The sequence below is a fragment of the Pseudomonas sp. MEJ086 genome, from assembly GCF_030209025.1.
Lineage (GTDB): Bacteria > Pseudomonadota > Gammaproteobacteria > Pseudomonadales > Pseudomonadaceae > Aquipseudomonas > Aquipseudomonas fulva_A.
The window spans coordinates 56,700-518,072 of record NZ_JARVSV010000008.1 but is presented as its reverse complement, the minus strand read 5'-3'; the positions used below and the strand labels follow the sequence as shown (position 1 = coordinate 518,072).

Genomic DNA, 461,373 nt, shown 5'->3' with positions numbered 1-461,373 from the left:
TTGTACAGACGCAGGTCGTGGAGGAAATGATTGAGGGCGACGAACTCTTTCGGTGGCGTGGCGCCCTGGCGGGCCTTGGAGCGGATCACGTTGACCCACTCCATCAGATGACGATCGAATTCCGGGTTGGTACCCACGGCGTAATAGACACGCTCACGACCTTCGATCAGCCCCGGCAGGATGTCGTCGATATCGCCGATGGGAAAGGCATCGTCCGCACCGTAACGGCTGATGGCGCCTTCCTGACCAGCGCGCAAGCCATCCCACAGTTCACGCTCGGGATCACGCTCTCGGCAGAACAGCACGTATTCGCCGTGCTCGCGGCCGGGGATCAACGCGATCACCGCCTCGGGCTCGGGGAACCCGGACAGGTACTGGAAATCACTGTCCTGACGATAGATATGTTCGACATCGCGGTTGCGGATGAACACGGGTGCCGCCGGCAGAATGGCGATGCTGTTGGGTTCCATCTGCGCCATGAGCGCCTTGCGTCGACGGGCGTATTCCGCTTTGGAGATGCTGGTCATGGGCACGCTAGGTTCCGATCGGTCGAATGAGGGGCAGGATCAGTGCAGCGACGGTTTCGGCGCTGGGGCAGCCGGCTTGTTGCACTCGGCGAACAGCAGCAGCGGCGCCACACGCAGGTATTCGGTGACCTCCATGTAATCGTTCTCGCCGTCCTCGGACTCATCCAGGGCATTCTGCACCTGGGCGATAGCGGACAAATCCTGCAGCACTTCCATGGCTTCGGCGCTCAGCGCCGCGTCGCCGGAAGTGAGGCCGAAACCACCGAGGAAGCCCTGGCACCACTGGCCCAGAGCGGCGGCGCGTTCGGCCAGTGGGGCGTCGTCAGAAGGCAGCAACAGAACGACGGTGACATCGTCACCGGTCAATTCGCCGCGTACCATCTCCTGCAGACCGATCAACGCCTGGCGAACGTTCTCCGGCGGCTCGCTGCCGAGCAGCTCATTGGCGTCAACCAGCCAGGGACCGGCTTCGAAGCCGGCACCAGCGCAACTGCGGCCCAGCAGCAGGCCGTGCAGTTCAGCGGGAGAAACGGAGGTGCCGCCACTGGCGAGCAGGGTGGCGAATGCAGCGTAGGGAGAACTGGAAGTCGGCATCGATCACTAGGCGCCAAGAGGCGCAATCACTAGAATGTAGGCTTTGTATCGTAGCACCGGCAGACGCGCCAAGACCATCAGCGGGTTTGCACCCACCTGCCAGCGCGCCTATACACTGCGAACAACCCTGCCAAAGCGAGAGCCAATGGAAGACGCCGATCTACAAGCCCTGACGGCCAAGCTGGAGTTGCTGATCCAGCGTGTCGAGCGACTCAAGGCACACAACCGCCTCTTGCTGGAAAGCGAGCAGGCGTGGCGTGAAGAACGCGCTCATCTGATCGAAAAGAACGAAATGGCTCGGCACAAGGTCGAATCGATGATTTCGCGCCTCAAAGCCCTGGAGCAGGACTCATGACCCAATCGAATACCGTTACCGTCCAGATCCTGGACAAAGAATATTGCATCGCCTGCCCAGCAGATGAGCGTAGCAACCTGCAGAGTGCCGCCCGCTACCTGGACGGCAAGATGCGTGAGATTCGCAGCGCCGGCAAAGTGATCGGTGCAGACCGTGTCGCCGTGATGGCCGCACTGAACATCACTCACGACCTGCTGCACAAACAACAGAATCTGGATCAGCAGGTTTCTACCAGCCGTGATCATGTGCGTGATCTGCTGGGCCGCGTGGACGATGCACTGCGCGATGATGCAGATGGCCGTGGCGTCTGACCAACGGTCGCCACTTTGCGTTATACTGGCCACCGCTCCCTGGAGTGTGCGCCAGTCGGTGGTGTCCCTGAGCCGATACGCACAACCCCGGGGGTTGTCAGTTGAGGCCGGTGTGCATGTCCGCTCGACGGAAAGCCTTAAGGTTTCCTGCAACCTCCACCTTGAACTTTCGGGTTCAAGGGCTAAACCGACAGCGGCATGCTGGGGAGTCTCAATTTGTAGCCCGCTGCTGGCTCACGCCGGCAGTGGGCTTTTTATTGCCTGCGATTGCGCGCCAGCGACTCTACAGGCCTGCCCATGATCGACGCCAAAGACCTCACCCGCGCCCAACTGCGGCGCAAGCTGCGCCAGCGACGTCGCGAGCTGAAGCCTGCGGCCCAGCGACGTGCCGCCCGGGCGCTGTATCGACAGCTGGCGCATCACCCGCTGTTTCGCCGAGCCCGCCATGTTGCGTTGTACCTGAGCAACGACGGTGAAATCGACCCCTGCCTGCTGATCGCGGCAGCCCACGCCCGCGGCAAGCAGGTGTACCTGCCCGTCCTGAAATCCTGGCCGCGCACCAGCATGGTGTTTCAGCGTATCGATGCGCGCGAAAAGCTGGCAGCCAACCGCTTCGGCATCCCCGAGCCGCAACGCGACAGCATGCGCCAACGCAAGGTCTGGGCACTGGATCTGGTTCTGCTGCCGCTGGTCGGCTTCGATCGCCATGGCGGGCGATTGGGCATGGGCGGCGGCTTCTACGACCGCAGCCTGGCCTATCGTGCAAGGCGCAAAAATTGGCACAAACCGACCTTGCTTGGGCTGGCCCACGGCTGTCAGCAAGTCGATCGCCTGCCCATGGCCAGCTGGGACATACCGCTGGACGCCACGGTCACCGATACAGGTTGGTACTAGCTTGCTGCCACTGGCTTTGCGCATAGCCGGTCATCACCATGCCCAGCCCGAACACCACCACCAATACCAGCAACAGATCAGGCTTGCGCCGCATACAACAACTCCTGTCCGGATCGAGCACCGGAACGTAACGACCTATAGTTCGACAATCATTTCCATCGCAGCAGAGCGCAGCCGAAAGGCATGCGCTCGCTGCCCGACTCAAGAGCAAAGTTCATGCCCTATTGGCTGATGAAATCCGAACCTGACGAACTCTCGATCCACGACCTGCAGCGCCTGGGCAAAACGCGCTGGGACGGCGTGCGCAACTACCAGGCGCGCAACTTCATTCGCAGCATGCAGGAGGGCGATCAGTTCCTGTTCTATCACTCGAGCTGCCCGCAGCCAGGGGTAGCCGGAATCGCCCGCATCGAAAGCGAGCCCTATGAGGATCCCGCCGCGCTGGACGCCAAAAGCCATTACTTCGATGCCAAGGCGAGCGCGGAGAAGAACCCCTGGACAGCCATCGACGTGGCATTCGTCGAGGCCTTCGCGCACGTTATCCCACTGGCGGAGCTGAAGGCTCAGAGCGCGCTGCAGGAACTGGCGCTGGTACAGAAAGGAAGCCGCCTGTCGGTGATGCCGGTTACCGAGGCGCAGTGGACGGCGATCCTGCTGCTGCGTTGATCAGCCCTGCAGAATCAGATTGTTGAACAGCAGATCCTCGACCAGTGGCTGGCCTTCTTCGTCGCTGAGCACCTGCTGCACCTGCTTGAGGGCTTCCTGGCGGAGCTTCTCCTTGGCGTCCGGCGTGGCCAGGCTTTCCTCGGTCTGCTGAGAGAACAGCATCACCAGTTGATTGCGAATCAACGGTTCATGATGGGTAACCTTGGCTTCGGCATCAGCGCCAGTAACACGTAGCGCCACATCGGCCTTGTAGTACTTGAGCTTCGGCCCGGCACCGAAGTTACCCACCAACGCGGGCGTCAGGCTGTGGTAAATCACCTGCGGTGCAGCGCCCTCGCCTTCTCCTTCCTTCTTTTCCTCATTGGCGAAAGCCGGGATCGACAGCGCGCAGGCAAGCAGAAACGTGATGAAGGTTTTCACAGGACGATCTCCATTGGGTTGCCCGCAAGCATAGCAACGCCTGCGATGGATCCCAACGCTTATACCCAGCCATCAGGTCGAGCCATGCTCGTTGACCCGCGCAGCGGCCTACCTAAACTGCAGAGCCAATCGATGAAAGAGTGGACTGCGATGAAAGCGCTGCTATGCAAAGCCTTCGGCACCGCCGAAACCCTGGTTTTGGAAGACCTCGAGAGTCCACGCCCCAAGGCCAACGAAGTGCTGATCGATATTCAGGCCGCCGGTGCGAATTTTCCCGACACGCTGATCATCGAAGGCAAATACCAGTTCAAGCCGCCCTTCCCCTTCGCGCCGGGCGGCGAAGTGGCCGGCGTGATCAGCGCGGTTGGCGACAAGGTTACCCATCTACAGGTCGGTGCTCGGGTCATGGCGCTGACCGGCTGGGGCGGTTTCGCCGAGCAGGTCGCGGTGCCGGCCTACAACGTCCTGCCGATGCCCGACAGCATGGACTTCATCAGCGCCGCCGCCTTCGGTATGACCTACGGCACCTCCATGCACGCACTCAAGCAGCGCGCAGGCTTGCAGGCAGGTGAAACCCTGCTGGTGCTCGGTGCCTCCGGCGGCGTTGGCCTGGCAGCGGTGGAGATCGGCAAGGCCATGGGCGCCCGAGTGATCGCCGCAGCGAGCAGCGCTGCCAAGCTGGAAGTGGCCCGACAGGCGGGCGCCGACGAGCTGATCGACTACAGCACGCAGAGCCTCAAGGACGAAGTGAAGCGCCTGACCAACGGCCAGGGTGCCGACGTGATCTACGATCCGGTGGGCGGCGACCTGTTCGATCAGGCAGCGCGCAGCATCGCCTGGAACGGCCGGCTGCTGGTCGTTGGTTTCGCCAGCGGGCGCATCCCGGAACTGCCGGTGAACCTGATGCTGCTCAAGGGCGCTGCAGTGGTCGGTGTATTCTGGGGCTCCTTCGCTCAACGTCAGCCAGCTGACAACGCCGCCAACTTCGGGCAACTTTTCACCTGGCATGCCGAGGGCAAGCTGAAACCACTGGTCTCGCAGACCTACCCGCTGGCCGACGGCGGCGCGGCCATCGATGCTCTCGCGCAACGCAAGGCAGTCGGCAAACTGGTGGTCACGGTGCGCTGAGGATATCGACGCAAAGCGATCATGCTATGCAAATAAGAACCATTGCTATATAAAGCGCGCTTTATTTCTGCGGATATTGCGCGCATGTCGACCTTGTCCAGCCTGCACGACGGCCCTGCTGCTGCGCATCACCTCTACAGCGAGCACCACAGCTGGTTGCGCCTGCGCCTGCAGCAGCGCCTGGGCTGCGCGTTCGATGCGGCCGACCTGGCCCATGATACTTTCCTGCGCATTCTCGCCCGCCGGGATCTGGCCGATATCCGCGAACCGCGCCCTTACCTGGCCACCGTCGCCAAAGGCCTGATGGTCAACCACCTGCGTCGCAAGGCGCTGGAGCGGGCGTACCTGGAAAGCCTGGCGAATCTCCCCGAAGACCTGCTGCCAGGCCCCGAGGCGCGTTACCTGCTGCTGGAAACCCTGCTGGAAATCGATGCCCTGCTCGACGGCCTGCCTGCCAGGGTTCGCCAGGCCTTCCTGTTGTCGCAGCTCGACGGTCTCACTTACCCGCAGATCGCCGAGCACCTGGGCGTGTCCCTCAGCTCGGTGAAGCAGTACATGTTCAAGGCCATCCGCCACTGCATGCAGCCAGGCCTCTGAGCATGAAGTCCCGAGCGCCCTATCAACCGTTGTCCGACACCGCGCTCGACCAGGCTGCACACTGGTTCGTCACCCTGCATGCCGGCGATGCCAGCGAACAGGATCACCAGCACTGGCGGCTGTGGCTCGAAGCGTCGCCCGAGAATGCCCGCGCCTGGGCCTGCGCCAATGGCGTCGGCGGCCACTTCAAGGGGCTGCCGGCCGATCTGGCCAGAGCCACGCTGAATGCACCGGCGGGTATCGGCCGTCGCCGCGCGATAAAGCACCTGGCACTGCTGATGGGCGTTGCCGGCAGCGGCTGGTTCGCCCTGCGTGAGCAACCCTGGCAGCGTTGGACTGCCGACTATCAGACCGGCCTGGCCGAGCAGGGTGAATGGCGCCTGGCCGACGGCAGTCTGCTGAACCTCAACAGCAGCAGTGCCGTTCGCGTCGAGTTCAGCCAGGCAGAACGCATCCTGCATCTGCTCGATGGCGAACTGCTGCTGGAAACCGGTCGCGATCCCCGTCCGCTGCGGGTGATCACCGCCGAAGGCAGCGTCCGCCCCATCGGCACGCGCTTCTCCGTCAGCCAACAAGCCGGGCATTCACGGGTCGCGGTATTCAGTGGCCGCGTAGAGCTCACCCCCAGCGCCGCCCCGAGCAGCCGGCGCCAGCTCGACAGCGGACAGGTGTCGCGCCTGTACCGTGCCGGCAGCGACACGCCGATGCCTGCCAGCGATGACCTGCTCGCCTGGCTGCACGGCATGCTGATTGCCGATGACATGCCGCTAAGCGAATTCGCCAGTGCCTTCGAGCGCCAGCGCCGCGGCAGAGTGACTTGCGCGGCGGCGGTGGCCGACCTGCGCATATCCGGCGCATTCCCCCTGAACGACAGTGACCGCGCTCTCGATTCCCTGACCGCCAACCTGCCGGTGCGCATCCGCCGCTTCACCCGCTACTGGGTGCATATCGAGCCGCGCTGAAAAAAATCCTCTGCACGGCCTGTACCTTTTCGATTCTCGACTGGCCCTTCAATACACAACCCATTGGAGGGCAACATGGTCTCGCTCACGTCCTTTCCCAGCCGTCACCCGCTCACCCTCGCCATCGGCCTGACCCTTGGCGCCCTGGGCACACTTCCGATCAACCTGGCCGTGGCCGCTGAAAACCCCGCGACCAGCACGGCAACCCGCAGCTATGACGTGCCCGCCGGCCCGCTGGGTGCAGCCCTGTCGCGCTTCGCCGCGCAGAGTGGCGTGCTGCTGTCCTTCGACCCCGCCCTGACCGCCGACAAGAGCAGCGCGGGCCTGAAGGGCAGCTACGGAGTCGATGAAGGCTTCGCCCGGCTGCTGCAGGGTAGCGATCTGAGCACCGAGCGGGACGCTGACGGCGGTTACCGCCTGCATACCTTGCGCAGCGCTGCACATGGCGAACCGCTGCAGTTGCAGGCCTCCAGCGTGGTGGGTGACTGGCTCGGCAGCGCCGATGCGCTCGATGTGTACAACCACCCGGGCGCTCGCGACGTGATCCGCCGCGAAACCTTCGAGCAGGTGGGGGCCAGCAGCGCCCGGGAAGTGCTCAACCGCATTCCCGGCGTCAATGCGCCGGAAAACAATGGCACCGGCAGCCACGACCTGGCGCTCAATTTCGGTATCCGCGGTCTCAATCCGCGTCTGGCCTCGCGCTCCACGGTACTGATGGATGGCATCCCGGTGCCCTTCGCCCCTTATGGCCAGCCACAGCTATCCCTGGCCCCGATCTCCCTGGGCAACATGGATGCCATCGATGTGGTGCGTGGCGGCGGCGCGGTGCGTTATGGCCCGCAGAACGTCGGCGGTATCGTCAACTTCGTGACCCGCGCCATCCCTGACCAGCCGACCATCAAAGGCGGCCTGCAGACCGAAGTCAGCCCTTCCAGCAGCCAGGATGGCTTCAAGAAGACCGGCAATCTGCTGATCGGCGGCACCAACGACAATGGCCTGGGTGGCGCGCTGCTCTACTCGGGTACCCGCGGCAGCGACTGGCGCCAGCACAGCGATACGCAGATCGACGACCTGATCCTCAAGGGCAAGTACAGCGCCGACGATGTACACACCTTCTCGGCAATGGGTCAGTACTACGAAGGGCAGGCCGACATGCCGGGGGGCCTCAGCACCGCGGCTTTCGATGCCGATCCGTACCAGTCCACCCGCACCTACGACAGTTTCTGGGGCCGCCGCACCCTGGCCAGCGCCAGCTACGCCTACACACCGGACGCCGATCGCGAACTCAGCGTGACCAGTTTCTTTACCAAGACCCTGCGCAGCGGTTTCCTCGAGCAAGGCAACTTCCTCTCCCTGTCGCCACGCGAGTACTGGGTGCGCGGCATCGAGACCCGCTACTCCCAAGCCTTCGACACGGGCACCCTGCACCATGAAGTGGGCGTGGGTTACCGCTATGTCAGCGAAGAAAGCCACGAGCAGCGCTTCCGCAATCCGACCAGCACCGGCGTACTGCCCAGCACCGCCAGCTTGCGAGACCGCAACAGCCGCGGCGAAACCGAAGCCAGTGCGGTGTATATCGATGACCGTATCGATATCGGCAACTGGACCATCACCCCTGGCGTGCGCTACGAGAAGATCGCCTCTCGCCAGGACAACAAGCTCAACGGCACCCGTGCCGCCGGCCGCTACAACACCGCCTTGCCGGCGCTGAACGTGCTGTACCGGGTCAATGATCGAGTCAACCTGTACGCCAATACCGAAGGCTCGTTCGGCGCCGTGCAGTACAGCCAGATGGGCAAGGCGCTGGCCAGCGGCGACGTCGAGCCGGAGAAAGCCCGTACCTGGGAACTCGGCACCCGCTATGACGATGGCCTGCTGCAGGCGGAGATCGGCGCCTTCCTGATCAACTTCGACAACCAGTACGAGAGCAATCAGCAGACCAACGACGTCACCGCACGCGGCGAGACCCGTCACCGTGGCGTGGAAAGCAGCCTCAATTACGCGCTCGAGGCGCTGAACCCTGCACTCAGCGGCCTGTCGGTGTACGCCACCTACACCTTCGTCGACGCCGAGATTCGCGAGAACGGCGACAACAAGGGCAATCAGGTGCCCTTCTCGTCGCGGCACAAGGGCGTGGTGGGGGCTCGCTATGAAACCGGCCCGTGGCAGTGGGGCGTGGATGGCAGCTACCAGAGCAGCCAGTTCGCCGACAACGCCAATACCAAAGCGGAAAACGCGGCAGGCAACAACGGCGAGATTCCCGGCTACATGGTCTGGGGGCTGCGCGGCGCTTACGATTTCGGCCCGCAGCTGTCCGACCTGACGGTCGCGGCGGGGGTCAGGAACGTCTTCGCTCGTGAGTACTACACCCGCTCGTTCGACGACAACAACAGCGGCAAGTACCTCGGCCAGCCACGTACCCTGTACGTGCAGACGTCGCTGGCGTTCTGATCGGTAGCGTGGCGGCGAACCGCCTTGCGGGTCGCTGCGCCCTACCCGGCCTACGACGCCTGACCGCAGCCCGTCACCGAGCGCAGCGATGTGCGGGGAGCGTTCTTCGAGCCTGTTTCCATGCCGCGAAGAAAGTCGCTACCTGGGTTTCGCTGCGCTCTACGCCCGGCTACCCGGCAAGCGCAAGATTAGCGTGGGGCGTAGGCGAATACGTCCGCGCGCATCTGGTGGGCGTCCATGCCCGCTTCGACCAGCGCATCCAGCGTGGCATAGACCATGTTCGGCGAGCCGCTGGCATAGACATGCAATGCGCCAAGGTCGTCGAAATCCTCGCGTATCGCTTCGTGCAGCAGGCCGCAACGCCCAGCCCAGCCACACTGATCGCTGACCACCTGGTGCAGGAACAGATTGGGCAGTGCCTGCCATTCCTCCCAGTGCGGCAAGCTGTAGAAATCCTCCGGCCGCCGCGCGCCCCAGTAAAGGTGCACCGGGTGCTCGAAGCCGCGCGAGCGGCACTCCTCGATGAGGCTGTGCATCTGTGCCATGCCGGTGCCTGCGGCGATCAGCACCAGCGGCCCGTCCGGCAATTCAGCCAGGTGGGCGTCGCCGAACGGCAATTGCACCCGTGCCACACCCTGCTCGCGCAGTTGCTGCAAGAGGTTCAGGGCACTCGCTTCGCGGCCCAGGATATGCAGCTCCAGATCACGACCTTCCTGAGGCGCCGACGCCAGGGAAAAGGCCGATTTCTCGCCGTCCTGACGCTCGATCAGCAGGTACTGGCCGGCGTGGTAGCGCGGCGGCTTGCCGGCCGGTGCTCGCAGGCGCACGCGCCAGACGTCGCCGCCCGCGTCGATGCATGCCAGCACCTGGCAGCCCAGGCTGCGCACCGCGAGCTCACCAGGCGCGAGCACGCCATCCCAGTGCAGCACGCAGTCTTCCAGGGGTTCGGCGATACAGGTGTACAACTCGCCGTGATCGAGCTCGGCGCCGTCCTGACGCACGCGCCCTTCCACCAGCAGCGCCACGCAGACATGGCAATTACCATTGCGACAGCTTTGCGGACAGGTGTAGCCGAGGCGTCGAGCGGCATCGAGGATGCGTTCGCCGACGTCGACATCGAGCACCGCGCCGGAGGGTTGCAGGGTGACCTTCATCAATCGATTCCCAACTGGCTCCAGATTTCATCGACCCGGCGCGTGACCGCCTCGTCCTTGACGATCGCCCGCCCCCACTCGCGATTGGTCTCGCCCGGCCACTTGTGGGTCGCATCGAGGCCCATCTTCGAACCCAGACCGGAGATCGGCGAAGCGAAATCCAGGTAGTCGATCGGCGTGTTCTCGATCATCACCGTGTCGCGCTTGGGGTCCATGCGCGTGGTAATGGCCCAGATCACGTCGTTCCAGTCCCGGGCGTTGATGTCGTCGTCGGTGACGATAACGAACTTGGTGTACATGAACTGTCGCAGGAACGACCACACACCGAGCATTACGCGCTTGGCATGGCCGGGGTACTGCTTCTTCATGGTCACCACCGCCATGCGGTAGGAACAACCCTCCGGCGGCAGATAGAAATCGGTGATTTCGGGAAACTGCTTCTGCAGAATCGGCACGAACACTTCGTTCAGCGCCACGCCGAGAATCGCCGGCTCATCCGGCGGCCGGCCGGTGTAGGTCGAGTGGTAGATCGGATCGCGACGCCGGGTGATGCGCTCGATGGTGAACACCGGGAAGGTGTCGACCTCGTTGTAGTAGCCGGTGTGATCGCCGTACGGTCCCTCTGGCGCGGTCTCGCCCGGATGGATAACGCCTTCGAGGACGATTTCGGCACTGGCCGGCACCTGCAGATCACTGCCGATGGCCTTGACCAGCTCGGTACGGTGGCCACGCAGCAGGCCTGCGAAGGCGTATTCGGACAGGGTGTCCGGCACCGGCGTCACGGCGCCGAGAATGGTCGCTGGGTCAGCACCCAGGGCCACACAGACTGGATAAGGCTTGCCTGGATGCTTCTCGCACCACTCGCGATAATCCAGCGCACCGCCACGGTGGCTGAGCCAGCGCATGATCACCTTGTTGCGGCCGATGACCTGCTGGCGGTAGATGCCGAGGTTCTGGCGCTCCTTGTTCGGCCCTTTGGTGATCGTCAGCCCCCAGGTGATCAGCGGCGCCACGTCACCCGGCCAGCAATGCTGGATCGGCAGCTTGGAAAGGTCGACGTCGTCGCCTTCTTCGATCACCTCGTGGCAGGGCGCATCCTTGAGCACCTTGGGCGCCATGCTGATGACCTTCTTGAAGATCGGCAGCTTGCTCCAGGCATCCTTGAGCCCCTTCGGCGGCTCGGGTTCCTTGAGGAACGCCAGCAGCTTGCCGATCTCGCGCAGCTCCGACACCTCTTCCGCGCCCATCCCCAGCGCCACGCGCTTCGGCGTGCCAAACAGGTTGCCGAGTACCGGCACGTTATGGCCAGTGGGGTTCTCGAACAGCAATGCCGGGCCGCCCTTGCGCAGGGTACGGTCGCAAATCTCGGTCATTTCCAGGATTGGCGACACCGGCGCCTGAATGCGCTTGAGCTCGCCGCGCTGTTCCAGGCCGCGGATAAAGTCGCGCAGGTCGCGATACTGCATGCTGGAGCCTCTCGATTCGGGGCGCAAAGTTTAGCGCCGAAGTCGGTATTGCAGAAGAATAGCGATACTACAGACAGACAAAAGCCGGGTTTCCCCGGCTTTGTCATGCCACCAGACGTTACTTGCGCTTCATGGACATGAAGAACTCGTCGTTGGTCTTGGTCGCTTTTAGCTTGTCGATCAGGAACTCGATGGCGGCGATCTCGTCCATCGGGTGCAGCAGCTTGCGCAGAATCCACATGCGCTGCAGCTCGTCTTCGGCGGTCAGCAACTCTTCGCGACGGGTGCCGGCGCGGTTGATGTTGATGGCCGGGAACACGCGCTTCTCGGCGATACGACGGTCCAGGGGCAGTTCCATGTTGCCGGTACCCTTGAATTCTTCGTAGATCACTTCGTCCATCTTCGAGCCGGTTTCGACCAGCGCGGTAGCGATGATGGTCAGCGAGCCGCCTTCTTCGATGTTACGCGCGGCACCGAAGAAGCGCTTCGGCTTCTCGAGAGCGTGGGCATCGACACCACCGGTCAGCACCTTGCCGGAGCTCGGGATCACGGTGTTGTAGGCACGTGCCAGACGGGTGATGGAGTCGAGCAGGATGACCACATCCTTCTTGTGCTCGACCAGGCGCTTGGCCTTCTCGATCACCATCTCGGCGACCTGGACGTGGCGGGTCGGCGGCTCGTCGAAGGTCGACGCGACCACTTCACCACGCACGGTGCGCTGCATTTCGGTCACTTCTTCCGGGCGCTCGTCGATCAGCAGAACGATCAGGTGGCACTCGGGATTGTTACGCGCAATGTTCGCGGCGATGTTCTGCAGCATGATGGTCTTACCGGCTTTCGGCGGTGCGACGATCAAGCCACGCTGGCCCTTGCCAATCGGCGCGCAGAGGTCGATCACACGGCCGGTGATGTCCTCGGTGGAGCCGTTGCCGGCTTCCATGGTCAGGCGCTTGTTGGGGAACAGCGGGGTCAGGTTTTCGAACAGAATCTTGTTTTTCGCGTTCTCGGGACGATCGAAGTTGATCGTGTCGACCTTGAGCAGAGCGAAATAACGCTCGCCTTCCTTCGGAGGGCGGATCTTGCCAACGATGGTGTCACCGGTGCGCAAGTTGAAGCGACGGATCTGGCTCGGCGAGACGTAGATATCGTCTGGGCCGGCGAGATAGGAAGCGTCTGCAGAGCGGAGGAAACCGAAGCCGTCCTGGAGAATCTCCAGCACGCCATCACCGGAGATTTCCTCGCCGCTTTTCGCGTGCTTTTTCAGCAGGGAGAAAATCACGTCCTGCTTGCGCGAACGGGCCATATTTTCTATGCCCATCTGTTCGGCCAATTCGAGCAGTTCGGTAATCGGCTTTTGCTTGAGTTCAGTCAGATTCATATAGGAATGACGTAATCGTATAAGGAGGGGATGGTAAGCATTGAGCTTGAGAGGCCGCAGCGCAGATAGGCGACAGGCGCCCGCTTTATTGTCGAATGTTCGATTAGGAATGCGTCGGCAGCGGCGTGCAGGGGGTCACTTAGGAAAAGCAACGGACCCGAATGTAACATCGGCTTTACGAATGCGTCTAGCCTTTAGCCAGAAAAAAGCCCCGTTGTCTACGGGGCTTTTCGGACGAGCTTACAGGTTGGCGTCGATGAAAGCCGCCAGCTGCGACTTCGACAGGGCGCCGACCTTGGTAGCTTCGACACTGCCGTTCTTGAACAGCATCAGAGTCGGGATGCCACGCACGCCGTACTTCGGCGGGGTGTCCTGGTTTTCGTCGATGTTCAGTTTGCAGATCTTCAGCTTGCCCTGGTATTCCTTGGAAATCTCGTCCAGAACCGGTGCAATCATCTTGCACGGGCCGCACCACTCAGCCCAGTAATCGACCAGTACCGGGCCTTCTGCCTGGATGACGTCCTGGTCAAAGCTGGCATCGCTGACGTTGGTGATGAATTCACTCATGGGAAGTCTCCGTGTTCGCAGGCTATAACGATAAAAGTGGCGCCCATCATAGCCCGGCTGGTCTGACACAGGAAGGCGCCTGCCATTGAGCGTAACTATATCGGCTATCGATGCCGGCGATAGGCCGCGCGCCCTGCAGACGGCGCCGTGCCCTTCAGCAAGGCGGTCAACAGGCCTGAATCGGCATACCTGCAACGGCAGTATGCGTTGGCGCGAGCGTTCTATCGTGTCACGATGACGGGGTTCTGCCTCGAGATTGACTGATCATGCCGCACTCCCATGCCGAGTCCTTTCCCCTGGTCGCCGCCATCGACCTGGGCTCCAACAGCTTCCACATGGTATTGGCCAAGGCCGATCATGGCGAAATACGCATTCTCGAACGGCTCGGCGACAAGGTGCAGTTGGCAGCGGGTATCGACGAACATCGCCAGCTCAGCGAGGAAGCCATGCAACGCGGCCTCGACTGCCTGAGTCGTTTCGCCCAGCTGACCAACAGCCTGCCCCAGGGCGCGGTGCGCATCGTCGGCACCAACGCCCTGCGTGAAGCCCGCAACCGCGCCGAGTTCATTCGCCGCGCGGAAGCCCTGCTGGGCCACCAGGTGGAAGTCATTTCCGGGCGTGAAGAGGCCCGGTTGATCTACCTCGGCGTGTCGCACAGCATTGCCGACACGCCCGGCAAGCGTCTGGTCGCCGACATCGGCGGTGGCAGTACCGAATTCATCATCGGCCAACGCTTCGAACCGCTGCTGCGCGAAAGCCTGCAGATGGGCTGCGTGAGCTATACGCAGCGCTATTTCAAGGACGGCAAGATCACCCCTGCCCGTTATGCCCAGGCATACACCGCGGCACGCCTTGAGATAATGGGTATCGAACACGGCCTGACCCGCCTTGGCTGGCAGGATGCGGTTGGCGCTTCGGGCACCATCAAGGCCATCGGCCTGGCTATCCAGTCCGCGGGGCTGAGCAGCAACGGTGAGGTGACCGCCGAGGGCCTGGCCTGGCTCAAGCGCAAGGTCTTCAAGTGCGGCGATGTCGAACGTCTCGATCTGGACGGCCTCAAGCCGGATCGTCGGCCCATTTTCCCCGCCGGGCTGGCGATTCTCGAAGCAATCTTCGATGCCTGCGAGCTGAACCGCATGAGCCACTCCGAAGGCGCCCTGCGCGAAGGCGTGCTGTATGACCTGCTCGGCCGCCACCAGCATGAGGACGTCCGCGAGCGCACGCTTTCGGCGTTCATGGAGCGCTATCACGTCGATCAGGAGCAGGCCGCCCGTGTCGAAGCCAAGGCGCTGTCTGCCCTGGACAAGGTGGCGAAGGATTGGGAGCTGACCGACGACTGGCATCGCGAGTTGCTCAGCTGGGCAGCCAAGGTCCATGAGGTCGGCCTGGATATCGCCCATTACCAGTACCACAAGCATGGCGCCTACCTGATCGAGCACTCGGACCTGTCCGGTTTCTCCCGCCAGGATCAGCAGATGCTCGCCCTGCTGGTGCGCGGCCACCGCCGCAACATTCCCAAGGACAAACTCACCGAGTTCGGTGAGGAAGGCGTGAAGCTGGTACGCCTCTGCGTGCTGCTGCGCTTCGCCATCCTGTTCCACCACATCCGTGGTAGCCAGAACATGCCGACCGTGCGCCTGAAAGCCGGGCCCACCAGCCTGGCGATTCAGTTCCCCGATGGCTGGCTGGCCGCCAATCCGCTGACCCAAGCTGACTTCGAAAGCGAAGCCGACTGGCTCAAGCGCATCGACATCACCCTCACCGTTCGCTGAACCGGCAAGCACGGCACTGCACCAGTGCCGCTGCAACGCCCCTGTCTGCACGCCGTCGCGCTCGACGGCCGATACGCCGCGCCGCACTTAACGCTGCGGTTTCACGCAGATAAATGCCATACCCCATTGAGTTGTAACTATTTTTGACAGCGACGCCAACGCGCAGGCTAGAATCGGGCTCGCCTCATGACCCGGGAGTCACGCCGCCTTGGATGCCAGTACGATCAACAGCCTGCTTCTGGTCGGTGCCCTGATGGTGGGTGCGAGCATCATGGTCAGCTCGCTGTCCTCGCGTCTCGGCATCCCGATCCTGGTCATCATCCTCGCTGTCGGCATGGTGGCGGGTGTGGATGGTGGCGGCATCATCTTCAACAATTACCCGACCGCTTATCTGGTGGGCAACCTGGCCCTGGCCGTCATCCTGCTCGATGGCGGCGTGCGCACCCGTGTCGGCAGCTTCCGGGTGGCTTTGTGGCCAGCGTTGTCGCTGGCCACGGTCGGCGTGCTGATCACAACCGGGCTGACCGGCATGGCCGCCGCCTGGCTGTTCGACCTGAGCCTGATGCAGGGCCTGCTGATCGGCGCCATCGTCGGCTCCACGGACGCCGCGGCGGTGTTCTCGCTGCTCGGTGGCAAGGGCCTCAACGAGCGGGTCAGCGCGACCTTGGAAATCGAATCCGGCAGCAACGATCCGATGGCGGTGTTCCTCACCGTGACGTTGATCGACATGCTCGCCAAGGGCCAGGGCGAATTCCACCTGAGTTTCCTCGGCCATCTGCTGCAGGAGTTCGGCATCGGTGCGGTGCTCGGCCTGGGCGGCGGCTGGCTGCTGCTGAAAATAATCAATCGCCTGGAGTTGGCCCACGGCCTGTATCCGCTGCTGGTGGTCAGCGGCGGCCTGCTGGTCTTCGCACTGACCAACACCCTGCATGGCAGCGGTTTTCTGGCCGTGTACCTGTGCGGCCTGGTACTGGGCAACCGACCGATTCGTTCTCGCCACGGCATCCTGCACATGCTCGATGGCATGGCCTGGCTGGCACAGATCGGCATGTTCCTGGTGCTCGGGCTGCTGGTCACCCCGCACGATCTGCTGCCCATCGCCCTGCCCGCTCTGGGCCTGGCGCTGTGGATGATTCTGTTCGCGCGGCCACTGTCGGTAATGGTCGGCCTGATTCCGTTCCGTGCCTTCCATAGCAAGGAGAAGGTGTTCATCGCCTGGGTCGGCCTGCGCGGTGCGGTGCCGATCATTCTCGCCGTATTCCCGATGATGGCCGGCTTGCCCAACGCGCAGCTGTATTTCAACCTGGCGTTCTTCATCGTGCTGGTCTCGCTGCTGCTGCAGGGCGCCAGCCTGCCGTGGGTGGCCAAGCTGTTGAAGGTCACGGTGCCGCCGGATCCGGCACCGATTTCCCGCGCGGGCCTGGAAGTGCACCCGACCAGCCAGTGGGAGCTGTTCGTCTACCGCCTGGGCGCCGAGAAGTGGTGCATCGGTGCGCACCTGCGCGACCTGAAGATGCCAGAAGAAACCCGCGTCGCCGCTCTGTTCCGCAACCACCAGTTGCTGCATCCCTCCGGCAGTACCGTGCTGGAAGCCGGCGACATGCTCTGCGTGATAGGCCATGAACACGACCTGCCGGCCCTCGGCAAACTGTTCAGCCAGGCGCCGCAGCGCGGCCTGGACCTGCGCTTCTTCGGTGATTTCGTCCTCGAAGGCGATGCCCAGCTAGGCGCGATTGCGGCACTCTACGGCTTGTCTACCGAGGGCCTGGACAACTCGCTGCAGCTGGGCCGCTTCATCGCCCAGCAAGTCGGTGGCGGCTCGGTGGTAGGCGATCAGGTCGAATGGCAGGGCCTGACCTGGACGGTCGCGGAGATGGACGGGAACAAGATCCGCAAGGTCGGCGTCAGATTCCCCGAAGGCGCCCGCCCGGGACCCGGTCTGTCGTTCTGAAACCGCCAGGATCTCGCCCGCCACAGCCCCGCCCGAACACCACAGGGCCGGCGCGCAGCAGATCGTGAACCGGTTCTGACAGATCGCCGCGCGGGACTCTCCACCAGTCTGTAGACTCAGCAGGACTCCACCCCCGCGATCATGGCCATGCTCTCATTCCGTCGTTTCCTTGCCGTTTCCCTGCTGGGCCTGTGCCTGGCCCAATCGCCCGTCTGGGCCGATGCCAACCCCACCAGCGCCGACGTGCAGCGCAGTCTGGATACCCTCGCCGACCGCAAATTGGTGGAGCCGGAACAGTCGCTGGTGCGCCAGACGCTGGAAAAGACCCTGGCGTCGCTCAATGCCCAGACGGAAAGCCAGCAAAAGCTGGTCGCCCTGGACAAGCAACTGGCGCAAGCGCCCCGCCAGACCCAGGACGCTCACCGTGAGCTGGAAAAGCTCAAGGCAACCAAAGTGGTGCCCGTGGCCCAGCGCTACGCTGCCAGCAGCGTTGCCCAGCTGGAGCAGATCCTCAGCCAGCGCAGCGCACAGTTGAGTGACTGGCAGAAGCAGATCAACGATGCCAATACCCTGATCATCACCGCCCAGACACGCCCGGAGCGGGCTCAGGCGGAGATCAGCAGCAACCAGACGCGTACCCAGCAGATCAACACCCTGCTGAAGAATGGTCGCGAAGACGGCAAGCCGCTGACCAGCGAGCGCAGCAATCAGCTCAAGGCCGAACTGGCTCAGCTTGCCGCACAGACCCAATTGCGTCGTCAGGAAATGGCCGGCAACAGCGTGCTACAGGATCTGGGTAGCGCTCAACGCGACCTCCTCGACGAGCAGATCAAGCGCCTCGACGTCGAACTGCAGGATCTGCAGACGCTGATCAACGAAAAGCGTCGCGACCAGTCCGAACGCACCGTTGCCGAGCAGTCCATGGAGGCCCAGAAGGTGGGCGGCTCCGACACCCTGCTGTCGCGGGAAAGCGCGCTCAACGTGAAACTCTCCGACTACCTGCTGCGTGGCACCGACCGGCTCAACGAACTGACCCAGCTCAACCTGCGCACCCAGCAACAGCTCGACACCCTGAACCAGACCGATCAGGCCCTCGACGAGCAGATCAGCGTGCTGCAGGGCAGCCTGCTGCTGTCGAAGATTCTCTACAAACAGAAACAGGCGCTGCCCAAACTCAAGCTCGACTCCGGATTGGCCGACGAAATCGCCGATATCCGTCTCTATCAGTTCGAACTCAACCAGCAACGCGAGCAGATTTCCAATCCCGGTGCTTATGTAGATAAACAGCTGGCGACCCAGCCGCCGGAAAGCGTGACACCGGAGCTGCGCGCCTCCCTGCTGGATCTGATCGACACCCGCCGCGTACTGCATGACCGCCTGAACCGCGAACTCAATGCACTGCTCAACGAGTCGATCACCCTGCAGCTCAACCAGAAACAACTGCAGGATACCGCTACGTCGCTGCGCGCCACCCTCGACGAGCAGATGTTCTGGATCCCCAGCAACAACCCGCTCAATCTCGACTGGTTCAAGAACGTCCCCACCCAATTGCAACGGCAGATCGCCGACCTGCCCTGGCTCGACAACCTGAGCCAGCTCGGTGCCGGCCTGATCGAACGGCCGCTGCTGTTCCTGCCGCTGCTGCTGGTGATGGGCCTGCTGCTGTACAAGCGCCGCTACCTGAGCCAGAAACTCACCGATCTGCACAAGGACATCGGTCACTTCAGGCGTGACAGCCAGTTGCATACGCCAGTGGCGATTTTCCTCAACGTGCTACTGGCGTTGCCCGGCACACTGTTCCTGGCGCTGTGCGGCTTCGCCCTGCAGATGGATGCCCGCGGGCTCAACGTCAACCTCGGTTCGGCGTTCCTGGGCATGGCCCAGGCGTGGCTGGTGTTCTACACCGTGTACCGCATTTTCACCCCGGGTGGCGTAGCCGAGCTGCACTTCCACTGGGCGCGCTCCCACGTCGCCTACCTGCACCGGCAGATCCGCTGGCTGGGCGTGGTGGTCATGGCGCTGGTGGCGGTGGTCACCGTGGCCGAACACCAGCCCTCGAGCCTGTCCGATGACGTCATCGGCATCGCCGTGGTGCTGACCTGCTATGGCCTGATGATCTGGCTGCTGCAAAAACTGCTGTTGCGCGGCCCGGCCCGGGAGAACGCCTCGTCCTTCCGCATGTTCATCGGCGTGCTGTTCAGCATGCTGCCGCTGGGCCTGTTCCTGGCGGTGTGCTTCGGCTACTACTACACCGCCCTGAAGCTCAGCGACCGGCTGATCGATACGCTGTACCTGCTGCTCATCTGGCTGATCGTGGAGGCGGTATTCGTTCGCGGCCTGTCCGTCGCCGCCAGACGCCTGGCTTACCAGCGCGCCACGGCCAAGCGTGAAGCACAGACCACCGAGGACAGCGAAGGCACGGAAATCCAGCTGGAGGCACCGACTCTGGACATCGAGCAGGTCAACCAGCAGTCCATGCGACTGATCCGCCTGACCCTGCTCGGCACCTTCATCGCCGCGATGTACTGGGTCTGGGCCGATCTGATCTCGGTGTTCGCCTACCTCGACAACATCACCCTCTACGAATACAACAGCAGCACCGTGGTTGGCAGCGCCGCCTCGTTGATCCCGATCAGCCTGCTCGACGTCCTGTATGCACTGATCATCGCCGCCATCACCATGGCCTTGGGGCGCAACCTGCCTGGCTTGCTGGAAGTGCTGGTGCTGTCGCGCCTGCGCCTCGCCCAGGGCAGCGCCTATGCCACCACCACGCTGCTGTCCTACGTGATTTTCGGTACCGGCATCGTGGTCACCCTGTCGACGCTGGGGGTGAGCTGGAACAAGCTGCAATGGCTGGTCGCCGCCTTGTCGGTGGGGATCGGTTTCGGCATGCAGGAGATCTTCGCCAACTTCATTTCCGGCCTGATCATCCTGTTCGAGCGCCCGGTGCGTATCGGCGACCTGGTGACCATCGGCGGCGTGACCGGCACGGTGAAGCGCATCCATATCCGCGCCACGCACATCATCGACAGCGATCGCAAGGAAGTGATCGTGCCGAACAAGACCTTCGTTACCAGCCAGTTGATCAACTGGACCTTGACCGATACGGTGACGCGCATCGTGCTGACCTTCGTGGTCAACCGCGGCGACGATCTGGAAAAGGTGCGTACCCTGCTGCTGCAGGCTGCCCAGGAAAACTCGCGGGTGATGCGCGATCCGGCGCCGACCGCTCAATTGAGCGTCTATGCACCGGGCGGCCTGACCCACGAGCTGAAGTTCTACGTCAAGGAGCTGGGCGACCGTGGCGCCGCCACCGACGAGCTCAACCGGCGCATCGACCAACTCTTCGCCAGCAACAACATCAACCTCTCCGGCACACCGAAGATGGATATCGTGCTCAGCCGCGCCGCTGCGCCCCATGACACCCTCAAGCTCGACGACGAACAGTTGGCGAGCGTCGAGAAGAATGGCGAGGCCAAACCGTGAAAACCCTCGACACCCTGACCTTCGAAAACCGTTTCGCCGGGCTGGGTGACGCCTTTTCCACCCATGTGCTGCCAGAGCCCATCGCCGAGCCACGCCTGGTGGTGGTCAGCGAAAGCGCCATGGCGCTGCTCGACCTCGACCCGCAGGAAGCGCAGCGCGAGGTGTTCGCCGAACTGTTCTCCGGCAACCAGCTGTGGAGCGACGCCGAGCCGCGGGCCATGGTCTACTCCGGCCACCAGTTCGGCGGCTACAGCCCGCGCTTGGGCGACGGCCGCGGCCTGCTGCTGGGCGAAGTGCTCAATCACGCGGGCGAGCACTGGGATCTGCACCTCAAGGGCGCCGGCCTGACGCCCTACTCGCGCATGGGCGACGGCCGCGCCGTGCTGCGCAGCTCGATCCGCGAATTCCTCGCCAGCGAAGCCCTGCATGCACTCGGCATCCCCAGCTCGCGTGCGCTGTGCGTCACCGGTTCGAGCACGCCGGTGTGGCGCGAGAAGCAGGAAACCGCGGCCATGCTGGTGCGCCTGGCGCAGAGCCATATTCGCTTTGGCAGCTTCGAGTATTTCTATTACACCCGCCAGCACGACCAGCTCAGGCAACTCGCCGACCACGTGCTGGCCTGCCATTACCCGCAGTGCCTGGAGCAACCGCAGCCCTACGAAGCGCTGCTGCGTACCGTGCTGGAGCGCAACGCCGAGCTGATCGCCCGCTGGCAGGCTTATGGTTTCTGCCATGGCGTGATGAACACCGACAACATGTCGATTCTCGGCATCACCTTCGACTTCGGCCCCTACGCCTTCCTCGACGATTTCGATGCCCAGCACATCTGCAACCACTCCGACGACACTGGCCGCTACAGCTTCAGCAATCAGGTGCCCATCGCCCACTGGAACCTCTCGGCGCTGGCCCAGGCGCTGACGCCGTTGGTGGAAGTCGATGCGTTGCGATCGATCCTCGATCTGTTCCTGCCGCTGTACCAGGCCCACTACAACGACCTGATGCGCAAGCGCCTGGGCTTCACCACGGCCGAGGACGGCGACGAAGAACTGATCCAGCGTCTGCTGACACTCATGCAAGCGGGCAAATCCACGGACTACCACCTGTTCTTCCGCCACCTCGGCGAGCAGGCACCAGCCGATGCACTGCAGGTGGTGCGCAACGACTTCGTCGACCTCCAGGGCTTCGACGCCTGGGGCGCCGACTACCTCGCCCGCAGCGACCGCGAAGGCAGCGATCAGGCCGCCCGCCAGGCGCGCATGCACGCCGTCAACCCGCTCTACGTGCTACGCAACTACCTCGCCCAGGAAGCCATCGTCGCCGCCGAACGGGGCGACTACAGCCCCATACGGGAACTGCACGAAGTGCTGAGCCGCCCCTTCGAGGAGCAAGCTGGCAAAGAACGCTACGCACAGCGCCCGCCGGATTGGGGCAAGCATCTGGAAATCAGCTGTTCGTCGTGAGGCCGCGCCAATGCTCTTTCCCTACTTTAGAGACCCCGACAACTTCGCCTATCGCCTCGCCGAGGCTGCGCCCTGCTCGCTGTGCAGTGCGCCTGGGCTGTGGTTCTCGGCCGGAGGCTTCTACGGCCGCGAGACGATCGACTGCATCTGCGACACCTGCCTGGCTTCCGGCAAACTCAAGGCACTGGGGATCGAAACCAATGACGCCATGGAAGGTTCGCAGGAAGAGATAGACATCATCGTCTACGCCACACCGGCACTACCGACCTGGCAAGACCGTGTCTGGCCACGGATCGACGGCCGTTTCTGCGTCTTCGAGCGCTTCGCTTCCCGGGAAGACTTCATCGACAAAGCTGAATTCATAGCATCCTTCGGCGACCGCTACCCAGGCTCCGACCTGGACTGGCTCTGGGAAATTCTCCCGGCGAAGCGCCTGACCCATCACCGCCAGGGCGGCGACGTGACTGTCTACCTGTTCACCAGCAACGGCACCAAGCACTGCACTTGGGACGCCAACTGACAGCTACGTAGGGCGTATTAGGCGAAGGCATAATCCGCCAGCATGCTGCACGTACCGCAACGTGCAGCATATCGCTCGGCAAGCACTTGCCGTTTGCCGGGCAACCTCTTATCGTCAAAACCCTCTGCGGGTGGATGCCTGCACGCGTAAACCATTGCCAAAAGGAACTTGCAGTGCATCTCGCCTATTTTCGTACCTCCGTCCCGACATCGCCGCCTGCACCGCCGGTGCAAAATACTGCACAGAACACAAGTAGTGCGAATACGCGGGGCACTGCGTATCCACATGTCAACTTATTGGTTTTTATGGAAATTCAGCCTGCATCGTTAATGAGGCAGGGGCATTATGCGGAATTCCGCCATAACGTATCAATGAAGAATTCCATCTAATCACTGCTTGAACTTCAGAATATGGAAAGACCACCAATATATTTAAAATCAAAATTCGTCTCACATCCTAGCGAGTTGTTCACGTTTCTTCGTGATTCAATTACTTGGGACGAACGTATGAGAGCGAGAAAAACTGCTAGCTTTGGCGTTTCCTATAATTATTCGCAAATATCTTATGAGCAAGTAAAAATGCTGCCTGAATTAGAAAGCGCCTGTGGACTTATTGAACTAGAGCTTGGTTTTCGCCCAAACAATTGCCTTCTAAATTATTATCTTGATGGCAACTCTTCAATGGGTTTTCATTCTGACTCTAGTGAGGGGTTAGCAAAAGGCACTGGTGTAGCAATTGTTTCTCTTGGAGCTGTACGTGAAATAGCATATCGTTCAAAGCTGGAACCGGCTGTAGAGTTTTTCTACCCGTTAGAGAGTGGCTCATTGCTTTATATGTCACAAGAAATGCAAGAGTTTTGGCTTCATGCAATACCTAAAGTTGGCGCTAGTGGTGAGCGTATCAGTTTAACTTTCCGTCAAATTATCAAATAGTTCTAACAAAGCATTGCACCTGACGCATTGCAAGTAGCGCTTTTGCAATATCGCTGCGCGAAGTTTATCGCAACGCGCCACTTACAATCCGCGGGTGAGCGCAACGTTAGCCGCCGAAGTCTTAAAGCTACAGCCAGGGGGAGATCATGTTTGCAGAGTTGAAAGACAAGGAGCTGCATCTTCACGGCAGTACTTCGGAGTTGAATGCAGTAGCCCGCTCGACCCATAGAGGCAGGCACGGCGCATCATCATCTTTTGAGCTGTGCAGTGAAAACTCTTTATTTTCCTCATTGCAAACAAAGTGCTACGGCAGACTCTCCAATATCCAAATTGAAGGTTACAAAATTAATATCAGCTATTCCGAGTTTGTAAAAAATCGCCTCTACACTTACTTTTCTATGCCATCAGGCACCCCCCAGGGCGCTTTGTTTTTTCTAACCCACTCAAATCAAGGCCACTCGCCGTTGCTAGTGGAAAGCTCGCTTGAGCTTTTCATCCATGTTGCTGCTAGTGATACATGAGCGCTAGGCTAACCAGTGGTTCAAATCGCTCGCTTCGCTCACTGGGACGGGCTAAAGCCCGCCCCTTAACCAAGCGTTATGTAAAAAATATGCGCTCATACGAAGATACAAAAAATGCTATAAATTCACTTTTTGATGACTGCCAATCGGAGAGAGGATTTTCACCTGGACAATCTCTTTGCTTCATAGAGGAAGAATATTTTCCTTGGAACACAAGTGACACGACTTGGCAGCTGTGCTTTTATGTTCTTCTTAAGACAGCCCTCGAAAGAGGTATTGATAAGTTGAGTTGGGATTTGAACTATATTGGCCATAAGGCACGCGAGCTCCTAAATAATGAGCTTTTCCTTGATAAGGCTAGGACGAAACTAACAAAGTACGAATCTGAGTGCTTAGCTTCTGATATTTATTTGATCAAAATAAATTTTCTTTAAATGCCAGGTAAGTTTTTTACATAACAAGTCGTTCAAATCGTTCGCTCCGCTCACTGGACGGGCTAAAGCTCGCCCCTTAACCAAACGTTAGGCAACCAAATGCAGCGAGAGTACGGCAGAAGGATATGCAATAGATGTGGGGAACTAATTACTGCATATTGTCCTGCGGTTGAAACATTCTCACATCTGAGTAAATTCAATATTTCAAGCAAAGAAACCACGCTGGAGAAAATCATTGAAATTGAGGGGGTTGATCGAAGCATCCTCACGGAGTACGCGGATCATCGCATGTACTCTAAGTGCCAAATAAAAGTCGCTTATTGCCCATTCTGCAATGGTCAACTCCGAACGTGGCGTGCCAAACAGTGCATGCACTGCCTCAAGAACTGGAGCACATCAGATGAGTGGCGGAACGCCTAACAAGTGGTTTAAATCGTTCGCTACGCTCACTGGGACGGCGTGCCGCCGCCCCTTAACCAAACGTTAGGTGCCATCCATGAGTCCCGACGACGCAGAGGTACAATTTTGGCATCATGCAATGTCTGTCACAGTACTTGATAATAATGACGTCAATACTCCCGATCTTGAGCCAGAACTCTTCAGCCTCTTACAACTCATAAAGCATCAACCACAGCACACCAATTTATTCAAAAGACTATTCATTGAGGCTGGCACAGATATAAAACCACAAAGCCAGTGGGTCATTCTTTACTGCATGCGTGATCTAAAGTACCCAGAGGTTCAAACGGCAGTAAATGAATGGTTTGCGGCTCAAGGTGGCAAGCATCTAGCGCCGCGACTCATGGGCTACATCAGTAGTCTTAACTGGGTTTATGAAGAGTCGCCTTGGGAGGATGCAGATTTTTTCAAATACCATTGGGAGCGTGAGCATCCTGGGGAGCGCTGGCCGTGTGCCTGACACCTAACTAGCGATTGAAATCGCTCGCTTCGCTCACTGGGACGGGCTAAAGCCCGCCCGTTAACCAAACGTCAGGGCAAAGGCAATGTCATTTAACTCGCATAGACGCAAGGTGTTAAATGAGAGCGAGCCGCTTCAGCATCGCGCATCACATGCACGTTCGTGCGCGTTGCACGTGGCTAATGCTCTTGATCTAAAGCGAGATGCCGTAATCGAGTTAGTGGCTAGAGAAACAGGTGTGAACCTGCATAGCCCTGAGTCGGCAGCCCATTTGATAGTCGCGTTCGAGGCTTTGGAAAGAATTCGCCTCCAGGCATTGCAAACCAATGCCTAACAAGTGGTTCAAACCGTTCGCTCCGCTCACTGGGACGGGCTAAAGCCCGCCCCTTAACCAAACGTTAGGGCTAGTCATGGAAGCTACTGTTGCACAGGAAGATGGCCTGGCTCTGAGCATTGCTTCTTGCCAGGAACCAGGAAATGAAATCATCAGCGTCAGGCTTGAAGGTACTAAATTTCATGCCGAAATCACCACTGGAAATGAGCCGTCAGCAGAAGAGTCAGGCCAGTTAGCGCACTTTCTTGCTAATGCAGCCTCTGTAAAAGCAGGTCAGTCACTTTCATGGCTCTCATCTTGCCAAGACCTGCTTTTTACAGTCAGCTCAGAGCCTGAATTCGAAAATTATATTTTCCTCCGAATTTATATCGGTTCAAATTCTAATGACGAGTGCGACTGGCGAGTAAATGCAGATCTTTTGCTTAGGCCTGAACAGCTATACCATTTCGCCCTTGCTGTTCCTATACTCCAGCGGTAAAAGCCACTAACAAGTGGTTCAAATCGTTCGTTTCGCTCACTGGGACGGGCTAAAGCCAATCGATAGGCTCAGAGTCGTTGATTGCGCATCCCAGAATCAATCACTCTGACCCCACCGATTGCTCTGACCCCACCGATTGTTGACCACAGCCCCATCAGGAGCCGTTATGCCCTCACACGCCCTAAAACTCTTCGCCGACTACCACCAGTTCTATCTGCAGGATGAAGTAACCGAGGGTGATCTCTCCCAGTCTTGGGGCACTGAAGCCGTCGAACGGATGCTCGCGGTAGCCGATGGTGTGGTGGGCGTCGGCACGCTGCGCAATATGGAGGTTTCGGTGACGCTCGAATTCCTCGACGCGGAACCAACCGTCGAACCGGCGAGTTTCGATCATATTGCCGAGGCCTCGCTCGTGGTTCGCAGTGGCACGCTGGTGATCGCCGGTTGCACGGACTATTTCCCGGATGCAGCGCGCTTCGCTCTGGCGGCAGGGAACTATAGGGTGCGGCTGTCAATTTCCGGTTTCGACACGCTCTCCGAAGATGGCCTCGATGGAGAGGATCACTACCTTGTGCAGCTGTGGCAGGCGCCGTTGATCGAGCCGGTGGTACTCAAGCAGGGTGAGTTCTAGCTCCATCGTCCAGCAGGTACGAGTGTCCGAACGTGGTAAGACGGAAAATAACTCGTAGATGGATCGGGGCGCGTAGCCTAGCCAAAGGCGTAATCCGTCGTTTACCGCGAACCGTTTTGTCGAATTACGCCTGCGGCTAATACGCCCTACACCTCGGACAAGGTTGCTCAAATACCGGTAATGAGCAGATCAAGCGCCGCGATGATTTCATCACGCTGCGCCGCTAAATCCGCAATCTTGGCACCCAGCTGTTTTTTGGCAATACCGGCCATTTGCGGCGTCATCATCACGTAGTGCTCACCCTCGATTTCAAACCGCGGGGTGAGGGTTCTCAGCATTTTTCCCTGCATGGCGCGGGCTGTATACAGCGGCACGACAACCCGCGTACCGAGCTCCGCGAGCAGGTCGCTCTGTACATTGAGCAGCAAGGGCACGGCGGCCTTGGTGGCAGGATTAGTGTTTTCGTAAACGGCAAATTGCGTCATCAGAAGCTCCGCAATTCGTCACTGAACACGCCATTGGACTCGACATGCTCATTGTATGCAGTGATGGCCTGTCGGTTGTCTGCCAACCATTGCTCACGCTGCTTTTCCTTTAGCGCCTGGGCCAATGCCTTCTCCAGGGTGGCAGAGAGGTTGATGTCGAGAGCCTTGGCCTTGTTGAGCAGATCCTCGTTGACACGAAGGTTGGCGGCTCGTTTCGGAGCGTTCAGATCGTACGAAGACAGCATGAGAATTTCCTCGCCAAGTAATGCGCACAATTTATGCGCATAAAAGATCTTGGTAAAGCGGCTTTCCGACGCATTCAGCCAACAAGCCACCACTCAGCCGCCAACCCGGCCACGCACAAGACTTCCTGGCGAAAACCCGGATAATGCCGGCCATTCGTTTTGCTTGCCGGTGCCGCTCCATGGAAATCAAGGTCAATTTTCTCGACAACCTTCGCCTCGAAGCCAAATTCGATGACTTCACGGTGATCGCCGATCAGCCCATCCGCTACAAGGGCGATGGCTCGGCACCGGGGCCGTTCGACTATTTCCTGGCTTCGTCGGCCTTGTGCGCGGCCTACTTCGTCAAGCTGTACTGCCAGACGCGGGACATTCCCACCGAGAACATTCGCCTGTCGCAGAACAACATCGTCGACCCGGAAAACCGCTACGCGCAGATTTTCAAGATTCAGGTCGAGTTGCCCGCCGATATCTCGGAGAAGGATCGCTTGGGCATCCTGCGTTCCATCGATCGCTGTACGGTGAAGAAGGTGGTGCAGCAGGGCCCCGAATTCATCATCGAGGAAGTCGACAACCTCGACGCCGATGCCCAGGCGCTGTTGATGCCGGTGTCAGATACCACCACCTACATTGCGGGCAAGGATCTGCCGCTCGAGCAGACCATTGCCAACATGTCGGGCATCCTCGCCGACCTGGGGATGAAGATCGAGATCGCCTCCTGGCGCAACATCGTGCCCAACGTCTGGTCGCTGCATATTCGCGACGCGCAGTCGCCGATGTGCTTCACCAACGGCAAGGGCTCGACCAAGGAAAGCGCCCTGGCCTCGGCGCTGGGCGAGTTCATCGAGCGGCTGAACTGCAACTTCTTCTATAACGACCAGTTCTGGGGCGAGGACATCGCCAATGCAGAGTTCGTCCATTACCCCAACGAGCGCTGGTTCAAGCCGGGCCCGAAAGATGCGTTGCCCGAAGATATCCTCGACGCGCATTGCCTGGCCATCTACAACCCGGATGGCGAGCTGCGCGGCTCGCACCTGTACGACACCAACTCGGGCAACACGCTGCGCGGCATCTGCTCGCTGCCCTTCGTGCGCCAGAGCGATGGCGAGACGGTGTATTTCCCGTCCAACCTGATCGAGAACCTGTACCTCTCCAACGGCATGAGCGCCGGCAACACCCTGGCCGAAGCGCAGGTGCAGTGCTTGTCGGAGATTTTCGAGCGGGCGGTGAAACGCGAGATTCTCGAAGGCGAGCTGTGCCTGCCGGACGTGCCGCAGGACGTACTGGCCAAATACCCGGGCATCGTCGCCGGCATCCAGGGCCTGGAAGAACAAGGCTTCCCAGTGCTGGTCAAGGATGCGTCCCTGGGCGGTGAATTTCCGGTGATGTGCGTCACCCTGATGAACCCGCGCACCGGCGGCGTATTCGCCTCCTTCGGCGCGCACCCGAGCCTTGAGGTGGCGGTGGAGCGCAGCCTCACCGAACTGCTGCAAGGCCGTAGTTTCGAGGGCCTCAACGACCTGCCGCAGCCAACGTTCGACAGCCTGGCGCTGACCGAGCCGAACAACTTCGTCGAACACTTCATCGACTCCAGCGGCGTGGTGTCCTGGCGCTTCTTCGGCGCCAAGGCCGACTTCGAATTCGTCGAATGGGATTTCTCCGGGCAAGGCGCCGACTCCAACGAGCAGGAGGCCGCCACCCTGTTCGGCATCCTCGAAGACCTCGGCAAGGAGGTGTACGTAGCGACCTACGATGACCTCGGCGCCAACGCCTGCCGCATCCTGGTGCCGGGTTACTCGGAGATCTATCCGGTCGAAGACCTGATCTGGGACAACACCAACAAGGCGCTGCTGTTCCGCAAGGACATCCTCAACCTGCATGCCCTGAGCGACCGCGAACTGAAGTCGCTGCTGCGCAACCTGAACAACACCGAGGTCGACGACTACACCGATATCAGCACATTGATCGGCATCGAATTCGACGACAACACGGTGTGGGGCCAACTGACCATTCTCGAACTGAAGCTGATGATCCACCTGGCGCTGAAGAAATACGACGATGCCAAGGAGCTGGTCGAGGCCTTCCTGCAGTACAACGACAACACCGTCGAGCGCGGGCTGTTCTATCAGGCGGTAAACGCGGTGCTGGAGATCCAGTTGGAGGACGACCTCGAGCTGAGCAACTTCGAACACAACCTGCGGCGCATGTTCGGCGGCGAGCGCATGGACGCGGCAATCGGCTCGGTGGCCGGCAGCGTGCGCTTCCATGGCCTGACGCCGACCAGCATGAAGCTCGAAGGCCTCGACCGGCATCTGCGCCTGATCGACAGCTACAAGAAGCTGCATGCGGCACGCGCCAACGCAGTGGCTTGAGCCAGCTGACAGCGGCCAAAAAACGGTAAAACGCCATCGCTGCAGGAGCGTGGACTTAGGCGCGATGCGATGATGGTCATTTCGCAAGCACGCGCCGTGGCCGCCATTCGCCGGCAAGCCGGCTCCTACATGGTCGGGTGCGTCACCAACTCCGTAGGAGCCCGCTTGCGGGCGATGCGATGATGGTAATTGCGTAACCTTCGCCGAAGGGTCGTCGCCTACGGAGCGCGCCTAGCTCGCGCCCACCCGCATGGGCGATCCGGACTACTGCCTGGCCGCCTCGAACCCGGCATGCTCAGCCAGTCGCTGAACCATATAGGGATAGAACGGATTGGACGTCACCCGCTGCAGGGCTTCCATGCTGACCAGCAGCACCCCTCGCTCACCACGCACGGACAACGCGCCGAGGTGCACGCCGTAATCCTCCGGCTCGTCAGGCTGCAAGCCATACAACGAGTCGCTCGGCGGAAATGGCAGGGCGACGTGGGACAGCGAGAACACTTCACGGGGGAATGCCAGGCCGAGCGGTATCACCTGTTCCTCAGTGGCATCGGCTTCGGTGATACGGGCGGCAGCATCCAGCGTCTGCGACGAAGTATTGCCGATCAGCGTGGTGCGGTAATGACGCGGCGTGGCTGGCAGCAAGTCGGTAGGTGATTTGGCATGAGCACCGAGCAACGGCCCGAAGTCGACGAAACGGTTGAGGTCGAACAGCACCAGTTCGCTGCCATTGGCGGGCAGATGAGCGTACAGGGCGTCGACCACCGCGGGCGTGCTGACCGTGTAATCGACCAGCGACTGGAACGTCAGCAGCGGCGGCAGATCCTGCAAAGCACCGCGCTGGCTCAACGTGGCGATCTGCTCTTGCAGGGCCGAGGTGAACAGGTAGGACTGCCGCGCCGCGTTGAGGGCGAAGGAGTTGTACTTGAACGGGTTGTACTCGGGCAGTACATCCAGCCAGGCGGCCTTGGCGAAAGCCGGGAATATGGCAGGCAGCCCCGCCAGCCCGGCGAAGCGGGCATAACCGGCCACGCCGATCATCGGCGAGATCAGGGTCAATCGATCCGGCCGCGCCAGTTCATCGTTACCGAGGGCATCGAGAGCGTACTTGAGCGCCAGACCACCGCCTGCCGAATAGCCGACCAGATGCAGCGGGTCACCAGCGTTGGTCAGCCGCCTGGCCTCGCGAACGGCCAGGCGGGTGGCGGCCAGCCAGTCCTGCCAGGTCACGTCGGTGAGCGCGCCGGGCGTGGTGCCGTGCCCCGGCAGACGCAGGCCGACGACGATGAAACCGGCGTCGCGATACAGCTTGGCAATGTGCCGCAGGCTGTAGGGTGAGTCGGTCAGCCCGTGAAGCATCACGGCGGCGCCTTTCGGCTCGCCATCGGGCTCCAGCACGTAGGATCGGTTCCAGTCCCATTCGAAGCGCGAGGCATTCAGCGGGCTGTCCGCGAAGTAGCGGTTGTCCGGCACGCGCTCGGCATCGTCGAGGCGCTGGTAGACCTTGTCCGGCAGCGAGGCGAACAGTGCCTGTTCGGCCAGCAGGTAATCCTGCCAACTGGCGGAGTCCAGTTCATCGGCATTCAGCTCGTGGGGCACGAAGGTATGCCAGGGGCTCAGATCAGGCTTGCTCTGGGCGTCGTAAATCCGCAGGGCGAAGAAGGTCATGGCAGTCACGGCAACTACCAGCCCGGTCAGGCGCACCCACTTTTTCACCGCTGCCTTCATGCCTCAACCTCTCCCCCGCAAACGATCCATGATAACCCTCGCCGCACGCGAACGCTGGCACGCAGTCTTGGTATAGCCGACTGGCGAGCATTTGCTTATCTATTAAACCGAATAGGCATATAGACCTTTCCAAAGGTTCTTAGACCTGCAGGCAAAAGCCGTTTATCGTCGCGCCGCTTCAACTCGCCTGTTCTACCACCCGCTGTCAGGCCTTTGCACTGCATGAAAATTCGCAATCTCGATCTCAGCAACAGCCCGGTCAACGACGAACACCAGGCACTGGGATTACCCCCCCTGGAAGACCACGTCTCCCACCCGGACAACCACCCGATCCTGCGCGCCGCCATGTGGTTCGCCATCCTCACCCTGGCTGGCCTGCTGCTGTTCCTCGCCTGGCGCCTGTTCTTCGGCAACCACGAAAGCACCGGCCTGGAGATCATCGAAGATGCGCTGACCAGTCGCGCCTTCTGGAGCGCCGTGGCAGTCGGCTTCTTCGCACAGGTCATCGACGGTGCGCTGGGCATGGCCTACGGCATCACTGCCACGACCTTCCTGCTCAGTACCGGCGCCACACCCGCTGCCGCCAGCGCCAGCGTGCACATCGCCGAAGTGTTCACCACCGGGCTGTCGGGGATTTCCCACGCCAAACTGGGCAACGTCAACAAGGCGCTTTTTCTACGCCTGCTGCTGCCGGGCATCATCGGTGCGATTCTCGGCGCGGTGCTGATCACCACCTTCGATGGCGACGTGATGAAGCCCTTCATCTCCGCCTACCTGCTGCTGATGGGCCTGTACATCCTGCACAAGGCCTATCGTCACGTGAGGCTGGTCAGGAAGGAGCCAAAACACGTCGGCAAGCTGGCGCTGTTCGGCGGTTTCGTCGACGCCGCTGGCGGTGGTGGCTGGGGCCCGGTGGTCACCAGCAGCCTGCTCGGCTCGGGCAGCGACCCGCGCACCACCATTGGCTCGGTCAACTTCGCCGAATTCTTCCTGACCATCACCAGTGCAACATCCTTCATCCTCCTGGCGGGTCAGCCGGATACCTGGTTGATGGTCGCCGGCCTGGTGTTCGGCGGCATGTTCGCCGCGCCGCTGGCGGCCCTGCTGTGCAAGACGCTGTCGGCACGTACCCTGCTGACCATCGTCGGCTGTCTGATCACCTGCATCAGTGCCTACAACATCTACGCCAGCCTGACCTGAGCATGAGGTGCGCCTTGCGATGGCAGGGCGCAGTCCATAGTCTGCGGAGACTTGAATGACTTTCCGGAGCCTGTCATGAGCGATTCGCCGATCATCCCCTGCCCCCGTTGCAGTAGCCTCAACCGCATTCCTGCGGCCCGCCTGAGCGAGGCGCCGCGTTGTGGCCACTGCAAGGCCGAGGCGCTTCCGGGTGCGCCGTTCGACCTCAGCCAGGGCAACTTCGCCGCACAACTCAAGGGCGACCTGCCGTTGCTGGTCGACGTATGGGCCTCGTGGTGCGGCCCCTGCCGCAGTTTCGCACCGACTTTCACGCAGGCGGCCAGCGAACTGCGTACCCGCTGCCGACTGGGAAAGCTGGACAGCGAGGCCAACCCACAGCTCTCCACCCAGTTGGGTATTCGCTCGATTCCCAGTCTGATTCTGTTTCGTGACGGCAAGGAAGTGGCCAGGCAGAGCGGCGCCCTGCCCCTGCCGCAACTGCTCGCCTGGTTGAACACTCAGGGCGTTTGAACATGAGCAATGCGTACCCTGCCTCAGCCGGGTCTCCCTGCGTGACCTAGAGCAGCATCACCGTAGCCTGTGGTTGAGCGCAGTGATAGCAAAGCCTTGGCCTGACGCGATCAGCGCTGCTGCAACAGGTCGTGCAGCTCGACGTACTGCTGAGTGAGCTTGTGCCGGGGGTCGAGATAGATCAACGGCGTGCATGCCTGGTGTGATTCACGCATCTTCACCGAGCTCATCAGGTTCACCGGCAGCACCGGCAGCCCTTCGGCGATCAGCTCGTCGAGCAGTTGCTGCGGCAGCGAAGCACGCGGCTGAAACTGGTTGACCACGATGCCCTCCACTTCCAACGTTTCGTTGTGATCCTCCTTCAGCTCTTCGATCTCGCGCAGCAAGCCAAACAGGGCGTTGCGCGAGAAGGTGTCGCAATCGAAGGGAATCAACACGCGATCGGCGGCAATCAATGCGGAAACCGTATAGAAATTCAGCGCTGGCGGCGTATCCAGATAGATCTGCTCGTAGTCCTCGGAAAGCTCTTCGAGCAATTTGCGCAGCTTGTTGATCTTGTGCTTCTGCTCCAGCTTGGGCTGCAGTTCCGCCAGCTCGGCCGTGGCGGTGATCACATGCAGGTTCTCGAACGGCGTTTCGTAGATATCGACCTTGCTCTTCTTGGAAATCGGCCCGCTGGACAGGGTCTGCTTGAAGAAGTCGGCGATGCCCATGGGGATATCGTCACCGGTCAGCCCGGTCAGGTAGTGGGACGAATTGGCCTGAGCATCCAGATCGACCAGCAACGTCCGATAACCCTGGGAGGCACTCACCGCCGCCAGGTTGCAGGCAATGCTGGATTTGCCCACTCCACCCTTCTGATTGAAAACCACGCGCCGCATCTGCACCTCCATATTGAGCCGGGTCCGCCGGACTTTCAGCGCAAACCGCGTGGTAGCACCGAAACCTCCAAAGCCCCTAGTACATTGATACTAGGCATATGTTCTTGACAGTAGCGAGAAACGCGGTGAAACGCGTCATACATCAGAAAATCGCTACTTAATGTTTGCGGGGCCAAGTTATCACCCGGATAATGGCAGTGCAGCATCGCTCCCATCGACAAGGCTCTTGTCGCACAGGGCAGTCGTACAGACAAGGAATGCCCGGCGGGCCAAGCAGAGTTCCATCTAGAAATGCATTTCAGGATCGATCAATGGCGTGCCTGGGCCCCCGGCCTGGACAGTACGGATGACTGGCTCGCCTGGAGCAAGGCGCCCGAGCACCTGCACGATTCTGGCGAGAGCCCGGATGTCAGCTTTCTGCCGGCCCTGCAACGCCGTCGCTTGAGCCGTTTGGCTCGCATGGTTTTTCAGGTCGCCTGGCCGCTTGCCGAAGGTCACTCGGCCTTGCCGCTGGTGTTCGCGTCACGTCATGGCGAAACCCCGCGCAACCTGGCCATTCTCCAGGACCTTGCAGTAGCAGAACCGCTGTCGCCGACACAGTTCAGTCTTTCTGTGCACAACGCGATCATCGGTCAATGGTCGATCCTGCGCGGCGATACCAGCGAGATGACCGCGCTGGCCGGAGAAGGCGATGGCCTGGAAATGGCCATGCTCGAAGCCGCAACGCTGCTCGCCGATGGCGCACCGGCAGTGCTGCTGGTGATCGGAGAAGAGGCCCAGCCGGAACTTTACGCCTCGTTTATTGACGATGTTCCATTCCCCTACGCACTGGCTCTGCTGCTGGTACCAGGCGAAGACTGGAGTTTGCAACTGCGTACGGGCACCGGCCCACGCGCGCCGTGGCCGCACCCACTGAGCCTGATACAAGGCCTGTGCAACGGCTGCACAACCCTCGAACACACCTGGAAAGAGCGCCAATGGACCTGGTCACACAAAAGCCCGTGAGGCGCTACAGCGCGCCCTACTGGTGGCGACTGATCGCGACGGCGGCGAGCTTTACCCTGTTCGGCATCGGCGGCGTGGTACTTCGTGTGCTGGTGTTTCCCGTGCTGTCATTGCTGCCGGGCGGTGCCGCGGCTCAGCAGCGTCGCGCCCGCCAGGTGGTGAGCTGGAATTTCCGCACCTTCGTCAAGTTCATGCACCGCAGTGGCGTGCTCACCTATGAAGTCGAGCATGCCGACCGCCTGGGCCGCCCCGGACAGATGATCATCGCCAATCACCCCTCGCTGATCGATGTGGTGGTGACCATCGCCTTCACTCGCAACGCCAACTGCGTGGTGAAGCAAAGCCTGTGGAACAACCCCTGCATGCGTGGGCCGATCCGCTCCGCGGGTTACATCAGCAACAGCGGCAGCATGGACATGCTCGATGAAGCGGCCGGTGCACTGCAGCAAGGCCAGACGCTGGTCATCTTTCCGGAAGGCACGCGCACCACGCCAGGCTGTGCACCGGAGTTCCACCGGGGTGCCGCGGCCATCGCCTTGCGTGGCGCCCGTGTGATTACCCCGGTGGTCATCAGCGTCACACCTACCACCCTGACCAAGGCAGAGCCCTGGTACCGAATTCCAGCGCGGCGCTTCCACATTCACCTGCGCGTGGGTGAGGACATCGATCCGGCCCAGTTCAGCGCGATGGGTGCTGCACCGGTAGCGTCTCGCAAACTCAACGACCATTTGCATCAGCATTTCATAAAGGAGCTCGCAAGAGATGAGCGCTCTACAGCTTGAAATCAAACACCTGATCATCGACTCCCTGGGACTCGAAGACATCACCCCCCAGGACATCGACGACGACCTCACCCTGTTCGGTGAAGGCCTTGGCCTGGACTCGGTCGACGCCCTGGAGCTGGGTCTGGCGATCCAGAAGCGTTTCGGCATCAAGATCGATGCCGAAGCCAAGGACACCCGCACCCACTTCGCCAACGTGGCCAGCCTGGCAGCCTTCGTTGCCAGCCGCCAGGCAGCCTGAGGAAGGACACCATGCAAACCCGTGACGAAATCTTCGCCACCTTGCGCGACGCCCTGGTAGAGCTGTTCGAGCTGAGCCCCGAGCGGATCAGCCTGGATGCCAACCTGTACGAAGACCTGGAAATCGACAGCATCGATGCCGTCGATCTGATCGACCATATCAAGCGCCAGACCGGCAAGAAGATTGCCGCCGAAGCGTTCAAGTCGGTACGTACCGTCGGTGACGTGGTCGAAGCGGTCTACCAGTTGGTCAATGCGGAACCGGCATGAGCCGTCTGCTCGGCCTGCTGGTAGCGTTGGCCAGCGTGGCCTATCCGTTCGCCGTGTATTTCGGCGCGGGCCATCTTTCGCCCGCGGTGTTCGCCGGGCTGCTCGGCGGCCTCTGGCTGGCCCGCCTGCTCGCCAACCCGAATGATCGCAACAGCCGCAGGATGACCGGTGCGGTGCTGGTGTTCTGCCTGTTGCTGGCCCTGGCCGATGAGCCGGCGCTGCTGCGCTGGTACCCGGTACTGGTCAGCGCCCTGTTGCTGGCGCTGTTCGCCGGCAGCCTGAAGATCGGCATGCCGATAGCTGAACGCCTGGCACGCCTGCGCGAGCCCAATTTGCCCGAGGTCGCGGTGCGGTACACCCGCCGGGTAACCGAAGTCTGGGCAGTGTTCCTGCTCGCCAACGGCCTGGTGGTGGTGGCCCTGAACCTGTGGGCACCGCTGTCCTGGTGGACACTCTACACCGGGCTGATTTCTTACCTGCTGATGGGCCTGCTATTCGCCGGCGAATGGCTGGTGCGTCAACGTGTAAGGAGATTCGCATGAACTGGCTGAGCCTTGAAAACCTGCTGCTGGAGGCGGACGCCAGCCGCCAGGTAACCCCGGCGCTCGATCACGCACAGCTGTGCGGGCGAGCTCTGAGCCTGGCGGCACACTGGCAGGCAGCGGGTGTGAAGCGCATCGCCCTGCACCTGGAAGACGCCTCCGAGCTGGCCATTGCCCTGCTCGCCGCCTGGCAGGCCGACATTCACGTCCTGCTGCCTGCCGATGCGCAGCAGCAGACGCGCCAGCGCCTTGGTGCCCAGGTCGACCTGTGGCTGGAGCACCTCGATGACTCGATGGCTGCTGCCCCCCTGGCCGCCCGCCCGCTGGATCGTGAGCGCTGCCACCTGACCCTGTGCACCTCGGGCTCCAGCGGCGAACCCAAGCTGATCGACAAGAGCCTTGGCCAGCTGGCCAACGAAGTGCAGGCACTGGAAACGCTGTGGGGCGAACGCCTCGGCGATGCCCTGATCATCGGCAGCGTGGCCGCTCAGCACATCTACGGGCTGCTGTTCCGTGTGCTCTGGCCGCTGTGCGCTGGACGGGTATTTCTGCCCAGGGCGCTGCCCTTTCCTGAAGACCTGCAACTGGCCAGCCTGCCTCATCCGGCTTTCGCCTGGATCACCAGCCCAGCGCTGCTCAAGCGCATGGGCGACAACCTGGACTGGCCGGCACTGAGCCGCGTGCGTCAGGTATTTTCTTCCGGCGGCGCATTGCCAGCCGAAGCGGCCGCCTCCGTGCAGCAGCGCCTGGGCCAGTGGCCGACGGAAATCTACGGCAGTTCGGAAACCGGTGGCATCGCCTGGCGTCAGGGCGGAGAACACTGGCTGCCGTTCGCTGACGTGAAGCTCGAGCTGAACGACGAAGGCGCACTGCGCCTGAGCTCGCCTTATCTGCCTGCCGGGCATTGGGAACAGATGGCCGATGCCGCACAAATCGAGGCTGATGGCCGCTTCATGCTCGGCGCCCGCCTGGACCGCATCGTCAAACTGGAAGAAAAACGCATTTCCCTGCCCCTGCTGGAGCAGGCCCTGGCGCTGCATGAATGGGTCAGTGAAGCGCGCCTTGGCGTCTTGCAGCAGGGCCGTGCCTTTCTCGGCGCACTGGTGGCGCTGTCTCCGGAAGGCCTGCACGTGTTGCGTAATCAGGGCCGTCGCCATCTGACCGAGAGCCTGCGCCAGCACCTGGCCGGCCATTGCGAACCCATCGCCCTGCCACGCCGCTGGCGCCTGCTGCCCCATCTGCCGTACAGCAGCCAGGGCAAGCTGGGTCAGGCGCAGGTCAACGACCTGCTGGCCGCCGACCGCCCCACGCGGGTCGCGCCGATCAGCGCACGGGAAGAGCAAGACGAGTGGCATCTGGAACTGGACGTGCCCCTGGATCTGGCGCACTTCAGCGGCCACTTTCCGGGCACGCCGGTGCTGCCAGGTGTGGTGCAGATCGACTGGGCGCAACAGTTGGCGCGTACCCTGATCAGCGATCTGCCGCCATTGTTCGGCGGCATGGAAGTGCTCAAGTTCCAGCAACTGGTGCGCCCTGGCGACCGCCTGCAGCTGACCCTGCGTTTCGACGCCGAGCGTAACAAGCTGTACTTCACCTTCCGCAACGGCGAGGCCAACTGCTCCTCCGGCCGCATCCTGCTCAAGGCCGCGCCATGACACCGATTGCTGCCGCTCACCGCCCTTGCGCGCTGATCCCGGTGTACAACCATGAGCATGCGTTGCCCGCAGTGGTCGCCGCCCTGCTCGAAGCCGGGCTGCCTTGCGTGCTGGTCGACGATGCATCCGGCGCCGCTTGCGCGGCAGTAATCGACAAGCTCGCGACTGAAGCCGATACCTACCTGCTGCGTTTGCCCGAGAATCAGGGCAAGGGCGGCGCGGTAATGGCCGGCCTGCGCGAAGCGCAGCGCCTGGGGTTCAGCCATGCCCTGCAAGTGGACGCCGATGGCCAGCACGACCTGCTGGCGGTAGAGGCCTTTCTCGACGAATCCCGTGCCCATCCCGAGGCGATCGTCTGTGGCTACCCGCAGTACGACGCCAGCGTGCCCAAGGGCCGCCTCTACGCCCGCTACCTGACCCACGTCTGGGTGTGGATCAACAGCCTGTCGCTGCAGATCCGCGATTCCATGTGCGGCTTTCGCGTCTACCCGCTGGCCGCCAGCGTGGCGCTGATCGACTCGGCGAAACTCGGCAAGCGCATGGATTTCGACTCGGAAATTCTCGTGCGCCTGTCCTGGCGTGGGCAGCCGATGCGCTGGCTGCCGACCCGCGTGCACTATCCCGCGGATGGCGTCTCGCATTTCCGCCTGTGGCAGGACAACGTACTGATCTCGAAAATGCATGCGCGGCTGTTCTTCGGCATGCTCTGCCGGGCGCCCATGCTGCTCTACCGGCGGTGGCGCTGATGGACCGCAGCAGACATTGGGCCGGCCAGCGCGAGCGCGGCAGTTTCGCCCTGATGAAATTCACCGCCCTGGCCTCCCGCTACCTGGGCCGCCGTGCACTGAGCCCGCTGCTGTATCTGATCGTCGCGTACTTCTTCCTGTTCGGTGCCAAGGCGCGGCGCAGCGTTCGCCACTATCAGAACAACCTGGCGAGCTGGAGCGCGCGCCCTGAGCTGCGCCCGACCCGTCGCTCGGTATTCGCCCAGTTCATGGCCTTCGCCGACAGCCTGCTGGACAAACTGGACGTATGGAGCGGCCGCCTGAATTTCAGCGACATCGAACTGATCGACCCGCACGGGCTGCACGGCCAGATGAGCGGAACACGCGGCCAGCTGCTGGTCGGCGCCCACCTGGGCAACCTCGAAGTGTGCCGTGCCCTGGCCGAGCTGAGCGCCCAGGTGCGCATGAACGTGCTCGTTCACACCCGGCACGCCGAGCAGTTCAATCGCCTGCTCAAGGAAACCGGTGCCAACAACCTGCGGCTGATTCAGGTCAGCGAACTGGACCCGGCGGTGATGATGCGCTTGGCCGATCACCTGGAGCGCGGCGAATGGCTGGCAATCGCCGGCGATCGCGTGCCACTGCACGGCGAGCGTACGGTGAACGTGGACTTTCTCGGCCAGTCGGCGCCCCTGCCCCAGGGCCCCTGGCTGCTCGCCGGGCTGTTGCAGTGCCCGGTCAACCTGATCGACTGCCTGAAGATCGATGGCCGCTACAAGGTCATGCTGCAGCCGTTCACCGAGGCCGTGCAGTGGAAGCGCAGCGAGCGCGAAGCGGTCATCCAGGCCTGGGCACAACGCTACGCCGACCACCTGGCCCAACGCTGCCTGCAAGCCCCGCGGCAGTGGTTCAATTTCTATCCGTTCTGGAACGACCATGACAACCAATCAGCCTGAAACGGTGACCTTCGGCGCTCAGCCGCTGCGTCTTGAACAGATCGTCGGCCTGGCCCAGCGCACTGCGCGCGGCGAGCTGGACAGCAGTGCCGAATGGCGCGATCGCATTGGCCGCGGTGCGCGATTCGTCGACAGCCTGCTGGACCGCGAAGGCATGATCTACGGCATCACCACCGGCTACGGCGACTCCTGCGTGGTGGCGGTACCGCTGCACCAGGTCGAGGCGCTGCCCCGTCATCTGTACACCTTCCACGGTTGCGGCCTGGGCAAGCTGCTCGACGAGCAGGCCACCCGAGCGGTGCTGGCGGCCCGCTTGCAGTCGCTCTGCCAGGGCATGTCCGGGGTTCGCCTGGAGCTGCTGGAGCGTCTGCAGGCGTTCATCGAACACGACGTGCTGCCGCTGATTCCGGAAGAGGGCTCGGTGGGCGCCAGTGGCGATCTGACGCCGCTGTCCTACATCGCTGCGACCCTGTGTGGCGAGCGCGAGGTGATGTATCGCGGCGAACGCCGCAGCGCCGCTGACGTTCACGCCGAACTGGGCTGGACGCCGCTGGTGCTGCGCCCCAAGGAAGCCCTGGCGCTGATGAACGGCACCGCGGTGATGACCGCCCTGGCCTGCCAGGCCTATTCCCGCGCCGATTACCTGCTCAAGCTGGCGACACGCATCACCGCGCTCAACGTGATCGCCCTGCAGGGCAACCCGGAACACTTCGACGAGCGCCTGTTCGCCGCCAAGCCGCACCCGGGCCAGAACCAGGTGGCCGCCTGGATTCGCCAGGACCTGGCCATCGACGCGCCGACCGCCCCGCTGCACCGCCTGCAGGATCGCTACTCGATCCGCTGCGCGCCACACGTGCTTGGCGTATTGGCCGACAGCCTGGGGCTGCTGCGCCAGTTCATCGAAACCGAGCTGAACAGCGCCAACGACAACCCGCTGATCGACCCCGACGAGGAACGCGTACTGCACGGCGGGCATTTCTACGGCGGGCATATCGCCTTCGCCATGGACAGCCTGAAGAACCTGATCGGCAACCTCGCCGACCTGCTCGACCGTCAGCTCGCCCTGCTGGTCGACACCCGTTACAACCACGGCCTGCCAAGCAACCTGTCCGGTGCCCCGGCAGAGACCGCGATGATCAACCATGGCTTCAAGGCCGTGCAGATCGGTGCCAGCGCCTGGACGGCCGAGGCGTTGAAGAACACCCTGCCGGCAAGCGTGTTCTCGCGCTCCACCGAATGCCACAACCAGGACAAGGTGAGCATGGGCACCATCGCCGCCCGTGACGCCCTGCGCAGCCTGGAGCTGGCCGAGCAGGTCGCCGCGGCCACGCTGCTGGCTGCCAATCAGGGTGTCTGGCTGCGCCAGCGCGCCGAAGCCAGCGTTCTGCCGGCCGCCCTCGCGGACATGCGCGGGCAGTTGGGCGAAGACTTCCCGCCGCTGATCGAAGATCGCGCCCTGGAAGGCGAACTGCGCCTGTGCCTGCAACGCATCCGTGCCCAGCACTGGAGCCTTTATGCGTAATTCGCCTCATGCCGATGAACCTGTGGGAGCGCGCCATGCCCGCGAATCGCGCGCATGGCGCGCTCCCACATTCTATGTCATGACAGGGGAGCTCATCGCCCATGCGCGCTAAAGGCGTTCTGCAGGCCGAGGTGGAAATCCTCGTGCCGTTCTTCGACGTGGACATGATGGAAATCGTCTGGCACGGCCACTACGTCAAATACTTCGAGCAGGCCCGCTGTGCACTGCTCGACCGGCTCGCCCACGGCTACCCGCAGATGCGCGACAGTGGCTACGCCTGGCCGGTGATCGATCTGCAACTGCGCTATATCCGCGGTGCCCAGTTCGGCCAGCGCATTACCGTGTGCGCCGATCTGGTGGAGTGGGAAAACCGTCTGAAGATCCACTACCTGATCAGCGACACCGCTACCGGCGAGCGCATGACCCGCGGCAGCAGCGTGCAGGTGGCCGTGGAAATAGCCAGCCGCGAGATGCAGCTGGCCTCCCCTCAGGTATTCATCGATGCCGTACAGCGGGTGATCGCATGAAGTTACCTACGCGCTTCGTTGTGCTGCTCGGCCTGATGCTGACCACGCTGTGCAGCCAGGCAGAGCCTCTGACCCTCGACGAACTCGGCAAGCAGCTCTCCCAGCATGCCGTGGTTCGCGGGCCGTTCATTCAGGAAAAGCATCTGCGTGCCCTGCCCCAGCCCCTGACCAGCACCGGCGAGTTCGTGCTCACCGCCGATGCCAGCCTGCTCTGGAAGCTGCGCAAGCCGCTGCAGCAGGACTACCGTATCGACTCCAAGGGGATCGCCCGACGCACTCCTGACGGCTGGCAGATGCAACCGGGGCGCGACGTTGCCGCGCAACAGAGCCGCCTTTTCCTCGACGTGCTCAAGGGCGACCACACCGGCCTGGCACGGGATTTCGACCTGCAACTGAGCGGCGACGCCAAGGCCTGGACGCTGACCCTGCTGCCGACGTCGATGCTGCTCAAGCAGGTATTCAGCCGCATCGATATCAGCGGTGGCGATCTGGTCGAGCGCATCGAACTGCACGAAACCCAGGGCGACCGCACACTGATGCGCATGCCCGCCAGCGTGGTGGACGACAGCCTGAGCGAACAGGAGCGCAGTGATCTTGCCCGCTGAACCTGGAAAAGCACTTATCGAGCGCCGCCTGCCGCGGCTGTTCGCCGTGCTGCTGCTGGCGCTGCTCGCGCTGACGGCCTGGCAGTGGCGCAGCGGCCCGCCGGTGGCAGCCAGCATGCTCGCCCTGCTGCCCAGTGGCGCAGGCGATGCCCGCCTGCAACAGGCCGAAGCGCGCATGCAGGAGCCCATTCAGCGCGATGTGCTGGTATTGGTCGGCCACCCCGAGCGCGACCGTGCCGTGGACCTCGCGGCGACCCTCGGTCAGCAATGGCGCGATAGCGGTCACTTCGAAAAGGTGCGCTGGACACTCGACAACGATCTGGATGCGCTCCGCCAGGATCTGCGTGAAAGCCGCCTCAACCTGCTGCCTGCTGCCGACCGTCAGTTACTGACCGAACACCCGCAAGCCTTCATCGAGCAGCGCACTGCCGAGCTGTTCGACCCCTTCGCGTCCTTCAGCCTGCTTGCCCCGGAACAGGACTGGCTTGGCCTCGGCGGGCGTGCTCAACAGGCATTGAATTTCGGCGGCCGCATACAGCCGGATCTGGCCAGCGGCACCTTGTTGGTCAAGGAATCAGGCATGACCTGGGCGGTGCTGAACCTGCACAGCCGCGGCGACGCCTTCGACATGCAGGCGCCACTGGCCATCGCCCAGAGCATCCAGGCAGCGCGTGCCACCACCGAGGCCGCGGGCGGCCAGTTGCTCGCCACCGGTGGTGCCCTGTATGCCGCGGCAGGCCAGAGCAAGGCCATGGGCGAGATGACCCTGATCGGCGGTGCCGCCAGCCTTGGTACCCTGCTACTTCTGCTGCTGGCATTCAGGCGCCCGCGCGTACTGCTCAGCCTGCTGCCCATCGGCGTCGCCCTGCTGGCTGGCAGCGCCGCCTGCGTGCTCATCTTCGGGCAGATCAATGCCCTGACTCTGGTACTGGGCGCCAGCCTGATCGGTGTCGCGGCCGACTACCCGCTGCATTACCTGAGCAAGAGCTGGGGCCATGTGGAGTGGCGCAGCTGGAGCGCGCTGCGCAGTACCCTGCCAGGCCTGAGTCTGAGCCTGGGCACCAACCTGATCGGCTACCTGGCACTGGCCTTCACGCCGTTCCCGGCCCTCACCCAGATCGCGGCGTTCTCCGCTGCGGGCCTGATCGGGGCCTACCTCTGTTCGGTCTGCCTGCTTCCCGCCTGGCTGGATGGCATGCGACTGCGCCCGGCACCTCGCTTGCTGGCGATTGCCACACGCCTGCTGAGCTGGCATTCCCGCATACAGAGCGGCAACGGCAATTTCTGGCTGCTCGGCGCGTTCCTGCTGTTCTGCGCTGGCGGTATCTGGCAGCTGCACAGCCAGAACGACCTGCGCCAATGGCTGGGCAAGGACCCGGCGCTGTTCGCCCAGTCGCAACGCATCGTCGAACTCACCGGACAGCAGCCCACCAGCCAGTTCTTCCTGGTGCGCGCCAGCGACGAGGCGCAACTGCTGCAGCGCCAGCAGGCGCTGGGCGCACGCCTGGATACGCTGGTGCAAAACCAACAGTTGCGCAGCTACCTGTCGCTCAACCAACTGGTAGCACCTGAGGCACAACTACAGGCGCTGCGCACTGCCCTGACGGAGCTGCCGAAATACTGGCAGGCACTGCTCGATCTGGGCGTGCCGGCAAGCGCCTTGCAAGCGGAGCTGCAGCAGTTGCTGGAACAGCCGCAGAGCAGTCTGGATCAGGCCCTCGCCGGCCCGCTGGGCGAACCGTGGCGAACCCTGTGGCTCGGCCGCGACGACAGCGGCGTGGCGGCCATCGTCAGCCTGCAGGGGCAGACCGACAGCACACTGCTGCAAACCGCCGCAGACGGCCTCGACGGCGTACAACTGGTCGACCGCCTGGGCGAGTTGAACAAGCTGTTCGCCGCCACCCAGATCAGCGCCGCCGAACTCAAGCTGATCTCCTGCCTGGCGATCGTGCTGCTGCTGTGCATCCCGTTCGGCATCGGCGGCGCACTGCGGGTGGTCTGCCTGCCGCTGCTGGCCGCCCTCGCGGCGCTGGCCTGCCTGGGTTGGCTGGGCCAGCCACTGACCCTGTTCAGCCTGTTCGGCCTGCTGCTGATCACTGCCATCGGTGTCGATTACGCCATCCTGATGCGCGAAAATATCGGCGGCCCCGCCGTCAGCCTGCTCGGCACCCTGCTTTCGGCGGTGTCCAGCTGGCTGTCGTTCGGCCTGCTGCTGATCAGCCAGACACCCGCCATCGCCAACTTCGGCCTGGCCATCAGCCTGGGGCTGATGTTCTGCTTCATGCTCTCACCCTGGGCCGCAACACGGTCTGACAAGGAGGTCATCGCGTGACCGTGCTTGGTTTCTGGCTGCTGGCCCTGGCGATCTACGCCTTGGTCAGCATCGTTGGCGGTCGTCGCCTGATCCCCATCGTTGGCCAGTTGCTGGTCGCCAGCCTGGCGGTACCCGCGCTGTTGCTCGGCTGGGTCGAGCCGCACCTGCAACTCAGTGCGGCCGACCTGCTCGCGCCCATCTGGATAAACCTGCTCTACGGCCTGTGCTTCGCTCTGCTGCTGGGCTATATCCTCAGCGATGTGATCGACCTGGAGCTGAGCCCGGCATGCCTGAAGATCGCTCTGCCAAGCTTTCTGATTCCCTTGCTGGCCGGCCTGGCCTGTGCGCTATGGGTACTGCCCGGTGACTATGGCTGGCTGAGCGCGGTGGGTATCGGCCTGTTGTTCTCGATCACCGCGATCCCGGTGCTCTACCTGTTCCTGCAGAGCATCGACTATCCGCCCGCAGCGACCAGACGCCTGCTGCACGCGGCGATCCTGATGGACTTCATGTGCTGGAGCCTGTTCGGCCTGGCCCAGGGCAGCAGCCATCCGATCAGCCTGCTGTGGCCTCTGCTGGCTGCCGCCCTGCCACTGCTGCTGCACCTGTTCAAGCTGCGCCACCCGCTGTTCTATAGCCTGCCGTTCTTCGCCCTAATGGTGCTGCTGCACAACCTCAAGCTCAATGCACTGGTATTCGGCATCGCCTACATGCTGTGCCTCGCCGCGATCCGCGTACCGTTCCGCCTGCCGCTGCCGGAGCGGCAATGGAAGCTGCTGATCAATGGCCTGGCCGTTCCGCTGATCCTCACTTGCGGCGTCCTGCGCGTGGACTTCCATGGCATTGGCGCCTCGGACTCCTGGCTCGCCGTCGGCGTACTGCTGGTGGCGCCAGTGGCCAGCAAGCTGCTGGGCAGTTGGCTTGGCCTGCATTGGGCCGAGCCCGCTGCCTCGGCGCGGATCAAGTGGCAGGAAAGCCTGCTGCTGAATATCCGCGGGCTGACCGAAATCGTCTTCCTCAACCTGCTCCTGCAATTGCAGCTGATCGATGCCATGGTCTATTTCGGCCTGCTGCTGATGAGCCTGTTCTCCACCCTGCTGCCGGCCCTGCTGGGTCGGCGTGCATACACACGCGAGGCGAAAAGCCGCTATGAAGTCTCCTGAAGTCCAACAGCATCAGATCGTCGTAGTCGGCGCCGGCCCATCCGGGGCCATCGCTGCCGCCATCCTCAAACGCAAGGGCCACGAGGTGCTGATTCTCGAGCGCCAGCGTTTCCCGCGGTTCTCGATCGGTGAAAGCCTGCTGTCGCATTGCCTGGACTTCGTCGAAGAAGCCGGAATGATCGACGCGGTGCGCGCGGCTGGCTTCCAGACCAAGCACGGCGCGGCTTTCGCCTGGGACGATCGCTACACCGACTTCGACTTCCGCGAGACCTTCACGAAAAGCTTCGGCTCGACCTTCCAGGTGCAGCGCGCCACGTTCGACAAGGTGCTCGCCGACGACGCCGAGCGCCAGGGCGTGACCATCCGCTACGAAGAGGAAATCGTCGCCGTGGACTTCAGCGGCGAGCAGCCGCTGCTGTCGGTGCGTCGCCTGACCGATGGCCACGAGTACCAGGTGCGCTGCACCTTCGTGCTCGACGCCAGTGGCTATGGCCGCCTGCTGCCGCGCCTGCTCGACCTCGAGCTACCGTCCAACCTGCCGATGCGCAAGGCGCTGTTCACCCATATCGAAGACCGTATCGATCACCCGGCCTTCGACCGCGAGAAGATCCTCATCACCACCCACCCGACCCTGCGCGACGTGTGGTTCTGGACCATTCCGTTCAGCAACGGTCGCTGCTCCCTCGGCGTGGTCGGCCTGGCCGAGCGCTTCGACGGCTACCCGGAGGACAAGGACGCGGCGCTCAAGCAGTTCGTCGCCGAAACGCCGAGCCTGACCAAGGTGCTGGGCAACGCCGTCTGGGATACCCCGGTTGGCGAGATCAAGGGCTACTCGGCCAATGTCAAAACCCTGCACGGCCCTGGCTTCGCCCTGCTCGGCAATGCCGCCGAGTTCCTCGACCCGGTGTTCTCCTCCGGCGTGACCATCGCCATGCGCTCGGCGAGCATGGCCGCGAATCTGCTGCATCGCCAGTTGAACGGGGAAAGCGTGGATTGGGAACTGGACTTCGCCGTGCCGCTCAAACGCGGCGTCGACACCTTCCGCGTCTACGTGGAAGGCTGGTACGACGGCAGCTTCCAGGACGTGATCTATTACCCCAATGCCTCGCCCGAAATCCGCGCCATGATCAGTTCCATTCTCGCCGGCTATGCCTGGGACGAGCGCAACCCATACGTTGCCGAACCACGCCGTCGCCTGCGGGTTCTCGCCGAACTGTGCGCCAGTGCCTGAGGAGATTGCGATGGATCGCGCCGCATCCAACTATGTAGAGGAAACCGGTTTCGGTTTCTGGTTTCTGCAAAGCCACGTGTGGCAGCACCATGTGCTGCGCGTGGCCATCGACGATCTGCACAGGCTGATCAGCGCCCCGTTGCCGAACGCTCCAGTGCTGCTCGACGCCGGCTGTGGCCAGGGCAAATCGTTCGCCCTGCTGCAGCGGGCCTTTCAGCCAGCCCGCATCCTCGGCCTGGATGCCGACCCGCACAGCCTCGACTGCTCGCGCGCCGAAGCGCAGCGCCTGGGCCTGGACGTACAGCTCATCGTCAGTGACTGCGCGGCGATCCAACTGCCCGATGCCAGTGTCGACATCCTCTTCTGTCACCAGACGTTCCACCATCTGGTCGAGCAGGAACAGGCCCTCGCCGAGTTCTGGCGCGTGCTCAAGCCCGGTGGCCTGCTGCTGTTCGCCGAGTCGACCAAGTACTACATCGATACCTGGGTGATTCGCTGGCTGTTCCGCCACCCGATGGAGGTGCAGAAGAGCGCCGACGAATACCTGGGCATGCTGCGTGACCAAGGCTTCGAGTTCAGCGAGCGGAATGTGTCCTACCCCTACCTGTGGTGGAGCCGTTCGCAGGACTTCGGCCTGCTGGAACGCTGGGGCATTCGCCGACCCAAGCCCTTTGGCCAGCGCAACGAAACCCTGGTCAATGCGGCGGTGCGCAAACCATTCGAGCAGACGCCGACATGAACAAGCTGTTGCTGCTCGCCTGCGCGCTGTTGCTGACGGCCTGTGCCGCCCGCACGCCGCTGCCCGACTCATCACCAGCGCTGGTCGCCCCGCTGCCGATTTCGCTGCAGGTGAGCAGCGCCGAGGGCCAGGACTGGCTGCTGGTGATTCAGGCGGAGGGCAGCAGCCTGCGCTGGTCGCTGTTCGACCCGCTCGGCGTGCCGCTGGCCCGACAGTCACTGATCGCCGGCGCCTGGCACAATGACGGCCTGCTGCCGCCCAACGGCGATGCCCGCGAACTGTTCGCCGCCCTGCTGTTCGCCCTCACCCCGGCCGATCAGCTGGCGCACGCCTACGATCTGGCCGACTGGCAGCAGCAAGGCACCGATAGCCGTCGGCTCGCGCCCAACTGGCGCATCCACTACACGGCGCCGCTGGCCATCCGCCTGGATAACGGCAAGCAGCGCTACCAGGTGAGCCCTTTGGAGACACAACCATGATCGCTCGACTCGACGCCCTTGGCGTGGTCTGCGCCCTTGGCCAGGGCAAGCAGGCAGTGGCCGATGCGCTGTTCGCCGGTGACACCAGCGGCATGCGCCGCCAGGCTGGCTGGATACCGGAGCGCAGCGTGACCGTCGGCGCGGTCGACACGCCGTTGCCGGACATGCCCGCTGGCCAGGAACACGCCGCGAGCCGCAACAACAGACTGCTGCTGGCCGCGGCGCTGGAAATCCACGACGAGATCCAGGCCGCCATCGCTCGGCACGGTGCCGGGCGCATCGCCGTGATGCTCGGCACCAGCACCTCGGGCATCGCCGAAGCGGGCGAGCATATCGCTGCCTACGTGAACGACGGCGTGCTGCCTGCCGAGTACCGCTACAGCCACCAGGAAATCGCCGCACCGGCCACCTTCCTCGCCGACTGGCTGGGGCTGAGTGGGCCGGTTTACTGCCAGTCCACCGCCTGCACCTCCAGCGCTCGCGCCCTGCTCAGTGCCCAGCGCCTGCTGCAACTGGGCGTGTGCGATGCCGTGCTGTGCGGCGGTGTCGACAGCCTCTGCAAGCTGACCCTGAACGGTTTCGCCAGCCTGGAGGCGGTATCCGACGAGCGCTGCAACCCGTTCTCGGCCAACCGCCACGGGATCAATATCGGTGAAGCCGCAGCGCTGTTCCTGATGACCCGCGCGCACGACGGCGATCATACCCTGGGCATTGCCCTGCTCGGCGGCGGCGCCAGCTCCGACGCCCACCATATCTCTGCGCCGCACCCTCAAGGCATCGGTGCCCAGCAAGCCATGAGCAAGGCGCTGAGCGCTGCGGGCCTGGCGGCCGAGCAGATCAGCTATCTGAACTTGCATGGCACCGCCACCACCCATAACGACGCCATGGAGAGCCTGGCGGTGCAGGCGCTGTTTCCCGCCGGCGTGGCCTGTTCGTCGAGCAAATCACTGACCGGTCATACCCTCGGCGCCGCCGGGGCACTGGAGGCTGCCTTCTGCTGGCTGACCCTGAGTGATTACAACACCGCCAATCGCTTGCCGCCTCATGTCTGGGATGGTCAGGCCGATACGCAACTGCCGCGCCTGAACCTGGTCGAAGCGACCACCCCCGTTCCACTGCCAACGGATGGACGCCGTTACCTGATGAGCAATTCGTTCGCCTTTGGCGGCAACAACATTTCCTTGATTTTAGGCTCCGTTGACCCTTCCGCACGGCGTGCGCTGAAGCGCCAACAGCCCCTAGGAGACCTGCCGTGAGTGTATGGCCCGTCGCCGAGCTGGTGCCCCACGCTGGCGACATGATTCTGATCGACGAGGTGCTGACATTCGGCGCCGAGCATATAGAGACTCGCCTGGTAGTAAGCCCGGGCGGGCTGTTCAGCCATTCTGATGGCAGCTTGCCCGCGTCGGTCGGCATCGAGCTGATGGCCCAGAGCGTGGCGGCCTTCGCGGGTTGCCATGCACGCCAGGAAGGCCGCCCGGTGGAGCTCGGTTTCCTGCTCGGCACGCGTAATTTCACCTGCAACGTGGATCGTTTCCCGGCCGGCAGTACACTGCACATCACCGCTACCCGCTCGCTGCAGGACGACAACGGCATGTGCGTATTCGAATGCCGCCTGCAAGGCCCGGACATACTCGTCGAGGCCAGGCTGAACGTGTTTCAGCCCCGCGATGTGGCCACCTACATTCAGGAACCCCCCCTTTCTCAGGAGCCGTCCGCATGAGCGAGACCATTCTGGTCACCGGATCGAGCCGCGGTATCGGCCGCGCCATTGCATTGCGCCTCGCCCGCGCCGGTTATGACCTGGTGCTGCACTGCCGCTCGCGCCGCGACGAGGCCGAAGCGGTGCAGGCGCAGATCGAAGCCCTCGGCCAGAGCGCCCGCATCCTGCAGTTCGACGTGGCCGACCGCCTGGCCTGCCGCAACGCCCTGGAGGCAGACGTGGAAGCCCACGGCGCCTATTACGGCGTCGTGTGCAATGCCGGCCTGACCCGCGACGGCGCCTTCCCGGCGCTCAGCGAAGAGGACTGGGATGTGGTGCTGCGCACAAATCTGGACGGTTTCTACAATGTCCTGCATCCGTTGACGATGCCCATGGTGCGCCGCCGCAAAGCTGGGCGTATCGTCTGCATCACCTCGGTTTCCGGGCTGATCGGCAATCGCGGCCAGGTCAATTACAGTGCGTCCAAAGCCGGTATCATCGGGGCAGCCAAGGCCCTGGCTATCGAGTTGGGCAAACGCAAGATCACCGTCAACTGCGTGGCGCCAGGGCTGATCGACACCGAGATTCTCGACGAGCACGTACCGCTCGAGGAAATTCTCAAGATGATCCCGGCGGCACGCATGGGCACTCCGGAAGAAGTGGCCGGCACGGTGAATTTTCTGATGTCCGAAGAGGCGGCTTACATCACCCGCCAGGTAATCGCCGTGAATGGCGGTCTGTGTTGATCAAGAGCGAAGTGGCACGATGAAGCGCGTAGTCGTTACCGGCATGGCCGGCATTACCTCCCTGGGCGATAGCTGGGACAGCATCTCGGCGAACTTCCGCGCCAATCGCAATGGCATTCGTGTCATGCACGAGTGGGACCGTTTCATCGAGATGAACACCCGCCTGGGCGGCCCGGTGGACGATTTCGTCGTACCCGGCCACTGGACCCGCAAACAACTGCGCAGCATGGGCCGCGTGTCGAAGCTGTCCGTCTATGCCGCCGAGCGCGCGCTGGAACACGCCGGGCTGCTTGGCGATGCGCGTATCAAGGACGGCCGTATGGGCGTGGCCTGCGGCTCGTCCACCGGCAGCACCGATGAGGTCAGGGCCTTCGGTAACATGCTGATCAACTCGGTGGCCGACGGCCTCAACGCCAACTCCTACATCCGCATGATGCCGCACACCACGGCGGCCAATATCAGCATCTTCTTCGGCCTCACTGGCCGGCTGATTCCGACCTCCAGCGCCTGCACCAGCGGCAGCCAGGGCATCGGCTATGCCTACGAGGCAATCAAGTTCGGCCGCCTGCCACTGATGCTCGCTGGCGGTGCCGAGGAGCTGTGCCCGACCGAAGCCATGGTTTTCGATGCGCTGTACGCCACCAGCCTGAAGAACGATGCCCCACACACCAGCCCGCGCCCCTATGACAGCGGCCGCGACGGCCTGGTGATCGGAGAAGGCGCCGGCATGCTGGTGCTCGAAGAGCTCGAGCATGCGCTGGCACGCGGTGCCACCATCCACGCCGAGATCGTCGGCTTCGGCTGCAACGCCGATGGCCAGCACGCCACCAAACCCGTGCAGGCCACCATGCGCCGCGCCATGGAACTGGCCCTGGAAGACGCCGCGCTGGCGGCGGATGCCATTGGCTACATCAACGGCCATGGCACCGCCACCGAGCAAGGCGACGTGGCGGAAACCCAGGCCACCAGCGAATTGTTCGGCGCACGCATGCCGATCAGCTCGCAGAAGAGTTACCTCGGCCACACCCTGGGCGCCTGCGGCGCTCTGGAATCCTGGTTCAGCATCGAAATGCTCAACAGCGACAGCTATGTGCATACGCTCAACCTGGACCAGATCGATCCGGCGTGTGGCGAGCTGGATTATCTGCGCGGCGAATTCCGCGAGATGCACAATGAGTACGTGATGAACAACAATTTCGCCTTTGGCGGTGTCAATACGTCGCTGATCTTCCGCCGCTGGCACTGAAAGACCGTAACTTCTTCACTGACAAGGAACATGGATGATGTCTCGTTTCAACCGCATTGCTCTGCTCGCCCTTCTGCTCCTGGGCATCACCGCCTGCACCTCGAAGCCGGTGGTGAACATCGAAAACAGCGCCCCGCCGGCCGCGGTCAAGGGCCAGGACGACATGCGCAGGGCGGTGCTGACCGCGCTGCAGCGCCGTCAATGGACGGTGGAACGCGCAGACCAGGGGCAGATCCTGGCGTCGATCACCCGCCGCAGCCACCAGGCGCAAATCACCATTCCCTATACCGCGTCGACCTACTCGATCCGCTACCGCGACAGTCACAATCTCGGCTACCGCGACGGCAAGATCCACCGTAACTACAACAAGTGGATCCAGAACCTGGATCGCAGCATTCAGCAGGAATTGAGCAGTCCTTCCCTTTACATGCCCCAGTAAACACTCAAGGAGTTACCCATGAACGCAAAAACCTGGACCGCTGCCGCACTTCTCACCGCCGCCCTGCTGCCTGCCGTCAGCCAGGCCCGTGACACCGCCCACTTCCTGGACTTCCAGTCGGTGGTCAACGAAGCCACCCAGGCTGGCCGCCTCGATGGTTCGGTGAAGTTCTACCTGAACAAGACGCCAGCTGGCGCCAAGATCATCAACGCCAACGTCACCACCAGCCAGAAGACCAACGCCTTCAACAAGACCGACGAAGCCGCCTGCAGCTGGGCGCTGCAATCGGCGCTGATCAAGCTGCAGAACTCGGCCAAGGCGGCAGGCGCCAACGCCGTTGTCGACCTGGCCAGCAACTACAAGAACAAGGAATACCGCGACAACAGCAAATACGAATGCCACGCCGGCGCCATCATGGCTGGCGTCGCACTGAAGGCCAAGTACGCTCGCGTCAAGTAAGGGTACGAGCGCCGGGAAAATCATTCTCGGCGCTCAGGCTGCTGGCCGGCGAATCAGAAAATGAACGGCACGAACATCCGACTGCGCGCCATGTAGTCGCGATAGGCATCGCCGAAGTAGGCCTGGCACTCACGCTCCTCGCACCTGGCGGCGAGCCACAGCGCCACACTCGACAGCAATGCCAGTATAAGCGTCACCGCAGTCGGCTGCTTCCAGGCGATGCCCCAGGCAAGCAGCAGCAGCGAGCAGTACATCGGATGACGGATGTAGCGGAAGATGCCGCTGGTGACCAGTTTCGAGGTGCGTTCGAAGGCGAACAGCTCGTCATCCTGACGCTGCTCATCGGCACGCCCGAAACGGCGCATCTGGTACACGCCGGCGAACAGCACCAGCAGTGAAGCCGTCAGCAGTACCCAGGAAACCCGCTGATGCGTCGCATCGCGGTCCTCGAACCAGAACGGCGCATTGAGCACCAGTGCCACTGCCATCAGTTCCCAGGCGATGAAACGGTAGAACCCATGGCTACGCGGGTTACCCAGCGACCGCCAGGAAATACCCGTCAGAACGATACTCAGCCCCACGAAAACCAGTAATTGCCAGACCTCCACCACACTCCTCCCTAATCACCCTCTGTTACACTGCCACGCTCGCACGCCCAGACGCTCGCCATGGATCGCACCCAACTGCACACACTGCTGCCGCACCAGGGCAAGGCGCTCTGGCTGGACGCGCTAGTCGAACATGACGCCCGCACCATCCGCGGTCTGAGCGGCTGGCACCACCTCGACAGCCTGGGCGAGAACGCCTCACCCTGCCTGCTGTTCGAAGCCGCTGCCCAACTGTGTGCAGCGCATGGTGCCTTATACGGCAACGACAGCGCCATAAAAATGGCTCTGGTCGGCAAGCTCTCGCAACTGCAGTTGCACCACCACCCCGTACAGCGCAGCGGCGACCTGCTGGTCGACGCGACCCAGGAGACCATCAGCCCGGTGGGCGCGCTGTATGGCTTCAGCGTGCACAGCGAGGGCCGCCTGCTGCTCGATGGCAAACTTCTCCTGGTGCTCGTCCGTGCTTGAGCTGAAGAACCTCGGTTATCGCTACCCCGAAGCTCAACAGCCGGCGCTGCAAGGTATCGACCTGCACCTGCAGGCGGGGCAATGCCTGGGGCTGCTCGGCAGCAACGGCGCAGGCAAGACGACCCTGTTGTCACTGCTCAGCGGCGTGCTGCAGCCGCTCGGCGGAGAGATCGTCTGGCAAGGCGAACGGCGCCTTGGCCTGGTGCCCCAGCAACTGGCGTTCTATGCCGGGCTGAAGGTCAGGGAAAACCTCGCGCTGTTCGCCGATCTCTACGAGCTGCGCGGTCCGGAGCGTCATCAGCGCCTCGCTCACTGCATCGCCAGTACGGCTCTGGAAGACAAGCTCGATCGCCGTGCAGAACGGCTTTCCGGCGGTGAGCAGCGACGCCTGAATTTCGCCATCGGCCTGTTGCAACCGGCGGAGCTGTATCTGTTCGACGAAGCCACCGTCGGCGTCGACGCTGCCAGCCGGCAGATGCTCCTCGAAGCCGTCCAGACACTGACCGCCGAGGGCAAGGCGGTGATTTACACCAGTCATTATCTGGACGAAGTGGAGCGAGTAGCGGATCGCATCCTGCTGCTTCACGAAGGTCGCGTGCAGCTGGACATCGACAAGCAGCAGTTGCTCGGCGATCAGCCAGGCCTGTTTCTGGAGTGGCCCGAGCGCCAACCTGATGCCCTGCTACCACTGCTCGACAGCCTGGGCCTGAGTGTCGAACAACGAACCAATGGCGTGCGCATCGCCTCGCTGGACGTGGAGCAATTGCTGACGATCACCCGCTTCATCAGCGAACAGCAACACGCACCGAGCCTGCTGCGCTTTGGCCGCCCGTCACTGGAGCAGCTCTACCTGCGCCTCAATGGAGGCAGGCTATGAGGCTGCGTGCTCTGGTTCGCAAGGAAATCCTTCTGCTGCTGCGTGACCCTCACGCCCTGGCCGTGCTGTTCATCATGCCGACGCTGTTTCTGGTGATCATGGCCGGAGCCATGTCCAGCTACCTGCAGGATCGCCTGCCGCCCCTGCAACTGGTGATCGAAACACCGCAGCAGAGCGATTCCAGCCGTTTTTTCCACAGTGCGCTGCAGGCGCAACTGCCTGACAGCCAGTTGCTGGCCAGTGGGCCGCCCGAAATGACGCGCATCAGCCTGGCCGCCGACTTCGACGACAGGCTACTGGATACCCCCCACCAGGGCCCTACCCTGAGCTTTCCCGCGCAATTCGACCGACTTTCGCGCCAGCGCCTACATGGCGCGGTCACCATCGCCCTGGCCCAGACCCGACTGCTCGCCTATCTGCAGGACAGCGGTGCGCTGGATCAGGGCCTCAGCCCCGGCGAACAACTCGAGCTGATTCAGCAACGTACCGAGAGCCAGATCGACGAGCAGGAGCGCCTGGCCAGCGGCGACCTGAGCAACCAGGCCAACGCCACGCAGATGAGCGTCCCGGCATGGCTGATTTTCGGCATGTTCTTCGTGGTGCTGCCAATGGCCGGCAGCTTTCAGCGCGAACAGCAGAGTGGCGCTCTGCTGCGCTTCCGCTGCCTGGGCCTGGGGCTCGGCACCCTGGCACTGAGCAAGATGCTGCCTTACCTGGCCATCAACCTGTTGCAGTTCGTGCTGCTGCTGAGCATCGGCATGCATGGCCTGCCGCTGGTCGGCCTGCCGGCGCTGGAACTCAATGGCAGCCTGGCCGCTTACGCCCTGCTGGCAGCGAGCATCGCACTGGCCACCAGCAGCCTGGGCCTGCTGCTGGCCGCACTGGCACGAAGTAGTGAACAAGCCCTATTGCTTGGCGGCGGGATCAATATCATCCTCGCAGCCATCGGCGGCATCATGGTACCCAAGAGCGTGATGCCGGAGGCCATGCGCCAACTGGCGGAAGTTTCTCCAATGAGCTGGGCGCTCGACGCCTTCCTCACCCTGCTGGTGGGCCACGGCTCACTGAACGACGTAGCCCCCTGGTGCGTGCGCCTGCTGCTGTTCGCAGCGCTGGCCGGTGCCAGTGGCTTGTTCCTGTTCCACAAACGAGTACAGCAAACGCAATGGACCACACACTACTAGAAGAAAAGCTCAAGCAATTGCTGATTCGCGAGTGCGACAAGGAAGACGACATCGATTGGCAGAGCATCGAGGATGACGAGCCGCTGTTCGGTCAGCAAAGCCGCATTCAGATGGACAGCCTGGACGCGCTGCAGGTCTCGCTGGCCCTTCAGCAGCACTACGGGGTGCGTATCGAAGGCGCCAAGGACGGGCGGCGCATCCTCAATAGCATCTCCAGCATCGCGGCCTTCATCAGGCAGAAGCAGTGACGCCCGTCTACCTCCAACGAGGTGCCCTGCACAGTGCGCTTGGCGCAGATCTGCACGCCGCCGGTGAGGCCTTGCAACGCGGCGTACTGCCCGCAGCGGGCAACTTCGTGCTGCATGAACTGCTGCAGCCGCGCGCCCACCTCGGCCTGCCCGCGGGCGAAAGTCGGCATCAGCACGTCGACCGCCTGATCCGCGAGACACTTGGCACAGATGCCGGCCAGCTGGACGATTGCCTGCTGATCGTCGCCAGCACCAGCCTGGATATCGACGAACTGGAAGAACGTACGAAGCGGCAGGGTGGCTTTCATCACGATCACTCGACCTCTCTCGACCTGATCGCCGAGCAATTGCGCGAGCGCTGGGGCTTCGCCGATGCCTACACCCTCAATACCGCCTGCACCAGCGCCGCCAACGGGCTGCTGTACGGTGCCCGACTGCTCGGTGCGAAGCTTTATCGCCGCACTTTGGTGCTGGCTTTCGAAACACCCAGTGCCATAGCGCAGCAAGGCTTCGGCGCATTGGATCTGGTCTCGCCCAGCGGCCGCTATCGCCCCTTCCACCCTCAGCGCGACGGCTTGATTCTCGGCGAGGCCTACGCGGCAACGCTGCTGGGACTGGAGCCAGGCCCGGCACCGCTGGCCAGACTGCTTGGTGGTTTCAGCGCCTGCGACACCAGCAACCTGACCACCACGCGGGAAGACGGCAGCCACATCGACTGGGTAATGCGCGAAGCCCTGCGTAGCGCGGGCAGCAGCGTCGAGCAAATCGGTCTGGTGAAACTCCACGGTACAGCCACCGGCGCCAATGACCGCGCCGAGAGCAACGGCGTGCGCCTGCTGTTCGGCGACGCGCTGCCGCCGCTGTGCGTGCTCAAACCGTGGCTCGGCCATACCCTGGGCGCCTGTGGCCTGGCTGAAACACTGCTGCTGGTGCAGAACCTCGCGCACCTGCCAGGCTGCGATTACGCCGACGAAGCGCTGCTGCCCCTGGCGGCAGCCCCCCTGGCGATCGCCGATGACAGCCTGCTGCTGGCCAATTTCTTCGGCTTCGGCGGCAACAACGCCAGCCTGGTGCTGCAGCGTGGCACGGGAGAAACACCATGAGCACGGTCATGGCCGCCTGCAGCGTCCGCGGTGACGCCAGCGCTTCCGACAAGGACCTGAAGGCCACTCTGAGTCAGTGGCTGGCCAGCCCGCCTCGACGAATCGATCGGCTGATCCTCCAGGCACTGCTGTGCAGCGCGCCACTCAAGGCGAAGGTACGCCGTGATTGCGGGCTGTATCTGGCATCTCGTCATCCGGCCAGGGGAACCATGGGCTCGCTGCTCGCCGCGGTATGCGTGAATCAGTTGCAGCCCAAGCCCTTCGAATTCGTCAACAGCGTAAGCAACGCAGCGGGCTTTCACGTCGCCGCGCAGCTGGGGCTGGAGGGGCCGAACCTGTTCATCGGCGCAGGCCCGCGTGCCTGGAAGCAGCTGCAGGCCCTGGCCGGGCTGGATCTGGCAGACGGCCTGATCAGCCAGGCGTTGCTGGTGGTGATCGATGAAGACGGTGAGTTCGAAGCCCAGGCGGTACTAATCGCCGGCCCGAGCCAGGCAGCAGATTTTGCCGAGCTGACGGCCGGGATCGACGTGCTGCGGTTGCCGCTATAAAACAGTGGCTGCTCACTGTGGGAGCGCGCCATGCGCGCGAAAAATCGCGGGCATGGCCCGCTCCCACAACTGCTGCGCCGATGACCGCTATCGCCTTTCTGCAGCCCTCGCTTACCCCTTGCGCTTGGCCCAGGCGCCGAGCTCTTTCATCAGCACGCGTTCCTGACTGGCGATGCCGCGCAGCCTATCGGCGATCGGCCTGAAATCCGGTGTTTCGCCCTTGCTGCGGCTGGCCCGCACGCATGCCGAGGCGAACTGGCGCCAGTCATCGCCTACGGCGGTCATGCGTGTCGAGGCTTCCTGCAACGTGGTATCACCGATCTTCTCACCGGCCTCCTGCAGGAAGCTCGCGTACATGAAGCGGAAGCCCGCACCACCGGTACCGATCTCCTCTTGCATGCGCACGATATGGGTGAGGTACAGGCGGTTGTACTTGGCCTGCCCCGGGTCGAGCGCCTCGACGCGCTTGGCCAGGTGCTGAATACCGCGAATGCCGATCCACGGCAGCGGCATGCCATCGAGGATGCGTGAGGTCGACAGCACGCTCTTGCGAATCAGCCGCTCCCAATCCTGATCGGGGGATACGTCGTCCAGGTAATACATCAAGCCCTTCGCCGCCAGGGCACCCTTGGCGAAGCGCGCTTTCTGCAAATCCTCGGCAGCACAGCGCACCGGCGCTTCGAAGACTGGATCGCTGAGCAGGTACTCGTTGCCCTCACGACCATAGGCCAGCAGGTTGTGGGCATTGAAGTGAAAGCGCATCTCCGGCGGAAAGTACGGCAACCAGAACACCGAACTCTGCAGCCCGGCCAGGCGACCACTGTCGAGCGCGGCATCCAGAGCGATGCGGCCCTGCTCGGGATTGGCGAAGGTACGGCTGGTCAGGCGCACGCCCAGACGCTTGCTCAGCGTCTTGATCAGGTGGCGGGGCGGCATCCGATAGGCAATCAGCGGCATGCCGCCCAGCTTGACGATCGGCAGGTAGGCGAATGCCAGGCCCGATGCCAGGCCGAACGCCATCGGCTCGCTCATCGGCAGGCCGGCATGGGTCAGCAGACTGGCCATGACGCCGCTTTCGCAGTGGGCGCTCTGACGGTGCTCGAACGCGCTCATGGCAGTTCCTTCTGGTAGCGACGCAATTCGTCGACGGACAGGCCAAAGGCCTCGGCATAGCGAGCCAACAGCGAATCGTTTAGGCGTCGGTAGATCTCGGGTCGAAAATGCCGGCGCACGCGCCACTGCCAGAGCCCGGCGATCTGCGCCAGCGCCGGCTCGTCCATGCGATAGCGATACATCAGGCACTTCAACGGCGACAGCTCACCGCGCTGCCAGGCGGCATGGGCTTCGGCCTCCTGCGCCTCCAGCTCGGCGACAGCCAGCTGGGTGGAGTAGGACTCTGGCTCCCAACCGGCACTTTGTGCCCCTTGGTAATGTCCTTTTTCATCCACGGCATACAGCAACTTGCTGTGTCCGCCGTATGCAGAATCGGGGTCCTGGGGGACTTCATCAAGCTTCATTGCCGACCACCGTAAGGTGCATGAATGCACTGGAGAAACGCCCACTTTCCGGCACGTAGCACAGCAGTTTCTGACCGCTGCGCAGCTGTCCGCCATTGAACAGTTCTTCGAGGATGATGAAGATCGACGCCGCCCCGGTATTGCCCTTGCGGGTCAGGTTGGTAAACCAGCGATCCATCGGAATCGGCAGGTCGACATTGGCCAGGCCCTCGGCCAAACGGTCGCGAAAGAATTCCGAGGAATAGTGCGGCAGGAACCAGTCGATATCCGCCACGCGCAGTTCACGGCGCGCCATGATGCGCCGCAATGCCTCTTCCACGGTGTACTTGACGATATTCTCGTTGAGCAGTTTGACGTCCTGCTTGATCGCCATCACCGATTTCCGAGCGCGCTCATCGGCGTCGTAGCGGCTCCAGCCACGCAGGCTGCCGTCCTCCATATCGGCACCGGCGTACATGCAAGCCGGCATCTGATCGGCGAACGAGAGAATATCCAGCCAGTCGACACGCAGACTCAACCCGCTGGCGTTGGGATGATTCTGCAGCAGCACGGCGCCGGCACCGTCGGAAAGCATCCAGCGCAGGAAATCCTTCTCGAAGGCGATCTCCGGATGACTCTCCAGCTCCTCGATGCGGCTCTCGTATTCGGCATTGAAGTTGCGCGCCTGCATCAGCGTCGACGCCACTTCGGAGCCGCAGGCCACGGCGTTGCGGCTTTCACCGCTGGCGACGCTCATCCAGGCGTATTTCAGCGCGGTCATACCGCACAGGCAGATACCTGCCGTGGTGGCGACTTCGCAAGGCGGGTTGCCCAGCTCGCCATGCACCATCACCGCATGGCCTGGCATCACCTGGTCGGGCGAAGAGGTGCTGGCGACCAGACAATCCAGACCTTCCAGCGCGAACCCCTCGCCGACCAGGCCACGGATCGCCGCAGCGCTAAGCTGCGCGTTGCTCATGCCTGGCTCGCCGGTGAGCGGGTCGATGACGTAGTGGCGCTGCTGAATGCCGTTACGGCGCAGGACCAGCTTGCGGGCGCGCGACGGCTTGCCACCGACCATGCCGAGGCGAGCTTCCATCTGCTCGTTGTCGACCGGATCAAAGGGCAGGCTTGCACTGACGCGATTGATGAATACAGGAGATACCACGGGATTACCTCGGACCAGTTTATTCGCCGGACGGGCCGGCGAAGTAGGCCTTTTCACGCTGGATTCGCGCCTTGAACAGCGGGGCCAACAACTTTTTCAACAGGGCACTGATCGGCACCACGGTCAGAATCAGGCAGATCAGGAAAACGATGTAGACCACCAGCCCGGCGCCACGCCGCCTGCTCTGCTGAGGGCCGAGAGCGGCAAGCAGTCGGCTCCACAGCGTGAAACTGCGATTGCCGACCTTCTCGCTGGCGATCAGCTTTTCATCCACCTTGACGGCACCGAGACCGCCCAGCATCGGCTGCTCGATCGGCTGCTGGTCAGCGAGCAGGCGCCGTGCCATGGCATCACCGAAACGGCTGGCGGCGGCCATCTCATTCTCGTCGATACCGGCGCGCGGCACCCAGCTGTAGGGTTTCTGCCGGCCGGTGAACATCCACAGCGGCGTGGCCAGAAAACTCGCTGCCGTGCCGCAGGCGTCGGTCAGCACGGCGTTGTCGACCAGCTTCGCGCCCAACGCCTGCAGACGGGCCTTGACCTTTTCCTGGGCCATCAACCACATGTTGCGACAACCGATCAGGGTCATCACCGGCGTATCCTTGAGCAGCCGAGCGGCCTCAGGCGACGCGAGGAAACTGGTGAAGGGCAACGAGGGTGACAGGAACCACACCTGGTAGGCGAGAATGATCAGGTCGTAGCGTTTGTCGGGATCGACCGTCAGCGGCAACAAAGGCTGCGGCTTCATCAACACGGTTTCCGGGAATATCCGGAAAAAACCAAGGAAGGGCCACGGGAAGGGAAACGGCTTGGCCGGTTGCAGCGCCAGGAAATCCACCTGAATGCCTTCACTCACCTGCAACGGCGCACAGACCGATTGCACCAGGCGGTTCAATTGGCCAGTCTGTGAGAAGTGAACGACTAGAACCTGACGCATTTAAAGCGAATCCCTGCAAAATGGGCGGATTATGCCACAGAGAATTCTTCAAATCGTAACCAAACGCTGCACGGTCTGCGCAGTGGTTCTCCTGTTCGTCTGTTCGTCGGCGCAGGCGGGAGATCTGCTGATACGCGTGGAGGGCAACGGGGGTGCCGCCAGCCTGTATCTGGCACTAGTGGCCGCCGAGCAGAAAGACTGGGAGCCGATGCTGCGCGAGCTGCAGGGTGAAGGCGAGCAACTGATCGTCAAAGACGTGCCGCCCGGGCAATACGCCCTGCAACTGTTTCAGGACAGCAACGGCAACGGGCGTCTCGACCTCAGCCCGCGAGGCATCCCTCTCGAGCCTGTGGGTTTTTCCGGCAATCCGTCACTCCTGAAGGGCAAGCCCACCCCAGGAGGCGCCAGATTCGAGCATGGCGAAGACGACACCCTGGTCGATGTACGCCTGCGCCAACCGCGCGGTGGGCGCCAGGCGCAGTGATGCCGATCAGCGGTGATAGTCGGCAGACAGCTCATGCACCGCTTCGAGGAAGGCCCCTGCATGAGCAGGGTCGACTTCCGGGGTAATCCCATGCCCCAGGTTGAAGACGTGACCGCTGCCGGTGCCATAGCTGGCGAGAATGCGCGCGACCTCGGCGCGAATTGCCGCCGGTTTGGCATACAGCACGGTAGGGTCCATGTTGCCCTGCAAGGCCACTTGAGAACCGACTCGGCGGCGCGCCTCGCCAATGTCGCAGCTCCAGTCCAGCCCCAGCGCATCGGCGCCAGTGGCTGCCATCGATTCCAGCCACAGCCCGCCATTCTTGGTGAACAGGATCACCGGGATCCTGCGCCCGTCATGCTCACGGATCAGACCGTCGACGATCTTTTGCATGTAAGCCAGGGAGAACGTCTGGTAGGCCGCTGACGACAGGTTGCCACCCCAGGTGTCGAAGATCTGCACCGCCTGGGCACCGGCGAGGATCTGCCCATTGAGGTAGGCGGTGACCGATTGCGCCAGCTTGTCGAGCAGTGCGTGCATGGCCTCGGGCTGGTCGTAAAGCATCGCCTTGATCTTGCGGAAGTCCTTCGACGAGCCGCCCTCGACCATGTAGGTCGCCAGCGTCCACGGGCTGCCGGAAAAGCCGATCAGCGGAACACGGCCACCCAGCGCCGACTTGATGGTGCGCACTGCATCCATCACATAGCCCAGATCCTTCTGCGGATCAGGGATCGGCAGCGCGTCGACATCGGCAGCGCTGCTGATGACCTTCTTGAAGCGCGGCCCTTCACCCGTCTCGAAGTACAGCCCCTGGCCCATGGCGTGGGGGATGGTGAGGATGTCGGAGAAGAGGATGGCTGCATCGAGCTGTGGGTAACGATCAAGCGGCTGCAGGGTGACTTCGCAGGCGAACTCGGGGTTCATCATGAGGCTCATGAAATCCCCGGCCTTGGCCCGGCTGGCCCGGTACTCCGGCAGATAGCGGCCCGCCTGACGCATCATCCACACCGGGGTGACATCGACGGGTTGCTTGAGCAGAGCACGCAGGAAACGGTCGTTCTTCAGGGCAGTCATGGCACAGGATTCCAGGGACGGCAGACCCGCCATTGTCGCAAAGCGCGACCTAAAAGACACGGCGCAGGTGCTCAGCTGCGGCTTTTGGCCACGCCAAACCTGCTCTTTATATTCCTTGATGAGGTACTGAAAAGAAAACGTTATACCCAAAACTAAGATTACGCGTGCTCGCTAGTTCCGTCCGGTTCTATATTGAGGGCCATCCACATCAGGTTCGATTTCGGAGTTCAGCATGGCCCGTCCTTTCCGTTTCCCCAGCCGTCGCGCCTTTACCCTGGGCCTCCTGGCGGCTGCCAGCGCTGTCTTGCTGCCTTGGCAAGCAGCCCAAGCCGAGAGCGCCAAGACGCTGCGAATCGGTTACCAGAAGTTCAACAGCGTGAATATTCTCAAGGGAAGCGGCGCACTGGAGAAGGCGCTCGAAACCCGGGGCGTCAAGGTCAGCTGGCACGAGTTCGCCGCCGGCCCGCAATTGCTGGAAGCGCTGAGTACCGGCGCCATCGATCTGGGGCACGCTGCCGATGCGCCCTCGGTATTCGCCCAGGCTGCCGGTAAACCGGTGGTCTATCTGGCAGCAGAGCAACCCTACCCCAAAGGCATCGGCATTCTGGTGCACAATGAGGGCGGCATACAGAACATTGCCGACCTCAAGGGCAAGCGGGTAGCCACCGGCCGCGGCTGGAATGCCCAGTACCTGCTGGCCCTGGCTCTGCAGGAGGCCGGCCTGAGCTATACCGATATCACGGCGGCATACGTCAACAACGCTGCGGACGCCATCGCCGCGCTGCAATCGGGTTCCGTGCAAGCCGTCACGCTGTGGGATCCATTCCTCGCTGCAGCCGAAAAGAAGCTGCCGGTGCGCAACCTGCGCGATGGCCAGGGGCTGACCAACAACCGCACCTTCTACCTGTCCACAGCCGAGTTCACCGACCACAACGGCGATCTGGTGAAGACGTTCTTCCAGCAATTGGCGCACGTCAGTGACTGGGCCAACAAGAATCCTCAGCAGGTCGCCGACCTGCTCGCACCGCAATTGGGAATAGCACCGGACGTACTGCTTCTCGCCACCCAGCGCCGCAACTATGCCGCCGAGGCGATCACTCCCGAGATCGTCGCGGAGCAGCAAAAACTGGCAGATACCTTCCTCGGCCTTGGGCTGATCCCCAATCCCCTGCGCGTCGACGAGGCGGTCTATCCGCAGTCCCTGTTGCCCTGACAGGAGCATGCGCCTGGCCGAGCCGACTAGCCTCCCGCCCAACCGGGTGGGGCGGCCACTTGCCATTGACCTGTCCGTGTACCCTACAACGGTGGAGCCGTCATGACCTCCCGCAAACCGATCCGCTTCAACGCCTTCAGCATGAATGCCGCCAGCCACCAGTCACCCGGCCTGTGGCGCCATCCACTCAATCGCAGCCAGCACCACAACCGTCTGCCTTATTGGCTTGAACTGGCGCAGCTGCTCGAACGGGGGCTGTTCGATGCGCTGTTCATCGCCGATGTACTGGGTGTCTACGATGTCTATCAGGGCAGCCCGGATGCAGCGGTGCGCGGGGGCGTGCAGGTACCGGTCAACGATCCGCTGCTGATCGTGCCTGCCATGGCCGCCGTGACCCGGCACCTGGGTTTCGGCGTGACGTTCTCACTGACCTACGAGCATCCCTATCCCTTCGCCCGGCGCATGTCGACCCTGGATCACCTTACCGATGGCCGGGTTGGCTGGAACATCGTCACCGGCTATCTGGACAGCGCGGCACGCAACCTGGGCCTCGGCAGGCAACTGGGCCATGACCAGCGCTATGAGCTGGCCGAGGAATACCTGCAGGTGCTCTACAAACTCTGGGAGCGCAGTTGGCAAGATGATGCGGTCAACCGCAGCGGGGCCGGAACCTCCTACATCGACCCAAGCAAGGTGCACCCGATCGGCCATCATGGCGAGCACTACCAGGTGCCCGGCATCCACCTTTGCGAACCGTCCCCGCAACGCACACCGGTGCTGTTCCAGGCGGGCGCCTCGCCCCGGGGCCAGGCCTTCGCGGCTCGCCATGCCGAGTGCGTATTCATCAGCGGCCCCACCCAGACCGTCCTGAAGGGCCTGGTAGCGGGCTTGCGCCAGGCCCTGCGGGACGCAGGCAGGCAGCCGCAGGAGCAATTGATCTACGCCCAGGCACTGATCATCGTCGCGCCGAGCCGCGCCGCTGCCGAGGCGAAGCTGGCCGACTATCGTCGCTACGTGGACGTCGAGGCCGCGCTGGCGCTTCTATCCGGCTGGACAGGCATCGACCTGTCGAACCTGCGCGGCGACCAGGTCATCGAGTACCTGGAAAACGATGCCGGGCGCACAGCCCTGGCGTCCTTCACGCGCAGCGATCCGAACCGCCAATGGACAGTGGCCGAAGCCGCCGAGTTCGTCTGCCTGGGTGGTCGCGGGCCTGTTCTGCTCGGCTCCCCCGGCGAAGTGGCCGAGCAGCTGGAGGAATGGCTGGACGCCACCGGCATCGACGGTTTCAACCTGACCTATGCCGTCGCCCATGAAGACCTCAGCGCGGTGGTCGATCTGCTGGTCCCAGAGCTGCAGCGCCGTGGCCGCTACCGCCAGGCCTACGAGGGCGGCAGCCTCAGGCAGCAACTGTTCGGCCAAGGCGACCGCCTCGCCCCTCGCCACGCCGCCCATCGGGCAGCTATCTAGCCGCCTGAAGTCGACGGCAGCCCTCGGCGTCGGCGGTACGCATGGCGGCAAGTACGCTCTGCGCATCTACCGCAAAGGGCTCGTTGTGGATACTTTCACCCGCGGCGCAGGCAAGCTCGGCGGCGCGCAGCAGATCGGCATCGCTGACATCGGGCAGACCGATCTCGGCGAGCGTGACCGGCAAGCCGACGGCGAGACAGAAACCATAGACCTCATCGATCAGTCTCGGCTCGCTGTCACGCAGCATCAGCATGCTCAGCACGCCGAAGGTGACCTTCTCGCCATGCCAGTAGGCATGGGTACCCTCGAGGACCGTGAAGCCATTGTGAATCGCGTGAGCTGCGGCGAGGCCGCCACTTTCGAAGCCCAGACCGGAAAGCAGTGTGTTGGCCTCGATGACATGTTCCAGAGCAGGCGTCACCACCTGCTGGCGGCAGGCCTGCAATGCCAGAGGGCCGTACTCCAGCAACGTGTCGTAGCAGAACCGGGCCAGTGCATGAGCCGTACGCGGGCCCTGCCGACCGGTCATGTTCGCGGCGCCGCTGATGCGGCAATCCTCGGCCTCGAACCAGGTGGCCAGAGCGTCCCCCATACCGGAAACCAGAAAGCGCGCCGGTGCCTGGGCGATCACCTGGCTGTCGACCAGCACCAGATCGGGGTTGCGCGGCAGCACCAGATACCGTTTGAAGGCCCCCTCGGCGGTGTAGATCACCGACAGTGCGCTGCAGGGGGCGTCGCTGGAGGCCAGGGTGGGCACCACGGCAACGGGCAGGCGCAGTTCGTAGGCCAGCGCCTTGGCGGTATCCAGTGCCTTGCCGCCGCCCATGCCGAGAATCACCTCGGGCCCGGCCTGCCGAGCCAATGCCACCAGACGGGCGATTTCTTCGTCGCAGCACTCACCGGCAAAACGCACCCGCTGACAATCGAGATGGCCGGCACAGGTGTTTTCCAGCAGATCGCCCAGGTGATCGTCAGCGAAGGGATCGAGCAGCGCCAGTGTCTTGTTGCCGAAGCGCGACAACTCGAAGCCGAGTTGCTCGAGCGCGCCACGGCCCTGCACGTAACGGGATGGGAAGATGGCAGTGGTCAGCATGGGAACCTCCTGAGAAAACGCTGGAGGTACTGTAAAGGCACGATCAACGCGGCGTATTGCCCCAGGTCAGCCAGGAACCGGTTACATCCGCTGTGCGCCGGCACTGCTACGTCGAAAACAGGCTCTAGAGGGCCTAAAACGACGAGGCCGGCGTACGGCCGGCCTCGTCAGCAAGGGTGAGACTCAGACACCGAGGTAGTCGAGAATCCCTTCAGCCGCATTGCGGCCTTCGTAGATGGCGGTCACCACCAGGTCGGAACCCCGCACCATGTCACCACCGGCGAACACCTTCGGGTTGCTGGTCTGGTGTTTGAAGGTCGCCTTCTCCGGCGCGACGACACGGCCCTGGGTATCGATACGGATATCGAAATCATCGAACCAGGGCGCCGGGCTCGGTCGGAAACCGAAGGCGATCAGCACGGCTTCTGCCGGGATGATCTCCTCGGAGCCCGGGATTGGCTCGGGGCTGCGACGGCCACGGGCATCGGGCTCGCCGAGACGGGTCTCGACCACCTTTACGCCTTCGACCTTGTCCTCGCCGACGATGGCGATGGGCTGGCGGTTGAAGAGGAACTTCACGCCCTCTTCCTTGGCATTCTTCACTTCCTTGCGCGAGCCCGGCATGTTCGCTTCGTCACGGCGATAGGCGCAGGTCACGGCCTTGGCGCCCTGGCGAATCGAGGTGCGGTTGCAGTCCATCGCAGTGTCGCCGCCGCCGAGGACCACGACGCGCTTGCCCTTCATGTCGACGAAGTCTTCCGGCGCCTTCTCGAAACCGAGGTTGCGATTGACGTTGGCGATCAGGAAGTCCAGCGCGTCGTGCACGCCCGGCAGGTCCTCGCCCGGGAAGCCGCCCTTCATGTAGGTGTAGGTGCCCATGCCCATGAACACGGCATCGTACTCATCCAGCAACTGCTGCATGGTGATGTCCTTGCCGATCTCGGTGTTCAAACGGAATTCGATACCCATGCCGGTGAAGACTTCGCGGCGATTGCTCAGTACGCTCTTTTCCAGCTTGAACTCGGGAATGCCGAAGGTCAGCAGGCCGCCGATTTCCGGGTTCTTGTCGAACACCACCGGCGTCACGCCATTGCGCACCAGAATGTCCGCACAGCCCAGGCCGGCCGGACCGGCACCGATCACCGCGACACGTTTGCCGGTCGGTTTGACCTTGGACATGTCCGGGCGCCAGCCCATGGCGAAAGCGGTATCGGTGATGTACTTCTCCACCGAGCCGATGGTCACCGCACCGAAGCCGTCGTTGAGGGTGCAGGCACCTTCGCACAGACGATCCTGCGGGCACACGCGGCCGCAGACTTCCGGCAGGGTGTTGGTCTGGTGGCTGAGTTCGGCGGCAGCCAGAATGTTGCCTTCGGAGACCAGCTTCAACCAGTTGGGGATGAAGTTGTGCACCGGGCACTTCCACTCGCAATACGGGTTGCCGCAACCCAGGCAGCGGTGTGCCTGATCACCGGCCTGAGCCGGCTTGAAGGTGTCGTAGATCTCGACGAATTCTTTCTTGCGCTGACGCAGCAGCTTCTTCTTCGGGTCTTTGCGCCCGACTTCGATGAACTGGAAGTCGTTATTCAGACGTTCAGCCATGTCATAAACCTCTTAGCAGCAGCGCCGAGCGACACGCTCGAAGCTGCAAGACAATCACGTTGAGCGGCGAGCCCCGCTGTCAGGGCTCGCCGCTTGAAGCTGCTTATTGCGGGTTGGCGCGGATGCTGGAGAGCAGCGACTTGAGGTTCGCAGCCTTGGGTTTCACCAGCCAGAACTTGCGCAGGTAGTCGTCCAGGTTTTCCAGCAGATTGCGACCCCACTCGCTCGACGTCTCTTCGACGTACTCGGCCAACACCCGCTCCAGGTGGCTACGGTAAGCCTCCATGGACTCGTTGTTGATCCGTTGAATCTCTACCAGCTCGTGGTTGACCCGGTCGTAGAAGCTGTTGTCCAGGTCCAGCACGTAGGCGAAACCACCGGTCATGCCTGAGCCGAAGTTGTAGCCGGTCTTGCCCAGCACGCAGACGAAACCACCGGTCATGTACTCGCAGCAATGGTCACCCACGCCTTCCACCACGGAATGGGCGCCGGAGTTGCGCACCGCGAAACGCTCACCTGCGGTACCCGCTGCGAACAGCTTGCCACCGGTGGCGCCGTACAGGCAGGTGTTGCCGATGATCGCGCTGTCCTGGGTTTTGAACGGGCTGCCCTTCGGTGGCACGATCACCAGCTTGCCAGCGGTCATGCCCTTGCCGACGTAATCGTTGGCGTCGCCTTCGAGGTAAAGGTTCAGCCCACCGGCGTTCCACACACCGAAGCTCTGCCCCGCAGTACCTTTGAAACGGAAGGTGATCGGCGCCTTGACCATGCCCTGGTTGCCATGCACCCGGGCGATTTCGCCGGACACGCGGGCACCGATGGAGCGGTCGCAGTTGCAGATATCCAGCTGGTAGTCGCCGCCACTGGCGCTGTCGATCGCCGACTTGGCCATGGACAGCATCTCTTCGGCCAGCAGCCCCTGGTCGAACGGCGGGTTGCGGTCGACTTCACAGAACTGCGGTTTGTCGGCCGGAATGTGATCGCTACCCAGCAGCGGGGTCAGATCCAGGTGGTTCTGCTTGGCGGTTTCGCCCGGCAGAATCTCCAGCAGATCGGTACGCCCGATCAGTTCGCCCAGACTGCGCACGCCCAGCTTGGCCAGCCACTCGCGGGTTTCCTCGGCGACGAAGGTGAAGAAATTCACCACCATGTCGACGGTGCCGATGAAGTGATCCTTGCGCAGCTTGTCGTTCTGAGTCGCCACGCCTGTTGCGCAGTTGTTCAGGTGACAGATACGCAGGTACTTGCAGCCCAGAGCGACCATTGGCGCGGTACCGAAGCCGAAGCTCTCGGCACCGAGGATGGCAGCCTTGATCACGTCGAGGCCGGTTTTCAGGCCGCCGTCGGTCTGCACCCGCACCTTGCCGCGCAGGTCGTTGCCGCGCAGGGTCTGGTGAGTTTCCGCCAGGCCCAGCTCCCACGGCGCGCCGGCATACTTGATCGACGTCAGCGGCGAAGCGCCGGTGCCGCCGTCATAACCGGAAATGGTGATCAGGTCGGCGTAAGCCTTGGCGACACCGGCGGCGATGGTGCCGACGCCCGCTTCGGATACCAGCTTGACCGATACCAGGGCACTGGGGTTGACCTGCTTGAGGTCATAGATCAGCTGCGCCAGGTCTTCGATCGAATAGATATCGTGGTGCGGCGGCGGCGAAATCAGGGTGACGCCCGGTACCGCGTAACGCAGCTTGGCGATCAGCCCGTTGACCTTGCCACCCGGCAGCTGACCACCTTCGCCCGGCTTGGCACCCTGAGCCACCTTGATCTGCAGCACTTCGGCATTGACCAGGTACTCCGGGGTGACCCCGAAACGGCCGGTGGCGATCTGCTTGATCTTGGAGCTCTTGATGGTGCCATAGCGAGCCGGGTCTTCACCGCCTTCTCCGGAGTTGGAGCGTGCGCCCAGCCGGTTCATAGCCTCGGCCAGGGCTTCGTGAGCCTCCGGCGACAGTGCCCCCAGGGAGATACCGGCGGCATCGAAACGCTTGAAGATCGATTCCAGCGGCTCGACGTCATCCAGTGCCAACGGCGTATCGGCCAGCCTGACCTGCAACAGGTCACGCAGCATCGACACCGGGCGGGTATCAACCAGTTTGGTGTATTCCTTGAAGGTCTCGTAACTGCCCTGCTTCACCGCTGCTTGCAGGGTGTTGACCACATCGGGGTTGTAGGCGTGGTACTCGCCGCCGTAGACGAACTTCAGCAGGCCACCCTGCTGGATCGCCTTGCGGTTGTTCCAGGCTTCGCCCGCCAGCGCCTTCTGCTCGGCTTCCAGGTCGACGAAACGCGCGCCCTTGAGGCGGCTCGGTACGCCACGGAAGCACAGACCGGTGACCTCGTCGGCCAGACCGACCGCCTCGAACAGCTGAGCACCGCGGTAGGAACCGACGGTGGAGATGCCCATCTTCGAGAGGATCTTCAGCAAGCCCTTGGAAATGCCCTTGCGGTAGTACTTGAAGACTTCGTACAGATCACCCAGCACCTCACCGGTACGGATCAGATCACCCAGCACTTCGTAGGCCAGGAACGGGTACACCGCCGAAGCGCCGAAACCGATCAGCACCGCATAGTGGTGCGGGTCACGGGCGGTGGCGGTTTCGACCAGGATGTTGCAATCGCAGCGCAGGCCGGTTTCGGTCAGGCGATGGTGTACCGCCCCGGTGACCAGCGCAGCGTGGGCCGGCAGCTTGCCCGGCGCGATGTGACGGTCGGTCAGAACCAGCAGTACCTTGCCGGAGCGCACGGCTTCTTCGGCCTGGTCGGCCATGTTGCGCACGGCCGCTTCCAGGCCGATCGACTCGTCGTAGTTGAGGTCGATGATCTGCCGCTCGAATCCCGGGCGCTGCAGATTCATCAGGGTGCGCCACTTGGCCGGGGAGATCACCGGCGAGCTGAGGATCACCCGCGACGCATGTTCCGGGGACTCCTCGAAGATGTTGCGCTCGGCACCGAGGCAGATCTCCAGCGACATGACGATGGCTTCACGCAGCGGGTCGATCGGCGGGTTGGTGACCTGCGCGAACTGCTGGCGGAAATAGTCGTACGGTGAACGCACGCGCTGACTCAACACCGCCATCGGCGTGTCATCGCCCATCGAGCCAACCGCTTCCTGGCCCTGCTCGGCGAGCGGACGCAGCACCTGGTCACGCTCCTCGAAGGTGACCTGGAACATCTTCATGTACTGCTTGAGCTGATCCGCTTCGTAGAAGGCCGAACCATGGTCGTTGTCTTCCATGGTCGCCTGGATACGCAGCGCGCTCTTGCGCAGCCACTGCTTGTAGGGGTGGCGGGACTTGAGGCGATTGTCGATGTCGTCGGTGGTCAGCACCTGACCGGTTTCGGTATCGACGGCAAGGATCTGGCCCGGGCCGACACGGCCTTTGGCGACCACGTCTTCGGGCTGGTAATTCCACACGCCGATTTCCGAGGCCAGGGTGATGTAGCCATTGGTGGTGGTCACCCAACGCGCCGGACGCAGGCCGTTGCGGTCGAGCAGGCACACGGCGTGACGACCATCGGTCAGCACTACGCCAGCGGGGCCATCCCAGGGCTCCATGTGCATGGAATTGTATTCGTAGAACGCCCGCAGGTCGGCGTCCATGGTTTCGACGTTCTGCCAGGCTGGCGGAATGATCATGCGCACGCCGCGGAACAGGTCGATGCCGCCGGTGACCATCAGTTCGAGCATGTTGTCCATGCTCGAGGAGTCGGAGCCCACGCGGTTGACCAGCGGGCCGAGCTCTTCGAGGGCAGGAATCTGGCCGTTCTCGAATTTGGTACGGCGTGCCTGCGCCCAGTTGCGGTTACCGGTGATGGTGTTGATCTCGCCATTGTGGGCGAGGAAACGGAACGGCTGAGCCAGCGGCCACTTCGGCAGGGTGTTGGTGGAAAAGCGCTGGTGGAACACGCAGATCGCAGTCTGCAGGCGCTCGTCACCCAGGTCCGGGTAGAACTGCTGCAGGTCGGCCGGCATCATCAGGCCTTTGTAGATGATGGTCTTGTGCGAAAAGCTGCAGATGTAGTGCTCGCTGTCCGCGGCGTTGGCCACCGAGGAGCGGCGACGGGCACAGAACAGTTTGATGGCGAAGTCCTGATCGCTCAGGCCATCGGCACTGATGAACACCTGTTCGATCTGCGGCAGGCGCTCCAGAGCCAGGCGGCCAAGCACGCTGGTATCGATCGGCACCTTGCGCCAGCCGACCAGAGTCAAACCGGCAGCCTGGATTTCGCGATTCATGTTGTCGCGGGCAGCACTGGCCTTGGTCTCGTCCTGATTGAGGAAGACCATGCCTACGGCATATTGCTTGGGCAGCTCGACGCCGAAGGTGTCCTTGGCGACGGCGCGCAGGAACAGATCGGGCTTTTGAATCAGCAAACCACAGCCATCACCCGTCTTGCCGTCGGCGTTGATGCCGCCACGGTGGGTCATGCAGGTCAGTGCTTCTATCGCGGTCTGCAACAGGTGATGGCTGGCCTCACCCTGCATGTGTGCGATCAGGCCGAAGCCGCAGTTATCCTTGAACTCATCAGGATGGTACAGACCTGCTTTCATAGGGAACTCTCACCAGACTGCCTTACTCGGCATTTTTCTTTCTAATTCAACCAATTACTCTGCGCGCAGGTCGATGCGCCCGGCTTTGCGCAGGCAAACGGAGGTCATTGTACATAGCGAGAGAAGCGTCACAAAGAACAATGTGACGAAAAACAGGAATAAAATGTCGCAAAAATGAAAGAGCCCGTTGCAGCGGTTACGCTGCAACGGGCACGTTTCTGTCAGGGCGCCATTTCCTGAGTGACACTGGCGAAGGTTTTCGGCCACGGCTTGCCGGCCTGAACCTTGGCGGGCAGCGTCTTCACGGCAGCCTGGGCGGCGTCGCGGCTGGCAAAACTACCATAAGTGATGACGAAAAGCGGCTTACCCTGGTGCATCTTCTTGAAGTAGCGGTATTGCGCGCCGTTCTGACTCACGAATGAACGCGCACTGGCTTCCGTGCTGGTACCGAGAATCTGCAGGGTGTAATGGCTCTTGGTCTGCGCCGCATACCAGCCACTGCCCTGTGCGGCACCGGCTGTCGCGGGCGCTTGAGCGGCGGGAGCAGGCCTTGTTGCCGGGGCAGGAGCCGGCTTCGGTTGTTCAGCCGGCTTCGGCTGCTGCGTGACCGGTGGCGCTGCCCGAGGAGCCGGGGCGGGAGCGGGCGTGGCGGGCGGCGCAGTTGCCGGCGCCGACTGGGACGCTACCGGCGGCACGGTCACCGGCGTGCTTGTCACGGGCTCTGGCAACTCCACATTTGCCTCACCGTCCGTCTCGCCTGCAGCCTGCGCAAGCGGCTGACGGATCACCGGCTGGGATTGACCAACCAGAGGCAGGGGCAGGGGCTGATTGCTGCCGGCGAATTCGATGGCAGGCCGACCATCGGCGCCCTGCTCGGCACCAGGCTGAGCCGCTTGAGTTTCGGGTTGCTGCTGCGGCTGCTGCGCAGCATCGACAGGCAGTTGCGCCTGGGTTGCCGGAGCATCCGTGGAACCCGAGCGACCCTGCATCAGCAGGGCCGCGACCACACCGATGGCAACCACACCCAGTGCCAACAGATGCTTTCTGGGCAGGTTGAAGGAGAAACCACCCGCCTTCGCCGCGCCACGGCGTGATGCCATGGCATCGACCAGAACATCGCGGGCAACACGATTGATCTCACCCGGCCAGCCACCAGAGCGGTCATGGATCAGTTCGACCTGCTCGTCGGAGAACAACTCGATCCCCTGAGCGGCCCCCTCGAGGCGCAGAGCCAGATACTCGCGCGTCTCATCCTCGGCGTAGGGCTGCAGCTCGATGACGTGAAAAACCTCTTCGGCGCCAGCCAGCGCTTCGAGGCGCGAGATGAGATCGGTATCGGCGAACAGGAAGACGTGGGGACGCCCTTCCGGGCTGCCCTGAGCCAGGACCAGCAAGGCCTCCAGCGCCGCTTCGCTGAGCTCCTCGGCATCATCGATCAGCAGATAGACTTCCTGCCCGGTCAGCGAAAGCTGACCGACCTGAGCCAGCAACGAGGCCCGATCGGTCTGCTGAGTGTTGAGACCTTGCGCGATATGCCGCATCAGCGTCGCAGGGTCGGCAGCGCCCTGAGCGGATACCACGACATTGTGAACGGCCTGCTTGTTGGTGCTGGCGACCAGCGCCTGGCGCAGCAAGGTCTTGCCACTGCCCTCCGGCCCCGTCACCACCAGCAGCAGTTGGCTGTAGCGGGCCAGGTGATGCAATTGCCCAAGCACCGGCTTGCGCTGTGCGGGGAAGAACTTGAAGCCCGGCACCCGCGCCGCGAATGGATCATGGGTGAACTGGTAGTGATCGAGAAACGCTTCGTCGGCGTGCAAACTGGTCATTGAATACTCACTGATTGTTAAGCCGGGCCACCAGTGCCGGATAGTCGGCAGCCAGGGTGGCACTCAAGATGTCTCGCGGGTAATCGCTGGTCACTACCGCTTCGCCCAGCGAGCGCAGCAGTACCAGACGCAACTGGCCATCCAGCACCTTCTTGTCGACAGCCATGTGCTCGAGAAAATCCGCAGGGGTCATTGCCTGCGGCGGCACCACGGGCAGGCCAGCGGCGAGAAACAGACGAATGCCACGGTCGCGCTCATCGGCAGTGAGCCAGCCCAGGCGGTGAGACATCTCCAATGCCATCACCGTTCCGGCGGCTACCGCCTCACCGTGCAACCAGACGCCATACCCCATGTGGGTTTCGACGGCATGTCCAAAGGTATGCCCGAGATTGAGCGTGGCGCGCACGCCGGTTTCCCGTTCGTCGGCGCCCACCACACGCGCCTTGGCCGCACAGGAGCGCTCGATGGCCTGGGTCAGTGCAACCTGATCAAGGCCGCGCAACGCTGCCATATTCTCCTCGAGCCAGCCAAGGAAAGGCTCGTCGCAGATCAATCCATACTTGATCACTTCAGCCAGCCCCGCCGACAGCTCGCGGGGCGGCAGTGTATCCAGACTGCGGGTGTCGATCAGTACCGCCTGTGGCTGGTAGAAGGCACCGACCATGTTCTTGCCCAGAGGATGGTTGATCCCGGTCTTGCCACCTACCGAAGAGTCGACCTGGGAAAGCAGCGTAGTCGGGATCTGGATGAAATTCACGCCACGCTGATAGCAGGCCGCCGCGAACCCCGCCATATCACCGATCACTCCACCACCAAGGGCAATGACCGTGGTCCGCCGGTCATGGCGGGCGCCGAGCAAGCCGTCGAAGATGGTCTGCAGCGTTTCCCAGTTCTTGAACGCTTCGCCATCGGGGAGCACGACCGAGGTGACCCGGTACTCAGCGAGCGTCGCTTCCAGCGCAGCCAGGTACAAGGGTGCGACGGTCTCGTTGGTGACGATCGCCACCTGGCGACCGACGATATGCGGCGTCAGCAGATCGGCACGACCGAGCAGGCCGTCACCAATATGAATGGGGTAGCTGCGCTCAGCGAGATCGACATGGAGTGTTTGCATGGAGCCCCCGATTGAAAAGGGCTCTAGGATAACGCAGTTCGGCCCTGTCATTAACGGGGCGCTAGCGCTTCCAGCCGCTCGAGAATTTCCTGAACCACCATACGCGGTGGGCGCTCATCGGTTTCGATGATCACATCGGCGATTTCCCGATACAGCGGATCACGAATGGCGAGCAGATCAGCCAGCACCTGCCCCGGGTTGGGTGCACGCAGCAATGGGCGATTGCGATCGCGCGCAGTGCGATCGATCTGCTGCTCGACGGACGCATGCAGATAGACCACGCGCCCTCCCGCACGCAATGCCTGGCGATTCAACGGCCGCAAGACCGCACCGCCCCCAGTGGCCAACACCAGACCATCGGACTCGCAAAGCGAGCAGATTACCGCCTGCTCGCGCTCACGGAAGCCCTGTTCACCCTCGACATCGAAAATCCAGGGAATGTCTGCACCGGTACGCTGCTCGATCTCCTTGTCGGAGTCCTTGAATGGCAACCGCAACTCTTTGGCAAGCAAGCGCCCGATGGTGCTCTTTCCAGCACCCATCGGGCCGACAAGGATCAGATTACGCACAAATTACCGACTCACGGCCACCGCGGAAGTGTTCATGATGCGCGGAGTGATGAAAACCAGCAACTCAGTCTTGTTGTCGGTGACCGTATCGCGACGGAACAAACGCCCCAGATAAGGCACGTCGCCAAGGAAAGGGACCTTCTCCGTGGACTTGGTCTGGGTATTTTCAAACACCCCACCGATCACGATGGTTTCACCGTCTGCAACCAGAACTTTTGCATTGACCTCGTTCTTGTTGATCGGCGGCACATTGTTGACGGCATTAGCAAAGTCTGGCGCATCCTTGGTGACCTTGACTTCCATGATGATCCGGTTATCCGGCGTGATCTGTGGAGTCACCTCCAAGGACAATGCCGCTTCCTTGAAGGATGTCGAAGTCGCGCCACTGGAGCTGGCTTCCTGGTAAGGAATCTCCTGCCCCTTGAGAATCTTCGCGGTCTCCTTGTCGGAAGTCACGACCTTGGGCTGGGAAACTATCTCGCCATTACCCGAGCTTTCCATCGCGGAAAGCTGCAGATCCAGGACAACGTTATTGCTCAAGAAGCCAATACCAATACCGGAAGTGCTGTTGGCTACGCCCATATCCACGAAAGGTAAGCGCGCCAATCCATCGTCCAGCGAAGTGCTGCCGATAGTATCAGTACCAACGAAAGGAGCTCTGGCACCAGTATCCTCATCAAAAGCCTGAACACCGTCCTTACCACTTACATCCCATGCCCCCCGCCTTGCGCTGCCCCCCCAACGTACACCCAGCGCCTTGTCATAGTTGACCCTGGCCTCAACGATACGCGCCTCGATCATCACCTGACGAACCGCCACGTCGAGCTGAGCCACGATTCGGCGCAGCTCGTCCAGACGCTCCTGGGTCTGATAAGCGATGATGCTGTTGGTGCGTTCATCGACGGTAATTGAGCCACGATCGTCAGCCGCACCACCATCGGCACTGGTCACCGACTGGAACAGCTTGGCCATGTCGGCAGCCTTGGCGTAGTTGACCTGAATCAACTCGCGGCGTAGCGGTGCCAACTCGGCAATCTGCTTCTGCGACTCCAGCTCCTGGCGCTCACGGGCGGCGATCTCTTCAGCGGGCGCAACCAGCAGCACGTTACCGATCTGGCGCTTGTCGAGCCCCTTGGTTTTCAGCACCAGATCCAGCGCCTGATCCCAGGGCACGTTCTGCAGGCGCAGGGTGATGTTGCCGGCCACGGTGTCACTGGCGACCAGGTTGAGGTCGGTGAAATCAGCGATCAGCTGCAGCACGGAACGCACGTCGATATCCTGGAAGTTCAGCGACAGCTTCTCGCCGGTATAGGCGAAACGCTCGGCCTGACGCTTATCGGCGTCTTCCTGGGTCAACGGCTTGACGCTCAGAGTCAGCTTGTTTTCGGTCTGATAGGCCAGGTAGTCGAAAGCACCGACGGGCTCGATGACGATGCTCGCATCGTCACCGGCACCACTGGCGCTGACGAACTGCACCGGCGTAGCGAAGTCCTTCACATCCAGGCGGACACGCAAGGCTTCGGGCAACTGGGTGCGGTTGAAATTCAGGATGATCTTGCCGCCGCGCTCCTGGATATCGGGGCTGACCGAGGCGTCGGAGAGGTTGATGACGACGTTGCCTTCACCCTGCTCGCCGCGCTGGAAATCGATATTGCTGATCGCCTTGTTGACTGCACCGAAGACTTTCGGAGTAGCCGGGGCGGCAACCGGTGTAGCGGCCACGGGGGCAGTGCGTGCAGCCGCCGGCGCGCTCGCCGGGGCGGCTGAGGCGCTGGCTGAGGAAGTGGCGACCCCGGTTCCAACCTGAACGAACAGGTTGTTGCCTTCGGTACGGGTATTGTAAGGCGCCAGACTGGACAGGTTGATGATCAACCGTGTGCGATCCTTGGCCTCGACCACGGTAAGGCTGCGCGCATTGCCCATCCCCAGCTCGCGGTTCTTGACGCCCAGCTTGTTGGAAACGCCTGGCAGATCCAGCGCGATACGGGCTGGCTGCTCGATGGTATAACCACGCGGTGCGGTGACCGGCTCGTCGAATGACAGTTTCAGCTCGACGCGGTCACCCGGCAGAGCTACGACATCCAGCGCTTGCAGATTGGCTGCCAGGGCTGCGGGAGAGAGCAGGATCGCCAGCAGCGAAACGCTGAGACGCGAAAGAGAGCTGTTCATGCTTGGGTTCCGTTTGGCAGACCGGTTATTTCTTTTCATGCTTCACCTCGCTCCTCAGGAGCGCTCCTTCAGAGTGAGGGTACGGGGGCGCTCGAGCCAGCCACCATCACCGTCAGGGACGATTTCGACGACGTCGATCTTGGCACTGTCAATGGCCACGATACGGCCTTCATTGCGCCCCAGGTAATCCCCGACCCTGACGCGATGAACACCACCGGCACCGCTGACCAGCGCGAACGAGCCGTTGCCATTGGCCAAGGTGCCGACCATTTCGAAGAGCTCGATATTGAAACCCTCGAGGAACTGCTTGATCCGGGTTTCGTCCGGCTTGATTTCCTTATCCCCCTTCGTCCGATTGACCAGGTCGATCTTCACGGGGGGCTGGAACGGGCTGCGCAACGCTGCTGCGCTATAGGTGAAGCTTTCATAGGGCTCAGGCTGCGGAAGCGGCTCGATCTGGCCTTTCGGCCGCGCGCGCACCTCATCCATGTAGGCCTGAAGGTCACTGAAATCACCTCCACCGCAACCACTCAGGCTGAGCAACAGCAGGCTCGACAGGAAGACACGCTTCATGGCTGTGCTCCCTTGTCGTTATAACGATAGGTCTTGGCAAGAATGCTCATGCGCAGCTTCGAGGTGCTCCCCTCTGCCGCAGGAACCAGTTCGAAATCATGCAACGTGACGATGCGTGGCTGGCTGGCGACACCGCTGACGAAGGTCGCCAGGTCATGATAACCACCGACCACCTTGATCTGAATCGGCAGCTCGATATAGAACGGCTGAGTGACTTCCGGCAGCAACTTGATTTCCTCGAACTCCAGACCACTGTCCAGACCGATGCGGGTAATGTCCTCGAGCAGCCCCGGGACCTCCGTATCGCTTGGCAATTGCTTGAGCAGGGCACCGAACGAGACCTCCGCTTCCTTCATCTGGTCGCGGTAGGCTTCGAGGTTGGCGGCCTGAAACGCCTTGGTCGAGAACTGCTCCTTGAGCGACTCCTCTTCCATGCGCTGCTGATCAAGGCTTGCCTGCAGATCTTTCAGGTGGAAGTTGTAGCCGAGCGCCAGCACCAGTATCACGGCGATGATGCCAGCGATGACCTTGACCGCAGCGGGCCAGGATCCAATGTTGTTGAGGTCGAGATCGTTGAAGTCGACCTTGCGCAGGCTCGCCAGGGAATCGTTGAGGCTCATGGCTTGACCTCCGCTTCTTGCTTGACCGGCTGCGCTTGCTGCACGGTCAACTGAAAGGTATTGGCCTGGTCCACCGCTCCAGCGGTAACCGCCTTGACCTCGGTCAGGTTGGGCGCTGCCAACCAGTCGGAGGCGTCCATGTCACGCATGAGACTGGAAACCCGACTGTTGGATTCGGCCGCACCGACGATCGCAATGGTCTTGTCGGTCATTTTCACCCCGGTGAAATACACGCCATCAGGCAAGGTCCGCACCAGTTGATCGAACACACGACCAATGATCGGGCGATTGCCCTGCAGGTCCTGAATGATCTTCATCCGCTCGAGCAATTGCTGGCGGCGTGTGCGCAGCTCGCTGATCTCGGCGATTCGCGTATCGAGAACAGCGATTTCCTTGCGCACGAAGTCGTTGCGCGCCTGCTGGTTCTCGATTTCGCCGCTGAGATACTGATCACCCAGAAAGACCACGCCTGCAGCTACGACCAAAAGGCCGCCAAGGCTGACCAGAAAACGCTGCTTGCGCTCTTCGCGCAGCTGTTCACGCCAGGGAAGGAGGTTAATGCGCGCCATCAGTCGAAACTCCTCATCGCCAGGCCGCAGGCAATCATCAGTGCCGGCGCATCACTGGCCAGTGCCCCTGCATTGACCTTGCCGCTCAGGGCCATGTCCGCGAACGGGTTGGCGACCAGCGTCTGGGTACCGATCTTCTGCTGAATGAGACGGTCCAGATCAGGGATCGAGGCCGTGCCACCCGCCAGCAGGATGTAATCCACATCGTTGTACTGGCCAGCAGCGAAGAAGAACTGCAGGGAACGGGACACCTGCTGCACGAGCGCGTCCTTGAAGGGCTGCAATACTTCGCTTTCATAGTCGTCGGGCAAGCCACCCTGCTTCTTGGCAAGGCCGGCCTCATCGACGGACAGGCCATAACGGCGCTGGATTTCCTCGGTCAACTGACGACCACCGAACAGTTGCTCACGGGTGTAGATGGTACGCCCGTTGTGCAGCACGCTGAGGGTGGTCATGGTCGCGCCGATATCGACGACGGCCACGGTCAGATCGTCATGCACGCCACCGAGCTGCTCGGAAAGCAACCCATAGGCACGCTCCAGCGCATAGGCCTCGACATCCACCACCTTGGCAGTCAGCCCAGCCAGCGCAAGAGCCGCCTCGCGAACTTCGACGTTTTCCTTGCGGCAGGCTGCCAGCAGCACTTCGACCCGCTCGGAATTGCGCGCAGAGATGCCCTGGACCTCGAAATCGATCGCCACCTCTTCCAGCGGGTACGGAATGTACTGGTCAGCTTCGAGCTTGATCTGGTTTTCCAGCTCATCGTCCGAAAGCCCCGCTTCCATCTCGACGGTCTTGGTGATCACCGCAGAGCCGGCCACGGCGACGGAAACCGAACGCACATTGGTCTTGGCCTTGGCCAGAACCCGCGACAACGCCTGACCGACTCCCTCGAGTTCGGCGATGTTCTTTTCGACGACAGCATTGGCGGGGAGCGGCTCGACAGCGTAAGCCTCTACCTTGTAGCGGCTTCCTGAGCGACTCAATTCGAGGAGCTTGACTGAGGTCGAACTTATATCGATCCCCAAAAGCGTATTCGCTTTCTTACTGAAGAGCCCTAGCACGACCGATTTCCTATTCACATCCATAACTTACGGACGATTTATGTTTTTCCACATTAAATAGCAGACTTGACAGAAGCGCAAATGGCTCCCCAGCAAAAAAAACGCTTATAATGTGATCAGTTTTTGCCTTTTCGCTTTGTCTTCCGCTTAACTCGTTCTTTTATCTGGAAATCCAAAAATCTTGATGCGTTTGCTGAAGTTTTTCTGTTGGTCCGTTATCGCTGTTTTTTGTGCGCTACTACTCAGCGTCAGCGGTGCCTTCCTCTACCTGAGCCCGACTCTACCCTCTGTCGATGCCCTTCGCAGCATAGAGCTGCAGATCCCGCTTCGCGTCTACAGCAGCGATGGGAAGCTCATCGCAGAATTCGGAGAAATGCGCCGTTCCCCCATCGCCTTCGCCGACATTCCGCCTGACTTCACCAGCGCACTGCTCGCCGCAGAGGACGACAATTTCGCAAACCATTATGGCGTTGATCTTACGAGCCTGATGCGCGCTGCCACGCAATTATTGAAAACCGGTCAAATTCAATCGGGTGGTAGCACCATCACCATGCAGGTGGCGAAGAACTTCTTCCTCACCAGTGAGCGTAGCTTCTCGCGCAAGATCACCGAAATTCTTCTCGCTCTGCAGATCGAGCGCGAATTGAGCAAGAACGAAATCCTCGAGCTCTACGTCAACAAGATCTACCTCGGCCACCGTGCATACGGAATCGAAGCCGCCGCTCAAGTCTATTACGGCAAATCCATCCGAGACTTGAGCCTTTCCCAGCTTGCGACGATAGCCGGTCTTCCCAAGGCACCTTCGGCCTTCAACCCGCTGACCAACCCGACCCGTGCCAAGGAGCGTCGTGACTGGATCCTCGGCCGCATGCACCGCCTGGGCCGCATCGATCAGGCTCGTTACGAGACAGCGCTCGCCGAGCCGGTGGATGCCAGCTATCACGTGCAAACTCCTGAGGTGCCGGCACCTTACGTGGCCGAAATGGCGCGCGCCGAGATGGTCGGTCGTTATGGCAGCGACGCATACACCCAGGGCTTCAACGTCACCACCACGGTGCCCAGCGATCTTCAGCAGATGGCCAACAAGGCGCTGCGTGACGGTTTGATCGACTACGACCAACGCCACGGCTATCGAGGCCCGGAAAGCCGCTTGCCCGGCATGACCCGGGAAACCTGGCAGGCCGAGCTGAGCAAGCAGGGCCTACGCGGTGGGCTGGAGCCAGCCATCGTTACCCAGGTCGAGAAAAGCGGCATTCTGGTACTCACGCGTCGCGGCAGCGAGGAGGCCGTTTCCTGGGACAGCATGAAATGGGCTCGCCCCTTCCTCAACACCAACAGCCTGGGACCCAGACCGCAGCAGCCAGCTGACGTGGTACAGATCGGCGACCTGATTCGCGTGCAGCGCCAGGACGACGAAAGCCTGCGCTTCGTGCAACTGCCAAGCGCACAGAGCGCCCTGGTTTCTCTCGACCCGCAGAACGGCGCGATTCGCGCTCTGGTTGGCGGTTTCTCCTTCGAGCAGAGCAACTACAACCGCGCGATTCAGGCCAAACGTCAGCCCGGCTCGAGCTTCAAGCCGTTCATCTACAGTGCCGCGCTGGACAACGGCTACACCGCCTCGAGCCTGGTCAACGATGCCCCGATCGTGTTCGTCGACGACTACATGGACCAGGTGTGGCGTCCGAAGAACGACAACAACACCTTCCTTGGCCCGATCCGCCTGCGGGAAGCCTTGTACAAGTCGCGCAATCTGGTATCGATTCGCCTGCTGCAGGCCATGGGTATCGAGCAGACCCTGCGCTATATCGAGCGCTTCGGCTTCAACCGTCAGGACCTGCCACGAAACCTGTCGCTGGCACTCGGTACCGCCAACCTCACCCCGATGGAAATCGCCACCGGCTGGACGACGTTCGCCAATGGCGGGCACAAGGTTCAACCGTACCTGATTCAGCGCATCGACAATCGCCATGGTGATCCGCTGTTCATCGCCAACCCGCCAAGCGTGCCCAATGCCGCACAGCCTGAAGTGCCGCCACCGGTCAACGAAGAAGGCGTGATGAGCGCCGCGCAAGCCAAACCGGAGCAGTTGCCCGAAGCACCGGAGCCGGCCCAAGCCGAACGCATTCTTGACGAGCGCACCGCCTACATCATGACCAGCATGCTGCAGGACGTGATCAAGCGCGGCACCGGGCGCCGAGCCATGGCGCTGGGCAGAACCGACCTGGCGGGCAAGACCGGGACCACCAACGAATCCAAGGACAGCTGGTTTTCCGGCTACAACGCCGATTACGTAACCACCGTGTGGGCAGGTTTCGATCAACCGGAAAGCCTGGGGCGCAACGAGTACGGCGGTACCGTGGCCCTACCGATCTGGATGAGCTACATGGGCGCCGCGCTCAAGGACAAGCCCAACCACAGCCCGGCCGAGCCTGACGGCATCCTGACCCTGCGTGTCGATCCGCACAGCGGCCGCGCAGCGGCACCAGGCACACCAGATGCCTATTTCGAGTTGTTCAAGAGCGAAGACTCGCCGCCCCCCATGAACGAACTCGACCCAGGCATGGGCGCGCCAGGCAGCCCACTGCCTGCCGACGAGGCGGCGCCGATCGACCTGTTCTGACGAAACGTCGGCGACTGCAGGTTCACGCTTGCAGCCGCCGCACCCGAGCCGCAGGGCCTTCACTTGCCCTCCCTCTCCTGCTACCGCGCATCAATGGCCAGGCCATGACTTCCCAGGCATAGGTGCCTCGCCCTTAAAACGCAGCCACAAAAAAACCCGCCGAAGCGGGTTTCTCATGTCACCAATCCATCACTCAGCCGTTGAACACGTCGGCGACCGACTGCAGCGGGTAGTGCTTGGGATACGGCAGGGTCGCCACACCGCTTTCGATGGCAGCCTTGGCCACCGCATCGCAGACCACGGTGATCAGACGGGCATCCATCGGCTTCGGAATGATGTACTCGCGACCGAACTCCAGGGAGATGCCGCCGTAGGCGTCGCAGACTTCCTGCGGTACCGGCAGCTTGGCCAGCTCACGCAGAGCGTTGGCGGCAGCGATCTTCATCTCTTCGTTGATGCGGGTGGCACGAACGTCCAGGGCACCACGGAAGATGAACGGGAAACCCAGCACGTTGTTGACCTGGTTCGGGTAGTCGGAGCGACCGGTGGCCATGATCACGTCGTTACGGGTGGCATGCGCCAGCTCCGGCTTGATCTCCGGATCCGGGTTCGAGCACGCGAACACGATCGGATTCGGCGCCATCAGCTTGAGGCCTTCGGCACTCAGCAGATCCGGGCCGGACAGACCGACGAACACGTCGGCACCGGTCAGCGCATCTTCCAGAGTGCGCTTGGTGGTTTCGGTGGCGAATACCGCCTTGTACTGGTTCAGATCATCACGACCGGCGTGGATCACACCCTTGCGGTCGATCATGAAGATGTTCTCGACCTTGGCACCCATGCTCACCAGCAGCTTCATGCAGGAGATGGCTGCGGCGCCGGCGCCCAGGCAGACGATCTTGGCCTCCGGCAGGGTCTTGCCGGCAATTTCCAGGGCGTTGAGCATGCCGGCCGCGGTCACGATCGCGGTACCGTGCTGGTCATCGTGGAAGACCGGGATGTCGCACTGCTCGATCAGCGCGCGCTCGATCTCGAAGCACTCGGGAGCCTTGATATCTTCCAGATTGATGCCACCGAAGGTGATGGAGATACGCTTGACGGTGTCGATGAACGCCTGCGGGCTCTCGGCATCGACTTCGATGTCGAACACATCGACACCGGCGAAACGCTTGAACAGTACACCCTTGCCTTCCATGACCGGCTTGGAGGCCAACGGGCCGAGGTCGCCCAGACCGAGGATCGCGGTGCCGTCGGAAATGACTGCTACCAGGTTGCCTTTACCGGTGTAGCGGTAGGCGAGCTCCGGATCGCGAGCGATCTCGCGCACCGGCTCGGCGACGCCCGGGCTGTAGGCCAGAGAGAGATCACGGGCAGTGGCGGTAGGCTTGGTGAGTTCGACGCTCAACTTACCTGGACGGGGCTTCTCATGGTATTCGAGAGCGGCAGTTTTCAGATCAGACATAGTGGCATTTCCGCTTTTTGGGGCTATTGACTGGCAGGCGGCCGAGGATACGCAAGTTGCAGGGGCCTGCACAAGACTATGCAGTCAGCCTGCAAACGTGACTCAGCGAACCGTCTTGAACCATTCACCGGGACGGGGCTCGCCCTGTGGATAAAGATTGTTGAGCAGGCGCAGGCTGCCTTCGGCATCACCGGAAAGGCCGCTCTTCGCCGCCAGGGCCTTGACCGTCTGGCCCGCCTTCACGCGCACCAACTGCAGCCTCAACGGCTCGGCCAACGTGCGCTCGGCAGCCTGCAACGGCCGGAAACTCTTGATCGCGGCGATGAACTGGGCATCGTCCTGCGCCTGCACTGCGCGGCCTTTTACCGCACCGACGAACAGGTACGCTTTGCCGCCCTTGAGAATAGCGGCTACCCGACGCGGCGCACTGCCGTCGATCACCCCCATGTGACCCTGCAGGCCAGCCTGCTGCAACGGCGCCTCCTCGCGCAGGCGATTGCCGCCGATACGCTGACGCAGCAACGTCGCGGCATCGAGCTTACGGGGGTTGTCCTCGAGAGTCATGGCGACGAAGACCTGCTCGTCAGCCGAGTGACCGATCAGCGTCTGCGGCTGATTGATGATGCTCCAGCCCCGGGGGAAGGTCAGCGCGAAGTCGAGGTCACGATGATAGAAGCGCTCACCGCGCCGGATACCACTTTCGGCCGAATCACCAAAGGGCAGGTTCTGCAGACGCTGGAGAAAAGCGTCGCGATTGACCTCCTGCTGCCCGTTCACCAACGCGCGGGCAGGGCCAAGCACCTGCTGCAGGCGCCGATCGTTGTCAGGGTGAGTATCGAACAGGCCGTGGTAGCCACCAGCAGGTTGCTGCTCACCGCGCCTGGCAGCCTGATCACGAGCGAAATCCTCCTGCAGCTTGAGCACCTTGACCACTTCGATCATCGCCTGCGGGTCGTAGCCGCCGCGCGCCAGGTATTGCGCCCCGAGGCCATCGGCCTCCAGCTCCATGTCACGACCATAACCACGCACGAATGCCGTCCCCAGAGCGCCGGTCACATCCGCTGCCGCACCGACTCCGGTACCCATCGCCACCGCCTGACCGAGAATGCCCCAGGCCGTCGACTGGCTTTGCTGGCGCACGCCATGGCGCGCCGTGACATGGCCGACTTCGTGCCCGAGTACCGCCGCCAGCTCCGCCTCGGAGCCCAGCTCCGCCTCGGAGCCCAGGTAAGCCAACAGACCGCGATGGATATAGATGTAGCCGCCCGGCAGCGCGAAGGCATTGATATCCGGGCTGTCGATCACCGTGAACCGGTAGTCCAACTGACCGCGATGGCTGTGCCGCGCCACGCGTTCACCCACACGCTGCACATAGGCCTGCAGCGCCTCGTCGGCGTAACGCGGGTATTGCTGAAGAATCTGCTGATGAGCGTCACGACCAAGGGCGAGCTCCTGAGCCTCGCTCATCATCACGAAATCGTTGCGCCCGGTTGCCGGGTTGACCGCACAACCGGCCAGCACGGCCAATAGCGAGAGCGCGACCAGCAGGCGAATCATCACGGCAATACCTCCAGCATGGCCCCGTGGGTCAGAGGCAGCATCCAGCGTGCCTGGCCGGTCTTCAGCCCACCCTTGCGGGAGCGGTCGATCATCCAGCCACGCGCTTCGATTCGCTTGCCCTGCAATTCACGCAACAGCTTCGGATCGAAGGTATCCAGTACCTGTGGCGCGATACGCAGCACCACTGAATGGCCAAGCTCGACCCAGACCCCGCCCCGGTTGCGCTCGACCCGTTGTACCTGCCCCTCGAGCAGCGCGAAGCCCCCGCTGCGAACGGCCCGCGCCGGCAAGGGGCGCAACTGCGACCAAAGCCCGACCCGGGCACTGCGAGCCTGGCGCTCGGCCTGACGATGACAGGTTACCAGCGCCGCATTGGGCGCGACCGCAACCAGCTGACCTAGACCCTCGGCCAGCATCCGCGCTTCGAGGTTCTTGCCGCCGCGGTCATACAGATGAGCCAGGGTACGCCCGTAGCGATCCTTTTTCTGCTCACCGGCCTTGACGCCCACACGCCCGCCATTGGCCTCCACCAACTGGCTAAGGCGATCACGCGCGGCCTCGGCATATGGCTCCGCGGGCCGCCCCTTGCGCGCCAGCTCCGGGGCATTGATACCGATCAGGCGGACACTGCGACCATCCACCAGCCGCAGGGTATCGCCATCCACCACGCGCTGTACCTTGACCTGGGCCAGCTTGCCGGGAGCCGGGCAGAAGGCATGGGCCGGAAGGCATGCGACAGAAACGAAAAAGGCGCCCACGAGGGACGCCTTCTTCAATAGTGCGAAAACAGCCATCTGGGCTTTCTTCGCTGCTCGGACGCTTACTTGGCGCCGAACACACCGAAACGCTGCTTGAAGCGGTCGATACGGCCGCCAGCGTCCAGCACTTTCTGCTTGCCGGTGTAGAACGGGTGGCACTCGGAGCACACGTCCAGGCTCAGCGGCTTGGCCAGCGTGGAGCGAGTCTTGATGACGTTGCCGCAGCTGCAGGTGGCGTCGATGGCAACGTATTCCGGATGGATATCGGCTTTCATGATTCTTTCCTCGGGTCTTGTGCCGCCACCAGACTGGATGTCGGGTACCGCACGTAGGTTGGCCGCGGATCATACCAGAGCACAGCCACGATGCAAGCCACGGACTCTGCCGGCCGTCGCCAGGCAAGGCGTACTGGCGGGCCGCTGCAAAAACCCTGCACCGCAAATTAGCATGGGCAGCTCCACCCGCCCTTCGGCAGCGCTGCAATGCGTTAACCGCAAGCGCCTTGTCGAGCGTGCGTGACCACGGCGCTGGCAGCGTAGGTGGTTTTTCAAGGGCCTGTTAATATCGCGCCTCGCCTGCCTGGAGCCTCCGCGTGCCCGACGCCATCCTGCGACTTGCCCTCCCCTCGCCGCTGCGCCGCCTGTTCGACTACCTCGCCCCACCGGGTGTGTCGGCCCGCGACCTGCGTCCAGGAGCGCGGCTGCGCGTGCCGTTCGGCCGCCGCGAGATGATCGGCATACTAGTCGAGATCAGCGACCACAGCGACGTACCGGCCAACAAACTGAAGCCGGCCCTGCAACTGCTCGACCTGCAATCGCCCATGCCGCCGGCACTGCTGCGCCTGTGCCAGTGGACGGCGCAGTACTACCAGCACAGTCTGGGCGACACCCTAAGCTGGGCATTGCCGGTGCTATTGCGCCAAGGGGAGCCGGCAGAAGCACGCCAGGAGCGCTTCTGGCTGATCGCCAAGGACGCCCACCTGGACGACCCGCGGCTGGCGCGCGCGCCCCGCCAGCGCGATGCCCTGAAGACCATCGCCCAGCACCCCCACGGGGTTGCCCATCAACTGCTCAGCCAGCTGCAGATCAACCGCGACAGCTTGCAGCTACTGCAGGAAAAAGGCCTGGTGCGCGTCGAGGTTCGCCGCCTGAGCAGCCCGGAGCGACATGCCAACTGGCTGGCTCAGCCGGAACTGCCGCTCAATGCGGAGCAACGCGCGGCAGCCGAGGCGGTACGTGCCGGCTTCGACAGTTTCAATGCGTTTCTGCTTGCCGGCGTCACCGGCAGCGGCAAGACCGAGGTCTACCTGCAACTGATCCGCGAGACACTGGAAGCTGGCAAGCAGGCACTGGTGCTGATTCCGGAAATCAACCTCGGCCCGCAGACCCTGGCGCGCTTCGAGCGCCGTTTCAACGCGCGCATCGCCCTGCTGCACTCGGCAGTCAATGACCGTGAGCGCCTGGATGCCTGGCTGGCCGCCCGCGATGGCGAGGCCGACATCATCATCGGCACACGCTCGGCACTGTTCACGCCGATGAAGCGGCCCGGCCTGATCATCATCGACGAAGAACACGACGCGTCCTACAAACAGCAGGAAGGCCTGCGCTACCACGCACGCGACCTCGCGGTGGTGCGCGCTCACCAGGAAAACGTACCGATCGTGCTCGGCTCGGCCACTCCCTCGCTGGAAAGCCTGCACAACGCCCACAGCGGCCGTTATGCCATGCTGCGCATGAATCAGCGTGCCGGTGGCGCCCAGTCGCCACGCTTCCTGCGCCTGGATATCAAGAGCCGCCCGCTCGACGCCGGCATGTCCCCGCCGCTGCAACAGGCCATCGCCCAGACCCTGGCTGCCGGTCAGCAGGTGCTGGTTTTTCTCAATCGCCGCGGTTTCGCACCAACGCTGCTGTGTCACGAATGTGGCTGGCTGTCGCAATGCCCACGCTGCGACGCGCGCATGACCGTGCACCAGCGCAGCCGTGAACTGCGCTGCCACCATTGCGGCCATGCCGAACGCCAGCCGAGCAATTGCCCGAGCTGCAATAACGTCGACCTGCGCCCGGTCGGTGCTGGCACCGAACGTGCGGAGGAGCGTCTGGAGATCCTGTTCCCCGACGTGCCGGTGCTGCGGGTCGACCGCGACACCACCTCGCGCAAGGAGGCCATGACCACCCTGTTCAACACCGTCCAGCGTGGCGAGCCGTGCATCCTGGTCGGCACCCAGATGCTCGCCAAAGGTCACCATTTCCCGCGGGTGACCCTGGTGGCCATCCTCGACGCCGACGGCGGCCTGTTCTCCGCCGACTTCCGTGCCAGCGAACGCATGGCCCAACTGATCGTCCAGGTTGCTGGTCGTGCCGGGCGTGCGGAGGAGCCGGGCAAGGTGATTATCCAGAGCCACCTGGCCGACCACCCGCTGCTGGTGCAACTGACCGAGCAGGGCTACTTCGCCTTCGCCGACCAGGCACTCAGCGAGCGTCGCGCCGCCGGACTGCCGCCGTTCTGCCACCTGGCTCTGCTGCGCGCCGAAGCGCACAAGCCCGGCCAGGCCGAAGGCTTCCTCGACGAAGCCTGCAACGAGGCCGAACAATTGCTGGGCGAGTTGAACCTGACAGGAATCGAGTTGCTCGGCCCAGTGCCAGCACCCATGGAGCGACGCGCTGGCCGCTACCGCGCCCAGTTGCTGCTGCAAGGCAATGCCCGCGCGCCCCTGCACAAGCTGCTCGCCCACTGGCTGCTGGTACTCGAAGGCCTGCCCAGCGGGCGTGCCGTGCGTTGGTCGCTGGATGTGGATCCGATCGACCTGTTCTGAACGGCTGCGCGTTGAGCAAGGCGCAGAGCGAAGCGATGGAGGCGGTGCAGCACGCGCAATGCGCAGATAATCTGCCGCCGAGCTTCCCGTTGCACGCTTCATGCAACAACTGCGGCGCGCTTTTCCTCGTAGCTTGTGGCTTGCAGCTTGCCGCTGCTTTTATAATGCCCAGTTTTCCACCCACGCTTTCGAGCGGCGCCGCCTCACGCGGCCGAATGAGCAGACCATGAAAGACAGTATTCGCCACCTGATCCAGCAAGCCCTTACCCGCCTGACCGCCGAAGGCGTTCTGCCCGAAGGCCTGAGCCCGACGATCCAGGTGGAGAACACCCGCGACAAGACCCACGGCGACTTCGCCAGCAACATCGCCATGATGCTGGCCAAGCCCGCGGCGATGAAGCCCCGCGACCTGGCCCAGAAACTGATCGACGCGCTGCCTGCCGATTCACAGGTCAGCAAGGTCGAAATCGCCGGCCCGGGCTTCCTCAATTTCTTCCAGAACAGCGACTCGCTGGCGCAGCGCCTGGAAGACGCGCTGGCTGACGATCGTCTCGGCGTACGCAAGGCCGGCCCCGTCGAGCGCGTGGTCGTCGACCTGTCCTCGCCCAACCTGGCCAAGGAAATGCACGTTGGGCACCTGCGTTCGACCATCATTGGCGACGCCGTGGCACGAGTGCTGGAGTTTCTCGGCGATGACGTGATCCGCCAGAACCATGTGGGCGACTGGGGGACCCAGTTCGGCATGCTGCTGGCCTTCATGGAAGAGAATCCTGCCGCTGCAGAAAGCGAGCTGGCTGATCTTGAAGGCTTCTATCGCGCTGCCAAGAGGCGTTTCGACGAATCCACCGAGTTCGCCGAGCGCGCTCGTGCCCTGGTCGTCCAACTGCAAGCCGGCGAGCCGGAGTGCATGCGCCTGTGGCATCGCTTCAACAGCATCTCCCTGAGCCACTGCCAGAAGGCCTACGACCGCCTCAACGTCAAACTGACGCCGGCCGACGTCATGGGCGAAAGCGCCTACAACACGGAGCTGCCAGGGGTGATCGAAGCCCTGCGCGAGAAAGGCCTGCTGACCGAAGACAACGGCGCCCAGTGCGTCTTCCTCGACGACTACAAGAACGCCGAAGGCAACCCGCTGCCGGTGATCGTGCAGAAGGCCGGTGGCGGCTACCTGTACTCGACCACCGACCTGGCCGCCATGCGCTACCGCAGTCAGCAGCTCAAGGCCGACCGCGCCCTGTACTTCGTCGACCAGCGTCAGGCCCTGCACTTCCAGATGGCTTTCGAAGTCGCGCGCCGTGCCGGCTTCGTGCATGAGGGCATGCAACTCGAACACATGGGCTTCGGCACCATGAACGGCGCCGATGGCCGCCCGTTCAAGACTCGCGATGGCGGCACGGTGAAGCTCATCGACCTGCTCGACGAAGCCGAGGTCCGTGCCTACGAGCTGGTCAAGGAGCGCAACGACCAGCGCGCGGCAAAGGGTGAGACGCCATTCGACGAAGCCGAACTGCGTGAAATTGGCCGTGTCGTGGGCATTGCATCGGTGAAGTACGCCGACCTGTCCAAGCACCGGACCAGCGACTACAGCTTCAACTTCGAGCTGATGCTCAGCTTCGAGGGCAACACCGCGCCCTACCTGCTTTACGCCTACACCCGTGTGGCAAGCATCTTCCGCAAACTGGGCAAAGGCGTCGAAGAGCTCGACGGCCGCATCGAACTTCAGGCGCCACAGGAAATCGAACTGGCCGGCAAACTCGCGCAGTTCGGCGAGGTGCTGGGCAGCGTCGCGGACAAGGGCACGCCGCACGTGCTGTGCACCTACCTGTACGACGTTGCCGGGCTGTTCTCCAGTTTCTACGAGCATTGCCCGGTGCTCAGCGCCGAAGACGAGCCCACCCGCCAGAGCCGCCTGCGCCTTGCCGCGCTGACCGGCCGCACACTCAAACAAGGCCTGCAATTGCTCGGCCTGGAAACTCTGGAGCGCATGTAAGTGGCAGCCCGCAAGAAGCCCGCCCCGAAACGCGGCGCCAGCCGTTACAAGGCCCCGAGCAAACGCCCGGTACCGGGCTGGATCTGGCTGGCCTGCGGCCTGGTGGTTGGCGTGTTCGCCATGCTGCTGTTCAACCTGCAGCCGGGCAGCGATGCGATCAAGCGTGAAAAACCGCAGCCGGAGCGCGCCAGCAACACGCCCAAGGCGACGCCGTCGGCGACCAGCCAGGAACCGGGCAAGCCCAAATACGACTTCTACACCCTGCTGCCGGAATCGGAAGTCATCGTGCCACCTGATGCCGTGCCGCCGCCCACCACCCCGACGCCAGAGCAGAAGCCGGTCACTCCCGAAGAAGCGGCGAAGATCGACGCCGCTCGCGCCCAGGCAGCCCTCAACGGCGAAACGCCACCGCCACCGCCCCCCGTGGTCAAACCGGCGGAATCCGCTCAGGCGCCGCTGACAACGCAGTTCTTCCTGCAGGCCGGCTCGTTCCCTAGCAAGGACAAGGCCGAAAGCATGCGGGCGCAGATCATCCTGCTCGGCCAGAACGTGCGTGTAGAGTCCGGCACGGTGGCAGACAAGACCTGGCACCGCGTGCTGGTCGGGCCCTTCGCCAACCGCGAGCAATTGGCCGGTGCGCAGAAGTCCCTGGCGGCCGGCGGCTTTGGCAATCTGCTGTTGCAACAACGCCAGCTGCGCTGATCACTCTTTAACCCGCTGCCGGTTGAAAAGCCGCGGCGGGCACCCCATCTGAGAGTTTACCAGGGCCATTTTGCCCCGCAGCGTGGAGACTCTCCCCTTGACCACCATCGTTTCAGTCCGCCGCCACGGCAAAGTCGTCATGGGCGGCGACGGCCAGGTTTCCCTCGGCAATACCGTGATGAAAGGCAACGCGAAGAAAGTCCGCCGCCTGTACCACGGTCAGGTCATCGCCGGTTTCGCCGGTGCCACTGCCGATGCCTTCACACTCTTCGAGCGCTTCGAGTCCCAGCTCGAAAGGCATCAGGGCCATCTCGTCCGCGCCGCCGTGGAGCTGGCCAAGGACTGGCGTACCGACCGTTCTCTGAGCCGCCTGGAAGCCATGCTGGCCGTGGCCAACAAGGACGCTTCGCTGATCATCACCGGCAACGGTGACGTAGTCGAACCCGAGCACGGCCTGATCGCCATGGGCTCCGGTGGAGGCTTCGCCCAGGCTGCGGCGCTCGCACTGCTACAGAAAGGCAGCGAAGACCTCGACGCCCGCGAGATCGCCGAAACCGCGCTGAAGATCGCCGGATCCATCTGCGTCTTCACCAATCAGAATCTGACCATCGAGGAGCTGGACTCGGCCATCTAGGCCAGTCCTGATCGGAGCCCGCTCATGTCCATGACACCCCGCGAGATCGTCCACGAACTCAACCGCCACATCATCGGCCAGGACGACGCCAAGCGCGCCGTGGCCATCGCCCTGCGCAATCGCTGGCGGCGCATGCAGTTGCCGGCCGAGCTGCGTGCCGAAGTGACGCCCAAGAACATCCTGATGATCGGCCCAACCGGCGTCGGCAAGACCGAAATCGCCCGGCGCCTGGCCAAACTGGCCAATGCGCCCTTCCTGAAAGTGGAAGCGACCAAGTTCACCGAAGTCGGCTACGTCGGCCGCGATGTCGAATCGATCATCCGCGACCTGGCCGATGCCGCACTGAAGCTGCTGCGCGAACAGGAAATCGTCCGCGTGCGCCACCGCGCCGAAGACGCTGCCGAAGATCGCATTCTCGACGCCCTCCTGCCACCGGCACGTAGCGGTTTCGCCGAGGAAGCGGCGTCGGGCAACGATTCCAACACTCGCCAGCTGTTCCGCAAGCGCCTGCGCGAAGGCCAGTTGGACGACAAGGAAATCGAGATCGAAGTGGCCGACAGCCCTGCCGGTATCGAGATCATGACGCCGCCCGGCATGGAAGAAATGACCAGCCAGTTGCAGAACCTGTTCTCCAACATGGGCAAGGGCAAGAAGAAGAGCCGCAAGCTCAAGGTCAAGGACGCCCTCAAGCTGGTGCGCGAAGAGGAAGCCGGGCGCCTGGTCAACGAGGAAGAACTCAAGGCCAAGGCCCTGGAGGCCGTCGAACAGCACGGCATCGTGTTCATCGACGAGATCGACAAGGTGGCCAAGCGCGCCAATGCCGGTGGTGCCGACGTTTCCCGTGAGGGTGTGCAGCGTGATCTGCTGCCGCTGATCGAGGGCTGCACCGTCAACACCAAGCTGGGCATGGTCAAGACCGATCACATCCTGTTCATCGCATCCGGCGCCTTCCACCTCAGCAAGCCGAGCGATCTGGTGCCGGAGCTGCAGGGGCGCCTGCCGATCCGTGTCGAACTCAAGGCGCTGTCGCCGGAAGACTTCGAACGCATCCTCAGCGAGCCCCATGCATCGCTCACCGAGCAGTATGTGGCACTGCTGCAGACCGAAGGCCTGGGCGTGGAGTTCGCCGAAGACGGCATCAAGCGCTTGGCCGAAATCGCCTGGCAGGTCAACGAGAAGACCGAAAACATCGGCGCCCGTCGCCTGCATACGCTGCTGGAACGCCTGCTGGAGGAGGTATCCTTCAGTGCCGGTGACCTGGCCGGCCAGCAGAATGGCGAGGTCATCCGTATCGACGCGGCCTACGTCAACAGCCACCTCGGCGAGCTGGCTCAGGACGAAGATCTGTCACGCTACATCCTCTAAGAGCAGCCGCAAGCTGCAAGCTGCAAGTCAGAAGCCCCTTCACTCAGGCTCTTCTTGCAGCTTGGAGCCTGCCGCGTGGAGCTTGCGTCATGCTTATCCCCACCTCGATCAAGCTGCACAAGGCTTCCCGCACGCTGGAACTGCAATACGGCAATGATAGCTACAGGCTGCCGGCCGAGTTCCTGCGCGTGCATTCGCCTTCGGCCGAGGTGCAGGGGCACGGCAAACCGATTCTGCAGACGGGCAAGCTGAATGTCGCGCTGATCGGCATCGAGCCTGCCGGTAATTACGCCCTCAAACTGACCTTCGACGACGGCCACGACAGTGGCCTGTTCAGCTGGGACTACCTCCATCAACTGGCGCTGCGCCACGACGAACTCTGGCGTGACTATCTCGCCGAACTCGCCGCAGCGGGCAAATCCCGCGACCCCGATGAGTCGGTCGTGCGCCTGATGCTCTGAGGCGCAGTCATCCGTAACGATCTGGCGCAGCTATTTTCCTGCTGCAACGAAAACGCCCGGCACAAGGCCGGGCGTTGTCGTGACCGCGTACGACCTCAGGACTGATTGCCTGAGACTGGCGTTGTAGCGGTTGCCGGCGAGGCAGCAGGCGTCGGTGTGCTGACAGGCGCAGGCTTGGCCGCCGCGGGCTTCTTCGCTGCCGGCTTGCGTACCGGCTTGGCAGCAGGTTCAGGCGCAGCTTTCGCAGCGGGCTTGGCAGCAGGTTTGGCGGAACTCTTGCTGGCAGCCGCTGGCTTGGCGGCTACCGTTTTGCCAGCAGGCGCCTTCTGCACCGCGACAGCTTTGCCCGTTGTCGCTTTGGCGGCTGGCTTCACAGGCGCTTTTGCCGCAGGCTTGCTGGCCGCTTTGCTCGCCGCCGCCGGTTTCACAGCGGCAGCTGGTTTGGTAGCGACAGGCTTGCTGGACGGCTTCGCAGCAGCAGACTTGGCAGCCGGTTTGGCCGCTGCCTTCGTGGACGAGCCGGTCAATGCCTCCAGTTGCCTGGTCAACAACTCGACCTTGTCGCTGAGCGACTTGACCTCGCTGCGACTCGGCACACCCAGGCGCGAGATGGCACTGTTGAGACGTTTGTCGAAAGCCTCCTCGAGTTCGCCCCACTTGCCGATTGCCCTGTCCTTGACCTCATCGACACGGGATCTGGCAGGCTTCGTTGCCTCTGCTTGCTCGCCTGCATCGCTCTTGGCGGCCTTCTCGGCTCTCTCGCCATCCTTGACCAGCGTGTCGAACAGCTTGGTGCCGTCCTTGCTGACCTTGGAGTACGCGCCCAAGCCCGCCAACCAGATCTGCCGCGAGTACTTTTCAACCTCGCCGACCCACGAACCGGTCTGTTTCTCGGATTTCTTTTTGACAGCCATCCTGCTCTCCTTATTGGGTAAGCGCGACGTGCTCGAGCAACGCGCTCAGCTCATCCAGCGTAGCAGACAAGGCTGGGGGGGGCCTGTCGCGCGGGAATGCCGAGCCGGTTGGGGGCGCCTGCCACGCCAGGGTCCAGGGCCCGCTCGATCTTTCGATACTCACGACGACCCTGTTCTTCACGAAGGACACTCTGTTTCTGACTCCATCGGCTGGCCTGTTGACCAACTCGACTCCTTCATTGACCCGCTTCTTGGCGCGCTGTTCCGCGGCATGGCCAATCCAGGCCAGTGGCCTGCCGCTTGCGAAACATGGAAGCGACAACAGGGAAACGTTCGCAACCGGCAGGCGCGGCTGAGAGGTGTCGAAAGCAGGGAGGCAAGACAAGGGGTGCGGCAGTGAATCGATGCGAGCCGTGCACTCGCGGGAGACAGCCCGCGAACGCTCCGAGAGGGAGCGCTCGCAGGCTTTCAGGCAGCTGAATCAGCTGGCGCTAGGCGGGGTTACACCATTGGCATTGCTCGCTGCCGGCGCTGGAACCGGGCTCTCGCTGGCAGGCTTGCCTGCAGCAGGGGCTGCAGCAGCCGGTTTGTCAGTGACGGCCGGCTTGGGCGCGGGTTTGGCCACTGCCGGTTTCGCCGGTGCTTTGGCAGCCGGTTTGGCAACAGGTGCAGGCTTGGCTGCTGGTGCAGGTTTTGCAACTGGCTTGGCGGCTGGTTTTGCAGCCGGCTTGGCTACAGCAGGTTTTGCAGCGGTTTTAGCAGCCGGCTTGGCAGCAACAGGTTTCGCAGCGGTGCTAGCAACTGGCTTGGCGGCAGCAGGTTTTGCAGCGGCTTTAGCGGCTGGCTTGGCAGCAGCAGGTTTTGCAGCGGCTTTAGCGGCTGGCTTGGCGGCAGCAGGTTTCGCAGCGGCTTTAGCGGCTGGCTTGACAGCAGCGGGTTTTGCAGCGGCTGTAGCGGTCGGCTTGGCGGCAGCAGGTTTCGCGGCGGCTTTGGCAGCAGGCTTGGTGGCAGCGGGTTTAGCGGCGGCTTTGGCAGCGGCAGGTTTCGCAGCGGCCTTGGCAGCTGGCTTGGCAACAGCTGGCTTAGTGGCGGCTTTGGCAGCCGGCTTGACAGCGGCAACTTTGGCCGGGGTCTTGCTGCGAGTGGCCAGAACCTTGCTGGCAGCTTCACGGACCTTGCCGACGCCCTGGGCCAGCTTCAGGCTTTCCTGAGCATCACGCTTGAGCTGCACGATGTACTGACGGGTTTCGCTCTGACGGGCCTGTAGGCCATCCAGTACGCCTTCCAGCTCGCTGACAGCGGACTTGGCCTTGGCCTGAGCCTTGGCTTTGCCTGCAGCAACGGAGGCCTGCAGTTTGCCGCGAGCCTTGTGCAGTTTTTCCTGTGCAGCACCGCGTTGCTTCTCCAGCTTGGCGAGCACTTTTTCAGCGTCGACCAAAGCTTGCGAGCAGGCACTTTCGAGATGCTCGAGCAAACTTCCGGAAAGCTGTTGAAGCAGGTGCAGCGGAGTGGTGACCGATTTCTTTTTCACGTTTTTCGTGGCCGACATGACGCGCCTCCTGGCGGATGAGATGAAGCCATACTAGACCTGTGAATTTGCGCCCGCTAGAGGTGCTTTGCAAGCACATGCGTACAGCAACCGGAGCGGGCATCCGCACACGGACTCGGAGGAGACTGAAACGCCGCGAACTCGCGCGGCGTTGAGCGTCATACAGCGGCGGCGGTGGCCTGCTGCTGGTGAGCGGTGTGCAGCACTTCGATCAGACAGTCTTCGAGTTCGAAGCGCTCATGCAGCATCTGCCCGAGGCGTTTGAGTTCGGCACTGACCGCCTCGACATCGCCACAATCACCTTCATCACAGCGATCATTGAACGCCAGTGCGGCTTCGGTGATCACTTCGAGGCGCGGGTAGATCTGCTTGGCCAGCTCGAGACCGCGCTGGTCACCGAATGCTCGGGCCTCTTCGGTAAGCTGCTGGTAGACCTCGAAATGCCCGGCAGAAACGTAGTCGACGAGGATCTCGCAGAAACGCTGCATCACCACCTTGTCGCTGACATCATCGATGGCCGCATAAGCCTTGATCAGTTCAGCGCGCTCCTGCAACCAGCGATCGATCAACAGGTGTACGCCGCCCCACCGCTCCTGTGCATTCTGGCAACTCTCGAGCATGGTGATCTCCCTCCCTTATCGGTATTTCCTGTAGGCATCCGGGCAACGACTATCGTTCAGCAAATCGTCGGAGCCCCGAATCGGAAGTTGGCTGATCGCCCTATCGACAGCATTCACCTGCTGCCGCTCTGGTGTGAGCCATGCTCGTGCACCGACAACGACGAAAGCGTCACGCCTGATCCCTGAACGTGCAGCCGAGTCCGGACACTAGCATGATTCGTATTGCAGTCCGAACACTCATTTCGCTCAGGGTATGCCCCCTCACCCAAGGCTTCAAGACGCTTCGTCATAAACGCCGGAGCGGCGCCGGCGCGCGTCTTCACGGTTCAGCGCGCAGGGCGCACGGCCTGTGGCTCGGCGGCAGCGACGGCGGGAACACCGACAGCCTGCCCACTGAGGCGGTGATCGAGCAGGCCGAGGCCTTCCTGAAACAAGCGGTTACTGCGTTCCACTTCACCCAGTTGCGCGAGCAGCCGTGCGAGCTCGGCACAGGTTTCCGGATGCCGCTCCAGGGTCAGGCTACTCTCGAAGTAGTCGCGGGCCTTGCCCCACAGCTGGTTATGCAGGCTCAGGCGGCCAAGGGTGAGCAGCAATCCGGCATCATTGGGGTGCTGCTTCAGCCAGCCTTCGGCGGCTTGCAGTTGGCGGGCCGGATCGCGCCCATGCAGCAGTCCGTAGAGGCGCGCCAGGCGACTGTCGTATTCGCGATTCAGTGCCTTGTTGAGCAACTCCTCGGCACCGGGCTCGCCCCCCCGCACACGCAGACGATCGGCATACACGGCCAGCAGTTCGGGTTCGCCGCGCAGGTTGGGTGACAGCCGTTCCCAGGCCTGGGCCAGAGAGGGCAGCGCGCCTTCATCGGCAGCGTTCAGGTCTATGCCGGTGAGGTATTCGCGCCAGGCACGACGCTCAAGCATCATCAACTCGGCAGGCGCCAGCGCCTTCTCCTTGCGCAACACCGGCAGCAGTTTGAGCAGTGCCTGCCAGTCGCCGCGCATCACGTACAGATCCTGCAATTGGCGTAGCACCTGCGGGTTTCGCGGATGACGTTCCTGCATCACTTGCAGTGTTTCCTGGGCGGTCTCCACTTGCCCACGCGCCAGCTGCAGCTCGGCATGGGTCAGGGCGATGGCCAGTTCGGCATTCGGCTGACGCTCCAGCGCCTCGGCCAGCAGCGCATCACTTTCCTCGTAGTGCTCGAGATTGTTGGCGGCACGGGCAGCCCCCAGGTAGTGAATCAACGGACGCGGCTCATTGCGGGCAATGCGGCTAAGATGCGTCTGGGCCTTGGCCCAGCGGCCCTCGATCAGTTCCTGAAAGCCATGTTCCGAGGCACTGCGCACACGGCGTTCACGGTGCAGGCGTGACCAGGGATTGACCAGCCCAAGCGAGGTCAACAGCGCCCGCATGACCAGGCGCAGCAGCCACAGCGTCAGCCATACCGCCACGATCAGCAGCACGAACGCCCACAGCGTCGACTCGTAGCGGAAACCCTGGTAAGCAAAAAGCACATAGCCCTTGTGTTCGGAAATGGCCAGGCCAAGCAGCGCCAGGCCACCGATCACCACCAGGGCGAGCAGCAGCAGGTAAACGCGCTTCATGGGCGCCCCTCCTCGTTGCCAGTTGCCTCATCGGTGGGGGCGTCCTTGAGACGCTCACGAGCCGATTGCTTGTGCTCGATGTAGGCCTGCACCGCATTGAGGGATTGAGTCAGCTCGGGCACCTCGACTTCGACGGGTTTGTCGACCAGCTCGCCCACCCGCGTGCGCAGGGCGCGGCTGTCGGGATTGTCACGATTGAAGTTGGCGTCCAGTACCTCGCCAGCCTGCTGCAGCGCCTGACGATAGACCTGGGTCTCGCCATGCAGCGCGGCCCATTGCGCCTGCTCGAGCGCAAGACTCAGCGCCAGGCGTACCTGGGTCAGGCTTTGCCCGGCGAGCAGCGGGCGGATGTTCTGATCGGCATTGAAATCGAGACGGAAGTACTGCGACAACGTCTGCAGACCGTGACTCCACCAGGTGCCTGGCTCGCTGTCTGCAGCCAGCTCGCCGAGCACACCACCATCGGCCACGAATTTCGGATTCAGCGAGTTCAGTTGCGATGCCTGCTCGCGCAGGGCGCCCAGTTGCAGGAACAAGCCGGTGCGATCAGGGTTATCGGTCGAACGCAGGGCTTCGAGGCTCCTGGCCAGTTGCTCTCGGGCTGCGAATGCCGCCGGGTCATCCTGATCGCGAAGGATCTCGTCGGCCGCCTGGACCAGCGCTGTCGCGCTGTTGGTGTCCTGCAAAGCGGACAAGCGCAGACTGGCGAGACGCAGCAGATGTTCGGCCTCGGCCAGGCGCCAATCCTGGCGGCTGGCGCCCAGCACGGTTTCCAGGCGCTGATTGAGCAATTGCTGATCGCCCTGCAACTGGGCCACCAGGCGACGGCGCTCTTCGAGCTCCTCGACGGTCGGCAACTGCCCAAAACGGTTGTCCAGGCTATTGGTACGTTGCGACAGCGCCTGGGTCTGGCTGCGAGCTTCTTCGAGCTGCCCCGACTGTTGCTGGGCGTCGGTCTGCAAGGCGCGCAGTTGCCAGACACTCCAGCCACCGACACCAACGCCTATCGCGCCGACCAGCAAGGCCACCGCGGCCAGCGCAGAGCCCCGCGAGGCGGGCCTGGCTTCGCCGGCAGCCGGAGAAGATTCGAGGGCGGGTTGTGCAGGCTGCTCCTGCTCTTTCGGGGTAGTCGCTTCGCTCACGTATCCATCCTTTGCTTCACAAGTCGGGCGAAGCCTGCGCACGCAAGGCCGCCAACAACGCCGCGGTATCAGCACCACGGCAATCCACAACATTCGACGCACCCAATTCACGGGCCATGACGGCGACTCGCGGACTGGGTACGAACACGGGTAGTTGCGCCAGCTGCGGCCAGTCATCCGCCGCCAGCTGGCGCAGATGCATCAGGCCCTGCCCACTGCTGACCGCCACGCCATTCAAGCGTTCCACCTGAAATAGCCGCTGCAGGGTGCCAACAGGATAACCCGGCAGCACTCGCCGATAGACCGGCAGGTAGTCGACCTCGACGCCCTGAGCCCGCAATTGCTCGGCTAACAGGGTGCGCCCATCCTCGCCACGAATGATCAATACCCGAGGAAACAGTGCATCCTGCAGCGCGGCCCGCAGCTCGGGCAAGGCCAGCAGGGCCTCGCTGTCATCACCATCACCGGGCCAGGTTACCGGTAGCCCGTAGTCGGCGAGAATCTGTCCGGTTCCCGCTCCCACGCTGAACCAGGGCTGATCGGCCAGCGGTTGTGGCCAGTAGCGATCGAGCAGGTCGAGACCGAAGCGGGCAGCCGGCTTGCTCACCACGATGACCGCAGTGTAGCGGTGCAGGTCACAGATGAGCGCACTCTGCTCCGGGGTCTCCGGCAGCGCCTCGATATCCAGCAGCGGCAGGCAGGCGCCATGGACGCCCTCACTGGCGAGCGCCTTAGCGAGCGCCTGACATTCCTGCTCAGGGCGCGTCAGCAGCAGACGCCAGCCGCTCACTCGCCAGCAGCCTCGCCGTAAATGACCTGCAGAATTTCGCCAGCCCCCTGGGCAAGGAGCGCTTCGGCGACCTCGATGCCCAGGCGCTCGGCATCCTCCGCGCCACCGCGCTGCTCGGCACGCAGCAAACTGCTGCCATCGGGCTCACCGACCAAACCGCGCAGCCACAGTTGCTCGCCTTCAAGAATCGCGTAGCAGGCGATAGGCACCTGGCAGCCGCCATTGAGGCGCTTGTTCATGGCCCGTTCGGCAGTGACTCGCAGCGCGGTCTCGACGTGATTGAGCGGGGCCAGCAGGGCTTGCAGCTCGGCATCACCAACCCGGCATTCGATACCGACCGCACCTTGACCACCAGCAGGCAGGCTGTGCTCGATGGCGATGGAATCGCGAATACGGGCCTCGAAACCCAAGCGAATCAGGCCGGCAGCGGCGAGGATGATGGCGTCGTACTCACCGGCATCCAGCTTGGCCAGACGGGTGTTGACGTTGCCACGCAGAAACTGGATTTTCAGATCGGGCCGACGCGCCAGCAACTGCGCCTGACGACGCAGGCTCGACGTGCCGACCACGCTGCCCCGGGGCAATGCGTCGAGGCTGTCGAAGTGGTTGGAGACAAAGGCATCGCGCGGGTCTTCGCGCTCGCAGATGCAATACAGCCCGAGGCCCTCGGGAAAGTCCATCGGCACATCCTTCATCGAATGGACGGCGATATCGGCCTGGTCCTCCAGCAGCGCGGTCTCCAGTTCCTTGACGAACAGCCCCTTGCCACCAATCTTCGCGAGCGGTGCATCGAGCAGTTTGTCACCCCGGCTGACCATCGGCACCAGGCTCACCAGCAACCCCGGGTGGGCCTGTTCGAGACGAGCCTTGACGTATTCAGCCTGCCAAAGGGCCAGGGCACTCTTGCGGGTAGCGATGCGAATCTCGCGGGGCATGGGGCAATTCCAGAAAAACGATTGCCACCGATGATAACAGGCTCGCGGGTCGCCAGCCCGAAGCCAGGTGCGACCCGTCGCCCCGGTGCGCGCCCTAGATGTGATTCATCATCTTGCGCACACCCGCCACGTGACGACGACTGACCACCAGCGCATCACCATTGAGCCCTTTCAGATAGAGCTGAAAGTGCCCCAGCGGCGTGCGCTGCAAGCGCTCGATGCGTTCACGCGACACCAGCGCATTGCGGTGAATACGCACGAAACGATCGCCGAATTCGTCTTCCAGCGCCTTCAGCGGCTCGTCCAGCAAGACCTCGCCCCCTTCGTGGCGCAAGGTCACGTACTTGTGGTCGGCGATGAAGTAGATGACCTGATCCAAGGGAATAAGCTCGATACCCTTGCGAGTACGCGCACTGATGTGACTGCGCGGACCGACGCCGCTTTCTGCGGCAGGGCGGGTCAACGCAGCGAGCTGGACACGGTTCAGGCGCTCGGCCTTTCTCAACGCGTCCTCGAGAAGTTCGGGGCGCACGGGCTTGACCAGATAGCCCACGGCGCTAACCTGGAACGCCTCCACGGCGAACTCGTCATGAGCCGTACAGAAGATCACCGCAGGTGGCGCCTCGCGCTCACACAGGCGGGCAGCGGCCTGCAGGCCGTCGAGGCCGGGCATGCGGATATCGAGCAGCACCACATCGGGCTTGAGACTCTCGACCAGAGCCAGTGCCTCTTCACCGTTGCTTGCAGAGGGCTCGACAACACGATAACCCTCCAGCGCGGCAACCATACGGCTCAAGCGCTCTCGGGCAAGGGGTTCGTCATCGACGATCAAGACATTCATAATGATCTGGCTTCCTGCATGAGTCTTGCGCATGGGTAGCGAAGACGGGTGTAGTGACGGCCATCACGACGCTCCACGCTGAGACTGGCCTGCGGACCGAAAAGTGCCGCAAGACGCGCGTCGATATTGGCCAGCGCCTGTTGGGTTCCGCGCGAAGCCAGAGGCTTGCCGCCGTCCTCGTATGGATTGCTGACGCTGAGATGGAACACACCATCGATGTAATTGGCTGAGATCTGCACCAGTCCCCCTTCGATACGTGGCTGGATACCGTAGATCAATGCATTCTCCAGCAGCGGCTGCAGGGTCAGCTGAGGAATGGGTAAATCAGCGGGGACATCATCCACCTCCCACTGCAACTGTAGTCGCTCGCCGAGCCGGTAGTGCTCGATCGACAGGTATCTCTGCGCCAGCTCCAGTTCCTCACTCCAGCTTACGAGGGTACCGGGCCTGGCCAGGCTAGCCCGGAACAGGTCGGAAAGATCCAGCACGGCCTGTTCCGCCCTGACAGAGTCTGTGACAACCAGGCTTGCGATGCTGTTCAAACTGTTGAACAGGAAATGCGGACGGATCCTCGCCTGCAACGATTCGATGCGGGCGCGCAGTTCGGCCTGCTCCTGACGTCGCCACTGGCTCTGCAGATAGAAATAGCGCAGCAGCAACGCCGACATGATCATGCTGATCAGGGCATGGCGCAGGTACAGGTTCACTTCGCCGTCATGGGGCAGCGGACCACCGAGGTCGTAATAATCGGCTACCGCCGTGCAGCCGAGCGTCAGGCCGATGACCAGGGCGCAGCAGGCCGCCCCTGCCCACATGGCCTGCAAGCGCGCGAGCAGCGGCCGCAAGCGGCACAGCAGCGCCGATGACAGCAGCACGATCCACTGCACGAACAGCGAAGTCAGCGCCAGACGGCCCCAGTCGAAACCGGGCAGCATCGGCTCGGCGAGTACCAGCACCAGCACCAGCAGTTCGGCGAGCAGCACGGTGGTGAGCAGCGCCTCGGGCTGACACAGCTCCGGCACGAAGAAATCGTTGGGCCCCGCGGGTTTCGAGATGTTCAGATTCTTATCCATCGGCGCAGTTTCCGCGCGCGCTTCGACGCGGGCAAGAGAGCCCATCGCAAGCGGGCGAAATAACCCACCGAAATGCCTGCTGGCGGGAGAAAATGTGATCCAGACGACACTCGAGCAGGCCGCTGCGCAGGCCGACGTGTCTGTTATCATCAGCGGACTTTTCCGTCGTGCCGGAAACTTCCGGCCCGTCCGCACCTGCATACAGCCGAGTCAGACCATGAGCAACGAAAAAACCAATCAGTCCTGGGGCGGCCGCTTCAGCGAGCCCGTCGACGCCTTCGTAGCCCGTTTCACCGCCTCGGTGGAATTCGACAAGCGCCTGTATCGCCACGACATCATGGGCTCCATCGCCCACGCCACCATGCTGGCCAAGGCGGGCGTACTGACCGACGCCGAGCGCGACGCGATCATCGAAGGCCTTACCCAGATCCAGGGCGAAATCGAGGCAGGCAAGTTCGACTGGCGCGTCGACCTGGAAGACGTGCACATGAACATCGAAGCGCGCCTGACCGACCGCATCGGTGTGACCGGCAAGAAGCTGCACACCGGCCGTTCGCGCAACGATCAGGTGGCCACCGATATCCGCCTGTGGCTGCGTGACGAGATCGACCTGATCCTCGCCGAAATCACCCGCCTGCAGCAGGGCCTGCTGGAGCAGGCCGAGCGAGAAGCCGAGACCATCATGCCTGGCTTCACCCATTTGCAGACCGCTCAGCCCGTGACGTTCGGCCACCACCTGCTGGCCTGGTTCGAAATGCTCAGCCGCGATCACGAGCGCCTGGTCGATTGCCGCAAGCGCACCAACCGCATGCCCCTGGGCAGCGCCGCACTGGCGGGCACCACCTACCCGATCCAGCGTGAAGTAACCGCCGAACTGCTCGGCTTCGACGCCGTGGGCGGCAACTCGCTGGACGGCGTGTCGGATCGTGACTTCGCCATCGAATTCTGTGCGGCCGCGTCCGTGGCGATGATGCACCTGTCGCGCTTCTCGGAGGAGCTGGTGCTGTGGACCAGTGCCCAGTTCCAGTTCATCGATCTGCCGGATCGTTTCTGTACCGGCTCCTCGATCATGCCGCAGAAGAAGAATCCGGACGTTCCCGAGCTGGTGCGTGGCAAGACCGGCCGCGTGTTCGGCGCCCTGACCGGCCTGTTGACCCTGATGAAAGGCCAGCCGCTGGCCTACAACAAGGACAATCAGGAAGACAAGGAACCGCTGTTCGACGCCGCCGACACCTTGCGCGATTCGCTGCGTGCCTTCGCCGACATGATTCCGGCGATCAAGCCCAAGCACGCCATCATGCGCGAAGCGGCCCTGCGTGGTTTCTCCACCGCCACCGACCTGGCCGACTACCTGGTACGCAAGGGCCTGCCATTCCGCGATTGCCACGAAATCGTCGGCCATGCCGTGAAATACGGCGTGGACAGCGGCAAGGATCTGGCCGAGATGAGCCTCGAAGAACTGCGCCGTTTCAGCGATCAGATCGAACAGGATGTGTTCGCCGTGCTGACCCTGGAAGGCTCGGTGAACGCCCGTGATCATATCGGCGGTACCGCACCGCGCCAGGTACGCCTGGCTGTGGAGCGCGGCAGAGCCCTGCTCGCTTCGCGCTGATGGAGGCCTGGGTACCCGGCCGGCGTATTTCGGTGGTCGGCTGTTCGGGCGCGGGCAAGACCACGCTATCGCGCCGCCTGGCGCAGCGCCTGGGCTACCGTCATGTCGAGCTGGATGGCCTGTTCCACCAGCCCGGCTGGCAGCCGCTGCCCACCGAACAGTTCCAGCACGCCGTAGCCGACGCCCTGCAAGGTGACGGCTGGGTCGTGGAGGGCAACTACTCGGCCGTGCGCCCACACATTCTGGCACGAGCGGACACGGTGATCTGGCTGGACCTGCCCCGAGCGGCGGTAATGCGCCAGCTGATCCCGCGCACGCTAAGACGCCTGACCCTGCGTCAGCCCCTGTGGAACGGTAATCGTGAGCGCTGGAGCAACCTGTTCAGCCTCAAGCCCGAGCAGTCGATCCTCGCCTGGGCCTGGACACGCCACGCGACCTATCGCCAGCGTTACGGCGAGGAAATGCGCAACGCCCCGGCTCATCGTCATTACCTGCGCCTGGATTCACGCCAGGCCATCGAACGCTTTCTGAGCAGCGTGCCGGCTGACGTCCCCATTCGATAACCCCATTCACTCTTGCGGAAGCACCAGATGCCACTCAACATTCGCCCCGCGGTACGCGAAGACGCCGCCCTGATCCTGCGTTTCATCACCGACCTGGCCATCTACGAAAAGGCCGAGCATGAAGTGAAGACCGATGTCGCCGGTATCGAAAACAGCCTGTTCGCCGACGGCGGCACCGCCCATGGTCTGATCTGCGAACTGGACGGCGAGCCTATCGGTTACGCCGTGTACTTCTTCAACTATTCGACCTGGCTGGGCAGGCATGGCCTGTACCTGGAAGACCTCTACGTCACCCCGCAGCAACGTGGTGTCGGCGCCGGCAAGGCGCTGCTGCGCCACCTGGCCAAGCTGGCGGTGGCGCGTGGTTGCGGTCGCTTCGAATGGTCGGTACTGGACTGGAATCAACCGGCCATCGACTTCTACGAGTCCATCGGCGCCAAACCCCAGAACGAGTGGATCGGCTACCGCCTGACCGGAGACGCGCTGACCCGCTTCGCCGCCAGCTGATCAGCCAGCCAGGCGCGCCTTCATGTGCGCCATGAACGGCCCGAACGCCGCCTCTTTGTCAGCCGCTATGCGCTGGACATGGGGGTTCGTGGCGAAACGTTCGAGCAGTGCGCCAGCCTCGGGAAAATCGCCGAGCAGATCGATCGCGAACAGCTTGTGCGCCACCCCAGCCGCCAGGTCGATGCTGTACAGGAAGTACAGGTCGGCCAGGCTCAGGTGTTCACCGGCCACATAAGGCGCGAACCTGCCCAGGCGCTTGAGCGAGTCGATACCGGCGAGCAATTCCTCGCGGCCCTTGTTGAGAATCGCCGGGTCCAGTTGCATACCGAAAAACGCCTGGGCGTAGCAGTATCGCGCTGGCAACTCGATGTACAGCTCGATGTGCCTGGCCAGCTCGCGCACCCTGGCCTGCTCGAACGCACCCCGCGGTAGCAACGCGGTGCCCTGCCCCAAGGTTTCGAGGTACTCCAGAATCGCGGCGGTCTCGCTGATGAAGCCCTCGTCGCATTCCAGCACCGGCACCTTGCCGCGCGGACTGATGCTCAGAAAGGCCTCGTCACGGGATGCGTAGGCACGCACCTCTTCGAAGGGCAGCCCCTTCTCCAGCAGCGCGAACTTGACCATGTTGTAGTAGTTGCTGACGGCGAAACCGTGGAGCCTGAGCATGGATAGGTATCCTCTGATAGACAGCCGGGACGAGCACGCTAACCTCATTTCAGGCGCTTTACCACGAGCGCTCCAGGCCAACTGGCTGCGACCGCTCTGGCCTGCTACTCTCCCGCCGCCTCGGGCTCGGCGCCCGGGAACCCCTACCATGGACTGGAGTTACACCATGAAGAACCTGTTCTTCTTCGACGCGATGCTCACCCCGAAAATCATCACCTTCGTCTACTGGCTGTTGCTGCTCAGCGTGGCGATCAGTGGCCTGACGATGATGTTCAGCGGTTATGGCAGCTTCCTCGGCGGCCTCGGCACCCTGATCGGCGGCGCCATCGGCGCGCGTATCTGGTGCGAGCTGATGATCGTGCTGTTCAAGATCCACGAGAACCTGCAGAAGATCGCCAACCGCGCCTGATGCCGCTACGCCCGCGCACCTCGCATGCGCGGGCGCTGCAGCTACTCCAGCGCAGCAGCTGCGGCCTGCGCCACCTGCCCGTCCTGGGTCGGGTGCATGCCCGACACGCCGATGGCACCGATGACCTTGCCGTTCTGCACCAGCGGTACCCCACCCTCCAGCAGAATGGCGTTGTGCATCGACAACAGGCGCAGTGCCGCACCACCGGTCGCCAGGGTCTCTTCGAAGCCCTTGGTGGAGCGCTTGAACAGCGCAGCGGTGGAGGCCTTCTTGATCGCTACCTCGACGCTGCCCAGGGCCGCTTCATCGAGCTTGTGCAGCAGCACCAGATGCCCCCCGCTGTCGGCCACGGCAATCACCATCGGCCAGCCGTTGGCGAGCGCCTCCCGCTCCGCAGCCGCGGCAACCTGCCGAGCCTGCGCGAGGCCGATGGGCGCGCCATAGCTCAACACCCCTGGGGCGAATGCGATCGGCACATTCATGGCATCGCCTGCCCGCCGTTGACGTCGAGCACCTGACCGGTGATGTAACCACTGCACGCATGGGACGCGAGAAACAGGTACGAGGGCGCCATTTCCTCCGGAGTGCCGAAACGGCCCATGGGAATGGTGGTGCTCACCGCAGCGCGGGCAGCATCATCCTTGTCGGCATGGAAGGCGGTGTCCACGGTGCCCGGCGAGACGATGTTGAAGCGGATATTGGCCGGGGTGAATTCACGCACCCAGTTGCGCTGAATGTTGTGCAGCCAGGCCTTGGCGGCCGCATACAGGCTCGCGCCCGGGCCGCCGCCGCCATGTGCGGCGATCGAGCCGGTGGTGATCACCGCCGCGCTCTGCCCGCTGGCCCTGGCCGAGGCGCGCAGATGCGGGATGGCTTCACGAGTGACCATCAGTGCCGAACGCAGATTGACGTCGGTCATGGCGTCGAAGAAGACGTCATCGATGTTCTCCAAACCTCGTCGCTCCAGCAGTGCGCCAGCGTTGTTGATCAGCACGTCGATACCGCCGAAGCGCTCGACGAACGCCGCGACGGTGGCCACGCAGGCATCGGTCTTGCCGAGATCACCGGCGAAGAAGGCGGCCTGGCCACCATCGGCCGACAGCTCGCTGAGCAGCGCGTCGAGGTTGTCCGGCGTATTGCGCGCGGTGATGCCGACATGGGCGCCAAGCTTGGCGAAGGCCCGGGCGGTGGCCAGGCCGATGCCCAGGGTGGAGCCGGTGATCAGCACGCGCTTGCCGCGCAGGTCATTGAAGGTCATTGGGTACATTCCTCTTTGCGGTGAGCAGGTGATTGCGGAGGGACGCCGGCACGGCGCTTGAGCACGCGCAGCAGCAGCGGCAGCATCCACAGCGACAGGGTGATGATGGCCAGCGTCAGGGAAACCGGGCGTTCGAAGAACACCATCAGGTCGCCCTGGGCGCGCATCATCGAAGTGATGAAGGTTTCCTCGAGCATCGGCCCGAGAACGATGCCGAGAATCATCGGCGCCAGCGGAAAGCCGTTCTCTTCCATCAGAAAGCCGACGATGCCGAAGGCGAGAATGGTGACGATGGCGAACAGGGTGTTTTCAACGGCGAAGGCACCGACGATGGAGAACGCCAGAATCACCGGCATGAGGATGCTCTGCGGCACCTGCAGCACGCGCTTGAACAGCTTGATGGCGAGAAAGCCGAAGGGGATCAGCAGGATGTTGGCGAGCAGGAAGGCCAGGAACACCGCGTTGATCATGTCGGCGTTCTCGGTGAAGATCGTCGGCCCCGGATTCAGCCCCTTCATGAACAGCACGCCGATGACGATGGCGGTAAGCGAGTCGCCAGGAATGCCGAACACCGTCGCCGGGATGAAGCTGCCACCCACCGCCGCGTTGTTGGCGGCGGTAGCCGGAACGATCTTGGCCATGTTGACCTCGTCCGGCGTGGCGCGTTTGGCCGCAGCACGCTTGGACATGGCGTAAGAGATGTACGCGGCCACGTCGGCCCCCGCCCCCGGCAGGATGCCGACCAGCACGCCCACGAACGACCCCTGAGCGACGCCCGCCTTGTATTTGAAGATGTCGCGCAGCGCCTGCAGCAGCATCGGTTTCTGCGCTACCAGCGCGGCCTGCCGGGAATTGCCAGCGCGGCTGTTGCGGGTGCAGAAACGCAGAATCTCCGCCACCGCGAACAGGCCGATGATCACCGGGATGAAGCCCAGGCCGCCGAGCAGGTCGGCATTGCCAAAGGTGAAACGCGCCTCGCCGGACACCGGGTCCAGCCCCACGCTGGCCACCAGCAAACCCAGCAGCAGCGAGACCGCGCCCTTGACCGGTGAGCTGTCGGACACCGCGATGGCGGCGGTCAGCCCCATGCAAGCCAGCCAGAAGTATTCGAACGAACTGAAGTTGAGGGCGAACTCGGCCAGGAACGGCGCGAACAGAATCAGCGCCAGTACGCCGATGCTGCCGCCGATTGCCGAACTGACCGCGCTCATGCTCAGGGCATATTCGCCCAGGCCACGTTGCGCCAGGCTGTAGCAGGGTTCGGTATAAGCCGCCGAAGCCGGCGTGCCGGGCATGCGCATGTACACCGCGGGCAGGTCGCCGGCGAAGATCGCCATGGCCGCCATGGTGACGATGGCGGAAATCGCCGGCACCGGATCCATGAAGAAGGTCACCGGCACCATCAGCGCCACCGCCATGGTAGCGGTGAGCCCGGGAATGGCGCCGACGAACAGACCATAGATGGCAGCCACCACCATCACCGCCAGGACCTCGAACGTCATCACCATGCCGAAAGCATTGATTATCGCGTCCACGTTCAGCCCCCCAGGTAATCGGTGAGAAAGCCCATGGGCAACTGCACGCTCATCACCTGCTGAAAGAACAGGTAGAGGAACAGGGTGACCAGCACCGCCGTCACCCAGGACAGCAACGGCCGGCCACTGAAGCGCTGACACAGCACGCCGACCAGCAGCACGCCACAGAGCAGGAAGCCGACACGTTCGATGGCTGCGATGAACGCCACCACCAGCAACGGCACCAGCACGATGTTGATCACCCGCTCACGATCACGCAGCCAGGGGCCGGCCTGCACCAGCCAGAAGCCTCCGGCCTGTCGAGCCAGCGCCAGGCGCACGCCCTTGATCAGCAGGATCACCCCGCAGGCCGCCAGCAGGCTGCCGATGATCGACGGAAAGAAGCCGGCGCCGTACTGGAAGAACGGTGAAACCTTCATCTGCTGGCCGTGCAGCAGAACCCCCAGGCCGAGCAGGGTGAAGAGCACCCCGAGGGCGATGTCGCTGAATTTCATGCTGTGCGCTCCTGATGATCGCCGCTGCACCGCGCCTGCCAAACCGGCAGGCGGGTAGTACGACGATTACGGATTGAGCTTGCCGATCAGCGCCTGGACGTCACGGGTGTGCTGCTCCAGGTACTCACCGAAGGCTTCGGCGTTGCGCCATTGCGGACGGAAGCCGCGGGCCTCCATTTCCTTGCGCCATTCGGGGTCGTTGTAGATCTTCTCCAGGGTCGCTTCGAGCTTGACCTTGATGTCGTCCGGCAGGCCGGCAGGTGCCACCAGCGCGCGGAACGAACCCAGCTCCAGATCCAGACCGGTTTCTTCTTTCAGGGTCGGCACGTCCGGGTAGGCGGCCTGGCGCTCGGAACCGAACACCGCAAGGCTGCGCACCTTGTTGGAACGCAGCAGCGCATCGGCCTCCGGCAGCGAGCACGGCACGAAGTCGACGCCACCGGCAGCCAGATCCTGCATTGCCGCAGCGGCGCCCTGGCCGGGAATCATGCGGATCTTCTGCAGATCGACCTGCCAGGCATCCAGCAACCCGGCCACGGCCATCGGCCAGGAGCCGCCGCAACCGCCGGCACAGGCGATGGTGTACTTGGCGGGGTCGGCTTTCAGCGCATCGAGCGCCTGACGCAGGCTGGTGAAGGGGGAGTCGGTATTGACCTGGAAACCGGCCAGGTCGAAGTTGTACTGGCCGATGGGCGTGAAGTCACTGGCCTTGAAGTCGGCCTGGCCCATTTCCTTGTAGTGGGCATAGTTGAACAGGATGCCCAGGGTGTAGCCGTCGGCCTTGGAGGTGATGATCTTCTGGATGCCGACCACGCCACCGCCCTGCCCCAGGTTGATGACGTTGAACTGCTGCCCCAGTTCCTGTTTGAGGTACTTGGACAGGATTCGCGCGGTGCCGTCGGAGCCTCCGCCCGCACCCGCCGGCACGATGATGCTCACCGGGCGGCTCGGCCATTCGGCGGCCAGCGTCGGCATGGCCAGGCCCAGCGCCAGGGTCAGTGCAGCCAGCTTGCAGCCGGCGCGGCTCAGCAGTTTGCCGAGGGTGGAAGACTGTGACATGCGAGGTGCATGGTTAACGAGCATAACGAGCTCTCCTTTTATTATTGTCGAGTACGGCTGTCATGTTGATCGGGTGCGGCGAATCTCAGTGCTGCGTCGCCCTCCAGGCCGCCACGAAGGCCTTGCCGTTTTCGCCCACTTCGGCAGCGCTCATGCCCGGTTTGTACAGCGCCGAACCGAGACCGAAGCCACTGGCACCGGCATCCACGTACCCCGCCATGCCGGCAGGCGTGATACCGCCGACCGGCAGCAGGGCGATATCGCGCGAGAACACCGCGCGCCAGGCCTTGACGATCGCCGGGTTGAACTGCTCGGCGGGAAACAGCTTGAGCACCTGAGCACCGGCCTCCAGCGCGGCGAAACCTTCACTCGGCGTGGCCACCCCGGGCGAACTGAACAGCCCGGCACGGCGTGTGGCGCGAATCACCTCAGGGTTGCAGTTGGGCGACACGATCAGCCGGCCACCGGCCTGGGCCACTTCCTCGACCTGCCCGGTACTGAGGACGGTGCCGGCGCCGATCAGCGCGCGTTCGCCCAGCTCGGCCGCCAGCAACCCAATGCTCTGCAAAGGCTGCGGCGAGTTGAGCGGAATCTCGATCAGCCGGAAGCCGGCGTCATACAGCGCCAGGCCGACCGGCACGATCTCCTCGGGCGTGACGCCACGCAGGATGGCGATCAGTGGCAATTGCTGAAGATAGGATTCAGACATGCAGAGCACTCCTCGAAACGGCGGTGGGCGTTGCGGTGACAAGCGCGGCGGCGCAGGCCAGGTGCCAGAGCCCTGTGACCCCGGCGTTTTCCAGGGTGCGTACGGCGGTCACGCCAAAGCGCCCAAGGGCCAGGCGATAGCGTTCGCACAGGTGCGCATCGCCGATCAGTACCAGTGGCGGGCAGGCGTGCTCCTCGAGACTGGCGAGCACGCTGCGCAGCTCCTCGCCGATCAACAGCCCGGAGAGGTAATCCAGGCTTTCGCCTGCCGTCAGGCGCTCGGTCAGCAACAGGCTGCGGGTGCTGAACAGGCGTCCGGAAACACCCTCGGCGGCACTCTGCCGGGCGGCGTCGAGGCCCCGGCAAAAGGCCTCGTCGCTACGTTCGATCCCCTGTTCACGGGCAGGGCGACCAAGAATCGAGTGATCACGCAAGACGGCGAACAGCTCGCCGGTCATATGGGTGGTGAAGTGGCTGATCGCGCCGTCGCGCACCGACACCCATTTACTGTGGGTGCCGGGCAACACCAGCAGAGCATGCTCACGCAGCTCCGGCGCCAGTTGCAGAGCACCGAACACTTGGGTTTCTTCACCGCGAATCACGTTGGGTAGTGCGCTGGCATCGAGCACACCCGGCAGCAGATACAAGGGGCCATAGGCGGTATCCACAGCCAGCAGCCCATCTACCAGATTGCTGGAAGTGGCCGGGCACAATGCGTAAGGCACCTCGCGCCACCCCTGTCGGCTGCCGATCATGCCGCATGCCAGCGCAGGCAGCCCCGGCCATTGGCGGCACCAGTCTCCGACCAGCTCTTCATAGGCCCGGGCGAAGTCGCCATCCGGCGTGTGCTGAATACCCCAGGGACGGCTCTGGGCGGCCAGCACCCGGCCGCCTTCACCCAGCAGATAGGCGCGTAGCGATGAGGTGCCCCAGTCGAGGGCGATCAGCGCAGGCGCGAGGCGTTCGCTCATGAGGCACTCCAGCCCAGTTCTCGGGAAATGGCGATGGCACAGGCGATCACGTCCGGGCGCAGCTCGTGCAGGCGCGCTTCCGGCATGTAAGGGATGGCACTGGCGACACTCAACGCGGCAACGATCTGTCCACTGGCATCACGCACGGGGGCGGCGACGCAACGCACACCCAGTTCGTTCTCCTCCAGATCGAAGCTGAAACCGCCCTCGGCATAGCCGCTCATCAGGCCGCGGAAGTCGTCCCAGGGCGTGAATTCCTCGCGCAGCCCAGACTGCCCGGCGCGACGCTGCAGGCCCTGCTGGTAGAGCTCCTGCCACTGCGCCTCGGGCAGGTCGAGCATCAGCGACTTGCCGATGCCGGTCAGCGCCAGCGGCATGCGCAGGCCGATTCGCGAGCGCATTTCCAGGCCGCGACTGCTCGGTAGCTTCTCGATGTACAGCACATCACCGTCGTCGCGCACGCCCAGGTGCACGGTGTCCTGGGTGAGCCGCGCCAGCGCTTCCAGATGGGGCCGTGCAACGTTGGCCAGGGGCATCTGGGCGCGGGCCTTGTAGCCGAGTTCGATGAGTTTGGGACCGAGCTGGTAGCCACCGGCGCTACCGCCAATGCCACGCAGATAGCCGGCCTGCACCAGCGCGGCGATCAGCCGATGGGTGGTGCTGCGTGTACAGCCAATGGTCGCGCCGATGTCGACCAGGCTGCTGGCACCCTGGGCAACGGCGTCGATCACGGCCAGGCCTCTGAACAGCGCCTGGGCACCCGTGGGTGCTTGATTGTTGTTTTTATCGGGCATGGGACTCTCCTGGCGTTGGACTCTAATCCGCTTTTTCGCAATTCTCAATATGCGAAACAAACTCCCATATTATAGGAATTGAATGGCACACAGCGCATTTCGCGTGGCGAGCGCGAACGGGCACTGTCAAACTGAAGGCTCTTTCCAGCCAATGCGGACCTGCACCATGAGCACTGCCGACGAGCACGACGACGACACCTTCACCGAGCATGCGCTGGTTGAGGCCATCGAGAATCAGCTGGAATCCGGCGAGCCGGCGTTCACCCAATCCGTGCTCAACAAGCTGACGCTGGTGGGCTACGCGCGCGAAGAAATCGTACAGATGATGGCCATGGTGCTCGCCCACGAAGTGGATGCCATGCTGCGCGAGGATCGCCCGTTCGATGCCGAAGGTTACGAGCAGGCGCTACGCGCGCTACCGACGCTGCCTGAGGAAAGCTGAGCCTACCCAAGCTGTCCGCCGTCGCGTTCACGGAAACCGAGCAGTGACCAGCGACCATCTTCTCCGCCGCACGGCACACTGCTAAGGTGGCTCGATAGCCCGTGTGGATCTGCTACGGATGCGCCATTCCACCTTCAACCGCTGCTGCCTTGCGCTGCTGCTGATCGCAGCGAGCGGTGTCGCATCGAGCCGGGAAGCGCTGCGCATCGGTGCAGAAGACGACTGGTACCCGTACACCGCCTACCGCGACGGCAAGATTCAGGGCATGTCGGTGGATATCGTCAAGGCAGCCTTCGCGGCTGCCGATACGCCCATCGAGCTGGTTCCCTACCCCTATTCCCGCTGCATGCAAATGGCTCACGACGGCCAACTGGCGGCATGCTTCAACACCTCACCGGACCAGCGCATCGACAGTGATTTCCTGATCCCGCGGGAACCGCTGTTCAGTGATGACATCCTGCTCTGGGCACCACGCGAGAGCGTCCCCGATGAACGCCTGGAGCAGCTGCGCGGACGCAAGGTCGCGGTGACCATCGGCTACGAGTACGGGCCACGCCTGGATGACGATCCGCAGGTGATTCGCGTGCCGGTGCGCCGTGACCTCAGCGGCTTTCTGATGCTGCAGCATGGCCGGGTCGATTTCGTCGCAGCCTACCGCGGCACCGCCCAGGCGCTGTTTCGCGAGAACCCCGAGCTGCAGGGGCAGTTCGTGGCAGTAGCGACCCTGCACCGCCCCAAGCTGTACTTGAGCGTCTCGCGCCACCAACCCGATGCGACGCGGTTGGTCGAACGCTTCGAACAGGGCATGCGAACCATCCATCGCAATGGACGCTATCGGCAGATTCTCGATCAATGGCAGCACGCCCCGGCAAATTGATGGAGGCTTGACTACACTCAGGCTGCGGGGCGCCAGACACCCCCGAAGCCCACGGCCTGCGCCGTGCACGACAACAACAGGCAGGAGTCACCAATGGCCTTTACCGCCGAACTGGTCGCCGAACTGGAAATCCTTTTGCTGTTCAATCTGGACAATGGTCAGGAGGGATTGAAGATCCACCACCACGATGCCGCCCCCTCCGCCGTCGCCGCTGCCGGGCGCCTGCATGACAAGGGGCTGATCAGCCTCGCCGATGGCGGCTATCTGACCCGCCTGGGCCACGAAGCGGCCGAGCACGCCCATGGCCTGCGGGCCATCCTCACCGTTCCACAACCTGCCTGAGCCCCAGCAACGCCTGCCGCCCTGATGGTGGCAGGCCCCTCTCCCACAGGCTGTCCAGCCAACGATTGCGACAGGGCACTCCACGACTGTAGTCTTGCTCATCACCCGGCCGAGCCCGAGCATGACGCGCCATCTGCCCCTGCGACCCAATATCGACGATGGCATCGACCGCAAGGTGCTCACTCAGCTGCGCGCACGCTTCATGCGCGTCAATCACGGGCGTCAGCTACGCGCCATGCAGGCGCTGTCGACGCGCCAGCAACGGGTACTCACGCTGCTGCCGCTGCTGTTCCACGTCAATCACCCACTGCTGCCCGGCTATGTATCCGCCCAGACACCCGCAGGCCTGAGTGGCTACGAGCCAAGTGCCGAGCTGCTCGCCGAGGCACAGCGCCTGACTCGCTCGTTCGCCTACAAGCCGGCCCGCGGCCCCGCGCCCACGCCGATCCATGGCCTGTTCCTGATGGGCAGCCTGGGCACGGTGGCGCAGGCCGAGCAAAGCGACATGGACCTGTGGGTCTGCCACGCCAGCGATCTGACTGCCGCAGCCCGCGACGAACTGCGCCGCAAGTGCGAGCTGTTGCAAAGCTGGGCGTCCACACAGGGCACCGAAGCGCACTTCTTCCTCATCGACCCGCAGCGCTTTCGAGCCGGAGAACGCGAGGCGCAGCTCACCTCGGACGACTGCGGCACCACCCAGCACTTCCTGCTGCTCGACGAGTTCTACCGAACCGCGATCTGGCTGGGCGGCCGCACGCCGCTATGGTGGCTGGTGCCCGCTGTCGACGAGCACCGCTACGAACAGTTCACCGCGACACTGCTGAGCAAGCGTTTCGTCCGCGAAGAGGATGTCATCGACTTCGGCCACCTGGCCCACGTGCCTTCAGGAGAGTTCATCGGTGCCGGCATGTGGCAACTGTTCAAGGGCATCGAGTCGCCCTACAAGTCGGCTCTCAAGCTCTCTCTGACCGAGGTTTATGCCAGCGAGCACCCGAGGGTCGAATGCCTGTCGCTGCGCTTCAAGCAGTCGGTGTACGACGGTCAGCTGGATCTCGATGAACTCGACCCCTATGTGCTGATCTATCGGCGCCTGGAGGAATACCTTGTGGCACGCGGCGAGCCCGAGCGCCTGGAGCTGATGCGCCGCTGCCTGTATCTGAAGGTCAACAAGAAGGTCAGCAAACCGCCGCGCAACCGCGCCAAGAGCTGGCAGCGCCTGCTGCTCGAACGCCTGACCGCCGAGTGGGGCTGGGGCGAGCGCCAGTTGGTCATGCTCGACAGCCGCAGCCAGTGGAAGGTCCGCCAGGTAAGCGCTGAGCGCCGGGCGCTGGTCAACGAACTCAACTACAGCTATCGCTTCCTGACCCAGTTCGCGCGCAGCCAGACTGACGACGCAGCCCCCGACAACCGCGAACTGGCGGTACTCGGCCGCCGCCTCTACGCAGCGTTCGAGCGCCGTGCCGGCAAGGTCGAATTCATCAACCCCGGCATCGCCCCCGACCTTGGCGAGGACACCCTGACGCTGGTGCACTGCCCCACGCCGAAGGGTGAGCGCTGGGCATTGTTCAATGGCAGCCTCGGGCCTCAGGAATGGCTCGACTTCGCACCCCTGCGGCAAGCCCGCAGCCTGATCGAACTGCTCGCCTGGGCACACCGCAACGGCGTCATCGACAGCGGTACGCACCTGTCACTGCACCCGGGCGATAGCGACCTCAGCGAATTCGAACTCGGCCACCTGCTCGCCAGCCTGAACCAGGCGCTGCCCATGCCGCTGGACAGCATTGCGGAAAGCGCCCTGCTGCGTGCCCGCCAGCCAGCGCAGGTCATGCTGCTGGTCAACGTCGGCATCGATCCGCTCAAGCAGCACAGCCAGATGAACGTGCACATGACCAGCGAACGTACGGACCCTCTGGGTTACTCCGGTGTTCGCGAAAACCTGGTGCTGACCCTCGACCAGATAACCCTGAACAGCTGGAACGAGCTGCTGGTCGACCGCTACGACGGCGCCAACGCCCTGCTCGACTGCCTGACCGATCTGCTCAACGCATTGCCCGCCCATGGTGAGCTGCCCAGCGTGCGGGTGCACTGCTTCTGCCGCAATCGCGCGGCAGCCATCGTCGAGCGCGTCGAAGAGCTGGTGCGCGAGCTGATCGCCGGCCTCGTCAGTGGTCAGCGTCAACGCTATCTGCTGCAGATCACCCGTCGTTACCACATGCTCGAGTTGGCGCCTGGCGAGGTTCGCCACACCACGCTGGATGACCTGCCCGCCCTGCTCGAACACCTCGCCCAGGACCGCGCCGAGTACAACCCGCTTCGCCTGGACCGCAATGTGCTGGAGGGCGAAGACCTGGCACTGATCCTCAACGCCAGCCGCCCGGCCTGCATTCAGGTGTTCTATCGACTGCAGGAAGGCGAGACCCAGGCACAGATCACCGTGCTCGACGAACATGGTGCGGTATGGCGGACCCAGGCGCCGTTCCACGACGAAGCCAGCTTGCTGGCGCCCCTGCAGCGGTTTCTGCAGTCGCTGCTGTACCGGCGCAATGCCGCGCTCACCCTGGAGAGCCCACAGGCGCCACTGGAGATCGTCTATCAGCAGTTGCAACCCGCCGCGCCGCTGCGTGCCCAGCGCCTGGAGCTGCGCCCCGCGCCACTGACGCAGGTCAGCCAACCGTTCTACGATGTCCAGGCGATCGTCGAACCGGGTAGCGGCCAGCGCGCCTACATCAGCCTGTACTGCAACCACCGGGAATTCTCCGAGCTCGAATACGGCGACAGCCTGTTCAGCAACGTGGCTCGGCATATTCTCGCCCTACGCAGCGAGGCAGAACGCTATCCCTGTTACATAACCGACCTGGATCTTTCCGCCCTGCTGGGAGATCGACAACCGTCGGTGGTGCATTACCTGCGTTACAAGGCCAGCCTGGAAGAAGCCTTGAACAATGCCCTGCGTGCCCTCTAGACGATTATTGATAACAATTCTCAACTTGAGCTAACATGCGCTTTCGCTGTGGCACGCCTGCTGTGCACGGCTTCCGGCAGTCATCATCGTGTCTCCACCCAGCCAGAAACTCGACCTCTACCTCGCCCACCGCAACGCGCTGGTGGACTATGCCGCCTCTCTCGTCAGTTGCCGTGCCCAGGCCGAAGACGTGGTGCAGGAGGCCTGGCTGCGTTTCAACAGCCGCGGCAGTGCCGAAGCGGCAATCGACCACCCAGTCGGCTACCTCTATCGCATCGTGCGCAACCTGGCCTTCGACCTGAGTCGACGCAGCGTCACAGAGCGCCGCCAGCCGGGTAGCGCAAGCCTGCTGGAAACGCTCTCCGATGACAGCCCCGGCCCCGAACAGCAGGCCAGCAGCATCACCGAACTGCGCATCGTCAACACGGCCCTGGCAGAGCTGCCGGAGCGCGTACGCCGGGCCTTCGAAATGCATCGCCTGGAAGGTCACACCTTGCAGCACATCGCGATCACCTTGGGCATCTCCGTCGGCCTGGCCCATCAACTGGTGCATCAGGCGCTGTGCCACTGCGCGGATCGGCTGGAGCAGGCCAATGGGTGAGTTCGCCAAATCGCTGGCTGCTACGTGCTTTGCTCAGGGCATTGGACTGTGCGAACCTCTTGCACCTTTTCACCTGACCCCGTCCCGCCCATGACCGGCAATCTCAGACATACCGCACTGGACTGGCTATTGCGCGTCCGGCAGAGCCCGGAGGATACCGGGCTGCGCAGCGACCTGGCCGCCTGGTTGTCGATCGACGACAGCCACGCCGAGGCCTATCGCAAGGCGGAGCGGGTCTGGAGAATCACCGGCATGGCCCAGGCCGCTGCACTCGCGGATGAGCCACAAGCCCCACCGCAACCGATCCTGGCGGCACACACAACGGCCGCCGTGCCACCAGCGCGCCCGCGTCGACGCCGCTGGCCCGGCCTGCTGGCAGGCGCACTGGCCGCCTGCCTGGCAATGGTCATCGCCCCCGGCGCCTACATTGCCCTGCAGAGCGACTACCGCACCGGCCTTGGCCAACAGCGCACAGTGGAACTCGAAGACGGCAGCCGCATACACCTGGACAGCGAATCGGCGATCTCCGTGGACTACAGCGATGGTCAGCGCGAAGTCTGCCTGCTGGCCGGTCAGGCGTTCTTCGAAGTGGCTCCGGACCAGGCCCGGCCGTTCAGCGTGGATGCCCGACCGCTGCGAATCACCGTGACCGGCACGGCATTCAACGTCGCGCTGCGACAAACCGGGCTGGCCGTAGCGGTACAACATGGCTCGGTGCGTGTAGAGGAAAATGACACCACGCTGGCAGACGCATTGAGCGCGGGTGATCGCCTGCGCTGGCAGCGTGGTAGCCATGAAGTCACACGCGACACGCTTCCCGTCAGCCAGATCGCAGCCTGGCAGAAAGGCCAGTTGGTGGTGCGCGATGCGCGTATCAGCGATGTACTGGAGGAACTGCGTCCCTACCTGCCCGGCAAGGTATCCCTGCGCGATGCGGCACTGGGCGAGCAGCGCATTACCGGCGTCTACGCCCTGGCCGATCCGGACGCGGCCTTGCGTGCGGTCATTCAGCCCTATCAGGGCACGGTCAGCATCTGGACACCGTGGCTGCGAGTGATCAAGCGCCACCCCTGACAGGGCTCGCAAGCCGGATTTTTCCGATAAATAAAAAATAATTCACGAATTCCTGAAAATTCGTCGGGCCGCTGCGTCATTGCCTCGAACACGAATCGATACAGATTCGCATTAGCTTTTCAATTAGGCCGCTTGGCCAGTTCGGGGAAGACCATGAAAAAGCAGGTGCACCGGCTCAAACATCCCTCTACAGGCGCCCGGAAACTCGGCGCTTCCATCAGCCTGGGGCTGCTGAGCCTGTGCGCCACGCTGCCCATGCACAACGCCCACGCGCAGGAAAACACCGAGCCTGCCAGCGCCTTGCTGCAACGCCAGCACAGCTTCGCCATCGATGCCCAACCCCTGGCCGACGCCCTGATCGCCTTCGCCCAGCAGAGCGGCCTGCAGGTGAGCGTCGACCCAAGCCTGGTCGGCCACCTGCGCGGCAATGCGGTACGCGGGCAGATGAGCAGCGAACTGGCGCTGTCACGACTGCTCGATGGCAGCAACGTGGGCTGGGAATACGGGCAGCAGGTGGTGACCTTTCATCAGTTGGCGAGCCAGAACAGGGCGTTTGAATTGGCCAACACAGTGGTGCTGGCAACGCCTGAAAATGCCTTTCAAGGCGAGACCGTAATAGACCGCAGGGCGATCGAGAATTTCGCCGGGGCCAATGGTGACCTGACGACGCTGTTGAAAATGCACCCCAGCGTCCGATTCGACACCACCCAGCAGAGCTCCAATACCCCCGGAGAACTGAACCCAGCCGACATCAGCATCAATGGCGCCAAGTTCTACCAAAACAACTTCATGATCGACGGGGTAAGCATCAACAACGATCTCGACCCTGGCGCCAGCAGCGGCTCACGCAGGGATATCAACGGTCTCTACAACTTACCCAGCAATTCATTCGGCATCGCTCTGGACGCCGACCTGCTCGAGGAAGTGAAGGTCTACGACAGCAACGTGTCCGCAGAATTCGGAGGATTCAACGGTGGTGTGGTCGATGCGATCACGCGTCGCCCAACCGAAGACTTCCACGGCAAGGTATCGGTAGGCATGAGCCGTTCGGAATGGACCAATTACCATATAAGCGGCGATGAGGAAGCCTTCAAGTACTCGAGTAACTATGCCAACCAACCAGAATTCAAGAAAATAACCAAGCGTGTCGTACTCGAGGGGCACGTTACCGAGAACTTCGGCCTCATCGGAAACTTCGTACAGAAGACGTCGGAAATACCTCTTTACGCATACAGCGATGGTTTCACGAGTGAGGGCGACAGACGCAAGAAGACCCAGCATCGAGAAATCGACAACTATATGCTCAAGGGCTTCTGGACGCCCAACGAACGATTGGATCTCACGTTCACATTGGTCGATGCGCCCCAGACTGGAGAATATTTCAAGGAAAACCAAAAGAACTCCAATTTCACCATAGAGCAAGGCGGCTACATCGGCGCGCTACAAGGGATCTGGAAAGGCGATAACGCGACATACACCCATAAACTCTCTTACAACTTCTCCCAGACCTCCAGAAATTCCGACAGCAACGTCAACAAGCTGTGGCGATGGTCCGATCAGAAAAACTGGGGCGCATCCACTACCAGCGTAGAAGGAGGAATGGGAAATCTGGAGCAGCAGCAGACCGGAGCTAAATATGCCCTGAAAGCAGAATTGCTCCCCACCATGCTGTTCAACACAGAGCACAAACTGATAACTGGCCTGGAGCTCAACTACCAGAAGGCCAGCTATGAACAGATGCAAGATGCGTGGACTGCTACCACGCCCAGAAGGGTGACCTTGTCACCGAACAACACATCAACGTGCCAAACCGTCAGCGGTAGCCTTGACAGTGAATATTGCTCCATTGGCACGGCTCGTGATGGCACACTCGAGCGCCAGTACTTCGGATTCCTCAATTACTACCGCGCAGGGAAGATCGAACTGGAACAAACCAGCCTCGGACTATTCCTTGAAGATGAAATTCGCATTGACCGTCTGACGTTGCGCCCCGGGCTGCGATTTGATGCAGATGATTATATGGACAAGAAAACCTTGGCCCCGCGTTTCGCGGCAAGCTATGACCTGTTCGGAGATCAAAGCACTGTCTTCAGCGCCGGGCTCAACCGTTATTACGGGCGCAATTTATTCAAATACCGCCTGGCCGATGGCCGTGAATCGCTGCGGGCGCGCCAGACCCGAGCCCGGGTGACCAACGATGTGATTCCCGACTTCGACCCTCTGGTCTCCTACGGAGTGGATGAGAGCTCATTCCGCCAGATCGACATCCCCTATGATGACGAGTGGATGGTTGGCCTCAGTCAAGTATTCAAGGATGTGCTCTTCGAGCTGAAATATGTGAACCGGGAAGGCAAGAATCAGGTTGTACGCAGTCGTGCTAATTACCTGGGCCTCGAAGCCGGTGACAACGTTGGGGAAATCAGCAATTACTACGTTTATACCAATGCCGGTGAAAGCCGGAGCAAAACTGTCACCTTGGCCATAACTCCGCTGCAAGAACTGACACTGGCCGGCACTAGCACCCGAATGCAGGCAGCCTTTGACTGGAACCAGACGTATACCAGCTATCCGGATTACGAAACGGTGTTCAGCGAGGATCGGCTCAATGATGTCGATGTGTATTTCGACGGTAAACTGATCCCTTACAGCGACCTGCCGTCAGGGAACTTCAACCGTCCCTGGACGGCTCGTCTCAATACGATTACTGCCATACCAGCACTGAACCTGACCGTTAGTAACTTCTTCCGCTACCGGGGCCCCTACGAGCAGATTTTCAGCGGCTCTCCTTCGAATATCGTGGTCGATGGCAGCAGTTATGCCAATTACGCGGTGGGCAAGGTCGGCGGCGCACCCACCTGGGATATGCGCGTGAAGTGGCAGACGCCAACCTTCAAGGATCAATCCTTGTACGTCGCCGCAGATATCACGAACGTCACTGACAAGGTGAACAAAATCGTCAGTGAGACAGGCGGCAGCATCAGCTACGAAGTTGGCCGCCAATACTGGCTCGAAGTCGGCTACCAATTCTAAGAAAAGGCGCTCCATGCATCCCGTGAAAACCCTGTTCACGGCACTGGCAGCGTTGCTGCTCGGTGCCTGCACCCATTTGCCTGCAGGGGACACGCCCCTGCAATGGCACCCCATCGTCACCCGTGGCGAACTGCCCAACGGCCTGCGCTACAACCTGATTCCCATCGATACGCAGAAAGGCCGCCTGGACATGCGCCTGACGGTGCATGCCGGCTCGGTGGACGAGGCCGACGATCAGGTCGGCGTCGCCCATATGCTCGAACACCTGGCGTTCTACAGCCGTGGTGGTGACACCCTGAATGTACGCCAGCGCCTGCAGAAGGCTGGCTGGCAACAGGGCCGCCACTTCAATGCGGTCACCAACTACGAGCGCACGCAATACCTGCTGAGCCCGCCTGACGGGGCGGCGAGTGTAGAGCTGTCGCTGAAAACGCTGGCCACGATGGCCTTCGCCGGCGATTTCACGGCGGACGATCTGCAGCGCGAGCGGCCCATCGTCATCGAAGAATGGCGAGGTGGCCTGGGTGTCGCGCAGCGCATGAACGCCAAACGTGCCGCGGCACAGCGCACCGGCTCCCGTTATCCGGCGCATCGCACCATCGGCAACCGCAAGGCCATCGAGCAGGCGCAACTGCAGGCACTGCAGGCGTTCCAGCAGCGCTGGTACCTGCCGAACAACATGGTGCTGAATGTCGTCGGTGACGTCGATCCCCAGCAAATGATCGCGCATATCGAGCGCCACTTCGGCCATGCGCAACGGGGCGAACGTCCCCCGCGCGAGCACCTCGAACTGCCGCTGGACGACGAGCTGAAAGTGTTCCGCGTGCAGGACAGCCAGAGCGGCAGCAACCAGGTCGCTCTGCTGATGCGCTTCCAGCAGATGGACATTCGCGAGCAGACGCTTGCGGGCGGCCGTGATCGACTGCTGGATCGCCTGGCACTCACCGCATTGTCACGGCAGTTGCGCCGCCAACCCCTGGACGAAGGCGTAGGCAGCCTGACAGCGGTGAAAACCCAGATTGGCCGCCGTACGGGGGTACTGGCGGTGGCCGCCAGCGTCAAAGGTCAGCGCCACGACCAGGCGCTGCAGACCCTGTTGCGCGAACTCGAGCGGCTGCGCCAGCACCCGTTGCACGACGAGGACGTCAAAGCGGTCAAGGACGAGGTGCGGCAGATCGCCGAGCGCATGCTGGCGAAACCGGCAGCGCGAGACTTCGACGCCTGGGTGCGACAACTCAACGACGCCACCCTGGGCGAGCGGGTGCTGCAAGACCCCGAGGCCATCGCCCGCAACGCCCTGATCAATCTGGACAGCATCGGCAAGCGCGAGCTGCAACAGCGCATCGTCAGCTGGCTCGACAGCCCGGACCGGGTGCTGCAACTCAGCGCCCCAGGCGGTACGCCGCTGAAGCTGCCTGATGTCGCGCGCGTCGAGCAGCAGGCGCTGCAGTTCGCCGCTACCCGCCTGGAAGCGCCAAAGCCTCCCGTGGCACAACATGCGCTCAGCATTCCCAGCCTGGAAAGCAGCACGCCGCCCGGTAGCATCGAGACACGCCGCAGCTTCGCAGCCGAGAAGGTCGAACACTGGCAACTGAGCAACGGCGACCGCCTGGTGTGGCTACGTGCCGAGGGCGCGGACGGCAAGGCGCAGTTGCGCGTCGATTCCAGCGCTGGTTTTCTGTACCAGGGCGCGCAGTCCTGGCGCGCGCAGATCGCCAATCAACTGGCCCTGCAGCTACCTCCCCAAGGCTGGAGCGATGAGCAGCTCAATGCCTGGAAACGGCGCGAAGCCGTGCAACTGTCGTTCACTCAAGGGCCGCAGCGCCTGGAGGCGCAGGGCAGTGCCACGGTGGACAAGCTGGGCAGCCTGCTGGCGCTCTATCAGGCTCAGCAGACCCGCAGCGCTCTGGATGAAGAAGCCTACCTCGAGAGCCTCGCCGACCTGCGCGAAGGCCTGCTGCGTCGGCGTGATCACGTGCGCAGCGAGCAAGACGCGACCTGGCGCAGAATCAAGCAGGGCGAGGATGACTGGCAGTCGCCAACGACCAAGGACCTCGACGCACTCAGCCGCGCCGCACTGGAAGTGGAATGGCGCCGCCAGGCCGCGGCTCCAGTGACCTATTACCTGATGGCCAACATGCCGGAGCAGGAACTGGAAGCGCTGGTCGACCGTTATCTGGCGGGCATCCCGCGCGGCGAGCCACTGCTCAGCAAGGCCAACCCACGGCAACCCGGTCAGCGCCAGGCCACCCTGGCCATCGCTCGCGAACCGCGCGCCAGCCTCTATGCGGGCAGCTTCCAGCCCCATCCTTGGAGCCCGGCGGATGCCGCCCGGGTAGCGGCGCTGCGCGAGATCGCCAACGGCCTGCTGAAGCGGCGCCTGCGCGGCGAAGCGGCAGGCGTTTACAGCCTGCAATTCGACAGTGAACTGAGCCCCGAACATCAGCGCATCGACAGCGAGCTGAGATTCAGCAGTGACCCGCAACGCGCCGACGAGCTCTGGCAACTGGCGCGACGGACCTTGTCCAGCCTGCCCGACGCCATCGACGAGAAACACGTCGCCGCCCTGCGCCAGGAGCTGACCCGCCAGGAAGCGTTGCGTCGCGAGGATCCCGGCATCCAGTTGCATCGCCTGATTCTCAGCGAGCGCGCATGGCACGACCCGCGTTACCTGAGCGAACAGCATCGACTGCCTGCGGCACTCGAGCCTGCGGCCCTGAAGCGCCTGGCTCGCCAGCTTTTCCCGAAAGGCAATCAAGTGCGCATGCAGGTGCTTCCCGCGCAGGGCATCGAAACATGAGAACCCTGCATCTTTTCCTCAGGCTTTCCCGCCCATTCTGGGCCAGTCGCGCCGGTTGGCCGGGCTGGTTGCTACTGGCTTCGGTGTTCGCCATGGGCATCGGCATCGTGCAGGTCAACGTCTACATCAACGCGTGGAGCAAGACGTTCTACGACACCCTGGCGACCTTCGACGGCAGTGCGCTGCTCGATCTCATGGGCAGTTATGCACTGGCAATCTGTGCGCTGGTGGTGGTGATCGCCTCGAAGAACTGGTTGACCAAAGCGCTGATCCTGCGCTGGCGCCAGCACCTCAACGATCACATGCTCGAGCACTGGCTGGGTGAGCGTCGCTACTACCGGCTGGGGCTGAGCGGCGAGCCGGACCACCCCGATCAGCGGATCGCCGAGGATGTGCATCTGCTGGCGGACAAGACCGTCGGCCTGATCGTATCGTTGTTCATCAACACCATGCAGATCGGCGCCTTCGTCAGCGTCCTCTGGCAGCTCTCGGGTACTCAGACCTTCACCCTCGGCGATTACAGCGTAACCCTCGATGGATACCTGGTCTGGGCCGTGCTCATCTATACCCTGATCGGCACGCTGGTCACTCACTGGCTGGGCCAGCCACTGCACGCTCTCAACTATGAGCGCCAACGCAGCGAGGCGGCCTTTCGTGCGGACCTGTTACGCAAACGCGAGCATGCCGAGCAGATCGCGCTGTACGGCGGCGAACAGGCAGAGCGGCAGAGCCTGGGCCTGCGCTTCGCCGCCATAGCCGATAACTGGCGTGGCCTGATGCGCCGTGAGCTGAAGCTGGGGACATTCACCGTCGGTTACGACCGGGTCAGCAATATCGTGCCCGTGTTCATCGCCCTACCCGCGTTCCTGGCCAAGACCATCACCCTGGGCGGGTTGATGCAGATCCGCACGGCCTTCGGCGCCGTACACGGATCATTGAGCTGGTTCATCTACTCTTATCGCACCCTGATGGAGTGGAGCGCCACGGTCCAGCGCCTGGGCCAGTTCCAGCAGGCCATGGAGCGGCTGGAGCCGGTCGAACTGAGCCAGGGCGAGGCGCTCAACACCTGCGGCCTGGATGTGCTGCGCCCAAATGGCGAAGCGCTGCTGTGCGGCCTGACCCTGCAGGCTCGCCCTGGTGAGTGGCTGCGCCTGGCGGGCGCCAGCGGCCTGGGCAAGACCACCTTGCTGCGCACCCTGATGGGCCTCTGGCCCCATCACCGCGGCAGCTGGCAGTTGCCGGGCGGGCGCAGCCTGCTGCTGCCGCAGAAACCTTACCTGGCCAGCGGTCGTCTGGATCAGTTACTGGCCTACCCGGCAACGCAGATACCCCAGGTTCTGGAACTGATTGGCGCGCTGCAGGACGTTGGGCTCGACCATCTCATCCATGAGCTGGACCGCGAAGCCGAATGGGGCAGAGAGCTTTCCGGTGGTGAGCAACAGCGCCTGGCGCTGGCCCGCGCCCTGCTCTATCGCCCAGACACCCTGTACCTCGACGAAGCCACCAATCAGCTCGACGAACATGCGGCCTGCGGGTTGCTCGCGCGCCTGCGAGAGCGCTTGCCCACCTGCACGCTGATCGGCGTCAGCCACCAGCCCGCGGTGCAGCGCCTGTTCGAACGCAGCATCGACCTGCAGGAATGTGGGACGGCTTGCAAACCGGCGACGCCGGAACTGCTGCCGACTTGATCGGCACCCCGGGTGTAGCCCCGGGCTGCCAGAAGGCAAGACTCGGCACGGCACGAGCCGAGTCAGATGATACGAGGCGCTTTAACGGGCGTATTCGCCCGCCGCTTCCGGCTGATACTCCACCGCCAGCAAGGCAAGTTTGAGCTGTTTGCCGCCGGGTGCCGGCCAGTCGATATGCTGGCCAACGCTCAGCCCCAGCAATGCAGTGCCAACGGGTGCGAGAATCGACACCTTGCCTTCACCGCCAGCGTCCTGGGGATAGACCAGAGTCAGGTGATAGTCCTTGCCACTGCCTTCCTCGCGGCAATGCACGCGGGAATTCATGGTGACCACGCCTGCCGGCACCTGATCGTGGCCGACCACCTCCGCTCGATCCAGTTCGGCCTGCAAGGCTTCGGCAGTCGGGCCGAAATCTTCGAGGCTGTCGAGCAATTGCTCCAGGCGCTGCAGATCGAGGCGGGTAATGGTGATGGACGGTGTGCTGGCCATGGTGCGGGCATATCTCCTTTGCTGGACGCCAAAAAAGCAAAACCCCATCGAGACGACGGGGTTTTGCACAGGTTGAGCCGACCGTAACACAGCCACCCAAATAAACAAGGGCAGCCTCAGGGCGCCGCCATCAGACGCTCTTCGGCCAGCGCCCGAATGGCCCGACGGCGCCCGTCATCGGCATTGCCCCACTCGAGAATTTCCGCCAGCAGACGCCCGCAACCCAGGCACCTGTCGGCCTCGTTCAGGCAGCAGCGCCGACGACAGGGCGACGCGACAGGCGCCTCGCCCAGCGCCGAATCAGCGGCGGCTTCAGATCTCATCGAACTCGAGACTGGCGCCGGACTGCTCGACCACGATGCGATCGAGCATTTCGCTGAGCAACTCGTCGCTGGTGTCGCAGATCCAGCGCTGGTTGTCTTCGTCGTAGTCGAAATGGAACCCACCGGAACGGGCCGCCAGCCAGAGCTGACGCAGCGCTGGCTGGCGACTGAAGATCAGCTGCGAGCCATTTTCGAAGCGCACCGTCAGTACGCCAGCGGAGTTTTCCAGATCGAGATCCAGATCGCTGTCGTCGAAGATGTCTTCCACCGCCTGCTGCACGGCATCGACCAGGTCGTGGAAACGGGCTTCGGTCAAACTCATTGCACTTACCTCATGAAAGATTCAGCAACATCGTACGCAAAAGAAAGAATCGCCGCGCCCCGTTCGGCGCGCGCCAGTATGCCAGGGCAAAGCCCCGCCGGACGGGAACCCCACTGCATAGGCAACATGCCGGGGGGTCGGTATACTCCGGGGCAATTATGCTTTATTACAAGGATTTGACCATGAAGCGGCTGTTCACTGCCCTCATCGCGCTCGTCGCCGTCACCACCCTGCTCAGTGGCTGTGGCCAGAAAGGCCCACTGTACCTGCCGGATGATACCCAGTCCGCACCTGCGCAAGACAGATAAGGACGGCTCATGAACACCTTCGAATACCGCGACGGCTCGCTGTTCGCGGAGGGTGTGGCGTTGTCCGCCGTTGCCCAGCGCTTCGGCACGCCCACCTATGTCTACTCGCGCGCTCATATCGAGGCGCAGTACCGCGCCTACGCCGACGCGCTCGATGGGCTGCCGCATCTGGTGTGCTTCGCCGTCAAGGCCAACTCGAACCTCGGCGTGCTGAACGTCCTGGCGCGCCTGGGCGCGGGCTTCGATATCGTTTCGCGCGGTGAACTGGAGCGTGTGCTGGCCGCTGGGGGCAACGCCGACAAGATCGTCTTCTCCGGCGTCGGCAAGACCCGCGACGACATGCGCCGCGCCCTGGAAGTGGGCGTGCACTGTTTCAACGTCGAGTCCACCGACGAACTGGAGCGCCTGCAGCAGGTCGCAGCCGAACTCGGCAAGATCGCGGCGATCTCCCTGCGCGTCAACCCGGACGTGGACGCGGGCACTCACCCGTACATCTCCACCGGTCTGAAAGAAAACAAGTTCGGTATCGCCATCGCCGATGCCGAAGCGGTCTATGCCCGCGCCGCGGCGCTGCCCAACCTGGCCGTGGTCGGCGTCGATTGCCACATCGGCTCGCAGCTGACCAGCCTGCCGCCGTTCCTCGATGCGCTCGACCGCCTGCTGGTACTGGTCGACCGCCTTGCCGAACAGGGCATCAACCTTCGTCACATCGACCTCGGTGGCGGCCTCGGCGTGCAGTACCGCGATGAGCAACCACCACTGGCCGGTGACTACATCCAGGCGGTGCGCCAGCGCATCGAAGGTCGTGATCTGGCACTGGTGTTCGAGCCGGGCCGCTTCATCGTCGCCAATGCCGGCGTGCTGCTGACCCGCGTGGAGTACCTCAAGCATACCGAGCACAAGGATTTCGCCATCGTCGACGCGGCCATGAACGACCTGATCCGCCCGGCCCTGTATCAGGCCTGGATGGACGTGGTGCCGGTGCAGCCGCGCGATGGCGCCAGCCGTCAGTACGACATCGTCGGGCCGATCTGCGAAACCGGTGATTTCCTCGCCAAGGAACGCGATCTGAGCCTGGCCGAAGGCGACCTGCTGGCCGTGCGCTCGGCCGGTGCCTATGGCTTCGTGATGAGCTCCAACTATAACACCCGCGGCCGCGCGGCCGAGGTGATGGTGGACGGCGAGCAGGCCTTCGAGGTGCGTCGGCGAGAAACTCTGGACGAACTCTTCGCGGGCGAAAGCCGCCTGCCGGAGTGATGCCGATGTTATTGCGATTTACCAAGATGCATGGCCTGGGCAACGACTTCATGGTCCTCGACCTGGTCAGCCAGCATGCGCATATCCAGCCCAAGCACGCCAAGCAGTGGGGCGACCGCCACACCGGCGTCGGCTTCGATCAGTTGCTGCTGGTCGAACCGCCGCAGAATCCGGACGTGGATTTCCGTTACCGCATCTTCAATTCCGACGGCAGCGAAGTGGAACAGTGCGGCAACGGTGCGCGCTGTTTCGCTCGCTTCGTGCTCGACAAGCGCCTGACGGTGAAGAAAACCATCCGCGTGGAAACCAAGGGCGGCATCATCGAATTGCAGGTCCGTGCTGACGGCCTGATCACCGTGGACATGGGCGCGCCGCGCCTGGCGCCCGAGCAGATTCCCTTCCAGGCCGACGCTGAAGCCCTGAACTACGCCGTCGAAGTCGAAGGCAGGACTCATGCGCTTGCCGCGGTTTCCATGGGCAACCCCCATGCCGTGCTGCGTGTCGATGATGTGGACAGCGCGCCGGTGCACGAACTGGGAGCGAAACTGGAACACCATCCGCGCTTTCCACAACGAGTGAACGTCGGCTTCCTGCAGGTCGTCGATCGCCAACGCGGTCGCCTGCGTGTCTGGGAGCGCGGTGCCGGGGAAACCCAGGCCTGCGGTACCGGCGCCTGCGCCGCCGCCGTCGCGGCGATCCGCCAGGGCTGGATGGACTCACCCGTCCAGTTGGAACTGCCGGGCGGCAAGCTGACCATCGAGTGGGCAGGCCCTGGCCAGCCGGTTATGATGACCGGCCCCGCCGTGCGCGTGTACGAAGGACAGGTTCGCCTATGACTGACCAGCAGGATTCGCCCAAGCCACTGGACTCGGAAACGGTTGCCGCCTACCTGCGCCTGCACCCCGAGTTCTTCATCGACCACGATGAGCTGATTCCCGAGCTGCGTATTCCTCACCAGCGAGGTGATACGGTTTCGCTGGTCGAACGCCAGGTCAAACTGCTGCGTGAACGCAACATCGAGATGCGCCAACGCCTGTCGCACCTGATGGACGTAGCTCGCGACAACGATCGGCTGTTCGACAAGACGCGCCGCCTGATACTCGACCTGATGGACGCCAGCAGCCTCGAAGAAGTGGTCAGTTGCGTGGAAGACAGCCTGCGCCGTGAGTTCCAGGTGCCCTTCGTGGGGTTGATCCTGTTCAGCGACACACCGCTGCCGGTCGGCCGCAGCGTCAGCAGCGCAGAGGCGCATCAGGCCATCGGTGGCCTGCTGGCTGGTGGCAAGACCATCTGCGGCGTGCTGCGCGAGCACGAGCTGAACTTCCTGTTCGGCGACGCGGGCGCGGACGTCGGCTCGGCAGCCGTTGTCGGCCTTTCCCATCAGGGCCTGCATGGCGTGCTGGCGATCGGCAGTGCCGATTCGCAGCATTACAAGAGCTCTCTGGGCACCCTGTTCCTCGGTTATATCGCCGAAGTCCTGTCGCGGGTGCTGCCACGCTTCTCCGCACCGCTGCGCTCGGTCCGCTGAAAATAGCCACAAGCTTCAAGCGGCAAGAAAGCAGAAGCGGCCTTTCACTTGGAGCCTGACGCTTGACGCTTGCAGCTGACCTGGATGCCTATCTCGAACACCTGCGCAGCGAGCGCCAGGTGTCTGCCCATACCCTGGATGGCTACCGCCGCGACCTCAACAAGCTGCTCGCTTACTGCGAGAAGGAACAGCTTGCCGAGTGGGCCGCTCTGGATACCTCGCGCCTGCGCCGCCAGGTGGCTCGCCTGCACATGGAGGGTCAATCGGCACGCAGCCTCGCGCGCCTGCTTTCCGCCACCCGCGGCCTGTATCGCTACCTGATCCGCGAGGGCCATTGCCGGCATGACCCGGCCAGCGGACTGACGCCCCCCAAGGGCGAGCGCAGGCTGCCGAAGGTGCTGGATGTGGATCGCGCCACCCAACTGCTGGACGGTGCCCAGGAAGACGATTTCATCGCCCGCCGCGATCACGCCATGCTCGAACTGTTCTACTCCTCGGGGCTGCGTCTGTCGGAGCTGGTCGCACTCGACCTCGACGGCCTCGATCTGCCCGCTGGCCTGGTGCGCGTGGTCGGCAAGGGTAGCAAGGTGCGCGAGCTGCCAGTCGGCAGCAAGGCCCGTGAAGCGCTGGAGCAATGGCTGCCACTGCGCGCACTGGCCAACCCGGCGGATGGTGCGGTATTCATCAGCCGTCAGGGGCGACGCATAGGCGCCCGAGCGGTGCAGCTGCGGGTGCGCCAGGCAGGCATCAGCGAACTGGGCCAACACATTCATCCGCACATGCTGCGTCACTCCTTCGCCAGCCATATGCTCGAATCCTCTCAGGACCTGCGCGCAGTGCAGGAACTGCTGGGCCATGCCGATATCGCGACCACGCAGATCTATACCCACCTGGACTTCCAGCACCTGAGCAAGGTCTACGACAGCGCTCATCCACGGGCCAAACGCCGCAAGGAACAGGACTCATGAGTATCCGCTTGGTCACCTTCGACCTCGATGACACCCTGTGGGACAACCGCCCGGTGATACTGGGCGCCGAGAGTGCCATGCGCGACTGGATCAGCAGCCACGCACCGCGCCTGGCGAGCCAGCCGGTGGATTACCTGGGGCAGACCCGTGGCCGCCTGCTGGAGGCCGAACCCAGCCTGAGATATCGCCTCAGCGAGCTGCGCCGACGCACCTTGCGTCATGCCCTGGAGGGCGTTGGTCATGCCCCCGACGAAGCCCAGCGATTGGCCGAAGGTGCGTTCCAGGCGATGCTCGAGGCGCGTCACGCGATCACCTTCTTTGCCGATACCGTCACCACACTGGAGCGACTGGCCAACCAGTACCATCTGGGCGTGATTACCAACGGCAATGCCGACGTACGCCGATTGGGATTGGCCGACTACTTCAGCTTCATCCTCAGCGCCGAAGAGCTGGGTGTCGGCAAACCCGATCCCAAACCGTTCCAGGAGGCGCTCCGCCGCTCCGGCATCGACGCTGAACAAGCCGTGCACATTGGCGATCATCCCGGCGACGATATCGCCGGGGCACGAGCAGCGGGCTGGCGCGCGGTATGGTTCAACCCGCAAGGCAAGGCCTGGACTGGCGAAGACGAGGCCGACGCGCAGGTCCGCAGCCTCGGCGAGCTGCCGGCGCTGCTGCAACGCTGGGCGTAGCGTTGGTGGGCCGAAGCCCACCCGACAGGCACCCCGCAGGCCGGGCTTCAGCCCACAACATCGTATACCCCACCCCGCACTCTCAATACCCTGAAACGCAAAAGCCCGCCTGATAAAGGCGGGCTTTTGCGTGTGCAACCGGCGTTTGCCTCAGATGGGGCGACTGCCGTATTTGCTGTCTGGCTTCTTGGGCGGATCGGAAACCACATTGGGCTCCACTTCCTGCACCTTGCCACCACGGGACAGGAACTCTTCCATGGCGCGAGCCAGCGCATCGCGTTCCTTCTGCTTGGCTTCGACACTCGGCAGCTCGTCGACTTCGACCGCTTTCTTGGCCTTGCCCTTGGCAGGTACCGCGCTATCGGATTCGCTGTCGTCATCACCGCCGTCGCTATCCGCGGCCGCCAGCTCCTCGCCGTCGTCCTCTTCTGCGCCTTCCAGCTCGTCTTGTTCCAGTTCTTCGTCGCTCATGTTCAGCCTCATGACTTGCGAAAAGCAGGTTAGTTATAGCCCAGTCGTACGACGTTGCCGAACGCCTGGAAAAAATTCAATTTGCCGTACCTTGCAAGGTCGCCAACACTCGGCGCGCACCACCCTGCTCACGGTGCTCGCCCAGGTAAATCCCTTGCCAGGTGCCCAGTGCAAGACGCCCATCACTCACGGGTATCTGCAACTGAACGCCCAACACGCTCGACTTGAAGTGCGCCGGCAGATCATCCGGGCCTTCGTCGCAGTGCTCGTAACCCGCTGCGTCCTCAGGGACGAGACGGCGAAAAAAGCGCTCGAAGTCACGGCGTACTGCCGGGTCCGCATTCTCGTTGACGGTCAGTGACGCCGACGTATGCTGCAGCCACAGGTGTAACAGACCCACCCTGTAGCTCGCCAGTTCCGGTAACGCATCCTGCAATTCATCGGTTACGAGATGGAAGCCCCGTGCCCGCGGACGCAGGGTGATCAGCCGTTGCTGCCACATGTTCGTCGTCCTCTTTTCGACGCGCGCATTCTAGCGCGCCGTAGAAAAAAACAAAGGGCGCCTGAGCGCCCTTTGCGATTGTTCGACCATCATTTTTCGTGATGAGCAGCCCGTCAGCTGTGCATCACTTCTTGTTGGTGAATTCGGGATAGGCTTCCATCCCGCACTCGACCAGGTCGACACCTTCGTATTCCTCTTCTTCGGAGACCCGCAAGCCAACCACCGCCTTGATGATGCCCCAGACGATCAGGCTGGCGATGAAGACCCAGGCGAAGATGCTGGCGATACCCAACAGCTGCGCGCCAAGGCTCGCCTCGCCATTGGTCAGGCACACGGCCAGGGTGCCCCAGATGCCGGCCGCGCCGTGTACGGAGATCGCGCCGACCGGATCGTCGATCCTGATCTTGTCGAAGGCGAGGATCGAGAACACCACCAGCACCCCACCGACACCCCCGATCAGGGTGGCCTGCAGCGCGGTCGGGGTCAGCGGTTCGGCGGTGATCGACACCAGGCCGGCCAGCGCACCGTTGATGGCCATGGTCAGGTCGGCCTTGCCGAACAGGATACGCGCCACGATCAGCGCGGCGATCAGGCCACCGGCAGCGGCCATGTTGGTGTTGACGAACACCTGAGCCACGGCGTTGGCGTCTTCGATGGTGCTCATCTTCAGTTGCGAGCCACCGTTGAAGCCGAACCAGCCCATCCACAGGATGAACATGCCCAGGGTAGCCAGCGGCAGGTTGGCGCCCGGGATGGCGTTGATCTGGCCATTGGCGCCGTATTTGCCCTTGCGCGCACCGAGCAGAATCACACCCGCCAGAGCAGCTGCGGCACCCGCCATATGCACGACGCTGGAACCCGCGAAATCCAGGAAACCGGCTGCGTCGAGGAAACCGCCGCCCCATTTCCAGAAGCCCTGGACCGGGTAGATGATCGCGGTCATGACGATGGCGAAGGCGATGAATGACCAAAGCTTCATGCGCTCTGCCACGGCACCGGACACGATGGACATGCAGGTGGCAGCGAACACGATCTGGAAGAAGAAGTCCGAGCGTGCGGCGTAATAGGGGGCGTCTTCGCCACCGGCCAGCACGGACTCGACGCTGTTCTCGTCGCCGATCAGAAAGCCGAAGCTCGGCAGGATGCCGCCTTCAGGGCTGGAGTACATGATGTAGTAGCCGATCAGCAGATACATGATGCAGGCGATGGCGAACAGGGCCACGTTCTTGGCGAGAATCTCGGTGGTGTTCTTGGCACGTACCAGGCCAGCTTCGAGCATGGCGAAGCCAGCGGCCATCCACATCACCAGAGCGCCACAAATCAGGAAGTAGAAGGTATCGAAACCGTACTGCAAAGCAGTCAGTGCTGTGTTGTCCATTTTTTATTCACCTCTGGCCGTTGCGCTTGTTTGTGCGCTGTGCGGTCGAGGCGCCCGGGTTGGCTCCGGGCGCACTCCGTGTGCGTTGGGCCCGCCGCACGCAGCGGGCCCTGTGATGCTTACAGGATGTAGCCACGCTCGTTGTGCTGAGCCAGGTCGAGGCCGACCGACTCTTCTTCTTCAGTGACACGCAGGCCCATCACGACATCGATGACCTTGAGGATCACGAAAGTGACGATGCTGGTGTAGATCACGGTGAAGGCGACGCCTTTGAACTGGATCCACAGCTGCAGGCCGATGTTCTCGACTTCGCCGAAACCGCCCAGGGCAGGTGCTGCGAAGATACCGGTCAGCAGTGCGCCGACGATGCCGCCCACGCCGTGTACGCCGAAGACGTCCAGAGAGTCGTCGTAGCCCAGCTTGCGCTTGAGGCTGGTGGCGCAGAAGAAGCAGATCACGCCGGAAGCCAGACCGATGATCATCGCGCCCATCGGGCCGACGGTGCCGGCAGCAGGGGTGATGGCGACCAGGCCTGCGACCACGCCGGAGGCGATGCCCAGAGCGCTTGGTTTACCGTGGGCGACCCACTCGGCGAACATCCAGCCCAGTGCCGCGGCGGCGGTGGCGATCTGGGTGACCAGCATGGCCATGCCAGCGGTCTGGTCAGCGGCGACAGCGGAGCCGGCGTTGAAGCCGAACCAGCCTACCCACAGCATCGCAGCGCCGATCAGGGTGTAGCCGAGGTTGTGCGGCGCCATGGCCACGCTCGGGAAGCCCTTGCGCTTGCCCAGCACGATGCACGCCACCAGACCGGCGATACCGGCGTTGATGTGCACCACGGTGCCGCCAGCGAAGTCCAGTACGCCCCAGTCCCACATCAGGGCACCGTCGCCGCCCCAGACCATGTGCGCGATGGGCGCATAGACGAGGGTGAACCATACGGTCATGAACACCAGCATCGCCGAGAACTTCATGCGCTCGGCGAAAGCACCGACGATCAGTGCAGGGGTGATGATGGCGAAGGTCATCTGGAAGGTGATGAACACGCTTTCCGGGAACGCGGCAGTCAGCGACTCCTTGGTCAGATTGCCGAGGAACATGTTGCCCAAACCGCCCACGAAGGAGCTGAAGTTGGTCACGCCGGCTTCCATCCCGGTGGTGTCGAACGCCAGGCTGTAGCCGTAGGCGAACCACAGGATGCTCATCAAAGCGGTGATGGCGAAGCACTGCATCATGACCGACAGAACGTTCTTGGAACGCACCATGCCTGCATAGAACAGCGCCAGGCCGGGAATGGTCATGAACAGGACAAGGGCGGTAGCGGTCAGCATCCAGGCTGTATCACCGGAATTCAGCGTCGCTTCCTGCGCCATGGCCATGCCGGGGAAAAACAGGGACGAAAGGGCTCCGAGCCCTGCGACTTTTCGCAGAGTCATGATTTAACTCCTGGGACGATTTGGGGGGGTGGGGGGCGGAGATTAGATCGCGTCGGTATCGGTTTCGCCGGTACGGATGCGGATCGCCTGTTCCAGGTTTACGACGAAAATCTTGCCGTCACCGATCTTGCCGGTGTTGGCAGCCTTGGTGATTGCTTCGATGACACGGTCCAACTGATCGTCGGCGATGGCCACGTCGATCTTCACCTTTGGCAGGAAATCGACGACGTATTCGGCACCGCGGTACAGCTCGGTATGACCCTTCTGACGACCGAAGCCTTTCACTTCGGTCACGGTGATGCCTTGCACCCCGATTTCCGACAGCGACTCGCGGACGTCGTCCAGCTTGAACGGCTTGATGATGGCAGTGACTAGTTTCATGAAACTCTCTCCCGTGTAAGGTGGACTTGCCCCAGGAATTCTTACCCCGTCGCAAGTCTAAGCTCAGTGTCTGGCTTTTGTATGCATCGGTTGCCAAGACAGGGCTGATCCGATACCACCGACTGCTCCCGGCGAAACATTCCCCGCCCGCACGATACAACCGAACCGCATCGGTGCATGGGTCATGAGCGACTAAGCAGAAAGCTTGCCAATACCAGCAAACCGCCTCATTTCAGGACGTTACGAGCGCGCAGGGGCTCGCAGGAAAATATCTCGACGTGCCGACGCACCAGAACGGCGCCAAAGCGCACCCTGCAATGCTCGATATTGGTGCGATAGCGTCGACTCGGTCACAAAAATCGCCGTGTTACACTGCGTTCAATCGTTTTCGGAAGGTTCCCATGCTGCCACCCAAAGCTTTGCTCGACGCCCTCAGCACGCAGGCCAGCCGCCTGCTCAGTGGCGACACTCCCCTGCCACGCAGTGAAATCGAAAGCCAGCTCAAGGCACTGCTGCAAAGCACCTTCAGCAAGCTCGATCTGGTCAGCCGCGAAGAATTCGACAGCCAGATGGTCGTGCTGGCCCGCACCCGTGCACGCCTCGAGGCCCTGGAAGCCAAGGTTCTGGAAATGGAGTCGCGCAGCGCCCCCGCGCAGCAGCAAACAGCGGTCGAGTAACCTGCTCGGCCGGCAGACGATCAAGGAGTGATCGATGTCATTGGCCATAGTCCACAGCCGCGCCCAGATCGGCGTAGACGCCCCTGCCGTCACCGTAGAGGCCCATCTGGCCAACGGTTTGCCGTCCCTGGCGCTGGTTGGCTTGCCAGAAACGGCGGTCAAGGAAAGCAAGGATCGCGTGCGCAGCGCCATCCTCAATTGCGCACTGGATTTCCCTCCCAGGCGCATTACCCTGAACCTGGCACCAGCCGATCTCCCCAAGGACGGCGGCCGCTTCGACCTGGCCATCGCCCTGGGCATCCTGGCCGCCAGCGGTCAGTTGCCGCCAGACGCGCTGGCTCCTCTCGAATGCCTTGGTGAACTGGCGCTGTCCGGTACGGTACGCGCCGTGCGAGGGGTCCTGCCTGCCGCCCTGGCGGCTCGGGAAGCGGGGCGCACCCTTGTGGTGCCCAGAGAGAATGCCGAAGAGGCCAGCCTGGCGTCCGGGCTGACGGTACTGGCAGTCGATCATCTCCTGGAACTGGTCGCTCACCTGAACGGCCACACGCCGCTGGCGCCGTATCAGGCGCAGGGCCTGCTGCGCCAGGCCCTGCCCTACCCCGACCTGGCCGAGGTGCAGGGCCAGGTCGCCGCCAAGCGAGCGCTGCTGGTTGCCGCCGCTGGCGGCCACAATCTCCTGCTCAGTGGCCCGCCGGGCACTGGCAAGACGCTGCTGGCCAGCCGCCTTCCCGGCCTGTTGCCCCCCCTGACCGAGGAGGAAGCCCTGCAGGTTGCCGCGATTCGCTCCGTCGCCAGCCACACGCCGCTGCAAAGCTGGCCACAAAGACCGTTCAGACATCCCCATCACAGCGCTTCGGGCCCCGCACTGGTGGGCGGTGGCAGCCGGCCACAGCCCGGCGAGATAACCCTTGCCCATTACGGCGTGCTGTTCCTCGACGAGCTTCCCGAGTTTGATCGGCGCGTCCTCGAAGTGCTGAGAGAACCCCTCGAAAGCGGTCATATCGTCATCGCCCGGGCAAGGGACAAAGTCAGTTTCCCCGCCAGGTTCCAGCTCGTTGCCGCCATGAACCCCTGCCCCTGTGGCTTTCTCGGCGATCCCAGCGGTCGCTGCCGCTGCAGCGCCGAGCAGATCCAGCGTTATCGCGGCAAGCTATCCGGCCCGCTGCTCGACCGTATCGACCTGCACATCACCGTCGCCCGCGAGAGCACCGCACTGGGCCCCGCCCGGGAAAGCGGTGAAACCAGCGCCACAGCCGCAGCCCGTGTCGCCGCGGCGCGAGACATCCAGCTGCGCCGCCAGGGCATCGCCAACGCCTTCCTGGACCTGCCGGGGCTGCGCGAACACTGCCCACTGGCCGACGTCGACCGGCAGTGGCTGGAGCACGCTTGCGAACGCCTCACCTTGTCACTGCGCTCTGCGCACCGAGTGCTCAAGGTGGCGCGCACCCTGGCGGATCTGCAGGCGCAGGAGGGGATCAACCGCCAGCATCTGGCCGAAGCCCTGCAGTACCGAACCAACCTCTGAGGAGCAGGGAAATAAGCTGAACGAAACGGCACGCGGACCTATCGATAGCTGGCACTTTCAAGAACCCGACTATCGGTAATGTACAATGGCGGGTCTTCCGCCTTTGGCGGCCGTCCGATAAACCGAGTCGCTTCTCCATCCGCTCGCCACCCGGCCAAGCTCCAACGGGTGTGCGCATACGTCATGGACTGACTCCGACCAAGGAGAGCTAGCTCAATGGAGGCACCTCTGTCTTCCCGCTCCACCCTCAACCCGCCGGTTTTCTTCGGCTCGACCTTTCTGATCGCCTGCCTGGTGATCTACAGCACCGTGTTCAAGGACAACGCCCAGAGCGTGTTCGGTGCCACCCAGGCCTGGATCATCGAGAATGCCAGCTGGGTCTATATCCTGGCCGTGGCCCTGATCCTGATCTTCGTGGTGTTCCTCGCGGTGAGTCGCTATGGCGACATCAAGCTGGGCCCCGATCACAGCGAACCGGAATACAACAACAGCACCTGGTTCTCCATGCTGTTCTGCGCCGGCATGGGTATCGGCCTGATGTTCTTCGGCGTGGCCGAGCCGGTGATGCACTTCATCGCGCCGCCGGTAGGCGACCCGCAGACCGTCACGGCGGCGAAGGAAGCGATGAAGCTGACCTTCTTCCACTGGGGTCTGCATGCCTGGGCGATCTACGCCATCGTCGCGCTGATCCTGGCCTACTTCGCCTATCGACATAACCTGCCGCTGACCCTGCGCTCGGCGCTCTACCCACTGATCGGCGACCGTATCTACGGCCCCATCGGCCATGCCGTGGACATCTTCGCGGTAATCGGCACGGTACTCGGTGTGGCGACCTCCCTGGGCTACGGCGTGCTGCAGATCAACACCGGCCTGAACCACCTGTACGGCCTGCCGACCACCACCGCGGTACAGATCGGCCTGCTGGTCTTCACCATGGCGCTGGCGACCATTTCCGTGGTCAGCGGCCTGGACAAGGGCATTCGCCGCCTTTCCGAGCTGAACATGATTCTCGCCGTGGGCCTGCTGCTGGTCGTGCTGATCCTGGGCCCGACCGTGTTCATCATGCAGACCTTCGTGCAGAACACCGGCGGCTATCTGTCGGAGATCGTCAGCAAGACCTTCAACCTCTACGCCTATGAGCCGACCGACTGGATCGGTGGCTGGACGCTGTTCTACTGGGGCTGGTGGCTGTCGTGGTCGCCGTTCGTGGGGCTGTTCATCGCGCGGATTTCCCGCGGTCGCACCATCCGCCAGTTCATCAGCGGCGTGCTGGTGGTGCCGGCCGGCTTCACCCTGCTGTGGATGACCGTATTCGGTGATACCGCCATCCACATGATTCTCGTCGATGGCGTCACCGATCTCGCCGAGGCCGTGAACAAGGACAGCTCTCTGGCGCTGTTCGCCTTCCTCGAACACTTCCCGATGTCGATGATCCTGTCGCAGATCGCGGTGTTGATGATCGTGGTGTTCTTCGTCACCTCGGCGGATTCCGGCGCCATGGTGGTGGATATGCTCGCCTCGGGCGGGCAAGACCAGACGCCGGTGTGGCAGCGCATCTTCTGGGCAGCGCTGATGGCGGTGGTGGCGGCTTCGCTGCTGCTCGCCGACGGCCTCAAGGCCTTGCAGACCGCGACCATCGCCAGTGCCCTGCCCTTCGTGATCGCGCTGATGGCGTCGATGTGGGGCCTGCTGCGCGCGCTACAGCTGGATGCGGCCAAGCGCAGCTTGCGCGATCAGGTTTCCCTCAGCTCGCGCAGCAGCACGAGCCCAGGCGGCTGGCAGCGTCGTCTGCGCAGCATGGTCATGCTGCCACGTCGTTCTCATGTGAATCGCTTCATCAGCGAGACCGTCCTGCCCGCCTGCGAGCAGGTTGCAGAGGAGCTGCGCAAACAAGGCCGCGAAGCGACCGTGGAGAGCGGTGAAGATGGCCGCGTGACGCTGTCGGTCAGTCACGGCAGCGAGGCTGACTTCCAGTATCAGGTGCGCCCACGCGCGCTGATCCAGCCAAGCTTCGTGATGCGCGACACCCGCGACGACACCAACGAAGAGCGCAAGTATTTCCGCGCCGAAGTCCACCTGGACGAAGGCGGTCAGGATTACGACGTGATGGGCTGGAACCGCGAAGAAGTGATCGGCGATATCCTCGACCAGTATGAGCGCCACATGCACTTCCTGCATCTGACCCGCTGACGTACCACGCAAGATAAAACGCCCGGGCCAATGCCCGGGCGTTTTCGTTATGGCCTGTTATTCGTATCGGCGAGCGACTCCAGCTGGCGCGCTGATGACAACCATGACGAGTAGGAGCCGGCTTGCCGGCGATGCTCTGGGTAAGAGTCTCGCCAGCAGACCGGCTCTTACAGCATCGGCAACGCAACGCCCGCCAGAAAGCACAATGCCCGCCCTGCTGACGCAGTGGCGGGCATTGTCTGTCGAGCAAACGGGCTTAGTGAGCGGGTTTGGCCTCTGGGCGTGCATGAATCGCCGCCTGACTTTCTTCCATGACCTGCTGAATCGCCCGACGGCGACGCTCTTCCGCGCGGTGGGCGAAGAACCACACCAGGAAGGTCGCCAGGGACACCGCCAGCAGGATCAGGCTGGCCACGGCGTTGATCGCCGGGGTAACCCCCAGACGTACCTTGGAGAACACCTCCATTGGCAGTGTGGTGGCACCAGGGCCGGACACGAAGCTGGCCAGCACCAGATCATCCAGGGACAGGGCAAAGGACATCATGCCACCGGCCACCAGCGAAGGCGCGATCATCGGGATGGTGATCAGGAAGAACACTTTCCAGGGTCGCGCACCAAGATCCATGGCGGCCTCTTCGATGGACAGGTCCAGCTCACGCAGACGCGCCGAGACCACCACGGCCACGTAGGCCGAGCAGAAGGTGGTGTGGGCGATCCAGATGGTCATCATGCCGCGTTCCGCCGGCCAGCCGACCAGTTGTGCCATGGCCACGAACAGCAGCAGCAACGACAGACCGGTGATCACCTCGGGCATGACCAGCGGCGCGGTGACCAGGCCGCCAAACAGCGTGCGTCCCTTGAAGCGGTGCACCCGGGTCAGCACGAAGGCCGCCATGGTGCCCAGCGCCACTGCGGCGATCGCCGTGTAGCAGGCGATTTCCAGGGAGCGCCATACCGCGCCCATCAACTGGCGGTCATCGAGGAGGCTGACATACCACTTGGTCGACCAGCCACCCCACACCGTCACCAGCCGCGAGGCGTTGAACGAGTAGATGACCAGGATGAACATCGGCAGATAGATGAACGCGAAACCGACCCAGAGCATGAGCGTGGAGAAGCGGAAGTTCTTCATGCCTTGTCCTCCATTTCCTTGGCCTGGTTCTTGTTGAACAGAATGATCGGAATCAACAGCAGCGCCAGCATCACCACCGCCAGGGCGGAAGCTACCGGCCAGTCGCGGTTGTTGAAGAACTCCTGCCACAACACCTTGCCGATCATCAGCGTTTCCGGGCCGCCAAGCAGCTCGGGAATGACGAACTCGCCCACCACCGGAATGAACACCAGCATGCAGCCGGCGATGATGCCGTTCTTCGACAACGGCACGGTGATCTTCCAGAAGCTGTTGAAGTTGCTCGAGCCGAGATCCGAGGCAGCCTCCAGCAGGCTTTGATCGTGCTTCACCAGGTTGGCGAACAGCGGCAGGATCATGAACGGCAGGTACGAATAGACGATGCCGATATACACCGCGGTGTTGGTGTTGAGGATCTGCAGCGGCGTGTCGATCAGCCCGATGCTCTGCAAGAAGCCATTGAGCAGGCCGTTGTTGCTGAGGATGCCCATCCACGCATAGACGCGGATCAGGATCGCGGTCCAGGTCGGCATCATCACCAGCAGCAGGAGAACCATCTGGGTCTCCTTTTTCGCACGGGCAATGGCGTAGGCCATCGGGTAACCGATCAGCAGGCAGGCCAGGGTGCTGAAAAAGGCGATTTTCAGCGAGCCCAGGTAGGCAGCCACGTACAGCTCATCTTCGCTGAGGAAGATGTAGTTACCCAGGTTGAGCACCACCTGCAGGGTGTTGTCCACCCAGGTGTAGATTTCCGTATAAGGCGGAATCGCCACATCGGCTTCGGCGAAGCTGATCTTCAGCACGATGATGAATGGCAGCAGGAAGAACAGAAACAGCCAGATGAACGGAACGCCGATCACCAGGTGTCGGCCGGTAGGCATACGCTTGGTCAGGCTGCTCATTTTCATGACTGCAGCACCACGCCGCTGTCGTCTTCCCAGAACACCACCACCGGGTCATCCCAGGTCGGTCGTTTGCCGCGACGCTCGGCGTTGGCGATGAAGCACTGCACGATCTGCCCGGAGGTGAGCTTGACGTAGTACACCGAGTGACCGCCCAGGTAGGCGATGTCGTGAACGCTGCCGTGGCTCCAGTTGTAATCCGGGTGCTCGTGGTCGCTGGGCAGTTGCGTGGCCATCAGCAGCTTTTCCGGGCGCATCGCATAGGTGACCTGGGTCTCCTGGGCGCGGGTGCTGATGCCATGGCCGATGTAGATCGGCTTGTCCAACTGCGGACAGTTGATCACCGCATGGTCGGTGTCATCGTGAACGATCTCACCTTCGAACAGGTTGACATTGCCGATGAACTCGCAGACCAGGCGACTGGCCGGCGTCTCGTAGATGTCGATCGGGCTGCCGATCTGCGCGATCCAGCCCAGGTGCATGATGGCGATGCGCTGGGCCATGGTCATGGCCTCTTCCTGGTCGTGGGTCACCATCACGCAGGTCACGCCGACGCGCTCGATGATCTCCACCAGCTCCAGTTGCATCTGCGAACGCAGCTTCTTGTCCAGCGCGCCCATGGGCTCGTCGAGCAGCAGCAGCTTGGGTTTCTTCGCCAGGGAACGGGCCAGGGCCACACGCTGACGCTGGCCACCGGAAAGCTGATGGGGCTTGCGCTTGGCGTACTGGCTCATCTGCACCAGCTTGAGCATCTCCGCCACGCGGGCGTCGATCTCGTCCTTGGGCAGTTTGTCCTGCTTGAGGCCGAAGGCGATGTTGTCGGCCACGCTCATGTGCGGGAACAGCGCGTAGGACTGGAACATCATGTTGATCGGCCGTTCATAGGGCGGAATGTCGGTGATGTCCTGGCCATCGAGGAAAATGCGCCCCTCGGTCGGCCGTTCGAACCCGGCGAGCATGCGCAGCAGGGTCGACTTGCCCGAGCCGGAGCCACCGAGCAGGGCGAAGATCTCCCCCTTGTTGATGGTCAGCGACACATCGTCGACGGCAATGGTCTCGTCGAACTTCTTGGTTACACGCTCGATCTTGACCAGCACCTCTTTCGGTTGCTGGCTCCCTTCGATGACCTTCTTGTAGGTACTGGAAGCAACTGCCATTACCAAACTCCCGCAGCAAAAATGGCGCCCGGCAAAGGCCGGGCGCTAATGGGTTCATCTTCCGGACTTGATCTTCGTCCAGCTTCGCGTCATCAGGCGCTGCGCCGTGGGCGGCAGTTCGGCTGAGATGTACAACTTGTCCAGAACGGCCTGCGGTGGGTACACCGACTCGTCCTGGCGAATGTCCTGATCCATCAGTTCCCCAGCCTTGGTGTTGGGGTTGGCGTAACCGACATAGTCACTGACCCCGGCGATCACTTGTGGATCGAGCAGGTAGTTGATGAAGGCATGGGCCTGCGCGACGTTGCCGGCATCCTTGGGGATGGCGAGCATGTCGAACCACAGGTTGGCGCCTTCCTTGGGAATCGCATAGGCGATTTCGACGCCCTTTCCGGCCTCCGCGGCACGGTCTGCGGCCTGTAAAACATCACCGGAGTAACCGAACGCCACGCAAATGTTGCCGTTGGCCAGATCGCTGATGTATTTCGAGGAGTGGAAGTAGCTCACATAGGGCCGCACTTCCAGCAGCTTGGCTTCGGCCTTGGCGTAATCATCGCCACTCTGGCTGTTCGGATCGAGGCCCAGGTAATTGAGTACCGAGGGAATCATCTCGTCCGCCGAGTCGAGGAAGGAAACGCCGCAGGTGGCCAGCTTCTTCATGTTCTCCGGTTCGAACAGCACGGCCCAGGAGTCGATTTCATCGACACCCAGCACTTCCTTGACCTTGGCGACGTTGTAGCCAATGCCGTTGGTGCCCCACAGATAAGGCACCGCGTATTGATTGCCCGGGTCGTTGGCCTCGAGCTGCTTGAGCAGCGCCGGGTCGAGGTTGTTCCAGTTCGGCAGCAGCGAACGGTCGAGTTTCTGGAACGCGCCCGCCTTGATCTGCTTGCCGAGAAAATGGTTGGACGGCACGACCACGTCGTAGCCGGTACGGCCGGCGAGCAGTTTGCCTTCCAGGGTTTCGTTGGAGTCGAAGACGTCGTAGACCGGCTTGATACCCGTGGCCTTCTGGAACTCGGCCAGCGTTTCCTCGCCGATGTAATCGCTCCAGTTGTAGATATGCACGGTACCGTCCGCATGTGCCAGGGTTGCCAAGCCAACCGAAAGCGCGGTCGTTGTCAGGATCTTGCCCAGGGGAAAATGCACAGGTCGTCCTCTTGTTTTGGCTCGTCACCAGAACCGGTGACGCATCGCGATTCGAGTGAGCGTCACGGCTGGGCCGCAACGCTCGGCGGGCGGCGATCCGCCCGTTATCCCTGCACGAGCACGTACCGCAGCGCACGAAGGCGCTGCGCTCGCGGCTCGATCAACGACCGGACTTGATCTTCGTCCAGCTGCGGGTCATGGCGCGCTGGGCTGCCGGCGGCAGATCCGGGAAGGCGTAGAGCTTGCCCATGGTTTCCTGGGTCGGGTAGATGCCCGGGTCGTTACGAATGGCTTCATCCACCAGTGGCGTCGCCTTGGCGTTGCCGTTGGGGAACTGCACTTCGTTGGTGATCTCGGCCATGATTTCCGGCTTCAGCAGGAAGTTCAGGAAGGCATAGGCCGACTCGATATTTTCGGCATCGGCAGGGATCGCCAGCATGTCGAAGAAGGTACCGGCACCTTCCTTCGGAATGTTGTAGGACACCTTGACCTTGCCACCGGCTTCTTCGGCACGGGACTTGGCCTGGTACACGTCACCCGAGTAACCCACGGCTACGCAGAGGTTGCCGTTGGCCAGGTCGGAGATGTACTTGGACGAGTGGAAGTAGGTCACCGAAGGACGAATCTTCAGGAACAGTTCCTCGGCCTCCTTGAGTTGCTTGGGATCGGTGCTGGTCGGCTCGTAGCCCAGGTACTGCAGGGCGATCGGCAGGATCTCGGTTGGCGAATCGAGGAACGATACGCCACAGGACTTCAGCTTCTCGATGTTCTCAGGCTTGAACAGCAGATCCCAGGAATCCACCGGGGCGTTCTCGCCCAGTGCAGCCTTGACCTTCTCCGGGTTGAAGCCGATACCGATCGAGCCCCACATGTAGGGGAAGGCGTACTGGTTGCCCGGGTCGCTGACCTCGACGGTTTTCAGCAGATTCTTGTCCAGGTTTTCCCAGTTCGGCAGCTTGGACTTGTCCAGCGGCTGATAGATCTTGGCCTTGATGTGCTTGGCCAGGAAATTGTTCGACGGCACCACGATGTCGTAACCGGATTTGCCGGCGAACAGCTTGGCTTCCAGCGTCTCGTTGGAATCGAAGACGTCGTAGGTGACCTTGATGCCGGTTTCCTTGGTGAACTTGGCCACGGTGTCCGCAGCGATGTAGTCCGACCAGTTGTAGACGTTCAGTACCTTGCTGTCAGCCTGCGCCATGCCGGCCATGGTGCCGGCCAGCGTCACCGCTAGCAGAGTCTTGCCGAAAGTCTTGATCATGCGGTTCAGCTCCATTGGTAGTGTTGATTATCCGGGTTGCCACGCGTTGCCGCGTGGTCCCCTTTTTGGCCGGCGCAGTCTGGCGATAACTGCTCCATCGCTCAAGCCTCAGGCCAGTAAAGCACGCGCGGTAAGATCCAGGCATTTACGGGCCTTTTCCACCAGCTCGTCGATTTCCGTCTTGCTGATCACCAGTGGCGGCGAAATGATCATGGTGTCGCCGACGGCGCGCATGATCAATCCGTTCTCGAAGCAGTGACCGCGGCAGATCATACCGACAGCCTTGTCGCTCGGATAACGTTCGCGGGTCTGCTTGTCCTTCACCAGTTCGATGGCGCCAAGCATGCCCACTCCACGTACCTCCCCCACCAGCGGATGATCAGCCAGTTCACGCAGTCGTTTCTGCAAATACGGTGCCGTTTCCTCTCTGACTCGCTCGACGATCTTTTCTTCGCGCAGAATTCGAATGTTTTCCAGCGCCACGGCCGCTGCCACCGGATGCCCGGAGTAGGTGAAACCGTGGTTGAAGTCGCCACCTTCGTTGAGCACCTGGACGATTTCGTCACGCACCACCAGGCCGCCCATCGGCACATAGCCGGAGGTCAGGCCCTTGGCGATGGTCATCATGTCCGGTGTATTGCCGTAATAATCGCTACCGAACCACTCACCGGTGCGGCCGAACCCACAGATCACCTCATCGGCGACGAAGAGGATTTCGTACTTGGCGAGAATCTCGCGCACCTTGGGCCAGTAACTGTCCGGTGGGATGATCACACCGCCTGCCCCCTGGATCGGCTCGGCGATGAATGCCGCGACGTTGTCTTCACCGACTTCGAGAATCTTCTTCTCCAGTTCCTCGGCTGCCCAGATGCCGAAAGCCTCCGGGGTCATGTCGCCGCCTTCGCCGAACCAGTATGGCTGAGCGATGTGCACGATGCCGGGGATCGGCAGATCACCCTGTTCATGCATGCCTTTCATGCCACCCAGGCTGGCACCGGCGACCGTGGAGCCGTGGTAGCCGTTCTCGCGGGCGATCACCACCTTCTTTCCGGGCTTGCCCTTGAGCGCCCAGTAATGGCGCACCATACGCAGCATGGTGTCGTTGCCTTCGGAGCCCGAGCCGGTGAAGAACACATGGTTCATGCCCGCTGGAGTCACCTCGGAAAGTGCCTTGGCCAACTCCAGCACGGGCGGGTGGGCGGTCTGGAAGAAGGTGTTGTAGAACGGCAATTCGCGCATCTGTTTGCTGGCCGCCTCGACCAGCTCTTCACGGCCATAGCCGATGGCGATGCACCACAGTCCGGCCATGCCATCGAGAATCTTGTTGCCTTCACTGTCCCACAGGTGCACACCTTCGCCGCGGGTAATGATGCGCGGACCCTTATCGGCCAATTGCTTGAAATCACTGAAAGGCGCCAGGTGATGGTCGCGGCTCATGGCCTGCCATTGCTGGGTCTTCGGGTTGTTTACCGTCATGTTCACCTCTTATGAATGCGGGGCCGTGCGGATCGCGCGCCGGCCCCGGGCTGAATCAGACCGAGAGCAGCAGGAACTCGCGTTCCCAGGAGCTGATCACGCGCTTGAAGTTCTCGTGCTCGGCACGCTTGACCGCCACATAGCCACTGACGAACTTGTGGCCCAGGTACTGCTCGACCACCTGGCAGGTCTCCATGCGTTCCAGCGCGGCTTCCAGGGTCAGCGGCAGGCGCAGGTTGCGGCGTTCGTAACCGCGACCGACCACCGGAGCGCTCGGCTCGATGCCTTCGACCATGCCGATGTAACCGCACAGCAGGCTGGCCGCCAGGGCCAGGTAAGGGTTGGCGTCGGCGCCAGCCAGACGGTTCTCGACCCTGCGGTTCTGCGGCGTGGCATCCGGTACGCGCAGGCCAACGGTGCGGTTTTCCTCGCCCCATTCGACGTTCACCGGTGCCGAGGTATCCGGCAGGAAGCGGCGGAACGAGTTGACGTTGGGGGCGAACAGCGGCAGCAGTTCCGGGATGTACTTCTGCAGGCCGCCGATGTGATGCATGAACAGCTCGCTCATCGAACCGTCTTCGTTGGAGAAGATGTTCTTGCCGGTGTTCTTGTCGATGATGCTCTGGTGCAGGTGCATGGCACTGCCCGGCTCGTCGGTGATCGGCTTGGCCATGAAGGTCGCCGCGACGTCGTGCTTGAGTGCCGCCTCGCGCATTGTGCGCTTGAACACCAGAATCTGGTCGGCCAGGTGCAGCGCTTCGCCGTGACGGAAGTTGATTTCCATCTGCGCCGGGCCCTCCTCGTGGATCAGGGTGTCCAGATCCAGGCCTTGCAGCTCGCACCAGTCGTACATGTCTTCGAACAGCGGATCGAATTCGTTGGCCGCGTCGATCGAGAAGCTCTGCCGGCCGGTTTCCGGACGCCCGGAACGGCCCATCGGCGCCACCAGCGGGAAGTCCGGGTCGCTGTTGCGCTTGGTCAGATAGAACTCCATCTCCGGCGCCACGATGGGCTGCCAGCCCTTGTCGGCGTAGAGGCGCAGCACTTTCTTGAGGATGTTGCGCGGCGACAGCTCGATCGGATTGCCTTGCTTGTCGTAGGTATCGTGGATCACCTGGGCGGTCGGCTCGATGGCCCAGGGCACGATGAACACGGCGTTCTCGTCCGGCCGGCAGATCATGTCGATGTCAGCCGGGTCGAGCAGGTCGTAATAGACGTCGTCTTCGACGTAATCGCCGGTCACGGTCTGCAGCAGCACGCTTTCGGGCAGGCGCATGCCCTTCTCGTCGAGGAATTTGTTGGTCGGCGAGATCTTGCCACGGGCGATACCCGTCAAGTCGCTGACCAGACATTCGACTTCGGTGATCTTGCGTTCTTTCAGCCAGCTGGAGAGCTGGTCCAATTTGGTACTCATAGAGACCTCAGGGTTTTTGAAACCGGCATCCTCGGCCGGCTCGACATGCCCCGCGCACCTGACGCACTTCGCTTCGAAGCCGCCTGGCGCGCAGGATAATCCGGGTTGTCGCGCGGGCTCGGCCAAGGCCCTGCACCCCATCCAGGCATGCGGGCCCGACCTTCGAGCGGCGCTAGCGCTGTTTCGCCACACTGCCGACGACTGTAACCGACCTTTGTTGCACTCGACAGACCCAGCCTCACCTGCAAAGCACGGGCCGCTGCGTCGGGGCACGAATCAGCTCGATGAAAAACGCCAAAGCCTTGGCTGAGCAAAGACCGATGTGAAGCGCCACGCAATTCTGGCTGGCGAGGCACGATGGTCGTGAGCGGAGAGGGAAAGCTGACGGAGTGTGCAGATTTTCGAGCGGGACGAGCGAACCGTACTGCGCCGTTCGAGCCACGCAGCGAATGGCGGACGATCGTCGCCCAACAGGCATGGCTGCCAGCGGCCGCCCCCGGGTACGCCCCGGACTGCGCGGCACGAGCAATGACGCTGGAGAGCGACATGCGAATCATGAAACACCCGTATTGTTGGATTATCTGGGCTTTTCCCGAGCTTATCCTTGTTCATTTTTTTATACAACACGACAACATTCACTCAACGCCTGGCATTGCTCACGACCAAAACGGTGCAAAACTTTGGCGTCGAAATGCCCTGAAACGCCCTAAAAATGGCCACAACGCTCTTATTTAGGGCAGCATCGGCTTGCCTTGACAGCATCTGGCGTTTGGGATTGACTCCCGGTGTGTCAGTAATTGATTGATATTTTTAACAACATAGGTGTTGCATCATGTCGGTACCCCCGCGTGCCGTTCAGCTCAATGAAGCGAACGCGTTCCTCAAGGAACATCCTGAGGTTCAGTTCGTCGACCTTCTGATTGCAGATATGAATGGCGTGGTGCGCGGCAAGCGCATCGAACGCGCCAGCCTCCACAAGGTGTATGAAAAGGGCATCAACCTGCCCGCTTCGCTGTTCGCCCTGGACATCAACGGCGCCACCGTGGAAAGCACCGGCCTCGGCCTGGACATCGGCGATGCCGACCGTATCTGCTTCCCCATCCCCGATACCCTGTGCAAGGAACCCTGGCAGAAGCGCCCGACCGCGCAACTGCTGATGACCATGCACGAACTGGACGGCAACCCTTTCTTCGCCGACCCCCGTGAGGTATTGCGCCAGGTGGTACAGAAGTTCGACGAACTCGGCCTGACCATTTGCGCGGCCTTCGAACTGGAGTTCTACCTGATCGACCAGGAGAACGTGAACGGCCGTCCACAACCACCGCGCTCGCCGATCTCCGGGAAGCGCCCGCACTCGACGCAGGTCTACCTGATCGATGACCTCGACGAGTACGTCGACTGCCTGCAGGACATGCTCGAAGCCGCCAAGGAGCAGGATCTGCCGGCCGATGCCATCGTCAAGGAAAGCGCCCCGGCGCAGTTCGAGGTCAACCTGCATCACACCAAGGATGCCCTCAAAGCCTGCGACCACGCGCTGCTGCTCAAGCGCCTGATCAAGAACATCGCCTACGACCACGAGATGGACTCGACCTTCATGGCCAAGCCCTATCCGGGCCAGGCGGGCAACGGCCTGCACGTGCACATCTCGCTGCTCGACAAGAAGACCGGTGAAAACATCTTCGCCACCGAAGACCCGGAACAGCATGCCCCGCTGCGCCATGCCATCGCCGGCATCCTGGAAACCATGCCGGCTTCGATGGCCTTCCTGTGCCCGAACGTCAACTCGTACCGCCGCTTCGGCGCCCAGTTCTACGTGCCGAACGCGCCGAGCTGGGGCCTGGACAACCGTACCGTGGCGGTACGCGTGCCGACCGGCAGCAGCGACGCCATCCGCATCGAGCACCGTGTGGCCGGCGCCGATGCCAACCCGTACCTGATGATGGCGTCGATCCTCGCCGGCATTCACCACGGCCTGACCAACCAGTTGGAGCCGGGCGAGCCGATCGAGGGCAACTCCTACGAGCAGCTGGAGCAGAGCCTGCCGAACAACCTGCGCGACGCCCTGCGTGAGCTGGACGACAGCGAGGTACTGAACAAGTACATCAGTCCGGATTACATCGACATCTTCGTCGCCTGCAAGGAGGCGGAGCTGCAGGAGTTCGAGACGACCATTTCCGACCTCGAGTACAACTGGTACCTGCACACCGTGTAGGGTCTGGAACGCCGGCAACCGCCGGCGTTTCTCTACCAAGCCCCATTCCAGAGCCATCGAATGGCTAAAGGCCATTGACGCCGCCGCACGGCGCCCGCCTAATCGGCGTCATTGCCAACCAGGATGACTGCAATGATCCGTCGTTTCGCCCCCCTGTTACTGGCCCTCAGCCCGCTCTTCGCAACGGCTGCAGATGGCGACAGCATTCGCGTCTACAACTGGAACGATTACATCGCCCCCGAGGTGCTGGAACGTTTTCAGAGAGAAACCGGTATCGCCGTCGACTACCGTACGTTCAGCACCGCCGAAGAACTCGACGCCGTGCTGGCCAGCGGCGAGCCTGTCGATATTGCCGTGCCCTCGCACAACAACCTGCCCGCACTGCTCGCAGCTGGCCGCCTGCAACCGCTGGACTTCAGCAAGCTGCCCAATCGCAAGCACCTGGACAGGGAGTTGCTGACCAAGCTGGCAGCGGTCGACGCCGACAACCTTCATGCGGTGCCATACCTGTGGGGCGCCGTAGGCCTGGCGATCAACCAGCCCAAGGCTGAAGCGGCGTATGGCGGGCCGTTGCCACAAAGCTGGAGCCTGCTGTTCGACCCGGCGCAGAGCGCCCGCTTGAAAAGCTGTGGCGTCAGCACCCTGGACGCGCCGGAAGAAGTGATGTCGGTACTGTTCAACTATCAGGGCCGTAGCCTCGCCCGTGCAGCCCCCGCCCGTATCAAGCGTGCAGGCGAACTGCTGCAGCAGGTGCGTGCGAACCTGCGCTACGTGGACAGCGAGCGCTATATCGACGACCTCGACAACGGCAACCTGTGCATGGCGCTGGCCTGGGTCGGTGACGCCTTGGGTGCAGCCAGAAATGGCCAACCGGTCAAATTCGTGATCCCAGAAGAAGGCTCGGTGCTGTTCATCGACAATCTGGTGATTCCGAGCAACGCCCCTCATCCGGACCTGGCCCACAGATTCATCGACTACCTGATGCGCCCGGAAGTCGCCGCGCAGATCACTCGTGAAACCCTCTACCCCAGCGGTAACGCCGATGCCCGCCAGTTTCTCGACAGCAGCCTGAGCAATGAACCGGCGCTCTATCCGGACACCGAGCTGAAACGCCGCCTGCATGTGCTGGAAACACTGCCAGCCAAACAGACCGAAGTGCGTGAAGCGGTGTGGAAGCGCTTTCGTGACGGTGCCTGAATGAGCGCACGCAAACCCCGCGCCAGCAGCCAGGCGCGCATCGAACTGATTCTCGCGGCAGCCCGCACCCTGCTGGCAGAACAGGGCGTCGCGGCCCTGTCGATCTATACCGTTGCCGAGCGCGCCGCCATCGCGCCCTCCTCGGTCTACCATTTCTTTCCCAGCGTCCCTGCTCTGCTGCAGGCGCTGACTGCCGACGTGCATGGCGCCTTCCGTGCATGCCTGCAGGAGCCCATCGACGCCACGACACTGCAAGGCTGGCGCGACCTCTCGCGCATCGTCGAACAGCGCATGCTGACGATCTACGCCAATGACGCTGCCGCGCGGCAGTTGATCCTCGCCCAGCATGGGCTGAGCGAGGTGACCCAGGCAGATCGTCAGCACGACATCGAACTCGGCAAGCAGATGCAGGCACTGTTCGAACGGCATTTCGAGCTGCCTTCCCTGCCGGAGGATATCGACGTATTCACCCTGGCGATGGAACTGGGCGATCGCGTCTATGCCCGCTCCATACAGCAGCACGGCCACATCACCCCGCGTCTCGGCGAAGAGGGTATGCGCGTGTTCGATGCCTATCTGAGCCTGTACCTGCCGCCCTATCTACGCAAACGAACGACGGTCTGACCCCCATCGCGAAAGGAGGCGACCTAGCGAGCACCTCATCAGGCGCCCGCGCAACGTTCGCCAGCCCTCTCGCCCAGACCGGGGGTGAAGAGATGGACGACCAATAAAAACCAGATACTTATCCGCAAAAAAGTCTATAAAAATATGAGAATTTTACTAAAACCCTATTAATGCGGATTTTTATCGAATATAAACAGCAGGCAGCACTGGAAAGGTTCCAGCGCACTCACCCATCTGTCTCGACACGTCTGCCAAGGTTCCGACCTTGCGAACCGCGTCCTCTGGAGGTCGTTCATGTCCCGTTCCGTTACCGTTGCCGCTACCCAGATGGCCTGCTCCTGGGATACTGCAGCGAACATCGCCAACGCCGAAAAGCAGGTACGTGAGGCAGCGGCCAAGGGCGCCCAGATCATTCTGCTGCAGGAACTGTTCGAAACGCCGTACTTCTGCCAGAAGCCCAACCCCGACTATCTGCAGTTGGCCAGGCGGGTCGAAGACAACCCGGCAATCGCGCACTTTCAGAAGATCGCCAGAGAGTTGCAGGTGGTATTGCCGATCAGCATCTATGAACTGGCCGGGCGAGCACGCTTCAACAGCATCGTGGTGATCGATGCCGACGGCAAGAACCTCGGTATTTATCGGAAAAGCCACATCCCGGACGGCCCCGGCTACCACGAGAAGTACTATTTCAATCCCGGCGACACCGGTTTCAAGGTATGGGACACCCGCTACGCCAGGATCGGCGTGGGCATCTGCTGGGATCAGTGGTTCCCGGAAAGCGCGCGGGCCATGGCCCTGCTGGGCGCGGAGATACTCTTCTACCCGACCGCCATCGGCAGCGAGCCCCACGACGCCAGTATCCTCTCCCGCGATCACTGGCAACGGGTGCAGCAAGGCCACGCCGGCGCCAACCTGATGCCGCTGATCGCCAGCAACCGGATCGGCGTCGAAGAACAGGATGGCTACAGCATCACGTTCTATGGCTCGTCCTTCATCGCCAATCAGTTCGGCGAAAAGGTCGAAGAACTGAACGAGAGCGAAGAAGGTGTACGGGTGCACAGCTTCGATCTCGACCAACTGGAGCAGGTGCGCAGCGCCTGGGGCACTTTCCGTGATCGCCGCGCGGATCTCTACGGCCCGCTGAAAACCCTGGATGGCACCCTGGCCTCCTGATCCTGTCCTCTTTTATCGACCGACTTCCGCTACGGAGCAATGCCATGACCACCCTCACCTCCACACCACGCGCCGATGGCTTTCGCATGCCAGCTGAATGGGAGCCCCACAGCCAGACCTGGATGGTCTGGCCAGAGAGGCCGGACAACTGGCGCCTGGGCGGCAAGCCAGCACAGCATGCGTTCACTGCCGTGGCCAGGGCCATCGCAGAATTCGAGCCAGTGACCGTCTGCGTTTCCGCCGGACAATACGAGAATGCCAGCGCGCACCTGCAGCACGAGCGCATTCGGGTGGTGGAAATGACTACCGATGACGCTTGGGTACGCGACACCGGTCCGACCTTCGTGACCAGCGCGAATGGCGAGTTGCGAGGGGTCGACTGGGGCTTCAACGCCTGGGGCGGCTTCGAGGGCGGCCTGTACTTCCCCTGGCTGCGCGATGACCAGGTGGCCAGCAAGATTCTCGGCCTGGAAGGCCGCGATCGTTATCGTACCGAGGGCTTCGTGCTCGAAGGCGGCTCGATCCATGTCGACGGCGAGGGCACGCTGATCACCACCGAAGAGTGTCTGCTCAACCACAACCGCAACCCGCACCTGAACCGCGAGCAAATCGAAGCCGTGCTGGCCGATCACCTGGCCATCGACACCGTCATCTGGCTGCCGGACGGCCTGTTCAACGACGAGACCGACGGCCACGTCGACAATTTCTGCTGCTACGTACGCCCGGGCGAAGTGCTACTGGCCTGGACCGACGACCAGCAAAACCCCAATTACCCACGCTGCCAGGCGGCCCTGAGCGTGCTGGAGAACACCCGCGACGCCAAGGGCCGCGTCCTGACCGTACACAAGATGCCGATCCCAGGCCCGCTCTATGCGAGCGAAGAAGAATGCGCCGGAGTCGACCGCGTACTGGGTAGCCAGGAACGCAGCCCGGATGTGCGCCTGGCCGGATCCTACGTGAACTTCCTGATCGTCAACGGCGGCATCGTCGCGCCGAGTTTCGATGATCCCAAGGATCAGGAAGCCCAAGCCATCCTCGAGCGCCTGTTCCCCGAGCACCGTGTGGTCATGGTCCCGGGCCGCGAGATCCTGCTGGGCGGCGGCAACATTCACTGCATCACGCAGCAGCAACCGGCAGTGCGGAGCGCGGGCTGACGGCTACTCTCGGCGCCCAGACAAGCAAAAGCCCGGAACCAGTCCGGGCTTTTGCTTCGAGACGAGCCGCCGCGTGGTGCGGCTCGGCATTGCGGCTTAGAGCAGCGGGATGCTGTAGCTGACGATCAGACGGTTCTGATCGGCATCGGCGTTCGCCACTTCGGAACGCAGCGAAGCGTTACGCCAGGCGAAACCAAGGCCTTTCATGGCGCCGTCCTGCAGCACGTAGCTGACGGTCAGGTCGCGTTCCCACTCTTTCAGGTCGCCAGTGGCCGACTTGATGTTGTCGCCTTTCATGTACAGCACGTTGGCAGTCAGGCCAGGAACGCCGATCTTGCCGAAGTCGTAGCCGTACTGGGTGATCCAGGTGCGCTCGCCAGCACGACCGAAGTTGGTGATCTGACGGTCGGTGATCAGGTAGGTGGTGGAACCGCCCTGGCCTGGGATCGAACCCTGGTTCAACTGGATGAAGTTGCTGTCACCGGAAACCTGCTGGTAACCGGCGCTCAGCGCATGGCCTTCCAGGCTGTAGGTGAAGAACGCGCTCCAGGTGCGGTTGTCCACTTCGCCGAAGCTGGAGTTGGTGTTACCACCATTCCAGAAGCCTGAGCCACGGTAGCCGTCAGCACGACCGGCAGCACTGCCGTTCTTGCCGTCGGAGCCGGTGTCGAAGTAACGCAGGTCGGACTTCAGCGAGCCGGCACCCAGTGCCAGGGTGTGGGTCAGGCCCAGGAAGTGCTGCTTGTAGAAATCGTCCAGATTGCCGTAGTAGTACTGAACCAGCAGATCCTTGTTGATCTTGTAGTCGGCACCAGCGTAATAGAACTTGTTGCTGTCCGCGCCAACGCCTGCACCGGCAATGGCCAGCGAATCGGCATTGCTCGAGGTACGACCTTTGGCGTGCTCCAGCTGACCGGCAACCAGCGTCAGGTTGTCGATTTCATTGGAGGTGATCTGCGCGCCTTCGAAGGTCTGCGGGATCAGACGACCGTCGTTGAAGGTCACGACTGGCAGCTTCGGCTGCAGGGTACCGACATGCGCCACGGTCTTGGAGACGCGAATCTTGCCGGTCAGACCCAGGCTGCTGAACTCGTCACGGGCACTGCCATCGCTTTCCAGCGGGAACAGTGCGCTAGGAGTACGGGACTGGCCAACCTTACCGCCACGACCGCCGCCATCCAGACGTACGCCCAGCAGACCCAGCGCATCCACACCCACGCCGACGGTGCCTTCGGTGAAGCCCGACTGCAGGTTCAGCTGGAACGCCTGGCCCCACTCACGCACCTGACCGCTGTGGGCGTTGGCAACACCGACTTCACCCTGGCTTTCACGGTTGTCGTTGTCGAAATAGAAGTTACGCAGATCCAGTTTGGCGGTGCTGTCTTCGATAAAGGCAGCGTTTGCGACGTTGCCCAGGGTCAGACCCAGAGTGCCGGCGGCTACGGCCAGCGCCAGGGAAGCTTTTTTCATCGTGATCTCTCCAGTGTCTTTTCTTTTATTGGTGCAACACATCGGTCTGATGGGCGATGCCGCCAGGGGCTCAAAATCAGCCGAATTCAGGGCACGACCGTCGGTTACCAGGCAGCCAGACTGACGCCACAGGTAGTTTCAACGGCAGCACGAATGCGCTCAGGAATGAAGATGTATCGGTTGGAACTGAAGACGAAGGCGAAGGAAAAACGGCATCGTTCGATTCTCTGCATTGTTATTGTCGGCCACAGTCGGGCCGTTGCTGATGAATCTAGCACAGCAGGTTGCGTGCCATGGACGACTAAAGTCGCATAACACTCAACATTTCAATATGTTGCCAATAATGGCAAGAGAACCAGCGGTCACTCACGCACCAAAATGAGCGATTAACCGCCGATTGAGAGACAGAATAAGGCGGTTTTCCGCCAAATTCAGCTGGTGACGATCTGATTCTTGCCCTGGCGTTTGGCCTGATACATGGCGGCATCCGCCCGCGCGTAGAGCACATCGAGGCCTGGATCACCACTGCGCAGCGAGGTCAGCCCCTGACTGACGGTGATGCCGAAGGCGTGCCCCTCATGATTGAAGGCCAGACGCTGAATTTCACGCTGCAGGCGCTGGGCGATCTGCGCTGCCAGCTCCGGCTCACAGCCCGGGAACAGTGCGGCGAACTCTTCTCCGCCAATACGCCCGAACAGATCGCCGCGGCGCAGCACCGAACTGGCGCAGTTAGCCAGTTGCTGGAGCACCTGATCCCCGACCTGGTGACCATAATTGTCATTTATGTGCTTGAAGTCGTCGAGGTCCAGCAGCAGGAATGCCAGGGGCTGCCCCTGATCGCGGGCCAGTTCGAATTCGCTCTGCGCACACTCGAAGAAGTGCCGGCGGTTGCTGCTCTGGGTCAGCACGTCGGTGGTGGCCAGGCGATGCAGCTCGCCTTCCAGCTGCTTCTTCTCGGTGATGTCTTCAGCGATACCGAAAATGATCGGCGAAGCCAGGCTGTCACTGTGGCGGCCGATGAAGCACTTGTCACTGAGCCAACGGATTTCGCCATCGGCCCTGATGATCCGGTACTCGCGGGCTTCCACTGCACCGGTTTCCAGCACCTTGGCCATGCTCTCGGCGGCAAACTCCAGGTCATCGGGGTAGATGCTGTTGAGCCATTCGCCGTAGTCGGCAAGCAGCAGCCCAGCCGAACGCCCGAAGATCAGCTCGTAAGCCGGGCTGACGTAGGTGATTTGCTGAGACTCCCAATCGAATGCCCAGAGCACTGCGTTGACGCTGCCCAGCAAGGTACTGAACAACTGCTCGCGCTCACGCAAGCGGGTGCCTTCCGCGCGGCTGTGCAGCAGCGCGAGGGTCAGCTCTTCCAGGTCGATAGTGCCAAGTTCATCCATATACCGATCCAGAGCAGGGCCTTTTGATTGCGGTGGGGCTGCCGAACAGGATCAAAAAAGCCCGCCTAACGGCGGGCTTCCTGTGGCAACCGGGTCAATGCTATGACCCTGGGGGCTCTGAGCGGTTCACAACTGCGTGTGCGAATGCGTGCCAGGTCACACTGTGGCAGGTCGCAACGAGTAGGTTTTGAGCTGCTCGGCGAAATCGCGAAGGGACTGAATGCCACTGGCTTCGGCATCCTGTACCCAATGCTTCATCGCCTCGAGCATGTCGTGACCATTGGCACTGGTCTTGGCCCAGATCTGCTGCAGCGCCAGGCGCTTCTCGTAGATGACCTTGAGCGCCTGACTGTGCGCCAGCATGGCATCGATATGGACCTGCTGCTTGTCCTGCAGCAGGCTCGGCTCCCGCGACAACAGGCGCTTGGCGCGGCGGAACTGGTGTCGGACCGACTCGTCGGCCTTGGCCAGCTCCTGCTTGACCAGCGGGCCGATCACCAGCTTGCGGTACTGGGCCATGATCTGGAAGCGGTTGTTGAGAATCGCCATGGCGGTGTCCATATCCAGAATGCCCTTGCCAGGCACCCGATGCGCGATCGGCGCGACACGCTGCACCTTGGCCAGACGCAGGAAGCTGAACAGGCGTATCCACGCCCAGCCCATGTCGAACTCCCAGCGCTTGACCGACAGCTTGGCCGAATTGGGATAGGTGTGGTGGTTGTTGTGCAACTCTTCGCCGCCAACGATGATGCCCCAGGGCACCAGATTGGTGGCCGCGTCGCGGCACTCGAAATTGCGGTAGCCGACCGCATGGCCAAGGCCGTTGATGACGCCTGCGGCCCAGAACGGAATCCACATCATCTGGATCGCCCAGACGGTGAGACCCAGTGCGCCGAACAGCGCCACATCGATGATCATCATCAGGGCGATGCCACCCATGGGGAAGCGCGAGTAGACCTTGCCTTCGACCCAGTCATCCGGGCAGTTCTTGCCATAGATACGCAGGGTGTCCTGATTCTTCGCCTCTTCGGCGTACAATTCGGCACCTTTGCGCATGACCGTGCCCAGCCCTTTGACCACCGGGCTGTGGGGGTCTTCAGCGGTTTCGCACTTGGCGTGGTGCTTGCGATGGATGGCCGTCCACTCGCGGGTGTTCATGGCGGTGGTCAGCCACAGCCAGAAACGGAAGAAATGCTTGAGCGCAGGATGCAGCTCCAGGGAGCGGTGCGCCGAGTAACGATGCAGATAGACCGTTACACTGACGATGGTGACGTGGGTCATCAGCAAGGTGACGATGATGAGTTGCCAGACCGACAGGTCGAGTAAACCGTTGTACCACATGGGCAGGGGTACCTCTTGCAGGGAAAGACGCGTGCGGCCGACAGACCGCTTACGCATTATCGCCCTCATCGGGTGGAAAACCACTTGGTCTTTTGGCTGAGGATGTTACAACGGTGGCACCAAGCGTCGCCCCTACCCGCAACAAAGAACCGAATCACCCGTTATGAGTACTCGCCAAGGCGCATTGCGCCTGACTTTGAACTACCTGCTGGCAGCCGGGCTGTGGATCGTCTTCAGCGATCTGCTGCTGGCATCGCTGGGCCTGACTGTCCGACAGACGGAGCAGATTCAGGTCTGGAAAGGCCTGATCTTCGTGCTGCTGACCAGCGTCCTGCTCTACGTGACCATACGCCGTCATCTCGAGCGGCAGGCGCGTATCGGCACGGCCCTGCACGCCAGCGAAGAGCGCCTCAGCCTGGCCCTGTCGGCGACCGAAGATGGTCTCTGGGATTGGGATCTGCGTAACCAGAGCGTCTTCTACTCGGCCGGTTATCACGCACTGCTGGGCATGAAGGATGGCGAACTGAGCGCTGATCGCGACCAGTGGATGCAACTGCTGCATCCTGACGACAGACCGCATTACCAGCGCGTTCTCGCCGATATCATGCAGGCGACCAGCGATACCTCGTACGAGAACACCTACCGCCTGCGCCATCGAGACGGCAGCTATCGCTGGGTGCTGTCCCACGGCCGCCTGCAGCTGGACGCCCAGGGTAGACCGGAACGCTTCATCGGCACCGTAAGGGATATCACCCAGCGACGCGCCGACGCCGAGAGCCTGCGCCAGGCCGCTGCGGTTTTCGAAGCCACCCAGGAGGGTGTGCTGGTCACCGATGCACGGCAGAACATCGTGCACATCAACCCGGCGTTCAGCCGGATCACCGGTTACAGCGAAGCGGAAATCCTCGGCAAGCACCCGACACTGCTGAAGTCCGGCCGCCACGACGCCGCCTTCTACCAGCACCTCTGGCATACCCTGCAGACCCAGGGCACCTGGAGTGGTGAAGTCTGGAACCGTCGCAAGAACGGTGAAATCTACCCGCAGTGGCAGTGTATCCGCGCCATCCACGACGACAACGGCCTGCTCGGCCACTATGTCGCGGTGTTCTCCGACATCACCGTCCTAAAGCATTCCCAGCACGAACTGGACCACCTCGCCCACCACGATCCACTGAGCAATCTGCCCAATCGCCTGCTCTTCACCGAACGTGTCGAGCATGCGCTGGAGCGAGCACAGAGCGAAGCGGACAGAGGCGCGGTACTGGTGGTCGACCTGGACCACTTCAAGCACATCAACGAGAGCCTGGGCCACAACGTCGGTGACCTGCTGCTCAAGGCCACCGGCGAACGCCTGGCCAGCCAGCTCGGCAAAGGCACCACACTGGCGCGCCTGGGCGGCGACGAGTTCGGCCTGCTTAGTGAAGACTGCACGCAGGCCGAGCAGGCCGCTCACCTGGCGCAACGCCTGATCGACTGTCTCAACGAGCCCTTCATACTCGATGGACAGGAGCTGTTCATCTCCGCCAGCGTTGGTATCTGCCTGTATCCGGATGACGCGCAAACCGTCGAACAGGTGCTGCGCAACGTGGACTCCGCCCTGTTCAAGGCCAAGAGCAGCGGCCGCGAAGGGTTCGCCTTCTATGACCAGGAACAGACCGAATACGCCCGGCACCGTGTGGAACTGGTCGCCGGCATGCGCCATGCGCTCGACAACGAGGAACTGCGCGTGCATTACCAGCCGCTGCGCTGCCTGACCGACGGGCGCATGATCGGGGTCGAGGCGCTGGTGCGCTGGCAGCATCCGCAGCGCGGCCTGGTACCTCCGGGCGAGTTCATTCCGATCGCCGAGGACAGCGGCATGATCAGCGCCATCGATGCCTGGGTACTCGATCATGCCTGCCGGCAAATGGTCAGTTGGCGTGCAGCGGGAAGCACGCTGCAGTTCGTCGCGGTGAACATTTCCAGTCGCCTGTTCAGCCGTGGTGAACTCGATCAGCGGGTCGCGCAGGTGCTTGCGGACACGGGGCTGCCAGCCCAATGCCTGGAGCTGGAAGTGACCGAGAGCGCGGTGATGGACGACCCGGACCAGGCCCAGGCGCTGCTCGAGCGCTTGCGCAGTCTGGGCGTACGCCTGGCCATCGACGACTTCGGTACCGGTTACAGCTCACTGGCACGCCTCAAGCGCCTGCCAGTGCAAAAGCTCAAGCTCGATCAGAGCTTCGTCGCCGGCCTGCCCCATGACAAGGACGACCGAGCGATCACCCGCGCCGTCATCGCCCTCGCTCACAGCATGGAAATGAAAGTGCTCGCCGAAGGCGTTGAGCGCGGTGAACAGCAGGACTACCTGCGCCAGCTCGGCTGCGACTACGCCCAGGGCTACTTCATCGGCCGCCCCGTGCCCGCTGACGTGCTGGAACAGACGTAGCGATGGCCAACCCGAGGAGCCCAGTCGACGGTGCCGGGCTCGCCACGCATGCAGCGCCCGGAGGCGCTGCCAGGCCGGCTCAGAAGAGCGCTTTGCGCGCTTCGCTGCTGAGCACCTCTTCGGGGCGCTGGGAAATCGCCTCGGCAACCTGATAGGCGCGCTGCACCGCAGAGCGGTTGCCCATGCGCGCCAGCCAGGCAGCCATGTTGGGGAAATCTTCGAGGCGCTGGCGCTGCAGCTCCCAGCCTTTGGCCCAGGGATAAATGGCGATGTCCGCTATCGAATAATCGCCCGCCACGTATTCCCGCCCCTCGAGCTGACGATCCAGAACCCCGTACAGGCGGGCGGTCTCCTTGACGTAGCGGTCGATGGCGTAAGGAATCTCCTCAGGCGCGAAACGCACGAAGTGATGATTCTGTCCGGCCATCGGCCCCAGGCCGCCCATCTGCCAGTGCAGCCATTGCTGAACCTCGACGCGCAGCCGCGGCTGCAGCGGCATGAACCGCCCGACCTTGTCGGCCAGATACTCGAGAATCGCACCGGACTCGAATACCGAGATCGGCTCACCGCCATCACTGGGGTTGTTGTCGACGATGGCGGGAATCCGGTTGTTCGGCGACAGTTTCAGGAAGTGCGGCTCGAACTGCTGGCCGGCACCGATATTCACCGGGTGTACGTTGTAGTCCAGGCCGCTTTCCTCGAGAAAGATACTGATCTTGTGGCCGTTGGGGGTCGTCCAGTAGTGAAGGTCGATCATGGGGCGCTCCTGTCGATCGGGCTTGCAGCTGCACGGCAGCTGCCGATTGCAATGGGTAGAGCTTGGAGCCGGACCGCCAGCGCAGAGTTCAGGCCCGGTGACCTGCGCGGCCCACACGCCGTCCAGCATGCCTGTCGATGCCGTGACGAGCAGCGATACTTTTAACTTGATGGCGCGAACCGCCTCTCGCCCTGCACACTCCAAGCGAGGCACAATCGAAGCGCCGCATGCCGATGGCTGCGGTTCAGTCCATTCACCCGCGAAGGTCGCCAACCCGGATGTCGTCCCCCTCCCTGCGCCACTCCCTGCGTCGTCTCTGGGCAATGGACAAGTTCAGCTACAGCCTGCGGGTGTTCATCGCCCTGGGCGGCAGCCTGGCGCTGTGCTGGTATCAGGGCTGGATGCACAGCCTGATACCGCTGTTCCTCGGTGTGATCGCCAGTGCCCTGGCGGAAACCGACGACAGTTGGCAGGGCCGTTTGACCGCGCTGCTGGTGACCCTGGGCTGCTTCAGCGCCGCGGCCTATACGGTGGAGTTCCTGTTCCCCTACCCCTGGTTGTTCGTCAGCGCCCTGGCCCTGTCGGCGTTCTCTCTGACCATGCTGGGTGCCCTGGGAGAACGCTTCGCGACGCTTGGCTCGGCGACGCTGATCCTCGCCGTGTACAGCATGATCGGCGTGGAGCAGCGCGGCGGCATCGCCGGGCTGTGGCTGGAGCCGTTGCTGCTGGTCGCCGGCGCCGCCTGGTACGGCGTACTGTCGGTGCTGTGGCACGCCTTGTTCGCCCATCAGCCGGTGCAGCACAGCCTGGCGCGCCTGTTCCGGGAACTGGGCCTGTACCTCAAGCTCAAGGCGGCGCTGTTCGAACCCTTGCGCCAGCTCGACGTGGAAGCCCGCCGCCTGGCTCTCGCCAAGCAGAACGGGCGCGTGGTGGCGGCGCTCAACGCGACCAAGGAAATCATCCTTCATCGGGTCGGCAACGGCCGCCCGGGGCCGAAAGTCAGCCGCTACCTGAAGCTGTACTTTCTCGCCCAGGACATCCACGAGCGCGCCAGCTCTTCGCACTATCCGTACAACGCCCTGGCCGAAGCGTTCTTCCACAGCGACGTGATGTTCCGCTGTCAGCGCCTGCTGCGCCTGCATGGCAAGGCTTGCCACGCCCTGGCCCAGGCCATCGAACTGCGTCAGCCGTTCGAGTATGGCGAGCAGCACGGTCAGGCCCTGGCCGATCTGCAGGCCTCGCTGGAACACCTGCGCATCCAGAGCAACCCCGCTTGGCGCCACCTGCTGCGCTCGCTCGGCGCCCTGGCGGGCAACCTCGGTACCCTCGACCGCCTGCTGGGCAGCGCCAGCAACCCCGATGCCCTGGCCGAGGAACAGGACAGCTCCCTGCTCGACCGCGAGCCCCAATCACTGCGTGACGTATGGGAACGCATCCGCCTGCAGCTCACCCCCACGTCACTGCTGTTCCGTCATGCCCTGCGCCTGTCCATCGCCCTGGCAGCCGGCTACGGCGTGCTGCACTGGATTCATCCGACCCAGGGCTACTGGATTCTGCTGACCACCCTGTTCGTCTGTCAGCCCAACTACGGCGCCACGCGGATGAAGCTGGTGCAGCGCATCATCGGCACCGTGCTCGGCCTGCTGCTGGGCTGGGCATTGATCGACCTGTTCCCGGCGCCGCTGATCCAGGCGTTCTTCGCCGTCGCAGCGGGCGTGGTGTTCTTCGCCACCCGCTCGAGCCGCTACACCGTGGCGACGGCGGCCATCACCCTGCTGGTGCTGTTCTGCTTCAACCAGGTGGGCGACGGCTACGGGCTGATCCTGCCGCGTCTGTTCGATACCCTGCTCGGCAGCCTGATCGCCGGCCTCGCGGTATTCCTGATCCTGCCGGACTGGCAGGGCCGTCGCCTGAATCGCGTGGTCGCCAACACCCTGAGCTGCAACAGCACCTACCTGAGGCAGATCATTCGCCAGTACGCCGAGGGCAAGCGCGACGACCTCGCCTACCGCCTGGCCCGCCGCAACGCCCACAACGCCGACGCGGCGCTGTCCACCACCCTTGGCAACATGCTCATGGAGCCCGGGCATTTCCGTAAGGAAGCGGATATCGGCTTCCGCTTTCTGGTGCTCTCGCACACCCTGCTCAGCTACCTCTCGGGCCTCGGCGCACACCGCGGCGAAGCCCTGCTGGCCGACGAGCAGAGCGAGTTGCTGAGTAGCGCCGGGCGCATCGCCGAAAGCCTCGACGAAATCGCTCGCGGCCTCAACGAACAGAGCCCGATAGCCATTCAAAGCGATAGCGAGGAACAGCTGGCCGCCGCCCTGGAGCAGATACCGGAGGAGCTGGAAGACGCGCAGCGGCTGGTACAGACACAGCTGTCACTGATCGCCCGGCAGCTCGCACCATTGCGCACGCTGGCCGTTCACCTGCTGAAGAATCGTCCCAAGGCGACTACATGATGGACAAGCAACCCATCGTCCAGCAGGTCATCGAGCAGTTGTCTGCCGACCTGCTGGCCGCCGAACAGGCGGCGCGGGTCGCCCACGAAACGGCGACCCACGAAGAGAACATCGCAGAAAACAAGTACGACACCCTGGGCCTGGAGGCTGCCTACCTGGCGGCCGGGCAGGCACGCCGGGTGGAAGAAATCGGCCAGAGCCTGCGGGCCTGGCGGCAGTTGCAACTGCGCCCCTACGACGCGGCACTGGGTATCCGCCTTGCCGCTCTGGTACTGCTCGCCGACGACGATGGCCACCAGCAATGGCTGTTTCTCGGCCCCGACGGTGCAGCCATCAAGGTACGCACGGAGCAGCGGGATATCCTCGTACTCAGCCCCAATGCGCCACTGGGCCAGCGCCTGCTGGGGCGTCACCCCGGCGACGAGATCGAGCTGAGGATCGCTGGGCGGGTTCAGCGTCACGAGATCATCGAAGCGCACTGACCAACGCACGCGGCCTCAGCCCGGGGTGTTCGTCTGCAGATCGCGCCAGGTCAGGTACAGGCGCAGGTCGAACTCCAGTTGCTGGTAGTCCGGCAGCATGTATTCGCAGAGCTTGTAGAACGCCTTGTTGTGGTCGCTTTCCTTCAGATGCGCCAGTTCGTGCACCACGATCATCTGCAGGAACTGCGGTGCGGCATCGCGAAACAGCGAGGCCACACGAATCTCTTTCTTGGCCTTGAGCTTGCCGCCCTGCACCCGCGAGATGGTGGTATGCAGGCCAAGGGCACGATGGGTCAGGTCAAGGCGATTGTCGAACAGCACCTTGTCGATGGCAGGCGCGTTCTTCAAGTGCTCCTGCTTGAGCGCCATGACGTAGGCGTACAGCGCCTTGTCGCTCTGGATCGCATGGCGCCCCTCGTAACGCTGCGCGAGGTAATCGCCCAGGCGCTCGCCGGCAATCATCTGACGCACCTGCTCCTGCAGCGAGACGGGATAACCCTGGAGATACTTCAGTGGTGTCATGACGGTTCACGAATCAGGGCGGGCTTCGAATTATGCCTCAACCTACAGGGGCACGACCCGCAGCAGCCTGCCCTCGGCGCTGTCGGTAAGCAGGTACAGCGCACCATCAGGCCCGTCGTACACGCCCCGAATGCGCTCTTCGAGCTCTTGAAAGAGTACCTCCTCACCGGCCAGACGGCCCTTGTCCAGGCGTACTCGGCGTACGCTCTGCTCGGCCAGGGTGGAAACGAACAGGTCGCCCTTCCAGTGCGGGAAGCGATCACCGGTGTAGAGCGCCAGACCGGAGGGAGCTACCGACGGCGTCCAGTGCAGCTGCGGCGGCAGATAACCCGGCAACTCGGTAAATGGCGTGACCATGGCGCCGGTGTAATCGACGCCAAAGGAGGTCAGCGGCCAACCGTAATTGCCACCGGCTTCGATCAGATTCAGCTCGTCGCCGCCCTTGGGACCGTGCTCGTGGCTATACAGCCGCTTGCGCCTGCTGTCATAAACGATGCCCTGCACGTTGCGGTGCCCCAGGCTGTAGATCTCTTCGGCGGCGCCGGGCTGACCACGCAGGGGGTTGTTCTCGGGGATGCTGCCGTCACGATTCAAGCGAACCGTCTTGCCCAGGTGATTGGCCGGATTCTGCGCCTGCTCGCGCCAGTCGAAGCCGTCGCCAAGGGTCAGTACCAGGGTTCCGTCGGGCAGAAAGGCGATCCGACCGCCGTAGTGCGAGGCACCGGCCTTGGCCGGCTGGGCGGTGAACAGCACTTCCAAGTCGCGCAACTCGCCGTCTACCAGGCGAGCGCGGGCCAGTCGCGTGTTATTGGCACCGACATCGCCATGGGCGTAGCTCAGATAGACCCAGGGGTCCTCGGCGAACGCAGGATCCAGCACCACCTCCATCAAGCCTGCCTGGGTGGCGACGAAGGGCGTCGGCGTTCCCTTGACGGGTTCGGTCTGTAGCTTGCCCTGGGCATCGATCAGGCGCAGTTGTCCGGTGCGCTCGGTAACCAGCATGCGGCCATCGGGCAGGAAGGCCAGCGACCAGGGATGTTCGAGACCACTGGTGACGGTTTCGATACGGTAATCGGCATGGGCCAGGACACCTGCGCAAAGGCCCAGCATCAGCAAGACAGCTTTCAACGTCACACCCTTGATTCGAGGAAAGATCATCGCCGGCCAGCACCACTGAAACGTGCGAAGGCCAGGCTACCCAGGCTGCCGCAGACCATCAGCGCCAAAGTGCCGGCCAGGCTACGGTTGGCGCCGATCAGTGTCGGCATGGGCGCCACGGCATTGGCCACGCTCAAGGCCAGCCAGACCGCCAGCGCGCCGGCAAGCACAAACACCACCCAACGCAGCGCGCCCAAACGCGGCGCCAACCAGGCAGCCAGAGGCAGTGCGACGATGAACGAGGCGATGACCAGCGCGGCGAACGTAGGGCTGAAACCCAGCAGATCGTGCAGGGTGGCCTGCATGCGTACGCCCATGGAGATGCTTGCGCCAAGCTGTTGCAGCGCGGCGAGATTGAACTGGGTCTGGACTATGCTGCCGAGCAGCGTAGCCACCACGACGGCTACACAGAACGACAGCCAGGGACGGGAATTTTGAGGCATGGGAGCCGACATCCTGAAGCGCGTGGCGGCAGTATGGCGTAGAGCAGGCAGCAAAGCGGCGCAGGTGTTTTACATGGTTTTACGCAAACCGGTCACGAGCCGGAAAACATGGCGGCATACGGACTGGAAGGGCCGCGTCAAGGCACATGAATGCTGGTCGTCGAGCACCATCGGTGCCGAGGTGCTGGGCTCGAGCCCCCTACGCGCCGATAGCTGCAGGATCAGGGCTCCTCGCCCTGCGCGGCTCGGCTCATCCTGCGAGCGGAGCACATGAAAAAAGCCGCTTGTCCTGAACGGACAAGCGGCTTCTAGGTGCGCGGCGAAACGCTTCGATCAGTTGATCTTGGCGACCAGCTCACCCTTGGCGTAACGCTGGAACATGCCTTCCAGGGAGATCGGTTTGATCTTCGAGGCGTTGCCGGCGGTGCCGAAGGCTTCGTAGCGAGCGATACAGATATCACGCATGGCGGTGATGGTATGGGCGAAATACTTGCGCGGGTCGAACTCGCTCGGGTGCTCGGCCAGGAAGCGGCGGATGGCACCGGTGGAGGCCAGACGCAGGTCGGTGTCGATGTTGACCTTGCGCACGCCGTACTTGATGCCTTCGACGATCTCTTCGACCGGCACGCCGTAGGTTTCCTTGATCTCGCCACCATGCTCGTTGATGATCGCCAGCCAATCCTGCGGTACCGAGCTGGAACCGTGCATCACCAGGTGGGTATTGGGGATGCGTTTGTGGATGGCCTTGATGCGCTCGATCGACAGCACGTCACCGGTTGGCGGCTTGGTGAACTTGTAGGCGCCGTGGCTGGTGCCGATGGCGATGGCCAGGGCATCGACCTGGGTCTTCTTGACGAAGTCGGCGGCTTCTTCCGGGTCGGTCAGCAACTGGCTGTGATCGAGCACGCCCTCTGCACCAACGCCGTCCTCTTCACCGGCCATGCCGGTTTCCAGGCTACCCAGGCAGCCCAGCTCACCTTCGACCGACACGCCACAGGCGTGAGCGAAGGCAACGGTCTGCTGCGTGACGCGCACGTTGTAGTCGTAGTCGGCCGGGGTTTTACCGTCTTCTTTCAGCGAGCCGTCCATCATCACCGAGCTGAAGCCCAGCTGGATGGAGCGCTGGCAGATGTCCGGGCTGGTGCCGTGATCCTGGTGCATGCACACCGGGATATGCGGGAATTCTTCGATGGCGGCGAGAATCAGGTGACGCAGGAAAGGCGCACCCGCGTACTTGCGGGCACCAGCGGAGGCCTGGACGATGACCGGCGAATCGGTCTTGTCGGCGGCTTCCATGATGGCGCGCATCTGCTCGAGGTTGTTGACGTTGAAGGCCGGCACGCCGTAGCCGAATTCGGCGGCGTGGTCGAGCATCTGGCGCATGCTGATAAGTGCCATGTTTTGCTATCTCCCGATAGGGCTCGTTAATCGTGCAAGCCTGCCGCAGTGGCAGGCGCTATTCAAGTACCGCTGTCAGGGCGCCTTGCAGCCGCGCCCCAGCAAATCGTCATTGGCGGTACGGTAGATCAGGCCTTCCTCACCCTTGGTGTGGAAGGACAGCGTACCGTCGCTGTACAACACGCCGGAACCCGCAGGCTCCTGGCTCAAACGGTGAACGACATCACTGCCGCCCATACGCACATCGACTTTCTCGTGGGTGCTGTCTGCATAGCGCCAGAACACCTCGGCCTGGCTGTCGCACACCCAGCGGTTCCACTCCTGGCTGTCGGCATATTCCTTCCCGGCACAGCCGGCGAGCATGACCAGACCGAGCGATACAGCGGCACCTTTATAAAGATTCATCGCATTTTCCTCGTTATCTAGCAGTTCTGTTCGCCGACTGGCGGGGTCGAATCACCGGTGCTCTGCCCTTCGATGCGCGGTTCGTCGCGCGTGGTCGGCAGATCGATTTCTGCCGGGCTGAACACATCGCACGCTCGTTCGCGCGGCGATCCACCACCGGCACACCCGCCAAGAACAGCACACACCATCACTACCACGGCCGTGTTACGCATGAGGTCACTCCTTGCTGGCTGGTTTCCATACAAGGGTAATGACCGCCTGCGACAGCCAAGGTTTAGCCGAATTGCCTCACTTGGCTGCGCGTTGCTGCAGCACGTCCACGGCCGGCAGTACTTTGCCTTCGACGAATTCGAGGAAAGCGCCACCGCCCGTGGAAATGTAGGAAATGCGCGACGCCACATCGTACTTGTCGATGGCCGCGAGCGTATCGCCACCACCGGCGATGGAAAACGCCGGGCTTTCCGCGATGGCCAGGGCCAGCGCCTTGGTGCCTTCACCGAACTGATCGAACTCGAACACGCCGACCGGACCATTCCACAGGATGGTCTTGGAGGCCTTGAGCAGCTCGGCGAACTGCGCTGCAGTTTGCGGACCGATGTCGAGGATCATGTCGTCATCAGCCACGTCGGCCACCGCCTTGACGGTCGCAGTCGCGGCTTCGGAAAACTCCTTGGCGACCACCACGTCCACAGGCAGCGGCACGCTGACCTTGGCAGCGATGGCCTTGGCGGTGTCGACCAGATCGGCTTCGTAAAGCGACTTGCCGACCGGGTAACCGGCAGCGGCGAGGAAGGTGTTGGCGATGCCACCACCGACGATCAGTTGATCGCAGATGCTGCTCAGGCTGTTCAGCACGTCCAGCTTGGTCGACACCTTGGAGCCAGCGACGATCGCTGCCATCGGCTGAGCGGGGGCACCCAGGGCCTTGCCCAGTGCATCCAGCTCGGCAGCCAGCAGCGGGCCGGCAGCGGCGACCTTGGCGAACTTGGCCACGCCATGGGTGGAACCCTCGGCACGGTGGGCGGTGCCGAAGGCGTCCATGACGAACACGTCGCACAGGGCAGCGTACTGCTGGGCCAGTTCGTCGGCGTTCTTCTTCTCGCCCTTATTGAAACGTACGTTCTCGAACAGCACCAGATCACCGGCTTTCAGCTCGACACCGCCGAGGTAGTCCTTGATCAGCGGAACGTCACGACCCAGGGCCTTGCTCAGGTAATCGGCTACCGGCTTGAGGCTGTTCTCTTCGCTGAATTCGCCTTCGGTAGGGCGCCCCAGGTGCGAGCAGACCATCACTGCGGCGCCCTTTTCCAGCGCCAGCTTGATGGTCGGCAACGCCGCGAGGATGCGCGCATCGCTCTTCACCACGCCGTCCTTGACCGGCACATTGAGGTCTTCGCGGATCAGCACGCGCTTACCTTGCAGGTCGAGGTCGGCCATTTTCGCGATGTTTACGGAAGCTGCAGTCATTGAGTCAGTCCTTAACAGGGGCTGGTGAAAGGGGAGCGGCGGCATCGAGAAAATGCACGGCCATGTCGAGCATGCGGTTGGCGAAACCCCATTCATTGTCGAACCAGGCCAGCAGGTTGACCAGGCGTGGCCCGGAAACCCGCGTCTGACTGCCGTCGACGATCGCCGAATGGGGATCATGATTGAAGTCGCAGCTGGCGTGCGGCAACTCGGTGTACGCCAGCAGACCTTGCAGCGGCCCCTGTTCGGAAGCCCGGCGCAAGATCCGGTTGATCTCTTCGGTGCTGGTGTCACGGGCGGTCTGCAAGGTGATATCCAGGCAGGACACGTTGACCGTCGGCACCCGAATGGCTTTGGCCTGAATTCGCCCGGCAAGTTCCGGAAGCAGCCGTTCGATGCCTCGAGCCAGGCCCGTGGAGACCGGAATCACCGACTGAAAGGCCGAGCGCGTACGGCGTAGATCCTCGTCGTGATAGGCATCGATCACCGGTTGGTCGTTCATCGCCGAGTGAATGGTCGTGATCGAGATGTACTCCAGCCCGATCGCCTCATTGAGCAGCTTGAGCAACGGCACGCCGCAGTTGGTCGTGCAGGAGGCGTTCGACACCAGCCGCTCGGTGCCCTCGAGGCACTGCTGATTGACGCCGTACACCACCGTGGCATCCACATCGCTCTCGCTGGCCATCGGCTGGGACAACAGTACCCGTGGCGCACCGGCCTGCAGAAAACGTTCGGCCTGCTCGCGGGTGGTGTACTGCCCCGAGCACTCGAGCAGCAGGTCGATATCCAACCCAGCCCAGTCGACACCCTCCGGTTCACGCTCGCGCAGCACGCGCACGCGTTCGCCGTTGATGTGCAGGCAATCGCCAACCACCTTCACCTCGCCAGGAAAGCGCCCGTGGGTGGAGTCGAAGCGGGTCAGGTACTCGATACTGGCCTGATCGGCCAGGTCGTTGAGCGCGACGATTTCCAGACGCGCGGCGCCAGCGCGCTCGTGCAAGGCACGCAGCACGCAACGACCGATGCGGCCGTAGCCGTTCAGAACAACGCGGTAGGGACGATAGGACATCGCAGATCTCGGATGAACCCGTAGGGTGGATCGCGTTTTATCGATCCACCAGGCGCCATGGGGCGGATGAGAAGAGCGTCGGCTACGCGCCTCGTTCCACCCTACGGCGTCGTTCTCACTCAGGCGTCGAGCAGTTCTTCGGCAGTGCCGATGATGTTCTCGACGGTGAAGCCGAAATGCTCGAACAGCTCGCCGGCAGGAGCCGACTCACCGTAGGTTTCCATACCGATGACGCGACCTTCGAGGCCAACGTACTTGTACCAGAAGTCGGCGTGGGCAGCTTCGATGGCGATCCGCGCGGTGACCTGCAGCGGCAGTACGGACTGCTTGTAGGCGGCGTCCTGCTGGTCGAACACGTTGGTCGATGGCATCGACACCACGCGCACCTTGCGACCCTGCTCGGCCAGTTTGTCGGCAGCCTGGATGGCCAGACCGACTTCCGAACCGGTGGAGATCAGGATCAGCTCCGGCTCGCCAGCGCAATCCTTCAACACGTAACCACCACGACTGATGGCCGCTTCGGTTTCATGGTCGCGCAGGTTGTGCGGCAGGTTCTGGCGGGAGAAGATCAGCGCGCTCGGGCCGTCCTTGCGCTCGACCGAATGCTTCCAGGCCACTGCGGCTTCGACGGTATCCGCCGGGCGCCAGGTGTCCAGGTTCGGGGTGGTGCGCAGGCTGGTCAGTTGCTCGACCGGCTGGTGCGTCGGGCCGTCTTCGCCCAGGCCGATGGAATCGTGGGTGAACACGTAGAGCACGCGCAGTTTCATCAGCGCGGACATGCGTACCGCGTTGCGGGCGTATTCCATGAACATCAGGAAGGTCGCGCCGTAAGGCACCAGGCCGCCATGCAGGGCAACGCCGTTCATGATCGCGCTCATGCCGAATTCACGCACGCCGTAGTACATGTAGTTGCCCGAAGCGTCTTCGGCGACCACAGGCTTGCAGCCCTTCCACAGGGTCAGGTTGGAACCGGCCAGGTCGGCCGAGCCGCCCAGCAGTTCCGGCAGCAACGGGCCGAAGGCATTCAGGCAATTCTGGCTGGCTTTGCGGCTGGCGATGGTTTCGCCTTTCTCGGCCACGGCGCGGATGAACTCGCTGGCCTTGGCGGAGAAATCGGCAGGCAGCTCGCCAGCCATACGGCGGATGAACTCGTTGGCCAGTTCCGGGTAAGCAGCGGAATAGGCAGCGAAACGCTGATCCCATTCGGCTTCGGCAGCCAGACCGGCTTCCTTGGCATCCCATTCGGCATAGATGTCGGCCGGGATTTCGAACGGCGCGTGGCTCCAGTTCAGGGCGGCGCGGGTCAAGGCGATTTCGTCATGGCCCAGCGCGGCGCCGTGGGACTCTTCCTTGCCCTGCTTGTTCGGCGAACCGAAACCGATGATGGTCTTGCAGCAGATCAGGGTCGGCTGCTCGCTCTTGCGAGCGGTGTCGATGGCCATCTTGATCTCTTCGGGATCGTGACCGTCGACATTGCGGATCACCTGCCAGCCGTAGGCTTCGAAGCGCGCCGGGGTATCGTCGGTGAACCAGCCATGGACTTCGCCATCGATGGAGATGCCGTTGTCGTCGTAGAACGCGATCAGCTTGCCGAGGCCCAGGGTACCGGCCAGCGAGCAGACTTCATGGCTGATGCCTTCCATCATGCAACCGTCACCCAGGAAGGCGTAGGTGTAGTGGTCGACGATGCTGTGGCCGTCGCGGTTGAACTGCGCCGCCATGATCTTCTCCGCCAGGGCGAAGCCCACGGCGTTGGCGATGCCCTGGCCGAGCGGACCGGTGGTGGTTTCCACGCCTGGCGCGTAACCGTATTCCGGGTGGCCCGGGGTGCGGCTGTGCAGTTGGCGGAAGTTCTTCAGGTCGTCGATGGACAGGTCGTAGCCGGTCAGGTGCAGCAACGAATAGATCAGCATCGAACCGTGGCCGTTGGACAGCACGAAACGGTCACGGTCGGCGAACTTCGGATTGGCCGGGTTATGTTTCAGGTAGTCACGCCACAGCACTTCGGCGATATCCGCCATACCCATAGGGGCACCGGGGTGGCCGCTGTTGGCTTTTTGCACGGCATCCATGCTCAGGGCACGAATGGCATTGGCACGCTCACGACGGCTGGGCATCGCTGAATCTCCTGCGGGGTGGCTGCCGAGGCAGCTAGGACGAAAAAGGCGGCCATTTTCGCCCAGCCAACCCCGCGGGGCAATCACAGATGGTCGTTAGGCGAACGATTCCGGCGGATTTCCTGGAGAAAACCACCCTGAGCGCCAGACAGCGCCTGCGTATGACCCTTTAACAGAGCCTGCATCGAATCCAATATCAAAACTTTTTGATATTGGCCTTGCCGCACCAAAAGCCACCGACTAGACTGCGCAGCCTATGACTTCGCGTGCCTCCCAGCTCGATTTCGAGCCTGCCGACACTCTTTCCGCCCTGTGCAAGGCTGCGGGCGACCCGTTGCGCCTGAACGTGCTGCGCGCACTGGCCAACGATTCGTTCGGCGTGCTGGAACTGGCGCAGATTTTCGCCATCGGCCAGTCGGGCATCAGTCATCACCTCAAGGTGCTGGCCCAGGCCGGTCTGGTCGCCACCCGCCGGGAAGGCAACGCGATCTTCTATCGCCGCGCCCTGGCTCACGCGGAAACCATCGGCGGCACGCTGCACGCCGCCTTGCTTCAGGAAGTCGACCGGCTCACTCTGCCCGTTCAGGTGCGCGAGCGCATCGCTCAGGTTCATCAGCGACGCGCCACCGCCAGCCAGGACTTCTTCGCCCGCAGCGCCGAGCGCTTCCAGGCCCAGCAGGACCTCATCGCCGGGCTGCCGCAGTACCGCGACAGCGTGCTGGCACTGCTCGACTCGCTGGATTTCGCTGCCAACGCCCGTGCGCTGGAGATCGGCCCCGGCGATGGCGGTTTTCTGCCGGAGCTGGCGCGCCGCTTCGGCCAGGTCACCGCGCTGGACAACAGCCCGGCCATGCTCGAACTGGCACGCCTGCGCTGCGCACAGGACGGCCTCGACAACGTCCGCCTGCAGTTGGCCGACGCCCTGCTCGACGATTACCCCAGCGCCGACTGCGTGGTCCTGAACATGGTGCTGCACCACTTCGCCGCACCGGCCCAGGCGCTTCGCAAACTCGCCAGCCAGGTCAACAGCGGCGGCAGCCTGCTGATCACCGAGCTGTGCAGCCACAATCAGGGCTGGGCCCGGGACACTTGCGGTGATCTCTGGCTAGGCTTCGAACAGGACGACCTGGCCCACTGGGCCGTCGCCGCCGGCCTGACCCCGGGCGAAAGCCTGTACGTCGGCCTGCGCAATGGATTTCAAATTCAGGTGCGGCATTTCCAGCGCACTCATCCACTCACGCACGTGGCCGATAGGCCCTCACTCGCCAGGACAACCGATAGATGAGCGAATACTCCCTGTTTACCTCCGAGTCCGTGTCCGAAGGTCATCCGGACAAGATCGCCGACCAGATTTCCGATGCCGTCCTCGACGCCATCATCACCCAGGACAAGCACGCCCGCGTGGCCGTCGAAACACTGGTCAAGACTGGCGTGGCGATCATCGCCGGCGAAGTCACCACCAGCGCCTGGGTCGACCTCGAGCAGATCGTTCGCGACGTGATCTGCAACATCGGCTATACCAGCTCCGACGTCGGCTTCGACGGCGCGACCTGCGGCGTGATGAACATCATTGGCAAGCAGTCCCCTGACATCAACCAGGGTGTCGACCGCGCCAAGCCTGAAGATCAGGGTGCCGGCGACCAGGGCCTGATGTTCGGCTATGCCAGCAACGAAACCGACGTGCTGATGCCGGCGCCGATCCGCTTCTCTCACGCGCTGGTAGAACGCCAGGCCGAAGCCCGCAAATCCGGCCTGCTGCCATGGCTGCGCCCGGACGCCAAGAGCCAGGTCACCTGCCGTTACGAGCACGGCAAAGTGGTTGGTATCGACGCCGTGGTGCTGTCGACCCAGCACAACCCGGATGTCAGCCTGAGCGACCTGCGTGAAGCGGTGATGGAGCTGGTGATCAAGCACAGCCTGCCCGCCGAGCTGCTGCACAAGGACACCCAGTACCACATCAACCCGACCGGCAACTTCGTGATTGGCGGCCCGGTGGGCGACTGCGGCCTGACCGGTCGCAAGATCATCGTCGACAGCTACGGCGGCATGGCTCGCCACGGCGGCGGTGCCTTTTCCGGCAAGGATCCATCCAAGGTCGACCGCAGCGCTGCCTATGCCGGCCGTTACGTCGCCAAGAACATCGTTGCCGCTGGCCTGGCCGAGCGCTGCGAGATTCAGGTGTCCTACGCCATCGGCGTCGCCCAGCCGACCTCGATCTCGATCAACACCTTCGGCACCAACAAAGTGGCTGACGAGACCATCATCAAGCTGGTGCGCGAGGTCTTCGACCTGCGCCCGTACGCCATCACCAAGATGCTCGACCTGCTGCACCCGATGTACCAGCCGACCGCCGCTTACGGCCACTTCGGCCGCGAGCCGCAGCAACTGACCGTCGGCGACGACAGCTTCACCAGCTTCACCTGGGAGAAGACCGACAAGGCTGCAGACCTGCGCGCCGCCGCTGGCCTCTGACTAGCCGCGCAAAAAATAGCCCCGCCAGCGTGAGCTGTGCGGGGCTTTTCTTTGCCGATGTACTTGATTGCCGAACAGAGCCCGGGACGAACAACCCCTTCGCTCAGGACACTTTCAGACCGCCCCCGAGATACATCATCCCCAAGCCAACAGCCATTATCAGCAGCGGAGGACGCATGGACTGCTCGTAGAGGGCAAAGATGCCCTGCGAGATAGGCGGAAACATGAAGTTGAGCACAACACACAGCAAAGAAACCTGGATACCACGTGACACAGACCAGATCCAGGCTACCAACGCTATGAGGAACCCCATAGTTACCATTCACCACTCCTTGGCTAGCGTACGAATTGGAGCGAGAAAATATCAGTTTCTCGAACAACCACAAAGCACGGATCGGCTCACGGGGAGCCATGCGCAGCGCTCTTGAACATATCGCTCTGATCGCGCCCAGCCGGTGCTATCCCCACTCATCCAGCAAGTCACGGGCCAATCCTATCGTGACGTGCACCGCCAGCTGACAGCAGGCGGCGGATACGAAAAAGCCTCCGTGAGCTCGACGCGCACGGAGGCTTTTTCATTCCTGCGGTGCAGGCTGACCGATCACTTGCCGAACAGCGAACCCAGACCTTTCAGGGTTTCTGCGGCAGCAGCGATGTTGTCGGCCTTGCTGTCGCCCTGGGCTTGCGCGACCGTCTCACCCGAGGTGGCGGCGTTGGCACCGAGCTGGTCACAGCCACCCTCGACCTGGGCGATGGCATCGTTGGCCTGCTGATTGCCGAGCAAACCGGCCAACTGCTTGACCTGGGCGATCTTCTCGGCGTTGGCCGACAGTTTTTGCTGGCACTTGAGCTGAGTGTCTTCGGCAGCGTGAGCGAAGGAGCTGGCCAGAGCCAGTGCAGCGGAGCAGAACAGGATAGAAAGACGCATGAGACCCTAGACCTTCAGATATGAGGCCCGGCAATACCTTTCCCGCCGCCGGGCAAATCCATTTGATGTGCGAGACGCGGAACTTTATCACCGCCTCGTCGCTAGCGACAAACCTCGGCTACCGCAAATGTCGCCCAGTACCCATTCCAGCTCGAGAAAGCGGATATTTGCACCAGGCGGACTCTGTGACTAGCCTGCACAATCGTCGCCCGAGCAAGGATGCTCCGCCCATGAAACGCTGGATTGCCGCCACCTTTTCCGTCCTGTTGATCACCGTCGTCCGTGCCGACGACTGCCCTGAACCGACAACCGCGCACAACCGCCAACTCGATGAACTGACCGCCCGGGTGGCCGAGTGGGACGACGCCTATCACCGTCAGGGGCGATCGCTGGTCAGCGATGATCTGTACGATCAGGCCCGCGCCCGCCTCGAGCACTGGCAAGCTTGCCTCAGCGGCAGGCCTGCAACCGATCCGCTTCACGGTGCAGGTGGCCCAGTGCAGCACCCGGTCGCTCAGACCGGCCTGCGCAAGCTGGCGGACGAGCGCGCAGTGAGCCACTGGATGCACTCCCGCCAGGACCTGTGGATTCAACCCAAGGTCGACGGGGTCGCGGTCACCCTGGCCTACAGGGGTGGCCGACTGCAGCAGGTGATCAGCCGCGGGGATGGCAGCACCGGGCAGGACTGGACCGCCCGGGCCAGACGAATCGCCACGATCCCGGAGCACCTCACCGAGTACACCGACGTCATACTGCAGGGGGAGCTGTACCTGCAGCATCCGGGGCACATTCAGGCCAGCCACGGGGGTGCGTCGGCACGCAGTACCGTTGCCGGATTGATGGCACGCCACGATCTGCAGGTTTCCCAGGCGAGGCAGATAGGCCTGTTCGTCTGGGACTGGCCCAATGGCCCAGAGGACATGCAGCGGCGCCTCGACCGCCTGGAACGACTGGGCTTCCCTGATAGCCGCCAGTACAGCCAGCGGATCGGCAGCATCGCCGAAGCCAGCCAATGGCGCGAACACTGGTACCGCAACCCGCTGCCTTTCGCCACCGATGGCGTGGTGCTGCGCCAGGGTCAGCGCCCGAGCGGCGAACGCTGGCGAGCCGAACCGCCGCACTGGGCTGCGGCCTGGAAATACCCGGCCAGCGAAGCGCTGGCACAGGTCAGGGAGGTCGAATTCAGGGTCGGCCGCAGCGGCCGCATCACGCCACTGCTGCACCTGCATCCGGTGAAAATCGACGACCGCAGCATCCGCGTGGTCAGCGTCGGTTCGCTGGAGCGCTGGCAGCGACTGGATATCCGCCCGGGGGATCAGGTCGCCATTCAACTGGCCGGGCAAACCATCCCACAACTGCATAGCGTGGTGATACGGACCGCACCTCGTCCGGCTCTGGACGTGCCGCGTGGCGATGCCTATCACGCACTGAGCTGCCTGCGAGCATCCGCCACGTGCAACAGCCAGCTCCACGCCCGCCTCACCTGGCTCAGCGGCAAGCAGGCACTGAACCTGCCTGGGGTCGGCGCTGGCACCTGGGAGAAGTTGCTGCGAGCAGAACTTATCCACAGCCTGCTCGATTGGCTGCAACTCAGCGAAGATCAGTTACTAGCGGTGCCCGGCATCGCTCAGCAGAGCGCCCGCACCTTGACCCGCCGCTTCAGCGAGGCCAGGCAACGCCCCTTCAAGGACTGGTTACGCGCACTCGGCCCCCCAGCGCATCCCGACAGCCTGGCCGCCGATGACTGGGCGCAGCTACAGCGACGCAGCCTCGCCGACTGGCAGAAACTACCAGGGATCGGCCCGGCCCGAGCTGCGCAGCTGCAGACATTCTTCCAGCATGAGGACATCCGGGCGCTGGCCGACCAGTTGCGCCTGGCAGGGGTCGAGGGATTCTGAGTCGCCAGGATGCATGGGGCCTACGGCCCCCATGCACGGCCTGGGCTCAGTCCTTGAACTGATCCTTGATGTAAGTGATTTCGGTCTTGCCGTGGGGCGCAGGCTGGCCGTTCTCGTCCAGATTGACGAAGACCATCTTGTCGATGGTCAGGATGCTCTTGCGGGTGATCTTGTTGCGCACTTCACAACGCATGGTGATCGAGGTTCGACCGAACTCGCTGGCGGTGATGCCCAGTTCGATGATGTCGCTCTGCCGGGCCGAGGCGACGAAGTTGATCTCCGAGATCAGCTTGGTCACCACGCGCTGAGTGCCGAGCTGGATGATGGCGTAGATCGCGGCCTCTTCGTCGATCCACTTCAGCAGACTGCCGCCGAACAGGGTGCCGTTGGGGTTGAGGTCTTCGGGCTTTACCCACTTGCGTGTGTGGAAGTTCATCTGCACTCCTTATCCATCGCTATCGTTCGCCCTGCATGATCGCAAAGGCAGGCGGCAGTTGTCGCGGGCACGTTTTCAATGGCATCGATAAAGGCTCGGTATCGAATGCCCGCGATGGCCGATTCGGGACGACGGAAAACCTTGGGCTGGCGCGCTGGCAAGGCTATAATCGCCGGGCTTCACACGCTCGGCACTGCCTGAGCGTTCCCGCCACCTGTCCGAGGGGCGCTGCAGCAAGCCAAGGCTTGTCAGGCTCGGATGGGGCGTTACCCAAACGCATCAACGGCGCCCAATCGGACTGCGTGAAAACGTAGCGAGCCATGGCCATCAGGCCCGGCACACCGGTTTTCACCTATCTGATCACAGATCAACGATTGGAGAGCTTTTGCATGAGCGCTGCTTTTACCGACTACAAGGTCGCTGACATTTCCCTGGCCGACTGGGGCCGCAAAGAACTGATCATCGCCGAATCCGAGATGCCGGCACTGATGGGCCTGCGTCGCAAGTACGCTGCCGAACAACCGCTGAAAGGCGCGAAGATCCTCGGCTGCATCCACATGACCATCCAGACCGGCGTGCTGATCGAGACGCTGACCGCGCTGGGCGCCGAAGTGCGCTGGTCGTCGTGCAACATCTTCTCCACTCAGGATCAGGCCGCTGCAGCCATTGCCGCCGCCGGCATTCCGGTATTCGCCTGGAAAGGCGAGACCGAAGCCGAATACGAGTGGTGCATCGAGCAGACCATCCTCAAGGACGGCCAGCCATGGGACGCCAACATGGTGCTCGACGACGGCGGCGACCTGACCCAGATCCTGCATGACAAGTACCCGCAGGTACTGACCAACGTCCACGGCGTCACCGAAGAAACCACCACCGGCGTACACCGCCTGCTCGACATGCTCAAGGCCAGCACACTGAAGGTCCCGGCGATCAACGTCAACGACGCGGTCACCAAGAGCAAGAACGACAACAAGTACGGCTGCCGTCACAGCCTCAACGACGCCATCAAGCGCGGCACCGACCACCTGCTGTCGGGCAAGCAGGCGCTGGTCATCGGCTACGGCGACGTGGGCAAGGGCTCGGCTGCCTCGCTGCGTCAGGAAGGCATGATCGTCAAGGTTTCCGAGATCGATCCGATCTGCGCCATGCAGGCCTGCATGGACGGCTACGAACTCGTTTCGCCGTACATCGACGGCCGCAATGACGGCACCGACGCCAGCATCGACAAGGCCCTGCTGGGCAAGATCGACCTGATCGTCACCACCACCGGCAACGCCAACGTCTGCGACGCCGGCATGCTCAAGGCGCTGAAAGCCCGCGCTGTGGTCTGCAACATCGGCCACTTCGACAACGAGATCGACACCGCCTTCATGCGCAAGAACTGGGCGTGGGAAGAGGTCAAACCGCAGGTGCACAAGATCCACCGCACCGGCGCTGGCCAGTTCGACCCGCGCAATGACGACTACCTGATCCTGCTGGCCGAAGGCCGTCTGGTGAACCTGGGCAACGCCACGGGCCACCCGAGCCGCATCATGGACGGTTCCTTCGCCAACCAGGTTCTCGCCCAGATCTTCCTGTTCGAGCAGAAGTTCGCCGACCTGTCGGCCGAGAAGAAGGCCGAGCGCCTGACCGTCGAAGTGCTGCCGAAGAAACTGGACGAAGAAGTCGCACTGGAAATGGTGAAAGGCTTCGGCGGCGTGGTCACCCAGCTGACCACCAAGCAGGCCGAGTACATCGGCGTTCCGGTCGAAGGCCCGTTCAAGCCGGACAGCTACCGCTACTAACCCCAGCTACACGCTACGCGCCACACGCTGCACGAGGGAGACGACTCCACTTGCAGCGTGTGGCGCGAGGCTTGTCGCTGAGAAGGGAACCTTCTCCATGATCCAGAAAAAAACCAACGTCAGCTTCGAGTTCTTCCCGACGAAGACCGATGCCGGACATGAAAAGCTGCTCAACACCGCGCGCGAGCTGGCCGGCTACAACCCGGACTTCTTCTCCTGCACCTACGGCGCCGGTGGTTCCACCCGTGACCGTACGCTCAATACCGTGTTGCAACTCGACGGCGAAGTGAAGGTGCCTACCGCACCGCACCTGTCCTGCGTCGGCGACAGCAAGGCCGAGCTGATCGAGCTGCTCAATCTTTACAAGAGCAAGGGCATCAACCGCATCGTCGCCCTGCGTGGCGACCTGCCTTCAGGCATGGGCATGTCCAGCGGTGAACTGCGCCATGCCAATGATCTGGTCGAGCTGATCCGTCAGCAGACCGGTGATCATTTCCATATCGAAGTGGCGGCCTACCCGGAGATGCACCCCCAGGCGCGCAACTTCGAAGACGACATCGCCAACTTCGTGCGCAAGGCCAAGGCCGGTGCGAGCAGCGCGATCACCCAGTACTTCTTCAACGCCGACTGCTACTTCTACTTCGTCGAGCGTGTACGCAAGCTGGGCGTCGACATCCCGGTGATCCCGGGCATCATGCCGATCACCAACTACAGCAAACTGGCGCGCTTCTCCGACGCTTGCGGCGCCGAGCTGCCACGCTGGGTACGCAAGCAACTGGAAGCCTACGGTGACGACACCCAGAGCATCCAGCGCTTCGGTGAAGAGATGATCACCGCCATGTGCGAGCGCCTGCTCCAGGGTGGTGCACCGGGCCTGCACTTCTATACCCTCAACCAGGCCGCCCCCAGCCTGGCGGTGTGGAAGAACCTGCAAGGTTGAAGGCTGATTGCCGGGGCCGCGAATGTTAGAACTTTCGCGGCCCGCGTCTTTCCTAAGAACCTGTTCACGATCTGCTGCGCGTCGGCCCTGCTGCGTATAAAAGAGGCTTCAGCCGCCTGCTCGAAACTGCGGCAACGCCATCGTTTTCAACAGCCCGCACCTCGGTACCCGTTGACCCGGAGTCCCTCGCTGGCCGACAGTACAGCGCCATTACCCGGACGCCCCATCATGGGTCACGACCACCGGGACTGAATTCTTCATCGCGCGATCAGCCAGGATCGGCTCGAGTTGTCGCGTTACCACGGGATGCCTGCATGCTCACTCGCCAGAAAATCAATGCTTCGGTCTCGCCCAAGGGCAGCCTGGAAACCCTTTCCCAGCGTGAAGTCCAGCAATTGCGCGAAACCGGTTCCGGTAGCGTCTACGCGCTGTTCCGCCAATGCGCCCTGGCGATTCTCAACACCGGCTCGCACAGCGACAACGCCAAGACCATTCTCGAGGCCTACCCGGACTTCGAAGTGAAGATCCACCAGCAGGATCGCGGTATCCGTCTGGAGCTGATCAATGCGCCGGCTGACGCATTCGTCGATGGCGAGATGATCGCCAGCACCCGCGAGATGCTGTTCAGCGCCCTGCGCGACATCGTCTACACTCAGAGCGAGCTGGAAAACAAACGCGTCGACGTGGACAGCTCCAGCGGCCTGACCGACTACGTTTTCCACTTGCTGCGCAACGCCCGCACCCTGCGCGCTGGCGCCGAGCCGAAGATGGTGGTGTGCTGGGGCGGCCACTCGATCAGCACCGAGGAATACAAGTACACCAAGAAAGTCGGCCACGAACTCGGGCTGCGTGCTCTGGACGTGTGCACTGGGTGCGGCCCGGGCGTGATGAAGGGGCCGATGAAAGGCGCCACCATTTCCCACGCCAAGCAACGCATCGTCGGTGCCCGCTACCTGGGGCTGACCGAGCCGGGCATCATCGCCGCCGAGGCGCCGAACCCGATCGTCAACGAGCTGGTGATCCTCCCGGATATCGAAAAGCGCCTGGAAGCCTTCGTGCGCATCGGCCACGGCATCATCATCTTCCCGGGCGGCGCGGGCACGGCAGAAGAATTTCTCTACCTGCTTGGCATCCTCATGCACCCGGACAACGCCGAGCTGCCCTTCCCGCTCGTGCTGACCGGGCCGAAGAGTGCCGAAGCCTACCTGCAGCAGTTGCACGCCTTCATCGGTGCAACCCTGGGTGTGGAAGCGCAGAACCGCTACGTGCTGATTCCCAACGACCCGGCCGAAGTGGCTCGCCACATGGCGGCAGGCATCAAGGCGGTGAAGCAGTTCCGCCGCGAACGCAACGACGCATTCCACTTCAACTGGCTGCTGAAGATCGACGAGAGCTTCCAGCATCCCTTCGAGCCGACCCACGAAGCCATGGCCAGCCTCAACCTGACCCGCGAGCAGCCCGTGCACGAGCTGGCCGCCAACCTGCGCCGTGCCTTCTCCGGCATCGTCGCGGGCAACGTCAAGGCCCATGGCATCCAGCTGATCGAAGAGCATGGCCCGTATGAGTTGCGTGGCGACAAGACCATCATGCAACCGCTGGATCGCCTGCTGCAGGCCTTCGTCGAGCAGCACCGCATGAAGCTGCCCGGTGGTACCGCCTACGAGCCGTGCTATCGGGTCGTCAGCTGACGCCGGCATGTGACGGTAAGGGTGGACAACGCAAGCGTGTCCACCTGGTCCGGCGCCCGTGGCGATGCCACGCCTCGGGGACGGCGACGAAGCAAGCGCCAGCGCCTCGCACTGGCAGCCATCCGTATTAAGTGATAGTAATTCTCACATGAATGACGGCGATCTCTACCGTCGCAACAGGAGAGTTCAATGCCACGCCCTGCTCCCCGTACCCTACGGGTCATTTCATCCACGTCCGTCACGCCGCACATGCTGCGCATCACCCTGGGCGGCGACGAAATCGACAGTTTTCCAGCCGATCAGGAAAGCGCCTACATCAAGCTGATCTTCCCCACCCCCGGTAGCGACGGCACGCTGATGCGTACCTACACCGTGCGCCACCAGCGTGCCGAGCAGTTCGACGTCGACTTCGTACTGCACGATGATGCCGGCCCTGCTTCGCAGTGGGCCAAGGACGCCAGCCCGGGCGACAGCATCACCGTAGGCGGCCCCGGCCCGAAGAAACTGGTCGACAACAGCGCGGACTGGTTTCTGATGATTGGCGACATGACCGCACTGCCGGCACTCAGCGTCAACCTCGAGCAACTGCCAACTGACGCCCGCGGCCACGCCATCATCGAAGTGATCGACGAGCGCGATATCCAGCCGCTGCAGCACCCTGCTGGCGTCGAGCTGCACTGGCTGATCAACCCGCATCCCGGTGAAGACAGCCAACTGCTGGTCAATCGCGTGCGCGAGCTGGCATGGCTGCCAGGCCGGCCGAGCATCTGGGCGGCCTGCGAGTTCAGCGGCATGCGGGCCCTGCGCCAGCATTTCAGGGAGGAACGTCAGGTCGACCGCAAGAACCTGTACATTTCCAGCTACTGGAAGCTCGGTAGCAGCGAGGATCAGCACAAGCTCGCCAAGCGCGAAGACGCTGACGCCGCGGGCGACTGATCCCCATCGTTTCGCGCGCCAAAAGCCATCTCAACGGAGGCGCGCGCAACCCGGTCGGCGGCAAGTTGTGCCGATCCTCTGCAATCCTGTTACACTCGGGCCTTCCCGCCAGGCTTGCGCCCGGATGCTGACCCCAGAGGCCAGCAGTACCGGACGGGATTGCGCGCCCCACGTGCGATTCAAGCCAGGCACTACACCTATAGGGCCACGCCCTCACCAGACAGGATTGCACATGTCCTTTGCCTCCCTCGGTCTCTCCGAGGCTTTAGTCCGTGCGGTCGAAGCCGCCGGCTACACCCAGCCCACTCCGGTGCAACAGCGGGCCATCCCCGCCGCGTTGCAAGGTCGCGACCTGATGGTGGCGGCCCAGACGGGTACAGGTAAGACAGGCGGTTTCGCACTGCCGATCCTCGAGCGACTGTTCCCCAACGGTCACCCGGATCGCGAACAGCGCCATGGCCCGAAACAGCCGCGCGTACTGGTGCTCACGCCCACCCGCGAACTGGCCGCTCAGGTGCATGACAGCTTCAAGCTGTATGCTCGCGACCTGAAATTCGTCAGCACCTGCATCTTCGGTGGTGTCGGCATGAACCCGCAGGTACAGGCACTGGCCAAGGGCGTCGACGTCCTGGTCGCCTGCCCGGGTCGCCTGCTCGACCTCGCCGGACAAGGCAGCGTCGACCTGTCCCACGTGGAAATCCTCGTGCTGGACGAAGCCGACCGCATGCTCGACATGGGCTTCATTCACGACGTGAAGAAAGTCCTCGCCCGCCTGCCGGCCAAGCGGCAGAACCTGCTGTTCTCGGCGACCTTCTCGAAAGACATCACCGACCTGGCCGGCAAGCTCCTGCACAATCCGGAGCGTATCGAAGTCACGCCGCCGAACACCACGGTCGAGCGTATCGAGCAGCGCGTATTCCGCCTGCAGGCCAGCCACAAACGTGCCCTGCTCGCTCACCTGATCACCGCTGGTGCCTGGGAACAGGTTCTGGTGTTCACCCGTACCAAGCACGGCGCCAACCGCCTGGCCGAGTACCTGGACAAGCACGGCCTGCCTGCCGTGGCGATTCATGGCAACAAGAGCCAGAACGCCCGCACCAAGGCCCTGGCCGACTTCAAGGCGAACAAGGTTCGCATTCTGGTCGCCACCGACATCGCCGCACGCGGCCTGGACATCGACCAGTTGCCTCACGTAGTCAACTTCGAACTTCCCAACGTCGAAGAAGATTACGTGCACCGCATCGGCCGTACTGGCCGTGCTGGCCGTAGCGGTGAAGCGATCTCCCTGGTTGCCCCGGACGAAGAGAAACTGCTCAAGGGCATCGAAAGGATGACCAAGCAGAAGATCCCGGACGGCGATCTACTGGGTTTCGATGCCAGCAAGGTCGAGGCCGAACGCCCGGAAGTGCGCGAACCTCAGAAGCCACGCCCACCGCGCGGTGCCAAGCCTGAAGGCGGCGGCCGCAAGGACAAGGGCAAGGACGGCGGCAAAGCCAAGACTCAAAGCAAAGCCAGGCCTGCTCGCGACCAACAACCGCGTGGTACGGCCCGCGCCGCAGCGCCAGCAGTACCTGCGTTGCCTCCGGACCGTGCGCCCGACGAGTTCCGCGACGACGAGATCGACAACTTCGGCAACCGTGCCGACTACGTGAGCCCGAACCAGAACAACGGCCAGGGTCGCGGTCGTCGCCCCGGTGCCGCCGGTAGTGGCCCAAGCGCCAGCAACGGCGTTGGCCAGGGCCCTCGTGGCCAGGGCAAAGGTCCGCGCAGCGGTGGCGGCGGTGCTGGTGCAGGCAAGCGCCAGGGTCAAGGCCAGGGCCAAGGCGCCGGCAAGGGTCGCAGTGGCGCGGGCAACCGTGGCCGCGGCCAGCAGCGCGATACCACCACGTCGCTCAACCGCGATGAACTGCCACGTCAGGAGCCTGCCGTGCGCAGCAGCCGCGACAAGCAGCCGGTGATCGTGCACAAGAGCTCGCGTAGCGACCGCCTGCCGACACCCGAGCAGCTCGACCAGCTGCAAAGCACCCGTCCCCGCGGCGAGAAGCCAGCCCTGCTGACCCGCAATCGCGACAGCTGAGCAGTGGCTCATTGAAAACGCCGGCCTCGTGCCGGCGTTTTCATTCGTGCAACGAGTAGGGCTTTTCGCTGAGCCCATCAGGGCAGCGGTTGGCGTATCAGGAATGCCGGGCAAAAAAACGCCGACCCCAAGGTCGGCGTTTTTCATGCGACGTTCAGGCTTACTTGCGTACGCCTTCCACGGAGATGATCAGCTCGACTTCCTGCGAAGCCGGACCCAGATCCTTCTCGATGTTGAAGTCTTTCAGCTTCAGTTTGGTGCTGCCCTCGAAGCCTGCACGGTAGCCGCCCCATGGATCGTCGCCCTGGCCGATGAACTTGGCAGCGATCACTACCGGCTTGGTCACGCCGTTGAGGGTCAGGTTGCCGGTGATATCGGCGGTGCCTTTGCCGGTCGACTTGACGGCGGTAGATGCGAAGGTTGCGGTCGGGTTCTTGCTGACATTGAGGAAGTCCGAACCACGGATGTGCTTGTCACGCTCGGCGTGGTTGGTGTCGACGCTTTCGGTCTTCAGGGTGACGTTGACCTTGCTGGCCTCAGGGTTCTTCTCATCGAAGCTGAAGCTGCCGTCGAAATCCTTGAAGGTACCGTACAGCCAGCTGTAGCCCAGGTGGCTGATCTTGAAATTGACGAAGGCGTGCTGGCCTTCCTTGTCGATGGCGTAGTCAGCAGCCATTGCATGGCCAGCGCCCAACAGTGCGGTGCCCAGTGCCAGTGCGGCGAAAGTCTTCTTCAACATGGAAACTCCTTGTGAGATGAAATGAACGACGCCGCGGGGCAACGCCGAAACGGCTTGAAGATCAACGCCCGAAGATACGCAACAGGGTGCGGTCACGGTCGATGAAGTGGTGTTTCAATGCAGCCAGGCCATGCAATGCAGCAAAGATCACGATAGCCCACGCCAGATATTCATGGATCAACCCGGCGATATCGCCCTGATTGGGGATGCTGGTCACGCTTGCCGGCACCTCGAACAGCCCGAACACGCTGATCGGGCGACCGTCGGCGGTGGAAATCAGGTAGCCGGAAATCATCAACACGAACAGGCCGAGGTAAAGGAAGCTGTGGCCCAGCTTGCTGGCCACTCGGGTCAATCGGCCATGCTCGGGCAGCGCAGGTGGTGGCGGACTTGCCAGGCGCCATGACAAACGGGCGACCATGACCACGAACAGCAGAATGCCGATGCTCTTGTGAATATTCGGGGCTGTCTGGTACCAGGTGCTGTAATAGCTGAGGCCGACCATCCAGAAACCCAGCGCGAATAGACCGAATACCGCAATGGCCACCAGCCAGTGCAGAGACACGCTGACGAGACCGTAACGAAGGGTTGAGTTACGCCACTGCATGGCCTGATTCCAAGGGATGAGAGTCCAGAGATTAGCAACAAACCTATCGACTTAAAGCAGAAATTGTTGCTTTGAAATATCTACTAAACCGATATATACCGCACCTGCTCGCTGGTCAACCAGATTAGTGAAGCCCCCACGGGCGGAGTTCAAAACCCTCTACGCGAGCGGTCGTTTTCCCCGATCAGCGGGCGCTGCGGCAGCAAAACGTCGCCTTGCCGCATCTGATAGGCTTGCCCGCTGTTGATTGAGAGAGCACGTCGATGACTAACCAACACTGGATGCAGCGTGACCTGGAGGTTCTCTGGCACCCCTGTACGCAGATGAAGGATCACGAGCGGTTGCCGCTGATTCCGATCCGCCGCGGTGAAGGCGTATGGCTGGAGGACTTCGAAGGCAAACGCTACCTCGACGCGGTGAGCTCCTGGTGGGTCAACGTGTTCGGCCATGCCAACCCGCGTATCGGCGATCGCATCAAGGCGCAGATCGACACTCTCGAGCATGTGATGCTCGCGGGCTTCAGCCATCAGCCGGTGGTCGAACTGTCCGAGCGCCTGGTGCGGATCACCCCGGAGGGCCTGAACCGGGTGTTCTATGCCGACAACGGTTCCTCGGGCATCGAAGTGGCGCTGAAGATGAGCTTCCATTACTGGCTCAACAGCGGCAAGCCGGCGAAGAAGCGCTTCATCACCCTGAGCAACAGTTATCACGGCGAAACCGTGGCGGCGATGTCGGTAGGCGATGTGGCGCTGTTCACCGACACTTACAAGGCACTGTTGCTGGACACCCTCAAGGTGCCGAGCCCGGACTGCTACCTTCGCCCGGACGGCGTGAGCTGGGAAGAACACTCGCGGACAATGTTCACGGCAATGGAGCAGACCCTGGCCGACCACCACCACGAAGTCGCGGCGGTGATCGTCGAGCCGCTGATCCAGGGCGCGGGCGGCATGCGCATGTATCACCCGATCTACCTGACCCTGCTGCGCGAAGCCTGCGACCGCTATGGTGTGCACCTGATCCACGACGAAATCGCCGTCGGCTTCGGCCGCACCGGAACCATGTTCGCCTGCGAACAGGCGGGCATCACGCCGGACTTCCTGGTGCTCTCCAAGGCCCTCACGGGTGGCTACCTGCCAATGGCGGCGGTGTTGACCACCGATGATGTCTACAGCGCCTTCTACGACGATTACGCCACCTTGCGTGCGTTCCTCCATTCGCACACCTACACCGGCAACCCACTGGCCTGCGCGGCGGCGCTGGCGACGCTGGATATCTTCGAGGAGGACGGTGTGATCGAGGCCAACAAGGCGCTGGCCGCGCGCATGGCCAGCGCCACCGCTCACCTGGTGGACCACCCACACGTCGCCGAAGTACGCCAGACCGGCATGGCCCTGGCCATCGAGATGGTTCAGGACAAGGCCGGCAAGGTCGCCTACCCCTGGCAGGAGCGACGGGGCCTGCAGGTGTACCAGCATGCCCTGACCCGCGGTGCGCTACTGAGGCCGCTGGGCAGCGTGGTGTACTTCCTGCCGCCCTACGTGATCAGCGCAGAGCAGATCGACTTCCTCGCCGACGTTGCCAGCGAAGGCATCGACCTGGCCACTCGCACCTCGGTCAGCGTGGCGACGGGCGATACCCGTTACCCGGGCTTCCGCGACCCGGGCTGAGCGATACGGCAGGCGGGGGTGGCCCGCCTGCCGTCATGTCGCGCTCAGAGCACGCTCAGTGGATACTCGACGATGAAGCGCACCTGGTCGGAGTCCACATCCGAAGTTCCGGAAATGCGGTGCGTCGCCTGACGCAGACGGAACTTGAGATCCTTGGCCGCGCCACTCTGCACCACGTACTGCACGTTCACGTCACGCTCCCAATGCTTCTCGTTGTCGGCGTAATAGGCGTAAGGGCTGGACGCATCCATCTTGCTGCCATCGACATTGTCGCCGCGGATGTACGAGACGTAGAACGACAGCCCCGGCACCCCGTAACTGGCCAGATCCATGGCGTAGGTGGCCCGCCAGGAACGCTCACCCGGGCCGTTGAAGTCGACCAGTTGCGACGAGTTGGCCAGGTAGATGGAATCCTGCGCGCCACCACCGCCAAGCGTCAGGTAGTCGAACGGCTGGTCGCCATGAACCCGCTGGTGGGCGATGGTGAAGGTGTGTGCGCCCACCGAGTAGGCGGTTGCCAGCGACCAGGCGGTGACGTCGATGTCGCCAGCCACGGACTTGCCCTCGTCCAGCGTACGGTAGATGTTGAAATCGACATTCAGTGCCTGCTCGTCACTGAGCGGCAGGTTGTAGATGGCATTGCCGTAGTACTGGCGCCACAGGTCTTCATAGCGCGAGGCGTAGGCGCTGAAACTCAAGGCATCGCTGGCTAGCCAACTGGCGCCCAGATAATCGACATTGCCGCCTTCCGCGCCTGGCGCGTAGGTGCTGTAGAAGCCGTCGCGACTACCGGCCTGATTGAAATCCCTGGACGACGTGAAATGACCGGCGTCGATGATCAGCCCGTCGATCTCGGCGCTGGTCAGCTGGAAACCGGTGGCGGTGGCGGGCACCAGGCGGGCGTCGGCTACCGCGATGACCGGATTGTAGGGACGCAACTGCCCGTACTTGAGTTCCGAATTGGAGAGGCGCATCTTCACTGCCCCGCCCAGAGAGCCGAATTCGTCGTCGGCACGACTGGTGGCCGAATCCACCGGCAGCAGCCCGGACCCCGAACGCCCGCGACCGCTGTCGAGCTTGATGCCCATGTAGGCGTTCAGATCGGCGCCAAAGCCGACGGTGCCCTGCGTGTAGCCCGAGCTGTAGTTCAGATGAAACCCCTGGCCCCACTCGCGGTTGTCCTGGGCGCCCGTCGCATGGCGGTCCATGTGCCAGTAGACATTGCGGGTCAGCAGATCCAGCGTGCTGTCTTCGAGAAACCCCTTGGATTCGGCCTGGCTCGCCTGCGCGGTGGAGATGGCCAGAACGCTGGCGCTCAGCGCCATCAACGATAATCCGGTACGTTGCACTTTCATTATTATTCCCTATGCGTGGAATGTGACGGCGGATACTCCGCCCTTGGATCGGGGCAGGCTGCAGCGCCCACGACGATGCACGGCAACAGGTCTCCCCAGCCTGACGTGCGTACGAGTGAGCCACCCACCCCTTAACCAGCCCTGCCGTGTTGAAGCGCCCCGGGAATGCAGCCCGGGAGCAGAGCCGTTCTTTTTTTACCCTATGGGTTATGGGCGTATCACCGCAACCCTCGATGCCAGAAGGCCGCCGTCGTAGAGGCGCACGACCGTCTCAGCATGGCCTGCAGCGATGTGCAAACGCCCTGACGGCCTGCAGAAAAAACGCCACCCGGTTATGCTTGGCCACCCTTAGCCATACCCGTTACCGCCATGCGCCTTTCCCGTTTCTTCATCGATGCCCCTCTTTCCCTCGGTCAGCACGAGCTGCCGGAGGCCCAGGCCCACTACATCGGCCGCGTGCTGCGCCATGCTGCGGGCGATGCGGTGCAACTGTTCGATGGCAGCGGCCAGGAGTTTCGCGGTGAACTGATCGAGGTCGGCAAGAAGAGCGTACGTGTCGAACTGCGTGAGCCGCTCGACGGGCAGGCCGAGTCGCCTCTGCACATTCATCTGGGCCAGGGCCTGTCTCGCGGTGAGCGCATGGATTGGGCCATCCAGAAAGCCACCGAGCTGGGCGCCCAGGTGATCAGTCCGATCGTCAGCGCCCGCTGCGAGGTGCGCCTGAAGGATGAACGCGCCGACAAGCGCATGGCGCACTGGCGGCAGGTGGCGATCAGCGCCTGCGAGCAATGCGGACGCTCGGTGATACCGCTGATCAATGCGCCCATCCCTTTGGACGAGTGGCTGCAGCAAAGCCAGGCCGACCTGAAACTGGTGCTGCATCCGGTCGCCGAACCGCTGACCAGCCATGCCCGACCAGGATCCCTGGCATTTCTGATCGGCCCTGAGGGTGGCCTGAGCGACGCAGAGGTGGAACAGGCACAGGGCGCCGGTTTCCATGCCGCGCGCCTGGGTCCGCGCGTGCTGCGCACGGAAACCGCGCCGGTGGCAGCGCTGGCGGTAGCCCAGCACCTCTGGGGCGATTTCTGAGCCCGCAATGGGTGAGGGTTTTGCACGTGAACTCGTCGAAAACCGGACTGTTTCTTTGACAGAACGGGCCTACAGCCGCTATCAATCAATGACGACAAAACCACAAAAAACGTCTGGCCAAATGGGTATGATCGCGCGCTGAGAGCTGGCACGCAGCAGGTGCCTGATGAGAGGCGGAACCATGAAGCATCGCTATTCGAGCACCCAGATCGGCCTGCACTGGCTTACCGCCCTGCTGGTGCTCTGCACGCTGTTTCTGCCCTATGGCCAGGATCTGGTCGCGGACTTGCTGGGCGGCACTGGTGGCGTGTTCACGCTGCACAAGTCCCTGGGCCTGACGATTCTCCTGCTCACCGTGGCGCGCTTGCTGGTACGCGCCCGCCACGGTGCCCCGCACCTGCTGCGCGACAGTGCGATCTGGCAGCGCCGCGCCGCCAAGGCCGGCCACATAGCGCTCTACCTGTTGTTGCTGCTGATGCCGTTGAGCGGCCTGCTGTTCGGCAGACGCCCGGTGGAGCTGTTCTGGCTGGTGCAAATCGACCCGTTGCCACTTTCCGATGGCGCAAGAGCACTTGCCCGCCAGTTTCACCTGACGGCCAAGTACCTGCTGTTCGCACTGATTCTGGGGCACACGTTCATGGCGCTCTGGCACCACTATCGGCTGCGCGACGGGGTGCTCAGAGCGATGCTGCCGCGTCGCGACTGAAGCCCCGAGAGTTGAACACACGCCAAGGCCAAGCGGTTCGGGAGCGCACGCTCACGCGAGCGCAGTTCACTCGATGAGCTGACGACTCAGATCAGCTCGGCATCGGCCAGCAATTGCTCCAGCCCTTCCAGATCGGGGATGCGCAGCACCGCATCATCCACCTTCACCGCTGCAAGCTCCAGGGCGGCCAGCGGCACATCCGCACGCGGCAGGTCCTCGGCAACGCGCAGCGAGCGAGGAATGCCCTGCACCAACAAGGCGATGAACTTGACGTTCGGGCGCCCACCGAGGGCATTGAGGATGGCGATACGGGCCCCGTCCCCCACTGCCGCCTGGCCGCCCGAGGCCGCCTCGAAAGACAGCAGTGGCAGGCGCAGGTCACGCCAGGCTACCTGACCGAGAAACCAGTCAGGCAGGCCAGCCATCGCTGGCGGGGCACGGTAGGGAATCAGCTCGGCCACGGCCACGTTGGGCAGCAGCAGCGTGCGATCGGCCAGCGGCACGACCAGACCGGTTAGGCTGCTGACGCTGTTCTGGGTAACGACGGCTTGGCTCATGAAGACATCCTGTTATGCAGCGAATTCATTGGAAGAAAGGCACACGTGGTCAGCGGCACTGCTCGGCGAGATGGTCGACCAGCGCAGCGGCCAGCTCGCGTGGATCGGCGCTGAAGCTGCTGTAACCGCCCTCGCGCAGGCTGTCAGGCATGCTCGAACACACGCAGCTATCGGCGCGCTGCGTCCAGATCACCCCGCCCTGACGCTTCACGTAGGCAGCGGCCGCACTGCCGTCGCTGCCCATGCCGCTGAACGCGATGACGCCGCTGCACGCTGCATAGCGCTGCGCCAGGTTGAGCATCATCTGGTCGATCGACGGGCTGTAGGGTTCGGGCCAGGCCCGTGCCGTGACCTGCAGGGCTCCGTCGTCGGCGAAAGCCAGCTCGTTGCTGACCGGCACCACGACCACCTCACCGCAACGTACGCTGTCGCCATCGCGCACGGTGCCGACACGCCACTGGCTGTGCCGACCCACTGCCTGAGGCAGCGTCGTCTCGAAGCTGGGATCGATATGCTGGGCGTACAGAAACCCCACCGGCAAACCGCCAGGCAGGGCATCGAGAAAAGCTTTCACCGCCGCTGGCCCCCCCAGAGATGCCGCCAGCAACCACACCTGCTTGGCGGGCTCGCCGACTTGCAATGGGGTATTGGCCAGCACCGCCGGTAGCTCGACGCGCCCGGGGCGTTGCGCCTCGGCGAGCACACCCTCCAGGCTTGCGCCTGCCGCCAGAGCCGGATCTCCAACCAGTTTTTTCAGTTTGCCGACCAGACGCCGCTCCCAGCGCGGGTAATGCTCTGAACTGCGCTCGGGCGCATGGCCCTCGCCGAACAGCACTGGCACCCTGGAGTCTTCCATCAAGGCATCGATCAGCGGCAGATCATCGGACTGAGCCAGGTCGACCAGCCACAGCTCGGCCTCGCAGGCCTGCAGCGCAGCGTCATCGAGCCGCGCCGGATCACTGTTGAGTACCACCTGATAACCGTTGCTGCTCAACGCCTGCTGCAGCACGTGGCGCTGCAGCGAGGTGTCGGCGATCACGGCAATGCGTGCTGCGCTCTGTTCGCTCATGGGCGTTTCGCCCATTTTTCGATGGCGCTCAGCAACAGCGACTCCTGGTAGGGCTTGCCGAGGTATTCGTTGACGCCGATGCTCACGGCGCGCTCACGGTGCTTCTCACCGGTACGCGAGGTGATCATGATGATCGGCAAATCCTTCAGCCCTTCATCGTGACGGATCAGGTTGGCGACTTCGAAACCGTCCATGCGCGGCATCTCGATGTCCAGCAGCATGATGTCCGGGCGATGTTCCTGAAGCTGGGCGATGGCGTCGACCCCATCCTTGGCGGTCAGCACGTTCATGCCGTTACGCTCCAGCAGTCGGCTGGTGACCTTGCGTACGGTCACCGAGTCATCCACCACCATGACCAGGGTCGGACGCTCCACTTCGGCCTCGAGCGCCGCGCCAGCGTCGGCGGACAGTCGTGGACGAACCTGATACTGCAGATGCGCATGCAGCTCACGGATGGTCGCCAGCAGGTCGAGAATCACCACCACGCGGCCGTCGCCGAGGATGGTCGCGCCGGAGATACCGTGCACCGCAGCGAACTGCGGCCCCAGGCTCTTCACCACGATCTCCCGCGAACCGGCCAGCGAGTCCACCTGCACCGCCACCGTGTGCTCGCTGGAGCGAACCAGGATCACCGGCAACGGCAGGCTCTGGCCAACCAGCTTGGGATGCTGACCGTTGTTCAGCAGGTCACCCAGGTAACGCAACTCGTAGGCCTGGCCGGCATACTCGAAACGCGGCGCGTCCGGACCGTAGTAGGCCTCCAGTTCATAGGGCGAAACCCGCACGATACCTTCGATGGTGTTCAGCGGGATGGCGTACAGATCTTCGCCGGAGAGCACCATCAGCGCGCGGTTGACCGATACGGTGAACGGCAGACGGATGCGGAACGTGGTGCCCTGACCAGCGACCGAGTCGATGCTCATGGAACCACCGAGTTGCTTGACCTCGGCGTTGACCACATCCATGCCGACGCCACGCCCGGAAATCTGCGTGACCTTTTCGGCAGTGGAAAAACCGGCCTCGAGGATGAACTGCAGAATCTCGTGTTCGCTGAGATCGGCACCGGCGTCCATCAGGCCGCGTTCGATGGCCTTGCGACGGACGGCGTCGAGGTTGATACCGGCGCCATCGTCGCTGAGGGTCAGCACGATGTCGCCGCCCTCGCGGGACAGGCCAAGGCGGATGCTGCCCTGCTCCGGCTTGCCGGCATCGCGGCGTGCAGCCGTGCTCTCGATGCCATGGTCGACGGCGTTGCGCAGCATGTGTTCGAGCGGTGCGACGATACGTTCCAGCACCGTGCGGTCCATCTCGCCATCGGCGTTGCCGACGATGAACTCGACCTGCTTGCCCAGTTCGCTGGCGACCTGACGAACGATACGCCGCAGGCGTGGCACCAGACGATCGAAAGGCACCATGCGCGTACGCATCAGCCCTTCCTGCAACTCGGTATTGACCCGCGCCTGCTGCAGCAGCAGGGTTTCCGCATCGCGGTTACGCGACGCCAGGGTTTCCTTCAGATCCAGCAAGTCGGAAGCCGACTCGAAGAGGGCTCGCGACAACTGCTGCAGCTGAGAATGGCGGTCCATTTCCAGTGGGTCGAAATCTTCGTAGCCAGCGCGCTCCGCCTCGGCCTGATAACGGCTGAGAATCTGCGCCTGGGTCTCGGTATCGAGACGGCGCAACTGATCACGCACGCGGTCGATGGTGGCTTCCATCTCGCTGAGCGTGAAGCCGAAGTCACTGACCTGCTGTTCGACACGCCCACGGAAGATCGAAGTCTCACCCGCCAGGTTGACCAGGCCTTCGAGCAGATCCGCCGGCACCTTGACCAGCTCCTGCGGCGCACGGCGAGAGGCCGCTTCTTCAGCTGCCGCCTCGGCACGCTGCACGAAAGGCAGCACGCGATGCTGGGCGTGCGCGACAGGCTGCTCACTGGCGGCAACGATGGAGGTCACCGCACGAACGGGGGCTTGCTCCGGCTCCGCGGGGCGCTCATCCACAGGCTGTTGCTGCAAACGCAGGCGCAACTCGTCGAGGCTCTTCTGCAGCCCCTCGAAACCGGATTGCACGTCGAGGTAGAGGCTTTCCGGCCAGGGCGCACCCTGGATCTGGGCTTCGGTGAGGTGCTGTTCCAGGTCGTGGCTCTGGTCACCCAGGTGTTTTTGCCCGGCGAGGCGTGCACCGCCCTTGAGGGTGTGCAGCACACGCAGCAATTCATCGATGGCGCCCGTGTCGTCACGGCGCTCTTCCCAACGACCGATGCCTGCTTCCATCGCTTCGAGCAATTCGTCTGCTTCTTCGAGGAAGATATCGAGAATGTCCTCCTCGTTATCAAACGCCTCGTCGTGAACCGCACGCAACGGTACCGCGGTGGGCATGCTGAGCTGCTCGTCGGGGTTGGCGCGCAAGCGGCGGATGGTTTCGATCAACTCGTCGCCACCGGGTACAGGGCGATGGGCACGCACCGCATCGAGCATCTCCGCCAGGCGGTCATGGCAGGCCTGCAACAGCTCGAAGAGCATGGGGCTGGCGCGCAGACGGCCATTGCCGAGATCCTCGTAGAGGAACTCCAGTTCGTGGGCCAGGTCACCGATCTCGCGGATTTCGGCCATCCGCGCACCACCCTTGAGGGTGTGCAGATCGCGCTGCAGCGATTCCAGGTCGAGGCTGTTGTCGACGTCATCCATCCAGTGCGACAGCGCCGCGCCGGCACTGTCGATGATGTCGAAACCCTCTTCGAGGAAGATTTCCACCAGTTCCGGATCACGATCGTCGCTCACCGCAGCTTGCTGAGGCTGCAGCGGCTCTGCGGGCTGGACGTTGTCAGCCATGTTCAATGGCTCGATGAGCGGCGCGTCGTAGGGCTCGATCGGCGCAGTGTCTTCAGGCTGCGGTTCGAACGCATCGAGCGGCTCTGGCGACGGCGGCACATGCGTCTCCACGGCCAGCTCGTCCTGCCCGCCACGCTGGCGGAACTGACGAATCGCCGTGACCAGCTCATCCGCATGCTGCGCGGGTTGGCGCTGCTGCAGGCTGTTGAGCATGCTGACCAGCAGGGCATGGCCCTGCTGCAGGCTGTCGGTGACGAAGGGCGATACGCCATAGCGACGATCTACCAGCCCCTCGTAAAGCGCTTCGAGCTCATGGGCCAACTCGCCGATCGGCACCACCCCGGCCATGTTCGCCCCGCCCTTGAGGGTGTGCAGGTCACGTTGCAGTGAAGACAGCGCGGTACGATTGTCCGGCTCCGCCAACCAGCGTTCCAGGGCCAGACCGGCGCTGTCGAGAATGTCCACGGCTTCTTCGAGGAAGATGGACACCAGTTCGTCGTCGGCTGCATCGACTGGCAGTGTCGAATCGCTGCTCTCGTCATTGGCCGCATCGACGCCCAGAGATTCTTCCAGAGCACGGGTGGCTTCATCGAGCTCGACCACTTGCAAACCGGGCACGTCTCCAGAGAGCAGTGCCAGCTTGGCGGGATCGAGCGCTTCATCGAACAGGGCCCGCAACGCGGCGACGCGTTCGGGGCTGGCACTGACCTCGAGGCCGGCCGCGACCTGATCCATCATGCTGACCAGGGCTTCGTGGGCCTGCTCGGCCTCATCGAAGAAACGCTCGCTGACCGCCAGGCTGCCGTCTTCCACCGCACCGTAAAGATCGAGCAGTGCCTCGCACAGCTCGTCGATCTGCGGAAGTTCGGCCATTTCCGCACCGCGGCCGAGGGTCGTCAGCTCCTCCAGCAGCGCACTGAGCTCCTGACGTTCGGAGGGGTGCTCGCGCCAGCGGCGCAACAAATCTTCGGCATCCAGCAGGATATCCATGCCTTCGGCGAGGAAGATGCTGATCAGCTGCGGATCGCGGCTTTCGCCCGGTACATCCTGGCGCTGGCTCTCGGCATGCTGGATACGCTTGTCATGCAACTGCTGCACGCGCTCCAGGTATGCCTCGGTACCGGGAAGCGGCCGCAACGGATCGCTTTCCAGCTGCGCCAGCCCCTGACGGAACAGCGCCTGGGCTTCGACCAGCACTTCGGCTTCGGCTAGATCCAGCGGCAGCAGGTTGGCCTTGAACTCCTTGACCATCTTCTCCAGCGGCGCAGCGACTTCGGCCATTGGCAGGATGCCGGCCATGTAGGCACTGCCCTTGAGCGTATGCAGGGCACGCTGCAGGTCATCGGTCACCGGCTGCGGCAGCTCCCGTGCGCAGTCATCGAGAAACGCGGACAGGGTTTCGAGGTGGGTTTCCGCCTCGTTGCGGAAAATCTCCAGCAACTGCGGATCCAGCACCTCGCTTTCATCGACAACGGCAGCGGCAGCCTCGATCTCGCCCGCGGGCTCGGCTACCGCGGCAGCCGGGGCGTCATGCTTTGGGAGGCTAAGCCCCTTGGCCAGCGCATGCGCGTCGGCGGCCAGGCGGTCCACGTCATCACGCTGACGCTGGGCTTGAGCGGCGAACTCATCGACCAGCTCAGGCATCAGAGCGACGACCTGACCGATGACCTGCTGGACCTCGGCACCCGGCTGGATGCTGCGGTCGAGCACGCGGTTGAGCAGGTTCTCTATCGACCAGCCCAGCTCGCCGATGACCAGCGCACGTACCATGCGGCCACTGCCCTTGAGGGTGTGGAAGGCACGACGCACTTCGATCAGCGCTTCCCGGTCCTCGGTATCGGCGCACCAGCGCGGCAGGAACTCGGCGATGGTTTCCAGAACTTCGCCCGCTTCTTCGATAAAGACTTCACGCAGCTCTTCATCGATAGGTTCTTCGTCGGCAGGCGGCGGCAGCAGGCTTGGCGGCACGTCCAGCGCTGGCGGATTGATCGCCTGCACCGGAGCGGCCATCACGTCGGCCATGGAAATGGCTTTGTCCGCGGCAGGCGCCTCGAGCACGGCAGGCTCGGGCATACCGGGCAATTCGACTTCCGGCAGTTGCAGATCGGCCAGATCGACGTCGTCCCACTGCACGTCAGTGTCGGTATCGAGATCCAGCGATTCGAGCTCCAGCGGCTGCTCTTCGAAGCCCTCTGAAGGCAGATCCAAAGCGGGCAGCTCATTGGCTGGACGGTCGATATCGACCAGATCGAGGCGAGTCTCCAGTTCCTCGAGCGACCACAGCGTATCCTCTGCCGCGCCCTGTGGCTGCTGCAGGTCAGGCGTTTGCGACAGGCCGGACGATTGCTCGTCGAGATCGAAAGACCAACCATCATCGGCCAGCGACGGCTTGCGATCCGTGCCAGACAGGGCGTCGAGTTCACCAAGATCCACAGGCTCGGCTGCGGAAAGCGCCGCGTCATCCAGGGTCAAAGGCGAGCGGTCTGGCTCGTCGACGAGCAGGTCGCTGTCGTCCAGCGACCAGCTGTCGTCGGCGATCGAGGCCTTCGCATCGGCGTAAGGATCTTCATCCAGATCGCCAAGATCGATGGTCGGCGGCGCCGTCTCGGGTTCGGCAGAGAGCACGGTCCGAGGCAACTCGCCGTTGTCCTGCGGCCAGCTGTCATCGGCCACCGATGCCTGTGCATCGGCGTGGGGATGATCCTGCTCTTCGGTATCGGCAGTTTGCGCGGCTGAAGACCAAGCCGCCTCGGGCTCGGCGGCAAGCGGCGCCTGGGGCTGGGCGTCATCACTCTGCGGCCAGCTGTCGTCGGCCACCGATGAGCTGTCGTCAGCAGTAAAAGCCGTGTCGGGGTCGCCAAGCTCGAGCGCTGGCTCATCGGCTGGAAGCGCCTCGGCGAGCGGCGCTTCATCGCTACGCGGTGCGGACTCTTCAACGACACTGTCGAGAACCGGCGCGGCCAGCACATCGATATCGTGCAGCGGGTCATCCAGCGGCGCGGGCTCTTCGTCGAACGATGCGGCATCGAGAATCGACGGTTTTTCCTGCAGCGGATAGCCGAGTGCCGCGAGACTTTCCTCGGCGACATCGAGAATCAGGTCGCCCTGAGTCGCGTGATCCTCGGAGAGGCGCTCCAGGTAGTACTCGACGCTGGTGATGGCGTCGGCCAGGGTATCGAGGTTCTGCCAGTTCGGCACCGCCTTGCGGGCCAGCAGTTGCTCCTGGATGTAGCGGTTGCAGGCGTTGAGCAGAGCGGCGGCGCGATCCAGAGGGATCATTGCCAACCCGCCACGCACCTGGGTCAGGAGTTCCGGCACGCGGGCCAGGTGCTCGTGGTTCCATTGCGAAGCGATGAATTCGATGATCGCGTCCTTGGCCTGTTCGAGGCCATTGCGCGCTTCCTTGATCACCAGCTGGTGAATCTGCCCCACGTCGGTGGTCGGCAGGTGGCTTTCCTCACGCTTGCCGCTGTCGTTCTGGCCGACCATGCCGGTCAGTGTGGCCTCGACGTAAAGCAGCGCACCGGCCACGTCCATCAGCACCGCATCGCTGGGTTCCTGAGCACCTTGCGCCAGGGCACGCACGACATCGAGCTGGTCGACGATGACCTTGCGCGGCTGGGCGAAGCCGAGCACGGCGAGGGTATCGGCGATCTGCTTGAGAGGCACCAGCAGCGCCTCGAGATCTGCAACCTTGGCACGGTCGCTACGCACGAACAGGTCGAGGCTGTCCTTGACCCTAACCAGTTCTTCGCACAGCGCGCCAACCACCGAGCGCATCGCATCGCGGTCAGGACCAGCCAGGCGAGCGCGTTCCTCGTCGACCACATCATGATCAGGCAGCGCGTCGTCGAGGCTGTAGCGATCTCGCAGCACGCGGTTGCGCGGTGACTGTGGCGACGCCTTGGCGACATAGAACAGCAGGTTCTTGGTGAGTTCGTCAGGCGCCGGCTGGTTGATGCCATCGGCGCCCTGCTCGGTCAGACGCTTGAGTTCCTTGTCGACCTGGCGCAACAGCGTGCGTACGGACGTACCGTTGGCCACGCTGCCATTGGACAGCCCTTCGACCACGCCCGATGCGATCTGCCAGAGCGACTCGAGGGGCGAATCCTTGCACAGGGTTTCCAGGCGCGCGAAAACCCGCGCCATGTAGCCAAGGTTGGTGCCCAGATCCTGCTGGCGGATGACCCCGACCAGCGCGACCTGCAGCATCTGCCGAAGCTTGCGCAGCAAGGCTGGCAGCTCGGCGGTACGCAGTTGGGTCAGCGACTCAGGCGAAAGAGCGGAGGCGCGGGCGGACAGATCGGGAGAGAACAGGCTGGTTTCCGACAGCAGCTTCTCGCCCCGCGCAGCGCGCAGGTCGTTGAGCAACGGCAGCACGACCATCGGCAGATCGCGGCGGGCGGTCTGGATGCGATCCAGATAGATAGGCAGTTGCAGGATCGCCTGCATCAGCACTTCCAGCGCCTCGCCCTGATTGGCCACGCGACCATCGATCAGCGCCTGGGACAGGTGCTCCATTTCCTCGGCGAGCAATGCCGCGCCGAAGAACTCGACCATCTGCAGGGTGCCGTGAACCTGATGCACATAGGTCTGGCAGAAACGCATGCGTGTCGAATCCTGCGGATTCTCGACGAACGCCTCCAGAGCCTGTCGCGCCTGCTTCAGGGTTTCCGCGATTTCGCCCTTGACCCACTCCAGGGCGACATAGTCGTGCCGATCACCCATACACACTCCGTTTCTTAGCCCTTGCGGGTATACGCCAGCACTCGCTCATCGGCGACCGGAAGCATGTCCGGGTGCTGCCAACCGACCACCTCACCCACTCCGACCACCAGCAAGCCCCCAGGCGCCAGGCACTCGGCCAGGCGGTTGAGGATCTCGCGGCGCCGCCAGCGACGAAAGTAAATCAGCAAGTTCTGGCAAAAAATAACGTCCATGCCGGTCATTGGCGCTTTGTCCAACTCCAGCACATTGAGCTTGGCGCAGCACACTCGCGCAGCCAGCCCTGGTAACACCTTGAAGCGTCCATCGGCCTGCTGCTGGAAGTAGCGTTCGCGCAGGCTTTCATCCATCTGTTGCAAACGGCGCACGTCGTACAGACCATCTCGCGCCTTGCTCAGGGCACTGCGGCTGATATCGGTGCCGGTGACACCGAACAACCCCTCAGCACCCAGTACCTCGCTGGCGCCAATGGCCAGCGAGTAGGGTTCTTCACCACTGGAGCAACCCACGCTCCAGATCGCCAGAGGTGCATCCAGCCCCTGTTCGTCGCGGCGGGCGACGTAGGCTTCGTACACCTCGAACGAGGGCGGATGCCGGTAGAAGCGGGTTTCCTGCACGGTCAGCCGATCCAGCAGATTCGCCCATTCCACCGCCCCGCGCGGGCCATCGGTGACCTGCCGGTAATAGCTGGCGTAATCACTGATGCCCAGTTCGCGCATGCGCGTGCTGAGGTTGGTCTGCAGGAAGATCCGGCGCTGCTCGTTGAGCACCATGCCGAGCCGTGATTCCAGCAACTGTTGCCAGTCACGGAACTCCGTGGCGGACATGTCCGCCAACGGTTGCAGGGCCCAGACGCCTGACTGCATGTCGTGCACCTCGCTCACGCCTGCGTCTGCCGCGCAGCGCATCGTTCAATGCGCCGCCCGGCAGTCGATCAGGCCTGCTCGCCGTCTTGTGGCAGGGTGAAACCGGATACCGAATGACGCATTTCACTGGCCATCTTGGCCAGGTTACCAATGCTCTTGGCGGTGGCCGTGGTACCGGACGACGTCTGCGAGGTGATCTCCTGAATCACGTTCATGGTGTTGGAGATGTGGCCAGCGGACGAAGCCTGCTGACGTGCAGCGTTGGAAATGTTCTGGATGAGCGCCGCGAGGGTCTTGGATACCTTCTCGATCTCTTCCAGTGCCACACCCGCATCCTGTGCCAGTCGAGCACCACGTACCACTTCGGAGGTGGTCTGCTCCATGGAGATAACGGCTTCGTTGGTGTCGGTCTGAATGGTCTTTACCAGTGCCTCGATCTGCTTGGTCGCGCCCGAGGAACGTTCTGCGAGGCGCTGTACCTCGTCCGCTACCACGGCGAAGCCTCGGCCTGCGTCACCGGCCATGGAGGCCTGGATCGCGGCGTTCAGTGCGAGGATGTTGGTCTGGTCGGCGATGTCGTTGATGAGGCTTACGATGTCACCGATCTCCTGGGACGATTCACCGAGGCGTTTGATCCGCTTCGAGGTGTCCTGGATCTGCTCACGGATGTTATCCATGCCGGTGATGGTGTTGTGTACGACTTCGTTGCCCTTGTTGGCGATGGCTACGGAACGCTCCGCTACCGCGGAGGACTCCGAGGCGTTCGCCGATACCTGGTCAATCGACACGGCCATTTCGTTGATCGCCGCGGAAGCACCGGCGATTTCCTGAGCCTGGTGCTCGGAAGCCTCGGCCAGGTGCATGGCCGTGGCCTGGGTTTCCTGGGCAGCGCCAGCTACCTGAACGGCGGTCAGGTTGATCGTGGCTACCAGGTCACGCAGCTGGTCGATGGAGTAGTTGATGGAGTCGGCGATGGCACCGGTGAAGTCCTCGGTTACCGTCGCGGCCACCGTCAGGTCACCGTCGGCGAGGTCGGCGATCTCATCGAGCAGACGCAGAATCGCAGTCTGGTTACGCTCGTTCTTCTCGGCGGTTTCGGCGAGACGGCGGTTTGTCTCACGCACCATCACCAGGCCGATGATCAGAATCGAACCCAGCGCCAGGGCACCCAGCAGGTAACCGGCGACGGTGTTCAGCGAACGACCGGCAGCCAGGCCTTCGAAGCCTTCGGACAGAGTGGAGGCTTTGTCCAGCAGCGTCTGCGACAGGGTGAAGATGGTGTTGGCCGATTCACGAACCTGGAACAGCTCAGGCGAGGTTTCCAGAATCTCGTCCACGGAACCGGAAACGAATTCGAACAGCTCGGAAATTTCCGCCAGGCGCTCGAGGGCTTCCTGGTCGCTCACCTTGGCGATTTCCATCGCCGCGTTGCCTTCCTGCATGGCGCTCAGTACGCGACCGAACAGGCTGGCATCACGACCGAACATGTCGGCGGCCTGAACCGAATCCTGGTCACCGGCGAGGACCTTGTTCACCGAGCCGAGAATCCGTTCGGCGAGCAGCGACTGGCGCTGGGCAACCGAAACCTGGGCAGCCGGCGCGCCGCTTTCCAGCAGGATGTCGACCACTTCTTCGTACTCGACCTGCAGTTGCGGAATGGTTTCCGCCAGCGTGGCGGCAACCTGGTGCAGCGACAGAACGGTCTGCTCGCTGGCCAGGATGGCATCGGCATTCTGCCGCAGGCCGTCCCAGTCCTGTTGCACGGCAGCCATCTGTTCCTGCACGGCGGCAGGCGCAGCGGGCAAGCCGCTCTGCGCGTTACCGTCGGTGAGGTACGCCCAGCGCTCCTGGAAATCGTTACGCGCGTCGCGCAGCAGGGCGAAGGCGGCAGGCGTACCCGCAGCCGCTTCGGTGGCGTCCTTGGAGATACGCTGGGACAGCACGCGCAGCTCGCCAGCGTGACCGATGTACTCGGTGTCGTAGTTACTTTGCGTATTCACATACGCGAAGTTGGCGAACAGCATCACGATCGAAATGATCAGGACGACGAACAGCCCCGCTACGAGGGCACCAACTCGTGTCCCCGCCAGCACATTGTTTGAGGTTTCTCTTTTCATCTTCTGGCCCCCGCCTGGACCCTACAGCACTACGAATTCCATATAACATCAGAAGGCTGGCTACGCCGCCCCCACCGAAAAGCTCTCAAAACGCAACGTCGATAAACTCTGGAGCCTGTGCCAGCGCGTGAGGGCTGAACACCAGCCATGGCTGCTCGCGCTGAAACACACCATGAATGAACGGCTGAATGGCCGACTCGAGCGGTGGCAGCTGCTCGGAGAAGGTATCCACCGCGAAGTGCTGCATGCCGAATACCTCGTCGACCGTGAGGCCAGCGAAGACATCCTGATGATCGACGACCAGCACGCGCCGCTGCTTGCGCAGCGGTGACAGTTCACTGCCGAAAAAACCGCACAGATCCATGACCGGCAGCAATCGCCCGCGCACGTTGGCCACACCCTTGACCCAGCTCTTCACGCCGGGCAGCAGGGTATGCCGTGGTTCGTGCAGGACTTCACCGACCTCTCCCATCGGTGCGACGAACAACCGTTCGCCCATGCGAAAACCAATCCCGCTCCAGGTCTGTACCGCCACTTTCTGCGATGGCAGACCAGCCGCCACCGCACGGCAGCGCTGCTCGATGCCGAGAAGAATCTGAAAAGGGGTGCGTGTCTCTGACATGCCTGCCGTGACCTTCTTCTTGTGCTGCGATGCGGTCCGGCGTCAGCCGGCCAGCACCGCGTTCAGGGTTTTCAGCAGAGTGGCTTCATCCACCGGCTTGGTCAGGTAATCCTTGGCGCCCTGGCGTTTGCCCCAGACCTTGTCGGTTTCCTGATCCTTGGTGGTGACGATGATCACCGGAATATGGTTGGTCTCGGCATCCTTGGTCAGCTGCCGGGTCGCCTGGAAGCCATTGAGGCCAGGCATGACGATGTCCATCAATACAGCGTCGGGCTTTTCCTGGCGCGCCAAAGCGACACCATCAGCACCGTTTTCGGCCTTGAGTACCTGGTGCCCGTGTTTTTCCAACATGGCGGTCAGCTTGTACATTTCGGTCGGCGAGTCATCAACAATCAGAATTCGAGCCATGATGTTTCCCAATACATAAAGAGGAGGCGTCTGTGGCGTCAGCCGGACGTCAGGATGCCTGTTCGACCGGAGAGAACTCCGGGACATGGGTCTTGATCGCGCCGAGCAGCTCTTCCTTGCTGAATGGTTTGGTCAAATATTGATCAGAACCCACGATACGGCCCTTGGCTTTATCGAACAGGCCATCCTTGGACGACAGCATGATAACTGGCGTGGATTTGAAGGCGCTGTTGTTCTTGATCAAGGCGCAGGTCTGATAGCCATCGAGACGCGGCATCATGATGTCGACGAAAATGATGTTCGGATGGGTATCGGCGATCTTTGCCAGAGCATCGAAGCCGTCCACCGCAGTGATCACCTCGCAACCCACCTTTTTCAGCAAGGTTTCCGCTGTACGACGAATCGTTTTCGAATCGTCGATCACCATCACCCTCAAACCTTCGGATTGCTGTTCCATGTCTGCCCTGCCACCACTTCGGTGAGTCGTTGTGTTACGCCATTTCCAGTGTGCCGAAAGCCCTGAAACCATTGGGCCCGGCCCATCGCTGGGCCTTTTTAGCACACTCTCCCCATGCAAGCCATCAGCCCGGTTTCCCTTGACCACCAGCCCTGTCAGCGCCACCCTTGGCGCTGACCCCCGCTACCTTTGCGGCGGTATTTTCAACCGCCCTTCACGGAGATACTTCAATGAGCGTTCGGCTCGGCATCGTCATGGATCCCATCGCGCAGATTTCCTACAAGAAGGACAGCTCGCTGGCCATGTTGCTGGCTGCCCAGGCCCGCGGCTGGAGCCTCTTCTATATGGAACAGAAGGATCTCTACCAGGCCGCTGGTGTCGCCCGGGGCCGCACACGCCCCCTTCACGTATTCGCAGATCCGCAACGCTGGTTCGAGCTCGGCGAAGAGCAGGACCTGCCGCTTGCCGAACTGGATGTGATCCTGATGCGCAAGGATCCGCCCTTTGATAACGAATTCGTCTATTCAACTTACCTGCTCGAGCAGGCCGAAGAAGCCGGCACCCTGGTGGTCAACCGACCGCAAAGCCTGCGCGACTGCAACGAGAAATTCTTCGCCACCCGCTTTCCGACGTTCACGCCGGAGACGATTGTCAGCCGCAGACCCGACATTCTGCGCGATTTTGCGCGACAGCACCGTGACATCATTCTCAAACCCCTCGATGGCATGGGTGGTTCGATGATCTTTCGTCACCGCGAAGGTGACCCGAACCTGTCGGTGATTCTCGAAGCCCTTACCGCTCATGGTAGTCAACAGATCATGGCGCAGCGTTATCTGCCGGCCATTCTCGACGGCGACAAACGTATTCTGATGATAGACGGTGAACCGGTGCCTTACTGCCTGGCACGCATTCCCGCCAGCGGCGAAACCCGTGGCAACCTGGCTGCAGGCGGCCGTGGCGAAGCTCGTCCACTGACCGATCGCGACCGCGAAATCGCTGCGGCAGTCGGCCCGAGCCTGCGTGAGCGAGGCCTGCTGTTCGTCGGCCTGGACGTGATTGGCGACCGCCTCACCGAGATCAACGTCACCAGCCCGACCTGCATTCGCGAGATCGATGCAGCCTTCGATACACGCATTGGCGAACAGTTGATGGACAAGATTGCCGAAAAGCTCAATGCGCGGAGTGCTTCATAGACTTTTCTCGGACGCCTCGGCAGACTGCGCGGCAATCCAGAGGCCGTGCCCACCCGGCATGGCCCTGTGGTTTGCGCTGAAACGAAACCAGCCCTGAGGGGCTGCTGACGCTCCAGCACAGCCGCACCGACCGTTGACAGACTCTGACGACCGAAGACCGATGAACGCAGCAACTACCCCACCCGATGTCACCGCCTCCGGCGTTCGCCCGGCGGATCGCCTGGGGTTCACCCTGTTTCTCGCGGCCGTGCTGCACGCAGCGCTGATCCTCGGCGTGGGCTTCTCTTTCGTCGAGCCAGGGCAGATCAGCAAGACACTGGAAATCACCCTGTCCACCTTCAAGAGCGATGAAAAGCCCAAGGAAGCGGACTTCCTCGCCCAGGACAACCAGCAGGGCAGCGGCACCCTGGATAAGAAAGCAGCGCCGACCACCACGGAACAGGCGCCCTTTCAGGACACCGAAGTCCGCAAGGTTACGCCCGCGGCTGCCCCACCGCCGCCCGCGGTAAAACCGGAGGCGCCCAAAGCGGTCGTCACCACCAGGGCGCCACAGGCTCAGAAAGCGCCCGCCAAGCGCGAAGAGACCAAACCTACGCCCCCAGCCCCTACCGCCCCGGCATTCGATAGCGCACAACTGTCTGCGGAAATCGCCAGCCTGGAAGCGGAGCTGGCCAACGAGGTGCAGCAGTACGCCAAACGACCGAAGATTCATCGCCTCAACGCCGCCTCGACCATGCGCGACAAGGGTGCCTGGTACAAGGACGAGTGGCGCAAGAAGGTCGAACGCGTCGGCAACCTGAACTACCCGGACGACGCCCGACGTCGGCAGATCTACGGCAGCCTGCGGCTCCTGGTATCGATCAACCGAGACGGCAGTCTGTATGAGGTGCTGGTACTCGAATCCTCTGGCGAGCAGGTACTCGACCAGGCCGCCATGCGTATCGTCCGCCTCGCGGCCCCTTATGCACCGTTCGCTGGCGACCTGGCGGACATCGACCGCCTGGAGATCATCCGTACCTGGCGCTTCGAGCGTGGCGACCGCCTGTCGAGCAACTGAAGAAGCAGGCTCGTGCTGCAACAATTCGACCGCGAGACGAACGGACGATCAATCGCGTTTCGCTCTCACTTGCAGCTTGTAGCTTGAGCCTTGCAGCTTCAAACTAGCGTCCATGAAAGACGCCACCCCGAGCATCCTCAAACATCACTTTCTGATCGCCATGCCGCACATGGCCGATCCGAATTTCGCGCAGACCGTGATCTATCTGATCGAGCACAGCGATCAGGGCGCCATGGGGCTGGTGATCAACCGTCCCAACGGCCTGAACCTGGCCGACGTGCTCGAACAACTGCGCCCTGACAGCGAACCATCGGTGCTCTGTCAAAGCCTGCCGATCTTCAGCGGCGGCCCGGTGCAGACGGATCGTGGTTTCGTGCTGCACCCTAGCGGCCCGCACTTCCAGGCCACTCTCGACCTGGGCGATCTGGGCCTGTCGACCTCCCAGGACGTGCTGTTCGCCATCTCCCAGGGCGAAGGCCCAGCCCGGCATCTGATCGCCCTCGGCTATGCGGGATGGGGAGCCGGGCAGTTGGAAGAGGAACTGGCCGACAACGCCTGGCTGACCTGTCCGGCGGATCAGACGATCCTGTTCGAGACGCCGTACGACAAGCGCCTGGGCGCTGCCGCCGCGCTGCTCGGCATCGATCTCAACCTGCTCACCGCCCAGGCGGGGCACGCCTGATGGCCGAGGCGAGCAGCAAACCGCTGCGCCTGCTGCTCGGCTTCGATTACGGCACCAAGCAGATCGGTGTCGCCGTGGGCCAGCCGATCACCGGCTCGGCCCGCGAGCTGTGCATCCTCAAGGCTCAAAATGGCGTGCCGGACTGGCAGAAGGTCGAAGCGCTGATACGCGAATGGCAGCCTGACGCTCTGGTCGTCGGCCTGCCGCTGAACATGGACGGTACCCCCAGCGACATGAGCGAGCGCGCGGAGAAGTTCGCCCGCCGCCTCAACGGCCGCTTCAACCTGCCGGTTTTCACCCACGACGAACGCCTGACCACTTACGCCGCCAAGGGCGAACGCCTGCAACAGGGCCAGACTGGCGGTTATCGCCAGCGCCCGGTAGACGCCCTCGCCGCGGCCCTGCTGCTGCAGGGCTGGCTGGAAGAAAACAGCCCGGGCTGAATCAGCCACGGCCACAAGGAGCTTTTCGATGAGTCTACCCAACCCCGCCGAACTGCTGCCGCAGATGGCATCCTCGCTGATCGCTCACCTCAACCGGCGGCAGATTGCCACGCCGCGTTTCATCGGCATCCGCACCGGTGGCGTATGGGTCGCCCAGGCGTTGCTGGAGCAACTGGGCCGCGACGAGCCACTGGGTATCCTCGACGTTTCCTTTTACCGCGACGATTTCACCCAGAATGGCCTGCACCCTCAGGTACAACCCTCCGAACTGCCGTTCGAGATCGAAGGCCAGCATCTGGTGCTGATCGACGACGTACTGATGAGCGGCCGGACCATCCGTGCGGCCCTCAACGAGCTGTTCGACTACGGCCGCCCCGCCAGCGTGACCCTGGTCAGCCTGCTGGACCTGGATGCCCGCGAACTGCCGATTCGTCCGGACGTGGTCGGCGCGACGCTGTCGCTGGCGGCCGATCAGCGGGTAAAATTGTCCGGCCCCGCCCCCTTCACCCTCGAACTCCAGACGCTTTCCGACCAAGGCCGTCCGCAATGACCCCAATCGATGCCAAGCGCCCGCTGCAACTGAACGACCAAGGCCAGTTGCGCCATTTCCTGTCCCTCGACGGCCTGCCGCGCGAGCTGCTGACGGAAATCCTCGATACCGCCGACTCGTTTCTCGAAGTCGGCGCCCGCGCCGTGAAGAAGGTCCCGCTGCTGCGCGGCAAGACGGTGTGCAACGTGTTCTTCGAGAACTCCACGCGCACCCGCACCACCTTCGAACTGGCTGCCCAGCGCCTGTCGGCCGACGTGATCAGCCTCAACGTGTCGACCAGCTCGACCAGCAAGGGCGAAACGCTGTTCGACACCCTGCGCAACCTGGAAGCCATGGCTGCCGACATCTTCGTGGTGCGCCACGCCGATTCCGGCGCTGCGCACTTCATCGCCGAGCACGTATGCCCCAACCTGGCGATCATCAACGGTGGTGACGGGCGCCATGCGCACCCGACCCAGGGCATGCTCGACATGCTGACCATTCGCCGCCACAAGGGCAGCTTCGAGAATCTTTCGGTGGCCATCGTCGGCGACATCCTGCACTCGCGAGTGGCGCGCTCCAACATGCTGGCGCTGAAAACCCTCGGCTGCCCGGACATCCGCGTGATCGCGCCGAAAACCCTGCTGCCCGTGGGTATCGAGCAATACGGCGTGAAGGTCTACAGCGACATGACCGAAGGCCTCAAGGATGTCGACGTGGTGATCATGTTGCGTCTGCAGCGCGAGCGCATGACAGGCGGCCTGCTGCCCAGCGAGGGCGAGTTCTATCGCCTGTTCGGCCTGACCGAGCAACGCCTCAAACTGGCCAAGCCGGATGCGCTGGTCATGCACCCGGGGCCGATCAACCGCGGGGTGGAGATCGAGTCGGCGGTCGCCGATGGCCCGCAGTCGGTCATTCTCAACCAGGTCACCTACGGCATCGCCATCCGCATGGCCGTGCTGTCCATGGCCATGAGCGGCCAGAACGCGCAACGACAACTCAACTCCGAGGAGCACAACTGATGCGTACCCGGATCCTCGGCGCCCGCGTAATCGACCCACTCAGCGGCCTCGACAAGGTCGCGGACATCTATGTGCAAGGCGACAAGCTGAGCGCTATCGGTCAGGCACCCGCCGGCTTCGAAGCCGATCACACGCTCGATGCCCAGGGGCTGATCGCCGCACCCGGCCTGGTCGATCTGTCCGTCGCCCTGCGCGAGCCCGGTTACAGCCGCAAAGGCAGCATCGCCAGTGAAACCCTGGCAGCCGCTGCCGGCGGGGTCACCAGCCTGTGCTGCCCGCCCATCACCAAACCGGTGCTGGACACCTCGGCGGTTGCCGAGCTGATTCTCGACCGTGCTCGCGAAGCCGGTCATACCAAGGTGTTTCCCATCGGCGCCCTGAGCAAGGGTCTCGATGGCGAGCAGCTCGCCGAACTGGTCGCCCTGCGCGATGCAGGCTGCGTGGCGTTCGGCAACGGCCTCAACAACTTCCGCAACGCACGCACCCTGCGCCGCGCCCTCGAATATGCGGCCACCTTCGACCTGACGGTAATCATCCACTCCCAGGATCATGACCTCGCCGAAGGCGGCCTGGCCCACGAAGGTGCCACCGCCAGCTTCCTCGGTCTGTCGGGAATTCCGGAAACCGCCGAAACCGTGGCCCTGGCTCGCGACCTGTTGCTGGTCGAGCAGAGTGGCGTGCGTGCGCACTTCAGCCAGCTGACCAGTGCACGTGGCGCACAACTGATAGCCGACGCTCAGGCACGCGGCCTGCCCGTCACCGCCGACGTGGCGCTTTATCAGTTGATCCTGACCGACGAAGCGCTGATCGATTTTTCCAGCCTCTACCACGTGCAACCACCGCTGCGTACCCGCGCAGACCGTGATGGGCTGCGTGAGGCGGTGAAGAGCGGAGTGATCAGCGCCATCTCCAGCCATCACCAGCCCCATGAACGTGACGCCAAGCTGGCACCTTTCGGCGAGACCGAACCCGGCATGAGCGGCGTTCAGTTGTTGCTGCCACTGGCGATGACGCTGGTCCAGGATGGCCTGCTCGATCTGCCCACCCTGCTCGCCCGCCTGAGCAGTGGTCCGGCCGAGGCCCTGCGCCTGCCGGCTGGCAAACTGCAGGTCGGTGGTGCGGCGGACATTCTGCTGTTCGATCCCCAGGCTTCCACCGTGGCCGGCGAGAGCTGGCACTCCAAGGGTCGCAACAGCCCCTTCCTCGGCCACTGCCTGCCCGGCCAGGTGCGCTATACGCTGGTGGATGGGCATATCAGCTACCAGGCTTGATGCCTGGTAGCTGACGGTGGGCTGAAGCGGATCGCCGCCCGGCCCACGATACGTCCGAGGTTAGCGCTGCGCCTGTGCGTTCTTGATCGACACTTGGTTGTTCAGCGTCCAGAGGTCGTAGAGCACGCCCAGCAGGAACAGGCCACCGGTGAAGAAGTACAGGATGCCGGTGATCCACTTGCCCTGATACATGCGGTGTGCGCCGAAGATGCCGAGGAAGGTCAGCAGGATCCAGGCAACGTTGTAGTCCGTTTCGCCAGCGGTGAAACGCAGGTCGGCTTCACGATCCATGGCCGGAATCAGGAACAGGTCGATGATCCAGCCGATGAAGAACAGCCCCAGGGTGAAGAACCAGATGGTCCCGGTTACCGGCTTGCCGAAATAGAAACGGTGAGCGCCGAGAAAACCGAAGATCCAGAGCAAGTAGCCAATGATCTTGCTGTGAGTGTTTGCACGCTGCATCGAAAAGTACCTCGCTTTCATCTATCCAGATAATGAGACGCTCGCTACCGCCTCAACATCACGCCTCCGACGAGACGCCCTTGAGCGAGCAGTTTCCTTGCCCGATACTGTATATAAATACAGCTATCGGATCACGCCATGCAACTGATCGAAAAGCTTACCGTACTCGCCGACGCCGCCAAATATGATGTGTCCTGCGCCAGCAGTGGCGCACCCAAGCGCAGCTCCAAGGGCCAGAACGGCATGGGCGCCACGGATGGCATGGGCATCTGCCACAGCTTCACTCCCGACGGGCGCTGTGTCGCTCTGCTCAAGGTGCTGCTCACCAACTTCTGCCTGTACGACTGTCAGTACTGCGTCAATCGCCGCTCCAGCGATGTGCCCCGCGCACGCTTCACGCCGGAGGAAGTGGTCACGCTGACCCTGGATTTCTACCGGCGCAACTGCATCAGCGGGCTGTTTCTCAGCTCCGGGATCATCCGCTCGGCGGACTACACCATGGAGCAACTGGTACGGGTCGCCAAACTGCTGCGCGAAGAACACGAGTTTCGTGGCTACATTCACCTCAAGACCATTCCCGATGCGTCGCCGGAGCTGATTGCCGAAGCGGGCCGCTATGCCGACCGTCTCAGCGTCAATATCGAGCTGCCCACCGAAAGCAGCCTGATCCGCCTGGCACCAGAGAAAAGCGTGGCGCCGATCAAGCTGGCCATGGGCACCATTCGCAACGGCGTCGAGGAGGCGGATAGCGAGAAACGCGCGCCGGCCTTTGCGCCAGCCGGGCAAAGCACGCAGATGATCGTGGGCGCCGACGCCACCGATGACAGCACCATCCTGCACACCGCCCAATCGCTGTATGGCGACTTCCGCCTCAAGCGCGTCTACTACTCGGCGTTCAGCCCAATTCCGCAAAGTCCCAAGAGCGTGCCGTTCGAAGCACCACCCCTGCTCCGCGAGCACCGCCTCTATCAAGCGGACTTCCTGATGCGCGGCTACGGCTTCAAGGCCGCCGAACTGCTCGACGGCCCCGGCAACCTGGCCCTGGATATCGACCCCAAGCTGGCCTGGGCACTGAACAACCGCCAGCATTTTCCCGTCGACCTGAATCGCGCCGATGTAACCATGATCGCCCGCATCCCCGGCATCGGAGTACTCAGTGCCCAGCGCCTGGTCGCCCTGCGCCGGCAGAAGCGCATTCGCTTCGAGGACGTCGGCCGCCTGCGCTGCGCTCTGGAGAAAGCCAAGCCATTCATCGTCACCCAGGATTACCGCCCGCTTCAGGCCACTCGCGAATCCCTGCTGCTGCGTCAGCAATTAAGCGAGCCTCCCCGGCAAATGGGGCTGTGGTGATGCACCAGGTTCGTTTCGATGGCAGCTTCGCTGGCTGGCGTGAGGCCGCCAGGACGCAACTGCGCCGCGGCCTGGCGCCCCACCAGTTGAGCTGGGTGCAGGACAGCCAGGAGAATCAGGATCTGTTCGGCCAGCTGGACGAGCCGCAACAGGCCGTGGCCTGCGATCGCCCAGTGCGCGTGCCCCGCGCTCTGCTCGACCAGCTGGAAAGTGCTGCACGCTTTCGCTGCCCCCAGCGTTGGGCGCTGCTTTACCGCATTCTCTGGCGCGTTGCCGCAGGCGATCAGGCCGCCATGCTGGCCGGAGATATCGACGGCAGCGAACTGCATGGGCGCCTCAAGGCCGTGCGCCGTGAAGCTCACCATCTGCATGCGTTTCTGCGGTTCAAACCGCGGGACACCACGGCCGGAGGCCCGCAACTGGTGGCCTGGCACGAGCCTGCGCACGACATCCTGGCCAGCGCCAGCATGCATTTCGCCGAACGCCTGGGTCGGCAGACCTGGATGATCGCGACACCCGACGATGGCGTGTACTGGGACGGCGAAAACCTGCACCATGCCAGTCCTTGCCCGCCCGACTGGCAGCAGCTGGCGCAGGGCACCGATGATCGCAACGAAGCGATGTGGCTGGCCTATTACGGCAGCACCTTCAACCCGGCTCGGCTCAATCGCAGCGTGCTGGAAACCAACATGCCGGTGCGTTTCTGGCGCAACCTGCCGGAAGGCCCGCTGATTCCAAGGTTGATGAGCCAGGCCCGGGCAGGCGCCCAGGCCAATGGACAGGCTCAGGCGGTCGCGGTCAGGCCTGGAAAACGCATCCAGGCTGACGCCGAGCAGGTACTGCCTATTCGAGCGACAGCCCGAGAGGTGCCGGGCGGTATACCCAGCAGCCCGACAGACCCGGCGTCGATCAGCGGAAACGCCGCCCCGGATCTTCGTCGGTGACTTCCAGAGACAACCCCTGGGACATGCTGGTCAGATGCTCGCCATCGGTTTCCGAGCCGAGCTTGATCATCAGGCGCAGGTCGTTCGCCGAGTCGGCGTACAACAAGGCGTCTTCGTAGGTGATTTCGCCCTGGCTGTAGAGGTTGTACAGCGCCTGGTCGAAGGTCTGCATGCCTTGCTCGGTGGAGCGCTTCATCAAGCCCTTGAGCTCATGCACTTCGCCCTTGCGGATCAGGTCAGCCGCCAGCGGCGTATTGATCAGCACCTCGATGACCGCGCGACGCCCCTTGCCGTCCGGCGTAGGGATCAGTTGCTGGGCGACGATTGCCTTGAGGTTCAGCGACAGATCCATCCACACCTGATTCTGCCGGTCCGCCGGGAAGAAGTTGATGATTCGGTCCAGCGCCTGGTTGGCGTTGTTGGCGTGCAGGGTGGCCAGGCACAGGTGGCCGGTCTCGGCGAAGGCCACGGCGTGGTCCATGGTTTCGCGGGTCCGCACCTCACCGATCAGGATCACGTCCGGCGCCTGCCGCAGGGTGTTCTTCAGCGCTACTTCGAAGGAGTCGGTGTCGATCCCCACTTCACGCTGGGTGACGATGCAGTTCTGGTGCTGGTGGATGTACTCGATCGGGTCTTCGATGGAGATGATATGGCCACTGCTGTTCTTGTTGCGGTAGCCGATCATCGCCGCCAGCGAGGTGGACTTGCCGGTACCGGTAGCCCCCACGAAGAGCACCAGACCGCGCTTGGTCAGCGCCAGCTTCTTGAGGATCTCCGGCAGCTTGAGGTCATCCAGCGTCGGGATGTTGGTCTCGATGCGGCGCAGTACCATGCCGGCCAGGTTGCGCTGATAGAAGGCACTGACGCGGAAGCGGCCGATACCTCGGGCGCTGATGGCGAAGTTGCATTCGTGGTTCTCGGCGAAGTCCCGACGCTGCTGCTCGGTCATCACCGCATGAACGGTTTCGCGGGTCATTTCCGGCGACAAGGGGGTCTTGGTCACAGGCATGATCTTGCCGTTGACCTTCATCGACGGCGGCACGCCAGCGGTGATGAACAGATCGGAGCCGCCTTTTTCGACCATCAGGCGCAACAGTTTTTCGAATTCCATGGGGCCTACCTAAATGCGCTGGCGCGACGATCAACGGCTGGCGGACAACTGTCCACCAGCATGGCTCAGAAGTTTTCCGGGGTCTTGGCTTTCTCGCGCGCGCTTTCGCGGCTGACCAAGCCTTTGGAAACCAGTCTTTTCAGGCACGAGTCCAGGGTTTCCATGCCCAGCGCACCGCCGGTCTGGATGGCCGAGTACATCTGCGCCACCTTGTCCTCGCGGATCAGGTTACGGATCGCCGGGGTGCCGATCATGATTTCATGGGCGGCCACACGACCGCCTCCGATCTTCTTCAGCAGGGTCTGGGAAATCACCGCCTGCAGCGATTCGGACAGCATCGAGCGCACCATGGACTTCTCTTCCGCGGGGAACACGTCGACCACCCGGTCGATGGTCTTGGCGGCGGAGGTGGTGTGCAGGGTGCCGAAGACCAGGTGACCGGTTTCCGCGGCGGTCAGCGCCAGGCGGATGGTTTCCAGGTCGCGCATCTCGCCGACCAGAATGATGTCCGGGTCTTCGCGCAGCGCCGAACGCAGGGCCTCGGAGAAGCCGTGGGTGTCGCGGTGCACCTCACGCTGGTTGATCAGGCACTTCTTCGACTCGTGAACGAATTCGATCGGGTCTTCGACGGTGAGGATGTGGTGGTACTTGTTGCTGTTGATGTAGTCGAGCATCGCCGCCAGGGTGGTGGACTTGCCCGAGCCGGTCGGCCCGGTCACCAGAACCAGCCCGCGAGGCACGTCGGAAACCTTCTTGAAGATCTCGCCCATGCCGAGGTCTTCCATGCTCAGCACCTTGGAAGGAATGGTACGGAACACCGCACCGCTGCCACGGTTCTGGTTGAAGGCGTTGACCCGGAAGCGCGCGACACCCGGCACTTCGAACGAGAAGTCGGTCTCCAGGAACTCCTCGAAGTCCTTGCGCTGCTTGTCGTTCATGATGTCGTAGATCAGCGCGTGCACCTGTTTGTGATCCAGGGCGGGCAAGTTGATCCGGCGCACGTCGCCGTCGACCCGAATCATCGGCGGCAGGCCTGCCGAGAGGTGCAGATCCGACGCGCCTTGCTTGGCGCTGAAGGCAAGCAGCTCGGTGATATCCATGGGACTCCCTAATGACGGTAGAATGCCGCGTAACTCAGGATAGGGGGCCTTGAGGAGTCACCATGCGGCTGCGTGAGCACGCCCTTCGGAGACCACCGTCAAGCCCGCAGAAACGCTCAGGCGGCAGGCGCAGGTAATGTCCACGATAGCAGAGAATATTGCAAAGGTCGGTGTGCGTATCCGTGAGGCGGCGCAAGCCTCGCAGCGAGATTTCGCGAAAATCGGCCTGTTGGCGGTGAGCAAGACCAAACCTGCCGCAGCCATTCGCGAGGCTCATGGGGCCGGTCTGCACGATTTTGGCGAGAACTACCTGCAGGAAGCGCTCGACAAGCAGGTGCAACTGGCCGACCTGGCACTGACCTGGCACTTCATCGGCCCCATCCAGTCGAACAAGACCCGCCCCATCGCCGAACACTTCGCCTGGGTGCATTCGGTGGACCGCTTGAAGATCGCCGAGCGTCTGAGCGAACAGCGCCCGCCCGAGCTGCCGCCACTGAACATCTGCCTGCAGGTCAACGTCAGCGGTGAGCCCAGCAAGTCCGGCTGCCAGCCCGACGAACTCGCGGCGCTGGCACAGGCGGTTACACAACTGCCCAAGCTGCGCCTGCGCGGATTGATGACAATCCCCCAGCCTACCGACGACATCGCCATGCAGCGTGCGGCCTTCGCCCGCCTGCGGACGCTGCGGGACGACCTGAACCTCGATCTCGACACCCTGTCCATGGGCATGAGCCACGACCTCGAGGCGGCCATCGCCGAAGGCGCGACCTGGGTGCGCATCGGCACGGCGCTGTTTGGTGAACGTGACTACAAAAAGACCTGAATCACCCGATCTCGACTCTCTAGATAGGAAACTCACCATGACCACTCCCCGCATCGCCTTCATCGGTGCCGGCAACATGGCTGCCAGCCTGATCGGCGGGATGCTCGCCCAGGGTCTGCCGGCCAGCGCGATCCGCGCCAGCGACCGCGGCGCCGAGCAACGCGAGAAGATCAACCGGGAACACGGCATCGAAGTACTGGCCAGCAATGCCGAGGCCTGCCGCGACGCCGACGTGATCGTACTGGCGGTCAAACCCCAGGTGATGAAGGATGTATGCCTCGACCTGGCGCCACATCTGCAGGCGGGCCAGCTGATCGTGTCCATCGCCGCGGGCATCACCAGCGCCAGCCTGGAAAACTGGCTCGGCCCGCGTGCCGTGGTGCGTTGCATGCCCAATACGCCGTCGCTGCTGCGCCTGGGCGCCAGCGGCCTGTACGCCAACGCGCGGGTCAGCGCCGAACAGCGCCAGCAGGCCGAGCAGCTGCTCAGTGCCGTCGGCCTGGCCGTGTGGCTGGACGAGGAAAAACTGATCGACGCCGTTACGGCCGTCTCCGGCAGCGGCCCGGCCTATTTCTTCCTGCTGATCGAAGCGATGACCGCCAGCGGTGAAAAGCTCGGCCTGCCCCGCGAAGTGGCCGCCAGGCTCACCCTGCAGACCGCGCTGGGTGCCGCGCAGATGGCATTGAACAGTGATGTGGACGCCGCCGAGCTGCGTCGCCGCGTGACCTCGCCGGCCGGCACCACCGAAGCGGCCATCAAGACATTCCAGGCAGGCGGCTTCGAAGCGCTGGTCGAGCAGGCCGTCAAGGCCGCCGATCACCGCTCGGCCGAGCTGGCCGAACAACTGGGTCAATAAGGAGACAATCAATGATCGGTCTGAACACCGCAGCCGTTTACGTTCTGCAGACCATCGGCAGCTTCTACCTGCTGATCGTGCTGCTGCGCTTCATCCTGCAACTGGTACGGGCGGACTTCTACAACCCGCTCAGCCAGTTCATCGTGCGGGCCACCCACCCGTTGCTCAAGCCACTGCGCCGCATCATCCCCAGCATCGGCGGCCTCGACCTGGCATCCCTGGTACTGGCGCTGATCGTGCAGTTCGTGCTGATGGCACTGACCCTGATGCTGATGGGCGTCGGCGTCGGCGATCCGCTGCTGATCCTGGTCTGGTCGATCATTGGCGTCACCGCCCTGCTGCTCAAGGTGTTCTTCTTCGCCCTGATCATCAGCGTGATCCTTTCCTGGGTCGCCCAAGGCACGCACAATCCGGCCGCGCTGTTGGTCAATCAGATCTGCGAGCCGCTGTTGACGCCGATCCGCCGCATCCTGCCGAACCTGGGTGGCCTGGATCTGTCGCCCATCGTGGCGTTCCTGATCCTCAACCTGATCGACATGCTGGTGATCCGCAACCTGGCGGTCAGCACCGGCATGTTCAGCGGCCTGAGCCTGGCGATCTAAGCGTCCGTGAGCTTCCACCGCTGGGACGGCGATGCGCTGATCCTCGACTGTCAGCTGCAGCCCAAAGCCAGCAACGATGCGTTTGCCGGGCTGCATGGTGAGCGCCTGAAGATCCGCCTCACCGCACCGCCGGTGGACGGCAAGGCCAACGCGCACCTGCTGGCCTTTCTGGCCGATGCCTTTGGCGTCGCCAAGAGCCAGGTCACGCTGGAAAGCGGCCAGCAGAGCCGCCAGAAACGGGTGCGTATCCAGGCCCCCAGGCTGCTGCCAGCCGGTCTCGGCCTGACCGTTCGCCCTACCTGAACAACCACCAGCGCCATTGCCACCCGCCAGCCATTGACGGCACCGTCTCCCTTCGCATAATGCTCGGCAGCCCGCATCGTCGACCGATGCCCTGTCAGGGAATCCCCCATGAGCATGGAACGCCTCAGTGAACAGGTAGATGCCTACGTAGGCTGGAAGCGCGAGCTGGTCCGCGAGATCACCCGCTACCGCAGCTGGCTGGCGCACAACCGGCTGAGCAGCGAAGGCGTCGAAGCGCGCCTGGAACGCGCTCTGCGCCTGCTGCGTACCGATCACATTACCCTGGCTTTCGTCGGCGAGTTCTCTCGCGGCAAGACCGAACTGATCAACAGCCTGTTCTTCTCCGAATACGGCCAGCGCATGCTGCCCTCCCAGGCCGGGCGCACCACCATGTGCCCCACGGAAATCCTTTTCGATCCAGGCGCCGAGCGCCCGTACATCCGCCTGCTGCCGATCGAAACACGCATCTCCGAGGCCAGCGTGGCGCAGTTCAAGCGCACGCCCCGGCACTGGGTGGACATCCCGCTGGACACCTGCGACCCGGACAACATGGCCAAGGCCTTCGCCCAGGTGGCGGCGAGCAAGAGCATGCCCGTGGAGAAAGCCATCGGCCTGGGCTTTCACCCGGACAACCTGGAAAGCACCGACAGCTGCGGCCAGGTGCTGGTACCGGCCTGGCGCCACGCCATCGTCAACTTCGATCACCCGCTGCTGCGCCAGGGCCTGCGCATCCTCGATACACCGGGCCTGAACGCCCTGGGCTGCGAGCCGGAGCTGACCCTGTCGATGCTGCCCAGCGCCCAGGCGATCATCTTTCTGCTGTCCGCCGACACCGGCGTCACCGCCAGTGACCTGGACATCTGGCAGCAGCACGTCCAGCCCATGGACGAAGAGACCCAGAGCTGCCTGTTCGCCGTGATGAACAAGATCGACGTGCTCTGGGACGACCTTGCCGGCGAGACGTCGGTCGCCAACGCCATCGAGCGGGTGCGCATGCAGGCGGCTCGCCATCTGGGCATCGCCAGCCAGGACATTCTGCCGCTCTCGGCCAAGCAGGCGCTGCTCGCCAAGGTCCGCAAGGATCCGGCACTGCTCGCCCGCAGCCAGATGGCCAGTCTCGAGTCGCTGCTCTGCGAGCGCATCGTGGCCCAGAAGGAGCGCCTGCTCGAAGAGCGCGTGGTGCGCCAGGTGCTGGCCATGCTCAACAACAGCCAGCATGTCCTCGGCCTGCGCCTGGGCAAGGTCGCCGAACAGCTGGAGCTACTCGACGAGCGCCGTCAGGACAACGGACAGATGCTGCTGGAGCTGACCGCCCGCACCAAGGATGACCATACCGTGCATCACAAGCGCCTGGTCGCCCTGAAAACCAACCAGCGCCTGCTGCGCAATCAGGGCGAACGCCTGAAGAGCGCAGCGCGGCCGGAGAAGCTCGACGCCCACCTCAATCTGTTGCGCCGCCAGCTGACGGGCAGTTGGACGACGCTGGGTATCAATCAGGCCATCCTGCAGTTCTTCACCGCCGTGGAAGACGACCTGCACAGCCTGTCCCACGACGCCGAAATGGCCAACCGCATGGTCGATGCCATCTACCGTCGACACAACGCCGAGAATCCCCTGCAGGCCGTCGACGCACCGAGCTTCGAACTGGCCCGCTACGTGCGCGAGTTGCGTCACCTGCAGAAGAAGGCCGACCGCTTCCGCCTGGGCCTCAAGAACCTGCTGACCGAGCAGCGCAGCCTCAGCCGACGCTTCTTCGCCACTCTGGTGCAGGAAGTCATCGGCATGCACCGCCGCCTGCGCCGCGACGCCGAGCAGTGGGCCGACGAAGCACTGATGCCGCTGATGCAGCACACTCTGGAGCACAAGCAGTTGCTGGAAGGCCACATGCTGCGCCTCAAGGCGCTGGCGCAGGATACCCAGCACGGCCGTCAACGCCGCCAGCAACTGGCGCACTATGGCGAGGAGCTGAAGCAACAGCTGGCACAGGCCGGCGAGATGCTGCGCGTAATGCGCCGCCCCGCGCCGATCCAGCGCCAGGGCAAGGTGGTGACGCTGCAAGGCATGCCGCGTCCGCAGGGCAACGCCGACTAGCGGCAGGCCGCCGCCCGGGTTCGACAGCAACCGCCGTACACCGCGATGCCGGGACAGGGGCAACGCGGTGTGCGCTTTCCTTGCCGCTGACAGGCGCGCTCTTTAGACTGCTGCACTTTCCTACGTACCTTTTATTATCCGAGCAGGGTCGATGCCGACTGTTTTTCCTCAAGACTCCGTTGGCCTGGTCACGCCGCAGATCGCCCATTTCGCCGAGCCCCTGGCCCTGGCCTGCGGGCGCAGCCTGGCCGACTACCAGCTGACTTATGAAACCTATGGCGAGCTGAACGCCAGCGCCAGCAATGCCGTGCTGATCTGCCACGCGCTGTCCGGCCACCACCACGCCGCCGGCTACCACAGCGTGGATGACCGCAAACCGGGCTGGTGGGATAGCTGCATCGGCCCCGGCAAGCCGCTGGATACCAAGCGTTTCTTCGTCGTCAGCCTCAACAACCTGGGCGGCTGCAACGGCTCGACCGGCCCGTCCGACATCAACCCGGCGACCGGCAAACCGTTTGGCGCCGACTTCCCGGTGATGACCGTGGAAGACTGGGTCAACAGTCAGGCCCGCCTGGCCGACCTGCTGGGCATCCGCCAGTGGGCCGCCGTGGTCGGCGGCAGCCTGGGCGGCATGCAGGCCATGCAGTGGACGATCAGCTACCCGGACCGCGTCCGCCATTGCCTGGCCATCGCCTCGGCACCCAAGCTCTCGGCACAGAACATCGCCTTCAACGAGGTGGCTCGCCAGGCCATCCTCACCGATCCGGAATTCCACGGTGGGCACTTCCAGGATCAGGGGGTGATCCCCAAACGCGGCCTGATGCTGGCACGCATGGTCGGTCACATCACCTATCTGTCCGATGACGCCATGGGCGAGAAATTCGGTCGCGGCCTGAAGAACGAGAAGCTTAACTACGACTTCCACAGCGTGGAATTCCAGGTCGAAAGCTACCTGCGCTACCAGGGCGAGGAGTTCTCCGGGCGTTTCGATGCCAACACCTATCTGCTGATGACCAAGGCACTGGACTACTTCGACCCGGCGGCCGAGCACGATGGCGACCTGGCCAGAACCCTCGGTCAGGCCAAGGCCGACTTCTGCGTGATCTCGTTCACCACCGACTGGCGTTTCTCGCCGGCGCGCTCGCGGGAAATCGTCGACGCCCTGCTGGCCGCCCGCAAGAACGTCTGTTACCTGGAAATCGACGCGCCCCAGGGCCACGATGCCTTCCTCATGCCGATTCCGCGCTACCTGCAGGGCTTCGGCAGCTACATGAAACGGATCGAGGTGTAAGCATGCGAGCCGACCTAGAGATCATCCAGGAATGGATTCCCGCCGGTAGCCGCGTCCTCGACCTTGGCTGCGGCGATGGCGAGCTGCTCGCCTGGCTGAGCGCCAACAAGCAGGTCAGCGGCTACGGCCTGGAAATCGACCCGGAAAAGATCGCCCAGTGCATCGTCAAGGGCGTCAACGTCATCGAGCAGAACCTCGACGAAGGCCTCGGCAACTTCGCCAGCGACAGCTTCGACGTGGTGGTCATGACCCAGTCGCTGCAAGCGCTGCATTTCCCCGACAAGGTACTGGCGGAGATGCTGCGCGTCGGCAAGACCTGCATCATCACCTTCCCCAACTTCGGCCACTGGCGCTGCCGCTGGTACCTGGCCAGCAAGGGCCGCATGCCGGTGTCGGACTTCCTGCCCTACACCTGGTACAACACGCCGAACATCCACTTCTGCACCTTCGAGGACTTCGAGCGCCTGTGTCACCAGCAGAGCGCCCGGGTACTCGATCGCCTGGCGGTCGACCACGAACACCGGCATGGTCTGGCCAGCCGCGTATGGCCCAACCTGCTGGGCGAGATCGGCATCTACCGCATCAGCGGGCACAACGCCCGTGACGTGCGCATCGCCAACTGAGCAATCGAACCCATGCGCCTCCTGCTGATTGCCTTATGCCTGAGCCTGCCGGTAAGTGCCGCCGAACGAATGCAGCGCCTGGGTGATCTGCAGGTGCATTACAGCGCCTTCAACGCCAGCTACCTGCAACCGCAGATCGCCCAGGCCAGCGGCCTGGTGCGCAGCGGCAAGCAGGGCGTGCTGAACATCAGCGTGCTGCGCGCCGGTAAATCCAGCCCGGCCACGGTCAGCGGTGAAGTGAAGAATGTGCTTGGCCACGGCCACACGCTAACCTTCATCGAACAGCGCGAGGGTGAGTTCGTCTCGTACCTGGCGCAGTTTCCCATCCCCTCGCGCGAGGTGTTGCTGTTCAACCTGCAGGTGAACGGCCAGCGCCTGGACTTCAACCAGGAACTCTTTCCGGAGCCATGATGCCTTTCCCAGAACTCGTCCTAGCCAGCCACAACGCCGGCAAACTCAAGGAACTGCAAGCCATGCTCGGCGACAGCGTGCGCCTGCGCTCGGTCGGTGAGTTCAGCCAGGTAGAGCCGGAGGAAACCGGCCTGTCGTTCGTCGAGAACGCCATCCTCAAGGCCCGCAATGCCTCGCGCCTGTCCGGCCTGCCCGCTCTGGCCGATGACTCGGGCCTGGCGGTCGATTACCTCGGCGGCGCGCCGGGTATCTACTCCGCCCGCTACGCCGATGGCCAAGGCGATGCCGCCAACAACGCCAAGCTGCTGGCAGCGCTCAAGGACGTGCCGGATGCCGAGCGCGGCGCCCAGTTCGTCTGCTGCCTGGCCCTGGTGCGCCACGCCGACGATCCGCTGCCGATTCTCTGTGAAGGCCTGTGGCACGGCAGCATCCTGCATGAAGCCCGTGGCGAACATGGTTTCGGCTATGACCCGCTGTTCTGGGTCGAAGAGCACCAGTGCTCCAGTGCCGAGCTGTCGCCGGTCGACAAAAACCAGCTCAGCCACCGTGCCATCGCCATGGCTCTGCTCAAGCAGCGCCTGGGCCTATGAACGCCACAAGCCACAAGCCACAAACTGCAAGCGAAACCAGCTCGCAGGCGTCTCAGCTTGTGGCTCGCCGCTTCGAGCTGCCGCCGCTGTCGCTGTATATCCATATCCCGTGGTGCGTGCGCAAATGCCCCTATTGCGACTTCAACTCCCACGCTGCCGGCCCGAATCTGCCGGAAGAGGCTTATGTAGACGCGCTGCTCGCCGATCTCGATAGCGACCTGCAGCACGCTCACGGCCGTCCGCTGACGTCGATCTTCTTCGGCGGTGGCACACCCAGCCTGTTTTCCGCCAAGGCTCTTGGTCGCCTGCTGGAAGGCGTGGAACGGCGCATTCCGTTCGCCAGCGACATCGAAATCACCCTGGAAGCCAACCCGGGTACTTTCGAGCAGGAGAAGTTCGCCGCCTACCGGCGCCTGGGTATCAATCGGCTGTCGATCGGCGTGCAGAGCTTCCAGGCAGAAAAGCTCAAGGCTCTGGGGCGAATCCACGATGGCGATGAAGCGATTCGCGCCGCCGACATGGCCCGCGCTGCCGGCTTCGATAACTTCAACCTGGATCTGATGCACGGCTTGCCGGATCAGTCCCTCGATGACGCGCTGGGCGACCTGCGCATCGCCATCGCCCAGGCACCGACTCACTTGTCCTGGTATCAGCTCACGGTGGAGCCGAACACGGTGTTCTGGAACCAGCCGCCGGTGCTGCCGGAAGACGACACCCTCTGGGACATTCAGGAAGCTGGCCAAGCGCTGCTCGCCGAACAGGGTTACGGCCAGTATGAAGTATCGGCCTATGCACAGCCCGGCCGTGCCGCCCGGCATAACCTGAATTACTGGACATTCGGCGACTTCCTCGGCATTGGCGCTGGCGCCCACGGCAAGCTGAGCACACCAGACGGCCGCATCAGCCGCACCTGGAAAACCCGCCTGCCCAAGGACTACCTCGACCCCGCCAAGCAGTACAGCGCTGGCGAACGCATCCTCAGCGCCGACGAGCTGCCGTTCGAGTTTCTGATGAACGTGCTGCGCCTGAGCGATGGCTGTAGCGCCGAGCTGTTCAGCCAGCGAACCGGCCTACCGCTGCAGCAACTGGCCAGCGCCCGCGAACAGGCGGAGCGCCGTGGTCTGCTGCAAAAAGATCCCGCTCGTCTGACGGCGACCCGCGAAGGCCAGCTGTTTCTCAATGACTTGCTGCAATACTTCCTGCCCTGAATCACGGCCGCCATAGAACCAAAGGCGCGCCGGATGATCCCAGGCAGCAGGAATCAATCACGACGTGCCCAAGGAGCAACGATGGATTTTCTGCTGGACTTGATCGCCACCGTGTCACGCTGGAGTCGTGGCCACCTCAGCGAGATTTCCCTGGGGCTCATCGCCACCTTGCTGGTGCTGTTCGGCCCAGCCATCAACGCCTGGGTACAAGGCCGTATCGGCAGCTTCAACTTCGTGCTGCGCACGCTGATCTTCGTCGTGGTCTGCGTCGTCGGTTACGGCCTGGCGATGGTTTACCTGACGCCGCTGCTGACCCAGGTGCTTGGCCATTTCAACAACTACACCCTGGCGCCTGTCCTGCTGGTGGTGATGTTTCTGATCGGCGTGCTGGCGGATCGCAGCTGAATGGGCCTCAGGGCACCAACTTGAACCAGTCGATCACACCCACATCCTTGTTCGGATAGATCCCCAGCACTTCACCTGCGGCGTCTTGCGCCACGGACAGGTCGGGCTCCACGGGCTTGCCGCTGCGGCGATCCTGCGCAGGGACATCGGCAATCGGGCTGAAGAGCAGATTGCCCTGATACTGACGAACGCGGGTTCCAGCCGGGTACTGCATGACCCCAAACTCCAGCGCCGCCGCCAGCTCACCCTGCCAATCCTGGAGGTCGCCTTGCGGGCCATCCAGCCATAGATTCACTGCGCGGATCTCCAACCCCTGAAAACGCGCGGGCGTGCTGCCTGCCTCCACCAGCCAGCGGCCTCTCTCGACGGCGTGCACGCTCACCTGCCCGGGCCAGGCGACCCCAGCCACCTCGCTGCCGGGCACCAGGGTGCAGGCCTCCAGATGCCAGTCGGCAAGCACGAATGGCGCACCGAACGGATAAGTGAAACTGACGGCTGCCTCTGGCGAGCAGTTCCAGCCCTGCAGCCTGGCGGCGTCCAGCAACTTCAACTCGGCCAGGCCTCGACCCGCGTCAAGATCGAGGCTCTGCACGCGCATGCCAAGTACCAGGCCAGGCTCGCGATCGAACTCGACGCGCTTGACGCTTTGCAAGCCATAAGCCAGTGGCTTGCCACTCAAGTCCTGCATGGGCTCCAGACGTTCCATCCACACCCGCGTACCCGCGGGTAGCGTCAGATCGCCGAGCACCTGACTGGTCTCCAGGCGAGGGCTGAGGGCACGCCGTTCGAGCCAATGATCGAGCTGCCACCTGATGAATTGCATGGTGGGGAGACTGCCAGCGGCCAGGAATACCGCCAATAAACCGAACCACCAGCGGCGCTTCGCGATGAAGCGTCTGGAGCGGCGCAACAGAAAGGCCACCAGCAATACCAGCAGCCCGCACAGGCACAGAACGGAAACCAGCAGGAACAACGAGCCGAGCATCATGGCCAGCGGATTAATCGGGATCATCGGTGTCCTTGTGAGCGCCAAACGCCAGTATCGCCGCAGAGCTTATAGAGTCGCCCGCGCCTGAATCAATACCTGCAGCGCCATAACGAAAAAGCCAGCAGTTAGCTGGCTTTTTCGTCGATCAGGGGGCGACCTTCACTTCACGAACCGCAAGCAGAACGGGTAGCGATAGGCGCGCCCTTCTCCCGCCTTGATACCGGCAATGATGGTCAGCACGATGGTACCGATGCACAGCAGCCCCATCAGCAGGAAGCCGATCAGCACCAGCATCAGCAGCAGGCAGACGATGCCAGCGATGGCCACGGTGATCTGAAAGTTCAGCGCTTCCTTGCCCTGCTCGTCGATGAAGGCATCCTGATCCTTCTTGATCTGCCAGACGATCAGCGGGCCGATCAGGTTGCCGAAGGGAAAGATGAAACCGAGGGCCGCGGCGAAGTGGCAGATCATCGCCCACTGGCGCGCTTCCTTGCTGGGCTCGGGGGCGGGCGTCAACAGGTTGCTGTCATCCATCGTGGTTCTCCTCGGTCAGCGACCGGTCACTCGGCCAGGGCGGCCTGCTGCAGGGCGAACAGGTCGGTCATGCCTTGCTGCGCCAGGGCCAGCATGGCATTCAGCTCGGCAGGCTGGAAAGGCGCACCTTCAGCGGTGCCCTGAACTTCGATGAAGCCGCCGGTACTGGTCATCACGACATTCAGATCGGTTTCGGCTGCGGAGTCTTCCAGGTAATCCAGATCGAGCACCGGCTCACCCTGATAGATGCCTACGGAAACCGCCGCGATCATCTGCTTGAGCGGGTCGCCGCCTTTCAGGCCGCCACGCTTCTTCATCACCTTGAGCGCATCGACCAGCGCGACCATGGCGCCGGTGATCGAGGCGGTACGGGTACCACCATCGGCCTGGATCACGTCGCAATCGACGTACAGGGTGTTTTCACCGAGCTTGCTCATGTCCAGCGCGGCACGCAGCGAGCGGCCGATCAGGCGCTGGATTTCCAGGGTACGGCCGCCCTGCTTGCCCTTGCTGGCCTCACGCTGATTGCGGTCACCGGTAGCACGCGGCAGCATGCCGTACTCGGCGGTCACCCAGCCCTGGCCCTGGCCCTTGAGGAAGCGCGGTACGCCCTGCTCGACGCTGACGGTGCAAATCACCTTGGTATCGCCGAACTCCACCAGCACCGAACCTTCGGCGTGCTTGGTGTAGTTGCGGGTGATGCGAATCGAGCGCAACTGATCGGCCGCGCGGCCACTGGGACGTTTCATCAAGGAATACCTGCTCGCGTTCTATATGGAATCGGAAATCTGTCGCGCATTATAGGGTCTGTTGCCGCCTGGCCGCGACCGCGCCTGTCCGACGGACGCGGTCACGATTGGGAGCCGTCGCCGCACTGCGCTACAATCGCCGCCTTTGGCCAACGCCAAACCGGCAGAACTTCACGAGGTAAGCAGCATGATCCACAGCATGACGGCCTTCGCCCGCACCGAGCAGGCAGGTGCCAACGGCACCCTGAGCTGGGAGCTGCGCTCGGTCAACCACCGCTACCTCGAGCCCCATCTTCGCCTGCCGGAAGCCTTTCGCGACCTCGAAGGCGCGGTACGCGAAGCGCTGCGCCAGGGCCTGTCGCGCGGCAAGGTGGAGTGCACCCTGCGCTTCACCGAAGACAGCGCCGGCAAACCGCTGCAGGTCGACCGCGACAAGGCCACGCAACTGATCGCCGCCGCAGAAAGCGTGGCAGCACTGATCAAGCAGCCGGCCCCGCTCAACCCACTGGAAGTCCTCAGCTGGCCAGGCGTTCTGGTAGCCGACGGCAGCGACCCTCAGGCCCTCAACAGCGCTGCCCTGAAACTCTTCGCCAGCGCCCTCGATGAACTGAAGAAAGGCCGCAGCCGTGAAGGCGCCGAGCTCGCCAAGCTGCTCAACGAACGCCTCGACAGCATGCTTGGTGAAGTGGCCGCCCTGCGCGAGCTGGTGCCGCAGATGCTCGATGTGCAGCGCCAGAAGATTCTCGAACGCTGCCGCGAGATGCAGGCCGACCTCGACCCGCAGCGCCTCGAACAGGAACTGGTGATGCTCGCGCAGAAGAGCGACGTGGCCGAAGAGCTGGATCGCCTGAGCACCCACGTCAGCGAAGTGCGTCGCGTGCTCAAGGCGGGCGGTGCGGCAGGCCGACGCCTGGACTTCCTGATGCAGGAGCTCAACCGCGAAGCCAACACCCTGGGTTCCAAGGCCTTCGACCCACGCAGCACGCAGGCAGCGGTCAACCTCAAGGTATTGATCGAGCAGATGCGCGAACAGGTTCAGAACATCGAATAATCGACGCCCGGCCTCCGCTGCGCGACCTCCCGACCTCACCGTTTCAGGACAGATCCATGAGCACCACCGGCACGCTCTACATTATTTCCGCCCCCTCGGGCGCTGGCAAAAGCAGCCTCGTCAAGGCGCTGATCGAAAGCGAACCCCATGTTCGCGTGTCGGTATCGCACACCACCCGCGCCATGCGCCCGGGTGAGAGTGACGGCGTGCACTATCACTTCGTGGATCACGCGCGATTCACCGCCATGCTCGAACAGAGCGAGTTCCTCGAGCACGCCCAGGTGTTCGGCAACTACTACGGCACCTCGCAGCGCGCGCTGGAGAAGACCCTGGCCGAGGGCATCGATCTGATTCTGGAGATCGACTGGCAAGGCGCTCAACAGGTACGCCGCCTGATGCCGCAGGCGAAGTCGATCTTCATCCTGCCGCCGACCCTCGAAGCGCTGCGCCACCGCCTGACCAGCCGCGGCCAGGACAGCGGTGAAGTGATCGAACAGCGCATGCGCGAAGCGGTCAGCGAAATGAGTCACTACGTCGAGTACGACTACATCGTGATCAACGATGATTTCTCCCACGCACTGAGCGACCTGAAGGCGATCTTCCGGGCCAATCAGTTGTTGCAACCGGCCCAGCAGCAGCGCCACCTGGGATTGCTCAACGAACTGCTGGCGTGAGGTGAAACGGGGCCGACTCACACCAGTGCGGCCCTGCAGAGGTCGCTCGAGCACCGAAAATCGCGCCCTGCGTTGCGAACTTGTGCCTTCCAGCGACTTTCTCTTCCCTTAATGCTGGCGTTTTTCTAGACTATCCAGTCCGCTCGCCCATTTGGGCCCAGCTTATTTTTTGCATTCGCTACGAGGAACACCATGGCCCGCGTTACCGTTGAAGATTGCCTGGACAACGTCGATAACCGCTTCGAGCTGGTCATGCTCGCCACCAAGCGTGCTCGTCAGATCGCTACCGGCGGCAAAGAGCCCAAGGTGGCATGGGAAAACGACAAGCCGACCGTGGTCGCTCTGCGTGAAATCGCCAGTGGCCTGGTAGACGCCGACATTGTCGCGCAGGAAGACATCATCGAAGAAGAGCCGCTGTTCGCTGCCTTCGAGGAAGAGGCGAACGAGCCTCTGTAAGCCTATGCCCGGTCGAAAGCGTACGTCGCAGGTGCACAAGGCCTGGCAAGGGAGCCTCCCATGCCGAGCATAGACGCCCTCGCCGATCGACTTTCGACCTACCTGGGTGACGAACAGGTCAATCTGGTTCGTCGCGCCTACTTCTACGCCGAACAGGCGCACGATGGGCAGCGCCGCCGCAGCGGCGAAGCCTACGTCACCCATCCGCTGGCCGTGGCCAGCATCCTCGCCGACATGCATATGGATCATCAGAGCCTGATGGCCGCCATGCTGCACGACGTGATCGAGGATACCGGGATCGCCAAGGAAGCCCTGCACGCGCAGTTCGGCGAATCGGTGGCAGAGCTGGTGGACGGCGTCAGCAAGCTGACCCAGATGAATTTCGAGACCAAGGCCGAGGCCCAGGCCGAAAACTTCCAGAAGATGGCCATGGCCATGGCGCGCGACATCCGCGTGATCCTGGTCAAGCTGGCCGACCGCCTGCATAACATGCGCACCCTGGAAGTGCTGTCCGGCGAAAAACGCCGACGCATCGCCAAGGAAACCCTGGAAATCTACGCCCCCATCGCCAATCGACTGGGCATGCACAGCATGCGCGTGGAATTCGAGGATCTTGGCTTCAAGGCCATGCACCCGATGCGCTCCGAGCGCATTCGTGCGGCCGTGCGCCGGGCCCGTGGCAATCGCAAGGAAATCGTCACCCGTATCGAGGAATCGCTGCTGCACTGCCTTGAACGCGAGGGCATGACGGGCGAGGTGATGGGCCGCGAGAAGCACCTGTACAGCATCTACCAGAAGATGCGTGGCAAACGCCGCGCCTTCAACGAGATCATGGACGTCTACGCCTTCCGCATCGTGGTCGACAAGGTCGACACCTGCTATCGCGTACTGGGCGCCGTGCACAATCTCTACAAGCCGCTGCCGGGCCGCTTCAAGGACTACATCGCGATCCCCAAGGCCAACGGCTACCAGTCGCTGCACACCACCCTGTTCGGCATGCACGGCGTGCCCATCGAGATCCAGATTCGCACCCGCGAAATGGAAGAGATGGCCAACAACGGCATCGCCGCGCACTGGCTGTACAAATCCAACGAAGATGAAACGCCGAAGGGCAACCACGCCCGCGCGCGCCAGTGGGTCAAGGGCGTGCTGGAGATGCAGCAACGCGCCGGCAACTCGCTGGAATTCATCGAGAGCGTGAAGATCGACCTGTTCCCGGACGAGGTCTACGTGTTCACGCCCAAGGGCCGCATCATGGAGCTACCCAAAGGCTCCACGGCGGTGGACTTCGCCTATGCGGTGCACACCGATGTCGGCAACACCTGCATCGCCTGCCGCATCAACCGCCGCCTGGCACCGCTTTCCCAGGCTCTGGAAAGCGGCTCCACGGTGGAAATCGTCAGCGCGCCGGGCGCACGCCCCAACCCGGCCTGGCTGAACTTCGTGGTCACCGGCAAGGCGCGCACTCACATTCGCCACGCCCTCAAGCAACAGCGCCGCTCCGAGTCGATCAACCTCGGCGAGCGCCTGCTCAACAAGGTGCTGGCCAGCTTCGAAAGCCACCTGGACAAGCTGCAGCCCGAGCGCCAGCAGGCGGTTCTCAACGAATACCGCCTGGAGACCTTCGAAGACCTGCTCGAGGATATCGGCCTGGGCAACCGCATGGCCTACGTGGTCGCTCGTCGACTGCTGGCCAGCGAAGGCGAGGAACTGCCCAACGCCGAGAGCCCACTGGCCATTCGCGGCACCGAGGGCCTGGTGCTCAGCTATGCCAAGTGCTGCACGCCGATTCCGGGCGACCCGATCGTCGGGCACCTCTCGGCCGGCAAGGGCATGGTGGTGCACATGGACACCTGCCGGAACATCAGCGAAGTGCGCCACAACCCGGAAAAATGCATCCAGTTGTCCTGGGCCAAGGACGTCACGGGCGAGTTCAACGTCGAGCTGCGTGTCGAACTGGAGCACCAGCGCGGCCTCATCGCGCTGCTGGCCGGCAGTGTCAACGCGGCTGACGGCAACATCGAAAAGATCAGCATGGACGAACGCGACGGCCGCGTTAGCGTGGTCCAACTGGTGGTCAGCGTGCACGACCGCGTCCACCTGGCGCGGGTGATCAAGAAGCTGCGCACCCTGCCCGGCGTCATGCGCATCACGCGCATGAAGGCATGACCCTCTCCCCAGCCGGCGGCACGCAGCGATCCCCGGCAACATCCAACGAAAGCCTCATCGCCTTGACTCGGCTTGAGGTGGGCAACGCCAGCCTGTAGCCTGCCTGGGTTCTTCCTGCAGCTTGAGCCCTGTCGCTTGAAGCTGCCCTTACCTAGGAGTTTTCCATGAGCAAGAGCGTCATCAGCAGCGACAAGGCTCCGGCCGCCATCGGCACCTACTCCCAGGCTATCAAGGCCGGCAATACCGTTTACCTGTCCGGGCAAATTCCCCTGGACCCGAAGACGATGGAACTGGTGGAAGGCTTCGAGGCACAGACCGTGCAGGTATTCGAGAACCTCAAGTCGGTCATCGAAGCCGCCGGTGGCTCGTTCAAGGATGTGGTCAAGCTGAACATCTTCCTCACCGACCTTTCCCACTTCGCCACCGTCAACGAAGTGATGGGCCGCTACTTCCAGCAGCCCTACCCGGCCCGCGCCGCCATTGGCGTGGCCGCCCTGCCGAAGGGCGCGCAGGTCGAGATGGACGGCATTCTGGTCATCGACTGACCAGCGCCCACGCCCGGAGCCCAGGCTCCGGGCGACACGCCTTATCGTTCACGCAACACCGCGCCATACCCCTCTCGATAGCTGGGATATTGTGGCGACCAGCCCAGCGCCCGAGCCCGGGCATTGCTGCAGCGTTTGCTGCCGGAGCGGCGCACGGTCGACTCTTGCGCCCAATGCTCGACACCGAGTTGCTGCCGTAGCCAGCCCACCACCTCGTGCAACGGCGCAGGCTCGTCATCCACACCGATATAACAGTCATCCAGTGGCTTGCCTGCCCAGTCCGCCTGAAGCAGAAAGGCCAGCAACCCGGCTGCGTCATCGGCATGGATGCGGTTGCCATAGAGCGGCGGCTCCACCGACACCCGATACCCCATGCGCACCTGCTTGAGCAGCCACTCACGGCCCGGACCGTATATGCCGGTCAGCCGCACCACGGTGGCTGGCACCTCAGCCCCCCACGCCACCTGCTCCGCCTCGCGGATCACCCGGCCCGAGTAGCTCTGCGCCTGGGCAGGCGAGGTCTCGTCTATCCATTCGCCATCCGCCTGGGCGTACACGCCGCTGCTGGACACGAACAACAGGCGCTTCGGACGCTGTCCTCGCGACTGCAGCCAACTCAGTACGTGACGCAGGCCATCGACGTAGGCCCGACGGTAGCCGGGCTCGTCGTGCTCAGTGGCCGCCGCGCTGTATACCAGATAATCCAGTTCACCCTGCGGCCATTGCTCGGGGCAACCAGGCTCGTGCAGATCACCTGCGACCGGCAGAATGCCTTCGGGCAACTCGGACACCGTTCGGCGCATGCCGAAAACCTGCCAGCCAGCGCCATGCAGACGCACTGCAAGACGCCCCCCCACATCCCCGCACCCGGCGATCATCACGCTTGCAACTCTGCTCATCATTGCCCTCTCTCAGCCCGGCGAACGCTCTATCACGACGACCTGAATGTAATATAGTTACATTAACGCTTTCATAAACAAGAATTACTTGCAATAATGTTCAGCCTTTTTTGCCGCGCAGGGTTTCGCCCGCGCAGGTCACCGTCATCACACTTAGGTCCGGCAAGCATGAACTCTACCGCCCATAGCGCTAAGCCAACCACTGTCGCCGCTCGGCCGCAACGCCTCGGCGCGCTCCTCGCCCTGCTGCTCAGCCTGACGCTGGCTCCGACCGCGAGCTTCGCCGATCAGTCGGTGACTGCGCCTGCCGAGCCCGCTGCCGGTGCGCAGCAGGCACCTGACGCGAATGCTCAGATACCAGCACAAACGGACGCGGCACCAGCAGCACCTGCTCTGGATCCCCGCCTGGCCTCCGAAGAGCTGGAGAAGCGGATCGACGCCCTCGGCCCCGATGCCACTCCACAACAGATCAGGGAAGTGCGCGAACAGTTCATGATCGAGAATGGCGTGCCACCAGAAATCCTGCAGAACATGCTGGATCTGGCTGCAGCGGCCGATAATCTGGACATCGAAAATGGCTCCGCCGCCGAAGCAGAAGCGGTCTTCCACGATCTGTCCCCATGGGGCATGTATCAGGGCGCCGACGTCGTGGTCAAAAGCGTGATGATCGGTTTGGTGCTGGCATCCATCCTGACCTGGACCATCTGGATCGCCAAGACCATCGAACTGGTGACCGCACGTCGCCGTCTGCGTCGTGAAATCATCGAGCTGAAAGGCGCCCGCAACCTGGCTCAGGCCAGCGACCAGGCTCGCGCCAAGCACAGCTTCAGCGAAATCCTCATCGAAGACGCCCGCGAAGAGCTGAAACTCTCGGCTACCAGCCGCGAGAAGGAAGGCATCAAGGAACGCGTCAGTTTCCGCCTCGAGCGCCTGGTCGGCGCCTGCGGTCGCGACATGAGCAAAGGCACCGGGGTGCTCGCCACCATCGGTTCCACCGCCCCCTTCGTCGGCCTGTTCGGTACCGTCTGGGGCATCATGAACAGCTTCATCGGCATCGCCAAAACCCAGACCACCAACCTGGCCGTCGTCGCTCCAGGCATCGCCGAAGCACTGCTGGCCACCGCACTGGGCCTGGTTGCCGCGATTCCTGCGGTGATCATCTACAACGCCTTCTCGCGCTCGATCAGTGCCTACAAGGCGCAGGTCGCCGATGCATCCGCTCAGGTGCTGCTGCTGGTCAGCCGTGACCTGGACATGCTGCCGAACAGCGATCGCGCCCAACAGCCTCACATGGTCAAGGCGGGTTAAGGCCATGGGTCTTCATCTCAACGAAAACGGCGGCGACGATCTTCAGGAAAACCACGAGATCAACGTCACGCCCTTCATCGACGTGATGCTGGTGCTGCTGATCATCTTCATGGTCGCCGCGCCACTGGCTACCGTCGACGTGAAGATCGATCTGCCTGCATCCAGCGCCAAGCCGGCACCGCGCCCGGACAAGCCGATCTACCTGAGCATCAAGGACGACAAGAAGCTGTTCCTCGACAACGACGAGGTACAGCCGGCCATGCTCGGCGCGGCGCTGGACAAGCTGACGCAGAATGACAAGGACAAGACCATCTTCGTACGCGGTGACAAGGGCGTCGAATACGGCGACCTGATGGAAGTCATGGACACCCTGCGTGGCACCGGTTATCTGAAGATCGGCCTGGTAGGCCTGGAGACGGTCGGCTCGCAATGAAGAAATCCAGCCGCACGTTCTCCTGGTTCGCTAGCCTGGTCATCGTGGTTGGGCTGCACATCGGCCTGTTCCTCTGGGCCATGTACTGGCAACCCCAGGCGACGCCCATCGAACTGCCCCCCGCAGCCATGATCGTCGAACTGGAGCCACTGCCCCCGGCCGCGCCCAAGCCTGCACCGCCACCGCCACCGGAAGTCGTTCCGGAGGAGCCCGAGCCTCAGCCGAAACTGGTCGAAGCGCCGAAGCCGACGCTGGCGGTGACGCCACCCAAGCCCAAGCCGAAGCCCAAACCCAAGCCGCCGAAGCCCAAGCCACCCGAGCCGAAGCCGCCGGAGCCTCAGGACGAACCGCCAGAAGACGCCCCACCTGCGCCTCCTGCACCGGCGCAAGCCAAGCCGGCCGCCCCCCAGCAGGCGCCGATCAGTTCGCCGAGCAAGGCTGAAGTCAGCTGGCAGAGTGAGCTGCTGGGCCACCTGGCCAAGCACAAGCGCTACCCGGAAGACGCGCGCCGTCGCGGTCTCGAGGGCGTCAACCGCTTGCGTTTCGTGGTCGATGCCAATGGCATGGTGCTGTCGTACACGCTGGTCGGCAAATCCAGCAGTGCGTCCCTGGACCGGGCCACGCTGCAGATGATACGCCGTGCACAACCGCTGCCGAAACCGCCAGCCGAACTGCTCAAGGATGGCAGCGTGGAAATCGTCGCACCATTCATCTACTCCCTGGAGCGCGGCCGCGGCCGCTGATGCCGTTATCCGCCCCTGGCCGAAAAGCCGGGGCGGATACCCTCCCCAGCTGCAATATCCGCCCCGCAGACACACCTCAGTGGTTGGTTACATGGAAGACAGCGGCTATGCTTGGCTGCATCTCAATGGACTAAGACTATGACCCTCACTGAACTGCGCTACATCGTGACGCTCGCTCAGGAACAACATTTCGGTCGAGCCGCGGAGCGCTGTCACGTCAGCCAGCCCACCCTGTCGGTCGGCGTCAAGAAACTCGAAGACGAACTGGGCGTGCTGATCTTCGAACGCAGCAAGAGCGCCGTGCGCCTGACGCCAGTCGGCGAAGGCATCGTCACCCAGGCTCAGAAGGTACTGGAGCAGGCTCAGGGCATCCGCGAGTTGGCCCAGGCTGGCAAGAACCAGTTGGCGGCACCGCTGAAGATCGGCGCCATCTATACGGTCGGCCCCTATCTGTTCCCTCATCTGATCCCACAGCTGCATCGCGTGGCCACCCAGATGCCGCTGTACATCGAAGAAAACTTCACCCACGTGCTGCGCGACAAACTGCGCACCGGCGAGCTGGACGCGATCATCGTCGCGCTGCCGTTCCAGGAAGCCGACGTGCTGACCCTGCCGCTGTACGACGAGCCCTTCTACGCCCTGCTGCCTGCCGATCACCCGTGGACGGCAATGAAGACCATCGACACCAAGCTGCTCAATGACAAGAGTCTGCTGCTGCTTGGCGAGGGCCATTGTTTCCGCGACCAGGTGCTGGAGGCCTGCCCGACCTTGCGCAAAGGCGAGGAACAAGCCCGGCACACCACGGTGGAATCCAGCTCGCTGGAAACCATCCGTCATATGGTCGCCTCGGGCCTCGGCGTTTCCATCCTGCCTTTCTCGGCAGTGGACAGCCACCACTATGCCCCGGGCGTGATCGAAGTACGCCCCCTCAGCCCGCCGGCGCCGTTCCGCACCGTAGCCATCGCCTGGCGCGCCAGCTTCCCACGGCCGAAGGCCATCGAAGTGCTGGCCGACTCCATCCGCCTGTGCTCGGTTGCCAAGCCCCTGCCGCTTAACGTCTGAGGGCAACGATGAGTGAGCTGTCGACGGTTTCCGTCACCGACCTCAAAGGCGTTGGTGCGGCCCTGGCGGAAAAACTCGCCAAGGTTGGCCTGGAAACCCTGCAGGACATCCTTTTCCACCTGCCTCTGCGCTATCAGGATCGCACCCGGATCGTCCCTATCGGTGCCCTGCGACCTGGCCAGGATGCCGTGGTCGAGGGCACCGTTTCCGGGGCCGATGTGGTCATGGGCAGGCGTCGCAGCCTGCTGGTGCGCCTGAGTGACGGCAGTGGCACGCTCAGTCTGCGCTTCTACCATTTCAGCAATGCGCAGAAGGAAGGCCTCAAGCGTGGTACCCAGGTGCGCTGCTACGGTGAAATCCGCCCGGGTTCGTCCGGGCTGGAGATTTACCATCCCGAGTACCGCGCGCTCTCCGGGGACGAACCGCCGGCCGTGGAACAAACCCTGACGCCGATCTATCCGACCACCGAAGGGCTGACCCAACAGCGCCTGCGCCAGCTCAGCGAACAGGCTCTGGTTCGCCTTGGCCCGCACAGCCTGCCGGACTGGCTGCCCCGCGAGCTGGCCGACGACTATCAGCTGGCGCCGCTGGACCAGGCGATTCGCTACCTGCATCGCCCGCCACCGGATGCAGACCTCGAGGAGCTCGCCGAAGGCCGGCACTGGGCCCAGCATCGGCTGGCCTTCGAAGAACTGCTGACCCACCAGCTGTCGATGCAGCGCCTGCGAGAAAGCGCTCGTGCGCAGCGCGCGCCTGCATTGCCGGTCGCGCAGAAGCTGCCAGGTAAATTCCTCGCCAACCTCGGCTTCACCCCCACCGGTGCGCAGCAGCGGGTCGGCGCAGAAATCGCCTATGACCTGAGCCAGGGCGAACCGATGCTGCGCCTGGTGCAGGGCGATGTGGGTGCCGGCAAGACCGTGGTCGCGGCCTTCGCCGCACTGCAGGCAATCGAAGCCGGCTATCAGGTCGCGCTGATGGCGCCCACGGAAATCCTCGCCGAGCAGCATTACCTCAATTTCAGCCGTTGGCTGCAGCCGCTGGGCCTGGAAACCGCCTGGCTGGCCGGCAAGCTCAAGGGCAAGGCGCGCGCCACCGCCCTGGAACAGATCGCTGCCGGTGTCCCCATGGTGGTCGGCACCCACGCGCTGTTCCAGGAAGAGGTGCGCTTCCGCAACCTGGCCCTGGCGATCATCGACGAACAGCACCGTTTCGGCGTACAGCAGCGTCTGGCACTGCGCCAGAAAGGCGTTGGCGGCCGGCTCAGCCCGCATCAGCTGATCATGACCGCGACGCCCATCCCACGCACGCTGGCGATGAGCGCCTATGCGGATCTGGACACCTCGATTCTCGACGAACTGCCGCCGGGCCGTACACCGGTGAACACCGTACTGGTGGCGGACAGCCGTCGCTTCGAGGTGGTCGAGCGGGTGCGCTCGGCCTGCAACGAAGGCCGTCAGGCGTACTGGGTCTGCACGCTGATCGAAGAGTCCGAGGAGTTGACCTGCCAGGCGGCGGAAACCACCTACGAAGACCTGGCTGCAGCGCTGGTCGGTCAGCAGGTCGGTTTGATCCACGGGCGCATGAAGCCCGCCGAAAAAGCCGCGGTGATGGATCAGTTCAAACAGGGTCAACTACAGTTGCTGGTAGCCACCACGGTGATCGAGGTAGGCGTCGACGTGCCCAATGCCAGCCTGATGATCATCGAGAATCCCGAGCGCCTTGGCCTGGCACAACTGCATCAGTTAAGGGGAAGGGTCGGCCGGGGCAGCGCGGCCAGCCATTGCGTGCTGCTCTACCATCCGCCGCTGTCACAGATCGGTCGCGAGCGGCTGGGCATCATGCGCGAAACCTGTGATGGCTTCATCATTGCGGAGAAGGATCTCGAGCTGCGCGGCCCCGGAGAAATGCTCGGCACTCGACAAACCGGCCTGCTGCAGTTCAAGGTAGCTGATCTGATGCGTGATGCCGACCTGCTGCCGGCGGTTCGCGATGCGGCTCAGGCCCTGCTGGAGCACTGGCCACAGCATGTCAGCCCGCTGCTGGAACGCTGGATGCGGCATGGTCAACAATATGGGCAAGTTTGAACATTACACAGGACGATCGTCGACTCGCGAGGTCGCATTGTCAGCTTGCTGGTTATACTTGGGGAGCTGCATCCCCCTTTACGACGGAACACGTCATGACTGAAGTAGCCATCGCCGACCTCTCCCCCCAACCGCCTCTGGTGATTCGCCAGTTGCTGGAAAAGCTTGGTCTGAGCTATCAGGTGCGCAATGAGCAGCCTGGGCTGCCAGCCGCACAGCGCGTACAGACCGTGCTGCTTGAGGATGCGGTGGGCGCCCTGCTGGTGCTGTTCCCTCAGAACCAGTTGCTGGACCTCAATCGCCTGGCCGAACTGACCGGTCGCAAGCTCACGGCGGTCAAACCCGAGCGCCTGGATCGCATGCTCGGCAAGCATGACCTGGTGATACTGCCCGGAATCCCCGCACTGACCAGCTCGCCCTGCCTGTACGACGAGCGCTTGCTCGAGGCGCCGAGCCTGTACATCCAGTCGGGCGAGCCCGGCGTGCTGCTGGAACTCCATACCGAATCCTTCAAGGGCCTGCTGGGCAAGGCCAGTGCCGCGCGCTTCGGCGAGCCGGTGAGCAAGGTGCGGCTCAATCTGACCCGCCCCGACGATGATCGCAACGAGATCAGCCACGCCGTACAGGCCTTCACCGCGCGGCGCATCCAGCAACGTCTGGAAGAGACCATCGAGATTCCACCGCTGGCGGAAACCGCGCAGAAGATCATCAAGCTGCGGGTCGACCCCAACGCCACTGTCGACGATATCACCGGCGTGGTCGAGACCGACCCGGCCCTGGCGGCGCAGGTGGTGAGCTGGGCCGCATCGCCCTACTACGCCGCCCCCGGCAAGATCCGCTCGGTGGAAGACGCCATCGTTCGCGTACTGGGCTTCGACCTGGTGATCAACCTGGCCCTGGGCCTGGCCCTGGGCAAGACCCTCAGCCTGCCCAAGGACCAACCGCAGCAGACCACGCCCTACTGGCAACAGGCGATCTACACCGCCGCCGTGATCGAAGGCCTGACGCGCGCCATGCCGCGCGCCCAACGCCCGGAAGCGGGTCTGACCTATCTGGCGGGGCTGCTGCACAACTTCGGCAATCTGGTGCTGGCTCACGTGTTCCCGCCGCACTTCTCGCTGATCTGCCGCCACCTGGAGGTCAACCAGCACCTGCCACACAGCTATATCGAGCAGCACCTGCTGGGCATCAGCCGCGAACAGATCGGCTCCTGGCTGATGCGTTACTGGGACATGCCCGAAGAGCTGGCGGTGGCACTGCGCTTTCAGCACGACTCGAGCTACAGCGGCAACCACTCCACCTACCCGAACCTGGTCTATCTGGCGGTCAGCCTGTTGCGCAACCACGGTATCGGTACCGGGCCGGAGCGTGAAATCCCGCAGAGCCTGCTCGACAACCTGGGCATTACCCGGGACAAGGCGGAAGAAGCGCTGAGCAAGGTGCTGGCCGCAGAGGTCGCGCTACGCGATCTCGCGTCGCAGTTCGGGTCACCGAACTGATAGCGGCTGCGGCCACTCGCGCTGCGCGTGGCCGCGAAGGTTTTCCGCTGGATCAGGCCGCTTTCTTGTCGGCCGGGCGCTTGGGACGCAGGTATTTGGTCAGACCCTGAAACCAGATCACCAGAGCGGGATTGCCCTGAATCTGGATGTCCTTGTTCTGGATACCCTGCATGAAGGCCAGTTGCTTGTTCTTCGCCGTCAGGGTGGCGAAGCCGAAAGGTGAATCCTTGAAGCCGATGGCGAAGGCCGGCTCGCTGGCCATGCCGCGCTTGCTGCTGACGCGCTGTTCACGGACGACGAAGTGACGAGCGACTTTGCCATCGAGCGTATGCAACTGAAACACCAGATCGCGACCCTCCAGTTGCTGACGGAATGCCGGATTGTCACGGCTTGCCTTGGCCATGAGACGGCCCAGCATCCAGAGAAGAAAACGGAATTTCATGGCATGGCCTGCTTGGGCGGAGAAAACGGAGGCCGCCGATTGTAGCGACTTACCGCAAGCCTGACAGCTAGCCTGGGGACATTGCTAGCGCCAGCTCCAGACGAGGGTCTGCTGACATTTCGGAACAGCCGGCTTTCAACACCCGCATGACTGAGCGCAGTAGTTTTCACACATTCCGTGATTGCCAGCATTGCGCTGAAACGTCAGCAGACCCCAGGGCTCAGTTGACCGAGTCCTTGAGAGCTTTGCCGGGTTTGAAGGCGACGGTGTTGCTGGCCTTGATCTTCACCGGCTCCCCGGTCTGCGGGTTCTTGCCGGTACGAGCACCGCGATGGCGCTGTACGAACGTACCGAAGCCGACCAGCGTCACACTGTCCTTGCGGTTCAGTGCACCGGTGATTTCTTCGAGAACGGCGTTGAGTACACGATTGGCCTGATCCTTGGTCAGATCGGCTTTTTCCGCGATAGCGGCGGCGAGTTCGGGTTTGCGCATAAATGCCTCATTTACGGTTTGTTGTTGTTGTGTTCCGTGCCATGCGGCGCCAAGGCGCCGCGACAGCTCTACACTGCGGCAGGCATGGGGAGAATGGCACGCTCCAGAGGGCTTCGCCAGCCCCGTTTCAGGCTAAATCAGGCAATTTTGTCGAGCAGGCGACAGAACGCTCAGGGCAGCAGGGCCGGTAGTTGACGATTGAGTGCCAGTTTTTCCTGAACCGCTGCGCCGGTCAGCGCATACCCCAGCAGGGCGCCAGAGGCGTCGTGGCATAGCGCCCGTATATCCGCACCGCTGCCCTCGACCGTCCAGTTGCCATGGCTTCCACGCGGTGGTGGCGACACGACCAATGGGCAGGCAGGGGTTTTCACGGTCACCGGCATGGCCCCGTAGGTCACGTCTCCCGGCGTACCGCTGAGGGTTTTCGCCAGTGCACGGGCGCAGGCCATCAGCGGCATCACATAGAGCAGATTGAGACCGTCGACCTCCGCACAATCGCCGAGTGCGTAGATATTGGCGTGGGAGGTGCGCAGTTGGCGGTCGACCATGACGCCGCGGTTGATGGCCAGGCCGGCAGCGGCAGCCAGATCGGTGCGCGGGCGCAGACCAACCGCAGAGATCACCAGATCACAGGCGATCGACCGGCCATCGGACAGATGCGCCGCGAGCCCGTCACCCGCATGTTGCAGCCGGCTGACCACTGGCCCCAGGTGCAAGCGCACGCCCAATGCCTCCAGCCCCGCCTGCACGGCAGCGGCCGCTTCGGCAGGCAGCAGGGCCGGCATCAGTTGTTCGCAGGGTGCAACCAGATCGACCTCGTAGCCACCGAGCGACAGGTCGTTGGCGAACTCGCAGCCGATCAGGCCGGCACCCAGAATCAGCACGCGGCGCTTGCCCTGCGCCGCCTGGCGAAAATGCCCGTAACCGTGCAGGTCGTTGACCGTGAACAGCTCCTCGCTGGCGTCGCCCTCGATGGGCACGCGCAGCACCTCGGCGCCCCAGGCGAGCACCAGATCACGGTATGGCACCGCCTCCTCGCCGATCCACAGGCGTTTGTGCCCCGGGTCGATACCGGTAACCCGCGTGTGGGTCCACACCTGGGCAGCCAGCTGTTCGGCCATCGCCCCGGGCTCGGCCATGCACAGGCCATCGGCATCCTTGCTCTTGGCGAAGCCGGTGGACAGCATCGGCTTGGAGTAAGAACGACCATCATCGGCAGTGATCAGCAACAGCGGCGTTTCGCTGTCCAGCTTGCGAAATTCACGTGCCAGGTTGTAGCCGGCCAGGCCGGTGCCGACGATTACCACGGGGTCGCTCATTGCTCGTTCCTGTTGGGTTGGTCTCGCGAGGGCTCAGTTGATCTCGATCATCTCGAAGTCGATCTTGCCCACGCCACAGTCGGGGCACAGCCAGTCTTCCGGCACATCTTCCCAGCGGGTGCCGGGCTCGATGCCGTCATCGGGCCAGCCATCACGCTCGTCGTAGATCAGTCCGCAGACCACACATTGCCACTTTTTCATAAACGCTCTCCGGCGTAGTCACGGTCATTGCGCGGGCACGCTACCGCAAATGCCGGGACGCGCCAAGCACACGCGACGAACGCCGGGGCAGGCCGAAACCCGCGGCAATGCCCATGCTAGACTCCGCGCATCTCCATATCGCGAATCCGCACCGTGCCCCGTTCCGCCTCCCAGACGCCAGACTGGCTGTCCCGCGATCAACTGCAGCCCGCGCCATCAGCCGCCATCTGCGCCTGGCTGTTCGACGAGCGCTCACTGACCCGCCGGTTGAGCGAGCTGTCCGATGGCGGTTTCAGCGTCATCCCGCTGCGTGAAGGCTGGCTGGAGCTGCGTGACGACGAGTGCGCCGCGCTCGATGTGCCGTCTGGCAGCCTTGGCTGGGTGCGCGAGGTGCATCTGCGCGGCAATGCCGAGCCCTGGGTGTTCGCTCGCAGCGTAGCGGCCCGTGAGGCGCTGACCGACTCCGGCCTGGACCTGCAGCAGCTGGGTAGCCGCTCCCTTGGCGAGTTGCTGTTCAGCGACCAGGCCTTCGAACGAGGCGCATTGCAGGTGTGTCATTACCCGGCCGCCTGGCTGCCTGCAGACAACCCGCATCAGGGACTGTGGGCGCGGCGCTCGTGCTTTCGCCGTGACCGTCTGGCGGTGCTGGTCGCCGAAGTGTTCCTGCCCGCGTTCTGGCTCGCCGCCCACTAGCGCCGACACACCTGGCGCCCGGTGCCTGCGCCCGTATAATCCGCGCACCCCGCCAGGAGAAACCGACGATGTACACCCGCCTGCTGCAATCGCTCAACCGCCTGCACCCACGGGCATGGGACTTCGTGCAGTTGATGCGCCTGGAAAAGCCGATTGGCATCTACCTGCTGCTCTGGCCGACCCTGTGGGCACTGTGGATCGCTGCCGAGGGTGTACCGAGTACCAGAAACCTGGTGATCTTCGTGGTCGGGGTAATTCTGATGCGCGCGGCGGGCTGCGTGATCAACGATTACGCCGACCGCAACTTCGACGGCCATGTCAGTCGCACCAAGGCCCGCCCGCTGGCCAGCGGGCGGGTCAGCGCCCGCGAAGCGCTGATCCTGTTCGCGGTGCTGATCGCCCTCAGCTTCGGCCTGGTGTTGCTGACCAATGCCACCACCGTCTGGCTGTCGTTCGGTGCACTGGGCGTGGCCGCGCTCTACCCCTTCATGAAACGCTACACCTATTACCCCCAGGTGGTGCTGGGTACCGCGTTCTCCTGGGGCATGCCGATGGCGTTCACCGCAGAAACCGGCAGCCTGCCGGTGGCCGCCTGGCTGCTGCTGCTCGCCAACGTGATCTGGACCGTCGCCTACGATACCTACTACGCCATGGCCGACCGTGAGGACGACCTGAAAATCGGCGTGAAATCCACGGCGATCCTGTTCGGCGACGCCGACCGGGTGATCATCCTCGGCCTGCAGGGCCTGACACTGCTGTGCCTGTGCCTGGCCGGTGCGCGCTTCGAGCTGGGCCTGTATTTCTACCTTGGCCTGCTGGCCGCTGCTGCCTGTTTCGCCTGGGAATTTCACATGACTCGCGAACGCGAGCCGATGGTCTGCTTCCAGGCATTCCTGCACAACCACTGGGCTGGCCTGGCGATCTTCATCGGCATCGTGCTGGATTACGCCCTGCGCTAGGACCTTGTGCAGCGCCCGCCGCGCCTCGCCTTGCCGCACGGCTGTCATATCGCTGCAATAATTCCGTTATCTAATGCGCCGCATGACAGTTGAATGAATTGAGGCTCGACCCATGGTTGGCAAGAACATCCTGATCGTCGATGACGAAGCGCCGATCCGCGAAATGATCGTGGTAGCGCTGGAAATGGCCGGATACGAGTGCCTGGAAGCGGAAAATACCCAGCAGGCCCACGCCATCATCGTCGATCGCAAACCCGATCTGATCCTGCTCGACTGGATGCTGCCCGGCACCTCCGGCATCGAGCTGGCCCGACGCCTCAAGCGCGACGAGCTGACCGGCGACATCCCGATCATCATGCTCACCGCCAAGGGCGAAGAGGACAACAAGATCCAGGGCCTGGAGGTCGGTGCCGACGATTACATCACCAAGCCCTTCTCGCCCCGCGAGCTGGTCGCCCGCCTGAAAGCGGTACTGCGCCGCGCCGGCCCCAGCGACAGCGAAGGCCCGATCGAAGTGGGCGGGCTGTTGCTCGACCCGATCAGCCACCGCGTGACCATCGACGGCAAGCCGGCGGAAATGGGGCCCACCGAATATCGCCTGCTGCAATTCTTCATGACGCATCAGGAACGCGCGTACACTCGCGGCCAACTGCTCGACCAGGTATGGGGCGGCAACGTCTACGTCGAAGAACGTACCGTCGACGTGCATATCCGCCGCCTGCGCAAAGCGCTCGGCGAAGCCTACGAAAATCTGGTGCAGACGGTGCGCGGCACCGGTTATCGTTTCTCCACCAAGGGCTGACCGGCAGCCTGGAGCGCAACATGACAGGGACACGCGGACGGATGAGCGCAACGTGACGAGCAACTGGCGCGGCGCCATAACCCGCCGCCTGCTGCTACTGGTCGCCGCCTGTCTGGTGCTGGGCGTGATCACCGGCCAGTATGCCTGGGCGCTGGCCCTGGGTTTGGCCATTCACCTGGCATGGACGCTCAGCCAATTGTTGCGCCTGCATGCCTGGCTCAAGGATCACCAGCCCGACGAACCACCGCCAGACGGCTACGGCCTGTGGGGCGAGGTGTTCGACAGCATCTATCACCTGCAACGTCGCAACCAGCGTGCCCGCGGCCGCCTGCAAGCGGTGATCGACCGTGTCCAGGAGTCCACCGCGGCCCTGCGCGATGCCGTGATCATGCTCGACAGCCACGGCAATCTGGAATGGTGGAACAAGGCCTCGGAAACCCTGCTGGGCCTGAAAACCCCTCAGGACAGCGGTCAGTCGATCACCAACCTGGTACGTGATCCACGCTTCAAGGAATACTTCGAGCGCGGCAAATACCTCGAGCCGCTGGAGCTGCCCTCGCCGGTCAACCCGCGCAAGCAGCTGCAACTGAACATCACCCGCTATGGCAATCAGGAACACCTGATGCTGGTCCGTGACGTGACGCGGCTGCATCAGCTCGAACAGATGCGCAAGGATTTCGTCGCCAACGTTTCCCACGAGTTGCGTACGCCGCTCACGGTGATTTCCGGCTACGTGGAAACCCTGCAGGACAACGTCGACGAGATCAATCCGCGCTGGCGCCGTGCCCTGCAACAGATGCAGCAACAGGGCTCGCGCATGCAGTGCCTGCTCAACGATCTGCTCCTGCTGGCCAAACTGGAAGCCACCGACTACCCGTCCGACAACCAGCCCGTGCCGGTCGAGCAACTCCTGCAGGCAATCAAGACCGATGCCCAGGCGCTGTCTGCGGAGCATAACCACCGCATCAGCCTGGACGCCGACGCCGGAGTCAGGCTCAAGGGCAGCGAGTCGGAACTGCGTAGCGCCTTTTCGAATCTGGTGTTCAATGCGGTCAAGTACACCCAGGCCGAAGGCGAAATCCGCATTCGCTGGTGGCAGGACGAACAGGGCGCGCACCTGTCCGTGCAGGACACCGGGCCGGGCATCGAGGCCAAGCACCTGCCGCGGCTGACCGAGCGCTTCTATCGGGTGGACTCCAGCCGTGCCAGCAACACCGGCGGTACCGGTCTGGGCCTGGCGATCGTCAAGCACGTGCTGCTGCGCCACCGCGGCCAACTGGACATCACCAGCGTCGTCGGCAAGGGCAGCCTGTTCACCTGTCACTTCCCGGCGGCCCAGATAGCGCAGCGCGAGCGCTGACTACTTTAGGGCCTGTGACCCGGGCCCTATTGCAAAGCACAGTCCCAAGCCCCACCCTTTAGCAATATCTGGTCACACGAACTCCCCATGGATCCCTCTACGAGCGTCTCCTTCTCCACCTATTTCGCCGATTTCGGCCTCGTGCTGTTCGCCCTGTTTCTGGTGCTGCTCAACGGCTTCTTCGTTGCCGCCGAGTTCGCCATGGTCAAGCTGCGGGCCACCAAGGTCGAAGCCCTGGCCCAGGAGAATGGCTGGCGCGGACACATCCTGCGTACCGTGCACAACCAGCTCGACGCCTATCTGTCGGCCTGCCAGCTGGGTATCACCCTGGCGTCCCTCGGCCTTGGGTGGGTCGGTGAACCGGCTTTCGCCCACCTGCTCGAACCCCTGCTGACCTCCATCGGCATCGAGTCGCAGAAGCTGATTCACGGCATCGCCTTCTTCACCGCCTTCTTCATCATTTCCTACTTGCACATCGTCGTCGGCGAGCTGGCGCCCAAGTCCTGGGCGATTCGCAAGCCCGAGCTGCTGTCGCTGTGGACGGCGGTGCCGCTGTACCTGTTCTACTGGGCCATGTACCCGGCGATTTTCCTGCTCAATGCCAGCGCCAACGCCATTCTGCGTATCGCCGGCCAGGGCGAGCCGGGGGCGCACCACGACCATCACTACAGCCGCGATGAGCTCAAGCTGATCCTGCACTCCAGCCGTGCCAGCGACCCGACCGACCAGGACATGCGCGTGCTCGCCTCGGCGGTCGAATTGGGCGAGCTGGACGTGGTGGACTGGGCCAACTCCCGCGAAGACCTGATCTACCTCGAGCTCAACGCCTCGCTGGATGAAGTGTTCAGCGTGTTCCGTCGCCACAAGTACAGCCGCTACCCGATCTACGACGAGGCCGCTGGCGAGTTCGTCGGCGTGCTGCATATCAAGGACCTGCTGCTGCACCTGTCGCTGCTGGAAATGCTGCCCTCGACCCTGCGCCTCAGCGAGCTGATGCACCCCCTGGAGAAGGTCAACCGCAACCTGCCACTCTCCGAGTTGCTGGAGCAGTTCCGCAAAGGCGGCGCCCACTTCGCGCTGGTCGAGGAAGCCGATGGCAAGGTCATCGGCTACCTGACCATGGAAGACGTGCTCGAAGCCCTGGTCGGCGATATTCAGGACGAACACCGCAAGGCCGAGCGCGGCATCCTCGCCTATCAACCCGGCAAGCTGCTGGTGCGCGGTGATACGCCGCTGTTCAAGCTGGAGCGGCTGCTCGGCGTCGACCTCGACCATATCGAGGCGGAAACCCTCGCGGGGCTGATCTACGAAACCCTCAAGCGGGTGCCCGAGGAAGAGGAATCACTCGAGGTCGCCGGCCTTCGCCTGATCGTCAAGAAGATGAAGGGCCCGAAGATCCTGCTGGCCAAGGTCATCAAACTCGACTGATCGACGCGCATCCCAGGCGTATCAACGCCTGGAGGCGGGTCGAATGAAGCGATCGAAAAAGCTGACCGATCGGTCATCTACGCTTCTATCCAGCACACTCATATCTGATCCGAAACAATCACTTACGACCGTTCGTCGGGCTACTCGAATAACTTGTGCAAGTGGGCAGTCCATCGGCGTGCACCGCATCGAATGGGTGCACGCCATCACATGAACAGACTGCCAAGGATTCAGCCATGCAACTCAATGGAATCACGTCGAAAACCGCACTCGCCCTCTGCCTCGCTGGTGCTTCGCACGCCTACGCCGACTCTATCACTGACCCGATCTCCACCATCGGCGTCATCGGCTCGCACAATCAGTACAAGCTGAGCACCTTTGGCGAAAGCGACAAGGAGCGTCTGAATCAGGGCGGTCTGTTCTATAACTTCGGCAACAAGCTGACGGGCCATGAAGGCTTCATCTATCAAGCGGGCATCGAAGGCCAGTACCGCAAGAAAGACGACGACAAGTACCAGGCAGCCCGTGCCGACCTCGACCTGGGCTTGCGTGCCGCGCTGAGCACCAACAACTACATCGACTTCATCGTTGGTGGCGGCTATGACTGGGGTCGCATCGAGCAGGACGATGCCGGCCCGCTTGATACCAACGTCAAACTGACCAGCAAAGCCCCCTTTGCCAAGGCCGGCATCGGCTACAACTACCTGACGTCCGATTACACCGTCCGCCTCGAGGCCGGCGCACGTTATTCGCTCGATGCAGAAGCCGAACTGAAAGTCAGAGGCGAAGGCAGCGACACCGTTGACCTGAAGGACAAGGCCAACCCGTACGCCGAGCTGACCGTGCTGTGGAACAAGGGCATCAACAACCTGCCAGTCAGCACCAGCCTGTACTACACCCGCACGAACTACAAAGTCGACAGCGACAGCGTGCTGGCTGAAAACAGCAAGCTCAAACAGGAACAGGTTGGCCTGAAAGTCGGCCTGGCGTTCTAAGCTTCCTGCACAAGCGAGTGCCCGGCCGTCAGGCTGGGTACCTCGCTGCTCAGAATGAAATCCGCCGCACGCTCGCCGATCATGATGCACGCCGCATTGGTGTTGCCGCTGATCAGCGTCGGCATGATGGAGGCATCGGCAACCCGCAAGTTCTCAATGCCGCGCACCTTAAGCGCCGGTGTCACCACCGCCATCTCGTCAGTGCCCATCCTGCAGGTGCCAACCGGGTGAAACACGGTGGCCGCGCACTCGCGCAAATGCGCCAATAACTGCTCATCGGTCTGCACTTCCGACCCTGGCAGCATCTCGACGCCACGCGAATTATCGAACGCTGGCTGGGCAAGAATCCTGCGCGCCAGTTTCATACCCTCGATCAATACGCGCGCGTCCGCTTCATCGCTGAAGAAGTTGAAGTCGACAAGCAGGCTGCGTCCCGCCCCCAGACGCACCTCACCAATGCTCTTCGGGCGCAGCACGCAGGTATGGATGGCATAGCCATGGCCCCACTCGAACAGCCGCCCACGGTGGCTTCGATAACCGGGCACGAAATGCATCTGCACATCGGGCAACGCCTCGGCCAGGGGCGTACGGGCAAAGCCGCCGGCCTCGACGTAGTTGGTGGTCAGCCAACCCATCTTCTGCGCCAGGTACTTGAACGGCGATACCAGCACCTTGGGCAGCGAACCGAGGGAGAAGCCCAGCGATAGCGGGCTCTTCGAGCGCACGGTAACCAGGCCATCAACATGATCCTGGAGGTTCTTGCCTACTCCGGCCAGATTAACCCGGCAAGCCACACCGGCGGCCTCCAGCTCGGCCTTGGGGCCGATGCCGGACTTCAGCAGCAGATGCGCTGAACCGAGGGAGCCGGCGCAGAGAATGGTCTCACGACGGCACAGCAAGGTACGCCACTGTTCGCCCTGCTGTAGCTCTACACCGGTGACGCGGTCGCCCTCGAGGATCAGCCGCTCCACCTGGCAGCCAGTGAGCACGGTGAGGTTGCTGCGTTCACGCACTGGATGGACGAAGGCTCGATAGCTGGACAGGCGCTTGGCGTTCTTCTGGGTCACGTTGTAGATACCCACGCCTTCCAGGGTGCCGCCGTTGAAATCGTCGTTTTGGCGCAGACCCAGCTGCTCGGCCGCGCGGATATAAATCCTGGACAGCGGGTTGGGATCACGCGGCTTGTCCACCAGCAACTCGCCCTGAGTGCCGTGATACAGCAACGACTGACCGAGACGGTTACCTTCCGAACGCTTGAAATACGGCAGTACGTCCTGCCAGCTCCAGCCGGTGCAGCCCGCCGCCTGCCAACGCTGGTAATCGCTGGCATCGCCACGGATGTAGATCATGCTGTTCATCGAACTGGAGCCACCGAGCACCTTGCCGCGTGGCGTGTGCAGGCTGCGCCCGGCCAGATGCTGCTGAGGTGTGGAAAAGTAGTTCCAGCTGAACACGCGGCTCTTGTACAGGGTGATGGTGCCGGCCGGTACCTGCACGCGCGGGCTGGCGTCGCTGCCGCCGGCCTCGATCAGACACACGCGAACGCCAGGGTCGGCGCTGAGGCGGTTGGCCAATACGCAGCCGGCGGAGCCGGCACCGACGATCAGGTAGTCGAAGGCGTCATCCATTTCAGTGCACCGCCTCCATGTCATCGTGCAGCAGGCCGAGGATATGCCGCTTCATGCGGATGAACTCCGGCTCCATGACCACGTCCAGATTGCGGGGCCGATCGATGGGTACGTCGAGAATTTCCTTGATCCGCCCGGGGCGCGCGCCCATCACGTAGATGCGGTCGGCGAGCAGGATGGCTTCGTCGATATCGTGGGTGACGAACACAACGGTCTTCTTGCTGTTGCCCCACACTTGCAGCAGCAATTGCTGCATTTGCAGACGCGTCTGGCTGTCGAGCGCACCGAAGGGCTCGTCCATCAGCAGGATCTGCGGGTCGTTGGCCAATGCCCGGGCAATCGCCACGCGCTGCATCATGCCGCCGGACAATTGCTTGGGGTAATGCCCGGCGAACTTGGCCAGCCCCACCTCGCCCAGATAGTAGTCGACGATGGTATTGATCTCACCACTGCCGAGCCCACGGCGTTTGAGGCCGAACTCGATGTTCTGACGTACCGTCAGCCAGGGGAACAATGTATAGCCCTGAAACACCATGCCGCGGTCGGCGCCGGGGCCCTCGACCTTCTTGCCACCGACGTAGATGTCACCATCGCTGGGCTCATTGAGGCCAGCGGTGAGGTAGAGCAGGCTCGACTTGCCACAGCCGGACGGACCGACGATCACCGCGAACTGTTGATCCGGTACCTCGAAGGAAACCCGATCCAGGGCGGTGAAGGTATCGCCGTTGGGCGACTGATAGCGCAGGCTGACGTTGTCCACACGCAGGCGTGCGGTGACCTCGGCGTACTCGCTGAGCGCGGGCATCACGTAGGGTTTCTTGGCTACTGCGCCCATGCGGTAATCCTCAGTCGAAGCAAGCGGAACAGTTGATCGGTGAGCAGCCCGAGCAGGCCGATGATGGCAATGGCCAGAAAAATCACGTCCACCTGAAAGCCGCGCATGGCCTTGAGGCTGATGTAGCCGAGGCCACTCGAGGCCGCGACCAGCTCGGCCACTACCAAATAGGTCCAGGCCCAGCCCATGGTGACTCGCAGCGTATCGAGTATGCCCGGCAGTGAGGCCGGACCGAGAACGTGCAGCACGACGTCGCGGCGACTTGCACCGAGGGTGTAACTGGCGTTGATCAGATCCCGCGGCACGCCCTTGGACACGTCGGCAATCATCACCAGTTGCTGGAAGAACACACCAAAGATGATGACCGCCACGCGCTGTTCCAGACCGATGCCGATCCACAGAATGAACAGCGGTACGAAAGAGGTCACCGGCAGGTAGCGGATGAAGTTGACCAGGGGTTCGAGGAACGCCTGGACGATGCGAAAGCTGCCCATCAACAGGCCCAATGGCACCGAGACCAGAGACGAAACCGCAAAGCCGATCAGCACCACTTCCAGGCTGGCCAGCACATGCTTGCTCAGGGTGCCGTCACCGGCCAGGCGCACGCCGGCTTCGACGACCTGACCAGGGTTTGGCAGAAACATGGACGGCACCACGCCGCCATAGGACAGAGCGGCCCACAGGCCGAGCACCAGCAGCCAGCACAGGGCGCCGGTGCCGAGCACCAGCTTGCGTGGCAGCTCCACTTTCGGCGTCAGACAGCGCTGCGCCCAGGTTTTTTGCGTGGCCATGAACCACCTCGTGTTGCAGGTATTTGAGAAACCCGTGGCTGCCACGACTTACACCGCGCGCGGATGCCGAGAGTCATCGCGGCAGCGGGGCGTGAACAGCCTGCGGGCGGAACGCTTACGGGGTAACGAACGAGGTATCCACCAAGTCCTCGTAGCTCACTGCGTAAGGCTTGCCCTGCAGGCTGGTCCAGGTTTCGTTGGCCAGGCTGATAACGCCGGCGATGTCGCCCGGTTTTCCCGGAGTGCCAAGCAGTTTTTCGCTCATGGCCTGGTCATAGAACTTCACGCCCTTGGCTGCCTCGGCCAGATCCTTCGGATCGGACAGATAGCCGCCGACGCCCTTGGCCATGATTTCGTAGGCTTCCTGCGGATGGGTCTTGGTGTACTCGACTGCCTTGTACAGGCCAGCGACCAGTGCCTTCACATCTTCAGGTTGCTTCTCGATCACGTCGCAGGACAACGCCACCACGTCGACGATCACCCCAGGCGTCTCGCTGCTGTCGACCAGCACCTTGCCCTGCCCTTTCGCCTTGACCAGCGACAGGTGCGGTTCCCAGGTCACAGCAGCCGGTATGCGGCCAGCGATGAATGCGGTGGCCGCATCGTCAGCAGTCATGTTCTGGATTTCCAGATCGCTCATGCTCATGCCCTTCTGCTTGAGCAGGTAGGACAGCCAGAACTGCGATACCGAACCTTCGTTGACCGCCACCGCCTTGCCTTTCAGCTGCTCCAGGCTGGTCACTTCGTTACCCACCAGTACACCGTCGCCACCGTGACTTTCGTCCAGCGCGGCAACCGCCTTGAAGCAGAAGTTCTTCGAGCGATACTTGAGGATTTCATCGATGGTCGACGCCGAGCCCGACAACTTGCCAGAGGCCTGAGCCGCCATGTACATGGCCGACTCCTCGATCACGGTGAACTCGATATCCAGCCCCTGCTCCTTGAAGTAGCCGAGGTCACGGGCCAGATAAAGCGTGCCGTAACCGACCCAGGTGGTGTGCCCGAGGGTCAGGGTTCCGGCCTGGGCGCTGGCGGCCATGCCGGCGGCTACGGCGGTGCATGCAAAAGAGCGGACGATACGGTGGCGCAAGGACTTGTTCATGAAGCACTCCCACAGCCTGCTGGCTTGTTTTTGGTTTTCATGGGGCAGGGACAGGCCAAGGGCCAAGGGCGTATCGCAGGCCGGCCTCGTGGGGCCGGCACAGTAGTCTTCAGCGCTCTCTACGGAACACGTTGGTTTACAACAGATTCAGTTCACGCCCGGTTCGATCCACCGCGCGGCGGGTCTTCTCCACCAGCTCATCCAGTTCGGCATGAGTGGCGACAAGCGCTGGCGCCATGATCATCCGGCCGAGGGTCGAGCGAATGATCAGCCCCTCATCGAAACCCACAGTGCGGCAGTGCCAGGCGATGTCGTTCTCGTTGGCGAAACGTTTGCGCGTGCCTTTGTCTTCGGCGAACTGCAACGCGGCAACCAGGCCGACACCCTGGATATCGCCAATCAGCGGGTGCCCGCCAAAGGTCTCGCGCAGCAGTTTGTGCAGGTAGGGGCCGGTGTCGGTTTTCACCGTTTCGACGATCTTCTCGTCACGCAGCGCAGTGAGGTTGGCGATGGCCACTGCCGCCGCCACCGGGTGCCCGGCATAGGTCAGGCCATGAGCGAAAAGGCCACCCTGCTGCACCAGCACCTCCGCCATCCGCGCACTGAACACCAGACCACCCATGGGGATGTAACCACTGGTCAGCCCCTTGGCGATGGTCAGCGTGTCCGGTTCGAAACCGAAATGCTGATGGGAGAACCACTCGCCCGTGCGGCCGAAGCCACCGATCACTTCATCGGCACACAGCAATACGTCGTACCGACGGCAGATGCGCTGCACCTCGGCCCAGTAACTGGCCGGCGGGAAGATCATGCCGCCGGCACCCTGGAAGGGCTCGGCCACGAAGGCGGCGACGTTTTCCGCGCCCAGTTCGAGGATCTTCGCCTCGAGCTCGCGGGCGGCCTTGAGGCCAAACGCCTCATCGCTCAGCTCGCCGCCTTCGACGAAATAGTGCGGCTCACCGATATGGGCGAAGTCCGGCAGCATGCCGCCCATCTCGTGCATGAAGCCCATGCCGCCAAGCGCGGTGCTGCCCAGGGTCGAACCGTGGTAACCGTTCCAGCGGCCGATCATCACCTTCTTCTGCGGCTTGCCGAGAATCTGCCAGTAACGCCGCACACTACGAATCAGTACCTCGTTGGCCTCGGAACCGGAGTTGGTATAGATGGCGTGGCTGTAGTGCTCTGGCAGCAGGCTGAAGAGCAGCTCGGAGAGTTCCACGACCCGCGGGTGCGTGGTGTGAAAGAACAGGTTGTAGTAAGGCAGCTCTTCGAGCTGCCGACTGGCAGCGGCATTCAGGTCGGCACGCCCATAGCCGAGCGCAGTGCACCACAGCCCGGACATGCCATCCAGATAGCGTTTTCCATCGGTATCCCACAGGTTCAGGCCCTGCCCCTTGGCGATCACCAGAGCCCCCTTCTCGTTCAGCGTTTTCTGGTCGAGAAAAGCATGGATGTGGTGGGCCGCATCCAGCGCCTGGTATTGCTGCGTGCTGTGTTTCGGGGCGTTCATGGCAAGGCTCCTGTGATCGGGTTCGGCGCGACTGGCATTGCTCAACGCAGCTGGAACCACGTGGTCTTCAAATGGGTGTATTTGTCGAACGAGTGCAGTGACAGGTCGCGGCCGAAACCGGATTGCTTGCCGCCACCAAAAGGCACGCTCACGTCCAGGGCATCAACCGTGTTGACCGACACGGTGCCCGCCTTGAGGCGACGCGCCACGCGATGGGCACGATTGAGGTCGTCGCTCCACAGCGAGGCGGCAAGGCCATAGATGCTGTCGTTGGCCAGTTGCACGGCTTCGTCTTCACCGTCGAAGGGCATTACCGCCAGTACCGGGCCGAACACTTCTTCGCGGGCCAGACGGCTGGTGGGAGAAACGTCGGTGAACACCGTCGGCTCGATGAAATTGTCCGAGCCATTGAAGCTGAGCTGCCGCCCGCCGCAAACCAGGTGCGCACCCTCACGCCGGGCGTCGTCGACAAAGGTCATGATCCGAGCGGTCTGCCGTGCCTCGACGATGGCGCCAGCGCGACTGGTCGGACTCAGAGGGTCACCCGGCTGCCAGTCGCGGGCCTTGCTCAGCAGACGCTCGACGAATTGGTCATGGATCGAGCGTTCGACCAGCAAGCGCGAGTTGGCCGAGCAGACTTCGCCCTGATTGAAGAAGATGCCGAAGGCAGCTTTCTCTGCAGCCAGATCCAGATCCTGGCAGTCGGCGAACACCAGGTTGGCGCTCTTGCCACCGCACTCAAGCCAGACTTGCTTGAGGTTGGACTGCGCCGAGTAAGCCATGAAGAACTTGCCGACCTCGGTGGAGCCGGTGAAGGCCAGGCAGTCGACATCCATGTGCAGACCGAGGGCCTTGCCGGCACTTTCGCCGAAGCCGGGCACGACGTTGAACACGCCTGGGGGAATGCCCGCTTCCAGCGCCAGCTCGGCCAGACGCAAGGCGGAAAACGGCGATTGCTCGGCGGGTTTGAGGATCACCGAGTTACCGGCGGCAAGGGCCGGCGCGAGTTTCCAGGCGGCCATGTCCAGAGGGAAATTCCACGGCACCACGGCAGCGACCACGCCCAGCGCCTCACGCGTTACGGTGGCGAGCACGTTGCGGGCCGTTGGCGCGACTTCGTCGTACAGCTTGTCGAGGCTCTCCGCGTACCAGCGGAACACACCGGCGGCGCCGGGCACGTCGATGTTCCAGGCATCCATCACCGGCTTGCCCATGTTCAGTGAGTCGAGGAGCGCCAGTTCATCTCGATTGGCCAGAATCAACTCAGCTAACTTGAGCAGCACCTGCTTGCGCTCGACCGGCGCACGTTGCGACCAGCTACCCACCTCGAAGGATTGCCGTGCGGCGCGTACTGCCAGGTCGACATCGGCTGCATCACAGGCCGCGACGTTGGAGAGCAGTTGGCCGGTGGCTGGATTGATTGAAGCGAAGGTGGCACCGGATTGCGCTGCAACTCGGCGGCCTCCGATGATCGCCTGGCTGATGAAAGGTTGCTGCCGAGCACGTTGCTGCCAATCGCCGAGTCCGTACACCACCATCCCCTTTTTTCGCCACTTGGTTACTGCTGCGAACGGATAGTGGCGGAAAGGATGGCAGTTGGAAAAATATTAAAAATATCATCGGGACATACGAAAAAGCTGGCTTGCAGGGCGCCAAAAAAGAGCGCCAGGCACCACTTTCGAGCATTTCCGACGAGCGTCTGCTGCGCCGCTCGACACCCTCAGTTAAAGCCACTGATTAAGTGAAAAAAACAGAAGATTAATGAGGGATTTGCCAATCTGTTTAGCGACCAAAGGCCATCAGTCAGCACCAACAAAGTGCGCTGAATATTCTGCTGGCACGTCTTTTATGTCACTGGGTAGCAGGCAGACACAGGGACGAGGACAGTGAGCCGAACGATAGCCCGGCCGCGGGCGAGTACGAGCGTGGAGTCCCATTGGCGGAGAGGGCGTCTGATATACTTCGGCCTCCCTCGCACAGACACGCGCCATGCGTGCTCCACGCTGCCTTTCATGCCGTAATCGCCTACTGATCCCATGTCACTCAACATCGCTTCCATCAATATCGAACGCTCCAGACACCTGCCGCGCGTCGAGGCCTTCGTCAATCGTGAACGGCCCGATCTGCTCTGCCTGCAGGAGCTCTGCGAGCGTGACATTCCGTTCTTCGAAGCCCTGATGGGCGGCAGCATGTCCTTCGCACCCATGGTGCGCTATCCGGGGGAAGGCCCTGCGAATGTGGTCGGCGTCGGCATGATCGCCCGCACGGATGCGCTCACGGACGTGGTCGCCGAGTACTACTCGGGCAGCGCGCAAAGCATCCGTGAAATGACCTTCTTCAGCACCCAGGGTCTGCGCACGGCCGATCCGCTGAGCATTGCCGAAGTCATGCTGACGGCCACTGTGCGCGGCTTGCGCATCGCCGTGACCCATCTCAACGTGACCCCGCTCGGCACCTCAACGGCGTACCAGCGGGAAAGCGCCGGCAAGCTGATCAGCCTGGCTCAGGCGCAAGCGCAGCAGGCTGGCGATCTGTTGCTGGTAGGCGATTTCAATGCGCCGCGCGGACGCGACACCTTCGACATGATCGCCGAGCACTTCATCGATGGCATACCGGCGCACTACACCAGCAGCATCGACGGCTCGCTACACCGTGCCGGGGACATTCCATTCATGGTCGACGGGCTGTTCCACACGCCGGGCTACCGGCTGGAAAACGCCAGCATGAGTACCGGTGTCTCCGACCACTGCGCAGTCAGCTGCCGCCTGAGCAAAGCCTGAGCCGGCAACTGCCGAGGAGCATTCGCAACGGATTCGAGGCTGGCCTCACTCGCCCCCTACGGCGAAGTTGGGCAGGCTGTCCACCGGCTGGCTGAATTCGAAAGGAATCGACTCCAGCGCCATGCCGACGTTGCGCTGCACCACGAAATGCAGGTGCGGGCCCGTGCTGTTGCCGGTATTGCCGGAACGGGCGATGGGCGTACCGGTGGCGATCCGCTGCCCCTCACGAACGCTCACCGAGCCCTGCATCAGGTGCAGGTAGACGCCCATGGTGCCGTCGTCGTGGAGGATGCGTACGAAGTTGCCGGACGGGTTGTTGCCACGCCCACTCTGGGCGTTTTCGGTCTTCACCACGATGCCACTGCGCGCTGCAACGATCGGCGTGCCTTCGGGCATGGCGATGTCCATGGCGTAGCGACCCTTGGGGGTGAAGTGGCTGTACTGGCCGTTGGCGCCCTGAGTCAGGCGAAAAGGCCCGCCTTGCCACGGCAATGGGTAACTGTTCTTGATCGGCAGCAGACGCGGGTCACCGAGGGCGTAACTCAGTTTCGGCGTGTAACGCAGCGGCTTGGAAGGATCGAGCGGCGCCAGGGTGGCCAGGCGGATCTCGCTGCGCGGCGGCAGAACCCAGTTGATCGGCTTCGCCGGCACGCCACTGGCGTTGGCGACCTTCTCGAGCTTGAGCTCCACCTGAACCGGCGCATACAGATCGTTACGCACCAGCAGGGTTTCGCCTGCGGCGTGCTTGCGGGTTTCCAGCTTCACCTGGTTATCGAGCTTCTCGACCATGCGGTCGCTGAACACGAACACCTTCGCACCGGGCGCGGCCTGATCACTATAGGTGACCACGCCATTGGCATCGGTGTACTTGTAGACGGTCAGTGCAGTTGCCTGACAGGCAAACGCACAGAGTCCCAGGAGGAGTGAGAAACGCCCTAGCATATCGAGTCGATCTGGTTATCAAGTGTTCGGCGAGCAAAGACTAGCAGCGTCTCGCTGGCCGGGCGACTGCCGCCTGTGCGCTTTGCGACAACCGGCACAGGCCGGGCGTGCCTGATGCACAGAATGCACCGCTCCCCCCTTTCCAGCCCCTGCAGCGGGACGAACAATCGAGGGTAAGCATGAGCCCGAGCGATCAGCGGCGATACGGTTCCGTCAGCCCGGCTCGATACGATTGCGGCCGCTGCGCTTGGCGCGATAGAGCGCCTGGTCGGCGCGCTCGAACACCTGCTCGCTGCGCTCTGCGGCACTGAACGCGCTGATACCGCCAGACAGGGTGATGGTCACCCGTTCGCCCTTGAAGTGGAACGGGCAGCTCTTGATCGCCGTGCGCAGGGTATCGAGCAGTTTCAGGCCACCGTCCATGGGCGTGGAAGGGATCAGCAGGACGAACTCCTCGCCGCCGAAGCGGGCGATGAAATCGGTCTTGCGCAACCGTTTGAACAACTCACCGGCAATGATCTTCAACACCTTGTCACCAGCCAGGTGGCCGTAATCATCGTTGATACGCTTGAAGTGGTCGATATCCAGCACCGCCAGCAGCAGGTCGCCGCCATAACGCTGCCAGCGCGCCAGCTCGAGATCCAGCCGCTCGGTCCAGGCGGCACGGTTGGGCAATCCGGTGAGCGGGTCGAGCAGGGCTTTCTGGCGCTGCTCTTCGAGGTGGTCGCGGAAGCCCTTGGCCTCCAGTTCCATGCTCGCCACACGCTCGACCAGGATCTGCAGACGCTCTCCCACCTGTTGCTCACGTTCGTCGCGCTGGTGCTGATACTGCTCCATGGTGCCGAGCAGGCCGCTGAGGCGGTTTTCCACCAGGCTCTTGAGGCTGTCCAGGTCGGTGGCTTCGAGCAGGCTGCTGTGCAAGCCATCGACCTGTTGGCGCAGCTCGCTGTCCAGGCTGCGGGCCGCCTGAGTCGAGTCGGCATAATCGGCATGCACGTCACGCAGGCTGCCCTGAAAAGCCGCCAGGCGCTGGTTGAGCTGCTTGAGATAGCCCTCGAACTCGCGCTGGCCAACGTCGGCGATCGCCAGCATCAGCACGCCCAGGTCGTCCAGCACCGGCACCAGCTCATACATGTTGAGGCCGGCCATGATGCGCTGACGCAGGACATCGGCCTGGGCCTGATGACGCTCGGGCAAGGGCAACTCTTCGAGCAGACCGAGCAGGCTGCTTTCGACATGGCTGGCGATGGCGTTGTAGCCAGGCTCGGGCGCCGGCGGCAGCGCATAGGCGGGATCGGCCTGCAGCAGTGCATCGTCTGCGGGTACCGCTTCCTCCAACGCAGCGTCTACAGGCGTGACGGCTTCCGCGGTCTCGGCAACGGGCTCATTCGCAGGCTGAACGACAGGCGTCGGCATCAACAGCGCGGATGACAGCGGCAGGCTATCCAGCAGAACGGTGCCGCTGGCTGCCGCCGGGCTGGCAGCCAGCACCACGGGCTCCAGGGCCTTGGGCTGCGACACCAACTGCGGCTCGGCGTCAGCAAGCGCCGGTTGCGGCGCAGCAGGCTGCTCGGCCAGCGCGACTGCAGCGGGCGCGGCCTGCAGCGGCAGGGCCTGGACGACAGGTGCCGACTCCGTTGCCGCTTCGCCCGGCACGCTCGGGCTGGCGGCATCACGGCTGCCGAACAGCCGCTCGATGAAACCCGGTCGCTCGACCTGTTCCGCTCCCAATGCGGCCAGCGCCTGCTGTTGCAACTGGCTCAACTCGGCCAGCAACGCAGGCATCTCACGGGATTGCCGCGCCCGCTCGTCGACCTGTTTGGCGTAGCGCTTGAGCGGTTTGCGGACGTCACTCGGCAGGTCCATCTTCAACAACTGCCCGACCAGGCTGGAGAGGCCGCTGGCAACCTGTTCGATCCGTTGCTGACGGCGCTGCTCGGAATCCAGTACGGTCTTCTCCAGACGTGGGATCAGCGCGCTGAGCCCCGCATCCATATCGTCGCGGCGAAGGATCTCGCGCAGATCCTGCATGCACTGGTCGACCGACTTGTCGGCCCCCTCCGCTGCCAGGCTGCTACGCACCAGGCCGCGCCGCAGCAAGTCGATGCGCGCATCCCAGCGCCGCTCGAGCTTCTCCTGCTGCTCGAGGTTGGAAAGGTATTTCTCGCGCCAGCGCTGGGCGTCGTCGGCCATGTTCAGGGCTCCTGAATACAGGGCGGCAACGGTGGTGCGAAGGAGTTGGGCAGGCGGATCTCCACGGCCACCGGCAGGTGGTCCGAGATCGGCTGGGCCAGCACCTGAAAGCGCTCGAGCTCCAGACCGGGGCTGAGCAGAATGTGGTCGAGGCAGCGCTGTGGGCGCCAGCTCGGAAAGGTCGCTTCGATCTGCGGCGCGATCAGGCCAAGGTCGCGCAGTGGCGAATGCTCCAGCAGATCCGCAGCATGGGTGTTCATGTCGCCCATCAGGATCTGATGGCGATAGCCGCTGATCAGCTCGCGGATGTAGGCCAGTTGCCGGGTACGGGTACGCGGCCCCAGCGCCAGGTGCATCATGACCACGGCGATGGCGTCGTCACCCTCACCGATACGCAGCAGGATCGCGCCACGGCCAGCAGGCCCTGGAAGCGGGTGATCCTCCAGCATGGACGGGCGCAAGCGGCTGAGCAGCCCATTGCTGTGCTGACCGAAGCGGCCAAGATTGCGATTGAGCTGCTGATACCAGTAGGGAAAGGCACCCAGACGAGCCAGGTGTTCGATCTGGTTGACGAAGCCGGAGCGCACGCTGCCGCCGTCAGCTTCCTGCAGGGCCACGATGTCGTAGTCACCGAGCAGATCGCCAATACGCTGCAGGTTGCCAGCGCGGCCCTGATGCGGCAGCAGGTGTTGCCAGCCGCGGGTCAGGTAATGGTGATAACGCTCGGTACTGATACCGACCTGAATATTGAAGCTGAGCAGGCGCAGGCGCCCGTTCTGCGGCCAATCGCCGTCGGGTGTGCAGTCCGGGTTGACCTGTGGATCACACAGGCCAGCCTGACGGGGCATCGAACGGCGGCGCAGCATGGCGGGGCGCTCCGTATGGACCGGTTACTTGGCTGCGCGCTCTTTGGCGATCAGGTGGTCGGCAACCTGCAGGGTCTGCTCCGGGCCGCCCGAGCTGGAGATATCGAAACGGTATTTGCCGTTGACGATCATCACCGGTACGCCATTGATCTGGTAAGCCATGGCCAGTTTCTTGGCCTTTTCCATCTGGCTCTTCACGCCGAAGGAGTTGAAGGCTTTGAGGAAGGCGTCACGGTCGATGCCCTGGGTGACCAGGAAATCAGCCATTTCTTCCGGAGTGGCCAGCTTGCGACCTTCCTGGTGGATGGCACGGAACACTTCGTTGTGCACCTTGTGCTCGACTTTCATGCTTTCCAGGGTCAGGAACATCTGCCCGTGGGCGTTCCATACGCCGCCGAACAGGGCGGGAATACGGATGAAGTTGACGTCGTCCGGGAGTTTTTCGACCCATGGGTTGAGCGTCGGCTCGAACTGGTAGCAGTGCGGGCAGCCATACCAGAACAGCTCGACGACTTCGATCTTGCCGGGTTTGGAGATCGGTACCGGGTTGTTCAGCTCGACATACTGCTTGCCGGCTTCGATTTCGGCGGCATGGGCAGCGACACCGAACAGGCTTGCACCAGCCAGAACCGCGGAAAGGATCAGATTACGCATGCATGACTCCTTGCTATGAGGGTACTGCGGACAGCTTCGCTTCGACTGGAGAGCCACCCGGCAGGTTCCGTCCATTGTAGCCGCCTCGTCAGCCGAAAAGCGCGGTCAGAACCACCCTTTTTCGTCATGCCCCGATCAACGTCTCAGTGCAGGCCCTGGATGTAACTCGATATCGCCTGGATGTCCTTGTTGCTGAGCTTGGCGGCAATGTCGCGCATGACCATGCTGTCACCGTCGTTGCTGCGCTCGCCCTCACGGAAGGCGGTCAGTTGCTTGGCGACATAGTCAGCGTGCTGGCCACCCAGGTGAGGATAGCCGGCCGTGGCGATGCCGCTACCGTCCGGCGAGTGACAGCCGGTGCAGGCCGGCATGCCCTCCGCCAGCTTGCCGCCACGGAACAGCGCCTGCCCGCGGTCCACCAACGCAGGGTCTGCGGCGCCGACGGAGATTTTCTGGCTGGCGTAATAGGCCGCCACATCCACCATGTCCTGGTCACTGAGCGGCTCGAGCATGCCGGTCATCTCGACCACCGGCCGGGCGCCTGATTTGATGTCCTGCATCTGCTTGAGCAGATAGCGCTCGCCCTGGCCGGCCAGTTTCGGGAAGTTCGCCAGAGGGCTGTTGCCATCCTGCCCATGGCAGGCACCGCAGACGATGGTCTTCGCCTGCCCCGCAACCGGATCGCCTGCAGCCTGAACAGCCCCGACCAGGCCCAGAGCCACCAGCAGACTCACTATCATCTTGTTCATCAGCTAATCCAAAACGGCTAAGAGAGAAGTGTTGTGAACCGGGGCGCTTCGCCCGCCGTGTGATGCACGGCAGTGCGCGGAGACTCGAACCGTACGTTTCTGCACGAACGCTGGGGTGGCGTGCATTCACCGGGAAACGCCTCATTCAGCACGTCGCCCCTGCCCCCGACAGCCTGGTCACCCACCCGGCACCCGCCATGATTGCCCAGGGCCGCACTGCCGATAGTGACCGGCATCAATCCCCCGTGCACATTCATGACGTGGGGGCCGTCGACGCTGAGCGACGGAGCTGTCGGAGCAGTCTATACGAACGCCACTGCGGGCCAGGGCCTTGGGTCGCCAGGTGCGCTAGCTAGAGACACCCAAAATGTTCTGCCTGCCGAGATTTCTCGCCGCAACGCGGCGCGCGCTGAAACGTCCACAGCCCCTGGACGGCAGGCATAAAAAAACCGCGCCAGGCGCGGTTTTCCATACAGCCAGGTGTCAGGCCTTGCAGCTGGCCGGTGCCCAGTCACCCATATCCGGGTTGTTGCACACATCGCTCACCAGCGTGCGGCCTCGGCTGGCAACCTGCTGGCTTTCCTTCTGCTTGGCCTGGGCCTTCTGCAGCGATTGCTCGGTGTTGATGACTTCCTTGGTCACCTTGGTGGTCGCCTTAGGCTGCTTGGCGGTGGCCACCTTGGTCACTTCCTTGCGCTCGACGCCAACGCTCTGCAGGTCCTTCTCGTATGCCTGGGTGTAGGTGCTGACGTTCTCGCCGGTACGGCCGTCCACCTTGGCCAGCAGCGCATTGGTTTCGTTCAGACCACTGACGATTTCCGCCAGGCGCGTACGACCATCGGCGTCGCTGATCTTGTTCGCCTTGCGATCGGCACGCAATTGAGTGAACGCCTGCTGGTAGCAGCTCTGGGCAGCGCTGGCGTAACGGATGTTGCGGTCGATGTTCTGGTTGTTGGTGTCGATGTCGGCGGCATAGGAAGCCAGACGCGCGTTGTCGTCGGTGATCTGCTGCTGACGCTGGTTGTAGTAGGCCACCGCACCGCCCGCCAGGGCACCACCTGCGGCGCCGATGGCGGCATTGCGACCACGTTTCTCATCGTCGACCAGAGCACCACCAAGGGCGCCCATCAGGCCGCCGGTCACGGCACCGATAGCGACACTGCGACTCATCGCGTCTTCCGAGCTGCGCAATTGCTTCACAGGCTCGTAGCATTGCGGAAAGAACTCCGCTTTGGTGGTCGCGGCAACCTGGGAGCTCGGCGAGCCGGCGCAACCGACCAGCAGTACGCTGGTGCAGGTGACGGCGGAAAGCAGCGCAGTGCGTATCGAGGAAAAAGCGGGGGCCTTGTTGGGATTTTGCATCGTCGTCGATCTCGTACTTGAGTGAGTGTTTATTCCATTCAGGCTGCGTCGCATGACAACCGCCTGCTTGATCACGGCCAAGGCCGCCAGAGTTCCTTTCAAAGCCGGCTCGGTCAACCGCCGATGCCCGGCATCCATCGTTGCAGTGCTGCTGCCGCTATCAGGGCGCCAGCAGCTGTTTCAGAATCACTTCGGCGTCGGCCTTGCGGTTCTTGCGGTATTCACCGACATGTCGCACGAACAGCGTAGCCCGATTCACCAGACTTTTACCCAGTACCGGCTTGCGCGCCAGCTCCTCCTTGGTGCGCTGGAACTGCGCCTGGATGACCGCATTGCTGTAACGCGTGCCGTTGTCCAGGTTGTCGATGTAGATCGCCAGCGCACCGTCCAGCGCACTGCGACCATTGGCCATCGCCGCCTCGAACAGTTTCGCCGAGGCTTCATCCTTGGCACTGCGAGCTTCGTCACGGCTCTTGCGTAAATTGGTCAGGCGAATGTTGTAGTTGTTGATCGTCTCGGCCACCAGCGCCGCCGACTGGATCAGGTTGCCTGCCGCATCCTCGCGCTGCTTGGCGATCAGCGACACGCTGCGCTTGAGCTCCTCGTTGACGATCGCCAGGCGATCACGCAGTTGCGGATCGTCGCTGTTGGCGATCAGGCCATCGAGTAGTTTGGTGGCGTCCTGTTCTTCGTCGATCTCGTCGGTGAGCGTACTCACTCGTCCTTCGTCCTTCCATTGCGCAAACAGTTCCTTGTAACGCGAACGCGGTGCCGACAAGGCACCGATGGAAACACGGAAGCCGGTGGTTTCGTTGCGCTGCTCGGTACCGTCGGCAGCGAATAGCGGGTACTCGCGGCGCATGCCGGTGAACAGGGTCATTTCCCCTTCCAGGTAGTTGCCGCCCTTGACCACGAAGCCGCCGTAGGTGCCCTGGCGGCGCCCCGCGTGCACCAGCTGGAACGACTCCTGGACCATCTCCGCAGCGTTGCCGACCACGTCGAACAGGCCGACCGGGTTGGGCTTCTTCAGGCCGATGGGCAATAGCCGCGCGTTCTGCCCGGTACCGCCGGATACCTGATTGAACACCGCCCAGTCGCCAAGCGGCCCGTCGCTGTCGCTGCCCTCCACCGGGCGTGGAAACAGACGCGCCTCGAGTTGCTGGCGGCTGACCGCATGACCGCCTCGGGCCGCGTATTCCCACTCCACTTCGGTCGGCAGACGCACGAAGCCCTGGCCACCGTCTTCGCGATTACCGCTACGACCACTGACCGGTAGCAGGTCACGATGATGCTTGAGCAACCAGGCGCTGTAGACCGCCGCGAAACGCTCGGCGTCGAATCGCGACAGATTGACCTTGGGCAGCCGACCCGCCATTCCGGACGGCGCCTCGCAAGCCGGCGCCTCGCCCTCTCCGGCCAGCGCCGGGGCCTGGGCCATGACCAGATCGTACTGGCGCTGGGTCACTTCGTACTTGCCGATGAAGTACAGCATCGGCTTGAGCGGCGTCACCCCGTCGGCCTTGGGCAGCTCACCGCGGACGTGGGCCTGCCAGTCCTTGGAGAGGTCGCCGAGGGTGAACTGACCATTGATGTAGTCGCGTCGGTAGCCCGAGATGAACGACTGCTGATAGCCCGGTTCACCTTCGCTGAAGGGGTAGCCGAGGGTCACCTCACGGTCGTCCAGCGAGCCCTTGGCAAGCACGTAGACATGCCGGAAGACCATCTGCCCCTCGCAGGGCAGCGGCAGACTGACGTCACCCTTCAACGGCTTGGGATTGTAGAGCGGGTCGGCATCCGCCTCGGCCCGGGCGACACCGGTGAAACAGCATAGAACCAGCGCGGCACTCAGCACCTTATACATGACGCAATCCTTCCGAGGCTTCCAGGTAGGCCGCCCGCCAGCCACCGGCGGCCGCCGCGAGCATGCAGCACAGCAGCGTTGCCAGTGCCGCCAGCAGGTAATGAGAGAACAACAGTCGGCAAGCATATTCGCCGGACGCCGACTGGAACAGCAGATTCAGGCCGCTCGCCGCGATGCCGTACAACAGCGCCGACAGCAGCAGGCTGGCAATCCCGGTGTACAGCGCCTGCAGGACCACGAAGGCGACCAGAGCTGCCGCCGGAAAACCCAGCAGACGCAGTACCGCCAATTCATGACGCTTGCGCTCCACTGCGCCCAGGGTACTGGCGGTGAGTGCGGCGAAGGCTCCGGCCAGGGACAGACAGGCCACCGACCAGAAAATCCACGCCAGGTTGCGGCTCAGGGTGCGGACCTGAGCCACCGCTTCGGCCTGGGTCACCACGGCCTGCCGCGCCTGCTGGAAATGCAGGCGCAGGCTTTCCACACCATCGAGATCACGGGCATACAGGCGAAAGCCGGGGTAAACCCGCTCCGACCGCGCCGTGGCCTGCGCTCCCGGCCAGCCGAAATCGGCGACCGCCAGGCCATCACGATAATCCTCCACCGCCTCCAGCAGCGGCAATGCGGCGAACAGTGCGTCGCGCGAGAATGCTGCCAGCGGCAGTACCGCCTGCACCTGCAGGCGGGCACGCGCGTATTGCGGCGCGCCCTGCACGGTACGCCCGAAGCCTGCCTCGAGGGTGTCCCCCGCCGTGACGCCGAGTTTCTCCGCCGCGCTCTGGCTGAGCAGCACGGCGTCCCTGCTGGCCGGCGCAGGCAAGGCGCCGAGCAGCGGATCGCCGACTGCAGTCGGCAGCATTTCCACGGTGATGGCCTGCCCCGCGCCCTGCAGTTCGGCGGTAGCGGCGATCTGCCGGGTTCGCGGAATCACGAAGGCCACGTCGTCACGCCGGGCCAGCGCCTCGATGGCCTGCAGGCTGTAGCGGGCACCGCCGAGCGGAATGACCTCGCGCACGCCGGGGTCGCGCTCCAGGCGCTCGGTGAGCGTCGTCACCAGGCCGAACTTGAGGCCGAACAGCACCAGCAAGGGTGCGATGACGGCCGCCAGGGCGAGGATCGCGCACCAGGACAGGCGCGCATCGCAGCGATAATCCTGCCAGGCCAGACGCGCGAACAGGGCCAGGCGCATCAGCCCGCCTCCCCCAGCCGTGCAGCCACCAGGCCGTCACTGCGCTGCTCCACCGTCAGGCGCATGGGTGTCAGCCCGTAGCGCACGGCCAGCGCTTCGTCGTGGGTGGAGATCACCAGACACAGGTCACGCACCGCCGCCTGCTCGACCAGCAGGTGCATCACCCGCTCGGCGTTCAGCGGGTCGAGCGATGCGGTCGGTTCGTCGGCCAATACGATGGCGGGACGATGAGCCAGGGCGCGGGCGATACTGACGCGCTGCCGTTGACCGACGGAAAGCCGTCCGGGCTGCCGGTCGAGCAGATCGGCAATGCCCAGTTGCTCGGCCAGTTGCTCGACCGCACCGTCCATTGGCAGCCCCAGCAGTTCGCGGGGTAGCTGAATATTGCCGCGTACATTCAGAAAGCCGAGCAGCCCGCCGGTCTGCAGCACGTAGCCGAAGGCGCGAGCGCGCAGCTTTGCCAGCTCGTCATGCCGGCCAAGACGCCACAGCTCGGCGAGGTCGAGAGACTGCACGCTGTCGTCCCAGCGCAGACTGCCGCCCGAGTCAGGCGACAAGGCCAGCGCCAGCAGATCGAGCACCGTGCTCTTGCCACTGCCGCTGGGGCCGATCAGGGCGATCCGCTGTCCGGCGCGCAACCTCAGAGCGGGAATTTCCAGGCAATAGCGCTGCCCTTCGCTCCCACGGGTCTTGCTGATCGCGCCAAGGGTGAGCATCAGGGCAGGGTCGACAGGGGCACGCGATACAGCGCGTCTCCCGGAGCCGCATCGCCGAAACGCACCCAGTTGGCGGTGTCGTTGTGGAAGGTCTCGTAGAGCTGGATCTTCGAATCCAGCTCGTCGATGAAATCCTCCTGCTCGGCCACGCTGAGCGACAACCACAGATCCTGGCTCATGTTCAGCACCTTGCTGCGATAGGGCAAACCATCCAGGTACTCACCCAGCACGCCGCTCTGGGCCAGGTTGCCGCCCTTGACCATGGCCGACGGATCGCGACTCATATGGGCACTGGCGCTGGCGATCTCCTGGAAGAAGTCCTTCGGCGAGCTCTGCGTGCGCCGCGCCGCATCGACCACCATGCGCAGCGACTGCTGCAGGTCGTTGAGCTGCAGCTTGGTCAGCAGCACGCAGACCTGGAAGGCCGGCAAGGCAGGATCGGTGATGTCACGATCGCTGGTCCACGCAGTGACCACCTGGGGCGCCCGCGCCTCGGCCTGGTGACCGAGGAAGTCCATGTGCATGGCGTAGCCGACCGCCGCGGACTTGTCGGCGATGCTGGCACCGCCCTTGGGTTCGGGCAGGCTGTTGTCGGTGCGCACCTGATGCACCAGATCGGCGAAGGCGCTGCCGATTTCCGTCACGCTGTTGCCGAAGGCGTTCACGTCACCGCCGGCCACCGGAACGTACAGGTCGCCGATGCGCGGGTTGGGGTCGGCGGTGAGGCTGCGGTACTGCTGCTCGGCAAAGCCGTGATTGCGCTTGCCGGTGGCGGTCTTCAGGTGCAGGGCATAGATCTTGATCTGCTTGCGCAGTGCCGCCTCGCGCACTTCCGCCTCGTTCATCTTGGTCAGCCCTAGCGGATCGCTCTTGCGCAACGCCCCGGCATCGCTGACCAGCAGGATCAGGCGGCCGCCATAGCCATTCCAGTCCATGTCATCGACGGCCTGCATGACGCCAGCGAAGGCGTCCTCGTTGAAGTCATGACTGGACACGTCGGTGGCCTTGATCTGCTGCGCCAACTGCAGAAAACGCTCGGGATCACGCCCCTGCTCCAGGGATACCAGGGTCTTGGCGGTGTACTCCAGGCCCGGCGTCTTGGCGGTATTGCTGCGGAAACCGACCATGCCGAAGCTGACGCTGTCCAGATCGCCACGGCTGGCGATCTGGCCCTGTAGTTCGTGGACGACGTCGCGTACCCGGTCGATATAGGGCTGCATCGACACCGAGGTGTCGACCACCAGCACGATGGCCGTTCTGAACCCCTCCGGGCCTGCCACTGGCGCGCTTTCACCCTGGTTCTGCGGGGCGTTGCCGGGGTCGATGGAGGCGACGTTGAGCAGTTGCATCGGCTGGCCGTTGGCGTCGAAGGTTTCTTCCGAGTCGAAGATCGGCAGCAGGTAGAACTGGTCCTGCGGTACCGCACTGCCACCCGGCTCCACCGCCACCACATTGTGGCCGGTACCCTTCAGCGCTTCACGCAATGCCTCGCGAGCGCGGGCCGGCTCGGCCAGCAGTTGCTCCAGAGCCGAGGCGTCGCGCACGAACATCACCGGGGCACGACCGGAGCGCTCGGTGAACTTGAGCACCAGGCTCTGCTTCCAGTCGCTCACCGCCGTGGCGGGCAGCCAGCCATCGCGGCGGCCGTCGCTGGAGGCACCGATCTGCAGCCACGGCTGGCCGTCGATGTCCTGCCGGGCATACACATAGAACACCGAAAACGCCGGCATGTCCTTGCCGCTGCTGGCACCCGCCGTCTCGACCAGCTTGGCGCCGGGTTTGCTCAGCACGCGCTGGAACAGGGTTTTCTTGCCTGGCATGAGCAGCGGGCGATCACCACCATCGCTGTCCGCCACCGCCGAGAGCGGGCCAGCCTCGCCACTTGGCGGGGCCAGGGGCTGAGCGGGCTCGCCGGCTACCGGCGGCGAGGCTGGCGGCGCGCTGTCGGAGCCGAACAGCCAGTAACCACAACCGGCCAGCAACAGCACGCCAGCCAGGGAAGCGCCGAGAATCAGCGGCTTCCTGCTGGAGCCCGCGTTGCCTTCACGTACCGACGATGCCAACGGCGAGGGCTGCGGGCGCGGTGGCGGCACGGCGGTATCCGCCGCCGGTGCATGGGTCGGTATGTCCACGGAAACCGCTGCCAGCGGCGGCACGCTGGTATCGCCCTTGACCTCGGCGACGGGTGGCAACACCAGCGGCTGGAACAGGGTGGCATCGTCGGTGGCAGCGGCTGGCACCTGCAGGCGATCGAGCGCGGCAATCAACTGCGCCGCATCGGCGAATCGCTCGTTGGGATCCTTGGCCAGCAGGCGTTCGAGAATCGGCTGGTAGCGGCCATGCACCATGGGCAGCGCGGGCAACGGCTCGGTCAGATGCGCCAGGGCCGTGGACAGCGAATCGCTGCCGATGTAAGGCAGCTTGCCGGTGAGTATTTCGTACAGCACCACGCCGAGGGCGTAGAGATCGGCACGGCCATCGATATCCAGACCACGGGCCTGTTCCGGGCTCATGTAGCTGGGCGTACCGACGGCGAAACCGGCCTGGGTGAACTGGGTACGGTCGTCCAGCGCCTTGGCGATCCCGAAGTCGCTGAGCACCGCCGTACCGTCAGCGCGAAACAGGATGTTGGCCGGTTTGACGTCACGGTGAACCATGCCCTGGGCATGAGCGTAACCAAGGGCCGAGGCGATCTGGCGAATCCACACCAGCCCCTGATCGATGCTCAGGCCCGCGCTGATGCGCTCCTTGAGGGTACCGTTGGGCAGGTATTCCATGGCCATGTAGTAGAGGCTACCGACATTGCCGATGTCGTGGATGGTCACGGTATTCGGATGCGACAGCCGCGCCAGGGTCTTGCCCTCGCGCAGGAAGCGCTCGCAGAAGGTCGGGTCCGCGGCCAGCGAGGCCGCCATGATCTTCAGCGCGACCTTGCGGTCGAGGGAACGCTGTGTAGCCAGGTAGACCACGGCCATCGCACCATCGCCCAGCTCGCGTTCGATGTCGTAACCCGGTATTTGCATGTCCATGCTATCGGTCTTCCGAGGCCACCCCGAGAGACTCGGGCGCGGCAGCTATTTGAATGTTTGGCAGATCAGTGTGCAGCGGGCGCCCATCGAGCATTTCGACGGGCTGCCTGGCCAGCCGGTGAAAACCACCTGCTTCGCCAAGGTCTTCACCAGCCCGTCAGGCGGCCTTGATCACCACGGCGGTAATATTATCCGGAGCGCCTCGGGTCAAGCCAAGGTGTACCAGGCTGCGCACCATCTGGTACGGATCCTCGTGCCCCAGCACCTCGCGCAATTCGTAATCCTCGACCGTCTTGTTCAGGCCATCGCTGCAGAGCAGAAAGGTGTCGCCCGGTCGCACGTCCAGGCGTGCGCTTTCCAACTGCAGGTCATCCTGCACGCCCAGGGCACGGGTGACGATATTGCCCATGGGGTGGCTGCGCGCCGCCTCTTCGTCGAGCAGGCCGCTGTCGACCAGTTCCTGAACGTAGCTGTGATCCCGGCTGATCGGTTTCAGGTCACCGTTGCGCAGCCGATACAGGCGGCTGTCCCCGGCCCACAGGCACAGCGCTTCGGCACCCCGCGCGGCAAGCACCACCACGGTGCTGCCCATGGTCGCCCCACCACGCTTCTCGGCCTCGATGCGCACCTGCTGATTGACGTGATCGAGGGTGTCGATCAGCGCCCCTTCATAGGTGCTCAGGACGGCGCTGGGCGGCAACGCACGCAGACTGTCGATGATCAGGCTGCTGACGTAATCACCGCTGGCGTGCCCGCCCATGCCGTCGGCGACAGCCCACAGGCCGTTGTCCGGGGCATCCAGGCAGGCATCTTCGTTGATCGTGCGCACCATGCCGACGTGGGTATGGCTGGACGAGTGGTATTGGGTAACGCTTGACGGACTCATGCCTCGCCTCCTGCGGACTCGCTGAGCAGGCGACAGAACGCCTCGGCCGGGGGCAAGCCGGCGAACCGCACCAGGCCGGGCGCGACACGCTCGGAACCGCGCCCCCACCACAGGCTGGCGCCGCTGCAGGCGTGCTGCATCAGGGCCAGGCCTCGCGCTCGCGGATTATCCACGGCCCAGATCGCCGCCCCGCTGGCATCCTGGCGCTGGGCGCTGCCGATCGCCAGCAGCGGACTGCCAAGGGTGCCTACGCCGCGCTCGAAGGCATCGGCATCGGCATCGGCTTCCAGGGTCGAGAGCAACAGCGCCTCGGCACGCTCGAACCAGTCGTCGCTGTCGCTGAGCAGGTGGCCGATATCGGTCTGTGCCGGCAGCGGCAGGGCGATGGTCAGGGGAAAGTAACGACCGACGCGGTCGACGCTGGGCATCATCACCCCGCAAACGGCTTCCTGGCCAAGCAGGCCCGGCGCGATCGCGAAGCGCCAGAGCGGGCTGACCAGATAGGCATCCAGCCAGGCTTCGCCCAGGGTCTGCCGACTGGCGGTGAGGCCAGCCGTCAACCAGTTGTCCCAGGCTTCGATGAAGCCCGGCGCAAGACCGCGATGAATGAAATCGCCACGTACGGCCAGCTTGCCGTAGAAACCCGGGTTACTCACAGACGCTCCGGCAGGGTGAAACCGCTGAAGACCTGGCGGCGGAATGGATTGAACGCACTGCTGGCCCGCAGCTCGCTGGAAATGCTGGCGTTGTCGACGCGCATGCGCAGGGTGAATCGATCGGGTGAATTCCCCTGGGCGAGATCCGACTGATCGAGCAGTCGGAACCAGGCCCAGGGCCCCTCCAGGGTGATCCCCGAACGCCCGGTGACCGAGGCCGGCGAAATGTTCAGACGTACCACCCCGGTGCCGTTGCTGCTCGGCCACTGCATGGCGACCGGCCTGGCCGGGCCGTGGTCGTAACTGAACTGCTGGCCATCGAGGTCAAGCTGGAACTGCTCGATGCTGGAGTCCATCGCCACCGGCCTCAGCTCGAAGCGCACCATCGGCTGGGTACCACCGGAACGGAAGAACGCCTCGCGAATGCTCGCTGCACGCTGGAAGGTCTGCAGCACGCCGCTGCCGATGCCGAGCTTCTGCGCAGCGCCGGGCTGCCAGCGCCAGGTGCTTGCCGAGGTATCCACATAAGGTTGCAGGTACTTGCGGAAGTAGCTGTCGAGCACCCCGCCCTGGCCGAAGAAATGACCGAAATCGTCCAGGGTCGCATCACGGCTGCTGCCACGGTCCAGCGGGTAACGCCCGGCCAGGGACTGGCGGTACACCGACACCACCTCGCTCATCCAGGCGGCATTCAACTGGTTGCGGATGCCGCCCATCATGGTGCCGGTGGTCGAGCCGACCACCGACTTGAGGAACCCCTGTACCAGCGGTGGCTGACGCTCGGCACTCAGGCGCACCTGATCGGCAGCGGCCGTGGTCTGGTTGCGCGACTCGCCCAGCAGTGCCTCGCCACTGGCGCCACTCATGGCGCTGACCTGCACATAGAGTGCGTTGAGGTCCTGCAGCAGGGCATCGATGGCTGGCGTCTGGCCGTCTGTGTCTTCGACCAGACCGTTGAGTTCGGCGAAGTGCGCGGTGATCGGGTCCATTTCGCTGGCCAGGGCATTGACCACACCCTCCTCCGACTGGCCTACCAGGGAACCGAGCTGCTGCTTGAGGCGGTCGACGGTATCGTCACCACGCGCCTTGAGCTTCTCGGCGACCAGACGTTCCTCCTTCTGCAGATCGGTTTCCTTGGCGACCGCCTGAAGCAGCTTCTTCAGCGGCGACGCCGGCCCCGACAGCACGCGCAGCACGTCCGCCGCCTGGGCCACGCTGGTCACCGGCACGAAGTCGATATCGGCGAGCAGCGCATCCCATTGAGCCATGTAGTCCTGCACGTAAAGACGCCGGACCTCCAACGCCAGGGCGGCGGCATCCTGTCCATCGTCCAGGCTGCGACCGAGGACCCACTGCTCCTCGGCCAGGGTACCGGCCTGGCTGACGCTGCCGACCAGGAAGGCCTCACGGTAGCCACGCTGGGTATAGAAGCCGCTGAGCGGCTCGTTGAGCGGCTTGCCACTCTTGCGGGTGAACACCAGCGCGGCATCACGGCCGGCGGCATCGCTGAGACGGAAGTCCGCGATGCCCTCGGGCAGCTTCTGGCGCTTGACCCGGTCATAGGCGCGCTGCGCCACGGACAGCCGCTGCAGACGCCGACGCACGTCCTCGACCAGATTCTCGTCGAGGCGCACCACCGGTGGCTGACGGTCATACAATGCGGCCAGATGCTGATTCAGTGCCTCGCGCTGCTCCGGCAGCAGATCCCGCGGCAGGCTGCGATCCCAGTCGAGGGCGATCCAGGCCTTGATGAAGTCGGCATCGTAATGCTCGGACTCGCCGAGCATCAGGTAAGCCTTGAGGCCTTCGTAAAGGAAGTCCGAGTTGCCCCCGGTGCGCAATTGCTCTTCCAGCCGCGCCAGCACCCGCGGCGCCATGACCGCGATCAGCAGCTTGCGGTAGACGCTGGACGCTTCGCTGTCGAGCATGTCGCCCTGGTAGAGGCCAAAGCCCTCGGCCCAGCCCGGCGCATCGCCACTGACATTGCGGATGGCATTGAGCAGCGGTTGCACCGCCAGAACGTCGCGCTGTGCCGGGCTGAGCGCCTGCAGCTCGCCACGCAGCGGCTGCACGCGGGCATCCACGGCGGCGATGTAGGCCTGGTTGGCACGGAAGCTGGCGAACCATACCGCCGCAGTGCCGAGCACCAGAATCACGCTCGCTGCAATGACGCCTCGTGCCAGCCAGCGCTTCTGCCGCTCCACCTTGGGGTTGGCACCGACCAGGCCGCGTTCGCCGAACACCACGTCACGCAGCAGCCGTTCGATGAAGTAGCTGCGCCCGGTACCGGTTTGACGGGCCAGGTGCTGACGGTCGAGGCTCATGCTCTGCGCCATGGCACCGATCAGACGGTCGATCGGACTGCCTTCCTGGGTACCGCTGGTCAGGTAGACGCCGCGCAGCAGCACGCGCTCTTCATAAGGGTTGGGCTTGAACACGCCGTCGAGGAAGCCGGCCAGCGCTTCACGCAGCGCGGCGAACTGCTGCGGGAAACCATAGATCAGGTCGCGCCGCGCAGGGTCGCGCTCCTGTTGCAGGCGCTCGACCAGGCGCTCGTTGAGGCGCAGTTCCAGCGCATCGAACTCGCTGCGAAATACCTGCAGCGGGCCCTCGGCACTCTTGCCATCGTCGAGGTTGAAGGTCATGCCCCAGACCTGAGCACGCTCTTCCTTGCTCAGGCCGTCGAAGAACTCCATGAAGCCGGGCACCAGGTCCAGCTTGGTCAGCATCACGTACACCGGAAAGCGCACGCCGAGCTGGGTATACAACTCCTGCACACGGGCGCGGATGGCCACGGCGTGCGCCGCCCGCTCGCTTTCGCTGCCGAGCAGCAGATCGGACAGGCTGATGGCGACGAAGGCACCATCGATGGGCCGACGCGAACGCTGCTTTTTCAGCAGGTCGAGGAAGCCCAGCCAGGCGGCCTTGTCGACTGCGGCATGGCTGTCCTGAGTGGTGTAACGCCCGGCGGTGTCGAGCAGCACGGCCTCGTCGGCGAACCACCAGTCGCAGTTGCGCGTGCCGCCGACGCCGCGTACCGCGCCGCCGCCCATCTGCTCGGCCAGCGGGAATCGCAGCCCGGAGTTGGCCAGCGCGGTGGTCTTGCCGGAACCGGGCGGGCCGATGATCACGTACCACGGCAACTCGTACAGGTTGCGCCGCTCACCGCCGCCCAGCTTGGCGCGCTTGAGCAGGCCCAGGGCTTCGTCCATGCGCTGACGCAGGGTGGCCAGCTCTTCCGCGGTGGCCACGCTGGTCGGGTCCGGTGCAACGTCCACCAGGCCCTGCATGACCCTGGCCGCATTGCGACGCGCCTGGATAATGCGCAGCACCCGCCAGGCCGCCCACAGGGCGAACAGCAAAATGATCAGGGTCCAGCGCGCGGTGCTGCTGGCCAGCGGTTCGAAACCGCCGATGGCGATCAGCGGACCGACGAACCAGATCACCAGGCTCAACGCCAGCAAACCCAAAACCGGCATGACCCAGCGGGCCATGAAACCGAAAAACGCCTTCACTCGACGCCCTCCGCAAAGACTGTGATTTCGACCCGGCGGTTACGCGCGCGGCCCTCCGCCGTAGCGTTCGAAGCTTTGGCTTCGGTGTCGCTGCGTCCCTCGGCACGGAAGCGCTCAGGCTGGCCGGTCTTGGCCGCCAGCACGTCCATCACCTGCTGAGCGCGATCCTGAGAGAGTTTCCAGTTGGACGGATAACGCAGCGTCGCGATGGGCTGGTTGTCGCTGTGCCCGGTCACCAGCACCTGGCCGTTGACCTTGCGAACGGCTTCGGCGATGCGCAGCAGCAGCGGCTGGAAGTCATCGGCGATCGAGGCACTCCCGGAGGCGAACAGCTGATCTCCGCGGATGGTCACCACGGAACGGTCGACGGCATCTTCCACCGCGACCTTCTGCGCGCGAATCTCTTCGGCCAGGAAGCCAGCCAGGCGTGGACGCTCGACGACGCGCGGCTGCTGGGCCGGACGGTCGATGGTCTGCACCGGCACGTCGCCAAGGGCGTGCAGATTGCGAAACACCGGCTCGGCTTCGGCAGCCAGTTTCATGCGCAAGCCGAACAGCAGCAACAGCAGGATCGCCAGGCCAATGGCGACCGCCACCCACGGCGGCAGGAACTGGCGCAGGCGGTCACGGGCGACCACCAGACCGCGCCAGTGCGGCGACAACTCGCGTTCGATCTCGCCCCGCGTGCTGCGAATGGTCGCGCTGACCCGCTCGCGCAGCGCGTCGAGCTGGCTGCGGCCATCCTGCATGACCCGGTAACGACCTTCCATGCCGAGGCTGATGCACAGGTACAGCAGCTCCATCAGGTTCAGGCGCTGGCGGGGGTTCTGCAGGCAATGGTCGAGCAGTTGGAAAACCTTCTCGCCCCCCCAGGCCTCGTTATGCAGGGTGATCAGCAGGCTCTGCTTGCTCCAGTCACTGGCGCTGCCCCAAGGCGTGCTGAGCACCGCCTCGTCCAGCGCGGTGCAGAGCACGTAGCGCGCCAGCATCACCTCATCCTGAGCGACTCCGGCGGCTCGCGCCTTGTCTTCGAACTGGCGCAGGTAGCCGAGCAGTTGCGCTCGCAGGCTGGCCGGCGCGGGATGGGAGATGGTGCTGCGCAAGCGGGTAAGCAGCGCCAGCATCGGCCCGGCGGCGGCCTCGATGGGATTCAGGCCAAGCCCCCGTGCGGCCAGTGGCGGCGCACTGGGCATGGCGGGCGGCGGCGAACCGGCGGAGGTCGGCCGCGAGGGCTCGGCGCCGCGGCCACCTGGCCGCGGCATGATCATGGTGCGGTCGTTGCCCGCCTGGTCGTGTCCTTTGCCGGGCTGACCGGGCAAGGCGCCAAATGGATCGTCGATGGTCATCGCGCGTCAGCCTCGGATGGCCCAGAAGGCCAGGTTCAGGCCAGGGAACTGGCCAGCGATATGGAAAGCGAAACCGCCGGAATGGATCAGCTGCTTCCAGTGGTCGCTGCCCCGATCCAGTTCGAAATAATTGGAGCCGGCGTGATACGGCAACTGCCGTGGTGCGACCGGCAGGGGCAACAGGCCGATGCCCGGCAACTGCAGGTTGACCAGGTCGCGGATGTGCTCCACGGAGCCGATCTTCGCCTGCTGCGGGAAGTGCCCACGCAGGCTCTCGCCCGGAACGTCCGCACGGACCACCAGGATGAAGCTGGCGGAATCGAGCAACGACTTGTCCGCCAGCATCGCCACGTGTACGCCGTAGGATTTCTCGATGATGGGGATGGGGATCGCGCGGCTGTCGATGACCATCGACAGCGCCTGACGCAGCGCCAGCATCACCGGCGCGAACGTGGTGGTCAGGTCGTCGTGCTCATAGACCGGGTATTCACCCGGTCGCCGTTCGCTGGCCGTGAAAGTGGCGAACTCACCGGCCAGCGCCACCAGCTCGCGGTACAGCACTTCCGGATGCAGCGGCGTAATGCGTGCCAGGTGCGCCACCAGCGGCTGTGCGCGGTTGACCAGTTGCAACAGCAGGAAATCGGCGATTTCCGACGCACCACCGGCACCAGAGGCGACCACCCGACCAGCCAGGGCCTCGCCACGCTGATGCAGCAGGCCGAGCAGTTCGTTGCGAAACGCCGAGAGTGCCCGCGAGGCGCTGACGTCGAGCAGCGGCGGGATGTAACCATCGTCCAGCAGCAGGCTGCGGTCTTCGCGCTTTTCCACCACGCGCACGACACCGATGGCCGCGTGCTCGTCGAGGCCGTCACGCTCGGTGATCAGGCGCAGGGCCAGGGAGCCGATGGCCACCGGCGCACGGCTCTCGAGGGAGGCGTTGTCGTCACGGACCTCGTGCACGCTGCTCTGATAGCGGGCCGAGCCCAGGCTCTCGCCGCTTTCCACGGTGTCGCGCGAGCCGGCGCGGCGCAGCGGCAGGGCCAGGTAGATCACCCCGTCACGCAGGCTGTCATCGATATTGAGCGGAGCCGGCGCCGCATCGTTCTCGGGAATGTTGAACGGCGTGCCATCGGGCAGCAGGCCCCGCGCGGACAGAATCGCCAGCTTGCCCTGGGTCAGCAGCGCGCTGTCGATGAGCAATTGCGAAAAGCCCCAGGCACCGGGTTGCGAGGCATGGTTGCGGCCCTCGACCAGGGTTTCGATATAGCGATCCTGCTGCTGGAAGTGCTGCGGACGCAGGAACATCCCCTCCGACCAAACCACACGATTGTTCCAGGACATGAACGGGTCTCCAGTCACTCAAGAGGGGTCAGCGGCGTGGCGCTGATGGCATAGGCGTCCAGCTGCAGGCGCAGGGCGCTTGCCTGATGGGCCGGAATTTCGATGACCTGGCGCCAGATCGAACGGTCGAGGGCGCGATAGGCCACGACCACGCCAAGGTGGCGAGTGGCCTCGTCCAGGGTCAGCGACTTGCGCTGGTTTTCGCCGGGACGCACCACGAAACGATCATGCTCGATCAGCTCGCCGGCCAGGGTGGCGTCGGCACGATCGACCAGCGAGAAGAAGTCGGCACGGGAAAAGGTCGAGGCGTTGCGCAACTGGTAGACGTGCACCCATACCGGCGCGGCGGCGCCTTCGAGCGCCGGGTTGAGATCGCGGCTGGCCTGCAGCTGCAGCTCGACGGTGGTGGGTACCGGCTTTTCCGGCCCGGACGCGCAGGCGCCGAGCAACAGGAAAACCAGCAGTGTCAGAATCCTTGGCATAACGCTTCCTCAATGATTGCAGCAGGCCCGCGAGTGCGCGGGCCGAATGATCTCAACGGCCCCGCAAGCGTGCGATGTGCTCCTCGTAGGCGCGGCTGAACTCACGACCGAACAACTCCTGAAAACCATCTTCGGCCTCCTGGGAAATGGTCGCGTAGAGCTCGGTGAACAGTTCCCAGTAATGGGCACGACGGCCATTGGGCAACAGTGCCGAGAGCCCGCTCGGCTTGTTCAGACGCCCTTCCAGCTCGCGCGGTTCAAACCGTGCCAGCAAATATTTGATGGCAGCCTGAACGCCAGCCATCAGCGCCAACTGGTGGGCGCGCAGATCGTCGAAACTCTCGCCGACCGCCTGATCGGGCGCCATGAAAGCCTGATTGTCGTGACGCAGCAACATCAACAGCGCTTCATCGACGTTGGGCGCGAACTTCAGCGGGTTGTTCTGTACGGGCTGGATCATGGTCTGCGCCATGCGGAACTCGCCCTTGAGGCTGGCCCGCGCACGCAGCACGTCGATCAGCCCTTCGACCATCAACCGGTAACTGCGCCCGATGGCCTCCATCTGCGCGGCAGCCGCGGCACGATCCAGGCGCAGATGCTGCAGGCCGGCACCACGCAGGAACGCCTCCATCAACTCGTCATCGTCAATGGCAGCCGGCGTGGCGGATGCAGGTGCAGGTGCAGGTGCAGGTGCAGGTGCAGGCTGGGGCACCGCGACCGGCTCGCCAAGCGGTAACGGCTGGACCTGCTGCACCGGCGACTCATCCACGACGAAGGGAGGGATTTCCACTGCCGGCATCGGTGGCAATTCGGCGAACGGGTCCGGCACCTCCATGGCGTCGACACTGGGCGGTTCGGCGAAAGGATCGGGCATCGGCTGCGCTGCCGATGCGGCGCGAAGGTCGGCAAAAGGGTCCCAATCGTCCGGAATCACCGAAGCCGGTGCGGTGACGGGCGCAGCAGGAGCCGCGACCACGGCAGGTGGCGGCTGTGACGGTCGCGGCGGGCGAAAATCGTGCTGCTGGGCCGGCACATGGTCGGATACCGATGGCGCCACGGCTGCCGGAGGGCTGAGGAAGTCGAACAGATCCGGCTTGGTATCGAATGGCGAATCACGCCGTGGTGTCGGGCTCACGGGCGCTGCCGGGGCGTTCACCGGTGGCATCTCGAGAGGCTGAGCACTGCGGCTCAGCAACGCCTCGAAGCTGTTGAACGGATCGTCCGGGGCGTTACCGCTCGCTACCGGCGCCGCGGCCAGGGCAATGCCGCTGATCTGCACACGGATCTCGTATTCGCCGATCTTCAGCACTTCGCCATCTTCCAGAGGCTCACTGCTGCCGCGACGCAAACGCGTACCAGCGGTCTGCAGGATCACCCCGTTGGTACTGGTATCGGTGATGTAGTAGATGCCGTCGCGGTACTGGATCACGCAGTGCTGGCTGGACACCAGCCGCTCGGGATCGGGCAGCACCCAATCGTTACCGGCGCTGCGCCCTATTTTCAGCTCACCCCGATCGAGCTCGACCTCGGCCCGCTGTCCGGGCGTCAGTTTGTGATAGGTGGTGATGACCAGACGCAGCGGCATTGCGGCTCCTTGCAGTGCGGTAAAAAAACCATGTTCTTCGAGGGGTGTCGATATGCCAAACGCACTATTTTTTGCCCTTGGCCAATACTGTTCAATGCCCAAGCGGGCATATATTTCGAAGCGGTTGTGAGTCACTGCACAGAAGAAGGAAATACTGTGCCTCATGACAGTTTCTACCGCCTTGCCCTCGCTTGACAATGATCTGAGAGCACTCGGAGAATGATCCGGATTAGCATCGAACCCTGCCTGAATAGTGGCATTTTGCCGCTTTATGTGATGAATCCAGTCTGACGGGCAGCTCGCCGTCACTGCTTCATTTCGACTTCCAGGCCTGACATGGAGAGCACCTGACGTGGTGGATGTGTCGCACTTGCTCAACGCAGTATCCGACGAAAACCCATGCGGGGAAGACCTCGAATACGATGCCGATTTCCTCGAGCTGGAGCGCCTGGCGCTGGGCCAGCCGGAACGCCAGATGGGCCAGTCGGTCATCGCCGCCGAACCGCCGGACTGGCGCCAGGTACGCGAACGCGCCAGCGAACTGTTCGCCCGCAGCAAGGATCTGCGCCTCGCCAACCTGTACCTGCAGAGCGCCATCGCCCTCGAGGGCCTGAGCGGCCTGGCACAGAGCCTGACGCTGGTTCGTGAGCTGCTGACCCAGTATTGGGACGGTGTCTATCCGCAGCTGGACGCCGACGACGACAACGACCCGACCATCCGTATCAACGCCCTCAACGCCCTGAGCGCCGAGCCGGTGATCGTCCTGCTGCGCGAAGCCAGCATCACCCGCTCGCGCGCCTTCGGCTCGGTGAGCATCCGTGCTGCCCTGAACGCCGCGGACCTGCAGCGTTTCTCCAGCGAGACGCTCTCCGCCGACCAGTTGCGCGGCGCCTTCCTCGACACCGATGCCGAGCTGCTCGACAGCACCCGCACCGCCCTCGACGAAGCCAGCGCGGCGCTGGCCGATATCGAGGGCCTGCTCAGCGAGCGGGTCGGCTCGGCACAAAGTGCCAACCTCGAAGTGCTCAAGCAGGTACTGCGCCACACTCGGCAGATCTTCAACGACCAGGCACCCGCCGCAGGCAACGACTCATCATTTGCCGATGACGCTTACCAGCAGGCCGACGAACAGCCTTCGCAGGGTGCAGCAGAACACACAGCGCGCCAGGCGCCGGCAGCACCGGGACGCATAGCCAGCCGCGACGACGTGCTGCGCACGCTCGATCGTCTGCTGGAATATTACGCCCAGCACGAACCTTCCAGCCCGGTGCCGGTCTTACTGACGCGCGCGCAGAAGCTGGTCACCGCAGACTTCGCGGAAATCGTGCGCAATCTGATTCCCGACGGTATGTCGCAGTTCGAAAACCTGCGTGGCCCCGAATACGACTAACGTGCGGCGGATCTTCAGGGAAGCCCCACGCACATCGCTACCGGCCTATGGCCGACGAAGCCAGTGCACATGCACAGGAGGAGCAACATGAGCAGCAATACCAGCAGCCAGAAATTCATCGCGCGCAACCGCGCCCCGCGGGTACAGATCGAATATGACGTAGAGCTGTACGGTGCCGAGAAAAAGGTGCAGCTGCCCTTCGTCATGGGCGTGATGGCCGATCTGGCCGGCAAACCCGCCGAGCCCCAGGCCGCCGTGGCCGACCGCAAGTTCCTGGAAATCGACGCCGACAACTTCGACTCGCGCCTCAAGGCCATGAAGCCGCGCGCGGCCTTCCACGTGCCCAACGCACTGACCGGTGAAGGCAACCTGAGCCTCGACATCACGTTCGAGAGCATGGACGACTTCAGCCCGGCCGCCATCGCCCGCAAGGTCGACTCGCTGAACCAGTTGCTCGAAGCCCGCACTCAACTGGCCAACCTGCTGACCTACATGGACGGCAAGACTGGCGCAGAAGAGCTGATCATCAAGGCGATCAAGGATCCGGCGCTGCTGCAGGCACTGGCTAGCGCGCCCAAGCCCCAAGACAACGAGCCGCAAGCTTAAGAGGACGTCCCGATGGCCCAGTTGATTCAGGATTCCGCGCAAGCGGCCGCCACCACCGAACAGACCAGCGAGTTCGCTTCGCTGCTGCTGCTGCAAGAATTCAAACCCAAGACCGAGCGCGCCCGCGAAGCGGTGGAAACCGCCGTACGCACCCTGGCCGAACACGCACTGGGCAAGACCGACCTGATCTCCGATGACGCGATCAAGTCCATCGAGTCGATCATCGCGGCGATCGATGCCAAGCTGACCGCTCAGGTCAACCTGATCATGCACCACCCGGACTTCCAGCAGCTGGAAAGCGCCTGGCGTGGCCTGCACTACCTGGTCAACAACACCGAGACCGATGAGCAGCTGAAGATTCGCGTGCTCAACATCTCCAAGCCCGAACTGCACAAGACCCTGAAGAAATTCAAGGGCACCGCCTGGGATCAGAGCCCGATCTTCAAGAAGCTCTACGAAGAGGAATACGGTCAGTTCGGCGGCGAGCCTTACGGCTGCCTGGTGGGCGACTACTATTTCGACCAGTCGCCACCCGACGTCGAACTGCTCGGCGAAATCGCCAAGATCTCCGCGGCCATGCACTCGCCGTTCATCTCCGCCGCCTCGCCGACGGTCATGGGCATGGGTTCCTGGCAGGAGCTGTCCAACCCGCGCGACCTGACCAAGATCTTCACCACCCCCGAGTACGCCGGCTGGCGCTCGCTGCGTGACTCCGAGGACTCGCGCTACATCGGCCTGACCATGCCGCGTTTCCTGGCTCGCCAGCCGTACGGTGCGAAGACCGATCCCGTCGAAGAGTTCGCCTTCGAGGAAGAAACCGACGGCGCCGACAGCAGCAAGTACACCTGGGCCAACTCGGCGTACGCCATGGCGGTCAACATCAACCGTTCGTTCAAGCTGTACGGCTGGTGCTCGCGCATCCGTGGCGTGGAGTCGGGCGGTGAAGTGCCGAACCTGCCGGCGCACACCTTCCCCACCGACGACGGTGGCGTGGACATGAAGTGCCCGACCGAAATCGCCATCTCCGACCGCCGCGAAGCGGAACTGGCGAAGAACGGTTTCATGCCGCTGCTGCACAAGAAGAACACCGACCTGGCGGCCTTCATCGGCGCCCAGTCGCTGCACAAGCCGGCCGAGTACGACGATCCGGACGCCACCGCCAACGCCAACCTGGCCGCGCGCCTGCCGTACCTGTTCGCCACCTGCCGCTTCGCTCACTACCTCAAGTGCATCGTGCGCGACAAGATCGGCTCGTTCAAGGAACGCGACGAGATGCAGCGCTGGCTGCAGGACTGGATTCTCAACTACGTCGACGGTGATCCGGCGCACTCCACCGAAACCACCAAGGCCCAGCACCCGCTGGCCGAAGCCGAGGTGGTGGTCGAGGAAATCGAGGGCAACCCCGGTTACTACAGCTCCAAGTTCTATCTGCGCCCGCACTACCAGCTCGAAGGGCTGACCGTGTCGCTGCGCCTGGTATCCAAACTGCCTTCGGCCAAGGGGGCCTGAGGTTCGTCACTGTGGCGTCCGCTCTCGCGGACGCAGTTGAAACAGAGTGGCAAAAGCCACGAAAGGAGGAATGATGGCTGTTGATATGTTCATCAAGATTGGCGACGTCAAGGGCGAGTCCAAGGACAAGACCCATGCCGACGAAGTCGATGTACTGGCCTGGAGCTGGGGCATGAGCCAATCCGGCTCGATGCATGTTGGTGGTGGCGGCGGTGCCGGCAAGGTCAACATTCAGGATCTGTCGCTGACCAAGTACGTCGACAAGTCCAGCCCCAACCTGATGATGGCCTGCTCCAGCGGCAAGCATTATCCGGAAGCCAAGCTGACCATCCGCAAGGCCGGTGGCGATTCTCAGGTCGAGTACCTGATCATCACCCTGAAGGAAGTCCTGGTGTCTTCCATCAGCACTGGCGGTAGCGGTGGCGAAGACCGCCTCACCGAAAACGTCACCCTGAACTTCGCCCAGGTTCTGGTCGACTATCAGCCGCAGAAAGCCGACGGCGCCAAAGACGGCGGCCCGGTCAAGTACGGCTGGAACATCCGCCAGAACGTCAAGGTGTAACACCCGCCCGAGCTTCGGGCGTACATCGATGCCCGGCACCACGCCGGGCATTGATGGTTTTGACCATAGCGAATTTCAATGGTCCGTAGCTCGCCTGCCCACAGGGCGAGGGCCGCGGGCCTCATGGCCATCGCCCTGCAGCGATGGCCGCGCCAGTACAGGGAACGACGATGACTGCCGAAGAACACCTGCGTAACGCAAGGCTCGACGAGGCACTGAAGGCGCTGCAGGATCAGGTGCGGGCGCAACCCGCCAAGGCGGAGCTGCGGGTCTTCCTGTTCCAGCTGCTGGCCGTGATGGGCCAGTGGAGTCGCGCCCAGAACCAGCTTAAGGTTGCCGGCGACCTCGATGCCGCCTGCCTGCCCATGGTGCAGACCTACAGCACCGCGCTGAACTGCGAAGCACTGCGTGAGAACGTGTTCGCCGGGCGTACCTCGCCGGTAGTCCTCGGCCAACCCGCCGAGTGGGTGGCACCGCTGATCCTGGCACTGGAGCAGGATGCCCAGGGCAACGCCGATGCCGCCCAGAGCCTGCGCGACCAGGCCTTCGAAGCCGCGTCAGCGGTACCGGGCCAGCTCGATGATGCCCCCTTCGCCTGGCTGGCCGATGCCGACCCGCGCCTGGGCCCGGTACTCGAGCTGATCGTCAATGGCCGCTACGTCTGGCTGCCCATGGAAAACATCGCCAGCCTGAGCCTGGAAGCGCCCAGCGACCTGCGTGACCTGGTCTGGTTGCCGGCTCAGGTGACCCTGACCAATGGCGGCAGCACCGTGGCGCTGATTCCCAGCCGTTATCCCGGTAGCCACACCAGTACCGACGGCGCGGTGCGTATGGCGCGCAAGACCGAATGGCAGGACAACGGCCTGCCACTGGGCCAGCGGCTGTTCGCCTTCGATCAGGGTGAACAGGCGCTGTTCGATGTCCGCACACTGAGTTTCGAGCACGGGAATGCAGCGGCATGGCCGACCTGAAACGTCAGGAGCGCCTGCAACCTGCGCTGCTCGATCGCCTGCTCGACGACGATCCGGGCAACCCGGTGGAAAGCGTCGACAAGCGCGTGCTGACGCTCAACCAGTTGCGCGCTTCGGTGCTGCGCGACCTTGCCTGGTTGTTCAACACCGTCGCACCGCTGACCAGCGATGACGAGGCGCTGACCCGGGCTGGCAGCTCGGTGGTCAATTTCGGCCTGCCGCCGCTGGCGGGGCACAGCGCCTCGAGTATCGATATCCAGGCGGTGGAACGCCTGCTGACCAAGGCCATCGCCGACTTCGAACCACGCATCGTGCGCGCCTCGCTGCGCGTGCGCGCCCGCCAGGAGGCCGAGGAGATGAGCCACAACTCCCTGAGTTTCGAGATCGAAGGCGACCTCTGGGCACATCCCATGCCGCTACGCCTGCTGCTGACCACCGAGCTGGACCTGGAAACCGGCCACGTTCAGGTATTACCCGCCGACGCATCACGGAGACGACGATGAACCCGCGCCTGCTCGGCTACTACAACCAGGAACTGCAACATATCCGCGAGAGCGCCGAAGAGTTCGCCGGCGAATTCCCGAAGATCGCCAGCCGCCTGACGCTGTCCGGCGTGGAGTGCGCCGATCCTTACGTGGAGCGACTGCTCGAGGGCTTCGCCTACCTGACCGCACGAGTCCAGCTCAAGCTCGATGCCGAGTACCCGACCTTCACCCACAACCTGCTGGAGATCGCCTACCCGCACTACCTGGCGCCGACCCCGTCGATGACCGTGGTGCAACTGTGCGCCGATCCCAACGAAGGCTCTCTGAGTAGCGGCTTCACCCTCGAACGCGGCGCATCGCTACGTGGCCTGCTCGGCAGCGAAGCCCAGACCGCCTGCGAATACCGCACCTGCCAGCCAGTCACGCTATGGCCGCTGGAAGTGACCCAGGCCAGCTATTTCGGCAACCCGACGACGCAGCTCGGCCGCCTCGCCGCCAGCGAGCCCGGTGCCAAGGCCGGTTTGAAACTGCGCCTGCGCACTGGCGCCGGCCTGCCCTTCAATGCCCTGGATCTGGATACCCTGACGTTCTTCCTGCACGGCGCCGACGAGCAACCCTTCCGTCTTTACGAACAATTGCTCGGCAATGCCTGTGCCCTGTTCGTACGGGCGGTGGATGGTTCGTGGGTCGAGCGTCTGCCCCCCGACAGCCTGCGTCCACGGGGTTTCGACGACCAGGACGCGGCACTGCCGGTGGTGCCCCGAGCGTTCCAGGGCTATCGCCTGCTGCAGGAATACTTCGCCCTGCCGAACCGTTTCCTGTTCGTCGAACTGACCGGGCTCAAACGCGCCGTGCAGCGCAACGCCAGCCAGGAGCTGGAGATCGTGGTGCTGTTCAATCGCCTCGACAACAGCCTGGAAAACAGCATCGGCGCCGAGCAGTTCCGCCTGTTCTGCACTCCGGCGATCAACCTGTTCGCCCGGCGCGCCGACCGCATTCACCTCAGCGACCGTGTCCACGAACATCAGATCATCGCCGACCGCACGCGCCCGCAAGACTTCGAGATCCATTCGATCACCGAAGTCAGCGGCCATGGCAGCGGCCCGGAGCAACCGTTCCAGCCGTTCTATGCCGTGCGCGACCCTTCGCGCTATGGTCGCGAACAGGCCTGGTACAGCCTGCGCCGCGAGCCTCGCGTGCTGTCGAGCAAACAGCGTCGCAACGGCCCGCGCTCCACCTACATCGGCAGTGAGACCTTCATCTCCCTGGTCGACGCCAACCAGGCACCCTATCGTCACGATCTGCGCCAACTGGGCATCGCCGCACTGTGCACCAATCGCGATCTGCCGCTGTCGATGCCGATCGGCGGGACGCGCAGCGATTTCACCCTGGAGGACAGTGCGCCGGTGGTCGCGGTGCGCTGCCTGGCCGGCCCCAGCCGACCGCGCGCCAGTCGCGCCCATGATGCCAGCGCCTGGCGCCTGATCAGCCAGCTGTCGCTCAACTACCTGTCGCTCAGCGAACAGGGCCAGGGCGCCGCCGCCCTGCGCGAGCTGATGCGCCTGTACGGCGACGCTGGCGACAACGCCCTGCAGTTGCAGATCGACGGCCTGCGTCAGGTCAGCAGCAAGGCCTGCACGCGACGCCTGCCGATGCCCGGGCCGATCGTCTTCGGCCGCGGCCTGGAGATCGGCCTGGAGTTCGACGAGAACGCCTTCCGCGGTACCGGGGTGTTCCTGCTCGGCTCGGTGCTGGAGCGCTTCCTGACACGTTACGTATCGATCAACAGCTTCACCGAAACGGTGCTGCGCACCACCGAGCGGGGCGAAGTGATGCGATGGAGGGCCAAGCCCGGATGTCGGCCGACCCTGTAAACACGCTGGCGGCGATGGCCGATGCGCCCTGGAACTATGACTTCTTCCAGGCCATGCGGCGCATCGAGTGCGAATACCCCGAACGCCCGCGCCTCGGCCATTCCGTGCGCCTGGTCGACGACCCGCTGCGTCTCGGCCAGAAGCCGGACTGCGGTTTCGCGCCCTCGACCCTGGCCAGCGTCATCCACGACAGCACCGGCACACCGCGCATCGAGCAGTTCTTCTTCGGTCTCACCGGGCCCAACGGCCCGCTGCCGCTGCACCTGACCGAACACGCCCGCGAGCGCCAGCGGCACCACGGCGACGCCACGTTCAAGCGCTTTCTCGACGTGTTCAATCATCGCCTGCTGACCCTGTTCTACCGCGCCTGGGCCGAGGCACGGCCCACCGTCAGTCAGGATCGTGCAGGCGATGACTACTGGTCACCACGTCTCGGCGCGCTGTCGGGCCGAGGCATGCACAGCCTCATGGGCCAAGGCCCGATCAACGACGCCGCACGCTATTACTTCACCGGCCACTTGGCCGCGCAGACCCGCTATCCGGACGGCCTGCAGGCGATCCTCAGCGAGTATTTCGGCGTGCCGGTGGCTCTCGAGGAATATGTCGGCCAATGGTTGCAACTCCCCGAATACAGCCGCCTGGGCGCCTCGACCTGCACCCTCGGCGTGGACCTGTGCCTGGGTACCCACGTGTGGGATCGGCAACACAAGTTTCGCTTGCGCATGGGCCCGTTGAGCCTGGCGCAGTACCGACGTTTGCTGCCGGATCAGCCCCTGCTCGCCGAGCTGGCGGCCTGGGTGGCCGAATACGTCGGTGAAGAACTGGACTGGGACACCAACCTGGTGCTCAAACAGGAGGAAGTACCGCAGGCCAACCTGGCCGGCGATTACCGACTCGGCTTCGATACCTGGCTCGGCACGCCCGACCAGGATGCAAAGGATCTGCTGCTGGCACGACAGCATGTCGTCAGCCAGCCGCTCCATACCCCGAATTAGAGGACAGAAAAATGGGTGAAATCAGTCGCGCCGCGCTATTCGGCAAGTTGAACAGCGTCGCCTACAAGGCCATCGAAGCCGCCACCGTATTTTGCAAGCTGCGTGGCAATCCCTACGTCGAGCTGACCCACTGGCTGCATCAGATCCTGCAGTTGCAGGACTCCGACCTGCACCAGATCGTGCGTCAGTTCAGCATCGAGCCGGGCCGCCTGGCCAAGGACATCACCGAAGCCCTGGATCGCTTGCCGCGCGGCTCCACATCGATCACCGACCTGTCCTCCCACGTCGAGGAAGCGGTCGAGCGCGGCTGGGTCTACGGCAGCCTGATGTTCGGTGAAAACCAGGTACGCACCGGCTATCTGGTGGTCGGCATTCTCAAGACACCGAGCCTGCGCAATGCCTTGCTGGCCATCTCTCGCGAGTTCGACAAGGTCAAGATCGAGACCCTCACCGAACGCTTCGACGAGATCGTCGGTGCCTCGCCGGAGAATGCCCTGAGCGCCACCGACGGTTTCGATGCCGGTGCGGTGCCGGGTGAAGCCAGTGGTGCCATCGCGCCAAGCGCAATGGGCAAGCAGGAGGCGCTCAAGCGCTTCACCGTCGACCTCACCGAACAGGCGCGCAGCGGCAAGCTCGACCCCATCGTCGGGCGCGACGACGAGATTCGCCAGCTGGTCGACATCCTCATGCGTCGCCGTCAGAACAACCCGATCCTCACTGGTGAGGCCGGGGTCGGCAAGACCGCGGTGGTCGAAGGTTTCGCCTTGCGTATCGTCGCCGGCGACGTACCGCCAAGCCTCAAGGACGTCGAGCTGCGTAGCCTGGACGTCGGCCTGCTGCAGGCGGGCGCAAGCATGAAGGGCGAGTTCGAACAGCGCCTGCGGCAGGTCATCGAGGACGTTCAGAGCTCACCCAAGCCGATCATCCTGTTCATCGACGAAGCCCACACCCTGGTCGGCGCCGGTGGCGCGGCCGGTACCGGCGATGCCGCCAACCTGCTCAAGCCTGCGCTGGCCCGCGGCACCCTGCGTACCGTGGCCGCCACCACCTGGGCGGAATACAAGAAACACATCGAGAAGGACCCTGCGCTGACCCGCCGCTTCCAGGTCGTGCAGGTGGACGAGCCTTCCGAGCACCGTGCGATCCTGATGATGCGCGGCGTTGCCTCGACCATGGAAAAACACCATCAGGTGCAGATCCTCGACGAAGCCCTGGAGGCTGCCGTCAAGCTGTCGCACCGCTACATTCCGGCCCGTCAGTTGCCGGACAAGTCGGTCAGCCTGCTCGACACCGCCTGCGCCCGCGTAGCCATCAGCCTGCACGCCGTGCCCGCCGAAGTGGACGACAGCCGTCGGCGCATCGAGTCCCTGGAGACCGAGCGCGCGATCATCGGCCGTGAACAGGCCATTGGCGTCACCATCGGCAGCCGCCTGCTGGACGTCGACACGGCGCTGGCCGAAGAGCGCCTGCGCTTGGTCACCCTGGAAACCCGCTGGGCCGACGAGAAGGCCCTGGTGGACGAACTGCTGGCCACCCGCGCCCGCTTGCGCGCCGCCGCCGAGCCGGTGGACGACACCAGCCGTGAAGCAGGCGCCGAACAACCGGCTCTGAGCGACGAGGAACGCAGCGCGCTGCGCGACACTCTCACTGACCTGCAGCAACGTCTCAGTGCCCTGCAGGGTGAAACGCCGCTGATTCTGCCGACCGTGGATTACCAGGCGGTCGCCTCGGTGGTCGCCGACTGGACGGGCATCCCGGTCGGGCGCATGGCACGCAACGAGCTGGAAACCATCCTCAAGCTCGACCAGCACCTGAAGAAGCGCATCATCGGCCAGGACCACGCCCTGGAGATGATCGCCAAGCGTATCCAGACCTCCCGTGCCGGCCTGGACAACCCCAACAAGCCGATCGGCGTGTTCATGCTCGCGGGCACCTCCGGCGTGGGCAAGACCGAAACCGCCCTGGCCCTGGCCGAAGCCCTCTACGGCGGCGAGCAGAACGTCATCACCATCAACATGAGCGAGTTCCAGGAAGCGCACACGGTTTCCACCCTCAAGGGGGCGCCACCGGGCTACATCGGCTACGGCGAGGGCGGCGTGCTGACCGAAGCGGTGCGTCGCAAGCCCTATAGCGTGGTGCTGCTCGACGAGGTGGAGAAAGCTCACCCGGACGTGCACGAGATCTTCTTCCAGGTGTTCGACAAGGGCGTGATGGAAGATGGCGAAGGCCGTCAGATCGACTTCAAGAACACCCTGATCCTGCTCACCACCAACGCCGGTACCGAGATGATCGCCGGGCTGTGCAGCGACCCGGAGCTGATGCCCGACCCCGAAGGCATCGCCAAGGCACTGCGCGCCCCCCTGTTGCAGATCTTCCCGCCAGCCCTGCTCGGCCGCCTGGTGACCATCCCCTACTACCCGCTCTCCGATGACATGCTCAAGGCGATCACTCGCCTGCAACTCGAGCGCATCAAGAAGCGCATCGAAAGCACCCACAAGGTGCCGTTCGATTACGACGACAGCGTGATCGATCTGGTGGTCTCGCGCTGCACCGAGAACGAGAGTGGCGGCCGGCAGATCGACGCCATCCTGACCAACAGCATGCTGCCGGACATGAGCCGCGAGTTCCTGACCCGCCTGCTCGAGGGCAAACCGCTGAGTGGGGTGCAGGTAACGCAGCAGAACAACGAGCTGCATTACAACTTCGAACGAACGCAGTGAGCATCAGCGGCGCTCGCCGCGCTAGAGGACGCTAGATGGCAATCACTCAGGATGCACGCATGGCAATCGTCACCACCCCGCTGGGTGGTGACGTGCTGGTGCTGCGACGAATGGAGGGCCGGGACGAACTCAGCCGCCCCTTCGCCTATGAGCTGGCGCTGATCTCCGAAGATCATGCGCTGCCACTCGATGCCCTGCTGGGCAAGCCGATGGGGCTGACCCTGCAACTGGCCGACGGTAGCGACCGCTACTTCCACGGCATCGCTGCACGCTGCAGCCAGGCGGCTGGCAGCGGTCAGTTCGCCAGCTACCGGGTCAGCCTCAAGCCCTGGTTATGGCTGCTGTCGCGAACCTCCGACTGCCGGATATTCCAGAACAAGACGGTGCCCGATATCGTCAAGCAGGTATTTCGCGACCTGGGTTTCTCCGATTTCGAAGACGCCCTCACCCGCTCCTACCGGGAGTGGGAATACTGCGTGCAATACCGCGAAACCAGCCTCGACTTCGTCAGCCGGCTGCTCGAGCAGGAAGGCATCTACTACTACTTCCGCCACGAGCAGGCCCGCCACGTGCTGGTGCTGTGCGACGCCTATGGCGCACACCGAGCCGCTCCCGGCTACGCCAGCGTGCCCTACTTCCCGCTGGAAGATCAGATGCGCGAGCGCGACCACATCTACGACTGGCACCTCAACCATGAAGTGCAGCCAGGTTCGCTGGAACTCAACGACTACGACTTTCAACGCCCCAGCGCGCGTCTGGAAGTGCGCTCGATCGTCTCGCGCCCGCACAGCAACGCCGGGCACCCGCTGTTCGACTATCCCGGTGAATACGTACAGAGCAAGGACGGCGAGCAATACGCGCGCAATCGCATCGAGGCCATCCATACCCAGTACGAGCGCGTGCAGTTGCGCAGCAACGCGCGCGGGATCGGAGCCGGTCATCTGTTCAGCATGACCGGCTACCCACGCGCCGATCAGAACCGCGAATACCTGACGGTCAGTGCCGACTACCAGATCGTTCAGGAAGCTTTCGAGAACAATACCAGCGACGAACCGCTGCAGTTCGACAGCCGCCTCGACTGCATCGATGCCAGCCAGGTTTTTCGCCCGCTGCCACTGACCGTCCAGCCGATCGTGCAGGGGCCGCAGACGGCCATGGTGGTAGGCCCACAAGGGGAGGAAATCTGGACCGATCAGTTCGGCCGGGTGAAGGTGCACTTCTACTGGGATCGTCACGACCAGTCCAACGAGAACAGCTCCTGCTGGATCCGCGTATCGCAGAACTGGGCCGGCAAGAACTGGGGTTCGATCCAGATTCCGCGTATCGGTCAGGAAGTCATCGTCAGCTTCCTCGAGGGCGACCCCGATCGGCCCATCATCACCGGCCGCGTCTACAACGCCGAACAGACCGTGCCTTACGACCTGCCAGCCAACGCCACGCAGAGCGGTGTCAAGAGCCGCTCCAGCAAGGGAGGTACGCCTGCTCAGTTCAATGAAATCCGCATGGAGGACAAGAAGGGCGAAGAGCAGCTGTACATCCATGCCGAACGCAATCAGGACATCGTCGTCGAGCTGGATGAGACCCACGCCATCGGCCGCGACCGCAGCAAGTCCATCGGCCGCAACGAGACCGTCGATGTCGGCGCCAACCGCACCAAGAAGATCGCCCGCAACGAGCGCTACAGCATTGGCCACAACAAGACAGTCAACATCGGCCGCTTCAAGGTCGAGAGCATCGGCATGGCCAAGATGACCAACGTCGGTCTGGGCTACAACCGCAACATCGGCATGGCGATGTTCTCGGCAGTGGGCATGAACCGCACCGATTTCGTCGGCAAGACCTGGGCCGTCTCGGCCGGCGACAAGATCGAGTTCAAGGTCGGCAGCTCGCAACTGACCCTGACGCCGGATGCCATCTACCTCAGTGCCAAGGACATCCACTTCAAGGCGCAGGAGTATCTGCACGCCGATGCCCCCTCCGATATCCTGCTCAACTCGGGTACCGCACAGCCAGCGCCAGAACACAGCGGCAAGGCGGAGCCCGGCTCGCAGGTCGGTGCACTCGCAGCGGTCACTGGCGTTCTGCGCGACCTCGGTTCGCAGGCCGCATCGAGCGCCCAGGGTAATGACAAGCGCCCGGGCGCCGACGCACAGGGCAGCCTCTCTTTGAGGAGCAATGCACCCGCGGCGGCCGATACGCCTGCCGCCGTTACCACCGGCCTCGGCAGCGCAGTGGATCGCATTGCCGCCCAGTCACCCGCGCTGCAGGAGGATCTGCGCTCGCTGCAGGAGCAAGGCTGGGATATCGAATACGGCCCTGCAGGCGCAGGCACGTACGTGAGTCAGGAAGGTGACGTGAGCCGGATCGTCATCGACGGCGACATGCGTGGCTCGCCCGCCACGGTGACCCAACTGTTGGCTCACGAGGTGGGCCATGCCACCCACCCCTACGAGGAAAACCTTTCTTCCAAGGCTGCCTACGTCAGCGGTGCCCTGCAAGACGAGGGCGCTGCGGTGCTGAACAACATCAAGGTACAGCGAGAGATCATCGCCAACGGCGGCCCGGACATCAGCATCAATGGTTCGGCAGCCAACCATGCGGCCTACAACGCAGCCTACGACCAGCTCGTCAGCAGCGGCGGTAACGCTGCAGCCCGCAAGGCCGTCGGGCAGGTGTGGGGCAGCGAAACCTCATCGGTCAAGGTCGACGGCAAGTTCGTCACGTACAACGATTACTACGGCAGCTGGTATGACGATAACGTCGACGATTAAGCGGCCCTTTTTCAGGCTCTTTGCCTACCTGCTCGTGGCGAGCACGGCAGCCTGTTCAACAGCGAACGAGAACCAACGGATGAACCAAGCCTCTTTCACGCTCTGGCAAACCATCGAGCAACTGGCGCAGCAAGGGCCGCTGACCAAGGCCAAGATCGAGCAGACGCTGGGCAGCACCTTGCAGCTGGACAAGCAGGATGAGCACCGCACCCGCTGGATTGGCGGAGAGGTTGTCCTGCAAGGCAACGTGCGTATCGCGCAGACGGGTTTCACGGTGCTCAACAAGGAGCATGCGGCGCGCCAGAGCACCATCGGCCTGTTTCTGGCCGGTGCCTGCATAGGCCGCCATGACATAGAAGCACAGTACGGTGAACTGCTTCTGGTCTCGGCTCCGCGTGGCCGCTCACCGCACGAGACGAGTGTCTGGGAAAGCGCACGCCCCTGGGGCCAACTGCGCTTCGCGTTCAAACAGAACAACCCCGAGTGCGTGCACAGCGTATCGATCATTCCATCCGTGCAATCGACACCCGGCGAATCTTGATTCATAGCGAACGGACACAGCGTGCAGATCGATAATCGCAGTGGCTTCCCCCATGCCTGGTTCGAGAAGACCGGCCCTGGCGGCGTCGTTTACGACGTACTGGTGCTGCGCGGCACCTTCGCGCTGACCGGTAGCTATCTTCCACTGCCGCGGGCCGATGTGCAGGCACCCATCGTCTATGCCGATGAGTACGATGGTCATCCCGAAGCCAACCCTCTGCAAAGCGTGCTGCGCCGCGAAGGCGACCTGACGCTGCTCAAACCGGCCAGTGATGTCTACGTCACGGGTACCGCGTGTAGCGAGGGCGGCGTCGCCCAACCGGGCTGGCTCGCCGGTATTCGCGTCGGCACCCGGCGCAAGCTGCTGCAACTGCACGGCCCGCGGCGCTTCGAACGCCACGGGCAGGAGTGGCGTCTGAGCAGCGCTGAACCCGTCAACCAGGTGCCCCTCGACTACCGCTATGCCTTCGGCGGGTGCTACAGCGTGATGGCTGGCGAAGAGAACCAGGTGGAGCGGGTGTACAACCCGGATAATCCGGCAGGCTGCGGCTGGCTTCCCGGCGAGGCTGACCTGAGGACCGTGTCGCCCGAGGCACAGGCGCAGATACGCCAATGGCTGGAGGGCGTAAGCGAGCTGCCGGCGCCACAGATCGAGGATGTCGATGCGCCCATCACCAGCCCCCATGACGCGCTGCCGCCACAAGGCTTCGCCCCCCTCGCCCGCTGGAGCCAGGCACGCCTGCAATACGCCGGCACCTACGACGAGCACTGGCAGCGCGATCGCTATCCCCTGCTGCCCGACGACTTCGACGAACGCTTCTACCAGGCTGCGCCGCCGGGGCTGATCCAGCCCGGCTACCTGACCGGCGACGAATTCATCTCCCTGCTCGGCATGCTGCCTGAGGGCCTGACGCATTTCCGTCTGCCCGGAATCCTGGCGCTGGTGTCGCTGACCCCGTTCCACGGCCGTACCCGACAAGGGCCGCTGGTGCTCGACACCGTGGCCATCGACCTGGATGCCCGGCACGTCTCGCTGATCTGGCGCGGCACCTTCGAGCGCGGCGAGCCCTGGCGACGGCTGGCGATCGGCACGCTGGACGTTCCCCTGGTGCAGGAGGACGTGCATGGCGCTTGATGTAGACATCGGGGCCGGGCGGTACCACAACGCCGACCTGTTCCGTAAGAACTTCGGTATCGACAGCGCCGAACAGGCCGCAGGCGCCCTCAACAATCTGGATAGCCTGTATGCCCGTGGCGGTCACCCCTGGGAAGCTTTCACCGCCAACGGCGAATACTTTCCGGGCCAGCGCGAGAGCTTCGACAAGACCGCCAGACAGGTCAAGGATCTGTACGACAAAGGGGTCTACAAGGATGGCGAGCTGGCGGAGTCGAAACCGACGGAGGACGGCAAGGATCTGGTGGGCAACGCCCGCCACGCCGCCAACGACAGCCACGAATGGAAAGCCGTGTGCTCGGTACCGGACCTCTGCAAGGTCGGCAATGCCGTGGTGCCCTTCGACAGCTTCGCCACCATCGGCAATCAGACCCAGTCCTCACCGGACGTGAAAGCTCAGGGCGTGCCGGTGTATCGCGTCGGCGACCTGCACAAGGGCGTTCAGGGCGACGCCGGTTCCCACGTGGTGGCCGGCACTTCGCTCGGCGGCGGCTACGTCAAGTTCCTCAGCGGCCAGAACGACGTCAAGGTCAACGGTATCCCGCTGGTGCGCCAGGACAGCACCTGCCTGGTCAACTGCAATGGCGCAGGTGTCGGTGGTGCGCTGGGCAAGGTCGTCACCACCCAGCGCGGCGCAGATACCCAGGCCGAAAAAACCGCCGAGGAGACCAACCCGGAACTGCAGGCGCTGCTCGACGCAGAAGCCGACGAACGCTCGCTATGGGAGAAGACCAAAGACTTCGGTTCCGGCGCCTGGAGCAGCACCAAGCGAATCGCAGGAGCGAGTGCAGACGACCCGCTGGATACTGGCGTCGGCGTGCTTAAGGGCATCGGCAACCTGCCCACCGACCTGTGGAACCTGGGCGTGATGGCCAGCAAGTACACAGCGGTGGCTGGTATCCCCCCCGTAGCCGTACGCGCCAACGCCATGGAAAAGGCAGCCGTTGCCGCCCATCAGGCCGGCGATCTGGCCAAGGCCAATGAGCTCGCCCGTCAGGCAAGCCAGCTAATGAGCGCAGGTACCACAGGTGATCTGTTCGAGCTGACCAGCGATGCCCAAAAAGGCGGCTCTGTACTGTCGATGTTCATACCCGGCAGCGTGGTGGTGAAGGGGGCGAGTAGAGCGGGCAAGGCAGCACGTGTACTGGATACTGCAGCGGATGCAACAAGGGGGGCCGACGTAGCATCGGATGCGGGTGGTTTGGGGCGGCGCCTGCCGGAGTCCGCCAAGGAAGCAGAAAAAGCCGCGGATGCAGCCGTGACCGGTGTGCATGTAGCCAAATTGTCAAACGCTCAACAATACGCAAAGCTAGTGAACTCAAACAAACGCTGGTCATGGGAAAAAGATTTCCCTGGTGGTGAGAACCTCACCCGAGGACAAAAGGAAGCGATAAAGCGGCAAGCAATAGCGGAGGGTTTGATACCAGATGTGCCTTTCAAACCTGGCACCAAGTTTCCAGATTTCGAGAAAGCAGGATTGGTCAGCCGGGTCGAACACCTCCCTGAGCATTTGTGGAAAACGGGCGACAAAGCGCAGTTCAAATGGCTGGATAGCCAGATACCCGGAGGTCGCCCTAGCGGGTTCACATGGCACCACTCAGAGCTGCCGGGTAGAATGGAACTTGTTCCGTTTGGGCCGCATAACATCATTACTCACTCTGGCGGTCGGTCTACAGGCATGTGGGCGGCAGGCAAGAGATGAACCAGGAGTTTGTTATGGAATTAAAAATAGTAGGCCAGATTTCAGCGCCCCCTATTGAAGCGACCACTTCACTCGAGCGTTACTGCAGAGTAAAACTGCCTCAGGATTTTATTGAGTTCCTCCAATACGGCAATGGTGGAATCCCCGAAAAAAATCTATTTATGCATGAGGGTACGGACAGACTGATTGAACGCTTTCTACCCGTTATGCTAGACCCTAACTCAGAGGATATAGGTGAGTACGACATATCGGTAGTGATGACAGCGTTGGACTCCCGACTCGGCGATGATCCTGACGAGATCGGCTGCAAGCTCATTCCTTTCGCAGCGCTTTTTTCTGGTGACTTTCTCTGCTTAGATTTTCGGAAAAACGCTGAATGCCCTGAGGTAGTACTTTGGGATCACAACCAATCCGATGATTTCGCTCCGCATACGGAGCCAGTTGCACCCTCCTTCGCCGACTTCAAGACCCTGCTATTCACTTGAAACCGAAAAAGACTCGGACATATACAGCTACTACCAGTAGACCAAAAGGCAGCGGTTCTGCAATCGACTAGATGACGGCCATCTCTGCAGATCAATGAAAGAAATACTCTTACCCGTTACCCAAGCATCCCAGGGGACTGCATGGGGCTTCTAAAGATTATCGGGGCAGGTGAGATTGGCCAAGCCGCATGCACTCGAACTCAATCCACAGATACACCACCAACGCAGAAGGCCGTATCAGCTCCGTCGAGGGCAAGCTGTCACTGAAAAAGGCTGAACGCAACGAGTACGCTCAGCGTACTGTCGGCAAGAACGATGGTCGCATCGCTGATGACCAAGGCGGACACCTCATCGGCTCACAGTTCGGCGGGCACGGCGGCAAAGGCAACCTGACACCCATGCACAAGGACATCAACAACTATCACGCAGGTGAGTGGGGGCAGATGGAGAAGCGCTGGGCCAGCGAGCTGGCGGCCGGCAAAGATGTGCATGTTAAAATCAAGCCCGTATATACCGACGGAAGCTTGCGGGCCAGTGAATTCAGAATTACCGAGACCATCGGCGGCACTACGTCCAGGCACACGATCATAAACCCTACAGGTCAATGAAATGACACCCGAAATTCAACAGCTGCAGCAAACCATCGCACAAGGTGTGTACGAAGTGCTGCCAGAGGACGGTTGGACAAATGCTACCTATTCGTTCCAGGCCATTACCCGTTTTTTTCGGAGACCGGGCACTATCTGCTCAATGGCGTAAAAACAGTGTCGTTCGTTGCGGAAGATGAAGTAAGCGATGCGTTTCGCGAGCTACGTACCAAAATGGCAGCCCTCCATGAAAACGGGCATGCCTGGTACACCGCTACGTTCACACTTACCCCTGACGGCAACTTCAAATTCGATTTCGTCTACGATGAACTACCTGCGTTCGAGATAATTCCATCTCCGGACAAATGGGCTGACGAATTCCGCACCTACCCACGGGCGGAGCTGCAGGATCTTGTTCCACAGCAGCCGAAGCTCTAGGGTTGCAACGACCGAAAATGGTCACAAACCAAAACGGACTTCATGACGTGACTCGCTTCCAGCGTATCCAGGCCAGCGTTCCCGCAGGCGTCGTGCTCCCCGATGCGCTGCGCCGGCTCTGCGACTATCTGGATGAAACCGATTACCCCATCAGCGGCTGCATGCGCCTCAGGCCCGACGACTATGGTGGCCTGCTCGCCTGGTTCGATGGCGACGCGACCATGGCGGCCCAGTTCGCCTGCTTCGGCGCCGGCCCGGACGGTTCACTGATCGCCTTCTGGCTGCTCGGCGACACCGACGCGCGGCAGGCACCGGTGGTTCATCTGGATTCGGAAGCGAGTAACAACCGGGTGCTGGCGAAGAACTTCGAGGACTTTCTGCTCCTGTTCGGCATCGGCTACGACGAGCTGGGCTTCGCCGACCTGAACCAGCCACCCGATGATCCAGGCTCGGCAGAAAATCTGCGCGCCTGGCTGCACGTCGAATTCGGCCTGACCTGTCCGGCAACGGGTGCCAGCATCGTCGAAGAGGCCAACCGGGCATGCCCCGACATTCAGCATGCCATCGATGCGTGGCTCAGGAATCGCTACGGCGAAGAGACTTGAGCGTTCATCGGCCAATACCGCTTGGGAAACGAGGGTCCATGCCGTCTATGAATCTGTACGCCCATTTACAAGCGGTCCATGACCAGGCCAGTTTTCTGGTGTTTGTCAGGGCTCTGCTGGCAGACCGACGCGCCGCCATTGAACTGGAGCAAGCAGGCCGAGAAAGTGACTGGGCCAACAGCAGTCTTGCAGACTTTCTAGAGAGCGCACTGGCATGGGCCGAAGATAGCGAGTTCGGTGATCGCCAGGACTTGGCTGGAGCGAACCCGTGGAAGCGTTTTGCCGTCTTTCTGTATTGCGGCAAGATTTACGAATGATGGACCGGGCGTAGCCGTGCTCTTGCTGCAGCCACCAGAAGCTTCGCGCTCGCAATCATCGAACACGGCGACCAGCTCGGCGAACGAGGCCTGCTCCAGCAACTGTGCGAAATCCCTCGGCAGTGTCTTGCCTTTACGCTTACCCAAGGTGGCGATCACCAGATCGAAATGTCCCTCATTGCCCACCATCGTGGCTTGGCGCAGCCCCTGACGATTCGGCTGGCTCCTCACGCCAGCCGCCGCCCAGCGCCCGTGCCAGATTGACGCTCGCCTGCAGCTGCAGCATGCGCAGTCGCGCCGCTTCGTCTTGCGCGCTGTAGAGGCTGCGTTGCGTATCGAGCAGTGTAAGCAGGGTTTCAGCGCCTGCACGGTAGCGGGACTCGGCGAGGCGGAAGGCACGCTCGGCCTGCCGCAGCACTTCATCCTGAGCCTGCTGCTGCGCAGCGCTGCCGCTCAGGCCATTGAGGGCCACCTCGACCTCGGCGAAGGCGTTGATCAGCGCACCGCGATAGGCGGCCAGCAGCTCCTCACGTTGCGCCATGGCCAGATCACGGTCGGCGCGCAGGCTGCCCGCGTCGAAGATCGGTGCGCTCAGTGCTGCGCCGAGGGAGTACAGCGGATTGGCGAACAGCCTCGATGCGCTGTCGGCACTGCCACCAAGCGTGGCCCTCAGGCTGAGGCGCGGCAGGAGTGCGGCACGCGCGGCCTGCAGATTGGCATCGGCAGCCGCCAGGTTGGCTTCGGCACGAGCCAGATCCGGACGGGCCAGCAGCAGTTCGCTGGGAATGCCGGCGCCGATATCGGGCGCGGGCAGTTCGAACAGGCGTGCCTGGCTGGCCGGAAGCTGATCCACTCGCCCGCCAAGCAGGACGGCCAAGGTTGCCAGGCCGTCTTCACGTTGCTGGGTGACGGCTGCCAGCTCGCGCCGCTGCAGCGCCACCACGCCACGCTGCTGAGCCAGCTCCAGCGACGTCGCCGCACCGGCGCTCTGCCGCGCCTCGACGGTACCCAGCACGCGCTCGGCGTTCTCCAGGTTGAGGCGAGCGATACGCTGGCGCTCCTGCAGGCCAACCGTGTCCAGCCAGGCCGAGGCCACTGCGGCGCTCAGGGAGACCTGCAGGGCATCGCGGTCGAACTGGCTGGCATCGCGGGCAAAAGCAGCACGGTCGCGGCTGGCGCGCAGGCGCCCCCAGAGGTCGACTTCATAACTGGCGGCAAGATTGCCGCTGTAGGCATTGCCATCGACATGCGCATTGCCGCCGAGCCGCGCCTGGCGGTCGGCGGCAAGATTGCCGTCGAGGCGCGGCGACAGTTCGGCACCTGCACGCCGCGCGCTTGCAGCGGCCTGGCGCAGACGCGCCATGGCGGCGGCCAGATTCTGGTTGTCGCGCAGGGCCCGCACCATCAAGTCGTCGAGCTCGCTGCTGGCGAAAGCTCGCCACCATTGGTTACTGGGCGCCGGCGTACTTCCGGCAGCGGCGTTGCGCCAATGTTCGGGGGCTGCGGGCAGGTCTGCCGGCGCATCGGCTGTCTGGGTGCAACCGCCCAGCAGCAGCGCGGCCAGCAGGCCGGAGATCAGATAAGGCGTCATCGATAATCCTGTCATTGCACGGCCAACGCGACGACCGGGTCGAGCTGCGCCGCGGTCTTCGCCGGCAGGTAGCCGAACACCAGGCCGGTGCCTACCGAGCAGGCGAATGCCAGCAGCATGGCCGACAGCGAGAACACCAGCGGCACGTTCCAGGCGATCAGCAGCGCACCGAACAGCAACCCGGTGACCACCCCGACGCTGCCACCGACCAGCGTCACCAGCACCGATTCGGTGAGAAACTGGCGCAGGATGTCGCGCTGCCGGGCGCCGGTGGCCATGCGAATGCCGATCTCGCGGGTGCGCTCGCGTACCGTCATGAGCATCACGTTCATCACGCCGATACCGCCGACCAGCAGCGACACCGCGGCGATCAGGCCGAGCATCAGGGTCATGCTCTGCCGCGTCTTGGCCTCGGCCTGCAACTTGGCGGCCGAGTTGTAGATGCGAAAATCCTGACGACCATGGCGCTGCAGCATCAGTGCTTCGAGCGCGGCCTGAGCCTGGGCAACCAGGTCGCTGCGCTTCACTTCGATGGCCGCGTAGCTCTCGTCACGCAGCTTGGGGAACACCCGCACCACACCGGTGCTGTGCGGCACCAGCACCTGCTCGTCGGGGTAGTTGCCACCCGCTTCGCTGCCCTTCTCGCTCATCACCCCGATGACCTCGAACGGTGAGCTGTTGATCAGGATGATCGTGCCGAGCGGATCGCTGCCATCCGCAAACACGCTGGTGTAGACCTCGTGCCCGAGCACGGCCACGGGGGCGATCTCGCGGTTCTCCGCGGCGCTGAAGAAGCGCCCGCGCGCCACCGGCCAGCGGTGAATGTGCGGCAGGTTCTCGCCAACGCCGAGCACTTCGGTCTGCAGCGCCTGCTGGCCGTGACGGATCAGAGCCGGATCACGCAGCACCGGCATTACCCGGGCGACCTCGCGCAGTTTGCCAATGGCCTCGAAATCACCCTCGGTGAGCACCCCGATGGGGCCGCCGGTACGTGGCACGTCGCTGGACACGTACATCATGTTGGCGCCCATCACGCCCATTTCGGCGACCACTTTCTGCCGGGCCCCTTCACCGACTGCGAGCATGACGATCACCGAGGCCACGCCAATGACGATGCCCAGCAGGGTCAGCGCGGTACGGAACCGGTGGATCAGCAGCACGCGCCAGGCACCGCGCATCATCTCCCCCAGTTCGCTGAAGAAGGAGGCGCCGCTGTCACGCCCGGCCTGACGCATGTCCGGTGCCGGCAGCGCGTTGCTCGGTAGGGTGGCACCGCTATCGCTGATGATTGCTCCATCACGGATCTCGATCACCCGCCGCGCCTGAGCAGCGACGTCGCGGTCGTGGGTGATCAGGATGATGGTGTGCCCGGCGTCTGCCAGCTCGTGCAGCAGCGCCATCACCTCCTCGCCGCTGCGGCTGTCCAGCGCGCCAGTGGGTTCGTCGGCGAGGATGATGCGTCCACCATTCATCAGTGCCCGGGCAATCGATACGCGTTGCTGCTGGCCACCGGACAACTGCCCCGGTCGATGTTCCAGGCGCTCGTCCAGCCCCAGCCTGCGCAATAACGCATACGCCCGTTCGCGGCGCTGCTCGGCCGGCATGCCGGCGTAGATGGCCGGCACCTCGACGTTCTCCCGCGCGGACTCGGTGGCGATCAGGTGATAGCCCTGGAACACGAAACCGAACGCCTCGCGCCGCAGCCAGGCCAGCTGATCGCCATCGAAAGCCGCCACATCCTCACCGGCGAAGCGGTAACTACCGGCACTGGGGCGGTCCAGGCAGCCGAGCATGTTCATCAGCGTCGACTTGCCGGAGCCGGACGTGCCGACGATGGCGACGAACTCACCCGCCTGGATCGACAGGCTGATACCGCGCAGCACATCGACGGCTGGCGCACCGTTCTCCCCGCCGTAGGTGCGTCTGATGCCTTGCAGCTCGATCAGTGGAACTACCACTGGAACCTCGACATACCCGACTCGGCCGGGGCATCGCCCGTGACCAGGCGCTCGCCCTCCTGGAGACCCTCGAGGATTTCCGCCACCTGGCGATCCCGTGCGCCGACCTTCACCGTGCGCAGCTCGGCCTGGCCCTTGGCAAGAATGCGCACCTGATAATGACCCGGCTTGCCCTGCAAGGCGTCCAGCGGAGCGGTGAGCACCCCCTTGGCTGAGGCCGTGACGAATACCACCTGCGCGGTCATCTGTGGCATCAGCTCGCCGTCGTTGTTATCGATCTCGAACAGCACGGTGTACTGCACCACCTTTTCCGGTTCGGCGGCGGCACTGCTCGCCTCGCCCTGCCCGGTAGGGGTGACCGGGGGCGCGGGCAGTACCTGGCGCACCGTGCTGTGCCAGCGCCGCTCGTCACCGCCGAGGGTGGTGAAGTACAGCGGCAGGCCTGCCTTGACCCGACGGATATCGGCCTCGGAGACACGTGTCCAGCCGGTCATGCTGCGCAGGTCGGCGATGCGCATCACCGTCGGCGTTTGGTAGGTGGCGTTGAGGGTCTGCCCCGCCTTAACATCGACGCCCAGCACCGAGCCGGCAATGGGCGCATAGATGCGTGTGTAGCTCAGTTGCGCCTCGTTGCGCTTGAGCAGTGCCTGGCTTTCGGCGATCTTCGCACGCAGGTTGTCGAGGCGCGCCCTGGCCGATTTGTAGCCTGCAGCGGCGGCCTGCACATCCTCTTCGCGGGTGGCGTCGAGCCTGGCCAGCTGGGTTTGCCGCTCGTGCTGCTGACGAGCCAGCAGCAACTGCGCCTGCTGTTCCTCCAGCTGCGCGCGCAATCCCTGCAGAGCCGCGCGGTCGGCTTCGACCGTGGCCTCGTGCAGGCTGGCATCGATCTCGGCGAGCAGCTGGCCCTTTTCCACCTGATCACCCGGTTCCACATGCAAACGCATGATCTGCCCGGACACCTGGGCGCCGACATCCACCGAGTGGCGCGGCTGCAGGGTGCCGATGGCGACCACCGTGGCTTCCACGTCGCCTCGGCCAACCACAGCGGTTTCATAGGCAGGCGTCGGCTCGCCGTTGAACCAGGCCACAGCGATGACCGGCACGAGCGCGACCGCGCCGAGCAGCCAACGCCGGCGAATGGAAAAAGGGAAAAACGTCATGACGGGCCCGACCTCTGCCTGAGCATCCAATAACCATCCCCGCCGTCGACCGAACCTGCGCTCGCACTCAGGCGAACGGAGGCAGCGCGACGCGCCACGGTGAGGTGCAAGGTGAAGACGCAATGCGCCCGTGCAGGCGCCGTGCAACTCGTGGAGAGCGAGAAATATCCGGCTCTTACCACCCAAGACGGATGAGCCCGGGAAAACCCGGCGCCCCCAAGGGGAACAAATGAAACAAAATGTTTCACAACTGAAAGTCCAGCTGCAGTAACAGGTTTTCGCATCGGGAAAATGCAGCCCATGCCCCGTGCGACTACCTCATGGCTGCTCTTGTCTAGCGAACGGTAGAACCATCACAGCAACGCACGCTGCGCCGGTATATCCTGCCCGCATTGAAAGACCTGCCCGGAAAGGAATCGCCCATGCACAGCAACCCTTACGCCATCGCTCAGGTCGACCCCAGCCCCGCGAGCGAGGCTCGACAGCCATCCGGGCTGCCCATGCGCCTGTTGATCACGGCGATGCTCTGCTGTGCAGCGGGCCAGGTGATTTCCTGGGTCATCATGTGGCTGACTCTGGAGCCCGAATACCTGCAAGCCTATCTGGACGATCTGTGGCAGTTGGCGACTTACTGGCTTGGCGCGCTGGCAATCGACGGCTGCAGTGCGCTGCTGCTGACCCGCTATTACCTGCAGCGCCACGACCTGGTCAACGTCACCCGCCCGGGTCGTCTCATCGCGCTCTTCGCCGGCTTCTACTTCGTGGCCTTCGTCCTGGTCGGCCTGTTCTTCAGGCTGCTGGTGACTCCGTGGATTGCATGGATCTACGAAGGCGACCACGGGGTATCCCCCACTCTGCTGCTGCAACCGTTGAACCTGGTTTCCTTCGTACTGGCGACGTTGTTGCCACTCTGGCTGAGCCTGCACCTGATGCGCCGTACGGGCCAGGTCGAAAGCGGGCTCGGCCTGGTCAGCCGCGGCGAGACTGCGCTGGCCTTCGGCCTGCTGTTCTGCGTGATCTACATGAAACTGCTCACGCTGCTGCCGATCGGCGTCATCAACCCCTACGGCATGGAGTGGCTGCAGGCGGTCAGCAGTGCTTCCGGACTCTTGTACGGGCTGATCGCCCTGCTCGCCGCCCGCGGCGCGCTACCGCCACAGTTGCCGCGCCTGGCCGTCGGTCGTCTGCTGGCAAGCGTGCTGCTGTGCATGGGGATCTGGTTGGTCGTGGCGACCGTGCTGTGCGTCGTGCTGCTGGTGGCTCTGTATGCCGGCTCGGAGTTCGTGGCCGTGGCGCTGGTGCTGCTGTTCGGGCTTGTGCTGCTGGCGCTGCTCTGGCCACTGACGCGCCTGAGCCTGCGCTGGGTCTATCGGACGACGTCGGCCTGAGTTGCTTGAGCGGCTTGCGGTGCGGGACAATCCGCGCCGATTCAGGCCAGCGGATATCCATACCATGCAGCAGCGCACCGTTCTCTTCGACCTCGACGGCACCCTCACCGACCCGCGTGAAGGCATCACCCGCTCGGTACAATATGCGCTGTCGAAACTGGACATCCATGAGCCCGATCTGGTCGCGCTGGAACACTTCATCGGCCCACCGCTGCTGCAATGTTTCATGCACACCTACAGCCTCAGCGAGGCCCGCGCCTGGGAGGCGGTGAACCATTACCGGGTGCGCTTTCGCGAAGTCGGGCTCTACGAGAACGAGCTGTTCGAGGGTGTCATCGAGCTGCTGCAGCTGCTGCGCGAGCAGGGGCGCACGCTGTACATCGCCACCAGCAAACCCACGGTGTTCGCCACGGAGATCGCCCGCCACTTCGATTTCGCCCGCTACTTCAAGACCATCTATGGCAGCGAGCTGGATGGCACGCGCACCCACAAGGTGGAACTGATCGCCTACCTGCTCGAGCAGGAAGGCCTCGACCCAGCCGATACGCTGATGATTGGCGACCGCAAGCATGACCTGATCGGTGCCCACAGCAACGGCTTGAACGCCGTGGCGGTCGGTTACGGCTTCGGCAGCCTGGAAGAGTTGAGCGGCGAACGGCCTGCCCATCACTTCCAGACGCTGGCGCAGTTGCACCAGGCCTTCGCCGACTGAGCGCTACATCATTCTCGAACCGCTCAGGTCATTGCGCTGGTAGATCACCTTGCGAGTACCGTTGTCGCAAGTGCCGATCACCATGCTGTCGTCCTCGACTTCCTCGTTCGAGACGATCTCCAGCGTGTAGCTGGCCACGCCCGCAGCCTGGATCTTCACTTCGATCTCCTGCCTGAGCTCCTCGCACGACTTGGGCGCGGCCCAGGCATTGCTGCCCACCAGGCCAAGCACCAGCATCACTGCCGTCCATCCTTTCATCACGACCTTCCTCTGCGTGTAATCGATTAGGGGGTGTCTATCCGTGGCGTAGAGGGCACGGGAATGCCGCGAACCCTCCGGCGAGCGCAGCCATGCCTCGTGACGAAGCAGGCTGCGCTGAAACGTCAACAGACCCTAGTCTCGGACAGCGTCCAGCGCTTGCAGTTGTATAAGCCGTTGCGCATCGGGCAAAGCACCCAGTTCGGCCACCCGACGATAGAAAGTTGGCCAGTCGCCCTGCGCCTCGCGGAACAGTCTGTCGAAGGCCGTCACCCAGCGGTCGTAGAGCCCGAAGGGCAGCAGCTTGGCATTGTTCAGCGGCCCGTTGATCCAGCCATCGTAATAGCCGACCCCCTTCCATTGCGTGGCCCGCAACTGCCGATACTCGCCGCGCAGACGGTCGAACTCGGCCTGCTTGCCGGCACGCATCGCCTCGCTATCGAGGTCGCTGGCGTAGAGGGTTTCCAGGCGCGCGCGGCTGGCCAGTACCAGCTCGCTGAACTGCTCGCGCGGCCGGATCGGCAACGCCTTCAGCGCCGGCAGGCCCCTTGCGGCACGCCATTGGCGCAAGCCTTCCTGCTCGACGAAGGTGGCGTAGGACTCATTGAAGGCGGTGTCGCCAGCCAGGTAGTACTGCTGGTGCGCCAGCTCGTGGAAGATCACCGCGACCAGACGCTCATCGCTCCAGCGCAACATGGTGTTGAGGATCGGATCGTCGAACCAGCCCAGGGTCGAGTAGGCCTCCACCCCGCCCAGGTAGGTGTCCAATCCCTGCCCATCGAGCAGCGCAGCCGCACCGCGAGCACGGCTTTGCTCATAAAAGCCGCGGTAGGCCACGCAGCCCGCGATCGGAAAACAGTGCAATTGCGGCTGCAGGGAAAACTCTGGGGTGGCGAACAGGTTCCACACCACGAACGGTCGCTGCAGGTCGGCATACAGGCGATAGCTGCGATTGTCCGGCAGCCCCAGGTGCCCGCTGGCGAAGCTGCGCGCCTCCTGGGACAAGGCCAGGCGCTGGCGCAGTTGCGGCTCGGTCGAGGGATCGTCGATCAGCGCCTGCACCGGTTGCCGTGCATGCAGCAACTGCAGTTGCCCACGGGCCAGCTGGCCGTAGTAGTCGACCGTACTGCAGCCCGTGAGCAGCAGCGCGAACAGGGGAACCGCCATACGGCGCGGCAGGTCGACAAGGAAGGAGGTGCAGTGCTCGAGCATGGCCGTCGTCATGTGAAGGTAAGCGCTTCATCCTACCGCGAAGTCGCGGCGGCTTTTGCGCGATACTGCAGCATACTCAGTCCGCGCCCCATCGGAGACATCACCATGCGCCAGCCTCTCTTGCTCGCCAGCCTGCTGTTGCTGGGTGCCTGCGCCTCGCCGTTGCCTGCCGCCGATCCGAACATGGCCTGGGTCGATCTGGAGGGTGAAGGTATCGACCTGCTGATGGCCGAGCGCCTGGATCGCCAACGCGTCGATGACGGACGCTATTTTCAGGTCACGCCGGGTGCTCACGAGCTGGAGATGCGCTTTCGCTTCGAAGTCAGTGGTGGGGGCGGCACGAACATGATGTCTGAGCCCCAGCAACTGACCTGCGATATCCGCATTCGCTATGACGACTTCAAAGCCGGTCAGCGCTACCGTGTCGAAGCGCGCTCGATAGTCATGCGTGGCCAGGCGATTCTCTATGATGCCGAGCGCAACGTGCTGGCACGCGGCAAGAATCTGCGTTGCGGGAGTTTCTGATCGCAAGCGGCTTCAGCCGCGACGGGCGTCGCGGCTGAAGTGCAGAGGAGCGTGGAAGCCGATCAGGCCTCCAGCACGACTTCCAGGGTGATTTCCGCGTTGAGCACCTTGGAGACCGGGCAGCCGGTCTTGGCGGTTTCGACCGCTTTCTCGAATGCCGCACGGTCGGCACCCGGCACCTTGGCCTTCAGCGACAGGTGCACAGCGGTGATGGCGAAGCCGCCATCCTGCTTGTCGAGGGTCACTTCGGCCTTGGTATCGATGCTCTCGGCAGTCATGCCCGCTTCACCCAGCTCCTTGGACAGCGCCATGGAGAAGCAGCCGGCATGTGCAGCGCCGATCAGCTCTTCCGGGTTGGTGCCGGGCTTGTCTTCGAAACGGGTATTGAAACCGTAGGGCTGCTCGGAAAGCACACCGCTCTGGGTGGAAATGGTGCCCTTGCCGTCTTTGATGCCGCCCTGCCAATGGGCCGATGCTGTCTTCTTCATCTCTATGCTCCTGTTGATGAGGGGTACAGAGTTCAGAGAGGCGGCAGCCTGGCAAGTTCGAGTTTTTTGCCCCCGCGATCGATCAAGCGATCAGCGCAGCCCGGCGAGAATATCGAAGGCGTGCAGACGATCGGCGAAGTCGTAGTGGTCGCAGGTGAAGATCAGCTCGTCGGCCTGGGTCTGCTCCAGCAACACCTCCAGCCGCGCACGGATCTTCTGCGGGCCGCCAATTACCGCCATACCCAGGAAGCTGCCGACCGCATCGCGCTCGTGGGGCAGCCATAGACCCTCCATCGATTCCACCGGCGGCCGCTGCACCAGGCTCTGCCCGCGAATCAACGAGAGAATGCGCTGATAGGCGGACGTGGCCAGGTGCTGAGCCTGTTCGTCGGTATCGGCCGCCATCAACGGCACGCCGAGCATCACGTAGGGTTTATCGAGGGTTTCGGATGGTTTGAAGGCATTGCGGTAAACGCGAATGGCCTCGTGCACGTAACGGGGCGCGAAGTGCGAGGCGAAGGCGTAAGGCAAACCGCGCTCACCGGCCAGCTGCGCACTGAACAGGCTGGAGCCGAGCAGCCAGATCGGTACGTTGGTGCCGGTACCCGGTACGGCGAGGACGCGTTGATCCGGCGTACGTGGGCCCAGGTATCGCTGCAGCTCGGCAACGTCCTGAGGAAAATCGTCGGCACTTCCGGAGCGCTCGCGGCGCAGGGCCTGAGCGGTGAACTGGTCGGCGCCCGGCGCACGCCCAAGGCCCAGTTCGATGCGCCCCGGATACAGGGTCGCCAGAGTACCGAACTGTTCGGCGATCACCAGCGGCGCGTGGTTGGGCAGCATCACCCCACCGGAGCCCAGGCGGATACGCGAGGTTCCGGCAGCCAGATAGCCGAGCAGTACAGCAGTCGCGGAGCTGGCGATACCGTCCATGTTGTGGTGTTCAGCGACCCAGAAACGCTTGAAATCCAGCGATTCGACGTGCCTGGCCAGCCCCAGAGAGTTGTGCAGCGCCTGCTCTGGGCTGCCGGTATCGCGGATCGGCGCCAGGTCGAGAACGGAGAAGGGAAGTTTCGCGAGTGCAGTCATGAGAAAAAACCTTGGCTGTGGATAAAGCCAGGGCTTTATCCGAGTAAAACAGTAGGTCTTATCCTACGCCTACAGCTGGGCGGAGACCACCTCATGGCAAATTGCAGGCAGTAAAAAGCCGGCGTCGCAGAAGCTGCGAGCCGGCTTTCGACCATCGCCATCAGTTGCGCTGGTAGACGATATCCTTGGTGCCGCCACCGCAGCTGCCGACCACTTGACGGTCAGTCACGCTGCCTTTGTCGACGACTTCCAGCGTGTAGGACGCTACACCGTTGGCCTGGATCTTCGCATCGATCTCGCCCTTCAGCTCTTCGCAATCCTTGGCCGCGAAAGCCGAACCGGCAAGGGCCATCAAACCTGCTGCAAACAACACTTTTCTCATCACAAACGCTCCCTCGTTACCAATGAACTAGTCCGGGCGCCCAAAAGTGGCCCGCTTCAATAAAGCCGCAAATTTACCGTCATGACAAGTAAACGCAGCTACGGATGCCCGTGGTCAGCTGTTGGCGACGCGGAAGCCGACCTTCAGGGTGACCTGATAATGGGCCACCGCGCCATCGGCGATGTGACCACGGGTTTCAGTGATTTCGAACCACTCCAGGTGACGAATGCTCTTGCTGGCTTCGGCCAGTGCATTGCTGATCGCATCTTCGATGCTGGTCGAGGACGAGCCAACCAGCTCGACCTTCTTGTAGGTGTGATGATCCGACATATCCGCCTCCAGGGCTGGTAGATGAAAGTGGGCTGAGTGCCCTTAATCAATCAGTCCTCGGAGTACGCAGCTAAGTTCAGGTTTTCGATTGTCATGCCGCGAGCGATCGGCTTCCTGCTTGGTTTCTGTCAAACACAATGAAAAAGATGGTCGCGCCCAAGCCGCAGTAGAATTCATGGTCAGCCATTTATGTTCAACCCTGTTCCCAAAGACGAGAAGCCCTCCTACAATCGCGATCAATTCTTATCCGCACTGGCGCACGCCAAGGGAGTTTCGGTGTCCAGCGCTCCGCCCCCATCAACGCTGCAAAGCGTCGATACGCTCTACCGCGATCATCACGGCTGGCTGCATGGCTGGCTGCGCAAGCGCCTGGGCGACCGCGAACAGGCGGCGGATATCGCTCAGGACACCTTCCTGCGCCTGCTGCTCAGCGGCCGTTTGCCGAGCATCGACGAAGGCCGCAGCTACCTGACCCAGATCGCACGCAATCTGATCATCGACCAGTGGCGCCGGCAGCGAATCGAGCGGGCCTACCTCGAGAGCATCGCTCACCTTGCAGAACCCGAGTCGCCGTCACTGGAGACCCGCGCCATGGTCATCGAAACCCTGCTGCAGATCGATGCGATGCTCGACGCCATGCCCACCAAGGTACGCGAAGCCTTCCTGCTGTCGCAGTTCGAAGGCCTGACTTATCCACAGATCGCGGAACGCCTGCAGGTCAGCGTCAGCTCGGTGCAGAAGTACATGCTGCGCGCCATCTCGGCCTGCTATCAGGTACTGTACGCAGAATGAAGCGCGCCAGCGATGAACCCATCCCGCCAGCCATCGTCGAACAGGCCAGCCACTGGCTGATGCTGCACTGGGGCGGCGCACTGGATGCCGAGCAACGCCAGCGTTTCGCAGACTGGCAGGCCTGCGACCCCGAACACCAGCGCGCCTGGCAACGCCTGGAGCGCTTGCAGGGTACCCTGGCTGGCGTTCCCGCCCACACCGCCAGCGCCGTGCTGCGCGAGCAGCCTGACGCACGTCGTCGGCAGACCCTCAAGATGCTCGGCTTGGCGCTGCTGGCGGGCGGCAGCGGATACCTGGCCCAGTCGCAGCTACCTTGGCGCGAAGCCATGGCAGACCTGCGCAGCGGCACCGGCGAACGCTTGCAGCGCACCCTCGCCGATGGCAGCCAGCTGGCGCTGAACAGCGACAGCGCGGTGAATGTTCGCTTTAGCGAAACGGAACGACGCATCCGGCTGCTCAAGGGCGAACTGCTGCTGGAGAGTGGCCATGATGCCGCTCGCCGCCCGCTGATCGTCGAGACCGCCGCCGGTGAAATCCAGGCCCTCGGCACGCGCTTCTCGGTGTATGAGATCGACGGCGGCAGCCGCGTCGAACTCTACGAAGGCGAGCTGGAGCTGCGGCCGCGCAATGCCCCGCCCTCACGCCTGCGGGCTGGCCAGCAACGCTGGTTCAGCGCCGTGCGGACCACGGCCATCGGCCAGGCAGACCGCAATGCCATCGCCTGGAACGAGGGCCGGCTGATCGCCGAACGCATGCCGCTGGGCCAGTTCCTCAATGAACTGGCACGTCACCGCCCCGGCGTACTGCGCTGCGACCCGGCCATCGCCGAGCTGCCGCTGACCGGCGTATTTCCGCTGGCCGACACTGACCGCGTACTCGCCGCCTTGCAGCAATCGCTGCCGGTGGACGTGCAACGCGTCACCCGCTACTGGGTCACCGTGCGGCCGAGAGGCTGACCGCTGATCGTTCCTCACGCTCCGCGTGGGAATGCCACGTGTGGCGCTCCGCGCCTCGAACTATTGGCGACTGCTGAACCTGACGGACGCGGAGCGTCCTGACATGCGTTCCCACGCAGAGCGTGGGAACGATCAAACTGACTGACGTGCATTTCAGAGCAATCAGCAAATAATTTCCAAAACCCATTGTCGGTTTCACACGCTCGCTCGGGATACCTCTTGAACCCAATGAAGACGCATTCTCAGAGGATATCCAGAATGCCGTACCTGCCTGCATCCCACCGCTCGACACTGAGCCTGTCGATCACCCGAGTCCTGCTCACCGGCCTGCTGGCCACCAGCCCCTTGCTGATCGCGACCAGCGCACAGGCGCAATCGGCCGCCACCGAACAGACCCGCGCCTATGCCATCCCCGCGGGGGATCTAGACCAGGCGCTGAATCGCTTCGCCAGCGAAGCCGACATTCTGCTTTCGGTGGATTCGCGGCTTACCACGGGCAAACGCAGTCCCGGGCTCGACGGCAGCTATTCGGTGGACGCAGGCCTGGCCCGCTTGCTGGCCGGTACCGGTTTGCGGCCGCTCAAGGCCGGAGACGACTATGCACTGGAAGCGTCGCAGGAAGGCGATGGTTCACTGCAGTTGGGCGCAACCAGCATCAACGCCAGCGGTCTGGGCGAAACAACCGAGGGCAGCGGCTCCTACACCACGGGTGCGGTAACCATCGGCAAGGGACAGCACTCGCTGCGGGAAACGCCGCAATCGGTCACGGTGATAACCCGCAAGATGCTCGACGACCAGAACCTCAACACCATCGAACAGGTCATGGAAAAGACCCCGGGCATCACCGTGTACGACTCGCCCATGGGCGGCAAGTACTTCTACTCCCGCGGCTTCCGCATGACCGGACAGTATCAGTACGACGGCGTGCCGCTGGATATTGGCAGCAGCTACGCACAGGCCGACAGTTTTGCCAGCGACATGGCCATTTATGACCGGGTCGAAGTACTTCGCGGTGCGGCAGGCATGATGAAAGGCGCTGGCGGTACAGCGGGAGGCGTCAATTTCGTGCGCAAGCGCGGCCAGTACACGCCACATACCCAACTGTCTCTCGCTGCGGGCACCTGGGACAACTACAGCGCCCAGGTCGACACCGGAGGCCCGCTCAATGAAACCGGCACCATCCGCGGGCGGGCCGTGGCAACCCAGCAAAGCCGCCATTACTTCTATGACGTTGCCGAGCGCCGGGATCAGATCTACTACGGTGCCGTGGATTTCGATCTGAGTGCCGATACCACGTTCGGCCTGGGCCTCGCCTATGAAGACCTCGATGCGACACCCTGCTGGGCCGGCGTGCCGCGCTACGCCGATGGCAAAGACCTGAAGCTAAACCGCTCCACCTGCCAGAATCCTTCCTGGAACAACCAGCGCAGCAAACGCACCACGCTGTTCGGTGATCTGAAGCACCCGCTCAATGACAACTGGGCGCTGAAGGTGGCGGGCGTCTGGTCGCGAAACACCCAGGAGATGGAGTACGCCTTTCCTAGCGGCTCGGTTCCGGTTGGCGCCAGCAGTTCCAGCACCTTGGTACTTGGCAGCATCTATGACTACGACCAGGTGGACTACGGCCTCGACGCCTACGTGGATGGCAAGTTCGACGCCTTTGGCCAGCAGCACGAGCTGATCGTTGGCGCCAACACCAGTCGCTCCCACAAGGACGACTTCTTCGCAGTGGCGGCACTGCCGCAGCGTCAGAACGTGCTCGATCCTGACCATCATCTACCGCAACCGGACGAGAGCTACTACCTGGCCAATGCCTCGCGCGGCGGCCCGCTGGACATCCGCATCAAGCAGTACGGCGTCTACTCCACCGCGCGCCTGAAACTGGCCGAGCCGCTGACATTCGTAGTCGGCAGCCGCGTCAGCTGGTACAAATCCGAAACCGACTCCGTCGCCTACTTTCGCGGCGTCGGCACCCCCCGCAATTCCGAGACCACCGAAACCGGACAGGTCACGCCCTTCGCCGGCCTGCTGCTCGACCTCAACGACAACCTGACGGCCTACGCCAGCTATACCGACATCTTCACGCCCCAGGGCAACCTCAGGACCATCGATGGCAGTACCCTGAAACCACTGATCGGCACTAGCTATGAGCTGGGCATCAAGGGCGAGTGGTTCGAGGGCCGTTTGAACAGCTCCTTCAACCTGTTCCGCACCCTTCAGGAGGATGCGGCCCAGACCGATCCGAACTGCGCCGACGGCAGCTGTTCGCAGAACTCCGGCAAGGTGCGCGCCCAGGGCTTCGAGGCGGAGCTGAGCGGTGAAGTCATCGACCGCCTGCAACTGCTGGCCGGTTATACCTACACCCAGACCAAGGTGCTGGAGGATGCCAACCCCAACCAGAACGGTGTGTCGTACAACTCTTACGTGCCGCGGCACCTGCTGCGCGTCTGGGGTGATTACAGCCTCAGCGGCCCTCTGGAGCGCTTCACGGTCGGCGCCGGTTTCAACGCCCAGAGCGACAACTACCGGACCTCGCCGATCAGCGGCAACAACATCTCCCAGGCGGGCTACACCGTGTGGAACGGCCGCATCGGCTACCGCGTCGATGACACCTGGTCACTGGCCCTCAACGGCAACAACCTTTTCGACAAACGCTACTACGCCACCGTGGGCACCGAAGGTTTCGGCAACTTCTACGGCGAACCGCGCAACTTCATGCTGTCGGTAAAAGCGGACTTCTAGGTCGGTTGGTTGATCGTTGCCACGCTCCGCGTGGAGAACGCATCTCTTGACGCTCTGCGGCCATTCGGCTCGGCCAAGTGCATAACGCAGAGCGTGGGTATCATCAGGTGTCGGCCAAGTACAGCTTCTAAGCAGGGTCGCCCCTGCACCGTTACCTGTGGGAGTGCGCCATGCGCACGAATCGCGGGCATGGCCCGCTCCCACGACTCGAGCTGCCGCTCAGTTTCAGCCACAGTACGATTTATAAACCTGGGTCGCCCCTGCACCGATACCTGTGGGAGTGCGCCGTGCGCACGAATCGCGGGCATGGCTCGCTCCTACGGTTCGAGGTGCCGCTCAGGTTTCGGACACAGTACGACTTACAAGACTGGGTCGCCCCTGCACCGATACCTGTGGGAGTGCGCCATGCGCACGAATCGCGGGCATGGCCCGCTCCTACGGTTCGAGCTGCCGCTCAGTTTCGGCCACAGTACGACTTATAAACCTGGGTCGCCCCTGCACCGATACCTGTGGGAGTGCGCCGTGCGCAAGAATGGCGGGCATGGCCCGCTCCCACGCTTCGAGGTGCCGCTCAGTTTCGGCCACAGTACGACTTACAAACCTGGGTCGCCCCTGCACCGTTACCTGTGGGAGTGCGCCATGCGCACGAATCGCGGGCATGGCCCGCTCCCACGACTCGAGCTGCCGCTCAGTTTCGGCCACAGTACGATTTATAAACCTGGGCCGCCCCTGCACCCTTATCTGTGGGAGTGCGCCATGCGCACGAATCGCGGGCATGGCCCGCTCCTACGGTTCGAGCTGCCGCTTGGAGCTTATGGCTTGCAGCGGCTTCAAGGCCCGAAAGGCCGATCGCCGAGAATCGTCGCACGGTGCATGATGCGCCGCTGCGGGCGGTAGTCGTCGCAGGCGTAGTGCTGGGTCAGGCGGTTGTCCCAGAACGCCAGGTCGCCCTGGCGCCATTGCCAGCGCACGCTGAATTCCGGTTTGGCGATCTGTGCGAAGAGCATCTTCAGCAGTGCATCGCTTTCGCCCGGCTCCAGCTCGACGATCCGGGTGGTGAACGACTCGCTGACGAAGATCCCCTTGCGGCCCGTCTCCGGGTGTACGCGTATCACCGGGTGAGTGACCGGTGGGTTCGCTGCCCGAGCGGCATTCCATTTTTCCAGTGCCTCGGGCGTAGTGCCGAAGCGCTCCAGAGGAAACGACAGGGTCAGGTCATGCACAGCCGTCAGGCCGTCGAGCAGGTTGCGGATCGGTGCAGAAAGCCCTTCATAGGCGGCAGAGCAACTGGCCCACAGCGTGTCGCCACCATGCGGCGGAACGTGCCGCGCACTGAGCAGCGAGCCCAGCGGCGGCGACGGGATGAACGATACGTCCGAGTGCCACAGGGCGTTGTCGCGCAGGTCATTGAGCTCGGTATCCAGAACGAGGACTTCCGGCTGTTCTTCGATCTTCGGATAGATCGGGTGGATATGCAGATCACCGAACATGGCTGCCGCATCGCGCTGTTGGCGAGGCGTCAGCAATTGATCACGCAGAAACAGCACCTGATGTTCAAGTAGCCCCTGGCGCAAGCTGGTGTAGCTTTCGGCATCCAGCGGGCGGCTCAGGTCGACACCGGTAACGCGCGCGCCCAGGGCTTGGCCGATACGTTCGAATACGAGGGTCATGGGTCTTTCTCTATTCAGTCCCGTTAAGCAGTCAGTTCCAGGAAGCGAAGCGCTTTTGCAGCGCGCGCAAACCGAGTTCGATGGTCAAGGCGATGCTGGCGATCAACAGGATGCCGACCACCACCACGTCGGTGGCAAGGAACTGCGCGGCAGACTGCACCATGAAGCCGAGCCCCTGGTTGGCGGCGATCAGCTCCGCAGCGACCAGCGTCGACCAACCGACACCCAGGGCGATACGCAGGCCGGTGAGGATGTCCGGCAGCGCGCTGGGCAGAATCACGTGACGCACCACCTGCAAGCGGCTGGCACCCAGGCAGCGCACCGCCTGGATACGTGCCTTGTCGACCCTGCGCACGCCGCCCACGGTGGCGATCAGCAGCGGCGCGAACAGCGCCATGTAGATGAGCAGCACCTTGGATAGCTCGCCGATGCCGAACCAGATCACCATCAACGGCAGATAGGCCAGCGGCGGGATCGGCCGATAGAACTCCACCAGCGGGTCGAGCGCGGCGTTGAGCGTGGGGTTCAAGCCCATGGCGATTCCCAGCGGGATGGCCGTGACGACCGCAGCCAACAGCGCCACCAGCACGCGCCACAGGCTGGTACTCAGGTGCTGCCATAGCGTGGCATCCAGATAACCGTCCTGCAGCAGCCCCTTGAGGGCCACCAGCAGTTGTTCGGGGGCAGGCAGGAAGATGGTGTCGACCCAGCCGAGGTGCGTTGCCAGCCACCACAGGCTCGCCAACGCCGCCAAGGTACCGAAGGCTGCCGCCCGGCGACGGTCGAAGCGGATCACGAAACGGCGGCTGCGGTCGCTTACGGTGTTTTTCAGTGCATCAGAAGGCATGGTCGGCGGACTCCTGAAGGAAGAGATCGAGCAGCTCCTGACGCAGCTCGGCGAAGGCCGGATCGCTCTTGATCGAGCGCACCGGTTCACCGCCGATGTAACGGCGAGCGAACGGCAGTTGCCGGTGAATCACCGCACGGGCAGGCGGGCCGTCCAGCACGATCAGGTCGGTGGCGAGAAACAGTGCCTCGTCGACACTGTGGGTGATCAGGAACAGGCCCTTGCCGGTGCGCTTCCAGACGTCGAGCAGCAGCAACTGCATGCGCTCGCGGGTCAGGGCATCGAGGGCACCGAAGGGTTCGTCGAGCAGCAGAAAGTCCGGATCGACCGCCAGCGCCCTCGCCAGCCCAAGGCGCTGACGCTGACCGCCCGACAGTTCGGAAATCTGATGATGAGCATGACTGGCCAGGCCAACCAGTTCGAGCACTTCACGCGCCCGGGCATGGCGTTGCTGCTTGCTCAGGCCGCGCAGGCGCAGCCCCAGGGCAACGTTGTCGAGGGCATCGAGCCATGGCATCAGCGCGTCATCCTGAAACACCACGCCGCGATCGCCGCCCGGGCCTTCGAGGGTGCGGCCATCGATATGCACACGGCCGCTGCCAGGTGGCTGAAAGCCGGCCAGCACGTTGAGCAGGCTGGACTTGCCGCAGCCCGACGGGCCGAGCACGACCACGGACTCGCCCTTTTCGATCTGCAGATCGAAATTATCCAAGATGACCTGCGAATGACCGCGACGCTTGAAACTCAAGCTGACCCGCTCGGCGCTCAGTCGGCTCATGGTCGACTCCTCAAAGTAAAAAAGCCCCTCCGGAGAGGGGCGAAACGTGGCATGAACGTAGCTCTGGGGGTTCACTGCGCCTGGCGGACGTACTCGGCACTGACATAGGGCGAGTAGTCGGGCAGTACGGCGGGAATACGCTTCTGTTCCTTGAGGAACTCGGCGGTGCGGGCAATCGCCTTGGCAGTACCGCCACCCAGCAGGTCGGCACTGACTTGCTGCTGCGCATTCGGATAGGCGGAGCCGGCGAGCAATTCCGGGATGTCGGCAGCGTTGGCACCGATCAGCTTGGCGATCTTGCCGGCCTGTTCGGAGTCAGCCGTCCACGTGGCGACGTTGGCCTGGTAGTCGGCGAAGGCATCGAGGGTCACGCCAGCGAACTTGGCCAGCACTTCAGGGTGCTTCTCGGCGAAATCCTTGCGGGCCACCCAGACCTCGAACGTCGGCGCGCCCCATTTGCCGACCTCGGCCGCATCGGTCAGCACCTTGCCGCTGCGTTTGATTTCACCCAGTGCCGGCGACCAGACGAAGGCACCGTCGATGTCACCGCGCTTCCACGCCGCATTGATCTCGGCCGGGTTGAGGTTGACGATCTTCACCTGGGTGGGGTCGATCTTCCAGTGCTTCAGGGCGCCGAGCAGGCTGTAGTGGGAGGTGGACACGAACGGCGTGGCGATGGTCTTGCCGACCAGTTGCTCGGGGCTGTCGATGCCACTGCCGTTGCGTACGACCAGCGCCTCGGCAGCATTGATTTCGGCAGCGACCAGAAAGGTCACCAGCGGCAATTTGCGCGACGTGGCGGCGGCCAGTGGGCTGGAACCGAGGTTGCCGATCTGTACGTCACCGGAAGCCAGTGCCGTCACCACGTCGGCACCGGAGTTGAAACGACGCCAGTCGAGCTTCTCACCGATGGCTTTTTCGTATGCACCGTCAGCCTGGGCGACCTTGGACGGATCCACACCGGTCTGGTAACCGATCACGATGTCGGCGGCATGGGCCTGAACAGCGGTTGCCGCAGCGACAGCGAGCAGCAGGGCTTTGATGGTCTGTTTCACGTTCGACTCCTCGCAAGTGGCACCGCTGCGGTTGATCCCAGCTGCCGAAGCGCCACCACGGCGCTGATGGAGTGAAATTTATGGTTATAAGAAATAGAAAACCAATAACATTTAACACTTAGCTTAGAGCTGTCGGTAACAGCCGCGAGCCAGAGCGGCGGCGGTACTGAAGTGGGTCGATGTGAATGCGCGTTTTCCCGCAACGCCAGCGCTTCAGGTGCCTTGCTGCCTGACAACGGCCCCCCTCAGAAACGCAAAAGGGCAACCTTTCGGCTGCCCTTTTGCCTGGTCCGGCGGGTATCAGAAGCTGTATTTCACCGTTGCCATCAGATTGCGCGGCGCGCCCCAATAGACCGTGTCATAGTTACCCAGGCCGCTATAGTAGTGCTTGTCGAACAGGTTGTTGATGTTCAGAGTGCCCTTCAACTGAGTGCTGAAATCATACCCAGCCACCAGGCCGACCAGGGTGTAGGCCTTTTGCTCGAACTTGGGGTCGCCCACCACCGAGTACCAATCGCCCGGCACGAAGTAGGTGGAGCTCTGCCATTGCAGGTTGCCGCCGACCGTCAGGCGCTGCCAGTCGCCCGGCAAGCGATAGTTACCCGCCAGTTTGAGCATGTGCTGCGGTTGATCGGTGCTTTCGCGCTTGCCGTCCGCATCGTGAGATTCCTGGTAGACGTAACCGGCCTGCACCTGCAGCCGCTCGACAGGTTCGCCAGACATTTCCAGCTCGACGCCACGGGTCTTAACACCCTGGATCGGTACGTTGTAGCTATCGCCATTACCATCCGAGCGCTCGTCAGCGACGTTGTCCTGATGCAGCTCGAACAGGGCCAGGCTGGCATTCAGACGGCTGTCAAAGTACTCACCCTTGATACCCACTTCATAGCTCTCGCCGGTTAGCGGATCGATCGGCTTGCCATCGATCCCGCGGCTGTACGCCTGCGGCTTGAAGATGTCGGTGTAGCTGGCGTAAACCGAATGGTGGTCATCCAGTACAAAGGTCGCCCCAACATAGGGAGTCACTTCGCCGGAGACGGTGCTCTGGAATTTTCCACGGCTGCCCAAGGCGTTGAGCGTTTCAATCTGCCATTGGTAGTCGGTCACGCGCGCACCCAGAACCAGCGACAGGCGACCGGTCGGTTTCAGCACCGTCGCCATGTAGGCGATCTTCTGCCGCGCATCGATGTTGAAGCGGTTCCACCAATCGAATCGGGCAGGCTTGGTGGCGTTGTTATCCCAATTGAAGACGTCATCGATAAGCTCGTCCGTCAGGCCGTCATAACGCCTGGTCACGGTATCGGTACGGTTGTAGCCGTAGCCCAACACCAGATCGTGGCTGCGGCCGAACAACTGATAAGGGCCTTTGGCCTGGGCATCGAAACTCTTCTCGCTGCTGTCGACATTGAACTTGGAGGACTCCCCCCAGAGAAACCCGTGCACAGCGCTGTTATCGGTGTTGATTGCCTGGCTATTGATGCCGGAGATCAACTCACGGGACTTGTACTGCCGCGTACTGACCACTGCCTTGATCGACCAGTCATTGGCCAGCGTCTGCTCCACCTCGGCAAATGCCCGCTGGGTATCCTGATTGCGATAAGCCCACTTGTCCGCTGCGTTGCTCGAACGGGAGAAGCGCGCTTCGCGACCGTCCGCAAAGAAGGCAGGCAGAGATCCGGTGGTGCTGCCATCGTTGTAGTTCTTTTGCAGGTCATAGCCCACCGCAACGGTGGTGTCATCGCTCAGGTCGGCTTCGAGAATGCCGTAGAAGACGTTCTGCTCGCCCTTGAGGTGGTCGATGTAGCTCTGGTGCTCTTCGGTTCCGGCAACCATGCGGCCGCGCACTGCTCCGCCCTCGGTCAGCGGCCCGGAAATATCCACCTCACTGCGGTATTTGTCCCAGGAGCCCGCGCCGATTGCCGCATGGCCCTTGAACTCGGAGGTGGGCCGCTTGCGCACCATATTGATCACCGCGGACGGATAGCCGGCACCGTTGACGAGGCCCGTAGCGCCTTTGAGCACCTCCACACGGTCGTAGATCAGCGAGTTGCCGATGCTGTAGTTGTCACGCAGAGTGCCGCCGTCGCTGGACAGGCTGGAGATGCCATCGACCTGAAAGTTCTGCACCTCGAAACCGCGAGCATAGAAGGTATAACCCTCGGAGTTTTCCTGATTGACCTTGATGCCCGGCGTTTGCTGCAGCACGTCGGAGATGTTTTGCAGGCCCTGGTCGTCCATCTGCTGGCGGGTGATTACGCTCACCGATTGCGGCGTTTCCCGCAGCGTGAGCGGCAGGCGGGTGGCAGCAGCGGTCTGTCCGGTGGTGTAGGAGCCCGAACCTTCAGTGGTAATGCCCAGGCTCTGTCCGCTCACAGTGGTGGCGCCCAGTTGCACGGCGTCGTTCTGATCACCTGCGGGGCGTTCCAGGGTCACGGTATCGCCATCGACGAAACGTGCAGCCAGGCCTGTACCCGCCAGCAGCCGCGACAACGCTTCGGTCTGTGCATAACTGCCCGAGATGCCTGGCGAAAGCTGGTTGCGGGTAAGTTCGGCGGGCACCAGCACTTGGGTGCGGGTTACCGCCGAAAAAGCGCTCAGCGCAGCATCCAGCGACTGCGCCGGGATGTCGAAACGCAGCACCTGCTGCTGGGTCGCGGCGACTTCTGCGGCGAGCGCAACAGGTGGCGCGACGGCCAGTGCAATGGCGAGGGACAACAGAGTCGGCAGGCCGCAATGGCTAGTGTCGGTAACGTAGTGCATGAAAAACTCCCCGGTGATCGAAATCCATATCGGCGGCACTACTTGCGAGTGCTTGTAATTCGCGCCTCAAGATCAAGGACGACAACCGCGGAGAAATCCCTGAAAAAACTTTCGATCAGTTTGGCGTGGCCGCCATGCCAGGCTGCAGCACAGTCACGTACGGGGTGTACTGCCGGGCTTGCAAACCAAGGGTGAGTTGCAGCGCGCGCAGCACCGCTTCGGGCTTGTCGATCTCGAACACCCCGGACACCGCGCGCCGTTCGAGCGCCTGATCGAAGACCAGAATGCGCCCTGGCCAGTAACGATTCAGCTCGCGGATCACCTCACCGAGCGGCTGTTGGCGAAACACCAGTTGCCGCTGCCGCCAGGCGAATGCCTGGTCGACGTCGAAGATTTTCACCGCAGCGAGCTGGCGACGCGTCGCATCCACCGCCTGCCCCGGTGCCAACACGACCTTGGCGTCGCCCGCGACACTGGCCTCGACCCGCCCCTGCACCAATTGCACCCGGGTATGGCCATCCTGTCGGGCCACGCCGAATTGGGTGCCGAGCACGCGCACCTGCACGCCGTCGCTTTCCACCACGAACGGCCGGCTGGCATCGTGCCTAACGTCAAACCAGGCCTCGCCGCGTAGCAGGCGAATGCGCCGCTCACCGTGGGCGAATTCGACGCTTAACGCTGCATCGGTATTCAGCTCGATGCGCGAGCCGTCGGCCAGTTCGATGGACTGGCTTTCTCCGACGACGGTGTAGTGATCGGCACGCAGGCGATCCGCCCAGGGTGTCTGCCAGGCAAGACCCAAGGCCAGCAACAGCGCCGCGGCGGTGGCCCACGGCCAGGCGGTGCGGGGCGTTTTCGCAAGCGACCGATGCGCCTGGCGCGCGGCAGGCTGCAAGGCCGCGAGGAGCATCTGCGCCTCGTCCCACGCCTGGCCATGCCTGTCGCTTTGCGCCAGCCAGTCAGTGAATGCCTGACGTTCATGCGAACTGACGTCCTCGGCCTGCAAACGAAAATGCCAGGCGCTGGCCTGGGCAAATAATTCATCGTCGGTCATGGCGGGGAAATTCCTGATGGCGATTTCGGCTGCAAGCGCTTCTTGATGAAAGACCGGCAATCGATCAACGCCTGGCGCAGATGATATTCCACGCTGCGCACCGTGGTCGCCTCGCACGTGGCGATCTCGCGGTAAGCCATGCCCTCGACATGGTAAAGCAGGAAAATCCGCCGCCGCTGCTCAGGCAGCGCTGCGATGGCATCGCTCAGCAGCGTCTGCTCCTGTTCGGCCGCCAGGCAGTCGGCAATGCCTGGCGCCGGACAGACAGCCTCGTCGGCCGGCAACTCGCCCTCTACCAGCCCTCGGCGCAACGCCTGGCGCTGATGGTCGAGTACCAGGTTGCCGGCTACGGTGAAAAGAAACGCGCGCAGATTATCGATACGCGCATCGCCCGGCATGCGCGCCAGCCGCAGGAAGGTCTCCTGAGTCAGGTCGGCGGCCACCTGGCGGCTGCCGATTCGCCGCGCAACGAATGCCTCCAGAGCCTGCTTGTGCTCCAGAAACAGTCGGGTGAGTTGGGCATTCCAGGACGACAAGGCGGCATCTCGGTGTCTGAACGCCGCGCACGCTATCAGATAATAAGATTCATTCATATCTAGCCCGTCGTCTGCTACTTGGGATTAGCCTGGCGTGTCAGTAGAATCCGCCGTTTTTCCAGGCAGCGACCACCATGCAACCAGTCGACCCCAAGCGTGACGAACTGATCTATGGCCTCGAAGACCGCCCGCGTCCGCTGGTGGCGATCCTCGCCGCCCTGCAGCATCTGCTGGCGATCATCGTGCCGATCGTCACCCCCGGCCTGCTGATCTGCCAGGCCCTGGGCGTGTCGGCCCGCGACACCAACCTGATCGTTTCCATGAGCCTGGTGATCTCCGGTATCGCCACCTACGTGCAGTGCCGTCGCTTCGGCCCGCTGGGCGCCGGGCTGCTGGTCGTGCAAGGCACCAGCTTCAACTTCGTCGGCCCACTGATTGCCGGCGGCGCGCTGATGGTCAAGCAGGGCACACCGGTCGAAGCCGTGATGGCGGCGATCTTCGGCGTGGTGATTGCAGGCTCGTTCGTCGAGATCGGTATCTCGCGCATCCTGCCGTTCGTGAAAAAACTGATTACCCCGCTGGTCACCGGCATCGTGGTGCTGATGATCGGCCTGACGCTGATCAAGGTCGGCCTGATCAGCATGGGTGGCGGCTACGGCGCCATGGCCAACGGCACCTTCGCCAATGGCGAGAACCTGCTGCTGTCCGGCGTGGTGCTGGCCGTGATCGTGGCGCTCAACCGCATTCCCGTGGTGTGGATGCGCAGCTGCGCGATCGTCATTGCCCTGCTGGTCGGCTATGCGCTGGCCGGTTACCTGGGCCGCCTGGACTTCACCGGCATGCACCAGGCAGAGCTGTTCCAGGTGCCAACGCCCCTGCACTTCGGCCTCGGCTTCTCCTGGAGCCTGTTCATCCCGATGCTGGTGATCTATCTGGTGACCTCCCTGGAGGCCATCGGTGACGTGACCGCCACCAGCAAGGTGTCCAAGCAGCCCGTCGAGGGCCCGCTGTGGATGCAGCGAATCAAGGGCGGCGTGCTGGTCAACGGCGTCAATTCGCTGCTGGCGGGCGTGTTCAATACCTTCCCCAGCTCGATCTTCGCCCAGAACAACGGCGTGATTCAGCTGACCGGCATCGCCAGCCGCCACATCGGCGTGTGGATCGCGCTGATGCTGGTGATTCTCGGCCTGTTCCCGGCAGTGGCCGGGGTCATCCAGGCGGTACCGGAGCCGGTACTCGGCGGTGCGGCCATGGTGATGTTCGGCGCCGTGGCGGCCTCGGGCATCAACATCCTGGCGGGCATCGATCTGGATCGCCGCGCGCTGCTGATCATCGCCGTGTCCTTGGCCCTCGGCCTTGGCGTGTCGCAGGTGCCGGAGTTCCTCGCCCACATGCCTGCAGCACTGCGCAACGTACTGGAGTCCGGCGTGGCCACCGGCGGCATCTGCGCCCTGCTGCTCAACTGGTTCCTGCCGGAAAGCCCGCCCAAGGGCGAGCAGAGCGATCGCTGATCCAGGCACCGGGCACATGCCCTCACCCTATCTGTAGGAGCCCGCTTGCGGGCGATACGAGCTCGGGCCACCCCACACTCCGTGCCATGGCCGTTAATCGCCGGCAAGCCGGCTCCTACGTGACCGCGTGATGATCCACAGCCTGCGGCTACCGCCAGACCACCCGTACTCACCATGCCCGTAGGAGCCCGCTTGCGGGCGATACGATGCTCGGGCCATCCCACACTCCGTGCCATGGCCACTGATCGCTGGCAAGCCGGCTCCTACGTGACCGCGTGATGATCCACGGCCTGCTGCTACCGCCAGACCACCCGCACTCACCATGTCCGTAGGAGCCCGCTTGCGGGCGATACGATGCTGGCCGTCACGCAAGGCGCGCAATGGCCATTAATCGCCGGCAAGCCGGCTCCTACGTGACCGCGTGATGATCCACGGCCTGCCTGCGGCTACCGCCACACCCGCACTCGCCATATCCGTAGGAGCCCGCTTGCGGGCGATCCGATGCTCGGGCCATCCCACACTCCGTGCCATGGACACTGATCGCCGGCAAGCCGGCTCCTACGTGACCGCGTGATGATCCACGGCCTGCCTACGGCTACCGCCACACCCGCACTCGCCACATCCGTAGGAGCCCGCTTGCGGGCGATGCGAGCTCGGGCCGCCCCACACTCCGTGCCATGGTCGTTAATCGCCGGCAAGCCGGCTCCTACGTGACCGCGTGATGATCCACGGCCTGCCTGCGGCTACCGCTAGACCACCCGCACTCACCATGTCCGTAGGAGCCCGCTTGCGGGCGATCCGATGCTGGCCGTCACGCAAGGCGCGCAATGGCCACTGATCGCCGGCAAGCCGGCTCCTACGTGACCGCGTGATGATCCACGGCCTGTCTGGCGGCTACCGCCAGACCACCCGCACTCGCCATGCCCGTAGGAGCCCGCTTGCGGGCGATGCGATGCCAGCCGTCACGCAAGGCGCGCAATGGCCACTGATCGCCGGCGAGCCGGCTCCTATGGAACAGCGTGAATGCCGATTCCGGTCATGAGGGAGACAGGGTAAGCGGCCCTCTTCGCATCTGGCAGGTGACTCAGAAGTCGTAGCGCGTGGTCAGCATGACGTTACGCGGCTCGCCCCAGGAGTAAACGCTGTAGAAGTCCATGATGGTCAGGTACTTCTTGTCCAGCAGGTTGTTGACGTTCAGGGTCGCGGACAGGTTATCGGTTACCTGATACTTGGCCATCACGTCCAGCAGCCAGTAGGCACTCTGGCCGAAGTCCTCATTGCGAGCACGCGGTGCATTCCACACCGAGCCCCAGCTTCTGCTCTGCCAGCGCGCACCGCCGCCAACGGTCAATGGCTCGAGTTGCCCCTTGAGGTTGTAGGTGGTGTAAACGCTGAACTGGTCTTCTGGCTCTACCGTGGAGAGCTTCCTGCCGTCGACGCGAGCGATCTTGTGCGAGTACCCGGCCTGCAGCTGCCAACCCGGTGTCAGTTCATCCGAGACTTCGGCCTCGTAGCCCTTGGTCTTCACCCCCTGCACGGCGCGGAAAGCCTGCTCTGCCGTGCCGTTGATGAACCCATCGGCCTGAGGACGGTTGTCCTGGTGGATTTCGAAGTAGGCCAGGCTGGCATTCAGACGGCCGTCGTAGAACTCGCCCTTCAGGCCGATCTCGTAGTTGTCACCTTCTTGCGGCTCGAGGGTTCTGCCCTGCCGGTCGCGGCTGCTCTGCGGTTTGAAGATGGTGGTGTAGCTGGTGTAGGCCGAGATAGTGTCCGTGAGGTCATAGATCAGCCCTGCGTACGGCACGACGACACCGCTCTTCTTGGTGTCTTCCCCCCGGTAATTGGCCAGGCGCGCACCGAGGATGAGCTTCAGGTCATCCTGCAGATTGAAACGCGAGGTGGTGTAGAGGCCGTTCTCACGAATCGTCTCCTTGTCGTTGGTCGGCGCTCCCCAATCCGGCTCGGGGACATTGCCATTCCAGCTGTAGAAGTCATCGACGTCCGGGCCGAAGAAGGCATAGCCATCACGATCCGTCTTGCGGCGCGCAATGCTGCCTCCCACGACCAGCTCATGCTCGCGGCCGAACAACTGGTACGAGCCGCTCACGTAGCCATCGGCCGCATCCGCTTTCGTCTCGCCGACGTACTTGCCCTGCCACTGACGAGCACCAGAACCGTCCGCCGGGTTGGGATTACCCGCACTGGCAGACCCCAGGGTCGCGTCATAGCCATTGATCTGGTGGTTGAGCTGCATCTTGGCCAGCCAGCCATTGGCAAAGTTGTGCTCCAGCGTGGCGAATACGGTGCGGGTGTATTGTTCCCAGCCACTCCAGTTGGTGCCTGGGTTGAAAGAACGAGAAACCTTGTTGAAGTTGCCATTGCTGTCGAAGATCGGCATCGATCCCCAGCTCGATCCTTCCGGCTTGTTGTCCTGATAGTCGGCCCCAACGCTGAGCAGCGTGTCTTCGCTCAGGTCGAACTCGAGAATGCCGTAATAGACGTTGGTCTTGCGCTCATAGTTGTCCTGGAACGAATGCTTGTCCTGATAGGCTGCGACTGCACGACCGCGTACGTTGCCAGTAGGGGTCAGCGGGCCACCGACATCGATCTCGGTGCGGTAGTCGTCCCACGATCCGATGCCAGCGGAAAGATGCCCTGAGAATTCGTGAGTTGGTTTCTTGCGGATCAGGTTGATGGTCGCACCCGGGTCACCGCTACCCGTCAGCAGGCCGGTAGCCCCCTTGAGCACTTCGATACGGTCATAGATCGCCATATCGCTCAAGGTATTGCCTGCCGAGTAAGCAGAGTCGCGCGACATTGGAATGCCGTCATACTGGAAGTTGTTGATGGCAAAACCACGGGCGTAGTACTCGGTACGCTCGGTGTCATAGGTGACGATGCTGACTCCCGGGGTGTGACGCATTACGTCGTCGATGCTGGTGAGCCCGAAATCATCCATGCGCTTGCGCGTGACCACGCTGATCGACTGCGGCGTTTCGCGCGGCGTCAGTACCAGACGGGTCGCAGTGGCGATGGAGCCCGGCGTGTAGGACTGGGATTCCTCGGTGATGGTACCGAGCTGGTTGCTGGTGACCGAGGTGGCCTCCAGTTCGAGTGTTCCGTCCTGAGGCTCGAGGACCACGGTACTGCCACTATCGCCCTGTGCGGCCTGTTGCGCGTGGGCCATCAGCGGCATCGCGATGCCAGCCAGGGTGATCGCGACAGCCAACAGGCTGGGGGCGCAGGGAAGCGGCCGTCGAGCACAGCCAGCGCCCGCCATGGCATGGGGATTCATAGGAGTCTCCTGTTGTTTTGAGTAGAGTGATACGCAGACGCATAAACGATATCACCTCTCATTAACTCCTTAAATCTTATTACCAAATATGGCGAAGCCGCCGCCCTCCTTCCCACGGCAAACCCAGCGGCAGGGGCCTGAACCCGGAAAAATAGGGTGAAGGGCATCGCGCTGCGCGACAGGTGCCCGCTCGACGAGAGGGGAATGGCGCAGGGGCGATGCTCAGGGAGCGACGGAGTGCAGCGAGTCGCCTGTCAGCTCACGCCCATGTAACGGCCGGCGCGGTGATTGATGGCCAGCACCATGTTCAATGCCACGGCACCGAGAACCGACAGCGCGACCTTCTCAGGGGCCACGACGAAGATCGACGCCAGCACGATGGCGGCGTCCACCCCCATCTGCACGGCACCGGCGCGCAACCCGAAGCGCTCCTGCAGATACAGCGCGAGGATGTTCACACCGCCCAGGCTGGCACGGTGACGGAACAGCATCAGCAAACCCAGGCCCATGGCGAAACCACCGAACAGCGCAGCGTAAAGCTCGTTGAGCGCAGCGAAAGTGATCCAGTGCGGCGTCAGCTCGGCCAGCAGCGACACGAGGCCGACCGCGCAGACCGTACGCAGAGTGAATGCCCAGCCCATGCGCCAGATCGCCAGTAAGTAAAACGGCACGTTGAGCAGAAAGAACACCACGCCGAACGGCCAGCCGGCCAGGTACTTGATTAGAAAGGCCAGCCCCACCGTGCCACCAGTCAGCAGGCCCGCGTGGCTGTAGAGGGTGATGCCCAGGGCGACCATGGCGGTACCGAGGACGAGCGCCAGAGCATCCTCCCAGAGTGGATGACGGACGAAGAAGTCGGCAATCGTCTCTCGCTCGCCGGCGTCCGGGGTGTCGTTCATGGTGTATCTCTCACTGGGCGCACAAGGTAAAACGCCACCGGGTCAGGGTGGCGAATCAGAATATATAAGGGGGCGGACTACCGGCGAGTCCAGGTCTCGTAACTGTGCGCGGGCGCGGTATCGGTAGCCGGCTGATCGTCCTGCTCGGTGCGCTGCCACTGCGCCTCGTCGAACGCCGGGAACCAGGCGTCGCCCTCGGGCTGCAACGCCACGCGGGTCAGGTACAGGCGGTCGGCAATGGTCAGCGCCTGCTCGTACAGCTGAGCGCCGCCGATCAGCATCACTTCGTCGACGCCCTGCTCGCGAGCCCAGGCCTCGGCCCGCAGATGAGCGGCCGCGACGGTCGCGAACACCTCGGCACCTTCCAGCTCGAGGCCGGACTGGCGGCTGACCACCAGATTGAGCCGCCCAGGTAGCGGACGGCCGAGAGAATCCCAGGTCTTGCGACCCATGATGATCGGCTTACCGAGGGTCTTGGCCTTGAAGTGCTTGAGATCCGCCGGCAGGTGCCAGGGCAATTGGTTGTCGCGGCCGATCACGCGGTTTTCCGCAAGGGCGGCGATCAGGCAGAGGGGGAGTCGAGTCGTCATGGCGGCGAGCATAGCAGAGGGCCGCATCGCGCTGCATGACTTGCCGCACTGTCATCGCCACGCCATCTTTGTCGGTGCAGGCTGTTGGAAAACCACCGGCCAATGCCGCTCAGGAGAGATGCCCGATGCCCCTACGCCAGCCCCGTCTGCTACTGCTCAGCACACTGCTCGCCCTGCCCTTCACGGCGCACGCAGAAACCCCGACAGCGCCCGCCGCCAAGCGTGCCGACGACGGCAAACCACTGATCATCGCGCACCGCGGCGCCAGCGGTTACCTGCCCGAACATACCCTCGCTGCCTATGCGGTCGCCGTGCTGCAAGGTGCTGACTACATCGAACCGGATCTGGTGATGAGCAAGGACGGCCAACTGTTCGCCCGCCACGACAACGAGCTGGGCCTGACCACCGACGTCGCCAGGCACCCCGAGTTCGCCGACCGCAAACGCAAGGCCAACATCGATGGCGTCGAGCTCGACGGCTGGTTCAGCGAAGACTTCACCGCGGCCGAACTCAAGCGCCTGCGTGCCATCGAGCGGATCCCCGATATCCGCCCGGGCAATACCCGCCTCAATGGCCAGTTCGAGATCCCCACCCTGCAGGAAGTCATCGATCTGGTGAAAGCGCTGCAGGTCAGCCAGGGCCGTGAGATCGGCCTGTACATCGAGACCAAGCATCCCGCGCATTTCCAACAGCTGGGCCTGGGCATGGACAAGCCGCTGATCGAGACCCTTGCCCGCAATGGCTATCGCGACGCCGCTGCACCGGTGTACATCCAGTCCTTCGAGGTGAGCAACCTGAAAGCACTGCGTCAACTCAGCTCGCTGCGCCTGGTCCAGCTGTACGGCAAGGGCCAGCCCCATGATCAGGTCGTGCAGGGCAATCCGCTGACCTACGCGCAGATGGCCACGCCAGCCGGGCTGCGGGCAGTCGCCGAATACGCCAATGGCGTGGGCCCGGACAAGAGCTACGTCATCCCGCGCAAGCCGGACGGCAGCCTGGGCGAACCGACGCGATTCGTCGCCGATGCCCATGCCGCGGGGCTGTTGGTCCACCCCTATACCTTCCGCGCCGAGAACCAGTTTCTGCCCGCGGAGCTGCAACGGGGTAGCAGCCCCGCAGACCGCGGCGATATCGACGCGGAGGTCCGTGCCTTCCTGGCCACCGGCATAGACGGCCTGTTCATCGACCAGCCCGATATCGCCGTGCGACTGCGCCAGCAACAGGTCCGTTAAACGCGAGTTTTTGCCAATCGCCTCACAGCGGTTATGCTCCCCGTGGATTCCAACTGCCGGGAGATCGCGTGGCCTTACCCAAGCTGCAACGCCTATGGCTCTGCGAGGCCGTACGCCTGCGAGAAGAACATGCCGGGCTGCTCGAGGACAGCGAAGCCAACCGCCGTGCTCAGGTGGCAGGCGGTGACCTGGCCACCCGCATCGAAAACCGCGCCCTGCTGCTCGCCGAGCGCGATGGCCAGCAGCAGGCGCAGCGCCATTGGCTGCAAGGCGCACGCCTGGCGTTGCTGCTGCTCGGCCTGCTGGCCCTGGCCAGTGGCGCGGGCCTGGCGGTAGCCGCACTGGGCGACGGACAAACGCCGGTCAACGTGTTCTGGGCCCTGGGTAGCCTGCTCGGCCTGCACCTGCTGATGTTGCTTGGCTGGCTGATCGGCCTGCTGTTTGGCGGCGGCCATGGCGCGGTGCTCGGGCGCCTCTGGCTGTGGCTCAGCGAGAAGCTGGCCCGCGATGCCAGCGCGCTGCACACCGGCCCCGCCCTGGTCCTGCTACTGCGTCGCCAGCGCCTCAATCGCTGGTTGGTCGGCATGGCCGTACACGGGCTCTGGCTGGTGGCACTGACCACCGCCCTGCTGATGCTCCTCGCGCTGCTGTCTACCCGCCGTTATGGCTTCGTATGGGAAACCACCTTGCTGGGCGGCGATACCTTCGTCGCCCTCACCCAGGCCCTCGGCGCCCTGCCCGGCCTGCTGGGTTTTCCGGTTCCCGATGCCGCCACCGTACGCGCCAGTGGCGACAGCCCGCTGCCGCTGGAGTCGGCCCGGCATGCCTGGGCCGGCTGGCTGATCGGCGTGGTCGTGCTCTACGGCCTGCTGCCACGCCTGCTGCTGGGGCTGATCTGCCTGTGGCGCTGGCGTAGCGGCGTGGCCCACCTGCAACTGGATGTCGACCTGCCCGGTTACGGCCTGCTGCGCGACCGCCTGCAACCCAACAGCGAACGCCTGGGCGTGTGCGATGCAGAGCCGGCGCAGCTTTATCAAGTGCAGTCCGGCGCCGGCGTCGACGCCAGCCAGGGCGCGCTGCTGGTGGCCATCGAGCTGGACGACCGGCGCCCCTGGCCACCGCAGTTGCCCAAGTCGGTGGCCGACGCCGGGATCATCGACAGCCGCGAGCAGCGCCGCCAACTCCTCGACCAGCTCACCCGCTTTCCGCCCGCTCGCCTGGCCATCGCTTGCGATCCACGGCGCTCGCCGGACCGCGGCAGCCTGGCGTTGCTCGCCGAGCTGGCACGCTGCGCCGGCGAAACACGCATCTGGCTGCTACCGCCACCGTCCGGGGAAAGCCTCGACGGCGAACGTCTGGGTGACTGGCATAGTGCGCTGGATCGATTGCAGCTTGAGCATCGCAACAGTTCGCCATTGACCTGGCTGGAGACGGGCCATGACTAGCCGCATTTCCGTAGGAGCCGGCTTGCCGGCGATCGCTCTTGCAGCCTGCCGACCATCGCGATCGCCCGCAAGCGGACTCCTGCAAAAGCCCTCTGCCCGCAATCAATCCTGTAGGAGCCGGCTAGCCGGCGATGCGATTGCAGGCGCGATAGAGCAGCCAGCGGCGCGACGCCTCTCGCTCCTAGGCGGCGACAATCGCTTGCGGGAGCGCCGCCCATGAGCCAGGCACTGAAGCTCGCCGTGGTCGGCCACACCAACGTCGGCAAGACCTCGCTGCTGCGTACCCTGACCCGCGATATCGGTTTCGGCGAAGTGTCGCATCGCCCCAGCACCACCCGCCACGTCGAGGGCGCACGCCTGTCGGTGGACGGCGAAGCACTGCTGGAGCTGTACGACACGCCCGGCCTGGAAGATGCCATCGCCCTGCTCGACTACCTCGACAGGCTGGATCGTCCCGGCGAGCGCCTCGACGGCCCGGCCCGCCTGGCGCGCTTCATGGAAGGCAGTGAGGCGCGCCAGCGTTTCGAACAGGAAGCCAAGGTGCTGCGCCAGCTACAGGCATCCGACGCCGGTCTTTACGTGATCGATGCACGCGAGCCGGTACTGGCCAAGTACCGGGACGAGCTGAACGTGCTGGCCATGTGCGGGCGGCCGCTGCTGCCCGTGCTGAATTTCGTGGCCAGTGCCAATCATCGCGAAGACGACTGGCGCGAAGCACTGGCACGCCTGGGACTGCATGCCCTGGTTCGTTTCGACAGCGTGGCACCGCCACTCGATGGCGAACGGCGGCTCTATGAAAGCCTGGCGCTGATGCACGAGAAGTCGCGCCCGCAGCTGCAACGCCTGATCGACGACCACGAGGCTCAACGAGTGGCCCGCCACCGCAGCGCCAAGCGCCTGATCGCCGAACTGCTGATCGACTGCGCCGCCTGCCGACGCAGCGTGGCCAACCAAAGCGAACTGGAAAAGAGCGCCATCGGCGAACTGCGCAAAGAGGTTCGCCAGCGCGAACAACGCTGCGTGGAAGCCCTGCTGCGTCTGTATGCCTTCCGCCGCGAAGATGCCCGCGCCGACGACCTGCCGTTGCTGGACGGCCGCTGGGGCAATGATCTGTTCAACCCGGAAACCATCAAGCAACTGGGCATTCGCCTGGGCGGCGGCGCTGCCGCGGGTGCCGCGGCCGGTGCCGGCGTGGACCTGCTGGTCGGCGGCCTGACCCTGGGAACCGCTGCCTTGGCTGGCGCATTGCTCGGCGGTGGCGCGCAGACCCTGCGTAATTATGGTTCGCGTCTCAAGGGCAAGCTCCAGGGCCAGCGAGAGCTGACCGTCGACGACGCCGTGCTGCGCCTGCTCGCGCTGCGCCAGCAGCACCTGCTGCAGGCCCTCGATCACCGTGGCCATGCAGCGGTGGAAGCGGTACGCCTCGACGCCCTGCAGGACAGCCAGTGGCGCGAGGGCAAGCTGCCGCCCGCGCTGCGCATAGCCCGGGCACGACCGGAGTGGTCTTCCCTGAACCCCGGTGCCCGCCTCGATCAGGTCGAACGCCTGGAACAGGTCGAGCGCCTGGCCAAGGAAATCGACGCGGGCTGAACGCCGCGCGTCTCGGAGCCGCCATGACCACCACCTCACTCGCCAACCTGTTCACCGACAGCGAGCCGCCCGTTCAGGGCGAACGCTTCGAAACCCTGCTGAGCCAGCGCAATCTGGTGATCGAGCGCATCGTCAGTTCCACCCGCATCGAGTCGGTGGACTACGTGCAGGAACAGGATGAGTGGGTACTGCTGGTACGCGGCACGGCCAGCATGACCATTGCGGGAAAAGCGCTGGAACTGACGGCCGGCGATCATCTGTTCCTGGCGGCCGGTACGCCGCACCGCGTGGAGCGCACCAGCGACGGCGCGCTGTGGCTGGCGATTCATTTGCACCCCAGCAACCCGTAGCCCGGGCTGAGCACAGCGATACCCGGGATTTGTGAAAACCCCTGCCACCGTCCCGGGTTACGCCTTCGGCTAACCCAGGCTACGAAACTGGCAATTGTAGTTAACCGTGGGAGCGCGCCATGCGCGCGAAAATTCGCGGGCATGGCCCGCTCCCACATACACGCACGACTTTAGCCGTAGGGTGGAAGGCGCTTCACCCTTCCACCACGACTGTCAGCGCCTGAGCAGGCTCGTCCACAAGGTCGCGGCCACGATCAGCAAGCCACCGACCCAGGCCTGCACACTCAGGTCCTCACTGAGCCACAGCACGGCGAACAGCGCCCCGAACAGCGGCTCGCTGCCCATCAACAGGGACACTCGTGTGGGGCTGCTGCGGCGCAGGGCGTAGTTCTGCACGAAGAACGCGAACAGCGTGGCGAACAGCACCAGATACAAGGTGCCGATCCAGAACGCCGGCTCCACCGGCAGCGCGGGCAACCCGCCTGGCAGGAAGATCGCCCCCAGTAACAAACAGCCGAGACCGATCACCCCGGTCTGCACCGCCGTCAGCGCCAGTGCGGGAACCTGAGTGTGGGCTGTGAGCTTGCCGGTCAGGCAGACCAGAACGGCGCGCAGCAGAGCCGCCACCAGCATCAGGCCATCACCCAGGTTGAATTGCAGGTCGACCCCGCCGCTGAGCAGCCAGGTGCCGAACAGCGACAGCGCAACCGCGGGCAGCAGGCGCGAATCAGGCCTGCGGTCGAACATCAGCCATTCGACGAAAGGGGTGATGACCACGCACAGGCTGATCAGGAACGCCGCGTTGCTGGCCGAGGTATGCAGCACGCCATAGGTTTCGCACAGGAAGATGGCCAGCATCACACCGCCGAGCGGAATGCCCGGCGCCCAGGCCTGGCGGCCCTCTCCACGCAATTGCGGTAGCAGGATCAGAAAGGTCAGGCAGAAACGCACGGCGAGAAAACCGAGCACGGGATAGAACACCAGCGCCTGTTTGGCCACGCCGTAGCTGGTACCCCAGACGAGCGCGACCAGCAGGAGCAGCAGATCGCTGGCCTGCAACAGGCGGGAAGGGGAACGACTGATCAGCGTGGACATGGGAGTGTTTCCTGGACATCGGCGAGAAGCGCATTGTCCATTGCGTCCTTCAGCGTGATAATCCATCAACTCTGAACAAGACCTGTTCCCCATGCGCACGAATCTCACGCCGCAGTTGCTTCCCTATCTGGCCATCTTCGTACGCGTGGTCGAGGCAGGGAGCTTCTCTGCCGCCGCCCGCCAGCAAGGCAGTACGGCGTCGGCGGTGAGCCGACAGATCGCCCATCTCGAGCAGACCCTCGGCGTACGTCTGCTCGAGCGCACCACCCGCCGCTTGCGCCTGAGCGAGGCCGGCAGCGAAGTATTCGAACGCTGCAAGGACATGCTCGACGCTGCCCAGGCAGCCCTGGATGTGGGCGAGCGACTGATGAGCCAACCTCGCGGCCGGGTCCGCCTGAGCGTGCCCAAGGCCTTTGGGCGCTTTCTGGTCATGCCGCTGATCAACGACTTCCTGCAGCGCTACCCGGAGGTGGATATCAGCCTCAACCTCAGCGACCGCAGCCCCGACTTGATCAGCGATCAATTCGACCTGCTGGTGAGCATCACCGACCAGCCGCCACCCACCCTGGCCGGTCGGCCGCTGTGCAATGTGCAACAGTTGCTGTGTGCGAGCCCCACCTATCTGCAGCGCCACGGGATGCCCCAGCACCCCAGCGAACTGGTGCGCCACGCCTGCCTGTATCTGGACGAAACGGCGGACGACCACCGCTGGCATTTCAGCAATGGGCCGGAGCAATGCGTGGTGGCGGTGAACGGCCGCTTCGCCAGCAACCATAGCGAAGTACGCCTGAACGCTGTGCTCGAGCATCTGGGCATCACCTGCCTGCCACACTTCACTGCTGCGGCGTCACTGACCAGCGGCGCGCTGGTGCGCGTGCTGCCACAGTGGCGCTACACCGGTTCCTACCAGGGCACCGCGTGGATTCTCTACCACCCGACCCGCCACCTGCCGCCCAAGCTGCGGGTGCTCATCGACCACCTCGCGGAGGGGCTGGGCAAAGGCCCCGCGTTATGACCGGGTTGATGGAGCGGTTTCGCCAGTGGCTGGAGCGGCGGCGCCTGGAGCGTCAACCGGTGTGCACGGCCGATCACGTCACCCTCGAAGATATCGAAACCGACGTCGGCAACCGCATTCTGGAAAGTCTCAAGGCCGAGGGCTGGAGGCAGGTCGCGCAATACAGCCCAATGGCGTTCGACAAGGGTATCGATTACGACAGCTACAGGCTGCGCCGCGGCCTGGATGAGCTGAGGCTGGAGTGGGACAACTGGTTCGAGTGGAAACTCAGCGGCCCGAGCGAGCTCGTCGAAGAAATCGCCGAGCGCTTTTCGTTACGCAAGTGAGCGAGCCATCTGCCGGGCATCGCTTCGCTCAGCGCCGCGCTACTTAGCCGTAGGGTGGGCCGGGCGGCGATCCGCTTCAGCCCACCGCAGACCAGCCAAGCCACCCTATCCCAAGCTGCTCCGGAAGCGATCGTTCTAGACCGGCGCTCCTTGAATGCATCGTCGGATGGGCGGGCATTGGTGGGCTGAAGCGGATCGCCGCCCGGCCCACCCTACTTGTGGCAGCCTGGGTCAGACCGCGACCGGCGCCTTGATGTGCGGGTGCGCTTCGTAACCGACCAGTTCGAAATCCTCGAAGCGGAAGGCGAACAGGTCCTTCACCTCAGGGTTGAGTTTCATGGTCGGCAGCGGCAGCGGCTCGCGGGTCAGTTGCAGGTCGGTCTGCTCCAGGTGGTTGGCGTACAGGTGGCAGTCGCCACCCGTCCAGATGAACTCGCCTGGCTGCAGGCCGCACACCTGGGCCACCATCAGCGTCAGCAGTGCATAGCTGGCGATGTTGAAGGGCACGCCGAGGAAGATGTCGGCCGAGCGCTGATACAGCTGGCAGCTGAGCTTGCCGTCGGCGACGTAGAACTGGAACAGCGCGTGGCACGGCGGCAGGGCCATCTGCTCGACCAGCGCAGGGTTCCAGGCGGAGACGATCAGGCGGCGCGAATCCGGGTTCTTCCTGATCATCTCGATCAGCTTGCTGATCTGGTCGACCGACTCGCCGTTCGGCGCCGGCCAGTTGCGCCACTGGTAGCCGTAGACCGGTCCGAGGTCGCCGTTCTCGTCGGCCCACTCGTCCCAGATACGTACGCCGTTGTCCTTCAGGTACTTGATGTTAGTGTCGCCCTGCAGGAACCACAGCAGCTCGTGAATGATCGACTTGAGGTGGCATTTCTTGGTGGTCACCAGAGGAAAGCCATCGGCCAGGTCGAAACGCATCTGGTGGGCGAACACGCTGTAGGTGCCGGTGCCCGTGCGGTCTTCCTTGAAGGTGCCGTTCTCGCGCACATGGCGCATCAGGTCGAGGTACTGTTTCATCGTGCGACCTCCTGGGCAGCCTGTCGTTTGTAGGCATAGGCCATCACGCCCAGGCCGGCGAGGATCATCGGAATGCACAGCACCTGGCCCATGGTCAGCCAGCCCCATGCCAGATAACCGAGCTGAGCGTCCGGCACACGGACGAGTTCGACGATGAAACGGAAGATGCCGTAGCACACCGCGAACAAGCCGGAGACCGCCATGGTCGGCCGTGGTTTGCGCGAGTAGAACCAGAGGATCACGAACAGCGCCACGCCTTCCAGCGCGAACTGGTACAGCTGCGACGGATGACGCGGCTCGGGCCCGCCAGTGGGGAAGACCATGGCCCAGGGTACGTCGGTGACCTTGCCCCACAGCTCGCCGTTGATGAAGTTACCGATACGCCCGGCACCCAGGCCGATCGGCACCAGCGGCGCGATGAAGTCCATCAGCTCGAAGAAGCTCTTGCCGTTGCGCCTGGCGAACCACAGGGTGGCCAGCATCACGCCGATCAGGCCGCCGTGGAACGACATCCCGCCCTTCCACACTTCGAGGATCAGCAGCGGGTTGGCGATATAGGCCGACAGATCGTAGAACAGCACGTAGCCAAGGCGACCACCGAGGATCACGCCCATTGCCACCCAGAACACCAGGTCGGAAAGTTTCTCCTTGCTCCAGGTCGGGTCGAAAGCGTTCAGGCGCCGCGAGGCGAGGAACCAGGCACCGCCGATGCCGACCAGGTACATCAGGCCGTACCAGTGAATCTGCAGGAAACCCAGGTCGAGAGCGACCGGATCAATATTCGGGTAGGGCAGCATCAGGATTCCTCACAACAGAAAATTCAGGCCGACGATGAACAGCAGCAAAGCGAACAGGCGCTTGAGCACCCGCGGCGACAAGCGATGGGCCAGGCGCGCGCCGGTCCTCGCGAAGAACACACTGGTCAGGGCGATGCCCAGCAGCGCCGGCAGGTAAACGTAGCCCAGGCTCCAGTGAGGCAGACGCGCATCGCCCCACCCCAGCCACAGATAACTCAGGGCACCGGCAGCCGCGATGGGCCAGCCGCATGCCGAAGACGTCGCCACCGCCTGCTGCACGGAGACGCCGCGCCAGGTCAGGAACGGCACGGTCAGCGAACCACCACCGATGCCGATGATCGCCGAAGCCCAGCCAATCACGCCACCGGCAACGCCAAGCCCGGTCTTGCCCGGCACGTCACGGCTGGCCTTGGGTTTGAGATCCAGCGCCAGTTGCAGAGCCACGCACAGGGCGAACACGCCGATGATCTTCTGCAAGACCTGACCGTCGATGGAGTCGGCGGTCAACGCGCCGAGCGCAGAGCCCAAGACGATACCGACGGTCAACCAGACGAACAGTCCCCAGCGCACCGCACCACGGCTGTGGTGCTCACGCACGGCATTGATCGAGGTGAACAGGATGGTGGCCAGCGAGGTGCCTACTGCCATATGGGTCAGCACGGATGCGTCGAAGCCCTGGGCGGTGAAGGTGAAGATCAGCACGGGCACGATGACCATGCCGCCACCGACACCGAACAGCCCGGCAAGCAGGCCTGCCGCGGCGCCGAGCAGTATGTACAGTAAGAAGATCATGGTGTGCTCTGTAAAGCGATGCGGCATGGTAACGGAAGCTGGTCACGCACTCTACTTTAGGCGATGGAAGCGACTACGCGTGTTGCGTACAGTGAGCCTTTCAATGGACGAGAAGCCGCTGTGTTCAACACTCTGTATCTGCGTATCGCCTGTAACCACCTGCGGATCACGCATCTGGAAAGCGGCACCGAACGGGAGCTGCATGCCGATCCACCGTTCAGCAGCGTACGTTTGCTGGTTGCCGAATTCAGCATCGCTGACAGACTGATCAGTGAGGCAGCTCAGTCAGTGATCCGTAAGCGCTTCATGCGCCTGAGCCTGCCGCCGCGCATGGTCATTCATCCCCTTGAGCGGCTGGAAGGTGGCCTTTCTCAGGTAGAAGAACGCCTACTGCTCGAACTGGGCAAAGGCTGTGGCGCCAAAAAGGTCGTGGTGCATATCGGCGAAGTCCTTGACGCGGCAGGTGTGCGCGCCAAGCTGGAACGACCATGTGCCTGATCGTTCTCGCCTGGCGCCCCGGTCATCGCCTGCCCCTGCTGGTCGCCGCCAATCGCGATGAGTTCTACGCCCGCCCTACCGCTGCACTGGCCGAGTGGCCGCAGATGCCGGGGCTGATAGCCGGGCGTGACCTGCAAGCCGGCGGTACCTGGCTGGGTATCGGCCCTGGCGGGCGCTTCGCGGCCCTCACCAACATTCGTGACCCGCGCGCGCCTCAGGGCTCACGCTCGCGAGGCGAGCTGCCGCTGCGTTTTCTGCAGGGAGACCTAGGGCCAGAAGCCTTTCTAGGCAGACTGCACAGCGAGGCGGCTGACTACAGCGGCTTCAACCTGCTGGTCGGCGACCGTCAGCAGCTCTGCCACTACAACTCGCAGAGCGGGCGGATCGAGGTGCTACAGCCAGGCATTCACGGCATTTCCAATGCCGACCTGGATACACCATGGCCAAAGCTGCAACGCGCCAAGGCTGCACTTACCAGTGCCCTCGAGAGAGCCGATGAGGAAACGCTGTTCGCTCTTTTGGCCAATACCGCGAAGCCTGCAGACGCGGCACTGCCGGACACAGGCGTGGGCCTCGATACGGAACGGCTGCTCGCCAGCGTCTTCATCGCCAGCGCCAACTATGGCACCCGTGCCAGCACCCTGCTGTTCAGCCATGCAGACGGAACACGGCAACTGATCGAACGCAGTTTCGGGGCTGGAGGGGTAGCGATCGGTGAAGTGAGGGTCGAGACAGGAAACCAATAGGTGGGCTGAGGCGCAGCGCCGCCCAACCTACCCTATCGCTGGATGTTGGCATTCAACACCGGACGCGCAGCGTCACAGCGGCATTCCCACGCGGAGCCTGAGGAACGATCTTGGGGGAACTCGAAGGTCCGCTATGCCCTGCCAGGAGCGTTAAGCCTGGATATCCGACGCCGGGTTGATCATCCGGCCCAGGCCGAGGTTGCGCAGGGCCAGTTGCAGGGTGCTGTGGATGACCTGCGGGTTGTCGATGCGCATCACCTGGCCGAGCAGGTCCTTGGCCTTGGCCATGCTGATCTGGCGCAACAGCCATTTCACCTTGGGCAGGTTGGTGGCGTTCATCGACAGGCTGTCGAAGCCCATGGCCATCAGCAATACGGCAGAGGTCGGGTCACCGGCCATTTCACCGCAGATGCTCACCGGCTTGCCTTCGGCATGGGCGTCTTCGACCACCTTGGTCAACGCCTGCAGAACCGCCGGGTGAAGGAAATCGTAGAGGTCGGCGACGCGCGGGTTGTTGCGGTCCACGGCCAGCAGGTACTGAGTGAGGTCGTTGGAGCCGACCGACAGGAAGTCAACCTGGCGTGCCAGGTCGCGGGTCTGGTAGACGGCAGCGGGAATCTCGATCATCACGCCGATCGGTGGCAGCGGCACATCGGTGCCTTCGTCACGTACCTCGCCCCAGGCGCGGTGAATCAAATGCAGCGATTCTTCCAGCTCCTGGATGCCGGAAATCATCGGCAGCAGGATGCGCAGGTTGTCCAGGCCTTCACTGGCCTTGAGCATGGCGCGCACCTGCACCAGGAAGATTTCCGGGTGGTCGAGGGTCACGCGGATACCGCGCCAGCCGAGGAAGGGGTTGTCTTCCTTGATAGGGAAATAGCTCAGCGCCTTGTCGCCGCCGACATCCAGGGTGCGCATGGTCACGGGCAGCGGATGGAAAGCGGCCAGTTGCTCACGGTAGATCGCCAGCTGTTCCTTCTCGCTGGGGAAGCGATCCTTGATCATGAACGGCACTTCGGTGCGGTACAGGCCAACGCCTTCGGCGCCACGCTCCTGAGCCCGCACCACATCGGCGAGCAGGCCGGTGTTGACCCACAGCGGCATGTGATGACCGTCCAGGGTCTCGCAGGGCAGCGCACGCAGGGCGTCGAGGCCCTTGGTGAGCTGGCGATCCTCCTCGACCACATCGGCATACTGCTTGCGCAGGATCTCGCTGGGGTTGGTGAACACCTCGCCGTGGTAACCATCGACGATCAACTGAATGCCGTCGATCTTCGAGTACGGCAGCTCGACCGCGCCCATGACCGTGGGAATGCCCATGGCGCGGGCGAAGATCGCCACATGGGAGTTGCCCGACCCCTGTACCGACACCAGGCCGACCAGCTTGCCTTCCGGCACTTCGCCGAGCATCGCGGGCGACAGCTCTTCGGCAACCAGGATGCAGTTGTCCGGGTAGACCAGGGTCTGCTGCCGCGCCTGTTGCAGATAGGCGAGCAGACGGCGGCCAAGGTCTCGCACGTCCGATGCACGCTCGCGCAGATAGGCGTCGTCCATCAATTCGAAGCGGTTGATGTGCTCGCTGACCACATGACGCAGGGCGCCCTGGGCCCACTGGCCGGTCTTGATGATCTTGACCACTTCGTTACCGAGCGCGGCGTCTTCGAGCATCATCAGGTAGACGTCGAACAGCGCACGCTCTTCCGGGCGCAGCTGAGTGGCCATGCGCTCCGAGAGGCTGCGCATGTCGCCGCGTACGCCCTCCAGCGCATCGTTGAAGAGTTTCAGCTCGGCATCGATATCGGTGACGGCCCTGTCGGGTACCACTTCCAGATCGGCCGGCGGCAGGACCACCACGGCGGTACCCACGGCAGCGCCGGGCGAGCCCGGTACGCCGATGAACTTGGCTTCCTGAATGCCCTTGCCCTGCTTGCCGAGGCCGCGGATCGAGCCGGTCGCCTCGGCGTGGGCGATGACCCCGGCGAGCTGCGCGCTCATGGTCACCAGGAAGGCTTCTTCACCCTCGTCGAACTGGCGGCGCTCCTTCTGCTGCACGACCAGCACGCCCATCACGCGACGGTGGTGGATGATCGGTGAGCCGAGGAAAGAGGCATAGCGCTCTTCACCGGTCTCGGCGAAGTAGCGGTAGCGAGGGTGTTCGGACGCGTTTTCGAGGTTCAGCGGCTCTTCACGGGTACCGACCAGGCCGACCAGGCCTTCGTTGGGCGCCATGCTGACCTTGCCGATCGAGCGTTTGTTGAGGCCATCGGTGGCCATCAGCACGAAACGGTTGCTCTCCGGGTCGAGCAGGTAAACCGAGCACACCTGGGTGCCCATGGTTTCCTTGACGCGCTGCACGATGATGCCCAGCGCCGCTTTGAGATCCTTGGCGGCGTTGACTTCCTGGACGATCTTGCGCAGCGTGTTGAGCATGCCTGACCCTGCCTAGTCCCGTGCCAGCAGGCGCGGTGCGAGTTCCTTGAGCGCGCGACGGTAAACTTCGCGCTTGAATGTAACCACCTGCCCCAACGGATACCAGTAACTGACCCAGCGCCAGCCATCGAACTCAGGCTTGCCGGTCAGATCCATGCGCACCCGCTGCTCATCGGCGGTCAGGCGCAACAGGAACCACTTCTGCTTCTGGCCAATACACAGCGGCTGGCTGTGGGTGCGCACCAGGCGCTGCGGCAGACGATACCTCAACCAGCCCCGGGTACAGGCGAGAATTTTCACATCCTGCTGTTCGAGACCGACTTCTTCGTTCAATTCGCGGTACAACGCCTCTTCCGGCGACTCGCGGTCATTGATGCCGCCTTGCGGGAACTGCCAGGCATCCTGGTTAATTCGACGCGCCCAGAGCACCTGGCCAACATCATTGGTGAGAATGATGCCGACGTTGGGGCGAAAACCATCAGGATCGATCACGGCGCACAACCTCGTAAACGCATGTCCCGGCATTGTTCCACAAAGCTCGGGACAGCGGCAACGCGCCCGCGCGGGACTTCGCCATAGGCCGGCCGCAACACCCGATCAGGTTTTCCCCAGCCAGGCAAAGCCGCTATTCTGGCGCCTTCCATGGCTCCGTATAAAGAGGTGGCTCCGTGCGTTTGGCTTTATTCGATCTCGACAACACGCTGCTCGGCGGCGACAGCGACCACGCCTGGGGCGACTGGTTGTGCGAGCGCGGCATTCTCGACGGCGCGACCTACAAGGCCCGCAACGATGCCTTCTACCAGGATTACCTGGCCGGGCGCCTGAACATCACCGATTACCTGAACTTCACCCTGGATATCTTCGGCCGTACCGACATGGCCCAGTTGCAGGCGTGGCATGAGCAGTTCATGGCCGAATGCATCGAGCCGATCATTCTGCCCAAGGGCCTGGCGCTGCTCGACGAGCACCGTGCGGCCGGCGACAAGCTGGTGATCATCACCGCCACCAACCGCTTCGTCACCGCGCCGATCGCCGCCCGCCTGGGCGTCGACACGCTGCTGGCGACCGAGTGCGAGATGGTCGACGGCCGCTACACCGGGCGCACCACCGATGTGCCGTGCTTCAAGGAGGGCAAGGTCACCCGCCTCAATCGCTGGATGCAGGAAAACGGCTTCAGCCTGGAGGGCGCCAGCTTCTACAGCGACTCGATGAACGACCTGCCGTTGCTGGAGTGCGTCAGCCGCCCGGTGGCCGTCGACCCGGATCCGAAGCTGCTGGCCGAAGCGCAGAAGCGTGGCTGGCCGGTGCTGTCGCTGCGCTAGAAAGCATTTGGCATGCAATGAAAAAACCGGCGCTCCAGGCGCCGGTTTTTTGTGAGTCGGTAACCACCTTCAAAGCTGCTTGGCGACTTCGCTCGGCACTTTTTCCGGCATCGCCGAAGAGTGATGGTTGAGGATCTTCCACTGCCCGTCGACGAGGGTATAGAGGAAGGTATAACGCGCCTGCACATCCTGCTTCTTGCCTTTGGCATCGGTCAGGCGGAAGGTATATACACCGCTGTCCAGGGCAGTGGTCGGGCCCAGGCGGCGAATTTCCCGGTAATTGATCTGGCCGACCGGCTTGAGCGCCAGGAAGTGGTCGAAGTAGTCGGTGATTTCCGCAGACGTTGCCCGCACGTGGTTGGAAACGGTTGGCTGCAGCACGGCGTCCTTGCTGTACAGCGCGACCACCTTGGACGAATCACCGGTCTGCAGCGCGTTGTTCCACTGGTCGAAAAGAGCAGCCACTTCACGGTCGGCGGCGTTGGCAGGCGCCTCGGCAATACTGCTGTAGGTGTACGGCTTCTGCTCGGCAGCGGCGAACAGCGAGGAGCTGGCGGTAAGCAACAGAGCGGCGGCGATTGCATGCACTTTCATGGTCTTTCCTGTCTCGTTGGTTGATGCCTGTACTTTGCCCGGCCCGCGCGACGCCGCCATCGGCCGGTTGGCGCCGACGGCCTATGCCGTTCGGCGGATGGGCGACCACCGCCTGAAGTCGATTTAATGGGATGATTGCGCCACCGATCGGCGCTGCCCCGCTGGAGAGACACCCATGCACAATGACAACGGCAGTGCCCTGGCCCTACGCAGCCAGTACCGGCAATGGGAAAGCCGCGCCGCGCGCCTGAGCCTGCTGGTCGATACCGGACGTGAGCTCGGTGCACTGGCACCGGGCGAAATGGGCGAGCGCGTGCTGCAACGCGCCTGCGCCTTCTGCGCCATGGACAGCGGTCTGGTGGTCCGCGAGCTGAATGGTGAAAACCAGGTGCTCGCCAGCCATGGCGCCCACTCCAGCGAACAACGCGTGGCACTGCTGGCACTGGCCGAAAACGACTCACCACTGGCGCAATGCCTGGCCATCGACAAGAGCGGGCTGCAACTGGTCATCCGACTGCCCTTGTCGACCGCTCAGGGCAGCCCGTTCGGCTGCGTCCTGCTGGCCAGCGCGGTGAAGATCAACCCGCCGGATGACGAAGACCTCGAGTCACTGCAACTGCTCGCCACGCTGCTCGCCGCGCACCTGGACAACCAGCGCCTGCACGGCGACCTGCTGGCTCGCGAGCGCACCATGTCGGAGCTGGTCCATCGGCTGCTCAGCGCACAGGAAGACGAGCGCAGACGCGTCGCCTATGACCTGCACGACGGCCTGGCCCAGACCCTCGCCGGCCTGCATCAGCGCTTGCAGGGCTTCGCCAGCCAATGCCCGACGCTGCCCGACGCCCAGCAGCAGGAACTGAGCACCATCCTCGACCTGGCCCAGCGCTGCGTGCGCGAAGGCCGCCAGGCCATCGCCGGGCTGCGCCCGCAACTGCTCGATGACTTCGGCCTGCTGCAGGCCCTCGACAAGGAGGCCGATCGTCTGCGCGAAGCCGGTTACCGGGTGCAATGGCTGCAACGCAGTGACGCGCGGCTGCCCGCCAACGTGGAAATCACCCTGTTTCGTATCGCCCAGGAAGGTATCAACAACATCCTCAAGCATGCCGGCCCCTGCAGCGTGCGCATCGGCCTGAGCAGCGCCGAACAAAGCGCCGAGCTGCGGGTCGAGGACGATGGCCGCGGCTTCGACACGGCACCTGACAGATCGGTATCAGGCAGCGGCGGCCTCGGCCTGGCCGCCATGCACGAACGGGCCAGCCTACTGAGTGGCCATCTGCATTGCAGCAGCGAGCCGGGACGCGGTACCCGGTTGCTGGCTCGGGTCCCCAGCCTTGGAGGGAGCCCGCAATGACCACGCCCTTGCGTCTGGTGCTGGCCGATGACCATGAAGTGACCCGTGCGGGCTTCGTCGCCATGCTGGCGAGCTGCGACGAATTCGAGGTGGTCGGCCAGGCGGCCGACGGTGATAGCGCGCTGCAACTGTGCGAGCGCCTGCAGCCGGACATCGCCATTCTCGACATCCGTATGCCCGGGCTCAACGGGCTGGGTGCCGCACGCCTGCTGCAGCAACGCCTGCCACGCCTGAAAGTGGTGATGTTCACCATGTACGACAGCCCCGATCACCTCGAGGCAGCCATCGCCGCGGGCGCCGTCGGCTACCTGCTCAAGGACGCCACGCGCGACGAGGTGATCGCCAGCCTGCGCCGGGTCGCGGCGGGTGAGGAAGCGCTCAACAGCGCGGTCAGCGCGCGCCTGCTGCGGCGCATCGCCGACCGCAGTAATGCTGGCACCCCGCCTTCCGACGCCTTGACCAGCCGCGAGCGGCAGGTGCTCGGCCTGGTCGCCGGTGGCTTCAGCAATCGCGAGATCGGCGAGAAACTGGGGATTGCCGCCGGCACCGTGAAAACCCACGTCGAGCGGGTGATCGCCAAGCTCGGCGTGGCCGACCGCACCCAGGCGGCCGTGCGTGGCATCGCCCTGGGTCTGGTGGCCCAGCCAGCGGCGGACTGGTTCGGTTCGTCGCCATGATGCGCCGCATCGATCGTTCCTGGGCTGACCTGCCCCTGCGCGGCAAGGCGCTGGTCGGCATCTCCCTGCCGCTGGTGATCCTGCTGCTGTCGCTGGTGCTGATCTACATCACCGAGCGGCAGACCGCCGAGGCCGAGGAGGACGTGCGCCGAGTACTGCAGGTGCAGGGCGATATCCAGGCCGTGCAGACCCTGCTGGCCGAGGGTGCCGCCAGCGTGCGGGGCTACCTGCTGACCCGCCGCGAGAACTTTCTGCCCACCTACCTGCAGACCGAACCACGCATCGAAGCAGCCCTGGCCCGCCTCGACGCCACTATCCGCGACACCGAGGTACGCCAGCGCCTGGAGCGCATCAGGCCGCTGATCAGCACCAAGCTGCAGGGCCTGGATGTGCTACGCAACGTCGACATGCGTCAGGACAGCGAGCAGATCATCGCCATCCTGGTCGAGAACAAACGCATGCTCGACACCCTGCGCCAGGAGATCGACGCAATGCGCGTGCGTGAGGACGCCCTGCTCGCCGACCGCACAGCGAATGCCGCGGACAATCGCCAGCGCATGCTCCTGGCCACGCTGCTGGCGGCAGGCTGCGGCCTGTTCGGTGCGATCATCGCGGTGCTGTTGCTGTCCAGCGGCATCGTCACCCGCGTTCAGCGTGTGCAGCGCAGTGCTCGCCACCTGGCACTTGGCATGCCGTTGAAAACCCGTCACCACGAACGTGACGAGATCGGCCGCCTCGGCGCCAGCCTTGAGGAGGCCAGCCAGTTGCTGGCCCAGCGCGAGCGCGCCCTGCGTGAGAACGAAGAGCGCATGCGCCTGATCATCGAAGGCGTACGCGACTACGGCATCTTCGCCCTCGACCCGCAGGGGCACGTCACCACCTGGAACGCGGGCGCCGAACGAATCAAGGGCTACAGCGAAACGGAAATCATCGGCCGCCATTTCTCGCTGTTCTATCCGAACGAGCAGCGCCCCCACCATCCGCTGCGGGCACTGCAGGTGGCCGCCGAAAAAGGCCGCTACGAGGAAGAGGCCTGGCGTCAGCGGCGTGACGGCTCGCGCTTCTGGGCCAGCGTGGTGATCACCGCCCAGCACGACGCCAGCGGCACCCTGCGCGGTTTTTCCAAGGTCACCCGCGACATCACCGACCGTCGCGCCGCCGATATCGCCCTGCGCGACGCCCGTGAGGAAGCCGAGAACGCCAGCCAGGCGAAGAGCGAATTTCTCTCGCGCATGAGCCATGAGCTGCGCACGCCGCTCAACTCCATTCTGGGCTTCGCTCAACTGCTCGATCTGGAATCGCCGAGGCCACAGGTCACGCACATCCTGCGGGCGGGCCAGCACCTGCTCACGCTGATCAACGAAGTGCTCGACATCGCCCGTATCGAAGCCGGCCGGCTGCCCATGAGCCCGGAAGCCATCGACCTGCATGGCGTTGTGCAGGAAGCGATGACGCTGATCTCGCCGCTGGCCGACGAGGCCGGCATCCGTCTGCGGCCATTGCCGCCGAGCACCTCGCCGGCAGGCGTGATGGCCGACCGGCAGCGGCTGATCCAGGTGCTGCTCAACCTGCTGTCCAACGCCGTGAAGTACAACCGCCCGGGTGGCGAAGTACATCTGGATATCGAATTGCAGGGCGAGCGCCTGGCCCTGGCCGTCAATGACAGCGGAGCGGGCATCGCAGCGGACGATCTGGAGCGACTGTTCCGCCCCTTCGAACGCCTGGGCGCCGACCAACACAGCGAAGGCACCGGCCTGGGCCTGGCCCTGAGTCGCAACCTGCTGCAGGCAATGGACGGCACGCTGGAGGTGATCAGCGTGGTGGGCACCGGCAGCCGCTTCGTGCTGACACTGCCCACGGCGCAAGTCGAAACCCTGGCTGGCGCTGACGACCCCTGGCGCCACCCACCCTCCCCGGCCCCTGCCGGTACGCTGGAAAGCGGCAACCTGACCCGCGTGCTGTGCATCGAGGACAACCTGTCCAGCCAGGCCCTGATCGAAACCCTGCTGCAGCGTCGCCAAGGCGTACAACTGTTGTCGAGCATGCAGGGCCAGCTTGGTCTGGATCTGGCGCGCCAGCATTTGCCCCGGGTGATCCTGCTGGATATCAACCTGCCGGACATGACCGGCATCGATGTACTGAAGCGCCTGCGTGCCGACCCGGCCACGGCGGGTATCGCCGTACTGATGATCACCGCCGACGCCAGCACTGCTTCGCGGCGCGCCATGCAGCAGGCGGGAGCAACGGCGATCCTCACCAAACCCATCCACGTACCGACCTTTCTGGCCTTTCTCGACCAGCACCTGCCGGAGCCCGCATGAGCGACGACTACCGCATCCTGATCATCGACGATCAGCGTCCCAACCTGGATCTGATGGAGCAGCTGCTGGCCCGCGAAGGTCTGCACAACGTGCTCAGCAGCACCCAGCCGATGCGGGCACTGGAGCTGTACAACAGCTTCGAGCCGGATCTGGTGATCCTCGATCTGCACATGCCGGATTTCGACGGTTTCGCCCTGATGGAGCAGCTCAACCGGCGCATCCCGCAGAACGATTACGTGCCCTTGCTGGTACTGACCGCCGACGTGACCCGCGCCACGCGCCTGCGCGCCCTGGCGCTGGGTGCACGGGACTTCATCAGCAAGCCGCTCGACGCCCTGGAAACCATGCTGCGGGTCTGGAACCTGCTGGAAACCCGGGCCCTCTACAAAGCACTGCGTGCGACCCTGAGCGAGCCGCAACTGGCCGCACTGCTGCAACCGCTGGTGGCGCAGCGACAGGGCAGACGTTAGACGGGTTTGGCGCCCATCACCGCCATTATCACCACCAGCAGCACGACGATCAGCGCGGCATAGGCCATCACGAAACGCAGCGACCTGGCCGGCACCGTGCCGCCGGCCTGAGCCTGCCAGGCACCGAGACGACCGAGCAACAGCAGGCCGACGATCATCAGCGCCGCGAAGAGAATGCTACCCAGCAGCAGCCAGGTCTGGCTCAGCGGCCAACCGGCCAGGTTGACCATCCACCATCCGGTCACCGGCAGGCTCAACGCCAGCAGGGCGAACACCGGCAGGCTGATGGTACGGGTGCGCTGCAGCTTGCGTTGCAGCACGGCACTGTCGCCATTGCGCCACGCCTTCCAGAGCATGAAGGCATGGGCCAGCACGCCGAGCAGCAGCAAGATGCCAGGCACGCTGTGGAGGATGCGCAGCAGCAGGTAATGTTCCATCACGGTTTCCTTTGATTTTCTAATAGGTACCCTGGTAACGCAGCGCTCAGCGCCAGGCTAAGGGTAGAAACGTCCGTAGCCTGGGCGGAGCAGCGCGATGCCCGGGAAAATCGTCTGCGCGAATCGACTAACCGAGAAACAGCTTGTAAGCCGGATTGTCGGTCTCGTCCCAGTACGGATAACCGATCGCATCCAGCGCCGGCGCGAGCAGATGGCGCTCGTCTTCCGGCACTTGCAGGGCAGCCAGCACACGGCCATCGGCGGCGCCGTGGTTGCGGTAGTGGAACAGCGTGATGTTCCAGCGCCCGCCCAACTTGTTGAGGAAGTTGAACAGCGCACCCGGCCGCTCCGGAAACTCGAAACGAAACACGCACTCGTCCGGCACGGCAGCGGCATGCCCGCCGACGGTATGGCGGATGTGCAGTTTGGCCAGCTCGTTGTCGGTCAGGTCGAGTACCGGGAAGCCCTGGCCACGCAGGTTCTCGACCAGCGCCGCACGGGGGTCGTTCTCCGGGTGGGTCTGCACGCCGACGAAGATGTGCGCCTCGCCATCCTGGTGGTAGCGGTAGTTGAATTCGGTGATCTGCCGTTTGCCGATCGCTTCGCAGAAGGCCTTGAAGCTGCCCGGCTTCTCGGGAATGGTCACGGCGATGATCGCTTCGCGTTTTTCACCCAGTTCGGCACGTTCCGCCACATGGCGCAGGCGGTCGAAGTTGACGTTGGCGCCGGAATCGATGCCCACCAGCACCTGGCCGCTGACGTTTTCGCGCTCGACGTACTTCTTGATTCCGGCCACGGCCAGCGCGCCCGCGGGCTCGGTGATCGAGCGGGTGTCGTCGTAGATGTCCTTGATCGCTGCGCAGATCTCGTCGGTACTGACGGTGATCACTTCATCGACGCACAGCTTGCAGATATCGAAGGTGTGCTGACCGATCTGCGCCACCGCCACGCCGTCGGCGAACAGCCCGACTTGCGGCAGCACCACGCGCTCGCCTGCAGCCAAGGCCTGCTGCAGACAGTTGGAGTCGTCCGGCTCGACGCCGATCACCTTGGTCTCCGGACGCAGGTATTTGACGTAGGCGGCGATGCCGGCGATCAGACCACCACCGCCGACCGGAACGAAGATCGCATGCAGCGGGCCCTGATGCTGACGGAGTATCTCCATCGCCACGGTGCCCTGGCCAGCGATCACATGGGGATCGTCGTAGGGGTGCACGTACACCAGGCCCTTTTCCTCGACCAGCTTCAGCGAATGCGCCAGGGCTTCGGGAAAGGCGTCGCCGTGCAGCACCACCTTGCCGCCACGGGAGCGAACGCCCTGCACCTTGAGCTCGGGCGTGGTACGCGGCATGACGATGGTCGCCTTCACGCCCATGTGCTTGGCGGCCAGTGCCAGGCCCTGGGCGTGGTTGCCGGCCGAGGCGGTAACCACGCCACGAGCCAGCTCTTGCGGGGTGAGTTGCGCCAGCTTGTTGTAGGCGCCACGAATCTTGAACGAGTAAACCGGCTGCAGATCCTCGCGCTTGAGCAGAATCTGATTGCCCAGGCGTTCGGAGAGTTGGCGAGCGGGTTGCAGCGGGGTTTCCACGGCAACGTCATAGACACGGGAGGTCAGGGTCTTCTTGACGTACTGTTCGAGCATGGCAGGCATCGCAGGCGGTTTCATGAGGAACCCCGGAGTCTAACCCAGCCATCTGCCGAGCGACCATACGAATTCCGGGGTTTTGCCGGCTATAATCAGCGCCTCGTTTCCTTCTCTCTCGTGGAACCCGCATGACCCAGGATCAGCTCAAACAAGCCGTGGCTCAGGCCGCCGTCGACTTCATCCTTCCCAAGCTCGACGCCAAGAGCGTCGTTGGGGTCGGCACCGGCTCCACGGCCAACTGCTTCATCGACGCCCTGGCCAAGCACAAACTGGACTTCGACGGTGCCGTAGCCAGCTCCGAAGCCACTGCCGCACGCCTCAAGGGCCACGGCATCCCGGTGTACGAACTGAACAGCGTCAGCGATCTGGAGTTCTACGTCGACGGCGCCGACGAGAGTGACGAGCGCCTGAACCTGATCAAGGGCGGCGGCGCGGCCCTGACCCGCGAGAAGATCGTCGCCGCCGTGGCCCGCACCTTCATCTGCATCGCCGACGGCAGCAAGCTGGTGCCGGTGCTCGGCGCCTTCCCGCTGCCGGTGGAGGTGATTCCCATGGCCCGCAGCCACGTGGCCCGTGAGCTGGTCAAGCTGGGCGGCGACCCGGTCTACCGCGAAGGCGTGCTGACCGACAACGGTAATGTGATCCTCGATGTGCACAACATGAGCATCACCGACCCGGTGAAACTGGAAGCGGACATCAACGCCATCGTCGGCGTGGTCACCAACGGCCTGTTCGCCGCGCGCCCGGCCGACCTGCTGCTGCTCGGCACCGCCGAAGGGGTGAAGTCGCTGCAGCGCTGAGTAACGCGGGCAACACCGAAAGGCCGGGTGAGCAGTCACTCGGCCTTTTTGCTGAAGGTGTAGAAGAGATTGGGCTCGCTGATCATGTAGATCACGCCCTGCTCGTCCATGGCGATGCCTTCGGCCTGAGGAACGGACGCCTTCAGCCCCTGCTGACCGCCGATCAGCGACAGGCTGCTGACCGCTTCGCCCTTGGTATCGAGCTCCACCAGCAAGCGCGAGTCATCGGAGAGCGCCAGCAGGTGCCCGCTACCGGCGACGTATTGCAGGCTGGACAGATCGCGCACGAAAAGCCCCTCGTCACGCTCACGGTCATCGATGATGCGGATTGCCGACGGGCTGTTCGGGTCGAGATGCGGAAAACCATGCACCTCGTAGATGCGCAGCGGGTCACGCTCCTTGGCGACGAACAGGCGCTTGCCGGCCAGGTCGTAGGCCAGGCCTTCGAAGCCTTTGTTCTTGGCCTCCATCTCCAGGCCCAGGGAAAGCTGCTGGCCACTGGCAGCGTCGACACGGGTAGTGGTGTCATCGATGCGCACCTCCACCAGACGCTGGGGGCGTTCGTCGGCGACCACGAAGACTCCCGGCGCGACATACTCCACGGCCTCCGGATCGCCGAAACCGACCAGTTCGATCTCGCGCAGCACCTTGCCTTCCAGGGAAAGCTCGATCAGCCGGGAGTTCTGGTTGGTGACGGTGAACAGGCTCTTGCGCAGTGGATCGTAGGTCAATGCCGAAACGTCATCGTCCAGGCCCTCGATCACCTGCGCTTCACGGGTTACCCGATAACCATCGAGCCATAGCGCATCCGCTGGAGCCTCATCCGGCTGCTGCACGTTGAACCAGGCCCGTTCGAAGACCCGGAACTCCTGCCCCCAGACAGCCAGCAACGAGGCCACGATGAGTACGAACAGCACCAGCAATGCCTTGAGGGAAAACAGACGACGCATATCGGTTCACTTGTCCATCGGCGAGGAAAACGGTGCTATCCCCGAGAGAATCCCGGGGGCGGCCATAGTGACGGGCGAAACTACCAGCCCTCGCCTCACTTCACCAGCGCGGTGAGGCAGGCAGGGCTGTCGCCACCAGGGCGGTGCCGCAGGCTCAGTCGGTCTTGCCGCCCTTGCTGAAGACATAGAAGAGATTGGGCTCGCTGGTCAGGTAGAGCACGCCATGATCATCCATGGTGATGCCCTCCGCCTGCGGCACCGACTTCTTGAGGCCCTGCTGGCCCTGCAGCAATGACAGGCTGCTGATCGGCTTGCCGGCCTCGTCCAGTTCGACGACCAGTCGTGACTCATCCGACAGCGCCAGCAGATGGCCGGTGAGGCTGTCGTAATGCAGGCTGGAGAGGTCTCGCACGAAGATGCCCGCATCGCGCTTGCGGTCATCGCGAATCTGCACAGGATCAGGCGTGTCCGGGTCGAGGTTGGGGAAGCCATGCACCTCGTAGATGCGCATCGGGTCGCGCTCCTTGGCCACGAACAGGCGTTTGCCAGCCAGGTCGTAGGCCAGACCCTCGAAGCCCTTGTTCTTGCTGCCCATCTCCAGGCCCAGGGACATCTGCTGACCATCGGCGGCATCGATGGAGGTGGTGTCGTCGTCGACGCGGATCTTGACCAACCGCTGGGTGCGCTCGTCGGCGATCACGAAACGCCCGGGCGCCACGTATTCCACCGCTTCGGGATCACCGAAGCCGACCAGTTCGATCTGCCGCAGTACCTTGCCGTCCAGGGACAGCTCGATCAGTTTGGGATGCTGGTTGGTCACCGTGAACAGGCTCTGGCGATCCGGATCGTAGGTCAACGCCGAGACGTCGTCCTCCAGTCCTTCGATACGCTGCGCCTCTATCACCACCTTGTAGTCGCTCAACCACAGCGAATGCGAGGGCGCCTCGGCTGGCTGACTGACATTGAACCAGGCCCGCTCGAACAGGCGAAATTGCTGGCTCGCGATACCCAGCGCAACCAGCAGAACGAGCATCAACAGCAGGGATAAACCTTTGATCGAAATCAGACGGCGCATGGCGATTCACTTATCCATCAGCAAAAACGACAACGCCGCCCCCCGGATGCTCCGAGAGGCGGCCATTCAGTGCAGTGGTGGGACGCTAACAGCGCGCGCCTTATTTCACCAGTTCGACGATATCGACGTCGATTTCACGGCTGGTCAGATCCTTGTCGACTTCACCGGTCAGTTTGACGGTGGCCTTCTCGGAAATGGCTTGCGGCGGCCAGTCTTCGTCGTCGATTTCAACGTGGATGGTGCCGGTGGCGTCCTTGAACTCATAGAGTTCGTCCTGCAGACGCTTGACGATCTGGCCCTGCAGTACCACCGGGGTGTCGTCGCCAGCTTTCAGCGCCTGCTCGACAGTCGTGACCTGAGCGACCTGGCCTGGGCCTGTGTAACCGGCAGCCATGGCAGCGGTGGAGAACAGCGGAGCGAGCAGCAGTGCGAGTACGGGAGCTTTCATGGGGATGACCCTCTATCTGTAGATGACGGGGTCAGGTTAAGTCGCCCAGCTGAAGCCAGGCTTAAAGCCGGCTTAAGCGAAGCTTAATTGGAATAGACGTGGATTCGGGATGGTTGCGAGGCGAGAGTGGTCATCGGTGCAGTATCTGTGGGAGCGGGCCAAGCCCGCGATTTTTCGCGCGCATGGCGCGCTCCCACAGTGGAGCAGCGAACGGCCGCTACAGCCTTGCAGCGATCGCCGTGTCAGATGACCCGGCTGGCGAAGCTGGAGTGGCCGACCAGGTCGAGCACCAGCTCATCACCCTTGTGCAGCGGGCCCACGCCTGCGGGGGTACCGGTGAGGATCACGTCGCCGGGCTGCAGGTTGAAGTGGCCGGCCATTTCCTGAATCACCGGAACGATCGCGAAGATCATGTCGCCGCTGATGCCGTCCTGACGCACTTCGCCGTTGATGGTCAGACGGATGCCGATGGCAGCCAGGTCCTCGACCGCGTCACCCGGCACGAACGGCGCCAGTACACAGGCACCGTCGAATGCCTTGGCCGGCTCCCAGGGATGCCCCTTGTCCTTGAGCTTGTTCTGCACGTCGCGCAGGGTCAGGTCCAAAGCAGGAGCGAAACCGGAGATGGCGTCGAGCACTTCCTCTTCGCTCGGCTTGCGCGACAGCGGCTTGCCGATCAGGACGGCGATTTCCACTTCGTAGTGCACCGAGCCGCGGTCTTCCGGAATGCTGAAGCCACCTTCGAGCGGCACCACGCAGCTGCCGGGCTTGATGAACAGCATCGGCTCGGTCGGCAGCGGGTTGTTGAGTTCCTTGGCATGCTCGGCGTAATTGCGGCCTACGCACACCACCTTGCCCAGCGGGAAGTGGATACGGGTGCCATCGATATACTGGTGCTGGTAGCTCATGGTCGCTCCTTGGTCCGGGGATCAGTTGAAGATCTTGCCTGGGTTCATGATGCCGTTGGGGTCGAAGACCGCCTTGACCGCTCGCATGTAAGCGATTTCTGCCGGCGAGCGGCTGTATTCCAGGTAATCACGCTTGGTCATGCCCACGCCGTGCTCGGCGGAGATCGAGCCGTTGTACTTCTCGACGGTCTCGAACACCCACTTGTTGACGGTCGCGCACTTGGCGAAGAAGTCTTCCTTACTCAGCGCGTCGGGCTTGAGGATGTTCAGGTGCAGGTTGCCGTCGCCGATGTGGCCGTACCAGAGCACTTCGAAATCGGGGTAGCTGCCGGAAACGATGGTGTCGATATCGGCGAGAAACGCCGGCACCTGGCTGACCGTCACCGAGATGTCGTTCTTGTAAGGCGTCCAGTGGCTGATGGTCTCGGAGATGTACTCGCGCAGCTTCCACAGGTTCTGCAGTTGCTGCTCGCTCTGGCTCATCACGCCATCGAGCACCCAGCCCTGTTCGACACAATGCTCGAAGGTCGCCAGCGCGGCATTGGCCACGTCTTCGTTGACGGCTTCGAATTCCAGCAGGGCGTAGAACGGCGTGCGGCTCTCGAACGGTGCCGGAATGTCGCCACGGCCGAGGATCTTGTCCAGGCACTTGTCGGAGAAGAACTCGAAGGCGGTGAGGTCGAGCTTGCCGTGGAAGGCGTGCAGCACCGGCATGATCGAGTCGAAATCAGGCGTGCCGAGCACCATGGCGGTAAGGTTGCGCGGCGCACGATCCAGACGCATGGTCGCCTCGACCACGAAGCCCAGGGTGCCTTCGGCGCCAATGAACAGCTGACGCAGGTCATAGCCGGTGGCGTTCTTGATCAGGTCCTTGTTCAGCTCGAGCAGCTCACCGGTACCGGTGACCACTTTCAGGCCAGCCACCCAGTTGCGGGTCAGCCCGTAGCGAATCACCTTGATGCCACCGGCATTGGTGCCGATGTTGCCGCCAATCTGGCTGGAGCCGGCAGAGGCGAAATCCACCGGGTAATAAAGGCCCTTGTCCTCGGCGAACTGCTGCAGCGCGCCGGTGACCACACCCGGCTGGCAGACCACGGTGCGGTTGGACTCGTTGAAGTCGAGGATCTGATTCATGTAGTCGAACGACACCACCACTTCGCCATTGGCCGCGACCGCCGCTGCCGACAGGCCAGTACGGCCACCCGAAGGCACCAGGGCGATCTTGTGGGCATTGGCCCAACGCACGATGGCCTGCACCTGCTCGATGGTCTTGGGGAAGACGATGGCACTGGGGGCTGGCGCGTAGTGCTTGGTCCAGTCCTTGCCATAGGTTTCCAGGGAGGCGGCGTCGGTCAGCACCTTACCGGGCTCGACCAGGGTTTTGAGTTCTTCAATCGGCAGGTGATCGGTCATTTCAACTCTCGAAACATTCATGGTCGCCCTGAGAACCGTTCAGGTCGCAACCGAGCAAGGAAAAGGGAAGCCATGCTAGCATATGCCCCCCGCAAATCATGCTTTGCCGCGATCTGCAGGCCCATTGGCGCCAGCGCCGATACTTCTCCTGACACTTAATTTAGTGGGACAACAGGTACTCCGATGAGCACGACCTCTCTCGACAAGAGCAAGATCAAGTTCCTTCTTCTCGAAGGCGTCCACCAGAATGCAGTGGATACCCTGAAGGCGTCCGGTTACACCAACATCGAGTACCTCAAGACCGCGCTGTCCGGCGAGGAACTGAAGGCCAAGATCGCCGACGCGCACTTCATCGGCATCCGCTCGCGCACCCAGCTGACCGAAGAGATCTTCGATTGCGCGAAGAAACTGGTCGCCGTTGGCTGCTTCTGCATCGGCACCAACCAGGTCGACCTGAACGCCGCCCGCGAGCGCGGTATCGCCGTGTTCAACGCGCCGTACTCCAACACCCGCTCGGTCGCCGAGCTGGTGCTGGCCCAGGCCATCCTGCTGCTGCGCGGCATTCCCGAGAAGAACGCCTCCTGCCACCGTGGCGGCTGGATCAAGTCGGCAGCCAACTCCTTCGAAATCCGTGGCAAGAAGCTTGGCATCGTCGGTTACGGCTCCATCGGCACCCAGCTGTCGGTGCTCGCCGAAGCCCTGGGTATGCAGGTGTTCTTCTACGACGTGGTGACCAAACTGCCGCTGGGCAATGCGCAGCAGATCGGCAAGCTGCACGACCTGCTGGGTCAGTGCGACATCGTTTCCCTGCACGTGCCCGAGCTGGCATCCACCCAGTGGATGATCGGCGAGAAGGAAATTCGTGCCATGAAGAAGGGCGGCATCCTGATCAACGCCGCCCGCGGTACCGTGGTCGAGCTCGATCACCTGGCTGCCGCGATCAAGGACGAGCACCTGATCGGCGCCGCCATCGACGTGTTCCCGGTCGAGCCGAAGTCCAACGACGACGTGTTCGAAAGCCCGCTGCGAGGCCTGGATCGCGTGATCCTCACGCCGCACATCGGTGGCTCCACCGCCGAAGCCCAGGCGAACATCGGCCTGGAAGTGGCCGAGAAGCTGGTCAAGTACAGCGACAACGGCACCTCGGTATCCTCGGTCAACTTCCCGGAAGTGGCCCTGCCGGCACACGCGGGCAAGCACCGTCTGCTGCACATCCACGCCAACGTTCCGGGCGTGATGAGCGAGATCAACAAGGTGTTCGCCGACAACGGTATCAACATCTCCGGTCAGTACCTGCAGACCAACGAGAAGGTCGGTTACGTGGTCATCGACGTCGACGCCGAGTACTCGGATCTGGCGCTGGAAAAGCTGCAGCACGTCAACGGCACCATCCGTAGCCGCGTTCTGTTCTAAGAACCTAGCCGCATCAAGAAGGGAGGCCTCGGCCTCCCTTCTTCGTTTCTGGCACCCGTCAGAGCGGGCTATCACCGCGACGGCGGAACCAGCCGGTCAACGACAGTCGATCACGGCTGGCGGGCAGCACTTCGTGGGGCACATCGGCAGACAGGAAGACGACCAGGGTGCCGGCCTGAGGCCAGACATCACGCACTTCGCCATCGGCCAAGTACAGCCGCAACGCGCCGCCCTCCTCCGGTAACCAGTCTTCATTGAGATAAAGCACTGCGGAAACGGCTCGCCGATCCTCGTCGAGAAAGCGATCCAGGTGCTTGAGGTAGAAAGCCCCAGGCGGGTAGAAGGCGAAGTGGCTCTCGTAGTCGACCAATCCGAGGTAGAGGCTCTGATTGAGTGCAACACGCAGTTCGTCGAGCAGCTGCAAGTAACCATCACAGGCCGGAGACTGCCCGGCCTCGAGCCACTGGATATGATCGCCACGGGTGCCCTCACGCACCGCCACGGCGTTACCGCGGCCCGTGCCGGCAGGCGCCAGGGTGCCCTGGGAAATACGCTGGCGGCACTCTTCGGCCAGTTGCCGCGTCAGAGACTGAGGGGCGAACTGGGTTTGCAACGACCATCCGAATTCGGCAAGGTCATCGATGATGCGGCTCAGCAGCGAATCGGAAATGTCGGTCGTCATGACAAGATTCTACCCTGTGTCGACTACACCTCGACAAGCGTCACCTGGCTGCCGAAAATAGCTGCCCCAGACAGGAGTCCTTATGCGCACGTTGTGTTGTCTATTGTTGGTGCTCCTGAGCCTTCCCGCTCTGGCCGAGCCTCATGCCGAGCTGTACGAGAAAGCCGGCTGGCCGCAGCAACGTGCGCATTTCAGCGATGCCCTCAGCGCCGCTCAGGCACGCTACAGCAAGAGCCTGCCACCGGCGGTGTACCAGGCACTGGTGAGCAACAGCAACCAGCGCTTCGCTGCAAAGGCCATGGATGAACGGGCAGAGCGCAGCTTGCGCGAGAACCTGGCCGATCCGACCCCGGCCCTGCGCTTCTTCGAATCGCCGTTGGGCCGCAAGATCGTCGAAGCGGAGCTGCTCGCCACGCGTCCGGACCAATTGGCCAAGTACGCCGATGGCCTGCCGCTCAGCGAAGCGGATGCCACCCGCCGCCTGCTGATTCGCCACCTGGCGCAGGCCCTGCCGGCCAGCGAGGCGGGGGCGGAAATCAGCCTGGCTCTGGCAGGTGTCGCTGCCGACAGCCTGAGCCAGATGATTCCCGGCCTGCTCGGCGGTGGCACGGCTCAAGGCCTGCTCGACGGCCAGCGCCAGCGTCTGATGACGCAGATCGACAAAGACCTCGACAACACCCTGCTGCATGTCTACCGCACGTTATCCGACCCGGAACTGGAGGAGTTCGTCACGTTCGCCCAATCCAATGACGGCGCGGCTTACTACAAGGCTGCATTGGCCGCCGTACGCGCTGGCCTGGCAGTAGGTCAGTGAGCTCAGCTCAGTTGCTCGCCCAGATAATCGAAATAGCGCTGCCGTAACGGTGCAGCCTCGTTGGCCAGGTGATGGCGGGCTTCGGGCAGGCGAAAGATCCGCGGCGAACTGAACTTGCTCTCCAGCACGCCGAGATTGTGCCGCCAGTCCACCGTCATATCCGCCTCGCCCTGAATGATCAGCGGGCTGCGCGCACTGCGCTGGGCCTGCTCGATGCGCGGCACCCACTGGCTCAGCGCCCCGACCCAGACAGTTGGCACTACCTTGGGCTGCAAGGGATCGCGATTGCGCAGGAAATCGAGGAACTCCAGGTCACTGGAATTTTCGCTGAAGCGCCGTGGAATCTCCTGAACGAAACGGCGCAGCAGGCGATAGCTGAGTTGTGACCAGTTCCAGCGCCGCGGCCGTACCAGCGGCGCCAGCAGGATGGTTTCACCCACGGCACCCAGCGGCTTGTCGTTGAGCAGGTAGTCGATCAGGATCGCACCACCGGTGCTCTGCCCACACAGGTGCCAGGGCTCCGGCAGCCCCAGCGCACCAGCCTGCTGCAGGGCAGCACGCAGCACGGCCTGATACTCGGCGAAATCATTGATGCTGGCGCGCAGCCCACTGGACAACCCATGCCCGGGCAAGTCGACGGCGAGCACGGCGAACCCCATCTCCAGGCCCCACTGAATCACATGGCGATACAGGCCGCTGTGATCGTAATAGCCATGCAGGAGCAACAGGGTCGCGCGCGGCGCAACGGGCTGCCACAGCTGGGCGGCGATGCGATAATCGTCCACCGCGAACCAGCCCAGCCGCGTTTGCACCGCATCCTGCGGCACGAAGCCGTAGAACTGCCGGTAGACGAGCTCCGCCGGCGAAAGCGGCGCGGCGCTGGCCAGAGGACGCAGGCTGGCGACCAGGGATTGGGGCTCAAAGGTATCGGACATCAGGCTCATGACTCTTTTGACTCACAGCAGCGTCGCCCCAACGGGGCAACGGGTAGAGTAGCGATCTTCTGCCGCCGAGCGCCCCGTGGCAAGCCGGCATCGGCAGTTGCAGGCTCGGTGTACCTGGAAGCCGTCTCCCTCACCCAACGGAAGCTGTCATATGGCCCGTTCCCGACGCACCACCCTGCTCGCCTGCCTGGTCACCGTGACCTGGCTGGTCGCCATGGTCGTCGCCTTCTGGTGGTTCGAGGCGCGTTATCTGCGCCCGTTCAGTGATCGCACCGCCCTGTTCACGGGCAGCGAGCTGCGCCTGCCGGCAACACTGGCCGGGCCGGGCGAAATCCGCCTGGTGCATTTCTGGGATCCGGCATGCCCCTGCAACGTCGGCAATCAGCAACACCTCAGCGAGCTCACGGAGCGTTACTCGTCGCGCGGCGTGAGCTTCCACGTCGTACAGAAAGCGGGCACGGACGGACAGCTGCCGGCCAGCCTGAGCGCCCTGCAACCGCTCGATGGGTTGACGGGCAGCGACAACCTGCCAGCCAGCCCGGCCGTGGCGATCTGGGATCAGCGCGGCGAACTGGCCTATTTCGGCCCCTACAGCAGCGGTTTTACCTGCACCTCCGGCAACAGCTTCATCGAGCCCGTACTCGACGCGTTGCTCGATGGCCGGAAAGTCGTTGCGAACAACAATCTGGCCAGCGGCTGCTTCTGCGATTGGGTAAAACTGCGCTGAACGGCCATTGAATGGCATCGAACTTGCGATTCCTTCACTGTTCTGCCAAAACTTCTTGGCGCTGCAGCAATTGGAAGGGACACCATGCACAACAATTTCTATCGCCAGGCCGACCGCCTGATGCTTTGCGTAGTCTGGCTGATGACCCTGTACGCGCTCGGGCTGGCGTTCTGGCACGCGACCTGGGCGGCGGCACTGATCATCGGCGGCGGTACGGCCATCGCGCTCAGTGCGCTGTACGCCATGATCGGCGGCACCCGGCCCTATCGCTGCCTGATCGCGGTGGCATTCATGGTGCTGGCCGCGCTGCATATCCAGCAGAGTCATGGCATGGTCGAGATGCATTTCAGCGTATTCGTCCTGCTGGCGTTCCTGGTCTATTACCGCGACTGGCTGCCAATACTGCTGGCTGCCGGCACCATCGCCGTGCATCACCTGAGCTTCTTCGCCCTGCAGCAGAACGGCAGCGGCGTGTTCCTCCTGCAAGCCGGCGCTGGCTGGCCCGTGGTGTTCATCCACGCCGCCTATGTGATCGCCGAGACCATCATCCTGCTCGTGCTGGCTCGCCACAGCGCCCGTGAAGCGGCGGCAGGCGAAGACCTGCAACGCACCTCCGCGCACCTGCTGCGCGATGGCGAACCTGTCGACCTGGCGTACCGCAGCACCTCCAGCGACCGCCTGGCGCAACGCTTCAATCGCTTTCTGGCACTGCTCGACAACCTGGTCAGCCGGGTCGTCGGCGCAGGCGATGAACTGCGCAGTACCAGCCAGCACCTCAGCCAGTCCACCCTCGAGCTGAACAAGTGCGCCGAGGATCTGCTCAACGCCACTGCGCAGATGGGTGGTGCCATCGAGCAGATGACTCTGGCCGTGGGCGAGGTCTCCAACAGCGCTGAACAGGCGGCGCAAACCGCACGCCTGGCCGATCGCGATGCCGCAGCGGGCGCCTCGGCGATCACCGATACGCAGAGCGAGATCCAGAGCCTGGCCCGGCAGATCGACGGCAGCAGCAGCGTGGTGCAGGAACTGGCCGACGAAGCCAGAGCCATCGACAAGGTACTGGAGGTGATTCGCTCGGTGGCCGAGCAGACCAACCTGCTGGCTCTCAACGCCGCCATCGAAGCCGCCCGCGCTGGCGAGCAGGGCCGCGGCTTCGCGGTAGTGGCCGATGAGGTACGACAGCTCGCACAACGTACCCAGCAGGCCACCGGCGAGATTCAGGGCATGATCGCCCGCCTGCAGCAGGGCTCGACCAACGCGGTGAATGCGATGGCCGAAAGTCATGCTGGCGTGGCCCGCTGCGTTGGCCATACCCAGCGCACCGTGGCCCTGCTGGACAACGTGCACCGCTCCATCGAGGCCATTCAGGCTATCGGCGTTTCCACGCGCGAGCAGTTGGCGGCTACCGCCGAAGTGGCACGCCTGATCGAACAGGTTCGTCAGGTCGCCGGAGACACTGCACGTGACGCGGGCGAGGTGGCTGGTGACAGCCAGCGCCTGGCCTCGCTGGCCGAGCACCTCAATGGCCTTTGCGACCAGTTTCACGTCAGCCAGAACCGCGCGACGCCTTAGGGTCTGTTGACGTTTCACGCACAGCCGCGCCGGAGTCGGTTTTACCGATAGGCAAGGCACGAGCCGCGAAGTTTGGCTGGCCAAATGAGTCGGCGAGAAACGCAGCATCGCGGCAAAGCGGGACCGGCCCTGCGGGTTGCGCGGGGAGTTTCTCCGTGCGTCGCTGGAGGACCTGAAAAGGCAAGGCGCGGACGGCTAGTCCATTCCCTGTGTACTCTGCCTCTCCTGGCGAAATTTCTCGCGGCAACGCGGCTCGCGTTGAAACGTCAGTAGACCCTGGTTGCGGCCGGCGCCGATTGCTCGCAGCATGGGCGCCCTCGGAACAAGGATGTGAGCATGAAACGCCTATTTATCACCCTGGCTGCACTCATGCTGGCAGTGACTGGCGCAGGAGCCTGGTACCTGCACGGCAAGCAGCCACTGCGTGAGGGCCAACTGACCCTGCAGCGTTTGAGCGCGCCCGTCGAGGTGCGCTATGACGAGCGCGGCGTGCCGCATATCGAAGCGCAGAACGAGGCCGACCTGTACCGCGCCCTGGGCTTCGTGCAGGCCCAGGATCGCCTGTTCCAGATGGAGATGCTACGCCGCCTGGCGCGCGGTGAACTGGCAGAAATTCTCGGCGCCAAACTGTTGCCCACCGACCGCCTGTTCCGCAGCCTCGAAATCCGTGCGAGGGCCGACCAGCAGGCCGCCCTGCTGGATGCCGACAGCCCCCACGCCAAGGCACTCGCCGCCTATCTCGATGGCATCAACCAGTATCAGGACAGCCGCCCGGCGCCCCTGGAGTTCGACCTGCTGGGTATCGAGAAGCGCCCTTTCACGGCCGCCGACACCCTGTCCATCGCCGGTTACCTGGCCTACAGCTTCGCCGCAGCGCTGCGCAGCGAACCGCTGCTGACCCACATTCGCGACGAGCTCGGCAGCGACTACCTGAAAATCTTCGATATCGACTGGCACCCCGAAGGCGTGCTCGACGCCTCCCTCGGGAAGAACGACTGGCAGGCGCTCGAGCGCCTCGCCCAGCTCAGCCAGCAGGCCCTGATCGACAACGGCCTGCCACAGTTCGAGGGCAGCAATGCCTGGGCGGTATCGGGTTCGCGCACCGCCAGTGGCAAGCCCCTGCTGGCCGGCGACCCGCATATTCGCTTCTCCGCACCGTCGGTGTGGTACGAGGCGCACCTCAAGTACCCGGGCTTCGAGCTGTACGGCCATCACCAGCCGGCGACCCCGGTGGCGTTTCTCGGCCACAACCGCGACTTCGCCTGGAGCCTGACCATGTTCCAGAACGACGACATGGACCTGATCGCCGAACGGGTCAACCCGGACGATCCCGAGCAGGTCTGGTACCAGGGCCGCTGGGTCGCTCTGCAGCGTCGCCAGGAGACCATTCAGGTCAAGGATGCCGAGCCGGTAACCCTGGCGTTGCGCCGCTCTCCCCACGGCCCGATCATCAACGATGCCCTGGGAGATGCCGATGGCACGACACCGATCGCCATGTGGTGGGCCTTCCTGGAAACCGAGAACCCGCTGCTCGACGCCTTCTACCGCCTGAACCGCGCCGACACCCTCGAAAAGGGCCGCGCCGCTGCAGAGCGCATACACGCTCCAGGCCTCAACCTGGTCTGGGCCAACGCCAGCGGTGACATCGCCTGGTGGGCCGCGGCGAAACTGCCTGAACGACCTGCCGGGGTGAATCCGGCGTTCATTCTCGACGGCGGCAGCGACGCGGCGGACAAACCCGGCTTCCAGCCCTTCAGCGCCAACCCTCAGGAGGAGAACCCGGCGCGCGGGTATATCGTTTCAGCCAATTTCCAGCCGCTTTCGGCCAGTGGCCTGGAGATTCCCGGCTACTACAACCCGCCGGAACGCGGCCAGCGCCTGAATCGGCACCTGGCCGACCCGGCTATACGCTGGGATCTGCACAACAGCCAGGCCCTGCAACTGGAGACCGGCACCGATTACGGCCCGCGGCTGCTGGCGCCGATCCTCGACGACTTGCGCGCAGCGGCAGCGGACGAGCCCGAACGGGAACTGGTCGAAACCCTGGCCACCTGGAAGGGCGATCATCCGCTGGATTCAGTGGCCGCCACCCTGTTCAACCAGTTCATCTTCGAGCTGAGCCGCTTGGCCATGGCCGAGAGGCTGGGCCAGGCCTCCTTCGAGCGATTGCTGTCGACGCGCATGATCGACAGTGCGTTGCCGCGCCTCACCGCCGACCCGCAATCGCCCTGGTGGGCACGTGCCGACGGCCAATCCCGCAGCCGCGCCGACGCAGTGGCCGATGCCTGGCGCGCGACCCTGCAGCACCTGCGAGCGACCCTTGGCGAGAATCCCGGGCAATGGCACTGGGGGCCGGCACACACGCTCACCCATCAGCATCCGCTCGGCGTGCAATGGCCACTGGACGCGCTACTCAACATCGGTCCGTTGGCTGCGCCCGGTGGCCATGAAACGCCGAACAACCTGTCGCACCGCATCGCCAGCGCGCCCTGGCAGGTAGGCCACGGCCCCTCCACGCGGCGCCTGATCGATATGGCCGATGCCAGCCACAGCCTGGGCATCAACCCGCTCGGCCAGAGCGGCGTGCCCTTCGATCACTACTACAGCGACCAGGCGCAGCGCTTCATCGACGGCGCCTACGTACCACAGCACCTGAGCGACGAGGACGTCGTCGCCAATACCCGCAGCACGCTGACCTTGCAGCCCGCCCCCTGACCGCCTGGCAGGCAAATCACGGGCATGAAAAAGCCCGCCATGAGGCAGGCTTTTTCAACAACAGGGTCGCCGATCAATTACTTGATCTTGGCTTCCTTGTAGTTCACGTGCTTGCGTGCGACAGGGTCGAATTTCTTGATTTCGAGCTTGTCGGGGGTGGTGCGTTTGTTCTTGTCGGTGGTGTAGAAGTGGCCGGTACCGGCACTGGACACCAAACGGATCAGTTCGCGCATGATAGCTCCTTAAACCTTTTCGCCACGAGCACGAAGCTCGGCCAGGACTACGTCAATACCACGTTTGTCGATGATGCGCATACCTTTAGCGGTAAGACGCAGACGAACGAAACGGTTCTCAGACTCGACCCAGAAGCGGTGATGCTGCAGGTTCGGCAGGAAACGACGACGGGTTTTGTTGTTGGCGTGGGAAATGTTATTCCCGGTTACCGGACCCTTACCGGTAACTTGACAGACTCTCGACATACCTCAGCCCTCTAAAACCACATGCCCAACCCGGCATGGGTTGGCCGCTTAATCTCTGTTTTTCGGCGCTGGGCGCCGCGTTTCTTCAGGGTCTTACCGGCGATAGATCGCAATCAAGCAACCGGGCCCCTAGAAAAGAGCGCTGCTTTATACCAGAAAGCCCCCACAGCAACAAGCACGACCACACTTTAAATACGCGGCTCGCCGTGCGCCGGCCCGGCGATGCGGGCTCGCCCGGCAATGACCATTCGTCGCGACGATACGTTGTTCCCCTCCGACTTATCGCTTAGTGTCTGTTCACGCGTCAACGCGACCCACCCCAGTCAGCGTTTTCCATTCGACGGCCCGCCGGATGCGCGCCGCCCCGCTCAGGAGTTCCCCATGCGTCTCGCCCTTTTGCCGCTGCTCATCGCCCCGCTGTCCGCCCAGGCCGCTACGCTCAGCGTCTGTACCGAAGCCAGCCCGGACGGGTTCGACGTGGTGCAGTACAACTCCCTGACCACCACCAACGCGTCGGCCGACGTGCTGATGAACCGCCTGGTCGATTTCGATGCCGCCAGCGGCAAGCTGGTACCGAGCCTGGCCAGCAAATGGGAGGTTTCCCAGGACGGCCTCGTCTACACCTTTACCCTGCGCAACGACGTGCAGTTCCACCGCACCGACTACTTCAAGCCCAGCCGTCCACTGGAAGCCGACGACGTGCTGTTCAGCTTCCAGCGCATGCTCGATCCCGCCCAGCCCTGGCACAAGGTAGCCACCAGCGGCTATCCCCACGCCCAATCCATGCAGTGGCCGGAGCTGGTCAAGGCGGTCGAGAAGGTCGACGCCCACCAGGTGCGTATTACCCTCAACAAACCGGACGCGACCTTCCTCGCCACGCTGAGCATGGGCTTCGCCTCCATCTACTCGGCCGAATACGCGGACCAGCTGTTCAAGGCCGAAACCCCCGAGAAGCTCAACAGCCAGCCCATCGGCACCGGGCCTTTCGTGTTCAGGCGCTTCCAGAAGGACGCCGCCGTCCGTTATGTCGCCAACGCGGATTACTTCGCCGGCAAACCGAATGTCGACGCACTGGTCTTTGCCATCACCCCGGATGCCAACGTGCGCCTGCAGAAGCTGCGCCGTGGCGAATGCCATATCGCCCTGTCGCCCAAGCCGCTGGACGTCGAAGCCGCCACCAAGGACGCCAACCTCGGCAGCGTGAAAACCGCGGCCTTCATGACCGCCTTCGTCGGCATCAACAGCCAGCACCCGCCACTGGACAAGCCTGCCGTGCGCCAGGCCATCAACCTGGCCTTCGACAAGACTAGCTACCTGAAGGCGGTATTCGAAAACAGCGCGGAACCCGCCAACGGCCCTTACCCACCGAACACCTGGGGCTACGCCAGCGATCTGCCGGGCTATGCCCATGACCCGCAGAAAGCCCGCGAACTGCTGAAAGAAGCCGGGCTGGCCGACGGCTTCAGCACCACCATCTGGACGCGGCCATCGGGCAGCGTGCTCAACCCCAACCCCAGCCTGGGCGCGCAACTGCTGCAGGCCGACCTGGCCGAGGTCGGTATCAAGGCGCAAATCCGCGTGATCGAGTGGGGCGAACTGATTCGTCGCGCCAAGGCCGGCGAGCACGATCTGCTGTTCATGGGCTGGGCCGGTGACAACGGTGATCCGGACAACTTCCTGACCCCGCAGTTTTCCTGCGCGTCGGTGGAGTCCGGCCTGAACTTCGCCCGCTACTGCGACGCCAAGCTCGACAAGCTGATCGCCGACGGCAAGGCCATCAGCGACCAGGCAAAACGCGCCGCGCTATATAAAGATGCTCAGGCGATCATCCAGCAGCAGGCGCTGTGGCTGCCCCTGGCACATCCGACGGCCTACGCCCTCATCCGCAAGGATGTCGAGGGCTACAGCGTCAGCCCGTTCGGCCGCCAGGATTTCTCCAAGGTCAGCGTGAAGCCCTGACACCCCATGCATTGCCTGCTGCCTGCCCGCTCTGGCGCTGGGCAGGTCGCAGGCAGTTGTCACAGTCATGACACACGCCTGCCCCACCCTGTCCGTTCTCTACAGACGGGGATCGCTCGGCCATGCGCTTCGATTGCAAACTGCTAGCCACCACACTCTGCTGCGTCCCACTCCTCTGCCACGGGCAGGACACGGGCACCGCCTACCCGGCGATACTGGCCGGCCACGCCGTGCTGCCGGCAGCCAGTTTCGTGACCCCGCCGGCTGATGCACCGGCCGATTTCGCGGTCAGCGGCAAATTCTCCGATGGCCAGCGCAGCGAGAAAATCGGCAGCGTGGAGGGGATGTCGGCCAATCGCCCCACCGGCATGTCGCTGCCTTTTCAGGGTCAGCCGCTGCAGGGCCATTCCGGTATCAAGCACATGCCTGACGGCAGCTTCTGGGTACTGACCGACAACGGTTTCGGCACCAAGGCCAATTCGGCCGACGCGATGCTCTACCTCAACCACTACGACGTCGACTTCCAGTCAGGCGAATTCAAGCGCCTGGCAACGGTATTTCTCAGCGACCCGGACAAGAAGGTACCGTTTCGCATCGTTCATGAAGGCTCGAAAGCGCGCTACCTGTCGGGCGCCGATTTCGACCCCGAGAGTTTTCAGTTCGTGGGTGATGCAATCTGGATCGGTGACGAGTTCGGCCCCTATGTGATCAAGGCCGATTTGCAGGGCCGGGTGCAGAAGGTCTTCGACGTGGAGGTAGCGGGCAAACCGCTGCGCTCGCCAGACAACCCCGCGGTCAAATTGCCTGGCTGGCCTGCCGAGCCGATGAATGTCGAGGTACGGCGCTCCAAGGGCCTGGAGGGCATGGCAGCCTCGAGCGACGGCAGCAAACTCTACGCCCTGCTCGAAGGCCCCCTGTGGGATGCCGCCAGCAACGGCGCCGAGCAGCAGGATGGCAAGAACGTGTTGCGCATGGTCGAGTTCGATGTGCAGCGCGAGGCCTGGACCGGGCGCCACTGGCTGTACGCCCTGGAGCAGCCCGGCCACGCCATCGGCGACTTCAACATGATCGATGCCGCCAGCGGGCTGATCATCGAGCGCGACAATGGCGAAGGTACCGCCGACAAGGCCTGCCCTGCCGGTGAAAAAGGCAGCACCTGCTTCTCCGACATCGCCCGCTTCAAGCGCGTCTACAAGGTGGCGTTCGACGACGGCAACGTCGGCCAGCCCGTGCGCAAGGTCGGCCATATCGACCTGCTCGCGATTCAGGACCCCAAGGGCATCGCCCGCAAGCCCTTGAACGACGGCGTGCTGACCTTTCCGTTCTTCACCATCGAGAACGTCGACATCGTCGATGACACGCACATCGTCGTCGGCAACGACAACAACCTGCCGTTCTCCAGCAGCCGTGAGCCCAACCAGGCCGATGACAACGAACTGGTTCTGCTCGAGGCAGGTGAGCTGCTGCGCGCCCGCTGAGCGGCGACGGCCGCGCCGGCTACATCCAGCCGTGCTCGGCCATCGACAACGGCTCGCCATCGCCCACGATGAAATGGTCGAGGATGCGCACTTCGACCAGGGCGAGCGCCTCCTTCAATCGCTGGGTCAGCACCTTGTCGGCCTGACTCGGCTCCGCGACGCCGGACGGGTGATTGTGCGTGAGGATCAGCGCCGCGGCATTGTGCGCCAGCGCGCGCTTGACCACCTGCCGCGGGTAAACGCTGGCACTGTCGATGGAGCCCTGGAACAGCGCCTCGAACGCCAGCACGCGATGCTTGGCATCGAGAAACAGGCAGCCAAACACCTCGTGGGGCTCGTGGCGCAACAGTGCCTTGAGGTAATCCCGCACCGCCTGGGGGCTTTCCAGCGCCGAATCACGCCGGAGCTGCTCGGCCAGATGCCGGCGGGCCATTTCCAGCACCGCCTGCAGCTGCGCGAACTTGGCAGGCCCGAGCCCGAGGCGTTGACTGAAGGACGCCAGGTCAGCCTGCAACAACGCCCGCAGGCTGCCGAAATCGGCGAGCAGGTGCCGCGCCAGATCCACCGCACTCTGCCCCGCCACGCCGGTGCGCAGGAAGATCGCCAGCAACTCGGCGTCGGTCAGGCTGGCCGCCCCCTGGGCCAGCAACTTCTCCCGCGGGCGCTCTGCCGCGGGCCACTCACGAATACTCATCGAGACACTCCCTGTCCATTCGAATCGGCATCACCTGCCGCTGGCGAAATCCTCGCCCGGCACGCCACTGCTCCCCTGCTGCCGCTGTGCTATCGTAGCCCGGTTTTTCGCGGGGTGCCGGGGCTGGGGAGGCGCCGGCATCCTGCGTCTGTAACTCCATACGACAAAGGCAGAGTTATGCAGCGGCTGTATCGCAAACGCATCATCCTTGGCGTGGGTGGCGGCATCGCGGCGTACAAGAGCGCCGAGCTGGTACGCCGACTCAAGGACCAGGGCGCCGAAGTGCGCGTGGTCATGACCCAGGGTGGTCGCGAGTTCATCACCCCGCTGACCCTGCAGGCGCTATCCGGTCACCCGGTGCATCAGGACCTGCTCGATCCGGCTGCAGAAGCCGCCATGGGCCATATCGAACTGGCGCGCTGGGCCGATCTGGTGCTGATCGCTCCAGCGACCGCCGACCTCATGGCGCGCCTGGCACAGGGCGTGGCCGACGACCTGCTGACGACACTGGTGCTCGCCACCGACGCCCCGGTAGCCTTGGCGCCGGCGATGAATCAGGCCATGTGGCGCGACCCGGCCACCCAGGCCAATAGCGCCTTGCTGCGCGCGCGCGGCCTGCGCCTGTTCGGGCCGGCATCCGGCAGCCAGGCCTGTGGCGACGTGGGCCTGGGGCGCATGCTCGAAGCCGATGACCTGGCGCATCTCGCCGCCGACTGCTTCGAACACCTCGCTCTGACCGGCAAGCACGTGCTGATCACTGCCGGCCCGACCCAGGAAAACATCGACCCGGTGCGCTACATCACCAACCACAGCTCCGGCAAGATGGGCTTCGCCCTCGCCGAGGCCGCCGTGGAGGCCGGTGCCAAGGTCACGCTGATCAGCGGTCCGGTGCACCTCGCGACACCGGATCGGGTCAACCGCATCGACGTGGTCAGCGCCCGTGACATGCTCGCCGCCTGCGAAGCGGCGATGCCCTGCGATATCCTCATCGCAGCGGCCGCGGTCGCCGACTACCGCCCGGAAGTTGTCGCTCAGCACAAATTGAAGAAAGACCCGAACAGCGGTGACGGCCTGCTGTTGCAGATGGTCCGCAACCCGGACATTCTCGCCACTCTGGCACACCGTGACGACCGCCCCTTCAGCGTCGGCTTCGCCGCCGAGACCGAGAATCTGCTGGAGTACGCCTCGCGCAAACTCAAGGACAAGAACCTCGATCTGATCGTCGCCAACGACGTGGCCAACCCCAGCATCGGTTTCAACAGTGAAGACAACGCGATCACCATCATCGATCGCGAGCTCCACCAGAGCAGCTTCGCGCAGACCAGCAAGGGCAAGATCGCCCGGCAACTGGTGAGCTTCATCGCTGCGCACCAGCGCAAACCCTGACATTCATCAGCACGGAAAACCTGAGCGCCCCATGCACGCCTTACAAGCCAAGATTCTCGACCCACGCCTCGGTAACGACTTCCCAATGCCGGCCTATGCCACGCCGGGTTCGGCAGGCCTCGATCTGCGTGCCATGCTCAAGGAAGACCTGACCCTGGAACCGGGGCAGACCGTATTGATCCCCACGGGTCTGGCGATCCACGTTGCCGACCCTGGCCTGGCGGCGCTGATCCTGCCGCGTTCGGGCCTGGGCCACAAACACGGCATCGTGCTCGGCAACCTGGTCGGCCTGATCGACTCCGACTACCAGGGCGAACTGATGGTGTCGTGCTGGAACCGCGGCAACAGCGCCTTCAAGATGGCGATTGGCGAACGCATCGCTCAGTTGGTGCTGGTGCCCGTCGTGCAAGCGCGCTTCGAGGTCGTCGAGGACTTCGACGACAGCGAGCGCGGCACCGGTGGTTTCGGCCACTCCGGCAGCCACTGAAGCAGACCCAATCGCCAGGAGACGTCTGATGAAAGGCTTCAAACGCGCGCCCAAGGAAGAACGCTCCGGCGATTCGCAAGGTAACGCCCAGTCGAAACCCAAGGCCACTGCCGACCTGTTGCCCGGCGCCCTGGCCGCCACCCTCGGCGCAGTATTGGCCGGTGCGCTGCTATGGTTCACCGCGGTCAGCCCGGCCCAGCAGGTGCAGCAGCAACAGCTGACCCGCGCCTGGGGCGAGAGCCAGGCAGCCAGCCTGCAGCAGGCGCTCAAGCAGCTCAGCGCCGATACCATCGCAGCGGCACGCAACCCGGCACTCTCACAAGCGCTGCAGAGCGGCGATGCGCAGCAGCTGAGCAACGCCGAAAACGGCCTGCGCTACTGGAACGGCGTGGTCGACGCCCAGCTCAACCTCACCGGCCAGGCCGTGCCGGACAGCAGCCGCAGCGCGCCGATGAACTTCGCCGCGCTGGACATGCTGCGCCGCCTCGAGGGCGGTCAGGCACCGGCCGTGGAGGCCTATCGGGTAGGCGATCGCTGGCTGGCCTACAGCGTTGCCCCCGTGCGCCAGGACGACGCCCAGCCGATGCTCGGCACCCTGCTGTTGGCGGTGGACATAAATCGCGTGCTTGCCAACCTGCCAGCGCTGCCCGCCGATGTCGGACAGATCCAGTTGGTGCAGCGCTTCGACGGCGGCGCCCCACAGGTCCTCACCCAGCGTGGCCAGGCCGATGGCAGCGCCCAGACATTCGCCACCGGCAACCCACACTGGACGCTGAACTTCACGCCAGCCTCCAGCCTCGGTGCGACCGGCCTGTCGCCGACGCTCCTGGTACTGGCGCTGCTGGTTGCCCTGGCTGGTGCGCTGGCCGGGCTTTATCTGGTCAATCGGCGCTTGCTGCAGCGTCTGGACAGTGACACGTCGCAATTGACCCAACTGGTTAAAGAACTCTCCGCGGGCAAAGCCGTCAAAGCCTTCAGCTTGAGCCTGCCCGCCCTGCATGACCTGGCACAAAGCCTGAGCCGACTCCCCCGTCGCGCCCAGGAGTCCGTGGCCGTACGCCCGGACGTCACAGCCAGTCAGCAACCCAGTAGTAGCGTCGCGGCCAAGCCGGCGGATTTCGTAAATCCGCTGTTTCAAGACACCGATATCCTCGATATCGACATTCTCGACGACGACCAGGATCTCCTGGGACTGGAGCAGACCCCGATCATGACCGCGCCGCAAGCCCCGAAACTCCCAGCAGACATCTTCCGAGCCTATGACATCCGCGGCGTGGTAGGCGCTGGCCTGACCCCGGAAACCGCGTACTGGATCGGCCGCGCCATCGGCTCGCAGAGCATCGCCGAAGGCGAGCCCAACGTCTCCGTTGGCCGTGACGGCCGCCTGTCCGGCCCAACGCTGGTACAGCAGTTGATCCAGGGTCTGGTCGACAGCGGCTGCCAGGTCAGTGACGTCGGCATGGTGCCGACGCCTGTGGTGTATTACGCCGCCCACGTGCTGGCCGGCAAATCCGCGGTGATGCTCACCGGCAGCCACAACCCGCCGGACTACAACGGCTTCAAGATCGTCATCGCTGGCGATACCCTGGCCAACGAGCAGATCCAGGCACTCAAGACGCGCATCGACACCAATGACCTGCTCAGCGGTGAAGGCAGCGTGGAGGCGGTCGATCTGCTGCCACGCTATCTGGAACAGATACGCAGCGACATCGCCATGGCCAAGCCGCTGCGCGTGGTGGTCGACTGTGGCAACGGTGCGGCAGGCGTGATCGCCCCGCAGCTGATCGAAGCCCTGGGCTGCAAGGTGATTCCGCTGTTCTGCGACGTCGACGGCAACTTCCCCAATCACCATCCGGACCCGGGCAAACCCGAGAACCTCGTCGACCTGATCGCCAAGGTCAAGGAAGAGAACGCTGACATCGGCCTGGCCTTCGACGGCGATGGCGACCGTGTCGGTGTGGTCACCAACACGGGCGCGATCGTCTACCCGGACCGTCTGCTGATGCTGTTCGCCAAGGACGTGGTCTCGCGCAACCCTGGCGCCGACATCATCTTCGACGTCAAATGCACCCGCCGCCTGACCCCGCTGATCAGCGGCTACGGTGGTCGTCCGGTGATGTGGAAGACCGGCCATTCGCTGATCAAGAAGAAGATGAAGGAAACCGGTGCCCTGCTGGCCGGCGAAATGAGCGGCCACGTGTTCTTCAAGGAGCGCTGGTTCGGTTTCGACGACGGCATTTACGCCGCGGCCCGTTTGCTGGAGATTCTCAGCCAGGACAAGCGCACTGCCGAACAGGTATTCGCCGCGTTTCCTGACGACGTGTCGACCCCGGAGATCAACATCCAGGTCACTGAGCAGACCAAGTTCCCCATCGTCGAGCGCCTGCAGCGTGAAGGCCAGTGGGGCGAAGGCAGTGTGACCAACCTCGATGGTGTGCGCGTCGACTACCCGAAAGGCTGGGGCCTGGTGCGTGCGTCCAATACCACGCCGGTTCTGGTGCTGCGCTTCGAAGCGGAGAACCAGGCCGAACTGGAGCGGATTCAGGAGCTGTTCCGCACGCAGATGCACCTTGTCGCACCCGATGTAAAATTACCGTTCTGATCCGCCCAGCACTGGAGCCCCTGCATGACCCTAGAGCGTGATGCCGCCACCAACGTCGCCAAGGTTCTGTCCGAAGCACTGCCGTACATTCGCCGCTTCGTTGGCAAGACCCTGGTGATCAAATACGGCGGCAACGCCATGGAAAGCGACGAGCTGAAGACCGGCTTCGCTCGCGACATCGTGCTGATGAAGGCCGTAGGCATCAACCCGGTGGTGGTTCACGGCGGTGGCCCGCAGATCGGTGATCTGCTCAAGCGCCTGTCCATCGAGAGCCACTTCGTCGACGGCATGCGGGTGACCGACGCACAGACCATGGACGTGGTGGAGATGGTGCTCGGCGGCAAGGTCAACAAGGACATCGTCAATCTGATCAACAGCCATGGCGGCAGCGCCATCGGCCTGACCGGCAAGGATGCCGAGCTGATCCGCGCCAAGAAGCTCACCGTCAGCCGCCAGACGCCGGAGATGACCCAGCCGGAAATCATCGATATCGGCCATGTCGGTGAAGTCACCGGGGTCAATGTCGAGCTGCTGAACATGCTGGTCAAGGGCAACTTCATCCCGGTTATCGCGCCAATCGGCGTGGGTCCGGACGGCGAGTCCTACAACATCAACGCCGATCTGGTGGCCGGCAAGGTCGCCGAGGCGCTGAAGGCCGAGAAACTGATGTTGCTGACCAACATCGCTGGCTTGATGGACAAGCAGGGCGAGGTACTCACCGGCCTGACCACCGAGCAGGTGGACGGGCTGATCGCCGACGGCACCATCTACGGCGGCATGCTGCCGAAGATTCGCTGCGCACTGGAAGCGGTGCAAGGCGGCGTGACCACCGCGCACATCGTCGACGGTCGCGTACCCAATGCCGTGCTGCTGGAAATCTTCACCGACACCGGTGTGGGCACCCTGATCAGCAACCGCAAACGTCACTGATCGCTCTGCGCAGCACAACAACGCCGGCTATCAGCCGGCGTTGTTGTTTGCGTAGGGTGCAGCATTCAACGAATCGCGTAGATGTCCTTCTCGTTGGCTTCGGCGTACTCGTACAGGCGCGCCAGGTAGGCCTTCTGCTGCTCCCAGACTTTCTGCGCAGCAGGGTCGGCGGCAGCGGTGGCATCGACCACACCGGCAGAGACCTCCTTGAGCTTGGCGAGCACGTCATCCGGCAGGCGGCGCACGTCTACACCGGCCTGTTTCAGCTGCTCCATGGACTCCATGTTCTTGGCGTTGTAGTCGTCGAGCATGTCGCCGTTGACGTCGCGAGCAGCGGCGCGAACGATGGCCTGCAGATCGGCCGGCAGGGTTTCCCAAGCCTTGATATTGATATCCAGTTCGAAGGTGACGTTCGGCTCCTGCCAACCCGGTGTGTAGTAATACTTGGCCGCCTTGTGCAAGCCCAGCGCCTGGTCGTTGTACGGCCCGATCCATTCGGTGGCGTCGATGGTGCCGGTCTGCAGGGCGGTGAAGATCTCGCCTGCCGGCATGTTGACCACGGTACCGCCGACCTTGGTGAGCACTTCGCCGCCGAGGCCTGGAGTGCGCATCTTCAGACCCTTGAGGTCATCGACCGAATTGATTTCCTTGTTGAACCAGCCGGCGGTCTGCACACCAGTTGCGCCACAGGCCATCGGCAGCACGCCGTGAGGCTTGTAGACCTCTTCCCACAACTGCATGCCACCGCCATAGTGCAGCCAGGCATTCATTTCCTGGGCATTGGGACCGAATGGCAGTGCACAGAAGAATTGGGCAGCGGGTACTTTGCCCTTCCAGTAGTAAGGCGCGCCGTGGCCCATTTCGGCAGTGCCGCGCGAGACCGCGTCGAACACTTCGAGAGCCGGTACCAGCTCACCGGCCGCGTAGACCTTGATCTTCAGGCGGCCATTGCTCATCTGCTCGACCAGCTTGGCGAAGCGCTCGGCGCCCACGCCTACACCCGGAAAGTTCTTCGGCCAGGAGGTGACCATCTTCCAGTTGAAGTTCCTGGTTTCGGCGACCGGCTGGGACGAGTCGGCCGCACCGGCTTCCTCCTTGCACCCGACCAATGCACCTGCGGCAATGCCGACACCAGCAGCAGCCAGTATTTGGCGACGTTTCATAGGTAGCTCCTTGTTGTTGTAATACTTACCTTCGGGCCGTTCCAGCCTCGATAACACAGTGGCGATCCGCCAACCGCCCCGCGCGCTATCCTATGCCCGCCTAACGGCCACTCGGCGCGTACAAATGTTTCAACCCGTGTCCATCGAATGCCCTGAGAGCCGCGCCAGCGGCTCAACACAGCCCCTTCGAGGGCAACCGGCCAGTACCGCGGACTGACGCCAGCCAAGGCGTATCGCCATTGCCGTAGGTGCAGCCTCCTGCCTAAAATCCCCCGCTTTTCGCTCTTTTCGATAACTATAAGGACGCGTCATGTCCAACAAGCCTTCACTTCCGCTGGGGATCGCACGCGTCATCGACGCGGTGAACTTTCGCTTCGGCCAGGCCTGCTCCTGGTTGACCCTGTTTCTGGTCCTCGGCACGGCGCTGGTCGTGGTATTGCGCTATGGCATGAACCTGGGCGCGACCGCGCTGCAGGAAGCCGTGCTCTACGCCCATGCCCTGGTGTTCATGGGCGCTTCGGCCTGGGCACTGCAACGCAATGCGCACGTGCGTGTGGATATCTTCTATCAGCAGTTCAGCGGCCGCCGTCAGGCGCTGGTCGAGGTGCTCGGCACCCTGTTCCTGCTGCTGCCGGTCTGCCTGTTCCTCGGCTGGGCCAGCTGGGATTACGTGGCCAACTCCTGGTCGACCCGCGAGGGCTCCAGCGAATCGGGCGGCCTGAAGTTCGTCTACCTGCAGAAGAGCATCATTCTGGTGCTGGTGGTCAGCCTGACCCTGCAAGGTATCTCCAACCTGATCAAGGCGATCTACCTGCTCCTCGGTGTGCTGCCCGAGCCGGAGGTGAAACATGGCTGAAGTCATGTCGATCCTGCTGTTCGTGAGCATCTGCGTGGTGCTGATGGGCGGTTTTCCGGTGGCCTTCACCCTGGCGGGCGTATCCCTGCTGTTCGCCGGCATCGGCATCGCAACCGGCACCTTCGACGCCGGTTACCTGAGTGCCCTGCCCAACCGCCTGTTCGGCATCATGAACAACCAGACCATGCTGGCCGTGCCGCTGTTCGTGTTCATGGGCGTGATGCTGGAAAAATCCAAGGTTGCCGAAGACCTGCTGGAATCCATGTCGCGCCTGTTCGGCGGCATCCGCGGCGGCCTGGCGATTTCGGTGTGTCTGGTGGGCGCGTTGCTCGCGGCCAGCACCGGCATCGTTGGCGCCACCGTGGTGACCATGGGCCTGCTGGCCCTGCCGACGCTGCTCAAGCGTGGTTTCGACCCGGCGGTCGCTACCGGCACCCTGGCCGCCACCGGCACCCTGGGGCAGATCATCCCGCCATCCATCGTGCTGGTCCTGCTCGGTGACGTGATGTCCAGCGCCTACCAGCAGGCTCAGTTGCGCATGGGCATCTTCTCGCCGAAGACCGTGTCGGTAGGCGACCTGTTCATGGGCGCCCTGGTGCCGGGTCTGCTGCTGGTGGTGCTGTATGTCGTCTACCTGATCATGGTGGCGATCTTCCAGCCGAAGAAGATGCCGGTGGTTCCCAAGGAAGAGCTGGGCGACGTGGAATGGGGCAAGCTGCTCGGTTCGCTGGTACCGCCGCTGGCCCTGATCATCGCAGTGCTCGGTTCGATCCTCGGTGGTTACGCGACGCCTACCGAAGCAGCGGCCATCGGTGCGGTCGGTGCGACCCTGCTGGCGCTGTTCAAGGGCCAGCTGAACCTGACGCAGTTGCGCGCCGTGGCCCAGGGCACCACGGAAATTTCCAGCATGGTGTTCCTGATCCTGATCGGCGCCTCGCTGTTCTCTCTGGTGTTCCGTGGCTTCGGCGGTGAAGCGCTGATCGAGGACGTGTTCCAGCAACTGCCAGGCGGCGTGCTCGGCGCGTTCTTCCTGGTCATGCTGGTGATCTTCCTGCTCGGGTTCATACTCGACTTCATCGAGATCATCTTCGTGGTGGTGCCGATCGTCGGGCCCGTGCTGCTGGCCATGGGGCTGGATCCGGTCTGGCTCGGGGTGATGATCGCCCTGAACCTGCAGACCTCGTTCCTCACTCCACCGCTGGGCTTCTCGCTGTTCTACCTGCGCGGCGTGACCCCACGCTCGGTAAGTACCGCTACCATGTACCGGGGCGTGATTCCGTTCATCATCATCCAGTTGATGATGCTGGTCATCGCCTACCAGTTCCCGGGCCTGATCACCTGGCTACCGAATCAGGTCTACGGTTCGTAAACTGGCAAGCGGTAAAGAACGCCCGTCTCGACGGGCGTTTTTCATGGCAGCGAGCGAACCTCGAGGCCGCGCAGTGGCCCAACAGGCAACGTCTACCAGGCCGTCGAAGAACGGCCTGCTACAGGAGCAGCATGTTCATGAGCACCACCAACGAACGCATCCAGCTCGGCGACCTGGTCTGCTGGCGCATCCACCACGCCGGTGCCGAGCTGCTGGTGAGCGAGCAAGGCGCGCAGATTCTGCGTTATCAGCCGGCCAGCGGGCAGCCACTGATCTGGCTCAGCGACGAAGCCGCCTATGCGGCCGGGCAAAGCGTGCGCGGCGGGATTCCGGTGTGCTGGCCCTGGTTCGGCGACCTGCAGCGCAACCCCGAGGCGATACGCGCTGCCCATGCACGCCCCGAAAACGCGCCCGCCCATGGGTTGGTGCGTACTTGCGACTGGCAGTTGATCGGTCTGAACACCGAGGAGGACGGCGTGACGCTGTCGTTCGCCTACGACACCGCTGCGCAACCCTTCGCAGAGTGGCCGTTTGCCGCCGAACTGCAGCTCGATATCCATCTCGGCGAGCGCCTCAGGCTGACCCTGACCACACGCAACCTCGGCGACACCGAGCTGCCGATCAGCCAGGCGTTGCACAGCTACTTCGCGGTCAGCGACATCCGCCAGGTGAAGGTCGAAGGCCTGGATGCCTGCCGTTACGTCGACACCCTCGACGGCTGGAAGAAGGTCCGCCAGAAAGGCGCGCTGGCATTCACCGGCGAGACCGACCGCATCTACCTCGATACACCAGCGCAACTGAGCATCGTCGATCCGCTGTGGAAGCGCCGCATTCTCATGCGCAGCGAGGGCTCTGGCTCGGCGGTGGTGTGGAACCCGTGGATCGCCAAGGCCAAGCGCCTGTCGCAGTTCGCCGACGACGCCTGGCAAGGCATGCTCTGCATCGAGCACGCCAACGTGCTGGATGACGCCCTGATTCTCGCGCCGGACGCCGAATACAAGCTGGAAGTGACACTCTGGTCGCAAGCACTCTGAGACATCGCGGCGGTCAGCCCGTACGGGTCAGCGGGCCTCCAGCCTGATAGACTGCCGCGATGCACGCCCTCCACCGGATACCCCGATGCAAGCAAAGAACCCTGCAATCGGCTTGTGTCAGCAAGCCACTTTTCTGATCAGTGCCGCCAAGGTCGACCAATGCCCGGACGACCAGGGCTTTGAGGTCGCCTTCGCCGGGCGTTCCAACGCCGGCAAATCCAGCGCGCTGAACACCCTGACCCACGCCAGCCTGGCACGCACCTCGAAAACCCCGGGGCGCACCCAGTTGCTCAACTTCTTCCGCCTGGACGAAGAACGCCGCCTGGTCGACCTGCCCGGCTACGGCTACGCCAAGGTACCGATCCCGCTCAAGCTGCACTGGCAGAAACACCTCGAGGCCTATCTGGGCAGCCGCGAAAGCCTGCGCGGGTTGATTCTGATGATGGATATCCGTCATCCGCTCACCGAGTTCGACCGCATGATGCTCGACTGGTCCGGCGCCAGTGGCATGCCCATGCACATCCTGCTGACCAAAGCCGACAAGCTGGCTTTCGGAGCGGCGAAGAATGCACTGCTCAAGGTTCAGCAGGAGATTCGCAAGGAATGGGGCGATCACGTCAGCATCCAGCTGTTCTCGGCCCCCAAGCGCATCGGCGTGGAAGACGCACAAACCGTTCTAGGCCACTGGCTGGGCCTGATCGGCGCAGAGGATGAGCCTGAGCAATAACCTTCGCGTCGATCCCTGACGCCCGGCAGATGGAGTGACTACGAACCTCTCGGGTTCGCTTCGCTCGACCCAGGCAACGAAACGCCCCGCAGACGCGGGGCGTTTTGCATTGCGCGAAAGAGATGTACAGGCACGGGGCCACGGTTGAGCTGCCCAGGTCATCGATCGCCGCATCATGCGCACGCATGCTGCACGGGCTGCCAACCTCGGCGCAGAGCGGTTTTGTGCGGGCAGGAGGTTGCGCCTGGGCAATCAGGGTCTACGCTGCAAGAAGGGAATGAGGGGCTGAAGCTGCCTGGCACTTTTCTGCAGGCAAAAAAAACCCCGAACTTCGTATGGGGAGGGAGAAGATCGGGGTTTAAGGGTCTGAACCGCTAGGGCGGGGCTCAGATGTCTGCCAACACTTAACACAACAAAGGAGCATCGAACGGCTTTATGGGCCATTCACAAACTCTGACCGGGTGGACAGAAGTAAAGTTCAGCGATGCTTAGAATGCTTTGTTTGGTCTCGATACCAGCTAAGAATGCTCAGCTCTAAGTGATAACGTGACGCATCTCCCCAAGGCGCTCAATGAGCCTCGTCCCAGTTATTGCCAACACCCACCTCGACGAGCATCGGCACATCCAGCTCGGCGGCCTCGGCCATCAGCGGGCGAATCCGCGCGCTGACCTGCTCGACCAGATCCTCACGCACCTCCACCACCAGTTCATCGTGCACCTGCAAGATCACCCTGGCATCCAGGCCTGACTCGGTCAGCCAGTTATCCACAGCCACCATGGCTTTCTTGATGATGTCCGCAGCAGTGCCCTGCATCGGCGCGTTGATCGCTGTACGCTCGGCACCGGCACGCTCCTGAGGGCGGCTGGACTTGATCTGCGGCAGGTACAGGCGACGCCCGAACAGGGTCTCCACGAAGCCCTGCTCGGCAGCCTGCTGACGGGTGCGGTCCATGTACTCGCGCACACCCGGGTAGCGGGCGAAATAGGTCTCGATGTAAGCCTTGGCGGTTTTGCTGTCCACGCCGATGTCCTTGGCCAGCTTCTGCGCCCCCATGCCGTAGATCAGGCCGAAGTTGATGGCCTTGGCGCTACGCCGCTGATCGGAGGTCACCTGATCCAGTTCGACCTTGAACACTTCGGCAGCCGTCGCGGTGTGCACGTCGAGGTTCTCGCGGAAGGCATTCATCAAGCCTTCATCGCGTGACAGGTGCGCCATGATGCGCAGCTCGATCTGCGAATAGTCCGCCGCCAGCAGCTTGTAGCCCTCGGGCGCGATGAAGGCCTGGCGAATACGCCGGCCCTCGGCGCTGCGCACCGGGATGTTCTGCAGGTTAGGGTCGCTGGACGACAGGCGCCCCGTGGACGCGACCGCCTGTTGATAACTGGTGTGGATACGCCCGGTACGCGGGTTGATCTGCTCCGGCAGGCGGTCGGTGTAGGTGCTCTTGAGCTTGCTCAGGCTGCGGTACTGCATCAGCACCTTGGGCAGTTCGTAGTCCTGCTCGGCCAGCTCGGCGAGTACCGCTTCGGCAGTCGAAGCCTGACCTTTGGCGGTCTTGCTGATGATCGGCAAACCGAGCTTTTCATAAAGGATGGCGCCCAGTTGCTTGGGCGAGCCGAGGTTGAACTCTTCGCCGGCCACCTCGAACGCCTCACGCTCCAGCGCGACCAGCTTTTCGCCCAGTTCCTGGCTGTGACGGCCCAGCAGGTTGGCATCGACCAGCGCACCGTTGCGCTCGATACGCGCCAGCACCGGCACCAGGGGAATTTCGATATCACGCAGCACGCTGGCCAGGCTCGGCTCCTGCTCCAGACGGCTCCACAGGTGCTGGTGCAGACGCAGGGTCACGTCGGCGTCCTCTGCGGCATAAGGGCCGGCCTGTTCCAGGGCGATCTGGTCGAAGGTCAGCTGCTTGGCACCCTTGCCGGCGATGTCCTCGAAACGGATGGTGCTGTGCCCCAGGTACTTGAGCGACAGGCTGTCCATGTCATGGCGTGTGGCGGTGGAGTCCAGCACGTAGGACTCGAGCATGGTGTCGAACGCCACGCCCTGCACGGTGATGGGCGTGGAGGCATTGGCGAGGACATTGATGTCGTACTTGGCGTGCTGGCCGACCTTGGCCTTGGCCGGGTCTTCGAGAATCGGCTTGAGCGCGCGCAGCACGGCATCACGATCCAGCTGCTGCGGGACGCCCATGTAGCTGTGGGCGACCGGCACGTAGGCAGCTTCACCGGCCTTGACCGCGAACGACAGACCGACCAGCTGCGCCTGCTGAGCATCGACGCTGGTGGTTTCGGTATCGAAGGCGATCAGTTCGGCCTGCTGCAACTGGACGAGCAGCGCATCGAACTCGCCCTGCTCGAGGATCGTGCGGTAATGGCCGGTAACCGCCACCGGCTCGCTTTCGGCAACGGGAGCATCACCTGCAACGGGCGCAGCGGGTTCAGGGCTGCTGAACAGATCGTCGGCAGCCGGTGTGAGCTCTGTCCTGGCCCTGGGCTTGGGTGCGGCGCTCTTGTTCTGGCGCAGCAGTTCATCGAGCCAGCTCTTGAACTCCAGCTCTTCGTAGAGCGGTATCAGTGCTTCGACATCGGGCTCGCCGGGGTACAGCCTGGCGTAATCGAGGTCCAGCGGCACGTCCAGCTTGATGGTCGCCAGCTGATAGGACAGATAGGCCATCTCACGGTGTTCTTCGAGCTTGGCCGGCAATGTCTTGGCGCCGCGAATCGGCAGGCCTGGCACCTTGTCGAGGTTGGCGTAGAGCACGTCGAGGCCGCCGCCGACACCGACCAGCAGACCCAGAGCGGTTTTCTCACCGACACCGGGCACGCCTGGAATGTTGTCGACCTTGTCGCCCATCAGCGCCAGGTAGTCGATGATCAGCTCAGGGCCGACACCGAATTTCCCTTTCACGCCCTCGATGTCGTAAACGCTACCGGTCATGGTGTTGACCAGCGTAACGTGCTGGCACACCAGTTGCGCCATGTCCTTGTCACCCGTGGAGATCACCACGTCACGGCCCTCGGCGGCGCTCTGCCGGGCCAGGGTGCCGATCACGTCATCCGCTTCCACGCCTTCGATGCACAGCAGCGGCAGGCCGAGCGCACGCACGCTGGCATGCAGCGGCTCGACCTGCAGGCGCAGTTCGTCGGGCATCGGTGGACGGTTGGCCTTGTACTCGGCGAACAGTTCATCGCGGAAGGTCCCGCCCTTGGCGTCGAAAACCACCGCGAAGGGGCTGTCCGGGTACTGCCGGCGCAGGCTGCGCAGCATGTTCAACACCCCTTTGACCGCGCCGGTGGGCAGGCCCCGGGAGGTGGTCAGGGGCGGCAGGGCATGGAAGGCGCGGTACAGGTAAGAGGAACCGTCGACCAGGACGAGGGGGGCTTGGCTCATGAGCGTGATCAACCTTTTCGGCGGGCGTGGCGCTAGAATACGCAGCACCGTTGATATCAAAGGGACAAGGTTACCATGGGACCACTGAATCGCTTGATCCTGCTTGCCGTGCTGGCCAGCGTGCCATTCGCCGCTCAGGCCGATGACGCCCCCTCGGCGGATCCTGATGTAACCATCCGCCAGGACGGCGACCGAACCGTGGAGGAGTACCGGGTCAACGGCTTCCTCTACGCCATCAAGGTCACCCCGAAAGGTGGCAAACCCTATTTCCTGGTTCGGGCCGACGGCAGCGACGGCAATTTCGTGCGGTCCGATTCGCCGGACATGCTGATCCCGGCCTGGGAAATCTTCAGCTGGTAAGGCAGTCAATTCATGTCGGTGTTCACCCCGCTGCAACGTCCGCAACTGGATACGTTTCTCGCCCCCTACGGGCTCGGCCGTCTGCTCGACTTCCAGGGCATCGAGGCCGGTAGCGAGAACAGCAACTTCTTCGTCAGCCTGGAGCAGGGCGAGTTCGTGCTGACCCTGATCGAACGCGGACCAAGCGACGATCTGCCGTTCTTCATCGAGCTGCTGGACGTGCTCCACGATGCCGGCCTGCCGGTGCCCTACGCGTTGCGCACCGACAGCGGCGAAGCCTTGCGCAGCCTGGCTGGCAAGCCGGCGCTGCTGCAACCGCGACTGAGCGGCAAGCACATCAGCGCGGTCAACGCCCACCATTGCCAGGAAATCGGCGGCCTGCTGGCGCGCATTCACCTGGCGACCCGCGAAAGCCCGTTGCCACGCAAGAGCGATCGGGGCCTGGAGTGGATGCTGCGTGAAGGTGCAGCACTGGCCCTGCGGCTGCCTGCCGAGCAGGCCAGCCTGCTGAACGACGCCCTGGAAGAGATCGCCACATTGCAGGAACGCGTGCGCAAACTGCCGGGTGCCAATCTGCATGCCGACCTGTTCCGCGACAACTGCCTGTTCGAAGGCACGCACCTGAGCGGAGTGATCGACTTCTACAACGCCTGTTCGGGGCCGATGCTCTATGACCTGGCCATCGCAGTGAACGATTGGTGCTCGGATGAGCAAGGGCGACTGAATGCCGAACGTACCCGTGCACTGCTCGGTGCCTACGCCGCACTGCGTCCGTTCAGCGCCGCCGAAGCCGAGCTGTGGCCTGCTCTGCTGCGCATCGGCTGCGTGCGTTTCTGGCTATCGCGGCTGATCGCCGCAGAAGCCTTCGCCGGCCAGGACGTGCTGATTCACGATCCGGCCGAGTTCCAGCGTCGTCTGGCCGAACGTCAGCACGTCGACCTGGCGTTGCCGTTCGCGCTGTAGATCTCCGGCGGGACCGGGGGCTTGTAGCATCCAGTCGCGTATGCCCTGGCTCAGCGCCTGTACCGTTCGAGCGCTTGCCCCTATGCTGCGGCTCTCATCCGCTGCTACCGGTGAAACGCGGCTGGCAGCTCGATCGCCACTGACTCGCGCGAAATCGAGTCAGGTTCACGACCTTGCAGCGGGCCCCTATGCAATCACCGACGCCCAATCACAAAGGGCGCCCGGCGCCCGCTACACCCGCCACCTGGGCAATGCGTATTCTCGGCGCGATCGTCTTGCTGGTGCTCGCCGTGGCGATCTGGAACGCCTGGGATCACCAGGCCTTCATCGCCTGGCGCGAAGAAGCCGGGGTGCTGCCGTTTTTCCTCGCCATGGCGATAGCGCCTGCGCTGGGTGTGCCCATCACGCCCTTCTTCATCGTCGCCGGCGCGACCTTCGGTGTGCCTATCGGGCTCGCCGGCAGCGCGGTCGCCCTGTCGGCCAATCTGCTGCTGTGCTACTGGATAGCCCGCAGCGGCCTGCGGCCCTGGCTAGGTCGCCTGCTCGCACGTACTCGCTACAGCATTCCCGACTTCGAGAAGGGTGATGGTGCGCTGCGTTTCGCGCTGCTGGTGAAGCTGGCCCCGGGCGTACCGATCTTCATCAAGCACTACCTGCTCGGTATGGCCGGGGTCCCCTTCTGGATCTACTTCGGGGTTTCCGGGCTGATCACCGGCATCTACGCGGTGGCCTTCGTGGTACTGGGTGAGTCGCTGCTCGAGCATGATCTGGGCAACAGCGCAGGGGCCCTCGCCGTGCTGGGCCTGGTCGCGCTGGCGATCTACCTGATACGCCGACGCTTCACCGCCAGGCAAGGCATCGAATGAGCGGGCCGCGGGCTTGTCGCACCGAAGCCTGAATGCCCGGTCTCAGAGCTTGCCCAGGCAACCATCCAGACCATCGGCCAGGCCCTGCAGCAGGCTTTCGTAACCGGCTGCACTGACCGGTGCCGCCGCGCCCATGGCGTCGAGCTCGGCCAGGGTAGCCGGCAGCCCGGCGGTCAGGGTCTCGGCCAGACGCGGACGCAGCGGAGGCTCGCTGAATACGCAGCTCGGCCCTACGCGCTGCAGTTGCTCGCGCATCGCCGCCACATGACGGGCACCCGGCTGCACTTCGCTGGCCACGCTGAACACGCCGATATGCTTGAGGCCATAGGCGGCCTCGAAGTAGTCGAAGGCCTCATGGAAAACGAAGAAGGGCTTGCTCGCCAGCGGCTTGAGCTGAGCCTGCAGACGCGGCTCCAGTGCATCGAGACGCTCGTCGAACGCGTGCAGATTGGCTTGATAACGCGGTGCGTTGGCGGGATCGGCCTCGCTCAGATCGGCGGCCATGCGTGCGGCAATCACCCGAGCGTTGGCCGGCAACAGCCACAGGTGGGCGTCCAGACTGCCAGGACGGTGGTCGTGGTCATGCTCGCCGAGTGCTTCATGGGCAACCTCGTCACCGTGGTCGTGGTCGTGGTCGTGGTCGTGACCATCGTCCTCACCGAAATGCCGCAGCGTCATGTCTGGCAGGCTCTGCACGGCGACGCTGGGCTTCTCGCGGGTAGCCAGAACGCGGGGCATGAAGCTCTCCATGTCCGGTCCGATCCAATACAGCAGATCCACCTCCTGCACCCGGCGCATGTCCGAGGGGCGCAGCGCGTAGTGGTGCGGTGACGCACCCGGCGGCAGCAAAACCTCGGGTTCGCCCACTCCCTCCTGCACCGCAGCGGCGATCAGTTGCAACGGTTTGATGCTGGTGAGTACCCGAACATCGGCCTGGGCAACCGGTACGAGACAGAACAGGCTTAGAGACAGGACGAGCAGGCGAGAAAAAAACAACGGCATGGCGACGGGTCATTCAGAGAGCAAAGGAGCTATACAATAACATTTCCTCGAAAAGCCGTCGCAGGTTCCTCATCAGGTCTATCTGTGAGCCACAGTAAAATTCAAAATCGATATATTCATGGTGTTTTTTATTCTTTTTAGCTGATTTCCATTTGCGGCACAGTAGCTCCAGACCTTTTGAGGAAAGGACATGGAAAATCCAGCTCGGCGACTGGTCGCCCAATGGTTCGTGCAGAACCAGCGCTGGCTGCACGCCCGCCTGTATCGCCGCCTGGGCTGTACCCACAATGCCGAAGACCTGGTTGCGGAAACGTTCCTGCGCGTACTCAGCCTGCCGGACCCCGCTCAAATTCGCGAACCACGGGCTTTGCTGACCACCATCGCGCAACGCCTGATGCAGGAAAGCTGGCGGCGCCGGGACCTGGAGCGCGCGTACCTGCAGATGCTCGAAGAGCTTCCCGAACAGGTTCACCCCTCGCCGGAAGAGCGCCTTTTGCTGATCGAAACACTGGTAAGGCTCGACCAACTCCTCGATGGCTTGCCCGGCCAGGGCAAGGCTGCATTTATCCACAGCCAGATAGGCGGGCTGACCTATATGCAGATCGCTGAACGACTGAGCATTTCGCCCAGCCGCGTGCAGCAATACATGACCGAAGCCTTCAAGCTCTGCTACGGAGCACTGCAGCAATGAGCGAGCAACCGCTGAAAAGCGTGGTCGACGAGGCTGCGCACTGGATGATGCGCCTGCAATCCGGTGATATCAGCGAGGACGAGCGCCAGGCGTTCATCGCTTGGCAAAACAGCCATCCCACACACGTTCAGGTATTCCAGCGCCTTGCCGACAACCTTGGCCTGCTGCGCCGCGAGCCTCTGCTTCGGCTCTCGGACGAGCAGGTGCTGCGCACCATCAACACGCCCTCGAGCCGACGCGATTTCCTGCGCGGCAGTCTCGCCGTGGTCGGCGCCGTCGCTCTTGGCACGCTAGGGCTGCACCTCAATCGCACCGGCCTGGTGCTACCCGGCGACCTCTACACCGCAACAGGCGAGCGCACCACCCACGACCTGGCGGACGGTAGCCGGCTGAGCCTGGATGCACGAACCCGAGTGACGCCGGACTTCGGCTCCCAGCGCCGAGGCCTGCATTTCCATCATGGCGGCGCGCTGCTGGATGCCCCTATCACGGCGACACCACTCATTCTCGACAGTCCGGCAGGTCGCCTGAGCAGTCTGGGTGGCCGCCTCATCCTGCGCAGTCGCGCTGCCGGGCAGTTGCAGCTCACGGTGTTCGATGCCGAGGTACGCCTGGCCAACGGTCAACAGTTGCAACCTGGTAGCAACGTGAACCTGGACAGCACCGGCGTCATCGGACAAAGCCCGTTACGCGGCAACGAAAGCGCCTGGCTCGACGGTCTGCTGGAGGTGGATGACCGCCCACTTGGCGAGGTTGTCGATGCCCTGCGTGCCTATCGCAACGGCGTCTTGCGGTTGTCCGCGACCGCCGCGAGCCTGCGCACCAGCGGCCTGTATCCCCTCGATGACAGTGACCGAGCCCTGCAACTGCTGGCACAGACGCTGCCGATCCGCATCAGCCGCTTTGGCGACCTGTGGGTCAGTATCGAACGAGCGTGAGGCAGAAATGCATAAGCTCATGACCAATCGTTCCAAGGATTTTCTGCAGCTTTCTCCGCGTCATCGCTCATTGCAGAAAACCAAGGATGAGACGTCTGCCATGCACACTCCGATCAGTACCCTGTTCAAACCTTCCTCCCTGGCCCTGGCGCTGGTGCTCGGCGCCAGCTGGGCACAAACCAGCCTGGCGCAGAGCGCGGCGACCCAGCAGGCACGCAGCTTCCAGGTTCCGGCTGGCCCGCTTGGCCAGGTGTTGCTAGGGATCTCCCGGCAGAGCGGCCAGTTGATTTCCTTCGATCCGGCACTGGTTCAGGGCCGACAGGCAGATGCCGTCAGTGGCCAGCTCAGCGTCGACCAGGCCATTTCGCAAGCGTTGCAGGGCAGTGGCCTGGGCTTTTCCAGGGATGCCGATGCGGTAATCGTCAGTCCTGGCGCCGCTGCCAACCGACCTGTGACGCCCTCTGCCGCGGCAGCCGCAACAGTCCAGCCGGCACTGGCGCCGCGCCTGGACAGCGTGATCGTCACGGGCACTCGCTCACAGGAGCGCACCGCCAGCGCGTCGCTGTCGCCTATCGATGTCATCAGCGGCGACAGCCTGCGCAACACCGGCTCGGAAGAGCTTGGCGCAGTACTGGCGCGTCTGGTGCCGTCGATCAACTTCCCGCGGCCCAGCCTGGTGGACGGTGCCGAGCTGGCCCGCCCGGCGCAATTGCGTGGCCTGTCACCGGATCAGGTTCTGGTGCTGGTCAACGGCAAACGCCGCCATACCGGCGCCTTCGTCAACCTTGGTGGGGCCATCGGTCGCGGTTCGGCTCCGGTCGACCTGAACGCCATTCCAGTCGCGGCGGTGGAACGTATCGAAGTGCTGCGTGACGGCGCCTCGGCGCGCTACGGCTCGGACGCCATTGCCGGGGTGATCAACGTGATCCTCAAGCAGGATGCCGAAGGCGGCTCGGTGAGCAGCAAGTTCGGCCAATACAAGGATGGCGACGGTATCCAGCGCCAGCTCAGCGCCAACAGCGGCCTCGCGCTTGGCGACAATGGCTGGCTGAACCTGACTATTGAAGGCGGCAACAACGATTACACCAACCGCGCGGGCAAAGATCTGCGGCCTGGCAGCGTCGGCTCTACCACCTATGGCCAGCAGGTGTTCCGCCAGGGTGAACCTGCGACCGAGGAAGGCAAGCTGTTCCTCAATGGCGAGTACGCATTGCAGAACGGCGCGGAACTCTATGCCTTTGGCGGCTACAGCCGCCGCAAGGGTGAGACCGCTGCGTTCTACCGCGCCAGCAACGCCGGCAACAACATCCCGGCCCTGTATCCGGACGGTTACCTGCCGCTGATTCGCGGTGAGCTGCAGGACAGCTCGCTGACCACCGGCCTGCGCGGCGAGCTGGCGGATGACTGGCGCTACGACCTGTCGCTCAACTACGGACGCAACGAATACGAAATCAGCACCCGAACCATCAACCCGGACCTGTACCGCGACACAGGCAGCACACCGTTCTCGTTCGACAATGGCACCTTGAGCAACGAACAGAAGCAGATCAACCTGGACCTGGCTCGGGATTTCGAGCTGTCCTGGCTGCCTTACCCGCTGAGCGTGGCATTCGGTGCCGAATACCTGCACCAGAACTACGAGCTGGAAGCCGGTGAAACCGGCTCCTACTACCGGGGTGGCAGTTCCGGCCTGGCGGGCTTCCGTGCCGCCGACGCCGGCGAATGGAGCCGCCACAACCTGGCGCAGTACCTCGACCTGGAGACCAACCTGACCGAGCAGTTCGGTATCTCTGCCGCGGTGCGTCACGAGGACTACAGCGACTTCGGCTCGAACATCAGCGGCTCGCTGGCCGGGCGCTACGACTTCACCCCGCAAGTGGCCCTGCGCGGCAGTGTGTCCACCGGTTTTCGTGCGCCATCACTTGCCCAGCAACATTTTGCCCAGACCTCCTCGCAGTTGATCGGCAGCACCATTCAGGAGGCCGGCACCTTCCCCGCCGACTCGCAGGTCGCCCGCCTGCTCGGCGCCGAGGATCTGAAGGCGGAGAAATCGCGCAACTACAGCCTGGGTCTGGTACTCAACCCATTGGACAGCCTGCAGCTCACCGCCGACGTCTACCGTATCGACATCCGAGATCGCATCACCCTGTCGTCCAACCTCGACCTGAGCAACAACCCGGCGGCGCTGGCTTACCTGCAGGCCAACGGTGTCGGCGACATCAGCTATACCACGGCCCGCTACTTCAACAACGCCGTGGACACCCGCACCACCGGCGTCGATCTGGTCGCCAACTACCGCCACAGCTTCGCCAATGACCTGCGCTGGAACAGCACGCTGGGCTACAACTACAACCGGACCAAGGTCACCGACGTCAAGGACAACCCGGCAGTTCTCGACAGCCTGGGGCTGAACCTGTTGCGCGTGGACCGTCGCGAGCGACTGGGCCTGCTTGGCGATACCACTCCCAAGCACAAACTCACCTTCAGCAACGACCTGAGCGTCGGCAACTGGACACTGCGCAGCAACCTGGTGCGTTACGGCAAGTTCACCAGCTATCAGAACAATGCGGCCAACGACCAGACCTTCGACGCCGCCTGGATTCTCGACCTGGCAGCGGATTACGCACTCGACAACTGGCTGTTCACCGTGGGCGGCGACAACATCACCGATGAACGACCGGAGCGCCTGCTCGCAGCCAACTCCTCGGGCGGCAATCTGAAATACAGCACTTTCTCGCCCTATGGCTACAGCGGCGCCTTCTACTACGGCAAGGTCAGCTACAGCTGGTAACCCCAAGCCCCGGCCTCGCCCGGGGCCACAACTTTCAGGCAGCGATCATGAACCCGGCCAACTCCCCATTCGACTCGCCGCTTGCGCTCACCAGCGCGCTGCTCAGCGCCGAACAGATGCGCCAGTCGATGGAGACCGTGCACCGCCAGCGTGGCGACCAGCCATTCTGGCTGTTCGCTTACGGCTCGCTGATCTGGCGTCCGGAATGCCCGTCGCTGGAGGTGCGCCGTGCACGCCTGCACGGCTACCATCGAGGCCTCTATCTGTGGTCGCACAACCACCGTGGAACCCCGGAACAGCCAGGCCTGGTATTTGGTCTGGACCGAGGTGGCTCCTGCAACGGCTTCGCCTACCGCCTGGCCGAAGAAGAACTGGACTGCCACCTGCTGGCCCTCTGGCGGCGCGAGATGATCGACGCCGCCTACCAGCCGAAATGGCTGACTTGCCGGCTCGAGGACGGCACGCGCATCGACGCCCTGACCTTCGTGCTCAACCGTCAGGGGCCGCACTTCGCCGGCAGCCTGCCGGATCCGGTACTGCGCCAGGTACTGAGCCATGCTCGCGGCCATTTCGGCAGCACCCGTGAGTATGCCGAGCAGACCGCGCGGGCGTTGCGCCAGCACGCCATGCCGGATCGACGCCTGGAAGCAACGCTTGCCCGCTGCGGTTGCAGCGTGGACGTTCCGACATGATGGCGAAGCGCATGCGCCATGCACTACTGGCCAGCCTGGCCCTCTCGCTGGGCGCCTGCAGCGACTCGCTCGGCACACCGGACAACGTACTGGTGATCGCCTGGAACATCGATTCGATCAACACCTTCGACCCGGCGCGCAGTAGCGATATCGTCACCAATGAGGTCATCGCCAACCTCTGCGATACGCTGGTAACACCAGATCCAGAGGATGCCACACGGCTTTTGCCAGGGCTGGCCGAACGCTGGGAGCAATCTGCCGATCGTCGAACCCTGACCTTCCATCTGCGTGCGGATCTGCGCTTCGCCGATGGCCGCAGCGCGACGGCCGAGGATCTGGCCTGGTCGATTCGCCGCAACCTGCAGCTCGGCATGGCCGGTGCCAATGCCCTGCGCGAGTATGGCTTTCGCCTGGAGGACGCCGAGCAGCGCATCCGCGCGCCGGATGACCTGACCCTGCAGCTGCAACTGGATCGCGCCTATCCACAATCGGTGATCATGCAGGCGATTGGCACCCACCGGGTGTCCAGCCTGCTGGATCGCCAGACATTGCTGAGCGAAGCGGTCGATGGTGACCTCGGCAACCGCTGGCTGGGCCGGCACAGTGCTTGCGTCGGTCCCTATCGGCTACGCCAGTGGAGTGCCGGCGAAGTGGCGGTACTGGAGCGCAATCCCGGCCACTGGCAGACGGCGAAACTGGAGCGGGTGATCCTGCGCCATGTCGCCGAGTCGGCCACCCAGCGCCTGCTCCTCGAACGCGACGACGTGGACGTCGCACGCAACCTCAATGCAGAGGACCTGGGGGCGCTCGAGGGCAAGGAGCAGGTGCGCATCGTCGCGGTGGAAAAACCGCAGATGTACTTTCTCGACATCAACAACAACGACCCGATTCTCGGCAACCCCAAGGTACGCCTGGCGCTGCGCTACCTGATCGACTACCAGGCCCTGGCCAGCACGGTGATGCGCTACAACGGCCTGCCCCGCGCCAGCTTCGTGCCGCTGGGCTCGTTCGGCGCCCTCGACGCGGAAAGTGGCCAGCCTTTCAGGCTCGACGTCGACAAGGCCCGGCAACTGCTGAGCGAAGCCGGCTACCCGGATGGCTTCGAACGCCGCCTGTTGTACGGCACGCCGCTGTACTCGGCGCCGGTCGCTCAGCACTTGCAGCACAACGCGGCCCAGGTGGGTATCCGCCTGAACCTGGAGCGCATGACCAACGGCCAGCTGTTCACCCGCATCTTCGCCAACCAGTTCGACATCAGCCTGCACAGCCTCGACAGTAACATTCCGGATGCCCATGGCATGGCATCGCGCCTGGTCTTCAATCCCGAGCCCACGCCACGCAAGGCCACCGGAGCGATGCCGACCGTGTTCGCCAGCTATTACTCCGAGGCAGCCAACCGTGCCGTTGAAAGCGCGCTGCTCGAGCCAGACGAGGCCCGCCGACAGGCGCTCTATCACGACCTGCAACGCCAGCAGATGCAGGACGGCCCGTTTGCCTTCCTGTTTCAGCTCAATCAGGTGGCCGCGCTGCGCACAAGCCTGCAGGGCTGGCAATGGAACGGTTCGCGCAGCTACTACGCCAAGGCCTACAAATGAAGCTGCTCTGCGGCCTGTTATCGGTACTCATCACGCTGCTCGGGCTCGCCGCGCTCACCTTCTGTATTGGTCGCCTGCTGCCCGTCGATCCGGTCCTGGCAATTCTCGGCGAAGGCGCCTCCACGGAGGCCTATGCCGCATTGCATCGCCAGCTCGGGCTGGATCGCAGCCTGGCTGAACAGTTCGGTCGTTACCTGCTGGATGTGCTGCAACTGGACCTGGGCATGTCGCTGGTATCCGGGCAGCCAGTGCTCGCCGATATCGCCCGGGTGTTTCCGGCCACTCTGGAGCTGGCCAGTGTGGCCATGCTGATCGGCACGCTACTGGGCATTCCGCTCGGCGTGCTGGCCGCGATGCGCCGCAACGGCCCGCTCGATCATGGCGTAAGAATAATCGGCCTGCTGTGCTATTCGACGCCGAGCTTCTGGCTCGGCCTGATGGCTCTTGCGCTGTTCTACGCCGTTCTTGGCTGGGTCGGCGGGCCAGGCCGACTGGATTTCGCCTACCAGTGGAATTACCAGAACGTCACTGGTTTCGTCCTGCTCGATGCCCTCTGGCAGGGCGAATGGGCAGTGTTGCGCAATGCCTGGGCACACCTGGTGCTGCCGGCATCGATCCTCGGCCTGAGTGCCTTCGCCTATATCAGCCGCATGACACGCAGCTTCATGCTCGAACAGCTGCAGCAGGAGTACATCGTCACTGCCCGGGTCAAGGGCCTGTCCTGGACACGCACGGTATGGCTGCATGCCTTCCCCAACATCGCCGTGCAGCTGGTGACGGTAGTGGCGCTGGCCTATGCCTTTCTGCTGGAAGGCGCGGTGCTGATCGAAACGGTATTCGCCTGGCCCGGATTCGGTCGCTACATGACCAATGCCCTGATGGCCGGTGACATGAACGCCGTGGTCGGCTGCACCTTGTTGGTGGGGCTGATCTTCGTGCTGCTCAACCTGTTCAGCGACCTGCTCTACCGCCTGCTCGACCCACGCGCCCGGGAGGCCCTGTGATGCAAAGCGCTCCAACTCGGGCCGAGACGATCTGGCAGGCACGCAGCCGCCAGAGCGCCCTGGCCGTGCGCCGTTTCTGCAGCAATCACTCGGCACTGGCCGGGCTGGTGATTCTCCTGCTGCTCGTTACCCTGGCGGTGATTGCACCCTGGCTGGCTCCGGGCGACTTCAATGCACAGGATCTTGCCGCAACGCTGCAAGCGCCCTCGGCACGGCACTGGCTGGGTACCGATGAGCTGGGCCGCGACATTCTCGGCAGGCTGCTGCACGGCACCCGGCTGACGCTGTATATCGCCCTGCTCTGCGCCATCATCGTCACGCCCCTTGGCCTGCTGATCGGCGTTTGCGCCGGCTACTTCGGCGGCTGGACCGACCGTGTGCTGATGCGTGTCGTCGACCTGTTCCTGGCCTTTCCCGGGCTGATTCTGGCCCTGGCCTTCGTCGCGGCCCTCGGCCCAGGCATCGACAATACGATCATGGCCATCGCCCTTTCCGCCTGGCCCCCGATAGCGCGACTGGCGCGGGCCGAAACGCTCGCCATCCGCCAGGCGGATTACCTTGCCGCGGCACGCCTGCTCGGCGCCTCGCACCTGCGCCTGATCGTGCTGCATATCGTGCCTCTGTGCCTGCCCTCGGTGGTGGTACGCGTGACTCTGAACATGGCGGCGATCATCCTTGCCGCTGCCGGTCTCGGCTTTCTCGGCCTCGGCGCCCAGCCTCCCAGCCCGGAATGGGGCGCGATGCTCGCCAGCGGACGGGAGTATGGCCTGACCGCATGGTGGGTAGCCGCCGGACCAGGTTGCGCGATCCTGATCGCCAGCCTGGCTTTCAACCTGTTCGGCGACGGTTTGCGCGACGCCCTGGATCCCCGCCATGACTGACCTGCTCAAAGTAGAAAATCTGCGCGTGGGCTTCAACGGGCCACGCGGCCAGCATGAAGCGGTGCGCGGCATCAGCTTCTCGCTGCGCGCGGGCGAAAAGCTGGGCATCGTCGGCGAGTCGGGCAGTGGCAAGTCGCAGACTGCCCGTGCGTTGCTGCAGATTACCGCCCGCGGCGGCCATGTCAGCGCCAGCCGCATGAGCTTCGACGGCATCGACCTGATCCGGGCAGATGAACGGCAGATGCAGACGATACGTGGTCGACGCATCTCGATGATCCTTCAGGATCCGAAGTTCTCGCTCAACCCGCTCAAACGGGTCGGTGAGCAGATCGCCGAAACCTGGCGGCTGCACCACCCCAACGCCCGCGAGCAAGCGCGTCAACGCAGCCTGGCGATGCTCGAGGCAGTGCAGATCCGCGAACCACAGCGGGTCTACGAGCTGTACCCCCATCAGGTATCGGGCGGCATGGGTCAGCGCATCATGATCGCCATGATGCTGATCACCGAACCGCAGTTGATCATCGCCGATGAACCGACCTCGGCACTGGACGTGACCGTACGCCGCCAGTTCCTGAGCGTTCTCGATGAGCTGCTGGCGCGCCAGGGCTCCAGCCTGTTGCTGATCAGCCATGATCTGGATCTGGTCGCCGGGTTCTGCGACCGCATCCTGGTCATGTATGCCGGGCGCATCGTCGAACGGCTGGCCGCCCGTGATCTGCATCTGGCTCGCCACCCTTACACCCGCGCACTGCTGGCCAGCCGCCCCGACCTGCATAGCCCGCAGGACTGGCTGACGGTCCCGCAACGTACCCCGGACTGGTCACGGCCACTCGAGGAGTTCGACGCATGAGCCTGCTGCTGGAGGTAAGCGATCTGGTCGTCGATTACGCGGGGCGCCAGGTCGTCGAGGGTGTATCCCTGCACATCGAGCGTGGCGGTGCCTACGGCCTGATCGGCGAATCGGGCTGCGGCAAGTCCAGCGTATTGCGCGCCCTAGCGGGGCTGGTGCGCTACCGGGGCCAGGCACGTCTGGAGGGTAGTGATCTGCGAGGTACGCCACGGGGCGTCCTCGCCAGACGCCTGCAGATGGTGTTTCAGGATCCCTATGCGTCGCTGCATCCGCGCAAGACGGTAGAACAGGTGTTGCGCGAACCGCTGCGCATTCACCGCCTCGATGGCAGCGAACGCCGACTGCTGAACATGCTCGACGAGGTTGGGCTGTCCCGCGAGCTGCGCTTTCGCTACCCCCATGAGCTCTCCGGTGGCCAGCGCCAGCGCGTGGCGATTGCCCGCGCACTGATTCTCGAGCCGGACCTGCTGCTGCTCGACGAACCGACTTCCGCGCTGGACGTTTCGGTGCAGGCGGAAATCCTCAACCTGCTCAAACGATTGCAGCGTGATCGCAATCTCGCCTACCTGCTCGTCAGTCATGACCTGGCAGTGGTGGCCCATCTCTGCCCCAACCTCGGGCTGATGCAGGAGGGTCGTATCATCGAATCACTGAGCGCCGACCAGATCCGTCATAACCAGGCCGAAGCACCCTACAGCCGTACTTTCCTGGCAGCCAGCCAGGCCTTTTGATCGCCGTCAGGCGACCGTCAGCCGCATTCATTTGGCGCGCGATGGCCGATGCGTAATAGAATAACGTCCTACGCTTCGAGGCCCTCGCCATGTACAAACCCGTCAGCGTCGTGCCGCCTTTGGCATCGCGCCCCCATGACCACTCCCACTGCGTCAGCCACGCGCTGGCCGAAGCCGAGGCCATCTGCGCTCGCCAGGGCCTGCGCCTGACCACTCTGCGCAAGCGGGTGCTGGAGCTGGTATGGGCCAGCCACAAGCCGCTGGGCGCCTACGACATTCTTGGCGTGCTCAGCGAGGAAGATGGCCGCCGCGCTGCACCGCCGACCGTTTATCGCGCCCTGGATTTCCTCCTCGAAAATGGCCTGGTGCACCGCATCGCCTCGCTCAACGCCTTCGTTGGCTGCAGCCATCCGGCACACGCTCACCAGAGCCAGTTCCTGATCTGCCGCAGTTGCAATGCCGCCGTGGAGCTGGAGCAGACAGCGATCAGCGACGCCATCGTCACCGGCGCCAAGGGTGTCGGCTTCAACGTCGAAAGCCAGACCGTGGAAGTCGTCGGCCTGTGCGCAGGCTGCCAAGGCAGCAAATGAGCGACGCACTGATTCGCCTCGAAGGCGTGACTGTCGGTTTCTCCGGGCAGACGGTGCTCGATAACGTCGAGCTGACCATCAAACCCGGCGAGATCGTCACCCTGATCGGCCCCAACGGCGCCGGCAAGACCACCCTGGTACGCGCGGTGCTCGGCCTGCTCAAGCAGGACAGCGGCAGCGTCTGGCGCAAGCCCAAGCTGCGCATCGGCTACATGCCGCAGAAACTGCACGTCGACCCGACCTTGCCGCTCAGCGTGCTGCGCTTTCTGCGCCTGGTACCCGGCGTCGACCGTGCCCGGGCCCAGGCGGCGCTGGCGGAGGTGGGTGCCAGCCAGGTGCTCGACAGCCCGCTGCAGGGTATCTCCGGTGGCGAACTGCAGCGCGTGCTGCTGGCCCGTGCCCTGCTGCGCGAACCGCAGTTGCTGGTGCTCGACGAGCCGGTCCAGGGCGTCGACGTCGCCGGCCAGGCCGAGCTGTATCGGCTGATCACCCGTTTGCGCGATCGCCATGGCTGCGGCGTGCTGATGGTCTCCCACGATCTCCATCTGGTGATGAGCACCACCGATCAGGTGGTGTGCCTGAACCGTCACGTGTGCTGTTCGGGGCATCCCGAGCAGGTCAGTTTCGATCCGGCCTTCGTCGAGCTGTTCGGCCGCGACGCCCAGAGCCTGGCCGTCTATCACCACCACCACGACCATGAACACGACCTGCATGGCGGCGTGGTCAGCGACAAACCGGGCCTGACCATCAACGGCCCGGTTCGCCCCCATGTACACGGAGATGGCTGCACGCATGGCTGATTTTCTGCTCAACGCCCTGCTCGCTGGCCTCGCTCTGGCGCTGGTCGCCGGCCCGCTGGGCTCCTTCGTGGTGTGGCGACGCATGGCCTACTTCGGCGACACCCTGTCCCATGCCGCGCTGCTCGGTGTGGCCCTGGGGCTGATGCTGGACGTCAGCCCGACCTTCGCGGTGACCGTCGGCTGCGTGCTGCTGGCGATCCTGCTGGTCACCCTGCAGACCCGCCAGCCACTGGCCAGCGATACGCTGCTCGGCATCCTCGCCCACAGTACGCTGTCGCTGGGCCTGGTGGTGCTGAGTTTCATGCGCGACGTACGCATCGACCTGATGGGCTACCTGTTCGGCGACCTGCTCGCCGTCAGCACCACCGATCTGGCCTGGATTCTTGCTGGCAGTGCTCTGGTACTGATCCTGCTGGTGCTGATGTGGCGCCCGTTGCTGGCGATTACCGTGCACGAGGAACTGGCCAGGGTGGAAGGTCTGCCGGTGGCAGCGATCCGCCTCGGTCTGATGCTGCTCATCGCCATCGTCATCGCAGTGGCCATGAAGATCGTCGGCGTGCTGCTGATCACCTCGTTGCTGATCATCCCCGCCGCTGCCGCGCAGCGACATGCGCGCACCCCGGAACAAATGGCCTTTGGCGCGAGCCTGCTGGGCATCGTCGCGGTGTGCAGCGGCCTCAGCCTGTCCTGGCTGCAGGACACCCCGGCCGGCCCGTCCATCGTGGTTTCCGCAGCCAGCCTGTTCCTGCTCAGTTTCGCACTGCCGCGCCGCCGAGCGTGAATCGCGGAATTTGGTCAGCACACCAGCCAGCGTGTAGAATTGCGTGTTTTTTGCACAAATCGAGACTCGCAGCCATGACATCGTTCCCCCTATGCCGTGCCGCTCTGGCCGCACTGGTTCTGCTGATGGTCGGCTGTCAAAGCCGCCAGGAAGCCGAACCTGCTGCGGCTCCGGCTGCCGTGGCGGTTGCTCCCAGTGCACAGGAGCAGTTCGACGCCAACCTGGCCGCTGGCCAGTTGGCCGAGGCCGAGGCGCAATTCGAAGCGCTGCAGCAGAGCGGTGACCCCGCAGCGGTGCTGCACGCCCAGCGACGCCTGTCCGAAGCCTATCTGCAGGAAGGTCAGAAAGCCCTGGAAAGCGGCGATCTCGACAAGGCCGCCCAATCCCTGGGACATGCGCGCAACCTGATGCCCAAGGCCCCGGCGCTGACCACCGGCCTGGATGGCGCCATCGGCAAGGCCCGTGAAGCCGAGCTGAGCGCAGTCGAGCAGGCCCGCCAGGCCGGTGAGCAGGCCCAGGCCGCGCGTCAGGAACAACTGCGCCTGTTGCGCCAGGCTGCCGAGGCCCAGGCAGCGGCGACCCGTGCCGCCGATGCGCAGCCGGAAGTGCCGGCGAAACTGATCGATCCTGCCGCCAAACGCAGCGAAGTCAGCCTGCCGATGCTGGATAGCCGTGATGAGGCCGCCTTGTTCGAACGCCTCGATGCCGTGGCTGCGGATGTGGTGACCTTCGATCGCACCGTGCATATCCAGGTGCGCAGCGCCGAGGATCTGCGCCGCGTCACCGGCCTGCTCGAAGCACGGGTGATGAAACGCGACCCGACCTTCAAGCTGACCCTCAGCCATGCCGTGAAACCCGTTCAGGTGCCCCACCTGATACTGAGTGCGCGCAATCGGTAGCTGAAGGGGATGTGCCGCCTGGAGCGGCGCACATCAACCAGCTTTTTAGCTATAAACATAGGCCTACAAATATCTTTGAGGCCTAACAAGCGCCGGATAAACTAGCGCATCTAATCTATATGCCTATCCGGCAAAAACGACGAACCCAAAAGGTTTAACGCGTGATCGACTTCCACCAGGTTCACAAGGCGTACCGCGTCAGTGGCCGCGATATCCCCGCCCTGCAACCCTGCGATTTGCACATCGACCGTGGCGAAGTATTCGGCATCATCGGTCACTCCGGTGCCGGCAAGAGTACCCTGCTGCGTCTGATCAACCGCCTCGAAGAGCCTTCCGGCGGACGCATCGATATCGACGGCGTGGATGTGACCGCACTCGGTGCCGATGGCCTGCGCACGTTCCGCCAGCAGGTCGGGATGATCTTCCAGCATTTCAACCTGCTGTCATCCAAGACCGTCGCCGCCAACGTCGCGATGCCCTTGAAGCTGGCTGGCGTGGCCAACGCGGAGATCGAGCAGCGCGTCGCCGCCCTGCTCGAGCGCGTCGGCCTGCAGGACCACGCCAACAAGTACCCGGCACAACTGTCCGGCGGGCAAAAGCAGCGTGTGGGCATCGCCCGGGCGCTGGCGACCCGGCCGAAGATTCTGCTCTGCGACGAGGCCACCAGCGCCCTCGACCCGCAAACCACCGCGTCGGTGCTGCAACTGCTGGCCGAGATCAACCGCGAACTGGGCCTGACCATCGTCCTGATCACCCATGAAATGGACGTGATTCGTCGCGTCTGCGACCGCGTGGCGGTCATGGATGCGGGCGTGATCGTCGAACTGGGCGCCGTCGCCGACGTCTTCCTGCACCCGCAGCATGCCACCACCAGGCGCTTCGTTCAGGAGGCCGAGCAGGTCGACGAAAACGAGCAGCGCGACGATTTCGCCCATGTTCAGGGTCGCATCCTGCGCCTGACCTTTCAGGGGGACTCGACCTATTCGCCGATCCTCGGCCAGGTCGCCCGGGAAACCGGTATCGACTACAGCATCCTCGCCGGGCGTATCGACCGCATCAAGGATACGCCCTACGGCCAACTGACCCTGGCCCTGAGTGGCGGCGATATCGACGCGGCCCTGGCCCGCTTCGAAGCGGCCGATGTGCACCTGGAGGTCTTGCGCTGATGGAAACCCTACTGCCCAACGTCGACTGGCTGGAAATCTGGCAGGCCAGCCTCGATACCCTGAACATGCTGGGCGGCTCCATGCTGTTCACCGTGCTGTTCGGCCTGCCCCTCGGCGTGCTGCTGTTCCTCACCGGACCACGGCAGATGTTCGAACAGAAGGCGCTCTACGCGGTGGTCTCGCTGCTGGTGAACATTCTGCGTTCGGTGCCTTTCGTGATCCTGCTGATCCTGCTGATCCCGGTCACGGTGCTGATCACCGGCACATCGCTGGGGGTTGCGGGCGCCATACCGCCGCTGGTGGTCGGCGCCACGCCGTTCTTCGCGCGCCTAGTGGAAACCGCCCTGCGCGAGGTCGACCGCGGCATCATCGAAGCGACCCAGGCGATGGGTGCCAGCACCCGCCAGATCATCTTCAACGCCCTGTTGCCCGAGGCCCTGCCGGGCATTCTGGCGGCGGTCACCGTCACCGCCATCACCCTGGTGTCCTACACCGCGATGAGTGGCCTGATCGGCGGCGGCGGCCTGGGTGACCTGGCGGTGCGTTACGGCTATCAGCGTTATCAGCCGGACGTGATGTTCGTGACCGTGGCGCTGCTGGTGGTGCTCGTACAAATCCTGCAAACCATCGGCGATCGGCTGGTGGTGCACTTCTCCCGTAAATAAACAGCTGGAACGGACGACCGGCACTTTGCCGCCACGCCGCCTCATCTCAAGGAGTCAAACGATGAAAAAACTGCTTACTGCCCTGGCTGTCGTCGCAGCCTTTTCCAGCGCTGCCCAGGCTGAAACCCTGAGCGTCGCGGCGTCGGCCGTGCCGCACGCGGAGATCCTCAACTTTGTCAAACCGGCACTGGCCAAAGAAGGCGTGGAGCTGGACGTCAAGGTGTTCACCGACTACGTACAGCCCAACGTACAGGTTGCCGAGAAGCGTCTGGACGCCAACTTCTTCCAGCACCAGCCCTACCTGGACGAGTTCAACAAGAGCCGTGGCACCACTCTGGTCAGCGTAGGCGGTGTGCACGTCGAACCATTCGGCGCCTACTCCAGCAAGATCAAGGATCTGAAAGACCTGCCGCAAGGCGCCAACGTGGTGATCCCCAACGACGCCACCAATGGCGGCCGTGCCCTGCTGCTGCTGCAGAAAGCCGGCGTGATCACGCTCAAGGATGCCAACAACATCCTCTCCACGCCGAAAGACATCGCCGAGAACCCGAAGGGCATCAAGGTGCGTGAACTGGAAGCCGCGACCCTGCCGCGCGTTCTGACCCAGGTCGACCTGGCGCTGATCAACACCAACTACGCGCTGGAAGCCAAGCTGAACCCGACCCAGGATGCCCTGGCCATCGAAGGCAGCGATTCGCCGTACGTCAACATCCTGGTGACCCGTGAAGACAACAAGGACAACGCCGCCGTACAGAAGCTGGTCAAGGCCCTGCACAGCGACGAAGTGAAAGCCTTCATCCTGGAAAAATACAAAGGTGCGGTGGTTCCGGCGTTCTGATGCCGTAATACCACGCCTGCAGTACCCGATGCCGCGTGGCCCCCAAGCTACGCGGCATTTTCATTTCTGCGCGGCGGGCTGCACGCTCACGACGGGATGAAGCGCAGCACGCCAGCCTGTCGCGGTCCGGCGCCAGAGGGGTCGTCCTTCGGGTGGGCGATGCCATCGCTGACAGGCACCTCGGCGAAGTCGAACGGGCTGACACCCTCCAGGCACGCCACGTTGACGCCGTACTGATGAGGATTGGAACGGCGTTGATGGTGGGTGTAGATACCGCAGCGCGAGCAGAAGTGATGCTCCGCGCTCTTGGTGTTGAATCGATAGACCGTCAGTAAGTCTGCGCCCTGCAGCACGCGGAAATCCGCCAGTTCGGCAGATACCGCCACCGCGCCGCGCATCCGGCAATAGGAGCAGTTGCAGCGCCGCGCGGTATGCAGGCCGTCGCTCAGCGTCACCTGAAAGCGCACCCCGCCACAATGGCAGGCACCGCTGATCTCGCCGATATCCTTGTTCATCGCCAGGCCCTCGTTCGATCGAAGGCATAGCATAAGCCAAACGCAGCATGCGCAGCCTGGCGTCGAGCGAAGCGATACCCGAGCACAATCGACCGAAAACTCCAGGTCTAATATCGACGCATCCCAGCTATCGCTGCCCTCAACCGCGGGCTATGGGGCGCAATTGTCTTTGCGTGGTCGCTCCGGCCGAGACCAGATCCACAGCGCGCCGCCGCTCATGCCCAGGCCGGCGAAAATCAGCGACGGCGTGTGCGCTACTGTCAGCAGCATGATGGCGAAGGCCATCAGCATGCTCAGGCTTGCTACCAGCTTGGTACGCCGGGTGACCACACCACCGTCCCGCCAGTTGCGCAGCAGCGGGCCGAACAGACGATGGCTCTCCAGCCAGGCGCTAAGCCGTGGTGAACTGCGCGACGCGGCCCAGGCGGCAAGCAGTACGAACTCGGTGGTCGGCAAGCCAGGTACCAGCACGCCCAGCGCCGCCATGCAGATGCTCAGGTAGGCGAGCGCCAGCCATAGCCAGCGTGCCCAGCCACTCGCCACCGTCTGCGGCGTATCAGGCAAAGCTGCGCTCCAGATGCACGGCGAAACGCTCGAAGGCCGCGATGGCGGCAGCCTCGGCCTCGCGCTCCTGCTGCTCATCCAGTTCGACACCGTCGAGCGCCGCGACGAAGGTTTTCCAGCCTTGCGCCCGGCCACCCTCGGGCTCGCCAAGATGCCGCGCCCCGAAGGTCTCGCTCAGGCCCAGAGCGGGCATGCGCTTGAGTAGGAAGGCCGCCCCCAGCTTGGAGCCCTCGGACACGAACAGCCAGGCAAGGGCGGCGCCGAGCCCCAGGGACTGGCCACGAATAGACTCATCGCCCAGTGGCACCGGCAGGCCAAGGTCAGCCAGATCGAGACGGGCCTGCTGCAACCGGCAGCGTGCCGGCAGATCCGGCAGCAACGCGAGCAGCGCGGGGTCGTGATAGAGCGTTTCCAGGTCGTACTGGAACAGATACTGGGCGGCGACGAAGCGTGCGAAACGCTCTGGACTGCCGAACGGATCATGGCCTTTGACCAGCGCATCGAGCTTGCCATGAGGCTCGTGAGTCAGTTGGTTGAGACGCTGCGAACGCAGTGGATGGGACAGCTGTGCCTGTTGGGCGGTCATGGGGTCTCTCCTTGTACGGGCCTCCCGAGCGGTGCTCGGCATCATCTGGATAACTGACGAATCAGCAGGAGAAAGTCGGTAAACACCGTCACTCGCTCCGTGAGCCAACTGTCATGCGCTAGCCGGGAAGTAACGGCTCAAGTGGCGCAGATCCGCCTCACCGAGCACCCCGGCCAGGTAGCGCAGCTGCAACCAGGCGCGCAGGTAGCCATAACGGGCCTCGGCCAGATCCCGCCGGGCGCTGTAGAGCTGCTGCTCGGCATCGAGCACATCGCGGTTGACCCGTTCGCCACCGGTCACGCTCTTTCGGGTGGCGTCGATCAAACCGCTGGCCGACTCGACCGCCAGCTCATAGGCGCGCACCTTGGCGGTGCTGCTCGCACACAGGTTGAACTGCCGCCGCAGCTCGTTGAGCACCCCGTCGCGCTGGGCGTCCAGCTCGTAGCGGGCCTGCTCGTAGGATGCCGCAGCCTGACGCCGCGCCGCCGATACACCGCCACCGGCGAACAACGGCATACTGAGCTGGATGCCGATGCTGTCGGTGTCGTACTTCTGGTTGTAGGTGCTTTCCGAGTCGGAGCTGGTCTTGCGCGAACTGGCGTACAGCCCCAGCGTTGGCAGGTGCCCGGCGCGCTGACGCTCGACTTCCTGCTCGGCCACGCTCAGCCCATGGCGCTGGCTGGCGAGTTCGGCGTTGTGCGCCATGGCCATGTCGCGCCAGCCTTCGAACCGTGCCGGAGCCAGCGGTTCGGCGCTGAACGGGCCGCTCAGTGGGGCCAGTTGGCGAAGCTCGACCGGCTCGCCGATGATTGCCTGCAAATCGCGCAGCGCGGCATCCAGGGCATCCTGCGCCTCGATCTCCTGCGCCCGCGACAGATCATGGCGAGCGCGGGTTTCCAGCAGGTCGGTACGGGTGCCTTCGCCAGCCTCGAAGGTGCGCTGGTTGAGCTGCAACTGCTCGGCATAGGCACGCCGCTGGGCACCCGCCAGCTCGATCTGCTCACCAGCCAGCAATGCCTGGCTGTATGCCTCGAACACCCGCACCACCAGTTCCTGGCCACGCCCACGCAGACGTTCGTCGGCCAGCGCTGCCTTGGCCACGCCCTGGCGGTACTCGGCCCAGGCGGCGTAATCGAACAGCGGTTGCTGCAGGGTCAGCGCCGAGGAGTAGCTGTCGTAATCACGGTCGTTGGTCACCCCGACCGCCGTGACATCGGACTCGTTGCGGGCCTTGCGATAACTGTACGAGAGGTTAGGCAGCAAGCCGGCACGGCCGATGGCCAGGTTCTCCACGCCAGCATCCCGCTCGCGGGTGGCGGCGCGAAAAGTCGGATCATTGCGCAGGGCCAGGGCGTAAGCGTCCATCACGCCGAACGCGAGGCTCGGCCCGGCGAGCAGCGTACCGAGCAGCAGGATCCCGCACCTGAGGGCTGGCGAGACCCGACGCCGGGTTCGATTCGATGCTTTCATTCTTCCACCAGCGCCATATGGGTGCGATCGGTCAGCGGCTTGAACAGATAGTTGAGCAACGAACGCTCACCGGTGCGCACGAAGGCTTCCACCGGCATGCCGGGCCGAATCTGTTGGCCCTGCAACTGCCGCAATCCGTCTTCATCCACCTGCACACGCAGCCGGTAATAGGGCTGATCGGTCTTTTCATCCAGCAGGCGGTCAGCGGAGACCAGCGTCACCTTGCCATTGACCCGCGGCGTACGGCTCTGGTTGAAGGCGACGAACAGCAGTTCCACGTCCAGGCCGGGCTGCAGCTTGTCGACCAGTTCCACGGGGGCTCGTGCGTCGACCAGCAACGGAGCGTCCTGCGGGACGATCTCCATCAGCATCTGCCCCGGCGAAATCACCCCACCTTCGGTGAATACGTCGAGCCCGACCACGGTGCCCGCGGCTGGGGCACGGACTTCACTGTGGGCCAGTTCAAAGTCGGCAGCGCTCAGTCGGCTGCCCAGTTCCTCCACCTTGAGGCGTGAATCGGCAAGCTGCTGACGGACGTCCTGCTGGTACTCCTCGCCACGCTGCGCGGCACGCAGACGCAGCTCGAGTATCTGCCGCTGAGTGCGGCCGATATTGCCGAGGTCTTCGGAGATGTCACCATTGAGCTGGGCATACAGCCGCTCGTTTTCCAACAGCCGATTGCGGGCCACGTAGCCTTCGCGGGCCAGCTCGCGCAGCCCCTTCAATTGCGCCTGCATGCTGCTGCGCTGCTCGTCCTTGTGAGCCTTGGCGGCGCGCAGCCCTTCTAGCACGGCCTGGCTGCCGGCAATGCTCTCCTGCAGGCCATCGAGCTCCAGACGCAACGCGGCTCGTCGACTGGCGAGCAACTGCCGCTGCAAGGCCAGGGTCGAGTCGACCCGTGGATCGTCAGCTGAAGCGATGGCCGGCGGAAATGCGATGGCCGCCAGCCCGTCACGCTCGGCCTCCAGGCGAGCGCTGCTGGCCACTGCTCCAAGGTGCTGAACGAACAGCGATTCGCGCTGGGCACGGATCTGCGTGGCGTCCATGCGAATCAGCACCTGACCGGCTTCGACCTGATCACCGTCACGTACCAGCAGGCTCTGAACCACCCCACCAGAGGGATGCTGCACGGCTTGACGATTGCCGGCGACCACTACGTTGCCGCTGACCGCCACGCCCTTGTCGAGGGGGGCCAGCCCAGCCCAAAGCAGAAAACCACCGAAACCGACTGCCAGCAGCCAGCCACCCATGCGTGAATAACGCCGCTCGTCGAGGGGTAGCACATCGGCCAGTGGCCCCTCCTTGCGCAAGGACTGGGCCATCAGGATGCCACTCCGTGGCTGCTGTAACTCATGCTCAGCGATGGGGCCCCACGCAAGGCTGCCGCTAAGGGTGCCGCTTTGGGTTGCAACTCCTGCAGGACCCGCTCGGCGGCCCCGAACGCCTGCATCTGCCCGTCACGCAGTACCAGCAACTTGTCGGTACTGGCCAGCAATGACGGCTTGTGGGCGATCAGCACCAGGGTGCGACCTTGCCGCTTCGCCTCGGCGATGGCTGCCAGCAGGGCCTGCTCACCCACTTCGTCGAGATTGGAGTTCGGCTCATCGAGCACGATCAGCGCTGGCAGGCCATACAGTGCACGGGCCAGGCCGATACGCTGCCGCTGTCCCCCGGACAGGCCGGTGCCGCCTTCACCGAGACGGGTATCGTAGCCGTCGGCCAGTTGCAGGATCAGGTCATGCACACCGGCCATACGCGCGGCGGCCACCACCTTCTGCGCATCCACCTCGGTGAAACGGGCAATGTTCTCGGCCACGCTGCCGGCGAACAGCTGCACGTCCTGCGGCAGGTAACCGATATGAGCCCCGAGCGCAGTGCGGTCCCATTGCTGGAGATCGGCGCCATCCAGGCGCACCTTGCCGGTCTGCGCCTTGGCAACGCCCACCAGCAGGCGTGCCAGGGACGACTTGCCCGAGCCCGAGGGGCCGATCACACCCAGCACCTCGCCCGCCCCCAGGGCGAAACCAAGGTTCACCAGGCACGGCGTGCGGGTGCCCGGGGCGAAAGCGCTGAGCTGCTCGACGCGTAGCGCACCGAGCGGCGCGGGCAGCGGCATGCCTGCCTGGCGCGGCGGGTGCGCCTGGAGCAGCGCCGACAGCCGCTCATAGGCCAGCCGCGCATTGCTCCACTGCCGCCAGACGCCGAGGACCTGATCGATGGGCGCGAGCACCCGGCCCATGAGTATGGAACCGGCGATCATCATACCCGGCGTGATCAGCCCATCCAGGGCCAGCCAGGCACCCAGGCCCAGCACCAGTGACTGCAGCGCCAGACGCACGTACTTGGACCAGGCGCTGAACACGGCGGTCTTTTCACTGGCCAGGTTCTGCTGGCCCAGGAAGCCGGCATGCAGGGCGAACCAGCGCTGGCGTATCGCGCCAAGCATGCCCATCGACTCGATGGCTTCGGCCTGACGCAAATGGCCGGCGGCTTGCTGATTCGCCGCGATGGACAGCCGTGCAGCCTCGCCAAGCGGCTCTCGGGTCAGGCGCTGATTGAGCCAGGCCAGCATCACCAGCGCCAGGGCACCTACCAGGGCAAGCAGACCAAGCCACGGGCTGAACAGGAAGATCACCCCCAGATACACCGGGAACCAGGGGGCGTCGAAGAAGGCGAACAGCGCATTGCCGGTGGCGAACTGACGCAGGCTGGTGAGATCGCTCAGCGCCTGGGTCGAGGTCTGTCGAGCGTTGCTCAGGTTGGCTTCGAAGGTCGCCTCGAATACCCGTGCATTGAGGCGCATGTCCATCTGCGTACCGAGCCGGATCACCAGCAGGCTGCGGATCCATTCCAGCGCTCCGGCGAACACGAACAGCCCGACCACGATAAGGGTCAGCATCAACAGGGTCATGGCATTGCCGGAGGCGAGCACCCGGTCATAGACCTGCAGCATGTAGAGCGCAGGTGCCAGCATCAGCAGGTTGATCACCGCAGAGAACAGGCCCACATGCAGCAGCCCTGATCGGCAGGCACGCAGGGCCTGAAGTATCTCGTTGGCAGCCGCGGGAACGGGCGCACGCATGCAGGGGCTCCTTGGCGCAATGCCAGGCGCGACACGCCCGGCGGCATCCCCCGGCGCCATTGACGGGCGCCCGGGCGACACCCAGAATTCGTGACCGTCACAGCCTGGGCCTTGGAAAACACGGGCCGTGACGGCGTTACCAGAGCGGACGGGATGACTTATCCGTTCGCTTTTTATTGCCTGATGATCAGGCAGCCAGCAGCAACTCGGACTCGCTCAACGACGAACCCGCTGCGGTGATGATGTCGTCGGCCAGCCCGGCAGCTTCCAGCACGGCCAGCAGGCCACCGTCGTTCGGCGTACCGGCGCTGTCGGTAGCCCCTTCGACCGAACCGTTCATCAAGCCCCAGATCACATCGTGCACGGCATTGTCGCGACCTTCCGCCGCCGTGGCGGTCAGCGGCGTGTTGCCGAAGTCGAAGCTGATCAGCGGGCTGGAAACGGTACCGTTGGCATTCAGGCCACCCCCCAGGGTCACCTGCTGCAGGGTGCCGTACAGCGAGTGGCTGCTGAAGTTGTAGGACAGGTTGCCGACCGCCGAGAACGAGAAGGCGCCGTTGTTGAGCGACAGCGCGTAGGTATCGCCGGACAGCCCTGACGCGACGCCATTGGTGTAGAAACCGCCAGTGTTGGCCGGGTGCTGACCGGCAACGCCATTGGCTTCATAAGCGCCCAACAATTCTGCAAGCGAGCCACCCGAGGTGAAGTTGATCGGGAAGTGGTCGGCATCGTAGCTATAGGAAATTGCCATCGTTGTTTCTCCTTGCTTGGCGATCGTTCGCCGGTTGATTGGCACCTCGCGGTACCGATACGCACACCGTCACCGGAGTGCATCGAACAGGACCCTCACAGGCGACGACCCTATTCAGAACTGCAGTTCGAAGCCGCCCATCACGGTACGACCGGGCCCATAGGATTTGACGAAGATGTCCGAGTAGCCCATGACGTAGCTGCGGTCGCGGATGTTTTCCACGGTGGCGCGCAGCTGCAGGTTGCGGCTGATGCGATAGCTGGCGAACAGGTCCCAGGTGGTGTAGCTCGGCCACAGGTCGGTGCTCCAGCCCCTGGGCCGGCCGGCGGCGCTGTAGTTGAGGCGAGTGCCCAGTTCCAGGCTTTCGTTCAGCCAGCGGGTACCGAACACCCAACTGCCGCGGTCCATCGGAGAGTTGCGGGCGCTGTTCATGCCGAACACGTCTCCCCCGCAATAGGTCTGGGCATCCAGGTAGGCCTGGTAGGAGGGGTATCCGGCGGCTACGGCCTGGTTGCGAAGGTCCGAATAGCTGCCGTCCTCACGGGGCATGTCTTCGCGGATGTTGTCGCTGCCGAGCGGGAAAGTCTTCTGGCAGATATCGTTGTCGCCACCGATCACATGGGTGTAGTTCAGGCCGCTGTACCAGCGGCGGGCGTCGTAGTCCAGTTCCAGCTCGACCCCGCGAAACTGCATGCGGGCCTGATTATTGACGAACATGGTGTTGCCCAGTCCGCCGGTCATGCCCGGCAGGGCATTGTTCATCGAGGTGATCAGGTAATTGTCGACGCGCGTGTCGTAGTACGTGACCTTGGCGTTGAACTGGTCGCCCACCGTGACCAGGTCCAGCTTGTTGACGTTGAAGCCCAGGTCCCAACTGCGCGACGTCTCTGGTTCGGCGTAGGGATTGGGGTACATGGTGGCGAAAGGGTCACCGGGATGGGAGCCCTCCATCAGCGACTCTGTCAGCGCCGGCGGCCGCCAGGACTTGCCCCAACTGGCAAAGACTTCCAGCCAGTCGGTAGGGCGGTACGCGGCAGCGAATGTAGGCAGGAATTTGTCCAGGCTCTCATCGACCTCGTACGCGCGCATGCCGGTGTTGGACGACCAGATGCCATCATAGAAACTCGTGTAGTAGCGCGGATCCGAGGTCGGGTCGGCCGCCAGTCTGGCCTGCAGTCCCGGGATGTTGGCGCAGGCACTCGCTCTGGTACGCGCCTGACGGGCCAGGCGCGCCGCTTCGCTCTGGCCGCGTATCACAGGCGCCACGTAGCTGGTGCAGCGTAGCTGAGTGTCAGCGATGGATTGCGTGAGCAGACGGTTGTAAACCTGGGCACGGCCCTCGTAGGTCCAGTCCGTAACGGGTACGCGGGTCTTGCCCTTGAGCCTGTAGTAGTCATAACGCAGCCCACCCGACAGCGTGATCTGCTCGGTCTCGAAGGTAAGGCTGCCAAAAGCGCTGGTGATGCTGCGCTTGCCGTTGGGGTTGAGGGTATTGGTGTCGCTACCCACTTCACGGCCCTGGCGGTTGTAGACGGTGTCCGAGGCGCCACGATCCTGGAAGTACTCCAGGCCATGGTTGAAGCGAAACCCTTCGACGCCAACCAAGGCGAAGCGCGCGGTGTTGTCCAGGGTGAAGCCGATGGTGTCGATCTTGGTACGCGCATCGTTACCCAGCCCGGCCTCGCAGGCACTGGTCCAGGAGCCGGGCACCGGGCTCTGGTCGCAGTAACCCAGTCGCCAGGCGGTATCGGTCATGTTCACGCCGCCCGTGACGACCGGTCGCCCGGCGGCGGTGTCGCGCTGGTTGCGGGTGGTGACGTAGTAGAGCTTGGCCTTGAGATCCAGCAGCGGCGAGTCGGAATCGACGCTGTAGTCCAGCCCGAAGGACTGCGAACGGGCACTGGCATCGCCGTATTTCTGCCAGGCCTCTTCACCGTCCCGTGCTGCGCCGTCGACCGGGTTGATCACCCGGCGGTCGGACACGTTGGCATAGCCGAGGTCGGTATTGATGTAGGTGAACTGCAGGGCCTGCTCCGGGTTGATGACGAAGCGCGCCTTGAACAGCTCCGAATCCTGCTCCTGATCGGAGAACTTGATGCGATCGACGACCTGCGTGATCGGGCGGTCGGAATCCTGAACGCCACCGAGCAGGAAATCGAAGTTCTCCCGACGCGAGCCCGGCGCGTAATCGCCGAAGCTGCGTCGGCTACGGGCGGCGAGCAGCTCCCAGCGGTCATCGAAGCGCCCGGCCACAGCGGCACTGCCGATGAAGTTGACGCCATTGCCGTGGCCGCCCAGGCCGGTCATGCCGCGCAGGCGCACGCCCTGATCCTGGCCCGGCAGAATGATGTCGTCGACATTCAGCGTGCCGAAGTTGGCGCTGCCGGCAATCGACGCGGCACCGGTGACGTCGGAGCGCGGGCCCTTCTCGATCACCACGCTGCTGATCAGCTCGGAATCCACGTAGAGCTGGCCATTGCGCTGCTGATGGCCGTTCTCGTTGAAGTTCTGGCGCATGCCATCGATCATCGTGTTGACCCGACCGAAGTCCTGCATGCCGCGGATGTTTACCGACAGCCCTGGATCCTGGGCGCTCACCGCGCTGTACACGCCTGGCGTTTCGACCAGCATGTCGGCCGCATGCCGTGGCGGGTTGCGGTCGAGCTGGTCACGGGTGATAACGCTGACCGAGCGCGGCGCCTGGTAGATCCATTCATTGCTGACGTCGCGGGTCGATTCGATGGTCGTCGCATCGATCTGCAGCGTGCCGGCGACTTCGGCCACCCGCTCCACGTTGACCCGCCGCTCACCCGTGAAGCTGTAGCTGACCGGCAGACCACTGAGCAGCAGACGCAAGCCCTGCTCCGGCCCGTGCGGCCCCTTCAGCTCACGACTTTGCAGCCCTGCCAGCTTGCTGCTGTCGAAGAACACCTGAATCCCGGCCTGCTCGGCAAAGGCGATCACAGCGCTCCCCAGCGGCTGTGCGGGAATATCGAACTGGACCTGAGCTGCCCTCACAGCGCCGCCCGCATCCGCCGCCAAAGGCGCCGACTGCTGGGCCCAGGCGCTACTGCCAGCGACCAGCGCCACACCCACCAGCAAACCACCCGCCAGCCCCAGAGCGCGATGCCCTTTCTGGTTTCCGGCGATTGAATGACGCATTCCCTTGTTGCCCATCGACCCTGCTCTTTGTTGATATTGGCGTGTAATGAAAATCACTATCAACAAGCAAGACGTTGCAGCCGGGAAAACTCAGTAAGCGTTTTTGGAAATTATTCGTTCGGCTGAAAAGCCCAGGCGAACGCGGCTCAGTAAATGATGCTGAGGCCGGGCAGATCGCTATGCCGGGCCTGCAGCTCGCCTGTGAGGGTAGCGACCGCACCGTCCAGCGAGTCCAGGCGGAACACACCGCTGACTCGGCGCTGCGCCAGTTGGCCGCCAGCGATGAGAATGTGCCCGTCGCGGTAACGATTGAGCTGGGTCACCACCTGCTGCAACGGTACCTGATCGAAAATCAGCAGACCGCGCTGCCAACTGCTGGCGCGCGACAGATCCAGGCTCAGCCGCTCGATCCGCCCATCGGCGTCGAAACGCGCACTCTGCCCCTCGTCGAGAATCAGGCTCTGACCATGTTTGCTGACGGCCACACGGTGCTGCATGACACCGACGAGCGCCTGCTCGGCGTCACCCCGGCTGACCAGAAAACGCGTGCCCAGCGCCTGGGCCTTGCCACCACCGCTGTCGACGATGAATGGCCGTGACTCGTGCTTGCCCACCGGAGCCGTCTGAAAAATGGCCGAGCCGGCCAGCAATTCGATACGCCGCGCCTGGGAGGTGTAATCGAGGCGTATGGCACTGCGCGCATCGAGCGTCGCCTGGCTACCGTCGGGCAGCTCGAAGGTGCGCACTTCCCCGCTGGCGGTCAGGTGGTCGGCGATCAGTGGCAGGTACAGCGCGTTACCCTGCGTCCAGCCGACAGCGGTAACGATCACCGCCAGCGAGGCGCTGCTCAGCCAACGCAGTGCACGCCTGCTACGGCGCCTTGGCGGCGCGGCAAGCGGCCGAGCGGGTGCACGCCGCGGAGCATCGAGAAGCGGCTCCGTCAGACCGGCGAGGTCACCCCAGGTATGCCGAGCGAACTGCAAGGCAGCGGCGTGACGCGAATCGAGGGCGAGCCAGGCCTGCAGCGCCTGCTGCTCATCCTCGGCGAGTGGCGAATCGCTCAGGCGCACCGCCCATTCGGCAGCGGCCTGGCGAATCCCGCGATCCTGCAGGTCTGGGCTATTCACGTCGTGCTCTCGGTTCGTCTTATAAGGGTAATGACGCTCGGGCGGCTCTTTTACCGTAAAAGCGCCCGGCGATACCGGCATTTTTCCCGCTCATGGGCCTGCACCCAGGCGCTCCATGACATGCGACAGCGCCTTGGACAGGTGCTTTTGCACCGAGCTGTCACTGATTGCCAGACGCCTGGCGACCTCGGCATGGGTCAGCCCTTCGATTCGGTTGAGGTGAAAGATTTCGCGGGTACGCGGTGGCAGTTCGGCCACAGCACGCTGCAACAGCTCCATACGTTGCTGCCTCTCGGTCGTGTCTTCCAGGCTGTCGACCTCATCTTCGACAGCGTTGAGCACCTCGTCGCCCACCAGGTCGGTCTTGCGTCGATCCTGCTGGCGACGGTGGTCGATCAGCAGGTTGCGCGCGGTACGGTAGAGATAGGCCGGGGTATTCTCGATGTGGTCGTGCCGCGCCTGCTCGGTCAGGCGCAGGAAACTTTCCTGGACCAGATCGGCAGCCAGGTGGGGGTCACGGCTCTTGCGCAGCAGGAAGCTCTGTAGCGCCCTGGCGTGCTGCTGGAAAAGGCCTTTGAGATCCAGATCCGACAATCGTCATACCTGACCTGAGCGGGAAGGAGCAGCATCTTACCGACCGATGAGAATAGTTTTCAATTAACATTTTTGACCAGGTACCGCGTCAGTCAGGCTGGCGCCATGCACAGGCAGGAAAGCCAGGGTGAGCGAGCCTGCTCCCAGATCGTCGACGGCCTCATGCACCCGATGGACGGGCTCGCCGTGCAGCCGCACTTGGCCGTGATTCGTCTGCAAAACCTGCAGAGCCGCGAGCCCCTGAGGAGCCCGCTCGCGGACGATGCGATGGTGATCAGCGCACCATGCGTGTCATGCCCATCATTCGCCGCGGCGTCGCGGCTCCTGGAGAGCCGGCGAAGACGCCACTGACAGGCATCAGGCGTTCGCCCAACGTTTCAATCCTTGCGGATCAATCCCGGCAATTGTGCGGCCAGTTTGTCGACATTGATCGGCGCACGAATGAAGCCGCGCTGAGTGCCGTCAGGGCCGATGATGGCGAGGTTGCCGCTGTGATCGACGAGGTAATTTTCCTTGCTGGTATCGGCCGGGATGTAGGGAATGCTCACCGCGTTGGCCAGCGTCTGGATGGTGTCCGGCTCACCGGTCAGGCCCATGTAACCGGCATCGAAATAGCCCAGGTACTTTTTCATCTGCTCGGGCGTGTCGCGATTGGGGTCGACGGTCACCAGCACGATGCGCAGGTTGTTCCAGGCCTCCTCCGGGATTTCCGAACGCAGTTGGCGCAGCTGAGCCAGGGTCGCCGGGCAGATGTCCGGGCAGAAGGTGTAACCGAAGAACAGCAGACTCCACTGATCCTTGAGCTGACCGGTGGAAAAGGTCTGGCCATCCTGATCGACGAAGTCCAGCGCCGGTACCTGGCGTTGTTGCGGCAGCATGACGATGCCAGCGTCGAGCAACGCGGCAGGGTCGTTCTTCGATTTGCTGCTGAGCACCTGATTGACGGCAAGACCGAGCACCAGTGCGACGACGGCGATCAGGACGAATACGGTGATTTGCTTTCGGGTCATGGCGGCCACGATGGTCTGAGTGAAAGGTGATCGCCCGGACTGGCCAGAGAACCCCGATCGACACGCGAATGGCACGGCGGCCAGGCAGATGGGATCAGCCGGTAGGCGATGAACAGCGGGAAAAGGTACCAGATACTGAGCGCCAAGGTCGCATTGGCGCATGCGGCCAGCTGTCACGGTGAAGAAAGTCGCGCCTGCCATTGCAGCAGGCGCGGATGAAACGGACGGGCTCCACGCTGCACATGGCAGCTGAAGCCCTGTAGGGCTGAGGGCTGTCAGGCCACCGCGCGACGCATGCTCAGTGTGCGACCTTCCAGGCGCCGGTTGAGGCCGTGGCGTTCGATCAGCAGCGCACCGCCCTGCTGTTCTGCCGCGCGGCCCCAGTCGTCGAGCAACTCCATGCAGGCATGATCGACGTAGCTGAGCTTGTCCAGCGGCACATACAGGCGAGTGGTCGGCGCGATACCCTCCAGCACGCTGGCCAGGTGCGGCACCTTGAGGAAAGTCGCCGAGCCGATAAGGCGTAGTTCCGCCTGGTCGGGGCCGACCTGATTGAGGTTGACCTTCAGACGCGAAGCCTTGCTGGCCAGTTTGACCAGTGTCAGGGCGAAGCCGATCAGTACACCGGTGAGCAGGTCGACCGAGACGATGCCGATGGCAGTGGCCGCGTAGATGAATACCGGCGCCCGGCCATAGCGCCCGAGGCTGCGAATGGCCTTGATGTCGACCAGTTTGAAACCGGTGTACACCAGGACACCGCCGAGCGAAGCGATGGGGATGCTCTGCAGCACACCGGGCAGCAGCATGACGAACGCCAGCAACCAGGCACCGTGGAGGATGGCCGACATGCGGGTGCGCGCGCCGGCCTGCACGTTGGCCGAGCTGCGCACGATCACCCCGGTCATCGGCAAGGCACCGAGCGCACCGCAGAGCATGTTGCCGATGCCCTGAGCGGACAACTCACGATCCATATTGGAACGCGCGCCACTGTGCATGCGATCCACCGCCGCCGCAGACAGCAAGGTTTCCGCACTGGCGATGAAAGCCACCACGACGGCGGCCAGCAGGATGTGCGGATCGGCCAGGTTGAGCAGATCGGCGGGCTTTACCCAGTCGATGGCATCGCTCAGCGTGGCCGGTACTTCGACCCGCGCCACGCCCAGGTTCATCCACAGGCTGATCAGCGTCATCGACGCCACCCCCAGCAACGCGCCCGGCAGAAAGCGCAGGCTGTTGGGGCGCAACTTGTCCCACAGGAACATGCAGGCGATGGTGCCGAAACCCAGCAGGGCCGCCGCCATGGCACTGCCGCCGCCAAGGCCGGGAATCGCTTGGCGCACCGTGTCGGGAAACGCCAGCAGGTTATCCAGGCCGGACGCCTGGGGCTTCACATCGAACATCACGTGCAACTGCGAAAGCACGATAAGGATGCCGATACCGGCAAGCATGCCGTACACCACTGCCGGTGCCGTGACGCGAAACCAGCAGCCGAGACGCAGGCGCCCGGCGATCAGTTGCAGCAGTCCAGCCAGGAGCAGAATCGGCCCGAGCATGGCCAGGCCATGGGTGCGCACCAGTTCGAACACCAGTACGGCGAGGCCGGCAGCCGGGCCGCTGACCTGCAGCGGCGAGCCGGCCAGCCAACCGACCACCAGACCACCGATGATGCCGGTGATCAGGCCTTTGGCCGGCGGCATGCCGGACGCGATGGCGATACCCATGCACAGCGGCAGGGCGACGAGAAATACCACGATGGATGCCAGGGCATCACGGGGTAGAGCGGATTTGAAAGAAGCGAGGGTCATGGTGCGGTCTCCTGCGGGTACGGCGCACGAAAGGTCACGACGACAAGCAACGCTCGCCGTCTGGCAGGTAGGCAGTCAAAACCCAAGGGTCTGCTCCGTCATGAAATGACGGAGCAGACCCGAACACGGCTGTCGATTGTTGGCGGGGTTAACCCACGGGTCGATTCATGGCCACCGGGTGACGTCCTGTCGGGGTCGGCTAGGAAGCCAGGTAACGCGCTCGAGGGCTGGCGTTGGGAGCGGTTTCGCCATCGAGCGGCAGGAACTCGCCACGCTCGGCGTCATAGGCCTTGATGGTGCAGTTCTCGATGTCATAGACCCAGCCATGGATGAACAGCTGACCGCTGGCCAGGCGCGCAGCAACCGACGGATGCGTGCGCAGGTGGTCGAGCTGGGCCACCACGTTCTCTTCGGTGAGCACACCGAGCGTGGAGTGATCGGCGCAGCCGCAGTTGTCGGCGACCACGGTCTTGGCGACTTCGGCATGACGCAACCAGGCCTTGACCGTCGGCATGCGCTCGATGGTGTCAGGCGCCAGCACCGCTTTCATGGCGCCGCAGTCGGAATGTCCGCAGATGATGATGTGCTGCACGCCCAGGCCCATCACCGCGTACTCGATGGCCGTGGATACGCCACCGTTCATCTGTCCGTAAGGGGGCACCACGTTGCCGACGTTGCGGGTCACGAACAGCGAGCCAGGGTCGCTCTGGGTAATCAGTTCGGGAACGATGCGCGAGTCCGCGCAGGTGATGAACATGGCCTGCGGGCTCTGCTGGCGGGCCAGTTTGCTGAACAGCTCGCGCTGCTCGGGGAAGACTTCGGTGCGAAAACGCTGAAAGCCATCAAGCAGGGTCTGCAGGGCATCTTCCGCGGTCTGCTTGCCGGCTGCCGAGGGTGTAGCGGATCGGATGGAACGAATGCGCTCGCTCATGGTGCCTCCTGGTTTCAGTCGTGATATTGACTTGCCATCTAGTGGCAGTGTGCTTCGTGACCAATTGGTCACATCGCATACGAATTTACCCATGAAGGCTTAAACCAACCTTAATCGCAAGAAAAGCGACCCAAATTGGCCAGCGATATGTAACTGCATGCCACTGAGCCAGGCTCGCCTGGCTCCGCAAGCAACCGCTCTAGCATGGGCTCGATACCTGTCCCATGTAAGAACGTACAGATGTCCAGAGTGTGACAGCGAGCGGCCTTTGATCAGAAAGGCCGCATGACCGGGCGTGATTCTGGCCATGCCCGGCCACGCGAAACCGTACGCCTGCGGAGAGATGCCGGGCGGCTTTTGCGCTCATCCAGATAATGGCACTGCGGATCGATCAGCCGCGGTGACGACCGCGGAAGAAGTCGATCAGGCCCTGAGTGGAGCCATCTTCCGCCCGCGCGCTCTCGCTACCGACCATGCGCGAATAAACGCCCTTGCCAAGGTCCTTGCCAAGCTCCACGCCCCACTGGTCGAACGCGTTGTTGCCCCAGATGACGCTTTGCACGAACACCTTGTGCTCGTACATGGCGATCAGCGCACCCAAGCGCCGCGGGCTGACGCGTTCCATGACCAGGGTGTTGCTCGGACGGTTGCCGGGAATCACCTTGTGCGGCGCCAGGCGCTGCACCTCTTCCTCGCTCACGCCCTTGGCACGCAGCTCATCCTCGGCCTCGTCGCGGGACTTGCCGAGCATCAGTGCCTGGCTCTGCGACAGGCAGTTGGCGTACAGCCACTGCTGGTGGTCGGCGACCGGGTTGTAACTGCTCACCGGCACGATGAAATCCGCCGGAATCAGCTGGGTGCCCTGGTGCAGCAACTGGTGATAGGCGTGCTGGCCGTTGCAGCCCACGCCCCCCCAGATCACCGGACCGGTGGCGGTGTTGACCGGCTGACCATCGCCACGCACGCTCTTGCCGTTGGACTCCATGTCCAGTTGCTGCAGGTGCTTGGTGATGTTTCGCAGGTAGTGGTCGTACGGCAGGATGGCATGGCTCTGGGCGTTCCAGAAGTTGCCGTACCAGACACCGAGCAGTGCCAGCAGCACCGGCATGTTCTCTTCGAACGGTGCGGTCTGGAAGTGCTCGTCCATGCGGTAGGCACCGGACAACAGCTCCTTGAAGTTGGACATGCCAATGGACAGGGCGATCGGCAGACCGATGGCCGACCACAGCGAGTAGCGCCCACCGACCCAGTCCCACATCGGGAAGATGTTCTCTTCACGGATGCCGAAGCCCACCGCCGCCTCGCGGTTGCTCGACACGGCGATGAAGTGACGATAGAGCTCGGCTTCGGAGCCACCCTGAGCCAGGTACCAGCCACGAGCGGCCTGGGCATTCTTGAGAGTTTCCAAAGTGCCGAAGGACTTCGACGAGACGATGAACAGCGTGGTCTCGGCGCGCAGCTTGGCCGACAGCTCGTGGAATTCGCTACCGTCGATATTGGCCAGGTAGTGGCAGCGCACACCGCGCTGGGCGAAGGGCAGCAGCGCTTCGGAAACCAGTTGCGGGCCGAGGAAGGAGCCACCGATGCCGATGTTCACCACATCGGTGATGGGCTTCTCGGTGTAACCGCGCCACAGGCCATCGTGGATGCGCCCGACCAGCTCGGTCATCTGCTGCAGCACGCGCTGCACCTCGGGAATGATGTCGACGCCATCGACCTGCACCTTGTCACCCAACGGACGACGCAGCGCAGTGTGCAGCGCCGGGCGCTTCTCGGTGTTGTTCAGCAGCTCGCCGTCGAACAGCGCCCGAATACCCCGCTCCAGCCCCACTTCCCGGGCCAGATTGACCAGCAGCTCGCGGGTCTCGGTATTGATCAGGTTCTTCGAGTAATCCAGAAACAGCCCGCAGCCGCTCAGGCTGAAGGTCTCGAAGCGCTGCGCATCCGCGGCGAAGGCCTGGCGCATGCTGAAACCGGCGAGACGCTCGCGGTGGGCGACCAGGGCCTGCCAGCTCGGCAATTGCGTGACATCCAGCGATGATGAAAGGTACGGCATGAAGACTCCTTGGTTCGGGCCAGCCAGGCTGACCTCGCGAATTCGATTGCATGCCGCTGGGCGTGGCGTTGGCAATACTGCGTTGAAAATTGCCTACTGCGCCTCACTTCCCTCAACGGCCTGATAACGCTCCAGTTCATGGCGATACGGCAACTGCGGACCAACCCGCGAACAGGTCAGCGCCGCGGCCTGCACCGCAAAATCGAGCATCGCATCGAGCCTCTCACGAGACAACGCAGCGAGGGCAGTGGGGCTGTCCAGCCCATGCTGCACCAGGTAGGCGATGATCGCCGCCTGGAAGGTATCCCCCGCTCCCACCGTGTCACGCGTGACCACCTGGCGCGCCGGCACTGACCAGTGCCCATGCTGCCGGCTGAACACGCTCGCCCCTTCGCTGCCACGGGTCAGAAACACCACCTGACAACGCCGGGCCAACCAGCGCTCGATGCTCGTCAGCGGCTCGATACCGGGATAGAGCAGCTCCAGGTCTTCCTCGCTGACCTTGATCAGATGCGCATGGGCGGCAAAAGATTCAATTCGCTGGCGCCAGCGCTCGATATTCGGTGCAGGATTGAGACGTACGTTGGGATCCAGGGTGATCAGGCGGCGGTCGCTCTCGCGCTCGACCAGCGCCAGCAGAGTGTCGCCAATCGGTGGCACCACCAGCGAATAGGAGCCCACGTGCAGGCCTTTGACCTCATCGTCCAGAGCGGGCAAATGCTCGGGTAGCAGTTGACGATCCGCACAACCCTCGCCGCGAAACATGTACTGCGGCGAGCCCTTGGCATCCAGCGCGACCATGGCCATGGTGGTTGGCGCCTCGCTGGCGATCAGGTAACGATCGCTCACCCCCTCCTCCTCCAGCACCTGGCGCAGGCGCTGGCCGAGGTAGTCACTGGAAATACCGCCGAACAGGCCCGACTCCACGCCAAGCCGACGCAGGCCGACCGCCACGTTGAACGGCGAACCGCCGGCCAGGGCCTGGAAATTCAGCTCGCTGCTGCGCTCGCCAGGGTTGCAGAAGAAATCGAACAGGGCTTCGCCGCATACCAGGTACATGGAATCTCCGCATCTCAGAAGGCGCGCTCGCGCAGGGAAGAGCCGACGGCAAAATGCCGTCGGTGTGGGTCATTGCAGTTGTCGCACCAGCTCACGGTAGCGTTGGTAGACACCCTCGTAGGCCCGGCTGCGCAACGCGTCGGGTTGGGCACCGCGGGTTTCATCCAGGGTCACGCAGCGCTCGCACAGGCTGTCCAGGCTCAGCGCCTCGCCCTGCTCGTGACTCACGCACCAGGCGGCCTGGATCGCCGCACCGAGCGCTGCCGCTTCGGTGTGCTGCGGGCAGGCCACCGGCGCACCCATGATGTCGGCGACGATCTGCCGCCATGGGGCGCTCTTCGCACCGCCACCGATCAGGCGGATCGCATCGCTGCGAATACCGCTGTCACGCAACAGGTCGAGCCCGTAGCGCAAGCCGAAGGTGGTGCCCTCCACCACCGCCCGACAGAGATTGGCGCGAGTCAGGTTGTCGGTCGTCAGGCCATGCAGGCTGGCGGTGGCCTGCGGCAACGCCGGCACCCGCTCGCCATTGAGGAATGGCAGCATCAGCACGCCCTGCGCACCGATGGGCGCCTGGCCGACCAGCGCACCGAAGGCCTCGACATCCAGCCCCAGCAATTCACGAATCGCACCGCTGGCGTTGGTCAGGTTCATGGTGCAGATCAACGGCAGCCAGCCAGCGGATGACGAACAGAAGGTCGCCACCTGCGGGTGTGGGCTGACCCGTGGCTGATCGGCGTAGGCGTATACCGTGCCGGATGTGCCGAGACTCATGGTGATGGCGCCGGGGGCGATATTGCCCGTACCGATGGCGCCCATCATATTGTCGCCACCGCCGCTGGCCACCAGAGCACGGGGGTTCAGACCCAGCAGCTCGGCGATCTGCGGACGAATCGGACCGACGCAGCGATGCGACTCGATCAGCTCCGGCAAGGCACGCGACAGGGCGCCGCTCGGGTCGATCGACTCGAGTAGTTGGCTGTCCCAGGCGCGGGTGCGCACGTTGAAATAACCGCTACCCGAGGCATCCCCGTATTCAGCGCAGAAACGCCCGGTCAGCCAGTAATTCAGGTAGTCGTGGGGCAACAGGATGTGGGCGATGCGGGCGAACACCTCAGGGTGATGATCACGGGTCCAGAGCAGTTTGGACACCGTGTAGCCCGGAGCGATGGCCACACCCAGGCGCTCCAGCGAACCGCTTTCGCCACCGAGCAAATCCAGCAGCTGGGCGTTCTCGGCGGCCGACTCGGTGTCGCACCACAGCTTGGCCGGACGCAGCACCTCGCCCTTGGCATCGAGCAGCACCAGGCCATGCTGCTGACCGGACACGCCAATGCCGAGAACCTCGCGACCCGACACGCCGGCCTGCTGCAGCGCTCGCGCGGTGGCCAATTCGAAGGCCTGCAGCCAGTCGGCCGGTTCCTGCTCGCGACGCCCGTTGGCACCGCTGATCAGCTGGTGCCCTGCGCTGCCTTCGCCAAGCACCCGCCCACTGTGGATATCCAGCACCAGCGCTTTGGTACCCTGGGTGCCGCAATCGATGCCGAGGTACATGGCTCAATCACCCAGCAGGGTCTGCAGGGTGCGCGTCACACCGAGCTTGCGCAGGCTGTCGTAGCAGAGTTCGAAGGCCGTGACGAAAGCCGCCGACTGCGGGATGCCATTGCCGAAGATCACTTCGACGCCCAACACATGCTCGCTCACCCGGTCGTCATCCTGTACCAGTTTCTGGCAGAACTCGGCACGTGGATCAGGAATGCGATAGCGGCTGCCTTTCTCGTCGACACCCTTGAGGTACAGCGCCCACGCGGCGACCACCAGCGCCGCGCGTTCCAGCGGCCGACCGTCCTCGATCAGCCGGTTGATGGTCGGCACGATGAACTTGGGAAACTTCGACGAACCGTCCGAGCAGACGCGTTCGAGCTGATCGGCGATGGCCTGGTTGGAAAAGCGCTCGATCAGGGTGTCCTTGTAAGCCTCCAGATCGATACCCGGCACCGCTGCCAGTTGCGGGGTCACGTCGAGGTCCATGAAGGTGCGCACATAGCGCTGGAACAGTGGATCGTTCATGGCCTCGTGAACGAAGCGATAGCCCTTGAGAAAGCCCAGGTAGGTCAACGCCAGGTGGCTGCCGTTGAGCAATTTTATCTTCATCTCCTCGTAGGGCGTGACGTCATCGGTGAACTGCACACCGACCTTTTCCCAGGCCGGCCGGCCGCTGACGAACTTGTCTTCGAGCACCCACTGCAGGAACGGCTCGCAGACCACCGGCCAGGCGTCCTCGACGCCATGACGCTCGGCCAGTTGCTGGCGGTGCGCGTCGCTGGTCATCGGTGTGATGCGGTCGACCATGGCATTGGGGAAGCTGACATGGCTGTCGATCCAGGTCGCCAGCTCGTGATCGGCCAGGTGAGCGAACGCCAGCAGCGCCTTGCGGGTCACCGCGCCGTTGTGGGGCAGGTTATCGCAGGACATCAACGTGAACGCCGGCGTGCCGGCAGCACGGCGCCTGGCCAGGGCGGCGCAGAGAAAGCCAAAGACGCTGCGCGGTGCATCCGGGTGCGCCAGATCATGCTGAATGTCCGGCAGATGGGCCATGAACTCGCCGCTGCTGTCGTCGATGCAGTAGCCACCTTCGGTGATGGTCAGCGAAACGATACGGATCGCCGGATCGGCCAGCTTGTCGATCAGCGCGGCGGGTGAGTCCTCGGCCAGCAGCATGCCATTGATGGCACCGACCACACGGACTTCCAGACCGGGCTCATCGCCCAGCACGAACATCGTGTAGAGGTGATCCTGCTCGGCCAGCGCCTGTTGCATGGCGCGGTCCTCGCGGCGCAGGCCAACGCCACAGATGCCCCAGTTCAGGGCTTCGCCACGGTTGAGCAGCGCTTCGGTGTAGATCGCCTGGTGAGCACGGTGGAAACCGCCGACGCCGATATGGGCGATGCCCTGGCGTACGTCCGCCGGATCGTAGGCCGGTACATCGACCTCGGCGGCCAGTGATGCGAGATTCTTGCGGGTCAGTTTCATGGGGTCATTCCTGCGCTTCAGGCGGCCTGGCCAGCCTGGATGCGTTTGTCGATGGCCAGGCCATCGGCGTTGAAGAGGTGGCAGTGGGCCGGATCGAAATCCAGCGCCAGCGGCTCGCCATAGGCCGGGGAGAAATCCCCGCGCACACGCACGGTGAGCACTTCATCGCCCACCCGAACATGGCAGAAGGTGTCGCTGCCCAGACGCTCGCTGACGTCCGCCGTCGCCTGCAGTCGGCCCTGGCCGGCAGGCACCACGTTGAGGTGCTCGGGGCGGATGCCCAGGGTGACCTGGCTGCCGCTCGCCAGGCCGGTGCCTGCCAGCGGCAGATCCAGCGTGGCAGCGCCTTCCAGGCGGATCTGGCACAGCCCGGCATCCACACGCTCGACCTGGCCGCGCAGGAAGCCCATCTTCGGCGTGCCGAGAAAGCCGGCGACGAACAGGTTGACCGGGTGGTTGTAGAGCTCCAGCGGTGAACCGACCTGTTCCACGCGGCCGCCGTTGAGCACCACCACCTTGTCGGCCAGGGTCATGGCCTCGACCTGATCGTGAGTCACGTAGATCATCGTCGCCTTCAGCTCCTTGTGCAGCCGCGCCAGCTCCAGGCGGGTCTGCACGCGCAAGGCGGCATCGAGGTTGGACAGTGGTTCGTCGAACAGGAAGATCTTCGGATTGCGCACGATGGCGCGGCCGATGGCCACGCGCTGGCGCTGACCTCCGGAGAGCTGCTTGGGCTTGCGTTCAAGCAGGGCGTCCAGCTCGAGGATGCGCGCCGCATTGGCGACCTTATCCTGCACTTCCTGCTTGCCTACCCGAGCGAGATCGAGGGCGAAGGACAGGTTCTTGCGCACGGTCATGTGCGGGTACAGGGCGTAGGTCTGGAAGACCATCGCCAGATCCCGCCTGGCTGGCGCGGTGTCGGTGATATCGGTGCCGTCGAGGGTGATCGTCCCGCTGGACACTTCCTCCAGCCCGGCGATTAGCCGCAGCAGCGTGGACTTGCCGCAGCCGGACGGGCCGACGAAGACCACGAACTCGCGGTTCTCGATATCCAGGTCGATGCCCTTGATGATCGCCGTGCCGTCGAAGCCTTTCTTCAGGTTGCGGATTTTCAAATCAGCCATAGCGGGCTCCAGTCTTATTCTTCGATTGTTTACAGACGCTGCAGTTGTGCTTCTGCCCAACGGGCGTAGGAGCCCGGCTTGCCGGCGATCTGCAGGGAACCGGCAGCGAAAACGCCCTCGACCGTGGCAGCAGAGCCACTGCCGGTTGCCGGCAGATCGCGAGCAAGCTCGCTCCTACGGCGGGCGACGAGGATCAAACACATATCGGCGTCCTCATTTCACGGCCCCGAACGACAGGCCACGCACCAGCTGCTTCTGGCTGATCCAGCCGAAGATCAGGATGGGCGCGCAGGCAAGCGTCGAAACGGCGGAAAGCTTGGCCCAGAACAGGCCTTCGGGACTGGAGTAGGACGCCACCAGCGCGGTCAGTGGCGCCGCCGCGGAACTGGTCAGGTTGAGCGACCAGAAAGCCTCGTTCCAGCACAGGATCAACGACAGCAGCATGGTCGAGGCCAGGCCGCCACGGGCGATGGGCAGCAGCACGCGAACGATTTCCTGCCAGGTGGTGGCCCCATCCAGGCGCGCCGCTTCGAGGATCTCTCCGGGGATATCCTTGAAGTAGGTGTACACCATCCACACCACGATCGGCAGGTTGATCAGGGTGTAGATGACGATCAGCGCGATACGCGAATCGAGCAGGCCGAATTGCTTGGCCAGCAGATAGATCGGCACCAGCACACCGACCGGCGGCAGCATCTTGGTCGACAGCATCCATAGCAGCGTGCCTTTGGTGCGCTTGGTCTCGAAGAACGCCATCGAGTATGCCGCCGGCACCGCGATCAGCATGCACAGCAGGGTCGCCGAGAAGGAGATCAGCACCGAGTTCCAGGCGAAACTGAAGTAATTGCTGCGCTCGTTGATGTGCAGGTAGTTTTCCAGCGTCGGCGTGAAGATGAACTGCGGCGGCGTGGCGAAGGCGTCGAGCTCGGTCTTCAGGCTGGTCAGCACCATCCAGAAGATCGGAAAGAAGATCAACGCGGCGATGGCCCAGGCCAGGGTGCCGATGATCAGGCTCTGCAGCCGACGGGATTGCTTGAGGGTCAGCATGCTTCGCTCCTACTGCCGGTCGGTCAGGTTCTTGCCGATCATGCGAATCAGCACGATGGCGGCGATGTTGGCGATGACCACGGCGATCAGCCCGCCAGCGGAGGCCATGCCCACGTCGAACTGCAGCAGCGCCTGGGTGTAGATCAGGTAAGCGAGGTTGGTGGACTCATAGCCCGGGCCGCCGCCGGTGGTGGTGTAGATTTCGGCGAATACCGAGAGCAGGAAGATGGTTTCGATCATCACCACCACGGCAATCGGTCGCGCCAGATGCGGCAGGGTCAGGTGCCAGAAGATGGCCAGCGGTCCGGCACCGTCGAGGCGCGCGGCTTCCTTCTGCTCCTGATCCAGAGACTGCATGGCGGTCATCAGGATGAGGATGGCGAATGGCAGCCACTGCCAGGACACGATGAGGATGATCGAGAACAAGGGGTGGTGCGCCAGCCAGTCCACCGGCTGAGCGCCGAAGAACTGCCAGACGGCTGCCAGAATCCCCGAAACCGGATGGAAGATCAGGTTCTTCCACAGCAGCGCGCTGACCGTCGGCATGATGAAGAACGGCGAGATCAGCAGCACCCGCACGATGCCCCGGCCAAAGAACTCACTGGCCTCCAGCAGTGCGGAAATCAGCACGCCGAACACCACGCTGATCAGCAGCACGCTGCCCACCAGCAACAGGGTGTTGCCCGCGCCAGACAGAAACGCGGCGTCGGTGACGAAGTACTCGAAGTTCTCCAGCCCGACGAAATCGTTCTCGCCGGGGTACAGCAGGTTGTAGCGGATCAGCGAGAAATAGATGGTCATGCCCAGAGGCACGATCATCCAGATCAGCAGCAGGACGACCGAAGGGCTGACCAGAAACCAGCCGGGCGCCAGGCGTCGCGATTTACGCGGCGCCGGCTCGCGGGCCAGCTCCGCAGGATTGTCGATGGTATTCATCGTGTCTCCGAAAGACGGTTCTACAGCGGATGACGCTTTGGGAACGCCGCCTGTGGCGCTCCGCGCCGCGTAACACCGGGGCGGACGCGGAGCGTCCCGACATACGTTCCCACGCAGAGCGTGGGAACGATCGCGGTTCCGCTACTTCGGATACCCGGCGCGCTTCATTTCCCGCTCGGTGCTCTGCTGTGCTGCCTGGAGAGCCTGATCAGGCTTCATCTGCCCGGTGAGCGCGGCGGCGAACAGCTTGCCGACACTGGTGCCGATGGCCTGGAACTCGGGAATGGTCACCAGTTGAATGCCCACGTACGGGACAGGCTTGGCGCTGGGGTTGGCCGGGTCGGCCTTCTTCAACGAGTCGAGGGTGACCTTGGCGAACGGCGCCGCCTTCATGTAGGCGTCGCTGTAGGTCGAAGCGCGGGTGCCTGGCGGCACGTTGGCGACGCCATCCTTCTCGGCGACCAGCGCTCCGTAGGCCTTGGACGTGGCCCAGGCGCTGAAGGTCTTGGCAGCGTCCTTGGACTTGGAACTGGTAGGGATCGCCAGCGCCCAGGAGTACAGCCAGGAGGCGCCCTTGTCGGTGACCTGGGTCGGCGCGAAGGTGAAGCCTACCGAGTCGGCGACCTTGCTCTGCGATTTGTCGGTGACGAACGAGCCGGCCACGCTGGCATCGACCCACATCGCGCACTTGCCGCTGTTGAACAACGCCAGGTTCTCGTTGAAACCATTGCTCGACGCGCCCGGCGGGCCGTACTTGTTCATGGTGTCGACGTAGAAGTTCAGCGCGTTCTTCCACTCGCTGCCGGTGAATTCAGGCTTCCACTGCTCATCGAACCAGCGCGCGCCGTAGGCATTGGCCACGGTGGTGATCAGCGCCATGTTCTCGCCCCAGCCGGCCTTGCCACGCAGGCAGATACCGTACTGGCCCTTGTCGGGCTGGTGCAGCTTGCTGGCGAATTCGGCCATCTGATCCCAGGTCGGCTGCTCGGGCATCTTCAGCCCGGCCTGCTCGAAAAGATCGGTGCGGTAGTAGGTGATCGACGCTTCGGCGTAGAACGGCAGGGCATAGAGCTGGCCCTTGGCCGAGAGGCCTTCACGCACGGAGGGGAAGACGTCATCGAGGGCATAGTCGGCGGGCAGATCGGTCATCGGCTCCAGCCAGCCCTTCTCGCCCCACAGCGCCGCTTCGTACATGCCGATGGTCAGCACGTCGAACTGGCCGCCCTGAGTGGCGATGTCGGTGGTCAGGCGCTGACGCAGCACGTTCTCTTCGAGTACCACCCACTTGAGCTTGATGTCAGGGTTTTGTTCTTCGAAGGTTTTCGCCAGGCGCTGCATGCGGATCATGTCGCTGTTGTTGACCGTGGCGATGGTCAGGGTCTCGGCGGCCTGCGCGCCAACGGTGAGCGACAGGCATGAAGCGGCTACCAGTACTTTGATCGTGTGGTTCATGGTCTTGAACTCCTCTCCCTGACCGGAGAGGTCGCAGGAGACGTTATTGTTTTTGTGGGCCGACCCGGATTACACCCCTACGACCGAGCGCAGACAACGCCTCGACTGCACTGCAACCGATACTTTTTTGCACTCGCCAGGTGACTGACAACGGTCATGAAATGCAGCAGATAGGCTCAAGCACGAGCCTTTCTGCATCTTCCCGGTGGATGAGAGCGACGGAATCAGTACAGGTTTTGCTCGGTAACCCGTTGCGTGACCAGCCTGCGATAGCCGCTGGGCGTCATGCCCTTGAGCTGCTGGAAACGCCGGTTGAAGTTGGAAATGTTGTTGAAGCCCGACTCGAAACACACCTGAGTCACCGGCTTGTCGCTCTGGGTCAGCAGCTCGCAGGACTTGCTCACCCGCATGCGATTGACGAACTCGACGAAACCACGCCCGGTGGCCTGCTTGAAGAAACGCGAGAAATAGGTGGGCGTCATGCCCAGATACTCGGCCACTTCTTCCTGGGTCAGCTCCTGGGCGTAGTGCTGGAAGATGTAATCCACCGCGCGGTTGATGCGTTCGACATGGTGCTCGTCAGCCAGCTGCGCAGCGGTTCTGTCCGACAGCAACTGGTAGTCGTCGCAAGCGGCGAGCAGCTCCATGAGGATGAAGAAATTGCCCAACCGGGTCATGCCCTGGGAGTCGGCGATGCGCTGCAGCAGCTGACGCGCCTCGGCGATGGTGCGCTCGCAGCGGAACTCGATGCCGTAATGGGCCCGGCTGAGCAGCGGCTGCAGATCCTTGAGCTCGGCGAATACCGCCGTGCCGCTCTCCAGCACCTCGTCAGTGAAGTTGACCAGCATGTCGCGCTCGGCCACCGCCTCGCCCGCACTCATCTGGCTGATCCAGTTGTGCGGCAGGTTGGGGCCGGTGAGAAACAGGGTGTCGGGGGAGAAATTGCCGATGTAGTCGCCGATGAACACCTTGCCGGAACTGGCAACGATCAGGTGCAGCTCGTATTCCTTGTGGAAATGCCAACGCACCAGCGGGCTGGGAAAGCCGTGCTGGCGATAGATCAGCGAATGACCCTCGTGGTCATCCATCAACTCGTAGGAGGGATCGAGCGTTCTTTGCGTTCGGGACATGGCTCGGCAGCCTGCTCTTGTTCTTGTCGAAATAGCTATCGACTAGAGACCCTAGCACAGTCCGAGGGGTTCGCTGACTGACCTCGCCGCGAGAACCCGGTCACACCCACGCCCTGCTCATCCACGCTGAGATCGCAAAGCGGTGAGCTGACCTCGTGCGATCCACCGTGGGAGCGGGCCACGCCCGCGATTCGCGCGCATGGCGCGCTCCCACACAGGTGCAGGGTGGATCGAGGCGCGTAGCTGACGCTCTTTCATCCACCATCGCGGTCATGAAGCGGTGAGCCGGCATCGTGCCATCCATTGTGGGAGCGGGCCACGCCCGCGAATCGCGCGCATGGCGCGCTCCCACACAGATGCAGGGTGGATCAAGGCGCGTAGCTGACGCTCTTTCATCCACCATCGCGGTCAGGAAACGGTGAGCCGGCATCGTGCCATCCATTGTGGGAGCGGGCCACGCCCGCGATTCGCGCGCATGGCGCGCTCCCACACAGATGCAGGGTGGATCGGGGCGTGTAGCTGACGCTCTTTCATCCACCATCGCGGTCAGGAAGCGGTGAGCTGGCCTCGTGCGATCCATTGTGGGAGCGGGCCGCGCCCGCGAATCGCGCGCATGGCGCGCTCCCACACAGATGCAGGGTGGATCGGGGCGCGTAGCTGACGCTCTTTTCATCCACCATCGCGGTCAGGAAGCGGTGAGCCGGCATCGTGCCATCCATTGTGGGAGCGGGCCACGCCCGCGAATCGCGCGCATGGCGCGCGCTCACACAGATGCAGGGTGGATCGAGGCGTGTAGCTGACGCTCTTTCATCCACCATCGCGGTAAGGAAGCGGTGAGCTGGCATCGTGCGATCCATTGTGGGAGCGGGCCGCGCCCGCGATTCGCGCGCATGGCGCGCTCCCACACAAATGTAGGGTGGATCGGGGCGCGTAGCTGACGCTCTTTCATCCACCATCGCGGTCATGAAGCGGTGAGCCGGCATCGTGCCATCCATTGTGGGAGCGGGCCACGCCCGCGAATCGCGCGCATGGCGCGCTCCCACACAGATGCAGGGTGGATCAAGGCGCGTAGCTGACGCTCTTTCATCCACCATCGCGGTCAGGAAACGGTGAGCCGGCATCGTGCCATCCATTGTGGGAGCGGGCCACGCGCCCAACCACAGCGAGCAGACTCAGCTCTGAGGATAACGAGCGCGCGGGGTCGCCATCGGCAGCGGGCCGTCACCGATCAGGCGGAACTCGCCGGTTTCCGAGTCGTACGCCTTGATCTGGCAGCTTTCGATGTCGTACACCCAGCCGTGGATGAACAGCTGCCCGGCGGCGAGGCGCGAGGCTACCGATGGATGGGTGCGCAGGTGGTCGAGCTGGGCCACCACGTTCTCTTCGGTGAGCACGCCCAGGGTGGTGTGATCGGCACAACCGCAGTTGTCGGCGACGACCGTCTTGGCGACTTCGGCATGGCGCAGCCAGGCTTTTACCGTGGGCATGCGCTCCAGCGTGGCGGGGTCGAGCACCGCTTTCATCGCGCCGCAATCGGAGTGACCGCAGACGATGATGTGCTGGACGCCCAATGCCGCCACGGCATATTCGATGGCGGTGGAAACGCCGCCGTTCATCTGCCCATAGGGCGGCACGACGTTACCGACGTTACGGGTCACGAACAGATCGCCCGGCTCGCTCTGGGTGATCAGCTCGGGAACGATGCGCGAATCGGCGCAGGTGATGAACATGGCGCGCGGCGACTGAGCGTGGGCCAGCTTCTTGAACAGCGCCTGCTGCTGCGGGAAGACATCCTGGCGAAAGCGCAGAAAGCCATCGACCAGATGATCCAGCGCCTCGGCGGCGGAAGCGGCGTTTTTCTCGGATTTGCCATCGGCAGAACGACGATTACCAGGCATAGCGTTACCTCGTTTACGGATGGGGGGCGAAGCCTATGACAGTACACAAGCTTCCCAGTCGGCAGGGTTGCCGACAAGTGGTCGAAGGCTTGGACTGTGCCAGGATGATTCAAGGCACGTCTGGGTGACAAATCTCCGCTCGGCGGGTGAGCGCGAGCATCCCCTCAGCCAGTTTTTGTCCGCGAAGGTTGCCCCGGGTATCGCTTCGCCCAACGCCAGGCTACGCAGTGGCGAGCGCTGCGACACCCAGGAATGCCGGCAACGAGAATCGCCCTCAGAACAGCCCCATCTGCTGCCCGGGTGGCGCGAACAGCGAGCAGTCGAGAACGGCTCGCTTGCTGCCGTCGTAACCATAACGGCGGCGGGCCAGGCGAAAGCGCTGGGCCAGCAGTTCGGCGAAGTGGCCTTCACCCTTCATCCGCGCGCCGAAACGGCTGTCGTAGTTCTGGCCACCGCGGGACTGACGAATGAGGCTCATCACGTGCTCGGCACGCTCGGGAAAATGGCGCTGCAGCCACTCCTCGAACAGCCCGGCGATCTCCAGGGGCAAACGCAGCAGCACGTAGCCGGCCGAGCTCGCCCCAGCCTCACGACCGGCCTCGAGCAGGCGCTCCAGCTCCATGTCGTTGATCATCGGAATCATCGGCGCTGCCATTAGGCCCACCGGAACGCCATGCTCATGCAGGGTACGCATGGCGCGCAGCCGTGCCTTCGGCGTCGCGGTGCGCGGCTCCATGATGCGTTTGAGTTCATCGTCCAGGGTGGTGACGCTGAAGGCCACGCTGACCAGATTGAGGCTGGCCAGCTCTTCGAACAGATCGAGGTCGCGCAGAATCAGTGCGCTCTTGGTGATGATGCTGACCGGATGGCGATAGCGCAGCAGAATCTCCAGCGCCTGGCGCGTCAACTGGTGCTCACGTTCGATCGGCTGATAGCCGTCCGTGTTGATGCCCAGTGCAATGGGCTTCGGCACGTAACCCGGCTTGCTCAGTTGTTCCTCGAGACGCTCGGCCAGGTTGGTCTTGGCGATCAGCCTGGTCTCGAAATCGATGCCCGGTGACAGGTCCCAGTAAGCGTGGCTGGGCCTTGCGAAACAATAGATGCAACCATGTTCGCAGCCCCGGTAGGGATTCACCGAACGGTCGAAGCCCACATCCGGCGAGTTGTTGCGGCTGATCACCGTCTTCGCCAACTCCTGGCGAACTTCAGTGACGAAGGTCTGCGGCGTCTGCTCCTGGTACCAACCATCGTCCTCGGCCTCGCTGCTGGTGGGTGCGAAGCGGTTGTTGGGCTTGCTGGCGGTGCCGCGTCCGCGGGGGGCTGTGATTGGATTCATGATGCAGGCTCGATAACTGTATATAAACACAGTATTCGTTTTATCCACATCGACACAAGTCACCTTCGTCGCCGCGCCATGCCGATGCGGCGGCGGAGCGCTGAGGTTGCCTGAACCGTTCGTCGCCTTCCGCGGTCGCATTTGCACACACCTTCGCTTCCTGCCGTGCCGGAGCCCCCATGCCGCCCGTATCGATCTTCGCCTCGCCTCGCCTTGTCGCGGCCTCGCTGGCTGTCGCGCTGCTGGCCGGCTGTGCCGATGAGGCACCACCCGAGCCGCAGCACCCACGGGTCAAGGTGGCTACCGTGAGCCAGATCGACTACGCGGCCGATGCCACGCTGACCGGCGATATCCAGGCACGGGTGCAGACCGACCTGTCGTTCCGTATCGGCGGCAAGATCACCGAGCGCCTGGTCGATGTCGGCGACAGCGTGCAGGCTGGCCAGGTGCTGGCGCGCCTCGACCCGCAGGATCAACGCAACGCGGTGCGTTCCGCCGAGGCCGCCGCCGAAGCCGCGCGGGCCCAGGTAAAACTGAGTGCAGCCAACCTCTGGCGCCAGCAGCAATTGCTGCCCAAGGGCTACACCAGCCGCAGTGAATACGACAGCGCCCTGGCCAGCGACCGCAGTGCACGCAACAGCCTGGCCGCAGCCGAAGCACAGCTGGCCGACGCCCGTGAACAAAGCGGTTACACCGAACTGCGCACCGAGAGCGATGGGGTAATCACCGCCCGCCAGGCCGAGGTCGGCCAGGTCGTGCAGGCGGCCACGCCGATCTTCGGCCTGGCCCGTGAAGGTGAGCGCGACGCGGTATTCAACGTTTTCGAAGCGCTGCTGGTCGAGCCTGGCCAGGCGCTGCGCGTCAGCCTGCTGGACAACCCGGATGTCAGCGCCGAAGGCAAGGTTCGCGAGGTCAACCCTCAGGTCTCGGCGCAGAGCGGCACGGTGCAGGTCAAAGTCGGCCTGGAGCAGGTACCGCCGGCGATGACCCTGGGCGCGACGGTCAGTGCGCATGTGCGCAACCCGGCCAGCCGCAGCGTCGAGCTGCCCTGGTCGGCACTCACCAAGGCCGAGCACGAGCCGGCGGTCTGGCGACTGGGCGATGGCGACATCGCGCAGTTGCATCCCGTGCAGGTCGGCCGCTACCTGACCGACAAGGTGATCATCCGCGCTGGTCTGCAAGATGGCGATCGCGTGGTGATGGCCGGCGGGCAGCTGCTGCATCCGGGCCAGAAAGTGGAAATCGCCGAAGCGCGCGAGCAGGAAAATCAACCATGAAGCGCTCCATAGGTATCGCCCTGCTCGCCGCACTGCTCCTGGCAGGCTGCGCCGAGGAAGAAAAGCCCGAGCCGATTCGCCCGGTGCTGTACACCGAGGTGCAGCAGCAGAACCAGCAGGTTCTTGGCCGTTTCGCCGGCACCATCGAGGCCCGGGTGCAGAGCACCCTGGGCTTCCGGGTTGGCGGTCGCGTGGCCCAGCGCCTGGTGGATGCCGGTGCCGAGGTGAAGGCCGGAACCACCCTGGCCACCCTCGACCCCACCGATCAGCAGAACGCCCTGCGCGCCAGCGAAGGTGATCAGGCGCGCAGCGAGGCGCAGTGGATCAACGCCCAGACCAATGCCCGGCGCCAGCAGGAACTGTTCGACCGAGGCGTCGGCGCCAAAGCGGTGCTGGAGCAGGCACAGACCGAACTGAGCAGCGCCCGCAGCAGCCGCGACCAGGCCGCAGCCGCCACCCGGCAGGCCCGCGACCGACTCGCCTACGGCAACCTGAGCAGCGAATTCGACGCGGTGGTGACCGCCTGGCACGTGGAGGCTGGCCAGGTGGTCGGCGCCGGGCAGGAGGTCGTGACGCTGGCTCGGCCCGACGTCAAGGAAGCGGTTTTCGACCTGCCCGTGGAACTGGCCGATGCCCTGGACGACCAGGTGCAGTTCAACATCGCCTCCCAGCTCGACCCGAGCATCGCCACCCGCGGCCAACTGCGCGAGCTGGGCCCCCGTGCGGACGCCGCGACCCGTACCCGACGCGCGCGCCTGAGCCTGGAAGACACCCCTCCCGGCTTGCGCCTGGGCACCGCGGTGGCCGTCAGCCTGACCCGTGAACAGAAGCCGCGCAGCCTGCTGCCGGCCAGCACCCTGCAGGAAGTCGACGGCCAGACCCGCGTGTGGGTCATCGACACGGCAGCGAAAACCGTGCACCCGCGCGCCGTGCAGGTAGTCGGCCGCGAGGGCGAACAGATCAGCGTCGAGGGCCTGGCGGCTGGCGACAAGGTAGTCAGTGCCGGCTTGAGCGAGCTCAAGGACGGCCAGGCAGTACGCATTGATGAGGGCGTGGCACCATGAACCAGCAGGCGCCGCGCAAGAACGGCTTCAACCTCTCCGACTGGGCGCTGCGGCATCAGTCGTTCGTCTGGTACCTGATGTTCGTGTCCCTGCTCATGGGGGTGATCTCCTACATGAACCTGGGCCGCGAGGAAGACCCCTCCTTCACCATCAAGACCATGGTCATCCAGACCCGCTGGCCGGGCGCCACGGTGGACGAGACCCTTAGCCAGGTCACCGACCGCATCGAGAAGAAGCTCGAGGAACTGGACTCCCTGGACTACGTGAAGAGCTACACGCGGCCCGGTGAATCGACCGTCATGGTGTTCCTGCGCGACACCACCAAGGCCGGCGATATCGACGGCATCTGGTACCAGGTGCGCAAGAAGATCGACGATATTCGCGGCGAGTTCCCCCAGGGCCTGCAGGGCCCGTCGTTCAACGACGAATTCGGCGACGTGTTCGGCTCCATCTACGCCTTCACCGGTGATGGCCTGAGCATGCGTGCCCTGCGCGATTACGTCGAACAGGTGCGCGCCGAGATCCGCAGCGTGCCCGACCTCGGCAAGGTGCAGATGGTCGGCCAGCAGAACGAAGTGTTCTACCTCAATTTCTCGACCCGCAAACTGGCTGCCCTGGGCATCGATCAGAGCCAGGTGATCCAGAGCCTGCAGGCACAGAACGCAGTAACGCCTTCCGGGGTGATCGAGGCCGGCCCGGAGCGCATTTCCGTACGCACCAGCGGCCAGTTCGCCTCGGAAGCCGACCTGCGCAACGTCAACCTGCGCCTGGACGACCGTTTCTATCGGCTCACTGATATCGCCGAGATCAGCCGTGGCTACGTCGACCCGCCGCAGTCGTTGTTCCGCTTCGACGGCAAGCCGGCCATCGGCCTGGCCATCGCCATGCGCGACGGCGGCAATATCCAGACCTTCGGCAAGGCCCTGCACACGAAAATGGATGAGCTGACCGCCGACCTGCCGGTGGGCGTCGGCGTGCATGTGGTGTCCGACCAGGCCGAAGTGGTGGAGGAAGCGGTCAGCGGCTTCACCCGCGCCCTGTTCGAAGCCGTGCTGATCGTCATGCTGGTGAGCTTCGTCAGCCTCGGCATTCGTGCCGGCCTGGTGGTCGCCTGCTCGATCCCATTGGTGCTGGCCATGGTCTTCATGTTCATGGAGTACAGCGGTATCACCATGCAGCGGATTTCCCTGGGCGCACTGATCATCGCCCTCGGATTGATGGTCGATGACGCCATGATCACCGTGGAAGTGATGGTCACCCGCCTGGAAAAGGGCGACTCGCTGCATGACGCCGGCACCTTCGCCTACACCTCCACGGCATTCCCGATGCTCACCGGTACCCTGGTGACGGTGGCCGGCTTCGTGCCCATCGGCCTCAACGCCAGCTCGGCTGGCGAATACACCTTCACCCTGTTCGCGGTGATCGCCGTGGCGCTGTCGCTGTCCTGGCTGGTGGCGGTGGTGTTCGCGCCCGTTATCGCCGTGCACATTCTGCCCAAACGCATGAAGGCCAAGGAAAGCGGCCCGGGACGCATCGCCCGCGCCTTCGACAAGGGCCTGCTGCTGGCCATGCGGCACCGCTGGTGGACCATCGGCCTGACGATAGCCATGTTCGCCGCGTCCCTGGCAGGCATGACCCTGGTGCAGAGCCAGTTCTTCCCCGCTTCGGATCGCCCGGAGATTCTCGTCGACCTGAACCTGCCGCAGAACGCCTCGATCAACGAAACCCGCGCCCAGGTCGACCGCCTCGAAGCCAGCCTCAAGGACGATCCCGATATCGCTCGCTGGAGCACCTACATCGGCCAGGGCGCGCTGCGCTTCTACCTGCCGCTGGATCAGCAACTGCAGAACCCGTTCTACGCCCAGCTGGTGATCGTCAGCCAGGACATCGACGCCCGTGATCGGCTGGTCGGCAAACTGAAGAAGCGCCTGCGCGAGGACTTCGTCGGCATCGGCAGCTTCGTCCAGCCGCTGGAGATGGGCCCGCCGGTGGGTCGGCCGATCCAGTACCGGATCAGCGGCGCGGATGTCGACCAGGTGCGCAAGCACGCCCTGGAACTGGCGGCGCTGCTCGACAAGAACCCGGACATCGGCGAGATGGTCTACGACTGGAACGAGCCAGGCAAGGTGCTGCGCATCGACATCGCCCAGGACAAGGCGCGCCAGTTCGGGTTGTCGTCGGAAGACGTCGCCAACCTGCTGAACAGCATCGTCAGCGGCACCACGGTCACCCAGGTCAAGGACGATATCTACCTGATCGACGTGATCGGCCGGGCCGAAGACAGCGAACGCAGTTCACCGCAGACCCTGGAGAACCTGCAGATCGTCACCCCGAGCGGCGTGGCCGTCCCGCTGCGTGCGTTCGCCACCGTCGGTTACGAGCTGGAACAGCCGCTGGTGTGGCGCCGCGACCGCAAGCCGACCATCACCCTCAAGGCGGCCGTGGTCAGCGAGATCCAGCCGACCGATCTGGTCGCCGACCTGGCGCCGGATATCCAGAAATTCTCAGACGAGCTACCCACTGGCTACAGCGTGGCCACCGGCGGCACGGTGGAGGAAAGCGGCAAGGCCCAGGGCCCGATCGCCAGCGTGCTGCCCCTGATGCTGTTCCTGATGGCCACCTTCCTGATGATCCAGCTGCACAGCGTGGCGAAGACCTTCCTGGTATTCAGCGTGGCGCCATTGGGGCTGATCGGCGTGGTGCTGGCGCTGGTGCCCACCGGCACGCCCATGGGCTTCGTGGCCATCCTCGGCATCCTGGCGCTGATCGGCATCATCATCCGCAACTCGGTGATTCTGGTGACCCAGATCGACGAGTTCGAGCGTGGCGGCGACTCGCCGTGGCAGGCCGTCATCGACGCCACCCAGCACCGCCGCAGGCCAATCCTGCTGACCGCCGCTGCCGCCAGCCTGGGCATGATCCCCATCGCCCGCGAAGTGTTCTGGGGGCCAATGGCCTACGCGATGATCGGCGGCATCTTCAGCGCCACGCTGCTGACCCTGCTGTTCCTGCCAGCCCTGTACGTGGCCTGGTACCGCATCGAGGAGCCGAACGATGAGCAGCGGGAGAATGCACAGGTGTGAGTGATAACTGACCCGTCGCGCGCATGGCGCGCGCCACCAATAAGCCTGTGTTCATTCAGCAAGATCAGCGGTGCTCGGTAGGCCCTTCGTGCGCATGGCGCACTCCCACAGGGGATTTGTGGACGGCACACAATGTGCTGTCGAACGCGAACTCTGTGGGAGCGGGCCATGCCCGCGAAAAACCACAAGCCTAGAGCCAGACCGCATTCCAAAACGGGTAGTCACCCACCCGCCTGACCAGACCGGCACGCAGCGGATTGCTCACGATATAACGCGCGACACCAAGCAGATCCTCCTCTGCCCGGAGGCCATGATCGTGGAAGCCCGCCTGCCAGATTCCCTTTGCCCTGCCGACGTTCTTCCCAGCCAACCGACTGCTGGATGACTTCAACCGATTGATCAGCGCAGCAAGACTGTCCGCCTCCCCGAGCTGAACCAGCCAGTGCACATGATCCGGCATCAGCACCCAGGCGAGCATGCGGCTATCGCGCAGAAGCATTGGCGTCTCAAAGCAGCGCGCTGCGGCACAGCCAGCGGCGAAATGGCTGAACACCGGCTGGCGGTCACGGGTGATGGTGGTGATCAGATAGGCCATTGCGGGGCAGGAAGCTCGGCCTCTGCGCAAAGCGCGATAACCCGGTTTCGATGACATCAGCATGAATCGACCTCCGTGTTGATTCAGATGCCAGTGTAGTGCTCGCTACCTATTCGCGCGCATGGCGCGCTCCCACAGGTAAGTTGTGAGCCCCGCGAGACCTGTGGGAGCGGGCCATGCCCGCGAACGATCTTCAGCTACCCCCGTGCCCGCTTGAGCCGGTAGGCGAACTGGGCGCGGCTGAGCCCCAGCAGGCGAGCGGCAGCCGCCAGGTTGCCGGCATTGCGCTGCAGCGCCTGCTCCAGCAGCTGATTTTCCAATGCCTCCAGCGACAGGCTGGCCTCCGGTAGATCCGGGCAGCCGAGGCGGGTCAGCAGGTCCGTTTGCCGGTCGAGCTCATGATTCTGCACCAGGCGCCCCTGCTGCAGCACCGAGTAGAACTCGGCAGGCAACTCCTCATCGCGAAACAGGTGGTTGAGGTCGATCGCCGCCCCCTCGTTGCTGGCGATCACCCCCCGCTCGATGAGGTTCTGCAGCTCGCGGATGTTGCCGGGAAAATCGTAGTTGAGCAGCGCCTTGATGCCGCGCATGGTCAAGCCGACCGGTGTACGTCCATAGCGCTCGCAATAACGGCGCATAAAGAAGTCCACCAATAGGGGGATGTCGTCGCGGCGCTCACGCAGCGGCGGAATGTGGATCGGGTAGACGTTGAGCCGGTAGTAGAGATCCTCGCGAAACTCGCCCCGGCGCACGGCGGCGCGCAGATCCACATTGGTCGCCGCGATCACCCGCACGTCGACGTTGATGACCGAGGTACCACCGACCCGCTCGATCTCGCGTTCCTGCAGAGCCCGTAGCAGCTTGCCCTGCCCCGGCAGGCTGAGGCAGGCGACCTCGTCGAGAAACAGCGTGCCGCCCTGGGCGCGCTCGAAGCGACCGGCACGCGAGTGGCTGGCGCCGGTGTAGGCGCCGCGCTCGACACCGAACAATTCCGCCTCGATGAGGCTCTCGGCGATGGCCGCGCAGTTGAGGGCGACGAAAGGCCCGTCGCGCCGCTCGCTCATGCGGTGCAGGTTGCTGGCGAACAACTCCTTGCCCACCCCCGACTCGCCACCGAACAGCACCGTGGCCGGGGTACGCGCTACCCGCTGCAATGACTGATAGGCAGCGTTGAAGGCCGCCGAGGCACCGATCATGCGGCCCTCATCGCTTTCCGCCGTGGCGGCTGACAACGGCTGATAGGGCGCGCGATCCAGCCGGCAGTGCTCGCCCTCGTCAGCGGACGCGTTCAGGTAACGCAGATCCTCCTCCACATCGCCCCACAGCTCGGCGGTCTTGCCCAGCACCCGGCATACCTGATGGCCCATGGCCCGGCACTCCACCTCGCGAAAGACCACCAGACGGCCGAACAGGCCGCTTACATAACCGGTGGCATAACCGATTTCCATCCAGCAGGCAGGATCGTTGCCGATGCCGTAGGCGGCGATGTGTTCATCGTCCTCGTGGGCGTGATGCCAGAGAAACTCGCCGTCGTAGTGGCCACGGTCGACGTCGAACTCGAAGTGCACCGGCTCCACCTTGACCATGCCCTCGAGCCCGTGAAGGCGAATGCCGGCAGCGAAGATCGACGCCGGTTCGGCGCCGCCCCAACGTTGCTGCACCAGGCGAGCGTCCCGGGCACCGGACAGGTAACCCGCACGCGTCAGCAGGCCACGCGCGCGCTCCAGGCCGAGGCTGTCGATCAGCTCGCGCCGCAATGCGCCCAGCGCCTCGCAGTGCAGCAACACCATGCGCTGGTCGTTGAGCCAGATGCGCCCGTCCCCCGGCGAGAAGAACAGGCACTCGGTCAGGTCGCGCAGGGTCGGTGCGTTCTGCCAGTCGAGCGCATCGCTGGCGCCACGGTAATGAGGCGTCTCGATATTGCTCAGAGCGTTCAGGGAAATGCGATGAGGATCGGGCATGACTACGGCTCCGCACGTGCGCAATTCATCAATTCGGAACCGACGAGACCACTTCGCAGCTGCTCATTTGCGAATTTTCACAGACCTTGAAGCGCCTTGAAAAACACGTCCCGAAACCGATGAATGCATCCAATTTATTGAAATTATTGTGGATTTCTACGCAGCCCAGACGCCTACGAATATCTGGGCACGCTCTTTGCGATAGGCCTCAGGCCCACTGGCAAATCACTTAAAACAACAATACTCCAAGGAGACACCATGTCTCGACTGCCGCAATCGCAATCGACGCACGCCTTGCTGGATGAAGGGCTCTGGGAAGGCAAGCTGTTCTCTGGTGCCTGGCAAGCACCGCTGGCCGGTGGCCGCACCGCCGTCATCGAGCCGGCCACGGGTCATTGCCTGACCATTACCGGGGAAGCCCGGGCCGAAGACATCACCCAGTCTGCCGCCAGCGCAGCCCGCCACCAGGCGGCCTGGGAGGCGGTCGCCCCACGCCAGCGGGCGGATATATTCCTGCGCGCTGCACAGGTGCTGCAGGCGCATGCCGACGAGTGCGCGCTGTTCATCGCCCGCGAAACCGGCGGCATTCTGCTCAAGGCTCACCATGAAGTTCGCGAAGCGGTGTTGTTCCTGCAACTGGCCGCCGGGCAGGTGATGCAACCGCACGGCCTGGTGCTGCCGAGCAACTCTGGCACGCTGTCCTACGCACGGCGCTTGCCCCACGGCGTGGTCGGGGTGATTTCACCGTTCAACTTCCCGCTGATCCTGTCCATTCGCTCTGTCGCAGCAGCTCTCGCCGCCGGCAATGCGGTGGTGCTCAAGCCTGATCCACAGACGCCGATCAGTGGTGGTTTCCTGATCGCCCGCCTGTTCGAAGAGGCCGGCCTGCCCGCGGGTGTGCTGCATGTGCTGCCCGGCGGCGCCCATACCGGGGCTGCGCTGTGTGCCGATCCCCACGTGCGGATGATCGCCTTCACCGGCTCCACGGCAGCAGGGCGCAAGGTGGCGGAAACCGCCGGGCGAAACCTGAAGAAGGTCGCTCTGGAGCTGGGCGGCAAGAACCCGTTGATCGTTCTCGAAGACGCCGATCTGGAGCGCGCCCTGAGCTGCGCCAGCTGGGGCGCCTTCCTGCATCAGGGGCAGATCTGCATGGCCAGCGGGCTGATTCTGGTGCATGAATCGCTGGTCGAGCGCTTCGTCGAGGGGCTGGTCGAGCGTACACGGCGGCTGCGCGTCGGTGACCCCGCCAGCGGCGAGGTGGAGCTCGGCCCGATGATCAACGAGAACCAGCTCGTGCGTGCCCACCAGATGGTGCTCGACAGCGTAGGCGCCGGTGCCAGGCTGCAGATCGGCGGTCGTTACGAGGGCCTGTTCTACCAGCCCACCGTGCTCAGTCATCTCAAACCGGGCATGCCGGCCTTCGACCGCGAACTCTTCGGGCCGGTGGCTTGCGTGGCCAGCTTCGCCAGCGACGAAGAGGCCATCGAACTGGCCAACCGCAGCGAATACGGGCTCGCCGCAGCAGTGATCTCCCGTTCCGTTGGCCGCGCCATGAGCCTGGGGGCAAGGCTCGACTGCGGCATGCTGCATATCAACGACCAGACCGTGAATGACGACTGCGTCAACCCGTTCGGTGGGCGTGGCAACTCGGGCAACGGCAGCAGCATGAACGGCCCGGCCAACTGGGACGAGTTCACCCAATGGCAATGGGTGACGGTCAAGGAAACCCCGCCGCAGTACCCCTTCTGAGTCGCATCGCTCCAGACACCAGACAAGAACAACAAAAAGGAAATGACATGAACCTGAGCGGCAAGACCTTCGCGGTGACGGGCGTATCGTCCGGCATCGGCGCGGAAACCGCGCGACTGCTGCGCTTCCACGGCGCCCGCGTCATCGGCCTGGATCGCAACCCGCCACACCTGACCCTGGACGGTTTCATCGAGGTCGATCTCGCAGCGGTGGCGAGCATCGACCGCGCGGTGGCGCAATTGCCCGGGCAACTCGATGGCCTGTGCAACGTCGCCGGCGTGCCCGGCACCGCCAATCCGGCCCTGCTGGCGCGGGTCAATTACCTCGGCCTGCGCCACCTGAGCGTGGCCCTGCTGCCGCGCCTCGTCGTCGGCGGCAGCATCGTCAACGTGGCGTCGATTCTCGGCGCGCAGTGGCCCGAGCGGCTGGCGGCGCACAAGGCCCTGGCTGCCACCGAGAGCTTTGCCGCTGGCGAGGCCTGGCTGGCCGAACATCCACTGCCGGCGAACGGTAGTTACCAATACTTCAAGGAGGCGCTGATCGTCTGGAGCCTGGTACAGGCTCAACCCTGGTTCCTCGCCCATTCGGTACGCATGAACTGCGTGGCGCCGGGCCCGGTGTTCACCCCGATCCTTGGCGATTTCGTCGAGATGCTCGGCCAGACCCGCGTCGAAGCCGATGCCCATCGCATCAAGCGGCCGGCCTACCCGGACGAAGTCGCTGCGGCGATCGCCTTCCTCTGCGCCGACGAGGCGCGCTGGATCAACGGCGTCAACCTGCCCGTCGATGGCGGGCTGGCATCCACCTATGTCTGAGCGGCGGAGGCGCTCGGCATTGTTCTAGCCCTGGTCGCCCGCTGGGCGGTCATCAAGTCCGACAACAAGAATAATGAGGATCGACATGAACCAAACACAGCATTGCGTCAAAGCATCCCTGCTGGCGTTCGCCGTCAGCATGAACATCGCTGCGCCGGCTCAGGCTGCGCAAATCGACCTGGGCTCCAGTGACTGGCAACTGCGCTGGGACAACACGCTGAAATACAGCCAGGCCTGGCGCTTGCACGGCGCTGACAATCGCCTGACCGACGCCTCGACGGCAGGCGGGTTGTATCCATCGATCCAGGGGCAGGGTGACAAGAACTTCAGTCGAGGGCTGGTCTCCAATCGCCTCGACATCCTATCCGAGGTGGATCTCAGCCATCAGAACTACGGCATGCGGGTGAGCGGCGCGGCCTGGTATGACCATATCTACAATCAGGACACCGACAGCAGCGAACAGCCGCGTTTTCTCTCCGACACCCGTGAACTGCACGGCCGTGATGCCGAACTGCTCGACGCCTTCGTTTATCTGCGCGGCGATTTGGGCGAGGTGTCCCAAGGCGTGCTGCGTCTTGGCCGGCACAGCCTGGTGTATGGCGAAAGCCTGTTCTACGGCGGCAATGGCATCGGCGCGGCGCAGGGGCCGACCGACGTGGTCAAGCTGCTCAGTGTGCCGGGCACGCAGTTCAAGGAAATCCTGCGCCCGGTCAACCAGATATCCGGCCAGTTGCAGATCAATCCGCAGCTGTCGATTGGTGCCTACTACCAGTTCGACTGGGAGCGCTCCAGCCTGCCGGGTGCCGGTAGCTACCTGAGTGACAGCGATGCCATCGGCGAGGGCTCGGGTGACCTGCAGCAGGTGTTCGGCAACCGCACCGTGCACGGCAAGGACATCGAGGCGCGCAACGGCGGCCAGGGTGGCATGCAAATCCGTTTCAAACCCGAGGGTACCGAGCTGGAGCTGGGGCTGTACGCGGCCAAGTACCACGACAAGGCGCCAAGTGGCCTGTACGCCTACATCGACGGTCCGGCTGCAGCCGCCACCGGCCTGCCGATTCTCGGCGAGTACCGGCAGGTGTTGGCCGAGGACATCAAGACCGTTGGCGCCAGTTTCTCCACCGCCTATGGCGACTTCAACTTCGCGGGCGAGACCTCGATACGCTGGGACGCGCCATTGGTCAGCAACCTGCAGGTGGTCGCGCCGGGACAACTGGCCGACAACGCCGACGATGCGCTCTACGCCAAGGGCCGCACGGCACACGTCAACCTCTCGACCATCTACCTGCTGCCGCCTTCGGCACTCTGGGACGGCGGCTCGGTGCTGGCCGAGCTGGCCTGGAACCGCACCCTGAGCGTCACCGACAACCGCGCCGCCCTGGATGGCAACACCACCCGCGACGCCACGGCGCTGCGCGTGCTCGCCGAGCCGGCGTACTTCCAGGTGGCAGACGGCGTCGACCTGAGCGTGCCGATCGGCATCGGGATGGTGCTCGATGGGCGCTCGTCGGCGGTCAGCAAGTCCGGCTTCGGCAACAGCCATGCGGGCGACTGGAGCGTCGGGCTCAAGGCCACCTATCTGCAGCGCTGGGAGGCGGGCCTCAACTACGTGAATTTCTTCGGCGCCACGGGTGCCGGCCTGAACGAGGCAGGGGATTTCAGTTACCAGCAGTCGCTGGCCGACCGCGACTTCGTCTCCCTGTACGTGAAAACGACTTTTTAAGAACAAGAAAAAAGGTGCGATTCCATGCAAAAGACTCTCTGTATCTCGTCGCTGCTCAGCCTCGCTCTGCTGGGCAGCGGGCTTTCCCAGGCTGCCGTATCCCCCGAGCAGGCTGCCCGCCTGAAAAGTGAACTCACGCCGATGGGCGCCGAGCGCAGCGCCAACGCCGATGGCAGCATCCCCGCGTGGAGCGGTGGCGTCACTCAGGTAGCCGCCGGCTTCAAGAGCGGTGACAAGCGCCCGGACCCCTTCGCCGGGGAAAAGCCGCTCTATAGCATCACCGCTGCCAATCTCGAGCAGTACGCCACGCAACTGGCCGAGGGTACGCAGGCATTGCTGCGCAAATACCCGGACTATCGCCTGGATGTCTACCCGACCCATCGCAGCGCTGCGGCGCCGCAATGGGTGTATGACAACACCTTCGCCAATGCCTCCCGCGCTAACCTCGATGTGGCCAGCGAACAGGTCAGTGGCGCCTACGGCGGAATCCCCTTCCCGATCCCACAGAACGGCGCCGAGGTGCTGTGGAACTACCGCCTGTCCTGGCAGGGCGGCGACACCATCAGCTCGCCTTTCGATACCTGGCTGATGACCGCTGGTGGCCGCAAGGTGCAAGCCACACGCGCCCAGTACACCTACCAGTTCCCCTACTACTTCGAGGAAGGCAACCTGGAGAGCTTCAAGGGCAAGTACATGTGGGGCAAGCTCTACACCGAGTTGCCGTCGTCCAAGGCTGGCGAGGGGCTGATGACGCACTGGGACACCGACCCGTCGGCCCGCGCCGCCTGGCAGTACCTGGTTGGCCAGCGGCGCGTGCGGCGTGCGCCGAACATCGCGTACGACACGCCGGACTTCGTGACCTCAGGCGTGGGCCTGTTCGACGAGGCGTTCATGATTTTCGGGCCAACCGACCGGCATGACCTCAAGCTGGTGGGCAAGAAAGAACTGCTGGTGCCCTACAACAACAACCGCGCCGGGCTCGCCACGAGCGACGAACTGGTACAGCCCAAATTCCTCAATCCGGATCTGGTGCGCTGGGAGAAGCATCGCGTCTGGGTCGTCGAGGCCACGCTCAAGGATGGCAAGCGCCACGTGGTGCCACGGCGAACCTACTACATCGATGAAGACTCCTGGCAGGTGCTGCTCGTGGACGGCTACGACGCTCAGAGCCGCCTGGTTCGCCAGCTCTACAGCCTGACCCTGCTGGCGCCCGACCTGCCGGCACTGACCGCTCAGGTCATGTGGGGCAGCTACAACCTCGACACCGGCGCCTACTTCCTCAACTCCTCCAGCAACGATCTTGGCGTGCAGTACCAGAAGGTCGCGCGACCGGCAGCCTCGTTCTTCACCCCCGACGCGATGGCCAACTCCAGCATCCGTTGACCCGCTGGCGAGTGCGGCGCTCAGGGCGTCGCACTCAGGAGATTCGCCTATGAAACGCCTATGCAACTGGTCGGTCGGGCTGTGCCTGGCTGGCTGCTTAACAGCGCCATTACTGGCAGCTCCCGTGGTTCTGGACACACCTGCACTGCAGAACGTGCGCGCCGAGCGCTCGGCGATCCTCGGCCTGGCCCGCGCCGGTGAGCGTCTGGTAGCGGTCGGTGAGCGCGGCACGGTACTGCTCTCCGATGACGCCGGGCGCAGTTGGCGCCAGGCCAAGGTGCCAGTGAGCGTCAGCCTGACCGCCGTGCAGTTCGTCGATGCACAACGTGGCTGGGCCACCGGTCATCTTGGCGTGGTGCTGCACAGCGAGGACGGCGGCGAGACCTGGCACAAGCAGCTCGATGGCATCCAGGCCGCGCGCCTGGCGCTGGCCGCTGCCGAGTCCAGCGGCGATCAGCGCCTGCTCGACGAGGCCCGCAGGCTGGTGCAAGACGGCCCGGACAAACCTTTCCTCGACCTGTACTTCAGCGATGCACGGCGCGGCTTCGTGGTCGGTGCCTACAACCTGATCCTGCATACACAGGACGGCGGACTGAGCTGGCAACCCTGGATGAGCCGCCTGGACAACCCCAGCGGTCTGCACCTTTACGCCATTCGAGCGCAGGGCGAAAACCTGTTCATCGCAGGCGAGCGAGGCCTGCTGTTGCGCTCGACCGATGCCGGGAACTCCTTCCAGGCCCTTGCATCGCCCTACGAGGGCAGCTTCTTCGGTCTGCTCGCGGGGCGCGGCGGCGAGCTGTTGGCCTTTGGCCTGCGGGGTAACGCCTGGCTGTCGCAGGACAGCGGTGAGCACTGGCGAGCCTTGCCGAGCCCGATCCAGTCCAGTTTCGTGGCGGGTCTGGCGCTGGATGACGGCCGCCTGCTGCTCGCCAGCCAGGACGGCGAGCTGGTGCACGTCGCCCAACAGAGCATCGAACCCCTCGGCCGACTATCTGGCAGTGCCATCGCCAGCCTTGCCGAGAGCGCGGAGGGCCAGTTGCTGGGCGCCGGCCTTGGCGGCGTGCGTGCACCGCTGACCATTCCCTGAACCGCGTGCCACAGATCAAGCAGTAGGAGCACGACATGCAATACGAGAATCTGCCGAGCACGGAACACACCGTGACGGCCCGCCTGGAAGACTTCGACCCGCACAGCGGCAACCGGGTGGAACGAGGCATCTTCAACAACCGGCCGTGGATCATTCTGGTCTGCCTGGTAGTGACCCTGTTGCTGGGATGGCAAGCCACGCGCATCGAGATCAACGCCAGCTTCGAGAAGACCATCCCCACCGGCCACCCCTACATCGCCAACTTCCTGGCGGCGCGCAGCGAACTGAGCGGCCTGGGCAACTCGCTGAGGATCGCCGTGGAGGTCAAGGATGGCGACATATTCGAGCGCGGCTACCTGGATACGCTGGCCAAGCTCAACGACGAGTTGTACCTGCTGCCTGGCGTCGACCGGCCCTACATGAAGTCGCTGTGGACGCCGACCACGCGCTGGACGGCGGTGACCGAGGAAGGCCTCGATGGCGGCACGGTGATTCCCGACGACTATGACGGCTCGCCGGCGAGCATCGAGCAGATCCGCGCCAATGTCGCCCGCTCCGGCGAGATCGGCCAGTTGGTGGCGGCCAATTTCAAGTCCAGCGTGATCCTCCTGCCGCTGCTCGACATCAACCCGCAGACCGGCGCGGCACTCGATTACGGCGAGCTGTCCCGGCAGCTGGAGGCGCTGCGCGACAAGTACCAGAGCGACACGCTGCAGATCCACATCACCGGCTTCGCCAAGATCATCGGCGACCTGATCGAAGGCCTGGGGCAGATGGCGCTGTTCTTCCTCGCCGCGGTGCTGGTGACCGTGGCGGTACTCTACGGCTACACCCGCTGCCTGCGTAGCACGCTGATCGTGGTGACCTGCTCGCTGGTGGCGGCGCTCTGGCAGGTGGGCCTGCTGGCCAGCCTGGGCTATCCGCTCGATCCCTATTCGGCGCTGGTTCCCTTTCTGATCTTTGCCATTGGCATGAGCCACGGCGCGCAGAAGATGAACGGCATCATGCAGGACATCGGCCGCGGCACCCACCGCGTGATCGCGGCGCGCTACACCTTCCGACGCCTGTTCGCGGCGGGGGTCACTGCACTGCTCTGCGACTTGGTGGGCTTTGCCGTGCTGCTGGTGATCGACATCCAGGCCATCCGCGACCTGGCCATCGCCGCCAGCCTGGGGGTGGCGGTGCTGGTCTTCACCAACCTGATCCTGCTACCGGTTCTGCTCAGCTATCTCGGCGTAAGCCCGAAAGCCGCCCAGCGCAGCCTGAAAACCGAGCAGGCCGAGCGAGCCGGCAACGGTGGCAACCCGCTCTGGCCGCTGCTGGTGCGCTTCACCGATCGCCCCTGGGCGTTGGTCGCCATCGCCGCAGGCCTCGCGCTGGCGGTGCTCGGTTTCGCGGTCAGCCTGCACCTGAAGATTGGCGACCTCGACCCGGGCGCACCGGAGCTGCGGGCCGACTCGCGCTACAACCGTGATGCGCTGTTCATGACGCAGAACTACGGCGCCAGCTCGGACATCTTCGTGGTCATGGTACGCACCGGAGAAGACCAGTGCACCCGTTACCCGACCCTGGCCGCCGTGGACGAACTGGCCACCCGCCTGGAGCAACTGCCCGGCGTGGAGGCGACCAACTCCATGGCCGAGTTGAGCAAGATCGCCGGAGTCGGCTACAACGAGGGCAACCTCAAATGGTACGAGCTGGTACCCAACGACGGCGCCCTCGGCGCCGTGCAGACCCGCGCTCCCCGTGAGCTGTTCAATCAGGGTTGCTCGCTGCTGTCTCTGTACGTCTACCTGGCCGATCACAAGGCCGAAACCCTCGAACGGGTGGTCGCCACCAGCGAAGCCTTCATTGCCGAACGGCAGGTGGAAGGCACGCAGTTCATGCTCGCTGCGGGTAGCGCTGGGATCGAAGCAGCGACCAACATCGTGGTTGGTCAGGCCATGCGCGAGATGCTGTTCTGGGTCTACGGCGCGGTGGCGCTGCTCTGCCTGGTGACCTTCCGCAGCTGGCGCGCGACGCTCTGCGCGGTGCTGCCGCTGATGCTCACCTCGGTACTCTGCGAGGCGCTGATGGTGGCCCTGGGCATGGGCGTGAAAGTCGCCACGCTGCCGGTCATCGCTCTCGGTGTGGGCATCGGCATCGACTACGCCCTGTACGTGCTCAGCGTTCTGCTGGCGCGCCTACGCGCGGGTGACTCGCTGGCCAGCGCCTACCAACAGGCGCTGCTGTTCACGGGCAAAGTGGTGCTGCTGACTGGCGTCACCCTGTCGATTGCCGTCGCCACATGGGCGTTCTCGCCGATCAAGTTCCAGGCTGACATGGGCATCCTGCTGGCCTTCATGTTCCTGGTGAACATGCTGGGCGCGCTGATCCTGATGCCAGCGCTGGGCTGGCTCTTGCTGCCAAGAGGAAGCCGGCAAAAAGCGCCTGGCTGAGGCGTGATCTGCTGGCCAGGCGCGACAATTTCGCCACCCAGTACACATTGGCCGGGCGCCAGCTATCGGCCTCAGCGGTCGATCAGCGATACAAGCGCGGATGGCCGCCTGGTCAGCGCTCGCCACGCAGACGCCTGGGCCATTGTCCCGGATTCGCCTTTTCCAGAGATCGCGCTCAACGGGCGGAGCGCGGCTCGTAGGCCAACACGGCTTCTGCCAACTGCATGTCGCTGTAGGAGGCCAGCTCGGTGCGTTGCTGCAGTGCGACCAGCGCCGCCTCCAGCATCACGCCACGGATCTGCCCGTGACTACCGACGAAGGCGGCTGCATCGTCTCGAGCCAGCTTCAGCTTCTGGTCGATGCTGCTGCTCTCTTTGGATATTTCCTCGGCCAACTCGGTGCCTTCTCCCGGCTTGGTCGTGGTGAGGATCGGCACCAGAGTCGACAGCACGCCGTAGTAAGTCGTGCCTATCAACGGATTTTCGTCCAGCTCCGGCGCGACCCGAACCCAGGCCTGAGCCGGCAGCGTCGGCAACAAGGCGATCAGCAGCAGCGAAGCCTTGAGAGGCGTGCCGCGGCTCAATTCACCGCCACCTTGCTTTCGCTCGGCGCAGCCGGTTCGGCTCGCTTGGCGTACCGCTGAGCCAGCACCGCGCAAACCATCAGCTGGATCTGATGGAACAGCATCATCGGCAGAATCATCAGGCCGATGCTGCTACCAGCGAACAGCACCTGAGCCATGGGAACACCGGTGGCCAGACTCTTCTTCGAGCCGCAGAACAGGATGGTGATGCGATCCTCCATGTTGAAACCGCACCATTTGCCGAGCAGCGCGGTGATGCACAGCGCCAGCGCGAGCAGCAGGCAGCAGGCGAACACCAGCGCCGCCAGGGTCGGCCAGGAGACCTGATTCCACAGGCCTTCGACTACCGCCGCGCTGAACGCCGTGTAGACCACCAGCAGG

General features: G+C 63.4%; 415 protein-coding genes, 1 other RNA gene, 1 pseudogene and 1 riboswitch (2 of these 418 running past the window's edge). Of the genes and pseudogenes, 221 read left to right on the top strand and 196 right to left on the bottom strand.

Annotation, left to right across the window (positions count from 1 at the left end; genetic code table 11):
• Both pepP and QRN22_RS07615 read right to left on the bottom strand, forming a co-directional pair.
• Window positions 1-527: the 5' portion of a Xaa-Pro aminopeptidase gene (gene pepP / locus QRN22_RS07620; RefSeq protein WP_042552313.1), read on the bottom strand. It extends 808 nt beyond the left edge of the window; 527 of the gene's 1,335 nt are visible here — the first part of the coding sequence; the start codon lies at window positions 525-527; its stop codon lies off the left edge, out of view.
• A 39-nt stretch (window positions 528-566) separates the two neighbouring features.
• On the bottom strand, window positions 567-1,121 hold the full coding sequence (locus QRN22_RS07615) for a YecA/YgfB family protein (RefSeq protein ID WP_042552312.1): 555 nt from the start codon (window positions 1,119-1,121) through the stop codon (window positions 567-569).
• A 145-nt stretch (window positions 1,122-1,266) separates the two neighbouring features.
• Here QRN22_RS07615 and QRN22_RS07610 point away from each other — a divergent pair, with 145 nt between their 5' ends.
• From QRN22_RS07610 to QRN22_RS07590, 5 genes are all read left to right on the top strand, one after another.
• A complete protein-coding gene (locus QRN22_RS07610) occupies window positions 1,267-1,476 on the top strand; it encodes a TIGR02449 family protein (protein WP_042552311.1) in 210 nt (69 codons plus the stop codon).
• Window positions 1,473-1,787: a cell division protein ZapA gene (locus QRN22_RS07605; RefSeq protein WP_042552310.1), complete on the top strand. Its 315-nt coding sequence runs from the start codon at window positions 1,473-1,475 to the stop codon at window positions 1,785-1,787. Before QRN22_RS07610 ends, QRN22_RS07605 begins: the two co-directional genes overlap by 4 nt.
• 33 nt (window positions 1,788-1,820) lie before the next feature.
• Window positions 1,821-1,999: non-coding RNA, 6S RNA (ssrS, locus tag QRN22_RS07600), on the top strand.
• A gap of 85 nt (window positions 2,000-2,084) precedes the next feature.
• On the top strand, window positions 2,085-2,681 hold the full coding sequence (locus QRN22_RS07595; RefSeq protein ID WP_042552309.1) for a 5-formyltetrahydrofolate cyclo-ligase: 597 nt from the start codon (window positions 2,085-2,087) through the stop codon (window positions 2,679-2,681).
• 216 nt (window positions 2,682-2,897) lie between these two features.
• Complete coding sequence (locus tag QRN22_RS07590; RefSeq protein WP_042552308.1) at window positions 2,898-3,347, top strand: EVE domain-containing protein; 450 nt, start codon at window positions 2,898-2,900, stop codon at window positions 3,345-3,347.
• On the opposite strand, the gene QRN22_RS07585 is transcribed toward QRN22_RS07590, so the two are convergent.
• Complete coding sequence (locus tag QRN22_RS07585) at window positions 3,348-3,767, bottom strand: flagellar basal body-associated protein FliL (protein ID WP_042552307.1); 420 nt, start codon at window positions 3,765-3,767, stop codon at window positions 3,348-3,350.
• A 150-nt stretch (window positions 3,768-3,917) separates the two neighbouring features.
• Between QRN22_RS07585 and QRN22_RS07580 the strand changes: the two genes are divergently transcribed.
• The 4 genes from QRN22_RS07580 to fecA all read left to right on the top strand — a co-directional run bounded on the left by QRN22_RS07580 (window position 3,918) and on the right by fecA (window position 8,905).
• Window positions 3,918-4,895: an NADPH:quinone oxidoreductase family protein gene (locus tag QRN22_RS07580; protein WP_042552306.1), complete on the top strand. Its 978-nt coding sequence runs from the start codon at window positions 3,918-3,920 to the stop codon at window positions 4,893-4,895.
• 84 nt (window positions 4,896-4,979) lie between these two features.
• On the top strand, window positions 4,980-5,492 hold the full coding sequence (locus QRN22_RS07575) for a sigma-70 family RNA polymerase sigma factor (RefSeq protein ID WP_042552305.1): 513 nt from the start codon (window positions 4,980-4,982) through the stop codon (window positions 5,490-5,492).
• A 2-nt stretch (window positions 5,493-5,494) separates the two neighbouring features.
• Entirely contained in the window at window positions 5,495-6,454 is a 960-nt protein-coding gene (locus QRN22_RS07570) for a FecR domain-containing protein (RefSeq protein ID WP_082045713.1), read from the top strand.
• A 75-nt stretch (window positions 6,455-6,529) separates the two neighbouring features.
• The gene (gene fecA / locus QRN22_RS07565) at window positions 6,530-8,905 is read left to right on the top strand and encodes a TonB-dependent Fe(3+) dicitrate receptor FecA (RefSeq protein WP_042552303.1); all 2,376 of its coding nucleotides are present in this window, start codon (window positions 6,530-6,532) and stop codon (window positions 8,903-8,905) included.
• Window positions 8,906-9,093: 188 nt separating this feature from the next.
• Here fecA and QRN22_RS07560 read toward each other — a convergent pair whose 3' ends face one another.
• From QRN22_RS07560 to trxA, 4 genes are all read right to left on the bottom strand, one after another.
• Window positions 9,094-10,059: a CDP-6-deoxy-delta-3,4-glucoseen reductase gene (locus tag QRN22_RS07560; protein WP_042552302.1), complete on the bottom strand. Its 966-nt coding sequence runs from the start codon at window positions 10,057-10,059 to the stop codon at window positions 9,094-9,096.
• Window positions 10,059-11,525, bottom strand: coding sequence for a 4-hydroxy-3-polyprenylbenzoate decarboxylase (gene ubiD, locus QRN22_RS07555; protein ID WP_042552301.1), 1,467 nt, complete (start codon window positions 11,523-11,525; stop codon window positions 10,059-10,061). The genes QRN22_RS07560 and ubiD overlap by 1 nt, the downstream gene beginning before the upstream one ends.
• A 118-nt stretch (window positions 11,526-11,643) precedes the next feature.
• Window positions 11,644-12,903, bottom strand: a complete 1,260-nt coding sequence (rho, locus tag QRN22_RS07550; protein ID WP_042552300.1) for a transcription termination factor Rho — start codon at window positions 12,901-12,903, stop codon at window positions 11,644-11,646.
• A 240-nt stretch (window positions 12,904-13,143) separates the two neighbouring features.
• On the bottom strand, window positions 13,144-13,470 hold the full coding sequence (gene trxA, locus QRN22_RS07545) for a thioredoxin TrxA (protein WP_042552299.1): 327 nt from the start codon (window positions 13,468-13,470) through the stop codon (window positions 13,144-13,146).
• A gap of 266 nt (window positions 13,471-13,736) precedes the next feature.
• Between trxA and ppx the strand changes: the two genes are divergently transcribed.
• The 10 genes from ppx (at window position 13,737) to QRN22_RS07495 (ending at window position 26,908) form a co-directional block, all read left to right on the top strand.
• A complete protein-coding gene (gene ppx / locus QRN22_RS07540; protein WP_042552298.1) occupies window positions 13,737-15,242 on the top strand; it encodes an exopolyphosphatase in 1,506 nt (501 codons plus the stop codon).
• A 208-nt stretch (window positions 15,243-15,450) separates the two neighbouring features.
• On the top strand, window positions 15,451-17,193 hold the full coding sequence (locus tag QRN22_RS07535) for a potassium/proton antiporter (protein WP_042552297.1): 1,743 nt from the start codon (window positions 15,451-15,453) through the stop codon (window positions 17,191-17,193).
• Between the two features lie 147 nt (window positions 17,194-17,340).
• Window positions 17,341-20,679, top strand: a complete 3,339-nt coding sequence (gene mscK / locus QRN22_RS07530; RefSeq protein WP_042552337.1) for a mechanosensitive channel MscK — start codon at window positions 17,341-17,343, stop codon at window positions 20,677-20,679.
• On the top strand, window positions 20,676-22,139 hold the full coding sequence (gene selO, locus QRN22_RS07525) for a protein adenylyltransferase SelO (protein ID WP_042552296.1): 1,464 nt from the start codon (window positions 20,676-20,678) through the stop codon (window positions 22,137-22,139). The genes mscK and selO overlap by 4 nt, the downstream gene beginning before the upstream one ends.
• A 10-nt stretch (window positions 22,140-22,149) precedes the next feature.
• Complete coding sequence (locus QRN22_RS07520; protein WP_042552295.1) at window positions 22,150-22,659, top strand: CbrC family protein; 510 nt, start codon at window positions 22,150-22,152, stop codon at window positions 22,657-22,659.
• A 410-nt stretch (window positions 22,660-23,069) separates the two neighbouring features.
• Window positions 23,070-23,591: an alpha-ketoglutarate-dependent dioxygenase AlkB gene (locus tag QRN22_RS07515; RefSeq protein WP_082045712.1), complete on the top strand. Its 522-nt coding sequence runs from the start codon at window positions 23,070-23,072 to the stop codon at window positions 23,589-23,591.
• Between the two features lie 146 nt (window positions 23,592-23,737).
• Entirely contained in the window at window positions 23,738-24,112 is a 375-nt protein-coding gene (locus QRN22_RS07510; protein WP_156152654.1) for a hypothetical protein, read from the top strand.
• A gap of 930 nt (window positions 24,113-25,042) precedes the next feature.
• Complete coding sequence (locus QRN22_RS07505; RefSeq protein ID WP_156152653.1) at window positions 25,043-25,465, top strand: hypothetical protein; 423 nt, start codon at window positions 25,043-25,045, stop codon at window positions 25,463-25,465.
• A 410-nt stretch (window positions 25,466-25,875) separates the two neighbouring features.
• A complete protein-coding gene (locus QRN22_RS07500) occupies window positions 25,876-26,277 on the top strand; it encodes a hypothetical protein (protein WP_156152652.1) in 402 nt (133 codons plus the stop codon).
• A 166-nt stretch (window positions 26,278-26,443) separates the two neighbouring features.
• Entirely contained in the window at window positions 26,444-26,908 is a 465-nt protein-coding gene (locus QRN22_RS07495; protein ID WP_042552294.1) for a hypothetical protein, read from the top strand.
• 167 nt (window positions 26,909-27,075) lie between these two features.
• Here the strand turns inward: QRN22_RS07495 and QRN22_RS07490 are convergent, their stop codons facing one another.
• Together QRN22_RS07490 and QRN22_RS07485 are read right to left on the bottom strand one after the other, a co-directional pair.
• Window positions 27,076-27,393, bottom strand: a complete 318-nt coding sequence (locus QRN22_RS07490; protein ID WP_042552293.1) for a CcdB family protein — start codon at window positions 27,391-27,393, stop codon at window positions 27,076-27,078.
• Window positions 27,393-27,638: a type II toxin-antitoxin system CcdA family antitoxin gene (locus tag QRN22_RS07485; protein WP_042552292.1), complete on the bottom strand. Its 246-nt coding sequence runs from the start codon at window positions 27,636-27,638 to the stop codon at window positions 27,393-27,395. The genes QRN22_RS07490 and QRN22_RS07485 overlap by 1 nt, the downstream gene beginning before the upstream one ends.
• A 179-nt stretch (window positions 27,639-27,817) precedes the next feature.
• Here QRN22_RS07485 and QRN22_RS07480 point away from each other — a divergent pair, with 179 nt between their 5' ends.
• Window positions 27,818-30,007, top strand: a complete 2,190-nt coding sequence (locus QRN22_RS07480; protein ID WP_042552291.1) for an OsmC domain/YcaO domain-containing protein — start codon at window positions 27,818-27,820, stop codon at window positions 30,005-30,007.
• Between the two features lie 264 nt (window positions 30,008-30,271).
• Here the strand turns inward: QRN22_RS07480 and QRN22_RS07475 are convergent, their stop codons facing one another.
• Window positions 30,272-31,735: an alpha/beta hydrolase gene (locus QRN22_RS07475; protein ID WP_042552290.1), complete on the bottom strand. Its 1,464-nt coding sequence runs from the start codon at window positions 31,733-31,735 to the stop codon at window positions 30,272-30,274.
• A 222-nt stretch (window positions 31,736-31,957) separates the two neighbouring features.
• Here QRN22_RS07475 and QRN22_RS07470 point away from each other — a divergent pair, with 222 nt between their 5' ends.
• Together QRN22_RS07470 and trxC are read left to right on the top strand one after the other, a co-directional pair.
• Window positions 31,958-32,935 carry a sulfite exporter TauE/SafE family protein gene (locus QRN22_RS07470; RefSeq protein ID WP_042552289.1) on the top strand — a complete coding sequence of 326 codons (978 nt, stop codon included), beginning with the start codon at window positions 31,958-31,960 and terminating at the stop codon, window positions 32,933-32,935.
• A 75-nt stretch (window positions 32,936-33,010) separates the two neighbouring features.
• Window positions 33,011-33,445: a thioredoxin TrxC gene (gene trxC / locus QRN22_RS07465; RefSeq protein ID WP_042552288.1), complete on the top strand. Its 435-nt coding sequence runs from the start codon at window positions 33,011-33,013 to the stop codon at window positions 33,443-33,445.
• Window positions 33,446-33,555: 110 nt separating this feature from the next.
• Here trxC and QRN22_RS07460 read toward each other — a convergent pair whose 3' ends face one another.
• Window positions 33,556-34,326, bottom strand: a complete 771-nt coding sequence (locus QRN22_RS07460; RefSeq protein WP_042552287.1) for a ParA family protein — start codon at window positions 34,324-34,326, stop codon at window positions 33,556-33,558.
• A 291-nt stretch (window positions 34,327-34,617) separates the two neighbouring features.
• Here QRN22_RS07460 and QRN22_RS07455 point away from each other — a divergent pair, with 291 nt between their 5' ends.
• The 22 genes from QRN22_RS07455 to QRN22_RS07350 all read left to right on the top strand — a co-directional run bounded on the left by QRN22_RS07455 (window position 34,618) and on the right by QRN22_RS07350 (window position 53,673).
• Complete coding sequence (locus tag QRN22_RS07455; RefSeq protein WP_042552286.1) at window positions 34,618-35,331, top strand: beta-ketoacyl synthase chain length factor; 714 nt, start codon at window positions 34,618-34,620, stop codon at window positions 35,329-35,331.
• Window positions 35,304-36,113 carry a lysophospholipid acyltransferase family protein gene (locus QRN22_RS07450; RefSeq protein WP_197076951.1) on the top strand — a complete coding sequence of 270 codons (810 nt, stop codon included), beginning with the start codon at window positions 35,304-35,306 and terminating at the stop codon, window positions 36,111-36,113. The genes QRN22_RS07455 and QRN22_RS07450 overlap by 28 nt, the downstream gene beginning before the upstream one ends.
• Entirely contained in the window at window positions 36,094-36,354 is a 261-nt protein-coding gene (locus QRN22_RS07445) for a phosphopantetheine-binding protein (protein WP_042552285.1), read from the top strand. Before QRN22_RS07450 ends, QRN22_RS07445 begins: the two co-directional genes overlap by 20 nt.
• An 11-nt stretch (window positions 36,355-36,365) precedes the next feature.
• Window positions 36,366-36,623 carry an acyl carrier protein gene (locus QRN22_RS07440; protein WP_042552284.1) on the top strand — a complete coding sequence of 86 codons (258 nt, stop codon included), beginning with the start codon at window positions 36,366-36,368 and terminating at the stop codon, window positions 36,621-36,623.
• Window positions 36,620-37,165 (top strand): COG4648 family protein, encoded by a 546-nt coding sequence (locus QRN22_RS07435; protein ID WP_042552283.1) that lies wholly within the window; start codon window positions 36,620-36,622, stop codon window positions 37,163-37,165. The genes QRN22_RS07440 and QRN22_RS07435 overlap by 4 nt, the downstream gene beginning before the upstream one ends.
• Window positions 37,162-38,820, top strand: a complete 1,659-nt coding sequence (locus QRN22_RS07430) for an acyl-CoA synthetase family protein (protein ID WP_042552282.1) — start codon at window positions 37,162-37,164, stop codon at window positions 38,818-38,820. Before QRN22_RS07435 ends, QRN22_RS07430 begins: the two co-directional genes overlap by 4 nt.
• Entirely contained in the window at window positions 38,817-39,566 is a 750-nt protein-coding gene (locus QRN22_RS07425; protein ID WP_042552281.1) for a glycosyltransferase family 2 protein, read from the top strand. Before QRN22_RS07430 ends, QRN22_RS07425 begins: the two co-directional genes overlap by 4 nt.
• Window positions 39,566-40,501 carry a lysophospholipid acyltransferase family protein gene (locus QRN22_RS07420; RefSeq protein WP_042552280.1) on the top strand — a complete coding sequence of 312 codons (936 nt, stop codon included), beginning with the start codon at window positions 39,566-39,568 and terminating at the stop codon, window positions 40,499-40,501. Before QRN22_RS07425 ends, QRN22_RS07420 begins: the two co-directional genes overlap by 1 nt.
• Window positions 40,482-42,023 carry an HAL/PAL/TAL family ammonia-lyase gene (locus QRN22_RS07415; protein WP_042552279.1) on the top strand — a complete coding sequence of 514 codons (1,542 nt, stop codon included), beginning with the start codon at window positions 40,482-40,484 and terminating at the stop codon, window positions 42,021-42,023. Before QRN22_RS07420 ends, QRN22_RS07415 begins: the two co-directional genes overlap by 20 nt.
• A 101-nt stretch (window positions 42,024-42,124) precedes the next feature.
• Window positions 42,125-42,550 carry an acyl-CoA thioesterase gene (locus QRN22_RS07410; protein ID WP_042552278.1) on the top strand — a complete coding sequence of 142 codons (426 nt, stop codon included), beginning with the start codon at window positions 42,125-42,127 and terminating at the stop codon, window positions 42,548-42,550.
• Window positions 42,547-43,155, top strand: coding sequence for an outer membrane lipoprotein carrier protein LolA (locus QRN22_RS07405; RefSeq protein ID WP_042552277.1), 609 nt, complete (start codon window positions 42,547-42,549; stop codon window positions 43,153-43,155). The genes QRN22_RS07410 and QRN22_RS07405 overlap by 4 nt, the downstream gene beginning before the upstream one ends.
• A complete protein-coding gene (locus tag QRN22_RS07400) occupies window positions 43,145-45,487 on the top strand; it encodes an MMPL family transporter (RefSeq protein ID WP_156152651.1) in 2,343 nt (780 codons plus the stop codon). Before QRN22_RS07405 ends, QRN22_RS07400 begins: the two co-directional genes overlap by 11 nt.
• Entirely contained in the window at window positions 45,484-46,632 is a 1,149-nt protein-coding gene (locus QRN22_RS07395; protein WP_042552275.1) for a cation:proton antiporter, read from the top strand. Before QRN22_RS07400 ends, QRN22_RS07395 begins: the two co-directional genes overlap by 4 nt.
• On the top strand, window positions 46,619-47,863 hold the full coding sequence (locus QRN22_RS07390; RefSeq protein ID WP_042552274.1) for an NAD(P)/FAD-dependent oxidoreductase: 1,245 nt from the start codon (window positions 46,619-46,621) through the stop codon (window positions 47,861-47,863). The genes QRN22_RS07395 and QRN22_RS07390 overlap by 14 nt, the downstream gene beginning before the upstream one ends.
• A gap of 10 nt (window positions 47,864-47,873) precedes the next feature.
• Window positions 47,874-48,602, top strand: coding sequence for a class I SAM-dependent methyltransferase (locus QRN22_RS07385; RefSeq protein ID WP_042552273.1), 729 nt, complete (start codon window positions 47,874-47,876; stop codon window positions 48,600-48,602).
• The gene (locus QRN22_RS07380; RefSeq protein ID WP_042552272.1) at window positions 48,599-49,081 is read left to right on the top strand and encodes a DUF3261 domain-containing protein; all 483 of its coding nucleotides are present in this window, start codon (window positions 48,599-48,601) and stop codon (window positions 49,079-49,081) included. The genes QRN22_RS07385 and QRN22_RS07380 overlap by 4 nt, the downstream gene beginning before the upstream one ends.
• A complete protein-coding gene (locus QRN22_RS07375; RefSeq protein WP_042552271.1) occupies window positions 49,078-50,337 on the top strand; it encodes a beta-ketoacyl-[acyl-carrier-protein] synthase family protein in 1,260 nt (419 codons plus the stop codon). The genes QRN22_RS07380 and QRN22_RS07375 overlap by 4 nt, the downstream gene beginning before the upstream one ends.
• Window positions 50,334-50,804, top strand: coding sequence for a hotdog family protein (locus QRN22_RS07370; protein WP_156152650.1), 471 nt, complete (start codon window positions 50,334-50,336; stop codon window positions 50,802-50,804). Before QRN22_RS07375 ends, QRN22_RS07370 begins: the two co-directional genes overlap by 4 nt.
• On the top strand, window positions 50,801-51,529 hold the full coding sequence (gene fabG, locus QRN22_RS07365) for a 3-oxoacyl-ACP reductase FabG (protein WP_042552270.1): 729 nt from the start codon (window positions 50,801-50,803) through the stop codon (window positions 51,527-51,529). The genes QRN22_RS07370 and fabG overlap by 4 nt, the downstream gene beginning before the upstream one ends.
• Window positions 51,530-51,548: 19 nt before the next feature.
• Window positions 51,549-52,775 (top strand): beta-ketoacyl-ACP synthase, encoded by a 1,227-nt coding sequence (locus QRN22_RS07360; protein ID WP_042552269.1) that lies wholly within the window; start codon window positions 51,549-51,551, stop codon window positions 52,773-52,775.
• Between the two features lie 34 nt (window positions 52,776-52,809).
• A complete protein-coding gene (locus QRN22_RS07355) occupies window positions 52,810-53,214 on the top strand; it encodes a hypothetical protein (RefSeq protein WP_042552268.1) in 405 nt (134 codons plus the stop codon).
• A gap of 18 nt (window positions 53,215-53,232) precedes the next feature.
• Window positions 53,233-53,673, top strand: coding sequence for a hypothetical protein (locus tag QRN22_RS07350; RefSeq protein WP_042552267.1), 441 nt, complete (start codon window positions 53,233-53,235; stop codon window positions 53,671-53,673).
• 53 nt (window positions 53,674-53,726) lie between these two features.
• On the opposite strand, the gene QRN22_RS07345 is transcribed toward QRN22_RS07350, so the two are convergent.
• Complete coding sequence (locus QRN22_RS07345; protein WP_052493748.1) at window positions 53,727-54,281, bottom strand: methyltransferase family protein; 555 nt, start codon at window positions 54,279-54,281, stop codon at window positions 53,727-53,729.
• Window positions 54,282-54,341: 60 nt separating this feature from the next.
• Between QRN22_RS07345 and QRN22_RS07340 the strand changes: the two genes are divergently transcribed.
• From QRN22_RS07340 to QRN22_RS07315, 6 genes are read left to right on the top strand one after another with little or no spacing between them, the layout of a single operon-like run.
• Complete coding sequence (locus QRN22_RS07340; RefSeq protein ID WP_042552265.1) at window positions 54,342-54,749, top strand: hotdog family protein; 408 nt, start codon at window positions 54,342-54,344, stop codon at window positions 54,747-54,749.
• Window positions 54,742-55,626 (top strand): ABC transporter ATP-binding protein, encoded by an 885-nt coding sequence (locus QRN22_RS07335; protein WP_042552264.1) that lies wholly within the window; start codon window positions 54,742-54,744, stop codon window positions 55,624-55,626. The genes QRN22_RS07340 and QRN22_RS07335 overlap by 8 nt, the downstream gene beginning before the upstream one ends.
• Entirely contained in the window at window positions 55,623-56,810 is a 1,188-nt protein-coding gene (locus tag QRN22_RS07330; RefSeq protein ID WP_042552263.1) for an ABC transporter permease, read from the top strand. Before QRN22_RS07335 ends, QRN22_RS07330 begins: the two co-directional genes overlap by 4 nt.
• On the top strand, window positions 56,792-57,058 hold the full coding sequence (locus QRN22_RS07325; RefSeq protein WP_042552262.1) for an acyl carrier protein: 267 nt from the start codon (window positions 56,792-56,794) through the stop codon (window positions 57,056-57,058). The genes QRN22_RS07330 and QRN22_RS07325 overlap by 19 nt, the downstream gene beginning before the upstream one ends.
• Entirely contained in the window at window positions 57,055-58,161 is a 1,107-nt protein-coding gene (locus tag QRN22_RS07320) for a beta-ketoacyl synthase N-terminal-like domain-containing protein (protein WP_042552261.1), read from the top strand. Before QRN22_RS07325 ends, QRN22_RS07320 begins: the two co-directional genes overlap by 4 nt.
• On the top strand, window positions 58,158-58,709 hold the full coding sequence (locus tag QRN22_RS07315) for a hypothetical protein (RefSeq protein ID WP_042552260.1): 552 nt from the start codon (window positions 58,158-58,160) through the stop codon (window positions 58,707-58,709). The genes QRN22_RS07320 and QRN22_RS07315 overlap by 4 nt, the downstream gene beginning before the upstream one ends.
• A gap of 111 nt (window positions 58,710-58,820) precedes the next feature.
• Here QRN22_RS07315 and darH read toward each other — a convergent pair whose 3' ends face one another.
• From darH to QRN22_RS07295, 4 genes are read right to left on the bottom strand one after another with little or no spacing between them, the layout of a single operon-like run.
• Entirely contained in the window at window positions 58,821-59,822 is a 1,002-nt protein-coding gene (darH, locus tag QRN22_RS07310) for a BtrH-related acyltransferase DarH (protein WP_042552259.1), read from the bottom strand.
• Window positions 59,819-60,226, bottom strand: a complete 408-nt coding sequence (locus QRN22_RS07305) for a DarG family dialkylresorcinol biosynthesis protein (protein WP_042552258.1) — start codon at window positions 60,224-60,226, stop codon at window positions 59,819-59,821. Before QRN22_RS07305 ends, darH begins: the two co-directional genes overlap by 4 nt.
• On the bottom strand, window positions 60,216-61,373 hold the full coding sequence (locus QRN22_RS07300) for a beta-ketoacyl-ACP synthase III (RefSeq protein WP_042552257.1): 1,158 nt from the start codon (window positions 61,371-61,373) through the stop codon (window positions 60,216-60,218). The genes QRN22_RS07305 and QRN22_RS07300 overlap by 11 nt, the downstream gene beginning before the upstream one ends.
• A 19-nt stretch (window positions 61,374-61,392) precedes the next feature.
• A complete protein-coding gene (locus QRN22_RS07295; RefSeq protein ID WP_042552256.1) occupies window positions 61,393-62,310 on the bottom strand; it encodes a hypothetical protein in 918 nt (305 codons plus the stop codon).
• Between the two features lie 82 nt (window positions 62,311-62,392).
• Between QRN22_RS07295 and QRN22_RS07290 the strand changes: the two genes are divergently transcribed.
• Window positions 62,393-62,794 carry a DUF2141 domain-containing protein gene (locus tag QRN22_RS07290; protein ID WP_042552334.1) on the top strand — a complete coding sequence of 134 codons (402 nt, stop codon included), beginning with the start codon at window positions 62,393-62,395 and terminating at the stop codon, window positions 62,792-62,794.
• 6 nt (window positions 62,795-62,800) lie between these two features.
• Here QRN22_RS07290 and hemE read toward each other — a convergent pair whose 3' ends face one another.
• Entirely contained in the window at window positions 62,801-63,868 is a 1,068-nt protein-coding gene (gene hemE / locus QRN22_RS07285; protein WP_042552255.1) for a uroporphyrinogen decarboxylase, read from the bottom strand.
• Window positions 63,869-64,100: 232 nt separating this feature from the next.
• Here hemE and QRN22_RS07280 point away from each other — a divergent pair, with 232 nt between their 5' ends.
• Together QRN22_RS07280 and QRN22_RS07275 are read left to right on the top strand one after the other, a co-directional pair.
• On the top strand, window positions 64,101-65,081 hold the full coding sequence (locus tag QRN22_RS07280) for an aliphatic sulfonate ABC transporter substrate-binding protein (protein ID WP_042552254.1): 981 nt from the start codon (window positions 64,101-64,103) through the stop codon (window positions 65,079-65,081).
• 102 nt (window positions 65,082-65,183) lie between these two features.
• A complete protein-coding gene (locus QRN22_RS07275; protein ID WP_042552253.1) occupies window positions 65,184-66,551 on the top strand; it encodes an LLM class flavin-dependent oxidoreductase in 1,368 nt (455 codons plus the stop codon).
• On the opposite strand, the gene QRN22_RS07270 is transcribed toward QRN22_RS07275, so the two are convergent.
• The 11 genes from QRN22_RS07270 to QRN22_RS07220 all read right to left on the bottom strand — a co-directional run bounded on the left by QRN22_RS07270 (window position 66,544) and on the right by QRN22_RS07220 (window position 82,302).
• Window positions 66,544-67,644 carry a glycerol dehydrogenase gene (locus tag QRN22_RS07270; protein ID WP_042552252.1) on the bottom strand — a complete coding sequence of 367 codons (1,101 nt, stop codon included), beginning with the start codon at window positions 67,642-67,644 and terminating at the stop codon, window positions 66,544-66,546. The two genes, QRN22_RS07275 and QRN22_RS07270, sit on opposite strands and share 8 nt — an antisense overlap.
• 183 nt (window positions 67,645-67,827) lie before the next feature.
• Window positions 67,828-69,246 carry a glutamate synthase small subunit GltD family protein gene (locus QRN22_RS07265; RefSeq protein WP_042552251.1) on the bottom strand — a complete coding sequence of 473 codons (1,419 nt, stop codon included), beginning with the start codon at window positions 69,244-69,246 and terminating at the stop codon, window positions 67,828-67,830.
• A 103-nt stretch (window positions 69,247-69,349) separates the two neighbouring features.
• Window positions 69,350-73,798, bottom strand: a complete 4,449-nt coding sequence (gltB, locus tag QRN22_RS07260; RefSeq protein WP_042552250.1) for a glutamate synthase large subunit — start codon at window positions 73,796-73,798, stop codon at window positions 69,350-69,352.
• Window positions 73,799-74,019: 221 nt separating this feature from the next.
• On the bottom strand, window positions 74,020-75,624 hold the full coding sequence (locus QRN22_RS07255; protein ID WP_042552249.1) for an SPOR domain-containing protein: 1,605 nt from the start codon (window positions 75,622-75,624) through the stop codon (window positions 74,020-74,022).
• 7 nt (window positions 75,625-75,631) lie between these two features.
• Window positions 75,632-76,738, bottom strand: coding sequence for a 3-dehydroquinate synthase (gene aroB / locus QRN22_RS07250; protein ID WP_179539696.1), 1,107 nt, complete (start codon window positions 76,736-76,738; stop codon window positions 75,632-75,634).
• A 50-nt stretch (window positions 76,739-76,788) separates the two neighbouring features.
• Window positions 76,789-77,307: a shikimate kinase AroK gene (aroK, locus tag QRN22_RS07245; protein ID WP_042552343.1), complete on the bottom strand. Its 519-nt coding sequence runs from the start codon at window positions 77,305-77,307 to the stop codon at window positions 76,789-76,791.
• 3 nt (window positions 77,308-77,310) lie between these two features.
• Window positions 77,311-79,476 carry a type IV pilus secretin PilQ gene (locus tag QRN22_RS07240; protein WP_042552344.1) on the bottom strand — a complete coding sequence of 722 codons (2,166 nt, stop codon included), beginning with the start codon at window positions 79,474-79,476 and terminating at the stop codon, window positions 77,311-77,313.
• Between the two features lie 54 nt (window positions 79,477-79,530).
• Window positions 79,531-80,049, bottom strand: a complete 519-nt coding sequence (pilP, locus tag QRN22_RS07235; RefSeq protein WP_042552345.1) for a type 4a pilus biogenesis lipoprotein PilP — start codon at window positions 80,047-80,049, stop codon at window positions 79,531-79,533.
• Window positions 80,046-80,669 carry a type 4a pilus biogenesis protein PilO gene (gene pilO / locus QRN22_RS07230; protein WP_042552346.1) on the bottom strand — a complete coding sequence of 208 codons (624 nt, stop codon included), beginning with the start codon at window positions 80,667-80,669 and terminating at the stop codon, window positions 80,046-80,048. The genes pilP and pilO overlap by 4 nt, the downstream gene beginning before the upstream one ends.
• Complete coding sequence (locus QRN22_RS07225; protein WP_042552347.1) at window positions 80,666-81,238, bottom strand: PilN domain-containing protein; 573 nt, start codon at window positions 81,236-81,238, stop codon at window positions 80,666-80,668. The genes pilO and QRN22_RS07225 overlap by 4 nt, the downstream gene beginning before the upstream one ends.
• Window positions 81,238-82,302 carry a pilus assembly protein PilM gene (locus tag QRN22_RS07220; protein WP_042552348.1) on the bottom strand — a complete coding sequence of 355 codons (1,065 nt, stop codon included), beginning with the start codon at window positions 82,300-82,302 and terminating at the stop codon, window positions 81,238-81,240. Before QRN22_RS07220 ends, QRN22_RS07225 begins: the two co-directional genes overlap by 1 nt.
• Before the next feature lie 184 nt (window positions 82,303-82,486).
• Here QRN22_RS07220 and QRN22_RS07215 point away from each other — a divergent pair, with 184 nt between their 5' ends.
• A complete protein-coding gene (locus tag QRN22_RS07215) occupies window positions 82,487-84,922 on the top strand; it encodes a penicillin-binding protein 1A (protein WP_373565130.1) in 2,436 nt (811 codons plus the stop codon).
• Window positions 84,923-85,115: 193 nt separating this feature from the next.
• Here QRN22_RS07215 and QRN22_RS07210 read toward each other — a convergent pair whose 3' ends face one another.
• From QRN22_RS07210 to rpmE, 4 genes are all read right to left on the bottom strand, one after another.
• Entirely contained in the window at window positions 85,116-86,384 is a 1,269-nt protein-coding gene (locus QRN22_RS07210) for a malic enzyme-like NAD(P)-binding protein (RefSeq protein WP_042552350.1), read from the bottom strand.
• 102 nt (window positions 86,385-86,486) lie between these two features.
• The gene (locus QRN22_RS07205; protein WP_042552351.1) at window positions 86,487-87,941 is read right to left on the bottom strand and encodes a M48 family metalloprotease; all 1,455 of its coding nucleotides are present in this window, start codon (window positions 87,939-87,941) and stop codon (window positions 86,487-86,489) included.
• Entirely contained in the window at window positions 87,941-88,738 is a 798-nt protein-coding gene (locus QRN22_RS07200) for a thermonuclease family protein (RefSeq protein WP_042552352.1), read from the bottom strand. Before QRN22_RS07200 ends, QRN22_RS07205 begins: the two co-directional genes overlap by 1 nt.
• A gap of 26 nt (window positions 88,739-88,764) precedes the next feature.
• A complete protein-coding gene (gene rpmE, locus QRN22_RS07195; protein ID WP_042552353.1) occupies window positions 88,765-88,977 on the bottom strand; it encodes a 50S ribosomal protein L31 in 213 nt (70 codons plus the stop codon).
• Between the two features lie 317 nt (window positions 88,978-89,294).
• Here rpmE and QRN22_RS07190 point away from each other — a divergent pair, with 317 nt between their 5' ends.
• The 6 genes from QRN22_RS07190 (at window position 89,295) to QRN22_RS07165 (ending at window position 96,666) form a co-directional block, all read left to right on the top strand.
• On the top strand, window positions 89,295-91,514 hold the full coding sequence (locus tag QRN22_RS07190; protein WP_042552354.1) for a primosomal protein N': 2,220 nt from the start codon (window positions 89,295-89,297) through the stop codon (window positions 91,512-91,514).
• A 226-nt stretch (window positions 91,515-91,740) separates the two neighbouring features.
• Entirely contained in the window at window positions 91,741-93,504 is a 1,764-nt protein-coding gene (argS, locus tag QRN22_RS07185) for an arginine--tRNA ligase (RefSeq protein ID WP_042552355.1), read from the top strand.
• Window positions 93,505-94,206, top strand: a complete 702-nt coding sequence (locus QRN22_RS07180) for an SPOR domain-containing protein (RefSeq protein ID WP_042552356.1) — start codon at window positions 93,505-93,507, stop codon at window positions 94,204-94,206. It abuts the gene before it with no gap.
• A 97-nt stretch (window positions 94,207-94,303) separates the two neighbouring features.
• A complete protein-coding gene (gene hslV, locus QRN22_RS07175; RefSeq protein WP_042552357.1) occupies window positions 94,304-94,840 on the top strand; it encodes an ATP-dependent protease subunit HslV in 537 nt (178 codons plus the stop codon).
• Window positions 94,841-94,864: 24 nt separating this feature from the next.
• Window positions 94,865-96,205, top strand: a complete 1,341-nt coding sequence (gene hslU / locus QRN22_RS07170) for an ATP-dependent protease ATPase subunit HslU (protein WP_042552358.1) — start codon at window positions 94,865-94,867, stop codon at window positions 96,203-96,205.
• A gap of 89 nt (window positions 96,206-96,294) precedes the next feature.
• A complete protein-coding gene (locus tag QRN22_RS07165; protein ID WP_042552359.1) occupies window positions 96,295-96,666 on the top strand; it encodes a gamma-butyrobetaine hydroxylase family protein in 372 nt (123 codons plus the stop codon).
• A 95-nt stretch (window positions 96,667-96,761) separates the two neighbouring features.
• Here QRN22_RS07165 and QRN22_RS07160 read toward each other — a convergent pair whose 3' ends face one another.
• From QRN22_RS07160 to QRN22_RS07120, 9 genes are all read right to left on the bottom strand, one after another.
• Window positions 96,762-97,580 (bottom strand): phasin family protein, encoded by an 819-nt coding sequence (locus QRN22_RS07160; RefSeq protein ID WP_042552360.1) that lies wholly within the window; start codon window positions 97,578-97,580, stop codon window positions 96,762-96,764.
• Between the two features lie 481 nt (window positions 97,581-98,061).
• Window positions 98,062-99,129 (bottom strand): AlgP family protein, encoded by a 1,068-nt coding sequence (locus QRN22_RS07155; RefSeq protein ID WP_285401946.1) that lies wholly within the window; start codon window positions 99,127-99,129, stop codon window positions 98,062-98,064.
• Between the two features lie 158 nt (window positions 99,130-99,287).
• A complete protein-coding gene (locus QRN22_RS07150; RefSeq protein WP_042552363.1) occupies window positions 99,288-99,749 on the bottom strand; it encodes an Rsd/AlgQ family anti-sigma factor in 462 nt (153 codons plus the stop codon).
• 326 nt (window positions 99,750-100,075) lie between these two features.
• Window positions 100,076-101,350, bottom strand: coding sequence for a heme biosynthesis HemY N-terminal domain-containing protein (locus QRN22_RS07145; RefSeq protein ID WP_042552364.1), 1,275 nt, complete (start codon window positions 101,348-101,350; stop codon window positions 100,076-100,078).
• Complete coding sequence (locus QRN22_RS07140) at window positions 101,347-102,492, bottom strand: uroporphyrinogen-III C-methyltransferase (protein WP_042552365.1); 1,146 nt, start codon at window positions 102,490-102,492, stop codon at window positions 101,347-101,349. The genes QRN22_RS07145 and QRN22_RS07140 overlap by 4 nt, the downstream gene beginning before the upstream one ends.
• A gap of 16 nt (window positions 102,493-102,508) precedes the next feature.
• On the bottom strand, window positions 102,509-103,282 hold the full coding sequence (locus tag QRN22_RS07135; protein ID WP_042552366.1) for a uroporphyrinogen-III synthase: 774 nt from the start codon (window positions 103,280-103,282) through the stop codon (window positions 102,509-102,511).
• Window positions 103,279-104,217 carry a hydroxymethylbilane synthase gene (gene hemC, locus QRN22_RS07130; RefSeq protein WP_042552367.1) on the bottom strand — a complete coding sequence of 313 codons (939 nt, stop codon included), beginning with the start codon at window positions 104,215-104,217 and terminating at the stop codon, window positions 103,279-103,281. The genes QRN22_RS07135 and hemC overlap by 4 nt, the downstream gene beginning before the upstream one ends.
• Window positions 104,218-104,311: 94 nt before the next feature.
• Window positions 104,312-105,058: a LytR/AlgR family response regulator transcription factor gene (locus QRN22_RS07125; protein ID WP_042552368.1), complete on the bottom strand. Its 747-nt coding sequence runs from the start codon at window positions 105,056-105,058 to the stop codon at window positions 104,312-104,314.
• A complete protein-coding gene (locus tag QRN22_RS07120; protein ID WP_042552369.1) occupies window positions 105,055-106,131 on the bottom strand; it encodes a sensor histidine kinase in 1,077 nt (358 codons plus the stop codon). The genes QRN22_RS07125 and QRN22_RS07120 overlap by 4 nt, the downstream gene beginning before the upstream one ends.
• A 217-nt stretch (window positions 106,132-106,348) precedes the next feature.
• On the opposite strand from QRN22_RS07120, the gene argH reads away from it, so the two are divergent.
• The 3 genes from argH to QRN22_RS07105 are packed head-to-tail and all read left to right on the top strand — an operon-like array spanning window position 106,349 to window position 108,813.
• Complete coding sequence (gene argH, locus QRN22_RS07115; protein WP_042552370.1) at window positions 106,349-107,743, top strand: argininosuccinate lyase; 1,395 nt, start codon at window positions 106,349-106,351, stop codon at window positions 107,741-107,743.
• Entirely contained in the window at window positions 107,743-108,306 is a 564-nt protein-coding gene (locus QRN22_RS07110; RefSeq protein WP_042552371.1) for a shikimate kinase, read from the top strand. The genes argH and QRN22_RS07110 overlap by 1 nt, the downstream gene beginning before the upstream one ends.
• 27 nt (window positions 108,307-108,333) lie before the next feature.
• A complete protein-coding gene (locus QRN22_RS07105; RefSeq protein WP_042552372.1) occupies window positions 108,334-108,813 on the top strand; it encodes a GNAT family N-acetyltransferase in 480 nt (159 codons plus the stop codon).
• Here QRN22_RS07105 and QRN22_RS07100 read toward each other — a convergent pair whose 3' ends face one another.
• The gene (locus tag QRN22_RS07100) at window positions 108,814-109,479 is read right to left on the bottom strand and encodes a glutathione S-transferase family protein (protein ID WP_042552373.1); all 666 of its coding nucleotides are present in this window, start codon (window positions 109,477-109,479) and stop codon (window positions 108,814-108,816) included.
• Between the two features lie 148 nt (window positions 109,480-109,627).
• Here QRN22_RS07100 and QRN22_RS07095 point away from each other — a divergent pair, with 148 nt between their 5' ends.
• Window positions 109,628-109,888, top strand: coding sequence for a DUF4282 domain-containing protein (locus QRN22_RS07095; protein ID WP_231570111.1), 261 nt, complete (start codon window positions 109,628-109,630; stop codon window positions 109,886-109,888).
• 41 nt (window positions 109,889-109,929) lie between these two features.
• On the opposite strand, the gene QRN22_RS07090 is transcribed toward QRN22_RS07095, so the two are convergent.
• The 8 genes from QRN22_RS07090 to QRN22_RS07055 all read right to left on the bottom strand — a co-directional run bounded on the left by QRN22_RS07090 (window position 109,930) and on the right by QRN22_RS07055 (window position 116,707).
• Window positions 109,930-110,370 (bottom strand): GlcG/HbpS family heme-binding protein, encoded by a 441-nt coding sequence (locus QRN22_RS07090; RefSeq protein WP_042552375.1) that lies wholly within the window; start codon window positions 110,368-110,370, stop codon window positions 109,930-109,932.
• On the bottom strand, window positions 110,367-111,146 hold the full coding sequence (locus tag QRN22_RS07085) for an SDR family NAD(P)-dependent oxidoreductase (protein ID WP_042552376.1): 780 nt from the start codon (window positions 111,144-111,146) through the stop codon (window positions 110,367-110,369). The genes QRN22_RS07090 and QRN22_RS07085 overlap by 4 nt, the downstream gene beginning before the upstream one ends.
• Complete coding sequence (locus QRN22_RS07080; protein ID WP_285401939.1) at window positions 111,143-112,681, bottom strand: tripartite tricarboxylate transporter permease; 1,539 nt, start codon at window positions 112,679-112,681, stop codon at window positions 111,143-111,145. Before QRN22_RS07080 ends, QRN22_RS07085 begins: the two co-directional genes overlap by 4 nt.
• 2 nt (window positions 112,682-112,683) lie before the next feature.
• Complete coding sequence (locus tag QRN22_RS07075) at window positions 112,684-113,175, bottom strand: tripartite tricarboxylate transporter TctB family protein (RefSeq protein WP_042552378.1); 492 nt, start codon at window positions 113,173-113,175, stop codon at window positions 112,684-112,686.
• Between the two features lie 66 nt (window positions 113,176-113,241).
• Entirely contained in the window at window positions 113,242-114,234 is a 993-nt protein-coding gene (locus tag QRN22_RS07070) for a Bug family tripartite tricarboxylate transporter substrate binding protein (protein ID WP_042552379.1), read from the bottom strand.
• An 85-nt stretch (window positions 114,235-114,319) separates the two neighbouring features.
• Complete coding sequence (locus QRN22_RS07065) at window positions 114,320-114,943, bottom strand: 2-dehydro-3-deoxy-6-phosphogalactonate aldolase (RefSeq protein WP_042552380.1); 624 nt, start codon at window positions 114,941-114,943, stop codon at window positions 114,320-114,322.
• Window positions 114,936-115,913, bottom strand: coding sequence for a 2-dehydro-3-deoxygalactonokinase (locus tag QRN22_RS07060; protein ID WP_042552381.1), 978 nt, complete (start codon window positions 115,911-115,913; stop codon window positions 114,936-114,938). The genes QRN22_RS07065 and QRN22_RS07060 overlap by 8 nt, the downstream gene beginning before the upstream one ends.
• Complete coding sequence (locus tag QRN22_RS07055) at window positions 115,910-116,707, bottom strand: IclR family transcriptional regulator (protein ID WP_042552382.1); 798 nt, start codon at window positions 116,705-116,707, stop codon at window positions 115,910-115,912. Before QRN22_RS07055 ends, QRN22_RS07060 begins: the two co-directional genes overlap by 4 nt.
• A 166-nt stretch (window positions 116,708-116,873) precedes the next feature.
• On the opposite strand from QRN22_RS07055, the gene QRN22_RS07050 reads away from it, so the two are divergent.
• The 9 genes from QRN22_RS07050 (at window position 116,874) to QRN22_RS07010 (ending at window position 130,523) form a co-directional block, all read left to right on the top strand.
• A complete protein-coding gene (locus tag QRN22_RS07050; RefSeq protein ID WP_042552518.1) occupies window positions 116,874-117,149 on the top strand; it encodes a hypothetical protein in 276 nt (91 codons plus the stop codon).
• A 118-nt stretch (window positions 117,150-117,267) separates the two neighbouring features.
• Window positions 117,268-118,026 (top strand): substrate-binding periplasmic protein, encoded by a 759-nt coding sequence (locus QRN22_RS07045; RefSeq protein ID WP_042552383.1) that lies wholly within the window; start codon window positions 117,268-117,270, stop codon window positions 118,024-118,026.
• A 93-nt stretch (window positions 118,027-118,119) separates the two neighbouring features.
• The gene (locus QRN22_RS07040; protein ID WP_042552384.1) at window positions 118,120-118,368 is read left to right on the top strand and encodes a TIGR02647 family protein; all 249 of its coding nucleotides are present in this window, start codon (window positions 118,120-118,122) and stop codon (window positions 118,366-118,368) included.
• A 121-nt stretch (window positions 118,369-118,489) separates the two neighbouring features.
• Window positions 118,490-121,330 (top strand): class I adenylate cyclase, encoded by a 2,841-nt coding sequence (locus QRN22_RS07035; RefSeq protein WP_042552385.1) that lies wholly within the window; start codon window positions 118,490-118,492, stop codon window positions 121,328-121,330.
• Window positions 121,331-121,418: 88 nt separating this feature from the next.
• Complete coding sequence (locus tag QRN22_RS07030; RefSeq protein ID WP_042552386.1) at window positions 121,419-121,931, top strand: sigma-70 family RNA polymerase sigma factor; 513 nt, start codon at window positions 121,419-121,421, stop codon at window positions 121,929-121,931.
• Between the two features lie 90 nt (window positions 121,932-122,021).
• A complete protein-coding gene (locus tag QRN22_RS07025) occupies window positions 122,022-123,005 on the top strand; it encodes a FecR family protein (RefSeq protein ID WP_042552387.1) in 984 nt (327 codons plus the stop codon).
• 153 nt (window positions 123,006-123,158) lie between these two features.
• On the top strand, window positions 123,159-126,035 hold the full coding sequence (locus tag QRN22_RS07020; RefSeq protein ID WP_052493752.1) for a TonB-dependent receptor: 2,877 nt from the start codon (window positions 123,159-123,161) through the stop codon (window positions 126,033-126,035).
• A gap of 13 nt (window positions 126,036-126,048) precedes the next feature.
• Window positions 126,049-128,835, top strand: a complete 2,787-nt coding sequence (locus tag QRN22_RS07015) for a M16 family metallopeptidase (protein WP_042552388.1) — start codon at window positions 126,049-126,051, stop codon at window positions 128,833-128,835.
• Complete coding sequence (locus QRN22_RS07010) at window positions 128,832-130,523, top strand: ABC transporter ATP-binding protein/permease (RefSeq protein ID WP_042552389.1); 1,692 nt, start codon at window positions 128,832-128,834, stop codon at window positions 130,521-130,523. The genes QRN22_RS07015 and QRN22_RS07010 overlap by 4 nt, the downstream gene beginning before the upstream one ends.
• An 81-nt stretch (window positions 130,524-130,604) precedes the next feature.
• Here the strand turns inward: QRN22_RS07010 and rnk are convergent, their stop codons facing one another.
• The 3 genes from rnk to cyaY all read right to left on the bottom strand — a co-directional run bounded on the left by rnk (window position 130,605) and on the right by cyaY (window position 131,657).
• Complete coding sequence (rnk, locus tag QRN22_RS07005) at window positions 130,605-131,012, bottom strand: nucleoside diphosphate kinase regulator (protein WP_042552390.1); 408 nt, start codon at window positions 131,010-131,012, stop codon at window positions 130,605-130,607.
• Between the two features lie 116 nt (window positions 131,013-131,128).
• The gene (locus QRN22_RS07000; RefSeq protein ID WP_042552391.1) at window positions 131,129-131,335 is read right to left on the bottom strand and encodes a DUF1289 domain-containing protein; all 207 of its coding nucleotides are present in this window, start codon (window positions 131,333-131,335) and stop codon (window positions 131,129-131,131) included.
• On the bottom strand, window positions 131,325-131,657 hold the full coding sequence (gene cyaY, locus QRN22_RS06995) for an iron donor protein CyaY (protein WP_042552392.1): 333 nt from the start codon (window positions 131,655-131,657) through the stop codon (window positions 131,325-131,327). Before cyaY ends, QRN22_RS07000 begins: the two co-directional genes overlap by 11 nt.
• 182 nt (window positions 131,658-131,839) lie before the next feature.
• On the opposite strand from cyaY, the gene lptM reads away from it, so the two are divergent.
• The 6 genes from lptM (at window position 131,840) to QRN22_RS06965 (ending at window position 136,410) form a co-directional block, all read left to right on the top strand.
• Window positions 131,840-131,965, top strand: coding sequence for an LPS translocon maturation chaperone LptM (gene lptM / locus QRN22_RS06990; protein ID WP_082045717.1), 126 nt, complete (start codon window positions 131,840-131,842; stop codon window positions 131,963-131,965).
• A gap of 9 nt (window positions 131,966-131,974) precedes the next feature.
• Window positions 131,975-133,222: a diaminopimelate decarboxylase gene (lysA, locus tag QRN22_RS06985; protein ID WP_042552393.1), complete on the top strand. Its 1,248-nt coding sequence runs from the start codon at window positions 131,975-131,977 to the stop codon at window positions 133,220-133,222.
• 5 nt (window positions 133,223-133,227) lie between these two features.
• Window positions 133,228-134,058 (top strand): diaminopimelate epimerase, encoded by an 831-nt coding sequence (gene dapF / locus QRN22_RS06980; protein WP_042552394.1) that lies wholly within the window; start codon window positions 133,228-133,230, stop codon window positions 134,056-134,058.
• Window positions 134,055-134,750, top strand: coding sequence for a DUF484 family protein (locus QRN22_RS06975; protein ID WP_042552395.1), 696 nt, complete (start codon window positions 134,055-134,057; stop codon window positions 134,748-134,750). The genes dapF and QRN22_RS06975 overlap by 4 nt, the downstream gene beginning before the upstream one ends.
• Window positions 134,751-134,812: 62 nt before the next feature.
• The gene (gene xerC, locus QRN22_RS06970) at window positions 134,813-135,718 is read left to right on the top strand and encodes a tyrosine recombinase XerC (protein WP_042552396.1); all 906 of its coding nucleotides are present in this window, start codon (window positions 134,813-134,815) and stop codon (window positions 135,716-135,718) included.
• Window positions 135,715-136,410: an HAD family hydrolase gene (locus QRN22_RS06965; protein ID WP_042552397.1), complete on the top strand. Its 696-nt coding sequence runs from the start codon at window positions 135,715-135,717 to the stop codon at window positions 136,408-136,410. The genes xerC and QRN22_RS06965 overlap by 4 nt, the downstream gene beginning before the upstream one ends.
• 150 nt (window positions 136,411-136,560) lie before the next feature.
• Here the strand turns inward: QRN22_RS06965 and sutA are convergent, their stop codons facing one another.
• The 5 genes from sutA to glnK form a co-directional block, all read right to left on the bottom strand.
• Window positions 136,561-136,881, bottom strand: coding sequence for a dormancy-specific transcriptional regulator SutA (gene sutA / locus QRN22_RS06960; protein WP_042552398.1), 321 nt, complete (start codon window positions 136,879-136,881; stop codon window positions 136,561-136,563).
• A gap of 76 nt (window positions 136,882-136,957) precedes the next feature.
• Complete coding sequence (locus tag QRN22_RS06955; RefSeq protein WP_042552399.1) at window positions 136,958-137,383, bottom strand: secondary thiamine-phosphate synthase enzyme YjbQ; 426 nt, start codon at window positions 137,381-137,383, stop codon at window positions 136,958-136,960.
• A 124-nt stretch (window positions 137,384-137,507) separates the two neighbouring features.
• Window positions 137,508-138,761: an ammonium transporter AmtB gene (locus QRN22_RS06950; RefSeq protein ID WP_042552400.1), complete on the bottom strand. Its 1,254-nt coding sequence runs from the start codon at window positions 138,759-138,761 to the stop codon at window positions 137,508-137,510.
• 119 nt (window positions 138,762-138,880) lie between these two features.
• Window positions 138,881-140,197 carry an ammonium transporter gene (locus tag QRN22_RS06945; RefSeq protein ID WP_042552401.1) on the bottom strand — a complete coding sequence of 439 codons (1,317 nt, stop codon included), beginning with the start codon at window positions 140,195-140,197 and terminating at the stop codon, window positions 138,881-138,883.
• Between the two features lie 42 nt (window positions 140,198-140,239).
• Window positions 140,240-140,578 (bottom strand): P-II family nitrogen regulator, encoded by a 339-nt coding sequence (gene glnK, locus QRN22_RS06940; RefSeq protein ID WP_003096476.1) that lies wholly within the window; start codon window positions 140,576-140,578, stop codon window positions 140,240-140,242.
• Between the two features lie 401 nt (window positions 140,579-140,979).
• Here glnK and QRN22_RS06935 point away from each other — a divergent pair, with 401 nt between their 5' ends.
• From QRN22_RS06935 to QRN22_RS06925, 3 genes are all read left to right on the top strand, one after another.
• The gene (locus QRN22_RS06935; protein WP_042552402.1) at window positions 140,980-141,255 is read left to right on the top strand and encodes an accessory factor UbiK family protein; all 276 of its coding nucleotides are present in this window, start codon (window positions 140,980-140,982) and stop codon (window positions 141,253-141,255) included.
• Between the two features lie 34 nt (window positions 141,256-141,289).
• Complete coding sequence (locus QRN22_RS06930; protein ID WP_042552403.1) at window positions 141,290-142,780, top strand: YifB family Mg chelatase-like AAA ATPase; 1,491 nt, start codon at window positions 141,290-141,292, stop codon at window positions 142,778-142,780.
• A 216-nt stretch (window positions 142,781-142,996) separates the two neighbouring features.
• The gene (locus QRN22_RS06925) at window positions 142,997-144,970 is read left to right on the top strand and encodes a BCCT family transporter (protein ID WP_042552404.1); all 1,974 of its coding nucleotides are present in this window, start codon (window positions 142,997-142,999) and stop codon (window positions 144,968-144,970) included.
• 256 nt (window positions 144,971-145,226) lie between these two features.
• Here the strand turns inward: QRN22_RS06925 and QRN22_RS06920 are convergent, their stop codons facing one another.
• The 7 genes from QRN22_RS06920 to QRN22_RS06890 form a co-directional block, all read right to left on the bottom strand.
• The gene (locus QRN22_RS06920) at window positions 145,227-146,102 is read right to left on the bottom strand and encodes an ABC transporter permease subunit (protein ID WP_042552405.1); all 876 of its coding nucleotides are present in this window, start codon (window positions 146,100-146,102) and stop codon (window positions 145,227-145,229) included.
• A complete protein-coding gene (locus QRN22_RS06915; protein WP_197076954.1) occupies window positions 146,099-146,980 on the bottom strand; it encodes an ABC transporter permease subunit in 882 nt (293 codons plus the stop codon). Before QRN22_RS06915 ends, QRN22_RS06920 begins: the two co-directional genes overlap by 4 nt.
• 23 nt (window positions 146,981-147,003) lie before the next feature.
• Window positions 147,004-148,158 (bottom strand): polyamine ABC transporter ATP-binding protein, encoded by a 1,155-nt coding sequence (potA, locus tag QRN22_RS06910; protein WP_042552407.1) that lies wholly within the window; start codon window positions 148,156-148,158, stop codon window positions 147,004-147,006.
• Window positions 148,159-148,212: 54 nt separating this feature from the next.
• Window positions 148,213-149,295, bottom strand: coding sequence for a polyamine ABC transporter substrate-binding protein (locus QRN22_RS06905; RefSeq protein WP_156152657.1), 1,083 nt, complete (start codon window positions 149,293-149,295; stop codon window positions 148,213-148,215).
• A 172-nt stretch (window positions 149,296-149,467) separates the two neighbouring features.
• Window positions 149,468-150,568 carry a polyamine ABC transporter substrate-binding protein gene (locus QRN22_RS06900; protein WP_042552521.1) on the bottom strand — a complete coding sequence of 367 codons (1,101 nt, stop codon included), beginning with the start codon at window positions 150,566-150,568 and terminating at the stop codon, window positions 149,468-149,470.
• 108 nt (window positions 150,569-150,676) lie between these two features.
• Window positions 150,677-152,044, bottom strand: coding sequence for an aspartate aminotransferase family protein (locus QRN22_RS06895; RefSeq protein WP_042552408.1), 1,368 nt, complete (start codon window positions 152,042-152,044; stop codon window positions 150,677-150,679).
• Between the two features lie 55 nt (window positions 152,045-152,099).
• Complete coding sequence (locus QRN22_RS06890) at window positions 152,100-153,458, bottom strand: glutamine synthetase family protein (RefSeq protein ID WP_042552409.1); 1,359 nt, start codon at window positions 153,456-153,458, stop codon at window positions 152,100-152,102.
• A gap of 832 nt (window positions 153,459-154,290) precedes the next feature.
• On the opposite strand from QRN22_RS06890, the gene QRN22_RS06885 reads away from it, so the two are divergent.
• The 5 genes from QRN22_RS06885 (at window position 154,291) to aguA (ending at window position 159,818) form a co-directional block, all read left to right on the top strand.
• The gene (locus QRN22_RS06885; RefSeq protein WP_042552410.1) at window positions 154,291-155,670 is read left to right on the top strand and encodes a glutamine synthetase family protein; all 1,380 of its coding nucleotides are present in this window, start codon (window positions 154,291-154,293) and stop codon (window positions 155,668-155,670) included.
• Between the two features lie 132 nt (window positions 155,671-155,802).
• Complete coding sequence (locus QRN22_RS06880) at window positions 155,803-156,867, top strand: polyamine ABC transporter substrate-binding protein (RefSeq protein ID WP_042552411.1); 1,065 nt, start codon at window positions 155,803-155,805, stop codon at window positions 156,865-156,867.
• Window positions 156,868-157,491, top strand: a complete 624-nt coding sequence (locus QRN22_RS06875; RefSeq protein WP_042552412.1) for a TetR/AcrR family transcriptional regulator — start codon at window positions 156,868-156,870, stop codon at window positions 157,489-157,491. It abuts the gene before it with no gap.
• A gap of 294 nt (window positions 157,492-157,785) precedes the next feature.
• Window positions 157,786-158,664, top strand: coding sequence for an N-carbamoylputrescine amidase (aguB, locus tag QRN22_RS06870; RefSeq protein WP_042552413.1), 879 nt, complete (start codon window positions 157,786-157,788; stop codon window positions 158,662-158,664).
• Window positions 158,665-158,708: 44 nt separating this feature from the next.
• Window positions 158,709-159,818, top strand: coding sequence for an agmatine deiminase (gene aguA, locus QRN22_RS06865; protein WP_042552414.1), 1,110 nt, complete (start codon window positions 158,709-158,711; stop codon window positions 159,816-159,818).
• A 96-nt stretch (window positions 159,819-159,914) separates the two neighbouring features.
• On the opposite strand, the gene QRN22_RS06860 is transcribed toward aguA, so the two are convergent.
• From QRN22_RS06860 to desA, 3 genes are all read right to left on the bottom strand, one after another.
• Window positions 159,915-161,288 (bottom strand): OprD family porin, encoded by a 1,374-nt coding sequence (locus QRN22_RS06860; protein WP_042552415.1) that lies wholly within the window; start codon window positions 161,286-161,288, stop codon window positions 159,915-159,917.
• Between the two features lie 431 nt (window positions 161,289-161,719).
• The gene (locus QRN22_RS06855; RefSeq protein WP_042552416.1) at window positions 161,720-162,685 is read right to left on the bottom strand and encodes a GGDEF domain-containing protein; all 966 of its coding nucleotides are present in this window, start codon (window positions 162,683-162,685) and stop codon (window positions 161,720-161,722) included.
• A 156-nt stretch (window positions 162,686-162,841) separates the two neighbouring features.
• A complete protein-coding gene (desA, locus tag QRN22_RS06850) occupies window positions 162,842-164,026 on the bottom strand; it encodes a delta-9 fatty acid desaturase DesA (RefSeq protein WP_042552417.1) in 1,185 nt (394 codons plus the stop codon).
• A gap of 163 nt (window positions 164,027-164,189) precedes the next feature.
• Here desA and dibA point away from each other — a divergent pair, with 163 nt between their 5' ends.
• Entirely contained in the window at window positions 164,190-166,451 is a 2,262-nt protein-coding gene (gene dibA, locus QRN22_RS06845) for a phosphodiesterase DibA (RefSeq protein WP_042552418.1), read from the top strand.
• 79 nt (window positions 166,452-166,530) lie between these two features.
• Here the strand turns inward: dibA and QRN22_RS06840 are convergent, their stop codons facing one another.
• Complete coding sequence (locus tag QRN22_RS06840) at window positions 166,531-167,208, bottom strand: glutathione S-transferase N-terminal domain-containing protein (RefSeq protein WP_042552419.1); 678 nt, start codon at window positions 167,206-167,208, stop codon at window positions 166,531-166,533.
• Between the two features lie 278 nt (window positions 167,209-167,486).
• Here QRN22_RS06840 and yccS point away from each other — a divergent pair, with 278 nt between their 5' ends.
• The gene (gene yccS / locus QRN22_RS06835) at window positions 167,487-169,670 is read left to right on the top strand and encodes a YccS family putative transporter (protein WP_042552420.1); all 2,184 of its coding nucleotides are present in this window, start codon (window positions 167,487-167,489) and stop codon (window positions 169,668-169,670) included.
• Window positions 169,670-170,152, top strand: coding sequence for a GreA/GreB family elongation factor (locus QRN22_RS06830; protein ID WP_042552421.1), 483 nt, complete (start codon window positions 169,670-169,672; stop codon window positions 170,150-170,152). The genes yccS and QRN22_RS06830 overlap by 1 nt, the downstream gene beginning before the upstream one ends.
• A gap of 15 nt (window positions 170,153-170,167) precedes the next feature.
• Here the strand turns inward: QRN22_RS06830 and QRN22_RS06825 are convergent, their stop codons facing one another.
• The 9 genes from QRN22_RS06825 to tkt form a co-directional block, all read right to left on the bottom strand.
• Window positions 170,168-170,674, bottom strand: coding sequence for a M48 metallopeptidase family protein (locus QRN22_RS06825; protein WP_042552422.1), 507 nt, complete (start codon window positions 170,672-170,674; stop codon window positions 170,168-170,170).
• Window positions 170,675-170,716: 42 nt separating this feature from the next.
• The gene (locus QRN22_RS06820) at window positions 170,717-171,784 is read right to left on the bottom strand and encodes a PQQ-dependent sugar dehydrogenase (protein ID WP_082045720.1); all 1,068 of its coding nucleotides are present in this window, start codon (window positions 171,782-171,784) and stop codon (window positions 170,717-170,719) included.
• A gap of 44 nt (window positions 171,785-171,828) precedes the next feature.
• Window positions 171,829-172,275, bottom strand: coding sequence for a hypothetical protein (locus QRN22_RS06815; RefSeq protein WP_042552424.1), 447 nt, complete (start codon window positions 172,273-172,275; stop codon window positions 171,829-171,831).
• A 333-nt stretch (window positions 172,276-172,608) separates the two neighbouring features.
• A complete protein-coding gene (gene fba / locus QRN22_RS06810; protein WP_042552425.1) occupies window positions 172,609-173,673 on the bottom strand; it encodes a class II fructose-bisphosphate aldolase in 1,065 nt (354 codons plus the stop codon).
• 75 nt (window positions 173,674-173,748) lie between these two features.
• Window positions 173,749-174,078: an MliC family protein gene (locus QRN22_RS06805; RefSeq protein WP_042552426.1), complete on the bottom strand. Its 330-nt coding sequence runs from the start codon at window positions 174,076-174,078 to the stop codon at window positions 173,749-173,751.
• 17 nt (window positions 174,079-174,095) lie between these two features.
• The gene (locus QRN22_RS06800) at window positions 174,096-174,290 is read right to left on the bottom strand and encodes a hypothetical protein (RefSeq protein ID WP_042552427.1); all 195 of its coding nucleotides are present in this window, start codon (window positions 174,288-174,290) and stop codon (window positions 174,096-174,098) included.
• Window positions 174,291-174,366: 76 nt separating this feature from the next.
• Entirely contained in the window at window positions 174,367-175,545 is a 1,179-nt protein-coding gene (locus QRN22_RS06795; protein WP_042552428.1) for a phosphoglycerate kinase, read from the bottom strand.
• 4 nt (window positions 175,546-175,549) lie between these two features.
• Complete coding sequence (gene epd, locus QRN22_RS06790) at window positions 175,550-176,614, bottom strand: erythrose-4-phosphate dehydrogenase (RefSeq protein ID WP_042552429.1); 1,065 nt, start codon at window positions 176,612-176,614, stop codon at window positions 175,550-175,552.
• 119 nt (window positions 176,615-176,733) lie between these two features.
• A complete protein-coding gene (tkt, locus tag QRN22_RS06785) occupies window positions 176,734-178,731 on the bottom strand; it encodes a transketolase (RefSeq protein WP_042552430.1) in 1,998 nt (665 codons plus the stop codon).
• 256 nt (window positions 178,732-178,987) lie between these two features.
• Between tkt and QRN22_RS06780 the strand changes: the two genes are divergently transcribed.
• Entirely contained in the window at window positions 178,988-180,016 is a 1,029-nt protein-coding gene (locus QRN22_RS06780) for an ArsR/SmtB family transcription factor (RefSeq protein WP_042552431.1), read from the top strand.
• Window positions 180,013-181,203, top strand: a complete 1,191-nt coding sequence (gene metK / locus QRN22_RS06775) for a methionine adenosyltransferase (RefSeq protein WP_042552432.1) — start codon at window positions 180,013-180,015, stop codon at window positions 181,201-181,203. The genes QRN22_RS06780 and metK overlap by 4 nt, the downstream gene beginning before the upstream one ends.
• Before the next feature lie 601 nt (window positions 181,204-181,804).
• Here metK and QRN22_RS06770 read toward each other — a convergent pair.
• On the bottom strand, window positions 181,805-182,131 hold the full coding sequence (locus tag QRN22_RS06770) for a hypothetical protein (protein ID WP_042552434.1): 327 nt from the start codon (window positions 182,129-182,131) through the stop codon (window positions 181,805-181,807).
• Window positions 182,132-182,361: 230 nt separating this feature from the next.
• Between QRN22_RS06770 and ligB the strand changes: the two genes are divergently transcribed.
• Window positions 182,362-184,029, top strand: a complete 1,668-nt coding sequence (gene ligB, locus QRN22_RS06765) for an NAD-dependent DNA ligase LigB (protein WP_042552435.1) — start codon at window positions 182,362-182,364, stop codon at window positions 184,027-184,029.
• Window positions 184,030-184,075: 46 nt separating this feature from the next.
• Here the strand turns inward: ligB and QRN22_RS06760 are convergent, their stop codons facing one another.
• Window positions 184,076-184,465, bottom strand: a complete 390-nt coding sequence (locus QRN22_RS06760; RefSeq protein WP_042552436.1) for an acyl-CoA thioesterase — start codon at window positions 184,463-184,465, stop codon at window positions 184,076-184,078.
• Between the two features lie 214 nt (window positions 184,466-184,679).
• Window positions 184,680-184,763: riboswitch (S-adenosyl-L-homocysteine riboswitch) on the top strand.
• A gap of 91 nt (window positions 184,764-184,854) precedes the next feature.
• Here QRN22_RS06760 and QRN22_RS06755 point away from each other — a divergent pair.
• From QRN22_RS06755 to rhlE2, 5 genes are all read left to right on the top strand, one after another.
• Window positions 184,855-186,249 carry an adenosylhomocysteinase gene (locus QRN22_RS06755; RefSeq protein WP_042552437.1) on the top strand — a complete coding sequence of 465 codons (1,395 nt, stop codon included), beginning with the start codon at window positions 184,855-184,857 and terminating at the stop codon, window positions 186,247-186,249.
• 97 nt (window positions 186,250-186,346) lie between these two features.
• Window positions 186,347-187,189: a methylenetetrahydrofolate reductase [NAD(P)H] gene (metF, locus tag QRN22_RS06750; protein WP_156152655.1), complete on the top strand. Its 843-nt coding sequence runs from the start codon at window positions 186,347-186,349 to the stop codon at window positions 187,187-187,189.
• A gap of 314 nt (window positions 187,190-187,503) precedes the next feature.
• Window positions 187,504-188,877, top strand: coding sequence for a nucleotide 5'-monophosphate nucleosidase PpnN (gene ppnN, locus QRN22_RS06745; protein WP_042552438.1), 1,374 nt, complete (start codon window positions 187,504-187,506; stop codon window positions 188,875-188,877).
• Between the two features lie 189 nt (window positions 188,878-189,066).
• Entirely contained in the window at window positions 189,067-189,813 is a 747-nt protein-coding gene (locus QRN22_RS06740; protein ID WP_042552439.1) for a siderophore-interacting protein, read from the top strand.
• A gap of 232 nt (window positions 189,814-190,045) precedes the next feature.
• Window positions 190,046-191,890 carry an RNA helicase RhlE2 gene (rhlE2, locus tag QRN22_RS06735; RefSeq protein WP_042552440.1) on the top strand — a complete coding sequence of 615 codons (1,845 nt, stop codon included), beginning with the start codon at window positions 190,046-190,048 and terminating at the stop codon, window positions 191,888-191,890.
• Between the two features lie 160 nt (window positions 191,891-192,050).
• Here rhlE2 and QRN22_RS06730 read toward each other — a convergent pair whose 3' ends face one another.
• Together QRN22_RS06730 and QRN22_RS06725 are read right to left on the bottom strand one after the other, a co-directional pair.
• Window positions 192,051-192,629 (bottom strand): YceI family protein, encoded by a 579-nt coding sequence (locus QRN22_RS06730; RefSeq protein ID WP_042552441.1) that lies wholly within the window; start codon window positions 192,627-192,629, stop codon window positions 192,051-192,053.
• Between the two features lie 61 nt (window positions 192,630-192,690).
• The gene (locus QRN22_RS06725; protein WP_042552442.1) at window positions 192,691-193,236 is read right to left on the bottom strand and encodes a cytochrome b; all 546 of its coding nucleotides are present in this window, start codon (window positions 193,234-193,236) and stop codon (window positions 192,691-192,693) included.
• Between the two features lie 263 nt (window positions 193,237-193,499).
• Between QRN22_RS06725 and QRN22_RS06720 the strand changes: the two genes are divergently transcribed.
• Entirely contained in the window at window positions 193,500-194,903 is a 1,404-nt protein-coding gene (locus QRN22_RS06720) for an adenosylmethionine--8-amino-7-oxononanoate transaminase (RefSeq protein ID WP_042552443.1), read from the top strand.
• Window positions 194,904-194,947: 44 nt separating this feature from the next.
• Here the strand turns inward: QRN22_RS06720 and QRN22_RS06715 are convergent, their stop codons facing one another.
• Window positions 194,948-196,258 carry an OprD family porin gene (locus QRN22_RS06715; protein ID WP_042552444.1) on the bottom strand — a complete coding sequence of 437 codons (1,311 nt, stop codon included), beginning with the start codon at window positions 196,256-196,258 and terminating at the stop codon, window positions 194,948-194,950.
• A gap of 369 nt (window positions 196,259-196,627) precedes the next feature.
• Between QRN22_RS06715 and QRN22_RS06710 the strand changes: the two genes are divergently transcribed.
• Together QRN22_RS06710 and QRN22_RS06705 are read left to right on the top strand one after the other, a co-directional pair.
• Window positions 196,628-197,347 (top strand): 16S rRNA (uracil(1498)-N(3))-methyltransferase, encoded by a 720-nt coding sequence (locus QRN22_RS06710; RefSeq protein ID WP_042552445.1) that lies wholly within the window; start codon window positions 196,628-196,630, stop codon window positions 197,345-197,347.
• Window positions 197,348-197,528: 181 nt separating this feature from the next.
• Window positions 197,529-198,053 carry a cytochrome b gene (locus QRN22_RS06705; protein WP_042552446.1) on the top strand — a complete coding sequence of 175 codons (525 nt, stop codon included), beginning with the start codon at window positions 197,529-197,531 and terminating at the stop codon, window positions 198,051-198,053.
• A gap of 86 nt (window positions 198,054-198,139) precedes the next feature.
• Here QRN22_RS06705 and QRN22_RS06700 read toward each other — a convergent pair whose 3' ends face one another.
• From QRN22_RS06700 to pilG, 8 genes are all read right to left on the bottom strand, one after another.
• Window positions 198,140-198,610, bottom strand: a complete 471-nt coding sequence (locus QRN22_RS06700) for a chemotaxis protein CheW (RefSeq protein WP_042552447.1) — start codon at window positions 198,608-198,610, stop codon at window positions 198,140-198,142.
• Between the two features lie 49 nt (window positions 198,611-198,659).
• Window positions 198,660-199,679 (bottom strand): chemotaxis protein CheB, encoded by a 1,020-nt coding sequence (locus QRN22_RS06695; protein ID WP_042552523.1) that lies wholly within the window; start codon window positions 199,677-199,679, stop codon window positions 198,660-198,662.
• Entirely contained in the window at window positions 199,676-207,238 is a 7,563-nt protein-coding gene (locus tag QRN22_RS06690) for an Hpt domain-containing protein (protein WP_042552448.1), read from the bottom strand. The genes QRN22_RS06695 and QRN22_RS06690 overlap by 4 nt, the downstream gene beginning before the upstream one ends.
• Before the next feature lie 14 nt (window positions 207,239-207,252).
• Entirely contained in the window at window positions 207,253-208,101 is an 849-nt protein-coding gene (locus QRN22_RS06685) for a CheR family methyltransferase (RefSeq protein WP_042552524.1), read from the bottom strand.
• A 68-nt stretch (window positions 208,102-208,169) separates the two neighbouring features.
• Complete coding sequence (locus tag QRN22_RS06680) at window positions 208,170-210,218, bottom strand: methyl-accepting chemotaxis protein (protein WP_042552449.1); 2,049 nt, start codon at window positions 210,216-210,218, stop codon at window positions 208,170-208,172.
• An 85-nt stretch (window positions 210,219-210,303) separates the two neighbouring features.
• On the bottom strand, window positions 210,304-210,840 hold the full coding sequence (locus QRN22_RS06675) for a chemotaxis protein CheW (protein ID WP_042552450.1): 537 nt from the start codon (window positions 210,838-210,840) through the stop codon (window positions 210,304-210,306).
• A gap of 42 nt (window positions 210,841-210,882) precedes the next feature.
• A complete protein-coding gene (gene pilH, locus QRN22_RS06670) occupies window positions 210,883-211,248 on the bottom strand; it encodes a twitching motility response regulator PilH (RefSeq protein ID WP_042552451.1) in 366 nt (121 codons plus the stop codon).
• 49 nt (window positions 211,249-211,297) lie between these two features.
• Window positions 211,298-211,705, bottom strand: coding sequence for a twitching motility response regulator PilG (gene pilG, locus QRN22_RS06665; protein WP_042552452.1), 408 nt, complete (start codon window positions 211,703-211,705; stop codon window positions 211,298-211,300).
• Between the two features lie 230 nt (window positions 211,706-211,935).
• Here pilG and gshB point away from each other — a divergent pair, with 230 nt between their 5' ends.
• From gshB to QRN22_RS06630, 7 genes are all read left to right on the top strand, one after another.
• A complete protein-coding gene (gshB, locus tag QRN22_RS06660; RefSeq protein ID WP_042552453.1) occupies window positions 211,936-212,898 on the top strand; it encodes a glutathione synthase in 963 nt (320 codons plus the stop codon).
• Window positions 212,899-213,058: 160 nt separating this feature from the next.
• Window positions 213,059-213,955, top strand: coding sequence for an energy transducer TonB (locus tag QRN22_RS06655; protein WP_042552454.1), 897 nt, complete (start codon window positions 213,059-213,061; stop codon window positions 213,953-213,955).
• 112 nt (window positions 213,956-214,067) lie between these two features.
• Entirely contained in the window at window positions 214,068-214,637 is a 570-nt protein-coding gene (locus tag QRN22_RS06650; RefSeq protein ID WP_042552455.1) for a YqgE/AlgH family protein, read from the top strand.
• Window positions 214,637-215,080: a Holliday junction resolvase RuvX gene (ruvX, locus tag QRN22_RS06645; RefSeq protein WP_042552456.1), complete on the top strand. Its 444-nt coding sequence runs from the start codon at window positions 214,637-214,639 to the stop codon at window positions 215,078-215,080. Before QRN22_RS06650 ends, ruvX begins: the two co-directional genes overlap by 1 nt.
• Window positions 215,081-215,108: 28 nt before the next feature.
• Window positions 215,109-215,630, top strand: coding sequence for a bifunctional pyr operon transcriptional regulator/uracil phosphoribosyltransferase PyrR (gene pyrR / locus QRN22_RS06640; protein WP_042552457.1), 522 nt, complete (start codon window positions 215,109-215,111; stop codon window positions 215,628-215,630).
• The gene (locus tag QRN22_RS06635; protein WP_042552458.1) at window positions 215,627-216,631 is read left to right on the top strand and encodes an aspartate carbamoyltransferase catalytic subunit; all 1,005 of its coding nucleotides are present in this window, start codon (window positions 215,627-215,629) and stop codon (window positions 216,629-216,631) included. Before pyrR ends, QRN22_RS06635 begins: the two co-directional genes overlap by 4 nt.
• Window positions 216,631-217,902, top strand: coding sequence for a dihydroorotase (locus QRN22_RS06630; RefSeq protein WP_042552459.1), 1,272 nt, complete (start codon window positions 216,631-216,633; stop codon window positions 217,900-217,902). The genes QRN22_RS06635 and QRN22_RS06630 overlap by 1 nt, the downstream gene beginning before the upstream one ends.
• A 60-nt stretch (window positions 217,903-217,962) precedes the next feature.
• Here QRN22_RS06630 and QRN22_RS06625 read toward each other — a convergent pair whose 3' ends face one another.
• Window positions 217,963-218,364 (bottom strand): NINE protein, encoded by a 402-nt coding sequence (locus QRN22_RS06625; protein WP_042552460.1) that lies wholly within the window; start codon window positions 218,362-218,364, stop codon window positions 217,963-217,965.
• Between the two features lie 138 nt (window positions 218,365-218,502).
• Between QRN22_RS06625 and QRN22_RS06620 the strand changes: the two genes are divergently transcribed.
• Together QRN22_RS06620 and QRN22_RS06615 are read left to right on the top strand one after the other, a co-directional pair.
• The gene (locus QRN22_RS06620) at window positions 218,503-219,714 is read left to right on the top strand and encodes a putative DNA modification/repair radical SAM protein (RefSeq protein WP_042552461.1); all 1,212 of its coding nucleotides are present in this window, start codon (window positions 218,503-218,505) and stop codon (window positions 219,712-219,714) included.
• Window positions 219,714-220,658 carry a TIGR03915 family putative DNA repair protein gene (locus QRN22_RS06615; protein WP_082045718.1) on the top strand — a complete coding sequence of 315 codons (945 nt, stop codon included), beginning with the start codon at window positions 219,714-219,716 and terminating at the stop codon, window positions 220,656-220,658. The genes QRN22_RS06620 and QRN22_RS06615 overlap by 1 nt, the downstream gene beginning before the upstream one ends.
• Here QRN22_RS06615 and QRN22_RS06610 read toward each other — a convergent pair.
• Both QRN22_RS06610 and QRN22_RS06605 read right to left on the bottom strand, forming a co-directional pair.
• Window positions 220,624-221,769 (bottom strand): PilT/PilU family type 4a pilus ATPase, encoded by a 1,146-nt coding sequence (locus tag QRN22_RS06610; RefSeq protein ID WP_042552462.1) that lies wholly within the window; start codon window positions 221,767-221,769, stop codon window positions 220,624-220,626. The genes QRN22_RS06615 and QRN22_RS06610 overlap by 35 nt on opposite strands.
• 65 nt (window positions 221,770-221,834) lie before the next feature.
• Complete coding sequence (locus QRN22_RS06605; RefSeq protein WP_042552463.1) at window positions 221,835-222,869, bottom strand: type IV pilus twitching motility protein PilT; 1,035 nt, start codon at window positions 222,867-222,869, stop codon at window positions 221,835-221,837.
• Between the two features lie 136 nt (window positions 222,870-223,005).
• On the opposite strand from QRN22_RS06605, the gene QRN22_RS06600 reads away from it, so the two are divergent.
• The 11 genes from QRN22_RS06600 to QRN22_RS06550 all read left to right on the top strand — a co-directional run bounded on the left by QRN22_RS06600 (window position 223,006) and on the right by QRN22_RS06550 (window position 232,072).
• Window positions 223,006-223,692: a YggS family pyridoxal phosphate-dependent enzyme gene (locus QRN22_RS06600; protein ID WP_042552464.1), complete on the top strand. Its 687-nt coding sequence runs from the start codon at window positions 223,006-223,008 to the stop codon at window positions 223,690-223,692.
• Window positions 223,693-223,729: 37 nt separating this feature from the next.
• Window positions 223,730-224,548 carry a pyrroline-5-carboxylate reductase gene (gene proC, locus QRN22_RS06595; RefSeq protein ID WP_042552465.1) on the top strand — a complete coding sequence of 273 codons (819 nt, stop codon included), beginning with the start codon at window positions 223,730-223,732 and terminating at the stop codon, window positions 224,546-224,548.
• A gap of 11 nt (window positions 224,549-224,559) precedes the next feature.
• Window positions 224,560-225,150, top strand: coding sequence for a YggT family protein (locus QRN22_RS06590; RefSeq protein WP_042552466.1), 591 nt, complete (start codon window positions 224,560-224,562; stop codon window positions 225,148-225,150).
• A gap of 6 nt (window positions 225,151-225,156) precedes the next feature.
• Window positions 225,157-225,453 carry a DUF167 domain-containing protein gene (locus QRN22_RS06585; RefSeq protein ID WP_042552467.1) on the top strand — a complete coding sequence of 99 codons (297 nt, stop codon included), beginning with the start codon at window positions 225,157-225,159 and terminating at the stop codon, window positions 225,451-225,453.
• A gap of 108 nt (window positions 225,454-225,561) precedes the next feature.
• Window positions 225,562-227,544: a dynamin family protein gene (locus QRN22_RS06580; RefSeq protein ID WP_042552468.1), complete on the top strand. Its 1,983-nt coding sequence runs from the start codon at window positions 225,562-225,564 to the stop codon at window positions 227,542-227,544.
• A 151-nt stretch (window positions 227,545-227,695) separates the two neighbouring features.
• Window positions 227,696-228,835 (top strand): homoserine O-succinyltransferase MetX, encoded by a 1,140-nt coding sequence (gene metX, locus QRN22_RS06575; RefSeq protein WP_042552469.1) that lies wholly within the window; start codon window positions 227,696-227,698, stop codon window positions 228,833-228,835.
• 2 nt (window positions 228,836-228,837) lie between these two features.
• Window positions 228,838-229,458, top strand: coding sequence for a methionine biosynthesis protein MetW (gene metW, locus QRN22_RS06570; RefSeq protein ID WP_042552470.1), 621 nt, complete (start codon window positions 228,838-228,840; stop codon window positions 229,456-229,458).
• 12 nt (window positions 229,459-229,470) lie between these two features.
• Window positions 229,471-229,869 (top strand): DUF4426 domain-containing protein, encoded by a 399-nt coding sequence (locus tag QRN22_RS06565; RefSeq protein WP_042552471.1) that lies wholly within the window; start codon window positions 229,471-229,473, stop codon window positions 229,867-229,869.
• Window positions 229,866-230,459: an RdgB/HAM1 family non-canonical purine NTP pyrophosphatase gene (rdgB, locus tag QRN22_RS06560; protein WP_042552472.1), complete on the top strand. Its 594-nt coding sequence runs from the start codon at window positions 229,866-229,868 to the stop codon at window positions 230,457-230,459. Before QRN22_RS06565 ends, rdgB begins: the two co-directional genes overlap by 4 nt.
• A 59-nt stretch (window positions 230,460-230,518) precedes the next feature.
• Entirely contained in the window at window positions 230,519-231,667 is a 1,149-nt protein-coding gene (gene hemW / locus QRN22_RS06555) for a radical SAM family heme chaperone HemW (RefSeq protein ID WP_042552526.1), read from the top strand.
• Between the two features lie 81 nt (window positions 231,668-231,748).
• Window positions 231,749-232,072: a DUF3392 domain-containing protein gene (locus QRN22_RS06550; RefSeq protein WP_042552473.1), complete on the top strand. Its 324-nt coding sequence runs from the start codon at window positions 231,749-231,751 to the stop codon at window positions 232,070-232,072.
• A 7-nt stretch (window positions 232,073-232,079) separates the two neighbouring features.
• On the opposite strand, the gene QRN22_RS06545 is transcribed toward QRN22_RS06550, so the two are convergent.
• The 3 genes from QRN22_RS06545 to rph all read right to left on the bottom strand — a co-directional run bounded on the left by QRN22_RS06545 (window position 232,080) and on the right by rph (window position 234,343).
• Complete coding sequence (locus tag QRN22_RS06545; RefSeq protein ID WP_042552474.1) at window positions 232,080-233,084, bottom strand: hypothetical protein; 1,005 nt, start codon at window positions 233,082-233,084, stop codon at window positions 232,080-232,082.
• A 135-nt stretch (window positions 233,085-233,219) separates the two neighbouring features.
• Entirely contained in the window at window positions 233,220-233,594 is a 375-nt protein-coding gene (locus QRN22_RS06540; protein WP_042552475.1) for a DUF4870 domain-containing protein, read from the bottom strand.
• 26 nt (window positions 233,595-233,620) lie between these two features.
• Window positions 233,621-234,343, bottom strand: a complete 723-nt coding sequence (rph, locus tag QRN22_RS06535) for a ribonuclease PH (RefSeq protein WP_042552476.1) — start codon at window positions 234,341-234,343, stop codon at window positions 233,621-233,623.
• A 187-nt stretch (window positions 234,344-234,530) separates the two neighbouring features.
• On the opposite strand from rph, the gene QRN22_RS06530 reads away from it, so the two are divergent.
• The 5 genes from QRN22_RS06530 to ridA all read left to right on the top strand — a co-directional run bounded on the left by QRN22_RS06530 (window position 234,531) and on the right by ridA (window position 239,238).
• Window positions 234,531-235,394, top strand: coding sequence for a YicC/YloC family endoribonuclease (locus QRN22_RS06530; protein ID WP_042552477.1), 864 nt, complete (start codon window positions 234,531-234,533; stop codon window positions 235,392-235,394).
• Between the two features lie 56 nt (window positions 235,395-235,450).
• Window positions 235,451-236,068, top strand: coding sequence for a guanylate kinase (gene gmk, locus QRN22_RS06525; RefSeq protein ID WP_042552478.1), 618 nt, complete (start codon window positions 235,451-235,453; stop codon window positions 236,066-236,068).
• Between the two features lie 192 nt (window positions 236,069-236,260).
• Entirely contained in the window at window positions 236,261-236,524 is a 264-nt protein-coding gene (gene rpoZ / locus QRN22_RS06520; protein WP_042552479.1) for a DNA-directed RNA polymerase subunit omega, read from the top strand.
• Window positions 236,525-236,584: 60 nt separating this feature from the next.
• Window positions 236,585-238,693, top strand: a complete 2,109-nt coding sequence (spoT, locus tag QRN22_RS06515; RefSeq protein ID WP_042552480.1) for a bifunctional GTP diphosphokinase/guanosine-3',5'-bis pyrophosphate 3'-pyrophosphohydrolase — start codon at window positions 236,585-236,587, stop codon at window positions 238,691-238,693.
• A gap of 164 nt (window positions 238,694-238,857) precedes the next feature.
• Window positions 238,858-239,238, top strand: coding sequence for a deaminase RidA (ridA, locus tag QRN22_RS06510; RefSeq protein WP_042552481.1), 381 nt, complete (start codon window positions 238,858-238,860; stop codon window positions 239,236-239,238).
• A gap of 41 nt (window positions 239,239-239,279) precedes the next feature.
• Here ridA and QRN22_RS06505 read toward each other — a convergent pair whose 3' ends face one another.
• Complete coding sequence (locus QRN22_RS06505; protein WP_042552482.1) at window positions 239,280-240,137, bottom strand: SDR family oxidoreductase; 858 nt, start codon at window positions 240,135-240,137, stop codon at window positions 239,280-239,282.
• A 627-nt stretch (window positions 240,138-240,764) separates the two neighbouring features.
• Between QRN22_RS06505 and exbB the strand changes: the two genes are divergently transcribed.
• The 6 genes from exbB (at window position 240,765) to QRN22_RS06475 (ending at window position 247,266) form a co-directional block, all read left to right on the top strand.
• A complete protein-coding gene (gene exbB / locus QRN22_RS26560) occupies window positions 240,765-241,445 on the top strand; it encodes a tonB-system energizer ExbB (protein ID WP_413694643.1) in 681 nt (226 codons plus the stop codon).
• Between the two features lie 4 nt (window positions 241,446-241,449).
• Window positions 241,450-241,878, top strand: coding sequence for a TonB system transport protein ExbD (gene exbD, locus QRN22_RS06495; RefSeq protein WP_042552484.1), 429 nt, complete (start codon window positions 241,450-241,452; stop codon window positions 241,876-241,878).
• The gene (locus tag QRN22_RS06490; protein WP_042552485.1) at window positions 241,875-242,621 is read left to right on the top strand and encodes an energy transducer TonB; all 747 of its coding nucleotides are present in this window, start codon (window positions 241,875-241,877) and stop codon (window positions 242,619-242,621) included. The genes exbD and QRN22_RS06490 overlap by 4 nt, the downstream gene beginning before the upstream one ends.
• A gap of 138 nt (window positions 242,622-242,759) precedes the next feature.
• A complete protein-coding gene (locus QRN22_RS06485; protein ID WP_042552486.1) occupies window positions 242,760-243,683 on the top strand; it encodes a hydrogen peroxide-inducible genes activator in 924 nt (307 codons plus the stop codon).
• An 8-nt stretch (window positions 243,684-243,691) separates the two neighbouring features.
• The gene (gene recG / locus QRN22_RS06480) at window positions 243,692-245,767 is read left to right on the top strand and encodes an ATP-dependent DNA helicase RecG (protein WP_042552487.1); all 2,076 of its coding nucleotides are present in this window, start codon (window positions 243,692-243,694) and stop codon (window positions 245,765-245,767) included.
• A gap of 95 nt (window positions 245,768-245,862) precedes the next feature.
• The gene (locus QRN22_RS06475; RefSeq protein WP_042552488.1) at window positions 245,863-247,266 is read left to right on the top strand and encodes an aminoacyl-tRNA deacylase and HDOD domain-containing protein; all 1,404 of its coding nucleotides are present in this window, start codon (window positions 245,863-245,865) and stop codon (window positions 247,264-247,266) included.
• Window positions 247,267-247,318: 52 nt separating this feature from the next.
• Here the strand turns inward: QRN22_RS06475 and QRN22_RS06470 are convergent, their stop codons facing one another.
• The 4 genes from QRN22_RS06470 to QRN22_RS06455 all read right to left on the bottom strand — a co-directional run bounded on the left by QRN22_RS06470 (window position 247,319) and on the right by QRN22_RS06455 (window position 249,721).
• Window positions 247,319-247,708: a hypothetical protein gene (locus QRN22_RS06470; protein WP_042552489.1), complete on the bottom strand. Its 390-nt coding sequence runs from the start codon at window positions 247,706-247,708 to the stop codon at window positions 247,319-247,321.
• A 220-nt stretch (window positions 247,709-247,928) separates the two neighbouring features.
• The gene (locus QRN22_RS06465; protein ID WP_042552490.1) at window positions 247,929-248,201 is read right to left on the bottom strand and encodes an HU family DNA-binding protein; all 273 of its coding nucleotides are present in this window, start codon (window positions 248,199-248,201) and stop codon (window positions 247,929-247,931) included.
• A gap of 170 nt (window positions 248,202-248,371) precedes the next feature.
• Entirely contained in the window at window positions 248,372-249,520 is a 1,149-nt protein-coding gene (locus QRN22_RS06460; protein WP_042552491.1) for an FAD-dependent oxidoreductase, read from the bottom strand.
• A 33-nt stretch (window positions 249,521-249,553) separates the two neighbouring features.
• Window positions 249,554-249,721, bottom strand: a complete 168-nt coding sequence (locus tag QRN22_RS06455; protein ID WP_042552492.1) for a rubredoxin — start codon at window positions 249,719-249,721, stop codon at window positions 249,554-249,556.
• Between the two features lie 153 nt (window positions 249,722-249,874).
• Here QRN22_RS06455 and QRN22_RS06450 point away from each other — a divergent pair, with 153 nt between their 5' ends.
• From QRN22_RS06450 to QRN22_RS06425, 6 genes are all read left to right on the top strand, one after another.
• Window positions 249,875-250,414, top strand: a complete 540-nt coding sequence (locus tag QRN22_RS06450) for a chorismate--pyruvate lyase family protein (protein ID WP_042552493.1) — start codon at window positions 249,875-249,877, stop codon at window positions 250,412-250,414.
• 68 nt (window positions 250,415-250,482) lie between these two features.
• Entirely contained in the window at window positions 250,483-251,373 is an 891-nt protein-coding gene (ubiA, locus tag QRN22_RS06445) for a 4-hydroxybenzoate octaprenyltransferase (RefSeq protein WP_042552494.1), read from the top strand.
• 112 nt (window positions 251,374-251,485) lie between these two features.
• Window positions 251,486-252,175 (top strand): phosphate regulon transcriptional regulator PhoB, encoded by a 690-nt coding sequence (gene phoB / locus QRN22_RS06440; protein WP_042552495.1) that lies wholly within the window; start codon window positions 251,486-251,488, stop codon window positions 252,173-252,175.
• Between the two features lie 52 nt (window positions 252,176-252,227).
• Window positions 252,228-253,535, top strand: coding sequence for a phosphate regulon sensor histidine kinase PhoR (gene phoR, locus QRN22_RS06435; RefSeq protein WP_042552496.1), 1,308 nt, complete (start codon window positions 252,228-252,230; stop codon window positions 253,533-253,535).
• A gap of 87 nt (window positions 253,536-253,622) precedes the next feature.
• On the top strand, window positions 253,623-254,963 hold the full coding sequence (locus QRN22_RS06430) for a hemolysin family protein (RefSeq protein WP_042552497.1): 1,341 nt from the start codon (window positions 253,623-253,625) through the stop codon (window positions 254,961-254,963).
• Window positions 254,964-255,199: 236 nt separating this feature from the next.
• Window positions 255,200-255,958: a hypothetical protein gene (locus QRN22_RS06425; protein WP_042552498.1), complete on the top strand. Its 759-nt coding sequence runs from the start codon at window positions 255,200-255,202 to the stop codon at window positions 255,956-255,958.
• On the opposite strand, the gene QRN22_RS06420 is transcribed toward QRN22_RS06425, so the two are convergent.
• The 6 genes from QRN22_RS06420 to QRN22_RS06395 all read right to left on the bottom strand — a co-directional run bounded on the left by QRN22_RS06420 (window position 255,955) and on the right by QRN22_RS06395 (window position 263,356).
• Window positions 255,955-257,586: a GMC family oxidoreductase gene (locus QRN22_RS06420; RefSeq protein ID WP_042552499.1), complete on the bottom strand. Its 1,632-nt coding sequence runs from the start codon at window positions 257,584-257,586 to the stop codon at window positions 255,955-255,957. The two genes, QRN22_RS06425 and QRN22_RS06420, sit on opposite strands and share 4 nt — an antisense overlap.
• Before the next feature lies 1 nt (window position 257,587).
• Window positions 257,588-258,391 (bottom strand): ABC transporter ATP-binding protein, encoded by an 804-nt coding sequence (locus QRN22_RS06415; protein WP_419761272.1) that lies wholly within the window; start codon window positions 258,389-258,391, stop codon window positions 257,588-257,590.
• A 17-nt stretch (window positions 258,392-258,408) separates the two neighbouring features.
• Window positions 258,409-259,212, bottom strand: coding sequence for an ABC transporter permease (locus QRN22_RS06410; protein WP_042552501.1), 804 nt, complete (start codon window positions 259,210-259,212; stop codon window positions 258,409-258,411).
• Window positions 259,213-259,327: 115 nt separating this feature from the next.
• Complete coding sequence (locus QRN22_RS06405) at window positions 259,328-260,314, bottom strand: ABC transporter substrate-binding protein (protein ID WP_042552502.1); 987 nt, start codon at window positions 260,312-260,314, stop codon at window positions 259,328-259,330.
• Window positions 260,315-260,450: 136 nt separating this feature from the next.
• Window positions 260,451-261,824: an aspartate aminotransferase family protein gene (locus QRN22_RS06400; RefSeq protein ID WP_042552503.1), complete on the bottom strand. Its 1,374-nt coding sequence runs from the start codon at window positions 261,822-261,824 to the stop codon at window positions 260,451-260,453.
• Window positions 261,825-261,865: 41 nt separating this feature from the next.
• Window positions 261,866-263,356, bottom strand: a complete 1,491-nt coding sequence (locus QRN22_RS06395) for an aldehyde dehydrogenase (protein WP_042552527.1) — start codon at window positions 263,354-263,356, stop codon at window positions 261,866-261,868.
• A 504-nt stretch (window positions 263,357-263,860) separates the two neighbouring features.
• On the opposite strand from QRN22_RS06395, the gene QRN22_RS06390 reads away from it, so the two are divergent.
• On the top strand, window positions 263,861-264,604 hold the full coding sequence (locus QRN22_RS06390) for an endonuclease/exonuclease/phosphatase family protein (RefSeq protein WP_042552504.1): 744 nt from the start codon (window positions 263,861-263,863) through the stop codon (window positions 264,602-264,604).
• Window positions 264,605-264,649: 45 nt separating this feature from the next.
• Here the strand turns inward: QRN22_RS06390 and QRN22_RS06385 are convergent, their stop codons facing one another.
• The 17 genes from QRN22_RS06385 to tagH form a co-directional block, all read right to left on the bottom strand.
• Window positions 264,650-265,546, bottom strand: a complete 897-nt coding sequence (locus QRN22_RS06385; protein WP_042552505.1) for a peptidoglycan DD-metalloendopeptidase family protein — start codon at window positions 265,544-265,546, stop codon at window positions 264,650-264,652.
• Window positions 265,547-265,759: 213 nt separating this feature from the next.
• Complete coding sequence (locus QRN22_RS06380; protein ID WP_042552506.1) at window positions 265,760-267,739, bottom strand: GGDEF domain-containing protein; 1,980 nt, start codon at window positions 267,737-267,739, stop codon at window positions 265,760-265,762.
• Between the two features lie 2 nt (window positions 267,740-267,741).
• Window positions 267,742-268,605 carry an endonuclease/exonuclease/phosphatase family protein gene (locus QRN22_RS06375; protein WP_042552507.1) on the bottom strand — a complete coding sequence of 288 codons (864 nt, stop codon included), beginning with the start codon at window positions 268,603-268,605 and terminating at the stop codon, window positions 267,742-267,744.
• Between the two features lie 24 nt (window positions 268,606-268,629).
• A complete protein-coding gene (locus QRN22_RS06370; RefSeq protein WP_042552508.1) occupies window positions 268,630-269,259 on the bottom strand; it encodes a thiol:disulfide interchange protein DsbA/DsbL in 630 nt (209 codons plus the stop codon).
• 143 nt (window positions 269,260-269,402) lie between these two features.
• A complete protein-coding gene (locus QRN22_RS06365; protein WP_042552509.1) occupies window positions 269,403-270,008 on the bottom strand; it encodes a c-type cytochrome in 606 nt (201 codons plus the stop codon).
• Between the two features lie 483 nt (window positions 270,009-270,491).
• Window positions 270,492-271,370, bottom strand: coding sequence for a type VI secretion system-associated lipoprotein TagQ (gene tagQ, locus QRN22_RS06360; RefSeq protein ID WP_042552510.1), 879 nt, complete (start codon window positions 271,368-271,370; stop codon window positions 270,492-270,494).
• Window positions 271,371-271,530: 160 nt separating this feature from the next.
• Window positions 271,531-273,231, bottom strand: a complete 1,701-nt coding sequence (locus QRN22_RS06355) for a formylglycine-generating enzyme family protein (protein ID WP_042552511.1) — start codon at window positions 273,229-273,231, stop codon at window positions 271,531-271,533.
• The gene (locus tag QRN22_RS06350) at window positions 273,224-274,420 is read right to left on the bottom strand and encodes an FtsX-like permease family protein (protein ID WP_042552512.1); all 1,197 of its coding nucleotides are present in this window, start codon (window positions 274,418-274,420) and stop codon (window positions 273,224-273,226) included. Before QRN22_RS06350 ends, QRN22_RS06355 begins: the two co-directional genes overlap by 8 nt.
• Window positions 274,420-275,136: an ABC transporter ATP-binding protein gene (locus QRN22_RS06345; protein WP_042552513.1), complete on the bottom strand. Its 717-nt coding sequence runs from the start codon at window positions 275,134-275,136 to the stop codon at window positions 274,420-274,422. The genes QRN22_RS06350 and QRN22_RS06345 overlap by 1 nt, the downstream gene beginning before the upstream one ends.
• Window positions 275,136-278,165, bottom strand: coding sequence for a serine/threonine-protein kinase (locus QRN22_RS06340; protein ID WP_042552514.1), 3,030 nt, complete (start codon window positions 278,163-278,165; stop codon window positions 275,136-275,138). The genes QRN22_RS06345 and QRN22_RS06340 overlap by 1 nt, the downstream gene beginning before the upstream one ends.
• A gap of 157 nt (window positions 278,166-278,322) precedes the next feature.
• Complete coding sequence (locus QRN22_RS06335) at window positions 278,323-279,051, bottom strand: PP2C family protein-serine/threonine phosphatase (protein WP_042552515.1); 729 nt, start codon at window positions 279,049-279,051, stop codon at window positions 278,323-278,325.
• Window positions 279,048-279,707 (bottom strand): type VI secretion system-associated protein TagF, encoded by a 660-nt coding sequence (tagF, locus tag QRN22_RS06330; RefSeq protein ID WP_042552516.1) that lies wholly within the window; start codon window positions 279,705-279,707, stop codon window positions 279,048-279,050. Before tagF ends, QRN22_RS06335 begins: the two co-directional genes overlap by 4 nt.
• Window positions 279,704-283,222, bottom strand: coding sequence for a type VI secretion system membrane subunit TssM (gene tssM / locus QRN22_RS06325; protein WP_285401828.1), 3,519 nt, complete (start codon window positions 283,220-283,222; stop codon window positions 279,704-279,706). The genes tagF and tssM overlap by 4 nt, the downstream gene beginning before the upstream one ends.
• On the bottom strand, window positions 283,219-284,568 hold the full coding sequence (locus QRN22_RS06320; RefSeq protein ID WP_042553507.1) for a DotU family type VI secretion system protein: 1,350 nt from the start codon (window positions 284,566-284,568) through the stop codon (window positions 283,219-283,221). Before QRN22_RS06320 ends, tssM begins: the two co-directional genes overlap by 4 nt.
• Window positions 284,569-284,574: 6 nt before the next feature.
• On the bottom strand, window positions 284,575-285,909 hold the full coding sequence (gene tssK / locus QRN22_RS06315; protein WP_042553508.1) for a type VI secretion system baseplate subunit TssK: 1,335 nt from the start codon (window positions 285,907-285,909) through the stop codon (window positions 284,575-284,577).
• A gap of 14 nt (window positions 285,910-285,923) precedes the next feature.
• Window positions 285,924-286,391, bottom strand: coding sequence for a type VI secretion system lipoprotein TssJ (gene tssJ / locus QRN22_RS06310; protein ID WP_042553509.1), 468 nt, complete (start codon window positions 286,389-286,391; stop codon window positions 285,924-285,926).
• 52 nt (window positions 286,392-286,443) lie between these two features.
• Complete coding sequence (gene tagH / locus QRN22_RS06305) at window positions 286,444-287,976, bottom strand: type VI secretion system-associated FHA domain protein TagH (RefSeq protein ID WP_042553510.1); 1,533 nt, start codon at window positions 287,974-287,976, stop codon at window positions 286,444-286,446.
• A 352-nt stretch (window positions 287,977-288,328) separates the two neighbouring features.
• Between tagH and tssA the strand changes: the two genes are divergently transcribed.
• The 18 genes and pseudogenes from tssA to QRN22_RS06215 all read left to right on the top strand — a co-directional run bounded on the left by tssA (window position 288,329) and on the right by QRN22_RS06215 (window position 307,707).
• Window positions 288,329-289,366 (top strand): type VI secretion system protein TssA, encoded by a 1,038-nt coding sequence (gene tssA / locus QRN22_RS06300; protein WP_042553511.1) that lies wholly within the window; start codon window positions 288,329-288,331, stop codon window positions 289,364-289,366.
• A gap of 87 nt (window positions 289,367-289,453) precedes the next feature.
• Entirely contained in the window at window positions 289,454-289,972 is a 519-nt protein-coding gene (gene tssB / locus QRN22_RS06295) for a type VI secretion system contractile sheath small subunit (protein ID WP_042553512.1), read from the top strand.
• A gap of 12 nt (window positions 289,973-289,984) precedes the next feature.
• A complete protein-coding gene (gene tssC / locus QRN22_RS06290; RefSeq protein WP_042553513.1) occupies window positions 289,985-291,481 on the top strand; it encodes a type VI secretion system contractile sheath large subunit in 1,497 nt (498 codons plus the stop codon).
• A 73-nt stretch (window positions 291,482-291,554) separates the two neighbouring features.
• Window positions 291,555-292,043 carry an Hcp family type VI secretion system effector gene (locus QRN22_RS06285; protein ID WP_042553514.1) on the top strand — a complete coding sequence of 163 codons (489 nt, stop codon included), beginning with the start codon at window positions 291,555-291,557 and terminating at the stop codon, window positions 292,041-292,043.
• A 170-nt stretch (window positions 292,044-292,213) separates the two neighbouring features.
• On the top strand, window positions 292,214-293,014 hold the full coding sequence (locus tag QRN22_RS06280; protein WP_042553515.1) for a type VI secretion system accessory protein TagJ: 801 nt from the start codon (window positions 292,214-292,216) through the stop codon (window positions 293,012-293,014).
• Entirely contained in the window at window positions 293,002-293,517 is a 516-nt protein-coding gene (gene tssE / locus QRN22_RS06275) for a type VI secretion system baseplate subunit TssE (protein ID WP_042553516.1), read from the top strand. Before QRN22_RS06280 ends, tssE begins: the two co-directional genes overlap by 13 nt.
• On the top strand, window positions 293,514-295,373 hold the full coding sequence (gene tssF / locus QRN22_RS06270; protein WP_042553517.1) for a type VI secretion system baseplate subunit TssF: 1,860 nt from the start codon (window positions 293,514-293,516) through the stop codon (window positions 295,371-295,373). Before tssE ends, tssF begins: the two co-directional genes overlap by 4 nt.
• Window positions 295,337-296,368 (top strand): type VI secretion system baseplate subunit TssG, encoded by a 1,032-nt coding sequence (tssG, locus tag QRN22_RS06265; protein WP_042553518.1) that lies wholly within the window; start codon window positions 295,337-295,339, stop codon window positions 296,366-296,368. Before tssF ends, tssG begins: the two co-directional genes overlap by 37 nt.
• Before the next feature lie 11 nt (window positions 296,369-296,379).
• Window positions 296,380-299,088, top strand: a complete 2,709-nt coding sequence (gene tssH / locus QRN22_RS06260) for a type VI secretion system ATPase TssH (protein ID WP_042553519.1) — start codon at window positions 296,380-296,382, stop codon at window positions 299,086-299,088.
• Between the two features lie 35 nt (window positions 299,089-299,123).
• A pseudogene (locus QRN22_RS06255) lies at window positions 299,124-300,971 on the top strand (type VI secretion system Vgr family protein); the annotation flags it as partial.
• A 967-nt stretch (window positions 300,972-301,938) separates the two neighbouring features.
• Window positions 301,939-302,400 carry a hypothetical protein gene (locus tag QRN22_RS06250; protein WP_042553520.1) on the top strand — a complete coding sequence of 154 codons (462 nt, stop codon included), beginning with the start codon at window positions 301,939-301,941 and terminating at the stop codon, window positions 302,398-302,400.
• 21 nt (window positions 302,401-302,421) lie between these two features.
• Entirely contained in the window at window positions 302,422-303,534 is a 1,113-nt protein-coding gene (locus QRN22_RS06245) for a DUF2169 family type VI secretion system accessory protein (protein ID WP_042553521.1), read from the top strand.
• Window positions 303,524-305,275 (top strand): HNH endonuclease, encoded by a 1,752-nt coding sequence (locus QRN22_RS06240; RefSeq protein WP_052493783.1) that lies wholly within the window; start codon window positions 303,524-303,526, stop codon window positions 305,273-305,275. The genes QRN22_RS06245 and QRN22_RS06240 overlap by 11 nt, the downstream gene beginning before the upstream one ends.
• Before the next feature lie 14 nt (window positions 305,276-305,289).
• A complete protein-coding gene (locus QRN22_RS06235; RefSeq protein ID WP_042553522.1) occupies window positions 305,290-305,760 on the top strand; it encodes an SMI1/KNR4 family protein in 471 nt (156 codons plus the stop codon).
• A 188-nt stretch (window positions 305,761-305,948) separates the two neighbouring features.
• Window positions 305,949-306,368, top strand: a complete 420-nt coding sequence (locus QRN22_RS06230; RefSeq protein ID WP_052493784.1) for a DNA/RNA non-specific endonuclease — start codon at window positions 305,949-305,951, stop codon at window positions 306,366-306,368.
• 72 nt (window positions 306,369-306,440) lie between these two features.
• Complete coding sequence (locus tag QRN22_RS06225; protein WP_042553523.1) at window positions 306,441-306,785, top strand: immunity protein YezG family protein; 345 nt, start codon at window positions 306,441-306,443, stop codon at window positions 306,783-306,785.
• A 47-nt stretch (window positions 306,786-306,832) separates the two neighbouring features.
• Entirely contained in the window at window positions 306,833-307,390 is a 558-nt protein-coding gene (locus QRN22_RS06220; protein ID WP_042553524.1) for a hypothetical protein, read from the top strand.
• A gap of 38 nt (window positions 307,391-307,428) precedes the next feature.
• Window positions 307,429-307,707, top strand: coding sequence for a DUF7660 family protein (locus QRN22_RS06215; protein WP_231570145.1), 279 nt, complete (start codon window positions 307,429-307,431; stop codon window positions 307,705-307,707).
• Between the two features lie 175 nt (window positions 307,708-307,882).
• Here the strand turns inward: QRN22_RS06215 and QRN22_RS06210 are convergent, their stop codons facing one another.
• From QRN22_RS06210 to QRN22_RS06200, 3 genes are read right to left on the bottom strand one after another with little or no spacing between them, the layout of a single operon-like run.
• Window positions 307,883-309,298: an efflux transporter outer membrane subunit gene (locus QRN22_RS06210; protein ID WP_042553525.1), complete on the bottom strand. Its 1,416-nt coding sequence runs from the start codon at window positions 309,296-309,298 to the stop codon at window positions 307,883-307,885.
• A gap of 11 nt (window positions 309,299-309,309) precedes the next feature.
• The gene (locus QRN22_RS06205) at window positions 309,310-311,256 is read right to left on the bottom strand and encodes a MacB family efflux pump subunit (protein WP_042553526.1); all 1,947 of its coding nucleotides are present in this window, start codon (window positions 311,254-311,256) and stop codon (window positions 309,310-309,312) included.
• Complete coding sequence (locus QRN22_RS06200; protein WP_042553527.1) at window positions 311,250-312,416, bottom strand: efflux RND transporter periplasmic adaptor subunit; 1,167 nt, start codon at window positions 312,414-312,416, stop codon at window positions 311,250-311,252. The genes QRN22_RS06205 and QRN22_RS06200 overlap by 7 nt, the downstream gene beginning before the upstream one ends.
• A gap of 422 nt (window positions 312,417-312,838) precedes the next feature.
• On the opposite strand from QRN22_RS06200, the gene QRN22_RS06195 reads away from it, so the two are divergent.
• Entirely contained in the window at window positions 312,839-313,804 is a 966-nt protein-coding gene (locus tag QRN22_RS06195; RefSeq protein ID WP_042553528.1) for a hypothetical protein, read from the top strand.
• A gap of 64 nt (window positions 313,805-313,868) precedes the next feature.
• Window positions 313,869-314,516 carry an HAD family hydrolase gene (locus QRN22_RS06190; RefSeq protein WP_042553529.1) on the top strand — a complete coding sequence of 216 codons (648 nt, stop codon included), beginning with the start codon at window positions 313,869-313,871 and terminating at the stop codon, window positions 314,514-314,516.
• A 3-nt stretch (window positions 314,517-314,519) separates the two neighbouring features.
• On the opposite strand, the gene QRN22_RS06185 is transcribed toward QRN22_RS06190, so the two are convergent.
• Both QRN22_RS06185 and QRN22_RS06180 read right to left on the bottom strand, forming a co-directional pair.
• The gene (locus QRN22_RS06185; RefSeq protein WP_042553530.1) at window positions 314,520-314,774 is read right to left on the bottom strand and encodes a DUF1161 domain-containing protein; all 255 of its coding nucleotides are present in this window, start codon (window positions 314,772-314,774) and stop codon (window positions 314,520-314,522) included.
• 135 nt (window positions 314,775-314,909) lie between these two features.
• Complete coding sequence (locus tag QRN22_RS06180; protein ID WP_042553531.1) at window positions 314,910-315,986, bottom strand: aminopeptidase; 1,077 nt, start codon at window positions 315,984-315,986, stop codon at window positions 314,910-314,912.
• A gap of 105 nt (window positions 315,987-316,091) precedes the next feature.
• Between QRN22_RS06180 and QRN22_RS06175 the strand changes: the two genes are divergently transcribed.
• Window positions 316,092-316,511 carry a PA0061/PA0062 family lipoprotein gene (locus tag QRN22_RS06175; protein WP_042553532.1) on the top strand — a complete coding sequence of 140 codons (420 nt, stop codon included), beginning with the start codon at window positions 316,092-316,094 and terminating at the stop codon, window positions 316,509-316,511.
• Window positions 316,512-316,573: 62 nt separating this feature from the next.
• On the opposite strand, the gene QRN22_RS06170 is transcribed toward QRN22_RS06175, so the two are convergent.
• The 4 genes from QRN22_RS06170 to QRN22_RS06155 form a co-directional block, all read right to left on the bottom strand.
• Window positions 316,574-316,999, bottom strand: coding sequence for an OsmC family protein (locus QRN22_RS06170; protein WP_042553533.1), 426 nt, complete (start codon window positions 316,997-316,999; stop codon window positions 316,574-316,576).
• Between the two features lie 90 nt (window positions 317,000-317,089).
• On the bottom strand, window positions 317,090-318,085 hold the full coding sequence (locus QRN22_RS06165) for an LLM class flavin-dependent oxidoreductase (protein ID WP_042553534.1): 996 nt from the start codon (window positions 318,083-318,085) through the stop codon (window positions 317,090-317,092).
• 160 nt (window positions 318,086-318,245) lie between these two features.
• Window positions 318,246-318,467, bottom strand: coding sequence for a DUF1161 domain-containing protein (locus QRN22_RS06160; RefSeq protein WP_042553535.1), 222 nt, complete (start codon window positions 318,465-318,467; stop codon window positions 318,246-318,248).
• A gap of 114 nt (window positions 318,468-318,581) precedes the next feature.
• Window positions 318,582-318,797 (bottom strand): dodecin, encoded by a 216-nt coding sequence (locus QRN22_RS06155; RefSeq protein WP_042553536.1) that lies wholly within the window; start codon window positions 318,795-318,797, stop codon window positions 318,582-318,584.
• Window positions 318,798-319,073: 276 nt separating this feature from the next.
• Here QRN22_RS06155 and QRN22_RS06150 point away from each other — a divergent pair, with 276 nt between their 5' ends.
• From QRN22_RS06150 to QRN22_RS06140, 3 genes are all read left to right on the top strand, one after another.
• A complete protein-coding gene (locus QRN22_RS06150; protein WP_042553647.1) occupies window positions 319,074-319,589 on the top strand; it encodes a sigma-70 family RNA polymerase sigma factor in 516 nt (171 codons plus the stop codon).
• Complete coding sequence (locus tag QRN22_RS06145; RefSeq protein ID WP_042553537.1) at window positions 319,586-320,545, top strand: FecR domain-containing protein; 960 nt, start codon at window positions 319,586-319,588, stop codon at window positions 320,543-320,545. Before QRN22_RS06150 ends, QRN22_RS06145 begins: the two co-directional genes overlap by 4 nt.
• Window positions 320,546-320,803: 258 nt before the next feature.
• A complete protein-coding gene (locus QRN22_RS06140; protein ID WP_082045768.1) occupies window positions 320,804-323,287 on the top strand; it encodes a TonB-dependent siderophore receptor in 2,484 nt (827 codons plus the stop codon).
• Between the two features lie 830 nt (window positions 323,288-324,117).
• On the opposite strand, the gene tauD is transcribed toward QRN22_RS06140, so the two are convergent.
• From tauD to QRN22_RS06105, 7 genes are all read right to left on the bottom strand, one after another.
• Window positions 324,118-324,957, bottom strand: coding sequence for a taurine dioxygenase (gene tauD, locus QRN22_RS06135; RefSeq protein WP_042553539.1), 840 nt, complete (start codon window positions 324,955-324,957; stop codon window positions 324,118-324,120).
• A 31-nt stretch (window positions 324,958-324,988) separates the two neighbouring features.
• A complete protein-coding gene (gene tauC / locus QRN22_RS06130) occupies window positions 324,989-325,804 on the bottom strand; it encodes a taurine ABC transporter permease TauC (protein WP_042553540.1) in 816 nt (271 codons plus the stop codon).
• A complete protein-coding gene (locus QRN22_RS06125) occupies window positions 325,794-326,582 on the bottom strand; it encodes a taurine ABC transporter ATP-binding protein (RefSeq protein ID WP_042553541.1) in 789 nt (262 codons plus the stop codon). The genes tauC and QRN22_RS06125 overlap by 11 nt, the downstream gene beginning before the upstream one ends.
• Window positions 326,583-326,653: 71 nt before the next feature.
• A complete protein-coding gene (gene tauA, locus QRN22_RS06120) occupies window positions 326,654-327,637 on the bottom strand; it encodes a taurine ABC transporter substrate-binding protein (protein ID WP_042553542.1) in 984 nt (327 codons plus the stop codon).
• 300 nt (window positions 327,638-327,937) lie between these two features.
• On the bottom strand, window positions 327,938-330,397 hold the full coding sequence (locus tag QRN22_RS06115; RefSeq protein ID WP_042553543.1) for a TonB-dependent siderophore receptor: 2,460 nt from the start codon (window positions 330,395-330,397) through the stop codon (window positions 327,938-327,940).
• A 115-nt stretch (window positions 330,398-330,512) separates the two neighbouring features.
• Window positions 330,513-331,451 (bottom strand): FecR family protein, encoded by a 939-nt coding sequence (locus tag QRN22_RS06110; RefSeq protein ID WP_042553544.1) that lies wholly within the window; start codon window positions 331,449-331,451, stop codon window positions 330,513-330,515.
• Window positions 331,448-331,987 (bottom strand): RNA polymerase sigma factor, encoded by a 540-nt coding sequence (locus tag QRN22_RS06105; protein WP_042553545.1) that lies wholly within the window; start codon window positions 331,985-331,987, stop codon window positions 331,448-331,450. Before QRN22_RS06105 ends, QRN22_RS06110 begins: the two co-directional genes overlap by 4 nt.
• Window positions 331,988-332,121: 134 nt before the next feature.
• Between QRN22_RS06105 and QRN22_RS06100 the strand changes: the two genes are divergently transcribed.
• Complete coding sequence (locus QRN22_RS06100) at window positions 332,122-333,498, top strand: uracil-xanthine permease family protein (RefSeq protein ID WP_042553546.1); 1,377 nt, start codon at window positions 332,122-332,124, stop codon at window positions 333,496-333,498.
• 1,084 nt (window positions 333,499-334,582) lie between these two features.
• Here QRN22_RS06100 and QRN22_RS06095 read toward each other — a convergent pair.
• The 3 genes from QRN22_RS06095 to QRN22_RS06085 form a co-directional block, all read right to left on the bottom strand.
• On the bottom strand, window positions 334,583-336,694 hold the full coding sequence (locus QRN22_RS06095; RefSeq protein ID WP_156152698.1) for a TonB-dependent siderophore receptor: 2,112 nt from the start codon (window positions 336,692-336,694) through the stop codon (window positions 334,583-334,585).
• Window positions 336,695-337,047: 353 nt separating this feature from the next.
• A complete protein-coding gene (locus QRN22_RS06090) occupies window positions 337,048-337,692 on the bottom strand; it encodes a YitT family protein (RefSeq protein ID WP_042553548.1) in 645 nt (214 codons plus the stop codon).
• A gap of 77 nt (window positions 337,693-337,769) precedes the next feature.
• On the bottom strand, window positions 337,770-338,294 hold the full coding sequence (locus QRN22_RS06085) for a dihydrofolate reductase (RefSeq protein ID WP_042553549.1): 525 nt from the start codon (window positions 338,292-338,294) through the stop codon (window positions 337,770-337,772).
• A gap of 113 nt (window positions 338,295-338,407) precedes the next feature.
• On the opposite strand from QRN22_RS06085, the gene QRN22_RS06080 reads away from it, so the two are divergent.
• The 4 genes from QRN22_RS06080 to QRN22_RS06065 all read left to right on the top strand — a co-directional run bounded on the left by QRN22_RS06080 (window position 338,408) and on the right by QRN22_RS06065 (window position 342,899).
• Window positions 338,408-339,514: a glycerophosphodiester phosphodiesterase gene (locus tag QRN22_RS06080; RefSeq protein ID WP_042553550.1), complete on the top strand. Its 1,107-nt coding sequence runs from the start codon at window positions 338,408-338,410 to the stop codon at window positions 339,512-339,514.
• A 68-nt stretch (window positions 339,515-339,582) separates the two neighbouring features.
• Window positions 339,583-340,959 (top strand): DUF2868 domain-containing protein, encoded by a 1,377-nt coding sequence (locus QRN22_RS06075; RefSeq protein ID WP_042553551.1) that lies wholly within the window; start codon window positions 339,583-339,585, stop codon window positions 340,957-340,959.
• Between the two features lie 216 nt (window positions 340,960-341,175).
• The gene (locus QRN22_RS06070; protein WP_042553552.1) at window positions 341,176-342,549 is read left to right on the top strand and encodes a GTPase/DUF3482 domain-containing protein; all 1,374 of its coding nucleotides are present in this window, start codon (window positions 341,176-341,178) and stop codon (window positions 342,547-342,549) included.
• Between the two features lie 23 nt (window positions 342,550-342,572).
• Window positions 342,573-342,899: a cupin domain-containing protein gene (locus QRN22_RS06065; protein WP_042553553.1), complete on the top strand. Its 327-nt coding sequence runs from the start codon at window positions 342,573-342,575 to the stop codon at window positions 342,897-342,899.
• A 213-nt stretch (window positions 342,900-343,112) separates the two neighbouring features.
• Here the strand turns inward: QRN22_RS06065 and QRN22_RS06060 are convergent, their stop codons facing one another.
• A complete protein-coding gene (locus tag QRN22_RS06060) occupies window positions 343,113-343,994 on the bottom strand; it encodes a DMT family transporter (protein ID WP_042553554.1) in 882 nt (293 codons plus the stop codon).
• Window positions 343,995-344,085: 91 nt separating this feature from the next.
• Between QRN22_RS06060 and QRN22_RS06055 the strand changes: the two genes are divergently transcribed.
• Window positions 344,086-345,009 (top strand): LysR family transcriptional regulator, encoded by a 924-nt coding sequence (locus tag QRN22_RS06055; protein WP_042553555.1) that lies wholly within the window; start codon window positions 344,086-344,088, stop codon window positions 345,007-345,009.
• Window positions 345,006-345,335, top strand: a complete 330-nt coding sequence (locus QRN22_RS06050; RefSeq protein WP_231570146.1) for a hypothetical protein — start codon at window positions 345,006-345,008, stop codon at window positions 345,333-345,335. The genes QRN22_RS06055 and QRN22_RS06050 overlap by 4 nt, the downstream gene beginning before the upstream one ends.
• 231 nt (window positions 345,336-345,566) lie before the next feature.
• Here the strand turns inward: QRN22_RS06050 and QRN22_RS06045 are convergent, their stop codons facing one another.
• From QRN22_RS06045 to QRN22_RS06035, 3 genes are read right to left on the bottom strand one after another with little or no spacing between them, the layout of a single operon-like run.
• Window positions 345,567-346,361: a thymidylate synthase gene (locus QRN22_RS06045; RefSeq protein ID WP_042553556.1), complete on the bottom strand. Its 795-nt coding sequence runs from the start codon at window positions 346,359-346,361 to the stop codon at window positions 345,567-345,569.
• Window positions 346,358-347,158 (bottom strand): prolipoprotein diacylglyceryl transferase, encoded by an 801-nt coding sequence (gene lgt / locus QRN22_RS06040; protein ID WP_042553557.1) that lies wholly within the window; start codon window positions 347,156-347,158, stop codon window positions 346,358-346,360. Before lgt ends, QRN22_RS06045 begins: the two co-directional genes overlap by 4 nt.
• 9 nt (window positions 347,159-347,167) lie before the next feature.
• The gene (locus tag QRN22_RS06035; RefSeq protein WP_042553558.1) at window positions 347,168-347,950 is read right to left on the bottom strand and encodes a sulfite exporter TauE/SafE family protein; all 783 of its coding nucleotides are present in this window, start codon (window positions 347,948-347,950) and stop codon (window positions 347,168-347,170) included.
• Between the two features lie 120 nt (window positions 347,951-348,070).
• Between QRN22_RS06035 and QRN22_RS06030 the strand changes: the two genes are divergently transcribed.
• Together QRN22_RS06030 and QRN22_RS06025 are read left to right on the top strand one after the other, a co-directional pair.
• Entirely contained in the window at window positions 348,071-348,448 is a 378-nt protein-coding gene (locus QRN22_RS06030; protein ID WP_052493785.1) for a hypothetical protein, read from the top strand.
• The gene (locus QRN22_RS06025) at window positions 348,439-349,194 is read left to right on the top strand and encodes an NRDE family protein (protein ID WP_042553559.1); all 756 of its coding nucleotides are present in this window, start codon (window positions 348,439-348,441) and stop codon (window positions 349,192-349,194) included. The genes QRN22_RS06030 and QRN22_RS06025 overlap by 10 nt, the downstream gene beginning before the upstream one ends.
• Window positions 349,195-349,344: 150 nt before the next feature.
• On the opposite strand, the gene ptsP is transcribed toward QRN22_RS06025, so the two are convergent.
• Together ptsP and QRN22_RS06015 are read right to left on the bottom strand one after the other, a co-directional pair.
• A complete protein-coding gene (ptsP, locus tag QRN22_RS06020; protein ID WP_042553560.1) occupies window positions 349,345-351,624 on the bottom strand; it encodes a phosphoenolpyruvate--protein phosphotransferase in 2,280 nt (759 codons plus the stop codon).
• 12 nt (window positions 351,625-351,636) lie between these two features.
• Window positions 351,637-352,116 carry an RNA pyrophosphohydrolase gene (locus QRN22_RS06015; protein WP_042553561.1) on the bottom strand — a complete coding sequence of 160 codons (480 nt, stop codon included), beginning with the start codon at window positions 352,114-352,116 and terminating at the stop codon, window positions 351,637-351,639.
• A 176-nt stretch (window positions 352,117-352,292) separates the two neighbouring features.
• Here QRN22_RS06015 and QRN22_RS06010 point away from each other — a divergent pair, with 176 nt between their 5' ends.
• A complete protein-coding gene (locus QRN22_RS06010) occupies window positions 352,293-352,946 on the top strand; it encodes a histidinol-phosphatase (protein WP_042553562.1) in 654 nt (217 codons plus the stop codon).
• A 69-nt stretch (window positions 352,947-353,015) separates the two neighbouring features.
• On the opposite strand, the gene QRN22_RS06005 is transcribed toward QRN22_RS06010, so the two are convergent.
• The gene (locus tag QRN22_RS06005; protein ID WP_042553563.1) at window positions 353,016-353,540 is read right to left on the bottom strand and encodes an SgcJ/EcaC family oxidoreductase; all 525 of its coding nucleotides are present in this window, start codon (window positions 353,538-353,540) and stop codon (window positions 353,016-353,018) included.
• Between the two features lie 175 nt (window positions 353,541-353,715).
• On the opposite strand from QRN22_RS06005, the gene QRN22_RS06000 reads away from it, so the two are divergent.
• Genes QRN22_RS06000 through QRN22_RS05985 form a run of 4 tightly spaced genes read left to right on the top strand, consistent with a single transcriptional unit; the run spans window position 353,716 to window position 358,359 of the window.
• Window positions 353,716-354,891 (top strand): sensor histidine kinase, encoded by a 1,176-nt coding sequence (locus tag QRN22_RS06000; protein WP_042553564.1) that lies wholly within the window; start codon window positions 353,716-353,718, stop codon window positions 354,889-354,891.
• A complete protein-coding gene (locus QRN22_RS05995; RefSeq protein WP_042553565.1) occupies window positions 354,888-355,568 on the top strand; it encodes a response regulator in 681 nt (226 codons plus the stop codon). The genes QRN22_RS06000 and QRN22_RS05995 overlap by 4 nt, the downstream gene beginning before the upstream one ends.
• Window positions 355,565-357,889: an ATP-binding protein gene (locus QRN22_RS05990; RefSeq protein ID WP_042553566.1), complete on the top strand. Its 2,325-nt coding sequence runs from the start codon at window positions 355,565-355,567 to the stop codon at window positions 357,887-357,889. Before QRN22_RS05995 ends, QRN22_RS05990 begins: the two co-directional genes overlap by 4 nt.
• Window positions 357,886-358,359 carry a response regulator gene (locus tag QRN22_RS05985; protein ID WP_042553567.1) on the top strand — a complete coding sequence of 158 codons (474 nt, stop codon included), beginning with the start codon at window positions 357,886-357,888 and terminating at the stop codon, window positions 358,357-358,359. Before QRN22_RS05990 ends, QRN22_RS05985 begins: the two co-directional genes overlap by 4 nt.
• Here the strand turns inward: QRN22_RS05985 and QRN22_RS05980 are convergent.
• Both QRN22_RS05980 and ilvA read right to left on the bottom strand, forming a co-directional pair.
• The gene (locus QRN22_RS05980; protein ID WP_042553568.1) at window positions 358,356-358,796 is read right to left on the bottom strand and encodes a DUF2269 family protein; all 441 of its coding nucleotides are present in this window, start codon (window positions 358,794-358,796) and stop codon (window positions 358,356-358,358) included. The two genes, QRN22_RS05985 and QRN22_RS05980, sit on opposite strands and share 4 nt — an antisense overlap.
• Before the next feature lie 127 nt (window positions 358,797-358,923).
• Window positions 358,924-360,438: a threonine ammonia-lyase, biosynthetic gene (ilvA, locus tag QRN22_RS05975; protein ID WP_042553651.1), complete on the bottom strand. Its 1,515-nt coding sequence runs from the start codon at window positions 360,436-360,438 to the stop codon at window positions 358,924-358,926.
• Between the two features lie 131 nt (window positions 360,439-360,569).
• On the opposite strand from ilvA, the gene rpiA reads away from it, so the two are divergent.
• Window positions 360,570-361,241, top strand: coding sequence for a ribose-5-phosphate isomerase RpiA (rpiA, locus tag QRN22_RS05970; protein ID WP_042553569.1), 672 nt, complete (start codon window positions 360,570-360,572; stop codon window positions 361,239-361,241).
• Window positions 361,242-361,276: 35 nt separating this feature from the next.
• On the opposite strand, the gene QRN22_RS05965 is transcribed toward rpiA, so the two are convergent.
• The 6 genes from QRN22_RS05965 to QRN22_RS05945 form a co-directional block, all read right to left on the bottom strand.
• Window positions 361,277-362,191, bottom strand: coding sequence for an SdiA-regulated domain-containing protein (locus tag QRN22_RS05965; RefSeq protein WP_042553570.1), 915 nt, complete (start codon window positions 362,189-362,191; stop codon window positions 361,277-361,279).
• A 154-nt stretch (window positions 362,192-362,345) separates the two neighbouring features.
• The gene (locus tag QRN22_RS05960) at window positions 362,346-363,266 is read right to left on the bottom strand and encodes an SdiA-regulated domain-containing protein (RefSeq protein WP_042553571.1); all 921 of its coding nucleotides are present in this window, start codon (window positions 363,264-363,266) and stop codon (window positions 362,346-362,348) included.
• A 10-nt stretch (window positions 363,267-363,276) separates the two neighbouring features.
• Window positions 363,277-363,336 carry an H-X9-DG-CTERM domain-containing protein gene (locus QRN22_RS26450; protein WP_350310366.1) on the bottom strand — a complete coding sequence of 20 codons (60 nt, stop codon included), beginning with the start codon at window positions 363,334-363,336 and terminating at the stop codon, window positions 363,277-363,279.
• 30 nt (window positions 363,337-363,366) lie between these two features.
• Entirely contained in the window at window positions 363,367-363,714 is a 348-nt protein-coding gene (locus QRN22_RS05955; protein WP_042553572.1) for a NirD/YgiW/YdeI family stress tolerance protein, read from the bottom strand.
• Between the two features lie 242 nt (window positions 363,715-363,956).
• Window positions 363,957-364,622, bottom strand: a complete 666-nt coding sequence (locus tag QRN22_RS05950) for a fumarylacetoacetate hydrolase family protein (RefSeq protein ID WP_042553573.1) — start codon at window positions 364,620-364,622, stop codon at window positions 363,957-363,959.
• Window positions 364,623-364,643: 21 nt separating this feature from the next.
• The gene (locus QRN22_RS05945) at window positions 364,644-366,035 is read right to left on the bottom strand and encodes a D-2-hydroxyglutarate dehydrogenase (RefSeq protein WP_042553574.1); all 1,392 of its coding nucleotides are present in this window, start codon (window positions 366,033-366,035) and stop codon (window positions 364,644-364,646) included.
• 183 nt (window positions 366,036-366,218) lie between these two features.
• On the opposite strand from QRN22_RS05945, the gene serA reads away from it, so the two are divergent.
• Window positions 366,219-367,448 carry a phosphoglycerate dehydrogenase gene (gene serA / locus QRN22_RS05940; protein WP_042553575.1) on the top strand — a complete coding sequence of 410 codons (1,230 nt, stop codon included), beginning with the start codon at window positions 366,219-366,221 and terminating at the stop codon, window positions 367,446-367,448.
• Window positions 367,449-367,506: 58 nt separating this feature from the next.
• Here serA and QRN22_RS05935 read toward each other — a convergent pair whose 3' ends face one another.
• Entirely contained in the window at window positions 367,507-368,130 is a 624-nt protein-coding gene (locus tag QRN22_RS05935) for a 2OG-Fe(II) oxygenase (protein ID WP_042553576.1), read from the bottom strand.
• A gap of 82 nt (window positions 368,131-368,212) precedes the next feature.
• On the opposite strand from QRN22_RS05935, the gene QRN22_RS05930 reads away from it, so the two are divergent.
• Entirely contained in the window at window positions 368,213-368,944 is a 732-nt protein-coding gene (locus tag QRN22_RS05930) for a DUF2059 domain-containing protein (RefSeq protein WP_042553577.1), read from the top strand.
• A 2-nt stretch (window positions 368,945-368,946) separates the two neighbouring features.
• Here the strand turns inward: QRN22_RS05930 and bipL are convergent, their stop codons facing one another.
• Entirely contained in the window at window positions 368,947-369,879 is a 933-nt protein-coding gene (gene bipL / locus QRN22_RS05925; RefSeq protein WP_042553652.1) for a phospholipase BipL, read from the bottom strand.
• Between the two features lie 160 nt (window positions 369,880-370,039).
• On the opposite strand from bipL, the gene QRN22_RS05920 reads away from it, so the two are divergent.
• From QRN22_RS05920 to QRN22_RS05910, 3 genes are all read left to right on the top strand, one after another.
• Window positions 370,040-370,615 (top strand): DUF6436 domain-containing protein, encoded by a 576-nt coding sequence (locus QRN22_RS05920; protein WP_042553578.1) that lies wholly within the window; start codon window positions 370,040-370,042, stop codon window positions 370,613-370,615.
• An 84-nt stretch (window positions 370,616-370,699) separates the two neighbouring features.
• Window positions 370,700-372,187, top strand: coding sequence for a methyl-accepting chemotaxis protein (locus QRN22_RS05915; RefSeq protein WP_042553579.1), 1,488 nt, complete (start codon window positions 370,700-370,702; stop codon window positions 372,185-372,187).
• 336 nt (window positions 372,188-372,523) lie between these two features.
• A complete protein-coding gene (locus QRN22_RS05910) occupies window positions 372,524-374,902 on the top strand; it encodes a penicillin acylase family protein (protein ID WP_042553580.1) in 2,379 nt (792 codons plus the stop codon).
• Between the two features lie 77 nt (window positions 374,903-374,979).
• Here the strand turns inward: QRN22_RS05910 and rpmG are convergent, their stop codons facing one another.
• The gene (rpmG, locus tag QRN22_RS05905) at window positions 374,980-375,135 is read right to left on the bottom strand and encodes a 50S ribosomal protein L33 (RefSeq protein ID WP_042553581.1); all 156 of its coding nucleotides are present in this window, start codon (window positions 375,133-375,135) and stop codon (window positions 374,980-374,982) included.
• 9 nt (window positions 375,136-375,144) lie between these two features.
• Window positions 375,145-375,381 (bottom strand): 50S ribosomal protein L28, encoded by a 237-nt coding sequence (gene rpmB / locus QRN22_RS05900; protein WP_042553582.1) that lies wholly within the window; start codon window positions 375,379-375,381, stop codon window positions 375,145-375,147.
• A gap of 381 nt (window positions 375,382-375,762) precedes the next feature.
• Here rpmB and QRN22_RS05895 point away from each other — a divergent pair, with 381 nt between their 5' ends.
• Window positions 375,763-377,340 carry an ABC transporter substrate-binding protein gene (locus tag QRN22_RS05895; protein WP_042553583.1) on the top strand — a complete coding sequence of 526 codons (1,578 nt, stop codon included), beginning with the start codon at window positions 375,763-375,765 and terminating at the stop codon, window positions 377,338-377,340.
• 122 nt (window positions 377,341-377,462) lie between these two features.
• Window positions 377,463-378,818 (top strand): esterase-like activity of phytase family protein, encoded by a 1,356-nt coding sequence (locus QRN22_RS05890; RefSeq protein WP_082045769.1) that lies wholly within the window; start codon window positions 377,463-377,465, stop codon window positions 378,816-378,818.
• A gap of 19 nt (window positions 378,819-378,837) precedes the next feature.
• Here QRN22_RS05890 and radC read toward each other — a convergent pair whose 3' ends face one another.
• Entirely contained in the window at window positions 378,838-379,512 is a 675-nt protein-coding gene (gene radC, locus QRN22_RS05885) for a RadC family protein (protein WP_042553584.1), read from the bottom strand.
• Window positions 379,513-379,689: 177 nt separating this feature from the next.
• On the opposite strand from radC, the gene coaBC reads away from it, so the two are divergent.
• From coaBC to argB, 4 genes are all read left to right on the top strand, one after another.
• Complete coding sequence (gene coaBC, locus QRN22_RS05880) at window positions 379,690-380,898, top strand: bifunctional phosphopantothenoylcysteine decarboxylase/phosphopantothenate--cysteine ligase CoaBC (protein WP_042553585.1); 1,209 nt, start codon at window positions 379,690-379,692, stop codon at window positions 380,896-380,898.
• Between the two features lie 31 nt (window positions 380,899-380,929).
• Complete coding sequence (gene dut, locus QRN22_RS05875) at window positions 380,930-381,385, top strand: dUTP diphosphatase (RefSeq protein WP_042553586.1); 456 nt, start codon at window positions 380,930-380,932, stop codon at window positions 381,383-381,385.
• A gap of 1,210 nt (window positions 381,386-382,595) precedes the next feature.
• Window positions 382,596-383,987 carry a phosphomannomutase/phosphoglucomutase gene (gene algC / locus QRN22_RS05870; protein ID WP_197077010.1) on the top strand — a complete coding sequence of 464 codons (1,392 nt, stop codon included), beginning with the start codon at window positions 382,596-382,598 and terminating at the stop codon, window positions 383,985-383,987.
• 24 nt (window positions 383,988-384,011) lie between these two features.
• The gene (gene argB, locus QRN22_RS05865; RefSeq protein ID WP_042553588.1) at window positions 384,012-384,917 is read left to right on the top strand and encodes an acetylglutamate kinase; all 906 of its coding nucleotides are present in this window, start codon (window positions 384,012-384,014) and stop codon (window positions 384,915-384,917) included.
• Between the two features lie 65 nt (window positions 384,918-384,982).
• Here argB and QRN22_RS05860 read toward each other — a convergent pair whose 3' ends face one another.
• The gene (locus QRN22_RS05860; RefSeq protein WP_042553589.1) at window positions 384,983-386,080 is read right to left on the bottom strand and encodes a TRAP transporter substrate-binding protein; all 1,098 of its coding nucleotides are present in this window, start codon (window positions 386,078-386,080) and stop codon (window positions 384,983-384,985) included.
• Between the two features lie 310 nt (window positions 386,081-386,390).
• Here QRN22_RS05860 and QRN22_RS05855 point away from each other — a divergent pair, with 310 nt between their 5' ends.
• The 4 genes from QRN22_RS05855 to yihA all read left to right on the top strand — a co-directional run bounded on the left by QRN22_RS05855 (window position 386,391) and on the right by yihA (window position 390,066).
• Complete coding sequence (locus QRN22_RS05855; RefSeq protein WP_042553590.1) at window positions 386,391-386,936, top strand: TRAP transporter small permease subunit; 546 nt, start codon at window positions 386,391-386,393, stop codon at window positions 386,934-386,936.
• Window positions 386,929-388,305, top strand: coding sequence for a TRAP transporter large permease (locus tag QRN22_RS05850; protein WP_042553591.1), 1,377 nt, complete (start codon window positions 386,929-386,931; stop codon window positions 388,303-388,305). Before QRN22_RS05855 ends, QRN22_RS05850 begins: the two co-directional genes overlap by 8 nt.
• 137 nt (window positions 388,306-388,442) lie before the next feature.
• Window positions 388,443-389,339: a D-hexose-6-phosphate mutarotase gene (locus tag QRN22_RS05845; RefSeq protein WP_042553654.1), complete on the top strand. Its 897-nt coding sequence runs from the start codon at window positions 388,443-388,445 to the stop codon at window positions 389,337-389,339.
• 85 nt (window positions 389,340-389,424) lie between these two features.
• Window positions 389,425-390,066 (top strand): ribosome biogenesis GTP-binding protein YihA/YsxC, encoded by a 642-nt coding sequence (gene yihA, locus QRN22_RS05840; protein WP_042553592.1) that lies wholly within the window; start codon window positions 389,425-389,427, stop codon window positions 390,064-390,066.
• Between the two features lie 568 nt (window positions 390,067-390,634).
• Here the strand turns inward: yihA and polA are convergent.
• Window positions 390,635-393,463 (bottom strand): DNA polymerase I, encoded by a 2,829-nt coding sequence (gene polA, locus QRN22_RS05835; RefSeq protein ID WP_042553593.1) that lies wholly within the window; start codon window positions 393,461-393,463, stop codon window positions 390,635-390,637.
• Between the two features lie 75 nt (window positions 393,464-393,538).
• Here polA and QRN22_RS05830 point away from each other — a divergent pair, with 75 nt between their 5' ends.
• The 3 genes from QRN22_RS05830 (at window position 393,539) to QRN22_RS05820 (ending at window position 395,652) form a co-directional block, all read left to right on the top strand.
• Window positions 393,539-393,823, top strand: coding sequence for a DUF2782 domain-containing protein (locus QRN22_RS05830; protein WP_042553594.1), 285 nt, complete (start codon window positions 393,539-393,541; stop codon window positions 393,821-393,823).
• Window positions 393,824-393,835: 12 nt separating this feature from the next.
• Window positions 393,836-394,786 (top strand): homoserine kinase, encoded by a 951-nt coding sequence (locus QRN22_RS05825; RefSeq protein WP_042553595.1) that lies wholly within the window; start codon window positions 393,836-393,838, stop codon window positions 394,784-394,786.
• 173 nt (window positions 394,787-394,959) lie between these two features.
• On the top strand, window positions 394,960-395,652 hold the full coding sequence (locus QRN22_RS05820) for a TVP38/TMEM64 family protein (protein ID WP_156152693.1): 693 nt from the start codon (window positions 394,960-394,962) through the stop codon (window positions 395,650-395,652).
• A 42-nt stretch (window positions 395,653-395,694) separates the two neighbouring features.
• Here QRN22_RS05820 and znuA read toward each other — a convergent pair whose 3' ends face one another.
• Window positions 395,695-396,654, bottom strand: a complete 960-nt coding sequence (gene znuA, locus QRN22_RS05815) for a zinc ABC transporter substrate-binding protein ZnuA (protein ID WP_042553597.1) — start codon at window positions 396,652-396,654, stop codon at window positions 395,695-395,697.
• A 190-nt stretch (window positions 396,655-396,844) separates the two neighbouring features.
• Between znuA and QRN22_RS05810 the strand changes: the two genes are divergently transcribed.
• The 16 genes from QRN22_RS05810 to QRN22_RS05730 all read left to right on the top strand — a co-directional run bounded on the left by QRN22_RS05810 (window position 396,845) and on the right by QRN22_RS05730 (window position 412,566).
• The gene (locus QRN22_RS05810) at window positions 396,845-397,345 is read left to right on the top strand and encodes a sigma-70 family RNA polymerase sigma factor (protein WP_042553598.1); all 501 of its coding nucleotides are present in this window, start codon (window positions 396,845-396,847) and stop codon (window positions 397,343-397,345) included.
• Window positions 397,342-398,283: a DUF4880 domain-containing protein gene (locus QRN22_RS05805; RefSeq protein WP_042553599.1), complete on the top strand. Its 942-nt coding sequence runs from the start codon at window positions 397,342-397,344 to the stop codon at window positions 398,281-398,283. Before QRN22_RS05810 ends, QRN22_RS05805 begins: the two co-directional genes overlap by 4 nt.
• 19 nt (window positions 398,284-398,302) lie before the next feature.
• On the top strand, window positions 398,303-401,074 hold the full coding sequence (locus QRN22_RS05795; protein ID WP_331386687.1) for a TonB-dependent receptor domain-containing protein: 2,772 nt from the start codon (window positions 398,303-398,305) through the stop codon (window positions 401,072-401,074).
• 47 nt (window positions 401,075-401,121) lie between these two features.
• Window positions 401,122-401,766, top strand: coding sequence for a gamma-glutamylcyclotransferase (locus QRN22_RS05790; protein WP_042553600.1), 645 nt, complete (start codon window positions 401,122-401,124; stop codon window positions 401,764-401,766).
• 11 nt (window positions 401,767-401,777) lie between these two features.
• On the top strand, window positions 401,778-403,361 hold the full coding sequence (locus QRN22_RS05785) for an ABC transporter substrate-binding protein (RefSeq protein WP_197077008.1): 1,584 nt from the start codon (window positions 401,778-401,780) through the stop codon (window positions 403,359-403,361).
• Window positions 403,358-404,365 carry an ABC transporter permease gene (locus QRN22_RS05780; protein ID WP_197077009.1) on the top strand — a complete coding sequence of 336 codons (1,008 nt, stop codon included), beginning with the start codon at window positions 403,358-403,360 and terminating at the stop codon, window positions 404,363-404,365. Before QRN22_RS05785 ends, QRN22_RS05780 begins: the two co-directional genes overlap by 4 nt.
• Complete coding sequence (locus QRN22_RS05775) at window positions 404,365-405,246, top strand: ABC transporter permease (protein WP_042553603.1); 882 nt, start codon at window positions 404,365-404,367, stop codon at window positions 405,244-405,246. Before QRN22_RS05780 ends, QRN22_RS05775 begins: the two co-directional genes overlap by 1 nt.
• Window positions 405,239-406,096 (top strand): ABC transporter ATP-binding protein, encoded by an 858-nt coding sequence (locus tag QRN22_RS05770; protein ID WP_042553604.1) that lies wholly within the window; start codon window positions 405,239-405,241, stop codon window positions 406,094-406,096. Before QRN22_RS05775 ends, QRN22_RS05770 begins: the two co-directional genes overlap by 8 nt.
• Window positions 406,093-406,827: an ABC transporter ATP-binding protein gene (locus tag QRN22_RS05765; protein WP_042553605.1), complete on the top strand. Its 735-nt coding sequence runs from the start codon at window positions 406,093-406,095 to the stop codon at window positions 406,825-406,827. The genes QRN22_RS05770 and QRN22_RS05765 overlap by 4 nt, the downstream gene beginning before the upstream one ends.
• A gap of 89 nt (window positions 406,828-406,916) precedes the next feature.
• A complete protein-coding gene (locus QRN22_RS05760) occupies window positions 406,917-407,417 on the top strand; it encodes a Fur family transcriptional regulator (RefSeq protein WP_042553606.1) in 501 nt (166 codons plus the stop codon).
• Window positions 407,414-408,217 carry a zinc ABC transporter ATP-binding protein ZnuC gene (gene znuC, locus QRN22_RS05755; protein WP_042553607.1) on the top strand — a complete coding sequence of 268 codons (804 nt, stop codon included), beginning with the start codon at window positions 407,414-407,416 and terminating at the stop codon, window positions 408,215-408,217. Before QRN22_RS05760 ends, znuC begins: the two co-directional genes overlap by 4 nt.
• Entirely contained in the window at window positions 408,210-408,998 is a 789-nt protein-coding gene (gene znuB / locus QRN22_RS05750) for a zinc ABC transporter permease subunit ZnuB (RefSeq protein WP_042553608.1), read from the top strand. Before znuC ends, znuB begins: the two co-directional genes overlap by 8 nt.
• Window positions 408,999-409,072: 74 nt before the next feature.
• Window positions 409,073-409,897: a hypothetical protein gene (locus QRN22_RS05745; protein ID WP_042553609.1), complete on the top strand. Its 825-nt coding sequence runs from the start codon at window positions 409,073-409,075 to the stop codon at window positions 409,895-409,897.
• A 161-nt stretch (window positions 409,898-410,058) separates the two neighbouring features.
• Window positions 410,059-411,063, top strand: coding sequence for a methionine ABC transporter ATP-binding protein (locus QRN22_RS05740; protein WP_042553610.1), 1,005 nt, complete (start codon window positions 410,059-410,061; stop codon window positions 411,061-411,063).
• Window positions 411,063-411,728, top strand: coding sequence for a methionine ABC transporter permease (locus QRN22_RS05735; protein WP_090423656.1), 666 nt, complete (start codon window positions 411,063-411,065; stop codon window positions 411,726-411,728). Before QRN22_RS05740 ends, QRN22_RS05735 begins: the two co-directional genes overlap by 1 nt.
• 61 nt (window positions 411,729-411,789) lie before the next feature.
• On the top strand, window positions 411,790-412,566 hold the full coding sequence (locus QRN22_RS05730; protein WP_042553612.1) for a MetQ/NlpA family ABC transporter substrate-binding protein: 777 nt from the start codon (window positions 411,790-411,792) through the stop codon (window positions 412,564-412,566).
• Between the two features lie 86 nt (window positions 412,567-412,652).
• On the opposite strand, the gene QRN22_RS05725 is transcribed toward QRN22_RS05730, so the two are convergent.
• The 25 genes from QRN22_RS05725 to QRN22_RS05605 all read right to left on the bottom strand — a co-directional run bounded on the left by QRN22_RS05725 (window position 412,653) and on the right by QRN22_RS05605 (window position 443,234).
• Window positions 412,653-413,081: a GFA family protein gene (locus QRN22_RS05725; protein WP_042553613.1), complete on the bottom strand. Its 429-nt coding sequence runs from the start codon at window positions 413,079-413,081 to the stop codon at window positions 412,653-412,655.
• Between the two features lie 150 nt (window positions 413,082-413,231).
• Window positions 413,232-413,645 (bottom strand): YbaN family protein, encoded by a 414-nt coding sequence (locus tag QRN22_RS05720; protein WP_042553614.1) that lies wholly within the window; start codon window positions 413,643-413,645, stop codon window positions 413,232-413,234.
• Window positions 413,638-414,231: a biliverdin-producing heme oxygenase gene (locus QRN22_RS05715; RefSeq protein ID WP_042553615.1), complete on the bottom strand. Its 594-nt coding sequence runs from the start codon at window positions 414,229-414,231 to the stop codon at window positions 413,638-413,640. Before QRN22_RS05715 ends, QRN22_RS05720 begins: the two co-directional genes overlap by 8 nt.
• Before the next feature lie 111 nt (window positions 414,232-414,342).
• Window positions 414,343-415,701: a TolC family outer membrane protein gene (locus tag QRN22_RS05710; protein WP_082045772.1), complete on the bottom strand. Its 1,359-nt coding sequence runs from the start codon at window positions 415,699-415,701 to the stop codon at window positions 414,343-414,345.
• A complete protein-coding gene (locus QRN22_RS05705) occupies window positions 415,698-417,023 on the bottom strand; it encodes an HlyD family type I secretion periplasmic adaptor subunit (protein WP_042553616.1) in 1,326 nt (441 codons plus the stop codon). The genes QRN22_RS05710 and QRN22_RS05705 overlap by 4 nt, the downstream gene beginning before the upstream one ends.
• Entirely contained in the window at window positions 417,023-418,783 is a 1,761-nt protein-coding gene (locus QRN22_RS05700) for a type I secretion system permease/ATPase (RefSeq protein ID WP_042553617.1), read from the bottom strand. Before QRN22_RS05700 ends, QRN22_RS05705 begins: the two co-directional genes overlap by 1 nt.
• A gap of 187 nt (window positions 418,784-418,970) precedes the next feature.
• Window positions 418,971-419,534, bottom strand: coding sequence for a heme acquisition protein HasA (locus tag QRN22_RS05695; protein WP_042553618.1), 564 nt, complete (start codon window positions 419,532-419,534; stop codon window positions 418,971-418,973).
• A gap of 114 nt (window positions 419,535-419,648) precedes the next feature.
• Window positions 419,649-422,711, bottom strand: a complete 3,063-nt coding sequence (locus QRN22_RS05690; protein ID WP_052493786.1) for a TonB-dependent receptor — start codon at window positions 422,709-422,711, stop codon at window positions 419,649-419,651.
• Window positions 422,712-422,842: 131 nt separating this feature from the next.
• Window positions 422,843-423,823 carry a FecR family protein gene (locus QRN22_RS05685; protein ID WP_042553619.1) on the bottom strand — a complete coding sequence of 327 codons (981 nt, stop codon included), beginning with the start codon at window positions 423,821-423,823 and terminating at the stop codon, window positions 422,843-422,845.
• Window positions 423,824-423,913: 90 nt separating this feature from the next.
• Window positions 423,914-424,417, bottom strand: a complete 504-nt coding sequence (locus QRN22_RS05680; protein ID WP_042553620.1) for an RNA polymerase sigma factor — start codon at window positions 424,415-424,417, stop codon at window positions 423,914-423,916.
• Between the two features lie 377 nt (window positions 424,418-424,794).
• Window positions 424,795-425,427 (bottom strand): SCO family protein, encoded by a 633-nt coding sequence (locus QRN22_RS05675; protein WP_042553622.1) that lies wholly within the window; start codon window positions 425,425-425,427, stop codon window positions 424,795-424,797.
• Between the two features lie 275 nt (window positions 425,428-425,702).
• Window positions 425,703-427,232, bottom strand: coding sequence for a SulP family inorganic anion transporter (locus QRN22_RS05670; protein WP_042553623.1), 1,530 nt, complete (start codon window positions 427,230-427,232; stop codon window positions 425,703-425,705).
• Window positions 427,233-427,431: 199 nt separating this feature from the next.
• Complete coding sequence (locus QRN22_RS05665) at window positions 427,432-428,163, bottom strand: carbonic anhydrase (RefSeq protein ID WP_042553624.1); 732 nt, start codon at window positions 428,161-428,163, stop codon at window positions 427,432-427,434.
• 391 nt (window positions 428,164-428,554) lie between these two features.
• On the bottom strand, window positions 428,555-430,219 hold the full coding sequence (gene pgi / locus QRN22_RS05660; protein WP_042553625.1) for a glucose-6-phosphate isomerase: 1,665 nt from the start codon (window positions 430,217-430,219) through the stop codon (window positions 428,555-428,557).
• A gap of 93 nt (window positions 430,220-430,312) precedes the next feature.
• Window positions 430,313-431,278, bottom strand: a complete 966-nt coding sequence (locus tag QRN22_RS05655) for a carbohydrate kinase family protein (RefSeq protein WP_042553626.1) — start codon at window positions 431,276-431,278, stop codon at window positions 430,313-430,315.
• A 69-nt stretch (window positions 431,279-431,347) separates the two neighbouring features.
• Window positions 431,348-432,832, bottom strand: coding sequence for a xylulokinase (xylB, locus tag QRN22_RS05650; RefSeq protein WP_042553627.1), 1,485 nt, complete (start codon window positions 432,830-432,832; stop codon window positions 431,348-431,350).
• A 3-nt stretch (window positions 432,833-432,835) separates the two neighbouring features.
• Window positions 432,836-434,311, bottom strand: coding sequence for a mannitol dehydrogenase family protein (locus QRN22_RS05645; RefSeq protein WP_042553628.1), 1,476 nt, complete (start codon window positions 434,309-434,311; stop codon window positions 432,836-432,838).
• 17 nt (window positions 434,312-434,328) lie between these two features.
• The gene (locus QRN22_RS05640; RefSeq protein WP_042553629.1) at window positions 434,329-435,435 is read right to left on the bottom strand and encodes an ABC transporter ATP-binding protein; all 1,107 of its coding nucleotides are present in this window, start codon (window positions 435,433-435,435) and stop codon (window positions 434,329-434,331) included.
• A 29-nt stretch (window positions 435,436-435,464) separates the two neighbouring features.
• Complete coding sequence (locus tag QRN22_RS05635; protein WP_156152695.1) at window positions 435,465-435,638, bottom strand: hypothetical protein; 174 nt, start codon at window positions 435,636-435,638, stop codon at window positions 435,465-435,467.
• A 10-nt stretch (window positions 435,639-435,648) separates the two neighbouring features.
• Window positions 435,649-436,482 (bottom strand): carbohydrate ABC transporter permease, encoded by an 834-nt coding sequence (locus tag QRN22_RS05630; protein ID WP_042553630.1) that lies wholly within the window; start codon window positions 436,480-436,482, stop codon window positions 435,649-435,651.
• A 9-nt stretch (window positions 436,483-436,491) separates the two neighbouring features.
• Entirely contained in the window at window positions 436,492-437,418 is a 927-nt protein-coding gene (locus QRN22_RS05625) for a carbohydrate ABC transporter permease (protein WP_042553631.1), read from the bottom strand.
• 141 nt (window positions 437,419-437,559) lie between these two features.
• Entirely contained in the window at window positions 437,560-438,870 is a 1,311-nt protein-coding gene (locus QRN22_RS05620; RefSeq protein ID WP_042553632.1) for an ABC transporter substrate-binding protein, read from the bottom strand.
• 224 nt (window positions 438,871-439,094) lie between these two features.
• Window positions 439,095-440,000 (bottom strand): helix-turn-helix domain-containing protein, encoded by a 906-nt coding sequence (locus QRN22_RS05615; RefSeq protein WP_042553633.1) that lies wholly within the window; start codon window positions 439,998-440,000, stop codon window positions 439,095-439,097.
• Between the two features lie 1,172 nt (window positions 440,001-441,172).
• Complete coding sequence (locus QRN22_RS05610; RefSeq protein WP_042553634.1) at window positions 441,173-441,898, bottom strand: carbonic anhydrase; 726 nt, start codon at window positions 441,896-441,898, stop codon at window positions 441,173-441,175.
• A gap of 274 nt (window positions 441,899-442,172) precedes the next feature.
• Complete coding sequence (locus QRN22_RS05605) at window positions 442,173-443,234, bottom strand: PA0069 family radical SAM protein (protein ID WP_042553635.1); 1,062 nt, start codon at window positions 443,232-443,234, stop codon at window positions 442,173-442,175.
• Between the two features lie 179 nt (window positions 443,235-443,413).
• Here QRN22_RS05605 and QRN22_RS05600 point away from each other — a divergent pair, with 179 nt between their 5' ends.
• The 3 genes from QRN22_RS05600 to QRN22_RS05590 are packed head-to-tail and all read left to right on the top strand — an operon-like array spanning window position 443,414 to window position 448,658.
• Window positions 443,414-444,511, top strand: a complete 1,098-nt coding sequence (locus QRN22_RS05600) for an efflux RND transporter periplasmic adaptor subunit (protein WP_042553636.1) — start codon at window positions 443,414-443,416, stop codon at window positions 444,509-444,511.
• On the top strand, window positions 444,508-445,575 hold the full coding sequence (locus tag QRN22_RS05595) for an efflux RND transporter periplasmic adaptor subunit (RefSeq protein ID WP_042553637.1): 1,068 nt from the start codon (window positions 444,508-444,510) through the stop codon (window positions 445,573-445,575). Before QRN22_RS05600 ends, QRN22_RS05595 begins: the two co-directional genes overlap by 4 nt.
• Entirely contained in the window at window positions 445,572-448,658 is a 3,087-nt protein-coding gene (locus tag QRN22_RS05590; RefSeq protein WP_042553638.1) for an efflux RND transporter permease subunit, read from the top strand. Before QRN22_RS05595 ends, QRN22_RS05590 begins: the two co-directional genes overlap by 4 nt.
• A 190-nt stretch (window positions 448,659-448,848) precedes the next feature.
• On the opposite strand, the gene QRN22_RS05585 is transcribed toward QRN22_RS05590, so the two are convergent.
• Complete coding sequence (locus tag QRN22_RS05585) at window positions 448,849-449,310, bottom strand: REP-associated tyrosine transposase (RefSeq protein ID WP_042553658.1); 462 nt, start codon at window positions 449,308-449,310, stop codon at window positions 448,849-448,851.
• A 140-nt stretch (window positions 449,311-449,450) separates the two neighbouring features.
• Entirely contained in the window at window positions 449,451-451,214 is a 1,764-nt protein-coding gene (locus QRN22_RS05580; RefSeq protein ID WP_042553639.1) for a sigma-54-dependent Fis family transcriptional regulator, read from the bottom strand.
• 267 nt (window positions 451,215-451,481) lie between these two features.
• On the opposite strand from QRN22_RS05580, the gene QRN22_RS05575 reads away from it, so the two are divergent.
• The 6 genes from QRN22_RS05575 to QRN22_RS05550 all read left to right on the top strand — a co-directional run bounded on the left by QRN22_RS05575 (window position 451,482) and on the right by QRN22_RS05550 (window position 460,409).
• The gene (locus QRN22_RS05575; protein ID WP_269432929.1) at window positions 451,482-452,963 is read left to right on the top strand and encodes a benzaldehyde dehydrogenase; all 1,482 of its coding nucleotides are present in this window, start codon (window positions 451,482-451,484) and stop codon (window positions 452,961-452,963) included.
• Window positions 452,964-453,010: 47 nt separating this feature from the next.
• Window positions 453,011-453,778 (top strand): coniferyl-alcohol dehydrogenase, encoded by a 768-nt coding sequence (locus QRN22_RS05570; RefSeq protein ID WP_042553641.1) that lies wholly within the window; start codon window positions 453,011-453,013, stop codon window positions 453,776-453,778.
• A gap of 85 nt (window positions 453,779-453,863) precedes the next feature.
• Window positions 453,864-455,501 (top strand): DUF1302 domain-containing protein, encoded by a 1,638-nt coding sequence (locus tag QRN22_RS05565; protein WP_082045773.1) that lies wholly within the window; start codon window positions 453,864-453,866, stop codon window positions 455,499-455,501.
• Between the two features lie 24 nt (window positions 455,502-455,525).
• Window positions 455,526-456,884: a DUF1329 domain-containing protein gene (locus QRN22_RS05560; RefSeq protein WP_042553642.1), complete on the top strand. Its 1,359-nt coding sequence runs from the start codon at window positions 455,526-455,528 to the stop codon at window positions 456,882-456,884.
• 49 nt (window positions 456,885-456,933) lie between these two features.
• Window positions 456,934-457,971, top strand: a complete 1,038-nt coding sequence (locus tag QRN22_RS05555; RefSeq protein ID WP_285401684.1) for a WD40/YVTN/BNR-like repeat-containing protein — start codon at window positions 456,934-456,936, stop codon at window positions 457,969-457,971.
• A 35-nt stretch (window positions 457,972-458,006) separates the two neighbouring features.
• Window positions 458,007-460,409 carry an efflux RND transporter permease subunit gene (locus QRN22_RS05550; RefSeq protein WP_042553354.1) on the top strand — a complete coding sequence of 801 codons (2,403 nt, stop codon included), beginning with the start codon at window positions 458,007-458,009 and terminating at the stop codon, window positions 460,407-460,409.
• A 175-nt stretch (window positions 460,410-460,584) separates the two neighbouring features.
• On the opposite strand, the gene QRN22_RS05545 is transcribed toward QRN22_RS05550, so the two are convergent.
• A complete protein-coding gene (locus QRN22_RS05545) occupies window positions 460,585-460,992 on the bottom strand; it encodes a DUF2388 domain-containing protein (protein ID WP_197077001.1) in 408 nt (135 codons plus the stop codon).
• Window positions 460,989-461,373: the final stretch of a bile acid:sodium symporter family protein gene (locus QRN22_RS05540; protein ID WP_042553355.1), read on the bottom strand. 617 nt of this gene lie beyond the right edge of the window; 385 of the gene's 1,002 nt are visible here — the last part of the coding sequence; the start codon falls outside the window, past its right edge; it ends in the stop codon at window positions 460,989-460,991. The genes QRN22_RS05545 and QRN22_RS05540 overlap by 4 nt, the downstream gene beginning before the upstream one ends.

Coding starts and splice junctions, on each gene's coding strand:
- QRN22_RS07615 (WP_042552312.1), bottom strand. CDS start 1,121: ATGCCGACTTCCAGTTCTCCCTACGCTGCATTCGCCACCCTGCTCGCC.
- QRN22_RS07610 (WP_042552311.1), top strand. CDS start 1,267: ATGGAAGACGCCGATCTACAAGCCCTGACGGCCAAGCTGGAGTTGCTG.
- QRN22_RS07605 (WP_042552310.1), top strand. CDS start 1,473: ATGACCCAATCGAATACCGTTACCGTCCAGATCCTGGACAAAGAATAT.
- QRN22_RS07595 (WP_042552309.1), top strand. CDS start 2,085: ATGATCGACGCCAAAGACCTCACCCGCGCCCAACTGCGGCGCAAGCTG.
- QRN22_RS07590 (WP_042552308.1), top strand. CDS start 2,898: ATGCCCTATTGGCTGATGAAATCCGAACCTGACGAACTCTCGATCCAC.
- QRN22_RS07580 (WP_042552306.1), top strand. CDS start 3,918: ATGAAAGCGCTGCTATGCAAAGCCTTCGGCACCGCCGAAACCCTGGTT.
- QRN22_RS07575 (WP_042552305.1), top strand. CDS start 4,980: ATGTCGACCTTGTCCAGCCTGCACGACGGCCCTGCTGCTGCGCATCAC.
- QRN22_RS07570 (WP_082045713.1), top strand. CDS start 5,495: ATGAAGTCCCGAGCGCCCTATCAACCGTTGTCCGACACCGCGCTCGAC.
- fecA (WP_042552303.1), top strand. CDS start 6,530: ATGGTCTCGCTCACGTCCTTTCCCAGCCGTCACCCGCTCACCCTCGCC.
- QRN22_RS07560 (WP_042552302.1), bottom strand. CDS start 10,059: ATGAAGGTCACCCTGCAACCCTCCGGCGCGGTGCTCGATGTCGACGTC.
- ubiD (WP_042552301.1), bottom strand. CDS start 11,525: ATGCAGTATCGCGACCTGCGCGACTTTATCCGCGGCCTGGAACAGCGC.
- rho (WP_042552300.1), bottom strand. CDS start 12,903: ATGAATCTGACTGAACTCAAGCAAAAGCCGATTACCGAACTGCTCGAA.
- trxA (WP_042552299.1), bottom strand. CDS start 13,470: ATGAGTGAATTCATCACCAACGTCAGCGATGCCAGCTTTGACCAGGAC.
- ppx (WP_042552298.1), top strand. CDS start 13,737: ATGCCGCACTCCCATGCCGAGTCCTTTCCCCTGGTCGCCGCCATCGAC.
- mscK (WP_042552337.1), top strand. CDS start 17,341: ATGCTCTCATTCCGTCGTTTCCTTGCCGTTTCCCTGCTGGGCCTGTGC.
- QRN22_RS07520 (WP_042552295.1), top strand. CDS start 22,150: ATGCTCTTTCCCTACTTTAGAGACCCCGACAACTTCGCCTATCGCCTC.
- QRN22_RS07515 (WP_082045712.1), top strand. CDS start 23,070: ATGGAAAGACCACCAATATATTTAAAATCAAAATTCGTCTCACATCCT.
- QRN22_RS07510 (WP_156152654.1), top strand. CDS start 23,738: ATGTTTGCAGAGTTGAAAGACAAGGAGCTGCATCTTCACGGCAGTACT.
- QRN22_RS07505 (WP_156152653.1), top strand. CDS start 25,043: ATGAGTCCCGACGACGCAGAGGTACAATTTTGGCATCATGCAATGTCT.
- QRN22_RS07500 (WP_156152652.1), top strand. CDS start 25,876: ATGGAAGCTACTGTTGCACAGGAAGATGGCCTGGCTCTGAGCATTGCT.
- QRN22_RS07495 (WP_042552294.1), top strand. CDS start 26,444: ATGCCCTCACACGCCCTAAAACTCTTCGCCGACTACCACCAGTTCTAT.
- QRN22_RS07490 (WP_042552293.1), bottom strand. CDS start 27,393: ATGACGCAATTTGCCGTTTACGAAAACACTAATCCTGCCACCAAGGCC.
- QRN22_RS07485 (WP_042552292.1), bottom strand. CDS start 27,638: ATGCTGTCTTCGTACGATCTGAACGCTCCGAAACGAGCCGCCAACCTT.
- QRN22_RS07480 (WP_042552291.1), top strand. CDS start 27,818: ATGGAAATCAAGGTCAATTTTCTCGACAACCTTCGCCTCGAAGCCAAA.
- QRN22_RS07475 (WP_042552290.1), bottom strand. CDS start 31,735: ATGAAGGCAGCGGTGAAAAAGTGGGTGCGCCTGACCGGGCTGGTAGTT.
- QRN22_RS07470 (WP_042552289.1), top strand. CDS start 31,958: ATGAAAATTCGCAATCTCGATCTCAGCAACAGCCCGGTCAACGACGAA.
- trxC (WP_042552288.1), top strand. CDS start 33,011: ATGAGCGATTCGCCGATCATCCCCTGCCCCCGTTGCAGTAGCCTCAAC.
- QRN22_RS07460 (WP_042552287.1), bottom strand. CDS start 34,326: ATGCGGCGCGTGGTTTTCAATCAGAAGGGTGGAGTGGGCAAATCCAGC.
- QRN22_RS07455 (WP_042552286.1), top strand. CDS start 34,618: ATGCATTTCAGGATCGATCAATGGCGTGCCTGGGCCCCCGGCCTGGAC.
- QRN22_RS07450 (WP_197076951.1), top strand. CDS start 35,304: ATGGACCTGGTCACACAAAAGCCCGTGAGGCGCTACAGCGCGCCCTAC.
- QRN22_RS07445 (WP_042552285.1), top strand. CDS start 36,094: ATGAGCGCTCTACAGCTTGAAATCAAACACCTGATCATCGACTCCCTG.
- QRN22_RS07440 (WP_042552284.1), top strand. CDS start 36,366: ATGCAAACCCGTGACGAAATCTTCGCCACCTTGCGCGACGCCCTGGTA.
- QRN22_RS07435 (WP_042552283.1), top strand. CDS start 36,620: ATGAGCCGTCTGCTCGGCCTGCTGGTAGCGTTGGCCAGCGTGGCCTAT.
- QRN22_RS07430 (WP_042552282.1), top strand. CDS start 37,162: ATGAACTGGCTGAGCCTTGAAAACCTGCTGCTGGAGGCGGACGCCAGC.
- QRN22_RS07425 (WP_042552281.1), top strand. CDS start 38,817: ATGACACCGATTGCTGCCGCTCACCGCCCTTGCGCGCTGATCCCGGTG.
- QRN22_RS07420 (WP_042552280.1), top strand. CDS start 39,566: ATGGACCGCAGCAGACATTGGGCCGGCCAGCGCGAGCGCGGCAGTTTC.
- QRN22_RS07415 (WP_042552279.1), top strand. CDS start 40,482: ATGACAACCAATCAGCCTGAAACGGTGACCTTCGGCGCTCAGCCGCTG.
- QRN22_RS07410 (WP_042552278.1), top strand. CDS start 42,125: ATGCGCGCTAAAGGCGTTCTGCAGGCCGAGGTGGAAATCCTCGTGCCG.
- QRN22_RS07405 (WP_042552277.1), top strand. CDS start 42,547: ATGAAGTTACCTACGCGCTTCGTTGTGCTGCTCGGCCTGATGCTGACC.
- QRN22_RS07390 (WP_042552274.1), top strand. CDS start 46,619: ATGAAGTCTCCTGAAGTCCAACAGCATCAGATCGTCGTAGTCGGCGCC.
- QRN22_RS07385 (WP_042552273.1), top strand. CDS start 47,874: ATGGATCGCGCCGCATCCAACTATGTAGAGGAAACCGGTTTCGGTTTC.
- QRN22_RS07380 (WP_042552272.1), top strand. CDS start 48,599: ATGAACAAGCTGTTGCTGCTCGCCTGCGCGCTGTTGCTGACGGCCTGT.
- QRN22_RS07375 (WP_042552271.1), top strand. CDS start 49,078: ATGATCGCTCGACTCGACGCCCTTGGCGTGGTCTGCGCCCTTGGCCAG.
- fabG (WP_042552270.1), top strand. CDS start 50,801: ATGAGCGAGACCATTCTGGTCACCGGATCGAGCCGCGGTATCGGCCGC.
- QRN22_RS07360 (WP_042552269.1), top strand. CDS start 51,549: ATGAAGCGCGTAGTCGTTACCGGCATGGCCGGCATTACCTCCCTGGGC.
- QRN22_RS07355 (WP_042552268.1), top strand. CDS start 52,810: ATGATGTCTCGTTTCAACCGCATTGCTCTGCTCGCCCTTCTGCTCCTG.
- QRN22_RS07350 (WP_042552267.1), top strand. CDS start 53,233: ATGAACGCAAAAACCTGGACCGCTGCCGCACTTCTCACCGCCGCCCTG.
- QRN22_RS07340 (WP_042552265.1), top strand. CDS start 54,342: ATGGATCGCACCCAACTGCACACACTGCTGCCGCACCAGGGCAAGGCG.
- QRN22_RS07330 (WP_042552263.1), top strand. CDS start 55,623: ATGAGGCTGCGTGCTCTGGTTCGCAAGGAAATCCTTCTGCTGCTGCGT.
- QRN22_RS07325 (WP_042552262.1), top strand. CDS start 56,792: ATGGACCACACACTACTAGAAGAAAAGCTCAAGCAATTGCTGATTCGC.
- QRN22_RS07315 (WP_042552260.1), top strand. CDS start 58,158: ATGAGCACGGTCATGGCCGCCTGCAGCGTCCGCGGTGACGCCAGCGCT.
- darH (WP_042552259.1), bottom strand. CDS start 59,822: ATGAGCGCGTTCGAGCACCGTCAGAGCGCCCACTGCGAAAGCGGCGTC.
- QRN22_RS07305 (WP_042552258.1), bottom strand. CDS start 60,226: ATGAAGCTTGATGAAGTCCCCCAGGACCCCGATTCTGCATACGGCGGA.
- QRN22_RS07295 (WP_042552256.1), bottom strand. CDS start 62,310: ATGCGTCAGGTTCTAGTCGTTCACTTCTCACAGACTGGCCAATTGAAC.
- hemE (WP_042552255.1), bottom strand. CDS start 63,868: ATGACTGCCCTGAAGAACGACCGTTTCCTGCGTGCTCTGCTCAAGCAA.
- QRN22_RS07280 (WP_042552254.1), top strand. CDS start 64,101: ATGGCCCGTCCTTTCCGTTTCCCCAGCCGTCGCGCCTTTACCCTGGGC.
- QRN22_RS07275 (WP_042552253.1), top strand. CDS start 65,184: ATGACCTCCCGCAAACCGATCCGCTTCAACGCCTTCAGCATGAATGCC.
- QRN22_RS07270 (WP_042552252.1), bottom strand. CDS start 67,644: ATGCTGACCACTGCCATCTTCCCATCCCGTTACGTGCAGGGCCGTGGC.
- QRN22_RS07265 (WP_042552251.1), bottom strand. CDS start 69,246: ATGGCTGAACGTCTGAATAACGACTTCCAGTTCATCGAAGTCGGGCGC.
- gltB (WP_042552250.1), bottom strand. CDS start 73,798: ATGAAAGCAGGTCTGTACCATCCTGATGAGTTCAAGGATAACTGCGGC.
- QRN22_RS07255 (WP_042552249.1), bottom strand. CDS start 75,624: ATGACCAGTTTGCACGCCGACGAAGCGTTTCTCGATCACTACCAGTTC.
- aroB (WP_179539696.1), bottom strand. CDS start 76,738: ATGCAAACACTCCATGTCGATCTCGCTGAGCGCAGCTACCCCATTCAT.
- QRN22_RS07240 (WP_042552344.1), bottom strand. CDS start 79,476: ATGAACAGCTCTCTTTCGCGTCTCAGCGTTTCGCTGCTGGCGATCCTG.
- pilP (WP_042552345.1), bottom strand. CDS start 80,049: ATGAAGCGTGTCTTCCTGTCGAGCCTGCTGTTGCTCAGCCTGAGTGGT.
- pilO (WP_042552346.1), bottom strand. CDS start 80,669: ATGAGCCTCAACGATTCCCTGGCGAGCCTGCGCAAGGTCGACTTCAAC.
- QRN22_RS07225 (WP_042552347.1), bottom strand. CDS start 81,238: ATGGCGCGCATTAACCTCCTTCCCTGGCGTGAACAGCTGCGCGAAGAG.
- QRN22_RS07215 (WP_373565130.1), top strand. CDS start 82,487: ATGCGTTTGCTGAAGTTTTTCTGTTGGTCCGTTATCGCTGTTTTTTGT.
- QRN22_RS07210 (WP_042552350.1), bottom strand. CDS start 86,384: ATGTCTGATCTGAAAACTGCCGCTCTCGAATACCATGAGAAGCCCCGT.
- QRN22_RS07205 (WP_042552351.1), bottom strand. CDS start 87,941: ATGATTCGCCTGCTGGTCGCGCTCTCGCTATTGGCCGTGCTGGCCGGT.
- QRN22_RS07200 (WP_042552352.1), bottom strand. CDS start 88,738: ATGGCTGTTTTCGCACTATTGAAGAAGGCGTCCCTCGTGGGCGCCTTT.
- rpmE (WP_042552353.1), bottom strand. CDS start 88,977: ATGAAAGCCGATATCCATCCGGAATACGTTGCCATCGACGCCACCTGC.
- argS (WP_042552355.1), top strand. CDS start 91,741: ATGAAAGACAGTATTCGCCACCTGATCCAGCAAGCCCTTACCCGCCTG.
- hslU (WP_042552358.1), top strand. CDS start 94,865: ATGTCCATGACACCCCGCGAGATCGTCCACGAACTCAACCGCCACATC.
- QRN22_RS07165 (WP_042552359.1), top strand. CDS start 96,295: ATGCTTATCCCCACCTCGATCAAGCTGCACAAGGCTTCCCGCACGCTG.
- QRN22_RS07160 (WP_042552360.1), bottom strand. CDS start 97,580: ATGGCTGTCAAAAAGAAATCCGAGAAACAGACCGGTTCGTGGGTCGGC.
- QRN22_RS07155 (WP_285401946.1), bottom strand. CDS start 99,129: ATGTCGGCCACGAAAAACGTGAAAAAGAAATCGGTCACCACTCCGCTG.
- QRN22_RS07150 (WP_042552363.1), bottom strand. CDS start 99,749: ATGCTCGAGAGTTGCCAGAATGCACAGGAGCGGTGGGGCGGCGTACAC.
- QRN22_RS07145 (WP_042552364.1), bottom strand. CDS start 101,350: ATGAAGCGCGTTTACCTGCTGCTGCTCGCCCTGGTGGTGATCGGTGGC.
- hemC (WP_042552367.1), bottom strand. CDS start 104,217: ATGCCCCGCGAGATTCGCATCGCTACCCGCAAGAGTGCCCTGGCCCTT.
- QRN22_RS07125 (WP_042552368.1), bottom strand. CDS start 105,058: ATGAATGTCTTGATCGTCGATGACGAACCCCTTGCCCGAGAGCGCTTG.
- QRN22_RS07120 (WP_042552369.1), bottom strand. CDS start 106,131: ATGGATAAGAATCTGAACATCTCGAAACCCGCGGGGCCCAACGATTTC.
- argH (WP_042552370.1), top strand. CDS start 106,349: ATGAGCAACGAAAAAACCAATCAGTCCTGGGGCGGCCGCTTCAGCGAG.
- QRN22_RS07110 (WP_042552371.1), top strand. CDS start 107,743: ATGGAGGCCTGGGTACCCGGCCGGCGTATTTCGGTGGTCGGCTGTTCG.
- QRN22_RS07105 (WP_042552372.1), top strand. CDS start 108,334: ATGCCACTCAACATTCGCCCCGCGGTACGCGAAGACGCCGCCCTGATC.
- QRN22_RS07100 (WP_042552373.1), bottom strand. CDS start 109,479: ATGCTCAGGCTCCACGGTTTCGCCGTCAGCAACTACTACAACATGGTC.
- QRN22_RS07095 (WP_231570111.1), top strand. CDS start 109,628: ATGGACTGGAGTTACACCATGAAGAACCTGTTCTTCTTCGACGCGATG.
- QRN22_RS07090 (WP_042552375.1), bottom strand. CDS start 110,370: ATGAATGTGCCGATCGCATTCGCCCCAGGGGTGTTGAGCTATGGCGCG.
- QRN22_RS07085 (WP_042552376.1), bottom strand. CDS start 111,146: ATGACCTTCAATGACCTGCGCGGCAAGCGCGTGCTGATCACCGGCTCC.
- QRN22_RS07075 (WP_042552378.1), bottom strand. CDS start 113,175: ATGAAATTCAGCGACATCGCCCTCGGGGTGCTCTTCACCCTGCTCGGC.
- QRN22_RS07070 (WP_042552379.1), bottom strand. CDS start 114,234: ATGTCACAGTCTTCCACCCTCGGCAAACTGCTGAGCCGCGCCGGCTGC.
- QRN22_RS07065 (WP_042552380.1), bottom strand. CDS start 114,943: ATGTCTGAATCCTATCTTCAGCAATTGCCACTGATCGCCATCCTGCGT.
- QRN22_RS07060 (WP_042552381.1), bottom strand. CDS start 115,913: ATGAGCGAACGCCTCGCGCCTGCGCTGATCGCCCTCGACTGGGGCACC.
- QRN22_RS07055 (WP_042552382.1), bottom strand. CDS start 116,707: ATGCCCGATAAAAACAACAATCAAGCACCCACGGGTGCCCAGGCGCTG.
- QRN22_RS07050 (WP_042552518.1), top strand. CDS start 116,874: ATGAGCACTGCCGACGAGCACGACGACGACACCTTCACCGAGCATGCG.
- QRN22_RS07045 (WP_042552383.1), top strand. CDS start 117,268: ATGCGCCATTCCACCTTCAACCGCTGCTGCCTTGCGCTGCTGCTGATC.
- QRN22_RS07040 (WP_042552384.1), top strand. CDS start 118,120: ATGGCCTTTACCGCCGAACTGGTCGCCGAACTGGAAATCCTTTTGCTG.
- QRN22_RS07035 (WP_042552385.1), top strand. CDS start 118,490: ATGACGCGCCATCTGCCCCTGCGACCCAATATCGACGATGGCATCGAC.
- QRN22_RS07025 (WP_042552387.1), top strand. CDS start 122,022: ATGACCGGCAATCTCAGACATACCGCACTGGACTGGCTATTGCGCGTC.
- QRN22_RS07020 (WP_052493752.1), top strand. CDS start 123,159: ATGAAAAAGCAGGTGCACCGGCTCAAACATCCCTCTACAGGCGCCCGG.
- QRN22_RS07015 (WP_042552388.1), top strand. CDS start 126,049: ATGCATCCCGTGAAAACCCTGTTCACGGCACTGGCAGCGTTGCTGCTC.
- QRN22_RS07010 (WP_042552389.1), top strand. CDS start 128,832: ATGAGAACCCTGCATCTTTTCCTCAGGCTTTCCCGCCCATTCTGGGCC.
- rnk (WP_042552390.1), bottom strand. CDS start 131,012: ATGGCCAGCACACCGTCCATCACCATTACCCGCCTCGATCTGCAGCGC.
- QRN22_RS07000 (WP_042552391.1), bottom strand. CDS start 131,335: ATGAGATCTGAAGCCGCCGCTGATTCGGCGCTGGGCGAGGCGCCTGTC.
- cyaY (WP_042552392.1), bottom strand. CDS start 131,657: ATGAGTTTGACCGAAGCCCGTTTCCACGACCTGGTCGATGCCGTGCAG.
- lptM (WP_082045717.1), top strand. CDS start 131,840: ATGAAGCGGCTGTTCACTGCCCTCATCGCGCTCGTCGCCGTCACCACC.
- lysA (WP_042552393.1), top strand. CDS start 131,975: ATGAACACCTTCGAATACCGCGACGGCTCGCTGTTCGCGGAGGGTGTG.
- dapF (WP_042552394.1), top strand. CDS start 133,228: ATGTTATTGCGATTTACCAAGATGCATGGCCTGGGCAACGACTTCATG.
- QRN22_RS06975 (WP_042552395.1), top strand. CDS start 134,055: ATGACTGACCAGCAGGATTCGCCCAAGCCACTGGACTCGGAAACGGTT.
- QRN22_RS06965 (WP_042552397.1), top strand. CDS start 135,715: ATGAGTATCCGCTTGGTCACCTTCGACCTCGATGACACCCTGTGGGAC.
- sutA (WP_042552398.1), bottom strand. CDS start 136,881: ATGAGCGACGAAGAACTGGAACAAGACGAGCTGGAAGGCGCAGAAGAG.
- QRN22_RS06955 (WP_042552399.1), bottom strand. CDS start 137,383: ATGTGGCAGCAACGGCTGATCACCCTGCGTCCGCGGGCACGGGGCTTC.
- QRN22_RS06950 (WP_042552400.1), bottom strand. CDS start 138,761: ATGGACAACACAGCACTGACTGCTTTGCAGTACGGTTTCGATACCTTC.
- QRN22_RS06945 (WP_042552401.1), bottom strand. CDS start 140,197: ATGACTCTGCGAAAAGTCGCAGGGCTCGGAGCCCTTTCGTCCCTGTTT.
- glnK (WP_003096476.1), bottom strand. CDS start 140,578: ATGAAACTAGTCACTGCCATCATCAAGCCGTTCAAGCTGGACGACGTC.
- QRN22_RS06935 (WP_042552402.1), top strand. CDS start 140,980: ATGCTGCCACCCAAAGCTTTGCTCGACGCCCTCAGCACGCAGGCCAGC.
- QRN22_RS06930 (WP_042552403.1), top strand. CDS start 141,290: ATGTCATTGGCCATAGTCCACAGCCGCGCCCAGATCGGCGTAGACGCC.
- QRN22_RS06925 (WP_042552404.1), top strand. CDS start 142,997: ATGGAGGCACCTCTGTCTTCCCGCTCCACCCTCAACCCGCCGGTTTTC.
- QRN22_RS06920 (WP_042552405.1), bottom strand. CDS start 146,102: ATGAAGAACTTCCGCTTCTCCACGCTCATGCTCTGGGTCGGTTTCGCG.
- QRN22_RS06915 (WP_197076954.1), bottom strand. CDS start 146,980: ATGCCTACCGGCCGACACCTGGTGATCGGCGTTCCGTTCATCTGGCTG.
- potA (WP_042552407.1), bottom strand. CDS start 148,158: ATGGCAGTTGCTTCCAGTACCTACAAGAAGGTCATCGAAGGGAGCCAG.
- QRN22_RS06900 (WP_042552521.1), bottom strand. CDS start 150,568: ATGATCAAGACTTTCGGCAAGACTCTGCTAGCGGTGACGCTGGCCGGC.
- QRN22_RS06895 (WP_042552408.1), bottom strand. CDS start 152,044: ATGACGGTAAACAACCCGAAGACCCAGCAATGGCAGGCCATGAGCCGC.
- QRN22_RS06890 (WP_042552409.1), bottom strand. CDS start 153,458: ATGAGTACCAAATTGGACCAGCTCTCCAGCTGGCTGAAAGAACGCAAG.
- QRN22_RS06885 (WP_042552410.1), top strand. CDS start 154,291: ATGTCGGTACCCCCGCGTGCCGTTCAGCTCAATGAAGCGAACGCGTTC.
- QRN22_RS06880 (WP_042552411.1), top strand. CDS start 155,803: ATGATCCGTCGTTTCGCCCCCCTGTTACTGGCCCTCAGCCCGCTCTTC.
- QRN22_RS06875 (WP_042552412.1), top strand. CDS start 156,868: ATGAGCGCACGCAAACCCCGCGCCAGCAGCCAGGCGCGCATCGAACTG.
- aguB (WP_042552413.1), top strand. CDS start 157,786: ATGTCCCGTTCCGTTACCGTTGCCGCTACCCAGATGGCCTGCTCCTGG.
- aguA (WP_042552414.1), top strand. CDS start 158,709: ATGACCACCCTCACCTCCACACCACGCGCCGATGGCTTTCGCATGCCA.
- QRN22_RS06860 (WP_042552415.1), bottom strand. CDS start 161,288: ATGAAAAAAGCTTCCCTGGCGCTGGCCGTAGCCGCCGGCACTCTGGGT.
- QRN22_RS06855 (WP_042552416.1), bottom strand. CDS start 162,685: ATGGATGAACTTGGCACTATCGACCTGGAAGAGCTGACCCTCGCGCTG.
- desA (WP_042552417.1), bottom strand. CDS start 164,026: ATGTGGTACAACGGTTTACTCGACCTGTCGGTCTGGCAACTCATCATC.
- dibA (WP_042552418.1), top strand. CDS start 164,190: ATGAGTACTCGCCAAGGCGCATTGCGCCTGACTTTGAACTACCTGCTG.
- QRN22_RS06840 (WP_042552419.1), bottom strand. CDS start 167,208: ATGATCGACCTTCACTACTGGACGACCCCCAACGGCCACAAGATCAGT.
- yccS (WP_042552420.1), top strand. CDS start 167,487: ATGTCGTCCCCCTCCCTGCGCCACTCCCTGCGTCGTCTCTGGGCAATG.
- QRN22_RS06830 (WP_042552421.1), top strand. CDS start 169,670: ATGGACAAGCAACCCATCGTCCAGCAGGTCATCGAGCAGTTGTCTGCC.
- QRN22_RS06825 (WP_042552422.1), bottom strand. CDS start 170,674: ATGACACCACTGAAGTATCTCCAGGGTTATCCCGTCTCGCTGCAGGAG.
- QRN22_RS06820 (WP_082045720.1), bottom strand. CDS start 171,784: ATGCTGGGCCTTTGCGCAGGTGTCCTGGCCCATGCCGATTACCGTATC.
- QRN22_RS06815 (WP_042552424.1), bottom strand. CDS start 172,275: ATGCCTCAAAATTCCCGTCCCTGGCTGTCGTTCTGTGTAGCCGTCGTG.
- fba (WP_042552425.1), bottom strand. CDS start 173,673: ATGGCACTTATCAGCATGCGCCAGATGCTCGACCACGCCGCCGAATTC.
- QRN22_RS06805 (WP_042552426.1), bottom strand. CDS start 174,078: ATGAATCTTTATAAAGGTGCCGCTGTATCGCTCGGTCTGGTCATGCTC.
- QRN22_RS06800 (WP_042552427.1), bottom strand. CDS start 174,290: ATGCGTAACACGGCCGTGGTAGTGATGGTGTGTGCTGTTCTTGGCGGG.
- QRN22_RS06795 (WP_042552428.1), bottom strand. CDS start 175,545: ATGACTGCAGCTTCCGTAAACATCGCGAAAATGGCCGACCTCGACCTG.
- epd (WP_042552429.1), bottom strand. CDS start 176,614: ATGTCCTATCGTCCCTACCGCGTTGTTCTGAACGGCTACGGCCGCATC.
- tkt (WP_042552430.1), bottom strand. CDS start 178,731: ATGCCCAGCCGTCGTGAGCGTGCCAATGCCATTCGTGCCCTGAGCATG.
- QRN22_RS06780 (WP_042552431.1), top strand. CDS start 178,988: ATGACTTCGCGTGCCTCCCAGCTCGATTTCGAGCCTGCCGACACTCTT.
- metK (WP_042552432.1), top strand. CDS start 180,013: ATGAGCGAATACTCCCTGTTTACCTCCGAGTCCGTGTCCGAAGGTCAT.
- QRN22_RS06770 (WP_042552434.1), bottom strand. CDS start 182,131: ATGCGTCTTTCTATCCTGTTCTGCTCCGCTGCACTGGCTCTGGCCAGC.
- ligB (WP_042552435.1), top strand. CDS start 182,362: ATGAAACGCTGGATTGCCGCCACCTTTTCCGTCCTGTTGATCACCGTC.
- QRN22_RS06760 (WP_042552436.1), bottom strand. CDS start 184,465: ATGAACTTCCACACACGCAAGTGGGTAAAGCCCGAAGACCTCAACCCC.
- QRN22_RS06755 (WP_042552437.1), top strand. CDS start 184,855: ATGAGCGCTGCTTTTACCGACTACAAGGTCGCTGACATTTCCCTGGCC.
- metF (WP_156152655.1), top strand. CDS start 186,347: ATGATCCAGAAAAAAACCAACGTCAGCTTCGAGTTCTTCCCGACGAAG.
- ppnN (WP_042552438.1), top strand. CDS start 187,504: ATGCTCACTCGCCAGAAAATCAATGCTTCGGTCTCGCCCAAGGGCAGC.
- QRN22_RS06740 (WP_042552439.1), top strand. CDS start 189,067: ATGCCACGCCCTGCTCCCCGTACCCTACGGGTCATTTCATCCACGTCC.
- rhlE2 (WP_042552440.1), top strand. CDS start 190,046: ATGTCCTTTGCCTCCCTCGGTCTCTCCGAGGCTTTAGTCCGTGCGGTC.
- QRN22_RS06730 (WP_042552441.1), bottom strand. CDS start 192,629: ATGTTGAAGAAGACTTTCGCCGCACTGGCACTGGGCACCGCACTGTTG.
- QRN22_RS06725 (WP_042552442.1), bottom strand. CDS start 193,236: ATGCAGTGGCGTAACTCAACCCTTCGTTACGGTCTCGTCAGCGTGTCT.
- QRN22_RS06720 (WP_042552443.1), top strand. CDS start 193,500: ATGACTAACCAACACTGGATGCAGCGTGACCTGGAGGTTCTCTGGCAC.
- QRN22_RS06715 (WP_042552444.1), bottom strand. CDS start 196,258: ATGAAAGTGCAACGTACCGGATTATCGTTGATGGCGCTGAGCGCCAGC.
- QRN22_RS06710 (WP_042552445.1), top strand. CDS start 196,628: ATGCGCCTTTCCCGTTTCTTCATCGATGCCCCTCTTTCCCTCGGTCAG.
- QRN22_RS06705 (WP_042552446.1), top strand. CDS start 197,529: ATGAAGCATCGCTATTCGAGCACCCAGATCGGCCTGCACTGGCTTACC.
- QRN22_RS06700 (WP_042552447.1), bottom strand. CDS start 198,610: ATGAGCCAAGCCGTCGTTACCCAGAACAGCGTCAGCAGCCTAACCGGT.
- QRN22_RS06695 (WP_042552523.1), bottom strand. CDS start 199,679: ATGAGCGAACAGAGCGCAGCACGCATTGCCGTGATCGCCGACACCTCG.
- QRN22_RS06690 (WP_042552448.1), bottom strand. CDS start 207,238: ATGGGTGATCGGCACGACTATGTCGCCCTGGAGTGGGTCAAGGGCGAA.
- QRN22_RS06685 (WP_042552524.1), bottom strand. CDS start 208,101: ATGCAGTCAGGCGTCTGGGCCCTGCAACCGTTGGCGGACATGTCCGCC.
- QRN22_RS06680 (WP_042552449.1), bottom strand. CDS start 210,218: ATGAAAAGAGAAACCTCAAACAATGTGCTGGCGGGGACACGAGTTGGT.
- QRN22_RS06675 (WP_042552450.1), bottom strand. CDS start 210,840: ATGTCAGAGACACGCACCCCTTTTCAGATTCTTCTCGGCATCGAGCAG.
- pilH (WP_042552451.1), bottom strand. CDS start 211,248: ATGGCTCGAATTCTGATTGTTGATGACTCGCCGACCGAAATGTACAAG.
- pilG (WP_042552452.1), bottom strand. CDS start 211,705: ATGGAACAGCAATCCGAAGGTTTGAGGGTGATGGTGATCGACGATTCG.
- gshB (WP_042552453.1), top strand. CDS start 211,936: ATGAGCGTTCGGCTCGGCATCGTCATGGATCCCATCGCGCAGATTTCC.
- QRN22_RS06655 (WP_042552454.1), top strand. CDS start 213,059: ATGAACGCAGCAACTACCCCACCCGATGTCACCGCCTCCGGCGTTCGC.
- QRN22_RS06650 (WP_042552455.1), top strand. CDS start 214,068: ATGAAAGACGCCACCCCGAGCATCCTCAAACATCACTTTCTGATCGCC.
- ruvX (WP_042552456.1), top strand. CDS start 214,637: ATGGCCGAGGCGAGCAGCAAACCGCTGCGCCTGCTGCTCGGCTTCGAT.
- pyrR (WP_042552457.1), top strand. CDS start 215,109: ATGAGTCTACCCAACCCCGCCGAACTGCTGCCGCAGATGGCATCCTCG.
- QRN22_RS06635 (WP_042552458.1), top strand. CDS start 215,627: ATGACCCCAATCGATGCCAAGCGCCCGCTGCAACTGAACGACCAAGGC.
- QRN22_RS06630 (WP_042552459.1), top strand. CDS start 216,631: ATGCGTACCCGGATCCTCGGCGCCCGCGTAATCGACCCACTCAGCGGC.
- QRN22_RS06625 (WP_042552460.1), bottom strand. CDS start 218,364: ATGCAGCGTGCAAACACTCACAGCAAGATCATTGGCTACTTGCTCTGG.
- QRN22_RS06620 (WP_042552461.1), top strand. CDS start 218,503: ATGCAACTGATCGAAAAGCTTACCGTACTCGCCGACGCCGCCAAATAT.
- QRN22_RS06615 (WP_082045718.1), top strand. CDS start 219,714: ATGCACCAGGTTCGTTTCGATGGCAGCTTCGCTGGCTGGCGTGAGGCC.
- QRN22_RS06610 (WP_042552462.1), bottom strand. CDS start 221,769: ATGGAATTCGAAAAACTGTTGCGCCTGATGGTCGAAAAAGGCGGCTCC.
- QRN22_RS06605 (WP_042552463.1), bottom strand. CDS start 222,869: ATGGATATCACCGAGCTGCTTGCCTTCAGCGCCAAGCAAGGCGCGTCG.
- QRN22_RS06600 (WP_042552464.1), top strand. CDS start 223,006: ATGTCCACGATAGCAGAGAATATTGCAAAGGTCGGTGTGCGTATCCGT.
- proC (WP_042552465.1), top strand. CDS start 223,730: ATGACCACTCCCCGCATCGCCTTCATCGGTGCCGGCAACATGGCTGCC.
- QRN22_RS06590 (WP_042552466.1), top strand. CDS start 224,560: ATGATCGGTCTGAACACCGCAGCCGTTTACGTTCTGCAGACCATCGGC.
- QRN22_RS06580 (WP_042552468.1), top strand. CDS start 225,562: ATGAGCATGGAACGCCTCAGTGAACAGGTAGATGCCTACGTAGGCTGG.
- metX (WP_042552469.1), top strand. CDS start 227,696: ATGCCGACTGTTTTTCCTCAAGACTCCGTTGGCCTGGTCACGCCGCAG.
- metW (WP_042552470.1), top strand. CDS start 228,838: ATGCGAGCCGACCTAGAGATCATCCAGGAATGGATTCCCGCCGGTAGC.
- QRN22_RS06565 (WP_042552471.1), top strand. CDS start 229,471: ATGCGCCTCCTGCTGATTGCCTTATGCCTGAGCCTGCCGGTAAGTGCC.
- rdgB (WP_042552472.1), top strand. CDS start 229,866: ATGATGCCTTTCCCAGAACTCGTCCTAGCCAGCCACAACGCCGGCAAA.
- QRN22_RS06550 (WP_042552473.1), top strand. CDS start 231,749: ATGGATTTTCTGCTGGACTTGATCGCCACCGTGTCACGCTGGAGTCGT.
- QRN22_RS06545 (WP_042552474.1), bottom strand. CDS start 233,084: ATGATCCCGATTAATCCGCTGGCCATGATGCTCGGCTCGTTGTTCCTG.
- QRN22_RS06540 (WP_042552475.1), bottom strand. CDS start 233,594: ATGGATGACAGCAACCTGTTGACGCCCGCCCCCGAGCCCAGCAAGGAA.
- rph (WP_042552476.1), bottom strand. CDS start 234,343: ATGAAACGTCCCAGTGGCCGCGCGGCCGATCAGTTGCGCTCGATTCGC.
- QRN22_RS06530 (WP_042552477.1), top strand. CDS start 234,531: ATGATCCACAGCATGACGGCCTTCGCCCGCACCGAGCAGGCAGGTGCC.
- gmk (WP_042552478.1), top strand. CDS start 235,451: ATGAGCACCACCGGCACGCTCTACATTATTTCCGCCCCCTCGGGCGCT.
- rpoZ (WP_042552479.1), top strand. CDS start 236,261: ATGGCCCGCGTTACCGTTGAAGATTGCCTGGACAACGTCGATAACCGC.
- spoT (WP_042552480.1), top strand. CDS start 236,585: ATGCCGAGCATAGACGCCCTCGCCGATCGACTTTCGACCTACCTGGGT.
- ridA (WP_042552481.1), top strand. CDS start 238,858: ATGAGCAAGAGCGTCATCAGCAGCGACAAGGCTCCGGCCGCCATCGGC.
- QRN22_RS06505 (WP_042552482.1), bottom strand. CDS start 240,137: ATGAGCAGAGTTGCAAGCGTGATGATCGCCGGGTGCGGGGATGTGGGG.
- exbB (WP_413694643.1), top strand. CDS start 240,765: ATGTATCAGGGCGCCGACGTCGTGGTCAAAAGCGTGATGATCGGTTTG.
- exbD (WP_042552484.1), top strand. CDS start 241,450: ATGGGTCTTCATCTCAACGAAAACGGCGGCGACGATCTTCAGGAAAAC.
- QRN22_RS06490 (WP_042552485.1), top strand. CDS start 241,875: ATGAAGAAATCCAGCCGCACGTTCTCCTGGTTCGCTAGCCTGGTCATC.
- QRN22_RS06485 (WP_042552486.1), top strand. CDS start 242,760: ATGACCCTCACTGAACTGCGCTACATCGTGACGCTCGCTCAGGAACAA.
- recG (WP_042552487.1), top strand. CDS start 243,692: ATGAGTGAGCTGTCGACGGTTTCCGTCACCGACCTCAAAGGCGTTGGT.
- QRN22_RS06475 (WP_042552488.1), top strand. CDS start 245,863: ATGACTGAAGTAGCCATCGCCGACCTCTCCCCCCAACCGCCTCTGGTG.
- QRN22_RS06470 (WP_042552489.1), bottom strand. CDS start 247,708: ATGAAATTCCGTTTTCTTCTCTGGATGCTGGGCCGTCTCATGGCCAAG.
- QRN22_RS06465 (WP_042552490.1), bottom strand. CDS start 248,201: ATGCGCAAACCCGAACTCGCCGCCGCTATCGCGGAAAAAGCCGATCTG.
- QRN22_RS06460 (WP_042552491.1), bottom strand. CDS start 249,520: ATGAGCGACCCCGTGGTAATCGTCGGCACCGGCCTGGCCGGCTACAAC.
- QRN22_RS06455 (WP_042552492.1), bottom strand. CDS start 249,721: ATGAAAAAGTGGCAATGTGTGGTCTGCGGACTGATCTACGACGAGCGT.
- ubiA (WP_042552494.1), top strand. CDS start 250,483: ATGTACACCCGCCTGCTGCAATCGCTCAACCGCCTGCACCCACGGGCA.
- phoB (WP_042552495.1), top strand. CDS start 251,486: ATGGTTGGCAAGAACATCCTGATCGTCGATGACGAAGCGCCGATCCGC.
- QRN22_RS06430 (WP_042552497.1), top strand. CDS start 253,623: ATGGATCCCTCTACGAGCGTCTCCTTCTCCACCTATTTCGCCGATTTC.
- QRN22_RS06425 (WP_042552498.1), top strand. CDS start 255,200: ATGCAACTCAATGGAATCACGTCGAAAACCGCACTCGCCCTCTGCCTC.
- QRN22_RS06420 (WP_042552499.1), bottom strand. CDS start 257,586: ATGGATGACGCCTTCGACTACCTGATCGTCGGTGCCGGCTCCGCCGGC.
- QRN22_RS06415 (WP_419761272.1), bottom strand. CDS start 258,391: ATGCCCGCGCTCAGCGAGTACGCCGAGGTCACCGCACGCCTGCGTGTG.
- QRN22_RS06410 (WP_042552501.1), bottom strand. CDS start 259,212: ATGGCCACGCAAAAAACCTGGGCGCAGCGCTGTCTGACGCCGAAAGTG.
- QRN22_RS06405 (WP_042552502.1), bottom strand. CDS start 260,314: ATGAACAAGTCCTTGCGCCACCGTATCGTCCGCTCTTTTGCATGCACC.
- QRN22_RS06400 (WP_042552503.1), bottom strand. CDS start 261,824: ATGAACGCCCCGAAACACAGCACGCAGCAATACCAGGCGCTGGATGCG.
- QRN22_RS06390 (WP_042552504.1), top strand. CDS start 263,861: ATGTCACTCAACATCGCTTCCATCAATATCGAACGCTCCAGACACCTG.
- QRN22_RS06385 (WP_042552505.1), bottom strand. CDS start 265,546: ATGCTAGGGCGTTTCTCACTCCTCCTGGGACTCTGTGCGTTTGCCTGT.
- QRN22_RS06380 (WP_042552506.1), bottom strand. CDS start 267,739: ATGGCCGACGACGCCCAGCGCTGGCGCGAGAAATACCTTTCCAACCTC.
- QRN22_RS06375 (WP_042552507.1), bottom strand. CDS start 268,605: ATGCTGCGCCGCCGTTCGATGCCCCGTCAGGCTGGCCTGTGTGATCCA.
- QRN22_RS06370 (WP_042552508.1), bottom strand. CDS start 269,259: ATGCGTAATCTGATCCTTTCCGCGGTTCTGGCTGGTGCAAGCCTGTTC.
- QRN22_RS06365 (WP_042552509.1), bottom strand. CDS start 270,008: ATGAACAAGATGATAGTGAGTCTGCTGGTGGCTCTGGGCCTGGTCGGG.
- tagQ (WP_042552510.1), bottom strand. CDS start 271,370: ATGCAAAATCCCAACAAGGCCCCCGCTTTTTCCTCGATACGCACTGCG.
- QRN22_RS06355 (WP_042552511.1), bottom strand. CDS start 273,231: ATGTATAAGGTGCTGAGTGCCGCGCTGGTTCTATGCTGTTTCACCGGT.
- QRN22_RS06350 (WP_042552512.1), bottom strand. CDS start 274,420: ATGCGCCTGGCCCTGTTCGCGCGTCTGGCCTGGCAGGATTATCGCTGC.
- QRN22_RS06345 (WP_042552513.1), bottom strand. CDS start 275,136: ATGCTCACCCTTGGCGCGATCAGCAAGACCCGTGGGAGCGAAGGGCAG.
- QRN22_RS06340 (WP_042552514.1), bottom strand. CDS start 278,165: ATGGACATGCAAATACCGGGTTACGACATCGAACGCGAGCTGGGCGAT.
- QRN22_RS06335 (WP_042552515.1), bottom strand. CDS start 279,051: ATGAGTCCGTCAAGCGTTACCCAATACCACTCGTCCAGCCATACCCAC.
- QRN22_RS06320 (WP_042553507.1), bottom strand. CDS start 284,568: ATGACCATCGACGATCCATTTGGCGCCTTGCCCGGTCAGCCCGGCAAA.
- tssK (WP_042553508.1), bottom strand. CDS start 285,909: ATGTCCTGGAACAATCGTGTGGTTTGGTCGGAGGGGATGTTCCTGCGT.
- tssJ (WP_042553509.1), bottom strand. CDS start 286,391: ATGCCAAGGATTCTGACACTGCTGGTTTTCCTGTTGCTCGGCGCCTGC.
- tagH (WP_042553510.1), bottom strand. CDS start 287,976: ATGCCGCTGCGTCTGGTCATCACCACCTATCACAAACTGACGCCCGGA.
- tssB (WP_042553512.1), top strand. CDS start 289,454: ATGAGCAGCAATACCAGCAGCCAGAAATTCATCGCGCGCAACCGCGCC.
- tssC (WP_042553513.1), top strand. CDS start 289,985: ATGGCCCAGTTGATTCAGGATTCCGCGCAAGCGGCCGCCACCACCGAA.
- QRN22_RS06285 (WP_042553514.1), top strand. CDS start 291,555: ATGGCTGTTGATATGTTCATCAAGATTGGCGACGTCAAGGGCGAGTCC.
- QRN22_RS06280 (WP_042553515.1), top strand. CDS start 292,214: ATGACTGCCGAAGAACACCTGCGTAACGCAAGGCTCGACGAGGCACTG.
- tssE (WP_042553516.1), top strand. CDS start 293,002: ATGGCCGACCTGAAACGTCAGGAGCGCCTGCAACCTGCGCTGCTCGAT.
- tssF (WP_042553517.1), top strand. CDS start 293,514: ATGAACCCGCGCCTGCTCGGCTACTACAACCAGGAACTGCAACATATC.
- tssG (WP_042553518.1), top strand. CDS start 295,337: ATGGAGGGCCAAGCCCGGATGTCGGCCGACCCTGTAAACACGCTGGCG.
- tssH (WP_042553519.1), top strand. CDS start 296,380: ATGGGTGAAATCAGTCGCGCCGCGCTATTCGGCAAGTTGAACAGCGTC.
- QRN22_RS06250 (WP_042553520.1), top strand. CDS start 301,939: ATGAACCAAGCCTCTTTCACGCTCTGGCAAACCATCGAGCAACTGGCG.
- QRN22_RS06240 (WP_052493783.1), top strand. CDS start 303,524: ATGGCGCTTGATGTAGACATCGGGGCCGGGCGGTACCACAACGCCGAC.
- QRN22_RS06235 (WP_042553522.1), top strand. CDS start 305,290: ATGGAATTAAAAATAGTAGGCCAGATTTCAGCGCCCCCTATTGAAGCG.
- QRN22_RS06230 (WP_052493784.1), top strand. CDS start 305,949: ATGCACTCGAACTCAATCCACAGATACACCACCAACGCAGAAGGCCGT.
- QRN22_RS06215 (WP_231570145.1), top strand. CDS start 307,429: ATGCCGTCTATGAATCTGTACGCCCATTTACAAGCGGTCCATGACCAG.
- QRN22_RS06210 (WP_042553525.1), bottom strand. CDS start 309,298: ATGACGCCTTATCTGATCTCCGGCCTGCTGGCCGCGCTGCTGCTGGGC.
- QRN22_RS06200 (WP_042553527.1), bottom strand. CDS start 312,416: ATGACGTTTTTCCCTTTTTCCATTCGCCGGCGTTGGCTGCTCGGCGCG.
- QRN22_RS06195 (WP_042553528.1), top strand. CDS start 312,839: ATGCACAGCAACCCTTACGCCATCGCTCAGGTCGACCCCAGCCCCGCG.
- QRN22_RS06190 (WP_042553529.1), top strand. CDS start 313,869: ATGCAGCAGCGCACCGTTCTCTTCGACCTCGACGGCACCCTCACCGAC.
- QRN22_RS06185 (WP_042553530.1), bottom strand. CDS start 314,774: ATGAAAGGATGGACGGCAGTGATGCTGGTGCTTGGCCTGGTGGGCAGC.
- QRN22_RS06180 (WP_042553531.1), bottom strand. CDS start 315,986: ATGCTCGAGCACTGCACCTCCTTCCTTGTCGACCTGCCGCGCCGTATG.
- QRN22_RS06175 (WP_042553532.1), top strand. CDS start 316,092: ATGCGCCAGCCTCTCTTGCTCGCCAGCCTGCTGTTGCTGGGTGCCTGC.
- QRN22_RS06170 (WP_042553533.1), bottom strand. CDS start 316,999: ATGAAGAAGACAGCATCGGCCCATTGGCAGGGCGGCATCAAAGACGGC.
- QRN22_RS06165 (WP_042553534.1), bottom strand. CDS start 318,085: ATGACTGCACTCGCGAAACTTCCCTTCTCCGTTCTCGACCTGGCGCCG.
- QRN22_RS06160 (WP_042553535.1), bottom strand. CDS start 318,467: ATGAGAAAAGTGTTGTTTGCAGCAGGTTTGATGGCCCTTGCCGGTTCG.
- QRN22_RS06155 (WP_042553536.1), bottom strand. CDS start 318,797: ATGTCGGATCATCACACCTACAAGAAGGTCGAGCTGGTTGGCTCGTCC.
- QRN22_RS06145 (WP_042553537.1), top strand. CDS start 319,586: ATGAAGCGCGCCAGCGATGAACCCATCCCGCCAGCCATCGTCGAACAG.
- QRN22_RS06140 (WP_082045768.1), top strand. CDS start 320,804: ATGCCGTACCTGCCTGCATCCCACCGCTCGACACTGAGCCTGTCGATC.
- tauD (WP_042553539.1), bottom strand. CDS start 324,957: ATGACCCTCGTATTCGAACGTATCGGCCAAGCCCTGGGCGCGCGCGTT.
- tauC (WP_042553540.1), bottom strand. CDS start 325,804: ATGCCTTCTGATGCACTGAAAAACACCGTAAGCGACCGCAGCCGCCGT.
- QRN22_RS06125 (WP_042553541.1), bottom strand. CDS start 326,582: ATGAGCCGACTGAGCGCCGAGCGGGTCAGCTTGAGTTTCAAGCGTCGC.
- QRN22_RS06115 (WP_042553543.1), bottom strand. CDS start 330,397: ATGCACTACGTTACCGACACTAGCCATTGCGGCCTGCCGACTCTGTTG.
- QRN22_RS06110 (WP_042553544.1), bottom strand. CDS start 331,451: ATGACCGACGATGAATTATTTGCCCAGGCCAGCGCCTGGCATTTTCGT.
- QRN22_RS06100 (WP_042553546.1), top strand. CDS start 332,122: ATGCAACCAGTCGACCCCAAGCGTGACGAACTGATCTATGGCCTCGAA.
- QRN22_RS06095 (WP_156152698.1), bottom strand. CDS start 336,694: ATGCCGCTGATGGCCCACGCGCAACAGGCCGCACAGGGCGATAGTGGC.
- QRN22_RS06090 (WP_042553548.1), bottom strand. CDS start 337,692: ATGAACGACACCCCGGACGCCGGCGAGCGAGAGACGATTGCCGACTTC.
- QRN22_RS06085 (WP_042553549.1), bottom strand. CDS start 338,294: ATGCTCGCCGCCATGACGACTCGACTCCCCCTCTGCCTGATCGCCGCC.
- QRN22_RS06080 (WP_042553550.1), top strand. CDS start 338,408: ATGCCCCTACGCCAGCCCCGTCTGCTACTGCTCAGCACACTGCTCGCC.
- QRN22_RS06070 (WP_042553552.1), top strand. CDS start 341,176: ATGAGCCAGGCACTGAAGCTCGCCGTGGTCGGCCACACCAACGTCGGC.
- QRN22_RS06065 (WP_042553553.1), top strand. CDS start 342,573: ATGACCACCACCTCACTCGCCAACCTGTTCACCGACAGCGAGCCGCCC.
- QRN22_RS06060 (WP_042553554.1), bottom strand. CDS start 343,994: ATGTCCACGCTGATCAGTCGTTCCCCTTCCCGCCTGTTGCAGGCCAGC.
- QRN22_RS06055 (WP_042553555.1), top strand. CDS start 344,086: ATGCGCACGAATCTCACGCCGCAGTTGCTTCCCTATCTGGCCATCTTC.
- QRN22_RS06050 (WP_231570146.1), top strand. CDS start 345,006: ATGACCGGGTTGATGGAGCGGTTTCGCCAGTGGCTGGAGCGGCGGCGC.
- QRN22_RS06045 (WP_042553556.1), bottom strand. CDS start 346,361: ATGAAACAGTACCTCGACCTGATGCGCCATGTGCGCGAGAACGGCACC.
- lgt (WP_042553557.1), bottom strand. CDS start 347,158: ATGCTGCCCTACCCGAATATTGATCCGGTCGCTCTCGACCTGGGTTTC.
- QRN22_RS06035 (WP_042553558.1), bottom strand. CDS start 347,950: ATGATCTTCTTACTGTACATACTGCTCGGCGCCGCGGCAGGCCTGCTT.
- QRN22_RS06025 (WP_042553559.1), top strand. CDS start 348,439: ATGTGCCTGATCGTTCTCGCCTGGCGCCCCGGTCATCGCCTGCCCCTG.
- ptsP (WP_042553560.1), bottom strand. CDS start 351,624: ATGCTCAACACGCTGCGCAAGATCGTCCAGGAAGTCAACGCCGCCAAG.
- QRN22_RS06005 (WP_042553563.1), bottom strand. CDS start 353,540: ATGAAAGTGCATGCAATCGCCGCCGCTCTGTTGCTTACCGCCAGCTCC.
- QRN22_RS06000 (WP_042553564.1), top strand. CDS start 353,716: ATGCACAATGACAACGGCAGTGCCCTGGCCCTACGCAGCCAGTACCGG.
- QRN22_RS05995 (WP_042553565.1), top strand. CDS start 354,888: ATGACCACGCCCTTGCGTCTGGTGCTGGCCGATGACCATGAAGTGACC.
- QRN22_RS05990 (WP_042553566.1), top strand. CDS start 355,565: ATGATGCGCCGCATCGATCGTTCCTGGGCTGACCTGCCCCTGCGCGGC.
- QRN22_RS05985 (WP_042553567.1), top strand. CDS start 357,886: ATGAGCGACGACTACCGCATCCTGATCATCGACGATCAGCGTCCCAAC.
- QRN22_RS05980 (WP_042553568.1), bottom strand. CDS start 358,796: ATGGAACATTACCTGCTGCTGCGCATCCTCCACAGCGTGCCTGGCATC.
- ilvA (WP_042553651.1), bottom strand. CDS start 360,438: ATGCTCGAACAGTACGTCAAGAAGACCCTGACCTCCCGTGTCTATGAC.
- rpiA (WP_042553569.1), top strand. CDS start 360,570: ATGACCCAGGATCAGCTCAAACAAGCCGTGGCTCAGGCCGCCGTCGAC.
- QRN22_RS05965 (WP_042553570.1), bottom strand. CDS start 362,191: ATGCGTCGTCTGTTTTCCCTCAAGGCATTGCTGGTGCTGTTCGTACTC.
- QRN22_RS05960 (WP_042553571.1), bottom strand. CDS start 363,266: ATGCGCCGTCTGATTTCGATCAAAGGTTTATCCCTGCTGTTGATGCTC.
- QRN22_RS05955 (WP_042553572.1), bottom strand. CDS start 363,714: ATGAAAGCTCCCGTACTCGCACTGCTGCTCGCTCCGCTGTTCTCCACC.
- QRN22_RS05950 (WP_042553573.1), bottom strand. CDS start 364,622: ATGAGCTACCAGCACCAGTATATCGATGGCACCCGTATCCACTTCCCG.
- QRN22_RS05945 (WP_042553574.1), bottom strand. CDS start 366,035: ATGACCGATCACCTGCCGATTGAAGAACTCAAAACCCTGGTCGAGCCC.
- serA (WP_042553575.1), top strand. CDS start 366,219: ATGAGCACGACCTCTCTCGACAAGAGCAAGATCAAGTTCCTTCTTCTC.
- QRN22_RS05935 (WP_042553576.1), bottom strand. CDS start 368,130: ATGACGACCGACATTTCCGATTCGCTGCTGAGCCGCATCATCGATGAC.
- QRN22_RS05930 (WP_042553577.1), top strand. CDS start 368,213: ATGCGCACGTTGTGTTGTCTATTGTTGGTGCTCCTGAGCCTTCCCGCT.
- bipL (WP_042553652.1), bottom strand. CDS start 369,879: ATGTCCGATACCTTTGAGCCCCAATCCCTGGTCGCCAGCCTGCGTCCT.
- QRN22_RS05920 (WP_042553578.1), top strand. CDS start 370,040: ATGGCCCGTTCCCGACGCACCACCCTGCTCGCCTGCCTGGTCACCGTG.
- QRN22_RS05915 (WP_042553579.1), top strand. CDS start 370,700: ATGCACAACAATTTCTATCGCCAGGCCGACCGCCTGATGCTTTGCGTA.
- QRN22_RS05910 (WP_042553580.1), top strand. CDS start 372,524: ATGAAACGCCTATTTATCACCCTGGCTGCACTCATGCTGGCAGTGACT.
- rpmG (WP_042553581.1), bottom strand. CDS start 375,135: ATGCGCGAACTGATCCGTTTGGTGTCCAGTGCCGGTACCGGCCACTTC.
- rpmB (WP_042553582.1), bottom strand. CDS start 375,381: ATGTCGAGAGTCTGTCAAGTTACCGGTAAGGGTCCGGTAACCGGGAAT.
- QRN22_RS05895 (WP_042553583.1), top strand. CDS start 375,763: ATGCGTCTCGCCCTTTTGCCGCTGCTCATCGCCCCGCTGTCCGCCCAG.
- QRN22_RS05890 (WP_082045769.1), top strand. CDS start 377,463: ATGCGCTTCGATTGCAAACTGCTAGCCACCACACTCTGCTGCGTCCCA.
- radC (WP_042553584.1), bottom strand. CDS start 379,512: ATGAGTATTCGTGAGTGGCCCGCGGCAGAGCGCCCGCGGGAGAAGTTG.
- coaBC (WP_042553585.1), top strand. CDS start 379,690: ATGCAGCGGCTGTATCGCAAACGCATCATCCTTGGCGTGGGTGGCGGC.
- dut (WP_042553586.1), top strand. CDS start 380,930: ATGCACGCCTTACAAGCCAAGATTCTCGACCCACGCCTCGGTAACGAC.
- algC (WP_197077010.1), top strand. CDS start 382,596: ATGACCGCGCCGCAAGCCCCGAAACTCCCAGCAGACATCTTCCGAGCC.
- argB (WP_042553588.1), top strand. CDS start 384,012: ATGACCCTAGAGCGTGATGCCGCCACCAACGTCGCCAAGGTTCTGTCC.
- QRN22_RS05860 (WP_042553589.1), bottom strand. CDS start 386,080: ATGAAACGTCGCCAAATACTGGCTGCTGCTGGTGTCGGCATTGCCGCA.
- QRN22_RS05855 (WP_042553590.1), top strand. CDS start 386,391: ATGTCCAACAAGCCTTCACTTCCGCTGGGGATCGCACGCGTCATCGAC.
- QRN22_RS05850 (WP_042553591.1), top strand. CDS start 386,929: ATGGCTGAAGTCATGTCGATCCTGCTGTTCGTGAGCATCTGCGTGGTG.
- QRN22_RS05845 (WP_042553654.1), top strand. CDS start 388,443: ATGAGCACCACCAACGAACGCATCCAGCTCGGCGACCTGGTCTGCTGG.
- yihA (WP_042553592.1), top strand. CDS start 389,425: ATGCAAGCAAAGAACCCTGCAATCGGCTTGTGTCAGCAAGCCACTTTT.
- polA (WP_042553593.1), bottom strand. CDS start 393,463: ATGAGCCAAGCCCCCCTCGTCCTGGTCGACGGTTCCTCTTACCTGTAC.
- QRN22_RS05830 (WP_042553594.1), top strand. CDS start 393,539: ATGGGACCACTGAATCGCTTGATCCTGCTTGCCGTGCTGGCCAGCGTG.
- QRN22_RS05825 (WP_042553595.1), top strand. CDS start 393,836: ATGTCGGTGTTCACCCCGCTGCAACGTCCGCAACTGGATACGTTTCTC.
- znuA (WP_042553597.1), bottom strand. CDS start 396,654: ATGCCGTTGTTTTTTTCTCGCCTGCTCGTCCTGTCTCTAAGCCTGTTC.
- QRN22_RS05810 (WP_042553598.1), top strand. CDS start 396,845: ATGGAAAATCCAGCTCGGCGACTGGTCGCCCAATGGTTCGTGCAGAAC.
- QRN22_RS05805 (WP_042553599.1), top strand. CDS start 397,342: ATGAGCGAGCAACCGCTGAAAAGCGTGGTCGACGAGGCTGCGCACTGG.
- QRN22_RS05795 (WP_331386687.1), top strand. CDS start 398,303: ATGACCAATCGTTCCAAGGATTTTCTGCAGCTTTCTCCGCGTCATCGC.
- QRN22_RS05790 (WP_042553600.1), top strand. CDS start 401,122: ATGAACCCGGCCAACTCCCCATTCGACTCGCCGCTTGCGCTCACCAGC.
- QRN22_RS05785 (WP_197077008.1), top strand. CDS start 401,778: ATGCGCCATGCACTACTGGCCAGCCTGGCCCTCTCGCTGGGCGCCTGC.
- QRN22_RS05780 (WP_197077009.1), top strand. CDS start 403,358: ATGAAGCTGCTCTGCGGCCTGTTATCGGTACTCATCACGCTGCTCGGG.
- QRN22_RS05775 (WP_042553603.1), top strand. CDS start 404,365: ATGCAAAGCGCTCCAACTCGGGCCGAGACGATCTGGCAGGCACGCAGC.
- QRN22_RS05770 (WP_042553604.1), top strand. CDS start 405,239: ATGACTGACCTGCTCAAAGTAGAAAATCTGCGCGTGGGCTTCAACGGG.
- QRN22_RS05765 (WP_042553605.1), top strand. CDS start 406,093: ATGAGCCTGCTGCTGGAGGTAAGCGATCTGGTCGTCGATTACGCGGGG.
- QRN22_RS05760 (WP_042553606.1), top strand. CDS start 406,917: ATGTACAAACCCGTCAGCGTCGTGCCGCCTTTGGCATCGCGCCCCCAT.
- znuC (WP_042553607.1), top strand. CDS start 407,414: ATGAGCGACGCACTGATTCGCCTCGAAGGCGTGACTGTCGGTTTCTCC.
- znuB (WP_042553608.1), top strand. CDS start 408,210: ATGGCTGATTTTCTGCTCAACGCCCTGCTCGCTGGCCTCGCTCTGGCG.
- QRN22_RS05745 (WP_042553609.1), top strand. CDS start 409,073: ATGACATCGTTCCCCCTATGCCGTGCCGCTCTGGCCGCACTGGTTCTG.
- QRN22_RS05735 (WP_090423656.1), top strand. CDS start 411,063: ATGGAAACCCTACTGCCCAACGTCGACTGGCTGGAAATCTGGCAGGCC.
- QRN22_RS05730 (WP_042553612.1), top strand. CDS start 411,790: ATGAAAAAACTGCTTACTGCCCTGGCTGTCGTCGCAGCCTTTTCCAGC.
- QRN22_RS05725 (WP_042553613.1), bottom strand. CDS start 413,081: ATGAACAAGGATATCGGCGAGATCAGCGGTGCCTGCCATTGTGGCGGG.
- QRN22_RS05715 (WP_042553615.1), bottom strand. CDS start 414,231: ATGACCGCCCAACAGGCACAGCTGTCCCATCCACTGCGTTCGCAGCGT.
- QRN22_RS05710 (WP_082045772.1), bottom strand. CDS start 415,701: ATGAAAGCATCGAATCGAACCCGGCGTCGGGTCTCGCCAGCCCTCAGG.
- QRN22_RS05705 (WP_042553616.1), bottom strand. CDS start 417,023: ATGGCCCAGTCCTTGCGCAAGGAGGGGCCACTGGCCGATGTGCTACCC.
- QRN22_RS05700 (WP_042553617.1), bottom strand. CDS start 418,783: ATGCGTGCGCCCGTTCCCGCGGCTGCCAACGAGATACTTCAGGCCCTG.
- QRN22_RS05695 (WP_042553618.1), bottom strand. CDS start 419,534: ATGGCAATTTCCTATAGCTACGATGCCGACCACTTCCCGATCAACTTC.
- QRN22_RS05690 (WP_052493786.1), bottom strand. CDS start 422,711: ATGGGCAACAAGGGAATGCGTCATTCAATCGCCGGAAACCAGAAAGGG.
- QRN22_RS05675 (WP_042553622.1), bottom strand. CDS start 425,427: ATGACCCGAAAGCAAATCACCGTATTCGTCCTGATCGCCGTCGTCGCA.
- QRN22_RS05670 (WP_042553623.1), bottom strand. CDS start 427,232: ATGACCCTCGCTTCTTTCAAATCCGCTCTACCCCGTGATGCCCTGGCA.
- QRN22_RS05665 (WP_042553624.1), bottom strand. CDS start 428,163: ATGAGCGAGCGCATTCGTTCCATCCGATCCGCTACACCCTCGGCAGCC.
- pgi (WP_042553625.1), bottom strand. CDS start 430,219: ATGCCGTACCTTTCATCATCGCTGGATGTCACGCAATTGCCGAGCTGG.
- QRN22_RS05655 (WP_042553626.1), bottom strand. CDS start 431,278: ATGTACCTGGTATGCGGCGAAGCCCTGTTCGATTTCTTCTGCAACCCT.
- xylB (WP_042553627.1), bottom strand. CDS start 432,832: ATGTACCTCGGCATCGATTGCGGCACCCAGGGTACCAAAGCGCTGGTG.
- QRN22_RS05645 (WP_042553628.1), bottom strand. CDS start 434,311: ATGAAACTGACCCGCAAGAATCTCGCATCACTGGCCGCCGAGGTCGAT.
- QRN22_RS05640 (WP_042553629.1), bottom strand. CDS start 435,435: ATGGCTGATTTGAAAATCCGCAACCTGAAGAAAGGCTTCGACGGCACG.
- QRN22_RS05635 (WP_156152695.1), bottom strand. CDS start 435,638: ATGTGTTTGATCCTCGTCGCCCGCCGTAGGAGCGAGCTTGCTCGCGAT.
- QRN22_RS05630 (WP_042553630.1), bottom strand. CDS start 436,482: ATGCTGACCCTCAAGCAATCCCGTCGGCTGCAGAGCCTGATCATCGGC.
- QRN22_RS05625 (WP_042553631.1), bottom strand. CDS start 437,418: ATGAATACCATCGACAATCCTGCGGAGCTGGCCCGCGAGCCGGCGCCG.
- QRN22_RS05620 (WP_042553632.1), bottom strand. CDS start 438,870: ATGAACCACACGATCAAAGTACTGGTAGCCGCTTCATGCCTGTCGCTC.
- QRN22_RS05615 (WP_042553633.1), bottom strand. CDS start 440,000: ATGTCCCGAACGCAAAGAACGCTCGATCCCTCCTACGAGTTGATGGAT.
- QRN22_RS05610 (WP_042553634.1), bottom strand. CDS start 441,898: ATGCCTGGTAATCGTCGTTCTGCCGATGGCAAATCCGAGAAAAACGCC.
- QRN22_RS05605 (WP_042553635.1), bottom strand. CDS start 443,234: ATGAATCCAATCACAGCCCCCCGCGGACGCGGCACCGCCAGCAAGCCC.
- QRN22_RS05600 (WP_042553636.1), top strand. CDS start 443,414: ATGCCGCCCGTATCGATCTTCGCCTCGCCTCGCCTTGTCGCGGCCTCG.
- QRN22_RS05595 (WP_042553637.1), top strand. CDS start 444,508: ATGAAGCGCTCCATAGGTATCGCCCTGCTCGCCGCACTGCTCCTGGCA.
- QRN22_RS05590 (WP_042553638.1), top strand. CDS start 445,572: ATGAACCAGCAGGCGCCGCGCAAGAACGGCTTCAACCTCTCCGACTGG.
- QRN22_RS05585 (WP_042553658.1), bottom strand. CDS start 449,310: ATGTCATCGAAACCGGGTTATCGCGCTTTGCGCAGAGGCCGAGCTTCC.
- QRN22_RS05580 (WP_042553639.1), bottom strand. CDS start 451,214: ATGCCCGATCCTCATCGCATTTCCCTGAACGCTCTGAGCAATATCGAG.
- QRN22_RS05570 (WP_042553641.1), top strand. CDS start 453,011: ATGAACCTGAGCGGCAAGACCTTCGCGGTGACGGGCGTATCGTCCGGC.
- QRN22_RS05565 (WP_082045773.1), top strand. CDS start 453,864: ATGAACCAAACACAGCATTGCGTCAAAGCATCCCTGCTGGCGTTCGCC.
- QRN22_RS05560 (WP_042553642.1), top strand. CDS start 455,526: ATGCAAAAGACTCTCTGTATCTCGTCGCTGCTCAGCCTCGCTCTGCTG.
- QRN22_RS05555 (WP_285401684.1), top strand. CDS start 456,934: ATGAAACGCCTATGCAACTGGTCGGTCGGGCTGTGCCTGGCTGGCTGC.
- QRN22_RS05550 (WP_042553354.1), top strand. CDS start 458,007: ATGCAATACGAGAATCTGCCGAGCACGGAACACACCGTGACGGCCCGC.